This window comes from Winogradskyella costae (assembly GCF_013403865.1).
Classification (GTDB): domain Bacteria; phylum Bacteroidota; class Bacteroidia; order Flavobacteriales; family Flavobacteriaceae; genus Winogradskyella; species Winogradskyella costae.
In genome coordinates this window covers 576713-1038085 of the sequence record NZ_JABFDK010000001.1, presented here as the reverse complement: position 1 = coordinate 1038085, position 461373 = coordinate 576713, and the positions used below count along the sequence as shown (strand labels likewise).

377 protein-coding genes, 2 tRNA genes and 1 riboswitch (2 of these 380 only partly in view) are annotated in these 461373 nt (G+C 33.7%); of the genes, 194 read left to right on the top strand and 185 right to left on the bottom strand.

Translation table 11 applies throughout. The features are described 5' to 3' along the window. The 4 genes from HM986_RS04410 to purN form a co-directional block, all read right to left on the bottom strand. Positions 1-566 carry the 5' portion of an amidophosphoribosyltransferase gene (locus HM986_RS04410; RefSeq protein WP_179333850.1) on the bottom strand. It extends 1333 nt beyond the left edge of the window, so the window shows 566 of its 1899 coding nt (coding positions 1-566); its start codon is at positions 564-566; the stop codon falls past the left edge of the window. A 68-nt stretch (positions 567-634) separates the two neighbouring features. Next, positions 635-1561, bottom strand: a complete 927-nt coding sequence (locus HM986_RS04405) for a PfkB family carbohydrate kinase (RefSeq protein WP_179333849.1) — start codon at positions 1559-1561, stop codon at positions 635-637. Positions 1562-1641: 80 nt separating this feature from the next. Continuing rightward, on the bottom strand, positions 1642-2283 hold the full coding sequence (locus HM986_RS04400) for a ribonuclease H1 domain-containing protein (RefSeq protein WP_179333848.1): 642 nt from the start codon (positions 2281-2283) through the stop codon (positions 1642-1644). Between the two features lie 26 nt (positions 2284-2309). Next, positions 2310-2873: a phosphoribosylglycinamide formyltransferase gene (gene purN, locus HM986_RS04395; RefSeq protein WP_179333847.1), complete on the bottom strand. Its 564-nt coding sequence runs from the start codon at positions 2871-2873 to the stop codon at positions 2310-2312. A 183-nt stretch (positions 2874-3056) separates the two neighbouring features. Between purN and HM986_RS04390 the strand changes: the two genes are divergently transcribed. From HM986_RS04390 to pyk, 5 genes are all read left to right on the top strand, one after another. Beyond that, positions 3057-3290 carry an acyl carrier protein gene (locus HM986_RS04390; RefSeq protein WP_020897533.1) on the top strand — a complete coding sequence of 78 codons (234 nt, stop codon included), beginning with the start codon at positions 3057-3059 and terminating at the stop codon, positions 3288-3290. A 13-nt stretch (positions 3291-3303) separates the two neighbouring features. Then, the gene (gene fabF / locus HM986_RS04385) at positions 3304-4554 is read left to right on the top strand and encodes a beta-ketoacyl-ACP synthase II (RefSeq protein WP_115808306.1); all 1251 of its coding nucleotides are present in this window, start codon (positions 3304-3306) and stop codon (positions 4552-4554) included. Between the two features lie 6 nt (positions 4555-4560). Continuing rightward, positions 4561-5301 (top strand): ribonuclease III, encoded by a 741-nt coding sequence (gene rnc / locus HM986_RS04380; RefSeq protein ID WP_179333846.1) that lies wholly within the window; start codon positions 4561-4563, stop codon positions 5299-5301. Between the two features lie 132 nt (positions 5302-5433). Then, positions 5434-5913 carry an IPExxxVDY family protein gene (locus HM986_RS04375; protein ID WP_179333845.1) on the top strand — a complete coding sequence of 160 codons (480 nt, stop codon included), beginning with the start codon at positions 5434-5436 and terminating at the stop codon, positions 5911-5913. A gap of 4 nt (positions 5914-5917) precedes the next feature. Then, positions 5918-7363 carry a pyruvate kinase gene (gene pyk, locus HM986_RS04370; RefSeq protein WP_179333844.1) on the top strand — a complete coding sequence of 482 codons (1446 nt, stop codon included), beginning with the start codon at positions 5918-5920 and terminating at the stop codon, positions 7361-7363. Between the two features lie 118 nt (positions 7364-7481). Here pyk and dinB read toward each other — a convergent pair whose 3' ends face one another. Beyond that, positions 7482-8594 (bottom strand): DNA polymerase IV, encoded by a 1113-nt coding sequence (dinB, locus tag HM986_RS04365; protein WP_179333843.1) that lies wholly within the window; start codon positions 8592-8594, stop codon positions 7482-7484. 53 nt (positions 8595-8647) lie between these two features. Between dinB and HM986_RS04360 the strand changes: the two genes are divergently transcribed. Next, entirely contained in the window at positions 8648-9121 is a 474-nt protein-coding gene (locus tag HM986_RS04360; RefSeq protein WP_179333842.1) for a CYTH domain-containing protein, read from the top strand. Beyond that, positions 9109-9657, top strand: coding sequence for a YciI family protein (locus HM986_RS04355; RefSeq protein WP_179333841.1), 549 nt, complete (start codon positions 9109-9111; stop codon positions 9655-9657). The genes HM986_RS04360 and HM986_RS04355 overlap by 13 nt, the downstream gene beginning before the upstream one ends. A 55-nt stretch (positions 9658-9712) precedes the next feature. Here HM986_RS04355 and HM986_RS04350 read toward each other — a convergent pair whose 3' ends face one another. From HM986_RS04350 to HM986_RS04335, 4 genes are all read right to left on the bottom strand, one after another. Continuing rightward, complete coding sequence (locus tag HM986_RS04350; RefSeq protein WP_179333840.1) at positions 9713-11626, bottom strand: OmpA family protein; 1914 nt, start codon at positions 11624-11626, stop codon at positions 9713-9715. Between the two features lie 20 nt (positions 11627-11646). After that, a complete protein-coding gene (locus HM986_RS04345; protein ID WP_179333839.1) occupies positions 11647-12555 on the bottom strand; it encodes a PorP/SprF family type IX secretion system membrane protein in 909 nt (302 codons plus the stop codon). A gap of 40 nt (positions 12556-12595) precedes the next feature. Further along, a complete protein-coding gene (locus HM986_RS04340) occupies positions 12596-17836 on the bottom strand; it encodes a GEVED domain-containing protein (protein ID WP_179333838.1) in 5241 nt (1746 codons plus the stop codon). A 223-nt stretch (positions 17837-18059) separates the two neighbouring features. After that, complete coding sequence (locus HM986_RS04335; protein ID WP_246288447.1) at positions 18060-19010, bottom strand: endonuclease/exonuclease/phosphatase family protein; 951 nt, start codon at positions 19008-19010, stop codon at positions 18060-18062. Positions 19011-19083: 73 nt separating this feature from the next. Here HM986_RS04335 and hflX point away from each other — a divergent pair, with 73 nt between their 5' ends. Further along, complete coding sequence (hflX, locus tag HM986_RS04330; protein ID WP_179333836.1) at positions 19084-20295, top strand: GTPase HflX; 1212 nt, start codon at positions 19084-19086, stop codon at positions 20293-20295. Positions 20296-20310: 15 nt separating this feature from the next. Next, entirely contained in the window at positions 20311-22581 is a 2271-nt protein-coding gene (locus tag HM986_RS04325) for a penicillin-binding protein 1A (RefSeq protein ID WP_179333835.1), read from the top strand. Between the two features lie 79 nt (positions 22582-22660). Here HM986_RS04325 and HM986_RS04320 read toward each other — a convergent pair whose 3' ends face one another. The 14 genes from HM986_RS04320 to HM986_RS04255 form a co-directional block, all read right to left on the bottom strand. Further along, positions 22661-23575, bottom strand: a complete 915-nt coding sequence (locus HM986_RS04320; RefSeq protein WP_179333834.1) for a DUF3078 domain-containing protein — start codon at positions 23573-23575, stop codon at positions 22661-22663. Between the two features lie 224 nt (positions 23576-23799). Next, on the bottom strand, positions 23800-24306 hold the full coding sequence (locus HM986_RS04315) for a DUF2480 family protein (protein WP_179333833.1): 507 nt from the start codon (positions 24304-24306) through the stop codon (positions 23800-23802). 18 nt (positions 24307-24324) lie between these two features. Beyond that, positions 24325-26160 (bottom strand): ABC transporter ATP-binding protein, encoded by a 1836-nt coding sequence (locus HM986_RS04310; RefSeq protein ID WP_179333832.1) that lies wholly within the window; start codon positions 26158-26160, stop codon positions 24325-24327. A gap of 143 nt (positions 26161-26303) precedes the next feature. Next, a complete protein-coding gene (locus HM986_RS04305) occupies positions 26304-26630 on the bottom strand; it encodes a DUF59 domain-containing protein (protein ID WP_179333831.1) in 327 nt (108 codons plus the stop codon). Positions 26631-26700: 70 nt separating this feature from the next. Next, positions 26701-27123: a SufE family protein gene (locus tag HM986_RS04300; RefSeq protein ID WP_179333830.1), complete on the bottom strand. Its 423-nt coding sequence runs from the start codon at positions 27121-27123 to the stop codon at positions 26701-26703. 33 nt (positions 27124-27156) lie between these two features. Further along, entirely contained in the window at positions 27157-27978 is an 822-nt protein-coding gene (locus HM986_RS04295) for an META domain-containing protein (RefSeq protein WP_179333829.1), read from the bottom strand. 44 nt (positions 27979-28022) lie between these two features. Next, the gene (locus HM986_RS04290; protein WP_179333828.1) at positions 28023-29237 is read right to left on the bottom strand and encodes an aminotransferase class V-fold PLP-dependent enzyme; all 1215 of its coding nucleotides are present in this window, start codon (positions 29235-29237) and stop codon (positions 28023-28025) included. A 117-nt stretch (positions 29238-29354) separates the two neighbouring features. After that, positions 29355-30668 carry a Fe-S cluster assembly protein SufD gene (gene sufD, locus HM986_RS04285; protein ID WP_179333827.1) on the bottom strand — a complete coding sequence of 438 codons (1314 nt, stop codon included), beginning with the start codon at positions 30666-30668 and terminating at the stop codon, positions 29355-29357. Between the two features lie 153 nt (positions 30669-30821). Then, entirely contained in the window at positions 30822-31574 is a 753-nt protein-coding gene (sufC, locus tag HM986_RS04280; RefSeq protein WP_179333826.1) for a Fe-S cluster assembly ATPase SufC, read from the bottom strand. Positions 31575-31578: 4 nt separating this feature from the next. Next, positions 31579-31962: a hypothetical protein gene (locus HM986_RS04275; RefSeq protein WP_179333825.1), complete on the bottom strand. Its 384-nt coding sequence runs from the start codon at positions 31960-31962 to the stop codon at positions 31579-31581. 26 nt (positions 31963-31988) lie between these two features. Next, the gene (locus HM986_RS04270; protein WP_179333824.1) at positions 31989-32870 is read right to left on the bottom strand and encodes an N-acyl homoserine lactonase family protein; all 882 of its coding nucleotides are present in this window, start codon (positions 32868-32870) and stop codon (positions 31989-31991) included. A 24-nt stretch (positions 32871-32894) separates the two neighbouring features. Beyond that, a complete protein-coding gene (gene sufB, locus HM986_RS04265) occupies positions 32895-34343 on the bottom strand; it encodes a Fe-S cluster assembly protein SufB (RefSeq protein WP_179333823.1) in 1449 nt (482 codons plus the stop codon). Between the two features lie 16 nt (positions 34344-34359). Further along, complete coding sequence (locus HM986_RS04260) at positions 34360-34689, bottom strand: HesB/IscA family protein (RefSeq protein WP_179333822.1); 330 nt, start codon at positions 34687-34689, stop codon at positions 34360-34362. A 136-nt stretch (positions 34690-34825) separates the two neighbouring features. Further along, on the bottom strand, positions 34826-35065 hold the full coding sequence (locus tag HM986_RS04255; protein ID WP_179333821.1) for a hypothetical protein: 240 nt from the start codon (positions 35063-35065) through the stop codon (positions 34826-34828). A gap of 286 nt (positions 35066-35351) precedes the next feature. Here HM986_RS04255 and thiL point away from each other — a divergent pair, with 286 nt between their 5' ends. Continuing rightward, a complete protein-coding gene (gene thiL / locus HM986_RS04250) occupies positions 35352-36404 on the top strand; it encodes a thiamine-phosphate kinase (RefSeq protein ID WP_179333820.1) in 1053 nt (350 codons plus the stop codon). On the opposite strand, the gene HM986_RS04245 is transcribed toward thiL, so the two are convergent. The 3 genes from HM986_RS04245 to HM986_RS04235 form a co-directional block, all read right to left on the bottom strand. Next, positions 36388-36618, bottom strand: a complete 231-nt coding sequence (locus HM986_RS04245) for a hypothetical protein (RefSeq protein WP_179333819.1) — start codon at positions 36616-36618, stop codon at positions 36388-36390. The genes thiL and HM986_RS04245 overlap by 17 nt on opposite strands. 81 nt (positions 36619-36699) lie before the next feature. Then, complete coding sequence (locus tag HM986_RS04240; RefSeq protein ID WP_179333818.1) at positions 36700-36942, bottom strand: hypothetical protein; 243 nt, start codon at positions 36940-36942, stop codon at positions 36700-36702. A gap of 79 nt (positions 36943-37021) precedes the next feature. Continuing rightward, positions 37022-37798 (bottom strand): alpha/beta fold hydrolase, encoded by a 777-nt coding sequence (locus tag HM986_RS04235; protein ID WP_179333817.1) that lies wholly within the window; start codon positions 37796-37798, stop codon positions 37022-37024. A 93-nt stretch (positions 37799-37891) separates the two neighbouring features. On the opposite strand from HM986_RS04235, the gene HM986_RS04230 reads away from it, so the two are divergent. The 3 genes from HM986_RS04230 to HM986_RS04220 are packed head-to-tail and all read left to right on the top strand — an operon-like array spanning position 37892 to position 41454. Further along, a complete protein-coding gene (locus HM986_RS04230) occupies positions 37892-39445 on the top strand; it encodes a serine hydrolase (protein ID WP_179333816.1) in 1554 nt (517 codons plus the stop codon). Continuing rightward, the gene (locus tag HM986_RS04225) at positions 39446-40750 is read left to right on the top strand and encodes a branched-chain amino acid transport system II carrier protein (RefSeq protein ID WP_179333815.1); all 1305 of its coding nucleotides are present in this window, start codon (positions 39446-39448) and stop codon (positions 40748-40750) included. Beyond that, a complete protein-coding gene (locus HM986_RS04220; protein ID WP_179333814.1) occupies positions 40750-41454 on the top strand; it encodes a DNA adenine methylase in 705 nt (234 codons plus the stop codon). Before HM986_RS04225 ends, HM986_RS04220 begins: the two co-directional genes overlap by 1 nt. 64 nt (positions 41455-41518) lie before the next feature. Here the strand turns inward: HM986_RS04220 and HM986_RS04215 are convergent, their stop codons facing one another. Together HM986_RS04215 and HM986_RS04210 are read right to left on the bottom strand one after the other, a co-directional pair. Next, a complete protein-coding gene (locus HM986_RS04215) occupies positions 41519-42442 on the bottom strand; it encodes an EamA family transporter (RefSeq protein WP_179333813.1) in 924 nt (307 codons plus the stop codon). A 92-nt stretch (positions 42443-42534) separates the two neighbouring features. Next, complete coding sequence (locus tag HM986_RS04210) at positions 42535-43827, bottom strand: aminopeptidase P family protein (protein ID WP_179333812.1); 1293 nt, start codon at positions 43825-43827, stop codon at positions 42535-42537. A gap of 458 nt (positions 43828-44285) precedes the next feature. Between HM986_RS04210 and HM986_RS04205 the strand changes: the two genes are divergently transcribed. From HM986_RS04205 to HM986_RS04190, 4 genes are all read left to right on the top strand, one after another. After that, positions 44286-44960 carry a succinate dehydrogenase cytochrome b subunit gene (locus HM986_RS04205; RefSeq protein ID WP_040757229.1) on the top strand — a complete coding sequence of 225 codons (675 nt, stop codon included), beginning with the start codon at positions 44286-44288 and terminating at the stop codon, positions 44958-44960. A gap of 12 nt (positions 44961-44972) precedes the next feature. After that, a complete protein-coding gene (locus tag HM986_RS04200; RefSeq protein ID WP_179333811.1) occupies positions 44973-46985 on the top strand; it encodes a fumarate reductase/succinate dehydrogenase flavoprotein subunit in 2013 nt (670 codons plus the stop codon). A 10-nt stretch (positions 46986-46995) separates the two neighbouring features. Then, positions 46996-47742 carry a succinate dehydrogenase/fumarate reductase iron-sulfur subunit gene (locus HM986_RS04195; RefSeq protein ID WP_179333810.1) on the top strand — a complete coding sequence of 249 codons (747 nt, stop codon included), beginning with the start codon at positions 46996-46998 and terminating at the stop codon, positions 47740-47742. A 100-nt stretch (positions 47743-47842) separates the two neighbouring features. Then, positions 47843-49615 carry a MutS-related protein gene (locus HM986_RS04190; RefSeq protein ID WP_179333809.1) on the top strand — a complete coding sequence of 591 codons (1773 nt, stop codon included), beginning with the start codon at positions 47843-47845 and terminating at the stop codon, positions 49613-49615. 152 nt (positions 49616-49767) lie between these two features. Here HM986_RS04190 and rpmA read toward each other — a convergent pair whose 3' ends face one another. Both rpmA and rplU read right to left on the bottom strand, forming a co-directional pair. Then, positions 49768-50028, bottom strand: coding sequence for a 50S ribosomal protein L27 (gene rpmA, locus HM986_RS04185; RefSeq protein ID WP_074936881.1), 261 nt, complete (start codon positions 50026-50028; stop codon positions 49768-49770). A gap of 42 nt (positions 50029-50070) precedes the next feature. Further along, positions 50071-50715 (bottom strand): 50S ribosomal protein L21, encoded by a 645-nt coding sequence (gene rplU, locus HM986_RS04180; protein ID WP_179333808.1) that lies wholly within the window; start codon positions 50713-50715, stop codon positions 50071-50073. Positions 50716-51015: 300 nt separating this feature from the next. Between rplU and HM986_RS04175 the strand changes: the two genes are divergently transcribed. Both HM986_RS04175 and HM986_RS04170 read left to right on the top strand, forming a co-directional pair. Next, positions 51016-52335, top strand: a complete 1320-nt coding sequence (locus tag HM986_RS04175; RefSeq protein ID WP_179333807.1) for a M16 family metallopeptidase — start codon at positions 51016-51018, stop codon at positions 52333-52335. Positions 52336-52354: 19 nt separating this feature from the next. Further along, positions 52355-54412: a M16 family metallopeptidase gene (locus tag HM986_RS04170; RefSeq protein WP_179333806.1), complete on the top strand. Its 2058-nt coding sequence runs from the start codon at positions 52355-52357 to the stop codon at positions 54410-54412. A gap of 62 nt (positions 54413-54474) precedes the next feature. Here HM986_RS04170 and HM986_RS04165 read toward each other — a convergent pair whose 3' ends face one another. Further along, positions 54475-55362, bottom strand: a complete 888-nt coding sequence (locus HM986_RS04165; RefSeq protein WP_179333805.1) for a DMT family transporter — start codon at positions 55360-55362, stop codon at positions 54475-54477. A gap of 103 nt (positions 55363-55465) precedes the next feature. Between HM986_RS04165 and HM986_RS04160 the strand changes: the two genes are divergently transcribed. Continuing rightward, complete coding sequence (locus HM986_RS04160; RefSeq protein WP_246288446.1) at positions 55466-55858, top strand: cation transporter; 393 nt, start codon at positions 55466-55468, stop codon at positions 55856-55858. Positions 55859-55973: 115 nt separating this feature from the next. On the opposite strand, the gene HM986_RS17695 is transcribed toward HM986_RS04160, so the two are convergent. The 3 genes from HM986_RS17695 to HM986_RS04145 all read right to left on the bottom strand — a co-directional run bounded on the left by HM986_RS17695 (position 55974) and on the right by HM986_RS04145 (position 60770). After that, entirely contained in the window at positions 55974-56171 is a 198-nt protein-coding gene (locus HM986_RS17695; RefSeq protein WP_246288445.1) for a hypothetical protein, read from the bottom strand. Positions 56172-56507: 336 nt separating this feature from the next. Continuing rightward, the gene (locus HM986_RS04150; protein WP_179333802.1) at positions 56508-57911 is read right to left on the bottom strand and encodes a DUF5689 domain-containing protein; all 1404 of its coding nucleotides are present in this window, start codon (positions 57909-57911) and stop codon (positions 56508-56510) included. A 78-nt stretch (positions 57912-57989) separates the two neighbouring features. Next, the gene (locus HM986_RS04145) at positions 57990-60770 is read right to left on the bottom strand and encodes a carboxypeptidase regulatory-like domain-containing protein (protein ID WP_179333801.1); all 2781 of its coding nucleotides are present in this window, start codon (positions 60768-60770) and stop codon (positions 57990-57992) included. Positions 60771-60907: 137 nt separating this feature from the next. Between HM986_RS04145 and HM986_RS04140 the strand changes: the two genes are divergently transcribed. Then, positions 60908-61960: an endonuclease/exonuclease/phosphatase family protein gene (locus HM986_RS04140; protein WP_179333800.1), complete on the top strand. Its 1053-nt coding sequence runs from the start codon at positions 60908-60910 to the stop codon at positions 61958-61960. A 70-nt stretch (positions 61961-62030) separates the two neighbouring features. Here the strand turns inward: HM986_RS04140 and HM986_RS04135 are convergent, their stop codons facing one another. Further along, positions 62031-62471 carry a hypothetical protein gene (locus HM986_RS04135; protein ID WP_179334390.1) on the bottom strand — a complete coding sequence of 147 codons (441 nt, stop codon included), beginning with the start codon at positions 62469-62471 and terminating at the stop codon, positions 62031-62033. A gap of 49 nt (positions 62472-62520) precedes the next feature. Then, positions 62521-64872, bottom strand: coding sequence for a penicillin-binding protein 1C (gene pbpC, locus HM986_RS04130; RefSeq protein ID WP_179333799.1), 2352 nt, complete (start codon positions 64870-64872; stop codon positions 62521-62523). A gap of 78 nt (positions 64873-64950) precedes the next feature. Here pbpC and HM986_RS17835 point away from each other — a divergent pair, with 78 nt between their 5' ends. After that, positions 64951-67401, top strand: coding sequence for a T9SS type B sorting domain-containing protein (locus HM986_RS17835; protein WP_179333798.1), 2451 nt, complete (start codon positions 64951-64953; stop codon positions 67399-67401). Between the two features lie 48 nt (positions 67402-67449). Here HM986_RS17835 and HM986_RS04120 read toward each other — a convergent pair whose 3' ends face one another. Next, positions 67450-68301: an SH3 domain-containing protein gene (locus tag HM986_RS04120; protein ID WP_179333797.1), complete on the bottom strand. Its 852-nt coding sequence runs from the start codon at positions 68299-68301 to the stop codon at positions 67450-67452. A 512-nt stretch (positions 68302-68813) separates the two neighbouring features. Further along, a complete protein-coding gene (locus tag HM986_RS04115; protein ID WP_179333796.1) occupies positions 68814-74387 on the bottom strand; it encodes an alpha-2-macroglobulin family protein in 5574 nt (1857 codons plus the stop codon). A 304-nt stretch (positions 74388-74691) separates the two neighbouring features. On the opposite strand from HM986_RS04115, the gene amaB reads away from it, so the two are divergent. The 5 genes from amaB to HM986_RS04090 all read left to right on the top strand — a co-directional run bounded on the left by amaB (position 74692) and on the right by HM986_RS04090 (position 80421). Continuing rightward, on the top strand, positions 74692-76245 hold the full coding sequence (gene amaB / locus HM986_RS04110; protein ID WP_179333795.1) for an L-piperidine-6-carboxylate dehydrogenase: 1554 nt from the start codon (positions 74692-74694) through the stop codon (positions 76243-76245). A gap of 125 nt (positions 76246-76370) precedes the next feature. Further along, the gene (locus HM986_RS04105) at positions 76371-77066 is read left to right on the top strand and encodes a carboxypeptidase-like regulatory domain-containing protein (RefSeq protein WP_179333794.1); all 696 of its coding nucleotides are present in this window, start codon (positions 76371-76373) and stop codon (positions 77064-77066) included. Further along, positions 77044-77748 (top strand): hypothetical protein, encoded by a 705-nt coding sequence (locus HM986_RS04100; RefSeq protein ID WP_179333793.1) that lies wholly within the window; start codon positions 77044-77046, stop codon positions 77746-77748. The genes HM986_RS04105 and HM986_RS04100 overlap by 23 nt, the downstream gene beginning before the upstream one ends. 121 nt (positions 77749-77869) lie before the next feature. Further along, positions 77870-79231 carry a DUF1800 domain-containing protein gene (locus HM986_RS04095; protein ID WP_179333792.1) on the top strand — a complete coding sequence of 454 codons (1362 nt, stop codon included), beginning with the start codon at positions 77870-77872 and terminating at the stop codon, positions 79229-79231. Positions 79232-79233: 2 nt separating this feature from the next. Continuing rightward, positions 79234-80421 carry a DUF1501 domain-containing protein gene (locus HM986_RS04090; RefSeq protein ID WP_179333791.1) on the top strand — a complete coding sequence of 396 codons (1188 nt, stop codon included), beginning with the start codon at positions 79234-79236 and terminating at the stop codon, positions 80419-80421. Between the two features lie 216 nt (positions 80422-80637). On the opposite strand, the gene HM986_RS04085 is transcribed toward HM986_RS04090, so the two are convergent. The 4 genes from HM986_RS04085 to HM986_RS04070 all read right to left on the bottom strand — a co-directional run bounded on the left by HM986_RS04085 (position 80638) and on the right by HM986_RS04070 (position 84130). Next, positions 80638-81771: an ATP-binding protein gene (locus HM986_RS04085; RefSeq protein ID WP_179333790.1), complete on the bottom strand. Its 1134-nt coding sequence runs from the start codon at positions 81769-81771 to the stop codon at positions 80638-80640. Between the two features lie 29 nt (positions 81772-81800). Beyond that, positions 81801-82427 carry an HD domain-containing protein gene (locus HM986_RS04080; protein WP_179333789.1) on the bottom strand — a complete coding sequence of 209 codons (627 nt, stop codon included), beginning with the start codon at positions 82425-82427 and terminating at the stop codon, positions 81801-81803. Then, positions 82424-83176, bottom strand: a complete 753-nt coding sequence (locus tag HM986_RS04075) for an SDR family NAD(P)-dependent oxidoreductase (RefSeq protein WP_179333788.1) — start codon at positions 83174-83176, stop codon at positions 82424-82426. Before HM986_RS04075 ends, HM986_RS04080 begins: the two co-directional genes overlap by 4 nt. 90 nt (positions 83177-83266) lie before the next feature. Next, the gene (locus HM986_RS04070; RefSeq protein WP_317167313.1) at positions 83267-84130 is read right to left on the bottom strand and encodes an aldo/keto reductase; all 864 of its coding nucleotides are present in this window, start codon (positions 84128-84130) and stop codon (positions 83267-83269) included. 104 nt (positions 84131-84234) lie between these two features. Between HM986_RS04070 and HM986_RS04065 the strand changes: the two genes are divergently transcribed. The 16 genes from HM986_RS04065 to HM986_RS03990 all read left to right on the top strand — a co-directional run bounded on the left by HM986_RS04065 (position 84235) and on the right by HM986_RS03990 (position 101074). Next, positions 84235-84804: a DUF4382 domain-containing protein gene (locus HM986_RS04065; protein WP_179333787.1), complete on the top strand. Its 570-nt coding sequence runs from the start codon at positions 84235-84237 to the stop codon at positions 84802-84804. A gap of 221 nt (positions 84805-85025) precedes the next feature. Next, entirely contained in the window at positions 85026-86027 is a 1002-nt protein-coding gene (locus HM986_RS04060) for an AAA family ATPase (RefSeq protein ID WP_115808224.1), read from the top strand. 81 nt (positions 86028-86108) lie between these two features. Beyond that, positions 86109-86975 (top strand): DUF58 domain-containing protein, encoded by an 867-nt coding sequence (locus HM986_RS04055; RefSeq protein WP_179333786.1) that lies wholly within the window; start codon positions 86109-86111, stop codon positions 86973-86975. A 71-nt stretch (positions 86976-87046) separates the two neighbouring features. Continuing rightward, entirely contained in the window at positions 87047-88720 is a 1674-nt protein-coding gene (locus HM986_RS04050; protein ID WP_179334388.1) for a hypothetical protein, read from the top strand. Further along, positions 88720-89724: a vWA domain-containing protein gene (locus HM986_RS04045; protein ID WP_179333785.1), complete on the top strand. Its 1005-nt coding sequence runs from the start codon at positions 88720-88722 to the stop codon at positions 89722-89724. The genes HM986_RS04050 and HM986_RS04045 overlap by 1 nt, the downstream gene beginning before the upstream one ends. Then, a complete protein-coding gene (locus HM986_RS04040; protein WP_179333784.1) occupies positions 89717-90757 on the top strand; it encodes a VWA domain-containing protein in 1041 nt (346 codons plus the stop codon). The genes HM986_RS04045 and HM986_RS04040 overlap by 8 nt, the downstream gene beginning before the upstream one ends. 154 nt (positions 90758-90911) lie before the next feature. After that, on the top strand, positions 90912-91766 hold the full coding sequence (locus HM986_RS04035; protein ID WP_179333783.1) for an aerotolerance regulator BatC: 855 nt from the start codon (positions 90912-90914) through the stop codon (positions 91764-91766). 60 nt (positions 91767-91826) lie between these two features. Then, a complete protein-coding gene (locus HM986_RS04030) occupies positions 91827-93596 on the top strand; it encodes a BatD family protein (RefSeq protein ID WP_179333782.1) in 1770 nt (589 codons plus the stop codon). Position 93597: 1 nt separating this feature from the next. Beyond that, positions 93598-94356, top strand: a complete 759-nt coding sequence (locus HM986_RS04025) for a tetratricopeptide repeat protein (protein WP_179333781.1) — start codon at positions 93598-93600, stop codon at positions 94354-94356. Positions 94357-94404: 48 nt separating this feature from the next. Further along, on the top strand, positions 94405-94698 hold the full coding sequence (locus HM986_RS04020; protein WP_218841386.1) for a hypothetical protein: 294 nt from the start codon (positions 94405-94407) through the stop codon (positions 94696-94698). A gap of 87 nt (positions 94699-94785) precedes the next feature. Continuing rightward, on the top strand, positions 94786-96378 hold the full coding sequence (locus HM986_RS04015; protein ID WP_179333780.1) for a SulP family inorganic anion transporter: 1593 nt from the start codon (positions 94786-94788) through the stop codon (positions 96376-96378). A gap of 5 nt (positions 96379-96383) precedes the next feature. Beyond that, entirely contained in the window at positions 96384-97184 is an 801-nt protein-coding gene (locus HM986_RS04010) for a universal stress protein (protein WP_179333779.1), read from the top strand. Positions 97185-97221: 37 nt separating this feature from the next. Next, positions 97222-97851 (top strand): carbonic anhydrase family protein, encoded by a 630-nt coding sequence (locus tag HM986_RS04005; RefSeq protein WP_179333778.1) that lies wholly within the window; start codon positions 97222-97224, stop codon positions 97849-97851. Positions 97852-97867: 16 nt separating this feature from the next. Further along, complete coding sequence (locus HM986_RS04000) at positions 97868-98530, top strand: DUF2490 domain-containing protein (RefSeq protein ID WP_394354217.1); 663 nt, start codon at positions 97868-97870, stop codon at positions 98528-98530. Between the two features lie 40 nt (positions 98531-98570). Then, positions 98571-100436, top strand: coding sequence for a SulP family inorganic anion transporter (locus HM986_RS03995; RefSeq protein ID WP_179333777.1), 1866 nt, complete (start codon positions 98571-98573; stop codon positions 100434-100436). An 11-nt stretch (positions 100437-100447) separates the two neighbouring features. Continuing rightward, the gene (locus HM986_RS03990) at positions 100448-101074 is read left to right on the top strand and encodes a carbonic anhydrase (RefSeq protein ID WP_179333776.1); all 627 of its coding nucleotides are present in this window, start codon (positions 100448-100450) and stop codon (positions 101072-101074) included. Positions 101075-101104: 30 nt separating this feature from the next. On the opposite strand, the gene HM986_RS03985 is transcribed toward HM986_RS03990, so the two are convergent. Continuing rightward, complete coding sequence (locus HM986_RS03985) at positions 101105-101632, bottom strand: CvpA family protein (RefSeq protein ID WP_179333775.1); 528 nt, start codon at positions 101630-101632, stop codon at positions 101105-101107. A 246-nt stretch (positions 101633-101878) separates the two neighbouring features. Between HM986_RS03985 and HM986_RS03980 the strand changes: the two genes are divergently transcribed. The 4 genes from HM986_RS03980 to HM986_RS03965 all read left to right on the top strand — a co-directional run bounded on the left by HM986_RS03980 (position 101879) and on the right by HM986_RS03965 (position 104271). Then, on the top strand, positions 101879-102235 hold the full coding sequence (locus HM986_RS03980) for a hypothetical protein (protein WP_179333774.1): 357 nt from the start codon (positions 101879-101881) through the stop codon (positions 102233-102235). 67 nt (positions 102236-102302) lie between these two features. Continuing rightward, entirely contained in the window at positions 102303-102740 is a 438-nt protein-coding gene (locus HM986_RS03975) for a lipocalin-like domain-containing protein (RefSeq protein ID WP_179333773.1), read from the top strand. A 112-nt stretch (positions 102741-102852) separates the two neighbouring features. Continuing rightward, on the top strand, positions 102853-103872 hold the full coding sequence (gene pheS, locus HM986_RS03970; protein ID WP_179333772.1) for a phenylalanine--tRNA ligase subunit alpha: 1020 nt from the start codon (positions 102853-102855) through the stop codon (positions 103870-103872). 3 nt (positions 103873-103875) lie between these two features. Then, a complete protein-coding gene (locus HM986_RS03965; protein ID WP_179333771.1) occupies positions 103876-104271 on the top strand; it encodes a hypothetical protein in 396 nt (131 codons plus the stop codon). A gap of 32 nt (positions 104272-104303) precedes the next feature. On the opposite strand, the gene HM986_RS03960 is transcribed toward HM986_RS03965, so the two are convergent. The 3 genes from HM986_RS03960 to HM986_RS03950 form a co-directional block, all read right to left on the bottom strand. After that, complete coding sequence (locus tag HM986_RS03960) at positions 104304-105305, bottom strand: NAD(P)H-dependent glycerol-3-phosphate dehydrogenase (RefSeq protein ID WP_179333770.1); 1002 nt, start codon at positions 105303-105305, stop codon at positions 104304-104306. Positions 105306-105403: 98 nt separating this feature from the next. Then, positions 105404-106597, bottom strand: a complete 1194-nt coding sequence (locus HM986_RS03955) for a helix-turn-helix domain-containing protein (RefSeq protein WP_179333769.1) — start codon at positions 106595-106597, stop codon at positions 105404-105406. 67 nt (positions 106598-106664) lie between these two features. Further along, complete coding sequence (locus tag HM986_RS03950) at positions 106665-108386, bottom strand: T9SS type A sorting domain-containing protein (RefSeq protein WP_179333768.1); 1722 nt, start codon at positions 108384-108386, stop codon at positions 106665-106667. Positions 108387-108542: 156 nt separating this feature from the next. Here HM986_RS03950 and HM986_RS03945 point away from each other — a divergent pair, with 156 nt between their 5' ends. Beyond that, positions 108543-109508: a nicotinic acid mononucleotide adenyltransferase gene (locus HM986_RS03945; protein WP_179333767.1), complete on the top strand. Its 966-nt coding sequence runs from the start codon at positions 108543-108545 to the stop codon at positions 109506-109508. Between the two features lie 93 nt (positions 109509-109601). Here the strand turns inward: HM986_RS03945 and HM986_RS03940 are convergent, their stop codons facing one another. The 4 genes from HM986_RS03940 to mfd all read right to left on the bottom strand — a co-directional run bounded on the left by HM986_RS03940 (position 109602) and on the right by mfd (position 120399). Continuing rightward, positions 109602-114038: a chemotaxis protein CheB gene (locus tag HM986_RS03940; RefSeq protein WP_179333766.1), complete on the bottom strand. Its 4437-nt coding sequence runs from the start codon at positions 114036-114038 to the stop codon at positions 109602-109604. A gap of 671 nt (positions 114039-114709) precedes the next feature. Continuing rightward, positions 114710-116011 carry a TlpA family protein disulfide reductase gene (locus tag HM986_RS03935; RefSeq protein WP_179333765.1) on the bottom strand — a complete coding sequence of 434 codons (1302 nt, stop codon included), beginning with the start codon at positions 116009-116011 and terminating at the stop codon, positions 114710-114712. Positions 116012-116182: 171 nt separating this feature from the next. Further along, the gene (locus HM986_RS03930) at positions 116183-117046 is read right to left on the bottom strand and encodes a DMT family transporter (protein WP_179333764.1); all 864 of its coding nucleotides are present in this window, start codon (positions 117044-117046) and stop codon (positions 116183-116185) included. Next, a complete protein-coding gene (gene mfd / locus HM986_RS03925; protein WP_179333763.1) occupies positions 117046-120399 on the bottom strand; it encodes a transcription-repair coupling factor in 3354 nt (1117 codons plus the stop codon). Before mfd ends, HM986_RS03930 begins: the two co-directional genes overlap by 1 nt. Positions 120400-120515: 116 nt before the next feature. On the opposite strand from mfd, the gene HM986_RS03920 reads away from it, so the two are divergent. Next, on the top strand, positions 120516-120947 hold the full coding sequence (locus HM986_RS03920) for a tellurite resistance TerB family protein (protein ID WP_179333762.1): 432 nt from the start codon (positions 120516-120518) through the stop codon (positions 120945-120947). A 98-nt stretch (positions 120948-121045) separates the two neighbouring features. On the opposite strand, the gene fbp is transcribed toward HM986_RS03920, so the two are convergent. Beyond that, complete coding sequence (gene fbp, locus HM986_RS03915) at positions 121046-122056, bottom strand: class 1 fructose-bisphosphatase (RefSeq protein WP_179333761.1); 1011 nt, start codon at positions 122054-122056, stop codon at positions 121046-121048. 125 nt (positions 122057-122181) lie between these two features. Between fbp and HM986_RS03910 the strand changes: the two genes are divergently transcribed. The 3 genes from HM986_RS03910 to HM986_RS03900 are packed head-to-tail and all read left to right on the top strand — an operon-like array spanning position 122182 to position 125761. Then, the gene (locus HM986_RS03910) at positions 122182-122658 is read left to right on the top strand and encodes a GNAT family N-acetyltransferase (RefSeq protein WP_179333760.1); all 477 of its coding nucleotides are present in this window, start codon (positions 122182-122184) and stop codon (positions 122656-122658) included. After that, positions 122658-123908 (top strand): aspartate kinase, encoded by a 1251-nt coding sequence (locus HM986_RS03905; RefSeq protein WP_179333759.1) that lies wholly within the window; start codon positions 122658-122660, stop codon positions 123906-123908. The genes HM986_RS03910 and HM986_RS03905 overlap by 1 nt, the downstream gene beginning before the upstream one ends. A gap of 20 nt (positions 123909-123928) precedes the next feature. Then, positions 123929-125761, top strand: coding sequence for a GNAT family N-acyltransferase (locus HM986_RS03900; RefSeq protein WP_179333758.1), 1833 nt, complete (start codon positions 123929-123931; stop codon positions 125759-125761). Positions 125762-125936: 175 nt separating this feature from the next. Here the strand turns inward: HM986_RS03900 and HM986_RS03895 are convergent, their stop codons facing one another. The 16 genes from HM986_RS03895 to HM986_RS03820 form a co-directional block, all read right to left on the bottom strand. Further along, positions 125937-126161: a hypothetical protein gene (locus HM986_RS03895; protein ID WP_218841385.1), complete on the bottom strand. Its 225-nt coding sequence runs from the start codon at positions 126159-126161 to the stop codon at positions 125937-125939. A gap of 252 nt (positions 126162-126413) precedes the next feature. After that, positions 126414-126800 carry a VOC family protein gene (locus HM986_RS03890; RefSeq protein WP_179333757.1) on the bottom strand — a complete coding sequence of 129 codons (387 nt, stop codon included), beginning with the start codon at positions 126798-126800 and terminating at the stop codon, positions 126414-126416. Positions 126801-126865: 65 nt separating this feature from the next. Continuing rightward, positions 126866-127324, bottom strand: a complete 459-nt coding sequence (locus HM986_RS03885) for a DUF1801 domain-containing protein (RefSeq protein WP_179333756.1) — start codon at positions 127322-127324, stop codon at positions 126866-126868. 28 nt (positions 127325-127352) lie between these two features. Further along, positions 127353-128291 carry a 2-hydroxyacid dehydrogenase gene (locus HM986_RS03880; RefSeq protein WP_179333755.1) on the bottom strand — a complete coding sequence of 313 codons (939 nt, stop codon included), beginning with the start codon at positions 128289-128291 and terminating at the stop codon, positions 127353-127355. Positions 128292-128343: 52 nt separating this feature from the next. Continuing rightward, positions 128344-129717 (bottom strand): magnesium transporter, encoded by a 1374-nt coding sequence (gene mgtE / locus HM986_RS03875; protein ID WP_179333754.1) that lies wholly within the window; start codon positions 129715-129717, stop codon positions 128344-128346. 66 nt (positions 129718-129783) lie between these two features. Then, the gene (gene rsmA / locus HM986_RS03870) at positions 129784-130560 is read right to left on the bottom strand and encodes a 16S rRNA (adenine(1518)-N(6)/adenine(1519)-N(6))-dimethyltransferase RsmA (protein ID WP_179333753.1); all 777 of its coding nucleotides are present in this window, start codon (positions 130558-130560) and stop codon (positions 129784-129786) included. Positions 130561-130705: 145 nt separating this feature from the next. Beyond that, positions 130706-131023 carry a DUF4286 family protein gene (locus tag HM986_RS03865; protein ID WP_179333752.1) on the bottom strand — a complete coding sequence of 106 codons (318 nt, stop codon included), beginning with the start codon at positions 131021-131023 and terminating at the stop codon, positions 130706-130708. 149 nt (positions 131024-131172) lie between these two features. Then, positions 131173-132957, bottom strand: coding sequence for a tetratricopeptide repeat protein (locus HM986_RS03860; protein ID WP_179333751.1), 1785 nt, complete (start codon positions 132955-132957; stop codon positions 131173-131175). A gap of 385 nt (positions 132958-133342) precedes the next feature. After that, positions 133343-134614, bottom strand: coding sequence for a serine--tRNA ligase (serS, locus tag HM986_RS03855; protein WP_179333750.1), 1272 nt, complete (start codon positions 134612-134614; stop codon positions 133343-133345). A 154-nt stretch (positions 134615-134768) separates the two neighbouring features. Beyond that, positions 134769-136076 (bottom strand): HTTM domain-containing protein, encoded by a 1308-nt coding sequence (locus HM986_RS03850; RefSeq protein WP_179333749.1) that lies wholly within the window; start codon positions 136074-136076, stop codon positions 134769-134771. Next, positions 136069-136977, bottom strand: a complete 909-nt coding sequence (locus HM986_RS03845; protein ID WP_179333748.1) for a bifunctional riboflavin kinase/FAD synthetase — start codon at positions 136975-136977, stop codon at positions 136069-136071. Before HM986_RS03845 ends, HM986_RS03850 begins: the two co-directional genes overlap by 8 nt. Before the next feature lie 56 nt (positions 136978-137033). After that, a complete protein-coding gene (pth, locus tag HM986_RS03840; protein WP_179333747.1) occupies positions 137034-137666 on the bottom strand; it encodes an aminoacyl-tRNA hydrolase in 633 nt (210 codons plus the stop codon). Between the two features lie 117 nt (positions 137667-137783). After that, the gene (locus HM986_RS03835) at positions 137784-140393 is read right to left on the bottom strand and encodes a TonB-dependent receptor (protein ID WP_179333746.1); all 2610 of its coding nucleotides are present in this window, start codon (positions 140391-140393) and stop codon (positions 137784-137786) included. 101 nt (positions 140394-140494) lie between these two features. Next, complete coding sequence (locus tag HM986_RS03830; RefSeq protein WP_179333745.1) at positions 140495-141208, bottom strand: GLPGLI family protein; 714 nt, start codon at positions 141206-141208, stop codon at positions 140495-140497. A 76-nt stretch (positions 141209-141284) separates the two neighbouring features. Next, a complete protein-coding gene (locus HM986_RS03825; protein WP_179333744.1) occupies positions 141285-141488 on the bottom strand; it encodes a hypothetical protein in 204 nt (67 codons plus the stop codon). A 561-nt stretch (positions 141489-142049) separates the two neighbouring features. After that, a complete protein-coding gene (locus tag HM986_RS03820) occupies positions 142050-142424 on the bottom strand; it encodes a hypothetical protein (protein ID WP_179333743.1) in 375 nt (124 codons plus the stop codon). Positions 142425-142761: 337 nt separating this feature from the next. Here HM986_RS03820 and HM986_RS03815 point away from each other — a divergent pair, with 337 nt between their 5' ends. The 8 genes from HM986_RS03815 (at position 142762) to HM986_RS03780 (ending at position 154182) form a co-directional block, all read left to right on the top strand. Next, positions 142762-143922, top strand: a complete 1161-nt coding sequence (locus HM986_RS03815) for a homogentisate 1,2-dioxygenase (protein WP_179333742.1) — start codon at positions 142762-142764, stop codon at positions 143920-143922. Positions 143923-144039: 117 nt separating this feature from the next. After that, on the top strand, positions 144040-144516 hold the full coding sequence (locus tag HM986_RS03810; protein WP_179333741.1) for a CCC motif membrane protein: 477 nt from the start codon (positions 144040-144042) through the stop codon (positions 144514-144516). Positions 144517-144661: 145 nt separating this feature from the next. Further along, entirely contained in the window at positions 144662-145822 is a 1161-nt protein-coding gene (gene hppD, locus HM986_RS03805) for a 4-hydroxyphenylpyruvate dioxygenase (protein ID WP_179333740.1), read from the top strand. 282 nt (positions 145823-146104) lie between these two features. Next, complete coding sequence (locus HM986_RS03800) at positions 146105-146893, top strand: DUF3108 domain-containing protein (RefSeq protein ID WP_179333739.1); 789 nt, start codon at positions 146105-146107, stop codon at positions 146891-146893. Between the two features lie 13 nt (positions 146894-146906). Beyond that, positions 146907-147839: a tryptophan 2,3-dioxygenase family protein gene (locus HM986_RS03795; protein WP_179333738.1), complete on the top strand. Its 933-nt coding sequence runs from the start codon at positions 146907-146909 to the stop codon at positions 147837-147839. A gap of 12 nt (positions 147840-147851) precedes the next feature. Further along, complete coding sequence (locus HM986_RS03790) at positions 147852-149159, top strand: peptidoglycan DD-metalloendopeptidase family protein (RefSeq protein ID WP_179333737.1); 1308 nt, start codon at positions 147852-147854, stop codon at positions 149157-149159. A 7-nt stretch (positions 149160-149166) separates the two neighbouring features. Beyond that, entirely contained in the window at positions 149167-150813 is a 1647-nt protein-coding gene (pgi, locus tag HM986_RS03785) for a glucose-6-phosphate isomerase (protein ID WP_179333736.1), read from the top strand. 159 nt (positions 150814-150972) lie between these two features. Then, complete coding sequence (locus HM986_RS03780) at positions 150973-154182, top strand: TonB-dependent receptor (RefSeq protein WP_179333735.1); 3210 nt, start codon at positions 150973-150975, stop codon at positions 154180-154182. Positions 154183-154268: 86 nt separating this feature from the next. On the opposite strand, the gene gldD is transcribed toward HM986_RS03780, so the two are convergent. The 4 genes from gldD to mutY form a co-directional block, all read right to left on the bottom strand. After that, on the bottom strand, positions 154269-154838 hold the full coding sequence (gene gldD, locus HM986_RS03775) for a gliding motility lipoprotein GldD (RefSeq protein WP_179333734.1): 570 nt from the start codon (positions 154836-154838) through the stop codon (positions 154269-154271). Between the two features lie 87 nt (positions 154839-154925). Then, positions 154926-156245 (bottom strand): gliding motility-associated protein GldE, encoded by a 1320-nt coding sequence (locus tag HM986_RS03770; protein ID WP_179333733.1) that lies wholly within the window; start codon positions 156243-156245, stop codon positions 154926-154928. 20 nt (positions 156246-156265) lie between these two features. Then, positions 156266-156721 (bottom strand): single-stranded DNA-binding protein, encoded by a 456-nt coding sequence (locus HM986_RS03765; RefSeq protein WP_179333732.1) that lies wholly within the window; start codon positions 156719-156721, stop codon positions 156266-156268. An 88-nt stretch (positions 156722-156809) separates the two neighbouring features. Then, positions 156810-157853, bottom strand: a complete 1044-nt coding sequence (gene mutY, locus HM986_RS03760) for an A/G-specific adenine glycosylase (protein ID WP_179333731.1) — start codon at positions 157851-157853, stop codon at positions 156810-156812. Between the two features lie 134 nt (positions 157854-157987). On the opposite strand from mutY, the gene HM986_RS03755 reads away from it, so the two are divergent. Further along, entirely contained in the window at positions 157988-158278 is a 291-nt protein-coding gene (locus HM986_RS03755; RefSeq protein ID WP_008270198.1) for an HU family DNA-binding protein, read from the top strand. Between the two features lie 324 nt (positions 158279-158602). Further along, a complete protein-coding gene (locus HM986_RS03750; protein ID WP_179333730.1) occupies positions 158603-160141 on the top strand; it encodes an Rne/Rng family ribonuclease in 1539 nt (512 codons plus the stop codon). A 387-nt stretch (positions 160142-160528) separates the two neighbouring features. Here HM986_RS03750 and HM986_RS03745 read toward each other — a convergent pair whose 3' ends face one another. The 6 genes from HM986_RS03745 to HM986_RS03720 all read right to left on the bottom strand — a co-directional run bounded on the left by HM986_RS03745 (position 160529) and on the right by HM986_RS03720 (position 168037). Then, positions 160529-161236 carry a Bax inhibitor-1/YccA family protein gene (locus tag HM986_RS03745; RefSeq protein ID WP_179333729.1) on the bottom strand — a complete coding sequence of 236 codons (708 nt, stop codon included), beginning with the start codon at positions 161234-161236 and terminating at the stop codon, positions 160529-160531. Positions 161237-161348: 112 nt separating this feature from the next. Beyond that, a complete protein-coding gene (locus HM986_RS03740) occupies positions 161349-162044 on the bottom strand; it encodes a zinc metallopeptidase (protein ID WP_179334384.1) in 696 nt (231 codons plus the stop codon). A gap of 114 nt (positions 162045-162158) precedes the next feature. Further along, positions 162159-163259: an alanine dehydrogenase gene (gene ald, locus HM986_RS03735; RefSeq protein ID WP_179333728.1), complete on the bottom strand. Its 1101-nt coding sequence runs from the start codon at positions 163257-163259 to the stop codon at positions 162159-162161. 258 nt (positions 163260-163517) lie between these two features. Next, entirely contained in the window at positions 163518-163946 is a 429-nt protein-coding gene (locus HM986_RS03730) for a hypothetical protein (protein ID WP_179333727.1), read from the bottom strand. A 4-nt stretch (positions 163947-163950) separates the two neighbouring features. Next, positions 163951-164916, bottom strand: a complete 966-nt coding sequence (locus HM986_RS03725; protein ID WP_179333726.1) for a hypothetical protein — start codon at positions 164914-164916, stop codon at positions 163951-163953. After that, positions 164909-168037, bottom strand: coding sequence for a leucine--tRNA ligase (locus HM986_RS03720; protein ID WP_179333725.1), 3129 nt, complete (start codon positions 168035-168037; stop codon positions 164909-164911). The genes HM986_RS03725 and HM986_RS03720 overlap by 8 nt, the downstream gene beginning before the upstream one ends. Positions 168038-168321: 284 nt before the next feature. On the opposite strand from HM986_RS03720, the gene HM986_RS03715 reads away from it, so the two are divergent. The 4 genes from HM986_RS03715 to truB all read left to right on the top strand — a co-directional run bounded on the left by HM986_RS03715 (position 168322) and on the right by truB (position 171150). Next, entirely contained in the window at positions 168322-169200 is an 879-nt protein-coding gene (locus HM986_RS03715; RefSeq protein WP_179333724.1) for a cell division protein FtsX, read from the top strand. A gap of 139 nt (positions 169201-169339) precedes the next feature. Then, positions 169340-169603: a DUF3098 domain-containing protein gene (locus HM986_RS03710; protein WP_179333723.1), complete on the top strand. Its 264-nt coding sequence runs from the start codon at positions 169340-169342 to the stop codon at positions 169601-169603. 56 nt (positions 169604-169659) lie between these two features. Further along, positions 169660-170451 (top strand): undecaprenyl-diphosphatase UppP, encoded by a 792-nt coding sequence (uppP, locus tag HM986_RS03705; RefSeq protein ID WP_179333722.1) that lies wholly within the window; start codon positions 169660-169662, stop codon positions 170449-170451. After that, positions 170452-171150, top strand: a complete 699-nt coding sequence (truB, locus tag HM986_RS03700; RefSeq protein ID WP_179333721.1) for a tRNA pseudouridine(55) synthase TruB — start codon at positions 170452-170454, stop codon at positions 171148-171150. Positions 171151-171165: 15 nt separating this feature from the next. On the opposite strand, the gene HM986_RS03695 is transcribed toward truB, so the two are convergent. Then, positions 171166-172086, bottom strand: a complete 921-nt coding sequence (locus tag HM986_RS03695) for a LysR substrate-binding domain-containing protein (RefSeq protein ID WP_179333720.1) — start codon at positions 172084-172086, stop codon at positions 171166-171168. Between the two features lie 94 nt (positions 172087-172180). Here HM986_RS03695 and HM986_RS03690 point away from each other — a divergent pair, with 94 nt between their 5' ends. The 3 genes from HM986_RS03690 to HM986_RS03680 all read left to right on the top strand — a co-directional run bounded on the left by HM986_RS03690 (position 172181) and on the right by HM986_RS03680 (position 175250). After that, positions 172181-173707 (top strand): catalase, encoded by a 1527-nt coding sequence (locus HM986_RS03690; RefSeq protein WP_179333719.1) that lies wholly within the window; start codon positions 172181-172183, stop codon positions 173705-173707. Between the two features lie 69 nt (positions 173708-173776). Then, entirely contained in the window at positions 173777-174295 is a 519-nt protein-coding gene (locus HM986_RS03685; RefSeq protein WP_179333718.1) for an ankyrin repeat domain-containing protein, read from the top strand. A gap of 220 nt (positions 174296-174515) precedes the next feature. Continuing rightward, the gene (locus HM986_RS03680) at positions 174516-175250 is read left to right on the top strand and encodes a hypothetical protein (protein ID WP_179333717.1); all 735 of its coding nucleotides are present in this window, start codon (positions 174516-174518) and stop codon (positions 175248-175250) included. Between the two features lie 66 nt (positions 175251-175316). Here HM986_RS03680 and HM986_RS03675 read toward each other — a convergent pair whose 3' ends face one another. Next, positions 175317-175958, bottom strand: coding sequence for a thioredoxin family protein (locus tag HM986_RS03675; RefSeq protein ID WP_246288443.1), 642 nt, complete (start codon positions 175956-175958; stop codon positions 175317-175319). Between the two features lie 214 nt (positions 175959-176172). Here HM986_RS03675 and HM986_RS03670 point away from each other — a divergent pair, with 214 nt between their 5' ends. Next, entirely contained in the window at positions 176173-176736 is a 564-nt protein-coding gene (locus HM986_RS03670; protein ID WP_179333716.1) for a DNA-3-methyladenine glycosylase I, read from the top strand. Here the strand turns inward: HM986_RS03670 and aat are convergent. The 3 genes from aat to HM986_RS03655 form a co-directional block, all read right to left on the bottom strand. Further along, complete coding sequence (gene aat / locus HM986_RS03665; RefSeq protein ID WP_179333715.1) at positions 176717-177355, bottom strand: leucyl/phenylalanyl-tRNA--protein transferase; 639 nt, start codon at positions 177353-177355, stop codon at positions 176717-176719. The genes HM986_RS03670 and aat overlap by 20 nt on opposite strands. A gap of 256 nt (positions 177356-177611) precedes the next feature. Next, a complete protein-coding gene (locus HM986_RS03660) occupies positions 177612-177989 on the bottom strand; it encodes a DUF3127 domain-containing protein (protein ID WP_179333714.1) in 378 nt (125 codons plus the stop codon). A 44-nt stretch (positions 177990-178033) separates the two neighbouring features. Next, a complete protein-coding gene (locus HM986_RS03655; RefSeq protein ID WP_179333713.1) occupies positions 178034-178903 on the bottom strand; it encodes a flavin reductase family protein in 870 nt (289 codons plus the stop codon). A 213-nt stretch (positions 178904-179116) separates the two neighbouring features. Between HM986_RS03655 and HM986_RS03650 the strand changes: the two genes are divergently transcribed. After that, positions 179117-180277 carry an ATP-binding protein gene (locus HM986_RS03650; RefSeq protein ID WP_179333712.1) on the top strand — a complete coding sequence of 387 codons (1161 nt, stop codon included), beginning with the start codon at positions 179117-179119 and terminating at the stop codon, positions 180275-180277. A gap of 96 nt (positions 180278-180373) precedes the next feature. Then, positions 180374-180730 carry a hypothetical protein gene (locus HM986_RS03645; protein WP_179333711.1) on the top strand — a complete coding sequence of 119 codons (357 nt, stop codon included), beginning with the start codon at positions 180374-180376 and terminating at the stop codon, positions 180728-180730. A gap of 3 nt (positions 180731-180733) precedes the next feature. On the opposite strand, the gene HM986_RS03640 is transcribed toward HM986_RS03645, so the two are convergent. Continuing rightward, positions 180734-181123, bottom strand: coding sequence for an HIT family protein (locus HM986_RS03640; protein WP_179333710.1), 390 nt, complete (start codon positions 181121-181123; stop codon positions 180734-180736). A 101-nt stretch (positions 181124-181224) separates the two neighbouring features. Further along, complete coding sequence (gene greA, locus HM986_RS03635; RefSeq protein WP_179333709.1) at positions 181225-181698, bottom strand: transcription elongation factor GreA; 474 nt, start codon at positions 181696-181698, stop codon at positions 181225-181227. A 365-nt stretch (positions 181699-182063) separates the two neighbouring features. Between greA and HM986_RS03630 the strand changes: the two genes are divergently transcribed. Next, positions 182064-182495, top strand: coding sequence for a hypothetical protein (locus tag HM986_RS03630; RefSeq protein ID WP_179333708.1), 432 nt, complete (start codon positions 182064-182066; stop codon positions 182493-182495). On the opposite strand, the gene HM986_RS03625 is transcribed toward HM986_RS03630, so the two are convergent. The 8 genes from HM986_RS03625 to HM986_RS03590 all read right to left on the bottom strand — a co-directional run bounded on the left by HM986_RS03625 (position 182492) and on the right by HM986_RS03590 (position 189990). Next, a complete protein-coding gene (locus HM986_RS03625; protein WP_179333707.1) occupies positions 182492-184744 on the bottom strand; it encodes a TonB-dependent receptor in 2253 nt (750 codons plus the stop codon). The two genes, HM986_RS03630 and HM986_RS03625, sit on opposite strands and share 4 nt — an antisense overlap. Before the next feature lie 492 nt (positions 184745-185236). Beyond that, positions 185237-185641, bottom strand: a complete 405-nt coding sequence (arfB, locus tag HM986_RS03620; RefSeq protein ID WP_179333706.1) for an alternative ribosome rescue aminoacyl-tRNA hydrolase ArfB — start codon at positions 185639-185641, stop codon at positions 185237-185239. Beyond that, entirely contained in the window at positions 185641-187200 is a 1560-nt protein-coding gene (locus HM986_RS03615) for a DUF4301 family protein (RefSeq protein ID WP_179333705.1), read from the bottom strand. Before HM986_RS03615 ends, arfB begins: the two co-directional genes overlap by 1 nt. After that, positions 187197-187766 (bottom strand): AAA family ATPase, encoded by a 570-nt coding sequence (locus HM986_RS03610; RefSeq protein ID WP_179333704.1) that lies wholly within the window; start codon positions 187764-187766, stop codon positions 187197-187199. Before HM986_RS03610 ends, HM986_RS03615 begins: the two co-directional genes overlap by 4 nt. After that, positions 187727-188359 (bottom strand): nicotinamide riboside transporter PnuC, encoded by a 633-nt coding sequence (gene pnuC / locus HM986_RS03605; protein WP_179333703.1) that lies wholly within the window; start codon positions 188357-188359, stop codon positions 187727-187729. The genes HM986_RS03610 and pnuC overlap by 40 nt, the downstream gene beginning before the upstream one ends. Continuing rightward, a complete protein-coding gene (locus tag HM986_RS03600; protein WP_179333702.1) occupies positions 188343-188603 on the bottom strand; it encodes a hypothetical protein in 261 nt (86 codons plus the stop codon). Before HM986_RS03600 ends, pnuC begins: the two co-directional genes overlap by 17 nt. Positions 188604-188620: 17 nt before the next feature. Continuing rightward, the gene (locus HM986_RS03595) at positions 188621-189364 is read right to left on the bottom strand and encodes a geranylgeranylglyceryl/heptaprenylglyceryl phosphate synthase (RefSeq protein ID WP_179333701.1); all 744 of its coding nucleotides are present in this window, start codon (positions 189362-189364) and stop codon (positions 188621-188623) included. Beyond that, positions 189364-189990, bottom strand: coding sequence for a 4'-phosphopantetheinyl transferase family protein (locus HM986_RS03590; protein WP_179333700.1), 627 nt, complete (start codon positions 189988-189990; stop codon positions 189364-189366). The genes HM986_RS03595 and HM986_RS03590 overlap by 1 nt, the downstream gene beginning before the upstream one ends. 131 nt (positions 189991-190121) lie before the next feature. Here HM986_RS03590 and ahcY point away from each other — a divergent pair, with 131 nt between their 5' ends. Then, positions 190122-191438: an adenosylhomocysteinase gene (ahcY, locus tag HM986_RS03585; protein WP_179333699.1), complete on the top strand. Its 1317-nt coding sequence runs from the start codon at positions 190122-190124 to the stop codon at positions 191436-191438. A gap of 129 nt (positions 191439-191567) precedes the next feature. Next, positions 191568-192038: a DUF1569 domain-containing protein gene (locus HM986_RS03580; RefSeq protein ID WP_179333698.1), complete on the top strand. Its 471-nt coding sequence runs from the start codon at positions 191568-191570 to the stop codon at positions 192036-192038. Between the two features lie 102 nt (positions 192039-192140). Here HM986_RS03580 and HM986_RS03575 read toward each other — a convergent pair whose 3' ends face one another. Continuing rightward, entirely contained in the window at positions 192141-193433 is a 1293-nt protein-coding gene (locus tag HM986_RS03575; RefSeq protein ID WP_179333697.1) for a hypothetical protein, read from the bottom strand. Positions 193434-193550: 117 nt separating this feature from the next. After that, positions 193551-195686: a S46 family peptidase gene (locus tag HM986_RS03570; RefSeq protein WP_179333696.1), complete on the bottom strand. Its 2136-nt coding sequence runs from the start codon at positions 195684-195686 to the stop codon at positions 193551-193553. Positions 195687-195840: 154 nt separating this feature from the next. Between HM986_RS03570 and HM986_RS03565 the strand changes: the two genes are divergently transcribed. The 4 genes from HM986_RS03565 (at position 195841) to HM986_RS03550 (ending at position 199005) form a co-directional block, all read left to right on the top strand. Beyond that, positions 195841-196983: a methionine aminotransferase gene (locus HM986_RS03565; protein WP_179333695.1), complete on the top strand. Its 1143-nt coding sequence runs from the start codon at positions 195841-195843 to the stop codon at positions 196981-196983. A 77-nt stretch (positions 196984-197060) separates the two neighbouring features. Further along, on the top strand, positions 197061-197588 hold the full coding sequence (locus HM986_RS03560; protein WP_179333694.1) for a hypothetical protein: 528 nt from the start codon (positions 197061-197063) through the stop codon (positions 197586-197588). Positions 197589-197632: 44 nt separating this feature from the next. Then, a complete protein-coding gene (locus HM986_RS03555) occupies positions 197633-198220 on the top strand; it encodes a hypothetical protein (RefSeq protein ID WP_179333693.1) in 588 nt (195 codons plus the stop codon). A gap of 2 nt (positions 198221-198222) precedes the next feature. Continuing rightward, the gene (locus HM986_RS03550; RefSeq protein ID WP_179333692.1) at positions 198223-199005 is read left to right on the top strand and encodes an amidohydrolase; all 783 of its coding nucleotides are present in this window, start codon (positions 198223-198225) and stop codon (positions 199003-199005) included. Here the strand turns inward: HM986_RS03550 and HM986_RS03545 are convergent. Then, on the bottom strand, positions 198989-200599 hold the full coding sequence (locus HM986_RS03545; RefSeq protein WP_179333691.1) for an Ig-like domain-containing protein: 1611 nt from the start codon (positions 200597-200599) through the stop codon (positions 198989-198991). The genes HM986_RS03550 and HM986_RS03545 overlap by 17 nt on opposite strands. A gap of 56 nt (positions 200600-200655) precedes the next feature. After that, positions 200656-201333: a ComF family protein gene (locus HM986_RS03540; RefSeq protein ID WP_179333690.1), complete on the bottom strand. Its 678-nt coding sequence runs from the start codon at positions 201331-201333 to the stop codon at positions 200656-200658. Between the two features lie 70 nt (positions 201334-201403). Between HM986_RS03540 and HM986_RS03535 the strand changes: the two genes are divergently transcribed. Then, positions 201404-202288, top strand: coding sequence for a hypothetical protein (locus HM986_RS03535; protein WP_179333689.1), 885 nt, complete (start codon positions 201404-201406; stop codon positions 202286-202288). Between the two features lie 77 nt (positions 202289-202365). After that, positions 202366-203904 carry a glycine--tRNA ligase gene (locus tag HM986_RS03530; RefSeq protein WP_179333688.1) on the top strand — a complete coding sequence of 513 codons (1539 nt, stop codon included), beginning with the start codon at positions 202366-202368 and terminating at the stop codon, positions 203902-203904. A 118-nt stretch (positions 203905-204022) separates the two neighbouring features. On the opposite strand, the gene HM986_RS03525 is transcribed toward HM986_RS03530, so the two are convergent. Together HM986_RS03525 and HM986_RS03520 are read right to left on the bottom strand one after the other, a co-directional pair. Further along, positions 204023-205057, bottom strand: a complete 1035-nt coding sequence (locus tag HM986_RS03525) for a flavin-containing monooxygenase (RefSeq protein ID WP_179333687.1) — start codon at positions 205055-205057, stop codon at positions 204023-204025. Between the two features lie 91 nt (positions 205058-205148). Beyond that, positions 205149-208574: a hypothetical protein gene (locus HM986_RS03520; RefSeq protein WP_179333686.1), complete on the bottom strand. Its 3426-nt coding sequence runs from the start codon at positions 208572-208574 to the stop codon at positions 205149-205151. 112 nt (positions 208575-208686) lie between these two features. On the opposite strand from HM986_RS03520, the gene HM986_RS03515 reads away from it, so the two are divergent. The 3 genes from HM986_RS03515 to HM986_RS03505 all read left to right on the top strand — a co-directional run bounded on the left by HM986_RS03515 (position 208687) and on the right by HM986_RS03505 (position 211727). Then, positions 208687-209448 (top strand): exodeoxyribonuclease III, encoded by a 762-nt coding sequence (locus HM986_RS03515; protein WP_179333685.1) that lies wholly within the window; start codon positions 208687-208689, stop codon positions 209446-209448. Between the two features lie 62 nt (positions 209449-209510). Next, positions 209511-210470 carry an OmpA family protein gene (locus HM986_RS03510; RefSeq protein WP_179333684.1) on the top strand — a complete coding sequence of 320 codons (960 nt, stop codon included), beginning with the start codon at positions 209511-209513 and terminating at the stop codon, positions 210468-210470. 219 nt (positions 210471-210689) lie between these two features. Further along, the gene (locus HM986_RS03505; protein WP_179333683.1) at positions 210690-211727 is read left to right on the top strand and encodes an aldo/keto reductase; all 1038 of its coding nucleotides are present in this window, start codon (positions 210690-210692) and stop codon (positions 211725-211727) included. A gap of 55 nt (positions 211728-211782) precedes the next feature. Here HM986_RS03505 and HM986_RS03500 read toward each other — a convergent pair whose 3' ends face one another. From HM986_RS03500 to HM986_RS03490, 3 genes are all read right to left on the bottom strand, one after another. Continuing rightward, the gene (locus tag HM986_RS03500) at positions 211783-212253 is read right to left on the bottom strand and encodes an Lrp/AsnC ligand binding domain-containing protein (RefSeq protein WP_020898179.1); all 471 of its coding nucleotides are present in this window, start codon (positions 212251-212253) and stop codon (positions 211783-211785) included. A gap of 71 nt (positions 212254-212324) precedes the next feature. Then, the gene (locus HM986_RS03495) at positions 212325-212846 is read right to left on the bottom strand and encodes a hypothetical protein (protein WP_179333682.1); all 522 of its coding nucleotides are present in this window, start codon (positions 212844-212846) and stop codon (positions 212325-212327) included. Between the two features lie 110 nt (positions 212847-212956). Then, positions 212957-214321, bottom strand: coding sequence for a saccharopine dehydrogenase family protein (locus HM986_RS03490; protein ID WP_179333681.1), 1365 nt, complete (start codon positions 214319-214321; stop codon positions 212957-212959). 244 nt (positions 214322-214565) lie between these two features. Here HM986_RS03490 and HM986_RS03485 point away from each other — a divergent pair, with 244 nt between their 5' ends. After that, entirely contained in the window at positions 214566-214955 is a 390-nt protein-coding gene (locus HM986_RS03485; RefSeq protein ID WP_179333680.1) for a DUF423 domain-containing protein, read from the top strand. Between the two features lie 65 nt (positions 214956-215020). Then, a complete protein-coding gene (gene pckA, locus HM986_RS03480) occupies positions 215021-216637 on the top strand; it encodes a phosphoenolpyruvate carboxykinase (ATP) (RefSeq protein WP_179333679.1) in 1617 nt (538 codons plus the stop codon). Positions 216638-216710: 73 nt separating this feature from the next. Here pckA and HM986_RS03475 read toward each other — a convergent pair whose 3' ends face one another. Continuing rightward, positions 216711-217460 carry a uroporphyrinogen-III synthase gene (locus HM986_RS03475; protein ID WP_179333678.1) on the bottom strand — a complete coding sequence of 250 codons (750 nt, stop codon included), beginning with the start codon at positions 217458-217460 and terminating at the stop codon, positions 216711-216713. A 17-nt stretch (positions 217461-217477) separates the two neighbouring features. Beyond that, positions 217478-218128, bottom strand: coding sequence for a DUF4271 domain-containing protein (locus tag HM986_RS03470; protein ID WP_179333677.1), 651 nt, complete (start codon positions 218126-218128; stop codon positions 217478-217480). 147 nt (positions 218129-218275) lie between these two features. Between HM986_RS03470 and HM986_RS03465 the strand changes: the two genes are divergently transcribed. Genes HM986_RS03465 through HM986_RS03455 form a run of 3 tightly spaced genes read left to right on the top strand, consistent with a single transcriptional unit; the run spans position 218276 to position 220820 of the window. Further along, on the top strand, positions 218276-218995 hold the full coding sequence (locus HM986_RS03465) for a polyprenol monophosphomannose synthase (protein ID WP_179333676.1): 720 nt from the start codon (positions 218276-218278) through the stop codon (positions 218993-218995). Between the two features lie 6 nt (positions 218996-219001). Then, entirely contained in the window at positions 219002-220345 is a 1344-nt protein-coding gene (locus HM986_RS03460) for a dihydroorotase (protein ID WP_179333675.1), read from the top strand. A 1-nt stretch (position 220346) separates the two neighbouring features. After that, positions 220347-220820, top strand: coding sequence for a DUF4296 domain-containing protein (locus HM986_RS03455; RefSeq protein ID WP_179333674.1), 474 nt, complete (start codon positions 220347-220349; stop codon positions 220818-220820). Here HM986_RS03455 and HM986_RS03450 read toward each other — a convergent pair. Beyond that, the gene (locus HM986_RS03450; protein ID WP_179333673.1) at positions 220807-221820 is read right to left on the bottom strand and encodes an NAD-dependent epimerase/dehydratase family protein; all 1014 of its coding nucleotides are present in this window, start codon (positions 221818-221820) and stop codon (positions 220807-220809) included. The genes HM986_RS03455 and HM986_RS03450 overlap by 14 nt on opposite strands. 163 nt (positions 221821-221983) lie before the next feature. Between HM986_RS03450 and tyrS the strand changes: the two genes are divergently transcribed. After that, positions 221984-223294 (top strand): tyrosine--tRNA ligase, encoded by a 1311-nt coding sequence (tyrS, locus tag HM986_RS03445; RefSeq protein WP_179333672.1) that lies wholly within the window; start codon positions 221984-221986, stop codon positions 223292-223294. 271 nt (positions 223295-223565) lie between these two features. On the opposite strand, the gene HM986_RS03440 is transcribed toward tyrS, so the two are convergent. Next, a complete protein-coding gene (locus tag HM986_RS03440) occupies positions 223566-224546 on the bottom strand; it encodes a LuxE/PaaK family acyltransferase (RefSeq protein ID WP_179333671.1) in 981 nt (326 codons plus the stop codon). Between the two features lie 75 nt (positions 224547-224621). Further along, the gene (locus HM986_RS03435; protein WP_179333670.1) at positions 224622-226412 is read right to left on the bottom strand and encodes a T9SS type A sorting domain-containing protein; all 1791 of its coding nucleotides are present in this window, start codon (positions 226410-226412) and stop codon (positions 224622-224624) included. A 231-nt stretch (positions 226413-226643) separates the two neighbouring features. Between HM986_RS03435 and HM986_RS03430 the strand changes: the two genes are divergently transcribed. Continuing rightward, positions 226644-227330, top strand: coding sequence for a response regulator transcription factor (locus HM986_RS03430; protein WP_179333669.1), 687 nt, complete (start codon positions 226644-226646; stop codon positions 227328-227330). Then, the gene (locus HM986_RS03425) at positions 227330-228373 is read left to right on the top strand and encodes a sensor histidine kinase (RefSeq protein WP_179333668.1); all 1044 of its coding nucleotides are present in this window, start codon (positions 227330-227332) and stop codon (positions 228371-228373) included. Before HM986_RS03430 ends, HM986_RS03425 begins: the two co-directional genes overlap by 1 nt. On the opposite strand, the gene HM986_RS03420 is transcribed toward HM986_RS03425, so the two are convergent. Next, positions 228347-229408, bottom strand: a complete 1062-nt coding sequence (locus tag HM986_RS03420; RefSeq protein ID WP_179333667.1) for a glycosyltransferase — start codon at positions 229406-229408, stop codon at positions 228347-228349. The two genes, HM986_RS03425 and HM986_RS03420, sit on opposite strands and share 27 nt — an antisense overlap. A 101-nt stretch (positions 229409-229509) precedes the next feature. On the opposite strand from HM986_RS03420, the gene trmB reads away from it, so the two are divergent. The 7 genes from trmB to HM986_RS03385 all read left to right on the top strand — a co-directional run bounded on the left by trmB (position 229510) and on the right by HM986_RS03385 (position 234260). Next, positions 229510-230184 carry a tRNA (guanosine(46)-N7)-methyltransferase TrmB gene (gene trmB / locus HM986_RS03415; protein ID WP_179334382.1) on the top strand — a complete coding sequence of 225 codons (675 nt, stop codon included), beginning with the start codon at positions 229510-229512 and terminating at the stop codon, positions 230182-230184. 3 nt (positions 230185-230187) lie between these two features. Continuing rightward, entirely contained in the window at positions 230188-230817 is a 630-nt protein-coding gene (locus HM986_RS03410) for a LysE family transporter (RefSeq protein ID WP_179333666.1), read from the top strand. Further along, complete coding sequence (locus tag HM986_RS03405; RefSeq protein ID WP_179333665.1) at positions 230817-231146, top strand: MGMT family protein; 330 nt, start codon at positions 230817-230819, stop codon at positions 231144-231146. Before HM986_RS03410 ends, HM986_RS03405 begins: the two co-directional genes overlap by 1 nt. Before the next feature lie 213 nt (positions 231147-231359). Then, on the top strand, positions 231360-232499 hold the full coding sequence (locus tag HM986_RS03400) for an Mrp/NBP35 family ATP-binding protein (protein ID WP_179333664.1): 1140 nt from the start codon (positions 231360-231362) through the stop codon (positions 232497-232499). Between the two features lies 1 nt (position 232500). After that, positions 232501-232743, top strand: a complete 243-nt coding sequence (locus HM986_RS03395) for a NifU family protein (protein WP_179333663.1) — start codon at positions 232501-232503, stop codon at positions 232741-232743. 62 nt (positions 232744-232805) lie between these two features. Continuing rightward, entirely contained in the window at positions 232806-233867 is a 1062-nt protein-coding gene (locus tag HM986_RS03390) for an NAD(P)/FAD-dependent oxidoreductase (RefSeq protein WP_179333662.1), read from the top strand. A gap of 60 nt (positions 233868-233927) precedes the next feature. Further along, positions 233928-234260: a 2Fe-2S iron-sulfur cluster-binding family protein gene (locus HM986_RS03385; protein ID WP_179333661.1), complete on the top strand. Its 333-nt coding sequence runs from the start codon at positions 233928-233930 to the stop codon at positions 234258-234260. A gap of 36 nt (positions 234261-234296) precedes the next feature. Here the strand turns inward: HM986_RS03385 and HM986_RS03380 are convergent, their stop codons facing one another. The 8 genes from HM986_RS03380 to HM986_RS03345 all read right to left on the bottom strand — a co-directional run bounded on the left by HM986_RS03380 (position 234297) and on the right by HM986_RS03345 (position 240940). Further along, positions 234297-234767: a hypothetical protein gene (locus HM986_RS03380; protein ID WP_179333660.1), complete on the bottom strand. Its 471-nt coding sequence runs from the start codon at positions 234765-234767 to the stop codon at positions 234297-234299. A 5-nt stretch (positions 234768-234772) separates the two neighbouring features. After that, on the bottom strand, positions 234773-235270 hold the full coding sequence (locus tag HM986_RS03375; RefSeq protein WP_179333659.1) for a TlpA family protein disulfide reductase: 498 nt from the start codon (positions 235268-235270) through the stop codon (positions 234773-234775). A gap of 15 nt (positions 235271-235285) precedes the next feature. Continuing rightward, positions 235286-236182, bottom strand: a complete 897-nt coding sequence (locus HM986_RS03370) for a metallophosphoesterase family protein (protein WP_179333658.1) — start codon at positions 236180-236182, stop codon at positions 235286-235288. A gap of 130 nt (positions 236183-236312) precedes the next feature. Continuing rightward, positions 236313-237491 carry an acyl-CoA dehydrogenase family protein gene (locus HM986_RS03365; RefSeq protein ID WP_179333657.1) on the bottom strand — a complete coding sequence of 393 codons (1179 nt, stop codon included), beginning with the start codon at positions 237489-237491 and terminating at the stop codon, positions 236313-236315. Positions 237492-237746: 255 nt separating this feature from the next. Continuing rightward, complete coding sequence (locus tag HM986_RS03360) at positions 237747-238778, bottom strand: AI-2E family transporter (protein ID WP_179333656.1); 1032 nt, start codon at positions 238776-238778, stop codon at positions 237747-237749. Positions 238779-238960: 182 nt separating this feature from the next. Continuing rightward, positions 238961-239674 carry a tRNA1(Val) (adenine(37)-N6)-methyltransferase gene (locus HM986_RS03355; RefSeq protein WP_179333655.1) on the bottom strand — a complete coding sequence of 238 codons (714 nt, stop codon included), beginning with the start codon at positions 239672-239674 and terminating at the stop codon, positions 238961-238963. 75 nt (positions 239675-239749) lie between these two features. Beyond that, entirely contained in the window at positions 239750-240280 is a 531-nt protein-coding gene (gene rimM, locus HM986_RS03350; protein ID WP_179333654.1) for a ribosome maturation factor RimM, read from the bottom strand. A gap of 147 nt (positions 240281-240427) precedes the next feature. After that, positions 240428-240940, bottom strand: coding sequence for a 30S ribosomal protein S16 (locus HM986_RS03345; protein ID WP_179333653.1), 513 nt, complete (start codon positions 240938-240940; stop codon positions 240428-240430). Between the two features lie 215 nt (positions 240941-241155). On the opposite strand from HM986_RS03345, the gene HM986_RS03340 reads away from it, so the two are divergent. The 10 genes from HM986_RS03340 to HM986_RS03295 all read left to right on the top strand — a co-directional run bounded on the left by HM986_RS03340 (position 241156) and on the right by HM986_RS03295 (position 252913). Then, the gene (locus tag HM986_RS03340; RefSeq protein ID WP_179333652.1) at positions 241156-242367 is read left to right on the top strand and encodes a DUF6252 family protein; all 1212 of its coding nucleotides are present in this window, start codon (positions 241156-241158) and stop codon (positions 242365-242367) included. A gap of 226 nt (positions 242368-242593) precedes the next feature. Continuing rightward, positions 242594-246973 carry a DNA polymerase III subunit alpha gene (gene dnaE / locus HM986_RS03335; protein ID WP_179333651.1) on the top strand — a complete coding sequence of 1460 codons (4380 nt, stop codon included), beginning with the start codon at positions 242594-242596 and terminating at the stop codon, positions 246971-246973. 37 nt (positions 246974-247010) lie between these two features. Further along, complete coding sequence (locus HM986_RS03330) at positions 247011-247568, top strand: DUF2971 domain-containing protein (RefSeq protein WP_179333650.1); 558 nt, start codon at positions 247011-247013, stop codon at positions 247566-247568. A gap of 125 nt (positions 247569-247693) precedes the next feature. Next, positions 247694-248257, top strand: a complete 564-nt coding sequence (locus HM986_RS03325; RefSeq protein ID WP_179333649.1) for a TetR/AcrR family transcriptional regulator — start codon at positions 247694-247696, stop codon at positions 248255-248257. Between the two features lie 62 nt (positions 248258-248319). After that, entirely contained in the window at positions 248320-249066 is a 747-nt protein-coding gene (locus HM986_RS03320) for an SDR family NAD(P)-dependent oxidoreductase (RefSeq protein ID WP_179333648.1), read from the top strand. 106 nt (positions 249067-249172) lie between these two features. Further along, positions 249173-250153, top strand: coding sequence for an alpha/beta fold hydrolase (locus tag HM986_RS03315; RefSeq protein ID WP_179333647.1), 981 nt, complete (start codon positions 249173-249175; stop codon positions 250151-250153). Positions 250154-250162: 9 nt separating this feature from the next. Continuing rightward, positions 250163-251131, top strand: coding sequence for an alpha/beta fold hydrolase (locus HM986_RS03310; protein ID WP_179333646.1), 969 nt, complete (start codon positions 250163-250165; stop codon positions 251129-251131). 317 nt (positions 251132-251448) lie between these two features. Continuing rightward, entirely contained in the window at positions 251449-251766 is a 318-nt protein-coding gene (trxA, locus tag HM986_RS03305) for a thioredoxin (RefSeq protein WP_020898224.1), read from the top strand. Positions 251767-251833: 67 nt separating this feature from the next. Beyond that, positions 251834-252763 (top strand): DUF58 domain-containing protein, encoded by a 930-nt coding sequence (locus HM986_RS03300; RefSeq protein WP_179333645.1) that lies wholly within the window; start codon positions 251834-251836, stop codon positions 252761-252763. Positions 252764-252839: 76 nt separating this feature from the next. Continuing rightward, positions 252840-252913, top strand: a tRNA-Asp gene (locus tag HM986_RS03295). A 270-nt stretch (positions 252914-253183) separates the two neighbouring features. Here the strand turns inward: HM986_RS03295 and HM986_RS17800 are convergent. Then, a complete protein-coding gene (locus HM986_RS17800; RefSeq protein WP_262890549.1) occupies positions 253184-253309 on the bottom strand; it encodes a hypothetical protein in 126 nt (41 codons plus the stop codon). A 275-nt stretch (positions 253310-253584) separates the two neighbouring features. Here HM986_RS17800 and HM986_RS17795 point away from each other — a divergent pair, with 275 nt between their 5' ends. The 4 genes from HM986_RS17795 to HM986_RS03280 all read left to right on the top strand — a co-directional run bounded on the left by HM986_RS17795 (position 253585) and on the right by HM986_RS03280 (position 257330). Continuing rightward, the gene (locus HM986_RS17795) at positions 253585-253713 is read left to right on the top strand and encodes a hypothetical protein (protein ID WP_262890548.1); all 129 of its coding nucleotides are present in this window, start codon (positions 253585-253587) and stop codon (positions 253711-253713) included. A 606-nt stretch (positions 253714-254319) separates the two neighbouring features. Further along, positions 254320-254493: a hypothetical protein gene (locus HM986_RS03290; protein WP_179333644.1), complete on the top strand. Its 174-nt coding sequence runs from the start codon at positions 254320-254322 to the stop codon at positions 254491-254493. Between the two features lie 134 nt (positions 254494-254627). Beyond that, positions 254628-256655 (top strand): tetratricopeptide repeat-containing sensor histidine kinase, encoded by a 2028-nt coding sequence (locus HM986_RS03285; protein ID WP_179333643.1) that lies wholly within the window; start codon positions 254628-254630, stop codon positions 256653-256655. 6 nt (positions 256656-256661) lie between these two features. Beyond that, positions 256662-257330, top strand: a complete 669-nt coding sequence (locus HM986_RS03280; protein ID WP_179333642.1) for a response regulator — start codon at positions 256662-256664, stop codon at positions 257328-257330. A 255-nt stretch (positions 257331-257585) separates the two neighbouring features. On the opposite strand, the gene HM986_RS03275 is transcribed toward HM986_RS03280, so the two are convergent. Next, complete coding sequence (locus HM986_RS03275) at positions 257586-258083, bottom strand: DUF456 domain-containing protein (protein ID WP_179334381.1); 498 nt, start codon at positions 258081-258083, stop codon at positions 257586-257588. 230 nt (positions 258084-258313) lie between these two features. Between HM986_RS03275 and HM986_RS03270 the strand changes: the two genes are divergently transcribed. The 4 genes from HM986_RS03270 to HM986_RS03255 all read left to right on the top strand — a co-directional run bounded on the left by HM986_RS03270 (position 258314) and on the right by HM986_RS03255 (position 262801). Further along, a complete protein-coding gene (locus tag HM986_RS03270) occupies positions 258314-258673 on the top strand; it encodes a BlaI/MecI/CopY family transcriptional regulator (RefSeq protein WP_179333641.1) in 360 nt (119 codons plus the stop codon). Positions 258674-258675: 2 nt separating this feature from the next. Beyond that, a complete protein-coding gene (locus HM986_RS03265; RefSeq protein ID WP_179333640.1) occupies positions 258676-261069 on the top strand; it encodes a M56 family metallopeptidase in 2394 nt (797 codons plus the stop codon). A 9-nt stretch (positions 261070-261078) separates the two neighbouring features. Next, positions 261079-262209 carry a tetratricopeptide repeat protein gene (locus HM986_RS03260; RefSeq protein WP_179333639.1) on the top strand — a complete coding sequence of 377 codons (1131 nt, stop codon included), beginning with the start codon at positions 261079-261081 and terminating at the stop codon, positions 262207-262209. A 115-nt stretch (positions 262210-262324) separates the two neighbouring features. Then, a complete protein-coding gene (locus HM986_RS03255; RefSeq protein ID WP_179333638.1) occupies positions 262325-262801 on the top strand; it encodes a hypothetical protein in 477 nt (158 codons plus the stop codon). A gap of 23 nt (positions 262802-262824) precedes the next feature. Here the strand turns inward: HM986_RS03255 and HM986_RS03250 are convergent, their stop codons facing one another. Together HM986_RS03250 and HM986_RS03245 are read right to left on the bottom strand one after the other, a co-directional pair. Further along, positions 262825-263973: a glycosyltransferase family 2 protein gene (locus tag HM986_RS03250; protein ID WP_179333637.1), complete on the bottom strand. Its 1149-nt coding sequence runs from the start codon at positions 263971-263973 to the stop codon at positions 262825-262827. Beyond that, positions 263973-264941: a lysylphosphatidylglycerol synthase transmembrane domain-containing protein gene (locus HM986_RS03245; protein WP_179333636.1), complete on the bottom strand. Its 969-nt coding sequence runs from the start codon at positions 264939-264941 to the stop codon at positions 263973-263975. The genes HM986_RS03250 and HM986_RS03245 overlap by 1 nt, the downstream gene beginning before the upstream one ends. Before the next feature lie 27 nt (positions 264942-264968). Between HM986_RS03245 and HM986_RS03240 the strand changes: the two genes are divergently transcribed. From HM986_RS03240 to HM986_RS03165, 16 genes are all read left to right on the top strand, one after another. Further along, positions 264969-265607, top strand: a complete 639-nt coding sequence (locus HM986_RS03240; protein ID WP_179333635.1) for a cell envelope biogenesis protein OmpA — start codon at positions 264969-264971, stop codon at positions 265605-265607. 4 nt (positions 265608-265611) lie between these two features. Next, positions 265612-266166: a crossover junction endodeoxyribonuclease RuvC gene (gene ruvC / locus HM986_RS03235; protein WP_179333634.1), complete on the top strand. Its 555-nt coding sequence runs from the start codon at positions 265612-265614 to the stop codon at positions 266164-266166. 37 nt (positions 266167-266203) lie between these two features. Further along, positions 266204-266569 (top strand): hypothetical protein, encoded by a 366-nt coding sequence (locus HM986_RS03230; RefSeq protein ID WP_179333633.1) that lies wholly within the window; start codon positions 266204-266206, stop codon positions 266567-266569. Between the two features lie 54 nt (positions 266570-266623). Next, on the top strand, positions 266624-267751 hold the full coding sequence (gene hemW, locus HM986_RS03225) for a radical SAM family heme chaperone HemW (RefSeq protein ID WP_179333632.1): 1128 nt from the start codon (positions 266624-266626) through the stop codon (positions 267749-267751). Positions 267752-267753: 2 nt separating this feature from the next. After that, positions 267754-268503: a cyclase family protein gene (locus HM986_RS03220; protein ID WP_179333631.1), complete on the top strand. Its 750-nt coding sequence runs from the start codon at positions 267754-267756 to the stop codon at positions 268501-268503. 47 nt (positions 268504-268550) lie between these two features. Continuing rightward, positions 268551-269162 (top strand): DUF4230 domain-containing protein, encoded by a 612-nt coding sequence (locus tag HM986_RS03215; RefSeq protein WP_179333630.1) that lies wholly within the window; start codon positions 268551-268553, stop codon positions 269160-269162. Further along, a complete protein-coding gene (locus tag HM986_RS03210) occupies positions 269159-269518 on the top strand; it encodes an MmcQ/YjbR family DNA-binding protein (protein ID WP_179333629.1) in 360 nt (119 codons plus the stop codon). Before HM986_RS03215 ends, HM986_RS03210 begins: the two co-directional genes overlap by 4 nt. Positions 269519-269644: 126 nt before the next feature. Continuing rightward, positions 269645-270055, top strand: a complete 411-nt coding sequence (locus HM986_RS03205; RefSeq protein ID WP_178986781.1) for a response regulator — start codon at positions 269645-269647, stop codon at positions 270053-270055. After that, the gene (locus tag HM986_RS03200; protein ID WP_179333628.1) at positions 270055-270594 is read left to right on the top strand and encodes a heme NO-binding domain-containing protein; all 540 of its coding nucleotides are present in this window, start codon (positions 270055-270057) and stop codon (positions 270592-270594) included. Before HM986_RS03205 ends, HM986_RS03200 begins: the two co-directional genes overlap by 1 nt. Beyond that, a complete protein-coding gene (locus HM986_RS03195) occupies positions 270594-272936 on the top strand; it encodes a PAS domain-containing sensor histidine kinase (protein ID WP_179333627.1) in 2343 nt (780 codons plus the stop codon). The genes HM986_RS03200 and HM986_RS03195 overlap by 1 nt, the downstream gene beginning before the upstream one ends. Before the next feature lie 2 nt (positions 272937-272938). Then, a complete protein-coding gene (locus HM986_RS03190; protein WP_179333626.1) occupies positions 272939-274072 on the top strand; it encodes an FIST signal transduction protein in 1134 nt (377 codons plus the stop codon). Then, a complete protein-coding gene (locus HM986_RS03185) occupies positions 274072-275136 on the top strand; it encodes a sensor histidine kinase (RefSeq protein WP_179333625.1) in 1065 nt (354 codons plus the stop codon). Before HM986_RS03190 ends, HM986_RS03185 begins: the two co-directional genes overlap by 1 nt. Beyond that, the gene (locus HM986_RS03180) at positions 275123-275440 is read left to right on the top strand and encodes an Hpt domain-containing protein (RefSeq protein WP_179333624.1); all 318 of its coding nucleotides are present in this window, start codon (positions 275123-275125) and stop codon (positions 275438-275440) included. The genes HM986_RS03185 and HM986_RS03180 overlap by 14 nt, the downstream gene beginning before the upstream one ends. A 10-nt stretch (positions 275441-275450) precedes the next feature. Beyond that, a complete protein-coding gene (locus HM986_RS03175) occupies positions 275451-276167 on the top strand; it encodes a LytR/AlgR family response regulator transcription factor (protein ID WP_179333623.1) in 717 nt (238 codons plus the stop codon). A gap of 355 nt (positions 276168-276522) precedes the next feature. Further along, positions 276523-279123 (top strand): T9SS type A sorting domain-containing protein, encoded by a 2601-nt coding sequence (locus tag HM986_RS03170; RefSeq protein ID WP_179333622.1) that lies wholly within the window; start codon positions 276523-276525, stop codon positions 279121-279123. A gap of 311 nt (positions 279124-279434) precedes the next feature. After that, positions 279435-280922 (top strand): TIR domain-containing protein, encoded by a 1488-nt coding sequence (locus tag HM986_RS03165; RefSeq protein WP_179333621.1) that lies wholly within the window; start codon positions 279435-279437, stop codon positions 280920-280922. Positions 280923-281075: 153 nt separating this feature from the next. Here HM986_RS03165 and HM986_RS03160 read toward each other — a convergent pair whose 3' ends face one another. Continuing rightward, a complete protein-coding gene (locus HM986_RS03160; RefSeq protein WP_179333620.1) occupies positions 281076-283118 on the bottom strand; it encodes a tetratricopeptide repeat protein in 2043 nt (680 codons plus the stop codon). Positions 283119-283266: 148 nt separating this feature from the next. On the opposite strand from HM986_RS03160, the gene HM986_RS03155 reads away from it, so the two are divergent. Continuing rightward, positions 283267-284529 (top strand): oligosaccharide flippase family protein, encoded by a 1263-nt coding sequence (locus HM986_RS03155; protein ID WP_179333619.1) that lies wholly within the window; start codon positions 283267-283269, stop codon positions 284527-284529. A 109-nt stretch (positions 284530-284638) separates the two neighbouring features. After that, positions 284639-285865 carry a glycosyltransferase gene (locus HM986_RS03150; RefSeq protein ID WP_179333618.1) on the top strand — a complete coding sequence of 409 codons (1227 nt, stop codon included), beginning with the start codon at positions 284639-284641 and terminating at the stop codon, positions 285863-285865. Here HM986_RS03150 and HM986_RS03145 read toward each other — a convergent pair. The 3 genes from HM986_RS03145 to HM986_RS03135 are packed head-to-tail and all read right to left on the bottom strand — an operon-like array spanning position 285834 to position 291669. Then, a complete protein-coding gene (locus HM986_RS03145) occupies positions 285834-287369 on the bottom strand; it encodes a cellulase family glycosylhydrolase (protein WP_179333617.1) in 1536 nt (511 codons plus the stop codon). The genes HM986_RS03150 and HM986_RS03145 overlap by 32 nt on opposite strands. Beyond that, on the bottom strand, positions 287366-288580 hold the full coding sequence (locus HM986_RS03140; RefSeq protein WP_179333616.1) for a hypothetical protein: 1215 nt from the start codon (positions 288578-288580) through the stop codon (positions 287366-287368). The genes HM986_RS03145 and HM986_RS03140 overlap by 4 nt, the downstream gene beginning before the upstream one ends. Beyond that, positions 288580-291669: a hypothetical protein gene (locus tag HM986_RS03135; protein WP_179333615.1), complete on the bottom strand. Its 3090-nt coding sequence runs from the start codon at positions 291667-291669 to the stop codon at positions 288580-288582. The genes HM986_RS03140 and HM986_RS03135 overlap by 1 nt, the downstream gene beginning before the upstream one ends. A 183-nt stretch (positions 291670-291852) precedes the next feature. On the opposite strand from HM986_RS03135, the gene HM986_RS03130 reads away from it, so the two are divergent. The 5 genes from HM986_RS03130 to HM986_RS03110 all read left to right on the top strand — a co-directional run bounded on the left by HM986_RS03130 (position 291853) and on the right by HM986_RS03110 (position 295901). Then, positions 291853-293034, top strand: a complete 1182-nt coding sequence (locus tag HM986_RS03130; RefSeq protein WP_179333614.1) for a response regulator — start codon at positions 291853-291855, stop codon at positions 293032-293034. Positions 293035-293055: 21 nt separating this feature from the next. Continuing rightward, positions 293056-293538 (top strand): glycosyltransferase family 2 protein, encoded by a 483-nt coding sequence (locus tag HM986_RS03125; RefSeq protein ID WP_179333613.1) that lies wholly within the window; start codon positions 293056-293058, stop codon positions 293536-293538. A gap of 17 nt (positions 293539-293555) precedes the next feature. Continuing rightward, complete coding sequence (locus HM986_RS03120; RefSeq protein ID WP_179333612.1) at positions 293556-294524, top strand: type I phosphomannose isomerase catalytic subunit; 969 nt, start codon at positions 293556-293558, stop codon at positions 294522-294524. Between the two features lie 85 nt (positions 294525-294609). Next, positions 294610-295185, top strand: a complete 576-nt coding sequence (locus tag HM986_RS03115; protein ID WP_179333611.1) for a PhnA domain-containing protein — start codon at positions 294610-294612, stop codon at positions 295183-295185. A 401-nt stretch (positions 295186-295586) separates the two neighbouring features. Next, complete coding sequence (locus HM986_RS03110; RefSeq protein ID WP_179333610.1) at positions 295587-295901, top strand: STAS domain-containing protein; 315 nt, start codon at positions 295587-295589, stop codon at positions 295899-295901. Positions 295902-296015: 114 nt separating this feature from the next. On the opposite strand, the gene HM986_RS03105 is transcribed toward HM986_RS03110, so the two are convergent. The 5 genes from HM986_RS03105 to HM986_RS03085 form a co-directional block, all read right to left on the bottom strand. Further along, positions 296016-296483: a YybH family protein gene (locus HM986_RS03105; protein WP_179333609.1), complete on the bottom strand. Its 468-nt coding sequence runs from the start codon at positions 296481-296483 to the stop codon at positions 296016-296018. Positions 296484-296527: 44 nt separating this feature from the next. After that, positions 296528-297628, bottom strand: coding sequence for a DUF4407 domain-containing protein (locus tag HM986_RS03100; RefSeq protein ID WP_179333608.1), 1101 nt, complete (start codon positions 297626-297628; stop codon positions 296528-296530). A gap of 154 nt (positions 297629-297782) precedes the next feature. After that, a complete protein-coding gene (locus HM986_RS03095; RefSeq protein ID WP_179333607.1) occupies positions 297783-300503 on the bottom strand; it encodes a M56 family metallopeptidase in 2721 nt (906 codons plus the stop codon). Between the two features lie 2 nt (positions 300504-300505). Then, on the bottom strand, positions 300506-300871 hold the full coding sequence (locus tag HM986_RS03090) for a BlaI/MecI/CopY family transcriptional regulator (protein ID WP_179333606.1): 366 nt from the start codon (positions 300869-300871) through the stop codon (positions 300506-300508). 193 nt (positions 300872-301064) lie between these two features. Further along, the gene (locus HM986_RS03085; RefSeq protein WP_179333605.1) at positions 301065-302453 is read right to left on the bottom strand and encodes a dipeptidase; all 1389 of its coding nucleotides are present in this window, start codon (positions 302451-302453) and stop codon (positions 301065-301067) included. Between the two features lie 154 nt (positions 302454-302607). Here HM986_RS03085 and HM986_RS03080 point away from each other — a divergent pair. Together HM986_RS03080 and HM986_RS03075 are read left to right on the top strand one after the other, a co-directional pair. Then, positions 302608-302689 (top strand) — tRNA-Leu (locus HM986_RS03080). 345 nt (positions 302690-303034) lie between these two features. Further along, positions 303035-303265 (top strand): hypothetical protein, encoded by a 231-nt coding sequence (locus HM986_RS03075; RefSeq protein WP_179333604.1) that lies wholly within the window; start codon positions 303035-303037, stop codon positions 303263-303265. Positions 303266-303361: 96 nt separating this feature from the next. Here HM986_RS03075 and HM986_RS03070 read toward each other — a convergent pair whose 3' ends face one another. Genes HM986_RS03070 through HM986_RS03060 form a run of 3 tightly spaced genes read right to left on the bottom strand, consistent with a single transcriptional unit; the run spans position 303362 to position 310564 of the window. Beyond that, positions 303362-307027 (bottom strand): metallophosphoesterase, encoded by a 3666-nt coding sequence (locus tag HM986_RS03070; protein WP_179333603.1) that lies wholly within the window; start codon positions 307025-307027, stop codon positions 303362-303364. 14 nt (positions 307028-307041) lie between these two features. Next, positions 307042-309378, bottom strand: coding sequence for a hypothetical protein (locus HM986_RS03065; protein ID WP_218841383.1), 2337 nt, complete (start codon positions 309376-309378; stop codon positions 307042-307044). A gap of 16 nt (positions 309379-309394) precedes the next feature. Beyond that, positions 309395-310564 carry a Pycsar system effector family protein gene (locus HM986_RS03060; protein ID WP_179333602.1) on the bottom strand — a complete coding sequence of 390 codons (1170 nt, stop codon included), beginning with the start codon at positions 310562-310564 and terminating at the stop codon, positions 309395-309397. Positions 310565-311245: 681 nt separating this feature from the next. Here HM986_RS03060 and HM986_RS03055 point away from each other — a divergent pair. Then, positions 311246-312451 carry an MFS transporter gene (locus HM986_RS03055; RefSeq protein ID WP_179333601.1) on the top strand — a complete coding sequence of 402 codons (1206 nt, stop codon included), beginning with the start codon at positions 311246-311248 and terminating at the stop codon, positions 312449-312451. Positions 312452-312587: 136 nt separating this feature from the next. Here the strand turns inward: HM986_RS03055 and HM986_RS03050 are convergent, their stop codons facing one another. From HM986_RS03050 to HM986_RS03035, 4 genes are all read right to left on the bottom strand, one after another. After that, on the bottom strand, positions 312588-315470 hold the full coding sequence (locus HM986_RS03050; protein ID WP_179333600.1) for an alpha-amylase family glycosyl hydrolase: 2883 nt from the start codon (positions 315468-315470) through the stop codon (positions 312588-312590). Positions 315471-315535: 65 nt separating this feature from the next. Further along, positions 315536-316675 carry a SusF/SusE family outer membrane protein gene (locus tag HM986_RS03045; RefSeq protein WP_179333599.1) on the bottom strand — a complete coding sequence of 380 codons (1140 nt, stop codon included), beginning with the start codon at positions 316673-316675 and terminating at the stop codon, positions 315536-315538. Between the two features lie 16 nt (positions 316676-316691). Then, positions 316692-318617 carry a RagB/SusD family nutrient uptake outer membrane protein gene (locus HM986_RS03040; RefSeq protein ID WP_179333598.1) on the bottom strand — a complete coding sequence of 642 codons (1926 nt, stop codon included), beginning with the start codon at positions 318615-318617 and terminating at the stop codon, positions 316692-316694. Positions 318618-318631: 14 nt separating this feature from the next. Further along, positions 318632-321562 (bottom strand): SusC/RagA family TonB-linked outer membrane protein, encoded by a 2931-nt coding sequence (locus HM986_RS03035; protein ID WP_179333597.1) that lies wholly within the window; start codon positions 321560-321562, stop codon positions 318632-318634. A gap of 358 nt (positions 321563-321920) precedes the next feature. Between HM986_RS03035 and HM986_RS03030 the strand changes: the two genes are divergently transcribed. The 15 genes from HM986_RS03030 to HM986_RS02960 all read left to right on the top strand — a co-directional run bounded on the left by HM986_RS03030 (position 321921) and on the right by HM986_RS02960 (position 343875). Next, positions 321921-322967 carry a LacI family DNA-binding transcriptional regulator gene (locus HM986_RS03030; RefSeq protein WP_179333596.1) on the top strand — a complete coding sequence of 349 codons (1047 nt, stop codon included), beginning with the start codon at positions 321921-321923 and terminating at the stop codon, positions 322965-322967. Positions 322968-323099: 132 nt separating this feature from the next. Further along, the gene (locus HM986_RS03025) at positions 323100-324458 is read left to right on the top strand and encodes an MFS transporter (RefSeq protein WP_179333595.1); all 1359 of its coding nucleotides are present in this window, start codon (positions 323100-323102) and stop codon (positions 324456-324458) included. Positions 324459-324462: 4 nt separating this feature from the next. Next, entirely contained in the window at positions 324463-325119 is a 657-nt protein-coding gene (pgmB, locus tag HM986_RS03020) for a beta-phosphoglucomutase (protein WP_179333594.1), read from the top strand. Positions 325120-325164: 45 nt separating this feature from the next. After that, positions 325165-327471 (top strand): glycoside hydrolase family 65 protein, encoded by a 2307-nt coding sequence (locus HM986_RS03015; protein ID WP_179333593.1) that lies wholly within the window; start codon positions 325165-325167, stop codon positions 327469-327471. 271 nt (positions 327472-327742) lie between these two features. Then, entirely contained in the window at positions 327743-330130 is a 2388-nt protein-coding gene (locus HM986_RS03010) for a TIM-barrel domain-containing protein (RefSeq protein ID WP_179333592.1), read from the top strand. A gap of 52 nt (positions 330131-330182) precedes the next feature. After that, positions 330183-332015, top strand: coding sequence for an alpha-amylase family glycosyl hydrolase (locus HM986_RS03005; RefSeq protein WP_394354220.1), 1833 nt, complete (start codon positions 330183-330185; stop codon positions 332013-332015). A 108-nt stretch (positions 332016-332123) separates the two neighbouring features. Continuing rightward, positions 332124-333800 (top strand): alpha-amylase family glycosyl hydrolase, encoded by a 1677-nt coding sequence (locus tag HM986_RS03000; RefSeq protein ID WP_179333590.1) that lies wholly within the window; start codon positions 332124-332126, stop codon positions 333798-333800. A gap of 282 nt (positions 333801-334082) precedes the next feature. Beyond that, on the top strand, positions 334083-336203 hold the full coding sequence (locus HM986_RS02995; protein ID WP_179333589.1) for a glycoside hydrolase family 97 protein: 2121 nt from the start codon (positions 334083-334085) through the stop codon (positions 336201-336203). Positions 336204-336459: 256 nt separating this feature from the next. Beyond that, positions 336460-338022 carry a protein adenylyltransferase SelO gene (locus HM986_RS02990; protein ID WP_179333588.1) on the top strand — a complete coding sequence of 521 codons (1563 nt, stop codon included), beginning with the start codon at positions 336460-336462 and terminating at the stop codon, positions 338020-338022. 21 nt (positions 338023-338043) lie between these two features. Beyond that, positions 338044-338769 carry a flavodoxin family protein gene (locus HM986_RS02985; protein WP_179333587.1) on the top strand — a complete coding sequence of 242 codons (726 nt, stop codon included), beginning with the start codon at positions 338044-338046 and terminating at the stop codon, positions 338767-338769. A 60-nt stretch (positions 338770-338829) separates the two neighbouring features. Next, a complete protein-coding gene (locus HM986_RS02980; protein WP_178983266.1) occupies positions 338830-339111 on the top strand; it encodes a DUF427 domain-containing protein in 282 nt (93 codons plus the stop codon). Between the two features lie 9 nt (positions 339112-339120). Next, positions 339121-340338, top strand: coding sequence for a bifunctional alpha/beta hydrolase/OsmC family protein (locus tag HM986_RS02975; protein WP_179333586.1), 1218 nt, complete (start codon positions 339121-339123; stop codon positions 340336-340338). A gap of 15 nt (positions 340339-340353) precedes the next feature. Further along, the gene (gene egtB, locus HM986_RS02970) at positions 340354-341511 is read left to right on the top strand and encodes an ergothioneine biosynthesis protein EgtB (RefSeq protein WP_179334379.1); all 1158 of its coding nucleotides are present in this window, start codon (positions 340354-340356) and stop codon (positions 341509-341511) included. Next, positions 341512-342450: an L-histidine N(alpha)-methyltransferase gene (locus HM986_RS02965; protein ID WP_179333585.1), complete on the top strand. Its 939-nt coding sequence runs from the start codon at positions 341512-341514 to the stop codon at positions 342448-342450. Between the two features lie 111 nt (positions 342451-342561). Further along, positions 342562-343875 carry a DUF2254 domain-containing protein gene (locus HM986_RS02960; protein WP_317167308.1) on the top strand — a complete coding sequence of 438 codons (1314 nt, stop codon included), beginning with the start codon at positions 342562-342564 and terminating at the stop codon, positions 343873-343875. Between the two features lie 3 nt (positions 343876-343878). On the opposite strand, the gene HM986_RS02955 is transcribed toward HM986_RS02960, so the two are convergent. Next, positions 343879-344688: a hypothetical protein gene (locus tag HM986_RS02955; RefSeq protein WP_179333584.1), complete on the bottom strand. Its 810-nt coding sequence runs from the start codon at positions 344686-344688 to the stop codon at positions 343879-343881. Positions 344689-344772: 84 nt separating this feature from the next. On the opposite strand from HM986_RS02955, the gene HM986_RS02950 reads away from it, so the two are divergent. Continuing rightward, positions 344773-345990 (top strand): BaiN/RdsA family NAD(P)/FAD-dependent oxidoreductase, encoded by a 1218-nt coding sequence (locus HM986_RS02950; protein WP_179333583.1) that lies wholly within the window; start codon positions 344773-344775, stop codon positions 345988-345990. Here HM986_RS02950 and HM986_RS02945 read toward each other — a convergent pair. After that, positions 345957-348233 carry a hybrid sensor histidine kinase/response regulator gene (locus HM986_RS02945; RefSeq protein WP_179333582.1) on the bottom strand — a complete coding sequence of 759 codons (2277 nt, stop codon included), beginning with the start codon at positions 348231-348233 and terminating at the stop codon, positions 345957-345959. The two genes, HM986_RS02950 and HM986_RS02945, sit on opposite strands and share 34 nt — an antisense overlap. Before the next feature lie 175 nt (positions 348234-348408). On the opposite strand from HM986_RS02945, the gene HM986_RS02940 reads away from it, so the two are divergent. The 13 genes from HM986_RS02940 to HM986_RS02880 all read left to right on the top strand — a co-directional run bounded on the left by HM986_RS02940 (position 348409) and on the right by HM986_RS02880 (position 360874). Continuing rightward, entirely contained in the window at positions 348409-348942 is a 534-nt protein-coding gene (locus HM986_RS02940; protein WP_179333581.1) for a DUF1697 domain-containing protein, read from the top strand. A gap of 73 nt (positions 348943-349015) precedes the next feature. Continuing rightward, positions 349016-350095 carry a diphosphomevalonate decarboxylase gene (gene mvaD, locus HM986_RS02935; protein WP_179333580.1) on the top strand — a complete coding sequence of 360 codons (1080 nt, stop codon included), beginning with the start codon at positions 349016-349018 and terminating at the stop codon, positions 350093-350095. Between the two features lie 40 nt (positions 350096-350135). Then, entirely contained in the window at positions 350136-351065 is a 930-nt protein-coding gene (locus HM986_RS02930; protein WP_179333579.1) for a mevalonate kinase family protein, read from the top strand. Positions 351066-351130: 65 nt separating this feature from the next. Beyond that, positions 351131-352033 (top strand): geranylgeranylglycerol-phosphate geranylgeranyltransferase, encoded by a 903-nt coding sequence (locus HM986_RS02925; RefSeq protein ID WP_179333578.1) that lies wholly within the window; start codon positions 351131-351133, stop codon positions 352031-352033. Positions 352034-352140: 107 nt separating this feature from the next. Then, positions 352141-353001: a pseudouridine synthase gene (locus HM986_RS02920; protein ID WP_179333577.1), complete on the top strand. Its 861-nt coding sequence runs from the start codon at positions 352141-352143 to the stop codon at positions 352999-353001. A gap of 126 nt (positions 353002-353127) precedes the next feature. Continuing rightward, on the top strand, positions 353128-353508 hold the full coding sequence (locus HM986_RS02915; protein WP_179333576.1) for a hypothetical protein: 381 nt from the start codon (positions 353128-353130) through the stop codon (positions 353506-353508). Between the two features lie 832 nt (positions 353509-354340). Further along, positions 354341-355783 carry a type III PLP-dependent enzyme domain-containing protein gene (locus HM986_RS02910; protein ID WP_179333575.1) on the top strand — a complete coding sequence of 481 codons (1443 nt, stop codon included), beginning with the start codon at positions 354341-354343 and terminating at the stop codon, positions 355781-355783. Positions 355784-355894: 111 nt separating this feature from the next. Next, on the top strand, positions 355895-356836 hold the full coding sequence (gene speB, locus HM986_RS02905; protein ID WP_179333574.1) for an agmatinase: 942 nt from the start codon (positions 355895-355897) through the stop codon (positions 356834-356836). Continuing rightward, positions 356826-357803 carry a deoxyhypusine synthase family protein gene (locus tag HM986_RS02900; RefSeq protein WP_179333573.1) on the top strand — a complete coding sequence of 326 codons (978 nt, stop codon included), beginning with the start codon at positions 356826-356828 and terminating at the stop codon, positions 357801-357803. Before speB ends, HM986_RS02900 begins: the two co-directional genes overlap by 11 nt. Further along, positions 357803-359335 (top strand): carbon-nitrogen hydrolase family protein, encoded by a 1533-nt coding sequence (locus HM986_RS02895; RefSeq protein WP_179333572.1) that lies wholly within the window; start codon positions 357803-357805, stop codon positions 359333-359335. The genes HM986_RS02900 and HM986_RS02895 overlap by 1 nt, the downstream gene beginning before the upstream one ends. A 134-nt stretch (positions 359336-359469) precedes the next feature. Beyond that, on the top strand, positions 359470-359796 hold the full coding sequence (locus tag HM986_RS02890; protein ID WP_179333571.1) for a hypothetical protein: 327 nt from the start codon (positions 359470-359472) through the stop codon (positions 359794-359796). 121 nt (positions 359797-359917) lie between these two features. Continuing rightward, entirely contained in the window at positions 359918-360331 is a 414-nt protein-coding gene (locus tag HM986_RS02885; protein ID WP_179333570.1) for a VOC family protein, read from the top strand. A 171-nt stretch (positions 360332-360502) separates the two neighbouring features. Then, a complete protein-coding gene (locus HM986_RS02880; protein WP_179333569.1) occupies positions 360503-360874 on the top strand; it encodes a hypothetical protein in 372 nt (123 codons plus the stop codon). Positions 360875-360904: 30 nt separating this feature from the next. Here the strand turns inward: HM986_RS02880 and HM986_RS02875 are convergent, their stop codons facing one another. The 5 genes from HM986_RS02875 to HM986_RS02855 are packed head-to-tail and all read right to left on the bottom strand — an operon-like array spanning position 360905 to position 367456. Further along, positions 360905-362278 carry a mannosyltransferase gene (locus HM986_RS02875; protein ID WP_317167307.1) on the bottom strand — a complete coding sequence of 458 codons (1374 nt, stop codon included), beginning with the start codon at positions 362276-362278 and terminating at the stop codon, positions 360905-360907. Further along, complete coding sequence (locus HM986_RS02870; protein WP_179333568.1) at positions 362275-363765, bottom strand: cellulose synthase family protein; 1491 nt, start codon at positions 363763-363765, stop codon at positions 362275-362277. The genes HM986_RS02875 and HM986_RS02870 overlap by 4 nt, the downstream gene beginning before the upstream one ends. Further along, the gene (locus HM986_RS02865) at positions 363762-364454 is read right to left on the bottom strand and encodes a glycosyltransferase family 2 protein (RefSeq protein ID WP_179333567.1); all 693 of its coding nucleotides are present in this window, start codon (positions 364452-364454) and stop codon (positions 363762-363764) included. The genes HM986_RS02870 and HM986_RS02865 overlap by 4 nt, the downstream gene beginning before the upstream one ends. A 32-nt stretch (positions 364455-364486) precedes the next feature. Next, the gene (locus HM986_RS02860) at positions 364487-366067 is read right to left on the bottom strand and encodes a 4Fe-4S binding protein (protein ID WP_179333566.1); all 1581 of its coding nucleotides are present in this window, start codon (positions 366065-366067) and stop codon (positions 364487-364489) included. Between the two features lie 39 nt (positions 366068-366106). Beyond that, complete coding sequence (locus tag HM986_RS02855) at positions 366107-367456, bottom strand: NAD(P)/FAD-dependent oxidoreductase (protein WP_179333565.1); 1350 nt, start codon at positions 367454-367456, stop codon at positions 366107-366109. Between the two features lie 96 nt (positions 367457-367552). Here HM986_RS02855 and HM986_RS02850 point away from each other — a divergent pair, with 96 nt between their 5' ends. Then, positions 367553-368560, top strand: a complete 1008-nt coding sequence (locus HM986_RS02850; protein WP_179333564.1) for a glycoside hydrolase family 113 — start codon at positions 367553-367555, stop codon at positions 368558-368560. Positions 368561-368578: 18 nt separating this feature from the next. Here the strand turns inward: HM986_RS02850 and HM986_RS02845 are convergent, their stop codons facing one another. Further along, complete coding sequence (locus HM986_RS02845; RefSeq protein WP_179333563.1) at positions 368579-370108, bottom strand: carboxypeptidase-like regulatory domain-containing protein; 1530 nt, start codon at positions 370106-370108, stop codon at positions 368579-368581. A gap of 181 nt (positions 370109-370289) precedes the next feature. On the opposite strand from HM986_RS02845, the gene HM986_RS02840 reads away from it, so the two are divergent. Further along, positions 370290-371021, top strand: coding sequence for a metallophosphoesterase family protein (locus HM986_RS02840; RefSeq protein ID WP_179333562.1), 732 nt, complete (start codon positions 370290-370292; stop codon positions 371019-371021). Here HM986_RS02840 and HM986_RS02835 read toward each other — a convergent pair whose 3' ends face one another. The 13 genes from HM986_RS02835 to HM986_RS02775 all read right to left on the bottom strand — a co-directional run bounded on the left by HM986_RS02835 (position 371022) and on the right by HM986_RS02775 (position 384759). Continuing rightward, positions 371022-371789 carry a TIGR04283 family arsenosugar biosynthesis glycosyltransferase gene (locus HM986_RS02835; protein ID WP_179333561.1) on the bottom strand — a complete coding sequence of 256 codons (768 nt, stop codon included), beginning with the start codon at positions 371787-371789 and terminating at the stop codon, positions 371022-371024. 32 nt (positions 371790-371821) lie between these two features. Beyond that, on the bottom strand, positions 371822-372628 hold the full coding sequence (locus tag HM986_RS02830; RefSeq protein WP_179333560.1) for a DUF547 domain-containing protein: 807 nt from the start codon (positions 372626-372628) through the stop codon (positions 371822-371824). 26 nt (positions 372629-372654) lie between these two features. Further along, entirely contained in the window at positions 372655-373563 is a 909-nt protein-coding gene (locus HM986_RS02825) for a sterol desaturase family protein (RefSeq protein WP_179333559.1), read from the bottom strand. Positions 373564-373630: 67 nt separating this feature from the next. Continuing rightward, positions 373631-374443 (bottom strand): purine-nucleoside phosphorylase, encoded by an 813-nt coding sequence (locus HM986_RS02820; RefSeq protein ID WP_179333558.1) that lies wholly within the window; start codon positions 374441-374443, stop codon positions 373631-373633. Then, the gene (locus HM986_RS02815) at positions 374436-375065 is read right to left on the bottom strand and encodes a TIGR04282 family arsenosugar biosynthesis glycosyltransferase (RefSeq protein WP_179333557.1); all 630 of its coding nucleotides are present in this window, start codon (positions 375063-375065) and stop codon (positions 374436-374438) included. Before HM986_RS02815 ends, HM986_RS02820 begins: the two co-directional genes overlap by 8 nt. Then, positions 375058-375552, bottom strand: coding sequence for a rhodanese-like domain-containing protein (locus HM986_RS02810; RefSeq protein ID WP_179333556.1), 495 nt, complete (start codon positions 375550-375552; stop codon positions 375058-375060). Before HM986_RS02810 ends, HM986_RS02815 begins: the two co-directional genes overlap by 8 nt. Before the next feature lie 30 nt (positions 375553-375582). Further along, complete coding sequence (locus HM986_RS02805) at positions 375583-376410, bottom strand: metallophosphoesterase family protein (protein ID WP_179333555.1); 828 nt, start codon at positions 376408-376410, stop codon at positions 375583-375585. 40 nt (positions 376411-376450) lie between these two features. Continuing rightward, positions 376451-377818 (bottom strand): sodium:solute symporter family transporter, encoded by a 1368-nt coding sequence (locus HM986_RS02800; RefSeq protein WP_179333554.1) that lies wholly within the window; start codon positions 377816-377818, stop codon positions 376451-376453. A gap of 6 nt (positions 377819-377824) precedes the next feature. Beyond that, positions 377825-379267, bottom strand: a complete 1443-nt coding sequence (locus HM986_RS02795) for a SusD/RagB family nutrient-binding outer membrane lipoprotein (protein ID WP_179333553.1) — start codon at positions 379265-379267, stop codon at positions 377825-377827. 9 nt (positions 379268-379276) lie between these two features. Then, positions 379277-382471, bottom strand: a complete 3195-nt coding sequence (locus tag HM986_RS02790) for a SusC/RagA family TonB-linked outer membrane protein (RefSeq protein WP_179333552.1) — start codon at positions 382469-382471, stop codon at positions 379277-379279. Between the two features lie 89 nt (positions 382472-382560). Beyond that, on the bottom strand, positions 382561-383241 hold the full coding sequence (locus HM986_RS02785) for a TIGR04282 family arsenosugar biosynthesis glycosyltransferase (RefSeq protein WP_179333551.1): 681 nt from the start codon (positions 383239-383241) through the stop codon (positions 382561-382563). Positions 383242-383311: 70 nt separating this feature from the next. Next, a complete protein-coding gene (gene arsS, locus HM986_RS02780; protein ID WP_179333550.1) occupies positions 383312-384367 on the bottom strand; it encodes an arsenosugar biosynthesis radical SAM (seleno)protein ArsS in 1056 nt (351 codons plus the stop codon). A gap of 56 nt (positions 384368-384423) precedes the next feature. Then, positions 384424-384759 carry an arsenosugar biosynthesis-associated peroxidase-like protein gene (locus tag HM986_RS02775; protein ID WP_020895861.1) on the bottom strand — a complete coding sequence of 112 codons (336 nt, stop codon included), beginning with the start codon at positions 384757-384759 and terminating at the stop codon, positions 384424-384426. Positions 384760-384935: 176 nt separating this feature from the next. Between HM986_RS02775 and xdhC the strand changes: the two genes are divergently transcribed. The 3 genes from xdhC to HM986_RS02760 are packed head-to-tail and all read left to right on the top strand — an operon-like array spanning position 384936 to position 387238. Further along, positions 384936-385718 carry a xanthine dehydrogenase accessory protein XdhC gene (gene xdhC, locus HM986_RS02770; protein WP_179333549.1) on the top strand — a complete coding sequence of 261 codons (783 nt, stop codon included), beginning with the start codon at positions 384936-384938 and terminating at the stop codon, positions 385716-385718. A gap of 30 nt (positions 385719-385748) precedes the next feature. Beyond that, the gene (locus tag HM986_RS02765) at positions 385749-386756 is read left to right on the top strand and encodes a hypothetical protein (RefSeq protein WP_179333548.1); all 1008 of its coding nucleotides are present in this window, start codon (positions 385749-385751) and stop codon (positions 386754-386756) included. Beyond that, positions 386753-387238, top strand: a complete 486-nt coding sequence (locus HM986_RS02760; RefSeq protein WP_179333547.1) for a nucleoside-triphosphatase — start codon at positions 386753-386755, stop codon at positions 387236-387238. The genes HM986_RS02765 and HM986_RS02760 overlap by 4 nt, the downstream gene beginning before the upstream one ends. Positions 387239-387439: 201 nt before the next feature. On the opposite strand, the gene HM986_RS02755 is transcribed toward HM986_RS02760, so the two are convergent. The 12 genes from HM986_RS02755 to HM986_RS02700 all read right to left on the bottom strand — a co-directional run bounded on the left by HM986_RS02755 (position 387440) and on the right by HM986_RS02700 (position 409292). Next, the gene (locus HM986_RS02755; protein WP_218841382.1) at positions 387440-387814 is read right to left on the bottom strand and encodes a hypothetical protein; all 375 of its coding nucleotides are present in this window, start codon (positions 387812-387814) and stop codon (positions 387440-387442) included. A 228-nt stretch (positions 387815-388042) separates the two neighbouring features. After that, positions 388043-390367 (bottom strand): xanthine dehydrogenase molybdopterin binding subunit, encoded by a 2325-nt coding sequence (locus HM986_RS02750; protein WP_218841381.1) that lies wholly within the window; start codon positions 390365-390367, stop codon positions 388043-388045. Beyond that, positions 390360-391769, bottom strand: coding sequence for an FAD binding domain-containing protein (locus tag HM986_RS02745; protein WP_179333546.1), 1410 nt, complete (start codon positions 391767-391769; stop codon positions 390360-390362). The genes HM986_RS02750 and HM986_RS02745 overlap by 8 nt, the downstream gene beginning before the upstream one ends. Positions 391770-391931: 162 nt before the next feature. Next, a complete protein-coding gene (locus tag HM986_RS02740; protein WP_179333545.1) occupies positions 391932-392405 on the bottom strand; it encodes a nucleoside deaminase in 474 nt (157 codons plus the stop codon). 162 nt (positions 392406-392567) lie between these two features. Then, positions 392568-394853, bottom strand: a complete 2286-nt coding sequence (gene tamL, locus HM986_RS02735; protein ID WP_218841380.1) for a translocation and assembly module lipoprotein TamL — start codon at positions 394851-394853, stop codon at positions 392568-392570. A gap of 2 nt (positions 394854-394855) precedes the next feature. Next, a complete protein-coding gene (locus HM986_RS02730; protein ID WP_246288442.1) occupies positions 394856-399937 on the bottom strand; it encodes a translocation/assembly module TamB domain-containing protein in 5082 nt (1693 codons plus the stop codon). A 189-nt stretch (positions 399938-400126) separates the two neighbouring features. Beyond that, entirely contained in the window at positions 400127-403084 is a 2958-nt protein-coding gene (locus tag HM986_RS02725) for a DUF6493 family protein (RefSeq protein ID WP_179333544.1), read from the bottom strand. Between the two features lies 1 nt (position 403085). After that, on the bottom strand, positions 403086-404432 hold the full coding sequence (locus HM986_RS02720; RefSeq protein WP_179333543.1) for an SWIM zinc finger family protein: 1347 nt from the start codon (positions 404430-404432) through the stop codon (positions 403086-403088). Between the two features lie 94 nt (positions 404433-404526). Then, positions 404527-405534, bottom strand: coding sequence for an alpha/beta fold hydrolase (locus tag HM986_RS02715; protein WP_179333542.1), 1008 nt, complete (start codon positions 405532-405534; stop codon positions 404527-404529). A gap of 9 nt (positions 405535-405543) precedes the next feature. After that, on the bottom strand, positions 405544-405996 hold the full coding sequence (locus HM986_RS02710) for an OsmC family protein (RefSeq protein WP_179333541.1): 453 nt from the start codon (positions 405994-405996) through the stop codon (positions 405544-405546). Positions 405997-406076: 80 nt separating this feature from the next. Beyond that, positions 406077-407375, bottom strand: a complete 1299-nt coding sequence (locus HM986_RS02705; RefSeq protein ID WP_179333540.1) for an O-acetylhomoserine aminocarboxypropyltransferase/cysteine synthase family protein — start codon at positions 407373-407375, stop codon at positions 406077-406079. Positions 407376-407518: 143 nt separating this feature from the next. Beyond that, positions 407519-407642, bottom strand: a riboswitch (SAM riboswitch). 102 nt (positions 407643-407744) lie between these two features. Beyond that, positions 407745-409292, bottom strand: a complete 1548-nt coding sequence (locus HM986_RS02700; protein ID WP_179334372.1) for a hypothetical protein — start codon at positions 409290-409292, stop codon at positions 407745-407747. Between the two features lie 148 nt (positions 409293-409440). On the opposite strand from HM986_RS02700, the gene HM986_RS02695 reads away from it, so the two are divergent. Genes HM986_RS02695 through HM986_RS02675 form a run of 5 tightly spaced genes read left to right on the top strand, consistent with a single transcriptional unit; the run spans position 409441 to position 416349 of the window. Then, positions 409441-410616, top strand: a complete 1176-nt coding sequence (locus HM986_RS02695) for a 2-isopropylmalate synthase (protein WP_179333539.1) — start codon at positions 409441-409443, stop codon at positions 410614-410616. 5 nt (positions 410617-410621) lie between these two features. Then, positions 410622-412004 (top strand): 3-isopropylmalate dehydratase large subunit, encoded by a 1383-nt coding sequence (gene leuC / locus HM986_RS02690; RefSeq protein ID WP_179333538.1) that lies wholly within the window; start codon positions 410622-410624, stop codon positions 412002-412004. Beyond that, positions 412004-412594: a 3-isopropylmalate dehydratase small subunit gene (gene leuD, locus HM986_RS02685; RefSeq protein WP_179333537.1), complete on the top strand. Its 591-nt coding sequence runs from the start codon at positions 412004-412006 to the stop codon at positions 412592-412594. The genes leuC and leuD overlap by 1 nt, the downstream gene beginning before the upstream one ends. Before the next feature lie 47 nt (positions 412595-412641). Then, positions 412642-413760: a 3-isopropylmalate dehydrogenase gene (leuB, locus tag HM986_RS02680; RefSeq protein WP_179333536.1), complete on the top strand. Its 1119-nt coding sequence runs from the start codon at positions 412642-412644 to the stop codon at positions 413758-413760. A 9-nt stretch (positions 413761-413769) separates the two neighbouring features. Beyond that, the gene (locus HM986_RS02675; RefSeq protein WP_179333535.1) at positions 413770-416349 is read left to right on the top strand and encodes a phosphoenolpyruvate carboxylase; all 2580 of its coding nucleotides are present in this window, start codon (positions 413770-413772) and stop codon (positions 416347-416349) included. A gap of 179 nt (positions 416350-416528) precedes the next feature. Here the strand turns inward: HM986_RS02675 and HM986_RS02670 are convergent, their stop codons facing one another. Together HM986_RS02670 and HM986_RS02665 are read right to left on the bottom strand one after the other, a co-directional pair. Continuing rightward, entirely contained in the window at positions 416529-417824 is a 1296-nt protein-coding gene (locus HM986_RS02670) for an ammonium transporter (RefSeq protein ID WP_394354219.1), read from the bottom strand. 30 nt (positions 417825-417854) lie between these two features. After that, complete coding sequence (locus HM986_RS02665; protein WP_179333533.1) at positions 417855-418874, bottom strand: outer membrane beta-barrel protein; 1020 nt, start codon at positions 418872-418874, stop codon at positions 417855-417857. Positions 418875-419315: 441 nt separating this feature from the next. Between HM986_RS02665 and gltB the strand changes: the two genes are divergently transcribed. Then, a complete protein-coding gene (gltB, locus tag HM986_RS02660) occupies positions 419316-423830 on the top strand; it encodes a glutamate synthase large subunit (RefSeq protein WP_179333532.1) in 4515 nt (1504 codons plus the stop codon). Positions 423831-423834: 4 nt separating this feature from the next. Then, positions 423835-425298 (top strand): glutamate synthase subunit beta, encoded by a 1464-nt coding sequence (locus HM986_RS02655; protein ID WP_179333531.1) that lies wholly within the window; start codon positions 423835-423837, stop codon positions 425296-425298. 180 nt (positions 425299-425478) lie between these two features. On the opposite strand, the gene argH is transcribed toward HM986_RS02655, so the two are convergent. The 15 genes from argH to ilvD all read right to left on the bottom strand — a co-directional run bounded on the left by argH (position 425479) and on the right by ilvD (position 444130). After that, a complete protein-coding gene (gene argH, locus HM986_RS02650) occupies positions 425479-426765 on the bottom strand; it encodes an argininosuccinate lyase (RefSeq protein ID WP_179333530.1) in 1287 nt (428 codons plus the stop codon). Between the two features lie 96 nt (positions 426766-426861). Beyond that, a complete protein-coding gene (locus HM986_RS02645; RefSeq protein WP_179333529.1) occupies positions 426862-427923 on the bottom strand; it encodes a M20 family metallo-hydrolase in 1062 nt (353 codons plus the stop codon). Next, complete coding sequence (argB, locus tag HM986_RS02640; RefSeq protein ID WP_179333528.1) at positions 427920-428696, bottom strand: acetylglutamate kinase; 777 nt, start codon at positions 428694-428696, stop codon at positions 427920-427922. Before argB ends, HM986_RS02645 begins: the two co-directional genes overlap by 4 nt. 89 nt (positions 428697-428785) lie before the next feature. After that, positions 428786-429721: a Rossmann-fold NAD(P)-binding domain-containing protein gene (locus HM986_RS02635; protein ID WP_179333527.1), complete on the bottom strand. Its 936-nt coding sequence runs from the start codon at positions 429719-429721 to the stop codon at positions 428786-428788. 34 nt (positions 429722-429755) lie between these two features. Further along, the gene (locus HM986_RS02630) at positions 429756-430883 is read right to left on the bottom strand and encodes an aspartate aminotransferase family protein (RefSeq protein ID WP_179333526.1); all 1128 of its coding nucleotides are present in this window, start codon (positions 430881-430883) and stop codon (positions 429756-429758) included. 52 nt (positions 430884-430935) lie between these two features. Then, on the bottom strand, positions 430936-431736 hold the full coding sequence (gene proC / locus HM986_RS02625) for a pyrroline-5-carboxylate reductase (RefSeq protein WP_179333525.1): 801 nt from the start codon (positions 431734-431736) through the stop codon (positions 430936-430938). 147 nt (positions 431737-431883) lie between these two features. Next, the gene (gene argC, locus HM986_RS02620) at positions 431884-432867 is read right to left on the bottom strand and encodes an N-acetyl-gamma-glutamyl-phosphate reductase (RefSeq protein ID WP_179333524.1); all 984 of its coding nucleotides are present in this window, start codon (positions 432865-432867) and stop codon (positions 431884-431886) included. A gap of 83 nt (positions 432868-432950) precedes the next feature. After that, positions 432951-434132 (bottom strand): argininosuccinate synthase, encoded by a 1182-nt coding sequence (locus tag HM986_RS02615; RefSeq protein ID WP_179333523.1) that lies wholly within the window; start codon positions 434130-434132, stop codon positions 432951-432953. A gap of 42 nt (positions 434133-434174) precedes the next feature. Continuing rightward, the gene (locus HM986_RS02610) at positions 434175-434825 is read right to left on the bottom strand and encodes a GNAT family N-acetyltransferase (protein WP_179333522.1); all 651 of its coding nucleotides are present in this window, start codon (positions 434823-434825) and stop codon (positions 434175-434177) included. Positions 434826-435258: 433 nt separating this feature from the next. Beyond that, a complete protein-coding gene (locus HM986_RS02605) occupies positions 435259-436851 on the bottom strand; it encodes an NADP-dependent glyceraldehyde-3-phosphate dehydrogenase (protein ID WP_179333521.1) in 1593 nt (530 codons plus the stop codon). Positions 436852-436931: 80 nt separating this feature from the next. Further along, on the bottom strand, positions 436932-438200 hold the full coding sequence (gene ilvA, locus HM986_RS02600) for a threonine ammonia-lyase IlvA (protein ID WP_179333520.1): 1269 nt from the start codon (positions 438198-438200) through the stop codon (positions 436932-436934). A gap of 101 nt (positions 438201-438301) precedes the next feature. Next, complete coding sequence (gene ilvC, locus HM986_RS02595; protein ID WP_179333519.1) at positions 438302-439801, bottom strand: ketol-acid reductoisomerase; 1500 nt, start codon at positions 439799-439801, stop codon at positions 438302-438304. Between the two features lie 119 nt (positions 439802-439920). Then, the gene (gene ilvN, locus HM986_RS02590) at positions 439921-440451 is read right to left on the bottom strand and encodes an acetolactate synthase small subunit (RefSeq protein WP_179333518.1); all 531 of its coding nucleotides are present in this window, start codon (positions 440449-440451) and stop codon (positions 439921-439923) included. Between the two features lie 106 nt (positions 440452-440557). Beyond that, a complete protein-coding gene (gene ilvB / locus HM986_RS02585) occupies positions 440558-442294 on the bottom strand; it encodes a biosynthetic-type acetolactate synthase large subunit (RefSeq protein ID WP_179333517.1) in 1737 nt (578 codons plus the stop codon). A 156-nt stretch (positions 442295-442450) separates the two neighbouring features. Continuing rightward, positions 442451-444130 (bottom strand): dihydroxy-acid dehydratase, encoded by a 1680-nt coding sequence (ilvD, locus tag HM986_RS02580; RefSeq protein ID WP_179333516.1) that lies wholly within the window; start codon positions 444128-444130, stop codon positions 442451-442453. Positions 444131-444628: 498 nt separating this feature from the next. Between ilvD and HM986_RS02575 the strand changes: the two genes are divergently transcribed. From HM986_RS02575 to HM986_RS02530, 10 genes are all read left to right on the top strand, one after another. Further along, a complete protein-coding gene (locus HM986_RS02575) occupies positions 444629-445258 on the top strand; it encodes a fasciclin domain-containing protein (protein ID WP_246288441.1) in 630 nt (209 codons plus the stop codon). Between the two features lie 142 nt (positions 445259-445400). Further along, positions 445401-448208, top strand: coding sequence for a helix-turn-helix and ligand-binding sensor domain-containing protein (locus HM986_RS02570; protein WP_179333514.1), 2808 nt, complete (start codon positions 445401-445403; stop codon positions 448206-448208). A 249-nt stretch (positions 448209-448457) separates the two neighbouring features. Beyond that, positions 448458-451556, top strand: coding sequence for a SusC/RagA family TonB-linked outer membrane protein (locus tag HM986_RS02565; protein WP_179333513.1), 3099 nt, complete (start codon positions 448458-448460; stop codon positions 451554-451556). A gap of 12 nt (positions 451557-451568) precedes the next feature. Next, entirely contained in the window at positions 451569-452978 is a 1410-nt protein-coding gene (locus HM986_RS02560; protein WP_179333512.1) for a RagB/SusD family nutrient uptake outer membrane protein, read from the top strand. A 109-nt stretch (positions 452979-453087) separates the two neighbouring features. Then, a complete protein-coding gene (locus HM986_RS02555) occupies positions 453088-454449 on the top strand; it encodes a glucoamylase family protein (protein ID WP_179333511.1) in 1362 nt (453 codons plus the stop codon). Positions 454450-454451: 2 nt separating this feature from the next. Further along, the gene (locus HM986_RS02550) at positions 454452-455828 is read left to right on the top strand and encodes a glucoamylase family protein (protein WP_179333510.1); all 1377 of its coding nucleotides are present in this window, start codon (positions 454452-454454) and stop codon (positions 455826-455828) included. Between the two features lie 14 nt (positions 455829-455842). Beyond that, on the top strand, positions 455843-456643 hold the full coding sequence (locus HM986_RS02545; RefSeq protein ID WP_179333509.1) for a carboxylesterase family protein: 801 nt from the start codon (positions 455843-455845) through the stop codon (positions 456641-456643). A 5-nt stretch (positions 456644-456648) separates the two neighbouring features. Continuing rightward, positions 456649-458991: a beta-glucosidase BglX gene (gene bglX, locus HM986_RS02540; RefSeq protein ID WP_179333508.1), complete on the top strand. Its 2343-nt coding sequence runs from the start codon at positions 456649-456651 to the stop codon at positions 458989-458991. Between the two features lie 448 nt (positions 458992-459439). Continuing rightward, on the top strand, positions 459440-460324 hold the full coding sequence (locus HM986_RS02535; RefSeq protein ID WP_179333507.1) for an alpha/beta hydrolase: 885 nt from the start codon (positions 459440-459442) through the stop codon (positions 460322-460324). Between the two features lies 1 nt (position 460325). Then, a protein-coding gene (locus HM986_RS02530; RefSeq protein ID WP_179333506.1) for a sulfatase family protein crosses the window boundary here: on the top strand, positions 460326-461373 show its 5' portion. It continues 647 nt past the right edge of the window; only the first 1048 of its 1695 coding nucleotides appear in the window; it begins with the start codon at positions 460326-460328; its stop codon lies off the right edge, out of view.

Here is a 461373-nt window from a genome sequence, read left to right as displayed (position 1 = left end):
TGACCGATTTTTTCCATTACGGTAATGGTATCGGCTTTTTCTTTTGGGTGCTGACCTATGTCAATTAAGTTGTCGAAAAGCTCGTTAACATTAGTCATGTTAAAGTTACCCGCAACAATAAGGTTTCTGTGCATCCAGTTGTTTTGTCTTAAAAAAGGATGAACACTTTCTACGCTATTTTTCCCATAGGTACCGTAACGTACGTGACCTAATAGGACTTCTCCGATATATGGAATGTTACTCTTTTGCAAATCAACATCATCTTGATATTCGGGATGCTTAGTTAACTCGTCATTAATACGTTCGTTAATTTGGGCAAAAATATCCTGTATCGGTTGCTGAGCAATAGAACGCACACGACTGATGTAACGTTCTCCAGGTTTTACGTCTAATTTAATACTTGCAAATCCAGCTCCGTCTTGTCCACGGTTGTGCTGTTTTTCCATCATTAAATACATTTTGTTAACACCATAAAAAGCACTTCCATACTTTTCTTTATAGTATTCTAATGGTTTTAAAAGTCTTATAAGTGCAATTCCACACTCATGTTTTAACGCATCACTCATGATTTATTTTTTCCGCTATTTATTTTTATATTAAATAAAAAACGCGCTCAATTTCTGAGCGCGTTAGTTTATGTTAATTCTATATCAAATTGAGTCAGACTCTTAAATTGGTCTAGACGTTTGTAAATTTCTTTATCTGTTAAATTTTGCATGCGCTCGGTGCCAAACTTTTCGACACAGAAGGAGGCAAGCGTTGAACCGTAGATGACGGCTGTTTTCATGTTCTCAAAAGAGAAATCGCCTGTTTTAGCTAAATATCCAGCAAAACCACCAGCAAATGTATCGCCAGCACCTGTTGGATCAAATACTTCTTCTAGAGGTAAAGCAGGAGCATAGAATACATTATCATTATGAAACAATAGCGCTCCGTGTTCTCCTTTTTTAATAACTACATATTTAGGACCCATTTCATGGATCTTTCTTGCTGCCACGACTAAAGAATACTCCCCAGTTAATTGTCGTGCCTCTTCATCATTAATGGTAATGACATCTACGTTTTTAATTACAGAAAGTAAATCATCTAAAGCTATATCCATCCAAAAATTCATGGTGTCTAGAATGGCTAATTTTGGTTTTTTAGTCATTTGGTCCAATACACCTTGCTGCACCAATGGGTGTAAATTACCCAACATCACAACTTCTGAGTCTTTATAATTTTCTGGAACGATAGGATTAAAATGCTCTAAAACATTTAGCTCAGTAGCTAAAGTATCACGAGAATTCATATCGTTATGGTATTTTCCACTCCAAAAGAAAGTTTTTCCTTCTTTTACAATTTCTACGCCTTCAATATTTACATTTTTATTTTTTAATAAATCTAAATATTCTTGAGGGAAATCACCACCTACAACAGAGACTGCTGCAGAATCTACATTGAAATTTGAAGCAGATAAACCTATATATGTTGCTGCACCACCAAGGATTTTATCGGTCTTACCAAAAGGTGTTTCAATGGCGTCAAAGGCTACAGTGCCAACAATTACTAATTTACTCATAAAAGTAGTTTGAATTAAAGTGCAAAAGTACGTGAAATATATTTCTTGTGAAACACCAATTAAAGCATTGTAAAATAGATTTATTTTCTGCCAAAGTCTGCGGGAATCTCTCCCCAAGCCTTCGTTTCCCATTTTACAATAGTGGTCGAGTACTCGTTGGTTTTTAGCCACTGTACTGCACGATCTACTAAATCGTAGACAGGCTTATTTTTAGCACTACGTTTCAGTTTTGAATTGCACGTTTTTTTACGCACCCAACTCATAGCGGTTCTAGAATCAGTGTACATTATACGAGCGCTATTGTGCTGTTTTAAAAATGCTAAACCATGAACTAAGGCAAGGAATTCACCAATATTATTAGTGCCTTGCTCAAAAGGCCCTTGAATGAAAAGCTGCTTTTTTGTTTTTGTATCCACTCCTCTATATTCCATAATGCCAGGATTTCCACTTGAAGCTGCATCTACTGATATGGAATTGTAATTAGGTAGGCCTATTTTTTTAAGTTCTGCTTCAGAAAGACCACTAGAAAACGTTTTGTTCTTTCCTATGTAATCAAAGTAGTTTCCTTCTAATGCTTTTTCGGCTTCGTTACGTGTTGCAAATGATTTGTATTGTGCTCCCTGGTAATCTTTAATTTGGGCTTTACAAGCATTCCAGGTATTAAAGACTCCTTTTTTATGACCTTGCCAAACAGTGTAATATTTTTTTTTCTTTTTGCTCATCTTTAGTTTCCATGAAAACGGAAATCTTATTTTAATAACTCATTAACCACCTCAGGAAAGTGCTCCATTTCTAGCAAATGAATCTTTTTCGCGACGTCTTCTGCTGAATCGGTAGACAAAACAGTGCATTTTGCCTGAAAAATAATGGCTCCTTCATCATAATTTTCATTTACATAATGTATTGTAATACCTGTTTCTGTCTCTTTATTTTCTACTATAGCGTTATGAACATTTATGCCATACATGCCTTTTCCGCCATATTTTGGTAAAAGTGCAGGGTGTACATTTATCACTTTATTAGGAAATGCTCTAAGTATAAACTCTGGGAACTTCCAAAGAAAACCAGCTAATATAATAAGATCTGGTTGAGATGTTTCTAGGATGTTTAAGACATCTTTAGACTTAGAAAAAGCAATTCGGTTAAAGGATAATGCGCTTACATTTAGTTTTTTACAGCGATCCAGGACTTTGGCATGAGGATTGTTAGTTAGTACTTGGATAACAGACGCATTATCGCTGTTGTGAAAAAACTTAATTAAATTTTCAGCATTAGAGCCACTTCCGGACGCAAAAATTACAACACGTTTCATTTACAGGTATATTTCTTCAAATTATTCAAACAAAAAAAAGAATAATAATTAACAATTAGGGTATAACTTAAAATACTTCTGTTTATTTTTACTAAATTAAAAACACATTTTATCGGTAAAGATGAATATTCAAATAAAGTTTTTTATTTTTGCCGTCTAATTAAAACTTAAAATTAAAAAATTATGTCAGACATTGCATCACGAGTAAAAGCGATTATCGTAGATAAATTAGGTGTTGATGAAAACGAAGTTGTAACTGAAGCAAGCTTCACAAACGATTTAGGAGCGGATTCATTAGATACTGTAGAATTAATAATGGAATTCGAAAAAGAATTCGATATTCAAATACCAGACGATCAAGCTGAGAACATTGCTACAGTTGGTCAAGCGGTTTCTTATATAGAAGGAGCAAAATAATAACTCAAATTTTATGGAATTAAAGCGAGTCGTAGTAACGGGTTTAGGTGCACTTACGCCAATAGGAAATACCAAAGACGAATATTGGGAAGCTCTTATAAGTGGAAAGAGTGGTGCTGCTCCTGTGACACATTTTGACCCTGAAAAGTTCAAGACAAAGTTCGCTTGTGAAATAAAAAACTTTGAGGTTACTGACTTTATTGATAGAAAGTTAGCAAAGCGAATGGACAAGTTTTCACAGTATGCAATGGTCGCTTCGGATGAAGCAATTGCAGACTCAAAACTAGATTTAGACGCTGTAAACAAATTAAGAGTCGGAGTCATTTGGGGAGCTGGTATTGGTGGTTTAGAAACATTTCAAGACGAAGTGTTAAACTTTGCTGCTGGTGACGGAACACCTAGATTTAACCCATTCTTCATTCCAAAAATGATTGCTGATATAGCACCAGGAAACATATCTATAAAATATGGTTTTATGGGGCCTAACTATACTACAGTCTCTGCATGTGCGTCTTCTGCAAATTCAATGATCGATGCCTTAAACACTATTCGTTTAGGGACTTGTGACGTGATTATTACAGGAGGAAGTGAAGCTGCAGTTACTATCGCTGGTATGGGCGGGTTTAATGCTATGCATGCCATGAGTACGCGAAATGATGATCCACAAACAGCTTCTAGACCATTTGATGCTAACCGAGACGGTTTTGTATTAGGTGAAGGTGCTGGTGCGATTATCTTAGAAGAGTATGAGCATGCTAAAGCAAGAGGAGCTAAAATCTATGCAGAAGTTGTAGGTGGAGGTTTGTCTTCAGATGCTTATCATATGACAGCTCCACATCCTGACGGAATTGGTGTTGTTGCGGTAATGAAAAATTGTTTAGAAAATGCTGGTTTAAATCCTGAAGATGTAGATCATATTAATACGCACGGAACTTCAACACCTTTAGGTGATGTTGCCGAGTTAAAAGCTATATCTGAAGTATTTGGCAGCCATGCTAAGAACATTAATATTAATTCAACAAAATCGATGACAGGTCACTTGTTGGGTGCTGCTGGTGCTATTGAGTCTATAGCCTCTATATTAGCTATGCAACATGGTATTGTACCTCCAACAATCAACCACGAAACGGTTGACGAAAACATCGATCCAGAATTAAACTTAACGCTCAATAAAGCTCAGAAACGAGATATTAAAGTCGCGATGAGTAATACCTTTGGATTTGGCGGACACAACGCTTGTGTATTATTTAAAAAACTAGATTAATCCTGAATGAGTTTCATTCGTAACATATTAAATTCCCGTTCTCAAGAAGACGGGAATTTTTTTTTAAAAATTAAGGATATCCTTGGGTTTAAACCCAAGACTAAGTCGCTTTACATCACGGCTTTTACCCATCGTTCTATGAATTTGAAAGACGATAAAGGTAATACCATTAATTACGAGCGCTTAGAATTTGTTGGTGATGCCATTTTAGGATCTGTAATTGCTGCATATCTATTTGAAAAAGTGCCACATGGTGACGAAGGCTATCTCACAAAAATGCGCTCTAAGGTTGTCAGTAGAGAACATCTTAATAAGCTAGGCGAAGAGTTAGGACTTATCAATCTTGTAGAGAGCAGAATTCCAACATCTAATTTCGGAAACAATATTCATGGTAATCTTTTTGAAGCCTTGGTTGGAGCTATATATTTGGATAAAGGCTATAGCTTCTGTGAAAAATTTATTTACAAAAGAGTTATTAATCCGCATGTGGATATCGAATCTTTAGAAGGTAAAGTTATTAGCTATAAAAGCTTACTGATAGAGTGGTGCCAAAAAGAGAAAAATACGTTTAATTACGATGTATATGAAGATACAGGTAAAGATGAGCTAAAGCATTTTTCTGTAAAACTTATTATTAATAATAAAGTGGTGTCAAAGGCACGGGCAACGTCGAAGAAAAAAGCAGAAGAAAAAGCTTCTAAACGCGCATTTTTTGCTTTACAAAATCAAATAACGAAGGTTCAATAATATTTATTCTCTTAGTAGATTTAAATCAGCAAAACTATAACGTTTTCGTAGATTTTCAGGACTAATCTTAGCATTTTCTTAATAAACTTAAGTTATTAATATACTATATTTACACTTCAAAGTTATAATTGTATGGCTTTACACAAACTTCAGGTAGATGATTTCTATGATGATTCCTATAAATTAATTGCGATTCATTGTAGGGTGGAAGATTATCGATTGGCCTATTTGCTAAATAAGCATTTAGAGCTTAAGTTAGAACGTAAGGATGCAGATATAGACTTTAAATATTTAGAGTCCTCATATAGTATTTTTGAATGGGATAATGAGACAGAATACGTAATGTGGAATTTAATTTCTAATGTCTGTAAGAAGGAGGAAGATAGTTTACATAGTTCAGGAACATTATTTAATGAGACAGAAAAAGTATTAAAGACGTTTCATTTAATTCCTGAATATAAGAAGGTAGATTATTTCATTAAAATTTCAGACGAAATACAGAACGTAGATGAAAATCTTATTTTAAATAAGTTAAAAGCCATTCCGCAGATTATAACAAGTTATACGGTAGATCCGTTACAAATAAGGTCAAAAGACCACTTAATTTTTTGAATTGATGTCAATAATAAACAAGAAAACAAAAATAGTAGCCACATTAGGTCCGGCAACGAGCACCAAAGAAGTATTGAAAGCAATGCTAGATGAAGGGTGTAATGTATTTAGAATTAACTTCTCTCATGCTGATTATAAAGACGTTGAAGAACGTATTAAAATGATTAGAGAACTCAATGAAGAGTACGGTTATAACGCTTCAATTTTAGGGGATCTTCAAGGTCCTAAATTGCGTGTTGGAACCATGAAAGGCGAAGTAATTGTAAACGAAGGAGACGAAATTATTTTTGCTACAGGCGAACGTTTTGAAGGAACTAAAGAACGCGTTTATATGACGTACGATAAGTTTCCACAAGATGCAAAACCAGGGGAACGTATTTTATTGGATGATGGAAAATTAATTTTTGAAGTTGTGTCTACAGATCAGGTTTCTGAAGTAAAGGCAAGAGTAATACAAGGAGGTCCTTTAAAGTCGAAGAAAGGTGTTAACCTTCCAAATACAAATATATCTCAGCCTGCTTTAACAGAAAAAGATATTGAGGATGCTATTTTTGCTATCGGACAGAAAGTAGATTGGATTGCTTTATCATTTGTGCGTCATGCAGAAGATTTAATGGAATTAGAACAATTAATAAATGAGCATAGCGATCATAAAATTCCAATTATTGCAAAAATAGAAAAGCCAGAAGCGGTTGAGAATATCGACAAAATTGTGGCGTATTGTGATGGTCTAATGGTTGCTCGTGGTGATTTAGGTGTTGAGATTCCTGCAGAGGAAGTTCCTTTAATTCAAAAGCAATTGGTGCTAAGGGCTAAACGCGCTAGAATTCCTGTGATTATTGCGACTCAAATGATGGAAACGATGATTACAAGTTTAACTCCAACACGTGCAGAAGTTAATGATGTTGCCAATTCAGTTATGGATGGTGCCGATGCAGTAATGCTATCGGGTGAAACATCTGTTGGGCAATATCCTGTTCAGGTGATTCGTCAAATGTCAAATATTATACGAAGTGTAGAAGATTCACCACTTATTGAAGTGCCACAATCTCCTCCTCACATTCGTACTAAGCGTTATATTACTAAAGCAATTTGTTTTCATGCGGCTAACATGGCCAATGAGATTAATGCAAAAGCAATTTCTACATTAACTAATAGTGGTTATACTGCCTTTCAGATTTCTGCGTGGAGACCATCTGCTCATATTTTAGTGTTTACATCTAATAGACGCATTTTAACGCAACTAAGCTTACTTTGGGGTGTTACAGCGTTCTACTATGACAAGTTTGTAAGTACTGATGAAACGATTGAAGACGTAAATGCAATTGCATGTAAAAAAGGATATTTAGAAGTTGGTGATATGTTAATTAGTTTAGCAGCAATGCCAATACAAGATAAGGGAATGGTGAACACGTTACGAGTTTCAGAAATTGAAAGTTGTAGCTTTTAGATATTAGCCTTAATAATTAAGATAATAGAAGTGCAGTATTGTTATAAAACGATACTGCATTTTTTATGATAAAAAGTTTAGTTTATTAACAGCATATATTTATTAGCACTGTAAAAAATTAAAAACTAAACTTTAACTGAACACTGATAGCATTTTTTTCTGTATTCAGTAATTTGGTTTTTTTAGGTTTTTCCGTGTTTAAATTAGACAAAGAAATTCCTAAGAGTCGAACCGAATTATTTAACGTATTTTGATAAAGCAGATCTTTAGCGGTTTCTAATATAACGGATTTATCACTTACAAAATAAGGGAGCGTTTTGCTTCGTGTTTGTAATGTAAAGTCACTATATTTTATTTTTAAGGTGATGGTTTTACCCGAAACATTACTTTTGTTAAGTCGTTTAGAGACCTCTTCTGATATATGCTCTAATTTTTCTAACATAAAAATTTCTGATGATAGATTTTTACTAAACGTACGCTCTGCTGCTAAAGATTTTCTAATTCGATTGGGTTTAACATCGCTGAGATGTATGCCGCGTACAACGTCATAATAGTAACGACCAGATTTACCAAAGTTTTTATCTAAATACTCTAAGGATTTTTCTTTTAAATCTCTACCTGTAAAAATGCCTTTTTGGTACATCTTTTCAGCGGTGACTTTACCAACACCATAAAATTTTCGAATGTCTAAATCTTCTAAAAATTGAAAGACATCTTCTGGATCCACTGTTTTCTGTCCGTTGGGTTTATTGTAATCGCTAGCCACTTTTGCAATAAATTTATTAATAGAGATACCTGCGGAAGCCGTTAAGCCAACTTCTGTAAAAATACGTTGTCTTATCTCTTTTGCGATTAATGAGGCACTAGGAAATCCCATTTTATTTTCTGTGACATCTAGATAGGCTTCGTCCAAGGATAGAGGTTCCACCAAATCGGTATACTCTAAAAAAATCTTACGAATGCGTTTAGAAATTTCCGTATAACGTTCGAAATCTGTTTTTACAAAAATCAATTGAGGACAAAGTTTTATCGCTAATCTACCAGACATGGCACTTTTTACTCCAAATTTTCGAGCTTCATAACTCGCAGCACTTACAACACCTCGTGTTCCACCACCTCCAACAGCAATAGGTTTACCTTTAAGATCTGGATTATCCATCTGCGCTACAGAGGCATAAAATGCATCCATATCGACATGAATTATCTTTCTTATTGGTAAATCGTCAATCATACTGTAAATTTAGGCATTAAATGCCTTTTAAATTGTAATTATTAAGACTTGTGATGATAGAAATAGAACGAAAATTTTTGGTTAATTCTGATGCTTTTAAAACAGAAGCACTTACTTCCTACACTATAAAACAGGGGTTTTTAAATAGTGACAAATCCCGAACAGTTAGAGTAAGATTAAAAAATGACAATGGCTACTTAACTGTTAAAGGGAAATCTACAGCTAATGGTTTATCGCGTTTTGAATGGGAGAAAGAAATTTCTAAATCTGATGCTGAAGCTTTATTACTACTTTGTGAACCTGGGATTATTAATAAAACACGTTACGAAGTAAAATCTAATAATCATATTTTTGAGATTGATGAGTTTTATGGTGATAATGAAGGCTTAATTGTTGCCGAAGTAGAACTGAATTCGGAAAACGAATCGTATAAAAAACCCCATTGGCTAGGTAAAGAAGTCACTGGAGACCTTAAATATTATAATTCTCTATTAATTAAAACACCTTATAAATTATGGAATCATTAAAACGAGTACTAGTCTTATTAGTTTTTATTTTTGGCATTGTCTCATGTAAAGAGGACGTTAAATCAGAAATCATTACGGAAGAACCAATTGTTGTAGAGCCTATAGACAAAGTTACTGAAGAACCTGAGGCTCCTAAAATAGAAAAACAATCTATCGCGGCTCTGAAAGAAGAATTAACAATAAGAGGATTTAAAGTTTTTGATTATGTAAATGAGAAAACAAAGGATACGGTACTAATGCAGCAATACTTTATGGCGTTTCTTAAAGACGGACCTATTCGAAATCAAAATGAAGAAGAAGTTGTTATCCTTCAAGAGGAGCATTTGGCACACTTGGGTAAAATGTATGACTTAGGTTATGCTGATATTTCAGGACCTTTTGGTGATGATGGTGAGATAAGAGGGATTACCATTTATAATGTACCAACTCAAAAAATGGCAGATAGTTTAGCTAATTCGGATCCTATGGTTAAGTCGGGCCGATTAATTATTGAAATGCATCCGTGGTGGGCGGCTAAAGGATATAACTTACGTTAATAAAAAAAGCTCTGAAGTAATTCAGAGCTTTTTTTAAATTGTAATATGGTTTTGTTTATTCAGTAGCAAGTGATCCGCTAACAATAATAAACTCAGAACGTCTGTTTTCTGCGTGTTGTGTTTGAGTACAACCTGATGAACAGTTTACTTTAGGTTCTGTTTCTCCTTTACCTTCTCCAGAAATACGAGATTCATCGATACCTTTCGATATTACATACTGAACTGTAGTTTTAGCTCTACGCTCAGAAAGTGCATTATTATAAGAATCTGATCCTCTGTTATCCGTATGTGATGTTGCTTTAATAACCATCTCAGGGTATTTTGTCATAATTTGAATTAATTTGTCTAATTCAAAAGCAGCTTTAGCTGTGATGTTAGATTGGTCGAATTCAAAGAATATAGGTGCTAAATCAATTGTTTCAGCTGCAATTAGCTTTTCAATAGGATCTAAAGAAATTTGAACATTGTTTTCTTCGTCGTTGGTACCTTTTACTTGTACTTTTTTACTGTCAAAACCGTTCATTACAACTTCTAACTCCGTGTCTTCTTCACATTCTACAATAAATTCAACAAGACCTTCTGCATTCGTTATTTTTGAAAGAACTTTATTGCCTTCAGCATCAAATAAAGAAACTGATGCACCACTCACAGGCTCACGCGTTTTATCGTCTAAGACCGTCGCTGTGATTAATACATCACAAAGTGGTTGTAGTTTTTTAAATGAATATACATCATCACTACCTTTTCCGCCGTCTCTGTTAGAAGATACAAATCCTTCATCGTTATCTTCGTCAATAGTGAATGCAAAATCATCTCCGTTACTGTTGATAGGAATTCCAAGGTTACGGATAGGTGCCATTTTTCCATCAATTTCTTTTGTGTAAAAAACGTCTAATCCACCAAGACCTAAATGACCTGTAGAAGAAAAGTAAAGCGTATTATTACTACTAATATAAGGGAACATTTCTTGTCCTTCTGTATTTAGTTTTTGACCTAAATTTACAGCTTCACCTAGAGTGCCATCGTTATTTATTGGTGCTTTGTAAATATCAAAACCACCAAAACCTCCTGGCATATCTGAAGCAAAATATAACGTTTTACCATCTGCACTTACAGCTGGATTTTTAACTGAGTAGTTTTCGCTATTAACAGATAAAGTTTCAACAGTATCCCAATCCGCACCTAATTTAGTAGCTTTAAATAAATAAAGTTGACTAAATTTTCTGTTACTTAAAGAATCTTTTTGAAAATCTTTTTCATAAAAGCTTTCTCTAGAAAAATACATGGTTTTGCCATCTGGTGAAAATGATACTAAACCTTCGTGATATTTAGTATTAATTTTGTCATTCACCAACTCAGCTTCTTGGAATGTGTCATCTGTATTTTTAGTAATTGAATAAATATCTAAAAACGGTTGATCGTTCCATCCATAAGTTTTACGACTATCGTTACGACCCGATGTAATGTATAATTTACCATCATTCATAATACCACCAAAATCTGACTGCTCAGAGTTAAAATCAGCATTCTGAACATTAAACTTTTTACCTTGTTCTAAAAGTTTAGGAAGGTAATCAGGGTTTTTTCTAAATGCTGCAGCACGATGATCAGAAGGACGCATAGATGCAAACTTTTCCATTTGTACATTAGATGCTTCGTACTTTCCATTTGCTTTTAGCATTTGTGAATACTTATATACCATTTCTGGCTTTTCTGATGTCTCTAATGCTTTGGCGTACCAACGTTCAGCAGCTTCAGTATTAAATATGTTGTAATAACTTTCAGCAAGTTGCTCGTAAACATAAGCATCAGCTTCACCTTTGTCTACGAGTTTAGTATAGCTTTCTATAGCTTTTACAAATTCGTATTGAGCAAATTGCTTATCTGCTTTTTTAGTATCTTTATTCTGAGCAGTTAAGTAAAAGCCGCTCATCAAAGTAATTAATAATAATATTCTATAGTTTTTCATAATTGTTTTAGCTTAACTGATTAAAAGTATCTAGGTGAACGAGAAACACGTTTCGAAAAATTAAGATCAAACAATAGCATGACCTCGTGAGATGCTGGTGCATACGCTTTAATATCTGACGATATAGCATCATAAGCATAACCTATCCTCAAAGAAGGTGTTACAGCAAAATTAACTAAGCCTGAAAATGAGTCATCTAATCTGTATGATGCTCCGATTTCAAATTTCTTAAAGAATCTTGCATTAAGGTTTACATCAAAAGAAGTTGGTGCGTCAAACGCAGATTTTACCATTACAGAAGGTTTAAGTTCTGTATTAGGTGAAAGATCAAACACATAACCACCAGTTAAGAAATAGTGCTGTGTTTCAGACCCAATTTTAAGACCATCAGCATCTAAATGAACTGATGATAATAAATTTGGGACAGATAAAGATACATAGTACTTATCTGTATAATAGAAGAATCCTGCTCCGATATTAGGTGTTGTAGTACTAATATCTTGTGCAAAAAATGGATCCGTATTATCCACTACATTGACACCAGAATTTAAGCCGATGTCGTGAAATGTAGCTCCTGCTTTTACTCCAAATGCTAATCGGTGTTCTCCACCTAATTTTAAAGTGTAAGATAAATCTACATAGGCATTTGTTTCCTTAACAGGACCAATACGGTCTGAAATGACAGATAATCCCAACCCAAGGTTATTACCAATAGGTGTGTGACCAAAAAACGTTCCTGTTTCTGGTCCTCCATCAATCTTAGTCCATTGATTTCTGTATAATAGTCCAAAAGAAAGATTTTCTTTTGAGCCTGCATATGCAGGATTAACTAAATTCATATTATACATGTACTGTGTGTACTGAGGGTCTTGTTGCCCGTGCACCTGAAATGCTAAAAGCAAAACCGCTATAATAGAGAGTTTTTTCATTATAATAAGTTGATTCTGTTAATTAAGTTGATTCTTTTGATTATCTGTTAATATATACCCAGGCACTTTTGCTCTTTGCTCCACCTTCGTATACAACGGTATAGAAATAAGTACCTACTGGTAACTCATCACCATCGTTAGTTTGTCCAACCCATTCATTGGTGTAATTATTTTTTGAATATACTAGGGTTCCATTTCTATTAAATATTTCAAGTTTAGTAACACCAAAGCTACTTAAGTCAAAACTATCATTTTGGCCTATTGAAACACCTGGAGAAATACCTTCTGGGAATATACAGGTTTCAGCTTCTTCAACCGTTTGAGTAATTGTATTAGAACAACCACTGTTATTAAATGTTATAGTAGCCGCGTATTCACCTGCTACAACAACATTAGTTAATGTTAAACCGCTGCCATTAAAATCGATACCATCTAGAGTCCAATCTACAGTGACATCAGCATCAGTAAAATTAGTAGGTACTATTCCTATCGTCTTAGTTGCTGTTGATGGTGGTGGACAAACGATATAATCATACTGAAGATCAAATTCAGCCAATGGTACTAAATTAATTACTAAAGCAAATGACGTCGTTTCGTAACAACCAGTAGCTGGGTCTTGTGCTCTAACATAGATAGTTTCTCCTTGACTAGAATATGAATCGGCTAATGCACCAGTTCCTGCTTCTGCAGCATCTAATGATGAGTGGTATGAGATAATCATGTTCGCATCTGAAGTTACATCAGCATTTATTGAAGCTAAATCGAATATAGTTTCGCCATCTACAACACCATCTAAATCATCACAGACAACAAAATCGTCAGGTTGATTAATCACGGGTCTTGCATTTACAACTAATTCTACTTCAGATAATTCTCTACATTGAATATATCCATTATTAAATGCAGCAGTATCTTCTATCCTCATAATTAAAGTTTCTCCAGTTGAGGTATATGGTGATTCTACAGCGTCAATCAACTGGTTAGCATTAGCAGTACTTGTGTAATACGTTATTGTAAAGCCATCTAATCCAAGAGATGTTGATAGAGCATCTAAATCAAATTGTTCTGATCCATCTGCTTCAGGTCCATCACATTCTGTAATATTTTGTGGAGCTAATGCATCTGGATCGTTGTAAAGATTTATAATAACAACTTGAGATAATGCATTAGAATTACACTGTGAGTCAAATGCTTGTACTTGATAGTTACCTGATTCTGTAACAACAAGAGAAGTTAAATTTTCTCCAGGTATTTCACTTCCATCTTTTGTCCATACAAAGTCATCAGCAAATGGCGAGTTCGTTTGAAGTGTTACAGAATTGAAACCACAAAGAGATACTTCATCCGTATCTTCTGGATCATTATTAGGGTCAATAGGAACTTCGTTACTAACAATAGAGGCATTAATATCTGCTATTGTACTACCAGAGCCAGGTTGACCAACATTTGTTTGTCTCACTTGAATAACACCAGCGCCTTCTGCAAAGTTAGTAATTAGTAAAAGGTATATTTCACCCTGAACAGCACCTGTAAGTGTTACATTTTCTACCGGGGCTGCAGAAAAACTACAATCTACCAATGTTGATAATTCACATAAATCATCACCTGGTGCATATGGTCCCCAAAGGGCAAAATCGACATCTAACTCATCTCCAATCGGATTGTCATTTTCGTCAAAAGCAGTGTTTTGAACCATTTCAATTAAAAGATCACCAGTAGTTCCAACTTCTAAAACACTGTAAGTAGGATTAGGTGTACTAAATAGACAGTTGATCGTTCCAGCTCCATCGTCTTGATTTATAGTATTGTAAGTGTATAATATGTCACTTGTATCACTACCACTACAATAATTATCTGCTAAATCACATGCTAAATTAACAGGTGCAACGTAAGGTGTAATACACATTTCAAATGTAGTGTCTTCGTTTGAAGTACCTACTGAAAATATCCTAATGTAATACGTATTCCCTATAATAAGTTGCGGTGTTGCAGAAGACAATTCAGAGCCAAATACTCCAGTTTCAGCACAAGCTATTTCAACTAAGCTGTCACAAGTACCTTCATAAAGAGAATGTCCTATGTTTGTATCACTACCTGCGATATTTACCAATGAAATCAGTTGAGATGCGCTTTCTGCTACAAATTGAAACCATACATCATCGTCAGCAGATCCGCCACATGATGAATCTGGAATTCCTGATGGTGTTCCTGCAAAGATTGTCCCTGAGGTTCTAACTTCGCAGAGTATGTCGTCGTTGACAACTGCCACTGTTGCACCACATGGGTTATCATTGACAGGAGGACAACCAACAATCTGATAATAACTACTACTAATTGTACAATCGTTATTTTGTTCATTGGTTACAAATATTCTAACCTCTGTACCATAATCAAAAGGTCCGATTTGATATATACCAGCATCAAATACTTGAGTTGTATCACCATTAAAACTATTTGAAATTTCAAGAGATGTTGCATCACCTAAATCTAAAATGTCAACGCTAATGGAAAATGAGTCAGTATCACAATCTGCAACTGCTGTATATTCAGCTTCAGCTAAAGTACACGTTAGGTCTTCGATATTTACAGTGAAATCTAAAGTTACACCACTTGTTCCTATATAACAAGGTATCGGTGTTGAAAAATTGGTAGTAACCACACGCATTCTGTGCTCACCAATTTGTGCTGTTAATGGCACCAAAAATGAAGCGTCAAATAAGTGAGAGGTATCTGTAAAAGGTCCGCCCTCAGATTCTCCTTCAAAGACAAGCTCTGTGTCATCGAACACTAAGTCATCATTAAAATCAATCCAAATATTAGCGAAATAGGTTGAAGTATGTCCGAATTCTATTTCGAAGTTTGTTGGTATTCCTTTAAATATGTCAACAACAGTTGAGGTGTTGTTTTCGTAGTTAACATCCCCAGAACTAGGGAAGTCTATAAATTCAAGCGAAGCATTGTTAACACCATCACCCGTATTACTTGTTGGAATTGAAGCACAATAACCTGTAAAAAATTCAAAAGGCCCATTGAAAGAACTAATGTCTCCTACACTACAAATTGCTTGTACATAATATTCATAAGCGGTATCTGGTTCTAAACCAGACAATATATAAGGGTTTGTGACATTGTCTATGATTAGACCATCGCCTAAAGCAAAGCCAGCTTCACCGTATTGAATATTCCATGTTGTAGCAGTTCCATTTTCTGTCCAAGCTAATTCAGTAGAAGTTAGACTTAGGTTTGTACCTAATAAATCTGTAGGCTCAGGACAGGTTGGAATACCTCTTACTCTAAAGTTATCTACAAAGACATCATTATCCGCACTGTCAGAAACAGTTCCGCTAGTACCGTAGAATGCAAACTGTACTGTTTGACCACCGTATGTTGTTAAATCTATTACGGGGTGTACGCCCGTAATTGGTACTGCAGATGTATTATCATAATTAATTAGAGTCGTCCATGTAAGGCCATTATCATTAGATATTAAAAATTGTACAACATCATCAGAGCCTAAGGTTCCTGCAACGGTCGTACTTAACCACTCTGTAATTGCGAAATCAAATTCTACTTGAAAAGGACCACCTGTTAAATCAAATTGAGGTGATAAAATCCATTCATTAAAAGGCTCACCAAAAGGATCGTAAAGGTTTAACTTATAAGCGCCTGTAGTACCATCATTAAGGAATCCATCAGAAGTCCAAGAGCTCGCTCCTAAATCTGTAGGTCCAGTGGTTGGATTACCATTATCGGCCTCATTCCAACATTCTGGGATAACGGTAAAAGTAACATCAGAGAAGTTTTGAATATAATCTGGGATGATGACGTCACAAAGTGTGGTAAACGTAAAAGGTCCAGTCCAAGCACTTAGGTCACCTGCACCACAATCGGCTTGCACGTAATAATCATAACTAGTTAATCCAGATAATCCTGTTGCAGTATATGGGTTAGAAATGCCAGTATCAGTTGCTAATCCTGTTGGTTCAGTACCATTTGTTACAATTTCAATATTCCATTGTGGTACTGTTCCTACTTGAGACCAACTAAGTTCTGCGCTATTTGCCCCGATTCCATTTGCTGCTAATGCAGTAGGTGGAATACAACTTGGTGCAGGTGTTACATTAATACTCATGTCTGCGGTAACACCCCAAATTCCTGAGTAACAAGGGTTAGGTGGATTTTGGGCACCGTATGAACTTGTCATTCTCATGTTGTAAGTTCCTAAAGGTACGTCTGGCATTACAAATGACGCATCTAATGTTGTAGGATTGCCTGCTGGTGCTTGTCCTGAAAAAACGAGTTCAGTTGCATCATATACTAAATCTTCATTAAAATCAATCCAAACATAAGCATAGTATGCATAACCTGTAACAAATGTAATTTGCATATTTGCATTTATACTAGAGGCTAAATCAACAGTTGTTGCTGTAAAGTCTTCATTATTAAGATCTCCTCCTGAGATTAAAGTCTCTTCTCCTAATGCTATTTGTGAGATACCACTACCCTCTAGGGCTGTAGGTAAAGATTCACAATAACCAGTAAAAAAAGTAAATGGTCCTACCCATTCGCTAACATCGTCAGCCGTACCACAATCAGATTGGTAATAAACAAAATATGGTGTAGACTCTGTTAAACCAGTAATCGAAGTTGTCGGAGTGCCAGTAACTGCAACTACACCTGATTCTTCACCATTGCCAGGTGTAAAATCAACGGTGTTATATTCTAAATTCCAAGCTGTTTCAGCATCTCCTACATTCCAAGTTAAATCAACGGTCGTAGTAGTTAAAGTAGTTATAGCCATTTCTGAAGGCTCAAAACAAGTTGGGCTTTCATACAATGTAAGGACAATATTAGACCAAAAAGCATCCGTATTTGGATAACTTTGACTTAGTTCAATGTCTAAGAAACCGTTTGCAGTAGGGTCGTAAGGACCAGAAAGCGTACCTGAAAACGTAATAACTGTATCAGTGCCACCTGCACCAAAAGTGGTTGGTGGCTCCATCTTAGTTATGGATCCAGCAGCTGTTGTAATTACGAGACCTGCCTCTTCAGAATAAGGTACTCCAGATCCTTCAGACCAATCTGCAGTTAAGAGAAAGGAATAATACGTTCCCGAAGATGAAGCTGGTACTCCAGCAACATTGGCTGCATTATTAAGGTTAATTGTAACTGGAGCTAAGTTTACCACATTTGTGGTCCCTGTAGTTACGGGGAAATCATATTGTGCACTAGCCGTAAGGTAGAAACCTAGCATGATTAAAAATAGAGTAATTTTTTTCATTATTAATCGGTTTGTTAAATTGTTCATTCCCTTTATAATCATTTGATTAGAAGGGTTTTTTTTGGTTTGGCAAAGAAAATAGACTTGTAAATCGTATAGAGGGCCTTGGTTAGACGATTTTTCTATCCGAACTCGAATATATAAAAAATGACTATTAACATGTTGTTAACAATACTAAAATAGATTAACTACATTTTTAATCGATAAATGGACTTGGTAATTTTTAGGAAGGCTTCAATTCAATAAAAACAGGGAAATGATCGCTGTAACCTCCCTTATATTTTTTGCCTACAAAGGTCCTAAATGGTTGCCCTTTATATTTACCATTAAGCTGAGTGAGAAATTTGCTGTTGAAAACCTGAGCATTATTGAAAATTAGGCCAGAATTAGAAGTGTCGAAAAAATTAGTTGAAAACAAAATTTGATCAAATAATTGCCATTGAAAATTATGACTAGAACTCCCATTATCATAAGACCACACCGTTTTAAAAGGATTAAAAAGATAACTTTCGTCTTGTAATAATTGAATACTTTTACTATTAGGGTTATCATTAAAATCGCCCATAACAATAATTTTTACATTAGGATCATCATTTTTTAATGATTTGATAATAGAATTAACCACATTTGCGGCTTCCAAACGTTTAAATTCAGTTTCTTTTATACCTTCTCTTCGAGAAGACCAATGATTAACAATTACATGAATTTGCTCAGTATGAAGTTCGCCTTTTACCAACAACACATCTCGTGTATAATCTTGCTCTCCATTTTCTCTTTCAAGATATACTGAGAAGGTTTCAGAATGAATAACTTTAAATATATCACTTTTATAAAGTAAGGCCACATCAATTCCTCTCTCATCAGGTGAGTCATAATGCACATAACTATAATTCTCATCTTGAAGATTAGGACTATTTACTAAGTCAGAAAGCGCTTTTTTATTTTCTACCTCTGCTAGTCCAACTAATATTGGTGCTATCTCACTCGTATCATTTCCGATTTTAGAAATTACATCTCCAAGTTTTAATATTTTATTTTTATAACGCTTTTTTGTCCAATTATTTCTAGAGGTTGGTAAAAAGTCATTATCATTTGTAGATCTATTGTTTTCTATGTCAAATAAATTTTCGATATTATAGAACGCAATAGTGTAATTCGTAGGTATATTATTCATAGGGATTAAATATAGGTTTTTAAACATTATATTGGGATAATCGATTTGCTTAACTTTGTACTTTACTTTATATATGATAGAAAAAAAAGATATAGATTTAGAAAGAGCAGTACTGATTGGTGTTGTGACTCAAAATCAAGATGAGGAAAAATCTAAAGAATACTTAGATGAATTAGAGTTTTTAACCTTTACTGCAGGTGGTGAGGTGGTAAAACGTTTCACACAAAAAATGGCAATCCCAAACCCTAAGACATTTATCGGTACGGGAAAAATGGAAGATGTAAGGCTGTTTGTGGAAGCTAATGATGTTGGTACCGTTATTTTTGATGATGAATTATCGCCTGCTCAAGAACGAAACATTAGTGGCATACTAAATTGTAAGATTTTAGATAGAACCAACCTTATTCTAGACATTTTTGCGCAACGTGCACAAACGAGTTATGCTAGAACACAAGTAGAATTAGCTCAATGTGAATATTTATTACCAAGACTAAAAGGAATGTGGACACACCTCGAACGTCAAAAAGGGGGAATAGGAATGCGTGGACCTGGTGAAACAGAGATTGAAACAGATAGACGTATTGTACGCGATAAAATTGCTTTACTAAAAGCGAAGATTAAAGTTATAGATAAACAACAAGCCGTACAACGTGGTAATCGTGGTAAAATGGTACGTGTAGCATTAGTTGGTTATACCAATGTTGGGAAATCTACGTTAATGAATGTCATTAGTAAAAGTGATGTTTTTGCTGAAAATAAATTGTTCGCCACCTTAGATACTACCGTTAGAAAAGTGGTGATTGGTAATTTGCCATTTTTAATGAGTGATACCGTTGGTTTCATTAGAAAATTACCAACACAATTGGTGGAATCTTTTAAAAGTACTTTAGATGAAGTTCGCGAAGCTGATTTATTACTTCACGTTGTAGATATTTCTCATACTAATTTTGAAGAGCACATCGATTCGGTTAACCAGATTTTAGACGAAATTGATAGTAAAGACAAGCCAACTATCATGGTTTTTAATAAAATTGATGCTTATGAGCCAGAACCTTTTGACGAAGAAGATTTAGTTGAAGTACGCACAGAAGCTAATTTTACTATTGACGAATGGAAAAAAACATGGATGTCTAGGGTAGGTGATAATGCTTTATTTATTTCAGCATTAAATAAAGAGAACATGGACGATTTTAGAAAACGTGTTTATAAAGAAGTCAGAGAAATCCATGTGACCCGTTTTCCATACAATCATTTCCTATATCCAGATGTTGAAGATATAGAATAAAAACCTTTCCTTTTTATGAATACTTCCCAATCGCGTTTTAAAACTTCGATTAAAAAGATATTAAAAAGCAAATGGATAAAATGGCTCGTTATTTTAATAGCAGCCATTTTATTATTTCTTTTTGGTTTATACATTAGCATATATGCTGGTTTTTTTGGAAAAGTTCCAACCATAGACGATATCAGTTCTATTAAACAAGAACAAGCCACGCAGCTTTTAGATATAGACGAAAAATTAATAGGTAAATACTATATTTATGACAGACAGCCTGTAAAGTTTGAAGACCTACCCAAACATCTTATTGAAGCCTTAGTTGCGACAGAAGATTCTCGTTTTTATGAGCACGACGGTATAGATAATATTAGTTTAATGCGTGTGTTTGTTAAGAATTTAATTCTTCAAGATAAATCAGCCGGAGGAGGAAGTACAATTACGCTTCAGTTGGCTAAAAATCTATATGGAAGGAAGAATTATGCATTTTTTAGTATGCTAATTAATAAGTTTAAAGAGTCTATTGTAGCACAACGTATTGAAGAGGTTTATTCTAAAAACGAAATTTTAACCCTATACCTTAATACCGTTCCATTTTCAGATAATACCTATGGTATAGAAAGTGCATCGCTTAAATTCTTTAATAAATCGGTGAAAGATATTTCTATTAATGAAGCAGCAACTTTAGTTGGGACACTAAAAGCGAATACCTATTACAATCCCAGAGTACACTTAGATCGCAGTAGAGACCGACGTAATGTAGTTTTATTTCAGATGAAGAATTACGGTTATCTGTCTGAAGATTCCTTAGCTTATTATTCTGATCAGGCGTTAGAATTAGATTATCGCTCTTTTAATCACGATGTAGGTTTAGCCCCTTATTTTAGAGCTGAAGTTAAAAAGCAGTTAGAATCTATTTTAGACACTTTAGAAACACCAGGTGGTGAAAAGTATGATTTATATAAAGATGGACTTATTGTACATACCACTCTAGACTACAAAATGCAAGAATTGGCAGAAATGGCCATGCAAGAGCACATGAGTAAATTGCAAGCTGCTTTTGAAAGTTCTTACGGGAAATTTGGACCTTGGGAAACAAATAGGAAACTTCTAGAAAGTGAAATTAATAAATTACCACAGGTAAAAGCTTACAAAGAAAAAGGACTCACGGATCAACAAATTAAAGATTCTTTAAGCATTAAACGACCAACAGATTTATTTACTTGGCAAGGCGATACGATTAAAAATATATCTACACTAGATAGTTTGAAACATTATCTAAAGTTTTTAAATACAGGAATGCTATCTATTGAGCCAACAACAGGAGCCGTAAAAGCTTATGTTGGTGGCATTGATTATCGCTATTTTAAATACGATCATATTTCGCAAAGTGAGCGACAAATCGGCTCTACCTTTAAGCCTTTTGTATATACCGCTGCTATTGATAATGGATTAAATCCGTGTACCTATTTTTCATTGAATAAAGTAACCTATACTAATTATGATGATTGGACACCGACCAATTCAGGAAGCGAAGAGGAAGACATTTATATCAATTACAATTTAGAAAATGCTTTAAGTAATTCCGTAAATACCATTTCGGTTAAAGTGTTAGAAGAAGTGGGGATTGAAAAGGTAATTGCACAAGTTGAAAAACTAGGAATCACCAAAGAAATGCCGGAAGAACCTTCTTTAGCCTTAGGTGTTGCTGAAATTAATTTGAAAGAATTAACAGGTGCATATGCGAGTTACTTAAATAAAAGTAAATCCGTTACCCCTTATTATATCACTAAAATTGAAGATAAAGCAGGAAATGTTATTGCAACTTTTGAACCTGAAGTTGCCGAAAAAGAAGCCTTTAGTGATTATACACGGCAAGTGCTTTTAGAAATGATGAAATCTACAGTCAATAAAGGAACGGCGTCACGATTGCGAAATACCTACGGATTAACAAACGATATAGCAGGTAAAACAGGAACCACACAGAATAATAAAGACGGATGGTTTGTCGGTTTAACACCAAATTTGGTGACTATTACTTGGGTTGGTAATGATAATCATAGTATTGGATTTAAATCTACAGGAATGGGTCAAGGAGCAAATTCAGCTTTACCGATTTTCGCAAAGTTTTATCAAAAGTTGAATAAAGACAGTGATTACAAATCTATAACAGCCGCTAAATTTGAAAAACCCTTAGAGCAAGTCTTAAGTGATTTAGATTGTGAACCCACAAAACGTGATGGTTTTATTAAGCGGTTATTTAAGAAAAAAGAGAAAAAGAGAAAATTTAATTAAACATAAATAATATCGATATTAAAAAAGCCTGTCTTAATTTAAGACAGGCTTTTTCATATTGTTATGAGCTTATTTGTTCTTAGAACTTGTAGCTTAAACCAACAGTATAATAAGATTGTAATTTGTTATCAGCATCAGCTAAATCTACGGCTTGGAAATTAGCAGCTTCTTGCTTGTTGCTTCTCAATGCAAAATCAAAACCAACACCGATCATTTTCCACAGGGTATAGCTAAATGAGTTTGTCCATGTAAAGTTAGATAGATCACTATCTTCATAGCTTTGGAATGTTGAGAAGTTAGACTTAAAAGAAATTGCTCCGATTTGTCTTGTGTAATCTGCAACAATTTTAGCCCCTGCAGAAGATTCAAAAGCAGCGTCATTATCAGCAAATACAAAGTTGTAGTTTAATGGGTGGATTACAACGATAAGGTTTTCAAGTGGAGTCCACGTCGCACCAACACCAACGTCTAAAAATCCAGGATCATTAAAGTTATCTAAAAGTGTTGTTCTGTATTCTGCTAAACCAGAGATAGCCCATTTGTCGTTTAAATTACGACCATAAAGTGAAGATATATTGAATACATCTGTTGTAGGTTCGAAGTCTTCACTATCTAATTCAGTGTCTTTATTATCTAATTTTACCCAGTTAAGGTTCATTGTCAATGAGTTTCTCCAAAAATATTTATCTTCAATCTTATTCGCAAATGCGTTTAAAGTAATACCAATATTACCAGAAGCATTATTTGGTGCCCCTTGAGAATACCAATCGTTAAAATTAGATAAACTACCACCAATTGTACCAAAAGCACCTTTTCTCCAACCTGGTAAGGCATCGATTTGCGCTTGTAAAGCGTTTGCTTCACCTTGAAACTTGTTTGCTTCAGCTTGTTTTTCAGCTTTTTGAGCTTGTAATTCTTCTTTTGTTTGCGAAAAACCAAAGCTAACGGCAAGCATTAATGATGCTGATAAAAATAATTTTTTGTTGATATTCATAATAAGGTAAGTTTTAATTTTTTTATTGTTTTAGGTTACATTAATTAACTTATTCCATTATTTGACACGTATTATTAATTGAAGTCACAATTTATATGCGCTTAATGAAACTATAGTTAAATTTATTTTTTAAGCCTCTTTCTAGGCTGTAAAATTATTTTCTTTTGATTTAGCAACCAAACCCAAAAATAGGTTTTAATAAAATTTTAAGATTTCTGTGTGCTCTATCGCTTTTTATAAAGAGGAACAGAGGAGCAAGCTTCACCGAACATAATAGACCTTGCTATGGGCTTTAATTTTTGCGACATTAATATTAAGGCATTTGAAGGTACTGGTTTATGAGAGCATCCTTTTATAATTACTGGTAAGCCTTCGTATATGGACAGATCTAAATTTGAAATAATTTCAGTGTATAAAATAGATTCTAAATCATTTAATGAGCCTATTATAGTCAATTTAGCATACGGTTGAAGTTCTATAGAAATTAACATATAAGCCCAATCTGGCACTATAGCATCCGTAGAACAATGTAAGGCGACGTAACATTCTTCATATTGCGACCAATTGTGTTCTGCCACAAAAGCTCTAAAGTCTTTTTCTCGAAGCACTAAGCCTTCCATCAACCAATCTTTAATGTCAAAAAGAACACGATTCCCGTTAGGATAGTAATCTTCTAAATCTATAACTCTTAGTTTGCTACTTGCAACTCTATTAATGATTTCTTCTGCCATAATACAAAGATAAATGATTTACTGATAGCCCTCAGCTTGTAACGTAAACAATTCAGCATACAACGCTTGGTTTTTTATAAGTTCTTCGTGCGTGCCTATTTCTAATGCTTTTCCTTGTTCTAAGACTAAAATTTTATCGGCTTGGCGAACCGTACTAAACCTGTGCGAAATAATAATACTAGTTTTGCCTTCTGTTAAACCTATGAATCGTTCAAAAACTTCGCTTTCTGCTCTTGCATCTAAGGCCGAGGTGGGTTCATCTAAAATCATCACTTCAGCATTTTTCATGTAAGCTCTTGCTAAAGCTACTTTTTGCCATTGCCCACCAGATAATTCTTGTCCGTTTGCAAAGCGTTTTCCTAATTGCTGATTGTAACCGTGTTTTAATTCGGATACTACCTCATTTGCTAAACTTAATTTGGCGGCATTCTCAATTTTGTTTTGGTCATCTAGCTCTTCGATATTTCCGATAGCTATGTTTTCTTTCACAGTAAATTCATATCTAAAGAAATCCTGAAAAATAACTCCGAAGTATTCTTGATATTCTGCAATATTAAAACGGTTAATATTGATGCCATCTAGTAATATTTCTCCTGATGTGGGCTCGTAGAAACGTAATAGCAATTTTATTAATGTGGTTTTTCCTGCCCCATTCTGTCCTACAAATGCTAGTTTTTCACCAGCATTAAGATTAAAGGTAATGCCTTTTAAAATGTCGACTTCAGAATTTGGATAAGCAAAACGCACATCTTTAAACTCAAAACCTTTGACAATATGTTTTGGTAAAGGCACATCTTCTTTTACTTTAGAAACAATTGAAATATCTATAAAATCGAAATAATCCTTAAGGTATAAAGCACTTTCAGAAATACGGGTGAATTTTGAGAAAAAATCTTGAAGGTTTCGCATTAGGCGATTAAAGGAGCCTGATAAAAAGGTTAATTCCCCTAATGTAATAGCACCTGAAAGCACACGATAAATAATGAATACATATGCTCCATAATAACTTAAAGACCCGAGGACATTAAATAAAAAACCTAAAGCAGAACGCTTTATCGCTAATGTTTTATTAAGTTGATAATATTCTTCAGATAGATTTTTAAAACGATCTACGATAAAATCGGTTAGCCCAAAAAGCTTAATTTCTTTGGCAGTTTTATCGTTGGCACCTATAAACCTCAAATAATCTAACTCGCGTCGTTCTGAAGTCCAGCTTCGTGCTAAAGAATATTGTTGTTGGCTAAACCGAACTTCATTAATAAACGAAGGAATGATGCTTAGTATTAGTAGAATAATTAAGTAGGGCTCAAAGTAAATTAAACCAGCAACAAGTGTTGCAATAGAAATAGCGCTTTGGGCTTGTCCAAGCACATTAGACATTAATCCAACACGACCCGTAGTTTGCGTTCTGGCGCGCTCTAATTTATCGTAAAATTCAGAATCTTCTAATAAACTAATATTAATCTGATTAGTTTTCTTAATAATGGTTATTGACGTCGCAATACTATATTCATCTCCTAGCAAGCCATCGGTTAGAGAAATCGCTCTACTTACTAAATCAGAAATGATGATTAACGCAAATTCTATTGCAACATACGTCCAAAGCGAATTGTAATCAGGAATATCTAATGAAATTTGTAATATAATTTCATCTATAATTAATTTTCCAATCCATAAAATAATAACAGGAAGTACTGCTCCAATAAGTCTACAAAATGCAGATAATAAGAAAAGACTTTTGTTAACTCTCCAAATTTCTCTAAAAAATCTAGGGATATAAACTAAAGCATTAAAAGACGATTTGATACTCGTTTTTTTATCGTCTTTTAATGAGGTAGTTGTGCGTCTTGGCATTTCTATAATTCTTTTGTAGTTTAAGAAAAACTAGTAAACAAGGTGTAAGTCTTTAGTTTTTAAACCGGTAAGAGATTGAGACTAAATAAGTTTTTAGAGTTGGAGTAAGCACTGAAAACTAGTCTTAAATACTGCCGCTAATTTTAAAGCATCCCAAGCTCTAACTTTGCTTCTTCACTCATTAACTCTTGTGACCAAGGCGGATCGAAAGTAATCTCTACTTCAGCATCTTTAACTTCATTAATTGACTTCACTTTTTCTTCAACCTCTAAAGGTAAGGTTTCGGCCACCGGACAATTTGGTGTCGTTAATGTCATTAAAATTTTAACCTCAAAATCTTCGTTTACAAAAACGTCATAGATTAATCCTAATTCGTAGATATCTACAGGGATTTCTGGATCATAAATAGTTTTTATAACTCTTAGAATTTTTTCTCCTAATACAGCTGTATCTATAGTTGGTTTGCTCATGTCTTTAAATTTGTATGTTTACTGTTTTAGCTGTTTAAGGTCGTTTTAACCGTTAAACAAAAAAGATAGACTAGTTTAACTGTGTTTGGTATGCAATAGCATACATTTTTAATTGCTTTATCATACTAACTAAGCCATTTGCTCTCGTTGGTGATAAATGTTCTTTCAGTCCAATTTTATCAATAAAATCTGTGTTGGCTTCAAGAATATCTTTAGGATGCTGATTGGAAAATACTCTAATCAATATCGCTATAATACCTTTTGTTATAATGGCATCACTATCTGCAGTAAAGTTTATTTTATCGTCCTCCATATTGGCATGAACCCAAACTTTACTTTGGCAACCTTTTATGATATTATCGTCAGTTTTGTACTTGTTGTCAATAATTGGCAGGTCCTTACCTAAATCAATCATGTATTGGTAGCGTTCCTCCCAATCTTCAAACATTGCGAACTCATCAATAATTTCGTTTTGTACTTCTTGAATTGTCATAGTCTCATGCTTTTGTGCAAAATTACAAAATCGCTATTGTTTTACGGTGTTTTCTTTGATGGATAACACTTTATTAACTAAAGCTTCAATGGCTTTTGGAGGATTACCATGGTCAAATGTCGGGGTCATATATTCTATATCACCTATTTGAAGTGCTAAAGTTGCGTGTCCCGCTCCATCGTGTTGGTAGTTTTGTGAAGGTGGTGTTAATTTTAAAAAGCTTTCTAAGTCTACAGCATCTATTAGGCTTTTAAGCTCTTTCCATTCCGCTGCGTCAATACTGTAATTTTTCATATTTTGAAGACTTTGATCTTCACTAATGGCGATTTTGTTTTGTAATATAAGAATGAAATCGAACGTGCTTCTTGTTGAAACTTTGTATTTAACAGCTGTTATATAATTATCATTAATCTCATCATTTTTTTTAGTGGTGTGAGGGGTGCGTGTTGCTGTAATTAAAACCCTATCATTAGCTAAAAATGAAATATTATTCGCTTCAGCCGAAAACGCATTTACTAAACTCAAAGATTTTAAGAAATACTTTTCAACGGCCATGATGTCTTTGGCACATAATTTTTTTGAAGCTGCTATATTTTCAAATGTAACAGTATTATTTTCCGTAGCGTAACTCCCAAAGAAAGTATTGCAACCTGCAGTTCCATTAACTTTATTTGAGGTCGCATCAAAAGTAATTTCTAGCTTGTTTAAGCTAATATCATTACCTTCTAGTTGCGTTATATAATACGTGCCTGAAAGATTTTCTTGCATGATTTTACTAGGTTCCACAATATCTGTAGTAGACTTACAGGAACTTACAGTTATTAAAATTGCGATTAAGCTAAGTAGAAATTTCATTATGTATGTTTTTTTATAGGTAAATACACTTTTAATGCCAAAGTCTAAGATAGCATCATAATCGCTTTCTTTAAAGCAGTAATAAAAGTATCAATTTCTTCTTTTGTGTTATAAAACATAAAAGAGGCTCTAACTGTGCCTGGTATCTTATAGAAGTCCATAATTGGTTGCGCGCAATGATGACCTGTACGCACTGCTATACCCATTTTATCTAAAATAGTACCAATATCATAGGGGTGAATATTTTTGACATTAAATGAAATTACAGAGGTTTTTTCTTTAGCTGTACCGTAAATTTTTACGCTTTCAATTTTTAATAATTCCTTCGTCCCGTAATCTAAAAGCTCGTTTTCGTAATTAGCAATAGCATCGAATCCGATAGCGTTCATGTAGTCTAAAGCAGCACCAAAGGCTATGCCTCCACAGATGTTTGGTGTACCTGCTTCAAATTTGTGTGGTAAACCAGCATAAGTCGTTTTTTCAAAAGACACTTCTGCAATCATTTCTCCTCCTCCTTGGTAAGGTGGTAATTTATTCAGCCATTCTTCTTTTCCGTAAAGCATTCCAACGCCTGTTGGTCCGCAAATTTTGTGGGCAGAACACACATAGAAATCCACATCTAAAGCTTGTACATCTGGTTTTAAATGCGGGCAAGATTGTGCTCCATCAACCAAAACAGCTGCACCAACAGCATGTGCTTTTTCTATAATATATTCAATTGGGTTTATAGTTCCTAAAGCATTTGAAATATGGTTTACAAAAACCAATTTGGTGTTTTTATTTAAAAGCGCATCATAGTCCGAAAGGATTAATTCTCCATTTTCATTCATAGGAATAACTTTCAAGCTTGCTCCTGTGCGCTCACACAGCATTTGCCATGGTACAATATTACTATGGTGCTCTAAAGCTGAAACAATAATTTCGTCACCTTTTTTTAAGAGTGAAGAAAAACCATTAGCAACTAAGTTAATGCTATGTGTGGTTCCAGAAGTGAAAATTATTTCATGACTCTGTTTGGCGTTAAAATGCTTCTGAATTTTTAGTCGTGCTTGCTCGTAAGCATCAGTTGCTTCTTGGCTTAAACTATGCACACCTCTGTGGATATTAGCATTATAATTACTGTAATAATCTACGATAACATCAATGACCTGTTGCGGTGTTTGCGAGGTTGCAGCATTATCAAAATATACGAGTGGTTTCCCGTTGACTTCACGTTGAAGTATTGGAAAGTCTTTTCTTATTTTTTGTACGTCTAACATGTGTTTCTTTTAAAGCTGAAACCTCAAAGGTTTCAAAAATCTTTGAGGTTTTTATATTAAAATTTCAAGTATAACTGGCCTAGTTAGATAATGAAACTCACTAGATATATTTATACTTTATAAATCAAATCCAATATTAACACCCAATTTATTTGCAATAATCTTTGTAATTCTATTTTTAATTTCTGGAATTTTCACAGAGTCTAAAACGTTATTACTGAAGGCAAACATTAATAAAGCGCGTGCTTCTTTTTCAGGAATTCCTCTAGAACGTAAATAAAACATTGCACTTTCATCTAGCTGACCAATAGTACAACCATGAGAACATTTTACATCGTCTGCAAATATTTCAAGCTGAGGTTTAGTATTTATGCTAGCTTTATCGCTAATTAAAATGTTATTATTAGCCTGAAATGCGTTGGTTTTTTGAGCTAGTTTTTCAACGACAACCTTACCGTTAAAAACTCCTGTTGAACTATCGTCAAAAATACCTTTATAATCTTGATGGCTTTCGCAATTGGGTTCTATATGATGTACTAACGTGTTGTGATCTACGTGTTGTTTATCACCAATAATGGTAATACCTTTCATAGTAGAATCTATACGCTCACCATTTTGATAAAATTCAAGGTTATTTCTAATTAATTTTCCACCGAAAGAAAAGGTGTGTACTTTAGCTAGACTTTCCTGCTTTTGATTGATAAAAGTATTATCAATTAATGACGCACTTTGTCTATCATTCTGAATTTTATAATAATCAACAATGGCACGTTTATTAGCAAAAATCTCAGTTACACTATTCGTTAAAACGGGATTGTCGGTTAAACTCTGGTGGCGCTCAATAATCTGAACATGAGAGTTTTCATTAACCACAATTAAGTTACGAGGTTGTAACATAACGGCAGCTTCGTTTCCTGTTGAAAAATGAATAATTTGAATCGGTTTTTCAACAACTTTATTCTTAGGAATATTGATGTATGCACCTTCCATTGAAAAGGCTGTATTCAAAGAAGATAAACCATCTTTTTTCGCAATTTTATTGAAATAATTATCAATAATTACTTTGTATTTAGGTTTGGTAAGAGCCGCAGACATTAGACAAACATCTAAACCATCATGCGTGGTTTGAGATAAGTGCGATGAATACTTCCCGTCAATAAAAATTATTTTATAAGAGTCAATTTCGTGTATAAAATATTTTTTTATGTCTTTAAATTCTAATGCATTTTCATTCTTAGGAAACACGCTATAATCGTGTTTTAAAATAGAATTCAACGATGTATATTTCCAATCTTCTTGACGCTTAGAAGGAAATCCTTCTGCTTCAAAAGTCTTTATGGCTTCAGTACGAATATCATGTACTGACGAGTGCACATCCACTGTGTCCTCAAATGCCATAAATGATGATACTAATTTTTCTTTTAAACTCATGTTTTTAAGTCTTCAGTAATAAGTCCTTTAGTATTCAGTTGGCTCAATTGCAAACTATAAATTAAAGAATTAGTACTTGATTTTATGTTTTTGCTACAAATAGTCACATCTGAGTAAGTTACTACTTACAGACGACTGACCACTGCCTACTAATTATGCGTTAACCTCTTCTTTGATCCAATCGTAACCTTTAGCTTCTAACTCGTGTGCTAGTTCTTTACCGCCTGATTTTACAATTTTACCATTGTGTAATACATGTACAAAATCTGGAACGATATAATCTAATAGACGCTGGTAATGCGTAATTACAATTACGGCGTTGTCTTTAGATTTTAATTTATTTACGCCATTGGCAACAATACGCAATGCATCAATATCTAGACCAGAATCGGTTTCATCTAAGATGGCTAATTTTGGCTCTAACATTGCCATTTGAAAAATTTCATTTCGTTTTTTTTCACCACCAGAAAATCCTTGATTTAGTGAGCGTGATAAAAATTTACGATCAATTTCTAAAAGCTCAGATTTTTCTCTAATCATTTTCAGCATATCCTTTGCTGGCATGTCTTCTAAACCTTTAGCTTTTCTTGTTTCGTTAATTGCCGTTTTTATAAAGTTAGTAACACTAACTCCTGGTATTTCGATTGGATATTGAAACGATAGAAACACACCTTTGTGTGCGCGTTCTTCAGCAGCTAATTCTTCGATGTCTTCGCCTTCTAGTAATATATTTCCTTCTGTAACTTCGTACTCTTCTTTACCTGCAATTACTGAAGCTAGCGTGCTTTTTCCTGAACCATTTGGGCCCATTATAGCGTGAACTTCTCCTGCTTTAACTTCGAGATTAATACCTTTTAATATGGCTTTGTCTTCTATACTTGCGTGTAAATTATTGATCTTTAACATAGTCTTAATTTGCTAATTTTATAACGTCTTCTTTATTTGGGTCTGGTGCTTCTACTTTTAAAATTTCTTTGATTTCTACTCTGTATTGCCAGCCTTCTTCGTCTTTATTTTTTTCGAACTTTCTTACTCTTACGGTTACAGGAACCATGTCAGTAGCTTCTTTTTTGAATGCTTTTGTCTGTTCATTTAACTTGTGCATGTTCTTATCCATTACAACACCATAAATTTCTGTTGATGTCTGTAAAACTGCCGCATCTGCGAAATACACAAAATCGCCCTTTAGGGTTATATAACCATCGTTTTGATCATAAGATTTTGAACGATTATCCTCTAAATTAACCTCTTGTTTTGCCTCGTTCTTACAGGAAATAAATAGTGATAGGCACATTAGTATTACAAATGAGTTTCTTAACATTAGTCTAAATATTTTGGATATTTTGGTAATCGGTTAAAATCGTCTTTACTATGCTGAATATAAACATCGGCATTAGTTTCTTTTGCGAAAGCTTCAAATACTTCCATACTTTTTAGAGTGGCAGCTACGTCGTAATTAAAACTTGGCACGCCTTTATTGTCTCTGTTTTCTTGAAAATGATATAAATCACCTGCTAGTAATATATTGCCAGCATTTTCTAACTTTAAGAATAAGGCTTGATGCCCAGGAGTATGTCCCGGCATAGATTTTATGACTACCGTTCCGTCACCAAAAACATCATGCTCTCCATTAAGTTTTTGAACATTTGTCAAAGTGGCAATAGCACCGTAATTATCTCCTTGTTTTTGTTCGTCACTTGTAATAAAATCGTATTCTGAAGTTTGAACTAACCACGTCGCTTTGGCAAATTTTGAAGCAGAACCAGAATGATCAAAATGCGTATGCGATAACGCAATAAAATCAAAATCTTCTGGTGTTAAATTCAACGCTTTAAGTTGAGAGATTACAGAATCTTTGCGAGAGACTGTAAATGTACCATTTGGGGTTGTGAATGGTTCTTGACCAACTAAGCCTTCAGCTAGACCAGCATCCCAAAGTAATCTTCCTTTTGGATGTTCAATAATATAAAAAGCATCAGCGAAAGTTTTAGACTGTCCTTGGTAAGTTGTGTCTTGAGAAAAAATCTCTAGCGTATTTACTTGTACTGTTCCTCCGTCTAATGCATATAATTTGACACCTTCTTGTTGAGTGGTTTCAACGTCTTTTCTAGCATCATTATAACCGTCCTTAACGCCGTCTTTAAAGTCCTTGCACGAGACAAATGCTAGAGCTAAAGTAAATATGAGTAGTGTTTTCTTCATGCTTAATAGATGTTTTTATTGATGTTACCCTACGGAACCTTCTAAACTAATTTCTAATAATTTTTGAGCTTCTACAGCAAACTCCATTGGTAACTTATTAAGGACTTCTTTACTAAAACCATTTACAATTAGTGCAATTGCTTTTTCGGTGTCAATTCCTCTTTGATTACAATAGAAAATTTGATCTTCACCAATTTTGCTTGTAGTGGCTTCGTGCTCAATCATAGCACTTTTATTTTTAGCTTCTATGTACGGGAAGGTATGTGCACCACAATCATTTCCCATTAACAAACTATCACATTGCGAAAAGTTACGCGCATTGTCTGCACGAGCACCAATCTGAACGAGACCACGATATGAATTTTGCGATTTACCCGCTGAAATTCCTTTAGAGATAATCGTTGATTTTGTGTTTTTTCCTAGATGGATCATTTTAGTACCAGTATCTGCTTGCTGATAATTATTGGTCACAGCAATAGAATAAAACTCACCAACTGAATTATCACCTTTTAAGATACAAGACGGATATTTCCAAGTTACCGCAGAACCAGTTTCAACTTGTGTCCACGAGATTTTTGCATTTTTCTCGCACAGTCCTCTTTTGGTAACAAAATTGTAAACACCACCTTTTCCTTCTGAGTTTCCAGGGTACCAATTCTGAACTGTAGAATACTTAATTTCGGCATCATCCATTGCGATAAGTTCTACAACAGCAGCATGTAATTGGTTTTCATCACGACTTGGAGCCGTACAGCCTTCTAAATAACTTACATAACTACCTTCATCAGCAATAAGAAGTGTTCTTTCAAATTGACCTGTTCCTCCCTGGTTAATTCTAAAATAAGTTGATAATTCCATCGGGCATTTAACCCCTTTTGGAATATAACAGAACGAACCATCACTAAATACTGCAGAATTTAAAGCGGCATAAAAATTGTCTTTTGTTGGGACAATGGTGCCAATATATTTTCTTACCAATTCTGGGTGCTCTTTAATCGCTTCAGAAATACTCATAAAGATAATGCCTTTTTCGGACAGTGTCTTTTTAAATGTGGTTGCAACAGAAACGGAATCGACTACGATATCCATAGCCACGTTATTCATTTTCTTTTGCTCATCAACAGAAATCCCTAACTTTTTATACATAGCTAAAAGGTCTGGGTCAACGTCATCTAAAGTCTTATTTGGATCTACAGAAACAGGTGCAGAATAATAAGCGATAGATTGAAAGTCTGGTTTTTTATAATGTACATTTGCCCATTCTGGCTCGACCATTTCTTTCCAAACTTTGAAAGCGTCTAATCTCCATTCTGTCATCCATTCTGGCTCCCCTTTTTTCATAGAAATAGCGCGAACGATGTCTTCGTTTAAACCAATAGGAAATGTTTCAGATTCTATATCTGTGAAAAAACCGTATTCGTATTCTTTGGTTTTTAATTCTTCTCTAAGATCGTCTTCTGTATATTTTGACATGTATGTTTTAATTTTTTTATAGTGAAAAAGATTCACCGCAACCGCAAGTTCGGTTGGCATTTGGGTTGTTGAAAACGAAACCTGTTCCGTTTAAGCCTCCAGAATATTCTAGTGTGGTGCCAATAAGGTAGAGGAAACTCTTTTTGTCCACAATGATTTTAATATCATTGGCTTCAAATACCTTGTCGTCTTCCGCTTGTTCTTTGTCAAATTTTAAATCATATGACAAACCGGAACAGCCTCCACTTTTAACACCTACTCTAACGTAGTCTGCGCTTGGGTCAAAGCCATCATCAGTCATTAGTTCTATGACTTTCTTTTTTGCGTGATCAGATACTTTAATCATATCGTTTAACTAGATTTGTTCTAAATAGAATGCAAATATACGATATAACAAAGGTTTTACCATAGCTACTAACATTATATTAGCATATGGTTTAATAGGGTTTAGCTATGTTAAGCTATAGTTGAGGAATGTATAATTATACCGCCACTTTTGTTTTTGATAAACGTCTAGTTAGACGATACAGTTCTTGTAAGGTGTCTGCGATTTGAGAGTTAGAAACTGTTATCGTTTCAAAATTTCCGTGACGGTCCGTAACCACAACTGTATCGCAATGCGAACAGGTCATTTCTATGGTGTGATCAATGTTGGTTTTGGATCTTTTGTAATTGTGGCCAAAAACGGCGCAGGGTAATACTTTGGTAGAGTTAGGTTTCATTTTTATAGACTTAGGGTGGGGCAATTTATAAAATGAAATTTAAATCAAGTTAAAATGCTTATTTTTTCGATGAAATGCACGTGTATTTGAGATTGTCATTAAAAAACACGGCTTATAAATCGGAATTTTGAAAAAGTAATGGGTTAAATAACACATATAACATAAGGCGTCGAGAAGTTGTGAAAACCCCCTTTTTTAGCATTTTTATTTTCAAGTTTAAATTAAATTTGTAATAAATAATTCTATTCATGCAACCTATTCAAAAAAAGCATAATATTTTTGCACTATGATAGAAGATAAAAACCCACAACGTACTCCATTGAGTGAATTAGGAGAGTTTAAACTGATTGAGCATTTAACCGATCATTTTAAAGTAACCCAAAAGTCAACTATAAAGGGTATTGGTGATGATGGAGCAATACTTAGCTTTGGTAAAAAGCAAGTGGTTGTTTCTACGGATTTATTAGTTGAAGGCGTACACTTCGATTTGAGTTATGCTCCTTTAAAACATTTAGGCTACAAGGCTATTGTTGTAAATCTATCTGATATTTACGCAATGAATGCATTGGCGACACAAGTCACCGTGTCTATAGCTGTTTCTAATCGGTTTCCTTTAGAGGCGCTCGAAGAATTATATGCTGGTATTACGGCCGCTTCTAAATTTTATAATGTTGATGTGGTAGGGGGTGATACAACGTCATCGACTTCTGGTTTAATTATTTCTGTAACTGCGATTGGTGAGGTAGAAAAAGATAAAGAAGTATTAAGATCTGGTGCTAAACCCAATGACTTATTAGTTGTTACAGGTGATGTTGGTGGAGCTTTTATGGGATTGCAAGTTTTAGAGCGTGAAAAGGAAGTGTTTAAAGTGAACCCGAATAATCAGCCCGATTTATCAATGTATACCTACATTATAGAACGTCAATTAAAGCCTGAAGCCCGAAAAGATATTGTGGAATTGTTAAAGAATCTCGACGTTAAGCCAACAAGTATGATAGATGTTAGTGATGGTATTTCTTCTGAAATCATTCACCTCTGTAAACAAAGTAAGGTTGGTGTTGATCTTTATGAAACGAAAATACCATTAGATCCTCAAGTGATTTCTACGTGCGAGGAATTTAATTTAGATAGTACTACGATTGCTTTAAATGGTGGTGAGGATTACGAATTGTTAATGACAATAGCGCAAGAAGATTTTCTGAAAATAAAAGGCAATCCGAATCTAACAGTTATTGGTTATATGACTGAAGAAGATAGAGGTATGCATTTAGTTACAAGAGCTGATGAAAAAATTCAGATTATAGCTAAAGGTTGGAATGCGCTTAAAGATCAAGCATAAGAAGTTTTTGTCCTTTTTCTAAACGCTTGTTGTGTACACGATTTAACACACGATTAATTTCTTTGAATTTTGGGGTTAAGGGAATAAATTTTCCATCGCCATCAATGGTCATTTCTGTTTTACAATTTTTACACTTATATTCTTTAACATGATAAGTAACATTTTTGGATACTTTATAATCGTGGCCAAATAATGAGCAATAAAGGTTTTTCATTAACTAGTTTTCTTAGGTATATTCTTACTTTTAACAGGGATTTAAATATAAGAAAATTAGTTACTTAAAAGTTATGAACAATTAATAAATCGATGAACTGAGTGTTTTTCGCTTTAAACGCATCGATTTATTATTGTAAATGCGCTCTAGTGCGGAATTAATCTCTTGATATTTAGCTGTTAATTCTGTCAGTTGACCATTGCTGTTTGTTGTCAGTTGTTTTTTACAGCACTTGCAAGTGTATTCACTGACGTGATTAGTGACTTTCTTGGTGACCTGATAGTTGTGTCCAAATAAGTCACAGTAGAATTTGTGAGGTGTCATAGTAGGTTGGTTTAAAATTTATTTTTTCAATCTCTACTGTAAACATAAAAAATAAAATATATTAAAACGTTTAAGGGGTTTATTTTTCGATAAAACGCAATATTTTGTAAGTTAAATCTGATTTATTCTCTATGTGACTCATGTGTCCTTCTGAAAATTCTACGAAATCAATGTCCGTACCTTCTATATTGTTAATAATTTGATCAGTGTTAACTAAGCTATCCTTTTTACCAGCGATAATTATTTTATTACATTTTAGATTTTTTAAAATAGCAAAGCGATTTGGCCTAAGCTTCATTCCTTCTTGAGCGGCAATGTACCCCTGAAGCGGTGTTTTTAAAGCCAATTGAAGTGCTTTTTCATAAGCGGTTTTATGTATTATTTTGCTTTCAGGCGTAAATAAATTAGCAAAAGACATTTGTACTAAAGCCTCAAAATTATGCTGTGCCATTTCAGAGGCACGAGTTCTTATTTGTTTTCGAGACGCGTCATCAGCATCATAGGTAGAGTTCATTAGGCAAAGTCCTTTAAATAATTCCGGTCTCTGTTCTGCTAAGGCCAGGGCAACATAACCTCCCATGGAATGACCAATAATATCAGCGCTCTCGATATTTAAATATTCTAAAACTACCAAAACGGCTGCTGCCATGGCATCCATGGTGTGCACGTAACCGATGCAATCTGTTTTGCCATGTCCTAATAAATCAACACAAACAACTTTATTCGTTGTGGATAATACAGCTATTAAATCTTGCCACATTTCAACACTTTCTAAAAACCCATGAAGTAAAACGATAGAATCTCCTTTGCCTTCAATTGTATAGTGAATGCTACTATTTTTATAATTTAAAATCATATTTGCAAATATAGATTTTGAAAGTATTACTGTTCACTAATCGTTGTAACATTTTAGTATCTTTGAAATTTTGAAAACTCAATTAAATATATAATGATTCTAAAACGTCTTTTTTTATCGCTTTTACTAATTTTTGGATTCTTTGTTAATGCTCAAATTGAAGAGCAACAGCTTGATAAGCTTATAAAAGAAACCTTAACTACTTTTAATGTCCCTGGTATTTCTGTTGGTGTTTATAAAGATGGAAAGGTGGTATACGCTAAAGGTCATGGTGTAAGGTCTTTAATCAACAAAAAAGACATGAATGATGAAACTTTAGTTGGTGTGGCTTCGAATAGTAAAGGTTTTACGTGTTTTGCATTAGCTATGATGGTCGATGCCGGAAAGTTGAATTGGGATGATAAAGTGCGTAAGCATATCCCAGAGTTTCAATTACATGATGCTTGGGTAACTGAAGAATTTACGGTTAGAGATTTGGTAACACACCGCAGTGGAATGGGGTTGGGCGCAGGAGATTTAATGTTTTTTCCTGAAGGAAGTGATTTTACAGTAAATGACATTATTAGTAATGTGAGATATTTAGAACCCGAAAGTTCATTTAGAAGTGAATTTGCATATAACAACAATATGTTTATAATCGCAGGTGAAGTTTTAAAACGCGTAAGCGGTTTGGCTTGGGAAGACTTTATTGAAACCAAAATTATGAAACCTGTTGGGATGACAAGTAGTAAAGCATCTTACAATCGTGTGACGGATAAATCTAATATCATTGATGCGCATACCATGGCTGAAGGAAAGGTAGTTCAGATTCCACATGATTGGAGTGAAACCGCTAATCCGGCGGGAGGAATTGTAAGTAATGTGCCAGATATGTTAACTTGGGCTCAATTTTTAATGGATGATGCTGTTACCCATAATGGTGAACGTTTATTAAGTGCTAGACAGTTTTATGAGCTTTGGCAATTACAAACACCTTTAAATGTATCGCTTAATGATTCATATGATTCTAATTTTAAAGGCTACGGATTAGGTTGGTTTGTTGCCGATGTAAAAGGGGGGTACAAGCAAGTTTATCATACAGGAGGATTATTGGGAACAGTAACTCAATTTACGATGATCCCAGATTTAGATTTAGGAATTGTGGTGTTAACAAATCAAATGAATGGTTCTGCTTTTAATGCCATAACGAATACTGTTAAAGATGCTTATCTCGGTTATGAAAATAGAAATTGGTTAGAGAAGTACGGCAAATCTAATACGGATTATATTACCTATAATGATAGTATAAAAGCGGCGGTGTTTTCAAAAGTTGAAAAGGCAAAACTACTTAAAACATTACCACAACCAGAACAAATTATTGGGACTTATACCGACGATTGGTTTGGTGATGTTATGATTTCTCACGACCCAAAGAAAGGATACACTATCAAAAGCACGCGTTCGTCAAGATTATTTGGTGAATTATTACCGTTCAATGCTACAACATTTGTTGCGAAATGGAATGATAGAAGTTATGATGCAGATGTTTATATGAAATTCACCTTTAATGAAAAAGGGAAGGCGGTTTCAGCAACCATGGACTATATTGCGCCGATTACTGATTTTAGCTTCGATTTTGGTGATTTAGAATTCAAAAAAACGAATTAAGTGGATGTAAAACGCAAAGAACTTTTAATAACCAGTTTTGGAATGTTCTCCTTGTTTTTTGGAGCAGGAAACTTATTGATTCCACCATTATTAGGATACAATGCTGGAGACAACTGGTTTTGGGTTGCAATTGGTTTTATGATAACCGCTGTGGTTATTCCTATTCTTGGTATTCTCGCGCACGCTAGACTACAAGGTACCTTATTTGATTTTGGTAAAAAAGTATCACCTACGTTCAGTTTAATTTATTGTATTCTTATCTATATCATTGCTGTGGCAATTCCATCTCCAAGAACGGCTGCTGCAACACACGAAATGGCGATTTTTCCTGCTTTTGGAAGCGCTCCCTTATTAACCAGCGCTATTTATTTTTTACTCGTATTGGTTTTTGTGCTTAACCGATCTAAGATATTGGGCTTAATCGGTAAATTTTTAACTCCCTTTATTGTTATTATGTTATTGGCAGTAATCAGTATTGGTTTGTTTTCGACAGAGTTTAGCACGGGTGTTACGCAATTTGATGCACCATTTGCAATAGGTGTTTTAGAGGGCTATCAGACTTTTGACGCTATTGGTGCGGTTGTGGTGGGAGCGGTTATTATTGTGTCCTTAAATTTTAATAATATGGCAGTAGAAATCTATAGCTCTAAACGAACCTTAATTCGTAAATCTGGTTTTATTGCCGGCTTTAGTTTGTTTATTATTTATGCAGGTTTAATTTCTGTGGGGGCTTATTATGGGTCCGAAATTAATATTAATGAAACACTTAGTAGTGATATGCAACGTGCTAATTTATTGCGAGATATTAGTATTTCAGCATTAGGTGAATTTGGAAATGCCGTCTTAAGTATCCTAATTTCATTAGCTTGTTTTACAACAGCCATTGGCATTGTAGCTGGTACAGCAGATTATTTTAAGGGCTTATTAAACGATTCTCAAACGGTTTATGTCATTACGGCCGTTTTGGCAAGTGTTTTTGGGGTGGCGATGGGTCAGTTAAATTTTAACTCTATTATAGTCGTTGCGATTCCGGTATTGTTATTTATTTATCCCATTACGATTGTGTTAATTTTATTGAATGTATTACCCGAAAAAATAGGAACGTCGATAGTGTTTAAGACAGTAGTTTTTGTGACGTTTTTATTCAGTATTCCAGATGTAATTGGTTTTATTAGTCCATCTGAAAGCTTAACGATAGTAACCGATTATATTCCATTTTCTAGTCAAAGTTTAGGTTGGGTATTACCTGCTTTTTTAGCCTTTGTAGTTTCGTCTTTTGTACAACAAAAAATGAGAATTAGATAATGAAATACATGGGGAGCAAGGCACGTTTTGCTAAAGATTTATTGCCAATTATTTTGAAAAATAGAAAAGATAACCAAGCATATCTTGAGCCATTTGCGGGGGGGATGAATATGATTGACAAAGTTGATGGTGTTAGAATTGCCAACGATCAGCATGAAGAGCTAATGGCCATGTGGCGAGCTTTAACCTATGAAAATTGGGATCCACCACAATTAGTCACTGAAAAAGAGTATAAACATATAAAATATAACCAACAGCAATATCCAAAACATGTTGTGGGGTATGTTGGGTTTAACTCATTTGGTGGAAAATGGTTTGCTGGTTATAGACGCGATAAGGAAGGGAAGCGCGATTATTGGGGGGAACACTATCGCAATATTACCAAGCAAGTTCCAAAATTAAAGGGTATCATTTTAAGTTGTAAATCGTATACCGATTTAGAGATTCCAAAACAAAGCATTGTCTATTGCGATCCGCCTTACGCTTCGACTACAAAGTATCGAGACGGTTTTGACCACGAGAAATTTTGGGAATGGTGTAGGCAACAAAGTAAAGCTGGTCATCAGGTGTTTATCAGTGAGTACAATGCTCCAGAAGATTTTAAATGTGTTTGGGAAAAGCCAGCGAAAACTACTTTTTCATGGCATGCAGAGAACTTAGCACCTAAGATTGCATTAGAGCGTTTATATGTTTTTAAAGGCTAAAACGTATTAGAAATTTATTGTTTGAAATGCAACAAAGTCAATCATTAATGCAATATCTCTATGCTTAAATTTCTTTTTTGAATCTTTTAAAAAGCGTAATGGTCTTCTTTGTATTAATAAAATACACCCCGGTAAGTAAAACTGCTGCTGCAATTAGAGATTGCATGGAAAAGGTTTCACCTAAAAAGTACCATCCTAACATTAGAGCCACAATTGGATTTACATATGTTGAGGTCGCTACTTTTTCAGGCGATACCTTACTCAATAAATAATTAAAAGCAGTAAAAGCAACGATACTTCCAAAAATGATAAGTATTCCCATGGAATTGATGATCTCAGTATTCCAGCTAGAAAAAGGGAGTCGTTCTTCACCAACACCAAAGCTGCCAATTAATAACATACTACCTCCAAATAGCATTTGGTACCCTGTGTTAACAAAAAAGTTGGAAGGTAAGTCGGCTTTTGAAACAAACAGGCTGCAATAGGCCCAACTTAGCATGCAGATAAAAATCATAATCATTCCGGTAACCATACCTTCTTTTCCAATCATTTCACGTTGACTGACTAATAAATAAATACCGATACACCCAATTACAACACCTAGTATAGACATGGGTTGAATCTTTTTACCTTCTAGAATTCGTAATAGTATTAATACAACCAAGGGTTGTGCTGAGATTTCTAAAGCAGCAAAACCGCTATCAACAGACTTTAATGCCCAAACGACTAAACCATTTCCGATGGTTAAAAACAAAAAACCGGCAATTGCTGTATTTCGTAATTGTCGCTTTGTGATTTTTAAAGGAATTTTTAAAAATTTGGCAATAGTGAAAATCAAGATACTTGCGGTAATAAATCGAATAGAAGCAGCATATAGAGGTGCTAACTGACTAACTAAAATTTTGTTCAATAAATATGTGGAGCCCCAAATGACATAAATCGAAAAAAATGATAATAGTATATAAAGACGTTCTTTAGTCAATTTCATGTCCTATAATTTAGGGATTAGCGGTAATCAAAAAAACTTGCAAGCTACATAATGAACTTACAAGTTTTTTAATATTTAAAGATATTTTAGAATTAAGAATTCATGATGTCCTCAATCTCTTCTGCTTCAATAGGAATATTACGCATTAAATTAAAAGGTTCTCCTGAATTTTGAATAACCACATCATCCTCTAAGCGTATGCCAAAACCTTCATTAGGAATGTAAATTCCAGGTTCAACAGTAAAGACCATATTAGCTTTCATTGGCTCGGTTAAAACACCATAATCATGAGTGTCTAATCCCATATGGTGAGATGTACCGTGCATAAAATATTTTTTGTAAGCAGGCCAATCTTTGTTTTCATTCTGAACATCTGCTTTGTCTAACAAGCCTAAGCCTAAAAGTTCAGATGTCATTAGTTTTCCAACTTCTACATGATATTGTTCCCATAAAGTGCCAGGAACAAGCATTTTGGTTGCGTCATTTTTAACACGATTTACAGCGTTGTAAACATCTCTTTGTCTATCGTTGAATTTTCCAGAAACCGGAATTGTACGTGTCATATCACTAGCGTAATTAGCGTATTCTGCACCAGCATCAATTAAAATTAAATCACCAGCTTTACATGGTTGATTGTTTTCAATATAATGCAAAACGTTAGCATTATTTCCAGAACCAATAATTGGAGTGTAAGAAAAACCTTTTGAGCGGTTGTTTAGAAACTCATGCATAAATTCTGCCTCCAAATTGTATTCGTAAACGCCAGGTTTTGTAAATTTTAAAACACGTCTAAATCCTTTTTCTGTAATATTACAAGCTTGTTGAATCAGGTCTAATTCTATTTGATCTTTTACCGAACGTAAACGTTGTAAAATAGGATTGCTTTTTGCTACGCTATGTGCAGGGTATTTGCCTAATAGCCATTTTGTAAAGCGATCTTCTCTTGTTTCTGTTTCTACGTTGGCTCTATAATGTTCATTGGTGTTGATGTAAACCGTATCGCATTGTGTCATTAATTCAAATAAAACCTTTTCCATGTCTTTTAACCAATACACAGTTTTAATTCCAGAGGTTTCAAATGCTTTGTCTTTAGTTAGTTTCTCTCCTTCCCAAACAGCAATATGTTCATTGGTTTCTTTTAAGAAGAGAATCTCACGGTGTTTTTCTTTGGGACAATCGGGAAATAAAACCAAAATACTTTCTTCTTGGTCAACTCCACTTAAATAAAATATGTCTCTGTGTTGGGCAAAAGGTAGCGTACTATCTGCGCTTATGGGGTAAATATCATTAGAATTAAAAACAGCTAAACTACTCGCTCTCATCTGAGCCATAAAGTTTTTACGGTTTTTTATAAAAAGTTGGTTGTCTATTAAATCGTATTTCATTTTTTAGTTGAATTTTTAAGTTTCTTGTAGTTAAGTATCAGTTAGCTAAGCGTAGTCGAAGTGTTAACTTAACAAGAGCCAATTATTGTATATCCCAAAAATAAACAAACAAAACCGCAAGCAAAAGTGAAAGCAGATTATCTATTAAAAATTAAGACACTTTTATGAGGTTTCAACCTTGAAAGTTTAATTTCATAACGTTAAAGGATAACGTGTTTTGCTATAATTTCAATTAAAGAGAGGTGTCCCAACTACTCATTTTAAATAAATTAAAAATAGAAAAGTCTATCTGTAAAGGCAGTATTATAGGTTTCAAACGATTAATAAGAATAATTTGATTGAAAGTAAGCTTAAATCTACTTAAATTCATTCTAAATAAATTAATAATAACAATGCGTTGTTGGGAAAACGTTAATTGCGCAGTATCTTTGTTAAACAAATAATCAACTACAATTACAATGAGCGGGATTTTAAATTCGTCGATTGGAAGAAAATTTGCCATGGCACTTTCGGCTTTCTTCCTAATGATTTTCTTATTACAACATTTTGCAATTAACCTATTATCTGTTTTTAGTGCAGATACTTTTAATGAAGTATCACACTTTATGGGGACGTTTTGGGTGATTCAATATTTAATGCAACCTGTATTAATTTTTGGTGTGATTTTTCATTTTGTGATGGGATTTGTACTAGAAATTAAAAACAATAAAGCAAGGAATATCTCTTATGCTAAAAATAATGGTGCTGCAAATTCTACTTGGATGAGTAGAAACATGATTTGGAGTGGAGCTGCTATTTTAGCGTTTATGGGACTACATTTCTATGATTTTTGGTTTCCAGAAATTAACACCAAATATATTGTTGGTGATATGTCTGGGCAACTTGCTAACGGAGAATTTAGATACTTCGAAGAGTTACAACATAAGTTTGTAGACTTATGGAGAGTTGTACTTTATGTTATTGCTTTTGTCTTCTTAGCATTACATTTATTACACGGATTTAGCTCAGCCTTTCAATCGGTTGGTGCAAATAATAAATACACAAAAGGATTAAAGGGATTCGGAAAAGCATATGCAATTATTATTCCATTAGGATTTATATTTATTGCATTATTTCATCACCTTAATCATTAAAACATATCTAATATGGCTTTAGATTCAAAAGTACCAAAGGGTTCAATTAAAGATAAATGGACCGATTATAAAAACCACATCGATTTAGTAAATCCAGCCAATAAACGTCACATTGATGTTATTGTCGTTGGAACAGGACTTGCAGGTGGTTCTGCTGCTGCAACATTAGCGGAGTTAGGCTATAATGTAAAAGCATTTGCTTACCAAGATTCACCTCGTAGAGCGCACTCTATCGCAGCACAAGGTGGTATTAACGCTGCGAAAAATTACCAAGGTGATGGCGATTCTACATATAGATTATTTTATGATACTGTGAAAGGTGGTGATTACCGTTCGCGTGAAGCAAACGTGTATCGTCTTGCTGAGGTATCTACTAATATCATTGACCAATGTGTGGCACAAGGAGTTCCTTTTGCACGTGATTATGGTGGATTATTAGATAACCGTTCGTTTGGTGGTGTTTTAGTTTCTAGAACATTCTACGCTAAAGGACAAACAGGACAACAGTTATTACTAGGAGCGTATTCAGCAATGAATAGACAAATTGCTCGTGGTAAGATTGAAATGTTTAACCGTCACGAAATGCTAGATGTCGTTATTGTAGACGGAAAGGCAAGAGGAATTATTGCTCGTAATTTAATTACAGGTGAAATAGAAAGGCATTCAGCACATGCTGTTGTTGTTGGTTCTGGTGGTTATGGAAATGTATATTTCTTATCAACAAACGCTATGGGCTCTAACGCAACTGCTGCTTGGAAAATTCATAAAAAAGGAGCGTATTTTGCGAATCCTTGTTACACACAAATTCACCCAACATGTATTCCACGTTCGGGAGATTACCAATCGAAACTGACGTTGATGTCAGAGTCATTACGTAATGATGGTCGTATTTGGGTGCCTAAAAATATGGAAGATGTTATGGCAATTAGAGAAGGTCGTAAAAAACCAACCGATTTGTCAGAAGATGAACGCGATTATTATTTAGAAAGACGTTATCCTGCATTTGGTAACTTAGTTCCGCGTGATGTAGCATCTAGAGCTGCAAAAGAGCGTTGTGATGCTGGTTACGGAGTTAATGCAACTGGTGAAGCGGTATATTTAGATTTTGCCTCTGCATTTGAGCGTTACGGAAGAGAACAAGCTAAAATCCATAACATTACAAACCCGTCTGATGAAAAAATTTACGAATTAGGTCAGGCAATCGTAGAAGCGAAATATGGAAATTTATTTCAGATGTATGAAAAGATTATAGATCAAAATCCATACGAAACACCTATGATGATTTATCCTGCAGTACACTATACAATGGGTGGTGTTTGGGTTGATTATAATTTAATGACTACAATTCCTGGGTGCTATTGTATTGGTGAAGCTAATTTCTCTGATCATGGTGCAAACAGACTTGGTGCCTCTGCTTTAATGCAAGGTTTAGCCGATGGGTATTTTGTATTACCATATACGATAGGAGATTATTTATCTACAGACATCCGTACTGGGAAAATTTCAACGGATTCTAAAGAGTTTGAAGAGGCAGAAAAAGAAGTCACAGAAAGAATTAACTTCTTTGTAAATAATAAGGGTACTAAATCTGTTGATTATTTTCATAAGAAATTAGGAAAAGTAATGTGGGACAAGGCAGGAATGTCTAGAAACGCACAAGGTCTAACAGAGGCTATGGCAGAAATTAAAGCCATAAGAGAAGAATTTTGGAAAGATGTTTCTGTACCAGGAACAGCAAATGAGATGAATCCAGAACTTGAAAAAGCCGGACGTGTTGCAGATTTCTTAGAGTTAGGAGAATTATTTGCAAAGGATGCTTTAATGAGAGAAGAATCTTGTGGTGGACATTTTAGAGAAGAATCTGCTGAATTAGATGGTCCTCAAAAAGGAGAAGCTAAGCGTAATGATGAAGACTTCGCCTTTGTTGCTGCTTGGGAATATAAAGGAGAACCTGCTGATGCAGTTTTACATAAAGAAGAATTAGAATTTAAAGATATTGAACTAAAACAACGTTCATACAAATAAGAAAGACGATATGAATTTAACACTTAAAATTTGGAGACAAAAAGACTCAAAAGCTAAGGGTCAAATGGTCGATTACAAAGTTACTGATATTTCAGAACACATGTCTTTCTTAGAAATGATGGATGTTTTGAATGAACAATTAGTAAACTCTGGTGAAGAGCCTGTTGCATTTGATCATGATTGTCGTGAAGGAATTTGCGGTATGTGCTCTATGTATATTAATGGTGAAGCACACGGACCAGATAGAGGTGTAACGACATGTCAGTTACACATGCGTATGTTTAAAGATGGTGATACCATTACTATTGAGCCATTTAGAGCAGCAGCATTTCCAGTGATTAAAGATTTAGTAGTAGATAGAATGGCTTTTGAGCGTATTCAACAAGCTGGTGGATATATTTCTGTAAACACTTCTGGTAACACACAAGATGCTAACAGTATTCCTATTTCTAAACATGCAGCAGATGAAGCTATGGATGCAGCAACTTGTATTGGTTGTGGTGCATGTGTAGCAAGTTGTAAAAACTCTTCGGCAATGTTATTTGTCGGTGCTAAAGTATCACAATATGCGTTATTACCACAAGGGCAAGTGGAAGCTGTAGATCGTGTTAAAAATATGGTAGCGCAGATGGATTTAGAAGGTTTTGGTAACTGTACAAATACAGGTGCTTGTGAAGTAGAATGTCCAAAAGGTATTTCTTTAGAAAATATTGCACGTATGAATCGTGAGTATTTATCTGCGACTTTAAAAGGTTAACATATTCCTGCGAAAGCAGAAATCTTATTATACAAAATCCCAAGCCTAATTATGACTTGGGATTTTTACTTTTCTTATATTTCAATTTTATTATAGACTTATGCAAAACCCAGCATCTTTTTACAAAGAGCAATTAGAATTAAATCAAGTAACTTCTAAACGTATATTTAAACAGCTAAGCTTATATAGTATACTTAGACTTGCCATTTTTGTGCTTTCAGGAATTGGAATTTATTTCACTTATGAGAATTGGCAGGTCTCCACAGGAATTGCTGTTTTAGGTTTGTCTAGTTTTCTTTTCTTATTATCCCGTTATACAGATTTAAAATCGAAACGAAACTTACACAAGCGTTTAATAGCTATTAACGAAGAAGAATTAAAAATAGCAAAAGGTGATTTTCATGATAGACCAGAGGGAGCCGAGTATCAAGATCCTAAACATTTTTTTAGTTTAGATATCGATTTATTTGGGAAAGGATCTTTCTTTCAATTTATGAATAGAACTGCCCTTAAAGAAGGAGCTCAGAAATTAAGTGCCAATTTGCTTTCTAACGCTATTACCAACATTAAAGAACGACAAGACGCTATAAAGGAGTTAGCAGATTTACCTAAATGGAGACAAAACTATGTTGCTGTAGCGCAAGGTGTAGAAATAGAACATTCTGCAGCCTCTATTATTACATGGTTAAAAGACTATAAGCCTTTTTTAGGTAAAACCCAGCTTGTATTAACTATTGGTTTTAGTATCGTATCGTTGGTGATTTTAGGATTAGGAATTGCGGAAATTATCCCAATTACAACCATTGGTTATTGGTTATTGGTGGGACTTGGAATTGCCGGCATATATTGGAAAAAAATTGATGTCCTAGCGCTTCATACAGGACAAGCCAAAGATACGTTTAGACAATACGCATTGCTTTTAGAAGCCATTGAAACGACAACGTTTAAGTCTGAATTATTAAAGGAGAAACAAAAATTGATTAGGTCTGAAGACCAGAAAGCATCCGAAATATTCTCAAAGTTTTCAAAAGCACTGGATGCTCTCGATAATAGGAATAATCTTATTTCATTGGTTTTAGGCAATGGTTATTTATTGCTAGATATTAGAAACAGTTATAACGTTGAAAAATGGATTTCTAAATACAGCCATAAAGTAGATGATTGGTTTGAAGTGGTTACCTTCTTCGATGCATTTAATAGCTTAGGGAATTATGCATTTAATCATCAAAAATTTACCTATCCAATAATTACGGAGAAACCAGTGACGATTTTAGCCGAAGGCCTGGGGCATCCGTTATTAAATGCAGAAAAACGTGTAGATAGTGATTTAGAATTAAGAGAAGAACAATTTTTTATCGTAACAGGTGCAAATATGGCTGGTAAAAGTACATTTTTAAGGACTGTTGCGCTTCATATTGTAATGGCCAATGTTGGTTTGCCTATTTGTGCTAAACAAAGCAAATACAAGCCTATTAAGTTAATTACAAGTATGCGAACAACCGATTCGTTAACAGATGATAGTTCGTACTTCTTTAGCGAGCTAACACGATTAAAATTTGTTGTAGATACGATTGAAAATGATAAAAACTACTTCGTCATTTTAGATGAAATTTTAAAAGGGACGAACAGCACAGATAAAGCTATTGGCTCCCGCAAGTTTGTTGAGAAATTGGTTAAACAACATGCCACTGGAATCATAGCAACGCACGATTTAAGTCTTACTGAAATAGAAACAGAATTAGAAGCTGTAAAAAACTATTACTTCGATGCAGAAATCATAAACGATGAACTCTTTTTTGATTATAAATTGAAACAAGGCGTTTGCCAGAATATGAATGCTAGTTTCTTGCTAAAAAAGATGGAGATTATCTAAAAGAGCTTCATTCTGAGTGAAGCAAAACATCTTTATTCAATAGATAATAACGATGTTACTATGAGGTTCTTCGCTTTGCTTAAAATGACAAAAACAAAAAACCCTCTCTATAAATAGAAAGGGTTTTTACAATTTGTTAAGAAATGAATTTATTAAGCTTCAAAAGCTTCAATAGAAACGTAAGACTTGTTGTCTTTTTTCTTAGTAAATTTTACTAGGCCGTCAACTTTAGCATGTAAAGTATGATCTTTTCCTTGGTAAACGTTTTCACCTGGATGGTGCGTGTTTCCACGTTGTCTTATGATAATGTTTCCAGCAATAGCAGCTTGTCCACCAAATATCTTAACGCCTAAACGTTTTGATTCTGATTCTCTACCATTCTTCGAACTACCAACTCCTTTTTTATGAGCCATGATCTTAAGGTTTTATTTTGTTAATATTAATGCAATTGAAAATTACTTTTCAATTCCACCGTCTAATCTGTCTTGTAATTCTTTTAACTCGTCCCACTTACCATCTGCAGCTAATTTAGCTTGCTTTGGCCAAGTATCAGTAACGATGTGTGCTAATCTTGAGCTAGCTTCACTAAGCACATTGCTTAATTCTTCTGGCTTTGCATTTGCCACTTTTTCAAAAGTTTCAAAACCAGCAGCAACTAATGCTTCAGCAGCTTTAGGTCCAGCACCTTCGATTTTCTTTAAATCGTCAGCTTTTCCAGTTGCTTTTTTAGGAGCAGCTTTTGCTTCTACTTTTTTAACTTCTTTCTTTGGAGCAGCTTTTTTAGCTCCAGAAGCAGTAATACCTTCAATTACGATTTCAGTTAAAGATTGTCTGTGTCCGTTTTTTACACGGTAACCTTTACGTCTTTTCTTTTTGAAGACGATTACTTTGTCACCTTTAAGGTGTCTTAAGACTTTTGCACCTACTAGTGCTCCATCTATAGCTGGGGCGCCTAAAGTAATATTGTCACCATCACCAATTAAAAGAACGTTGTCGAAATCTACTTTCTTACCTTCTTCTGTTGATAAACGGTTAACAAAAACTCTTTGGTCTTTTTCAACTTTAAATTGATGCCCTGCTATCTCTACAATTGCGTACATAGCGTAACGTTTTTATTAATTTGTTTATTAAAAAATATGCTTTCATCTCAGAAAGCGGATGCAAATATAGTTCTAAATTATTAATAGGCAAGCGTTTTAAGGGTTTTAGACCTGTTTTTGCTTTAAATAATTAAGAGTGTAAGCCTTTTTGGTAAAATAGACATCTATATAGTGGGGAGTTTTTACATTTTATTCTGTTAAAAAGATAAATCATTGCTTATTTTTGTGAGACTTCTTGTAACAATATACATTTAGTATAGACAAACCTTTAAAACAATTTAAATTTTAAAAAAAACTACAATGAAAAACTACTTACTAGCTTTGGCTTCTTTGTTGTTTATTAGCCATCAGGCAATAGCACAAAAAGTTGAATTTGAGGAATTTGATTTAGACAACGGATTACACGTTATTATGCATCAGGATAATACGGCACCAGTTGTTATTACATCTGTAATGTATGACGTAGGAGGAAAAGATGGAGATAGAGCACGTACAGGGTTCGCACACTTTTTTGAACACCTTTTATTTGAAGGTTCTGAAAATATTGGTCGTGGGGAATTTATGAAAATTATTCCTGCAAATGGAGGTACATTTAATGCTAATACGTCTCAAGACAGAACGTATTATTACGAAATTTTTCCATCTAATAAATTAGAATTAGGATTGTGGTTAGAGTCTGAGCGTATGTTGCACCCTGTTATTGACCAAGTTGGTGTGGATACACAGAACGAAGTTGTAAAAGAAGAAAAACGTCAGAGTTACGATAATAGACCTTATGGGAGTCTTCTAAAGACTATAGGTGAGAATCTTTTTGAAGTTCACCCTTACAAGGATGAAAATATTGGTAAATTAGAACATTTAGATGCTGCGACTTTAGAAGAGTTCAATGCGTATTTCGATAAATATTACGTGCCAAACAATGCTGTATTAGTTGTTGCAGGTGATATTGATTATGCTAAAACTAAAAAATTAGTACAAGATTATTTTAGTGCTGTTAAAAAAGGTCCAGACGTAGTTCGTAATTTCCCAAAAGAAACACCAATTTCTGAAACGAAAAAAGCTAAGGCTTACGATAAGAATATTCAAATTCCAGCAATTATTGCAGCTTACAGACTTCCTGGTCAGTCTACCAAAGATGCTTATGTGTTAGATATGATTTCTAGTTATTTAAGTGGAGGAAAAAGTTCTGTACTTTATAAAAAATTAATTGACGAGAAAAAACAAGCCTTAACGGTACAAGCAGTTAATATCGGTCAAGTAGATTATAATATTTTTGCTCTATTTGCTTTACCATTAGGCGAAGTGAGTTTAGATACGTTATTGGCAGAAATCGATGAGGAAATCGTAAAGCTTCAGGATGAATTAATTAGTGAGCGTGATTATCAAAAACTTTTAAATCAATTTGAAAATAATTTCGTGAGCTCTAATTCTAGTGTAGCAGGTATTGCAGGGTCTTTAGCAACATATTACTTATTATATGGTGATGTAAATATCATTAATAATCAGTTAGAAACGTATAGGTCTATTACTAGAGAAGACATTCAGGCAGCGGCTAAGCAATATTTAAGTCCTAACCAACGTGTAGAAATTGAATATCTACCAAAAAAAGACGATCAATAATATGAAAACAGCAATTAACATGAACAATAAAATAGTAGCCTTTTTCGCATTATTTATAATGACTATTGGCGCCAGTGCACAAATAGACAGATCTCAGCCACCTGTGGCGGGTCCAGAACCAGAAATATCAATTGATAAGCCAGAAGAGTTTACATTAAAGAATGGCTTAAAGGTGCTTGTAGTAGAAAACCATAAGTTACCAAGAGTATCTTATTCTTTAAGAATCGATAATGCTCCTGTGGCAACAGGAAAAAAAGCAGGTATTGAAAGCTTAATCGGAAGTATGTTGGGTAACGGAACGACGAGTATTTCTAAAGACGAATTTAACGAAGAAATAGATTTCTTAGGAGCAAGTTTAAATTTTGGAATTAGCGGAGGTTTTGCAAGTTCATTAACAAAGTATTCAGATAGAGTATTAGAATTAATGGCAGATGCAGCTATAAATCCATTATTAACAGAAGAAGAGTTTGATAAAGAAAAGACTAAATTACTAGAGGGTTTAAAAGCAGATGCTAAAAGTGCAGACGTTATTGCTGGTAGAGTTGGTTCGGCTTTATCTTACGGAACAAACCACCCTTACGGAGAGTTTGTAACAGAAGAGACAATTAACAATGTAACATTTGGAGACGCTGTTGCGTTTTACGAAACATACTTCAACCCTAACCATGCATACTTAGTTGTAATTGGTGATGTAAAGTATAAAGACGTTAAAAAACAAATTCAAAAATATTTTAAAGGTTGGTCTCAATCTGTAACTGTTAACACTACAGTGCCAAAACCAAATCCAAACGTACAATACACGCAAATTAACTTTGTTGATGTACCGGATGCTACACAATCTAATCTTTCTATTACTAACAACGTTGATTTAAAGATGAGTGATGAAGATTATCATGCCGCTTTAATTACAAACAACATCTTAGGTGGTGGTGGTGAAGGTTATTTGTTTAAAAATCTAAGAGAAGATAAAGGATACACTTATGGTGCTTATTCTAGTTTAGGAACAAACAGATATGGTGCTTCTCGTTTTAATGCTAGTGCTAAAGTTAGGAATGAAGTAACTGATAGTGCTGTTATTGAAGCTTTAAAGGAAATTAAAAGGATTAGAACAGAACCAGTTGATGCTCAGCTTTTAAAAGATGCTAAAGCAAAATATGTAGGTAACTTTGTAATGGCTTTAGAGCGTCCACAAACTATTGCAAATTATGCACTAAATATTAAGTTAAACGATTTGCCTCAAGATTTTTACACGACTTATTTACAAAAAATAAATGATGTTACTATTGAAGATATTAAGCGTGTAGCAAACAAATATTTTAAAGAAGATAATTTAAGAATTATTGTTGTAGGTAATGGTGCTGAAGTTTTAGAGAATTTAGAAAAGACAGGCATTCCAATCAAGTATTTTGATAAGTATGCTAAAGCTACTGATAAGCCTGAGTTTGAAGTTGAGTTACCAGAAGGAGTTACTGTAAAATCTGTTTTAAATAATTACCTTAAAGCAATTGGAGTTACAGATAACTCAGAGACTTTAAAATCAGTTTTAACTAAATATGAAGCTACAACACCTATGGGAGCTGTGATTTCTGAAGAAAAACGATTAGAAGGAAAAATGGTGCAAAACATGTTTATGGGTGGAAATAAAGTGATGTCTATGGTAATGACTCAAGATGGAGCAACTGCTAATCAGCAACCACTACCAGAAAATATGACGAATGATATGAAGGCAAATGCAGGCTTATTTATGGAATTGAATTTAGTGGATTCTGAATCTGCTCAAATTACTGCCATTGAAAGTATTGAAGGTAAAGATGCTTATGTTGTAAAAGTTTCTGGTGAAGTGATATCTTTCATGCTTTATTATGATGTTGAAACCGGACTTAAAGTTAAAGAAGTACAGACGACTTCTATGCAGGGACAAACTCAAAGTCAAGAAGCCTTGTTAAAAGATTATAAAGAATATAATGGAATAAAATTTCCAGAGACTAGAGATGCTAATATGATGGGACAGTCTGTAGTATTCAAATTAATGGAAGTGAAGATAAATGAAGGTGTAACAGAAGCAGATTTTAATTAAATCTAAGGCCTTTTAAATAGTCTATTAAAACCGAAGTGAAAGCTTCGGTTTTTTTATGCGTATTATTTTAGTTTAGACTGTGGTTTATGAGATAAATAGACACCAATCAAAATAAGTATTGACGCTAAACCTTGAATATAACTTAAATTCTCGCCATCTAAAACTCCCCAAATTAAAGCGACAATAGGCATAATGTAAGTTACAGAAGATGCAAAAACTGGAGTGGACATTTGTACCAATTTAAAATATAATATTTTGGCGAGTGCAGTACCAAAAACAGATAGTATAGTAACATAAACTAAGGCGTCTAATAACTTTGGATTAGAGATCGTTACTGTCGCAAAGAAGTCACTAAATAGTAATACAATTAGTGCCGGAATAACAATGAAGGCATAATTGCCAGCAGCAATAGCCAATGGTTTTACATCTTGTAAATAGCGTTTTATAATATTGACGTTTGCGGCATACATTACTGTTGATGCAATTACAAAGCCTGCATATAAATAATTTTGATGGGGGTTTAATTCAGATCCCTTTAAAATTAATATAGCCGTACCAATAAAGCCGATAATTACTCCAAAAATTTGTCGCTTAGTTGATGTAATTCTAAAAACAGCAAAGCCTAATAAAATAGTATTTAAAGGCACTAACGAGTTTAATATGGATACTATGGCACTATCAATTTCTGTTTCTGCAATTGCAAAAAAGAATGCCGGAATAAATGATCCCAGAAATCCAGAAATTAACAACCATTTCCATTTAGGTTTTGGTATAGTTTTTAGTGTATTAAAACCAAAAGCTAAAAGAAGTATTCCTGTAATAATAGTTCTAAGCGCTCCTAGCTGATATGCTGAAAGACCTAAAAGTGATTTCTTAATAAGTATAAAAGAACTTCCCCATATAATAGATAGCATTATAAGGTATATCCATTTTAAATTAGGGTTTTTCATACAAGATCGTCTATAATGAGTCATAAAATTCGTTAATTGTTTCGTAAGGAACGTCAATATTTGTTAGTTTTAACCAAAATATTAATACTTTAAATCAATGAAGATGTTTAAGACAATAAGTATAGTTGCAATTGTAGCTTTGGTTTTTACCTCTTGTAAAAATGAAACCGAACCACAAGTTAAAACTGTAGAGGTGGAAGTGGCTAAAAAAGACGTGGCTGCGACTCTAGATCCAAATGCAACGTATGCTAAAGTAGAATTTGGGATAGATGGAATGACTTGTGCTATGGGTTGTGCTAAAACTATCGAAAAGAAGATGGCTAAAATGGAAGGTGTAAAATCTGCTAAAGTAGATTTTGATACACGTATGGCTATGGTAGAATATGATGAAGCTAAAGTTACACCAAAGGCATTACAAGAAACCGTTACGAAGGTTGCAGATATTTACAAAGTGAAAAATATGCATATCGTAGATGATTTTGGGAGCGATAAATAAGCTTGAGGCACAGATGGTAAAGAGTCGTGTTATGTTAAAGCCAAAAATAGATAATTATTAAAAATTACTTATAAAGTTTAAATATTTAAACGCTATCCGAAAGGGTGGCGTTTTTTTATTGAACTTGAAGCAGAATAGAGGCTATTACGAAGCAGCCTAAAGGGAAAAGCCATAATAAGTAAATAGAAGTATCATTACGCTTAGATTTGGCATTAAGAATCAGTCGTTTCTTTCCATTATAGCGCATCCAGTTTTTAGATATTATAAGAAATGTAATTAATGCAAATAATACCCAAAATTTTGATGAAGACATTATTAGCATGTTCATTTGACTCGCAAAAGCCATAAAAAAAGCACTTATTACAAATACAATAGATACCTCTAAAGTGCTAATATAAAGGAGAGCTATATTAATGCTTTTTTTTCCTAAAGTTTTCTTGTAGTGATTAAATATTGAAATATATAAGGTGTCTAACATAGAGGTGGAATCCTTTTTTTTAGGTTATAAATATAGTGAATTACAATAAAGCACTATCAATTAAATAAGACATAAAATTAAATACTCTTATTCGTTTAATATGAAATATGGATATAAAAAAAGGACTGTCGTTTTAAACAGTCCTTTCTCTTTATAAAAAAATAAGATTTTTTATTGTGCTAAAATTTGAACATTACTAAAATCTACTGTCGTAGATATTGATGCATTGTTACTATCATAAACAAAGGCTAAAACAGCATTACCTGCAATCATAGAAACATCAATTAATCCTGTAGCATCATAAACATTGTTGAAAAAGCCAGTATTTTCTGGTAAAGCAGCAATTTCTGAAGCTCCTATTTCTATCCATGTTGCATCATCAGGGTCACTACCTGTTGTGTAATCGTTAGAGTAGTAAGCTTTTATTGGTTGTCCATTACTAAAAGCATCTGCAATTTGTAAAATAAGACGCTCATTCTCATTAGCATCAAAATCTATTGAAGGTGATATTAACCAGCTAATCATTTCTAAAGTCGTAGTACTGTTCTCATAAGCAGATCCTCTTACATAACCTTCACCACTAAAGCTACTAGCGTACCATTCCTCTGTGCCTAATGTGTTTATAACTTCCCAGTCGCCTAAACCACTATCAAAGCCTTCGTCAAAGACAACATCAAATTCTGAGAGGTCTAATAAAGTACATCTAGGGTTTTCCATATCTACATCATCCGTACTGTTAAGAGCTAATATTAAGCTAGCACCATCAAAAGTTTTACTAACAACCGCTGTTATAGATCCATTTCCAATAGGTAATTCTTCATTTTTAAAACTTGAAAAACTACTAGTTTCTAAAATAAATTGTGTGTACTCAAAACCACTACAGTCTTGTAATTTTCTTTGTGTATCAAAAACTTCGATAGGATCAAAATAATTTAAACCATTTAAATTGTCAGCAAATTCCACATTTTGAACATTGACTAAAATACCTACATGTCTATTACCAATTGCAGAAAGTCCCAACGTTAAAGGTGTTAATTCGTAAGAATCAGCTGATCTTAAAACTTTTTGCCTTATTTGAATTTCGTTTAAACTTGTTACAGTAGTACCGTATTGATCAGTTTCAGTTCCACCACCAATTGTAATGACACCGTTTCCAACACGCTCTTCTCCAATAAAAAGATCTTGTAAACCAATATATACTTCTCTTCCTAAATTGAATTGGTTGTAAGTATCAACTTGGTTTAAAATTACTTTTATACCTGATGTTGGGTTTGTAGGACTATCTTGAATATAGAATTCTTTAAAGAAGTTACCTGTCTGATCAGATGAAGATACATATCCTTTCACATAATCATTAGTGTCTACTGGGTCGATGAACTCCCCTCCTTGGTACAATGCTTTAACTTCTGCGAACGTTAATTCATTTCCAGTCTCTAACAATGATGTAAGGCCTTTATTTTCTTCGTCTCCTAAACTATTAGGAATAGTATAGTCATCATCCTGTACACAAGATGTAATAGCTACAGAAGCTATTAAGACTAACATTAATTTTAAAGATTTAATCGCTTTATTCATAACTTTTTTATTTATTATTATTGAATTTATGAAATTTGAACATTTCATAATTGTGATATTATTTATTAATTTTTCTTTTTAGAATCTAACGTTCAAGTTAACAAAATAATTGGCACCACGTCCATACCAATACTTAGAACCAAACTGAGGATTGCCATCAGCATTATCATCTCTAAGTTCTCTATAGTTGGCATTTCTACCTTGTTCAAAACCACCTGTTTTGTATACTTCATCAAGGATGTTACCAACACTAGCAAATAGACTAATATAATATTCATCAACTTTCCAAGATTTTCCACCGACTAAGTTAATAACCATGTAGTCGCTAATTTTTTCTTGTTTTAGTAATTCAGTAGCTAAGTCTTCATCATAGTCATTTATTGGCAACCCATCTGAATCTAAATAGAAATTCTCTGTTCTTGTTAATGCATTTACGTCGATGTAAGCATTAGAGAAGAAGTTAGCTGTTGCACCAAACCACCAGAAATCAGGATCTCTGTATTCAAAACCAATAGATGCAGCTCTTTGAGGTCCTCCAGCAAGTTTATAATCTTTTAAATTAGCTTTTCCATAATCAATAGAACCTGACCCATCTGCTGTTTGAAAACTAGCAGACGTTAAGTATAAGTTAGGATTATTATCATATGTATATTGACCAATAGAAGCAGCACCTTTTAATTTTATAGTTGGTGTTACTTGTGCTTCAATTCCTAATTCCATTCCTAAATGGCTTTTGTCAATACCTTGTAAAACTTCCTGAACAAATGCAGACGTATCGTTATCTGTAATATCGTTACCGCCACTTAAACCATCAGCATAATAAAAACCAACTTCGTTAGCGTCTTCTATTTTAGTATAGAATCCTGTAACTTTAGCATTAACTATTGGTGATCTAAAGATGTAGCTAGCATCTAATGATGTTACTATTTCTTCACTGATATTATTCACCACAGAATGATTTTCTCTAGAGTTAGAGTACGTGTTACGTAAATTTGGTGCTCTTGTAAGATAACCTCCATTAACATCAATTAAGTGTTTTCCTGTAATTTTGTATGTGAATCCTGCTTTTGCACCAAGACCTGTAAATGAAAGCTCGTCTCCCTTTCCAAAAGATTCTGGTCGTCCATCAACTCCGTCAAATCTGCTATTCTCCCATAACCCTTCTCTTTGGTATGTTGTGCTAGTTATATTGGCAGAAGCATAGAAATCAAACTTGTTGTACTTAAACTGCCCTTGAGCATAACCTGAAATGACATCAGCATATAAGTTGTAGTTATATCTGTATTTATCTCCTTCTTGTACTATTCTATCTTGATTACGGTTGTCATATTGGTATCCGTCAAAAGAATCTACATTTAATAAACCAACATTAGACCCCAATAAATCGATAACTTCTCCGAAGTTTTCTGACTTTAAGTTTTTGTAGTTTACTGCTCCATTAATAACAATGTGTTCATTAATTTCAGATGTAAATATAGAATTAACTGTTAATTGCTTGTCATCAGCTCTGTCTTCATATAAAGCGTACGCAGAAGTTATGTCATTAATATTATTAGTAACGTTAGCATCTATAATACGATTCCAATCTAATTGGCCATCAGTTATAAATTTTTGCTCTGCTAAATATGCACCTGCAAGGTCATCTCTTTGTTCATGATAACTAGGTAGTAGTTGGTAATAAGCAGCACTTGGGTTACCACCACCACTGTAATCTAATCTACTATTTCCTAATTTACCAAATTGGTAACCAACGTTAGTATTTAATCTTGTTTTAGAAGAAATATCCCAATAATGATTTAACATAAAGATTGGCTCTTCAACTTCTTTAATACGAGAATTTCGTTGTTCTCCATCCAAGTCTCCCCAGTATTCATTGTATTTAATCCCTTTTAGGTCATAAATTTCTTGTGTGTTTGGCGACGACTTTCCTCTTCTATTAGGTGTGTAAACTGAAGTAAAGTTAATACTGTGTTTATCGTTTATTTTCTTTTCTACAGAAGCAAAGAATGAATTAGAATCATATAATGTTCCATCAACAAAACCTTCTTCGCCCCAACGTCTTCCTAACATAACAGCATAAGACCAACCCCCATCTAATAAACCAGATGCATAACTTGCCATAACACGATTAGTATAACTTCTATTTGAAGAAGAATATGTAATACGTCCACCTTTTCTATAAGAAGAAGCTCTAGTTATAATGTTAGATGTTCCTAAAACACCACCAAAATTATAATCAGAAGGAGTAAGACCAGTTGTTAAAACTTGGTTACGCATCATATCGTTTAATCCGCCCCAATTACTCCACTGTGGTCTCCCGTTGTAAAGTTTGTTCATTTCAATACCGTTCATTAAAACAGATCCGTTTTCTGAATCTAAACCTCTTACTTTAAAGAAAGAAGAACTAAATTCAAAAGCTGCTGTTCTTTGAAAAACATCTAATGAAGACGATAGTAATCCAGAAATATTATCTGCACCACTTGTATCATCATTTAATTCGTCATCAGACAATGTAATTGTAAACATATCTTGTACATCTGTGACATCGATATCTAAAGTCATATCCGTAATATCTACGGTTTGACCTTCGTTTACAATAATTGGGTAACGCTTTGTTACAAAGCCAGCTTTAGAAATTTTTAAAACATGTTCCCCTAATGGTACATTGCTGGAAAAAATAAATTCACCGAAACCGTTTGTTAAAGTTGTTTGCTGGGTTTCCTCAATAGTAATTGTTACATCTGGAATTGGTTCTGAAGATGCGGCATCTTTTACACTACCCTTAATAATGGTATTTTGTGCCATCATAGTAAAGGAAGTTAAAACTCCAAATAGTAAAATAATTAAACTTTTTTTCATATCTAAATTTAAAGTTAATAGTCTTGGTACATTAAATAAAATTTATTTAAGGCGTGCAAATTTACATTATTTATAATAAATATCTACTTTTGGCTCAAGATTTGTAAAGTAATTAATGTTAACATAACATGAGGTAAATGAAAAATTTAAAACACAACTTATTGGTATTATTTATTATGGTATTTATAAGTATAAATGCACAAGAGAAGAAAAAGTATAAAATTCACACTGTAGCATTTTATAATTTAGAAAATTTATTTGATACTATAAATGATACGACTAAATATGATGAAGCTAGTCCTATTATGGAATTAAATCAGGGTCTAAGAGCTGAGGCCTATGAGAGAAAAGTAAAAAATATGGCAAAAGTAGTTGCTGATATTGGTTATGAAGATACTAAAAACTCACCTGCAATAATTGGAGTGTCTGAAGTTGAAAACAGACAAGTGCTTGTAGATTTGGTTAATGATCCTCAATTATTGAGTAAAGATTATGGTATTATTCATTTTGATTCTCCTGATAAAAGAGGAATTGACGTTGCACTATTATATCAAAAAGCACTTTTTAAACCTATTGAAACAAGTTCTCATGAATTACTTATTTACGATGATTCTTCAAGAAAACGTGTTTATACAAGAGATCAATTATTGGTTACTGGAGAATTAGATGGTGATTTAATTCATGTTATTGTTAATCACTGGCCGTCTCGAAGTGGAGGAGAGGCAAGAAGTAGATTTAAACGTGTTGCAGCAGGAAAATTAAACAAACGTATAATTGATTCTCTACAATCTATTGATCCTTATGCTAAAATCATGACTATGGGAGATTTTAATGATAATCCTATTAATGATAGTATGAAAAAGGAAATAAAAACCGAATCAGACAAAGATAAGGTGAAGTTAAAAGGTGTTTATAATCCTTATGAAAACCTATATAAGAAAAAAGGATTAGGAACAACTGGTTATAGAGATTCATGGAGTTTATTTGATATGATTTTATTTACACAACCTTTTTTAGAAAAGGATTATACGTCTTTTAGATTTTATAAAGCAGGAATTTTTAATAAGTCGTATTTAACTAATAAAGAAGGACGCTATAAAGACTATCCTTTAAGAATGATTGATGCAGGTCTTTCAGGAGGTTATAGTGATCACTTTCCTGTATATGTATACTTAGTTAAAGAATTATAAACAAAATTTTGAAACTAAAAAAAGCGTCTAATAATATTAGACGCTTTTTTTATGTGCTATGATTTAAAATTTAGAACCAAAGGTTCCATGGAATCATATATAAAACACAAGCTAAAGCTAAAGTATAAAAAATAGCCAGTAGCTTAAATTTTGGCTTAGAGGTCAATTTTTTTTTGTGTTTAGAATATCCTATTGTAACTAAGGCAATAGCAATAATCATGGCGAAAGGATGCTCTATAATTAGTTTTCTTAATTCTGAATTTTTCATCACTTCTCCCATACCACCAACTTGTTCAATCACTGAAAAATAATCCTTCGTGATATACAATATGATACCTATCAGTAATTGAATGTGCATTGTAATCAACGCAAATAATGAAATTCTAAAATCTTTTGCATCAAATTCTTTGTCCCCAAAAAATTTAATTAATGCGTTAAATGTAGCAAGGACTAATACTAAAAGTACTAAATAGGCCCATTTTGAATGTATAAATTGAACAGTTTCCATAATGATAAGTTGATTAATTTATGCAAAAATAGGGATTTAAGGGTGAAAGTAATTACTCCGAAATTGTAATTTTATGTTTTAGTTCATTTCCTAATTCATCTGTAACAGTAATGATATGTTCGCCATAGTTTGGTGTAACAGCTATATCATGAATATCTGTAGTGCTTCCAATATATTCATTATCAATATACCAGTATAGTTCTAGCTCGGGTTTAGAATGTGCGACTTTTAATATTAGCTCATTAATGTTGCCATCAAAATCTTTTGGTAAATAAATTGTACTTTGTTGATTAGGGTAAATGAATTCCATAGAAATTCCTCCTGATTCAGCACAATCTGCTCTGTAAGGTGGTAAAGGCTTGTAAAATGGATTCTTCGATTTGAAATAATAGGATTGAAGAGGGGGTAATACAAACCAAGACGTGTTAGTAATATTTGAAATGGCTTCACAAGATGAGTTGACCTGATAATGTTCAGATGAATCCAAGTGTACTAATTTATGAAAAGGGCATGGTTCTGTTTTCTTTCCACTACTTTGTATATAACGCATTTCGGTGTCATCGCAAATAGAGGAAGCGCGATAGCCACTTTTTTTGCAAATATTCACCTCAAGCATTTCGTCGTAAGGTTTTGCAAACCAATCAGTTTTAGGTAGTAAATCAAACACATCAAACATAATAGGTGCAGCCGTTTGTACACCAACTAAACCTGGTCGTCCTTCCCCATCGGCATTCCCAACCCAAACACCTACAACATAATCTTTTGTTGTACCAATGGCCCAAGCATCCCTAAAACCAAAACTTGTTCCTGTTTTCCAAGCAATTTCTTGTGAAGAATCATAGTAGTTCCAACTTTCATCGCTTTCTGGTCGATTGACCTGTTTCATACTTTCAAATGTTAAAAAAATGGAAGCGGCATCAAAAACTGCTTTTTCGGGGGTTAGCTTTCCAAAGTCAACAGTTTGATTAAAATTATAAGTAGGTTGGCAAAATTCATTTGTAAAATACTGACTAGAATTAGCATTAAAGTGATTCAAGGTCGATGCCATACCAGCATAACTTTTACACATATCCCAAAGATTACTTTCTGCACCTCCTAATATTAAAGATAACCCGTAATGATTGGCATTATATTTTAAATCTTTGAGCTGAAGAGATTTGAGATAGTGGTAAAAGCGATCTAATCCAAACTCTTGAAGCATTCTTACCATAGGAACATTGAGCGATTGTGATAGTGCTTCATTAGCTTTTACGGCGCCGGCGTATGTCTGATTATAATTTTCGGGTTGGTAACTTCCAAATTGTGTAGGTATATCTGCCACCAAAGTATTTGGTAATAGATCTCCGGCATCGAGCATGGCAGCATATAAAAATGGTTTTAAAATACTACCTGTACTTCTAGGTTTGTCAATAATATCTACACTGTTTTGATGCATTTTATCTGTTGGGGAATTGCCAACATAAGTTACCACTTCTCTTGTTTTTACGTCTAAAACTAAAACGGAAAGATTATGAATTTCATTTTGCTTTAAGAGATCGTAATGCTGCTTTACTATGTTATTCGTTTGCTCTTGAAGTGCTATTTTAACCGTCGTTTTTACACGTTCTCCTTTTTGTGTCTTAGCTATCTTTTGAAGTAAATGAGGTGCAATTTGAGGCAGCGGATAGGGTTTTTGTGGCAAGCCTTCAGCGATAGATAAGTTATAAGTCAATTGATCGATAGTGCCATTTTCATATAGTTTTTTTAATAGTCGATTTCGTTTATTTAATAGTAGTTTTTGATTTTTTCCAGGGTAAATTAAACTTGGGGCATTAGGTAAAACTGCTAAAGTTGCACTTTCGGCCCAAGATAAATTAGAGGCATTTCTATTAAAGTAACGCCAAGAAGCCGCATCGATTCCAACAACATTTCCTCCAAATGGTGCGTGACTTGCATAGAGGTTTAAAATTTCATCTTTAGATGATCTAAATTCTAATCGTGTGGCTAAGATCAGTTCTTTCAGTTTTTCAAAATAGGTCCGAGATTGTCCTTTTCTTGATAATCGTATCACTTGCTGAGTCAATGTGCTGCCTCCTCGTTTTACCGTTCCTGAACTTAAATTCCCTTTTAAAGCTTTGAAAATTGAAATAGGATTGAATCCTGGGTGTTTATAAAAATACTCATCTTCAAATTGAAGAATGCAAATTTTAAATTTTTCAGGTACACTATCATTGGCAGGAAACCTCCATTGCCCATCATCTGCAATTAATGCTCCTAATAATTTATTAGATTGACTTGTGATTACCGTTGCCGTAGGATCTTTAAATAATTGGTGGGGTAAACAAAAATAATAAGCAATTAAAAGCAATGTCACCACTACAGATTTGATTCTATTTCGCTTTAAAAAATTAATTAACCTATACATAGACTATACAAAAGCTGATTTGCCAAATTTCTGCTTAAAATTTAAGATTATTAGACAAAGATATCTATATATTTAAACGTGAGAAATTCATTATTAGACTTAAAGTTACTTGTATTTATTAGTATTTCTTTATTATTTTCAAAAGAAATGCATGGGCAATTAGGATTCTGTCAAGGGAACTCTGGAGATCCTATCTTTTCTGAAACCTTTGGTTCGGGAACAGATTATGGACCTGGCTTATCCGCAGGCACTACGACGTATACATTTGTTAATACTGCAGGACCACAAGATGGTGAGTATACTATTTCTCAAAACACATTTTCTTATGGGTGGAATTTACCTAGTGATCACACAGGAGACGTTAATGGAAAGGCGCTCATTGTCAATGCAAGTTTTACAACAGGTGAATTTTATAACATAGCAGTTAGCGGTTTGTGCGAAAACACAACGTATGAATTTTCTTCTTGGTTGATAAATATCTTACCGAGCTCGGGTTGCGGTGGAAACGGGATACCTGTTAATGTTGAATTTCAGATTTGGGATGATACAAATACCAGCCTTTTAGCGAATGGTAATACTGGGGATATTTATGGATCCGCTACTCCGAATTGGGAACAATATGGTTTAGTGTTTCAAACGCTACCTGGTCAAACTTCTGTTATCTTAAAAATTATTAATAACGGGGCCGGTGGTTGTGGTAATGATTTGGCCATAGACGATATTATCTTTAAAAGTTGTGGGGACTTAATTGCAACAGAAGATAATGGCACCGGAAACTCTATTGAGATGTGTAGTACTCAGGCTCCTTTTTCAGATACCATTACGGCTATTCCTGATAATACTGTTTTTAGTACTCATTTTTATCAATGGCAAGTGAGTAATGATGGAGTGAACTGGACTGATCTTGCAGGTGAAATAAATGCTTCTATAGATGTCTCAGGAATTACGACAACAACTTATTACCGAGCTAAAGTTGCAGAATATGCTGCAAATTTGAATAATTCTGACTGCTTAACGTTTTCTGACGTTTATGAAATTGTAATAAATCAAGCCCCACCACCCCCAATAATGGCATGCTGGGAAACGGCAACATTTGATGATTCGTCGTGTAGTTGGACGGTTGTAGGAACACAGCCTGTTGAACCCGTAGGTTTGGAGTGTTGGGAATCTACATTTTTTAATACAAATACCTGTACTTGGGAAATAAATGGAACGCAGCCTATTCAGCCCACTTTAGAATGTTGGGAAATAGCAACTTTTAATGATATAACGTGTACATGGGATATTTTAGGTGCGCAACCAGTACAACCAAATATTGAATGTTGGGAAACAGCAACCTTTAATCCTACAACATGTGTTTGGGATGTTTCAGGGACACAACCAGCAGAACCCTCTTTAGAATGTTGGGAAACAGCAACTTTCAATGATGTTACGTGTTCATGGGATGTTTCGGGTGCGCAACCTGTTCAACCTACTTTAGAATGTTGGGAAACTACAATATTTAATACTATAACATGTACTTGGGATATTTCAGGAATACAACCAGCACAACCCACTTTAGAATGTTGGGAAATAGCAACTTTCAATGATATTACGTGTTCATGGGACGTTTCAGGTACGCAACCTGTTCAACCTACTTTAGAGTGTTGGGAAACTACAATATTCAATACTATAACATGTACTTGGGATATTTCTGGAATACAACCAGTACAACCAGATTTAGAATGTTGGGAAACAGCAACTTTTAATGATATGACGTGTTCATGGGATGTTTCGGGTGCGCAACCTGCTCAACCCACTTTAGAATGTTGGGAAACTACAATATTTAATACCACCACATGTAGTTGGGATATAGTTGGAGCTCAACCAATAGAATTTATTGAAGAATTCTTGAGTTTCTGTGATGGAAATGAGGTTGTAATGCAAGCAGATTCTGATATCGTTAATCCAACCTATCAATGGAGTTCAGGTGAGGTTACTGAATTCAAAACCGTTGACGTTGCTGGGACTTATGAAGTTTTAATTACAGATGGGTGCTTTACAATTGAAAAAACGATTTATGTAGAACAAATACCAACTCCAAATATAGAAAGTATTGCGTCTGATGGCAGCTCAATAATTGTAAATATGTCTAATTCTGGAGATTTTGAATATTCATTAGATGGTATTTCATTTCAATTTAGTTCTATATTTTCTAATATGGATGCTGGTTCTTATACCATTTATGTGAAAGCTTTTGATTGTGATGTTATCATAGTAATGGATTATTTTCACTTTTTTATACAAAAATTTATAACACCAAATGGTGATGGTCAGAATGATTTCTTTGCTTTAAATGTCGTTCCGCATTTTAGAACGTCAGAAGTTTATATTTTTGACCGATACGGTAAGTTATTATTCTCATCCATTAATAGAAACGTATTTTGGGATGGTACATTTAATAATGAAGATTTACCGAATTCAGATTATTGGTACCGAATTGTTTTAGATGGAGAAGAATTTGTTGGACACTTTGGTTTAAAACGTTAAAATACAATCCTGGCAGGTTTTAAAACTTACCAGGATGAATTTTTCAAATTAACACCCTTTCGGTATATCAAATTCAATTATTTTTTCTGTGATATTATCTTCAAAATCGGTGAGTATAAACTTTAAAAACACACGATTTGTGGCAACTCCAACAGGTTGATCTTTTCGATTCTTAATGGTTTTAAAGTAGTCTAACCAATCTGATCCACATTGGTCTATAACCTCTGTTTTTAAATCTTCAATCGACGTATCAATAAAGTGCTTCCAATCGTTTTCTGTATAGGCTAAAGTTTCAAACGTATTAGATCTATTTTGTTTTAATGGTTTCCATTCCGAATCAAAATGTTTCCAATCCTTTGAGTCGCATTGCGCATCTGCACTCATAAATGAAATGCTATTTTCGTAGCGTTGAAAGATGCTCACGTGCTTATAATCATTATCAACTAAAACAATTTGTTTTCTTTCAGGTGAAGCTCCGAGATCCACATTAATTGTAATAGAATCTTGTTGTTTTAAATTGTGCGTTCTTTTATAGTCGCTAGTAGCTAAATTCTTAATTTCAACATTCAATTTATCTAAATCCAATCTAATGGTTTTAGAAATTTTTGTTGACGATAAATAGCCATTAAACACATAGCCAATATGGTTTCGGGTTTCAACTTTTACCCATTCGCCACTGACTTTTTTACCACCATCTACTACAACGAGTTCTTTATTTGTGTTCTCTATAACTCCAATGGCTTCACCATAGGATAATTTACTCAATAGTTTTGCACTAATGTCGGGTTGGTCTCTAAGAGATAATCCACTTTCTGCGGCAACATATGCCGTTTGTTGAGCTGTTACTGCTGTTACACTTAATAACATTACAATCGCTAAAATCTGTTTTAAATTGTTCATAATTTTTTGTTTTTGGGTTAAACATTATTAGCGGTTTTTTGATACCATTTACACCTTGTGTTTATTCGGTAAAAATGTTCTTTTTTGCACTTCACTTTGTTATAAAAATAAACCATAGCTATGGCTATGCTTGATTTTGATGCCTCGTTTATTACAAAAAATTTACATTTTATACTTCAAATAAATTCAAAGCCTAAATAGTATTTTAGGATTCTTGTCTGTCGACCGACAAGTTTTAGTTTACTCAGGACTAGTTTCAGTAGCTAGTTTTTTGTCTTTTATACTGTTGTCATTTCGAGTGAATTTTAAGCTTTTTTGAGCTTGAAATTTGTATCGAGAAACATTTTAATTTGTATGGTTCTCGATACAATTCTGACGAAAAAGTCAGAATCACTCGAACTGACGAGAGTTGTGTTGACTTATCCTGCAAGGTCTTTTTTCGACCTTGTAGGTATTATTATTTAGGTTAATTAAGACTTACACGGTTGTTTGAAACCTTGCAGGTCTTGGTATTATTTCTCAACAGTTACCCATTCCCCTTTATTTCTCACCAAATAGTCGTTATCATACATGGCTTCAGCTTGTGAGCCTGGTAGATAATAGGTGCCTAAATAGGAAGCGTTTAATAAAACGGTAAAGGTTTTAGTGCCATATTTACCCTTGGCGTTCATATCAAAATAGAAATTCACGCGATCATCTCTGATGTCTGTATATCGCGCTTGACTGACAGTTGTATCTCCAAAATCTGTAAATCTAGTGTTTACAATATCCCAACCTGAAGGGAAAATTTGCGTTAACGCTACATCGTGTACATAATCATTTGTTAAATTTGAAATGCTTACTGTCGCTACAAAATCTTGTCCTTGTTGTAGTGTTTTAACATCAATTCTGTTGCCTTGTAAATCTTTATAAATCGTTGAAATACTAAAGCCACGTTGTTCCGCTAATTCTTCGCCTAATTTCAATTTACCAGAGTTTAAAATGCGTACATAAACCAAATTATCTTTAGCGTTGTTAATCGAAATTTGATTGCTGCCATCAGTAATAGGAATACTGCGTTGCGCAATGGCATTTTTAGTATCTATAGTTTCTGATTTGCCATTTATACTGTAGGAAAGTTTTAAATCTTTTCCTCCATTTTTAATCACCATTTTCCCCATAGCTAATAAACTGTAGGCTGTGGTTTGCGTACTCATCCAGCTGTCACTCGATAAATCTTTAGCAATAGATTTTGCTAAGTCTTTAGCTTTTAGATTGCCAGTGATAATCATGGTTTCTAAAGCCATGGCTCTATTTCTATCCACTGACCCATAAGTGTAATAGTTAGATTTTGGTGGCTGAAAATTAATATTAGCCGTTTTTGAAATGGCATCACTCGCTTCTTTTTGTCCGGCTAAAGCATAGGCTGCTGCTAATCGCCATTTGGCTTCGTTTGAGATTTCTTCAAACTCACGCAATCTATTCATGCTTGCTAAATCAGGACTTCCAGCTAAAGCCAAGGTATATAAACGATACGCTTGTGCTAAATCTGAATGATAGATTTTATAACTCGGTCTCCAATTTCGAGCAGCTTGTTGTTGGTAAGCAATCCAATTGCTTTTAAACGTTAATGGCAAAACAAAGCCTTTCTTCTCCGCTTCAATCATAAAGTGGCCAGCATAACTTGTGCTCCAATCATTGGCTGTGCTTTCTCCCATCCAATAACTCATACCTCCATTGGCTTTTTGGAAATTCCCTAAACGTTTAATGCCGCTTTCAATATTACTCTGTACTTCTTTTTTCTTTTGAGCCGTTAGGTCAAAGATATCAGCCAAGAATAATTGCGGAAATACTCCAGAGGTGGTTTGTTCTAAACACCCATGAGGATAACGAACTAAATATTGCAATCTCCCTGTGAAATCCATTGGTGGTAATGTTGAAAATTCTACCGTTGCGGAATTTGTACCTGCAACTCCAAAGGTCGTCACGTCGATGTTTTTAGTGGCGTTGGCTTCTAATTCATAATCCATAACACGCGATGTAAACGGATTCGGATTCTCCACATCAATTTCAACTTTATAGGTTGATTTTTCGCCGTGTCCTGAAGCAATAACTTCAACGGTATTGATGCCTTTTGCTTTGGTAACATCCAACTCAAAATAGACCATTTTTTCATCTGGCTTATCGAATGAAAGGGATTGTGTCGCGTTTCCTTTTACAGTAATACCATCGCTTAATTTTAAGGATAAATTCACGTTTCTAACTTTGTCTTCCATAGCAAAAACGGTTACAGGTAATGTTACTTTTTCACCAGGACTCAATTTTCGTGGTAAGGTGGCTAAAACCATTAAAGGTTGTTTCACCTGAACAGATTTATCAACGCTTCCATAAGCTTCTGTGGCGTTGTTTCCTGCCACAACCATAGCTCTTACGGCACCAATATAATTTGGCATTTTAAGTTGATGTGTTTTCGTTTGACCTTTATCTAACAGGAAAGGGCCCAAATACGTCACAACAGGTTTAAAACGGTTGGCTTTTTTGTTTTTTCCAGCAGCAGCACTGCCATCACCACCAATCGCGAATACTTGGTCAACACTACCGGAATAAGCACCAATAACATCATCAAAAATATCCCAGGTTTTCACGCCTAATGCTTCACGTGCATAAAAACTCTCCCAAGCATTTGGTGTTTTAAAACGTGTTAAATCTAACAAGCCTTCTTCTACAACGGCAATGGTGTAGGTCATAGATTTGTTATGCTTTTCAGATACTTTTATCTCGTAAGATTGCTCAGGTCTAATAACATCTGGCATCTTAATTTGAGGTTCTAATTTAGTGGCTGGATCCTCTACCATCATCGGAATGACGCCATACAAACGAATTGGTAAATCGTTAGACGTTATAGCATGCGGTTGCAATAATGAAATATTAATAAAGACGTTTGGTGCCATTTCGGAAGTTACAGGAATATCGATAGTCGTTTCACCTGGCTTCGTTTTTACCCATTGCTGTTGCAATACTTCCGAACCATTTTCTATACTTACTAAAGCTCTGCCTTCTGAACCTGATGGGAAGGTTAATTTGGCAATTTCTCCAACATTATAATTTTCTTTGTCAGTTGAAAACACTAACATTTTTGCCGCTTCTTTATCACTTGAAGGATTTGAAGACCACCAGTTTTTATAGAAGTAAGCCGTTCTTCCTGTAGCATGTCCACTTACTGGATCTACAACTCTAATTAAGTAACGTCCGCGTTCATCTTCTGGAATCTTCAATTTGAAATTCGCTTTACCGTTAGCATCTGTATTGACTAAAAAGGACTGTACTGGTCTGTGGTAATTGCTCGATACGTAACTCGATAGGTTATCATAAGAGGAATTCCACCACCAACGCCATTCAACTTTATAAACTTTTACTTCTAATTTCTCTCTTTTAATAGGTTTCCCTTCAGCCGTTACGGTTGCTATATCAAAGGTGTGATTTTCATCTGTAAAATAGGAACCGTAGTTATTGCCTTTTGGTGATTGTAACCCAACAAAACTCTCATACGGAGCATAAGGCATGGTAAAGGCATCTAATGAAAAATCACCGCCATTTTCAAAAGCTCTTACTAGGAATTGAGCCGTTAACATGCCCGGCGCATTTTTACCAATATTCAGTTTTGAATTGATGGTCGCATTACCTTCTACATCTAAATTACCTTCAAACACATTGGTTTCTTCAGAATTAAATGTACGTGTAGGATCGTTAAAAACGTAATTTTTATAGCCTTTAAAGCTGGTATACGTTGATGTGAATTTTGCTTTTATTTCAGCTTTTAAACTCTTCGCTGGTGCGCCGTGTAACCATGTCACATTTAAATCTCCTTGAAGCGGTTTGTCGTTGGTTAAAATGTCGTTTTCAAAATCGATTTTAATTTTTAATCGGTTTGGTTTTACGGTTTCAATTTTTAAGCCTTTTGAAAATGTAGCACCACCAACAGAAACCTTTGCATTATAGTTTCCAGTTTTGTAATCTGTTGATGTTGGTACTGTAAAATCATAGAAATTATTAAGGTTGTCTATCGATATTTTTCTGTACACCAATTTTCCAACAGGATCTGTGATTTCTAATTTTACAGGATGACGTTTTGGTAGTTTATTCGCAACGTCATTCAACATAAAGGTTAAAAACAAACTGTCTCCAGGTCGCCAAACTCCACGTTCTGCGTAAATGTACCCTTTTAGACCACGTTGTAATCGGTTACCAGACACATCGAATTTACTCAATGATAAAGACATGCCATCGTGTAATTTAATATAGCTCACGTTGCTCCCTTTAGTTGCAATGGCAAAAGCAGCTCTGTGTTTAGCGTCGATTTTTAGCATGCCTTCTTTATTGGTAATGCCATCGGCTAATTCTTGTTGTTGGTAATTGTATAAGGTGATTTTTGTAGCACTTTCTGGACTGGTCGTTAAAATATTGGTCACCGCAAATAGGTACGTGTTATCAGCACCTTGCTTCGCAATTATACCAAGATTTGAACTGATTAAATTCTGAGACACCACGCGATTGCCGTAGTTAAAATAAGATTCGGTACAAGGATTGTCTCTATCTCTCCAACGGTAATTGGTGTTTCTGTAGCTATAGGTTAAATTGTCCCAATAACGTTCTTCTCGTAAGTCCTCTTCTTCCTCAGTACTTTCCTCAGAAGCGTAGTAATCCTCTTCATAATAATCATCATAGTAGTCATCGTCATCAATGCTTGTTGTTTCTGCATTTGAGGTACAATCGTAAAGCGAATATTCCTTTTTAAAACTCAATTCTACTCTATAAATGGCTCCAGGATCTGCTTTTAAATATTTAGATAAATCGATGCTGTAGGCTTTCCATTTTCCGGTATTTTGGTGCTCGTCTTGTATTAAGGTTATGGTTTCTTTAGCGATGCGTCGTCCTACTTTTTTAATGGCATATTGGTCACCACTATTAAGGTCGTAATCTTGTAAAAATTGAAGAACGTTATTTTCGAATATTTTAATGATTCTCACATCGACTTTACTCAGGTTAACGGCTTCAAAATTGAATTTTAATTCATTTGAATTTGGAAGAATACTGCCGTTACTGATGAGTCTTACTTCAGGTTTTAATTCTTCAAAGGTAACCAGTTCTGAAAATGGTTTTTTCAATTTGAAACCATCAGTTGTTTTGATGCCTTGGAAGATATCAACCTGAATATCGCCCACCAACTTAGAATCAGGATACACACGCAATACATTGCCATCGACAATATATTTTGGGTTTTTAACGCCTTGAAGCGAGACTAAGCCAGCGAAATTTTGCTGTTTTACCAATGGATCTGAAAAGTTTAGAGATAAGAATTGTTCTGGACTTTGAATGACTTCAAAATTTACAATGGTAAAGTTATTTTTTCCAGGAATAGTAATAAAGTTTTCACCTTTATTATCTGCGTTTATAGCTGAACCATCCCATTTCACATCAATTTTACTGTCTTCAACCAAACGATTAATACTATCTATTTTAAACTCGAAGAATTTTGAAGTTTCGTTAGCGTCATTCCACACCAATTTTAATGATTTTGAATTCTGAGAAGCAGACACTAAGTTTTTAGCTTCAGCAAGTGAAATAACATCCGCTGAACGCAATTGCGCAAACATATATTGCCATTCTTTACTATAGGATTGTAGGTTTTGGGTGGTGATATTAAAACTTGGAGTGATGGTTTTAAATTGAAAGGTGTAATCTTCAAAATCTGTTGGGATGTTTTTGTAAATTTCTCCGAGCTTTACATTTACAGTGTATTCTGTAGCAGGTTCTAGGTGTTCATCTGGTGTGAAAAGTAAGGTATGATTGTTCATGGCTTTTAATTGGCCTTGAACGTGAGGTGTTATTTTAACAAGTTCTGCTGGTAGGGTTTTATCGATTTCCCATCCGTTAACCGTATCTGAAAGGCTGATTTTTATAGGGTCAGCAACAGAAACTAAACCTGAAGTTGTATAGCTAATGTAATCGCGATACTTAAAAATATTATCGGTTTCTACAGGTGTTTTTTTACATGAAACGACAAATGCGAGAATTAAGAGTAGGAGGAGGTGCTTTTTGATGTTCATGATGTTGATGGATTTAAATAAAAGTTTCGATTAACAAGCAAAGGTAGGTGCTTTCTTGTTAAATAAGTACGGAAATTTTTTAAGGTTTAGACTTTGGCTTGTTGTTAAATTATTCTTAAAGTTAAGATTTATATGTAAATGAGTTAATAAAATTAAAATTGTTTTTGTAGAGAGTGTGAATTTGTCATTCGACTAATTTAGAGGCTTTAATGTTATTCAATTTAGAGATGTCACACTTCGCCTAACTAAGTATTTATTAGTAACTTCGCATCAAAATTTAATAATTCATAAAAAATTAGCAAATATGGAAGCAGTAGCTACCGATTTCGGAATAAAAGAAGCCTTAGAACAATTAGGCGTTAACGATATAAATAATGGCTCTTCTACAGGGTCTAATAGCTTTTCTAGTGGAGATGTTATTGAATCCTATTCACCGGTAGACGGGAAGTTAATAGGGAAAGTAAAAACAACAACTAGAGCAGATTACGACAAAGTAATGGATGCCGCGACAAGCGCATTTAAAACGTGGAGAGATGTACCAGCTCCACAACGTGGAGAAATTGTACGTCAGTTTGGAAATAAATTAAGAGACTTAAAAGAACCGTTAGGGAAATTAGTCTCTTACGAAATGGGTAAATCCTTGCAAGAAGGTTACGGTGAGGTTCAAGAAATGATTGATATCTGTGATTTCGCTGTGGGTTTATCACGTCAATTAAATGGGCAAACGATTCCTTCGGAACGTCCTGGTCACGTGATGAGAGAACAATGGCACCCTATTGGTGTGGTTGGTATTATTTCAGCATTTAACTTTCCGGTAGCCGTGTGGGCTTGGAATACCGCTTTAGCTTGGATTTGTGGTGATGTTTGTGTGTGGAAAGCCTCTGAAAAATCATTGTTGTGTTCAATAGCGTGTCAGAATATTATCGCAGGTATTTTAAAAGATAACAACCTACCAGAAGGTATTTCTTGTATCATTAATGGAGACTACAAAGTCGGTGAAATGATGACTACCGATTCTAGAATTCCTTTAGTGTCTGCTACAGGGTCTACAAGAATGGGACGTATAGTTGGTAAAACAGTGGCAGAACGTTTTGGGAAGTCCTTATTAGAATTAGGTGGCAACAATGCCATTATTATCACACCTACAGCCGATTTAAAAGTAGTCGTTCCTGGTGCTGTATTTGGTGCTGTGGGTACTTGTGGACAACGTTGTACTTCTACACGTCGTTTAATTATTCACGAATCAGTTTACGATAAAGTACGTGATGCCATTGTTGGTGCTTACGGACAAATTAAGATTGGTAACCCTTTGGATGAAAACAATCACGTTGGACCGTTAATTGATAAAGATTCTGTAAACACCTATTTAGCGGCTATTGAAAAAGCAAAAGCTGAAGGTGGAAACGTTTTAGTTGAAGGTGGTGTTTTAGAAGGTGAAGGTTACGAAAGTGGTTGCTACGTAAAACCAGCCATTATTGAAGCTGAAAATCATTTTGAAATCGTTCAACACGAAACATTTGCCCCAATCTTATACTTAATGAAATATTCGGGTGAGGTTGAAAATGCTATTGAAAAGCAAAATGGTGTGGCTCAAGGCTTATCATCAGCCATTATGACTAACGAAATGAAAGAAGCAGAGAAGTTTTTATCTTATGCTGGTTCTGACTGTGGAATCGCTAACGTCAACATCGGAACGTCTGGTGCTGAAATTGGTGGTGCTTTTGGTGGTGAAAAAGAAACAGGAGGTGGACGTGAGTCTGGTTCTGATGCTTGGAAGGTCTACATGAGAAGACAAACCAACACCGTTAATTACTCTGATGAATTGCCACTAGCACAAGGGATTAAGTTTGATCTTTAAGTAAAGGTTAAGTTTTTAAATATTTTAAAGCCATATCGAAAGATATGGCTTTGTTTTTTTAACATTGTAGTACGCAACCTTTTTTTACAAATGGCATCTATTAGGCAACCGATCTAATTCAACATATGAAACTATTATTTAAATTCTTCTTAATACCGTGTTTTTTAATGACGGTCTTAAGTTGTGAAGTTCAACTAGAAGACAATACCAGGATTTTAGTTGAGGGCACTATTAAAGACCAGGATAATATGCCTATTTCTGAGGCTAAAATTAGTGTGTTAACAAAACGAGGTAATTTTACTGGTGGTGAAAATCAATATATTCTAGGAGAAGGTTATAGTAATGCCGATGGTCATTTTTCTGTAATTTCATTATACGATAGAGACGAAGATTTTGCTATTGAAATAGATGGAGGTGATGCGTATAGTACCTATGTCTATAAAACCAATACTTTAGAATATACACCTTTAGATTTAACGTTTAACCTAGAAACTGTAAGCTTGAAAAAATTAGCCGCCTTTAACTATAATATGGTTAGAACAAGTGGAGAATCTTACACACTTAGGTACAGTTTTAAATATATTGAAGGCTTTTGCTTAGAATATTATGAAGGGATAACACTCAATGAGTTTCAAAGTTCATGTTATGAAGAACGTGTGGTAAGCCGATTTCTTAATGATAGTAATCCTGATTTTGAATGGCTATTATACGTACCGCTTGGTGAGATTGTAGAGTTTACATATTCTATAAATGATGAACCAGAAATAACAGAGTTTATAACTATAAATGAAGATAACTATGACTTTACGTTCACTTATTAAAACTCTTTGGCTCACCTGTGTTTGCTTATTTTGTTCTGTTAGTTTTGCACAAGAGAACGTTTCTGAAAATGAGTCTGAAACCACATCTAAAAGCAGCTTTTTCAATTCAGAAGGGCGTCAACGATTTTTTGCAATTACAGTAGGAGGGCATAAACCTTTTACAAGTGGTGACAATTTTATGGGAGAAGGCTTAGAAGGTAAATCCGGAATTGATTTTAAAATGCAAGTGTATATTTATAAGCACTTTTTTATTGGGCTTGCGACAGGTGCTAGCTATTTTGATGTTAAAAATCAAGAGCTCATAGGGAGTTATAGAAAGTCGAGAATTGCTGAAAACTATATATACTTAGGCTATGAGTTTTTGCCAACTGAAAAATTGCGGTTAGGGCTTAATATCTCAATTGATAGTGATTTAGATTATAAAAACACGGGTTTTAATACATCTGATATTGCTGAGCAGCATGATTCAGCAAAGTTAAATCGCTATGGAGTATATCTTCACTATGAGTTGGCGAAGCATTTTATGATATATCTCGATTACAGTTACAATGTGAGTAGAACAGATATTGAAGTACCATCAAATTTAGAAAGTTTTTTTAGAAAAGGAACTTACAGTACAGTTGGTTTAGGTATTGTTTTTACAATTGGAAGTCGCGATTTAGTATCGCGATTTATAAATTGATTTCAGTTTTATTGCTGATTTAAAAATATTTAATTTTAAAAACCGTTTATAATATAGACGGTTTTTTTTATTTTAAGAGCTGTAGGTTAAACTATTAGAAAAATATTAAGTCTTAATATATATGACACAGCAACAACTTCAACATTTGTATTGGCGAGCAGGCTTTGGAATGCACCCAAAGTCTAATACGACCATATCTAAACATAGGGCATCAGTGGTTGAAGCACTTTTTGAGTCTTCTAAAGCTTTTACTCCTCTAAATATAGATCTGTCATATTTAGATGGTATCAAACCCGTAGATCTTAAAAACTTCCCAGAATTAGCGAGAGAAATTAATCAAAAAGGAGCAAAGAAAATTTTGGAGTTTAATATAGCTTGGGTAAAACGATTAATTAATCCTACCGAGTTGCTTAGAGAGCGTATGACGTTGTTTTGGGCTAATCATTTTGTATGCAGAGAGAGAAATCCATTATATACTGAACAATACAATAACACGCTTAGGTACTTTGCGCTAGGTGATTTTAGAGATTTTGTAAAAGCTATTTCTAAAGAAGCCGCAATGCTTAGATACCTTAATGGAAAGCAAAATAAAAAAGCAAGACCTAATGAGAATTTTGCACGCGAATTAATGGAGTTGTTTACATTAGGAGAAGGACGGTATTCTGAGAAAGATATTAAAGAATGTGCGAGAGCCTTTACAGGTTATAATCATGATTTTAAAGGGAGTTTTGTATATAACGAAAATCATCATGATCATAACTCTAAGCTGTTTTTTAATCATATAGGGAATTATGAAGGAGATAATATTATTGATATTATTCTTGAAAATAAACAATGTGCCGCCTATATTTCAGATAAAATCTACCGTTATTTTGTAAATCCAAAACCGAATCCGAAACATATCAATGCGATGACTGATGTGTTTTTTAAAGATTATAATATCGAAAACTTAATGCGTTTTGTGTTTCTGTCAGATTGGTTTTACGATGACGCTAACATAGGTTCAAAAATAAAATCTCCAATAGATTATTTGGTAGGAATGGCGGTTACAGTGCCTGCTACATTTGAAAAGGAAAGAGACCTTATTAAAATTCAAAAATTATTAGGACAAACCTTATTGGATCCACCAAATGTAGCTGGCTGGAAAGGTGATAAAGCTTGGATTGACGCAAATACTATTATGGTACGTTTAAAATTACCGTCCGTAATTTTGAATAACGCTGTAATTGCTTCAGGTGAACATGATGAGTTTAAAAAGAAATTCATGACAAAGCACAAGGGTAAATTGCCTTTTAAAACCACACCAAATTGGACTACTTTTTTTGAGAATTTTGAAGCGGTCTCCACGGAAGAGCTTCAAGATTATATGTTACAAGGAACTGTAAATAAAGGAACGGCAGATTATTTGCAAACGCTGAGTAAAGTATCTAAACGAGAGTACTGCGTTCAGTTAATGTCCTTACCAGAATATCAAATGTGTTAATTATGGATAGAAGAAAATTTCTTAAGAATTCAGCCTTAGCAAGCAGCTTGTTTTTTGTGCCTAATTTTGTAAAAGCATTTGAGTCTGTAGCTAAAGAGCAATTAGGTTATAAGCGTTTAGTAATTGTGCAATTAGCTGGTGGAAATGATGGGTTAAATACCATTATTCCACATAACAATGATTTGTATTACAACGCAAGGCCAAAATTAGCAATCACTAAAGGTATTATAAAATTAACTGACGATTTAGGGTTTCATCCTGCATTAAGTCCACTGCGTGCGTTGTTTGATAATGGTGAATTATCTATTATCAATAACGTTGGTTACCCCAATCCTGTTAGATCACATTTTAGGTCTATGGATATTTGGCAAACCGCAAGTGGCTCAGAGGAATATTTACAAAGTGGTTGGTTAGGACGTTACTTAGATCAATATGGCAAACAGCCCTATAATGCCATAGAGATAGATGAGCAGCTCAGTTTGGCTATGAAAGGTGAGCAGTTTAATGGTATTGCCACTAATGATTTTAGAGTCTTGCATAATTCGGCAAAAGACCCATATTTTAAAAATGTATTAAGTCATTATAACGACACACATTTAAGCGAACATAACTTAGGGTATTTGTACCAAACAATGATTGAGGCAAAATCATCTGCCAATTATATTTTTGAAAATACGGATTTAAAAACATCACAAGAAACCTACCCTCAAAACGCTTTTGCAAAACAACTTAGAAATGTGGCTCAATTTATTAATTCTGATTTAGATACAAAGGTCTTTTATACATCGCTTGGGGGGTTTGATACCCACGCGAATCAAAACAATAAGCAAACAAAATTATTATCACAATATGCAGAAAGTGTTACGGCATTTGTAAGCGATTTAAAGCGAAACGGGACTTTCGAAGATACGTTAATTTTAACCTTTTCAGAATTTGGAAGACGCGTTAAACAAAATGCAGCTAATGGTACCGATCATGGTGCGGCGAATAATGTTTTTGTCATAGGTAAGGATTTAAAGAAAGGCGGTTTTTATAATAATTTGGCGAGTTTAAGTGATTTAGATCCAAATGGTGATATAAAATATAATATTGATTTTAGATCCGTTTACGCTACAATACTTTCGAAGTGGATGGATGTTTCTGCTGATGGCATAATTCACAGCAAACAAGAACAATTAAATTTTATTTAAGCGCACAAAAAAAACCTTGCTTCAATTTTCAGCTTTTGGCTTTGGTGAAACAAGGTTTAGCAATTGATTAATAGCATTACAAATATGGACAATATTTTAGTCGGTCAGCAAAGTTTTTGATGAATGGTCGATAAAATTGTATAATCAGTATCGTTTTTAATTGAGATCCGACAAGATGCAAATAACAGGGATGAAAAATCTATAATTACCGATAAACTAACTATATTTTACTTTTCTCAAAATTCGCATGGTCTCTTTGTAAGAAAAATAGAGTTCTAAATTATAGTTCTTTAGATATGGTTTCATATCCTCTAATTTTTGCAATGCTGTATCGAATCCGTTGAGATAACAAATTAAATAGCTAGCGGCTAGATTTCTTAAGTCTTTAGATTCACCTTGAGACAAGGTAATGGCTTTTTTAAGCTTTTTTAAAATTGAATTATTAGAATTGTAAATATGATGTAGTACTTTTTTATCAAATTGAGGGGGCTCAAAAACAAGATTGACCTCTATAGAGTAATTAGCATTATTTTCAAAATGAATAATTTTTTCTTCAAGTTTATAATATTTATGAGATTGGTGTAAACCCAGCTTTACGTATTCAATAATTTTAAAAGAATCTTCGGTGTATGATATAGAAACTTCATCTAATGCTGAATAAAATAAACGAACCTGTTCGTTAATTAACTCAATATCTACCCTAGAAAAAAATAGCTCATTATTTACATATTTTTTGTTCCCAGACCAGCACAATACAAAGTATTCTTTAAATACTTTGTATTGTGGGCTAAAATCTTGGCGCTTATTCATAAAATCGAAAACGCCATTTAATGTAAGTTCAATATTGTTTTGTGCATTGTTTTCAATCGCTGCGACAATTTTTGAGTTTACATCCTTAATTTCAATATCAAAAACTTTGGGCATGCTAATGCTTCCATCTCTAAAAAATACAGAGCCACCATAATATTTCCAGATGTTTTTTTTAAGAGCTGTAATACTATCAATGGGTCTAATGGTGACTAAGCCAATAACCTTGTCATCTGACAAATGTGGAAATGGAATGTTTTCGTATTGTACAATTGGTGGGTTGTTAAGATAAGCATTGATGAGATTTTGAATTTTGCTATCATCAAAAAAATCGACACCAATAATTTCGTTGTCAATATCCTCTACTCCAATTACGATATAAGAATTGTTTTTTGGATTACTATTAGAAAGTGCACAGACATGTTTTAAAAACTTCGCTTTTCCTTCTTTTTGACTAATATCAATTTTTCGCTTTTTATCATAAAAACTGTTCTCATCGTTGTGAGCAAGCAAGTGTTTTATGAGAAGGCGTTTGTTAATCATGTTTACTTACCATTAATGTGATAATTTAATTATAGCATATCGATTTCTTGAATCAAATTTTTTCTAGCTTGTTTTTCAAATTTTGTTTGGAATCGTTCTGTGAAATATAACGAATCTCTTTGAAGAAAGTGTTTCAGGACTTTTTTTCGTCCGGGTTTGTAAAGAATATCGGGATAGATTTTATACTCTTTTCTAATATTTTGAGTGTACTTATTGTAAGTTTCCCAATCAGTTCCTAGTATAGACAAATCTAAATCCAAAAGATAAGCATTATCTAGGTTTTCGGTTAAAATCAATTCGTGTTTTTTGGTTGAAATGATGAGTTTTTTAATCTTTTCTATACTAAACGAGTCGTGTTTTAGATCTTTTAGTGCTTTTTCCGCAAAAAGAGCACTTTGCTCTTCGTTGTCTTTAGTTGTGGATTTGTATATAATATCATGATACCAAATGGCCAATCTTAAACTGTCTAAATCTTCAATTTCAGTTTTAAAATCTTCCAATTGAAGAAAGATATTGTAAAGATGTGAAAGGTTGTGATAGTATCTATTTTTAGACGTGTATTGCGATTCGATAGTTGTCCAAAGTGAATCAATTAAAGAAAGATCAGCATAATCTGAAATTAAATTCTGCCAATAATTCTTCAACAAATGTTTCATAATTCCTTTTTTACAATCGTAGAACTAGCTTGAGCGGTGCAAAACATCAGCACATCGGCAATATTGACATGAGCTGGTCTGGATATCGCAAAATATATCACTTCTGCAACATCTTCCGCTTGCAACGCTTTATACCCTTTGTAGACATTGTCTGCAGCTGCATCGCCTTTAAATCGAACCTCGGAAAATTCAGTTTCTACCAAACCAGGATTAATAGCACCGACTTTAATTCCGAAGGGATTTAAATCAATACGCATGCCTTCTGTAATTGCTAAAACGGCATGTTTGCTGCCGCAATAGACACTGCCATTAGGATACACTTCTTTACCAGCGGAAGATCCTATATTAATTATTTGTCCAGATTTGCGTTCGGTCATTTTTGGGATAATGGCTTTACTCACATAGAGCAACCCCTTTACATTAATGTCCATCATCGCATCCCAATCATCTAAATTTCCTGTTTGTATGGGGTCTAAACCGTGAGCATTTCCTGCGTTGTTTATAAGAATGTCTATATTTTGAAACTCTTCTGGCAAGGAGGCAATGGTTTTAAAAGTCTGCACTTTATCGCGGACATCAAAATTTAAAGTGTGCACTTTAGTTTCTTTAGATAGGGCTTTTTGTATACTGTCTAAGCGTTCTTGTCTACGACCACAAAGAATTAAATTTATACCGTGCTTAGCAAATTCATAAGCTGTTGCTCTACCAATACCGCTTGTTGCACCTGTGATTAATGCTGTTTTTTTCATAGTTCTGTCATTCCTGCGAAGGCAAGAGTTTTTATAGTATTATCGTTCCGATTAAGTCACTGAAAACTGCGATTGAGATAGCAAAGTTTATTAAGGCACCGCACACCCTTGTGCAGCTTCTAATATTAAAAACCAATCTTCTAGTTCTAGTTCAATTTTCGCAGCTTCAACCGCTAGTTTTAATCGCTCTTGTGTCGTTGTTCCCACTACAGGGTGAATTTGAGATGGATGCTTTATAATCCAAGCCAATAACAACTGATCTTCAGTTGCATTGTATTTTTCCATCAAGGCACCAAGCTGTTTATGAATGCGTCTGGTTTGTTCATTATCATCTTTAAAAACGGAACCTAAAGGCGACCATGCCATTGGTTTTATGCCATTGGTGGTCATAAAATCTAAGGTGCCATTATGCATTGCAGAATGTTCGGTAAGTGAAAATTCTATTTGATTGACGTCAATATCCATGCGCAAACCAATCATGTCCATTTGCGATGGTGTAAAATTAGATACACCGAAGTCTCTAATCTTTCCGTCTTTCTTTAAAATAGTTATGGCTTCAGCAATTTCTTCAGCAACCATTAATGGACTCGGTCTGTGTAGTAATAATAAATCGAGGTAGTCAGTTTCGAGATGTTTTAGGGAATTTTCAACCGAACAAATAATATAATCTTTCCCATAATTATAATGTTTAACCGTATTATTTCGGTTACCACATTGCTCTTGAATACCGCATTTTGAAATTAGCTGAATGACGTCTCGTTGAATGCTAGAGCCTTTGAAGGCTTTTCCGAAGTCTGCTTCGGTAGTGTAAGCACCATAAATATCTGCATGGTCGAAAGTGGTGATGTGGTTAGAAACACAGAAGTCGATTAAAGCTTCTATCTCTTTGTTTGAGAGCTGTTTTCCCCAGCTTCCCCAGGTCATAGTACCTGCAATTAATCGAGAATATTTCACTTTTTTTTCAGTTTATATGGGTTTTTGTGCAATTCATGCATAAAAATACTCAAAACATACCGATTGAGGTATCATTGCTCTGTAATTATTCAATACCCCAAATTATGAAACACTTACAAGTCTTTAAATTTTTAGTATTCACATTTATCCTTTTAATAAGTGCAACTAGTTGCTCTAAAGATGCTATGCATGACAATGCGCAATTGGCATCAGTTTCTGTGAGTTTAAAAAGCACAACGCAAGATCTTAATAAGGTTTACTTAGATATAGCTGATGTGCAAATACGAGTAAAACAAGAAAAAAGCGTTTCAGATGCTTGGGTTAGCTTAAATGCTATTAATACTGGTACTCATAATGTAAGTGCGCTTAACGAAGATGCGCAATTACTACTCGTAAATTATTCTGAAATTGAATCCACGTATGTTTATGAAATTAGAATTGTTTTAGATGATAATAATTTTATTGATATCAATGAAACATTATTTAGTTTAGAAGTTGCAGATAAAGGCAATGCTACACCTTCAAACATAGTAAATTCAGAATTTAAAGCAAATCATATGTATGACATAGTAATAGATTTAGACCTCGATGAATCTATTAGTTTTAATACATCTGATAATATGATGGTATTAAACGCTAAAACATCTACTGAAATAAGAGACATTCAATATTAATTATTCTAATCCATGATTAATAGAACTCGTTTAGGCGAGTTCTGAACTTTAAATGAGCGATACTTCGGTATTGCTCTTTTTTTTAACCAATTGTTAACAGCAACTAAGAAAAAATTTTAACACTTTGCATGCTCTAAAAAACACGGCGCCATTTCTTATTGAAAATTTATTTTAAAATGAAATAGGTGTTAAACATAGTTTTGTTCTTAAACCCTTAAATAATGGAAGAAACGAGTACAGTTGATATTAAGTCAATTAACGAAAAGATAGAAAGAGAAAGTGCATTTGTAGATTTATTAACCTTTGAAATGAACAAGGTTATCGTCGGACAAAAGCATATGGTAGAGCGATTACTCATCGGTTTATTAGGTCAAGGTCATATTTTACTAGAAGGTGTGCCAGGTTTGGCAAAAACTTTAGCGATTAATACGCTGTCTAAAGCTATTGACGCTTCGTTTAGCAGAATTCAGTTTACGCCAGATTTATTACCTGCAGATGTGGTAGGTACATTAATTTTTAATATGAAGGAGAATGACTTCACGATTAAAAAAGGGCCAATCTTCGCCAATTTTGTTTTAGCAGATGAGATTAACAGAGCACCAGCCAAAGTACAATCGGCTTTGCTTGAAGCAATGCAAGAAAAACAAGTGACGATTGGTGACGAAACGTTTATTTTAGATAAGCCATTCTTAGTTATGGCAACGATGAACCCAGTTGAGCAAGAAGGAACTTATCCTTTGCCAGAAGCACAAGTGGATCGTTTTATGTTGAAAACAGTTATAGATTATCCAACCATAGATGACGAACAGCAAATTGTAAGAGCGAACCTAAGAGGAACATACGAAAAAGTAAATCCTGTAGTGTCTATTGCTCAAATTTTAAGTGCACAAAATGCCGTTAGAGAGGTTTACATGGATGAAAAAATCGAAAAATATATTCTCGATATCATCTTTGCAACACGCTATCCTGAAAAATATAAACTAGGCGACTTAAAACCTTTAATTTCTTTTGGAGCATCTCCTCGTGGAAGTATAAACTTAGCTACAGCAGCTAAATGTTATGCTTTTATTAAGCGAAGAGGTTATGTGATTCCAGAAGATGTACGTGCTATTGTTCACGATGTTTTACGTCATAGAATCGGAATTACTTACGAAGCGGAAGCAGAAAATATCACTTCAGAAGATATTATTAATAAGATTGTAAATGTAATTGAAGTACCTTAAAAAGTACTCAGTGTTCAGTCTACAGTTGTTAACTTGTAACTGGAGACTGCAAACTGAAGACTACAAACTGCTCACTAAATAATGGATACTAAAGAACTTCTAAAAAAAGTACGAAAAATAGAGATTAAGACACGACGTTTGTCTGATCATATATTTGGAGGAGAATATCACTCAACCTTCAAAGGTCGTGGTATGACATTTTCTGAAGTGCGTCAGTATCAATTTGGAGATGATGTTAGAAATATTGATTGGAACGTTACCGCAAGAACTAATTTGCCTCATATTAAAGTTTTTGAAGAAGAGCGAGAACTTACCATGATGCTTATGGTAGATGTTTCAGGAAGTGAAATGTTTGGGACACAAAATCAGTTTAAAAATGAAATAGTTACAGAAATGGCAGCTACATTAGCGTTTTCTGCAACTCAGAATAATGATAAAATAGGATTAATTTTATTTTCAGATCAGATTGAACTTTATATCCCCCCTAAAAAAGGACGTTCTCATGTGCTTAGAATAATTAGAGAATTAATAGAGTTTAAGCCTAAAAGTAAAAAGACTAACATTGCAGAAGCCTTTAAGTTTTTGTCTAATGTTATGAAGAAAAAGGCCATTGTTTTTGTGCTATCCGATTTTGTGGCCGATAATTATAAGCAAAACCTGAAAATTGCAGCGGGTAGACACGATATCACCGGCATTAGAGTCTACGACAAGCATGAGAAAGAAATTCCAAACCTTGGTATGGTTCAAATGCAAGATGAAGAAACAGGAGAACTAATTTTGGTAAATACGTCATCTAAAAAAGTAAGACAGAACTATAGTCAGTTTTATAACGAAAAAGTCAACTACTTTAAAGATAGTTTCACAAAATCTGGAGCAGGTGTTATTGATTGTCGCGTAGACGAAAGTTATGTAAAAAAACTCTTAGGGTATTTTAAAAGAAGAGGATAGCAAACAGAATATATAGAAAAGAAGATAAGAATATGAATAAGAAAAATAACATAATAAGAAATACAAGCCCAATGGTCAGCCATCTTCGGTCTACCATTTTAGGTCTATTTTCTATATTCTGTTTTCTATCATCTCTCATCTCTTCTGCACAGGTTACTTCTGAAATTGATACCACAAAAATTAGAATTGGTGAACAAATCAATTATAAAATTAATGTAGAAGCAGATTCTTTAGCATTAGTCGTATTTCCAGAAGGACAAACATTTATGCCTTTAGAAAATGTGGAGGCTTTAAAAATAGATACCACTAAAAGAGAAGCAAGGTTTTTATTATCTAGAGTCTATAAGCTTACACAGTTCGATTCTGGAGGGTATACCATTCCGAGGCAAAAAATTATTATTGGTGAGCAGCCCTTTTTTACGGATTCTTTAAGGGTGGAGGTTAATACTATTGAAGTTGATACAACAAAACAAAAACTCTACGATATTAAGCCTATCATCGAGGTTGAAGAAAGCGGAAGTGATTGGTGGAAATGGCTTTTAATAATCGTATTAGTAATAGCGGTAATTGTGTTTTTACTGTATTGGTTTATTTGGAGAACAAAGCCTTTAACCGAGGAGGAAGAAATAGCATTATTACCTCCTTATGATCGTGCAAAATTAGCATTACAGAAACTTGATGAAAGTCAGTTTTTAATTCGCTCGGAGGTTAAAGAATACTATTCCGAATTAACTTTTATCATCCGAAAATATTTAGATGAAAAAGTTTATGATCGTGCTTTAGAAAGCACCACATCAGAATTGGTTACGAGATTAAATTTATTAAAAGATGGCAATCAAATTCCTCTTTCAAAAGAGACCATTTTACATATCGAATCTATTTTGCAACGTGCCGATTTAGTTAAATTTGCGAAGTCTGCTCCAGATACTGCTCTTGCTGAAATGGATAAATCTACGATAGATAAAGCCATAGATCACGTTAAGGTAAGCTTACCAGAACCTTCCGAAGAAGAAAAGTTATTAGATCAAAAGTATAAAGAAGCACAAGAACGTAAAAAAAAGCGTGCAAAAATATGGATTACTGTCGGTATATCACTTTTTCTAATTATTGCAACCTTTATTGGCTTTGGGATTAAATATGGTTTTAGTTATGTGAAAGACACTATTATTGGTCATGAAAGTAAAGAGCTTTTAGAGGGAGATTGGGTTAAAAGCGCCTATGGTTTTCCTCCTGTTTGGATAGAGACACCTATAGTTTTAAAGCGTGTGGATCCTCAAATTTCGGAAGAGGCTAAGGAAAAACTTAACATGACTACTTTTGCATATGGTACCATGTTAGATGTTTTTAGTGTAGTTATAAATACCACCACACTTAATGTACCAAAGCAAGCACCGCAAGGAGAAAATACGGATAATCCTACCTTTGATTTGTTGAAGGTTTCAGAGGAAACCATAAAGGGTTTCGAAGCAAAAGGAGCTTCCGATATAACCATTAAGAGAGATAAATTTATTACTCCTAATAATGCAGAAGGCTTAAAAACATTTGGTACGTTAAACCTTAAGGTAGCAGGAACAGATGATTTTGTAAATGCCGAGTACGCATTGTTGTGTTTTTCTAATGAAAATGTATTACAGCAAATCGTTATCACATGGTCTAGAGGTGATGGTTATGCTGATGAAATGATTGAACGTATTATGGACTCTATTGAATTGAAATCTGAAGAGCCTGTAGAAGAGAAAAAATAATGCTAGAGAATATACAATTTTTAAATAAAGAATTTTTTTGGTTGCTGTTGCTGTTGCCAATAGCCATAATTTGGTATGTTCTTAAACACAGCAAACAAACGGCTGAGTTAAAAATATCTAGTATCAAAGGTTTTCAAGGGACATCTTCGTTTTGGTCAAAATTCCGATACATTCTTTTTGCGTTGCGCTTAGTGGCTTTAGCTTTTCTAATTACGGCTTTAGCAAGACCAAGAACAGTTGATGTGTCTACAAAGACTAAAACCACGAGCGGAATAGACATTGTTATGGCAATTGATGTTTCGGCAAGTATGTTGGCAAAGGATTTGCGTCCTAATCGATTAGATGCTTTAAAGGAAGTGGCAGCCGATTTTATTGATGGCCGTCCAAATGATCGTATTGGTTTAGTAGAATATGCAGGTGAAGCCTATACTAAAACTCCAATTACTAGCGATAAATCTATCGTTAAACGATCGCTAAGAGATATTAATTATAATTCTATTATCGAAGGCGGAACGGCAATTGGTATGGGGTTAGGAACTTCTGTTAACCGATTAAAAGATAGCAGAGCTAAGAGTAAAGTTATTATTTTATTAACGGATGGGGTTAACACCTCTGGTGCCTTAGATCCAAAAACAGCTAGCGTTTTAGCTGTAGAATATGGAATTAAAGTCTATGCTATTGGTATCGGTACAAATGGTATGGCATTATCTCCAATAGGTTTTAACACTAATGGTACGTTTAGATATGGTCGTATGCAAGTGGAAATTGATGAAGCTCTATTAAAAGAAATCGCATCTGAAACGGGTGGTAAATACTTTAGAGCCACAAACAATGATAAGTTAGCCGAGATTTATGAAGAAATCAATAAGCTCGAAAAAACTGAAATTGAAGAAACAAAATATTACAATTACGACGAAAAATACAGACCATTAGTGCTCATTGCAGGACTGTTATTATTGATAGAATTATTATTAAGAAATACAATATTTAGAAGCTTTGTTTAGAATTGATGAGAAAATATGGTTTTGGACGTTACTGGTAATTCCGGTAATCATTCTTTTGTTCATAATACTCCAATTATGGAGACGTTCTGTACAAAAGAAATTTGCAGATTCTGGTTTACTTAAACGTCTTAGTCCAAATCAATCCTTATTTAAAAGTGTTTTAAAAGTTTTAGTGCTTTCTGGTGCGTTTGCTTGTTTATCTTTAGCTTTGGTTAATCCTAAAATAGGTACTAAATTAGAAACAGTTAGGAGTGAAGGTGTAGATATTGTTTTTGCAGTAGATGTATCAAAGAGTATGTTAGCTGAAGATATTGCACCAAACCGTTTAGAGAAATCAAAGCAATTGGTTACACAGATTGTGAACAGTTTAGTAAGCGATCGTGTAGGTATTATAGCGTATGCTGGCAAAGCATTTCCACAATTACCAATCACAACAGATTACGCTTCAGCAAAAATGTTTTTACAAAACATGAATACAGATATGTTATCCTCACAAGGTACAGCAATAAGCGAAGCGATTCAACTTTCTAAAACCTATTTTGATAACGAAGATCAGGCCAACCGGGTATTGATTATTATTTCAGATGGAGAAGATCATGATGGGGAAGCTTTAAATGTTGCTGAAGAGGCTGCTGAGCAAGGCATTAGAATATTAACGATTGGAGTGGGTAATGTAAAAGGAGGTCCTATTCCCATAAAGCGTAATGGAGTTATTTTAAACTATAAGAAAGACAATAACAATGAAACAGTTATTACCAGATTAGACGAATCTACACTAAAAGAAATTGCGGCAGAAGCCAATGGAGTCTACATTAACGGTAGTAATACCGCTAAAGTTGTGGAGACGATAAAGGAAGAGCTAGATAAAATGGATAAACAAGAATTTGAGTCAAAGCAAATTGCAGATTTTAAAGATCAATTTCAGTGGTTTTTAGTTTTCGGAATTCTGTTATTATTCATCGATATCTTCTTTTTAGAACGAAAAACAGCTTGGTTAAAGAAGTTAAATTTATTTAATGAAACATATATCTAAAAAGATGCGTTGTAAATGCTACTCATAGAATATATGGATTGAGACTTTTCTCAGCAATAAAGGTGAACGAATTAAAATTTTTAAATTTTTTTTAACGCTAAGTCATTTAACGCTTTAGTAATTTAGAGGTCGTTTTCATAATTAAAAGATACATATGAAATTTTATATATTACTTATCACAGTTTTAATTGGAAACTTTGGCCTTTCCCAAGATCTTAATAAGGAACAATTAAAAGCGGATAAAAACGCGACGAATTTTGTGTACAAAGCGAATGAATTGGTCGGAGAAGATAATTATGTAGAAGCTGAAATGGAGTACAGAAAAGCCATTTCAGAAGCACCAAGTAAAGCTACAGGTGCTTATAATTTGGCGCATTCATATTACACAAAGGGTAGTTTTGATGAAGCCTTATTTAGAAGTCAAGAAGCAGCAAATAATGCAACTACCAAAGACGAAAAACATAGGGCTTTTCATAATATTGGCAATATTTTAATGCAAAATAAACAATGCAAAGAAGCTGTTGAAGCCTACAAGAATGCCTTGAGAAATAACCCCCTTGATGAAGAATCACGTTATAATTTTGCTTTAGCAAAAGAATGTGCGGATCAGCAAAAAGACGATGGAGGAGGTGAAGATGATAAGAAGGACGACAATAAAGAAGACGAGCAGGACAAGGAAGACGAGCAAAAGAAAGAGGACGAGAACAAAGACAATAAAGATCAAAAGGACGACCAAGATAAGAAAGACGAAGGTGATCAAGATAAAAAAGATGGTGACAAGGATAAGGATGAAGACGGAAAACCAAAAGATGATAAAAAGGATGATGGTAAAGGAAAGGAAGATAACAAGGATAACAATCAACAGCCTAAACCGCAACCAGGACAAATGTCTCCTCAGCAGATAAAGAATATCTTGGAAGCTATGCAAAATCAAGAACAAAAGGTCCAAGAGAAAATGAATGCTGAGAAACAAAAAGGTGCTAAAGTTAAGACTGAGAAAGATTGGTAATAACTAGTTAACAGTAAGCAGTCTCTCACTAAATGCTGTAAAAGTGTTTTAAAAAATTAAATGAAATCAATTAAAAACATATTAATAATATTCTTAGTACTTGCAACAAGTATCGCTTCAGCTCAGGTGAAATTTGAAGCAAAAGTTAGCAAGAAAAAATTAGGGATTAATGAGCGCTTACGTATCGATTTCGAAATGAACGAAGATGGGGATAATTTTGTACCTCCTAGTTTTGCAGATTTTGATGTCGTTGGAGGGCCTAATACGTCTGTGAGTAACTATTCTAGAAATGGAAAACGCTCTTACTCTAAGACCTACAGTTATTTTTTAGCACCAAAATCACGAGGGAACTTTACTATTAAACAGGCAACCATTGAAATTGAAGGTGAAACCTATAAAACATTTCCTATAACGGTAAATGTTACGGCTGCTGTGAGTGCGCCTAATGGTGAGGCAACTGCTTCAGATGTTGCTTCGGCAAATATTCATTTAGTTGCTGAGGTATCTAAAGCCAATCCTTATTTAAATGAAGCTATTACTGTAGTTTATAAGTTGTATGTTTCAAAAGATACGGGTGTAAGTAGTTGGAGAGAAAAAGATACTCCGAGATTTAATGATTTCTGGAGTCAGAACATAGATGTTAAAGGTTTTCCTGTTCACACAGGTGAATATGACGGTGAAGAATATCGTTATGTTATTCTTAGAAAAACGGTGCTTTATCCTCAAAAAACGGGAGCTTTAAAACTAGAGCCTTTGGTGATGGAGGTCACTGTAGAAGTACCCTCAAATAGAAGAGATGTTTTTGGTAGAGCATTGATAACTAGAGTGCCAAAAATGGTTACTGCAGGCAGTAGAACGATTAATGTAAAAGAATTGCCTGAAGAAGGGAAGCCTTCAGATTTTAAAGGAGCTGTTGGCGATTTTGATTTCAAAGTTACAACATCTAAAACACAGTTAAATGCTACGGAATCGCTTCAAGCTAAAATAGAGGTTTCAGGATCTGGAAATTTAAAGCTTTTTGAATTACCGAAACTTACCGTTCCTAGTTCTTTGGAGGTTTATGAACCAGAACACCAAGAAAACGTTAGGACCAATTTAAGCGGTATGCAAGGGCGCATTTCTGATACTTATACTATTGTTCCACAGTATAGAGGGAAATACCCGGTTCCAACCATTTCATTTTCATACTTTGACTTAAAAACGGAAAGTTATAAGCGCATTTCATCAGACGATGTAGTTATTGATGTATTAGAGGGGCCTATGGCCGCCAATGCTGCTGTGGATAACACTGTAGATGCCACTAAACAGACAGTCAATGCAAGTACAAATACGTTTGCCTTTATAAAAACGAATTCTAATTGGATACCTGTAAAATCCGAGCCTTTCTTTAAGTCTATTGGGTTCTGGTCCTTATTATTGGTGCCATTTTTAGCCATTCCTTTAGCTATTGTTGTTAGGCGTAAAAAGGACGAGCGCGATGCAGATGTGCAAGGTAATCGTATTAGAAAAGCTGATCGTTTAGCCAAAAAGTATTTAAGTGAAGCCAAAAAAGCGCTTGGACAAAAAGAATCATTTTACTTGGCCTTAGAAAAAGCACTTCACAATTATTTAAAAGCAAAATTAAATATTGAAACTAGTGATTTTAATAAAGATAAGATTGAAAGCTTACTAAGCGAAAGACAGGTGTCAAAAGAAGTGGTTTCAGATTTTATTTCAATATTAGAAAATTGCGAATTGGCACGTTATACACCAATTACGCAAGTTACCATGCAGAACGATTATGATAAAGCAGGGCATACAATTTCGTTAATAGATAAACAACTAAGATAATATGAGAACAATCACCGTCTTACTTGTATGTTGTTTTAGCCTGTTGAGCTTTTCGCAAAATGATCAAAGTTTTAGTGATGCAAATGCCTTGTATAATGATGCTAAATTTGCTGAAGCGATTGATAAATATGAATCTATATTAGATTCAAAAGAACACTCTGCTGAGTTATATTTTAACTTAGGGAATGCAAATTATAAACTCAATAATATTGCTCCTAGTATTTATTATTTTGAAAAGGCATTGCAATTAGAGCCAAACGATAAAGACATACAAAATAATTTGGCTTTTGCGCAGAATATGACCATTGATGCAATCGATACAGTTCCGGTTGTTGGGTTTTCAAGAATAATAAACAATATCGTTAATACGTTTACTACAGATGCTTGGGCAAAAATCGCAGTCGGGGGTGCGCTCTTATTTGTAATTATATTCTTAGCCTATCATTTTTCATATACAAGTTCAAAAAAACGAATTGCTTTTGTAACTAGCATTGTTAGTTTGTTTGTGGCATGTTTTGCTGTCTCTATGGCATTTCAGAAGGAAGGATTAAATAAGAAGAATAATCCTGCGATTGTATTTGCACAAGAAAGTAGAGTGAAAACAGACCCTAATGCTGCAAGTGAAGAAGTGTTTAGATTACATGAAGGTACTAAGGTACAAATTGTAGAAACCTATGATGATTGGAACAAAATTGAATTATCGGATAACTCTACAGGATGGATTCCTTCTAAAGATATTAAACGATTAAAGGATTTTTAGAATTAATTTAACAGTCTGTTAAAATTGAACATATTATATTTGTCGCTTATGCAAAAGAGCTCCAAATACAGATTATCTATTTTCTTAACCATAGTATTTGTGGCACTTATTTCTGCCCCTACAATTATTATGTCTATAGATGACTCAATTGACGTGGCTTGTTTTTTTAGTATAACAGAGGAAGAAGAAAATGCTCACGCTAAACTTTTGTTTGATAAAAATCACCAAGATTCAGAATTCTTAATTGAAGTTCAAGAGGTTACACATCTTGAAGGATATCAGTTTAAAAACTATCCTGTACCGCATCTTAATTTAATATCTCCACCACCCGATTTTATTTAATATTTTTTCGTTCGACATTTTTTGTCCCTAAAGAAAGTATTAAAATAACTATTGAAATCCATTCAATAGACAAAATCATTATATCAAATGTTTAAAACATTAAAAAACGACTTGCCTGCAAGTGTCGTTGTATTTTTCGTTGCACTACCTTTATGTTTAGGTATTGCTTTAGCTAGTGGCGCACCTCTTTTCGCTGGTTTAATTGCCGGAATTATTGGAGGAGTTGTAGTAGGAGCCTTAAGTGGTTCTAAAATTGGAGTTAGTGGACCTGCAGCAGGTTTGGCAGCTATTGTATTAACTGCTATAGGTACTTTAGGTGGTTATGAAAACTTTTTAGTTGCTGTAGTATTAGGAGGGGTTATTCAATTACTTTTTGGTGTTTTAAAAGCCGGAATTATTGGTTATTATTTTCCTTCGTCTGTTATTAAAGGGATGCTTACAGGTATCGGAATTATCATTATATTAAAACAAATCCCTCACTTTTTTGGCTATGATGCCGAACCAGAAGGAGCAGATAGTTTTGTAGAAAGTTCTGGTGAAAATACATTTTCAGCAATATGGCATGTTTTCGATAATCTTATTATAGGCTCTATGGTAGTAGGCTTTATCGCATTGGGTATATTATTATTGTGGAGTAATGTTTTAGTCAAAAAAGGAAAGATTTTCGAAGTCGTTCAAGGGCCTCTAGTTGCTGTGGTCGTAGGGATAGTTTTCTATGTTATAACACAATCTAATGAGAGCCTTGCTATTGCTCAATCACATTTAGTGAGTGTACCTGTGCCAGATAGTTTGGATTCTTTTATTGGCCAATTTAGCTTTCCTAATTTTTCAGCAATAACAAATCCTGAAGTTTGGATTATCGCTTTTACAATCGCATTAGTGGCAAGTTTAGAAACTTTGTTATGTGTAGAGGCTTCCGATAAAATAGATCCAGATAAAAATGTGACACCTACCAATAGAGAGTTATTAGCGCAAGGTACAGGTAATATTTTATCTGGTTTAATAGGTGGATTACCCATTACACAGGTAATTGTGCGTAGTTCTGCTAATATTCAATCTGGAGGGAAGAGTAAAATGTCTGCTATTATTCATGGATTTTTATTATTAATTTCAGTGATATTAATTCCTACATTACTTAATAAAATTCCATTATCGGTATTAGCAGCTATACTTTTAATAGTAGGTTATAAGCTTGCTAAGCCATCATTATTTGTAAAGATGTATAAATTAGGATGGAAACAATCTGTACCATTTTTTGTAACAGTAATTGGTATTGTTTTTACAGATTTACTAGTTGGTATTGGTCTTGGGCTGGCTGTTGGAGTTGTTGTCATATTATTAAAGAGTTACCAAAACTCTCACTTCTTGCACATTGAAGATAATAGTAATGGAAAACATAAAATTAAAATGGCTCTTGCTGAAGAAGTAACTTTCTTTAATAAAGGTGCTATTTTAAAAGAATTAGATAGCTTACCAAGAGATACTTATTTAGAGTTCGACGTGACTAAAACAAGATATCTTGATTATGATATTATTGAAATTCTCGAAGATTTTGCGTTTAAAGCAAAAGAGAGAAACATCGACATTAAATTAATTTCTAAACGTGGGATCGTTGAAAACCCACCTAGTTTCATTGATTTCTTTCAATTGAGACCTAAGTCTAAAATAAGTTTAAGTTAGACATTATGGAAACTTATAAATATAAAATACTCGTACTTTCAGATTTAAGTAAAAGTACGAGCACAACCATAAAGAGTAGTGTAAGCTTAGCGCAAATGATTGGTGCAGACATAGACTTGTTCCATGTTAAAAAACATACCGATATTGTAAATATAGACAATCAATTATCTGCAATTAGAACTTTAAATGATGAGCAGATCATCACTAAAAAGAAAATTGAAGCTTTAATTGATCCTATTTCAAAGGCATATAATGCAACAATTAATTACAACTATGCATTTGGGAAAATTAAAGAAGAGATCAGTAATTACATCACGCTTACTAAACCAGACATTATTGTTTTGGGACAACGCGATTCCAATCCGCTTCAGCTTATTGGGGATAGTATTACACGTTTTATTTTGAAAGAATTTAAAGGTGTCATTATGATTTCATCTAATGAAAACGCACTAATCCCTAATGAAAAAATGTCCTTAGGAGTTTTTAACGATTCTCATAAAATCTTTAACGGTAAATTTTCAAAAGATTTAATTACACATGCTAAAGCACCATTAAAATCTTTTAAGATTATAAACAGTCAGAAAGAAACGGTAAAGCTAGCTGATGAAAATGAAGAAAAATTTATAGAGTATGTATTTGAGCAAAATGCTGATGCTATGGATACGCTCTCTTCTTATTTATTGAAAAATAGTATTAATTTATTGTGTATTGACAGAGCTGAGGATACATCTAAAAACACGGGTGAAACCTCTTTAAGAGAAGTAGTGAGCAAATTGAATGTTTCATTATTAGTGTCGGAAGCATAGATAAAAACAAGTTTAATTAAACGCAAAACAAAACATTATGAAAGCACATACAAAAGAAACCCAAGCAACAATGACACCTGAAAAGTCATTGCAATATTTAAAAGAGGGCAACCAAAGATTTCAAAATAATTTAAAAGCAAATAGAAACCTTCTAGAGCAAGTAAATGATACAAGCGAAGGGCAATTTCCATTTGCTACGATTTTAAGTTGTATCGATTCTAGAGTTTCTGCTGAGTTGGTCTTTGACCAAGGCTTAGGAGATATTTTTAGTGTAAGAGTTGCAGGTAATATTGTAAACGAAGATATTTTAGGAAGTATGGAGTTTGCTTGTAAATTAGCAGGCACAGAACTTATAGTCGTTTTAGGGCACACAAGTTGTGGTGCCGTAAAGGGAGCTTGTGACCATGCTGAAATGGGTAATTTAACCAAATTAGTTCAAAAAATTACACCTGCAGTAAATGCAGTTACAGAACCTAAAGACGAAAGCTTAAGAACCTCTAAGAATTTAGATTTTGTTGATAAAGTATCACACGTTAATGTTCAATTAATGATTGATAGAATCCATGACGAAAGTCCAGTGCTTACTGAAATGGAGAAAAACGGTGAAATTAAAATTATTGGCGCCATGTATGATGTAAATACAGGTGAAGTAAAATTTTATGAATAAAAAATAAACATATAATATGTTAAAGAAAATGAATATGGTAGCACTAACGCTTTTGTTGGCGCTACCATTTTTTACGTTTGCGCAAGATAGTAGTTTTGGAAATTGGCTTATTTATATCGGTAATAAGAAGTTAGATTCCAAATGGAATATACACAATGAAGTGCAATATAGAAGTTACAATATCGGTGATGATTTAGAGCAATTACTCATAAGAACAGGGGTGGGGTATAATTTAACTGAAAATAATAACAATATTTTGCTCGGTTATGGCTATATTCTATCTCAAAATTATGTGGATGATACAGAAGATAAAGTATCGATTAATGAACATCGTATATTTCAACAATTTACAACCAAACAAACGGTTGGGAGTGTAGGGCTAAGTCATCGCTATAGGTTTGAACAACGGTTTATTGAAGACGATTATAAAATGCGCTTTCGTTATTTTTTAGGATTTAATATTCCGATAACCAAGAAAGAAAGTAATAGCTACTATCTTTCAGCATATAATGAGATTTTTTTAAATACAGAGTCTTCAGTGTTTGATAGAAATAGGGTGTATGGAGGCCTAGGTTATAAAGTAAACAAATCGCTTAGGATAGAAGCAGGCTATATGAATCAATTTTTTGAATCTAATAATAGAGATCAATTTAATATTATTACGTATCTTAATTTCTAAAAGATAATACAGTTGTTATCTTTAAAATTTAATAGAATATATGAAAAAGCTTTTTTCTCATTTTAAAGGTGACGCTTTCGGTGGTATTACAGCTGGTATTGTTGCGCTACCTTTAGCCTTAGCATTTGGCGTGTCATCTGGTCTTGGTCCAAGTGCAGGACTCTATGGGGCTATATTTCTAGCTTTTTTTGCAGCTCTATTTGGTGGTACTAATACACAAATCTCTGGACCTACAGCACCAATGACAGCTGTAAGTATGGTGCTTATTGCGGGGCTATTAGCTATTCATGAAGGTGATGTAAGTAAATCGCTTCCTATAATTCTAGCCGTATTTATTTTAGCAGGGTTAATGCAAGTTGGCTTGGGGGTTTTCGGCTTCGGAAAATACATTAAATACATTCCGTACCCTGTAGTTTCAGGATTTATGACAGCAATTGGACTCATTATAATTATTACCCAAGTGTTGCCTGCAGTGGGCTATTATGCAGGAGAAGATGCAGAGTTAATTGAAAAGTATATGCCTCACGCTGAAGAAATGCTTTTAAACGATATTTTAAAAGAAGAAGCAGGTGAAGGTATACTTGTCCTTGAAAACTTTAGAGAAACTGTAGACCGAGCCAGTAGAATTACACCCGAAGAAATGGAAAGTGAAGCGTCTATATTAGCTGGGAATTCTGCTTCTGGTGCATTGGGTGCTTTAAAAGCGATACCAAGAGCTATGCAGCATATAAATTGGTTAGAACTGCTGCTAGCTCTAGGAACTATAATTATCATTTATGGATTTAAACGGATAACAACGGCGATACCGAGTACTTTAGTAGCTTTAGTAATCGTCTCAGGAATTGCTTTTGGCTTTGGTTTAGATTACCGACCGATTGAACAAATACCTAGTGGATTTCCTATGCCTAATATGGCCATTTTTACCGAATTCGATTTTGGGAACTTAATGCCTTATTTTTTTACTGCTTTTACCTTAGCCTTATTAGGTTCTATTGACTCCTTATTAACGAGTGTCGTTGCAGACAATGTTACAAAAACAAAACATAAGCCAAATAAAGAGCTTATTGGGCAAGGTATCGGAAATAGTATAGCAGCCTTGTTTGGTGGTTTGCCAGGAGCCGGAGCAACGATTAGAACCGTTGTAAATATTAACGCAGGTGGTAAAACCAGATTATCAGGTATGATTGCTGGTGTATTTTTATTAGTTATTCTTTTAGCTTTAGGAGATATTGCTTCGCAAATTCCAGCAGCTGTTTTAGCTGGAATTTTAATTACAGTTGGTTTTGGAGTTATGGATTATAAAGGTTTAAAAGCGATTCCTGCATTACCAAAGGATATTAAAATAGGACCATTAAAGTTAAGTTCTGAAGTCCTAATTATGATTGTTGTATTACTCTTGTCTACGTTTTGGAATTTAGTTTATGCAGTTGGTATTGGTTTAATAATAGCATCACTTATGTTTATGAAAAAAATAGGTGATATAACAGCTTTACGATCCGATGTTAAATCCTTAGGGAAAGAGAAAGCGTGGGCAGATGAAACTGATTTTCCTAACAGATTAAAAGAAGAAGTATTTATAAAACACTTAAAAGGACCGTTGTTTTTTGGATCTACAAGTGAATTTCAGGCTTTAGCGGATCAAATTCCGATTACAGCAAAAACAGTAGTAATTCGTTTAGGACGCATGCAATATATGGATCAATCCGGACTCTACGCAATGGAGGATGTGCTTCAAGATTTATCAAAAAGAAATATACAAGTCTTGTTTGTTGGGCTATTAAAACAACCCAAATATATGATGGAGCGTATAGATATAATTCCAGATTTAATTCCTAAAGATCATATTTTTAAGGACTTTGATAGTTGCTTAAACTGGATTAAAAATAATGTAAAGGATGAATTTTAACTGATATAAATATGGACTTAAATAATGTATTTAAAAATAACGAGAAGTGGATTAAAGATAAACTTGCCGTTGATGCTAATTATTTTGAAGACTTAGGGAAAGGACAAAAACCAGAATTGTTATACATAGGGTGTTCCGATAGTAGAGTAACCGCTGAAGATTTGATGGGGTTAGGTCCTGGGGAAGTTTTTGTACATAGAAATATCGCCAATATGGTTATTGGTACGGATTTAAATGCCATGTCTGTTGTGGATTACGCCGTAACACATTTAAAAGTGAACCACGTTGTGGTATGCGGTCATTATGCGTGTGGTGGTGTAAAAGCGGCTATGCAATCTGCAGACTTAGGAGTTTTAAATGGTTGGTTACGAAATATCAGAGACGTTTATAGAATTCATCATACGGAATTGAATGCGATTACATGCGAAGAAAAAAAATACGATCGCTTAGTAGAACTCAACGTAAAAGAACAATGCGTTAACTTAATTAAAACGGCTGCAGTTCAAAAAGCCTATAGGGATCGTGGTTTAAAAGTACACGGTTGGGTGTTTGATGTACACACCGGAAAACTCATTGATTTGAAAATAGACTTTGAAAAATATCTCAAAGATATTATGGAAATTTATCACTTAGATTAGTAAAAAACGCCATTCGAAAGAATGGTTTTTTTATGCGTTTTCCTCAGTAGTGTCTGGCTCAGCGTCTGCTTCTGATTCGCTTTTGATGATTGATGGAAAAATCATAGGAGCTAATGATTTTATGGGTTCGTAAAGCGTGCTTTTTTCCAAATCTTCTTTTTCCATAAAGGGTAAGGTGTTATTCATTTTATGAAAAACACTCAAAAGTACACTAAGAATTAATCCAATTTTAAGCGCTCCAAAAACAGCGCCTGCGAGTTTATTGATGATTCCTAAAGCGGCGAAATCGGCTAATTTGGTTAATGCTTTTCCGGCTAGGCTAATGACTAAAACAATCACGACAAAAGTGATGGCAAAAGCAACGATATTAATGGTTTTTTCATTCCAATCTACCTTAGGTTCTAAAAAGCCTGCGGCAAAATCACTAAAATGAATCGCGCCATATACACCCAAAACTAAAGCTAATAAAGAAGCGACTTCTACAAAAAGCCCTTTAAATAGCCCACGTACAAATCCGAATAATAAAAGGGAGGCTAAAATAATATCAATTATACTCATAGAACTAGCGGTTTAAACAAAAGTACATGAATTTTTTAAGTTCAAATTTTAGTCAATCAAATAATTTAAACTTAGGGATAATAAGATAAACTATACTTTTTTTCTGATTTATAAATAATAACGCATTTCAACCTACTTTAGTTTATTAACTTTGAAGCCTTATAAAAAGTTAAACTTGAAGTCGAACACTTCAACTTAAAACTTTGATTATTAATTAAAGAGATTTCCGTTTTACGGGAAATGAGCATGGCAAGAGACGAACAATTAAAAGAGCGATGGGAGTTGGTAGTAGAGAAACTTTCTAACCAATTTGCTGATGGAGATAAATTAGATCTCGATTCAATTATATACCTTATTGGTGTGCAAGAGCTTGGGCAATTGCATCGCGAATATAAAAAAGATCATAAACTCGATTTAATGCATATCGCAATTTGTAAGGTCTTAGAGCCTTATGGTTATTATGAATTCGATTATGTAGATGATGAAGGGTGGCCACATTACAAAGTATTAGCGCAATTACCACATTTAAAGGCTGGTGAACAAAGTGTGCTGATGAAAGAGGCTATTGTAAACTATTTTTTGGAAACAGAATATATAAAGTAAGTCTCTATTAGGTTTTTGTTAAGAAATTGTTAATTTCAACATTTAACATTTTAACCTAAATTTACTTATGAAAAAATTAATTTTACTTTTAAGTGTTTTTGCACTTGTGTTTACATCTTGTAGTAGCGATAATGATGATGATGACGCTCCTATAGACCCGTTAGTTGGGACATGGAAATATCATACGTTTTTCGAAAATGGAGTTGAACAAACTGTATCTGATTGTGAAAAAGAAGAAACTTTTATTTTTAATTCAGATGGAACTTTTGAATATACCGATTTTGAAGAAGATACAGAAGGTAATTGCTTATTAGAAGAATTTATTTCAGCAACTTGGTCAAACGATGGAGATGGATTTTATACGCAATATATTGAAGGTGATGTAGCAACACAAGAATTGATTTTTGAGAACAATACGTTCTATTTTGAAGATTTTTACGATAATGGAACACCTGATGATACGTCAGATGACACAACGTATAAAGACGTTTTTATCAGACAATAAGTCTTTTTTATAAAATAGATAAAAAACGCCTTCAATTTGAAGGCGTTTTTTTTGTATAAAATCGTTAAATTTGCGCTCTCAATATGAGATACTGAATTAAATTCAGCATAAAATGATAGATAAGATAAAAGAACTCATAGCAGAAGCAGAAGCTTTTAAAGCACAGTCAAAAGAAGAGGTTGAAGCCTTTAGAATTAAATATTTAGGTTCCAAAGGGCATTTAAAAGCATTTTATGGCGAATTGAAAAATGTAGCGAACGATCAGAAACGTGAATTCGGACAGATAATTAACGAGCTTAAAATTACAGCGGAAGCTAAAGTCAACGATTTAAAGGAAGCTTTAGAAAGTAAAGAGGAAGACAAAGGGATTTTTGGTGATTTATCACGTCCTGGTGAACCGATTGCTATTGGTGCACGTCATCCTATTTCTATAGTTAAAAATGAGATTATTGATATTTTTTCGCGCATTGGTTTTAACGTTAGTGAAGGTCCGGAAATTGAAGATGATTGGCATAACTTTACAGCGTTGAATTTACCAGAATACCACCCAGCGAGAGATATGCAGGATACGTTTTTTATTCAAACCGATCCAGATATTTTATTACGTACACATACAAGTTCTGTACAAGTACGTTATATGGAGAATAATCAGCCTCCAATTCGTACAATTTCTCCAGGAAGAGTTTATAGAAATGAAGCGATTTCTGCACGTTCACATTGTTTCTTTCACCAAGTGGAAGGCTTATATATTGATAAAGATGTGAGTTTTGCAGATTTAAAACAAACCTTACAATACTTTACAACAGAGATGTTTGGGAAGTCTAAAATTAGATTACGTCCTTCATACTTTCCGTTTACTGAGCCAAGTGCAGAGGTCGATGTATATTGGGGATTAGAAACCGAAACAGATTATAAAATTACTAAAGGTACCGGTTGGTTAGAAATTATGGGTTGCGGAATGGTAGATCCTAATGTCTTAGAAAACTGCGGTATTGATTCTAAAGTCTATTCTGGGTTTGCTTTCGGAATGGGAATTGATCGTATTGCGATGTTATTAAACCAAATTAGCGATATTAGATTGTTGAGTGAGAATGACGTTCGATTTTTAGAGCAGTTTAAATCAGCATTATAAACTTTGAAAAAAGACATTAAAATCCCCGAAGTAAAAGATGTTCATGTTGCCGTGGTGCAAGAAGAACATTTGGAATACAAAACTCAAGATTGGAATGCTTATATCATTAATAATAGCGATAAAGATTTAGATACGGTTCTTATTGTTACCAAAGGTTATAGTGACACTAAAGTAACGCCTATAATGCGCCATACGATTGCAAAACTACCTGCAAGAAGTTACGCTAAAATTGAATATTTACAAGAAAAGGTTTTAGAGCTAAATAATGAGTTTAAAATAACGTTTTTTGAAGGCAACCAAATGTTTGATAAAACGTATGTATTCAGAAAAAATACAATCAACGAAAAGGCTTTACAGGCTATTCCGTTGATGCAATTACGTGGTATTTTGGTAAAGTAGGTATTAGCACTTGGCTAATAGCCAAAGCCAAACTAATCCAACTTATCCGTCAATTTCTTAAATACTTTCTTAGGATCTTTATTGTCATAAAGAATATCGTAAACAGCATTAATAATAGGCAGTTGGGTTTTCTTTTTATTCTTTTTGTTTAATTCGAATGCGCTTTTAGTTGCGTAGTAGCCTTCTGCAACCATGTTCATTTCCATTTGCGCAGATTTTACTGTGTACCCTTTGCCAATCATGTTTCCGAACATTCGGTTTCTAGAAAACACAGAATAACCAGTTACTAATAAATCACCTAAATAAGCCGAATTATTAATATTACGTTTCATCTTGTGCATCTTTTTGATAAAGCGTTTCATTTCTCTAATTGAGTTACTCATCAAAACACTCTGAAAATTATCACCATAACCCAATCCATGAGCCATTCCGGCAGCGATAGCGTAAATATTTTTTAACATTACAGCATATTCAATACCAATAACATCATCACTTGTTTTGGTTTTTATGTAATCACTCGATAAATTATCGGCAATCGCTTGGGCTTTTTTTGCATCGTCACACGCAATAGTTAAATACGACAAGCGCTCTAAAGCCACCTCTTCTGCGTGGCAAGGACCTGCAATAACTGCAATGTTTTCAAATGGAATAGTGTATTCATCATGAAAATGCTCACCAACTAATTTTCCAGTTTCTGGCATAATCCCTTTTACAGCAGATACTATCGTTTTTTTACTAATGTCTGAGGTCAGTTTTTCTAATTCGGCATGTATAAAAGCCGATGGAATTACAAAAATGAGCACATCTGCCCAATCTGCAATTTCATTAATATCGTTGCTTAGTTTTAACTGATCGGTATGAAATTCTACAGAACTTAAATAACTAGGATTGTGTTTCTCTTTTAAAATGTGTTCTTTAGCGTAAACGCTTCGCATATACCAACCCACTTCATCTAAATTTTCGCAAAGCATTTTTACGATGGCTGTTGCCCAACTTCCTGCGCCAAATACAGCGTATTTTATAGTGTCACTCATAGTGATTGTGTCATTTTTCTATATCAAAAATAGTCAAAATAATGTGAAATAAAGTTTTTAAAGGGCTAAGTATTGTCTCCTAAAGTGCGGTAAGATGCTTAGGATACTTCCTGAAATTTTTTATTATAATTAGAGGGTGAGATCCCTTCTTTTTGCTTAAAAATTCTATAAAAACTGGCCTTAGACTTAAAACCGGCGTCATAGGCTATGGATATAATCGTGTATTTTTCGGCATCACCATTTTCAAACCGTTCCTTAATGGCGTTAATGCGATATTCATTAATTAAATCGTAAAAATTGGTACTTAAATGATGATTTAATAATTCAGATAATTTTTTGTTAGAAATATCCATATACTCGGAAAGCTGAGTTAGATTAAGATCCTCGTTGAGATACACTTTATCTTCTGTTAAAAGTATGTGCAGTTTCTGTTTTAAATTTTCAATTTCCTGAGGCTTTAAGCTATCGAGTTGTCTAACTATTGTTTTTTCCTTTTCTGTCGTAGCATCAGTGTCTAAAATGGGGTTTTTAGATGATGTTTGAGATTCATCTAATTGGTCTAATAGAAAGCTTGGAATAAGAATTTGAGCTTGATATAAGCCCTTATAGCCCAAATAAAGATATAGAAAGAATAACATAAAGGCGATAACGGTTCCAATATTCCATAAATCTACCGTAAAAAAGAACTCGTAAACGCTAAGCAGTGAGTCTATAATGACAATAACTAAAAACCCAATGATAAAATGTTTGTACCATTGAAGGTTTTGTGAGGAAAGGTTTGCATAATTTTCTTGTATGGAAATCTTTAGACGATTTAAAAATTTTAGTGTTTTGAAAATGTAGAAAATGATAAATATATTTTCTAAAATATTGAATGGAATCTCTAATGTGATATAAAGGTTGTGATAACTATCAAAATAATCTGTAGTCATTGCAATGAATAGCGGCACATTACAAAATACAAAAACTATGGCAAAAGGAATGAGACTCTTTAAATAGGGCCGTAAAATTTTCTCTTTAGAAAACACTAAGGATTTAACCAAATATAAAAAAGAGGGTCCTAAAAGGTAACCAACTCCATGACCAAAGAGTATAGCAATACCTCCAGTAATTCTAATTTTGTGAAGATAAGAGTAGTAATAGAGTAAAAAGAAAAAAGCGTTTATAAAAAATATGTTCAGTATAGTTTTTGAAAAGTGAACTTTAGATTTTATGAGTACAAGAATTAAGAACGCTAAAAAAGACATTCCGGCGATTAAAAAGAAATCGATAAACATTTCCCATCTATACATAGTTCGAAGATAGAAAGGTTATACTCTGATTCCAAAAATTATTGCAGGAATGTCCGTATTTTATAATCTAATTTTTCACAAACTTAAACGTTTCTGCTTGTTGATTTAAACTTAGAAAATAGAATCCACTTTTTAAATGGCTGATATTGATTTTATTATTAAATAGTAATTTACCTGATAAAATTAATTTACCGTTTACATCAAAAATTGTGTAGTTTTTAGAAAGTATTGGCTGCTGACTAGTTATGTAAAGAATGTCATCTACAGGGTTTGGATACACTTTAAGTGTATTGTTAATGCTATTATCTGTTATGCTTAATAAATTACCTTGGGCAATTTTAAAAAGGTAATTATCTCTAAATCCAGAAGATGTAATTTGTAAGTTCTCAGCTGAAAAAGGACTAATATCTGCAGTTTCTCTAAAGGATCCAGCAACTATAATATTGTCATTAGTGTCTACAGTTATAGGTTGAGTTTCTATAGCATTTAGAGCACCAAATTGATATGCTCCTGTAAATGCTCCTGAGCTATTCATTTTTAATAAATAACTATCAAAAACATGAGTGGTCTGTTTGTTAAGTGTGTAACCATCAACTGTTATTGATGCACTAAAGAAACCAGTAGCATAAACGTTGTTGTTAGAGTCTGTATCTATGCCGTAACCAAAATTTGATTCTGTACCTCCATCAATCTCTTTAATCCATGATATATTTTGGTTTTTAAGGTCAACTTTGGCTACAAACGCCTCATAATTGCCATCAGAATCAATGGTTAATTGATCCGTGGTGCCTTCATTAGATGTTAAAACACCTCCATAATACCCAGTTACATAAGCGTCATTATTAGTGTCAACAGCAATTGCAGTTCCGATACATTCAGATTGGGCTTCGCCAATTTTAATTGCATTTTGGTAATTGCCTGATGCATCTAGTTTTAGAGCAAATAATCCTCTGTAGTTAGCGGTAGTACTTAGGGTAATTGCGCCAGGACCAAATATAGGCGTGTAAAAAGTAGCCGTTTCTCTATATTGCCCAGTAATATAAGAATCACCTGTTGGTGTTACATCTATGCTCATACCCAAGTCAAAGTCTGTACCTCCAGCACTGTACATCCAAACATAATAACCTTCAGAAGCATATTTTAAAACAAATATATCGGAGTATCCACTGCTTGTAATAGATGAAGTTCCTGCAGCATGAGCAATTGATATTGTACTATTAAAATATCCTGTTACATATATGTCTCCATTACTGTCTGTGCCAACATCAGTTATACTCTCAAAAGAATCATCGGTTGCTCCAAAAGAAGTTGCCCAGATAAAGTTTCCATTAGTATCTAATTTTACAATAAACATTTCATAATTTGTAGAACTTAGAAGATATTCTTCAGAACCAGGATTGGCATCAAATTCTCCAGCATCAAAATAACCGACAATAATTACATTGCCATTTAAGTCTACAGAAATACTTTTAGGTATTACAGAATGATAAGGGTCAATATCACTATCATCTGGTTGAGCCAATGATTTTGCCCATAAGACATTTCCGGCGCTGTCAGTTTTTGTTACAAACCCATTAAAGAAACCTAAACCGCTTAAGGTAACTGTGCCAAAAGTAGAAGTTTCTGCAAAATAACCAGTTGTATAAGTATTGTCATTATTATCCGTTGCAACAGATAGCATTACGTCTTCTGAATACCCACCAAATTGTTGGTGCCATTCTACGGTTTGAGCTTCAGAAATTAATGCAACACAAAGGCTAATGCATAATAGGGTAATTTTCTTTTTCATAATATAGTTTTAAAGGATTGTTCTTTACAAATGAACCAATTTCTTTTTATAAAAGGTTCTTATTGGAAGCATTGATACTAATTTAAGACCATACATCATCGATATTTTGGCACGCCTTTTGAAACTACACTCATATAACCTTAAAACCGTTAGATTATGAAGAATTTAAAACTACTATTAGGTTTTGCATTTAGTGCAACGTTGTTTACATCATGTTATGTAGAAGAAACACATTATATTGAGGAACCAGCTATGTCATTAAACCAGTTATTAAATTCTTACGATTTATGGTATGTTGATATTAATGAGACACAAGGTTATGGGGAAACACCATTTTTACAAATTGCATTTACGGTATCATTTAATAATGGTCGTTTGTATGCCAATAATAATTTGGTTGGCTTTGGGAGTCAGGGTAATGGTTATGGTGTTCAAATTGGAAGTTATGATGCCTATGATATGATTTTAGATACTGATCACATTATTGATGGCTATGATAGTTTTGATGTATACCAAGTAGATAATAATACAATTGAATTATATAACCCTTTTAATGATACCTCTTATTTTTTAGATGGTTATCAAAAATCTAGTTTTGATTATGATTTTATCTTCTATGATAATATTCATTATTTCTTACAAGAATATGAAGCTTGGGAAAAGACATACACAAGTAATTATGGAGCCCTAAATGATTTTGACAATGAGAATTATTTACAGTTTTTGGCTGGAGGTAACGATGCTACTTTCAGGAGTTCTCAAGATCAAAACGTTTATAATACAAATTCTATCTATTGGGATTTTATTGGTGATTATGGAGTCGATGATGTTTCTGGAAATAGGTATCTAAAAACATTAACATTAGATTATGATTTTTTCGACAATGAATACTTCGAATTAAGCGTTATTAATGATAGTACGGTAGAGTTGTTTCATGCAAACTCGGGAACATTATATGAGTTTAGAGGAAGCGGATACATACAGTATTATAGAAGTACTGATGCAGAAGGGAAGTCCGCAACAGACGTCAATAGATTTAAAAAACGTAAGCAAAAAACAAATAAAGTAGAAAATAATAGAACAAACACTCGAAACACTTTAGAATCAGTTTCGGTGACATAGAAATGAAACTAAATTTGGTTGGTTATTTAGTTTCAAAACGCTCAGATAAAGCTTTTTCTTTACTGAGCGTTTTTTTATTTAATTACAAATCATCTACTGTTCTAAATTGATCCATTTATGTAAAGTTGAATATAATTCATCTTTTATAATAGGCTTAGAAAGAAAACCGAGACACCCTTTTTTGTAACACCTTTCTTTTTCATCGGGCATAGAATATGCTGTTTGCATAATGATTTTAGCTTTAGAGTTTATCTTTAAAATTCTATCCATAGCTTCAATACCATTCATAATAGGCATTCTAATATCTAGCAACACAATATCTACTGTATCTGTTGTGCTGTAGATTTCTACCGCTTCCTTACCTGTTGTAGCAAATAAAACATTTGCTTTAGTATCTTTTAGTACTATTTTAAAGAGTAATCTTATTAAAGAATCATCTTCAGCGATTAAAATGGTTTTGTTTTCTAAAAAATCCTTTCTCTCAGGAAGTATAGCTTGTATTTTATTTGCATCGGCTTTAGCATATTTTATAGGTATGGTAAATTCAAATAAAGTTCCTTTATTTTCTTCAGAACTTACTGTTATATCACCTCCTAAAAGTGTTAAAATTCCCTTGCATATAGTAAGCCCCAATCCAGTACCACCATATTTGGCATTGCTTTCATAATTGAGTTGTTTAAAGCGTTCAAATATTTCTATTTGTTTACTTTTCTTAATACCCATACCGTTGTCTTTAACAAAGAATTTAAGATTGTCATCAACAACATTAAAACCAAAGGATATTTCCCCTTTTTCTGAAAACTTTAAAGCATTATTTAAAAGATTTGAAACTACTTGTTGTAGTCTTTGACCATCAGTTATAATACATAAGTTTTCAACTGGGATATGAGTTTTAAAATCAATATCCTTTTTATGCTTGGCAATTTTTAATTGGTTATAAGTAATTTCTAGATTTTTTATAAGCGTTGAAACGTCGCAATCTTTAAAAGATACTTTTAACTCATTAGATTCTATTTTCGCAATATCAATAATGTCATCAATGAGGTTTAAAAGCTGTTTAGAGTTTCCATCTATAATTTCTAGATATTTAAAGCGCTCATCTTTGGTTAAACTATCATTTTTCAATAATTCAGAAAATCCTAGAACTCCATTCATTGGTGTTCTAATTTCATGACTCATATTGGCAAGAAAATAATTTTTATGAAGATTTGCTTCTTCAGCTGTTTTTTTCGCGTTTATAAGTTCTGTTTCTGATCGTTTTTGAGGTGTAATGTCTTGAGCAGCTCCTCTTAAGGCAATAATATCTCCTACTTTATTTTTTACCGCTTCACCTTGTGCTTTAATCCATACTAAATCTCCATTGTCTTTAGAGAGATTTAATTCTAATTCATAAGGGGTTCCAAACTTCTGGGCTTTTTCTACGGCATTAGATAGCGTTAACCAACTGTCGTTAGAAAAGATTTTCATTTGTTCTTTATAGTCTGGTGGAGGTAAATTAGGGTCTAAACCATACATTTTATACAGTTGTTCAGTCCAAATAACTTTGTCTGTATTTAAATCTAGATACCAACCGCCTACATGAGTTAATTCTTGAACTCTATTTAGTTCCGCTTCACTTTTACTCAGTGCTTCTTCTTTATTCTTAAGCTCTGTGAAATCTGAAATTGTACCTGCAAATTCTCCTTCTTTCGGAGAGAATATATTTACTAAATAATACTTATCTGTAGAAGCAATATAAGCTTCAAAAGTTTGATTTGTACCTGAAAGTGCTGTTTTTCCATATTTAGGTAACCAATCATTCGGATCATTTTTTACATCTGGATGAATTGTAGAAACGCGTTTGCCTACAATATCTTCATTTTTTAAATTGATTATTTTTTCGAAAGCAGGATTTACATCAATGTATTCCCAATCTATAGGTTCGCCTTTATTATTTGTAATAATTTTTGCGTGCATAAAACCTTCATTAAGGTTTTCAAACAATTTATGATATTTTATACCAGTATCAACAAGCTCAAGCTCTATCTCTTTTAGTTTGTTAATGTTGTTTAAGGTAATTACAACACCATTAATTGTTTTGTTAGCAGTAATAAAAGGACTAATACGTAATAGATAGTAATTTTCGTTTTGATCTTTTACTTGTCTCTCAACGATTTTTAATTTGTCTAAAACAAATTTAGAATCTTCAATAATTGAGTTTCGCGTTTCTTCTCTAAAATTAGATGTAAAGCTAGACAGTGTTCGTCCAAGATCTACTTCGTCTAGATTAAAAACTTCTTTAAGTGCAGGAGTAAATTTTCTAATACGTAAATCGGTATCTAAAAATAACGTCGCAATTTCAGTATTATCTAATAAGTTGGTGATGTCATTATTTAAATTGGTAAGCTCTTTGTTTTTTTCCTGCATTTCTGTATTTACAGTATACAGTTCTTCGTTTACAGATTGAAGTTCTTCATTGGTACTTTGAAGTTCTTCGTTTGATGCCATTAATTCTTCATTAGAAGATTGTAACTCTTCGTTACTTGTTTCTAATTCTTCAATAGCATTTTGTAATTCTGTTTTAGCTATTTTAAGAGCGGTTTCTAAATCTTCTAATCGTTGATTAGAAACTTCGTCTAAATCAATAGTGTCTATAACCAAAGGTGTACTTTCCGTTAAAAGTACATCGTTACTAAATTCAATTAAATAACATTTATTTAAATTGTCGTAGTCTTTTACTTCATGAAAATTTAAGTCAAAAGAATAGGTTTGACTTACCGTTTCATTCATGATGCCTTCAATAACAATATCTTGTTTTGTTGCCTCAACTCTTCTAATACCACTTCTAATAATGACAGCGATATCAGGATTTACCATTTTTAGTAAATTATTCTGAAAAAGGCCAGAACCATGAGATAGACGCTTTCCGGCATCACCATTAATAAATAGTATATTGAAATCTTGATCTACAAAAATGGAGGCCGGACTAAATTTTTGACTTAAGTATTTGTGAAATATTAATTCTGGACTTTCCTTTATGTTTAGAGTAGGTACGCTTCTTGGTATTTGTGGATATTTATAAGCAAGTGTTGTTATTCTATCTAAATCAGAGCTATGAGATGGTATCTGTTTTGCAGGTGAGATGTTTTGAAATATTTTCCATTTTACGTCTATTGTTTTAAAAAGTTTAGCCGTTTCTCCTAGCGATTCGCTATTACCTAAAAACAAATAAGAAAATTGATTTAAGGCAAATTGAAAATTGAACATTACCTTTTTTTGAATGTTACTATCAAAATAGATAAGTAGATTTCTACAAGAAATAAGATCCATTCTTATAAATGGCGGATCTTTAATAAGGTTATGATTAGAGAATACAATCTTTTCTCTAATGCGTTTTATAATTTGAATTTTATCGCCATTTTTAATAAAATATTGATCTAAGTATGGCTTTTCAATTTCATTTATAATATTTACGTGATATACACCTAAGCCAGCAATAGCAAGTGCTCTTGGATCTATATCTGTTGCAAATATTTTAAAATCTAAATTTAATTGATGGGTTCTTAGGTAGTTGTCTATTAAAATAGCTTGCGAGTACACTTCTTCTCCTGTAGAACACCCAGCAATCCAAACACGAATAGTACTTTCGCTATTTCTATTTTTACAAATTTCTGGTATGACGTTTTCTTTTAAACTTTTAAATGCCTCGGTGTCTCTGAAAAAACGAGTTACACCAATTAAAAAGTCTTCTTTAAGTGATTGTTGTTCAACAACATTACTTGATAAAAAGGTAGCATAATCAAACACATGTTCAATGTTGTTTATATTCATTCGCTTTTCAATTCGTCTTAAAAGCGTATTCTTTTTGTATTCTCTAAAATCGATTCCAGAGTGTTTATAAACAATCGTAAGTATATCGTTAATTAACGTTTCGTTAGATGGGTGCTTGTTAAAATCTTCTTGTAACAGAGGCCTGCTAACAGGGTTTTTATGTAATATCTCTGCTATTTTTTGTGGATTTAAAATGTAATCTACAGTATTGGTAGATATAGCTGAGTTTGGCATACCATCAAACTGTGCGGTAGTAGGATCTTGTACAATTATGGTTCCGCCACCTTCCTTAATTGTTTTAATTCCTCTAGAGCCGTCAGATCCTGTTCCAGATAAAATAACACCGATAGAGTGTTCTTTATATTCTTCACCTAGAGTGTGAAAAAATATATCTATGGGTAAATTAAGATTGTGTTTAGGCCCTTTGTCTAACAAATAAAGTTCAGAACCCTTTACATGTAAATTTTTACTATTTTGATTTAAGTAAATGCAATTAGGATTAATAGTCTGTTTGTCTTCTGCCGTAAATATTGGCATTTTAGTGTGCTTACTAAGCAATTCGGGCATTAGACTTTTAAAGTCAGGTGAAAGGTGCTGAATGATTATAAATGCCATTCCTGTATCGTTTGGCAAATGGTCAAATAGGTTTTGAATGGCATCTAAGCCACCTGCAGACGCACCAATACCAACGACATAAAATTTGGGGTTTTTTTTGTTCATTTTGCTTTTTCGTAAAAGGTTTTAGGGATAAAATCTTTTACTATTTTAGGGATTCGTTTTTATGAAAATAGATTTTATCTATCTACATAATTTTTGTTTGGGATTACTATAATTTAAAGGGTTTATATATTTACGGTAAAAATTATAAAAGGGTTTTATAATTTGAGTATAATATATAATCACACAAATAAAAATTTGGCATCGTAAGTTTACTGTTATAGGAGTAATAATTTTTTTAAAAAAAATAAATAATTTCTATTTACATAACTTTTAGCGAGGTAAACAACGGTTTGTAAAGTTGAGTTGTCGTTTTTTTATCAGTCATTTTCAAATGACAAATGAAGTTTATAAAATTGTTTTCTAGTTGTAACTTAATAAGATTGTAAAAAACAGTTTTTTTATTTTTAGACGAAAAATACCCAATGTAATTAGCTTTCAAGATGTTATGATAAAAGTTTTTAAGCTTAATTGTATATTTTGCTATTGGTAAATGCAGAATTGACCTACCGTAACCTATTTTAGGATGAATCATGAAATTTTATAATCGTCACAAATGTACTAAAAAATACAGTTCTTGAGAGTTTCGCCTATGTTAAGCTTAAGATGAGCATTTTAATAAAATACTGATTTCTTACTTAAAAGCATAAAAAAGAATATGAGTTTTAAAGAATTTATAGTGACTTTAAAATAGCTTTTAAATCTTTAAAATCACTAGGTTTAGCCTTGATGATTTTTGAAGAATCTAATATAAAGTAGGTTGGCGTTGCTGAAATTCCGTACGATTTAACAATTGGGTTATCCCATTTGTCTAAACCTTTTTGATGTATAAAATCTGGGTATTTTTTAATTTCTACGTCCCAATTACTGTCATCACCTTCTAACCCAAAAGCAATAACTTTTAACTGTGGTTTATCTGCTACCAACTTTTTGACTTCAGGTAACTCGTTTAGACAATGGCTGCAAGCACTACTCCAAAAAATAAGCAAGTAGTCTTTTGCGTCTTCAATTTGATGTAGGCTAGTATTTTTACCATCTAAAGTAATTTCAAAATTGGGAGCTTTAGATCCTATAGAAGTATTTTTAAAAGAGATAACCATATCTTCTAAAACTTTATTGTTAGTGGATTTTGCCAATTCTAATAGATAGTTGTCAGTAATATAATTGGCAAGATTATTATTATTCAATGCTACAAAGCGCTGCCAAAGCATTTCTAAAAGACTCGTTTTAATACTTAAATCATCATTATTAATAGCTGCAGCAACGTCATCAATATGTTGTTTATAAGTGGCTTCACTAGGTTCTGCAACCATGTTGAAAACATAAGCGGTAACACGATCTATTAAATATGAAGAACTCTGAAGTAGGTAATCACTAAAATCAACCTGACTTAAATAGTGTTGCTTTAAATTTTGCGAATAGATACTAATGCCTTCATATTGTGAAGGAATATAAGGTCGGTTGGCTTTAATGAAATTGAAAACCAATTTATCTTTAGCCAATTCTTCGTAAGCTGTTTGTGTGTTTTTTAAAGTTTTGAAGATGGCATTAAAACCTTTTTTGTCATTATTTTCTTTAGAGTAATAATTACTAATAGTTTGGTTCACCATTTCTATACTTTTTAAGTAAGACGTCCAAAGTTTATTTTCTTCAGATTTAGTGAATTCAACACCTTTCTTATGACTAAAATTAAAGGCAACGGTTTCTTTTCCATCATAGATAAAATCGAAATTGTTTTCTTCTGGTGGAGTTGCATATACAATTTTATATATTCCTGGAGTGAGGGTAGAATCTAATTGAATTTCAAAATTACCGTCACTATCTAATTGTCCTTTGTTTATGTAATTGGCACTTTCTGGAGTGGCGTGGTATAGAAACGCGTAACTAAAGTCTTTGGCTGGTGAAAATGAACCTTTGATGCTTTGAGCTTGCATTATTAAAGGTAAAACCAAAAATAGGATTAATAATTTTTTCATGATAAAGTATATTTTTATAATGCGTTTTTTCTAATTGTTAATTGATTTTTCTACCTTTTATACCGCTTATATAATCGTAAAAATAACTGATATATTCGACTTCAAATTATCTCATTCATAAATAATGCTCATCATTGAATAACTTCAATAATTAAGCCATTATTGTTCTAGTTAATTCTTTTTAGACCTAATGCTTTCAATAATTACAGTTGCTAAAATTAAACTGCCTCCAATAAAAGTTTTAGATGAAGGTAATTCATTTAAGAAAAAGTAAGCAATAATAATTCCGAATATAGGTTGTGTGCTGCCAATGATACTTGCTGTACTAGCTTTAAAGTATTTTAAGCTCTTTACAAACATGGTGTGACCTATAGCTGTGGTCACTATAGCCAATAGTAATACATAAGGGTATTGGGTAGTAATATTAGAGGTGTCCATAAAATAGAGCACAGGAGCTAATACCACACTTAATATTAATACTTGATAGAACATAAGCATAATGCCATCGTATTTGGTAATATGATCTTTTAATATTAAAATTCTCAAAGCATAGCATATCGCCGATATTATACCACAGAACACTCCTTGTAATTGACTACTTTCTAAATCGAATTCTGGAGCTAGAATGTAAATACCAATAAGTACCATACTTCCTAATACAATGTGTATCGGGTCTAGTCTTGTTTTTGAAAAGAAAGGTTCTAATAAGGCAATAATTACAGGAAATGTAAATAGCGAAATCATACCTACTGCTACATTAGAGAGTTTTAAAGCGTAGAAATAAAAAATCCAATGCCCACCCATTAATAGTGCCGCAATGAAAAAAGTAAAACGATCTTTTTTGTTACTCACTTTTAAATTAATGCCTTTAAAAACACAGAAAAAGAACAATATAGCGGCAGCTAAAATAGAACGCCACCAAATAATTACAGGTGTTGGCATATCTATAAATTTGCCTAAAGGGCCAGAGGTACTAACACATATTGTTGCAATAATGAGGAGTAAAAGGTGATTTAAATGGCTTTTTTCATTCATTAGATATCCTTTAAGGCCATTAGCGCTTGCTTGGTATTCTTAATTTTTTCGAATGTTAGTATTAAGCGTAAGCCTTTTCGGGTTTGTTTCTCTTTCATTTTGCATTTTCCTGCATTCATCTGTACAAATTGCAATACTTTAGTAAATGCTTCACTTTGATAAAATCCACTTTGTTGATCTTGAACAAAATAACCAATCATTTTACCTTGTTTCATAATCAGTTTTTCAATACCCATTTTTGTAGCAATCCACTTTAGTCTTACGCTATCTAATAAATCTGATACCTGGGTTGGTAATTCGCCGAAACGGTCAATTACGTCAGATTCAAATTTAGCGAGTTCGTCTTCGGTTTTAATGGCATTAAGCTTGGTATAAAGATTTAAGCGTTCGGTGATATTATTAATATAATCGTCAGGAAATAGCAATTCAAAATCCGTGTCAATAGTTATATCTTTTACATATTGCTTAGGCTTGCCATCGTCTTTATATAAATCTGAAAATTCAGTTTCTTTTAATTCATCTATCGCTTCGTTTAGGATTTTCTGATAAGTATCGAAACCAATATCATTAATAAAACCACTTTGTTCGCCGCCTAATAAATCACCTGCACCTCTAATTTCTAAATCTTTCATAGCAATATTGAACCCACTGCCCAATTCTGTAAATTGCTCTAAGGCTGAAATCCGTTTTCTGGCATCGGTTGTCATTGCAGAATACTCTGGAGTAATAAAATAACAAAATGCTTTTTTGTTGCTTCGACCTACACGACCACGCATTTGGTGTAAATCACTCAACCCAAAATTGTTCGCATTATTAATGAAAATAGTATTGGCATTTGGAACATCTAAACCACTTTCTACAATAGTGGTTGCGATTAAAACATCAAATTCACCATTCATAAAAGCGAGCATTAGGTTTTCTAGTTTTTTACCATCGAGCTGTCCATGGCCAATACCAATTTTTGCATCAGGCACTAAACGTTGAACCATACCAGCAACTTCCTTAATATTTTCAATTCTATTATGAATAAAGTAAACCTGACCACCACGTTGAATTTCATAACTTACCGCATCTCTAATCGTTTCTTCTCCAAAACGAATGACATGACTTTCTATAGGATACCTATTTGGAGGAGCTGTATTAATGACCGATAAATCTCTTGCAGCCATTAAACTAAACTGAAGTGTTCTCGGAATTGGAGTTGCAGTCAGCGTTAATACATCTACGTTTTCCTTTATGGTCTTTAATTTTTCTTTTACAGAAACACCAAACTTCTGTTCTTCATCAACAATTAGTAATCCTAAATCTTTAAATTTTACATTTTTACTAGCGAGTTGATGGGTACCAATAATAATATCAACGTTTCCTTTTTCTAAGCCTTCTAAAGTTTCGCGTTTTTCTTTGGCTGTTCTAAAACGGTTGACATAATCTACAGTCACCGGAAAATCTTTTAAACGTTCTTTAAACGTACGCGAATGCTGATAAGCTAAGATAGTTGTTGGCACTAAAACAGCAACTTGTTTCCCATTATCTACAGCTTTAAAGGCGGCTCTTATAGCAACTTCAGTTTTACCAAAGCCTACATCACCACAGATGAGGCGATCCATTGGACGCTCACTTTCCATATCTGCTTTTATATCTGCTGTAGACGTAATTTGATCGGGAGTATCTTCATAGATAAAAGATGCTTCCAACTCCAATTGCATATGGCTATCTGGTGCGTATTGAAATCCTTTCTTTAGTTTTCGTTTGGCATAAAGTTTTATAAGGTTGAAAGCAATTTCTTTAACCTTAGATTTCGTTTTTTGTTTTAAAGTAGCCCAAGCTTTACTTCCTAATTTATATACCGTTGGCGGTTTACCATCTTTACCGTTAAACTTGGTAATCTTGTGTAGAGAATGAATGCTGAGGTATAAAATATCCCGTTCTCCGTAAACCAATTTAATAGCTTCTTGTTTTTTGCCTTCAACATCTATTTTTTGAAGCCCTCCAAACTTCCCAATTCCATGGTCAATGTGCGTTACGTAATCACCGATTTCTAGATTGGTGAGTTCTTTTAAGGTGATGGCTTGTTTTTTGGCGTAACCATTTTTAAGATGAAATTTATGATAACGATCAAAAATTTGATGATCGGTATAAACCGCAATGTTGTGATCGGTGTCTATAAAACCTTGATATAACGACAATACAACCGTTTTATAATGCACAGTCTGCTCAGCGTCATCAAAAATATCGTGAAAACGTTTGGCTTGTTGTTCGCTAACACAAGCAATATAATTGGTTATGCCGTTAGCGTGATTTTCGTTTAAATCGTCAATTAACAAATTGAATTGCTTATTGAATGCTGGTTGTGGCTTAGTATAAAAGGCAATAAGTTGCTGCGCGAAAAAAGCTTCGGTTCCAAATTCTACTAAAGGATAGTCTAGAAATTGACGTTTTAATAAGTCAGAATTACAGAATAATTCTTCAGGAGAAGCATGCTTTACTTCGCTAGATAAATTATTAAAAGCTTCTTCAGCTTTGCCATAAAAGTCATCAATTCTTGAAAATGTAAGGGATGCATTTTTAGAAAAAATAACCGTCTTATTCGATATGTATTTTAGAAAACTTTCGCGTTGTTCTGCAATCATCTTATTGGCTACATTCGGAATAATACTTACTTTTTTAATCCGCTCGGTTGATAGTTGTGTTTCTACATCAAAAGTTCGGATACTATCAACTTCATCTCCAAAAAATTCTATTCGATAAGGTTCGTCATGCGAAAATGAAAACACATCTATGATACCACCTCTAACTGAAAACTCGCCAGGTTCTGTTACAAAATCGACACGCTTAAATTTGTATTCAAACAATACCTCGTTTACAAAATCGATACTTAGGTCGTTACCAACTGAGATTTTTAAAGTGTTCTTTTCAAGTTCTTTTTTAGTGACTACCTTTTCAAAAAGCGCGTCAGGATAGGTCACAATAATACACGGTTTTTTACGCGAATTAATACGGTTTAAAACTTCGGCACGTAAGAGTACGTTGGCATTATTGGTTTCTTCAATTTGGTATGGTCTTCTGTAGCTTCCTGGATAAAACAACACGTCTTTATCATTAATGAGTTGTTCTAAATCATTAAGATAAAAAGCGGCTTCTTCTTTGTCATCAAAAATCAATAAAAAAGGTTGGTCTGCTGTTTTAAAAGCTTCGGAAACCGTAATTGAAAATGAGGAGCCAACGAGTCCTTTTAAATGTGTTTTTGACTTGCCTTGAGCGGAGTCTAAAGGTTCGCTTTGGGCAATAGCAGTTTGCAGATTTTGCAGTTGCAAAGTCTGTGCGAATGTTTGGGCAATAGATACTTTACTCAAGTTTCTTATTTTGGAATTACAAATATAAAATTTTTGAAGTGTTCACTAATGATAATTCTTTGAATAGAATTATATTTGTTCAGAATTAATAATTAGATAATAAATAAAGTATATATATGTCATTTTCAGATTTATTCGATAGCGGATTTAAAAAGCGTAACGAAGACCATTTTGCAGCCATAGTTAGAGTTGCTAACAGTGATGGTGTTATTACCGAGAAAGAGAAAGCGTTCTTAGATCGTTTAGCTACACGATTAGATATTTCGGAGTTAGAATATAAGCAGATATTAATAGATTATAAAAGTCACCCTATAAATCCACCAACATCTTATGACATGCGTTTAGAGCGTCTTTATGATTTGGCACGTATGGTATGGGTAGATGATATCGAAGGGCCAAACCAACATTGGTTATTAGAGAAACTTTGTGTGGGCTTAGGTTTTAATTCTAATAACGTTAAGTATATAGCGGATAAAGCTTTAGCATTGGCTTATGAGAAGGTAGATCTTGATACATTTATTGATGGTATTAAGTCCATGAATGAGTAATAGCTCTTAACTTAAAAAGCGACTATATTTAACATTATAACGTTAAATATAGTCGCTTTTTTATTGGTTTTAATTTAAAGCTTTAGACTTTAAATTATTTATTTCTCTTCGTTGCGCATAAACTCTTCAGCTTTTTCTACCATATTTACACTACCACAAATAAAAGGTACGCGTTCATGTAATTCTGTAGGTGTAATATCCATTATTCTTGTAAACCCATCACTTGCTTTACCATTAGCTTGTTCTGCAATAAAAGCTATTGGGTTACACTCATATAATAATCGTAATTTTCCTTTTGGGTTTTTAGAACTTTTTGGGTACATGTAAATACCTCCTTTAATCATGTTTCTATGAAAATCAGAAACTAAAGAACCAATATATCTACTTGTATATGGTCTTTCTCCTTCATCTTGTTGGCAGTATTTTATATACTTTTTGATGCCTATTGGGAAGTCTGAATAATTTCCTTCATTTACAGAGTAGATGTTGCCATCTTTTGGAAATTCCATATTAGGATGCGATAGATAATAAGAGCCAATCGCTGGGTTTAATGTAAAACCATTAACACCATCTCCTGTTGTATACACTAACATAGTAGATGTACCATATACCACGTAACCAGCTGCAACTTGCGCGCTTCCTTTTTGTAAGAAATCCTCTAAAGTTACTGGTGTACCTAATGGAGTAACACGTCTATAAATTGAGAATATGGTTCCTACAGAAACATTAACATCAATATTAGATGAGCCATCTAAAGGGTCAATTAAGACGACATACTTATTCTGATTATTTTCATCTTGGCTATTAATAGCAATAAAATCATCTTCTTCTTCACTAGCAATACCACAAACAATGTTTCGTTTAGTTAAAGTTTGAATAAACTTGTCGTTGGCATATACATCTAGTTTTTGTTGATCTTCACCTTGGATATTTGTATCACCAGCATTACCAATGATATCTACTAGGCCAGCTTTATTAACTTCGTGATTAACAACTTTAGCTGCTAAACGAATAGAATTTAATAGACGAGACAGTTCCCCTGAGGTATATTTAAAAGACGTTTGATTTTCAATTATGAATTCCCCTAAGGTTTGATTTGGTTTAGACATGAAGTATAATATTGATTAGTAGCACACAAATATCGCCTTTTTTAGGAAACTATAACGTTTTCGTACTTTAAAAAAATTGTTTTGTAAAGTGAGATTAGATTATCTTTGACTCTTTTATTTGCAAAATGAAACAACCAAGATTAGCACTTATCGAAGATATGCCAAGAGTTTTAGAACTTATTGAAGAATTGGCAACGTTTGAAAAAGAAGAGGATGCTGTAGAAATTACAGTATTAGACTTACAGAATGATGGATTTGGTACAAATCCAAAATTCACTTGCTTTGTTAGTGAAATTGACAATAAGATTGAGGGGATTGCCTTGGTATATATGAGATATTCCACATGGAAAGGCGAAATTTTACACTTAGAAGATCTTATTGTTAGCGAAGAATGTAGAGGTAAAGGTTTGGGTACACTGCTTTTAAATGCAGTTGTAAAATATGCCAAGCAACTAGATGTGAAACGCGTAAGTTGGGAGGTACTAGATTGGAATGAACCTGCTATAAGCTTTTACGAAAGTAAAGGTGCAGATGTAAAGCGCGACTGGAATGTGGTGCACTTAGATAAAAACGGAATTGAAAATTATTTAAATAGAATATAATGCGCATTTTTAAATTTGGTGGTGCATCGGTAAAAGATGCAGATGGTGTAAAAAATTTAGCAAAAGTTTTAAAAACCACAGGATACGATAACACTTTAGTTGTGATTTCAGCAATGGGAAAAACGACTAATCGAATGGAGTTAGTAATTAAAAATTATTTTGAACATAAGGAGGAATTACAAAGTGCCATTCACGAAGTTATTAAATGTCATAATGATATTTTAGTCGATTTATTTGAGAATAATCGTCATCAAGTATTCACAGATGTAAAGGCCTTTTTTGATGAGTTAAATGCCTTTTTTAAAAGTAATAAATCCCCGGATTATAATTATGTATACGACCAAGTTATCGGTTATGGTGAATTAATTTCGACCACAATAATCAGTCATTATCTTAATGAAATTGGCTTAAAAAATAATTGGGTTGATGTTAGAGAATTTGTAAAAACCGATAATTATTACAGACGTTCTAATGTAAATTGGGAAAAAACACAAGTAAATATTTCTTCTAATTTAAATCCTAATATTTTAAATATTACACAAGGATTTTTAGGTAGTGATGCTAATAATTTTACCACTACTTTAGGTAGGGAGGGTAGTGACTATACGGCGGCTATTTTTGCGTATTGTTTGAACGCTGACAGTGTTACAATTTGGAAAGATGTACCAGGCGTTTTAAATGCAGATCCAAGATATTTTGAAAACGCTCAACTATTACATCAAATCTCATATAGAGAAGCTATAGAGTTGGCTTTTTATGGAGCTTCGGTGATTCACCCTAAAACGCTACAACCATTACAGCAAAAGGAAATTCCGTTGTATGTAAAGTCGTTTCTAAATCCGGAAGGAGATGGTACGTGCGTTAGTAAAGGAAAGGGAATAGTACCAGAAGTTCCGTGTTTCATTGTTAAGAAGAATCAGACATTAATTTCATTATCATCTTTAGATTTTTCTTATATTATGGAAGAAAACATTAGTGAAATATTTAGTCTGTTGCATTTATATAAAATGAAAGTCGATGTGATTCAGAATTCTGCAATTAGTTTTTCTGTTTGTATTGATAATTTATTTGATAATCTCGAAAAACTACTGCAGCATTTAAAAGCAAAATTTAAGGTAGTTTGTCATAATGATGTGAGTTTATACACTATTAGACATTATAATGACGTTGTTGTAGATGAACTTGAAAAAGACAAGGTTGTGTTGCTTAAACAGTTAGCGCAAGGGACAGTTCAAATCGTTACTAAATAAATAGTTGTTACATTTGTTTTATGGGGAAATCGTCCGATACTGGTTTAGTAACCGCAAAAGAAGTCGCTAAAGCTATCCATGCTGATAAGTATGGTTTTTTGGGTACTTTTTTTGGATGGACATTGATGAAGGTCCTTAAAATTTCTACAATAAATAAATTTTATAAACGCAATAAGCACCTAAGTGATGGTGCTTTTCTAGATGCTATTTTAGAAGAATTTCAGATAAAATTTGAGATTCCTGAAGAGGATATGAAGCGTCTCCCTAAAGAAGGCCCTTATATAACAATCTCTAATCATCCGCTTGGTGGTATTGATGGTATTTTACTATTAAAACTTATGATAGAGCAGCGAAGTGATTTTAAAATCATAGCTAATTTTCTGTTACATCGTATTGAGCCGTTGAAGCCATACATAATGCCTGTAAATCCTTTTGAAGGTAGAAAAGATGCAGCGAGTAGCATTGCTGGTTTTAAAAATTCCATTAGACATTTAAGAGATGGACATCCTTTGGGAGTGTTTCCTGCTGGTGAAGTTTCTACTTATCGTGATGGCAAATTAGTTGTCGATAAGGAATGGGAGGTTGCCGCGATGAAATTAATTCAGAAAGCAGAAGTTCCTGTGGTTCCTATTTATTTTCATGCTAAGAATAGTCGATTATTTTATAGACTTTCTAGATTAAGTGATACACTAAGAACGGCAAAATTGCCTTCTGAAGTCTTAACTCAAAAACGCCGTGTAATAAAAGTGAGAGTCGGTAAGGCTATCTCGGTAAAAGATCAGAAGGAACACCCTACACTTCCTGAGTTTTCAGAATTTTTAAGACGTAAAACTTATATGTTGTCTAAAACATTTGAAGACAAACCTAAGATTCTAGATAACATCCAATCACAGCTAAAAGTCGCAAAAATTCCAAAACGAATTGTGACTCCAATAGCACCGAAAGTAATGATTGCTGAGGTAGATAAGCTAAGGGTAAGTGATGGTAGACTGTTAGAAAGCAAAAATTATGAAGTGTTTTTAGCATCTGCAAAAGACATTCCTAACATATTAAGAGAAATAGGTAGGTTAAGAGAAATTACATTTAGAGAAGTTGGTGAGGGTACCAATGAAGCTATTGATTTAGATAAGTTTGATACCTATTATCATCATATGTTTTTATGGGATAATGAAAAAAACCTGATTGCTGGAGCGTACAGAATGGGCTTAGGATCTAAGATTTTTGAACGTTTTGGTATTGATGGATTTTATTTGCAAGATTTATTTCGCTTTGAGCCAGAATTGCATAAAATGATGAGCCAATCTATAGAAATGGGTCGTGCGTTTATCATTAAAGAGTACCAGCAAAAACCAATGCCTTTATTTTTACTGTGGAAAGGTATTGTTCATATTACTTTACGTTTTCCTGAACATAAATATTTAATTGGAGGAGTAAGTATTAGTAATCAGTTTTCTAATTTTTCAAAAAGTTTGATGATTGAGTTTATGAAATCCCATTATTACGATCCGTATGTCGCACAATACGTTCATCCAAAAAAAGAGTTCAAAGTAAAGCTGCAAGATGCTGATAAAGATTTTGTTTTTGATGCTACCGAAGCTGATTTAAATAAATTCGATAAAATTATAGATGAAGTAGAGCCGGGTGCATTGCGATTACCTGTCTTACTTAAAAAATATATTAAACAAAATGCAAGACTTGTTGCATTTAATGTAGATCCTCTTTTTAATAACGCCGTAGATGGATTAATGTACATAAAAATTGAAGACTTACCAGAAAGTACTGTAAGGCCTGTAATGGAAGAATTTCAGGCAGAATTAGAACGTAAATTTACAGATACCCACGAGGATAAATAAGATAATTATTATAAATCACTCTGTTCCTTTTTTTTTTTTTTTTTTGAGTGTATATCAAAGGTTTATAGGGCGGAAGTAGTAATAAAATAGTAGAACTATTTATTGATACGGAGTGAGTATTTATTTTTAGTAGGCAAATAAAAAACCCAGAATTAACATTCTGGGTTTTGATATATTATAGGCCTTTAAACCATTCTTGAAATTGTTTGCCGAATAAAAATGTTGGTTTCATTTCTCCTCCTAATGCAGCGATTAAACTCATAACCCAAGCTATGAGTAAAACAAGCCACATTATTAAATTTAAAATCGGAATCCAAGATGAAACGACTGCTATAAGAACTAAGCCTAGTATCTGTCTTATGTAAAAAGAGCCGAATTCAGTTTTATTACTACTATTCATTACAATAGCAATTATCCATCCAATAAAAGTAATGTGAGCAATAACAGCAACATTTTTACCATCACTGAATACTTGTTTAGTATCGTTATTAAAATCATCAGCAGCTCTTTTTGCATCACGTCCAAATTCCTTAGCGTCATCAGAAAACTCATTATATGCCTGATTTAGATATTCCTAATAAACAAATTGCAAGACCATTAGTTAACCATGGCGATGTATATTACAGGCCTAAAGATTTTAAAAAATTTGAATTTATTGAAAAGCACTGTCTATAGGCTCCCAAAGTTCAATTTTATTGCCATCATTATCGAGTATCCATCCAAATTTACCATAATCGTATTCTTCCATGTCCCCGACAACAGTAACACCTTCTTCTTTTAAAATTTCTAAAAGTTCTTTTAAATTTTCAACTCTATAGTTAAACATAAAGTCCTTTTTTGAAGGTTCAAAGTGCTTTGAATCCTCTGCAAATGGACTCCATTGTGTAGAGCAATCTTTACCTTCTTTGTCTTGCCACCAAAAGGTAGAACCATAATCATCTGTATTAAAACCTAGATGCTTTTTGTACCAATCTTTTGCTGCTTTTGGATCTTTAGTTTTAAAGAATAGACCTCCGATTCCTGTGACACGTTTTTTCATTTCATGATGAATTTATTTCAAGATTTCATTAGTTAAAATCCTAAATATTATACTTCTCTTTTTTTCTACTTTTTCTTTAAAACGGACTCATAAATATTAATCCATTCCTCACAACTCATTTTACTAGTGAGTTCCCCTATGAGCTCAAACGGAATTTCGTCTATTTTTTTAAATCGGATGCAACTTTTTCCCATATCTAGCTTTCGCTTACAATGTTTAGGATATTCTTTAATAAACCAATCGTGTAGTTCCGGATTGGCGTAAATACCGCTATGATATAAATTGACTGAGTTTTTTTGAGACGCAAAACTCATAAACGGTAAAGGTGTTTTTGGGTCACAATGATAACCGTCTGAATACACAGTATGAGGTACGTAGTAACCAATCATATTATACTGTATGCCTTCTTCAAACCCCTCTGGTAAATTATCTTTTATAACTTGTCTCAATGTTGTCAAGGCACTTTGACGCTCTTCGGGTACTTGACTTATGTAATCTTTTGGAGATGTGGCTGTGTATGTCATGTTTAAAAGGGTATTATTAGTATCTAAGTTAGCAAAATTTCGTTTTTATCTTATCAACAATTGTTTGTGAGAGTTTAATGTTGCTTTCAATTGTCCAGCCTGCCACATGTGGAGAGAGTAAAACATTTTCTGATGCTATTAAATATTGAAATGCTTCAGGCATATCATTTGAAGTAAATAGATTTTCAAAGGATGATTTTTCATATTCCAAAACATCTAATCCTGCTCCTAGAATTTTACCTGATTTTAAACTTTTTATTAAATCTTCAGTAACGACGCTTTTTCCACGCGCTGTGTTAATCAACCAAAAAGATTTCTTAAATCCATTTATAAAGTCTGAATTAATCATATCCAAGGTCAAATCTGTTTGTGGTATATGAAGACTTAAAACATCGGACTTTGCTTTTAATTCTTCAAGAATTACTTGCTTAGCGTTGGCGTCTCCAACATCGGTTTTTATATCGTAACACAACACATCGACGTCAAATCCTTTCAACTTTTTTGCGAAGGCTTTTCCCATATTACCATAACCAATCAGTCCAACAGTTTTGCCGTCTAGCTCTAATCCGCGGTTGTCTTCTCGTAACCACTTGCCTTGTCTAACTTCTTTGTCTGCTTTGTTCAGTTTATTAAAAAGTGACAACAACATTCCTAAGGCGTGTTCGCCAACAGCGTTTCTATTACCTTCTGGAGCAGAAATAAGGTGTATGCCTTTTTCTTTGGCATAGTCACAATCTATATTTTCTAACCCAGCACCAACACGTCCAATGAATTTTAGGTTTTTGGCGGCATCTAAAAATGATTTGTCAATGCTAAACCGACTGCGGATAACCATGCCGTCATAATCAGAAATTTTAGCCTCAATTTCAGATTTTGAAGATGTGTAATCTTCGTGATTTTTAAATCCTAACTCGTTGAGTTGGCTTAAAAGTAGTGGGTGGTTAGAGTCTAGGTGTAGTATTTTCATGGTAATACCAGTTAACGTAGGTTATAATATTTAGATGTTTTTAGGTTATTAATTAAATACCTAAAATCAATTTGGCGATTAAGAAGTAAATTAGGATACCAAAAACGTCATTACTTGTAGTAATAAATGGTCCGGTTGCAACCGCAGGATCAATACCTCTTTTGTCTAAAAAAATCGGAATAAATGTACCAATAATAGCAGCCATTACGATCACAGCAACTAAAGCAATACTAATAGTTATGGACACGATGTATGGTGTTCCGAATATAAAGTGTGTAATAAGGATGGCAACAAGTGAAATTGCGACACCATTTACTAAGCCGAGTAAAAACTCTTTGAATAAGCGTTTTAAAATTTTGCCATCGATAGTGCCATTGGCAATACCTTGAACTACGATTGCAGAAGACTGTACACCCACATTTCCGGCTGTTGCCTGAATTAAGGGTACAAAACTAAGCAGCACAATAAAGTTACCCATGTTATCATTAAACTGCTCTATAATACTGGCGGCACCAAGACCACCAAACATGCCGATAAACAACCAAGGCAATCTTGCTTTGGTTAATTTAAAGATACTATCATCCGCTTCTACATCTTGCGAGATACCAGCTGCTAATTGGTAATCTTTATCGGCTTCCTCTCGTATAACATCTATAATATCATCAATGGTAATTCGACCTACTAAAGTTTGGTTGTCATTAACGACCGGAATGGCTTCCAAATCGTATTTCGCCATTATTTTTGCAACATCCTCTACGTCATCATCAACATGTACCCAATCCACATTGTCTTTAGCTATATCTGCGATTTTTGTATCACTTTTAGAAATAATTAAATCTTTTAAAGACAATCTACCAATAAGTTTATCGTGTTTATCTACAACGTAAACGGAATGTACTCTTGTAACATCTTTGGCCTGTCCTCTAATTCGGCGTAAGCACCCAGCCACAGTCCAAGTTTCATAAACCTTAACTAACTCTTTTGCCATGAGTCCACCCGCGGTGTCTTCATCATAGGCTAAAAGTTCTTGAATTTCTTCTCGGTGTTCGTCGTCTTCAATTTGCGAGATTACTTCGGCTTGTCTAGCCTCTGGAAGTTCTGCAATCATATCTGCAGCATCATCCGTGTCTAGCTCTTCAACCTCTTCTGCAATTTCTTTAGTAGAAAGGTTTCTAAGAATTTTTTCTCTAATATCCTCATCGAGTTCCATAAGGATCTCAGAGGTAGTCTCAGAATCGAGCAGCTTTATGACATAAACGGCATCATCGAGATCTAAGTCGTCAAGAATTTCTGCAATATCAGCGTGGTGATACTCGTTTAAAAGGATTTCGAGGTCGTTGTCGTTTTGTTCTTCGACTAGGATTTCAACCTTTTCAATAAGTTCATCAGTTAACTGAAACTGTATGTTGTCTTGGATATCTTCCACTTGATTATTAATATGCTTTTACTTTAAAATGTTATTTGTCTGCGTTCTATATGGTCGCAGCAGAAATTAGTTTTCGTCATTTTCTATGAGTAACGTCAGCGCAATAAACTGAGCAACACTCAGTTGTTCTGGTCGCTGTCCAAATATAATATTTGCTTTTAAATTATCCGATAGATTGAATGTTTTTAAGCTGTTACGTAATGTTTTTCTTCGCTGTTGAAATCCTGTTTTTACGACTCTAAAAAATAATTTTTCATCACAAGGCAACTCGTAGTTCTCCTTGCGTTTTAGTAAAAGAACGCCCGAATCGACCTTCGGTGGGGGATTAAAAACTGTTGGCGGAACCGTAAATAAATATTCAGCATCATAAAATGCTTGAGTTAAAACGGATAAAATACCATAAACTTTTGAACCTTCTTTAGAACAGATGCGCATAGCAACTTCCTTTTGAAACATTCCTGAAAACTCAGGGATTTGATCTCTCATTTCTAAAGTTTTAAAAAGAATTTGAGAGGAAATATTATAAGGGAAATTACCAATAATAGCAAATGGTTTGTTTTCAAACACGAGGTTTAAATCGTATTTTAAGAAATCCTTTTCTATGATTCTATCAGCAAGATGTAGATAATTATTTTTTAAGTAATCTACAGATTCTGTATCGATCTCAATAACATGTGTTGTAGTGTCTTTTTTTAGAAGATACTTTGTTAGCACACCCATACCTGGGCCAATTTCTAATACATCATTATAACCTAAAAGCGATAAACTATCGGCAATTTGTTGTGCAATAGATTCGTCTTCTAAAAAATGTTGGCCTAGGTGTTTTTTTGCTCTTACTGTCATGTATTTATTTTTCTAACAAAGGCGCAAAGGCGCAAAGTGTTATAACACAAAGATACGCGGAGATGTGCCGAGATTCGCAGAGTTGTTAAAATATTCTTTATTTATCTTTATAATTAAGATCGGGAGAAATATTTCTATAGTTTTATTATAATTCTACAGAATACTCATCTACGACTTCTAGTTCCGTTCTAAATGCTAATACTTTGTCACCAAAACGTTGCAAGCCATCTTGTTTTAAGCGTTCGGCATGTTCGGTATAATATGTAGTTAAGTCCTCACGAGAGTGGGCTCTATATTGCACAGAATAGGTGTCAGCTTCATCATCTTCAACTAAAACTTTTGTAAGTTTAGCTTCCTTAAAATGACCGGTCGCCAAAACCAATGGAATATGCTCTTTTATCCATTCTAACCATTCTTTGGATATGCTTTTATCTATGTTTAGGGTAACGTTATATATAATCATGTTTTGTAAATATGAATTTGATGCAAAAGTATGAAATTGGACGTTAATAATTCTTTATTCCAAAGGCGTAAAAGAGGACAAAGCTTCGCAAAAGAAGATGTGGAAAACACCTGCTGACAGCTCTACCGTAGGTAAAACTTTAACGGAAACTAGTTAATGCTATCTCCTCTCAGCATCCTAAATTTCTTACGAGCTTCAATAAAATAAATACTGTCTTGGTGCTCAAAGATTATTTTTTCGTAAAGTAGTTTCGCCTCTTCGGGTTTTGCTAAATGTATATTATAAAGTTCTGCTAAATAATATAGTGTATCATCCACTAAAATATCGTCGCCATAATTTTTAATAATCTCTTGGTAATTGGCTTCGGCTTTAGAGTATTGTTTGTTCTTTTCAAAGAGTTTGGCTTGCTGATATAAGGCTTGGTCTGTGATACTTTCTCCTTTATGCTCTTCTAAGATTTTATCTAGAAGCAAAATGGCCTCGTCAGTTTTATTTTGAAATGCAAATAAATCGGCCTTTGCATAATATTGTAATGCAGTTTGTGTGCTGTCTTCGTATTTATTATCCGAAATCAATAATTTTAAGTCTAAGGCATCATTAGCAATCAACTGTGATGTTGAAGATTTAAGAATTTTAAGTTGAGATTCTGCCCAATCAAAATCACCTTTATAATAACTTGTTTTTGCAACTTTAAACCGTGCTTCTTGTGCGATAATACTATTTTTTAGATTTGCCTGAATTTGAGAATAAAAGATTAACGCTTCATTAAATTTTTCCTGAAGTACTAAAATATCTGCCAATAACAATTTTACTTTGGCTTCTTGAAATATAGAAATATTCAGCTTTAACATTTCCTTTAAAAATTGTGTTGCTGATTCTGTGTCTCTTTGGTTAAAGGCTAAGAATTTACTATATGCTAATTGTAATGGTAAGGTTAGTTCAGATTTTCCAAATTCGGTAAGTAAGTCATTATAAGTTTCGTTAATCTGATTTAGGGCTTTTTCATCAGCATTTTTTGTGTCTATTTCTAAAATATATTGATGCGCCGTTAGTGCTGTTGCAGAATCTTGGGTAATCTCTAAAATATAATTAAAAATAGATTTTGCGGTATCATCATCGCTGTCGTTTTGAGCTGTAATAGCTAATTCTATTAAACGATCTATAGATTCTGGATTACGCTTGTAAAGTGCTTTTTCTTGAATGAAGGATTTATTATAGGCTTTTTCTTGAACATATAACCAACTCAACAGTTCGTACCAATACGTTTCGGGATTTTGCTGTATTCTTTTTAAAAGTAAGCGTCTTAAATAGCTGTTGTTTTCATTTTCCTTGTTTTCGGAAACGAATTCACTAATAGAGCGCTTTACATTGTTGAGGTAATTAGGCTTGTATTGAATATAATCAATATAATTTTTAAGCATTTGTTCAATATTACCTTGTTCGACATAAATGCGAGCTAATTGAATGCTGTAATTATTTTCTGGGGTTAGAATTTTACCTTTTTCATATATTTCAATGGCTTGATTTAATAGTGAATAGTCTTCAAATTTTTTGGCAATTCTATAAATAAAGAATGGCTTTTGGTCAACATAAGTTATAGCTTCATTGTAAAGTGTATTTGCTTTATCAATGCTATCTCTGAGCTGAAAATTATAGCCTAAGGCAACTACTAGTTCAGGATTTCTACTTTTGGCTAAACGTTGAACGAGTATCTGTTCTGCTTCTTCATACTGCTCTAATTGTTGATGAATATCAACTAATTTATTACTGTAATTATAATTGAAAGGTTTTTCCTTTAGTAGGTTTTCATATATAATTAGTGCTTTTTTAAATTCCGCTTTTTTATAATAGCTTTCTGCTAGATTCTCACTGTTTTGCGAGAAACCAGAATACCATCCGAGTAAAAAAAGTAAAACGAATAAGCGTTGTTGCATGTTTGTATTTTAGAGTAAAGTGAAATGATGTGATGCTCAAATATAACAAATGCTTCAAGTAGATATTGTAAAAAAAAGTATAAAAAAAATGCCTAAACGTGAGTTTAGGCATTTTACCAGCAAAATAAATGTGCTATTAACCACTATCTTATAAAATATGATTCAATTATCCTGTCTTGGTTTTGTTTATATGATTAAAACAAAACTTTGCTTACTATTACAATTAATGAAACCAGTAATACAATTCGTTTTAAATTTTTCATGCTAGGGGAATTCTTGGGACAACTAAATTCTGAATAATTTTCAAATAAAACGAAGAAATACCAAAATAAATGTTGAATTGCGTTAATTTTTAACAATTTCAAGAAAATACAGCGATTTTTTATTAATTGATCATATCAAAGCCAGTATACGGCACTAAAATTTCAGGTATCTTAATACCATCTTCGGTTTGATAGTTTTCTAATATACCTGCTAAAACTCTAGGCAATGCTAAAGAACTTCCGTTTAAAGTGTGGCATAATTCATTTTTACCGTCACTATTTTTAAAACGTAATTTTAAACGATTCGCTTGAAACGTTTCAAAATTAGAGACAGAAGAAACTTCTAACCAACGGTCTTGTGCTGTTGAGAAGACTTCAAAATCGTATGTTAAAGCAGATGTAAATCCTAAATCTCCACCACATAATCTTAAAATTCTATAGGGTAATTTTAAGTCTTGTAAAAGACCTTTCACATGATTAACCATACTGTCTAATGCTTTATAAGAATTATCAGGATGCTCAACACGAAGAATTTCAACCTTGTCAAATTGATGTAATCTATTTAATCCTCTAACATGTGCACCATAACTACCGGCTTCACGTCTAAAACAAGGTGTGTAACCCGTGATAGTAATAGGAAGATCATTTTCGTTTAAAAGGGTGTCTCTAAAAATATTGGTTGCCGGGACTTCTGCCGTTGGAATTAAGTATAAATTATCTGCAGTAACATGGTACATTTGCCCTTCCTTATCTGGTAATTGACCCGTTCCAAAACCAGACGCTTCATTTACTAAATGTGGCACTTGGTATTCGGTGTAACCAGCAGCCGTATTTTTATCTAAAAAATAAGCGATTAAAGCCCGCTGTAATCTTGCACCTTTTCCAATATAAACAGGGAAACCTGCGCCTGTAATTTTGTTTCCTAATTCAAAATCAATGATGTTGTATTTTTTAGCTAATTCCCAATGCGGTAAAGCTCCCTCGTGTAATTTCGGAATATCACCTTCCCTAAACGTTTCTTCATTATCTTCATCCGTATTTCCTGCAGGTACAATAGGATTTGGTACATTAGGAATTCTATATAATAATTCTGAAAGGGCTTCAACTTTGTCGTTAAGCTCTTGTTCAAAAGTCTTAGTGATTTCTTTTAGTTGCGTGGTTTTTTCCTTTAGGATGTTCGCTTTTTGCGTTTCTCCAGATTTATAGAGATTTCCAATCTCTTTAGATAAGGAGTTAGATTCTGCTTTTGTGTTATCTAATTTTGTCTGAATTGCTTTTCGGTCTTCATCAAAAGCAATGGCTTCATTAATCATTTCTGTAGCATCAATATTTCGTTTTGCTAAACGTGCAATGATGTCTTCTTTGTTCTCTTGTATAAAAGCAACTTGTAACATATCTATCAATTAAGTTAATACCGCGAGGTATAGGAAAAATAAGCAACAAAAGTAAAAAGAAAATGACCAGATAAAAATAAAAAGTTTCTATTTTATATTGTAAAATCTGATTTAAAGGACAACAGGTTTTTGTAGCGAGAATCTATTATAGGTATTAATTTGGTAGTAAAATCCAATCATTATGTTTAAAGTGGTGCCATTTCTCCTTACCAAGATCAACTTTTGGGTCAATTAGCTGTTTTGATGGCTTTCCGTTAACACGCACAAAAGAATTGACGTAAACGTTAACCGAAATCCCTTTTTTAGCAAAATCTTGTTTAAGATGTTGTGAAAACTGCCAAATAATATCTGGTTTTGTACTTGCTCCACGTTGTTGCTTTTTAGTCAGATAATCATTTAATTTAATTGGAATGGCTTGATTTGTCTCGGTGTTAATAACCTTGTAAGTAGTTCTGCCGCTTTTAGCCCGTAGCATCATTCGCCAAGATAAACGATGTCCTTCTTCGGTCCATAGCACATCTCCTTTAAAGAAATGATGTCTTAGCGGTAAGGCGATTTGAACAATAAAATATATGGAGAATATTGATAGTAAAAGCGTGCTGTGTTTAGGTGTAATTATAGCGTCAGCGTCATAATAGACTTTCTGTTTTAAGAAGATATTTTTGATGGTTTTTGGATCAAAAAAGAACAAGCTAAATGCTAGCGACATATATGGGAAAATGCCGATATGAAAGATAAATGAATTAAAGAGATGGAAGAAAATAGACGCAAAGAAGGCATATTTCCGAGTGCGTTTAATAAGTAATAATGGAATAATTAAGCCATCAAATAAAATACCACCATAAGCTAATATATAATGCACGGTTTTTTGTTGTAAAAGGTCACCAACGACATAGAAATTAGCTTTACTTTTCATTAATATCTCCATTACAGAGCCATCTAGCCAATCGGGATAGAATTTCGCAGCAGAAGCATAGGTGTAAAGAATAAATAATTGAAGTACAAAAAACCATTTGCACCAACTTGGCATTGAATTACTTTTTAGAGCTGGGTTGAGTTTAACATCTATTGAGGCATACCGATTTGCTGGAAAAAACACCATTAAAAAGCTTAATAGCATTAATAAATAATAATGATTGTTGTATGATGATTTTTGCATGAGATACGTGGCTGTCCACATTACAGCAAACATTAAAACGCTCAATCTGTATTTGTAACCCAACATTATAAAGAGTCCAAAAATTCCCATTACGGCGTAATATGCATACATCCAATCGCCAGGAAGTGGTTGTAGCCACTCAAAACCAATAAATGAAAAGGTAAATTCGGGTTCTATTAAAGTTCGTCTAATCCAACCTGTAAAAATAGCTCCTACGGCCTCTAGAAAACACAATAGCCCAAAAACCATTCTAAAAACAATGAGTCCGGAATTGTCTATATGTTTAAATAGAAACTTATGCATTTAAGGTTTGTATATAATTTGAAGCATTTACCATGTCTTTTTTTAATTGCATTTTTAAAGCTTCGAGATTCTCATATTTTTGTTCGCTACGCAGGCGTTTTAAAAACTCAATTTTTAATTCTGAATTATAAATATCCTTATTAAAGTCGAAAAAATGAACTTCAATGGAACGTGTTTTGCCGTCAACAGTTGGGTTGGTGCCAATATTCATCATTCCAAAAACCATTTTGTTCTCAATTATAGATTTAACAATATACACGCCATCACTAGGAATCAGTTTGTAAGTTGCTGTGATATTAATATTTGCGGTTGGGAAATCAATCGTTCTTCCGAGTTCTTTGCCTTTAACAACTGTGCCAGTTATAAAGAAATTGTAACCTAAATAAGAATTTGCCAAATCTACTTTGCCACTATTCAGTGCGGTTCTAATTTTAGTAGAACTTACGGTAACATCCTTGAGGTCTTGTGCCGAAATTTCTTCAACTTTAAAATCATAAAGGTCTGCAAACACTTTGAGGTCATTGATATTAGCACTTCTGTTTTTGCCAAAGTGGTGATCGTAACCAATCACAATTTGTTTAGTGTTTAGTTCATTTACTAAAATCTGCTTCACGTAATCTTGAGCAGAAAGGTTAGCAAATTCTTTTGTGAATTCTTTTACAATAACTTCCTTTATGCCCAGAGATTTTAATAATTCAATGCGTTCTTCAATGGTATTTAAAAGTTTAATAGAATCGTCTTTTTGAAGCACCATTCTTGGATGCGGAAACAAGGTGAGAACCACAGGAACGTAACCTTGTTTGCTAGCAAGAGCTACCACCTGTTTAAGGATTTTTTGATGTCCGATATGAACACCGTCGTAGGTGCCAATGGTTGTTACTTTTGCTGATTTTGAATTCAAATTTAAACGGTATTGCTATTTTTAACTTAGAACTATACTGAAAACAAAGCTAAATCTTATTTTCTATTAAATTGATTCATTGTGGTATTTACTCCGGCTAAAGCAAAAGATTTCACCAATTCTGCCGAAATTTTTAAGCGTTCTTTGAGTTGTGTGTTTTCTTCGTCGGTCCATTCACCTAAAACGTAATCTACTTGTCGGCCTGTGCCAAATTCAGCGCTGATACCAAATCTAAAACGGTTATAGTTTACAGTTTGCAATTTATCTTGTGTGTCTTTTAGGCCGTTATGTCCGCCGTCGCTGCCTTTTGCTTTTAATCTAAGCGATCCAAACGGGAGGTTTAAATCATCGGTAACCACAAGTAGGTTTTCTAAAGGAATTTTTTCTTTCTCTAACCAGTATTTTATGGCTTTTCCGCTGAGATTCATAAACGTACTTGGCTTTAAAAGAATTAAGGTTCGTCCTTTTATTTTTAGTGTTGTAACATCTCCAAGCTTTACAGTTTCAAAAGTTATGTCATTGGATTCAGCTAAATAATCGAGGATTTTAAAGCCGATGTTATGTCTGGTATTGGCGTATTTTTCGCCTATGTTTCCTAAGCCAACGATTAAGAATTTTTTCATTTTGTCTTCTTCTGTGAGTTCTATTTTATCACTAAAACCAAACCATTTTTTTAATAAATTTCGCATAGCGCAGTCTTGCTTGGTGCAAAAGTAAAAAGAAGTTGACTAAAAACTAACTTTATAGCTCTGGTCTTTGGGTTGTAGGTTTAGTTTTTAAAGCTATTTCAAAGATTATAAATAGACTTACAACTTATAAATCACTTTAAACATCACAATACGCGGTAAAATAAATGTTCTACTATCACTAATCACAAAAGCATTAAAGGAATTCTGTTGTTTAAATTTTATATCAAATAAGTTGGTAGCATTTACTTCAAATCCCCAAGGACTATCTTCTTTTTGGTAGAATAACGACGCATTTGCTGTATCAAAAGTGGTTTTAGTATCTAGACTTTTATTATTGTAATTATCAAAGGTGTAATCGGCTTTAAGGATAAAATCCTTTAAAAAGTCATACTCCAAAATTACTTCTAATTGGTCATTTTCAAAATTAGAGACGTTATTTAAGGCTTTGTAAGTATTAAAATCTTTGGTATAATTAATTTCTACGTTAGGATGATTCTTAAAAGAGGTTTCTATGCCAATAGTTGAAGCAATAGATTTTGAAACATTAAGATTAGTGTCGTTATTCAAAATTTGATAGAAATCATTATAACTAAAACGACTACTCAAGTTATAACGGATTTTATTGATTTTTTTTGAAACGCGTCCACTAAGCATCCAATTATGTTCTGCTTGGTCAAACATAGTGGTTGTATTAAAGGATTCTATGCCATTAAGTTCTGAAACGGTTTTTATGCTTTTTATACGTTTATTAAAACTGGTATTGAAGTTAAGGTTTAAATTTTTAAACAAACTAAACTTATAATAACTCAAGGTTGCGGAATGGTACAATTGGTTTTCTAACTGATTGTTTCCTCTGTAAACACTATTAAAATTTGAAAGTATAAAATTATTAGCCAATTGATTAATGCCAGGAAACCGCGCATTCAGTTTGTATTTAAAGTTTAATTTTTCACTGTTATTAAATTCCACTTTAGTGGTGAATTGCGGTAATAGCAAATTTTTAGAAAACGTTTCAGCATCATTAAATTGTTGTGTTCGCCATATATACCCATGATAAAAAACAGCAGGTTTAAACGTTGCAATACCAATTTGAAATTTATACTCTAATCCCAAATAGGTGTCTATAAAACTGTATCCAAAATCATTACCAAAACCAGCTGAACTAAAATTATTAATACTTCCATCATTAAGCAATTGTACATCTTCATTGTAGAAATCATTAAAAGAGGTGTTAATGCCTACACTTGTATAAAGGTGGTTAAAGTTATTAATTACCCAATAATCTTTTATAATGGCATTAAAATTATGTGACGTTGATTTTTTAGTTTGAAGAATAGTATACACATCAGCATCTTCCAAAGGAATTAAACCTTGTAATATCTGTTGATTGGTAAGCCATTCAGTAATAGGTTTATCATTCTGAAAATTATAAGTCGCTTCTAAAGTGGCTGTATGCGCTTTAGACAATTTACGACTGTAGGTAATATTTTGTTTTAGATTAAGTGCTGCAACATCTGTTACTGTAGTGATCCTATTATTTTGGTCTGGGTTAATTGTATTTACAAAACCATGACTATCATTATTGGTCACTTTTACAAAAGCATTATAAGCAAAATCTTCTTTATAGCTTGGTTTGTAATCAACTGTGACCTTGCCTATAGTAAAAAAGTTGTTAATATCATTAGTAACCGTTCTGTTTTCTGTAAATGGGTCTGTAATATCTTGGTAGGCATTTAAAGAGTTACTTGCGGTTTGGGTTTTAGAGTTAGAGGTAATTAAATACCCGCTAATATCTGTAACATTTGAAACCGATTGTCTAATATTTAAGGCGCCAAACTGGTTAATATTGTCAATAAAATCTTGGTTATTGAGGTATTTTGCAAAATCACTAGTATAGAGACTAAAATAACTACTTGCATCATCTAGCAATTTACCAAAACCACCTTCAAATTCTAGGTAATCTTGAAAACTAAAACTTTTAATGCCTTGGTTATTAAGGTCGCCAATAAAATTAACGTTGGTTTTTGGGCTGTAATAAAACAGATTAGGATGCAATAAATAACGCTCTTTAATACCTGCACCAACTTCTATATCGCCAAACACAAATTTCTTTTTATCTTCTTTTAATAAAATATTCATAGCCATATCCTCAGAATCTTGCAAGCCTTTGAGCATGGCAACCTCGTTATAGTTATCTAAAACCTCAACTTTTTCAACCGCATCTGCAGGTATATTGTTTACGGCGAGTTTACTATTGCCTGTAAAAAAGGTTTTATTTTCTACCAAGACTTTGGTTACTTTTTTGCCATTGACCATCACATTACCTTCTCTATCGACTTCTACTCCAGGTAATTTTTTTAAAGCATCGCGTAGTTTGCGTTCTTCCCCAGTAACAAATTTGGAAACATCGTAAGTTATAGTATCTTTTTTTACGGTAATTGGTGGTGTGTATTTTATGTTTACTTCGTCTAGTTGGTCTGGGTTTTCTTTGAGGATAAAGTTTTTAGTGAGGTCTTGGTCTGTTGTGGTTATCGTGAGCGTTTGTGGTTTATAGCCTAAATAACTTACTGTGAGTTCGTAGGTTTGGTTTTTCTCTAAACCTATTTTGTAGCTACCGTCTTTTTCTGTAATGGCGAATCTAATTTCTTGGTCGTCTGCTGCTGGAATGGCTAAAATGTTGGCGTATGGTAATGGGTTTTGTATGGTGTCTGTTACTTTGCCGGACATTAAAAGTTGTTGAGCATGAGCCAAAGAAGAAAATCCTACTAAAATTAGTAGGATTGTAAAAAAATAGTGATTAGAAAATCTCTGTAACAAAGCTATTAGTGTCAATTTTTTCTGTTTGTATATTGTTTTGAAACTATACTATTAAATTCTTCTTCAGAAACTTTTTTTCCTTTTGTAGGTAACTCTATATCGATTTTATTATCTTTTTTAAAAAATTCTATTTTTTTTAAAGAAGTTAGTATTCCATTATTGTCTAATTGAAGTATTAAGCCTGGTAGCCCATCATAACCATCCGGACCATAGGGTATAGGGATTTCTGGTGTATACCAAGCTATAACTTCTAATGTATGTTTTCCTTTTGTGTTTTCAATAGTGTATGTAGTTGTTGCTTTATAACACAAATAGTTGTCAATTTTCAAAGTATCATTAGTTAAATTCCAATCTATTTTATTTCGTTTTATAAGGTAATTCACACCAGCAAATTCTTTTTCATGTAAAATTATGTCAGATGCTTTATCATAATAAATAACACCTCTGAAATCAATAATTCCTTCTGTCATGGCTTTGAGAACAGGGCTTGTATTATTATTTAAAGATTTAATTTTTTTGTATGTTGCCTTCTGGTTATTAAATGTTAATTGGAATTCCTGAGTCTTAAGATTTTCGACTATTTTTTTTGCATATTGGCTTGCATTGTCAGGTGTGTCTGATTCATATGATTTTAATTGCTTGCCATAAACCGCATTACCAACTTGGCAAAACATGGATATTGTAAAAAAGTAAAACAAAAAGATGGAAATTTGTTTTTTTACCATTTCTATTATTTGTTGTAAAGACAGTCAAAATTATACTTTTAACTGTCTAAATTATTAATTGATTCAAAATTTAATTCTAAGAAGGTCCACCAGCTTCTACACAACCATCATATGCAGCTGCAAATACGTTATATGCTATTTCATCTCGCGGAATAATTCGGAATCTAGTAGCCATGTTATTCATGAAATTTTGTTCAGCTTCAGCAGCCACATCAAAACAAGTGCCGGTGTCTAAATCCTCATTTTGTACGTTTGCATTTAAATTTAATGAACTACTCATAAACAGCACTACTGCCATAAGGCTAAATACTTTTTTCTTCATAATTTTAAGATTTTAAACCCATCAAATTTTTTAAGATAGGTTAGTTAATAACTAATGTCTCCCTAAAATTTAGGGAATAGAAGTCTTTTAAATTTAGAAGTCATTTGTTTTCTCATTAAGGGAATGAGAAGTAGAAGTCATTTTTGTTAGAAGTCTTTTTTTTTGTACTGTTAATTTTAATTCTTAGGGATAAAAAAAAAGCTTGCACAAGCTGTAATGTTAACAATTTTGTTGTCCACATTCTTAAGAGTGACTTCTAAATTACTCTATAAAAATGCTTTCAACATTGTAAATCTAAAAAAAAAAAAATGGAAACCACCTAATTAAAAACGTGTTATTTGTTAAAGAAATGTTAACTGTGGAAAAACCGTAATTGCAATTGCAAGATAGTTAAAACTTTAACAGTTTTGTGTTTGGGCTTTAACACTAAGTTTTTGTATATGAATGCGTTATTGTGGTGTATAAGATGAAATTAATCTTTAAAAATTAGGGATTTCAAATAATCGTTAATAACATAATCTATAATTTTGAAATCATAATATCACTACTATTGACAGTGTGAGTTAGACCACCTTCCAATGGGCCGCAACCTCTAATATAATTGAAGTTATTTTGGTAGTCGTTCTCAGAAAGTTTCAAATTTGAAAATAACGTAGTATTTAGTGCTTCAGAATCAATTTTAAAATCAGTGTCAGTGTCTAACATGGAAAACTTAGAATCGTTTTGTTGAAGTAGAAGCGGTAATGGTGTTGCGATTTTTGTAAATTCAAAAGCAGTTAATTCTTCATTTGAAAATGCAGAAGTACTAAAGTCTACTTTTTTAAAGTCTAATGTCTGTGCAGAACATAATGAACTTATTAAAAGCATAAAAACTGATACGATGCGTAATTTCATTTTAAAATGATTTTTCTAATCCTTTAAAAATAACAAAAAATTTTGGATATTTGTAACATTACGACCCGAGCGCGAGAGAAAATTTTCTAGTTCAGGGTATGTTCTTAGCGCGAACAGCATGTGACCATAAAAAGCAATAGTTTTAAACATATGACACCATTCTGGGCCAACATAAAACTTCATCTTCATTTCCTTATTAAAAGGAATCCAGAATAAACACGCCTTATTCTTGCGAAGGCAGGAATCTCTACAAATTTTGTACCTTTAAAATTGTAAATAAAGTGTCACCTTGAGCGCAGTCGAAAGGTCTTTGTAATATTTAAAACCATTCAAAAACATGCCATTCTATCATAAATTAGGAAAAATTCCACCAAAACGCCACACGCAGTTTAAAAAACCAAATGGCGATTTTTATTACGAGCAATTGTTTGGTACTATCGGTTTTGATGGTATGTCTACTAATAGTTACCATGAGCAGCGGCCAACGCAAGTCAAGGAGATTAAAAGACAATACAGTGTTGCGCCAAAAATTGCTAAGGAAAACAACATGCAATCCTATCGGTTTAGAGGGTTTCAAGTACCAGCTGAAAACGATTATTTAGAGAGTCGTAAAATTGTTCTCACCAATAGCGATTGCAACATCATATTAGCCGCGCCAAAGCAGTCTACGGAAGACTATTTTTATAAAAATACTGATGCAGATGAATTAATTTTTATCCATAAAGGCACCGGGAAATTAAGGACACATTTAGGAAATTTAGATTTTAAATACGGAGATTATCTATTAGTGCCAAGAGGTGTGATTTATAAACTCGATTTTGATACTGAGGACAATAGATTATTCATTGTAGAATCTAGACGACCAATTTACACGCCTAAGCGTTACCGTAATTATTTCGGACAATTATTAGAGCATTCACCATTCTGTGAGCGCGATTTAAGACAGCCACAAGAATTGGAAACTTATAATGAATCGGGTGATTTTCTAATTAAAATAAAAAAGAACGACGACATTTTTGATATGGTTTATGCCTCGCATCCTTTTGATGTGGTAGGTTACGATGGTTATAATTATCCGTATGCGTTTTCAATTCACGATTTTGAACCAATTACAGGTCGCGTGCATCAACCGCCTCCAGTACATCAAACTTTTGAAACCGATGCCTTTGTAGTGTGTAGTTTTGTGCCGCGTTTGTATGATTATCATCCAATCGCTGTTCCTGCACCATACAATCATAGTAATATAGATAGTGATGAGGTGTTGTATTACGTCGATGGGGATTTTATGAGTAGAAATGATATTGCAGCTGGCCATATCTCGTTGCATCCGGCAGGTATTCCGCATGGTCCACATCCAGGAACCATGGAAAAAAGTATAGGTAAGGTGAAAACCGAGGAATTAGCAGTAATGGTAGATACTTTTAAACCTTTAAAAGTAACTGAAGACGCTTTAAAAATTGCCGATGAAGATTACTTTAAATCGTGGCTAGAACACTAAATTGACAAAAATAAAATAGAAGTTTAACAAAGGCTACAAACTCAACAAAAAGAGCCCCTTTTCAAAGTAATGCCAATAGTGGTTAATACAAGAAGGTAAGGTTGGGAATTATTAAAAATGAATCAGAATAAATTACCTGCGGATCCACTATCACTTATATTAGGAATATTAGCATTAGTTATTGGTATAGCTGGCTGTTGTTGTTATGGTATTACCGCTATTGTACCATTAGCAATGGCAATTATTGGCTTGGTTGCAGCAAATAGAAGCTTACGGGAGTATGGCGAAAATCCAGAAGCTTATAATCCACAATCACAAAGTAATGTGAACACGGCTAAGATTATAAATATCATAGCTGTTGTGCTTAATGGACTTGTCTTTTTAGTGGCGATCGGAGTATTAGCTATTTATGGTACATTAATATCTTCTGCTGTTTTAGACAGTTTAGATGATGGAAATTTTGAAGATGATGATTATTATTACGAGTCTGAGTATGAAACGACCATAGAGCCTGAAAATACTGATGCTTGGGATGATGACACCTTTATTATCGAAGAAGAAATTGACTCTGTAAATTTAGATTCAATACAATAGAAACACAATTGATTATATAACACAATTACAACTAACAAAAATCGAAGAAAAATTAAAAGAATTTTAAAAGATGACTACGGGTTTTCAAAATAAAATTTAGGAGTCACTACTCTTTTTTTAATTTCTCAATTATAAAATAAATAGTATGGCAAAAGAAGTAGAAAACGTAAATTACAGTTTAGAAAAAATATTCGAAGGAGCGCAAGATTTTTTACCGCTTTTAGGTACAGATTATGTTGAGTTTTATGTAGGAAACGCCAAACAAGCAGCGCACTTTTATAAGACTGCATTCGGGTTTCAATCTTATGCCTATAAGGGTTTAGAAACGGGTTCGAAGGATTCTGTAAGTTATGTGTTGAAACAAGATAAAATACGTCTGGTATTAACAACTCCTTTAAATAGCAAATCTGAAATTAATAAGCATATAGTTAAGCATGGTGATGGTGTAAAAGTAGTTGCCTTATGGGTAGAGGATGCGCGCAAATCTTATGAAGAAACCACTAAACGTGGAGCAAAATCTTATATGGAGCCATTTGTAGAAGAAGATGAATTTGGTGAGGTTGTTAAAGCAGGAATTTACACCTATGGTGAAACTGTGCACATGTTTGTAGAACGTAAAAATTACAAAGGAACATTTATGCCAGGCTTCATAGAGTGGAAAAGTGACTACAACCCAGAGCCCACAGGATTAAAATATATAGACCATATGGTTGGCAATGTAGGTTGGGGAGAAATGAATACTTGGGTAAAATGGTACGAAGATGTTATGGGCTTTGTTAACTTTTTATCTTTTGACGACAAGCAAATCCATACAGAATATTCAGCTTTAATGAGTAAAGTAATGAGTAATGGAAATGGCCGTATAAAATTCCCTATTAACGAACCTGCAAAAGCAGCCAAAAGATCTCAAATTGAGGAATATTTAGATTTCTACGAAGGTTCTGGTGTGCAGCATATAGCCGTAGCGACAGATGATATCATTACAACAGTGTCGCAATTAAAATCTAGAGGTGTGGAATTTTTGTCGACACCACCAGAAGAATATTACAGAGCAGTACCAGGGCGATTAGAAGAGTATAGTCACGCGCTTAGAGAAGATATTGAAACTTTAAAAGGTTTGGGTATTATGATTGATGCCGATGAAGAAGGGTATTTACTTCAGATTTTTACAAAACCAGTAGAAGATAGGCCGACGTTGTTTTTTGAAATTATTCAACGTATGGGAGCTCGTGGTTTTGGTGCAGGGAATTTTAAGGCTTTGTTTGAATCTATAGAACGAGAGCAAGAGAAAAGAGGAACTCTTTAAAATAACCAAAGCGCGTTTATGTATCTACATATAAACGCGCTAATATAAATTAATTGCGAGTTTTAAGACGTGGGCGTCATAACTTAACGAGTATATTTTGTTTGATGCGACGTTAAAATCGCTTGAATTGACACCTCTGAATCTAACTAATTTAGAGATTCGAATCTAGGATGTTTTTAAATGGTATTTTAAAGATTTTATAGATTTGGAATAGTAATTGTATTTAAGATAATTGTAACGTAAAAAATGCGTTACATTATTTATATTTACAAACTATAAGTTATGAAACATTTATTTACAATTATATTATTCTTTGTAGGATTTCAAGCTTCTGACGTGAAGAAAGAATCAGCTTTTCAAGATGGAGAGTGGTTTAAATTTGAAATGAGTTACAGCGGTTTTGTGACGGCAGGGTATGCCACGCTATCAGTTAACGAAGCCAAATTAGATAGGAAGCCTGTGTACCATGTGGTTGGGAAAGGTTGGACTACTGGACTTGCAAAATTATTTTTTAAAGTTAAAGACCGTTACGAAAGTTATTTCGATATAGAGACAGGTGCACCCTATAAGTTTATTAGAAAAATAGATGAAGGTGGTCATACCAAGGATATAGAAATCAATTTTGACCATGAAAACAGGATTGCTGAGGTCAATAACAAAAAACACAATAACACCAAAAATATAACGACCGAACAAGATGTTCAGGATATGGTTTCAATGTATTATTACTTAAGAAACAATATTCGTACAGAGTCCTTAAAAATAGGAGATGAAATAAAAACCAATATGTTTTTTGATGAAGAAAACTACGGGTTTAAACTCAAGTATTTAGGGGAGGAAACGATAGAAGTGAATGTTAATGGTTCAGATGTAAAAGTAAAAACCATTAAATTTAGACCTTATGTTATGGCAGGTCGTGTTTTTAAGGAAGAAGAAAGTTTAACACTTTGGGTAAGTGCAGATAAGAATAAAATTCCATTGAAAATTAAAGCAGATTTAGCAGTGGGTTCTCTCCGTGCAGATCTTGTTCAGTTTAAGGGTTTAAAGCACTCCTTTAAAATAGAATTCTAAGATTAACTAGTATATGTCAGACCAACCAAATTACGATGAAATTATAAAAGCACTTCAAGAGAAGTATGAAAAAATAGATCAAGACACAGACGATCATTTATATGGCTTACTGTATAGCAAGCCAATAACGTATTGGGATTATATTCAGACAGATGCTTTGTTAAACTTACAAACTCAGCGCACAACACTACCCGATGAAATGGTGTTTATTGCCTATCATCAAATTAATGAATTACTTTTTAAGATGATTCTTTGGGAAATTTCCCAAGTAGCAGAAAGGGAAAACTTAGATGTTGCATTTTTCGAAAGTAAACTGATGCGTATTAGTCGCTATTTTGATATGCTCTCAACATCTTTTAATATTATGAGAGAAGGTATGGATGTTGAGCAATATATGAAATTTAGATATACGCTTACTCCGGCGAGTGGTTTTCAAAGCGCGCAATACAGACTTATTGAATTTGCCTCTACCGAGTTAATTAATCTTATCGATTATAGGTTTAGAAAAGATATTGATAGAGACACTCCATACACGCATGCTTTTGAACATTTATATTGGCAAGCCGCAGGAAAAGACCATAAAACAGGGAAAAAATCCACACTTTTGGTTAATTTTGAAAAACGCTACAAAGACGAGTTCTTAAGGTTTATGGAAACCTATAATACCACAAATCTTTGGACGCGCTTTAAAGAGCTGCCAATCAGCGATCAGAAGAACGAAGAGCTTATAAAAGCGATGCGTCATTATGATTATACCGTTAATGTAAGTTGGGTAATAGCACATTACAACGCGGCCAAACATTATATTGATAGTGGTATTGGAGATGGTGAAGCAACAGGAGGTAGTAACTGGAAAAAATATATGCATCCAAAATACCAAAGACGTATTTTCTTTCCAGAGCTATGGAGTGCAGAAGAATTAGAAAATTGGGGAAATAATTTATAATTAGCTTAATTAATGCAGTTAAAACGATTAATAACAATTGCTGTAATTGCAGTAAGTTTATATGCTTGTAAAGAGGATAACACGGCTGGGATAGCAAACGATAAGGGAGAGGCCGAAATTGTTGAAGAAGAAAAAATCTTAGAGTTTGGCTTCGATATTAATAATTACATTGTAAAACGCGATACCATTAAATCTGGGGACAGTTTTGGTGAGATTATGCAACGTAATAATATTGGGTATCCAAACATTTTTCAAATCGCAGAAGTGGTAAAAGATACTTTCGATATTAGAAAGCTAAACTCAGGGAGACCATATACGCTATTATATTCAAAAGCTTCAGAAAAGGATAGTTTACCCAGTCCAAGTACATTTATTTATCAGCCTAGCCAAGAAGAATATGTGGTTATAGGGTTAAAAGACTCGATTCATGCTTACAAAAGTAGGAAGCCAATAACGTATGTAGAGAAAACGGCAACCGGAGTTATAGAAAGTAGTATTTCTGCAACTTTAGAAGAAAAAGGATTAAGCCAACGCTTAGCTTATAAAATGGCCGATGAAATTTATGCATGGACTATTGATTTTAGACGTCTACAAAAAGGGGATCGATTCAAGGTTATTTACACAGATAAATACATAGACGATACCATTTATGCGGGAATCCAAGGTGTAAAAGCGGCTTATTTTGAGCATAATGGAGATTCGTTATATGCGTTTCAGTATGAGACGGATTCTATTAAAGGGATCGTGGATTATTTTAATGAAGACGCTAAAAATTTGCGACGTGCTTTTTTAAAAGCTCCGGTTCAGTTTAGTCGAATATCGTCCCGTTATAATCTTAAACGTCGTATTGCTGTTTATGGTTATAAAGTACGTGCGCACAGAGGTACTGATTTTGCAGCTCCTATTGGGACACCTATTATGGCCACTGCAAGTGGAACTGTGATAGAATCTACTAGACGAGGAGGAAATGGTAAATATGTGAAAATAAGGCATAATGATACCTATACGACACAATATCTTCATATGAGTAAACGCTTAGTTCAAAAAGGCGATTTTGTAAAGCAAGGAGATATCATTGGTAAAGTCGGAATGACCGGAAATACAGGTGGTCCACATGTGTGTTATCGTTTTTGGAAAAACGGAGTGCAAGTTGATCCTTTTAAACAAGAATTGCCAGATGCAGAGCCTATTTCTGATAGTTTAAAAGTGAAGTATTTAGAGCATATTAAACCCGTAAGAAAACAACTTGATAATATCTTTTTCTTAGAGGTAGAACCAAAAGAAACTGAAAACACAATAACTGAAGATCCAATTTTATAATAAAATTATGGCATTAAAAGCAACCAATCCTACAACCACAAAAGCTTGGGGAAAATTACAAGCACATTTTGAAGATATTAAATCTAAACATTTAAAAGATTTATTTAGCGCTGATGCAGAAAGGGCAAATGACCTAACGGTTCAATGGGATGATTTTTATGCAGATTTTTCTAAGAATAGGATTACAAAAGAAACTTTAGGTTTACTTGAAGAGCTAGCAAATGAAATGGACTTAAAAGATGCTATTTCAAAATATTTTGAAGGTGATATTATTAATGCAACCGAAGGAAGAGCGGTTTTACATACGGCTTTAAGAGCACCAAAAAATACTGAGGTTTTAGTAGATGGAGAAAATGTAATTCCTGAAATTCATGAAGTAAAGCGAAAAATTGAAGCATTTACAAATTCTATTGTTAATGGTGATCATAAAGGTTTTACAGGTAAAGCAATTACAGATATTGTAAATATTGGTATTGGAGGCTCTGACCTTGGACCTGCAATGGTAGTAGATTCGTTGCAGTTTTATAAAAACCAACTAACAACTCATTTTGTGAGTAATGTAGATGGGGATCACTACCAAGAAGTGATTAAAAACTTAAATCCAGAAACGACGTTATTTGTAATTGTTTCTAAAACATTTACCACTCAAGAAACCCTATCTAATGCCAATTCTATTAGAGCATGGTTCTTAGAATCTTTACCTCAAGAAGCTGTTTCTAAACATTTTGTTGCTGTTTCTACTAATATTGAAAGTGTAAAAGCTTTTGGTATTGATGAAGATAATATTTTCCCGATGAAGGATTGGGTTGGAGGACGATTCTCACTTTGGAGTGCTGTTGGTTTGTCTATTAGTTTAGCTTTGGGTTACAAGCATTTTGAAAGCCTTTTAGAAGGAGCTCACAAAATGGATGAGCATTTTAAAACTGCGGATTTCAATGAAAATATACCTGTAATATCAGCTTTATTAACCGTTTGGTATAACAACTTCTTTCAATCAGAAAGTGAAGCTATTATTCCTTATACTCAATATTTAAACCAGTTTGCAACGTATCTTCAACAAGGTATTATGGAGAGCAATGGTAAGAGTGTAGATAGAGATGGTAATAAAGTGAACTACCAAACCGGAACCTTAATTTGGGGTGAACCAGGAACCAATTCACAACATGCCTTTTTTCAACTTATACATCAAGGGACTAAATTAATTCCAACAGATTTTATAGGATATGTAGAATCTTTATATGGAAACAAAGATCATCACGATAAATTAATGTCTAACTACTTCGCGCAAACAGAGGCATTAATGAATGGTAAGGCAGAAGCCGAGGTCTTATCAGAATTAAAAGGACAATCGCTTTCGCAAGACGAGACATCTCAACTATCACCTTTCAAAATATTTGAAGGTAATAAGCCAACAACCTCCCTCTTAATTCAGAAATTAACACCAGAAAGTTTAGGGAAGCTCATCGCTATGTACGAGCACAAAATTTTTGTACAAGGTATTATTTGGAATATTTACAGTTACGATCAATTTGGTGTTGAATTAGGAAAACAATTAGCGAAATCTATTTTAAGCGAAATTAAAAAAGAAGACCAAAGTGCTATGCATGATGCGTCTACGAGCAACTTATTAGATTTTTATAAGAATAATTGTTAAAAATTGTTAAAATTTTTTAGTAAATTTAGCTATGTGTACCTAAAATATAAGAATCTTATATTTATCTTTATCGGGGTTAATTGTTAACATTTAGTTAATGTTTTAGCTGCGGTATTGCGTAATTTTGCATGGATTAAAAACTAATTAATTGAAATTTTTATGAGAAAATTTAAACAATTTTTATTAGCAACTGTATTGACACTGTTCTCTACGGCTGCTTTTGCTCAGGGTGTTACAACGGCAGCCATTAATGGGCAAGTAACAGAGGCAAATGGAAGTCCTTTGCCTGGTGCTAGTATTGTAGCGGTTCATACTCCTTCTGGAACAACATATGGTGTTGCTACAGATTATGATGGCTACTACAGAATATCTAATATGAGAACAGGTGGGCCTTACACTATTACAATTTCTTATGTTGGATTTGAAGAGTTTAAGAATGAGTCTTATTATTTAGACCTTGGTGAAACAAAAAGAATTAGTATTTCTCTTTCTGAAGATGCAAATACTTTAGAAGAAGTTGTTGTTACCGGTCAAAGTAACAGTATTTTTGATTCGGGTAAAACAGGTGCTGAAACTAAAGTGTCTCAAAGACAAGTTAACACATTACCTTCTATTTCAAGAAATATTGCAGACTTTGCAAGATTAACTCCTCAAGCAAAAATTACAGGAGATGATGTAATTTCAATTGCTGGTCAAAACAACAGGTATAATGCTATTTATATTGATGGTGCAGTAAATAATGATGTTTTTGGACTTGCTGGAAACGGAACCAATGGAGGTCAAACAGGTGTAAGCCCAATTTCTTTGGATGCTATTGAATCTTTTCAGGTTAACGTTGCTCCCTTTGATGTAAGACAATCTGGTTTTGCTGGTGGTAGTATTAATGCTATTACTAAATCTGGTACAAATACATTTACTGGATCTGCATATACATTTTTAAGAAATCAAGATTTGGCTGGTAAAACTCCAATAGATTTAGCTGGTGATGATGGCAGAGAAAAGTTAGATGAGTTTTCTTCAAATACTTACGGTGTAAGATTAGGAGGGCCAATCATTGAAAATAAATTGTTCTTCTTTGTTAATTACGAAAGAGAGGATCAAGAAACTCCACAGCCATTTAATATTTCTAATTATAGAGGTGATGCTACAGCAGCAGATTTAAATACGTTATCAGATTTTTTATCTTCAAATTATGGATATGATGCTGGTGGATATTCTAATAACACATCTTCTCTTGTTAGTGATAAGTTAATTGCTAAAGTAGATTGGAATATTAATGAAAATAATACATTATCATTAAAGCATAGTTATGTTAAGGCTGTTCAGTTAAATGCAAGTGCATCTAACTCAGGAAGCATTAATTTCTTTAATAACGCAATTAATTTTGAATCTATAACAAACTCTACAGCTTTAGAGTTAAATACTAAAATTGGAAATAAATTTTCTAACAATTTAGTAGTAGGGTTTACAACAGTAGATGATGATAGAGGTTATGAAGGTAACCCATTTCCTTCAGTTTCAATTACTGATGCTGCAGGGTCTTCTATTAACTTTGGTACTGAAGCATTTTCAACTTCGAACTTATTAGAACAACGTGTTTTAACATTAACTGATAATTTTGAAATTTATTCAGGTAAGCATACGGTTACTATCGGAACAAATAATGAGTTTTCATCTTCAAAAAATGTATTCTTTAGACAAAATTTCGGTGACTACAGATTTGATGATTTAGCAGCGTTTTATGCTGGTACACCTAACAGATACCGTCATGGATATTCTTTACTAGGTGGAAGTGGTGATGATTCTGAAGGCGCTGCAGAGTTTGATTTATTCCAATTTGGACTTTATATTCAAGATGAAGTAAACTTTACAGATAACTTTAAATTAACAGCGGGTGTTAGAGTTGATATTCCGTATTGGGAAGATGGTTTAGGAAACGATGATTTTAATACACGTTCAGTGGCACTTTTAGAAAGCGCTGGTAAAGATTTACATGGAGCAAGAGTTGGTCAAGGTATTGATGCTAACGTTCATGTGTCTCCTAGAATTGGATTTAACTGGGATGTAAAAGGTGAGAAATCTACACAAATACGTGGTGGTCTTGGTATCTTTACTTCGAGAGTGCCGTTAGTATGGCCAGGTGGAACATACAATAATAACGGTGTTACTGCAGGGTATATTCAATTAACAGGTTCAAGTGCACCTAATTTTAACCCAAATCCTAATACACAATTCCAAGATCCTGCTCAAGGTAGTGGTTCTATAGGAGGACAAGTAGATTTATTTGCTAAAGATTTTATGTTGCCACAAGTATTTAAGACTAACATTGCTGTTGATCAAAAATTACCAGGTGGATTCACATTCTCAGCAGACTTTATTTGGAATGATAATATTACAGCGGTAACATATGAAAACATCAATATAGCTGGACCTCAGTTTATGACAACTGGTGCAGGTTCTAGACCAAATTATGGTTTTCAAAAAGTAGATGATACTTATAGCGATATCTATTTAGCGACTAATACTGGTGCAGGTAGCTCATATAATGTTAGTGGAACATTATCAAAAAGTATTATCACAGATAAAATAGATATTAGAACAGCTCTTACGTATTCTTATGGTGATTCTGATGGTCTTTTAGATGCTACAAGCTCGCAAAATAGTTCACAGTGGAGAAATCTTGAAACTGTAAATGGTTCTAACCGACCAGACTTATCGACATCAGATTATTCTGCAGGACACCGTGTCTTAGCAAACTCTACTATAGAGTTTAAGTGGACGGATAAAATTAAGACTAGAATTGGTCTGTATTACGAAGGAGCTGAAGGTAGTCCTTTAAGTTACGTGTACGGTGGAAATGGAGGTGGCTTATTGTCTGATACAGGATCATTTTCTGCTTTAGCTTATATACCTAATAGCCAGGCTGACGCACTTTTAATTGATAACGGAGATGTATCTGCGGAAGCACAATGGGCAGCTTTAGATGCTTATATAGACAGTAGTGATTATTTGAGTTCACGAAGAGGTCAGTTTGCTGAAAGAAATGCTGATCGTACAGATTGGACGCATATCGTTGATTTAAAATTCGCACAAGAATTTGGTATCGCTTTTGGTAAAAAAGTACACAGATTTGAAATCACTGCAGATATTTTTAACTTCACTAATCTTTTAAATAAAGAATGGGGTGTAAGAACATTTGCAAACTTTGATCAAGTTCAGTTATTAGACTTTGAAGGATTTGCTTCAGATGGTACAACACCTCAGTTTACATTTGACGAAAGAGCAGGTGAGACAAAGAATATTGTTGATGATTCTGGTTTACAATCTTCAAGATGGCAAATGCAAGTTGGTTTAAGATATACATTCTAAAAACAGCTTAGACGATAGTCAATAAATATTAAAAGCCTTTCTAATTATTTAGAAAGGCTTTTTTTATGTTTAGGCTTGTTGCAAAACTACTCTTTCCAACGTACGGTTTCCATAATATGCTTTATATCCTTTTTCAAGTATTCTGAAGCAGGATAAATAGAATCGTAATTAGGTTTTGCATAGAAATATAAAGAGCCACTTAAAAAGTGATGTATACTATCTGTTATATAAAATTGAGATTGAGATGCAGCGTTGCCTCCTATTTCATAGAGCATTCCGTAAACGTTATGCTCTTTAATTTCAAATGGGCGTTGAGAGATTTCATCTGCCTTGATGGTGTGCTTTTGTGTCAGGTTTTGAGCATCTCTAAGTAAACTATCAATGTTACCATTTTTTACTTCTTTATAAGTGAGATAAATGGTGGCTTTTAAAGGTGAGTATTTAATATTAACTCCATTAGTTTCTCCTGATGATTTTACCGTTTTAATGGGGTCTGCTAATTTGTTCTTTTCAAAAGAAAAAGGTAAGGGGAGAATAGCATTTTCATAAATAGCGTTGGGATATTCGAGCCTTAAATAACCCTTAGGTTTAGGTAAGGTGTCATCTCCGCAGCCTAACATTAATGCACTTAAAAGGGGTAAAACGATTCGTTTCATGTGTTTTGGTTTATGGTCTTATAATGCGCATATAGTGTTGGGTATTTAGCAATCTTTAGAATAATGATACCGTTTAATGCGCTTAGATTACACTTGTGCATCTAATAAAGTGAGTTTTATTTGTTTAATCCGTTTTCGCTCTAATGCCTCTACTGTAAAAACGTAATTTTTAAAATTTATTTTACTTCCTATTCTCGGGAATCCACCTGAAATCTCCAAAACAAAGCCAGCGAGCGTTTCTGCATCTCCTTTTTTGGCTTCAAAATGCTCTGCATCGTCTTCAATTCCGACTATTTTGTAAACGTCTTTTAAAGGTGTTTTACCTTCAAAACTATAATTGTTATTATTTAGTTTGGTGTAAATTAAATCATCATCATCATATTCATCACTAATATCTCCAACAATTTCCTCAATGATATCTTCTAAAGAAACTAACCCAGATGTGCCTCCATATTCATCTACAACGACAGCGAGATGCACTTTTTTGGTTTGAAACTCTACCATTAGATCATCTAATTTCTTGTTTTCGGGTACAAAGAAGGGTTCACGTAAAATAGTAGTCCAATCAAATGTCTTTTTATTCAAGTGAGGTAATAAATCCTTTACATAAAGGACTCCCTTTATAGTGTCAATGCTTTCTTCATATACCGGAATTCTAGAGTAACCGTTATCTATAATTTGAGCAATAATAGTGTCGTAAGGAGTGTTTATACTTAGTGCAAACAAGTCCATTCTTGGGCGCATTACCTGTTTGGTATCTGTATTCCCAAAAGACACAATACCTTTTAATAGTTTCTGTTCTTCTTTAGTCGTGTCTTTATCATTGGTTAGTTCTAATGCTTGCGATAACTGATCGACACTAAGATTAGAGCGTTGTTTACCAAATTTATTGTGAATCTGAATCGTTACATAGCGCATTGGTAAGCTTAAGGGTGAGAAAATCACATCCAAAACGCGTAAAGGTCTTGCCATAAATGAGGAGAATTTTACGCTATTTCTACTCGCGTAAATTTTAGGGATAATTTCTCCAAATAGTAAAATTAAAAACGTTGCAGAAATTACTTCAACCAAAAATCGAAAAAGGGTATGAGTGATGCTATTAAACAATGTTTCTCCAACATAAGCAAACAACAAAACAACTGCTATATTTATAAAGTTATTAGCAACTAATATGGTGGCTAATAATTTTTTTGGCCGCTCTAAAAGAGTAGCAATAATTAACATAGCCGGTGACTTGTTTTCTAAGCCCTCGTCTAAGTTGGTTTTAGTTAGAGAAAAGACAGCAACTTCAGCTCCAGAAATTAAAGCTGAACAGGTCAGTAAGATTATAATTATGATAATACTCGTAATAAAAGAAGCATTAGCGATTAATAAGGATGAAATTAAAACCGTGGGTTCTGGGTCCAAAATTACGTTAGATTATATGGTTAAAATGGTAAATCATCATTCTCTTCAGGATCCGAACTCGTCGGTGCAGAGGGTTGTGATTGCGAAGTCGCACTAGGTGTATTAGTTTTTTTTGTCTGTTGTGATGGTTGTTGATCCGTCTTTGGTGTTAAAAAGGTAAATTCATCACATTGAATTTCTGTAGAATAACGCTCCATGCCTTTGTCATCGGTCCATTTTCTAGTTTTGATACGGCCTTCAATATACACTTTATCTCCTTTGGTAAGATATTTTTCGCAAATCTCAGCGGCTTTATTTCTAACTACAATATTATGCCATTCCGTATTAGATACACGTTCATTAGTTTGCTTGCTGACGTAAGTTTCGCTAGTTGCTAACGGAAAGCGACCGACACAGTTTTTGTCATCGAAATAATGCATTTTTACTTCGTCTCCTAAGTTTCCAATCAACATTACTTTATTTAAAGTTCCAGACATAATAATTAATTTTTAATAAGTTGTAAAGTTACTCAATTGCGTAACCACTACTTTAAAAGTAGTAAAAAAATGTGATTTCTTTAGGGTTCTAAAAGCTGAAATTGTCTATAAATTCACTTATCAGTACTGGAGAAGGATAATTTGTAAGCGTTTTAATTAAAATCGCCTCTTTCGGAAGTGACGCTACATCAATAATCCAGAATTTTGTATGCAAGTGCTGATGCGATAATTTATGGATAATATCTACTTCATTATATAAGGAGTAGTCTAAAGTTTCAGGCTTTAGAATATCATGGTTTTTAAAATTTAAAAGATGAAACTCTTCTGCAGTTAAGCTTTTTTCAGATTCTATTAAAGGAAATTGATAAAGATGTTGCCAAATGCCTTTGTTAGTTCGTTTTTCAAAAAGTGTCTTTTTATGAGGGTCCATAAACACTAAAAAATTAAAGTATTTAACGGTGACTTTAGTTTTCTTCAATTTTACAGGAAGTACATCAACCATTTCATTTTGGAGGGCAACGCAACTATCTTGAAAAGGGCAAACAGTACAATCTGGATTTTTTGGTTTACATTGCATAGCACCAAATTCCATTATCGCTTGGTTATAAGTGGCTGGTTGCTTAGGGTCAATTAAGGTTGAAGCTAAAGATTTAAATTCTTTTATACCTAACGTTGAGTTTATAGGAGTTTCAATACCTAAATACCTTGATAATACGCGGTATACATTGCCATCGACGACAGCTTCGACTTCATTGAAAGCAATGGAAGCAATGGCACTCGCAGTATAATCACCAACTCCTTTTAATTTTAATATGTCTTTATAATTATTTGGAAATTCACCATTTAACGCATTAACAATATGTTTTGCTGTAAAATGAAGATTTCGAGCTCTAGAATAATAACCTAAGCCCTGCCATAATTTTAAAATTGACGTTTCAGAGGCATTAGCGAGGTCAAAAATTGTTGGATATTGAGTAACAAATGCGTCATAATATGGTAATCCTTGCTTAACTTGGGTTTGTTGTAAAATTATTTCGGATAGCCAAATGTAGTAAGGATTGCTGGTTTCTCTCCATGGTAATTCTCTCTTTTTACTTGAGTACCAGTTGATTAATTTATGATTAAAATCCATTTAGTTTTTTTAATGAAAAGCAAAATTAGATGTTTATTGTGTTAAATTTTAATTAATTACGTTTGAACTATTGAAATTAAATTACCTATATTTGCATCCCTTAGAATTTATAGTAACCCTAAAACTAGTAAAAAATGACAAAAGCTGATTTAGTAGCGAAAATATCTGATAAATTAGGTATCGAAAAAGGTGATGTCCAAGCGACAGTTGAAACCTTTATGGAAGAAGTAAAAACATCTTTAGAGAGCGGAGATAACGTATATTTAAGAGGTTTCGGAAGTTTCATTATTAAAACAAGAGCTGAAAAAACAGGTCGTAATATTTCAAAGAATACTACAATAAAAATTCCTGCACACAACATTCCTGCATTTAAGCCTGCTAAAGTATTTTTAGAAGGAGTTAAATCTAATGTTGAGGTTAACTAAGAAAGCATTTAAACAAAATATTAATTTAAAAAGCATTATTTATTATGCCAAGTGGTAAAAAAAGAAAAAGACACAAGGTAGCGACGCACAAGCGTAAGAAACGTAGACGCGCTAATCGTCACAAGAAAAAATAAATTGTTAAAAGTAGTTTTATAACTACTTTTTTCAGTTTTAGAAAAACGTTCTTTGATATAGAATTTGCGGCATTTAATAGAGTGTTGCCAAATTTGTTGGTGTTCCCGATGTTTAAAATCGGGAGACCTGTGTCAAATAATTTAGTGAAATCCATCTATCTCAATGAAGAGCTAGATATAAATTAACATCATGAACAAGGAATTAATCGTAAGATCGAGTTCAGATATTGTTGATTTTGCCTTATTAAAAGATGGAAAACTTATTGAATTACACAAAGACGAGGAGGATAATAACTTTGCGGTTGGTGATATTTTTATTGCCAAAATACGCAAAGTCATGCCTGGTTTAAACGCTGCATTTGTTAATGTCGGCTATGAGAAAGATGGTTTTTTACACTATCATGATCTAGGACCACAAATGCCTTCGCTTTTAAAATTCATTAAACGTGTAAGCACAGGAAAATTAAAGGATTATAGCCTTAAAGACTTTCCTATGGAAAAAGATTTGGATAAAAATGGCAGCATTGCAAATGCCATAAAATCTAATCAATCCATTTTAGTACAAGTAGTAAAGGAACCAATCTCTACAAAGGGACCACGCATTAGTTCAGAATTGTCTATTGCTGGAAGATACATAGTCTTGGTGCCTTTTTCTAACCGTATTTCAATTTCTCAAAAAATTGAATCTCAAGAAGAAAAAGACCGCCTAAAAAGACTCGTTAAAAGTATCACACCTAAAGGTTTTGGTGTTATTATACGTACTGTAGCTGAAGGCAAGAAAGTTGCCGAGCTCGATAGTGATTTACAAAATTTGCTGGATCGATGGACAGCAATGTGTAAGAAATTGTACAAAGCACATCACCCAACGAAAGTATTGGGAGAAATGAACAAAGCATCCTCTATTTTGAGAGATATTTTTAATGATTCATTCTCTGGTATTGTTGTAGATGATGAAGAAATGTACGTACAAGTAAAAGATTATGTGCAACAAATTGCACCGAACAAGGAATCCATAGTGAAGTATCATAAAAATGGACCTATATTCGAAAAATTTGGTATTGAACGCCAAATAAAAACATCATTTGGTCGTACCGTCTCTATGTCAAGAGGTGCTTATTTGGTTATTGAACATACCGAAGCGCTTCATGTTGTAGACGTAAACAGTGGTAATCGCTCTAATAAAGAGAAGAACCAGGAGGATACGGCTTTAGAAGTGAACATGATTTCTGCTCAAGAAATTGCTAGACAATTGCGTTTACGTGATATGGGAGGCATTATCGTTATCGATTTTATCGATATGGGAAAAGCGGAAAACAGAAAAAAGCTTTATAATTATCTTAGAGATGAGATGAAAGATGATAAAGCAAAGCATAAAATATTGCCGCCGAGTAAGTTTGGATTAGTGCAAATAACCAGACAGCGCGTTAGGCCAGAACGCAATATTAAAACGAAAGAAGAGAATCCTAATGTATTAGGCGATGAAATCGAAGCACCAATTAAAGTGGTGGAACGCATTAATCAAGACCTACAAAGGATTTTGAAAAAAGACTATAAAAAGGTGACTCTTAATACACATCCTTTTATAGCAGCCTTTTTAACCAAAGGGTTTCCATCAGTGCGTTCAAAGTGGTTTATTGAACATAAAAAATGGGTGAAAATTTTACCTAGAGATGCTTACACTTATCTTGAATATCATTTTTATGATAAAAATGGTGACAAAATTGAATAATATCTATTAGAAAAGCCCAGCTGAAAACTTCAGTCGGGCTTTTTACTTTTATAGTAAATTTATATCTATTTGTAACGTCTTTTAGTATTCCAAACTAGTGAACTCGCGTTACCAAATTTTAACGTTTTTGTTCCTACTTTACTCTCTGTTACTGTTCTGTTACTTGTCTTCATGATTTTTATATTTAATGTATTGTGCTTTTTTAAGCGGGTGCAAATTTACGCCACTTATAAGCTTTAGAAAACAACAGGTTTAATATGATTCTATGTTATATTATCTTTAATTTGTTTCTATTGATAAAATTAGAGATAAAATAAAATACTTAAAAGAAAAGCCCAACTAAAGTTTTTAGTTGGGCTTGCTTATTATCGATAGTCTAAGTTAAAATTAATCTCTAGACATAAATATTCTAAGGATATACCAAAATAATAACATTAATGACGCAAATAAACCTAGTGCTGCAGGAATATAATCTTCCACTCCATAAGTTTTTACCAAATTAGAGGTTTGATATAAAATAGATCCGCCCGCTAGCAAACACATCCCAACAGAAAACCATAATCCTAAATCAAAACCGAACAAGGTCCCTGCAATTATTAGCCCAATTGCGATAAAAAAACCAATTGTTAAGCCTGTTTTTAAAAACGAAAAATCAGTTTTTGTCATTAATACAGCGGCAGATAACCCTGTAAATAGTGCTAATGTGACTATGGAAGCTTGATAAAGAATGTCTGAACCAGAAGGACCCATAAGTTCTGTTACTATATATAGCATGGGAACAAAAATTAGGGCTTCGAAAAATATGTAAATGCCATAAGCCAAATATTGCATGTTTTTGTCCGTAGTTTTCATAGCCATGCCTTCTGCATAATTTGTAGCGAACATAAAACCTCCAAGTAGCAGTAACCATTTATAACCTTGCGTCATAGAGAGCATAAAACTGACGACCATTTCACTTTGGAGTAAAAGGTATTCAAACAAAATAAAGACTAATACTCCGCCTGCAACATGTGAATATGTTTTCTTGTAAAAAGCAACACGATCAACTTCTGAAAGGCTGCTAATCATAATTTTTTCTTGGAATTGATGGTCCATGGTAGATTTAAGGATTGGTTAGTTTAACTAATGTATGTAATTTCAATAGTAATTCAAATAAAAAAAGCCCCGATTAATCAGAGCTTTAATTGTATCTATATGTTTTACCTTATTAATCTCTACCACCAAACACTTGTAGTGCCCAATATAATAAAGAGGCTAGTGCACCAATTGCAGCGACTAAATACGTTCTAGCTGCCCATTTCAGTGCGTCTTCAGAACCTTTGTATTCGTCTGGTGTAAGCATGTTTTTATTTTTTAACCAAGCTAAAGCTCTGTTACTTGCGTCGTATTCTACAGGTAAGGTAATAAAGCTAAATAGTGTTGCAAAGCCCATAAAAACTAGACCGGCAACGGCAACCCAATATCCTAAGCCAACACCTGCAGCAGCACCTAAAATTAAACCACCAATGACCAACCATTGCGACATTCCAGAGGTCACACTAACGATTGGCACTAATGCAGAACGCATACCTAAAGCACTATATGCTTGTGCATGTTGCACGGCATGGCCACATTCGTGAGCAGCAACAGCAGCCGAAGCAGCGTTTCTTTGATTATAAACAGACTCACTTAAGTTAACTGTTTTATTTTTTGGATTGTAATGATCTGTTAATTGTCCTGGTGTAGAAATAACCTCTACATCAGTAATACCATTATCTGCCAACATTTTTTCTGCAATTTCTCTACCAGATAAACCATTGCGCAATTGTACTTTAGAGTATTTAGCAAATTTGCGTTTAAGTTGATTACTCACTAACCAGCTCACTAAAGCAATAGCACCAATTAGTATGTAATATCCTATCATTCCACTCATAATTTGAAATTTTTAATTCATGTAAATTTAATAAATGAATTGCAAATAATGAGCCAAATTTTAGTTAAGAAGTTTTGTCAGGACTTTATGTGACAGTCGCAGACCTTACATTGCATCAACCGACCAATTAAAGGCTTCAGCGATTTCTTCATAAACGATTTTACCCTTAACGATATTGAGGCCTTTAGCTAAAGTTTCGTCATTTTTACATGCCGTTTCCCATCCTTGGTTTGCTAAACGTAGCACATAAGGTAATGTGACATTAGTTAGAGCTAAAGTCGATGTGTAAGGTACAGCACCCGGCATATTTGCCACACAATAATGTACTACGTCATCAATAATAAATGTTGGGTCCTCGTGTGTTGTTGCTCTTGTAGTCTCTATACAACCACCTTGATCTACCGCTACATCAACCAAAACAGTTCCTGGTCTCATATCTTTTAGCATATCTCTAGTGATTAACTTAGGAGCTTTCGCACCTCTTACTAAGACTCCACCAATAATTAAATCATGGTCTTTAATGCGTCTTCTAATATTATATTCACTTGAAAATTCAGTGACCACATGGCTAGGCATAACGTCGTTAACGTAACGTAATTGTTTCATGTTAATATCCATAATAGTAACATGGGCTCCTAAGCCAGCCGCCATTTTAGCCGCTTGGATACCTACAATACCAGCTCCTAAAACTAAAACACGCCCCGGAGGTACACCTGGAACTCCACCTAATAATACGCCACGACCTTTAATAGGTTTTTCTAAATATTTAGCACCTTGTTGAATGGCCATTCTTCCGGCAACCTCAGACATTGGCGTTAGTAATGGAAGCGAGCCATCTTTATCTTCAACCGTTTCGTATGCAATACAAACGGCTTCGCTTTTTAACATGGCTTTTGTTAAGGGTTCGCTAGACGCAAAATGAAAATAGGTAAAGACCACATGATGCGATTGTATTAAAGGATATTCTTCAGCAATAGGTTCCTTTACTTTTACAATCATGTCACTAGACGTATAAACGTCTGTTATCGTTTCTAACACTATGGCACCAGCATTGATATAATCTAAATCCGAAAATCCGCTACCAAAACCAGCATCTTTCTGAACATATACAGTGTGTTTGTTTTTTGTAAGTTCAAAAACGCCAGAAGGTGTCATACCAACTCTGTTTTCATTGTTTTTGATTTCCTTTGGAACTCCGATTTTCATTTTTTAATGATTTAAAAGATTTATAGCTTTTGAAAATTAGCATTAATACATGTGTCGTTCCAAATTTGAATGTCAATTTGAAATCATTTTTACGGAATTACTATTTTGAAGCTTTTAATTTATAAACTCTTAAAAATCGAGTTGACTTTGAGTTCAATATGATATTGTATTAATGCGAGAAAGTTTTAGTGAAGTGGTGTTATGATTATTGAAGCTAGAAACAAACTTATAAATAAAAATAGGGATTAAGCTGAAGCATTAGTAGTCATACAGTCTTAAAGATACTTTAGAAACAGTCTCATTACTAAACTCTATATATAGATGTTCTACTTGGTCGCTATTAAATTGTGGTGCTAAGCCAAGTTCGTATAATACGATGTCTTTTGTTATAGTCAAACTTGGTGGGCCTAAATATTTTATAACATTAGGTTTTGATTTGTTTAATAAAACTCGAGAATCAATAAGATCATCTACAATTTTATGACGCGTCATGGGTTGTGTTTGCCACTGCTCTTTGGTAAAACGTTCTTCAAAAAAGAAATGTATAGAGGTGCTAATTATAAATGCAGAAAAAAGTATTAAGCCAATTTGATTGATCTGATTATTACGAAAATCAAAATAATCCTTTAAATGTTTTGGCTTCTTTTTTGATGTTGGTTTTTCTAATGACTGTTTATCAGAACTCATAAGGCTAGGCTTTGGTAAGTTCAAAATAGCTTAAAAAATAGTTTTCTTCACACGGTGTTAAAGCATGGGGATAACTTGGAATAAGTAGTACACCTTTGGGTGTTAAATTCCATGTTTTATACTGCCAATGACGGTCATCAACAAAAGTTTCGCATTCTTCTTGTCGATCAGCCTCTGCATTATCATATTTAGTTTTTAACTTCTGAAAAAAATCAACCTTCGGAAATAAGGTTTCCACCTCTTTAACTTCTTCTAAGGTTTCAAGATTAAAATTATAAGCGACATTACCATGAGAAGGGTGTGCACCACCACAATAGACACTGTAATATTTTAAGTAACTTATAAATTTAGTATCGACGAGGTTGATGTCGTATGAAATTTCAAACCAAGAATTACAATCTAGTTTGTCTTTAGAATCTTCTAAATGAATAGCATCTAAAATAGGATTGAAAACAGCGCGTTGTTCAGGGGTAAATCCATTGCCTAATCTAAATAAGGGTAGCTGAGAATATTTTTCGTGAAACCAAACTAACTGCTTGTCTTGGTAATTAACGATGCTGTCTTTTACAAAGGTTAGTTTAGGATTTCTAAAATCTTCTAAGGGGTCTTGTTTTGTTTCAGTTAAAACAACGTTGTATGTTTTATCTTTTATTTTGAAATTACCTTCGAGTTGATTCCCTTTTTTTGTTAATTGAAAAACTTCGTCAGCATCTAAGACTTTTTCAGGTCTAAAAAAATAGTCATCAATTAAAGTTAGTTTATCTTTTTCGAAATCACCAGATATTGGAATACTAATGAGTTTAGAATCGTAAAAATAATAGCCTTCTAATTCACCAGAGGTTGAGTCTTTTTCGTGAGGATAAATTGTGACTTCTAAATGAATAGGATAATCACCAATAGTACCATCATAGGCTTGTGACCAACTAATTATTGGTAAGCATATGATGATATATCTTAGAAGTTTACCCAACAATATTTACAATTTTACCAGGAACTACGATGACTTTTTTAGGTGTTCTACCTTCTAATTGTGCAATTGTTTTTTCGTGAGCCATTACGGTTTTTTCAATATCGTCTTTACTCATATCCATTGGTAATTCTAGTGTAAAACGCATTTTACCATTAAACGATATTGGATATTTTTTACTGCTTTCTACTAAATAACTTGCTTCAAATTTTGGGAAAGCTGCCGTTGATATCGATTCCGTATGTCCTAATTTTGAATATAATTCTTCCGCAATATGCGGTGCATAAGGCGAAATTAAAACCAACAAAGGTTCTAAAATAGCTTTGCTTGTACATTTTTGTTGTGTTAACTCATTAACGGCAATCATAAAGGTAGATACAGAGGTGTTAAACGAGAAGTTCTCAATATCTTCTTGGACTTTCTTTATGGTTTTGTGTAATGTCTTTAGGTTGTCTTTAGTTGGTTCTGCATCATTTACTCCAAACCCACGTTTAACGACTTTTCCAGCAGAATATACATCATCTGTACTTGGATTATGAAGGTAATAATCCGGATTATCTTTGTTTATATCATCACCTTGATGATATAATTTCCATAGTTTTTTAAGGAAATTATGGACTCCTGTAATCCCAGCAGTATTCCAAGGTTTGTATTGCTCTAACGGCCCTAAGAACATTTCGTACAATCTTAGACTGTCTGCTCCGTAATCGGCAACAATGCTATCTGGATTGACCACATTGTATTTTGATTTAGACATTTTTTCAGGAACTCTTTCCGTTATAAATTTGCCTTTCTCATTTTTTAAAAAGCTATATTCTTTATTATGCAAATAATAAAGAGCTGAATTATTCAAACTATCAAAATTTATGCTATCATCTAGCTCAACACAATCAATAGGGATATGTAGCTCAACTGGTTCGCATTTAATAGTTAAATCAGTTTTCGATAAGAACTTGAATTGCTCAAAATCTAAAAGGTTATCCAACCAATTTGTAATTGAACCTTTTAAAAATTCTGATTCAATTTGCTCTAATTTAATAGCTTTATGAAATTGTTTAGATAAATCTTTAGACAGAAAATAGTTTTGACTTTGCACATTAGCTAAATATGTCAAATCTTCAAGAAAATCACTTTCAAACTCTTTACTATATTTAACTTTAGGGTCTACATTTAAAATCAAAACCATGGGAAAAGCACTAGTCCCCAATATCATCCCTTGGTTAATCAACTTTTTAAAAGGCTCTTCTACATTGACATAACCGCGGTCTTTCAATAATTTCACCCAGAAACGCGAGTAGAGTAGGTGACCTGTAGCATGTTCGCTACCACCAATATATAAATCTACATTTTCCCAATACTTAAGCGCGTCTTCACTTGCAAAAACACCATCTCTATTAGCCGTATCTTCCATATAACGGAAGAAATACCAAGAACTACCAGCCCAACCTGGCATGGTATTTAATTCTAGTGGGTGAATTGTTGTATTGTTTATCTTATCATTAGAAACCACAGAATTACTTTCAGTACACCAAGCCCAAACGTCTGCACGTCCTAAAGGTGGTTCACCTTCTTCGGTTGGTAAATATTTTTCAACTTCAGGAAGTCTAATTGGTAAATGTGCCGCATCAATCATTTGAGGTTTGTCGTTCACATAATACACTGGGAAAGGTTCTCCCCAATAACGTTGACGAGAAAAAACAGCATCACGTAATCGGTAATTGGTTTTGCCTTCTCCTTGTCCTAATTGCTCTAATTGATAAATAGCGAGTTTAGATGCTTTTTTATAAGCTAATCCGTTTAAGAAATCACTATTTGCAATTTTTACATTGTCTTTAGAGGCGTAAGCTTCTTCAGAAATATCAACACCTTCAAATATATTTGGTCTCGCAATATCAAAATGTTTTGCAAAATCGTAATCACGTTGGTCACCACAAGGCACTGCCATGACTGCGCCTGTTCCGTAGCTTGCTAACACGTAATCGCCAATCCAGATCGGAATAGGTTCTTTAGAAAACGGATGTTCTGCATAGGCGCCAGTAAATACACCAGAAATGGTTTTTACATCGGCCATACGATCGCGTTCACTACGTTTCGCTGTTTTTTCTATGTAGGCTTCAACTGCTTCTTTTTGTTCTGCTGTTGTAATTTTTGACACTAATTCGTGTTCTGGAGCTAAAGTCATAAATGACACTCCAAAAATAGTATCTGGTCTTGTGGTGAAAACGTCGATGACATCATCGTGTCCATTCACATTAAAAGTTACCGAAGCACCAACGGATTTACCAATCCAGTTTTTTTGAATATCCTTTAAAGCGTCAGTCCAATCAATGGTATCTAAACCTTGAAGTAAACGTTCCGCATAAGCAGAAATTCGCATGCTCCATTGTGTCATTTTTTTACGAACAACAGGATGTCCACCACGTTCTGAAACGCCGTTTACTATTTCGTCATTTGCTAAAACAGTTCCTAATGCAGGGCACCAGTTCACTTCTGTTTCTGCTAGATAGGTTAATCTGTATTTTAAAAGGATGCTTTGTTGTTCTTCTGAGGTGTAATTATTCCATTCTTCGGCTGTAAAAGGCTCAATATTATCATCACAAGCTGCATTTATTGTTACGTTTCCCTTTGACACAAATTTTTCAACTAAAGTATCAATATGCTCAGCTTTGTTTGAATCGTTATTGTACCAAGATTCGAATAATTGGATGAAAATCCATTGTGTCCATTTATAATATTCAGGATTAGAGGTACGTACTTCACGACTCCAATCAAAAGAAAAACCAATCTGATCTAACTGACGACGATACGTTTTTATGTTCGCTTCTGTAGTGACTGCAGGGTGCTGACCCGTCTGAATCGCATACTGCTCTGCTGGTAAACCAAAAGAATCATAACCTTGTGGATGTAAGACATTAAAACCTTTATGACGTTTGTAACGCGCATAGATATCACTAGCAATGTAACCTAAAGGGTGACCAACATGTAAACCAGCTCCTGATGGATAAGGGAACATATCTAATACATAATATTTAGGTTGGTCGCTAGTGTTTGAGGCTTTAAACGTTTCGTTTTTTGCCCAGTAGTCTTGCCACTTTTTTTCAATGTCGTTGAAATTGTATGTCATATGAATTGTCTTTTCACGCAAAGGCGCAGCGTCTCAAAGTATATCGTTATGAAAATTTTCTTTGGGACCTGGCGCCTTTGCACGAATTTGCCTTTAGGTTAAAGCACAAATTTAAACCTATTACAACAGAATTAAAAACGAAACGTTGTAATACTTAAAGACTATTTATAACTTAAAATTATTGAGTTTAAAAAATCTAGAGTTTCACTTGCAGTTATTCCAAACATTAAATAGTAAGAAAGCAATTTCTTTATTATTTTTACAGCATAAATCCGCATGTATTCATGGCATCATCTTTTGACAAATATCAAAAACGTAAACTTATATCGTCTTACATCTCTGTAGTGATAAGTATCGCTTTGGTTTTGTTTCTTTTAGGCTGTTTAGGTCTTTTAGTTATCAATTCTAAAAAAGTGGCTGATCATTTTAAAGAGCAAGTAGTTATGACCATTTATTTGAATGATACGGCAAAAGAGGTTGAAGTCAATCAGCTAAAGAAGAGTTTAGCCATGGCAGATTACACAAAAAATGCACTTTATGTTTCCAAGGAAGAAGCTGCAGAATTTATGAAAGCAGAAACCGGCGAAGATTTTATGGATTTTGTGGGTTATAATCCTTTAAAGAATTCGATAGACGTGCACTTAAAAGCAGATTTTGTAACGACAGAACAATTAACAGAAATAACGGACGACCTCTCAAATAAGGCGTTTATTGAGGAAATAAGGTATGATAATGACCTTGTGGAATTAATGAATGATAACGTAAAAAAGATTACGTTTTGGGTATTAATTATAAGTGGGTTGTTTACGTTAATTGCGGTACTACTAATTAATAGTTCTATTCGTTTAGCGGTGTATTCTAAGCGCTTTATTATAAAAACCATGCAAATGGTTGGGGCAACAAAAACATTTATCCGACGCCCTTTTGTATGGAAAAGTGTGCAATTAGGAATCATAGGTGCACTAGTGGCATTAGCAGGAATGGCGGTAGTTTTATACTATTTAGATATTACATTCCCAGAATTAGAATTACTGAAAAACACTGTATTGATTGCAGGTCTGTTTGTTGGAATTTTTCTTTTAGGTATTCTAATTACTTGGATTAGTACGTTTATTGCTACACAACGTTTCTTAAACTTAAAAACGGATCAATTGTATTATTAATTTGTTGGCTTAGCACTGAATGTTTTGTTTCTCTAATGAGGCTTAAACACACTTAAGTGTTAGGAAAATACTAATCTGAAGTTATTTTAATAAATAAATCTGTTACTTTGCAACGTATTAAAGCATAGCTTAAAAAACCATGGGAGAACAAAAACGTAAGGAAGATTCTAAATCTGAATTCATCTTCGGAAAGAAAAACTATAAATTCTTATTTATAGGTTTAGCATTTATAGTTATTGGTTTTATATTAATGTCTGGTGGCGGTAGCGACGATCCTAATGTTTTTGATGAGTCTATATATAACTGGAGACGTATTCGTTTAGCTCCTACCCTTGTATTAATTGGCTTTGGTGTTCAGGTCTATGCTATTCTCTTAAACCCTAAAAAGGACTCCAAAAAATAAGTCACATTTTACATACATTTACAGCGTATCATTCTCTTAATTGATACTTTTGCCTCATGGAAATTATAGATGCAATTATATTAGGAATCATTCAAGGTCTTACTGAGTTTTTACCAGTATCATCGAGTGGTCACTTAGAAATTGGAAAAGCCATTCTTGGCGACGAATCTTTACCTAAAGAAAGCTTATTGTTTACTGTGGTACTTCACTTTGCTACAGCATTGAGTACTATGGTTATTTTTAGAAAAGATATTTTAGATATTATAAAAGGTGTTTTAAAATTTGAATGGAATGAAGATCTTCAGTTCATTTCAAAAATTGCTTTATCCATGATACCAGCTGTTATTGTTGGTTTATTTTTTGAAGAAGAATTAGAACAGCTTTTTAATGGAAATATTCTACTCGTAGGTTGTATGCTTATTGTTACAGCCGTTTTACTTTTCTTAGCAGATAAAGCTAAGGATACACAAAAGAAAGTTTCGTTTTCTAACGCTTTTATCATTGGTATATCTCAAGCGATTGCAATGTTGCCTGGAATTTCACGCTCTGGTGCTACAATTTCTACATCTGTTTTATTAGGTAATGATAAAACCAAAGCCGCTCGTTTTTCATTTTTAATGGTGGTACCTCTGATTTTTGGTAAAATAGCAAAAGATCTTTTAGGTGGCGAATTAACTTATGATAGTTCTAATATAACAGCCTTAAGTGTTGGTTTTATCGCTGCATTTGTTGCCGGTTTATTTGCCTGTACTTGGATGATTGCTTTAGTGAAAAAAAGTAAGTTATCTTATTTTGCTATTTATTGTGTTGTTGTTGGTGTTATTGCTATAATTTGGTCTCTCGTATAAATGAAAACTAAAGAAGATTATTTAAGTGGACAAGTCTTACTGATAGACAAACCGTTAACATGGACCTCTTTTCAGGCGGTGAATAAATTGCGTTGGGAAATTAGACATGCTTTCGATATTAAGAAGATTAAAGTTGGTCATGCCGGAACCTTAGATCCATTAGCGACAGGTTTATTGGTGATTTGTACTGGTAAAATGACCAAGCAAATCAACATTTTTCAAGGTCAGGAAAAAGAATACACCGGAACCTTTGTGATTGGTAGTACAACACCTTCTTTTGATTTAGAAACAGAAGTGAATGAAACGTTTCCAACAGACCATATTACCGAAGAATTGATTCAAGATACAATTCCCCAATTTATAGGTAAAATTGAACAATATCCACCTGTGTTTTCTGCCATTAAGAAAGATGGAAAACGTTTGTACGAATTTGCACGCGCAGGTGAGGAGGTTGAAATTAAACCCAGACAAGTTGAAATTACAGAATTTGAAATCACAAAAATCACAGGTTCAGAATTGAAATTTAGAGTGGTTTGTAGCAAAGGAACTTACATCAGATCTTTGGCAAACGATTTTGGAAAAGCTTTAAAATCGGGTGGGCACTTATCAGAATTGCGTCGTACACGTATTGGTGATTTTAAAGTTGAAGATGCACTTACACCTGAAGACTTTATTCAAGGACTGCCTTCAAAAGACTGATGCTTTTTGTGTTTTCTATTTCCAATTTATTTTTATAAACCTAGTATTTTTTACAAAACTGGGAGGTGTTTTTTCTAAGACTTCTAATCTTAAAGCATCAATTAAACTATCTTTTGCAAACGAATGATGCACTGCTAAACTTACTTCACGTATCGGTTTTGGCTCTGTAAAATTAATATTGCGTCCGCTGTCGTTTTTATTAATGGCCATTTCAGGGACTAAAGTAAATCCACCATAATTATCTACCATTTTCTTTAAAGCTTCTATAGATCCACTCTGAAATTGAATATTCTGTGGGTTTGTGCTTTGCGAACAAATATTTAAAACCTGATTTCTAAAACAATGTCCATTTTTTAAAAGCCACAAATTATCTAAGTTTTCAATTTCACTGGCAGAAACCGCTTTCTTGTCTTTAAATGTTCCTTTCTGTCCGTAAAATACAAAAGGTTCATTGTACAATTTAATCTCTCTGATGAAAGGTTCATTAAGTGGTGTTACTAATATTCCAATATCAATTTCTCTTTTTTGTAATGCAGAGATAATTTGATCGGACTGCATTTCTTCAATCATAAGTATCGTATCTGGATATTTTTCAGCAAAAGATCCTGAAATTAAAGGAATTAGATAAGGTGAAACCGTTGGTAAAACGCCTATTTTATATTCGCCCACTAAGCTATCTAATTCGGTACTCACCATATTTTTTAACTCATTAACTTCTCGTAAAATTATTTTAGACTTATTAATAAATAATTCACCTAAAGCTGAAGGTTTAAAAGGAGACTTACTCTTATCGAATATTAAAAATCCAATTTCATCTTCTAATTTTTTAACCTGAATAGTAATAGTGGGTTGCGTTACAAAACATTTTTCTGCAGCAGTTACAAAATGCCGATAAGTGTCTAAAGCGATGATGTATTCTAATTGTTGAAGTGTCATTATATAGATTTTATTAATGTAAATATAAAAATTATTAATTTGATTAATATCATGAAACTATCCATTTTTGCACTAACAAATAAAAAAAGAATTCATGAAAAGAATAATTACAACCTTAGTCATCCTATCCATAGGCTTGGTAAGTTTTTCACAAAGTGAGAAAACAATGACAACTAATAATGGTGCGCCAGTTGGAGATAATCAAAACTCTAAAACAGTTGGAGAATATGGTCCTGTTTTATTAGAAGATATTCATTTAATAGAAAAATTAGCGGCTTTTGATAGAGAACGTATTCCTGAGCGTGTAGTTCACCCAAGAGGCGCTGGAGCATCTGGTTATTTTGAAGCTACAAAAGATATGTCTGATTATACTAGAGCTGTATTATTTGCTGAAGCAGGTAAAAAGACCGATTTAGCCGTACGCTTTTCTACCGTAATCCACGGAAAAGGTTCACCAGAAACAGCAAGAGATCCAAGAGGGTTTGCTGTAAAATTTTATACAGAACAAGGTAATTACGATATTGTTGGTAACAACCTGCCTATTTTTTTTATTCGAGATGCCATTAAGTTTCCAGATATGGTGCATTCTTTAAAGCCTTCACCAGAAACCAATAAGCAAGATCCAAATCGTTTTTTCGATTTCTTTTCTCATGTACCAGAAGCAACTCATATGCTTACAAGATTGTACACCGATTTAGGAATTCCTAAAGGGTACCAATTTATGAACGGTAGCAGTGTACATGGCTACAAATGGATTAATAAAGCAGGAAAAGTAACTTATGTAAAATACTCTTGGGTATCTAAGCAAGGTGAAAAAAATCTTACTGCTGAAGAAGCATCAATTCAACAAGGAAAAGATTGGCAACATGCAACGGTTAGTTTAAGAAAAGATATTGATGATAAGAATTACCCTCAATGGGATTTATATGTACAAATGATAAAGCCTGAAGATATCCATTCTTTCGATTTTTGGCCTTTAGATGCTACCAAAGATTGGCCAGCAGATAAAATTGAAAAAATTAAGATTGGTACCATGACTTTAAACCAAAATCCGGTAAATTATTTTGAGCAAGTTGAAAGTATTGCTTTTTCACCAGGAGCTTTAATTCCTGGAGTAGAACCTTCAGAAGATAAATTATTGCAAGGCCGTTTATTCTCTTATTTCGATACGCAGAGACATAGATTAGGTCCAAATTTTCAACAGTTAAAAATTAACCAACCGCTAGAAGATCCTAAAAATTATAATTCTGATAGTTGGAATAGCGCTGGAAACAAAAGATTTGAAAATCCGGATGTAAATTATCAGCCAAGTGAAAAATCTGGATTAGTTGAAGATGAACAATACAAGCAGTCTGAAACAACATTAACTAATGTAACTATCACACAAAAGAAAATTACAAAGACTAATGATTTTGCACAACCGGGAGATTTTTACAGATCTCTTACTAAAGATCAACAAGATAATTTAATTAAAAATTTAAGTGGAGATTTAGGTCAGGTTACAGATAAAAATATCCAAATGACAATGATTGGTTATTTCTATCAGGCAGATAGAGATTACGGAATGCGTATTGCAGAAGCGTTAGGTTTTTCTGCTAAAGATTTTATGAAAAAGAAATAGTACATGGTTGATGAGTAGGGAGGGAGCTGCCAGTGCAACCTCTCTATTTGTTTTTAAAAAAGTAATACAATGAAAAATATTCTACTCATTCTTGCCCTAATTTTAACTTTAGGTAGTTATGGACAAACTGTTTTTGAAGTTTCTAGAAATGGGGATTTAGAAAAACTTAAAGCATTATACACTTCAAATAATGCAATTATCAACACTGCAGATAGCAAAGGTTTTACTCCCTTAATTCTTGCTGCTTATAATGAACAGACTGTAATTGTTACTTACTTAATTGAAAAAGGTAGTGCCGTTAACGCTAAAGATTTATCAGGTAATACGGCTTTAATGGGAGTTTGTTTTAAAGGTTATTTTGATATTGCTAAAATTCTAATAGAAAATGGTGCTGCAATTAACCAGCAAAATTATAATGAAGCGACAGCATTAATTTACACAAGTACTTTTGGACACTTTGAAATAGCGGAATACCTACTACTCAATAACGCTGACAAAAGTTTAAAAGATAGTAGAGGTAATACAGCTTTAAAACATGCAGAAATGCAAGGTAATGATGACATCGTAAAGCTTTTAAAGAATAGTTAGAAAATAAAAATGGATCTTTTTCATTATTATTTAATGACTATACATCATATATTAAAACCTTGTAAAATAATGTGCTATCCTTTTCTTAATGTAAGTCTGTAACGGGGTGAAATAGGAATTTGTAAAGTGTTTAAAACAATTTTAATATATTCTAAAAAATGAAAACTCTAAATTTGGAACATCTTTTATTTTACCATAGTCGTATATACTATAAACGATATTGAATTTTGTAAATAAACATAAGGCCGCAATAATTACATTTCTTTTAGCGGGAATTGTAGTTTTTGGTATGTTTAGTGTTCAGTTGAAACTTCAAGAAGATTTAATTTCTGAAAGTTATTACCTTCTAGAGCCTGAACCTGAAATTGCAAAAGTAGATCTTCAAGAAATACAAGCTATCAACGGGAAATCTACGAACAAAGCATTCAACGAAGATCAGGAGTATAAAGAAATGATGCGTAACTTTAAAACTGTTAGAGCCAATGATTTTGAACGTACAACAAAGGCCATGGAAGATGCTAGGGCAAGTGAAGACGTGGAAGAGGAAAGAAGTATTACTAAATCGTATGCAGGTAGTAATACTTATGCTTTAAACTCTGAAGAAACAGAATCATACAAAAAATTACAAGAAGAATTAAAACAACGCCTTAAAAATAAAAGAGAAGCAGACGAGCACGCTAAAACAAAAAGTACGCTAACCTATTCATTAAAAGGGAGAACGTTAACTCACTATAAAACACCACGATATTTATGCGAGAGTGGTGGAAAAATAGTGGTGAGTATTAGAGTAGGTAACTCAGGTAATGTTATTGACGCTTATATTAATGGAGCTTCTACTTCTGATAATCAGTGCCTAATAAATCATGCTATTTCTTATGCTGAAACCGTTCAATTTGATGCGTCAGTGAAGAAAGAACAATTAGGAACTATTACCTTTTTATTTAAAGGGAAATAAAAATGGTGGCTTTGCTTACGCTCAGCCACCAAATTCCATTATAATGAGTCACTAAAAATTAAAGACTTATTTTAAATAGCTTACCAAATCTTCAATGGTCGATTGCCCTTTGTCTTTATTGTACCAGCGTTGCAGATCCTCTTTAAACTCTGGAGTTAACATGCCATGTTCAGTTTTGTAGGCTTGTACCATATTTGTGGCAACTGTAGGTCGTGGTCCAAAGGTATTTAAAACAGTAATGGTTTCAGTATCTAACATAATTAACTTTGGAATTGATTTCCCTCCATTGGTTAAGAACTGATCCATTAATGCTTCATTTTCGTCTCTGAGTACCACTTTATAATCAATATTACCATTGAGCTCTGCTACTTTATTAATTAGAGGCATAATATGCGCAGCATCTCCACACCAGCTTTCTGAAATAACTAACCACGTTACTTTTTTATCAAAATTTGCAATCTTAATATTCATGGCATCCGAAACTTTTGCAGTTTTATCCCAACGCCTCATTCGTCTGTCGTTAAGATAAGTGTACTCAATTAAGGCTTCTGATTGGTCGATTCCGGTAGTTGATTTGTCTTCAACTAATTTGGTTACCATGTTTCGGTACTCAGCATAAGTCATACTTTTATTTAGACTTTCTGAGATTATATCTTTTAATGTAAGTGTATCTGTTTCCATAGGATAAAAATAATAATCTATTGCCATTTATTATGCAACAGTTGTTACATTAGTCGAGAACTATTTCAGACCCTTTCTATTTGCTAAAAAATTGTTCTTTTAAGCTTAAATGTTTTCTTTTTAGAGTTCCTTGACGATGCTATGCAACTAGAAAAAGTTTTTATTTAATTTTAAAATTCCTAATTTTCGCCTAAACAGAAAAAGTATAAATCAATTCTTACTAATAAAAATTCCTTACAAGATGAGTAAAAACAGATGTGGTTGGTGTGTTGGTGATCCGTTATATGAGGCTTATCACGATGAAGAATGGGGAGTTCCTGTGTTTGATGATGCGACTTTATTCGAATTTTTAATTTTAGAAACGTTCCAAGCAGGTCTAAGTTGGATTACGATTTTAAGAAAGCGTGAAAATTTCAGAAAAGCTTTCGATAATTTCGATTATAAGAAAATAGTAAACTATGATGCTTCTAAAGTTGAAGAATTACTACAAGATGCTGGTATTATTAGAAATAAACTAAAGGTGAATGCTACGATAACCAATGCTCAAGCTTTTATGAAAATTCAAGATGAGTTTGGCTCATTTTCTAAATATATATGGGATTTTGTAAATGGAGCACCGATAAAAAACGCTGTTAAAATCTATAAAGATGCTCCTGCAAATACTTCTTTGAGTGATGCGATAAGTAAAGACTTAAAGAAGCGTGGATTTAAATTTGTAGGTTCTACTGTAATTTATGCACAAATGCAAGCTACAGGTATGGTAAATGATCATGAAGTCTCTTGTTTTAGATATCATGAGGTCTAATGAAATTGAGAAACTCTAATCGAGATATGTTTCTTCCACCTAAGCTTTCGAGATGTTTGGTATGTAGTTGACAATCAATTAATTTATAGTTAGAGTTTTGAACAAGCGTTATAAAACCAACTTTACTCGCATTGCTTACTTCCGCAAACATGCTTTCTCCACAGAAAACGGTATCATTAATTTCAATGCCATATAACCCACCTACGAGTTTATCATTTTGCCAAACTTCGATAGATTTAGCAAAACCTAGTTGGTGTAGTTTGCAGTAGGCACTAATCATGTTATCTGAGATCCAAGTGCCATCTTGGTCATTACGTTTGGCTTTAGCGCAGTTTTCCATCACAGTTTTAAAAGCTCTATTTGTTGTAACTTTAAAGTTGTTTTTTTTTAGCACTTGTTTCATGCTTTTAGAGACTTTTAAATCTTCTGGAAATAAAACAAATCGAGGATTTGGCGACCACCAAAGTATAGGTTCTTCATCTTGAAACCATGGAAATATACCGTTAGAGTAGGCATGTAATAAGCGCTCTGGGGATAAATCTCCGCCCACAGCTAGAAGACCTTCTGCAGAGGCTTCAGATACATTGGGAAATTCTATTTTGTCAGTTAAAAAGTACATTGATTAAAATTAAGATCGCGTTTCAGTATTTAAAATTAGGGCTTTGGCTTTGATGCTAAAAGTTTTTTACTGATATTTGAGTGGGCCTTTATTAAATATTTTTTGTTCATCATTGCTTTTTATAAGGGTCTAACCTAAAACCAAAGTATGAAGTCCTGACTAACCATCAGGGCTTTTTTTATTTAAGGTTATATATAAAAAAAGACCTGTTTTAAGCTAAAACAAGTCTTTTTTTTATGTATGTAATTTTCCTTATTTAGAAAGGTAAATCGTCGTTATCACCTTCGTTTAAATCACTAACAGGCTCAAAAGCTTCTGTTGGTGGTACCGGAGGCATATCTCCACCTGCCGCTTGCGCTTGCACAGCTTCAATTCTCCATCCTTGTATAGAATTAAAGTATTTAGTTTCACCTTGTGGATTCACCCATTCTCTTCCTCTTAAGTTAATATTAATCTTAACCTGCTGACCTTCTTTATAGCTGTTTAATAAATCACATTTATCTTGAACAAATTCCACCATAATGTGTTGTGGATATTGCTCTTCTGTGGTCACTACAACTTCTCTTTTTCTAAACCCATTACTACCAAAAGTTTGAGTCTCACCTACCATTTTAATACGTCCTTGTACTTCCATTTTTGCTTAATCTATAATATTTATAATACTTAATTTTATTCAGGCTACGAAAGTAATAACTTCCAAGCACTTTCTACGTCTCCATAGCTCAAATAATTTTGAGCTAATTTGTGTTTTTCTCTGTGAGATGCCGTTTTTATGTCGGGATAGCGCTCACAGATGTCGTCAATAAACTTATTAACATCGTCTGTGTTTGGTAAGGTTTCAACATTCGCTAACATCCCAATATTATTTCCTGTTAAAATCATGCTATTTTTTACATTGTCTGGCATGTTATCTACCCCAATGCCCATAGATGCTAATGGTTTAGGTATTTCAAAAAACCCTTTTTTAGCTCTGCTGTAATAACTTCCGCCAGCTCTTGCTACTAAATCTAAGGCTTCTTGGTTTATGGTTTGGTCAGCGTTTAAAACCTCTTCAGAAATGTGAAGTTTAACGACTTCGCAAATTACTAAATTGCCTGCACCTCCTTCAGAACCTAGAGAAATAATATCGGTTACTTTACATTCTAATTGTATGGGAGATTCTGCGACTCTAAAAGGTTTTACATTATCTGACGGTAACATGGATAAGCCTGCTTTTTCAAATTCATTTGTTCCTTCAGGATATTCAGTACTTGATAAAGACATTTGATGTACCATATCATAATTAACCACGTTAATAACCACTTCTTTGGTGGCTTCCACATTGTGTAATGTATGTTTTGTAGTGTTATCTCTAACCCGTCTAGCAGGCGAAAACACCAAAATTGGCGGATTAGCACTAAAGACATTAAAGAAGCTAAAAGGAGATAAATTAGGATTTCCATCTTTATCAACTGTACTTGCAAATGCAATTGGCCTAGGTGCAACAGCACTTAGTAAAAAGCCATGTAAAACACCTGTACCAAGGTCTTTAGGGTTAAATGTAGCCATGTAATTTTCTGGTTTTTAACAAATATAATTATATTCGGTTGGTCACAAAAGTATTTTGCCGTTGTATTAGAACAATAATTTCAACATAATTGCATTATATTTAAAATTGAAATATGCATGCTAAAACTTTTAGCGTCTAAATAAATGATTAATAGCAAACAGTATGTGTGTTTAATAACCTATTATTTTAAATACATGAAATTAAATTAAACAATGACCTTTAGCTTCGACCGAAATATAATCCGATGGATTATTATTATTTCATCTTTTATTATTATTTCACTTATCCTTTGGAATACCTATACCTTTTTTCAAAATTTTAAAGAAGAGGAACGCGTTAAAATGAACACTTGGTCTGTGGCACAAATAGATCTTTTAAGGAATATGGATAACCTTGATGAAGATGTAAATAATGTTACATCTCATGTTCTTACAGAAATGACTACCAGTACACCAATGTTAGTTGTTATTGCAGATGGAAGCTTGGGAACGTCTATTAATATTGATGACAAAGAATTAAACGACCCTGAAAAATTAGAAAGACTAATACAAAAATTTTCTAATGAGAATGAGCCTATCCCTGTTATTATTGGTAATAAAGTGTTTCAGACAGTTTATTACGGAAATTCTCCGCTATTAAATAAATTAAAATACTATCCGTTGGCCTTGTTGCTAATTATATTGCTCTTCGGTGCCGTTGTTTATTTCTTTTATCGTAGTTCTAAAATTGCCGAACAGAATAAACTTTGGACAGGTATGGCAAAGGAAACCGCACATCAAATAGGTACTCCTTTATCATCGCTTGTGGGTTGGACTGAGATTTTAAAGACTGAAGCTGTAAATCCAGAGTATATTAAAGAGATTGAAAAAGATATTGACAGACTGCAAACGATAACCGAACGTTTTAGCAAAATTGGATCTGCACCTACGTTAAAAACAATGAATATTGTTGAGGTGACTAGGATGTCTTATGACTATTTAAAATCGAGATCATCTAAGTTAATTAATTTTGAAATTGTACTTCCTGAAAGAGAAATACCTGTAAGTTTAAATGAACAACTTTTTAGTTGGACTATTGAGAATTTAGTAAAAAATGCCATCGATGCCATGAGGGGCAAAGGGGGTTTGAAACTAGAATTGACACAACTTGAAAATCAAGTTTTTATCAATATTTCTGATACTGGAAAAGGAATTCCTAAATCGTCATTTACTAAAATATTTGAACCTGGTTATACGACTAAAAAACGAGGTTGGGGATTAGGCCTGTCTTTAGCAAGACGAATTGTAGAAGATTACCACAATGGTAAAATAAAAGTATTAAACTCTGAGATAGGAAAAGGGACGACCATACAGATTATGTTAAAGCAGGTATAATTTGTTTTAAATAATAATTAGCACTTTTTGAAAATTAGACACATCTGGTGAAAAACTTTTAAATTGAAATGTTGAAATTTTAGTTTAAATTTGACCATGAATTCTTCACGATTTTTCACTTTAAAAGAAGCTAGGATAGGTAATAACTGTCCTGAGTGTTATTCTAACGATAGTTTAGAACTGACGTTGAAGCAAAAATTAATTGAAACTAAATTTTATAAGGCTATAACTGACGAAACAGTGAGTGAATTATCTTGTTTAAACTGTGAAGTGCAAATTTTTCCAATTCGCTGGACAGATGATATTGAGCGTGTGGTAGATTATCATAATAGAGGACTTAAGAGAAAGCCTAAGTCTGCCAAGTTAAAGCCAATTTCATGGGCTTTAATTACCTTTGGTATGATGGTTTTAATTGTAATTATCTTATTTACAACAGGAGTGTTTTCAAAATAAAGATTATAAATACGATCTAATTTTTTCGGCAATAGCCTCAAATTCTTCGGGAGTTACTGTTTGTTTGTTTGTAAAACGTGCGTCGTCCATGGTTTGTAAAGGGATTAAGTGCACATGGGCATGCGGAACTTCTAAACCAATTACAGACATACCAACACGTTCGCAAGGAACTGCCTGTTCTAAAGCAATTGCAACGCGACGAGAAAATGTCATTAAACTTAAATAAGTTGCTTCGTCTAAATCAAAAATTTTATCTACCTCTTTTTTAGGAATACAAAGCGTGTGTCCTTTAGAATTTGGATTGATATCTAAAAATGCGAAGAAATCTTCGGTTTCGGCGACTTTATACGATGGTATCTCACCTGAAATTATTTTTGTAAAAATAGTTGCCATAATCTTTTAATTCTTGTCTTTTATAAAGATAAAAAGATTCCTGCAAAGAGGAATCTTTTTTATGGTATTAGTTTTGTGTTTTAATTAAAATATAACGAGTGTTATCTTGAAATTTCTAGAATATCAAATTTCATAATACCACTTGGAACTTGTATTTCAGCAGTATCGCCTACAGATTTACCTAATAAACCTTTTCCAATAGGTGAGTTTACTGAGATTTTACCTGTAGCCAAATCGGCTTCACTTTCTGCAACCAAAGTATAAGTCATCTCCATTCCGTTGGTTTGATTCTTAATCTTAACTTTAGATAAAGCTAAAACTTTTGTCAAATCTAATTGCGACTCATCGATAACACGTGCACCAGATAAAATTTCTTCCATTTTAGAAATTTTCATTTCTAGCATACCTTGTGCTTCTTTCGCAGCATCATACTCTGCGTTTTCACTCAAATCACCTTTATCTCTAGCTTCTCCAATGGCCTGTGAAGCTTTAGGTCGTTCCACATCTTTAAGATGGTTTAACTCTTCTCTTAGTTTTTTTAAACCTTCAGCTGTGTAATAAGATACTTTACTCATAATTTAATCGTTTTAAATATAACGAGCTCTAATTAGCAAATTCTTTATCATTTTTGAGCCTGTCTGAAAATCAGACAGGCTCAAAAATGACTGTAGATACTATGTGCTTTTAGAAGTTTGTTATTCTATAATTATAATGTTAGCATAAAAAAAAATCTCGCGCTGACGAGATTACTATGCAAATATATAAAATATTTACCGTATTGTTTAATTAATAGTAAATTGCCATTCAAAATTTGAAGTTAAAATTCTGAAAAAATGTTAATAATTTAAAAGCTTAACAATAAAGCGAGTATTCTCGTGGCTTTAAGTGATTTCGTTTTTCAAATGATTAAATTTCAAACTATTAAAAAAAAAATAAACCTGTGAAGAAATTATTTTTAATGTTAAGTTGTGTTATTGTTTTTAGCTGTAGCAAAAACGATACAATATATAATTGTAACTATTTATTGGATGTTGGAGTTAATCTAACGGTGAATCTAAACCTTCCTCAATTTAATCAGCTATTATTTCCCATAAATGCGATAAGAGTCGAGAATTATGGTAACAACGGAATCATTCTTGTACGGACCAATGCTAATTCTATTTTAGCGTGGGATGGTTCTGATCCTAACCACACATCGTCCTCGTGTTCTAAACTAACAATTGTAGGTTTAAATGCGGTTTGTGGTTGTGAAGATGGTAATGAGTATAGTTTAATTACGGGGATAGCATTAGGTGATAATGCTCAACCCTGTACGTTAAAACCATACAGAGTTGAGACTATTGGGAATAATAGTTACTTAATTAGTAATTAAAACTTCATGGTTACTCCAACCAAAAAGTTAGTCGTAGCCTGTGGGTAAAAACCGGCACCTTCTTGAGTTGCAATACTTCCTGGATTGGACCAACTATCATCATATGTGTAATAATAGCCATTAGAGACATATTTTACATTAAAGATATTATTCACTAAGCCTGAAAATATAACAGCGTCAAATATAGAGTCCATTTTTAAAGTATAATTAATATTGAAATCATTAATAAAATAGCTGTCTAATTTAGAAGACTTAGCTTCTGTGTTACTCATAAATTGTTCTCCAACAAATTTGCTTAACAACGACATTTGCAGATTCTCAATTGGTTGAAAAACAATGGCATTCGCTGCAACTAGATCTGGTGAAAATGAAATATCTGTTTTGCCTAAGTTCTGCAACTCATCATCAAAAGAAATAATCGTTTCTTTATTTTTATTGGTACTTAGCGTTAAATTAGGTTGTAATGTTAATTTCGATGTTACAGGAATTATAGCTTCTAATTCTAAACCTAAACGGTAACTTTTTCCACTATTGGTTCTAATAGGATTTCCTACGTCATCTAATCTTCCAGATAGCACTAATTGCTCATTGTAGCTCATGTAATATGCATTGGCATTAAATGAAAAGTTTCCCTTTTGATGTCTCCAGCCTAATTCAAAATCATCTAATTGTTCTGATTCTATGTTTACATTGCTTTCAAAATCCGTTCGGTTTGGTTCTCTATTGGCTCTAGCATAAGAGAAATATAGGTCATTACCAGTATTTAATGAATAGGTAATTCCTGCCTTTGGATTAAAAAAGGTAAAATCTTTATCTATTGCAAATTCTACAATATCAGACGTTGTGCCAGTTGTTTTATAAGTGACGTTTCTAATTTGTAAATCTCCAAATAGGCTTATTTTTTCGTTTAATTTATAATTTGCTTTTGTGAAGATTGATAAATCATTCTTTTTACTATTGCCACTATAATAGCGGTCTCTGATATTTCCAGTCTCAGAAAACGCTTTTGCCCAAATTACTTCTCCAAAATGATCACCATCATAATGACTATAAGAACCTCCAAAAATTAAATTAAGATTGTTGTCTTTATAGTTAGCGTTTGCGTTAATAACATAAAAATCATTATCTAACCAACGACGACGAATTAAATCTGTAATTGGTGTTTCAATAGGGTTTCCATCCGCATCCTCGTCAATACGAACATCTGTGGGTAAAACAATGCCGTTATAAGCACTTATCTCATCGGTATCATCCTCATATTGTTCAAAATAACCTTCGCCTTTGGTGTAATTTAGGCCAATTGTCGTAGACCATTTATTATTGTAACGCTGATTCCAATGTAACTGGTAATGATCTTGGCTGTAATTGTCAACTTCATTATCGTAAAATTGAGGATCACCATTATTGTCGGTGTATTCTCCTGCTGTATTATACGTACGGTCATCTTCGAGTTTCTCCAAATCTTCTAATCCATTCCAAGCCTGATATGTGACTTCCTTACCACCAAAAGTTATCGCTTTAATTAAGGTGTTGTCATCTACATAAGACCCTTGTAAAAAATAGGACTTTAAATCGGCTGAAGCACGATCGATATAACCATCAGAAACAATATTTGACAAACGACCAGCGATTTCAATATGATCATTCATAAGACCCGTACTGAATTTTACAGTATGTTTTCTAGTGTTATAACTTCCAAATGAATTAGAAATTTCGCCTGAAGCATCTTTTGAAATCGCATCGGTAAGGACATTAATACTAGCTCCAAAAGCACCAGACCCATTGGTAGAGGTTCCCACACCACGTTGTAGTTGTAGACTTTCTGTAGAAGACGCAAAATCACCTAAATTAACCCAAAACGTTCCTAATGATTCCGCATCATTATACGGAATACCGTTGATAGTGATATTGGTAGATTGCGAGCTTACACCACGAACTCTAATACCAGTGTAACCAATTCCTGCACCTGCATCTGTCGTAGTCACTACCGAAGGTAAGAAGTTCAATAGCATCGGAATGTCTTGTCCTAAATTACGTTTAGCTAAAGCTTCTTTGGTCACATTAGAATGTGTAATGGGTGATTTAGCATCCACTCTGACAGCTCTTACTAAAACTTCGTCTAGTTTTTCAACTTTGGTTGAATCTTGTTGTTTTTCTTGTCCATACGCTGAACAAATACCTAAAACTGCAATTGAAAGTGTTAATCTCTGCCTGCTTTTTTTTGAGAGATTGTTGAATAAAATTTTCATACGACTATAAATTTATAATCGAATAAAAAGAGGTCATTATTCTTGGTAAATAATTAATTATTGTGAGCTTAATGCTTATGCGATAGTTAAATATTGCTTTTTTCCTTTTTAAAATTGTTCATGTATAATTAAATTATAACAGATCAAGATTCAGAAGTGGAAAAACAATCACTGATAACCTTATCGCACTCGCTAAAAATGTCTACTAAACATTTTCTTACGCTCGTTTCCTAAACAGCATTACCTGTTCTAGGTTCAATGGGTATGATCTCAGCCGACATTAGGCACCCCTTTATTGAGAACGCGGCAAAGATATAACGGATTTTAGAATTACGAATGAAGAATTATAAATTATTTCTCGAATTGAAGTTAAGATGTCGGCTTTAGTGACATTCTTTTTTTAGAATTTTGAATCGAGAACTTTTTTAAAGTATATAAAGCTTCTCTATACAATTCTTCATGCTTTTCAATTACTCGAAATGACGGAGGTGGTTACTCAAGTGTTGGTGGTTTCCGATTTGCTTTTTTGTCAGCATTAATACGTTTTGCTTTTAAACGTTTTCGTTTTACTGATCTTGGAACCCGAGTTGAAATTCGTTTTTTATTTTCCTTTAAGCCTTCTTGAATTAATTCTAAAAACCGCTGAGTTACTAAAGCTTTATTTCTAAATTGACTGCGGCTTTCGTCACACGCCAAGATTAAAACACCATCTTTGTTTAAGCGGTTATTGAAAAATTCGGAAAGCTTTTGTTTTTCGTCGTCATTAAACACTAGAGAGCTTTTAAGGTCGAAGTACAGCTCGGCTTTAGAAGATACCTTATTGACATGTTGACCTCCACTTCCAGAACTACGAACGTATTTATAGTTTAATTCAGATTTAAGTAGGGGTACATCCACTATGATTTAATTTGATGTGGTGATTTTAATAAATCGTTGACGGTTTTTACAGGGTTAAATGTAATGACCGGAACTTCAACAAAAATGGTAGTCCAGTGTGCCATACTTCCATTCCAAAGTCCTGGTAATTCTAGAGCTTTTAAATCCTTTCCGTTTTTGGTCTTTTCAGTTATAAAAGCAGCTTTATGATCTACATAATCCTCTAAATTAAATTTTTCTCCTTTATAATTCTTTACACCACAAATTAAATCTACGGGATTAAAATGCGTGGAATTTTTAAGGATTTCTTCTTGCTTGGGATCGTTCAGATTAATTTGTGCCGACTCTACAATTTGAAGTGACTGGTTAGATTTATGATCTTTTACCCAAAACGGGCCACCTCCGGGTTCACCTTCATTTTTAACCATACCACAAATTCGGATTGGTCGGTTTAATTTTTCTTGTAAATATTCAATTTTATAGCAATCTGTATATTTTTTATATTCGTCAGAAATTTTGATACTTAACTTGTGTGTTAAGAAATTCTCTATAGCAACTAAAGTGCCTTCAATATCTTGTTTTGAATCTAATTGGTGTAAATATTCGAATGCTTTAGCTTGTAATTTTAGTAAGATTCCGGCTAGGACTTTTTTGTATGTGGCTAATTCCTCTTTGTATTTGTCGACTACGACATTATCTATATTTTTAATAAAAATAATATCGGCATCTAAAGCATTTAAGTTTTTTATTAGTGCGCCATGTCCTGACGGTCTAAATAATAAAGAACCATCAGACTCTCTAAAAGGCCTATTTTTTAATGTTACAGCAATAGTGTCGGTTGATTGCTGTTGGAATGAGAAGGATATATCAAATTTTACTCCGGTCTTTTGTTCAACCTGGGTTTGAATATTTTTAAACTCCTTGTTGAACTTATTTTCATAAACTTCGGAAATGGTAAAGTGAAGTTTGGCAATCCCATTGCTTGTTGCATACATTGCTGCTTCATATAAGTGCTCTTCAAAAGCAGTGGAAATATGATTGTTTTTATAGTCATGAAAAGGCAATAATCCTTTGGGTTGGTTTCCAAAATTTAACTGATTTTCATCTAACATAGCTTTGGCAAAATGCCAAACTTTTTCTGGATTAGCTAAATTTTCATAATCTATTCCATCAGATTTTAATACGTCTAATATTTGGTTGTAAAATGGAAACTTTTCTAAGCCAACCATAAATAATGATAGCTCTCTGAGATTGTTTTTATTAATATATGAATTTAGAGATTGCTCATTGGAATTGTATTCACTAACAAATTTGAACAGAAATTTGAACATTCGTGTTGCCGCACCTGAAGCCGGAACAAATTTTAATAATGATTTTTTATTCTTTTCATTTTCAAACAGGGTAACATATGCTTCAATTTTAGAATCAGTTAATGGCATGATGCCGCTATTTAAGGTGGCAGCATCTGAAACATTTGTAAACGGAATTCCGGTTTCAAAAATTTCTATTTGTTTTTTAACTCCAATTAGAGTTAAATCATTAGATTCTATTTGATTAATATCGTTTTCAGTAAAACTCATGTCTTCTTGGTTAATAAGTTGTCAATATGTTCAACGGCTAATTTTAGACGTTCTTCTTTGTTTCCTTTTAAAAGTACATAGGGTTTATTATGTGTTTTTAAAGCGGATTCGAAAGCGTGAAACATATGTTCGCGTTCATTGGGTTTATCTCTTAGGTCGTCTGCTTCCCAAGGTGTGTCAATATAGGTTAAAAAGTAAAGGTCGTAAAAATTTTTTAAAGCATATGTTTTTAAAAGAGCGTCACATGCGCCTTGGTAATAAGCTTCGCTATAGACTTTAGTTTCTAGTAAATTGGTGTCACAAATTAAGACTGAATCCGTTTTTTGTGCTAATTCGTTTTCAAGTTTCATCTGCCCAATCGCTATAGGAATTATGTCTTTAGGTTCACAAATTTTACGTTCGTTATTCCACTTATCTTGAAGATACGCGCGTGAAAATTCTGGCACCCAAACGGTATGGTAATGCTTGGCTAATTGCCTAGAAAGTGTTGTTTTTCCTGTGGATTCAGGTCCAAATACAACGACTTTTATGCAGTCTGATGGTTGTTGTTTAAGTGCTTCTTCCATGCTAAATAACCAAATATTGCTATTGCTGTAAATCCTAAATATTGAAAACTTGTAAACGTAAATCCTTTATAGAAATATAAAGGTACAGAAATCACATCTCCTATAATCCATAATATCCAATTTTCTAATTTTCGTCTTGCCATTAACCACATGCCTACAAAGAATATAGCTGTTGTTACAGTATCGACATAAGCTACCCAGCCATTCCACTTGTCAAAAACTCTATAGACAATGAAGACAAATATTAGGGTTGCTATAAATATAGCGATACTTTGTTTTTTTTCTTTCGTTGTGGTTTTTGATATTTGAGTAACGTGTGTAGCATCTACTTTGCGTGTCCATATATACCAGCCATAAACACTCATGCAAAAGTAATAAGCATTAATCATCATGTCGCCAAGAAGTTCCCACTTTAATAGTAGGTAAACAAAAATGAGTGTACTTAACATTCCTGTAGGGAACACCAAAAGTTTATTTTGTTTAGAATACCAAACCGATAAAAAACCAAATATAACGGCTACGATTTCCAAAATTATATCAGTCGTTTCGTAATCTGAATATTGTGAAAATAGAAAATCAAAAATGTGGTTCATAATCGCTTCGGTCTGTCTTTACAATCTTCATTTGTAATACGGCAATATCAATTTCTGAAAATGAGCGTTTTATTTCTTGAGTTAAAAACGGCATTAAAGAATCATAATCACCATAAATTTGAGTGCTCAGTGGGTTTTCTAAAACGGTGAATTCTGAAGCTCGTAAGTGTTTTATAAAGTCAATGATATGAGGTTCGTAATCGTCTTTTAAGGGTGATAATTGTAATTCGATTGATATGTTCATTGTAATGGTCTTAACTATTAAGAGTTGAATATTTGCTGTTTTTTCAATTTATCAAAAAAGGTCACGTCATTTTCAAAAGCTGTTCCAATAACAACTAAATCGGCGCCAGCGTTATAAGCGGAATCTAGTTCTATTTTAGTTCTAATGCCTCCACCAACAATTAGTGGGATGTTTAATTGACGCTTAACTTCAGAAATAATATAAAGATCAATAGGGTGTGTGGCTCCGCTACCAGCTTCGAGATATATAAGTTTCATACCTAATAATTCACCAGCTTTTGCGGTATCTTTTATGGTTTGAAGGTCATTTCGTTTTAGCGGTTTTGTTTCACTGACACGTTGCACTGCGGTTTCTTTTCCATTTTCTATAAGCACATAACCTGTTGGGATAATTTCAAGTTTGGTCTTTACTAGTTTTGAAACGGCTTCCACTTGTTTACCAATTAAGTAATCAGGATTTCGACCAGAAATTAAAGACAAAAATAAAATGCCATCCGCTTTATCTGTAATTTGAATGACATCTCCAGGAAATAGAATTACAGGCAGCGCGGTGTGTCTTTTTATTTCGGCGACTAAAGTTTCGGTTACCCCTTCATCAACTTCGCTCCCTCCAACAAAAATATGTGTAGCGATAGATTGGTTGACTTTAGTTATAAAACTAGAAACAGTTTCTACCCTCATTTTATCAGGGTCTATTAAAACAGCTAGTTGTTTAATATCCTTGTCTGCAGCGTCGATTATATTTTTGAAGATATTATTCATTACGGAATCACATAAGCACAAGTAAAGCCTTCAAATTCTAAAAAAGCCGTATTATATCTGTATTTTTTGTTGTTGTAATCTATCCAAGCGACAGTTTCTCCATCTTTCAACATAAACGGAATAACCAAAAAATGCTCTTTAAATAGCATGCCTGGAGTTGCAAAAAGCTTGTATAACGATTCTTTAATTCCCCAAATTATAGTAAGTCTGTTAATGTAGTCTTCGTCTGTAGATTTTAAATAATTATATTCATAATCGACGAATTTATGAGCAATGACTCCTATTTTTTCACGTTGCTTTTCAATATCAATGCCGACTTCATTATCACTAACAATAACGCCAGAAAATGTAAACGAATGTGTAATTGAAATATGTTTTCCATCTTTAAGATGCGGTTTTCCATTGTCGTCATAGTACAAATCTCGGTCTGTATAACCAAACTCGTGTAGCAAATGTCTAACGCTCAAAAATCCACGTTGGTGTAGCTCACTTTTCATGCCCAATACACGTTGTAAGCTTTGAGGTTTTAAATCTAATGGCTGAAATAGAGCATCATAAGATTCTTCAATCTTCCAGATTTTAACAGTAGTTTGTGAATTTACACTAATGGATTTGTATAGTGGCATTTAGAATTCTGAATGTTATTGATTATCTTTGCATCGCCTAAGGCAGATTTAGCATTTTTTAGATAAGCGAATTTAACTATTTAAGCGCTAAACCCAAAGGTGTTTTATAATATAAAAACAAAGAAGATAATATGAGTAATAAAACAGTTGCTTACGTACCGAACAAGGTAAAAGATATGTCGCTTGCGGCTTGGGGAAGAAAAGAAATTAATTTAGCTGAAGCAGAAATGCCAGGTTTAATGAGTTTACGTGAAGAATATAAGAATGAGCAACCTTTAAAAGGAGCGCGAATTGCTGGATGTCTTCACATGACGATTCAAACGGCAGTTTTAATAGAAACTTTACAAGCGCTAGGTGCTGAGGTAACTTGGAGTTCTTGTAATATTTTCTCTACGCAAGATCAGGCTGCTGCTGCAATTGCTGATGCCGGAACTGCGGTTTACGCATGGAAAGGATTAACAGAAGAAGAATTTGATTGGTGTATTGAACAAACCTTATTCTTTGGTGAAGATCGTAAGCCATTAAACATGATTTTAGATGATGGTGGAGATTTAACAAATATGGTTTTAGATAAGTATCCAGAATTATCTGCAGGAATTAAAGGTCTTTCTGAAGAAACTACAACAGGAGTTCACAGATTATACGAACGTGTTAAAAATGGTACATTAACAATGCCAGCAATTAACGTTAACGATTCTGTAACAAAATCTAAGTTCGATAATAAATACGGTTGTAAAGAATCTGCAGTTGATGCCATTCGTCGTGCAACAGATATTATGTTAGCTGGTAAACGTGTAACGGTTTGTGGTTATGGTGATGTTGGTAAAGGTACAGCGGCTTCTTTTAAAGGTGCAGGTTCTATTGTTACTGTTACTGAAATTGACCCAATTTGTGCTTTACAAGCTGCAATGGACGGTTTTGAAGTAAAAAAATTAGAAACCGTTGTTGGTAATTCTGATATTATTATCACAACAACTGGAAATAAAGATATCGTTCGTGCTGAGCATTTTGAAGCAATGAAAGATAAAGTGATTGTAGCAAATATTGGTCACTTTGATAACGAAATTCAAGTAGGTTGGTTAAACGAGAAACATGGTGCTACTAAAGATACCATTAAGCCTCAAGTAGACAAATATAACATCGACGGAAAAGATATTATTTTACTTGCCGAAGGTCGTTTAGTAAACTTAGGTTGTGCAACAGGTCATCCAAGTTTTGTAATGAGTAACTCATTTACAAACCAAACTTTAGCTCAGATTGAACTTTGGAAAAACTCTGAAGCTTATGGAAATGATGTTTATATGTTGCCAAAGCATTTAGATGAAAAAGTAGCAAAATTACACTTAGAAAAAATTGGTGTTGAGTTAACTGAATTGGCAGAATACCAAGCTGATTATATTGGTGTTAAAGTTGAAGGTCCATATAAACCTGAGCATTACAGGTATTAATCAATGAATGTCATTGCGAAACGCTTTTTAGCGATGAAGCAATCTCATTAATTGATATAGAATTTTTAAAAATCTCAAGCATTAGTGTTTGGGATTTTTTATTATAACTACCTTTCAATAAAAACTAAAATGAGTTCAGTAGACATTACAGTTTTACAAAATAAATTAAACTTCATGGAGGGTTTAATTTCCAATAGTGAAGCCACAAAGGCAAGCATCTCAAAAGCCAACGTTGCATGGCATTTAGATCATAGCTTAAAAGTTATTAATGCTGTTGTGACAACGATGCAGAATTCTGATCCAGCGTTGTATGAGGATAATTTTAGTTTTATAGGTAAGTTGTTATTAAAATTTAGATTCTTTCCAAGAGGAAAAGCAAAAGCGCCAAAATATGTGACTCCACCTGAAACAATCGTAAAGGATGATATTATTTTACAATTAGCAGAAGCTAGAGCTCATATAAAAGGGATAGCAACTTTAGATCCAAATGCTTATTTTAAACATCCCTTATTTGGGAATATTAATAAATCAAGGGTTGTTCAATTCTTGGAAGCACATACTAATCATCATATGAAAATCGTGAAGAGCATATTGAAATAATTCAGTTTTTATTTTTAGTGGTTCTTGATACAAAATTGCAGCAAAGGCAATTTCACTTAAGGTGGCGTAAGGACTTTAAATAGAGAAATTTACTTTATAGATTTAATAATAACTTATTTTTCTTGTAATTTTCTCTTTGATAACTCCATTGTATAAAGTTATTTTTTCAATAACATTACCGTTTTTGTCATACTTGTAATTTATTTGTCTTAACGTATTGTTTCTTAAATCTCTTTCTTCAATTAAGTGTTTTCTAGTATTATAAAATTGTACTCTACTAATTTCGTTATTACTGTAAGAATTTTTCTTAAAGCTTCCATCTAAGTTATAGAAATATTCAGTGCTCAATTTTTTTTCTCCTTCCTTTTTATTAAAATACCATGTTTTATGCACCAATGTGTCTTTCCTAATAATAATGTATTGGTTTAGGTTGCCACTTGTAAGACCATTTTTAGGTTTTCTTAATGTTTTTTGTTTTTTATTTCCGAAATAGTCATAGATAATCTCACCCTCAGAATGGTAAGAATTATAATGATTTATGGTTTTTTCTGAAATCATTCTATTTTGCTTGTCATATTGAAATTGATCTTCATATTCTAGAATAAAATTGGAAAAATCTAGTTTGCGATCTTCCCTGATTAGAGGGATTGAAGTTTTTCGGTTTTTTATAATTGTATCGCGAAAGTTTACCGTTACTAAAGTGTCTCGATAACGTACTGATTGTAATGTGTCAATATATTTTTTAGTATTTATTAAGTAGCCACTTTTATTATACTCATATTCTGTCGCAAAATCGTTTAAATAATATCCATCCCCTCTGCACATTGCAAAACTATAGATATTTGTATCGATATGATTATTTAGATTTTCCTTTTTAAATAGTTTTCCATGTGTATATGAATACCTTTCCGAAATGTAAAATGCTTTCTGTTTATTTGTTTTTTGATACTTAGTTAGTAATTTATTTTCAGAATCATAAGTGTATTTTTCATGATAACTATTTATTTCATTCGTTGATACCATGCTGTCTTTAATCCAAATCCATCGTATTGCATATTCAGATTTTAATAGTGGATTGTCTTTGTTGTCAAAAGTGTTTTGCTTATTCAGAAACAATGAATCATCTTGTTGAGCCGAGTATTCTTTTAGCATATAACCATTTATATTAAACTCTCTTTTATGCTTGGATATGAATTTTTGGTTTGTAGTATCTATTTTTGATTTTCTTTCAGTAATAACCTCTACTTCTTTTACGTCGCCAACTAAATGAAAATAGTTTTTGTGCTCACGACCTTTAGAATCTTTTCCATCTATTTCATTCCCCTCATCGTAAAAACTTTGTGAAGAACTAATGCAAAAACAAAATAAGAAGAAATATAGTAATACTTTTTTCATAGGTATAAGGCGTCTATGCTTATCGTTATTGTGTAATATTTTATAAAAATACATAAAAAAGCCCTCACGAGTTCTAATAACTTGTGAGGGCTTAATGTTTTATATATTGGCTACTGCCTACTTCTTTTTACTCTTTCTTCTTCCCTTCTTTTTCTTAGAATCATTTTTCTTAGGATGTACTAAGGTCATTTCATCAATTAAGTGTTGTGCACCAGCATATTTATCAACAATAAAAAGCACATAACGTAAATCTACCATAATGTTACGGCAGATTTCCGGATCGTAATTCATGTCACTCATAGTCCCTTCCCAAACTCTATCGAAATTTAAACCAACTAAATTTCCTTCGGCATCAATAGCAGGACTTCCCGAATTCCCACCAGTAGTGTGGTTGGTTCCTAAAAAACAAACTGGTACCTTTCCGTTGCTATCTGCATATTGCCCATAATCTTTCGCCTCATACAAATCAATTAGCTTTTGTGGTACATCAAATTCGTAATCACCAGGAATATACTTTTCAATCACACCGTCTAAATAACTTACGGGCTCGTAATAGACGGCGTCTCTTGGAGAATACCCTCGTACTTGACCGTAAGTAACACGAAGTGTACTATTAGCATCAGGAAAATAACGTTCGTTAGGTAAAACTTCCATTAACGCGGTCATATATTGCGTTTGTAAAGCCGTAATTGGCGCGTTTTTTTCTTGGTATTCAGGATTGAGCGTATTAAAAAATTCAGCGATAATTGGTTTTGCATACGCATAAGCAGCATCGTTATTAAGATTTTTGATAACTGTTTCAGCATCACCTTCTAATAATTGTAAAGCCGAATCTAAATTGGTAAAAGCAGTTTCACCGTATATTAATGAATTTACGTTATTGGGTTGGTAAATGTTCATCACGTTTTCAAAAACACCTTTATCTAAATCACTATCAAAATTTTTATGAATACTTTGTAATTGACCCGTTAACACCTCTTTCCCTCTTTCAAGAATTTCTGGGTTGTCAATTATGGCTTGCTCAACTTGGTAAGCTCTAAATGTCATTTGCATCAACTCATTGGTTGTTAAAAACACTTCTATAAAGTTTCTATGTTTAATATTTATAGGTGCAAAATCCTTATATAACTTATCAAACTCAGAAAGTATATGTCCGTATTTTTCTTCTAGCCCTTTTTCTTTTAAAGCTTTAGTAAACGTTGCTTCAAATGTCCTACGTTGTTCAACAGCGTTACTTTTTTCTATACCTAAGTTAACACCAATCCATCGTTTCCAAGAATTCGCAATTCGTGCTTGTTTCGAAGCGTATTTGATTCTTACGTCATCGCTTTCTTTCATTTTTTGATCAATAACTTTTAGAGCTGCTTCTCTGATAGCGATATTTGTTGGGTTAAATTCTTTTGTAATATGTTCTATAGCAACTGCAGGTAAATATTCGCTAGTCGTTCCAGGAAAACCAAAAACCATGGTAAAATCGCCTTCTTCAACACCATCTAACGAAATAGGTAGGTAATGTTTTGGCTTGTAAGGTTTGTTGTCTTTACTATATTTTGCAGGTCTGTTATTAGCATCTGCATAAATTCTAAACATAGAAAAATCACCAGTATGTCTAGGGAAAACCCAATTATCTGTGTCACTTCCAAATTTACCAATACTTGTTGGAGGTGCACCAACTAAACGAATATCTTCAAAACGTTCTGTTACAAAGAGAAAGTACTGATTACCTTCATAAAAGGCTTTAGTTTTTACATCTTGCCAAGATTCTTTTGGCCAAGTTTTTAAAACTGCGTTTGTGTTTTTTGAAATTAGAGATTGCTTTTCTGTTTCGGTCATGGTTTCAGTAATACTTTTTAAAGCCACTTCTGAAACATCATGAATACTCACAATAAATTCAATATATAAACCTTCGTTTGGTAATTCATCTTCTAAATTCATGGCCCAAAAACCATCTTTTAAATAATCGTTTTCTAAAGACGAATGCGATTGAATTTGGCCAAACCCACAATGATGATTGGTAAGGACTAAGCCTTGGTCCGAAATCACTTCGCTAGTACAGCCTCCATTAAAATGTCCAATGGCATCTTTTAAGCTAGAATTGTTAACATCGTAAATGTCTTGAGCTGTTAATTTACTGCCCAAACTTTGCATTTCGTCTTCGTTCATACCTTCTAAAAGTGAAGGGATCCACATCCCACCTTGTTGGGCAGAAACTTGAAAAACAACGAAAAGAAAAAGAATTTTTAAAAAGCGCATAGTTAATATTTTATTAGTTTTTGTAAAGATAGAAAAGCTTGTTTTATATCTTTAATGTTTTAGTGGATAAAGACTTCTTTTTTATGAATTGCACATGTTAAAGTTTGTTAGTAGTGAACAGCATGTGGCGGTTTAAAACAATACCTATAAGCATATGAATATTACCTCAAAATTACCTCACGTTGGCACCACCATTTTTACAGTTATGAGTGCTTTGGCAAAAGCGCATAATGCTTTAAATCTATCACAAGGTTTTCCTAATTATCCAAGTTCTCAAAAGTTGAATAATTTGGTAACTAATGCCATGAAAAATGGGTATAATCAATACGCTCCAATGGCTGGCAATTTAGAGTTGCGTTTAGCGATTGCTCGTAAATACGAATTACTCTATAAGAGCACCTATCATCCTGAAAAAGAAATCACAGTAACAGCAGGTGCAACCCAAGCTATTTATACGATTGTTTCAGCATTTGTAAGACCAAATGACGAGGTTATTATATTTAAACCTGCTTACGATTGTTATGAGCCAGCGGTTGAAATTAATGGTGGTAAAACAATTCCGATTCAATTATCTGCTCCAAATTATAAAGTCAATTGGGATGAAGTGGCTTCAAAAATTTCGACTAAAACAAAACTAATTATTATCAATTCTCCACATAATCCCAGTGGCACCATTTGGTCTAAGGAGGATATGCTTCAACTTCAAAAATTGACAAAAAACACCGATATTATTATACTGAGTGATGAGGTTTACGAACATATTGTATTTGATGATGTACAACATCAAAGTGCATGTTTGTTCGACGATTTAAAACAACGCAGTTTTATAACCGCTTCCTTCGGGAAAACTTTTCATAATACAGGTTGGAAAATTGGGTATTGTTGTGCACCAGAAAACTTAATGGCAGAATTTAGAAAAGTACACCAATTTAATGTGTTTTCGGTAAATCATCCATCACAAAAGGGCATTGCAGATTATATGCAAGATGCAGAAACTTATTTAGGGTTAAATACTTTTTTTCAGCGGAAACGTAACTTGTTTTTGAGTTTAATTTCAGAATCTAGATTTAAGTTTCAGCCATCACAAGGTACCTATTTTCAAGTGTTGGATTATTCTGAAATCACAGACGCGTATGATGTAGATTTTGCAAAACAATTAACTAAGGAATTTAAAATTGCAGCCATTCCGCTTTCGGTTTTTAATGCTAATAATCAAGATGATAAGGTATTGCGATTTTGTTTTGCTAAAACAGACGATACTTTAATAAAAGCAGCAGAAATTTTGAATAGCATCTAATGTTAAATCTTTCGTAATACGGTGACTTTATTAGTTTTATTGTGTCTTATTAATAGAAACAAAAGTTAGAAGAAAGTATGAAAATTCAATATGTATGGTTATGTTTTTTAATAGGTTTAATGATGTCTTGTGGTAGCACTGAGCGTGTGATTACTAAAGATGGAAATGTCTATGAGATAAAAGGGAATTCTATTAGAAATAATGGAGCGGATGTTACGGAAACATTATCAGAGAAGCGCAAGTCTGAAATTGCATCAACTCTTAAAGCAAATAGAAAAGCCAAAGTAGAAGCAGAGACATTAGAAGATGAGCTTAAAGCTAAACAGAAAGCATTAAAAGAAAGAGAAGAAGCTGTAGAAGAGAAACTAGATGAACTTGAAGAACGACAAGAAGCACTGCAAGAAAAGTTAGAAGCAAAAGAAGATGCTCGTGATGAATTTTTGAAAGCAAAGAAACGTTTAGAAAAGCAACAAAATAAATATGAAAAATTAAAGAAAAAAGGCAAATTATCAACTAATGATGACACCGAGTGGTCAGAAAAATTAATCGATTTAAAAGACGCGCTTAAAGAAGCAACGGAAAAAATGAATAACTTAAATAAATAAAAATTATGAAATATATATTAACTTGTGTGAGCCTAGTGTTTGTGTTGTTTTTAAATGCACAAGAAATTACCAAAGAGGGTAAAATCTATGAGGTGAAGAATGAAAAGATATTTTTAGAAGGTAAAGATGTTACGGAAACTTTAAGTTTAGAAGAAAAAGCAGTTATTTTTAAAGAAGCTGCGGCGATTACAGAAAAACTTAAAGCTGAAGCAGCAACAAAGTTAGAAGTAGCAAAAGCTAAGGAAGTTGAAGCTAAAGCAAAATTGGAAGCAGAACAAACGAAGGCAGAAGCTGTAAAGTCTGAAAAAGCAACAGCAATGCTCAAAAAAGAAGAAGAAGAGGCGGTTAAGGAAAAAGAAAAAGCCGCAAAAAAGTTAGAAGCTGAAAAAGAAGCCGCAGAAAAAGCCCAAAAGAAAGCCGAAAAAGCTCAAAAAAAGGCCGAAAAAGCGCTGGAAAAACAAGCAAAGCTAGAATCTAACTTACAAAAGGCTGAAGATAAATTAGATAAGTCGCAAAAGAAATATGAGAAGTTAAAAAGAAAAGGTAAATTGTCGCCTGTTGATGATAGTAAGTGGTTAGATAAATTATCAAAGCTTACTGAAAAAGTAGAAAAAGCAAAACGAAAATTATAACTATGTCTCATGTTTTAAACGTAGCCTTAATACAAACCTCATTAGTTTGGGAAAGCCCCAAAATAAATCGACGTTTGCTAAATGATAAGATCAACACCATTCCTACAGGTGTTGATCTTATTGTTTTACCAGAAATGTTTACGTCTGGATTTACTATGAATCCTGAGTTGGTTGCAGAAACTATGACGGGAGAAACCATAGTTTGGTTGATGAAATTGGCCAAAGAAAAAGATGCGGCTATTATGGGGAGTCTTGTAATTTCTGAGAATAACAATTTTTATAATCGCATGGTTTGTGTGGAGCCTTCAGGTGTAATTACAACTTATGATAAGCGCCATACGTTTACTTTAGCAGGCGAGCATAAGGTGTATACAGCTGGTACTGAGAAAGTGATTTTTAATTATAAAGGGTGGAAAATCTGTCCGTTGGTTTGTTACGATCTTCGTTTTCCAGTTTGGGCTAGAAATGTTGAGAATTACGATCTTTTAATATATGTTGCTAACTGGCCAAAAGTGCGTATTAAAGCTTGGGATGCTTTATTGCAAGCTAGAGCTATAGAGAATATGACGTATTGTATTGGTGTAAATAGAGTGGGGTTAGATGGAAATAACCATGAATACTCTGGTCACTCTGTAGTGTACGATGTATTAGGAAATAGAATGGATAATTTGTCTGAAAATGAAGCTGCTACAGCAATTGTCGTTTTAGAAAAAGAGTCCCTTACTAAATATCGAGAAAAATTAAATTTTTTAAATGATAGAGACAGCTTTAGTCTAGAAGTGTAAACTCTTCAACAAAATCAAAATTAGAGCGTACTTCTTCAATAGGTTCTGAATAGCTAACACGTTCAGGTTGAATACCTAATAGGAAATTCCCAGTGTCATATTTTCCATTTCCATTAGTATCAAAAATAGCACGCAGTTTATATTTTTTAGGGACTAGATTTCTAAAATCTACTACAGGTGAATCTTTAGCATAACGTTCGTACATAACTTCACCTTTATCGTTCACCAATTGCACAATTAATGGGAATTTTGCATTTCTAATATTAACTCTAATATTTCCATACTCAGATTCCATTTTGGTTCTAATAGAGTAGGTTAGTGTATCTGTATTGGTGCTGTCATAGAAATCGGTAAATGTGCCAGGAAGCATGGTAATGTTATACTTCTGACCTTCTTGTTTGTCTATAGGGAATTTATACCTGTTAAAAATAGAATCATATTCCACTTTTAACGGTACGGTTAAAGAGTCTTTGTCAATAATTTTAATCCTAGTTGTGTCAATTCTAGTCAATGGAATATTAGCTTCAAGAGTAAAATCTTCATCAAAATTCAACGTTGATTGTGAAGATGATTTTATACTTAAAGAATCTCCTTTAATGGTTCTAAAGCGATGTTTAAAGGTGTCTATTTGCTTATCGTTTTTAACGATAAAGAATGTGGTATCAATTTCAAATTTCGGCTTATACCAATAGTATAACGTATCTGTTTTGGGATCTTTTACAATTCGGGTTTTGTAATCTTCGGGTGTGTCGCCTAGCACTTCGATTCGCATAGATTCATAATCACCTTCATACGGAAAAATAATGCGCGTTTCACCATCTTGAGAAGGCTTCACTGCTTTGTAATTTACGTTTTCATTGAAAAGATTCAGTTGATAGGATTCTTCTGTTGGAACCGTAATTAACTCTTCTTTAAAGCCTATTTTGTCATTTTTCTGATTGAACATATAATTTGAGTTCATATCCTTTAATGCAATTAATTTATAGGTTCCCGCTTTAATGTTTTCAATGTTAAAACTTGTAAGACTGTCGAGTGTATTGGTAATATATCTTGGTTTTTGTTTGTAAATAATAGAATCTGTATACGTTGAATCTACTTCATACAACATTACCGAAATAAATGTATCTGGTTCTTGTTTTAAAGCATCAGTGACATAACCTTTAACAGATAAAGAATCGATGATGTTACCTGTAGAGAATACATAGCGATAATAAGGATAAGGGTTTTCTTCGTTGTTGTCTACAATGCTTTCTCCAAAATTAAACGCGTATGTGGTATTGGCTTCTAAAGTGTCAATTATTTTAATTGTAATGTAGTCACTCGCCCCACTCATTGGTGTAACCATTGGTTCAGTGTCCATTGGAGGCGATACAATGAGTTGTTTTCTAAGGTCTTTTATTTTGATGTATTCATTAAAGTAAATTCTAATTTCATCACCTTTAAAGTTAGTCGAAAAATTAGGAGGTACAGATTTTGTGATCTCGGGAGGTAAAATATCCTTCTCTCCACCTGTAGGAGTGCCACGATTGGCGCAACTAGCTATACTAATTGCAATTAAAATGAGAATTAAAATTCGCAGTGAAGGTAAACGCATCTATTCAAAATAATTTAGCACAAAGAAACAATATAATTTATTTAGAAACGAAAAAATTAATCTGCAATTGCCATTGTAGCAAGACTTAACTTAATATTATCAATTTTTAACAAAACAGTCGCGCAGGCTTCAACCGTTGCCCCAGTGGTAATGATGTCATCTACTAGTAATATATGTTTTCCTCTTAATGAGTTATTTTCAGAAATTCCGAATAAGGCACCATCATCATTCCACCGCGTTAAACGCCCTTTAAATACTTGTGTTTTAGTTGGTTTTGTTTTTATTAAAACGGTGTCATTATAGTCGGCATTTAGTGCTTCAGCAATTGCTTTTCCAAATTTTGCAACTTGGTTGTAACCACGCTTCCTTAATTTAGATTTATACAAAGGTACGGGTACAACAACATCTATAGTGTTGTAAGCTGCTACCGTTGCTAGTTCTGCTCCAAACCATTTGCCAAAGAATTCTCCAATATCCTCATGACCTCTATATTTTAGATTATGTAATATTTGCTGTACAATTCCTTTTTTTGAAAAATGTAATAAGGCAGTTGCATTTTCAAGTTTGACACGTCCGTATACTATTTTTTTTACATCTTCGGCATTATCAAGATGAAAGTTGGTAACAGGTAAATGATGTCTGCAAGAGATACATAAAACAATTTCATTATCTGCTAAAACGTTATTACACGCTTCACAAACCATGGGAAAGAACAAGTTTAACAAGTTTTTCATCACTTAGTCGATTAAAATAAAATTAGACTTTAATTAGCTCTAATTTCGCATTAAATTAATAAAAATAATAATGATAGTTAACCCTCAGCTATTTAATTATAGATTGATTATTAGTTCTTTATTAGTCGTTTTAACTGTTTTAGGAGTCTATAGCTTTAATAAATATAAGTCCATTGAATCTTATGAAGATTTCTTAAAACAAGAAAAAATTTTGATAGAAACAGAATTATCAGAATTATTGACAAGTTATGACGCGCTAAGTCAAGACTATAGTTTTATGTCTTCTCAGCTTATCGAAGCAAAATTAGAAGCAAGTAACGCTTTAGATTCTTTAAAATTATTAAATAGTGATTTATCAATTATTTCTAAGTTTAAGGATCAACTTGTTGTTATAAAATCTAGAAATAGAGTACTGCTAAGTACTATGGATTCTTTAAATTCTGTAAATAAAAAATTGCAGAATGAAAAACGTTATGCTTTAAGTACAATAAAGGATAATGCCTTAAAAATAAATGGTTTAGAAGATGTTAATGATTCGTTGTATAAAACCATAGATAATGCGGCCTCATTAAAGGCAAGTCATATTAAGGCGCAATCGTATAAATTAAAGTCGGGTAAAAAGCGATTTACAGATCGTGCAAGGCGCACCAATGCTGTTGATGTCTGTATTACGTTAAATGAAAATCCTTTAGCATTATACGGTAAGAAAGATATTTATATTCAGATTGTGAGCCCACAAGGTAATGTTGTCTCGGATAAAGGTGAAGTGTTTTTTGGTACTACCTCATTAAACTATAGTTTTAAAGAAAGTATAAATTACGAAAAAGAAAATTTAGAAATATGTACCGCTATAATTGCTGATGATGAGGATCAACCCTTCTTAAAAGGTGTTTATTTTATCAATATTTTTCATGAAAATGTAAAACTAGGTAGTACAAGTTTGAACCTAAAATAAGGAATACGTATAATAAACGATATAATTTTTGAAAAACCGTTCTGTTAATCAGAGCGGTTTTCTATTTTTGCAACATTATGGCAAACGAAGATCAATTTAAAAAAGTAATCTCTCACGCAAAGGAGTATGGTTACGTGTTTCAGAGTAGTGAAATCTACGATGGACTAAGCGCAGTGTACGATTATGCTCAAAATGGAGCAGAATTAAAGAAAAATATAAGAGACTATTGGTGGAAAGCCATGGTGCAAATGCACGATAATATTGTAGGGATTGATGCTGCAATTTTTATGCATCCAACCACTTGGAAGGCTTCTGGCCATGTCGATGCTTTTAGCGATCCTTTAATTGATAATAAGGATTCTAAAAAACGATATAGAGCAGATGTTTTGGTAGAGGATTATTGTGCTAAAATTGAAGCGAAAATTGAAAAGGAAGTTAAAAAAGCAGAAAAACGCTTTGGTGACGCTTTTAATAAAGAAGAATTTATTTCCACTAGCGGACGTGTAGTTGGTTACCAGGAAAAAATCGATTCTATTTTGAAACGTTTAGGACAATCTCTAGAAAAAGAAGATTTAGCAGACGTAAAAGCTTTAATTGAAGAATTGGAAATTGCTTGTCCTGTAGCAGGAAGTCGTAATTGGACAGACGTTAAGCAATTTAACCTAATGTTTGGAACTAAACTCGGTGCTTCTGCAGAAACGGCAATGGACTTATATTTAAGGCCAGAAACAGCGCAAGGTATCTTTGTTAACTTTTTAAATGTTCAGAAAACAGGACGTTTAAAAATTCCTTTCGGAATTGCACAAACGGGAAAAGCATTTAGAAACGAAATTGTTGCAAGACAATTTATCTTTAGAATGCGCGAGTTTGAGCAAATGGAAATGCAATTTTTTATAAAACCAGGCACACAAAAAAAATGGTTTGAGCATTGGAAAGAAACACGTATGAAATGGCATTTATCTCTAGGAATGGGCGCTGATAATTACCGTTTCCACGATCATGAGAAATTGGCGCATTATGCTGATGCTGCTACCGATATCGAATTTAAATTCCCATTTGGGTTTAAAGAATTGGAAGGGATTCACTCGCGTACAGATTTTGATTTAAAACAACATGAAGAGTTTTCTGGTAAAAAATTACAATATTTTGACCATGAAGATAACGAAAGCTATACACCTTACGTTCTTGAAACCTCTATTGGTTTAGATCGTATGTTTTTAGCTGTTTTCTCAAATGCTTTAGTCGAAGAAGAATTAGGAGATGGTAAAACACGTACTGTTTTAAAACTTCCGGCGGTATTAGCTCCTGTAAAAGCAGCTATATTTCCGTTGTTGGCAAAAGATGGTTTACCAGAAGTTGCACAGCAGATTGTTGAGGACTTAAAGTGGGATTTTAATGTGGCTTATGAAGAAAAGGATACGGTTGGTAGACGTTACAGAAGACAAGATGCTAACGGAACACCATTTTGTATCACGGTAGACCACGATACTTTAGAAGATAACACCGTAACGATTCGTCACAGAGATACAATGGATCAAAAACGTGTAAAGATCGAAGATTTAAAAGAGATTATTAAAGCAGAAGTTGATGTGAAACATTGGCTAATGAAAATGTAATTATAAATGCTGTGAAAACAGAAGTTTTAAATAAATTAAAACACCCAAACTTTAAAAGTTTGGGTGTTTTTTGGTTTTTAAATGATATCCAATCAGGTAAACCTCTAAATAATTATCACTATAAAATTTTATTAGCTAAATAACCAGCATCTTTTTTTATACCTCCTAATGTTGCGGAACCTCTGGTATGTAGCCAAGGAAGACCGATAAAATAGAGGCCTTCTGTAGTACTTATTCCTCTATGATGTTTTGGGTAGCCATCATCGGTAAGTTCTAAATTATCTATCCATTCAAAATTAGGCTTGTAGCCCGTAGCCCAAACAATATTTTTAACGTCTGTTAGTTCGGTTGTCGCAGTTTTTATAGTATTTAACTCAGCATCTATGGTATGACCTACAAGTGCTACGTTATCGCGATTTATAATCGTTTCTACATCCGTACCAATTATAGGTTGCTTAGATTGATTAATTTTTTTTCCAATCCAAGAGTCTTTACTAAAACTTAAAAATCCTGTTTTTGTAAACCACCACCACAGCGTTTTTCCTAAAAATTCTTGAGGTAACGTTCTAATATCCGTACTTCCTGAAAAATAAGTGGTATTCGATGTATTGCTAGAAATTTCATCCAAAATTTGAAAGCCACTATCTCCACCACCCACAACTAAAGTCGAGCCTTTTTGTAATTGATCTGAGTTTTTGTAATAATTACTATGTACCTGATATATGGTGTCTGAAAGCTTGTTATGACATTTTGGAGTGTAAGGAATATGAAATGGTCCTGTAGCGATAATTACATGCTTACAGATAATTTCCTGTTGATTCGTTTTTATAATAAAGTGAGTCTCCTTTTTTTCAATATGTTGCGCTAAAGTGTTTAATTGTAAAGGGAAGTCAAATTTTTCGACATAGGTTTTAAAATAATTGGCAACTTCGTATTTGTCTGGGTAATGACCTTTTGGTGCAGGAAAAGGCATGCCTATTAAGTGATTAAACTCAGTAGGAGTAAATAATTTTAAAGAATCCCAACGGTTTAACCAAGATGCTCCAATTTCGTCTTCTCTGTCAATTATTAAAAAATCCTTCTGATGTTGTTTTAAAAAATAAGCCATAGAGAGACCTGCTTGTGCAGCGCCTACTATTACAAAGTCTTTCATTACTGTATTTTGTTGTTGTGATGGCAGTATACCGTTTTTAACGGTTTTAAACAAATTGTAAGGGCATGTATTTAAAAGGTTTTGAGGTTTTTTAAAAATAAGCCTTCAATTGAACCGTCCCTGTATGGATCATTTTAGAGGTTTCAGATTTACGTCCAAAATAATTCAAATTCAAATCTAAATATTTCGTTAGTTTTTTTTGTGCTAGTAAGCTCCATGTAAAGTTTTTTCCTGGCTGCAACCCCTCAAGTATTTGGTACGCTACTGGCGAATTAGAATTCCCTTCAAATTCATTTTTGAAGAAGTTGAATTCACCTGTTAGTGCTATTTTTTGAGCATTATTATACGTAAAAGACAAACCATAATTATTCTGAGCTAAGGTTTCTAAACTTCCTATAGTGTTTTCTTTGGAGGTGTACTGATAAAACAAATCGAATTGTGCGTTTTCATTAAACAGATAAGATAATTTTGGTTGAAATCGGGTTTCTTCAATATTAAAATTTCGGTTTGTGAAATTTTCACTTATACTCTCATTATTACCATAGATACTCAACATATTTACTAACCAATTTGTAGAAAATTTATGGTTAAAATTCAGTTGATGGTTGGTTAAACTATTTTCCTGAGATCCTATAGATAATAAATTTCGACTCGTATTTGTTAAAAAAGTATAACTCGTTGTATAGTGTTGTTTTCCTCTGTTATAAAACAATACATTTCGCACACTATTATTTAATGCTAACTGATTTTCCTCATCGTCTTTAAATGGATTGAGATTGAAATTATTACCGTCACGTTTTATTTTTCTATCTATTAAATAAGAGGTCTGATTATAAAAATGGGAGAAGAATTTTTCGGTTTTATTTTCAGATTTAGTCCATTGTTGTGGATTAAAAGTGATGGTTTGACTCAAGCGATTTTGATGTGTACGCACAAAAACCTGATTCGGCAATAATACCCGGATATAACTGCCTTGATCCGAGAATTGTGCAATTTCAAATTCATTTAATTCTTGTATGCTATTCTCGTTGTAGTCAATCCAAGTGTAAGCTCCTTGTCCTGCTTCAACTTCAACATAGGTGAAATCTTGTTGCGCTAAGGTTCCAGAATTCGTCTCAAAATTGGTATTCCATAAAACGAGATTATTAAATAGTTTCTGACTAAAATTTAGGCGACTATTTAAACTTTGTTCGTCTTCAATAGAATTGTCTTCAGATTTTAAATCTCTGTAATTTAAAAACAATTGAAGATTGGTGTTTTTATTCTGAATAACTCTAGATTTCAAATAATAGGTGTTAGAACTGTTAACACGCTCTAAATCGTTGTTACGCAAACTATCATTAAAACGTTTAATATAGCCGACTTCTGCAAATACGCTTGTGCTGTCTCCAATTCCGACAAAGGCCTCATAGGATTTAAATTTTTGACTCAATGCGGTTAATGAATCGGTCGCGGTAACGCGTTGTTCGTTATCCTCTGTAGCGAATTTTACGCCAGTCCATTTGTTGCTTTTACCATATACAACACGGTTAAAAGAGCGTAAAAATGTAGAGCGATTTATAGTACTTTCATTATTTAAAATACTAGAATTAGTGACAACCCTGAAATCACCTAAACGCAAATTCGCAGTAATATGATGTCGGTTTCCATTAAAATTTTCAGAATAGTTTAAATGTTCAAAATTATAAGTAGCTAATCCTTTTTTAGCATGTGATAAACGCAATCCTGTTGTGAGTAGCAATTGATTTCCAAAGTCAAAATTATCTTCACCCGTTTCTGAAGTCTCTAAATTCCAGTCCCTATTAAATTCAGCTCTATACAGACGTTGAATGGTATTAAAATCTTTTTGAATAAAATCGGCATCAACCAATGCGGATAAGTTCCACAAACTATCTGTCTGAATAATACTTTGTTTTAAAGTAAATTTTCCGGCATAGCCATCATTATTGTCATCATCTAAGCTTGAAAACAGGTTACTATCCTTTTTGCTACCAGCCAATTCAAAAAAGAGATCTGTTTTTGTGCTTGGTTTATATTGGCCATTAACAATAGCAATTTGCAAGCGTTCGGGTGGAATCAGTTGCACTATTGGTTCATAATTTCCTTGAGGTACGCCAGCAATTGGTGCTATATATTCAAAAATATTATTAATGGCATTTGTATTCACTAGTACATAATTTCCCTGATTTGCACCAACCAATGTAAATCGCACACTAAATAAGTCGTCTTCAGGATTATTAGAAAACACAAATATGTCTTCTGCTCCAAAAGTTTCTTTTCTGTATAGAATTCGATTTTCGGAATAGGATGTCGGTGTTGCAGAAGGCGCAGACATTAAATCTTGATTATCACCAGCGTCTGCTAAAACTTGCGTTTGCTCTGTAGAAAGATTTTGTTGTAATGGTTGATTTTTAGCATCACTTTCAGAATAAATTGACACATTCAATTTGAGCGTTTCGGTTTCAAAATTAGCACCCCCAAACACTGTAAATCGTGAATAATTACGTTCACTAAATTGATAATCTACAGTAATTCGCATTTCTGAAGTGATGGGGAATGTTGAGTTAAAAATGATTTCTCCAGCATTATAATCGATGATATAATCGTTGTTTTCTCCACGTTTTAAAGGCACGCCATTAACGTAGACGGTTTCACTACCAGACACTACAAGAACGTATAATTCATTATTTGAACCGCGTAATTTATATGGACCTTGATTACCTTCTTGAGCTGTAAATTGAGTGGTAGTAAACTGACCACGCACTAAAGCACCTGAAGCATAAACTGATGTCTTTTCACTTAGATTAGCATTCACCATTAAACCTTGTACACGTTTAGAGAAATTAGCGAAATAACTTTTAGTATTCTCTAAGTCTATATCTCCTGCACGTATATTCCAATCGTCGCTAAATAGTTCAATAAATACTTGGTCAAATTCATCTAGACGTTGCGAATAGCCGCTTTCTTGCAGCGGAATATTAGCATCTTGTATAGATGCTCTTAAGGATACTTTATCACTCAGTTTTCCTGAAATTTGTAAATCGAGTTCACTATTTAATACTGAATTCTGATTGTTTCCAATAGTTACTCCTCGCGAAATACTTCCCGATGTTGTTAAACCATCGAAAGGGGTAAAGGTGTTTTTAGAGGTGGTGTTTTGAAGTTGGTATAATTGCTGAAATTCAGATGTGCGTTCAATGATAACAGTATCGTCTAATTGCTGGTAAACATTAGTTAGAAATTTTGGATAACGTAAATATTCAATTTGTATGGTATCCATTTCAATAGGCTGCTTAAAACGAAGAATGGCCTTAACAAAATCAACAGTATATAAAGTAGAATCTATAATTTTGTTGTCTTTAGAGCTGACCTTAAATAATGCGGGGTTGATGTTAACTGAATCAATCTGAATGGAATCTTTAACGGCTATTTTCTTTTGTATATAATTACTCGGATTCTCTTGTGCCGTAGCACTGAAAGAACAGATAATTATAATAATAAGTATAGCGTATTTCATGTAGAATAATAACTTCTTAAAGCAAGAAATATTTTATCGTTAAATGCAGTATAAAATTATAGGGTAAAAGTACAGTATTATTTAATTTAGCCGTTAAACAGAAAATGACGATATGAAAATAGTTTCTTATAACGTAAATGGTATTAGAGCGGCCGTTAAAAAAGGCTTTGTAGATTGGTTAAAAGCAGCAGCACCAGATGTAATTTGTTTACAGGAAATTAAAGCCATGGAGGAACAAGTCGATTTAGATTTGTTTACAGAAGCTGGTTACAACTTTAATTATTGGTTTAGTGCACAGAAAAAGGGTTATAGTGGAGTCGCTATTTTATGTAAAGAAGAACCGAATCATATAGAATTCGGAACAGGCATAGAATCCATGGATTTTGAAGGTAGAAATATTAGAGTGGATTATGATGGCGTGTCAGTAATGAGTATGTATTTACCATCTGGAACTAACGATGCAAGATTATCTCATAAGTTTGAATATATGAATCTTATTCAAGGGTATCTAAATGAACTTCAAACTGAAAAACCAAACTTAGTAGTTTGTGGAGATTATAATATTTGTCATGAAGAAATCGATATTCATAACCCAAAAATGAAAGGTGTTTCAGGATTTTTACCTGAAGAGCGCGAGTGGTTAGGAGAATTTATAGATAGTGGTTTTATTGATAGCTTTAGGTATTTACATCCTGAGCGTCAGGAGTATTCTTGGTGGAGTTACAGAGCAAATTCTAGAGCAAACAATAAAGGTTGGAGATTAGATTATGCCATGGTAAGTGCACCATTACAAGAAAAAATAAAACGTAGCGTTATACTAACAGAAGCAGTTCATAGTGATCATTGCCCTATTATGCTCGAATTAGATTTGTAAGTTTTAAACTGAAATCTAAGCACAAAAAAAACGATTAATAAATATATAATAGTCTCTAAATCATGATTAAAAAACTTTCAATTTTAGCATTAACATTTACACTGTTCTCATCGTGTGTATCAAAGAAAATCTACACAGATCTTGAAGATAAGTACACGACTCTTAAAAAGGAAAATCGCAGTATGTCTGATGAGTTAGAAACCTTATCTAAAGATAAAAACCAATTGAGTAACGACTTAGATAAACTTCAATCAGCTTACGATGTTGCTGTTGCTGATCGCGATAAGCTCCAAGCAGATTACGCTGCAGCTAAAACAAATCTTGAAACTTTAAAAGCGTCCTACAAAGCTTTAGAAGAAAATAGCTCTGCATCAATTGCAAAAAACGCACAAAAAAACAGAGAACTTTTAGCACAGTTAGAAGCTAAGGAGCAGGCTCTAGCAGCAGAAAACGAACGCTTAAATACCTTAAAACAAGAATTAGAAAGTCGTTCGCAACGTGTTGCTGAATTAGAAAATGTAATTGCTTCTAAAGATGCAGCCATGCATAAATTAAAAGATGCGATTTCTAAAGCCTTAACTAATTTTGAAGGTAAAGGATTAACCGTTGAACAACGCAATGGTAAAGTCTATATCTCTATGGAAAATAAATTGTTGTTTGAATCTGGAAGTTGGTATGTTGGAGCACAAGGAGCACAAGCTGTAAGACAATTAGGAAGTGTATTGGCTGAAAACCCAGAAATCTCTGTTTTAATTGAAGGGCATACTGATGATGTACCTTACAAAGGAAATGCGCAGTTAAGTGGTAACTGGGATTTATCAGCAAAACGTGCTACAGCTATTGTAAATATCCTTAGAGAAAACGACGCTATTAATCCAGAAAACTTAACAGCTGCCGGTCGTGGTGAATTTGCACCAATTGCAACAAACGATACTGCAGAAGGTAAAGCTAAGAATAGAAGAATTGAAGTGATACTAACACCTAAGTTAGATGAGATTTCTAAATTATTAAACGAAATATAAATCAAAACATCAGTGCAAATCAAGTTTTTTTCCTTGATGTGGCAATCTGCCGAAGGGTAGTTTTTCGTTTAATGAGAGTGCTACGCCTTTCATCAGTGTAATGACGAATTAACAATTTTTTAGACCTCACATATTTTTAAAACATGTGAGGTCTTCTTATTTTTACAGTAATATAGGAGTTTAACTAAAAAGATATTCCTGCTTTCAAAGAAACCAAAGATGAAATACACAACCCTACCAAATACAGATATAAAAGTTAGCAAAATATGCCTGGGTACCATGACTTGGGGAAATCAAAATACTCAAGATGAAGGTTTTTCTCAAATGGATTTTGCATTAGATAAAGGAGTTAATTTTTTTGATACGGCAGAATTGTATCCTGTGCCAGCACGAAAAGAAACGTATGCGGAAACCGAACGTATTATCGGTAATTGGTTTGCTAAAACAGGAAATAGAGATAAGGTTGTTCTAGGCTCAAAAATAGCAGGAACAGGTGATTATACTGCACATATCAGGACGAATGGTTTTAGTAAAGAGGCGCTTAACAATGCTGTAAATGACAGTTTAAAGCGTTTAAAAACCGATTATATAGATTTGTATCAGCTACATTGGCCAGAAAGAGATACAAATACATTCGGTAAACGCGATTATAATTATAATTCAAAAGATAAATGGGAAGATAATTTTAATGAAATTCTTCATAATCTTGATGATATTATTAAATCTGGAAGAATAAGACAAGTAGGTATTTCTAATGAAAAAGCTTGGGGAACCATGCGTTATTTAGAAGAGTCTAGACAGCATAATTTACCGAAAATGATTACGATTCAAAATGCCTATTCTCTTTTATGTAGACCTTTTGAAGGAGATTTGGCAGAAGTGGCGCATAGAGAAAACATAGGTTTGTTAGCGTATTCGCCGATGGCATTTGGTGTGTTATCAGGGAAATATATAAACGGAACAGCTTCAAAGAATGCACGTTTAAATGTGTATTCTCATTTTTCACGCTATAATAGCGCAAATGCAACGGAAGCAGCGAAACGTTATTTGAAAATTGCAGAAGATAACAATATGTCCTTGGCTCAAATGTCTTTGGCTTTTGTTAATGAACGCCCATTTATAACTAGTAATATCATTGGTGCTACTAATCTTCAGCAATTAGAAGAAAATATAGATAGTATTAACATCTCATTATCAGAGGATATTATGGAAGCCATAAATGCTGTACATGCTGAGATTCCTAATCCTGCGACATAAGTTAGTGGCCTAATTAAAAAAAGCACTCATTTTTAATGAGTGCTTTTTTTATTGCCTAAATTTTAATCTGTCGATTAATTTGTTCTTGTAAAGAAATAAACGTTTCTGTTCGAGACACTCCTTTGATACTTTGTATTTCTGAGTTGAGCACATGCATTAAGTGTTCATTGTCTTTAGAGAGAATTTTAATGAAAATAGACCAATTACCTGTAGTGTAATGGCACTCAATCACCTCAGGTATTTTTTGTAATTGCTTTACAGCTTCAGGATTACTAATGGCTTTATCAAGATAAACTCCAACAAAAGCCATAGTGGTATATCCTAAAACTTTCGGGTTAATTATAAATTTTGATCCGGCGATAAGTCCCGATTTTTCAAGTTTTTTTAAACGCTGATGAATGGCAGCTCCAGAAATTCCGACGTTACGGGCAATCTCAAGAATAGGTGTTCTGGCATCTTCCATTAAGGCACGCAGTATTTTTTTATCTATTCCATCGATGTAAATACCGTTATCGTTAATTTTCATTAGGTGTTTTTTTTAGAGATCGAAAGTTAAAAATAACGAGTCAAATTCAATATAATTATCACAACAGATGGTTAATCTTCGTATTCTAATTCCGTAAAAGAACCGACTAAAACAGTTGTATTAGCGTTGTCTAAAGTATTGGCAGAAATATTGAAAGTTCCAGATATAATTTTAATTCCTGTTTCTGTAGGATGTGTTCTGTTTTCGGTAATTGTAACATTTCCTGTGGTAGAATAATAACTGAGTTGAGGATTAGATTGTCTTATAAGACCATACGTTATAAAGTTATCCGAATCCATATCTCCCATTTCTTTTACTGTACCAGAACTAAAGCCACCAGTGCCATTTAGAAATAAAGTAACTTGGTTACCACTAGTATCTGCAATATCAATACTGATGGTACTACCATTTGTACCTGTAGAAACTAAATAGGTGCCATCAGTAAAGTTATAATCGTCAAAAGTGCCTCCGTTTATGGTGGCAACCATTCCTGGATTGTCATTTAGCGGTGGCGAGTTGTCGTTGTCATCATCACTACAAGATGTAATACAAAGGACTAAAACAAAAATTTTAAGTAGGTGTAGGTTTTTCATGTTTTTTTTAATTTGGGTAGTTGTTTGATTTTAGGTTAATTACAATGCCAATATACAATTTTTTAAATAACGGTAATTAGCGAAGTGAAATAATAAATAGGATTACTAAATTACAGGTTGAGAGGGTTATAACCTAAATAAGGTACTTCGTACTCTTTAAAGGCAACGTCATAGGATTCTAATTCCTTTAAAATTGGAGTATAGACTTCTTTTGTTATTGGAATTTGAACGCCTGGTGTTTTTATTTTACCATTCAGTATTGCTAATGTGGCAATCGCTACAGGTAAACCTACTGTTTTGGCCATTGCAGTATAGGTTTGGTCTTTTCCAAGGGTTACCATTGTAGAGTCAATTTGATGTTTTTTACCATTTAGTTCGTAACCAAATTTATGATACATCACGATCATGTCTTTATCGTTCTCGCTTAATGTCCAGCTATCCATCAAAATTTTCTGAAGAATTTGAGCAGGTGTGCCTTTATCTAATTCTACCATTTTTTCAGGATTGAAAATATCGAGTTCTAAGAACTTTTCCCAAATAATATCATCTTGATCAATTTTTAAAGCATGTCTAAATTTAAGCTCCACGGAATCCGTTGGACTGTATGGTAAAAATGAATTTACAAAATCACGGTAACTCATATTGGCACTATCATCAATAGTATAACTGTCGTCAGTCATACCTAATTGTACAAATACGTTCCATGCTCTACTAAAACCAACACGTCGCATTGTACCTCTATACAATGTTTTAATATGTTCTAATCCATATACTTGCTGATATTTTAAAGAATCGCGGTTAGCATACCCTTCAAAACGGCCGTAACCTTCAACATCTAAAAATTCGGTACGTCTAAATAAACGATTGTAGGGAATGTATTTAAATTGGTTTTCTTGCAGAAATTTTGCAGCACCGCCTTGTCCTGCAACCACGACGTTTCTTGGGTTCCATGTAAATTTATAATTCCAAAGATTGTTGTCACTTTCAGGTGCTACTAACCCCCCCGTAAACGATTCAAATAAAATTAATTTTCCGCCTTTGTCTCTAATACGATCTATAACATGCATCGCACTCATATGATCAACGCCCGGATCCACACCAATCTCATTCATAAAAATAAGATTATTGGCTTTGGCTTCTTCATCTAGGGCTTGCATTTCAGGACTTACATAAGAAGCCGTAACCATGTTCTTTTTATAAGTAATACAGTCTTTAGCAACTTCTATATGAAAACGCGCAGGAAGCATTGAAATTACAATATCTGCTTTTTTAACCGCAGTAACTCTAGATTCTGCATTAAACACATCTAAATGTATTACGTCTGTATTGGGATGATCCCCAACGAGCTTTTTAGCGTTGTCTACATTGAGATCTCCAACGGTGATATGAAGCTTTTGAGATTGAGAATTATCGAGTAAATATTTTATAAGGTAAGAACAAGATTTTCCTGCTCCAATGATTAATATGTTTCGCATAATGGGTTTATATAACTAATTTTGTATTGAATTTATGTTGGCGTTTTGAGTTTAGCGAAAATTGAAGATTTTGTGCCGTGTTGAAGTCATTTTTACCTTGTATAATCTAGCTACGGAAATAAAAAACGACAAAAGCATGGTCGAAACAATCAGTTTTTTAGCGAATTGAAAATGCTTATGTAAATTCTTCGTACGAATGTAATAAATACAAGAGGCATAAGAAACCTATTTCACATTTTTAATTATGAACAAGAGATTATTAGTTACTGGGTCTATTTTAGGAATATTAGGTATTATTTTGGGGGCTTTTGCCGCACATGGTTTAGAAAAATTGGTGGATTCTAACGCTATTAAAACTTTTGAAACGGGCGTGCGTTATCAAATATATCATGCCTTTTTCTTCCTGATTTTGGGAGGGACATCGTTTGTAAGTTTGCAACTAAAAAAGATTATTTTTTATTTAGTTTTATTAGGGGTTATCTTCTTTTCTGGCTCTATATATGGGTTGGCAACGAATTCACTCTCTGGCTTCGATTTTAAATCTATTGCTTTAATGACTCCGGTTGGTGGATTATTGCTTATAATGTCTTGGGGAATAATGTTAATAGGTATTATAAGAAATAAGGTGGATTAATATAAATCGAAGGCGTTGTTTCAAAATAAAATTATAATTTTGCAGGACTAAATAACACAAATATTATGGCAAATCATTCCCAATCAACGAAAACGATTTCGTTAGATCAATACGGAATTAAAAATGCAAAAGTAAATTATCAATTATCTTCAGATGAATTGCATGCTGAAACAATTTCTAAAGGCCTAGGTGTAGAATCCTCTTCAGGTGCTTTAGCAGTTAATACAGGTGAGTTTACTGGCCGTTCTCCAATGGATAGATTTATTGTGAAAGATGCTATCACTAAAGATAAAGTTTGGTGGGGAAACATCAATATTGCTTTTGATACTGATAAATTTCAGAAGCTTTATGATAAAGTCGTTGATTATCTATCAGAAAAAGAAATTTATGTGCGTGATAGTTACGCTTGTGCAGATGAGAATTATAAATTAAATATTAGAGTTATTAATGAGTATCCCTGGAGTAATATGTTTGCTTATAACATGTTTTTGCGTCCAACGGAAACTGAATTAGAAAATTTTTCACCAGAATGGACAGTGGTAAATGCGCCAGGTTTTATGGCTGATCCTGAGGTTGATGGTACACGCCAACATAACTTTGCGATTTTAGATTTTACACGTAAGATTGCTTTAATCGGAGGCACTGGTTATACAGGTGAAATTAAAAAAGGGATCTTTTCGGCATTAAACTTTATTCTTCCGGTGTTTAAAGATACATTACCAATGCACTGTAGTGCTAATGTTGGTAAAGATGGCGATACGTCTATTTTCTTCGGATTATCTGGGACAGGAAAGACAACACTTTCTACGGATCCTAATCGTAGTTTAATTGGTGATGATGAACATGGTTGGACAAAAGAAAATACAGTATTTAATTTTGAAGGTGGTTGTTATGCTAAAGTAATCAACCTATCGGAAGAACAAGAGCCTGAGATTTTTGCTGCAATTAAAAAAGGAGCAATTTTAGAAAACGTAATTATGGATGATAAGGGCAACGTCGATTATGCTGATACATCTATTACTCAAAATACTAGAGTAAGCTATCCAATTTATCATATTGATAATATTAGAAAACCGTCTGCAGGTGAAAACCCTAAGAATATATTTTTCTTAACGGCAGATGCTTTTGGTGTATTGCCTCCAATCTCTAAACTGACGCCAAGCCAAGCCGCATACCACTTTATTTCTGGCTATACAGCTAAGGTTGCTGGCACAGAAGCGGGGGTCGTAGAGCCAGTACCAAGTTTTTCTGCTTGTTTTGGTGCTCCATTTATGCCCTTGCATCCAACCGAATATGCTGATATGTTAAGCAAAAAAATGTTGGAAGCAGGTGTTAACGTATGGCTTATTAATACGGGCTGGACGGGTGGTCCTTACGGAGTTGGTACACGCATGAAATTAAAGTACACACGAGCTATGATTAACGCAGCGTTAAATGGGGATTTAGGTGATTATACCTATGAAGATTACCACATTCATTCTGTATTTGGAGTGGCACAGCCAAGAACCTGTCCAGGAGTACCAACCGAAGTGTTGAGTCCTAGAACAACTTGGAATGATGATAAAGCTTATTATACAATGGCATTTAAATTATCTAATGCGTTTAGAGAAAACTTTAAGAAGTTTGAGTCATATGCTTCAGAAGAAGTGAGACGAGGAGGGCCACAACGTTATGCATTTTAAATCATAATGTATATAAACTAAAAAAGCGATTCTAAATTTAGAATCGCTTTTTTTATATCTAATAGTTTTAAAGCTATTTACCTTTATTTACAGAGTCAATATACTTCTGTAAAGCCATAGTCATTGAAGGAGTTTCTGGAGTCGGTGCAGCAATATCTACACGCATTCCTTTTTCTTCAACAGCTTTAACAGTTGTGTTTCCAAATACAGCAATGCGTGTATTCTTTTGTTCAAAGTTAGGAAAATTATGAAATAATGACTCAATACCAGATGGGCTAAAGAATACTAAAATATCATAATATACATCGGCCAAATCAGACAAATCACTAATTACTGTTTTGTAAAATGTAGCTTGTTTCCAATTAACACCTAAATCATCTAATAATTCAGGTATAATAGGCTTAACTTTATCTGTTGTTGGTAATAAAAACGATTCGTCTTTATATTTTTTAATTAACGGCATTAAATCTTCGAATGTACGTTTACCAACGTAAATTTTACGCTTTCTGTAAACCACATATTTTTGTAGGTAATAGGCAACAGCTTCAGACTGGCAGAAATACTTCATAGAATCTGGCACTTTAAAGCGCATTTCATCTGCCACTCTAAAGAAGTGATCTACTGAATTTCTACTTGTAAGTATAATAGCTGTGTACTTTGTAAGATCGACTTTTTGCTGTCTCACATCCTTAGAGGAAACACCTTCAACATGGATAAAGGGTCTAAAGTCCACTTTTACTTTTTGCTTTTCTTGCAAATCAAAGTATGGGGAATTTTCTATTTTAGGCTCTGGTTGTGATACTAAAATTGTTTTCACTTTCATACGTAAACATGGTGTTTTTAAACGTTATACTCCCTAATTACCTTAAATAAAAGTATATAAGGCCCGATTTCGAGAGCGCAAAGATACAATAAAAAATAGAAAAAATTTGGATTTATTAATTTTTGATGGGTTTTGAATGAAGATAAAAACCCAATGACATTTATAAGGCAAACAATAGAGAGCGCCGAGATTATAATTATAGTGATGCGTAGGTCCGTATAAAGTAAAAATAAATTTGCAACTAAAAATACGAGACCAGAAAAATTCTTAAATGTTGTCTTTTGAAATAAGTAGTCATCAATTAAACTGTCAATTTCAAAAAGGCTTCCAATGAGGCGTTCTAAAAGTGTTTTAATGATAATAATTGCAGAGACCGCCAATGTTAGTTTTAAGAACGACATAAGTTCAAAATCAACAGGTGTGATAAAGGTATTGTAAGCAAAAAAAATAAATATGCTAAGCGATAATGAAAGATTGATAAACAGAAAACTATCAAATTGATCAATGAATTTTTGATCCTTTGCGTAAATCTTGAGATATTTAGAATTTCCAATAACGGTCAAGAAGTCATTAAAGCGAAGTGTGTTTAAGTATTTGGCAACCACTATGGTAAACAATCCTGTGATTGTAAAAATGGTAAACCACTCATGTGTTATATAATTTCGCATGGCGCTAAATTATAAAAAAATGAGCTTACAAACAGAAGTACGATTCATAACTATCAAAAAAGTTAATTACAGTATATAATCGATTAAAAACTTTATTTTTGTTGAAATTCTAAGAAGTCGTTCCAAGGAGTGTTTAAAAGTGAGTTAATGTCTGACGCAATAGTCATAATCCCGACCTATAATGAGATTGAAAATATAGAATCAATCATTAGAGCTGTGTTGTCACAGCCAAAGGAATTCCATGTGCTTATTGTAGATGATAACTCACCAGACAAGACTGCAGATGCCGTTACACGTTTACAGCTAGAATTTGAGGATCAATTATTTTTGTTGCAACGCAAAGAAAAAAGTGGTTTAGGAACTGCTTATATTGCGGGGTTTGAATGGGCTTTAAAAAAAACGTATCAATACGTTTTTGAAATGGATGCTGATTTTTCACATAATCCAGATGATCTTTATAGGTTGTATAAAGCTTGTGTTGCCGGTGCGGATATGGCTGTTGGATCGAGGTACGTTAAAGGAATTACAGTGGTCAATTGGCCAATGTCTCGTATTTTATTGTCGTATGGAGCATCTCGTTATGTAAGATTAATAACACGAATGAAAGTTAAGGATTCTACAGCAGGTTTTATATGTTATAAAAGAACTGTTTTAGAATCCATAAATCTTAAAAAAATAGAATTTGTAGGCTACGCATTTCAAATTGAAATGAAATTTAAAGCCCACAAAAAAGGTTTTAAAATTGTAGAGATACCAGTTATTTTTAAAGATAGAACAAAAGGAAAATCTAAAATGAGCGGAGGTATTATTACCGAAGCTATATTTGGAGTAGTTAGTTTAAAATTAAAAAGTTTATTTGCTAAGTAAAGATACATGAAGCGAAATACCCTAATAAAAAACGCAAGAATTGTCAACGAAGGAAAAATTGTTGAAGGAGACATTTTTATTGAAGATAATATTATAAAAGAGATTGACACGTCAATAAGTGTGAAGTCTGCCGATATATTAGTTATTGATGTAGAAGGAAATTATGTTTTTCCAGGTATGATTGATGATCAAGTTCATTTTAGAGAACCGGGATTAACACATAAGGGAAATATTGAATCAGAATCTAGAGCGGCTATTGCAGGCGGAATCACGTCTTTTATAGAGATGCCAAATACCAATCCACAGACAACAACTGTAGAAAAATTAGAAGAGAAATTTGCTATCGCTGCAAACTCATCATATGCTAATTATTCGTTTATGTTTGGTGGTACCAATGATAATTTGGATGAAATCTTAAAAGTCGATCCAAAAACGGTGGCTGGTTTAAAATTATTTTTAGGTTCTTCTACAGGTAATATGCTCGTGGACGATCCTAAAGTGATTGAAAAAATATTTTCGAGTACTGATATGGTTATATCTGTACATTGTGAGGATGAAGCGACTATAAAGGCAAACTTAGCGAAATATATGGAGGAATATGGTGATGATATTCCTATGGAATTGCATCCTAAAATCCGAAGCGAGGAGGCGTGTTACTTATCATCCTCAAAAGCAATTGAATTAGCTAAGAAAACAGGTGCAAGATTACATGTCTTTCATCTGTCTACGGGAAAAGAAACCAGTTTGTTTTCAAATAAAATTCCATTAAAAGACAAGAAGATTACCGCAGAGGTATGCATACATCACTTGTGGTTTTCTGAAGAGGATTATGCTAAAAAAGGAAGCCATATCAAATGGAACCCTGCTGTGAAAACGTCAAAAGATAAAGATCAACTTTGGAAAGCATTATTAGATGACAGAATTGATGTGATTGCAACTGATCATGCTCCACATACTTTAGAAGAAAAAAATAATAAGTACACAAGCGCACCTTCTGGCGGACCATTAGTACAGCATGCATTGATGGCTTTGATGGAGGCGCATCACCAAGGAAAAATTTCTGTAGAAAAAATTGTTGAGAAAGCATGTCATAATCCGGCCATATTATTTAATGTTGAAAAGCGTGGGTATATAAAAGAAGGCTATTATGCAGATTTGGTAATTATAGATCCTCAAAGTCCTTGGACAGTTAATAAGAGTAATATTTTATATAAGTGTGGTTGGTCTCCGTTTGAAGGTAATACCTTTAAAAGTAGAATCACGCACACATTTGTAAACGGTCAGTTGGTATATAACAATTTTAATGTTTTAGACGTTAAAGCAGGACAACGATTAACTTTTGATAGATAAGATGTTAAAACAAATCAGTATTATATTGGTATTAGGGATTTTTATTTTGGCTTGTGACAGTAGTAACAAGCCAAAAAAGCCAGACGACCTCATATCTAAAGAAAAAATGACTGATTTGCTTTACGATTTATATCTTTTGAATGCTGCAAAAGGAGTAAATAGATTAGCTTTAGAGGAAAATGATTTTGATCCTGAGATTTATATTTTAAAGAAATACAATGTAGATAGCACGCGATTTGCAGAAAGTAACAGTTATTATGCTTTTGATACCGAAATGTATAATGCAATTGTTGATAAGGTAAAAGCGAGGTTAGAATCCGAAAAACAACATTTTGAAGACATAAAAGAAATAGAGGCAGATTCTATAAAACAACGTAGAGATTCAATTGCTAAGGTGCAAAAAATAGCTAAGGATTCTATTCGCAAAACGTTTGATAAGAAAGTATTAAAAAAAGTAAAACCTAATAATCCTTAAGAAATTGTTTACTGACTTCTTCTATGCTTTTTTCTATTGATTTAAATTTAAAATTTAAGCCGTTTATTATTTTTGAAGCATCATAATTTGTAATGCTTAATGCCGATTTCGCGGTTTGTTTAGATAAACTTCTCCGCTTTCTAAAAAGTAAATGTTGTAGCCAATCCAATCTCCATGCAACTCCTAGTAACCAGGATTTTGCTTCTTTTGTTGGCGCCTTAACTTCTAAGCTTTTTGCAGTCTTGGTAAGGAAGGTTTTAAAACTTAAGTTTTCAGAAACTAAAACAAAACCTTCATTTTTAATGGAGCTAAGCATTAAGTGTTCCATAGCCCTAATTACATCCCAAACATCTACATATCCAGTGACTCCTGTGGTGTAATAAGTCATGCCGTTGTGTATTCGCTTAAATAAATTTCCGCTACTTCCACCATGCCAATAGCCAGCTCCTAGAATAATTCCTGGATTTACGATTACCGCATCTAAACCTTCTTGTGTACCTCTCCAAACTTCAAGTTCTGCTCCGTATTTAGTTATAGCGTAGACGCTATTATCATCTTCAGGACTCCAATCGGTTTGTTCATCTATTAATTTTTCAGAATTATGATGATGTCCAATTGCTGCAATAGTACTGACGTAACATAATTTTTTTATTTGATGGCTAATCGATAGATTAACAATATTGGCGGTTCCCTCAATATTAATTTTTCTTAGATCATTATACTTATTTGGTTCAAATGAAACAAGAGCAGCGCAATGATAGACATGTGTGATGTCTTTAAAAGCGGTTTGAAGTTTAGGAACGTCATTAATATCTGCCTCAACCCATTCAATATTATTAAAAAGTGTTTCAGCATCATTAGAAAAGTAAGAGAAGACGTTTTTAACGCGTGTTAAGGTTTTTTCTCGTCGATAAATAGCACGTACGGATTTTTCACTTTTTAAAAGTTGAAAAAGTAAATGCGAACCAACCAAACCTGTACCTCCTGTTACTAAAATCATTGGGTAAAGTTACGTTTTTTAAGCCTTATTCTTAAGGTGAATTTTTATAATATATGTTTTAGTCTTTTATATCTTATAAGGGCTAAATTGAATTAAAATTGTCTTTTGTCTTTAGAAGTGGAAACTTATCTTTGCGCAAATCAATTTGAAACTAAAAAAAGCAATGGCAAACAAGTTTGTAGAAGAATTACGTTGGAGAGGAATGGTACACGATATCATGCCTGGTACAGAAGAACAACTAGACAATGAGATGACCACTGCCTATATTGGTTTTGATCCTACATCAGATTCGTTGCACATTGGAAGTTTAGTACCTATAATTTTATTAGTACATTTAGAAAAAGCAGGTCATAAACCTGTTGCTTTAGTTGGAGGTGCTACCGGAATGATTGGTGATCCATCAGGAAAAAGTGACGAACGTAATCTTCTCGATGAAGTGGCTTTAGCACACAACGTTGCAGGAATTAAACGTGTATTATCTCGTTTTTTAGACTTTAATTCAACTGAAAATAATGCACCAGTTTTAGTGAATAATTACGACTGGATGAAGGATTTTAGTTTTATCGATTTCGCTAGAGATGTTGGTAAACGTATTACCGTAAATTACATGATGGCTAAAGACTCTGTGAAGAAGCGTTTAAGTGGTGATGAAGGTAATGTTGGTATGAGTTTTACGGAATTCACGTACCAATTAATTCAAGGATACGATTTTCATCATTTGTATAAAACCATGGACTGTAAACTTCAAATGGGAGGTAGTGATCAATGGGGAAATATTACAACAGGAACCGAATTGGTTAGGCGTATGCACGATGGTGAAGACCAAGCAAAAGCCTATGCTATGACCTGCCCTTTAATTACTAAAGCTGATGGTTCTAAATTTGGGAAGTCTGAAGGTGGAAATGTTTGGTTAGATACAGATAAAACTTCGGTTTATAAATTTTACCAGTTTTGGTTGAATTCAACTGACGAGGATGCAGAAAAGTATATTAAAATTTTTACATTTTTAGATAAGGAAGCAATTGAGGCTTTAATTGCAGCTCATAAAGAAACTCCACATTTACGATTGTTACAGAAACGTTTAGCTGAAGAAGTAACGGTATTTGTGCACAGTAAGGATGATTATGACAATGCTGTAAAAGCATCAGAAATTTTATTTAGTAAGGAGTTTAAAAACGAAATTAAGCAATTGTCAGAGTCTTTATTCTTAGATGTTTTTGAGGGAGTAAAACATGCTAAAATTTCGCAAGCAGAATTTAGCGAAGGTTTAGATATGATTGGTGCTTTAGCAGCAAAAACAGATTTCTTAAGTTCTAATGGAGATGCAAGGCGTGCTTTAAAGGAAAATGCGGTAGCTGTGAATAAGGAAAAAGTGAAAGAAGATTATATATTATCATCAGAAGATTTAATTCATGATAAATATATTATTCTAAGTAGAGGTAAGAAAACAAACTTCATTTTAGAAGTTATTTAAAACTCATAGATTTAAAATATAGGGAGGCCTATTAAATTATAAAATTTGATAGGCCTTTTTTATATATAAAAAAAAGTGCCCAAAATTACTTTTAGGCACCTCTAACCAATCAATCAATCAATCAACTATTGAAAATCTTGCTTTTTCATAGCTTTAGAGTAGTCGTTGCTAAATGTATGTCCTTACATTTTTTAAATAAAAATATTAAAATAAGTTTGAGAGAAGTAAAAACCTATAGGTATTCTATGACTTCTAGATCATAAAATTGAAATTACAGAGCCATTAAATTACAACCTCTAATATCTGAATTATCGAATCTTCCGATGATTTCAAAATGACCATTATCATAGACTTTTCCTAAATCTTGAGTCGCAATAAATGAGCACGAATTTACATTCGCTAAATCAATAACATTAATTCCTCCTGTTTTGTTAGGTGACTGTATAGTTAAGGCATCTTCAGTATCGCGTGTTAAGATTTTCATCCAAGGAGGACACTCAAAAACACCCTGACCTTTAGAGTAGGCTTGACTCAGCAATTCTGTCATTCCATATTCGCTATGAATATTAGGAACCCCAAAACCAAATTGTAGGATTTGGTGCAACTCTTGTCTTATAATTTCTTTTCGTCTACCTTTCATACCACCAGTTTCCATAATTGTGGTATGTTCAAGGTTAAGTTGGTGGGCTTCTACTAAATCTAATAGTGCAAAGGAAACTCCTATGAGTAAAGTTTTTTGTTTTTTAGCTTCTAAAGATTTTAATGTATTGGCTAATTCTTCAATATTATTGAGGTAAAAACCACTTTCTGCTTGGTTTGACTTTTCAATTAAATCATTTACCATATAAATTAAAGAGGAACCATCGCGCTCTAAATAAGAAGGTAGTAATGCTAATACCACATAATCTTCAATAGGGCCATAGAAGTGTTTAAAAGCTTTTAAGTAGCTTTCTTCGTATAGTTTTATATCGGATACTAAATGTTTACTAGTAATGCTTCCGGTAGTACCAGAGCTTGTAAATGTTTTGTCAATAGATGAAGTTGTACTTAAAACATTATGAGATTTAAAAAACTGAATTGGTAAAAACGGAATTTCCGAAACTTGTGTTACGTCTGAAGGGTGTTTGTACAGCAAATCGCAAAACGAACGATAGACTTTATTATTTTTAAACTGGAATTTAAAAATATCTAAAGCGAATACTTCAAAATCAGCATCAGATTTTATATTAAAAATGTCGTCTTTAAATGTCATGCTGTAAAAGTATGAAAATAAAAAAAACGTCCCGATAATTATCGAGACGCTTTTAATATGAATTTTAAAATAGACTTACTTTATCACTAATTTCTTAGTAGTAGAGGTGTTATTTTGAGTGATTTTTACAATGTAAATACCAGACTTTAAGTTCGCAACATTTAACGTGTTGTTAGTTAATGTTTGGTTTTTAACTTGCTTACCTAATATATCAAATACTTGAACAGAAATTGCTTCACTGTTAGTAGAAGAAATATTTACGATCCCAGAAGTTGCAGGGTTAGGGTAAATTGAAAACGCATTTCTATTAACGTTAGTTAATGATAATGTGCTTGGTGTAACATCTGCCCAAGATGTTCCAATACGTAATTCATCGAAAATCATTGCTGGTGTTTCACCTGTAGAATCTTGTCTTAAAGCAAAAGTATCTATCATAGAACTTGGTGAAGCATCCGTATCTGTTAATGTTGCTGCTGGTGCAGAACCACCTAAGTCAGTACCAGCAGGATTGATCCATCCGTTGATAGCACCAGTTTCAATGTTATAGCTCATAACGATTAAAACATCGTCACCAACATTATATTTAGTTGTAGAAAAGTTTTCTCCAGAACTGCTATTTGTTAGAGCAATATCATAAGTAGTTCCAACAGGATCAGTATCTGGGTGAATCCAAAGTCTAGCATCAAACTCACCTAATATAACAACATAACCACCATCTGTAGTGTCAGTGATGTTAGATAAATCGCTAACATTGATAATAAATGAAGCAAATACATCTCCTGAGGTTACAGGTGTAAATGTAAGCTCAGAATCAATAGCACCTCCCTCTAAGAAAACAGATTCACCAGTAGAGGCCACTAAGCCAGTGTAAGATAAGCTACCAGAAACAACGTCTATAGGATTTGCTGTTCCGCTAAAATTATTCCAATTTGCTTCAGTTCCAAGGTCATTTCCAACGGTGTAATCAAAACCTTCATAAAGTGGTAATGTATTTGAAGGTAAACATTCAGGACTAGTCACTGTGCTACTTAAATCACAAAGTGCACCATCTACAACAGAAATGATTACATCAGTTCCTTCTGCAACACCAGTAACTGTTATAGTTCCTGTTGCATCTGTAGAAGGGTTTCCGCTAGAAAAATCAACTGTACCAGAATTAGCAGTTACAGTGTAAGATGCTGTTCCACCACCAGAAAAATCAACGGTAGCCGTGTAAGTATCTGTACCAGGAGTGAACGCGTCACATACGGCAGAAGTAGAACTTAAACTCAATGCACAAACCGCAGCATCGTTAAAGTCTCTAAAAGTAACAGCTTTAGTATTGAAAGCAGTTCCTGCAGCATTCAGCTGAAGAGATTCAGTATCTTTAGCACCGTTAAGGTCTTCGTCATATTGTACTGTTTCGCCTAAACCTGTTAACAACTCAGCGTCATCACCATCACTTGTTCCGTAAACGATAGCATCAATAAGGTTAGTCATTGTTGGTGCTGTTCCATTAGGAAAGTTAGCAATATCATCTTGATAAATTGCAATAGCATCTGCACCATTTTGAATGTATCCAGATCCTCCAGGAGGTAAGTCAATATCGCTTCCAGAAACAAGATCTGTATTTGCTAAGATAAAAAAACCATTGGCATCAGTTGTCTTTCCTGTTAAACTCCAAGAACCATAACTAGAATCATTTCCGCCATTAAAAAACACAACGATATAGCCGTCTAATGAAGTGTTAGGCGCCGCCTTTAATTCTACAAATTCAGCAGTGTCTGAACCTGGTGTATCTACATCAATTTCATTTATAACAACTTGCGCAAAAGAGCTCGCCGCTGTAAATAGAAGAGTAAATAATAAAAAGTAAATTTTTTTCATAATTTGATTTGTATAAAAGTTAGACAACAAATATAATAACAAATAGTGAGTTTTAAGAATCAGGTTGGTTAATAGTTGTCATTTTACAATATGTTAACATGGTATATGTCAGGGGCTTCTTAGTTTCAAGAATTTACAAATGCAATGTTAGGGAATTGTTATCAATTCACTATTTTTAGATAGTTAATAGGGATATAATTTATATTTACAATTATTTAAAATAATATTCAATTGAAAAAGAAAGATATTAAGATTCTATTGGTAGATGATGACCTAGATATTTTGGAGATTGTAGGATTTAATTTATCCGCAGAAGGTTACCAAGTTATTAAAGGTGAAAATGGTGAAGAAGCTGTTAAATTAGCGAAAAAACACCAACCACATTTAATTATCATCGATGTGATGATGCCAAAGATGGATGGCATTGAGGCTTGTGAACGTATTAGAGAAGAGCCTACTCTTAGTGAAACAATCATTACGTTTTTAACGGCAAGAGGTGAGGATTATTCTCAAGTAGCAGGGTTTGAGGCTGGTGCGGACGATTATATTGCCAAACCAATAAAGCCAAAAGTTTTAATTAGTAAGGTAAAAGCTTTGCTTAGGCGACTTAAGCATTCTGAAGGTAGTGTTGAAGCGGTAATTCAAATCGGTGATTTGATTATATATAAAGAGGAATATAAAATTACTGTTAACGGTAAAGAAACAGCATTACCGAGAAAAGAATTTGAATTGTTATCTTTGTTAGCAACCAAACCAGGTAAGGTGTTTAAACGCGATGAAATTCTAGATAAAGTCTGGGGAAATGAAGTTGTTGTTGGAGGCAGAACTATTGACGTACACATTAGAAAACTTCGAGAAAAAATAGGAGATAAGTCCTTTAAAACCGTAAAAGGTGTTGGTTACAAGTTTGTAGACTAATGCAGCAAAAAAATCTTAAAAAATCGTATAAATTCGCCTTGCGAACAGCGCTATATGTTACGTTGTTTACAACATTTCTTGTAAGTGTTTTTTTATATCACTACCACATTATCAATTGGCATTTTGTTTTTTATCCCCTAGTCTGTTTTCCATTTTGTTTTTTTATTATTCAATATAGAGTTGAACGTTTTATATACCGACGCGTTAAGAAAATCTATGATGATCTAACATTGTTAGAGTCCACAAGTTTAAGGCAGCAACCCATAACTACAGATATGGGAACCTTAACAAAAGAAATTGATAAATACGCCAAAAACAAAAAATTTGAAATCGAAACGCTAAAGATTAGAGAAGAATATCGAAAAGAATTTATTGGTAATGTTTCACACGAATTAAAAACGCCTTTGTTTACTGTTCAAAGTTACTTGCTTACATTATTAGACGGTGGAATTGAGGATGAGAAAATCAGGAAAAAATACCTTGCCAGAGCAAGTAAGGGAGTAGAGCGTTTAACGTATATTATCAAAGATTTAGACATGATTACCAAACTAGAAGTTGGTGTTCTTAGTTTAGAGAAAGAAAACTTTGATATCGTTAAATTAGTTCAAAATGTATTTGATTTGTTTGAAATGAAAGCGGCTAAAAAACAGATTACATTAACTTTTGATATTGATTATTTAGATCCCATTTTGGTTTATGCGGATAAAGAACGTATTCAACAAGTATTAACCAATCTTATTGTTAATTCTATTAAGTATGGAAGAGAGAAAGGAACTACAGAGGTCAGTATAGAAAACCTTATTAAGAATAAAGCTATTATTAGAGTTACGGATAATGGGGATGGGATTGCTAAAGCCAATCTTCAGCGATTATTTGAGCGTTTTTACCGTGTGGATAAAAGTGGCTCTCGCAAAGAAGGTGGTTCTGGTTTAGGATTGTCTATTGTAAAGCACATTATAGAGGCACATGAAGAAAAAATTTATATAGAAAGTGAATTAGGTGTTGGCAGTGAGTTTTCATTTACTTTGGAAAAGACCAAATAATCGCTTATAATTTAGTTGGTAATCCTCTGATTTAAAACCACGATAATATTCAATTTTAGATAGCATTTCAATATTAAAATCATCTTGTGTACAATATGGTGCAATGCCTTCAGAAGCCAATTTTTTAGCTAAATATTCTTGTTCAAATTGTCCCGGGGTAGGTATAAAAAAAGCTTTCTTTTCTAGTTTTGATAAATCCATTAGGGTTGTATAGCCAGACCGACTAAGAATAAGATCACTTTTGTTAATGGCAATTTCAAGCTGGTTACTTGTCATAAAATTATAGATAACCACATTGTCAATAATAGTTTTCTGCTGCTTAGATTCTACTTTTCCTTTTATGAAGAGTACTTTTCCGTTGTAATGTTTTAGGTCGTTTAATAACTTTTCTTCGAGGTAAGTACGTTGAGGCTCTGGTCCAGATAGCAAAACAAGCAAATTGTATTCTATTTCTACGTGTTGTTTTTTAAAACGTGTTAGTGGTCCTAAGTATTTTATCTTGGCTACAAAATTAGGGACATGCCCTAGTTCTCCACTTAAATTAATTGAACCCATGTGATCAGGCACCCAACATTCGTTATACTTTGAAATGATGTTTTGATGTAATTTACTACTTAACCAAGTGGTGTTACCACTTAAGACGCGTAATTGATGTGTAATGAATACAGACGGAATAGCATTATGCCTTACCCCGAATCTATTGTCTGAAATAATGCCACTAAGGCCTTCTGATTCTACTAAGCTTTCGATAACTTTTTTTTCTCGCTTAATTGTTTTTAAAAGATGTGGTGAATCTTTTAGTAATTTAATTTTAAAGCTAGTTGCTTTTTTTGCGTAGGTAATATTATACGAGGGTAACTCAAAGGCGCTTAATTTTGGAAACTCTTTTTTTAATAATTCTAATGCGATGCCGTCACTTGCTATGACCGGTTCAAAATTATGCTTCAATAATTCATTAATAATAGGAATACACCGCGTTGAATGTCCTAATCCCCAATTTAATGGTGCAACTAATATCCTCTTTTTTGTATTCAACTTATATCAATGTTTCTAATTTCTAGATTAGATTGTCTTTAACAAAGGTAAACCTAAAATGTTTGCTTAATTTTACCGAATTATTAATAAATCAATATGTAGTGGGAAGTAAAAACAAACTTAAACGCTTTAGAGAAAATGAAACCTTTCATAATGTGTATCAACCAACACGAGAAGAGTTGGTCGATGCTAGTTATAAATTCAAAGGAAAATGGAAAACAGAAGTTTTTAAAAATGATAACCCATTAGTCTTAGAATTGGGTTGTGGTAAGGGCGAATACACTGTAGGTTTGGCAAAACGGTATCCGAACAAAAATTTTATTGGTATAGATATTAAAGGAGCACGATTCTGGAGAGGAGCTAAAACAGCCATTGAAGATGATATTCCCAATGCAGCGTTTATTAGAAGCCAAATTGAACTAATAGCATTTATTTTTGAAGAAAATGAAGTTGATGAAATCTGGATTACATTTCCAGATCCACAGATTAAATATCAGCGTACTAAGCATAGAATGACTAATTTACAGTTTTTGGAGCGCTATAAAAAAGTATTGAAACCAGGTGGGTTAATGCATCTTAAAACGGATAGTGAATTTATGCATGGCTACACTTTAGGTTTGCTGCATGGTTCTGGTTATGAAGTGTTATATGCTAATCATAATGTTTATAAATTAGAAGGCAGCCCTGGGGATGTAACTGAAATTCAAACCTTTTACGAAAGTCAGTATTTAGAGAAAGATAAGGCAATTACGTATATTAGATTTAAAATAAACTAAAAATTGAGTACTACAGTAATTTTTTTTCTTGGATTTTTCGTGGCATTTGTAGGAGTGACACCACCTGGATTACTAAATATGACAGCAGCAAGAATTAGTCTAAAAGAAGGTGCCGCTCGCGGCATTATGTTTTCTACAGGTGTTTGTATAGTCGTCTACGTTCAAACTTATGTAGCTGCTATCTTTGCAAGATACTTGTCTAGTCACCCCGATATTGTAGCGATTTTAAAACGCGTTGCTTTTGTAATATTTGTACTTATCACTATTTATTTTCTGGTGTTAGCATCGAAACAAAAAGAGCTTAAAGAAAAGAAAGAAATTAAAAGTAAGCATGGCAGATTATTACATGGTATGTTATTATCTGCGCTCAATGTTTTTCCTATTCCGTTCCAAGCATACATGACCATTACTTTGGTGTCTTTTGGTTGGATGAATTTTGAAAAATTAAGTATTGTTACTTATGTAACAGGTGCTGCAACAGGGACTTTTGTAATGTTGTATTTTTATATTTTCTTTTTCGATAAAATTAAAGATCGAAAATTCACATCTCAAAAAAGCATGAATCTTAGCATTGGTGTCATCACCGGCCTTGTAGCTCTAGTTACCTTTTTTACGATTTTAAAAGAACTGTAATGAAATCTGAAACACTTAGTTTTTTCGAAAAAGTATATGATGTTGCTAAGCTAATTCCCTACGGAAAAGTTACCAGTTACGGTGCGATTGCTAAATATTTAGGCGCTGGTAAAAGCGCCAGGATTGTAGGTTATGCGATGAATGGTTCTCCTGGAAAAGATGTGCCAGCACACAGAGTAGTTAATAGAAAAGGACTGTTAACAGGAAAGCATCATTTTGAAGGTACTAACTTAATGCAACAGCTTTTAGAAAGTGAAGGCGTTGAAGTGGTTGATAATCAAATTCAGGATTTAGATTCTGTGTATTGGGATCCTGCAAAAGAGTTGTAAAAGCATTAATTTAATAGGCTAAACCTACTTTATAAAGTTAATTTTCTTTCTATAAAATCGACGATTACTAAACCGAATCCATTCATTAGATAATTCAATTTCAGCACTTCAAAATCTAAACTTTTCTAACTACCTTTGCTTTTAGAATTAATCTTAATAAGAGATATTTGAGTCTAAGTTCTAGGCTCTATTTTCTCTAGTCTTATCATTTATATGAAATTAATAAAACAAGATATACTTAACGCGCTTAAAACGATTACAGCACCTGGAGAAGGTGAAAACATGGTAGATAGTGGAGCTGTAACTAATGTCGTTACTTTTGCTGATGAGGTGATTGTAGATATCACTATAAGAAACCCAAGTCTTCAAGCACGTAAAAAGACAGAAGTCGAAATTTTGCAAACGATACACAAACAAGTATATGAAAAAGCAAAAATAAAAGTCAATGTAAAAGTTGATGCACCAACGACGCAACCGAGTAATGAAATTAAAGGAAAAGCAATTCCTGGCATTCAGAATATCGTTGCAGTTGCTTCTGGTAAAGGAGGAGTAGGGAAATCTACTGTAACGGCAAATTTAGCGGTTACTTTAGCAAAGATGGGATTTAAAGTTGGTATTTTAGATGCTGATATTTATGGACCATCAATTCCTATTATGTTCGATGTCGCTAAAGAACGCCCATTATCTGTAACTGTTGATGGCAAATCTAAAATGAAACCTGTAGAAAATTACGGAGTAAAAGTATTGTCTATCGGATTCTTTACAAAGCCAGATCAGGCCGTAATTTGGAGAGGTCCAATGGCGTCAAAAGCATTAAATCAAATGATTTTTGATGCTGCTTGGGGAGAATTAGACTTCTTATTGCTCGATTTACCTCCAGGAACAGGAGATATTCACCTAAGTATTATGCAGGCCTTACCTATTACAGGTGCTGTTGTGGTAAGTACCCCTCAAAATGTGGCTTTAGCAGATGCTAAAAAAGGAGTCGCAATGTTTCAGCAAGATAGTATCAATGTGCCAGTTTTAGGTATTATAGAAAATATGGCCTACTTTACCCCTGCGGAACTTCCAGATAATAAATATTATATTTTCGGAAAAGAAGGTGCTAAGCATTTAGCAGAAGATTTAAAAGTGCCGTTTTTAGGTGAAGTACCATTGATTCAAAGTATAAGAGAGGCTGGAGATTTAGGAAGACCAGCAGCTATGCAAATGGCAACTCCAATTTCAGAAGCTTTTGAAGCAATTACAAGAGATGTTGTTCAGCAAGTAGTAAATCGTAATGAAGCATTACCAGCTACTGAAGCAATAAAAATTACAACAATGGCAGGTTGTTCTGCTGCAAACAAGAAGTAAAATGAGCTCAGAAGAACTTAAATTAAACGTAGAAAAAGCATTGGATGAAATCCGTCCGTTTCTACAAAGTGATGGTGGCGATATTAATTTATTATCTATTGATGATGGTAAGTTTGTAAAAGTGCAACTTGTAGGTGCTTGCACATCGTGTAGTGTTAATCAGATGACTTTAAAGTCTGGTGTAGAGATGACCATTAAAAAATATGCTCCTCAAATCGAAAAAGTTATTAATGTTGAAAAATAATGTGACATTTGTCACATTCTGAATAAAATGACATTAGTAGTTTTGCATTCAATTTTACATTCATGATCACAACAGATATACTTATTATTGGAGCTGGCCCAACCGGACTTTTTACGGTTTTTGAGGCTGGACTTTTAAAATTAAAATGTCATTTAATAGATGCTTTGCCCCAACAAGGTGGGCAATGTACAGAGCTTTACCCCAAAAAACCTATTTACGATATTCCGGCATACCCAGAGATTTTAGCAGGTGATTTAACGGATAAATTAATGGAGCAATGTAAGCAGTTCGAACCTGGGTTTACTCTAGGTGAACGTGCAGAGACCATTGAAAAACAAGAGGATGGTACATTTATCGTTACCACCAATAGAGGCACAAAACATCAAGCTACTGTTGTCGCAATTGCAGGTGGATTAGGAAGTTTTGAACCTCGTAAACCTTTAATTCATAATATAACTGATTTTGAAGATAAAGGTGTTGAGTACATGATTAAGGAACCTGAAATGTATCGCGATAAACATGTTGTGATTGCAGGAGGAGGAGATTCGGCTTTAGATTGGAGTATCTTTTTAAGCGATGTCGCCAAAAGTGTTACTTTAATTCATAGGCGAAACGAATTTAGAGGACATTTAGATTCGGTTGAAAAAGTACAAGAGCTAAAGAATAAAGGAAAGATAAACCTCATTACACCAGCTGAAGTTGTTGGCATCGTAGGTGACGATAAAGTGAAAGCTATAGTTGTAAAACAAGCACAACATATTGAAAAAGAATTTGAGGTAAAATGCGAACATTTTATTCCATTATTTGGATTATCACCTAAATTAGGGCCTATTGCAAATTGGGGACTTGAGATTGAAAAGAATGCCATTAAGGTTGATAATTCTCTAGACTACCAAACTAATATTCCTGGTATTTTTGCAATAGGAGATGTAAACACCTATCCAGGGAAATTAAAATTGATTCTTTGTGGCTTTCATGAAGCCACTTTAATGTGTCAGTCAGCATATAAAATTATTAACCCCGGGAAACGTTACGTATTAAAATATACGACAGTTGCTGGTGTTGATGGCTTTGATGGTTCTAGAAAAGAAGCACCTAAAGCTGTTGTTAAAGCTTTTGATTAATATATTAATGGACTTAATAGGTCTTAAAAGAGGATGTTTCCGCATTCTTGGAAACTGATTATGGAACAAGATATAAATATAACTATCATAGATAGGGACGGGGTAAAACATCAAATTGAAGCTCCTACAGATATGGCGATGAATTTAATGGAGATTGTTCGTTCTTACGAGCTAGCTCCAGAAGGAACCATTGGTATTTGTGGAGGTATGGCCATGTGTGCTTCTTGTCAATGTTATATCTTAAGCGAAACAGAATTGCCAGAAATGCAAGACGATGAAGAAGCGATGCTTTCTGAAGCTTTTGATGTCAAAGAGAATTCGCGTTTAGGGTGCCAAATACAAATGACACCTGAAATGGAAGGTCTAGAGGTAGAATTAGCTCCTGAATCTTAACAAATTCCTGAGAAAAGTAGGAAGTTCATAATTTTATCAGCAAGTATTTTCTTTAATCAGAATGAGAAGTGTAAAAGAAAAAATAACAGGAGTTACAATTATAAAGACAGTGTACCAACTATAATAGTTTTCATAGTTTAAATCACCTTTATTTTCTTGATAAAATCCATCAGAGAGTTCTGTTTTAGCAACACCAAAAGTTTGTGGTTGTTTAGATATCTGAAATCCCTCTTTTTTGGTTATTTTTTTAGATAATATCATTACAGCTTTGCAAATTAGTAATGTTATAAATGGCGAAAATGTAATAACTAAACATTGGTACCCACAGAGGAAATTCCAATCTGTCAAAAGCATTACTATCCCAATTAGACCAATGACAAAAGAGATTTTAAGATATTTCTCATATCTTTTTTTATCTTTCAAATCTTCAGACGAAATTATTATAGGTAGGTTCAAAATACCACAAATAATAATTACCATCCAGAAGTACATCTCTAATAATTCCATGCAACCTATTCCGTTTCAAGATTAGCAGATTCAATAAAATCCAAGGCTTTTTGAAATCGATTTGATTTCTGAAGTATTTTGCCTTTACTATTTACTACTAAATAACTAGGGAAGAATTCTATCTCTAAATCTTTGTAAAGTATTCTGCCAGAACGATCTTCGTTATAATTCGTCCAATTATATTGATGTGTTTCTAAATAAGATACCCATTTACTTATTCTTCTGTCAATAGACATTCCTATAACTTCAACATTTTGATGCTTTGTGGTCTTAAGATATTCTGCAATTACTTCGTGGTCTTTTACACATGGCGGACATTCTAAATACCAAAAGTCTAGGATATAAATTTTGTTGTTTTCTAATGTTATTGAGGTTTGACTACCTTTTGTAGTGTTAAAGGTGTATTCCGAAAAGTTTATTGTTTTTTTAATATTTGGATTTGGATTCGGTTTAACGTTTAGTAAGAAGATTAATACAATAAGAATAATGTTGTTATAGTTCATAATATGTTTTTAAGATTATGTAGTTTTATAATCAGCCAATTTAGTCGGTCCTTCCAATAAAAACCGATCAATTTTTAGAGTGCCATTATCAGTAGTTACAATTTGCCATTTAATTAGCGAAATGGCTCCATTTTCTATTTCAAGACCGGTAATACTTCTTGGGTGTACACAGCTACCATCATTAAAATAAGCGATATCACCAGGTTCAGGAAAACGTGGACGATGGGTGTGGCCAACAATGGTTATTAAGTTGTTATTTTCTATAATCCATCGTTTAGTGCGCCGTTCTATTTTAATGAGTTCGGTGTAATTTTTCGCGGGACTAGTGGGATCAGCAATGCCCATAACATTGAGAGGTTTCCATAACACGCGAACCATAAAACGGCTCCATTTCCAAAAGAGAAAATTCCACCAATCTGCCTGATGACCATGTGTTAAAAATAATTTCTGATTGGTTTCAGAATGTTCTAAGACAATACCTTCATGATAGTGAATACCACAAAATAAATCTTCATCATTTCCTGTTTTTGGATCAAAAAAAGTAGACAAATGTTTTTCTACATATTTTGGATCACGATAGACCATATCATGGTTGCCCCAAATCATATGTAAACGATTGTCGTCATGAAATTGCTTCATGAGCATATATACATTTTTATGTGCGTAAAAGATACTTTCAAATGTGAGATTTTCCCAAAGTTCATCGCCATCACCAAGTTCGCAATAGCTAAAGCCTTTCTCATAATAATGTCGTAATGCATGGAAGTAAATATTACGATTATTAGCAAAATCATCAGCAAAACTATTATCACCTCTATGGCAATCGCTAAACAATATATACTTAGAGGAATCATCAAACTGAAGTCGTTTGGCGTTCTCATATGCGCGATCTAATCTGGTTTTTGAGGACATGTATTTTTTATGTTCGACTAATTTAAACAAAAAAATGCTCCTCAATAATGAGAAGCATTTTTTAATTTTTTGTTTTGCGATGTTTCGAAACATATTCTTCCGAGTGCAAAACTTAAATGTCGCTTAACAGCTATTTAAAAGCATTTAAGCCTGTTACATCCAGTCCGGTAATAAGCAGATGTATATCATGTGTGCCTTCGTAGGTCACCACGCTTTCAAGGTTCATCATGTGTCTCATAATGCTATATTCACCACTGATTCCCATGCCTCCTAACATTTGCCTAGCATCGCGAGCAATTGTTAAAGCCATATCTACATTATTTCGTTTTGCCATAGATATTTGCGCTGAGGTTGCTGTGCCGTTTTCGCGCATTACCCCAAGTCTCCAAGCTAATAATTGTGCTTTGGTGATTTCGGTAATCATTTCTGCCAATTTCTTTTGTTGTAGTTGAAATTGTCCAATCGGCTTTCCAAATTGCATACGTTCTTTACTGTAACGTAAGGCTGTATCGTAACAGTCCATTGCTGCTCCAATAGCTCCCCAAGCAATACCAAAACGTGCTGAATCTAAACAGCCTAAAGGTGCACCTAATCCAGACTTGTTCGGTAATAAATTTTCTTTAGGCACTTTTACGTTATCAAATATAAGTTCACCAGTTGCAGACGCCCTTAATGACCATTTGTTATGTGTTTCTGGTGTAGAAAAACCTTCCATACCACGTTCAACGATAAGACCGTGAATACGACCGTTTTCATCTTTTGCCCATACGACAGCAACGTTACAAAAAGGGGAATTAGAAATCCACATTTTAGCACCATTTAAAAGGTAATGATCTCCCATATCTTTGAAGTTGGTCACCATACCTCCGGGGTTAGAGCCGTGATCTGGTTCTGTTAAACCAAAAGAACCAATCCATTCACCAGAAGCTAACTTTGGTAAGTATTTTTGGCGTTGTTCTTCGTTACCATATTTCCAAATAGGATACATTACTAAAGACGATTGCACAGATGCTGTACTTCTTACACCAGAATCTCCGCGCTCAATTTCTTGCATAATTAAACCATAAGAAATTTGGTCTAAGCCTGCCCCTCCATATTCTTCTGGGATATATGGGCCAAAAGCGCCAATTTCGGCCAAACCATTAATGATTTGCTTTGGAAATTCTGCTTTTTGAGCATATTCCTCTATAATAGGTGAGACATCGCGTTTTACCCATGCCCTTGCTGCATCACGTACTAACTTGTGTTCTTCTGTAAGTAACTCATCAAGATTATAATAATCTGGTGCTTCGAATAAATCTGGTTTCATGGAATTAGATTTTATAGAGATTAAAAATTAGAGGTGGCGACTGTGCTTAAATTACTGATAAAAGGTATCGTTTCTTTAAGCAGATATAATGAGGACTCCTCCTAATGTTATATTTAGTTTAAATGAATTACAAAAATAGCGAATACGATTGCGGTTAACAATTTAATGTGTAATTTTTAGAAGTGGTGAGTGGTATATTTTATATCTAAAAATTAGAAATAGGAGTGAAATTTAACCGCGTTAATATCATCACGATTAGTCTGTTTTTTTTAATAAATAAGCCCATGCCTCCATGCCTTTGGTATGGTCGAATATTACTTTTAAAACACCAATTAATGGTAAAGATATAACTGCACCAACAACTCCCCATAATGCAGAGAATAAAATGATTCCGAAAATAGTAATGAAAGGATTTAAATTGATTTCATCTCCAATAATCCAAGGGGTTAGTACATAATTTTCTACGAGTTGAGTTACGGAAATAACACCAATAACAATTAAGGCAGGCGTTGATCCGGCATAGAGATAAGAAAGCGCTACTGCAATTCCACCCCCAATTAGATTACCAACATATGGAATAATGGAAAACAACGATGCAAATAGAGCTAAAAATAATGCATAAGGCACAGAGCCAAATAGGAATCCGATATAATAAATGATAAATAAGAACACCATTATTTTTCCTTTACCAACGAAGTAATTTTTAATGGTTTGGGCTGATTTGCTTAATAGTGAACTTATCGCTGCCTCATCTGAAAATTGTTTTTTGAAAAATTTAATGAATTGCTTTTTTTGCATCAAAAAAAGAATAATATAGACAAATATAATAAGGGATTGCGATAAAAGGCTCATAAGTGAAGCTAAGAAAGTACTAGCTAAGCCTTCAACTTTTTCAACCAGTTTTTTATTGCCTTCTATATAGTCTTTATAATCCCAATTTAACTGGTTGTTTGCCCATTGCGATAATGAATTTAATTTTTCATTTGCCTTGTCTTTAATAGTTGGCCAATCTTCTGCCATGGTATTTATTTGGGAATTTAAAAGCCAAAAAATCAATAAAAAAAATAGGAGCATAAGCAAAACAGCTAAGGCAATAGATAGCCAATTTGGCAATCCCCAACTTTTGAGTTTTTGAACTGGTATATCCAGTAAAATAGCAATGATTGCGGCAACTAATAAAGGAATTATTAGATCTTTTCCGTAGAAAAATAAAACTAATAGACCACCAGTAAGTAAAAGCGTTTTTATTAAATTATTTACAGAAATTTCTATTTTTGGAGTACTCACGTCAGGCGTTTTTTTAAAATTAGATATCTTAAAAATACATCAAAATTTTAAAACTAAGCGATTTTTATTTGGTATAAAGTGAATAGAGTCGGTACAGAATAAAAATTAAAGGAAGGGAGGGATCTATGTATATCTAAAGGTTTATACTGCTCTGTTTTGAGTATATACTAGGTTTATGCTTTTTACATTTTTAAGTAAAAATCTTTGGTAAGATTGATGTAATCTTCAGTGTATTGATGGCGTTCAGTTTCAATAATTAATTCTGAAATTTTAATTGGAGTTTTAGAATAAGAAAACTCTATAAGACTCCGTTTTAAATCTGATTTTTCATTTCCTCTAACTCTTAGGATACGATTAGGAAAAAGATGAATTAGACTGGCTTCTTCAATATATTTTTCTTCGTCTTTAAATGGAATGACAATAGAAAATTTGCCTTTTTCTGATAGAAAGTTTATAACGGCAAAAATAATATGTTCCAATGGCATAGCATCACTAAAGCGAGCTAAATCTCTAGCGTTGTCTTTTGTTTTGTAATCTTCGGTGTAAAAAGGAGGATTGCAAATGATAAGGTCAAATTTTTCATCAACAGCTTCAATATATTCTATTAAGGATGCATGAAAGCAAAATAAACGATCTGCCCAAGGTGAATTTTCAAAATTGGTTACACATTGTTCAAAAGCATCATCATCTATTTCTATAGCTTCAATTTGATCTGCATAACTTCTTTGAGCAATCATTAAACTTAGGAGGCCAGTTCCAGAACCAATATCTAAAACATTAAACGGATTGTGCTCAACAGAAGTCCATGCTCCAAGTAACACTCCGTCCGTGCCAATTTTCATAGCACAACGATCTTGATTGACTGTAAATTCTTTAAATTTGAAAGGCTTACTCATAGTTTTGTTATTTCTGTGAAGACAGAAATTTATCTTAATTAATATCTTAGTGCCTTGTTCTATTAGAACTCGTTATTACTCTTCAAGGTATAAGTCAATGAGCCCTTCAGGGGTATTAACCTCTATTGTTTTATTTTTTCGATCTACTTTAACTATAAATTCATCGTTCATAGGAATTAAGATTTCAATACCATCTCTATCAATTTCGAATAAAGATTGGGCTGTGGTGTCATTAATACTTTGAAGAATACCTACCTCTCCAAAATTGGTGTCTGTAATTGTAAATCCTATAACTTCATGAAAATAAAATTTATCACCTTCAAGTTTAGGAAGTAAATCTAACGGTAAGTATAATTCAGTCTTTATTAAAGCGTCGGCATCTGCTTCAGTATCGACGTCTTCAAATTTTAAACGAAGCAAATCTGATTTATGTAATTGCGAGGATTCAATAAAGAAAGGTACTAAGTTGCCTCTCAGATCTATAAATATAGCCTCTAAGTTATCATATAAATCAGGTTCATCGGTATCTAGCTTTGCGAGAAGTTCGCCTTTAAAGCTATATTTTGATACAATTTTTCCTAAATAAAAACAGTCTTCTTTTTTCATTTCAGTGTGTTGTCAGTTGATGTACAGTCGAGAAAAATATAAATGTCACACCCTACATACATCTCGACTGCGCTCGATGCGACATTTTAGACAATAAAAAAACCCAGACTAAAATAGTCTGGGTTAAAAGTATAAAAAATAATTTTTTTATTCTTCTTCGTTAGCTGCTGTTTCTTCAGTTGCAACATCTTCTGCTACTTCTTCTTCAACAACTGGTGCAGCTGCAGCGATACGTGCTTCATTTACTGCTTTTTCTGCTTCTAATGCTTTCGCTTTAGTTTCTGCATCAGCTTTAGATAAACCATCAGATTTAGCTTCAATTTTAGCAGATTTTTCTTCCAACCAAGCATTGAATTTTGCTTCTGCTTGCTCTTCAGTTAATGCACCTTTTCTAACTCCACCAGCTAAATGATGTTTAAGCATTGCACCTTTATAAGATAAAATTGCTTTTGCAGTGTCAGTAGGTTGTGCACCATTTTGTAACCATGTTACAGCTCCGTTAATATCTAATTCGATAGTTGCAGGATTTGTATTCGGATTGTAAGCACCTAATTTTTCAAGGTATTTACCATCTCTTTTAGCGCGAGAATCCGCTGCTACGATCCAGTAATAAGGTTTTCCTTTTTTACCGTGTCTTTGTAATCTAATTTTTACAGGCATAATAATTAATTAATGAGGTTCTCGACCTCTGTTATTAATGAGGGCGCAAAGATACTATAATTTTTTAATTTGCAACGGTTTAATTTGTTTTTAAGCTAGTGTTGAGTGTGCTTTAGTTAAAAGAAAAAGTGGAGTTATGCTCATTATTAAAAATTATTATACTTTTGACCTTCTTGTTTCGTTATATTTGGAGCACAGATAAAACACCTTTTTAAATGAAGAAAAAACTAATCCTCCTATCTCTTATTTTTTTAACAGCGTTCAGTTGTGGTGACGAAGTACAGTTTAATACGCCTGCTTTTCAAGGTGATCGTGAAAACGAACTGTGGAGAGCAAAAGCTTTTTCTGCGAGTATTGATGCTTTTGGATTTTTAACCATTACAGGGGTTAATAATTCAGAAACTGTAAAATTGACTGTTCCTTCTGTGATCGAATCAAATTTTATTGTGGGAGAAATAGATGTTGTTGAGGCACAATATAGTGATGGTTTTGGAGCAACGTATTCTACGACAAATAAACCAGATGAAAGTGTTTCAATTTATCCTGAACTTGGTGAAATTATCATTGATGAAATAGACGTCGTTAATAAAACTTTTACAGGAACCTACAGATTTTTAGCTTTTGATGCTTCTGGATTAAACTCTATAGGGTTTACCAATGGTATTTTTTATAAAGTCCCTTTGATTTCTGGTGAGCTTCCTACAAATCCTACAACTTGTTTAGATTTAGATGGTGCTTCCGATGCCGCATTGATCGCTTTTCAAAACACATTTGCTTCAGGATTAGAATTTGTAAATAGTGCGGCTTATTTAGCGGCATGTAGTGCGTATTCTGAAGCTTTAACAAATCAACGTGTCTATTGTGGTGATGCCGATGGTACTTTGCAAGCTATAATTGATGGTTTAGGTGACTGTCAGATATCTTGCGAGATTGCTACAGCAAATGTTATTGAAGCCAACTCACAATATACAACGGCTACTATTGGTAATTATAATGAAAAGTGCGCACAGTATACCCTTTACTTGCAGGAGCAAATAGAAATTTGTGGAGATGATGATGGAAGTGTTCAGGCAGCAATTGATAGTTTAAATTGTGGTGATGCTGATGGTGATGGTGTGGCTGATGTGTACGAAGATTTTAATAGTGATGGCAATCTTGATGATGATGACACAGACGGAGATGGAGTGGCTAATTATTTAGATAATGATGATGATGGAGATGGCATATTAACGCAGTATGAAGGTAAGGATGCGGACGGAAATCCTATAGATACCGATGGTGATGGTGACGTGGATTACTTGGATGCTGATGATGATGGAGATACATTATTAACTTTAAACGAAAATGCAGATCCAAACGGTGATGGTAACCCTGATGATGCTGTCGATACCGATGGTGACGGAGTGCCAGATTATTTACAAGCATAAATAAACCTTATATAAAAATATTAAAGCGTTACTCATTATGAGTGACGCTTTTTTTTATGTTCAAAACTCTTTGTAATTTCATTTTAGTAAAGTTCAAATTCTATGTAATTTTATAAGCTAACTTTTTGCAGAATACAATGGTGATTTTTGCTGATTATAAGTGTTTTATACTTTTACGGCCCTACGGTAAAAATACACCACTAAACAATAAACGACAGAACAACGCATGTACTTAATATTCGATACCGAAACCACAGGATTACCAAAACGCTGGGATGCACCAATTACTGATACTGATAATTGGCCAAGATGTATTCAGATTGCTTGGCAATTGCATGATGGTATGGGAAATTGTATTGAACATCAAGATTATTTGGTGAAACCAGACGGGTTTAATATACCTTATGATGCTGAAAAAATACATGGTATTTCAACCGGATTAGCACAAGAGCAGGGCGTGTCACTTTCAGAAGTTTTAGAGAAATTTAATGCGGCTTTATCAAAAACTAAATTTGTCGTTGGTCAGAATGTAAAGTTCGATTTAAATATTATGGGAGCGGAATTTGTGCGCGAAAACGTCACAAACCAACTTCAAGAATTACCTGTTTTAGATACTTGTACAGAACATACAGCAACCTTGTGTCAATTACCAGGTGGACGTTACGGAAAATTTAAATTGCCAACTTTAACGGAGTTACATGAGTATTTATTTAATAAACCCTTTTCTGAAGCACACAATGCGACAGCCGATGTTGAAGCAACGACACGTTGTTTTTTAGAATTAATAAGACGTAAACAATACACCAAGGAGCAGTTAGATGTAGAGCCAGAATATTTTGAGAATTTCACGCAAGAAAATCCTACGGAAGTTCAGCTTATTGGTTTAAAGCATATAAATCTTAAGAAGGAAAGTGCTAAAATTAATGCACGACTTCAAAAAGAACAAGCGGTACCTGTAACTATTGATAAAGAGGCGGCATCACAAGTTAAGGATGTTGATTTTGCACATCTACATAATCATTCCCAGTATTCGATTCTTCAATCTACGATTAGTGTTAAAGATTTAGTTGCAGCAGCAGCCAGAGAAAATATGCCAGCTGTTGCTATGACGGATCACGGAAATATGATGGGAGCATTTCACTTTGTGACTGCGGTTTCCAATCATAATAAAGGTGTTAAATCACAACATAAACAGGCAGAGGAAGCCGGATTAGAAAAGAAAGGGAAAATTATAAAACCGATAATTGGTTGTGAGTTTTTTGTATGTGAAAACCATGCAGACAAAACTCGAAAAGATAATGGGTATCAAATTGTGTTAATGGCCAAGAACAAAAAAGGCTATCACAATTTAGCAAAATTATCATCTGCAGCCTTTACGGATGGTTTTTATTATGTGCCAAGAGTTGATAAAAAACTGATTGAACAGTACAAAGAAGATTTAATCTGCTTAACAGGAAACCTTTATGGTGAAGTACCAAGTAAGGTTTTAAATGTTGGAGAAAATCAAGCTGAAGAAGCTTTATTGTGGTGGAAAGAAACGTTTCAAGATGATTTGTATCTCGAAATAATGCGCCACAATCAAGAGGATGAAAATCGTGTGAATCCCGTATTAATTCAATTGTCAAAAAAGCATGATGTTAAATTGGTCGCTACCAATAATACCTATTATGTCGATCAAGAAAACGCCAATGCGCACGATATTTTATTGTGTGTAAAAGATGGTGAAAAACAGGCGACACCCATTGGTCGTGGTCGTGGTTATCGTTACGGTTTACCAAATCAAGAATATTATTTTAAGTCTTCAGAAGAAATGAAAGCACTCTTTAGAGATGTGCCAGAAGCCATTGTAAATATTCAAGAAGTAGTCGATAAGATTGAGCCTTATGAATTAGCGCGAGCTGTATTATTACCTGCTTTCGATATTCCTGAAGAATTTAAATTTGAAGAAGATATAGCCGATAGTGGTAAACGTGGTGAAAATGCATTTCTAAGACATTTAACTTACAAAGGGGCAAAAATACGTTACGGCGAGATTACTCCAGCCATTGAAGAACGTCTCGATTTTGAGTTGAGCGTTATTGAAAAAACAGGATATCCAGGTTATTTCCTAATTGTAGAAGATTTTATTCGAGAAGCCAGAAAAATGGATGTTTCCGTTGGTCCTGGTCGTGGATCTGCAGCAGGTTCGGTGGTTGCTTATTGTTTATGGATTACCAATATAGATCCTATAAAGTACGATTTACTTTTTGAGCGTTTCTTAAATCCAGATCGTGTAAGTATGCCCGATATTGATATCGATTTTGATGATGAGGGTCGAGGTCGTGTCATGCAATATGTAATTGATAAATACGGTTCTAACCAAGTAGCGCAGATTATTACTTACGGAACCATGGCTGCAAAATCTTCAATTAGAGATACCGCCAGAGTTTTAGATTTACCATTAAATGAAGCCGATCACATTGCGAAGTTAATTCCGCTGATGTCTAAACTAGGCAAGATTTTTGGACTTTCGGAAAAGGAATTAGCAAGTAAATTTAGAGCTGAAGATTTAGAGAAAATTAATGAATTACTCAATATTTCTGATGGTGACGATTTACAAGCCGAAACCATTAACCAAGCTAGAATCTTAGAAGGTTCGGTTCGTAATACAGGGATTCATGCTTGTGGTGTAATCATTACACCTGGAGATATTACCAACTATGTACCAGTAGCATTAGCTAAGGATTCCGATTTATATGTTACCCAATTCGATAACTCTGTTGTTGAGGATGCAGGGCTGCTGAAGATGGATTTCTTGGGATTAAAGACCTTAACCTTAATTAAAGATACGGTTAAACTTGTAAAAGCTAAGCACGATATTTTGCTCGATCCAGAGAATTTTCCGTTGGATGATGTACCCACATACGAGTTATTCCAGCGTGGAGAAACGGTTGGTGTGTTTCAGTATGAATCGCCTGGCATGCAAAAACACATGAAGAATCTTAAACCTACGGTTTTTGATGATTTAATTGCCATGAACGCCTTGTATCGTCCTGGTCCGATGGAATATATCCCAAGTTTCATTGCGCGTAAACATGGTGATGAAGAGATTGTATACGATTTACCAGAAATGGAAGAATACCTTAAGGAAACTTACGGAATTACGGTTTACCAAGAGCAAGTAATGCTACTTTCGCAAAAATTGGCCGATTTTACCAAAGGTGAAGCCGATGTCTTGAGAAAAGCGATGGGTAAAAAGCAGATCGCTGTTTTGGATAAAATGAAACCAAAATTCATTGAACAAGCGGGGGCAAAAGGATTAGATAAAACAAAACTAGAGAAGATCTGGAAGGATTGGGAAGCCTTTGCGAGTTACGCCTTTAACAAATCGCACTCTACATGTTATGCATGGATTGCTTACCAAACGGCTTATTTAAAAGCGCATTACCCAGCAGAATATATGGCTGCGGTTTTATCCAATAACATGAATGATATTAAATCCGTAACCTTCTTTATGGAAGAGTGTAAACGGATGCGATTACCGGTTTTAGGACCTGATGTTAATGAGAGTTTTTACAAGTTTTCAGTAAATAAAGATAATGCCGTTCGTTTCGGAATGGGAGCGATTAAGGGTGTTGGTCATGGAGCTGTTCAAACGATTGTAGACAACAGAAAAGAAGATGGAAACTATAAATCTATCTTCGATTTTGCCAAACGTATTGATTTACGTGCTGCCAATAAAAGGGCTTTTGAAGGGCTGGCGAATGCAGGCGGTTTTGATTGTTGGGCAGATACACACCGAGCACAATACTTTGCAGACGAAGGTGATGGAGTTAGCTTTTTAGAAAAAGCAGTTAAGTACGGAGCCAAGCATCAGGAAAATGAGAACTCGGCACAAGTCAGCTTATTTGGTGCGGCTAGCGATGTTCAGATTGCAGAACCCGTAGTGCCACCTTGTGAAGACTGGGGAACGATGGAGAAATTATCGCGAGAACGCGAAGTGGTTGGGATTTATATTTCTGGTCATCCATTAGATGATTTTAATATTGAAATGAAAACCTTCTGTAATGGAGTTGTTGCTCATTTTAATGATTTGGAAACCATTGTAAATAAAGAAGTTACTTTTGGTGGAGTGGTTACCGATGTGCAACATCGTGTAAGTAAACAAGGAAAAGGTTGGGCAATTTTCACGATTGAAGATTATACCGACAGTTTTGAGTTTCGAATTTTTGGTGAAGATTATCTAAAGTTTAGACACTTCTTTGTCATTAACTCTTTTGTCTATGTCAGAGCCTTTGTGCGCGAAGGTTGGGTAAACAGAGACACAGGTAAAAAAGGGGATCCAAGGATTCAGTTTAATAGTTTCCAGTTGTTGCATGATGTGATGGATACCTATGCTAAAAAGTTATCGATTCAATTAAATATTAAGGATTTAGAAAGGGAAACAGTTTCTGTGCTGTATGACTTAATAAAATTCCACGAAGGCACTCAAACCTTAAATTTTGTGGTCTATGATAATGCTGAAAAGATAAAAGTACAGATGCCAAGCCGAAAAAATAAGGTTAAGATTTCGCAACAGCTATTAAATAGTTTGAAGGAGCATGATATAATTTATAAGTTGAATTAGATACTTAGAGAAGAATAACTTATACAGACAAGTTAGTATGTTTTATAAATTTAGAGATTTTAATAATTATAAATTTTTACTTGATATATTTCTTAATCAAAGGTTGTATGCTTCTAGTTTTAAAAATTTAAATGACAACTTCGAAGGGCAGTTTTTTAATAATTCTTTTAATGAAACTATAAGAACAAGACTCGAACCAAAAAAAAATGAACACATAAGTATTTGTTCATTTTCAGGTCATTATAAAAATCATCTTTTATGGTCACATTATTCTAATGGTCATAGAGGTTTAGTAGTTGGTTTTGATGTTATTGAAGGGAGGCATGAAATTAAAAAAGTAAATTATAAAGGATTAAAGAGTTACGATAATTTGCCTTATAAATTAGAGGATATAAAATCTATTTTTTTAAATAAAATTCCCGAATGGGAATATGAGGATGAGTATAGAATAATTGCTGAAAAGCAATGTTATATTGATATTAAAATAAAAAAAGTGATTTTTGGTATTGAGGCCTCTCAATTAGACAAAGAGCTTATAAACCAACTTATTAAAAAAATTGATTCTAGTATCAAAATTGAAACGTATAATGGTTGATAAACAGTTTTGCAACAATTTATTTTAAATTAAACAGGAGTTATGACTTAAGTATTATTGATTTAGTTTTCAAAAAAAAACAGACAGACTTGTCTGTTTTTAAAAATAATTGATATATTTGCATCATGAAACATGCCGAAGTAAAAAATAGAATTACAGAAACGGCCTCATTTTTATTTTATAAGAATGGGTATAATTCTACAGGTATCAACCAAATTATTGCAGAAGCAGGGATTGCTAAGGCAACGTTATACAATCATTTTAAATCTAAAGAAGATATTTGTTTGGCGTATCTTCAGCACAAGAATATCAATTTTCTAGAAGATTTTGAAAATTTCACGACCTCTAAACCAAAAGGAAAAGAGCAAATTCTAGCGATATTCGATTTCCTTCAATTGTTTTATCAGGATAAAGATTTTAATGGGTGTTGGTGTATTAAAACCGTTTCGGAAATTCCAAAAGATAATGAGATGATCCGGAATGAAATTCAATCTCAAAAAAATGATTTTATTGCCATCATAGCAAGACTGATTACTACTAATTTAGAACAAGTGAAAAGTGAGCAAGTAAATTCACTCGCACGACAAATATATTTACTTTACGAAAGTGCCGTTGGAGAAAGTCACTTGCACCAAGAAGATTGGCCTATTGTAGAGTCTAAAAATTTATGTAAAAAAATAATAGCTTAAAAAAATTTGAACAAACAAAGACAGACCTGTCTGTCTAATTTTAATAATTTAATAAAAATATAATGAAAGAATTTGAAAACAAAGTAGCCTTAGTCATTGGTGGAACAAGCGGAATAGGTAATGCAACTACAAACGCCTTATTAGAAGGTGGTGCAACTGTACATGTTGTAGGTAGAAATACAGATAAAATTGCCGATGCACCAAACTTAGTTAAACACACAGCAAATATCTCTAGCACTACTGAAGTAGATGCTTTAATTGCTAAAATTGATGGTTTAGATAACTTAGACTATTTGGTAAATGCTTCTGGAATTTTTGGTCCTAAACCTTTTTTAGATCATACGATGGAAGACTATAATTCGTATTTAGATTTAAACAGAGGCTTCTTTTTTATCACACAAAGTGCTGCTAAAAAAATGAAAGCGACTCAAGGTGGCTCTATCGTAAATGTTGGATCCATGTGGGCAAAACAAGCTGTAAAAGCAACGCCTTCTACGGCCTATTCTATGCAAAAAGCAGGTTTACATTCGCTAACACAACATTTGGCTATGGAATTAGCAGAAGATAACATTCGTGTGAATGCGGTTTCTCCTGCCTTAGTAAATACGCCTGTATATCATGGTGTTTTTGGAGGTGAAGAAGCAGCTAAAGAAGCATTGGTTGGCTTTAATGGTTTTCACCCAATAGGTCGTTTTGGAGAATCGGAAGATGTAGCCAATAGTATTATCTTCTTATTATCAGACAAGGCTGCTTGGGTAACAGGTGCTATTTGGGATACCGATGGTGGTGTTATGGCTGGTAGAAATTAAAAAACTAAAAATAATTATTGAGCCATAACCTTATCTCATTTTGGTTATGGCTTTTCTACTTTATAAGTCTCAAAATAATTTTGAGATTTAAATTTGAATTCAAACTATGAAAAATTTAATCCTAATCTTAAGTATTGTTTTACTGTTTATGTCTTGTAAAGAGGACGTAATATCAGAAACAGATCGTGTTTCTAAAGCAATAACATCCAAGGTTCCAAGTGAAAAATCAACATTAAAATATAAAACATTAGCTGTAAACGGAATAAACATAGCTTATAGAGAAGCTGGTAATCCTAAAAATCCAACCATCGTTTTACTACATGGTTTTCCGGCATCATCGTACCAATACAGAAAAGTATTAGCGCAACTATCTAACGAGTTTCATTTAATTGCACCTGATTATCCGGGTTTTGGTAATAGTGATTTTCCAGATGCGGAAACGTTTACCTATACATTTGATAATATTGCAGTTACTATTGATTCATTTTTAGAACAAAAAGGGATTAATTCTTATGCGATAATGATTCAAGATTATGGAGCTCCTATTGGTTTTAGATTAGCGACTGCACATCCTGAAAGAATTACAGCAATCATCAATCAAAACGGAAATGCTTATGAAGAAGGTTTAGGTGAAGCTTGGTCTGGAATAAGAGCACTTTGGAAAAATAGAACTAAAGAAACCGAAGATGCGTTATTACCTGCTTTTTCTTTAGAAGGATTAAAATGGCAATACACACATGGTGTTAGAGATATTGAGACTGTAGATCCGGATAGTTATAATTTAGATTTCTTACGTTTGTCTAGACCAAACGCACATGCCATAAATTTAGATTTGTTTTACGATTATCAAAATAACGTGAAATTATACCCGAAATGGCAAGACTATTTAAGAGACAATCAACCACCATTATTAATCGTGTGGGGGAAAAATGATGCTTTTTTTCCTGAAAGTGGTGCCGAAGCGTTTAAAAAAGACGTAAAAAACATAGATTACAACATTTACGATACCGGTCATTTTGCGTTAGAAGAAGAAGGTGATGCTATAATTGAAAGCATTAGAAACTTCATGAGAAATCAGAATAAATAAATATCTAGAATGAAGCAATTTGCAATAATTTTATTGGTTTCACTAACCGTATTTAGCTGTCAGAGTAGATCAGAAGACACTAAAAAACAATTCTTTTTACCACCAGCAACGACTTATAATTATGTGGAAATTGATAATGTAAAACTGTTTTATAGAGAAGCAGGCGATAAAAGCAATCCGACGATAGTATTGCTCCATGGGTATCCTTCGTCTTCACATTCGTATAGAAATCTTATTCCTATGTTGGCGACGCATTATCATGTTATTGCACCAGACAATTTGGGTTCTGGCTACAGCACGCATTTAGACCCAGCAACAACGACATATACTTTTGATGTGTTAGCGGATTATACAGAGAAGTTAATCAATACACTTCAAATTAAGAATTACGTAATGTACATGCAAGATTTTGGAGCTCCTGTGGGATACCGAATGATGATGAAAAATCCAAAACGGATTGAAGCTTTAATTGTTCAAAACGCGAATGCATATATAGATGGTTTAACGCCTAAGCGACACGATTTTTTTAGAATGGCACAAATGGATACTTCTCAAGTAAAGCATGATTTTTTATATAGCTTAACAGGCGAAGATGCCATAATAAATAAGCAGTATTTATTTGATTTAGACAGTACAAATATCAACATTCAAAGTCCGGATGCTTGGACACACGACTTAGCATTTTTAAGATCTCAAAAAGACAGAGAAATTCAAGTGCAGTTATTTCAGGATTACAATACCAATTTGATTCGGTATCCAAAATGGCAGAAGATGTTGAGAGAGACCCAACCAAAAACCCTAATAGCTTGGGGTAGAAAGGACTTGAAATTCAATTATAAAGGAGCCGAAGCTTATTTAAGAGATTTACCAAATGCAGAGTTACACTTGTTAGACGCAGGCCATTTTACTGCAGAAGAAAAGACGAGAGACATTGCCAAACTTATTTTAGAATTTTTGTTTAAGAACGGTATAGAATAACGAATTGAAAAAGCGAATTGTACTGAAGGTTTTGTTTAAATTAAATGGTTTGTTGTTATCCTGAATTTGCGCTAAGGATGGAAGTGGCATCCTTTTTTGTTTTGCTATTGAGCGAAGTCGAAATAAAAAGCAAAAAAGATACAACGGACAGCCTGGTTTATGCGCCCAACAGAAGTATACATATAACCCATCTATATCGCTATAATCAAAACATATACAGGCTATGTAAGGTTTGCGGAATATTTTGACTAATTTTGTAATTCCATATGCACATGGAAAAGAAAAGAAAAGTACAATACATTTAAAAAATAAATATTATGGCATTAGAAATAACAGATGCAAATTTTGAAGAGACAGTATTAAAGAGTGATAAGCCTGTAGTAGTTGATTTTTGGGCTGCATGGTGTGGACCTTGTCGTATGGTTGGACCAATCATTGACGAAATTAGCACAGAATATGAAGGTAAAGCTGTAGTTGGTAAGGTAGATGTTGATGCAAATCAAGAATTCGCTGCTAAATATGGTGTTAGAAATATCCCTACTGTTTTGGTTTTTCAAGGTGGTGAAGTTGTAGGTCGCCAAGTTGGTGTTGCTCCTAAAAAAGCATACTCAGACGCTATCGACGCCCTTTTGTAGTCAATACTCTAAAAGAAATGATAAAAGGTTTGCCTATACGGCAAACCTTTTTTAGTTTCGGTAACTGATGGATTTACAACAAGAACTCAATAAAACAGGAGGTTTTAAAAATCTCGAATTATTAGCGAAGCAAGTCGTTGAAGGCTTTATTGCCGGTATGCATAAAAGTCCGTTTCATGGATTTTCGGCAGAATTTGCTGAGCATAAAATTTATAATCCAGGGGAAAGCACTAAGCATATTGATTGGAAACTCTATGCCAAAACAGATCGTTTGTATACGAAACGTTATGATGAGGAAACTAATTTACGCTGTCATATTATTTTGGACAATAGCAGTTCTATGCATTATCCTGAATTGGCTGGGGCTTCTATAGATCATCTTAATAAAGTTGCCTTTTCAGCTTTAGCGAGTGCATCCCTAATGCATATTCTTAAAAAGCAACGCGATGCTGTAGGCTTAAGTATTTATAGCGATAACTATGATTTTTATTCCCCAGAAAAAGGTAGTGAGCGTCATCACCAGATGTTATTGCATAAACTGAGTGATGCTGTAGTTTCTAAACCAGAAACAAAAACAACAGAAACGTATCGGTATTTGCATCAGATTGCAGAAAAAATTCATCGTCGATCTTTGATTTTTGTGTTTACGGATATGTTTCAAACGTCAGAAGACGATGAAAAACTGTTTGAAGCGTTGCGACATTTAAAGCATAATAAGCATGAAGTGGTCTTATTTCATGTTTTTGACAAAGAAAAAGAGTTGTCATTTGATTTTGATAATAGACCCAAGCGTTTTATAGATGTGGAGACCGGAGATCATATTAATTTATATGCGGATAATGTGAAGACTACTTACGAAAAAGCTGTTAAAGAGTATTTTACGGACTTAAAATTAAGGTGTGGTCAATACCGAATTAAGTATGTGGAAGCCGATATTAAGGCTGGATTTAATAGTATATTAACCACCTATATGATAGAGCGACAAAAATTTATTTAATTTATTTATTATTTTTTTTGTTTTTTGTTTGTGGAATTGAAAATGCGGTGTATATTTGCACTCGCAATTAAGCAACGGTCTGGTAGTTCAGTTGGTTAGAATGTCGCCCTGTCACGGCGAAGGTCGCGGGTTCGAGTCCCGTCCAGACCGCTAAAATTGCAAAAGAAGCTTCAAGAAATTGAGGCTTTTTTTTAGCGACATAAAGACGTTGTGTTGTTCTAGGAGAGATCCTAGAGTAGTTGTGAGAAACTCATTGTTGTTGAGTTCTTACCAATGAGAAGCTTTCCTTTCTTTCTGAATAAGAAGATCGGGATGCTTTTTTGTTTTAGAGCCTTTTTAAGATGTTTGAGTAAGGGTATTCTTTTTTCTAAAAGAGAAAGACCTATGGGATTTAAGTCTATTCTTAATTTGTTGCTTTATTTAGCTTTTAGACGTTAATTTACCGTCCTCTGTTAAGACGGCCTGATCGTTTCTTAAAACTTCAAGTGTAACTTCGGGTTCGTCATCTTTGGATATCTTATTTCTATAAATAGTATATATGTACATTCCATTTATAAATGTAATAACGTAAAACAGAAGTTTCAAATGGTGATAAGGCATTATTGAATAGGTATTTTAATAATGGTTGAAATTTTGAAATACGGAAATTATATCTTCACTTAAATGAGCATTGATTATATGTTGTAAATCTTTGCTTTAAAAATTCTAAATGTATATAGTAATCACGCTCAAAATTACTTTTTCGGCCCTCAATTTAATGTCGTTTCAATAGATTTCGTTTTTCTTTGGATTGGTAAAATCTTAATTGTGAAATGGTCTGTATGTGTAAGGAGGATTCTATTATTGTTGTTGTTCATAATGGTGATTTCAGATGGGTGACTGAATTAAGTTTATTTTTGGTTTTAATTGGAGCTATTATAAAAGAAAGTGATAAAGTTAAAGCGACATGAGGTTAATAAACTGCAACGGTATTTTTATTGGATGTTCTTGTTGAGGTGTGCTATTAAAAAGCTTTCTTTTCTGTCTAATTAAAAAGATTGAGATGCTTCTTTATTTTAAGGAATTCATCTATTGAGAACGCATGTGACTTCCTTAAAAAGTTGGTGTCTTATAGGAGCTATTAATCAACAAAAAAAAAAGAGGTGACAAGAAATTGTTACCCTTTTTTTATGCTTTAATCGATCTGTTTTAAAATGAAATACTATATAATTAAATAAAGCGATATTGGTAATTATATCTCAAGTTTTCAACAGGTTATGAACATCGTTTTTGCGCTTCACCCCATAAAAAACACATTTAATCGAAGAATCCTTAGGAATATTGAAAAATACTTTTATATTTGCAGCTCTGATTAGGTTTTGAAAACGCTTAAAAAGAGAAATTTTAATTCATTTTACTATGGGCATTTAATTGTCTAAAAAACGTCCCTCGTTTTAAGTTTTAGTAGTGTTTTAGGTTTGCCCTAAAATAGTTAAAAATCCATTCCCTTCCCTCAGTGTATCGCTTAGCGTTACCGATTTTGATATTGACTAATTTTAACCCTAAATATAATACTTATGAAAACCCTAAAAATTACTTTTGCATTACTAGCTGTCTCATTATTAACGGTATCTGGAATCCAATCAGACAAGGTTGCAGTTAATGATGAAGAACCTACTTACAAAGAAACAACTAGTTATGACCTAATGGCGCATACTAAGACCAAGATAAAATTAAAAACACAAGGATAGTATAGAATTTATTTGCTATTAATTACAAGTCCACTCATTGAGTGGGCTTTTTGCGTTAGTCTAAATCCAAATGATAATTAAAATATAGTTTTGATATTTTAGTATATATTTGATTAATTATTTAATTCGTTTAGATGCGTATTTGCCTTGGTTTAATTTGTTTATTCTTGTTTGGAAACGCATTTTCTCAAAATCACGATTCTATACAATTTGATAGTATTTTTAAGTTAAGAAGTTTAACGTTTGATGCTGATTTATCTGATAGTTTAAGGATTGTATATGCTAAAAAAGCTATTGAGCTATCACGGAAAACTTCTCAAGATAGCACAGTTCTTAAAAGTGGAAGAAGTTTAGGTATATTGTATGATGTATTGGGTGAGACCGATCAATGGAAAAAACAAAATAAAATAAATTTAGATCTTGCTTATAAGTTATCTGATACCTTAGCAATAGCTGTAGCTAATCTCAATATAGGTATTGCAAAGCATGTTTATGATGTTCAATATGATAGCGCTTATTTTTATTATCGAGGAGCATTAAAATATTATGATCAATTAGAGGATACAGAATTAGTAGCAACGATATACTATTATATAGCTACTATTCAGATTAAAGATAAAGTCTATATAAGTAGTGAAGAGAATGCTATTAAAGCATTAAAATTATTCAATACCTTACCAAAAACGGAGTCCATTAGGGATGATATCTGGAGTGTTAATGATCTGCTAGGAAAATTATCAAGTAAGTTAGGACGCTATAATGAAGCCTTAGAATATCATAGTAAAGCTCTCACGATAGCTAATAGTATGCAGGATGGTGCATTTAACGAAATTATTTCACTTCATAATCAGGCTAATGTTTATATCGAATTACATAATTATGAAAAGGCTATTGAAGTTTTTGATGATTTAACTGAATTACGACCAGTTTACCAGGAAAAAGATGCTACATTTTATCCATTAATAATTGATAATCTTGCTTATGCTAAAGTATTAGCTGGGCATAAAGATTATGATGAAATAAGTGACATGTTTTATGAGGCGTATAGGATAAGTAACAACCTTAATGACGATGTTACTAAACTTGCCGTAACAATAGATTTATCAAAGTATTATAAGCATTTAGAGGTTAAAGATTCCACTTTAAAATATACGGTTAATGCTTATAAATTAGCAAAGAAAATATCGTCAACCGATATATTATTAGAATCTATGATTCTGCTTTCTGAATTAAAAGAAGGAGATGAAGGTAAAAGCTATTTAAGAGACCATATAAAACTTACGGATAGTTTGTTATATGTAGAGCGAAACGTTAGAAATAAATATGCGAGAATTGAACTTGAAACCGATCAATTAGTAGCGGAAAATAAACAAATATCTAAAGAGAATCTCTATTTATTAATCTTATCTATTGGTCTTTTAGGTACTGCCATATTAGTTTACGTCTTAATTTCTCAACGGGCAAAGAACAGAAAGTTAAAGTTAATACAAGTGCAGCAAAAAGCAAACGAAGATATCTATAACCTAATGCTAGGGCAGCAGGATAAAGTAGATGAAGCTAGGGCTAAGGAAAAAACAAGAGTCTCAAAAGAATTGCATGATGGTGTTTTAGGAGGGCTTTTCGGAGTGCGATTAAGCTTAGATAGTATCAATTTTAATGAAGGAAAAGAGGCGATGATGACGCGGGCAAAATATATTAGTCAGCTTAAAACTATTGAACACGACATTCGGAAAATCTCACACGAATTAAATACGGACTTTGTTTCAGGGTCGAGCTTTATAGATATCGTAACTGAACTCATTGAAAATCAAACTCAAGCTTATAATTTAGAATATGAATTTGATTACACTGAAGATATTCATTGGGATTTAGTCTCGAATAAAATAAAAATAAATATTTATCGCATCATTCAAGAGTCTATGCAGAACATATATAAACATGCAAATGCCAAAGGTATTACAATTTGTATTTCATTAGAAAAAGACTTAATTTGCTTAGATATTGTGGACGATGGCTCTGGCTTTGATACTTCAAAAAACAAAAAAGGCATAGGTTTAAAAAATATGAATTCTCGAGTGAGTGATCTCAATGGGACCATAAAATTTACGTCGCAATCCGGTATTGGTACAACAGTTAATGTCAAAATTCCTTATACAAACTAATTTCACATGGAGCACATCAAAATTTTAATGGTAGACGATCATCCAATTATTATCGAAGGCTACCAAAATGTGTTAATGGCTACAAAACAAGACGATCAAACGTTATATATAGATACGGCTAATAATTGTGATACGGCTGTAGCTATGATAGAGCGTGCGTCAAAAAAATACCCATACCAAGTTTGCTTTTTTGATATTAGTTTACCAGGCTCAGAGGATGGTAAATATACGTCAGGTGAAGATCTCGCATTGTTAGCAAAACGCTTAATGCCAAGAGCTAAGATTGTAGTCCTAACTATGTTTAATGAGACGTACAGAATTCATAATATTATAAAGGAGATAGATCCCCATGGGTTTTTGATTAAAAGCGATTTAACATCTATGGAATTAGCTGATGGTTTTCAGCAAATTTTAAAATCTCCACCTTACTATAGTAGTACTGTTAGTAACTATACTAAAAAAAGAATATCGAGTGATATCTATGTTGATGATATAAATCGAAAAATCTTACATCTATTATCTCAAGGCATAAAAACGAAAAGCCTAAGTGAGTACATTGACATTTCTACAAGTGGCATCGAAAAACGAAAAAAACAGCTCAAAATTTTATTTTCTGTTGACGATGGAAAGGATGAAACTTTGCTAAAAGAAGCCCGAGAAAAAGGGTATTTGTAGAAAAAGATTAGAAAAAGAAGATTTTATACTGTTTTTGAAGCGTTTGAAACCACCGTGAATAATGGGTTTACGGTTTTTCCACAGCAAGTGTATGGTTTTTCCACAGCAAAAAGTTAAATACGTTCAATATATTTACACCTGTCAGCAAGAGTTAATTAATCCCTTATTAAGTTATTGTTGAATTAATAGCAAGAATAAAAACCTAGTCTCATATTATGTGACTAGGTTTTTTCTTTTAATAATACTTAAAACAAGTTAGAACCAGCTTGTATTATGTTCCGATAATTTTACAATAAAAAAACCTAAATAAATTACAGCCACAATAAATTTTAAAAAGGTAGAAGCTATAAATCCTAAGAATGAACCAAAAGCTGCTTTTAAGGCTTTATTAAAATCGTTGCGATGCATCATTTCTCCAATAAGGGCGCCAATAAAAGGACCAATTATAATACCAAAGGGAATAGGTGAGAACAGCCCAATGATTAAACCTAGAGTCGTTCCAATCATTCCAGCTTTACTGCCGCCAAAGCGCTTAGTTCCAAAGGCGGGAATCATATAATCTAAGACATAAATAACGATTGCAATAATTAGAGTCGTTATTAAAAACGTGAGACTTAACTCTACACCTTTAGTAAAATAGAGGACTAAAAAACCTGCCCAACTTGTTAATGGGCCAGGTAATACAGGAAGAAAGCTACCTAAAATTCCTAAGATCATTAAAAGCAGTGCGATAAGCACTAAAAATAATTCCATATAAAAAAATAATCGATTCATGGATATGACGGTATAAATAAAGTTTTGTTACATTTTTATAACTAAAAATTTAGTTTCAACTATATTTTTAGTTATATTAGCGGTGTGGTTTTTATAAAATCATAATGCGTATCCTGGCTTTGTCTCAGGCTATGATTCTAATTATAACACGTAGAGGCTCATAAAAAACTAAATTATTTTTGTGAGATTCAACATAAAGTATAGAATACATGAAACAGTTAACAAAAGCAGAAGAAGAAATTATGCAAACTTTATGGCAGCTTAAAAAGGCCAATGTAAAATCTATAATTGAAATCTTACCAGAGCCTAAACCTGCTTATAATACGGTGTCTACTATCGTAAGAATTTTAGAAAGTAAAGGTTTTGTAAACTATGAGAAAAAAGGAAAAGGGCATGTTTACTTTCCTATAGTTGCTAAGGAATCATACAGCAATCAATCGATTAATAAATTGGTAGATAATTATTTTCAAGGTTCTTTTAAAAGTATGGTGTCTTTCTTCGTTCAGAAAAATGATGTCGATGTTAAAGACATTGAAGTCTTATTAGAGGAAATTAATAAAAAGCACTAATTATGTTGTATTCTATTCTTCAAATCGTCGCGTTTCAAGCCTTATTTTTATTGATATACGATTTGTTTTTAAAACGAGAAACCTTCTTTAATTATAACAGAGCGTATTTAATAATAACATCGGTTTTATCACTTGTATTGCCATTTATTAAATTTCCTCAACTAAAAACGATGGCCACAAAAGATATGGTTATTCATTTGCCAGAAGTATTTATTGGTACAAAAGCACCAACGGTTTACGACATTCAAACTGCTGAACTCGCTGGTATTGTATTAGAGCAGCCACAAACACCAATTTGGCAAATAATAGTAGTAACGGGTATCGCAATAACATCATTAATTTTTCTAGCTAAAATCACCAAATTATACTGGTTAAAACATAAAAATCCAAAACGATGGAAAGGCAATGTTCTTATTGTTAAGCTCATAAAAAGTAGCGCTGCATTTTCATTCTTTAATACCATATTTTTAGGGGAGCGCATCTCAGAATCTGAAAAATCAACGATTTATAAGCACGAGTTGGTTCATATTGAAGAATACCATACGGTAGATTTATTGTTCTTCGAATTGCTTAGAGTTGTATTCTGGTTTAATCCTTTAGTGTATATCTATCAAAATAGAATTAAAGAATTACACGAATATATCGCCGACGCCAAAGCTGTAAAACAAAGCGGTAAAGTCGATTATTATACAAGTTTACTCAATCAGGTATTAGATGTTAATCAGGTGTCTTTTACCAATACATTTTTCAATAAGTCATTAATCAAAAAACGAATCGCTATGTTACAAAAATCAAAATCAAAACAGCTTCACCTGCTTAAATATGCATTATTAATTCCTATGGTTTTGGGAATGTTGATTTATACGTCTACGGAGGTTAGAGCGCAACAAAATATAGACTCACAAGAAACCTTGGTTGATCAAGAATTGACGGATGCAGAATTAATTAAAAAGTATTACGACAAGATGGTCACCATGAAAAAAAATGGCGCGACGTTTTTTGATATTTCTAATTTTGCTGGGTTTAAAAACTCCGACATAATAAAATATTTGCCTTCGAGAACAGAGTTTTTAAAAATGAAAGCTTACGGACAATATATTTCCGATGATATTATTCAGAGAAAATCAGAAGAAGGTACACTAACTCAGAAAGATATTAATACTGTAAGTTTAATGCGATTAGATAAGTTTGAAACTTATGCAGATTTTAAGGCGTTTAAAAACACAAAAACAGAAAAAGAACGATGGGAATCAAACACCCAAGATGGTATTTTAAAACTTTATGTTGAAGATGCTGGAAACAAAACAGATGAAGAAACCAAGCGTTTTAATGGGTTGTTGAAACAATTAGAAAACGACGATTTTTTTAATAAACTCGTAGTAACAGACGGTAGTTCAACTTTAGTATTAGATTCATATATTTCAAATGATGGTGTCGAAATTATTAAAGAAGAGGTTGAAATTGTGGAAGTCCCATTCTCAGTAGTAGAAGAAACACCAACAACCATTGATTGTCAAGATTTAGAAAGTAATAAAGATCGAAAAGACTGTTTTAATAGCTTTGTGAACAAACACATTGCTAAAAACTTTAATACAAGTATAGGCGATAGTTTGAGCTCTGGTAGAAAACGAATTTTTGTGCAGTTTAAAATTGACACCGATGGTAGTGTTAAAGATATTGTTGCTAGAGGACCAAGTCCAGAATTAGAAACAGAAGCCAAACGTGTTTTAGCAACCTTGCCTCAGTTTATTCCAGGGAAACAAAAAGGAAAAGTGGTAGTGGTCCCTTTTTCTGTGCCCATTGTTTTTCAGGTTCAAGCAGATGCTAATTCCCAAGAATATAATGAGTTGGTTGCTCAGCGCGATAGTATTTTAAAGCATTCCACAAATAAAAACCCAATGGTTGAGCAATTAAATCAACAGATTAATGAATTAAAGGCCAAGGAAAAGGTCTCGTCTATTGAAGACATGGAAAAGTATGCAGAATATAGGAAAGCTTTAAAAAAGAAGCGTTTAAATGGTGCAATTCCTTTTAGTGAAGTAGAAGTTGCTCCAATTCATCCCGATTGTGAATTGCTGTCTAACAAAACAGAAGAAAAAGATTGTTTAGCACAAGCAATCAATAAGTTTGTTGGGAAAAATTTTGATACCAATTTAGCAAATTCTTTAGGTTTACCAGCAGGTCAAAAACGAATTTACGCACAGTTTATAATAGATAAAACAGGACATGTTACTAGGATTACTGCCAGAGGACCACACCCAAAATTGGAAGCGGAAACGATTAGAGTACTAAAATTATTGCCAAATTTTACTCCTGCTAAAAATGGAGGTGAAGATGTAGCTGTATCGTATGCTTTACCAATAGTTTTTCAAATTCATGACACTAAAAAAGACTAATTACTGCATATGAAATTAATTTTAGGGTTTTTGTGTTGTGTTTTTGTGATCCATTTAAATGCTCAAAATATAAAAGCGGAAGCAGATCAGCTATATGTGAATGGTAATTTTTCCAAAGCCATTGATACGTATAAAACACTTCCTAATTTAGATGCGGTTTACGATGATATTGCAAAAGCGTATATAGCAATAGGTAATTATGGTGAAGCTTTAAATAATTATGAAAAAGCAATACGAGCCAATGCAGATGACCTTCTGTTACAATACGAATATGCAAAATTGTTAGCAAGAACAAAACATTATAAAGATGCCAATCAGCGATTTTCAAACTTAATTGCATCCGATAGTTTAAATCCTAATTATTATTATGAATTAGGCGTGGTTTTAGAAAAGCAAAAAGATACCACAGCATTACGACAATTTGTAAAAACATTTGAACTTGATGAAACACACCAAAAAGCCATTTTTAAAATTGCGAAGCAACATTTAATAAAACGAAACTTTATTGATGCACATGCTTTTATTGATAGAGGTTTAGAAAGTTATGAAAATAATGTGGAGCTTATCAGTTTAAAAGCGCAAACGTATTATCATCAAGACTATTATACGCATGCCGTCGTTTGGTTTAATAAACTTTTGGATTTAGGGGAAAAATCGGAGTTTATACATGAAAAACTAAGTCTGAGCTATGCACAAAACTCAAATTACAAAGATGCTATTTATCACAGGAAACAAGCCTTAAAATATAATCCTAATGATGCTAATGCTATTTTTGTTATTGGGAATTATTATCAACTTTTAGAGAACTTTGAAGAGGCCGAAAAATATATTTCATTGGCTTTGATGCTGAAAGATCTTCCACTTTCTGACGAGTATCAACAATTAGGAACCATATTTAATCGTCAGAAAAAATACAACCAAGCGATTAAAGCCTTTCAGAAATCTTTAAAGGAAGATCCTTCTAATATGATGACCGAGTTTTATCTACTGAGAACTAAAGATGAATATTACGCCGATACTGGCTCTAAAATTAAGTTGTATGAGCAATTTATAGAAAAGCATAAAAAAAGTCCATTTATAAGCTACGCTAAAGGACGACTAAAAGAATTAAAGGAAGAAAAATTTCTAGAAGGCGAATAAAATTCTTCCAATAAATTAAAATCAATGTATGTACATTGCGCTTCAATCTAAAAGCGAAGCGGTCTAACCTCTTTTTCAATAAAATATCGTACTTTTCGCTATCAGAACACTAGTAATGAATCGAATTGTTTGTCTTTTAATCTTGCTTTTTGCAACCTCTTGCGATTATTTTGAAAAGAAGAAAGTCTATCCTGAAGACCTGCTTGAGGAGGAGCTACAAACGTTTAATTGGAATGAGGTGGATACCTATCCTATGTTTAGTAATTGCGAAACTTTATCGGAAAAAGAAGAGCGAAAAATCTGTTTTCAAAACACATTAATTAGTAGTGTGAATGAATTTTTAAAAGCACAAAACTTAGTGGTTTCTAATGACGTCAATGACACCATTACGCTAAAGATAAAAATTGATAAAACAGGATTTTTAGAAGTAGAATCTATAAAAATGCATCCTGAAACCATTCAGGAAATTCCAGAAATTGACAGTCTTCTACGTCAGAGTTTAAGAGGTGTTCCGAAAATTTATCCAGCCATTAAAAGAAATCAACAAGTCACCACTGCTTTTGAGTTGCCTGTAATTGTAAGTATTAATTAGTCTTTTTTTTTATTGAAAGAGTCTTATACTTTAAAGGTTCTGCTTTTCCATTCGTAAGATTTGAAGAACGATAGAAAAAAGATGCTCACAGAAAAAAATGGATACATAATACTCGAAAATAAATAAGACACAAGAAGATGGTCTTGTCTAAAAAAGCGTGCCGTTTTAAATAATAATAAGAAATCTATACTACCTTTTATAATGAATAAAGTAATAGCTATTTTTAGAGTTATAACTTGGAGGTAAACGGCAGGTAGCAATCCTAAACAAACCAAGTTTCCTAACAACACAACCAATCCAACTAACTTGGTAAACCAGTTTTTGTTTTGGCTTGTTTTTGAAGCCCAACGTACACGCTGATGAATCAAATCTTTAATACTCTTTGCAGGATTGGTGGTTACAATGGAGTTCTTTGATTTTAGATAATGTACTTTTTCTGCTTTGTGTTCTACAAATTTTTCAAGTAGAAATACATCATCACCACTAGCGATAGTGTCGTTGCCTTTAAACCCTTTAACCGAAATAAATTTCGATTTCCGGTAAGCGAAATTAGCACCATTACACATCAGAGGTTTCTTGATACCAAAGCTACCAATAGTTGCGCCTTGTAAACTTAAAAAATCTAGAAACTGAAAACGGTTAAGAAATGTCATTTTTCCATGATACGTCACTGGAGCAACTATACAATTTGAGTTTTTTAATTGAATGAATTCATCAAATGTGTCGAGCCAATATTTAGGTAATACACAATCGGCATCTGTAGTGATAATCCAATCATATTTTGAAACATTTATAGCAGACGTTATAGCATCTTTTTTTGGTGAAATTGATGTTCTTTCATTTTTAATAATGCGTATATCAATTTCATTGGCACTAAGCTCAGTATAAACGATATCTATAAATTTTTCAATTATCGCAACCGACTCGTCTTCAGAATCATCATCAACTAAAATAACTTCGAACATAGATTTTGGATAATTCAATTTTGAAATAGAATCTAATAAATTTGGAAGATTTTGAGCTTCATTTCTAAACGGAATGATAACAGTAAATTTAGTTTTAGAAGGTAAATCCTGTACTTTAAAATCATTAACGTCATCAAAACCATAACTCAGCCAGCTTATAATCAATAGATAAGTAATGATGACAAAAATAAATAAAAGCGTTAGCATTATTCTACAGGTTTTGGAAGTCTAAAGTTAAGTACAAAATAACTTCCAAAGATACTCGGAATTACAAAATTGAGCAGCCACATTAAGCTTGTAGTTGCTAAAATACTAAACTCATTCACGTCAAGATAGTTAAACAAAAATACGGCAATACTACCTTTTACGACTACATCAAAAATTGAAATAGTTGGCACAATGGAAGCCAAGAGGTAGATGCTTGTTATAGCCACCATGGCATCATAATAATTAATGGCCACACCAAACACCGCTAGCAAATAATAAAATTGAAATGAAAATATGAGATATCTAGCTAGGGATAATAATAGGTTTAAGCCATGCACTTTTAAAGCTAATGATTTTGTAAAATTGATTATAGCTGTGAATGAAAATCCTTTAATTTTAAAACGTTTTTGTTTTATGCTTAATAATACAAGCAATCCAATCACAAAAAGAAAGAGGCCAGCGGCTGTTATTTTATATAAATTAATGTCAATAGAATACTGATTAATAAATATTATAAAACCTATACCACCCAAAACTGTAGTTATGGTCATTTGTGCCATGTTCCCTAAAAGGTTTAGTAATACAATTTTTGTTCTTAGGGTTTTGGTATAATACATCGCTTTAGCGCCATAATCACCAATTCGATTCGGAGTGACTAATGAAGCTGTTAAAGCACCTAAACTTTGCTCTAATGCCAATTTAATAGAAATAGGCTTTACTATGTTGACTAAATGTTTCCATTTTAAAATTTCTAAAAACCAGTTAAAAGTGCTTAAAAGCATCAGGATAATGCTGTTTTTTAGTGAAAATACATCATTTTCTTTTAAAAAACCTACAAATTTGTTGAACTCTAAATCTTGGTTTCCCACAACTTTAGAATAAATAAAATAAAAAGCACCAACTACAATACCCAACTTAATAAGCACAAATAAGAATTGTTTAATTTTGTGAGGTACTTTGTAACGCATGCTACAAATAAAATCAAAAACTTACAGATGCAATACTATTTTAAACAATACCTTCTTTTTTTTACGGTCGTTCTAATAACGTATAGTAGTCAGGCGCAATTGAAAGATACAGCGAAGTGGAAAGCCATGTTTGCGGTTGGAGTTAATTATCCAACGACAGATGGATTTGTAAAAGGGTCCTATGCTCAGGGTGTAAATTTTCCAACCATTAATTTAGGCCTTCAATACAAATTTACACCACAATACGGAGCAAAATTAGATTTTGGTTTTAATCGTTTTAAAAATGCTGACGACACACCAGAATTTAAAATAAACTATACCAGGATTAATGCACAATTTATATATGACCCTACAACATATCTTACGTTTTTACCAATGAGATTGCGAACCGTTGCTCATGCAGGTCCTGGAGTGTCTTTTGCAAAACCATTAGGCACACTGGGGGATAATAAACAGACGTTTGTAAACCTTTTAGCGGGTTTAGAAGTGCATTATGCAATTAACGAAAAAGTCTCAGTGTATACCGACGTTTCTTATATTTATGGCTTAACGTCTTTAGAAGACTATAATCCAGTTTTAAATGGTTTAGGGGCTTTTAATGGTAGTGTTTTTAACCTTACCTTTGGCTTGGCAGTTGCTTTAGATGGCTGTCGATACTGTAATTAAAAGCATGAGTAAAGAAAAAATTATTTTAGGTATTGATCCTGGTACGACGATTATGGGTTTTGGACTCATAAAAATTGTAGGTAAAAAAATGGAATTTTTACAGTTGAACGAACTCATGCTAAAAAAGTACGATGATCACTATCTAAAACTCAAACTTATTTTTGAGCGTACCATAGAACTTATCGATACGTATCACCCAGATGAAATTGCAATTGAAGCTCCGTTTTTTGGTAAAAATGTACAGAGTATGCTAAAATTGGGACGCGCACAAGGTGTTGCTATGGCAGCCGGTTTGTCTCGTGAAGTGCCGATTACAGAATATGCTCCAAAGAAGATTAAAATGGCAATAACCGGAAATGGAAATGCCAGCAAAGAGCAAGTTGCTAAAATGTTACAAAGTATGTTAGGGCTTAAAACAATTCCTAAGAATTTAGATTCTATGGATGGTTTGGCGGCGGCCGTTTGTCATTTTTATAATGAAGGCAGAGTTGAGGTTGGTAAGAGTTATTCTGGCTGGTCTGCTTTTGTGAAGCAGAATGAAGATCGCGTTAAAAAGTAAACAATTTTCAGTCGCAGTATTCAGTAAAAAATAGTAAATGAGAGTCATTATCTTACTTTTAATATGCAGTCAGTCGCTTTTGAGTTTTAGCCAAGGGCAAGTTGAAATGAATGATATTGCGCATGAAAACTATTATCAATCTCAAAAAATAAAAGATTCATTAATTCTTGAGTTAAAAATTATAAACAAAACGGATTCAATATTTATCGCTTCTTTTGAAGCCTCAGAAAAACTTTGGGATACTTTTGTTGCAGAACAATTTAAACTCAAATTTCCAGCGTATGAATCGTGGGAAGCAAGACGAGAAATTTACGGAAGTCAATTTGATATGTTGCATTTTAATTTTTTGAAACTCTATTGCGATTTAAGGATTTCAACGTTGTATGACTTATTTGAAGAATAAGAAAAAATTTGAATGAAACCGACTGCAAATTGCGACTGAATACTGAAAATTAATATGAGCGGCATCTACATCCACATACCATTTTGCAAGCAAGCGTGTCATTATTGTGACTTTCATTTTTCGACGTCCATGAAGAAAAAGGATGAGCTGATAAATGCTATAACCAAAGAATTAAATCTGCGCAAAGATGAATTTAAAAATACAGTTGTAGAAACTATTTATTTTGGAGGTGGAACACCAAGCTTATTAACCAATGATGAATTACAACTTATCATAAATTCCGTTTATAAGCACTATAATGTTTCAAAGTATCCGGAGATTACACTTGAAGCCAATCCGGATGATTTATCTAAAGATCGCATTTTAGAACTTTCTAAAAGTCCAATCAATCGTTTATCAATTGGTATTCAGTCCTTTTTTGAAAGTGATTTAGAACTGATGAATCGTGCGCACAATGCCAATGAAGCCAAATCGTGTTTAGAAGAAGCGACTAAGTATTTCGATAATATATCTTTAGATTTAATCTACGGTATTCCAGGCGCATCAAACGCACAATGGTTAGAAAATATAGAAATGGCTTTAAGTTTTGGAGTGCCTCATATTTCGAGTTATGCCTTAACCGTTGAGCCTAAAACAGCTTTAGCATCTTTCATTAAAAAGGGTATAATTGATAATGTAGATGACGAGCAAGCACATGATCAGTTTCATATGCTAAAAGATAAATTAGAGGCCTCAGGATTTGTACATTACGAGTTGTCTAATTTTGGAAAAGACGGCTATTTCAGTAAAAATAATTCGGCCTATTGGCAAGGGAAATCTTATTTAGGTATTGGCCCTTCTGCACATTCGTTTAACGGAAAACAACGTGGTTGGAATGTGAGTAATAATGCGAAATATATAAAGTCAATTGATCGAAACGAGCTACCAATAGAAATTGAAACCTTAACACATACAGATCAATACAATGAATATGTAATGACAGGCTTGCGAACTATTTGGGGAGTGTCATTTAATAAAGTAGAAAACGACTTTGGTAAAGACTTTAAAGATTACCTAATTGAGCAATCCAAAATTTTTATAAATCAACAATTATTGTATATTGATGATAAGCATTTACGGGTCACAAAGAAGGGACAATTTTTATGTGATGGTATTGCTTCAGAACTTTTTAAACTTAATTAAATTTGATAGCAACAATACAATACAAATCGAGAAAATTAAAAATAGATTTAGCTCAGCCTTTAGATCTTTCGATTCCTATTACCGGAAAATCGACTAATGTTAATGCTTGGTATTTAGATCCACCAAAAATAACACCTGAAGTTATGGATGGTGAGACAATTAGTGTCGCAAATGGAGCCGTAGTAAATTTTAATACTATAACGTTTAATCCGCATTCGCATGGTACGCATACAGAAACTGTTGGTCATATCACAGAAGAAATGTATTCTATAAATCAGCAACTGAAGCAGTTTTTCTTTTTAGCAGAGGTCGTAACTGTAGCACCAGAAAAGCTAGGGGATGATTATGTGATTTCTAGAAAACAATTGCAGTTTGCCATTGGGAATAAAAAACGCGAGGCTATTGTGATTAGAACGATGCCAAATACGCGAGAGAAGTTTTCTAGACAGTACTCCAATACCAATCCAACATATTTATTAGAAGATGCGGCAGATTACCTAAAAAGTAAAGACATAAAACATTTACTTATAGATTTGCCAAGTGTAGACAAAGAGCAAGATGGTGGAGAGTTATTGGCACACAATGCGTTTTGGAATACCCAAGGGAAATTACGATTAGATGCTACAATTACGGAGTTTATTTATGTGTCTAATAAAATTAAAGATGGTAAGTATATGCTTAATCTTCAAATTGCACCATTTGAGAATGATGCGAGCCCGAGTAAGCCTATTTTATATAAGATAATTGAGTAACTACATGTGACATTTAACCTTAGGTTAGTGTCATATATATAATGCATATGGAAACATTTTTTATAATCATCATTAGTATTTTAGTCACTTTAAGTTTAGTGACCATCTATGAGCAATGGAAAACCAAGAAAGTAACTAATGAGCAATCCATATTACTTTTAGACAAAATAAAACGTGTGTGTAAGTTTGTAACAGTAGAGGGAGATTTTGCTGAAATTTACCATTATGAGGATGTCAAAGCAAAGTTTTTGAAACTTATTTCTAGTCGAAAAAAGGCATTGGTGATTATTAATGCAAAAGCACATGTGGGGTTCGATTTAAGTAAAATAAAAATGAATTCTAATTCTAAAACAAAAACGGTTTACTTATCTCATTTTCCTCCACCCGAAGTGTTATCTATAGAAAGTAATATCAATTATTACGATAAAAAAGATGGGATGTTTAATAGATTTGAGGCTGCCGATTTAACAGATTTGCATACCAAAGCAAAAGCCCATATTATGGATAAAGTTCCAGAAAGTGGTTTGTTTAATATTGCAAAACAAGAAGCTTTAGAGGCCATTCATCTTATTGAAAACTTAGTAGAAACGATCGGTTGGACATTAGATTATTCAGCTTTAAAGATTGAAGCAGAGGACGACAAGAAGTTTCTAAAATGAACATAGAAGACTACAGAAATTATTGTATGAATAAAAAGGAAGTCACCGAACATTTTCCTTTTGATGAAGATACCCTTGTGTTTAAAGTTTTAGGCAAGATGTTTGCCCTAGCGTCGCTAAAGCGTTGGGAAAATGGAGAAGCTTTTATTAACTTAAAATGTGACCCAGAATATGCTCAAGAATTAAGAGCAGAATACGAGAATATAAAACCAGGTTACCATATGCACAAAAAGCAATGGAACAGTGTTTATGTACATTCAGGTGAACTTTCAGTACAACTTATTACCGATTTAATAGACCATTCTTACGACATGGTGGTGAAAGGACTCCCAAAGAAATTGAGAGAAACGCTTTAAAATAGCTTTTCCATTCGTCGACACTTATCGACCATCCGTCTTTATTAAATAGCGCTCAACCGAATTATAAAATACAATCTTGTCAATTGATTTATCTTGCCATGATACATATAAATTTAGTTGTAAATGAAAACCCTCAATATTTTACTTATAGAAGACGATATGATTGAAGTTATGAAGCTTAATAGAGCTTCAAGTTCACTTCAATTAAATCATAATATTACAGAAGCTAATAATGGTGAAGAAGCTTTAAGTTTACTTGAAAACAAAGATAGTTTACCCGATATTATATTGTTAGATTTAAACATGCCAAAAATTAGTGGTATTGAGTTTTTAAAGATTTTAAAGGCAGACGATAGATTAAGATATATTCCTACTATTATATTAACCACTTCAAATAATCAAAGAGATTTATTAGAGTGTTATAAAATAGGGATTGCTGGTTATGTCTTAAAACCATTAAAATATGAAGATTATGTTTCTAAAATCGAAAAATTATTGTCATATTGGAGTATTAATGAATTAATTACCGCATAATGAAAGGAATCGTATTTACAGAATTTTTAGATCTTGTAGAGGAGAAGTTTGGCTTAGAAATGGTGGATAGAATCATTTCAAGTTCTGAGCTAGAATCGGAAGGAGTTTATACGTCTGTAGGTACGTATAGCTTTTCTGAAATGTTGCAATTACTGCAGCATCTTAGTGAGAATACTGGAATTTCAATAGACAATTTGCTGTTAGTATATGCCGAACATTTCTTTAGTGTTATTGAAAACAGCTATCCAGGGCTCTTAGAAAGTTACAGTGATCCCATAGAAATGTTATCCTCTATAGAAAATCACATTCATATAGAAGTACGAAAAATTTATCCAGATGCGGAGTTACCGACGTTTGAAGTCATTAAAAAAACCGAGAATTCATTAATTATGGATTACAACTCTAGCCGAGCAATGCATCATTTTGGGTTGGGCTTAATGAATAAAACCTTCGAATACTTTAATGCTACGGCCACTATAGATTTAGAAAAAATAAAAGAAGACGGCACCCAAGTACGATTTACTATTACTAAAAATTAATGAGTCAAGACCAAATTGAGATATTAAAACGCACGCTCGAAAGAGAAAAAAAAGCTAGAAAAGCCGCTGAGAAAATTCTTGAAGAAAAATCAAGAGAGCTCTATTTTACTTCACAACGTTTAGAAAGTCTTCTAGATGAAAAGTCCTCTCAACTGCAAGGGGTTTTCGAAAATATTATTGATGCTTTTGTGCTAATGGAAATTAATGGCACCATTTTAAAATTTAATGATGCTGCCACCAAATTATTTGGTTACGATATTAAAAATGATGCTGTTAATGTTTTAAGTCTGGTTCATAAAGACGATTACCAATATGCCATGGCCTCTTTTGAACAACTTAGAACAAAAGGCTACTTTAAAAATTACGAAGCGAGAATTTACACAAAATCTAAAGAGGTTAAATGGGTACATATTAATGCAAGTTTGGTTTATGATAGAGATAATAATCCCATTGCAGCCCAAGGAATTGTTAGAGATATCACTCAAGAAAAAGCACTAAAAGAAGAGTTAGAAGAACAAAAAAATCAGTTGAGTATTATTATCAATAACTCACCGATTGGAATCTCACTTTCCAAAACAGGTTACTCGGGTTTACTGCAAATAAATCAGGCATTAATAGATATGTTGGGCTATTCTTCAGAAGAACTCAAAACAATGCGGGTTCAAGATATTACGCATCCCGATGATGAAACAATTTCAAAACAATTTAGAGCACAATTGTTTAATGGCGATATCGATAAGTTTCGCTTAGAAAAACGATACATTAAAAAAGATGGTAGCATTTTTTGGGCAAAGACCAACGTCACTGCAGTAAGAAATAGTTCTGGTGCTATTGACTATCAAGTAGCAACTATCGAGGATGTTTCAAAAGAACGCGAAGCCAAAGAAAAATTAATTGAGTCCGAAAACAGGTTGGCCACACTAGTTTTAAATCTAGATAGTGGTATTATTTTAGAAGATGAAAATAGAAAAGTGGTGCTTACAAATAATAAGTTTTGCGAGCTTTTAAATTTTGATAGACCCGTTGAAGAAATCTATGGCATGGATTGTACTGATGCTGCAGAAGCAAATAAAGTGCTCTTTAAAAATCCTGAGGCATTTGTAGAACGAATGAATGTTATTGATGAAGCAAAAGTTGAGGTTATTGGAGATGAATTAGAGATGCTTGATGGTAAAATTTTAGAACGAAATTATTTACCTATTATCATTGGCGAACAATCAAAAGGATTTCTATGGACCTTTACGGATGTCACTTTAAAGCGGACTTACCGTAAACGTTTAGAAGCCCAAAAGCAAAAATATTATAGCATTATTGCCAACATGAATTTAGGGTTGGTAGAGGTGGATATCGACGAGAAAATTCTAATGGTAAATCAGAGTTTTACTGAAATGTCGGGTTACGATGAGGCTGAATTGTTAGGGCAATATGCCAGCACCATATTTAATACCGACGAAGCAAAGGATACTATTGCTAGTGAAAACAAAAAACGAAGACGAGGCGAATCTAATTCATACGAAGTTAAAGTTAAAACTAAAACCGGAGACGAAAAGTATTGGTTTGTCAGTGGCGCACCAAACTATGATATGAATGGAAATGTCGTTGGGTCTATAGGTGTTCATATCGATATAACAGCCTTAAAAACGTTAGAGCTTCAAAAAGAAAAATTACTACTAAAATTAGAACGAAGTAATGACGAGCTTCAAGAATATGCGCACATCGTTTCTCACGATTTAAAATCACCATTACGAAGTATTGACGCTTTAGTTAGCTGGTTAAAAGAAGACAATAAAGGGAAGTTAGACGATATGAGTATGCGCAATTTTGAACTCATTGAAGCCACACTCGAAAAGATGGAACAGTTGATTTCTGATGTGCTCGATTACTCAAGTGTTGGAACTGAAAGAAATCAAGAAGAAGCGGTTGATTTAGAAAAGAAATTGAGCAATATTATGTCTATGCTTTACGTGCCAGAGCATATTCAAATTCAGGTTTTAAAACCACTACCAACCGTAAAAGGTGATGCTACTAAGTTACAGCAGTTGTTTCAAAATTTAATTAGTAATGCCATTAAATTTATAGATAAAGAGGAAGGAAAGATTACCATAGATTTTGAAGACTTAAAAAGTCATTACAAATTCTCAATTACAGATAATGGTATGGGCATTGAGAAAAAATACCACGATAAAATTTTTAAAATCTTCCACGCTTTAAATAAAAGTAAGGATTCTACAGGAATAGGATTATCTATTGTTAAGAAAATTGTGGACTTACACGAAGGTCAAATCTGGCTAGAAAGTGAACTAGAAGTTGGGACCACATTTTACTTCACCCTTAAAAAATAAGAATGAAAACAGTACAGTTAGTTAAACACGCCAATGAAGATTGGGTATATGTTGGTGAAAATCAAAAATTACAAAATCCTTTGGTTATCGTTTTTGGGAATCGACTTTTGTTAGAAGCGACTACTATTTACGAAGAGATTAAGGTATTATTTCCAGATGGACATATTGTTTTTGGTTCGGCTTGTGCTGAAATTTCTTCAAATACAGTGAATGAAAATAGCATAACGATAACGGCTATCGAATTTGAAAAAAGTCAATTTATTATTAAGACCAGTAATGTCCTTAATACCGATTTAGACAGCTTTAAAACCGGAAATGATTTAATTCAACAGTTTCCGGAGGAAGGTTTAAAATATGTTTTTGTCGTTTCGGAAGGAAGTTTTATCAACGGAAGCCAGTTGACCAAAGGCATGAGTGCACCTAGTAATAATAATCTTTTAATTACAGGTGGATTGTGTGGTGATGACACCCGATTTGAAAAAACCTTAGCGTCCTATAACGAAAACCCTAAAGAAGGCGAGTTGGTTGCTATTGGTTTTTATGGCGACTCCTTAGAGATTACATTCTCTATTCATGGTGGATGGACGCCTTTTGGACCCGAAAGAACCGTAACAAAATCAGAAGGCAACGTGCTTTATGAATTAGATGGCCAGCCAGCTTTAGACTTATATAAAACCTATTTGGGTGATAAAGCCAAGGATTTACCAGGTGCCGCTTTATTGTATCCGTTAAATGTAAAATCTACAGGAGATGAACAATCTATTGTGCGTTCTATTTTAAATATAAATGAAGACGACAACGCCGTCATTTTAGCTGGCGATATTAAAGAAAATTCTAAAGTGCAATTAATGATGACTAATGTCGATAATATCGCAAATGCCTCAGAGCGTGCTGCTAGACAGGCTTTAGAATTCAGAAAAAATAAACCCGACATTGCTTTTTTAGTCAGTTGTATTGGTCGTAAGTTAGTTTTAGACCAGCGTGTAGAAGAAGAAATTGATGAGGTCATAGAAATTTTAGGTGAAGGCACAACGGTAACTGGGTTTTATTCTTACGGAGAAATAGCCCCTTTTCATGGAGAAACTGCTTGCCAATTGCACAACCAAACCATGACGATAACATTAATAAGTGAATAATGAATTCGTTATTAAAGCGGCAAATACGAAAATATTTAAGTGAAGATTTAAAAGCGAATAAAGACTTAGCAAAATTTCTTTCTGCGGTGGATAGTTCTTACGATAATTTTGATGAACAATCGTCCATGATTCAAAGAGCGATGTCTATCAGCTCTGACGAATTATACGCGGCTAATAAAAAACTACAAAACGAAGCTAAAGAACAAAAAGAACTTATAGATAAATTAAAAGACGTTATAAATACTTTGAAGTTTTATAATCTTAAGGATGATGAAAAAGCAGATGCCGTACAGTTAACGGGCTCTGAATTGGTTGATTTTATTGATGATCAAACCAAAGAAATCATTGAGATGAACAAACAAAAGGAATCGCTTTTAAATGAATTAGCGCACCAAAACCAAGAGCTTAGTGATTATGCGCACATGGTTTCTCACGATTTAAAATCCCCTTTACGAAGTATAGATACCTTGACGGCTTGGTTAAAATCCGATTATAAAGATGCTTTTGACGCGCATGGCGAAAACACACTGAATCTTATTAGAACGAATGTCGAAAAAATGGACACCCTAATTAACGGTATCTTAGAGTATTCGACTATTGGTAAAGATCAGATGGAAGTATACGATGTGGATTTGAATAAGTTGGTCGATAATATTTTAAGTATCATTCAAGTGCCTAAACATATAAAAGTGACAAGGACAGATTTGCCAATTATTAAAGGCGACAAATACCGATTACAACAGTTGTTTCAAAATTTAATAGGAAATGCTATCGCTTATAACGATAAAGCCGAAGGTACGGTAGACGTAAGCTTTGCAGATAAAGGTGAGTTTTGGGAATTTCAGATTAAAGATAACGGCAAAGGTATTGAAGATATCTACTTTGAGAAAATCTTTAAAACATTCGAAAAGCTTGAAAATAATATAGAATCGACCGGGATTGGTTTATCTATCGTTAAAAAAATTGTAGATTTATATGGTGGTAAAATTTGGCTAAACTCAAAAATAAATGAGGGTACTACTTTTTACTTCACATTAAAAAAACAACCTCATGGAGCAGCCTAATTTATCGTATATTCATAGTATGTCTGGTGGAGACAAAGCTTTTGAACAAAAGTTAATTGCTATTATAAATGCAGAGTTTCCCGAAGAAAAGAAGGAGTACTTTAAAAATCTTGCCGCTAAAAACTACAAACTTACTGCAGGAAACGTTCATAAACTTAAACATAAAATTAGTATTTTAGGCCTTGAGAAAAGTTATGAGACTGCAGTAGCATTCGAAAATAATTTACTAGAAGGCCGTACAACACTTCAAGACGAATTCGAATCTATTCTAACGACCATGACTAATTATTTACAACAGTTATAATTAGGAACGCATGAATTGTATTATTATTGATGATGAGGCTACAGCAAGAGCAATCATAGGGCAGCTGTGCTCTAACGTAGATAGCTTAACTGTTTTAGAAGAATTTCCTAATGCTATGCAAGCCATAAAATATTTAAATCAGAATGAAATTGATTTAATATTTTTAGATATTCATATGCCAGATTTTACAGGTTTCGATTTTATTGAAACTGTAAAAAATCCACCTAAAATAATTCTAACCACTTCAGATCCTAATTTTGCTATTCAGGCGTTTGAGTACGATTGTATTGTGGACTATTTGGTAAAACCTATAACACCAGCACGTTTTCAAAAAGCCATTCAAAAAGCGGAAGCAACACCCAATAAATCTTCTCATACTGATGAGTCGTCTTCAGAAAAAGTAGAAAGCAGTTCTGGTAACGATTTGTATGTAAATATTGATAGACGTTTAATAAAAATAGATATCCCAAGTATTTATCTGGTAGAAGCAAAGGGCGATTATATTCATGTAAAAACAGAAGATAAAAATTATACGGTGCATTCAACCTTAAAAAAGATAGCCGATAAACTTCCAGATAGTATCTTTTTAAAAGTACATCGTTCTTACATTATTAATGTCGATAAAATCATTGATATCGAAGATAATAGTGTGCTAATAAAGAAAGATGTTATTCCTGTGAGTCGTTCTAACCGACCAGAACTTATGAAACGTTTAAACTTACTATAATCTTAATAGTAACAGATTTTAAATTACCATTGGTCGTTACAAAAACGTCAACCGACGACCTTAAAATTTCAGTCAACGAAATAATAAAATACTATAAGGATTAGTCTATAATTTTGACCCATGTTCATCAAATAAGTGGTTAATAAATGATGATTAATTGATTGGTTTAGTTTTAAGAGCAAAGGAGAAATCCTTTGCTCTTTTTTTTATGTTCTTTTTTCAGCAAAGCAGTATGAAAACCACTCGTCGATAGAAAATAGTAAACCAACGTGCTAGTGTTTGTGCCAATCGAAAAATAAAATTTAAGGTAGCTTAATCCTTTAATTTTGTGTCAGAATCTAATAAGAAACAGAATATGAAAACTTTTTACACTTTTAAAAATCAATTACTACTTATCGTTTTAACGGTGTTTAGTTTTAACAGTGAAGCACAAGACACACCATTTAATTGCGATTACAACGCTTACCTATTTCAATATAATGATGCGTATGCGATCGATTTGGCTTCTGGTAATTCTTATATAGTAGCAGAAGATATCACACCTGGAGATATTAATGCTACGGCTTACAATCCTGCAGATGGTTTTATTTGGGGATCTTTAAAGACACCGGTTCAAACGATTGTAAGAATTGGTAAAGATTTTAGCACAACTACCTACTACATCGATGAATTACCAACTAACAATCGTTATATCGGTGATATAAGTTCAGAAGGTATTTATTATTTAAAATCAGGTGGAGCTACCTATTATAAAATAGATTTAAATCCAGAATCAGAAAACTATACAGAATACCAATCTACTGAGACCTTATCGCAGAGTATTACTATTCACGATTGGGCATTTAACGCTGTTGATGGTCAATTATATGCCATAGAAAAAACAAGCAATATTTTATACCGTATCAATCCAGAAACAAGTGTAGTTACTGCTTTAGGTGTTGTACCAATCTTATCAGGTTTATCGTATACCTACGGGGCTGTTTACTTTGATAATGAAGGTCGTTTTTATGTTTCAGCTAACGAAACAGGAACTATTTACGCCATTCAAGCAGTTCAAGATTTAACAGGACTAAATGTTATCGATGCTAATTTATTTGCTTTCGGACCGTCTAGTGCTAGTAATGATGGAGCACGTTGCCCAACAGCACCAGTATTACAAGAAATTTGTGATAATGGGATTGATGATGATGGCGATGGACTTATCGATTGTGAAGATCCTTCGTGTTCTGGTTTTGGAATGTGTGACGTGATTGAAGCATCAATATCAAGTTCAAATTCTGGAGGATTAGAAAGTAACAGTAGGTTGTCTGAACAAATTAATGCACGTAACTTTAAAAGAGCAAAAACAGGTTATAAATTTAATACTGCAACAGCACCTAAAGTAAAAAGAAGCCTTACTTATGCTAGCAAAAATGCTAATTCTAGTTTTACATTACAAGATTTTGTGCCATTGACAAGTATTAATGAAGATGAAGCTATTGAAGCATCACCATCAGATTTAGTAGGTATTACTAATGCGACTGAAATTTACGCGGTAGATTACTTAAAAAACAATAGTGCTGTGGCTTCGGTTTTAGCTTTAAAAACAGAAAACGGTGTTTACGAACATACCAAATACATTTGCGACCGTTTGTTAGGAGCCGAATTAATTTCAGTATCAACTATAGATATCAACGAACAACAATTTATAAAATCTATAATTAAAAACGCGGATGGCACCTATGAATTTGTACTAAGCTTATCTGCCAAAGTGGTGAATAACGATGCTAATTTTGCTGTAGAGAGCCATTGGAATTTAGACCAGTACGAAGCCGATGTGACCTTCTATAATTTCCAGATTTGGTCTAATACTATAGATGATTTATATACGCTAGGACAAGAAGTGTTAAACTTATTAGACATTCAAAAACCTATTGAAAGTTACAACAACTCAACACCACCAACTGTGTTTGTAAGAAAAGGAAGTTATACGAACGGAGGTTTAGATTTACAAATCATTAATACCAATGCTACAGAGAGCGTGACTTTAGATGCTGGTTACCGCAACACGGAAACGGAAGGTTTTGATAATCTTAACGCTACTATCGATTTAAACGGAAACTATATTACCAACATCAGAGTTGATACCGGAAGTCTTTTTGATATCGGTTTTAGAATCGGAGATGGTACAGCTACACCAGATGATTTATTTATGTCTGATGGCCCTTGGGGCGTTGATGATTCTCAAATCGGAACTGAGGTTAGCTTATACAATGTGACGAGCAATGACTTTGATTTTGAAAACACAGATTACCCGATAGAACGTAATGTAGAATTAAATGCGACAACCAATACCTATGTTGGTGTCTACAGAGCATTAACACCACGCTTTAAGGCTGTAGATATTACCGATTATAACAGTTTTAAATTTAGTGCAAGTGGTACAGGAAACCTTGAAATCACATTTGTAAAAGAAAGCATTACCGATTGGGAAGCGCAGTATAAAACAACGGTGGCTTTGACCAACGCCCAGCAAGAGTTTACAATCAATATTGAAGACTTACAAAACAACACCATGAATGCAGCCAACCTAAATGATGTGGTTACCTTAGTCTTTACTATGGTGTCAGAGGATGGCACAACAGCATCTAAAGTATTAGATTTAAGAAATCTTCGTTTCTCACAAACTAGTGCGTTATCGGTGAACGATTACCAACAAGATGTTGCTACGCTGACGGCTTATCCTAATCCAATGACCACGCAGACAACAATACAGTTTACTGCAAACCAAACTGAAACCGTACAGTTTGTAATGTACGATCAGTTAGGAAAGCAAGTTTATAAGCAATCTTATAGCGCTGTCACAGGAAAAAACAGTATAGAAGTAACACGACAAAATTTAACTTCAGGTTTATATTTCTGTAGAATTATAAGCAGTCAGTTTAACTATGATACCTTTAAATTAATTATTAAATAACCCCTAAGATTTAATAGTTCTGCATTAGGCAAAAGCGAAAGCTTTTGCCTTTTGTTTTTTGTGGAGGTTTAGTTTTTATTGGTATATTTAGGAATCAAGTTTCATTTAAATTAGTATTGGAATTTAACATGAATTTGAAACAATTAAAAAAAACCGCATATATAAGAAGGATATAGACAATTGATTACATTTAATTGTTTTAGAGCATTCCCCTCATAAGAAGAACATGTAAATTCCTTGAGCTAATGAGTAAAATTTTGTGTGACAAAATTATTGTAAATTTGATCTTAGTCAAAATTTAAAACTAAATTATGAAAGCATATTTAGAGGATGTATTTAAGACTTCCGGAATTCCAACCCATACGTTCGTAAGACCAAATGAATATAATACAATTTTAGTTTCACTTAGAACTAAAGGTAGATGCTTAGTAGTTGAAGGGCCTTCAGGAATTGGCAAAACTACTTGTGTAATAAAAGTTATAGAAGAATTAGGCCTTAATAAGAACATCACATCTCTTACTGCAAGAAAAAAAGACGACCTTGAGATGATAAGACTTTTACCTGAATTTCAAGATATGGGCACTGTAATTATTGATGATTTTCATTTATTAGAATTTGATTTAAAATCATCAATAGCCGACTATATGAAAGTTTTAGCAGATGAAGAAAGAAGTAACGATAAGTTGATTTTAATCGGTATAAATAAGGCAGGTGATTCTTTGGTTCAAATAGCTGGCGATTTAAATAATAGAATTGACACTATCAAATTTGAACAAAATCCACCTAATAAAATAACAGATTTAATTGAACTTGGTGAAAAGGCTCTAAACATTAAAATAAGCACAAAAGAAGACATTGCTTTATTAGCAAAAGGCAGTTTTCACATAGCACAGCTCTTATCTAAAGAAACCTGTATAGACTCTGAAGTTTTAGATACTTGTGATAAAACAAAAGTTTTAAAATCTAGTATTGAAGTTATTAAAGAAAAAGTTCTATCAGATTTTGATAGGATATTTTATCCAAAGGCAAGAAAATTTGCAATTGGAAACAGGTTAAGACGAGAAGGAAGAGCACCATATTTACATCTGCTATATTGGCTCTCACAATCTGATGAATGGGCAATTCAAATTGATGACTTATATCTTAAATATCCCGAAAACAAACTAAGTATAACGCAAATTGTTGATAAAGGATTTCTTGAAGCTATTTTAAGGAATAATGAGGAATTAAAGGATGTTATTCACTATGACACAAACTCAAGGGTTTTAGCAGTTGAAGATCCCAAATTTATGTTTTATCTCAGAAATGTACTTTGGTCTAAATTTGCAGAAAAAGTCGGTTACATTAGTCTCGCTTTCTCAAACAAATATGACTTCGCTCTATCTTTTGCAGGTGAGAATAGGAATTTTGCTTCAAAAATTAATGATTTACTACTCGAAAGAGAAATTTCTGTATTTTATGATAAAAACGAACAATCCAGAATATTAGCAGAAAATGTTGAAGAGTATTTGGCACCGATTTACAAATCTGAAGCTTACTTCGTGGTAGTTTTATTAAGCAAAGATTATCCAAAAAAGATTTGGACAAAATTTGAATCAGATAATTTCAAGGAAAGATTTGGAACAAATTCAATTATTCCAATTTGGTATTCCGATAATTATCCAGGTTTATTTGATGAAACTCAAAAATTGGGAGGTTTAAGTTTTGACCCTTCAAAAGACATGGACAAACAAGCAACAGAAATTGTAGATATAATAATAGAAAAACTTTCTGACCATAGAACTAAAGAAAAAAAATGAAATTAAGAACGCTCTACATCACTACTTATAAGTAATTACTTGTTCTTATCTATCTTTAAAAATCTTCAAAGATTTTTAGTTTGATGTGTGCTTGAAAAGTTTAGTGCTAATCTACGCAACTATTCATAGTCGATAACGTTTCCCAAAACCAACCTACTTCATAAACTGCCATTTAAAACGTAGTCCTACTTCAGTGAATGTGAAACCAGCAGCCGTTGCAGAGGCAATATTACTATGGGTGCCATACACATTTAATAAACTACGTTCCGAGAATTTATACCCAAATGCGCCTTGAAAACGATAGGTGCTTTGCTTTTCATCGTCTTCAATAAATTGGTAACCATAAGCCGCCGTTAAATTGTAAAACCATGATTTAGGTTTTGCGCTGTCTTCATTTTTAATCACATTCATAAACACCTCATACACATTAAATTTTTCAGGACTAAAATAGATGGTTGGTACTTGTTCTTTAAACGTAATGTGTTGGTAATTCACACCCACTTTTAATGCTGGTTTTGGCAGTAAGTTATAATACAATGAGGTAAATAATAAGTTTCTTTTGTTACCATCATTTTGTGACGTGTGCATGAGTTGTGTAAACCAACCTAAGTTAAAATTAGTACTTAAGTTATAGTTAGCGTAGTAGTTATTTTGTACCAATTCTTGGTCTAGTAATTCGGCATTAAAACTTTCAACCTGACGTTTGTAACCAATATCTAAGGTCTGACGTTTAAAAGACTTGATATTAAAAGAAATATCAGTCAACAGTTGCGTGTAATCGGTACTTTCCGCTTTTGCAGCGGTAATTCCCGCGGTGCCCTTAAATGTAATACTTGGTAAAAGTTGGTAACCTAAGCCTAAGGATAAGTTGTTAGAATTGGCACTGACATCCGTTACAGTATTGCTCGTAGTTCTGTAATTGTAATTTCCTAAAAGTTTAAATTTAGTAGATAAAGGAAATTCTACAGCGTTGGAAAAAGCGAAGGCTTTGTTATCTCCATTATCATAGGTATGTGATGCGCTAGATTCTAAAACGGGAGCAAAGCTATGATCCAATTTACTGATAAAGTTAACCGCATCCTTTTGGTTGTCGTAAAATTTTAAAGTGTTTTCAGCTGAGGTATAGGCATCATCATAATATCCTAAGGCTTTTAGCACGTTGGCTTTTCCTAAGTTGCCATCAAACGACGTGCTGTCGTTAGCCAAGATTGTATTGTAATCCTTTAAACTTTCTTTAAAATTACTTTTATAAATGTTTAAAGTGGCACGTAAAGCCAATGCCCAATTTTCATTGGAGTGTTCTGTATTTAAAGTGTCTATTAAAGTGGTGGACGCTTTAAATTTTTTATTCCAGATTAAAGCTTGAGCATAACGTTCTGTGGTTTGTTGCGTAATATTACTGTCTGTAGTTGCAGTTAAACTCTTATAGGCTTCAGTACTTAATTCTAAAGCTTTATTTTCTTTACCATTTAAGTGTTCTACTAAAGCTAAGCCGTTTAAAGCAATAATTTTATGCTCTGGTTGTTCAGCCAAACGGTTGTACATGATTTTTGCACTGTCGAGTTTATTCCATATTAAATAGAGATTTGCTAAGTTTAATAAAGTGTCTTTATCATCACCAAATAATTCAAGGTTTTTGGTTAAAAGTAGTTCAGCCTTATCATAATTCTGAGCTTGTTGATTTTGGTACGCATAGCCTAAATAGATATACTTTTTAGAGACTAGAGCATTTGGGTTGCCTTGTGAAACTTCTAAAGCGTTATTCACCATGGTTAAAGCCGCTTCATATTCTTTTAAGTTAGAAAGTGTATTAGCAAAACCTAATAACGCAGCAAAACTCTTTGGGTCCTCATTCACTAAACCTTGGTAATACACTTTAGCATCGGTAAAGTTGCTATTCCATAATAAGGACTCACCATAATTTAGTTTTACTTCAAAATCATTTGGGTAATCCGCAAGTAAGTCAGTGAATAAAATATAGGCTTCTTCTGGTTGTCCATTAAGTCCAATAGCACGACCATAACACAAACGTGCCGTCTTATTATTAGGGTAGTCTTTTAATATAGTATTAAAAAATGTTTCGGCTTGGTTGTATTTTCCGGTTTCTAAATAGGTGAAACCTTCTTGCATGTTTTGTGTCGACGCACTACATACGATAAAAAATAAGGCTAAATTAATAAGTGATTTCAAAGTCATAATTTCTCTTTGTTTAACTAAGTGCAAGTTACGGAGCATATGTCCTCCATTCACCTACAGCAACTTGCCGTCCATCGAAATATAAAGAACATACATGGAAATACCCTAGATATTTGCGTCAGATTTAAACGAATAACCATTAAAAATTATGCAATTATTAACGCTAATCAAGTCTAGAAAATTAACACCAGAGCAGCTCTTTATGGTCAGTGTTTTGGCCGTCAATGGTGGCAACTATCTATACAATCTTATATTGGGTCGTGTACTTGGGCCAGCACAATTTGCAGATGCTGCAGTGCTCATTACATTTTTATTAGTACTCTCTTTTATGGCCATGACGTTTCAATTGGTAACGGCAAAATTTTCGGTATTATTTGAGAATTCTGTGTTTACAAACTTTATAGCTAAAGTGTACCAGCAGGCCTTTGTTGTTGGTCTGTTATTAGGATTAGCGATTATTGTCTTTTCATCGCAATTAATGGCCTTGTTCAATACATCATCGTCTACCATGTTTATCATTTTTGGTTGTGGTGTACCACTTTACTTTTTAATGAGTGTAAATCGCGGAGCCTTTCAGGGGAAAAAAGCATATAAATCCTTATCGATAACCTATCAAGGTGAAATGTTAAGCAGACTGATTATCACCCTTGGTTTAATATTTCTATTTAACATACAATCATCAGCAGTCATTGCTATTGGTATTGTAATCTCTTTTGTTTTTGGAATGTTTCCTTTTAAAATGAAAGACATCACGCTAAAGAAAACAAAACCACTAACGCAAGATTATAGCAAACAAATTAAAAACTTCTTTTTGTTAACAGCGTTCTACGAGCTGACTCAGATCATTATTAACAACAGTGATATACTATTAGTAAAACATTATTTTGAATCTTACGAAGCAGGTTTATATGCATCCTTAGCCTTAATTGGTCGTATTGTATATTTCATTGCTTGGATGTTTGTAATGTTATTATTGCCAGCTGTCGTCGAGTTGAAAAAAGAAGGTAAAGAAACTGCTTCCGTTTTATTTAAGTACGTTGGTTACATTGCTGTGATCTCTATCATTATTGTATTAACCTGTTTAAGTTTCCCAGAATTAATAATTAAAATACTTTTTGGTGAACACTACATTGCCATGGCACCACTTTTATGGAAATATGCCATCGCCACGTCTATGTTCGCTATATCTAACATCTTCGCGTATTATTATTTGTCTTTAGATAAATACGTGCCAGTGATTATTTCTGGTGTCTTCGGCATGCTACAAATGCTATTAGTCATCTTTTTTCATGATAGTTTAGAACAAGTAGTGCACATGCAAATTGTTGCAATGACTTTGTTGTTAATCATACAGTTAGTGTTTTTTAAGTTTGAAATAACGACGCAGAAAAAAGCTTTATCTAAGGATTAATTCCATTCGTCTACACTAAAAGTCGCCCTATCGAAACTCTCAAAAATCTGCCGAATAAAATCCCAAATTTGCAGTGTAATTAATTAAAACATTTAAAAATACCATTATTATGAAACTAGCAATTGTAACTGCATATCCACCAAGTAAAGTCACTTTAAACGAGTATGCTTATCATTTAGTAAAGCAATTTAGACAAAAGGAAGCTGTTACAGAATTAGTCTTATTAACCGATAGAACTGAAGGAGCAAAGGATATAGAGTTTACGGAAGATGGTTGTAAGATTACGATAAAAGAATGCTGGTCGTTTAATAGCTACAAAAATTTGTTTTCAGTAACAAAAGCCCTCAATACCACAAAGCCAGACGCTGTATTATTCAATCTACAGTTTATGAAGTTTGGTGACAAAAAGATTGCAGCTGCCTTAGGTTTAATGTTACCATTAGTGTGTAAGTTGAAAAAGATTCCCAACATTGTGTTGCTACATAATATTTTAGAAGAAGTCGATTTAGGAAGTGCAGGGTTTACCTCAAATAAAATCATGCAGAAGATCTACGGATTTATTGGCACAAGTTTGACAAAGCTTATTTTAAAAGCTGATATCGTTGCAGTAACTATGCAAAAGTATGTGAATATTTTAGAGATAAAATATTTGTCACCTAATGTAAAATTAATTCCACATGGCACTTTTGAAATACCAGAAGAACCAAATTATAGATTGCCAAAAGGGCCATTACAAATTATGACCTTCGGAAAATTTGGAACCTACAAAAAAGTAGAAGGTATGATTGAAGCTGTTGAAATGGTGAGAGCTAAAACAGGTTTAGATTTAGAAGTGGTTATTGCCGGAACAGATAACCCAAATGTACCAGGATATTTAGCTAAAGTAGAAGAAGATTATAAACATGTGCCTCAAGTACGTTTTACGGGTTATGTTGAAGAGCACGAAGTCCCAACCTTATTTAACGAAAGTGCTGTCGTTGTTTTCCCTTATACGTCTACAACAGGAAGCTCGGGTGTGTTGCACCAAGCCGGAAGTTATGGAAAAGCAGTAGTGATGCCAGATTTAGGTGACTTAGCCTTGTTAGTGAAAGACGAAGGTTATAGAGGCGAGTTTTTTGAACCTACAAGTGTTGAAAGTTTGGCCTCTGCTATAGAAGCGATAGTAACAGATGAAGCATATAGAGTTAAGCTTTCTAAAATTAATTACGATGCTGCAACAGCGCATCCAATGTCTCAAATTACAGATATGTATTTAGAGCATTTTCAAGATATCATAGATGAAAAACGCATAACATTCCCTAATGTTAATGCTGCTGCGCAGAAGGTTTCTTATTAGCAATAAATAAAAAAGAAGGTTTTCTAATTCCATTTTCATCTATAAATCCAAAGTGCTTTTGAGCATTTTGGCGCCAAGGAAGTCTCCCTACGACTTCTTTTGGTATTTTACCAAAGTCGTAAAGTGTCCACGACATAAATTGAATATCATGTTCAGAAAATATAGATTGTATTGTTTTATGATATTCGGCTTGGCCTTCTTCCGAATTACCAAAAGGATTCCAGAAACCATGATAAGACGACATTCCATATTCAGTAATGACGATTGGTTTATCGGTAATGTTACTTTTTAAAGTTTCAAAAGTGGCATCAAGCGCCTCTAAATCTTCGTAATAGTGAAAAGATACCAAATCTAGCTTGTCTTTTAGAAGGGTTGCGCTTTCAGCATTAGACCATCCTATCGTAACGGCATGATTAGGATCTTGCGCTTTTACAAAATCAATCATATGCGCTAGCCAAGCGGTAACTAAAGATGTACCACGTGATTCAAAATCTAAATTCGGTTCATTTTTAATGTCCCAAACTGCCAGTGCCTTATGGTCTTTTAAAGCTTGTATAATGGTTTTGGCATGACGTTGCGTAAGTGTCCAATTGAGTACAGAATAATCGCCGTAGAAATCAAAAAGCGTCACCATAACTTTCAGATTAGCACTTTCTGCAAGATCTAAAATTGTGATGAGTTGGTCTAGTTTGTTTTGGTCAATATCCGATTTTCCAAAATCTTCATAAGGCACAAATAACCGAATACTATTAAGTCCGGTTGATTGTATCAACTCAAAATCCGAAGCTATAATATCTGCGTCAAAATGATCGCCAAACATAGCCCAAGGTGTGGCTTGTGGATAGTAATTAATACCGTTTATTGTGGTCGTGCTAACGGGCTGCGTTACCTGTGCGGTATATGGTTCCGACTTTATTTTTACCATATGACGTACGCGCCAAAACCCATCTTCTAATAAAAGTGTGATTTTATAACTTGATTTTTCTGTAATCTCAGTGATCAGTTGATTGTCTTTAAATAACCTCTTATATTCAACAACGTCATTGTCTGTGAGCACAGCAAGTTGGCCGTCTTCACTAAAAAACTCTAAAGTCGGGTGATGTTCTAATGTGGTGCCAATAACAGTTGTTTTATTTTCGCTATTAAGCGCGATAATATTAAATAGATTTTGTCGTGCACTTTCAGTATAATAATCACCAATACCAATAGTCGTATTGGTTTTATAAGCCACGTGTCTTACAAACCAACCATCTAGATAATCATTTTCTATGGCTGTTAAGGTTTGGGCATCCATAGGTCGGCCTTCATTGGTTAAAGGTTGCCATGTAATTTCAGGAAGATATTGATCGATTTGTTTAACTTCAGTATGTAGCATTTTGCTGCGATCAGCACCTGTATTAAGATAACTATAAATCGCACCAAAAGCATAAATAACCAATGCTATTATTAAAACATAGGATACCAAAAGTGCGCCTCTTAATATGTTTTTGTTAATCTTACTCATAGATTAATTGATTTGTAAGATTTAACAATGCCAGCAGTTTTAAGCTCAACGTCATACACCCCTTTTGGGTAACGATCGTTATCTAAATAAAATTCAGCCATACCATTAAACGTATCTTTTATGAGTTGGTGTATTAACATACCATCTTTGAAAATAGATAACTTTACCGTTAAGCCATCTGGCACACGTTGACTCATAAAACTCTGTATAGGTCCAAGCGTTACGGTTCTGTTATCTTCAGAAAAAGCGACTTCAAAATCTGAAATGGCTTGTTTGTAATTTAAAACAATAGTATTACTATTCGCCATACCTTCAACATAAGCTTTTATATTCCATTGGTCTTCAAAATCGGGATGCAATAGTTTTGCTCTTGCGATACCATTAATAGTTGTACCAGATGTTTTTGATTTGTATCCTGCCTTATTGGTAATAAAAAAAGTGACAAATGTCCCATCGCTTACAGTATTATCATAGCGATCTTTTATTAAGGATGTTTTAAAAGTCGTTATCTGATTGCCATCTGCGTAATTGTGAATGCGTTCCGAAGCGATTTTAAAATCCGTAGGAATAGCGGGCAACACATTAACATCAAATTCTTTTGAGTTGAGGTCTAAACATTCCGAACTGATCAGTATTCTTCCTTTTTTTGTTTCAGAATTTATATTTTTAAAAGCAAAACCGTGTTCTGTACTAACATCTGAAGCATAGGCATTCGTTAAAAATTGATGTTTAATCGTAACGCTGGTACTATCTGCTAAAGGATTGTCTAAATCATCGGTTGGAATAACGACGAGCATAGTATAATCCGTACCACCAGCTTCAATACTTGGTGGACCTAAATAACTTTCTATAGCTTTAATTTCTGATTTTGGTTGAATGGTTATGTGCCCAGAAATTGGATGAGATGTCGTTTGTAATTTCCAGTTGAACACACCCGATTTGTTAGACATAACCTCAGGTAATATAAATATGAGTTCCTTATCATTAACCTCAGGTTCTAATAAAATAGAGCCGTAACTGTTAGAACCATATAATAAAACTTCTGAGTCGCCTGTAAAGGCAAATTTTAATGAGATAGATTCACCAGCGATAGATTCACTTTTAATAGTAAGTAGCGTGTATGTGCTATCGCTATTTCGAGTGTTAAAAACTACTGTAGAAGTTAACAATAATAGAGAAATTAGCGATATGTATAGGTTCTTAAAAGACATTAATTAGGGCTTCCGATATAAGTATTGATTTCTAGTTTTATAAATTTATAAATAGGATGATCTATGTTCTGAAATTCGTCATTATTATGATTGCGGATTCGATTCGGGACGATTTTATTCGCAATATTAGAATTAGGTAAGCCATTGACAAAACAGTTACTCATATCTGTATTAATAACTCGAACGGTTTCATTGGTTAATAAGGGAAAATCAAAAGTCTGTGAACGCTGTTGCCTAATACCTTCTTTTACAAATAGGTGATCGACCCAAACTAAATTTTTGTCGGCATCATAATACGACATTAATAATTGCGGAATCGTGACTTCTTCAATACCAGTATTAAACAAGGTTCCGGACATATGAGTGTCATCAATTTCCGAAATCGTAATGGTGGTATTTTTAAATAAATCAGACCCTGAAACATTCCCAGCGACTTGTAGGTTAAATTTCGTCGGTTGTTCTTCTAACTCAATTGGAGTAAACTCATCTGGATTAAAGGTCTTTGGAATAGAATCTTGTGTTTTAGACCAGGCGATACCTTCAAAATTAATTCGAAATGAACTGACTTCTTTTGGCATCAACTTATGATTAACGTGATATTTCGCATTGTAAGTGGCTAAAAATTTGTTGTCATCATTATACAAGGTGCCCTTTAAGACCACATCTGCTGGAACATTGTCTATATTCTGAATTTCACCAATGATTGCATAATGATTTTCAAATTTAACGAGTTTAGCTTTTAAGATTTCTAAAACGGGTTGCTTTAAAATGTCTTCGTGATGTGTTTCTTCTGTGGTGATGCGTCGTCTCCCTTGATTAAAATAATTTGTAGAATTACTAGAATACAATTGGTCTGGTGGTAAATCTAAATCAATATCCTCGGGTTGAATGTACCATTTGTTATTTAGCTTGACTAAAGTTTTATAATCGACACGTTTAATTTTTTCAAGTGGTGTAATCCAATCTGTAAAGACTTTTAAGCTGGCTAGGCTATCAGTTCTGCTTAACATTTCTGTGGTAATGGCATCTAATTTTGCATACGAACTTAATAAACCATCAGTAACCGATATTTCTAGCATATACTGCGCTATGGGCATATCGCTATTAGGATTGATCAGGCTGTGTGCAGTTTCAAATTCTTTAAAATCTAAAGCATCGTAATAAGCAAGTATGGCATTTTCTGGTGAATAATGCGATTCATTTTTTATGTAAAATATATAAGTGCCATAACATACAATTAAGGCAAGAATGAAAGACCAAATATGTGTGATTTTTAAAACACTACTAGAAAATTTTGAGTAATCATTTTGAAACTTAAGATACGCCGGAAGTTTTTTAGCCTTCGTTTTTAGAAGTCTAATCCAAAGCATTTGTATGTTTAGGACAAAAGCGATTAAAACCGTTAGAAATGGTGTAATTCCCCAGAGGATTTTTTGCCATGTAGCCACATCGTCTTTGGGCAATATGGTTGATAAAGGTGGAACGTTTAGTTTTTCCCAAACCATTATACCGTTTTCGAGTTGTCGTAAGCGTTGCCAACCGCAGAAATATAAAATGGGATCGTAGAATTTATCGTTAGAGAAGATATACTTAAAGTTATATTTCTCTGGTGTGGTTAAAAATTGTTGTAATGAACCAATCCCTTCAACTCCTTTAAATTTCGAGTTTTCTAAACGCTCAATTGGTCTTGTGGTTAATTCTGGTAGTCGTCTTGCCGAATGGTAGTTTCCATCTACAGACATGGCATTGGTTTGTGCCGATAGCCAAGCCATTTGATCGCCAAAGCCCAAGGTCATATATCTCCATTGGTCGTGGTTGTCTTGATTTAAGAAGTTAACAATGGGAAGCATCTCGATACGTTGTGGTTGCGAGGGTTTAAAATAGCTGAGACTCATGGTGAAAATCGTCATGAATAAAAAGAGTCCAGCTAAAAGTCCACCAATTAACCGATGGTAAATAGCACCAAACTTATCTTGAATTAAGGTTTTTAGATCTCCTTCAACAAACCGGTAGGTAAACTCACCAAATAAAGGCAGCGACATAATAGAAGCCCAAAGTGTAAACCGGTCTAAGGTTAAAATATTAAAAGCCGTTTCGCCAAGTAATACTCTCGGAATGGGAGTGGTTCCACCAGTACCTAAAATGACAAGGATAGTCATCGATAAGCCAAAAAACAAATAGCGTTTGGTATAATATCTGTAGAAAATGTACGGTAATAATATGAGTAAAATGCCCCAGGGAATTAAAAAGAAAACCAATCCGGAAGAGGTGATTTCTAAAAAATTATCTCTCGAGCCATGTGGAATTGGGACTTGTGTTATTGGATTGTTTTTAGAGTTAATCCAATACGGTAGAATACAACCAATAATGATGACTAAAGACAACATTCCGAAACTAATAATGCGTTTAAAGAGTTTAAAGAAACTATTTAAAAAGACTTTAAACGTGATGGCTTTTACAGAATCTACTTGGTCTCTAGAATGATCCATAATCACCATGCCTATTAACGGGAAGATAAAGAATATCATACCGAATATAGGGGTTACATGATGTGATGTTACGGTAACTGCAATCAAGGACAATGAGGTGGCTAAATAGCGCCATTTACCTGTTTTTAACCACAAATAAATTTCAGGTAAAGCATGCATTAATACAGATATGCCAATGATACTAGGAAGCTGACCAAACACGTGGAGCGTTTCAACAAAAGATGAAGAAAACACAGCAAGTAATGCTGCATAACCAGCAGCTGTTCTATTAGAGGTGATTAATAACGAAAAGCGATAAACACCAGTTATAAATAAAACGATAGCGAGTAAGGCTACGGTAAACATCCCAAACTTTAAACCACCAATTAAAGATAGCGCAGCAATAGATTGATGGACCAAGGGAGGATAACTCATTACGGTAAAACCAGTGTACCATTTATAGTTCCACGGTTCAAACCAGCTCGTCGCATAGTGATCTGCAAAAAACAAATGTATTAAGGCATCATATGTAGTTTCTAATGTGAAAAATATAGACGTACCATGAAATGCGATACCTATAAGTAACGCTGCAATTAAATATTTGTTTGATGTGTTTTTCATGTAAAACCTTGACAGGACTATCAATACCGTAAAGATATGTAATTTAAATAGGGGTTCGTTTTTTAATTATCTATAGTAATCTGCCATTCGTCTACACTTATCTATGGCTTAGGCTAAATTAAAAAAATAAAGACGTCATCTCAGGTACTTTTGTACTGTAAATAACAAATAAAAACAATTATTATGAAAGTTTTAGCCATAGATGATCAACAGTTAGTATTACTTCCGCTTGAGAAAAGATTATTAGAGTTGGGATACGAAGTGAAGATAGAAACTGATGCGTCAAAAGGATTAGAATTATACGACTCATTTAGTCCAGACTTAGTTATTGTAGATATAAATATGCCAGGTGTTTCAGGTTTAGATGTTGTAAAACATATTAGAAACACTAAAAATTCTGATACCCCAATAATGATATTATCTGGTAACACTAAAGATGATACTATTACTGAAGCTTTTGAACTAGGAATTAATGATTATATGAAAAAGCCATTAAGCCTTAACGAAATCTGCGCAAGAGTAAAACGATTAATAGGTGTACCACAAATCGATAATGCAATTCATTCTAAAAGCAATGTGATGATTCAACAACGTTGTGTTGGAGTTGTTATTCCTTGTTATGACGAAGAAGAGCGTTTGTTAAGTGATGAGTTTTTAAATTTTGTTGATGAAAACTCAGGGTATCATTTGTGTTTTGTTAATGATGGTAGTAAAGATAAAACCTTAGAAGTGCTCCATGAATTACAAAAAGGAAGAGAAGATTTTATTACGGTTTACGATTGTGAAAAGAATGGAGGCAAAGCAGAAGCTGTTCGTTTAGGAATGCTTCATATGGCCAAAAAGGATGATTTAGATTATATCGGATTCTTAGATGCTGATTTGTCGACAGATTTATCTGATTTTGATGATTTGGTAAAGACGATTGAAAACTCAGATTTTAAAATTGTGAGTGGCTCTCGTATCTCTAGAATGGGGGCAAACATCACTAAAGAATCGGCTAGAAAAATAATCAGTTTAACAATCAACTTTATTATTAGAAAAATCTTAAAAATGGATTTTAAAGACACACAATGTGGTGCTAAAATTTTCAGCAAAGACGTTATTGATATCGCTTTCTCTGAAAAATTCGTAACGCAGTGGATTTTTGATGTAGAAATCTTTAAGAGAATGACCATCCATTTCGGACTTAAAAAAGCAAAAGCAATGCTTTGTGAGCAGCCTTTAAAACGTTGGATTCATGCTGATGGTTCTAAATTATCTATGAAAGATTCCGTGAAAATTGTTGGTCAATTAGCACAAATTGCTTGGGTCTATAGATCTAAAAAATCAAATTTAAAAACAATTAGAAGCTTAAAGGTGGCCTAAATAAACGAACAATAAAGACTAATGAAAATTGGAATTATCATCATATTTCATAATAATGAGGCGGATATCGATACGTTGTTTTTTATAAATCAAATTAAGGCATCAGAACATATTGAATTCTGTTTCGTGGACAACGAAAGTAAAGATGCCACTTTATCATTATTAGAAGATATAAAAGATGCTTGTGCAACTAATGTTTCTCTTATAGAAATAAAAAGAAATATTTCAGAAACAGCAGCAAATAGAGCCGGAGCACGATATATGTTTAATGAGTTTAATTTAAAACATATTGGCTTTTTAAACACAACTGCAGTTAAAGATCAGGGTGTGGAATTAAATGCTTTAATTGAAAGTTTTTGTCATCATAAAGATAAAATTATAGATTTTAATTTGCATAAAATAAAAACTCAAGAGGTAAAGAAAACCCTATTTAAAAGGGTCTTTTCTGTTTTGGACTATTTAAATTATATCCACCCTCAGATAACCTCAGCTTTTAACTTATAAATTGACTAAATAAACATATGAAAGCTTATCCTATAAAATTCGAACCTATTCTTAAAGAAAAAATTTGGGGAGGAGAAAAATTAGCGACACTTCTTAATAAAAATTCTAATTCAAAATCTGTTGGAGAAAGTTGGGAAATTTCTGGAGTGGACGATAATATTTCTGTTGTTGCAAATGGAATCTACAAAGGACAAAAATTAAACGACTTAATAAAGACGTATAAAAGTGATTTTTTGGGAGCTTCTAATATCGCAACTTTTGGAGAAAATTTTCCATTACTCATAAAGTTTTTAGATGCTAAAACCAATTTATCAGTACAAGTGCATCCAGATGATGCGATGGCTAAAATATATCATAATTCTTTTGGGAAAACAGAAATGTGGTATATCATGGATAGCGATGATGATGCTGAAATTATTTTGGGTTTAAAGAATGAAACTATAGAGAAAAAGGTGCTGGCAGATATTAATGCTTTAAATGTAGATGCTATCTTTAATACTGAAAAAGTAAAACAGGGAGATAGTTATTTTATTCCTTCAGGAAAAATTCATGCTATTGGTGCTGGTGTTTTAGCGGCCGAAATTCAACAAACAAGTGATATTACATATCGTGTTTATGATTGGGACCGCGAAGATACTAATGGAGTTAAAAGAGAATTACATACAGAATTGGCTGAAAAGGCAACGAAATCTTTTGCTTCAAATGGAAAAAGCAGTTATAAATTAAAATCCAATACGACTAGTAATCTTGTTGAATGCGACTACTTTACCACTAATATTTTTGAAGTTAAAACTCTTATGGAGAGAACATATGAAGATCGAGATAGTTTTGTGATTTTTATGTGTGTTGAAGGCAGCGCTAAGGTCTCTGTAGCGAACTATACCGAACAGCTTAAAATGGGAGAAACCATTTTAATTCCTGCAAGTACCACAGATGTCCGTTTTACTTCAGATTACGCCAAACTTTTAGAAGTGTTTATTGTGTAGTCTGAAGCTATGATCGTAAAGGTTTGCTTAAAAAACAGATTAGAATATCATAATAATTATACATTTGCAGAATACAATATTTATTATGTCATTAGAAAGAGAACTACAACAACGAAGTGGCTCAAAATGTGAGCTTAGTGGAAGTGAAGAAAACTTATCTGTTTATATCGTTCCAGATGTACAAGAGAATGGGTTAAAAACAGCATTGTATGCATCGAAAACGTGCATAGAACAAATGAATGATGCAGATGCTATTGATGATAACCATTGGAGGTGTCTTAATGATAGTATGTGGAGTGAGCATGATGCTGTGAAAATAATGGCTTGGAGAATGCTAAACCGAATTAAAGCTGACTGGACGCGTGATTTATTAGGAATGATGTACATGGAAGAAGATACGTTAGAACTTGCCAAAGCATCTGGTGATGGTGAACCTGAAGCAGATAAAGTAATTCATCGTGATGTTAATGGTGTTATTTTAGAGAATGGGGATTCTGTTGTTTTAATAAAGGATTTAAAAGTTAAGGGTTCTAGTATGGTTGCCAAACAAGGCGTTGCTGTTAGAAATATTAGACTAGATCGTGATAATGCGGAATATATTGAAGGGAAAGTTGGACCTACTCTAACCGTAATTATTACCAAGTTTGTAAAGAAATTATAATTTACTTACAACGTATGTTTCTAATTTTAATTTGCACGGTGTAACGATTGTGAATGTAGTTTTGAAAAAAGACCACTATAATCAATTAACCACACCATATAGAAAGCATCAATTTTAGAACATAAGTATCAACATTGAGTTAATAATATATAATATTTCAAAGACCTGATTCTTAATTGATTCAGGTTTTATTTTTCCTACAAATCAATAGTTTTAAAACGTGTTGTTAGTCGAAAGAATAAACAAAGTATTTCAAGTTATCTAAGCAAATTAGCGCTTTGTCGAATATATCTCAAAATAAACGCATAAATGTCTGATATTGTGGTCATCCCTCTAAATAATAGCACAAAGTATACTGATTAATAGCCTCAATTAGTATGAACACTTAAACATTATTTATTATGGACTTACAGATTACAAACTACAACAATCGTTTTCAGATTAAAGGAGCTTTAAATAAATTGAATTTAAAAACGTTCAATGCTCATTTTTCAAATGTATTTGATAAACTTGATAGTATTCTACTAGATATCGAGCAAGTAAATAATATCGATAGAGCAGGTGTTATGGCATTAGCAAAATTGCATAATGAATCGATTACAAAATCAAAACAATTATCTATTATCGGTTTTGGGTGCAAAGAGTTATACGAGCATTTTAAATCTGAAGAATCAAAACAGACCATGGTTGATTCCCTTGAAATTGTTGCGGCCTAAACGATAGAAATTTCTATCATAACATAGAAAGAAGAGAAAATGGTTTACAAAATTCTGTGTTACACTTGGCTATTTTGGATGCGTTTTTTTTTTATTATTTTGACGAATTCAATTTTAACAAGACATATCAGCGACTATTTTCCATTCACCATTTATTTTTTTGAAAATTATCATAAAAACACCATTGGCATTTCCAACTTCACGTTTTAGATGGTATTCACCCATTACCCAATAATTATCACCTTCAATTTTTGAAATATCATTAATCACAAATTTTAAGGTGCCACTTTCTGCTTTTGTCGGATAGCCTTTCTTGTAATTAGCTAAGGTTTGATGCCAGCCTTTAGTAAGTCCATTGCTACCATAAAATTTAAGCGAATCGCTTTTCCAGTAGCCTTGCATAAAACCTTCTAAATCATGATTATTCCACGCAATCTCTTGTGCTTCCATTACTAAGCGTATGCCTGCTTCAGCAAGTTCGTTAGATTCGCTTTTGTGCGTTGTTTCTGTGGTAACGTCTGCCTTAATACTAATACAGCTAAAACACGATAAGGCTATGGCAAAGACGAGAATATATTTCATAAGAATTGGTTGTTATTTATCATTTAAAAATAACAACTAATTTTCTAAAGTATACCTTTTTGTTGTTTTAAAAACGCATCGGCTTGATTTTGCATAAGAATTCTTGCCTGCTTTCGCTTATAGTTCATCACGTCTTCTTCATCCGCGATTTCAGTGTAGACTTTATTGTTAATTTCATTATCGGTTTTTAAAAGGAGTTGACGTTCAGCAACCTTTTGCATGGTCCAGGTTTGAATGGTACTTTCTTGATCTTGTAGTTTGTAATCGAATTCACCTTTGGGAGCTAATAGTTTGGCTATGATTGGTGAGGTTTCAATCGCTAAAAACAATAGAAAAATAAAGAAAGATGGTAGCCACGGTAATTCACCCAAAGCGGTAATGCGAGCCATTAAGCCATCAAAATTATCAATAATAGGTTGTGTGGTTTCAACGTTAGCAGCATAATCGTCTTGAAGTGTTGCTATTTGAGTTTCAAGCGCTTCGATTTTAGTTTGAGTATCAGATTTTAATTCTTGTAACTCGGCTAATCCAGCATCATGTTTGTCGCGCTTTTCCTTATACACAGGACCTTTGCCTAAGAGTTTAGAGCCCGCTGTGCCTTCAGCTTCTGAAATATAAGTATCATATAAACCATTGACTTCCGCTTCTTTGGTATCAACTTGAGCATTTAAGCCTGAAATTTCATTGTCAAGCGCAGCAATTTTAGGGCTAAACTGTTCAGCGATTTGATTCTGATTCGCTAAGGTTAAATCATTTTTTTGTTCTAATAAAACTTGATTAATTTCTTTTTCAAAAATCTTTAATTCTAAAGGCTTTGAAATGACTACAGCAATAATTAACGCTAAAAAGAGTCGTGGAGTCGCTTGAAGGATTTCATCTAAAATATTGTCGCGTTTTTTAATCGTTGATACAATATAGCGATCGAGATTAAAAATGAGTAAACCCCAAATGAGTCCAAATAAAATTGAAGTATAGAGATTGTCAAATACGGTAAAAAGTGCATAACTAGCTGCAATGGTTGCCATAACAGCGGTAAAGAAAACGGTAGCTCCAATACCAGCATATTTGTTCTGTTCGCCAATGGAGCAGTCGTTTAAAATGTCGGTGTCAGCGCCAGAGCAAAGGATAAAGAATTGCTTTAACATAAGTGTTTGTTTTTTGATTGACCTAAAATTTAGGCTGATTGATTGACTATTAGAACGCTAAAACATACTTTTTGTTACATGTTTAGATGAAAAAAGCCTCAATTAAGAGGCTTTAGTCATGAAAATTTAAAAATTAGGGGTACTGTAATTATATTTAATCTGTGACAGTAATAACTATAGGTGCTATCTCTGAGTTAGAACCATCTTTGACCGCAAACAGAACAAGCTGATCATCTTTTTTTGCACTTTCAAGATGTTTTAGGGCTTCAGCATCTAGCACATTACTCTTTATATGTTGCGTTGGTTGACCAGGAATTTTAAACTTAAATTCAGTTACTTTTCCATTTTTAGTGCTGAGCATTATATCCTTAATCTCATTTCTTGTTAAAGCTATTTTTCCTGTTTTAATTGTTTTAGCATTAATCATTGGTAAGATGCTTTCTTTTTTTTCTAGCTGAGGGTCTTCCACCACTTCTATGATTTCCCCCTTGGTAAATGATTGGTTTTGTTTTTCAGGAGGAGGTGGCGGAAATTTAGGAAATGGTTCAGTATTTTTCTGCTGTTCTGTTGTCATAGAATTATAAATACGTTTGTGTTTTTCAACATCCTTGTATTTAACTATAGGGTAAGTATACTCCTTTGGGTTTTCGTCTGCCTTTTTTTTCGTACTATTTAGTTTCTTAGCCCAAGCATTGTATTCTGTCACTTCCTTTACTGTTGGTTTTTCTTGGATTTCTTTGTCTTCGCCTACTTCTTTATCAGTTGATACATTATTTCTACGATTAGATAGCTTTACAACATACTTTTCATTAGCGTCTAATTGTGTTAGGATATCTGTGCGCTTACCTTTATTATTTGCTGCAATGGCTTTTGCTTCTTTGGCAGAAATTTCTTCATCATCTAAATAGAAAGAAGCACCTTCGTTTTCCATCTCTATTATAAATTCTAAAAAGGAAGGGTTGTATATACTTTGAGTGTTATCGGGGTTGGGGCCTCCTTTAGATGTTTGTTTTGCAGGAGGTGGAGGTGGTGCTATTAAGGGTTCATCAGCTTGAATAATCTTAAAGTCATATTTTCTAACCAAAGCGATTACGTTTTCTAATGTCTTTTCTGAAGCATCACTTTTATCGATTCTGACGGAAACTGAGTTAGATTCATCAAAGGACTTCGATAAGGTTTTTAGTTTTAATTCTATGCTTTTTAGCGACCCTAATTCGTCATCAACTAATAGTTGTCCTTTTCTATTAATAAGGATTACCATAATTGGTTTTTCTTGACTATTAGAATTGGTATATTGGGCTGGCACAGGTGGAGCCATTAAAATGTTATGCTTTTCTAATTCTTCTTTTGTAAAAGAATTATAAATCTTATCGGCTTGTGCTTTTAAAATTTTAAGTTCAGAATTATCTGTCTGAGGTCCTTTTAGGTATGCTCCAATAGCTTCAGAATAAGTTTTTGTGAGTTTTCTATATTTAGTCAAATCTGCCTCTTCGTATGTTTTTCTAAAGCCTTCTTTTGTGTATAAACTAGATTGAAATGGTTGAGGAAATTTTGCTGTACGTGCATTTTTATAGACTTTAGACTCTGTGAAATGCACAATATCCTTTACGGAGTAATTGTCCAATTCAGAATTGGGTACATTTTTACCATCTAACCATATCGCAAATCCCTTTGTGTTTTTCCAAGATTCAAATTGAGCAGAAGTTGGCTGATTTGGTTCAACTTTAGATTTAGATAATTTCATATAATCCTCTAAAAAATTGTGATTCTTTAAGAGTGAATTTTCTTGTTGTTCTGGAAATTTTTCAACTGATGCTCTTTGTTTTTCGGACATAAGTTCATTATAAATAATTATAGCTCTTTCGTATTTATTAAAATGTACTGTATTGGTCTCTTTATATCTCGTTATAAAATCACGATATTCTTGCATTAATTTTTCTGTCGCTTCTTCAGATTGGGAGTTATTTTGAACTTGCAATAATTCAGAGGTTTCTATATTATCTTTTTCAACATATTCCTTTTCAGCAAAACTGTAAAAAAGAATCGCAATAATTGGCAATACTAATAACGTACTTAGCCAAACTCTGGTTTTTGAGGTTTGTGTTTTCATAACTGTAAATCGTTTTTTGATTGATGAATAATTGATGGCACTCGAGAATTGATAATCTTGAGTGTTTGATGAAAATTGTAATAATATGTTTTGATAGGTTTTAGTGCTTACACCTTGCTTTAAAACGGCTTGGTCTGCTAAAAACTCATGATTTAATTTAACATGATGTTTCAGTATGTATATTAATGGATGAAACCAAAATACAATTTGTAATACTTCTAAAATAATAATATCTAAACTGTGTAATTGCTTGGCATGGGTTTCTTCATGTAACAATACTTCTTTTGGAATGTGATTAGATTCATATCTGTTTTTATTAAGAAAGATATATCTAAAAAAGGAATGTGGAATCAGATTTTCCTGCATCAACACATAAATGAAAGATTGGTTTTTTACGGTTTCATTCTTAGAAATCCGATGTTGCATTTTAAATAGATTAATAACAAAACGTAATGTGAATAATAAGACACCAAAGCCGTAAATGAACCAAAGTGTCGTTTCTAAATCGAAAAAGGAAGGTTCTTCAGTCGGGATTTCAATTAAGTCAGGATCAATATTCATGAATATTGGTGCCGTTTCAAAAGTGGTGTCAATAGGTTCAACATATTCGGTTATGGTTAGTTTTGGAATGATTAAAGCTAAAGTCAATGCGCCCAATAAATAGAAACGTTTAAAATGATGCCTATTCTGACGTTCTAAAAAAAGAACGTAGACCAACCAAAATATACCTAAGCAAACCGAAAATTTAAATATGTACGTTTCCATAATTATCGGTTTTTAATTTCTGTGTCTATAATTTTTTTAAGCGCTTCTAATTCGTCTGTAGATAAATCCGTTTTACGTGTAAAAAAGGACGCAAACTGCGAAGCGCTATCATTAAAAAAGGTTTTAATGAGTCCATTAACATGCTTAGAGAAATAATCTTCTTTTTTTACTAATGGAAAATACTCTCTAGATTTACCAAAGGTTTTATAATCAATAAAACCTTTACCAATCATTCGTTTTAGTAAGGTGGCAACGGTTGTAGTGGCAGGTTTTGGTTCCGGGTAACTCTCTAGCAAATCTTTCATAAAAGCTTTGTCGAGTTTCCAGAGGTGTTGCATTAGTTGTTCTTCAGTTTTAGAAAGTTGCATGCTCTACGTTTTTAGAATTAACTCTACAAATGTAGAGTATATATTTTGATTCTACAAATGTAGAGTAGGAATTAAGTGTGTGAATAGTTTTATTAAGTGATTAGTTTTGGGGGATTTAAAATGAAAAAGCCTTATGATTAGTGCTAATCATAAGGCTTTTTTGAAATTAAATAAGTGTTTTTAAATCACTTAATTATTTTGATAATTCTGTAAAATATTTATAAAACCATGGAATAGTTTCAATACCTTTTAGGTAATTCCATACTCCAAAATGTTCGTTTGGTGAGTGAATCGCATCGCTATCTAAGCCAAAGCCCATTAAGATCGTTTTACTATTTAATTCTTGTTCAAAAAGGGACACAATAGGAATACTTCCTCCACTACGTTGTGGAATTGGTGTTTTTCCAAAAGTTTCTTCATAGGCTTTAGATGCCGCTTTGTAACCTAAACTATCAATTGGCGTTACGTAACCTTGGCCACCATGATGAGGCGTTACTTTTACAGTCACACCTTTTGGAGCGATACTCTCAAAATGTGTTTTAAACAATTCTGTAATCTCTTCCCATTCTTGGTTAGGCACTAAACGCATTGATATTTTAGCAAAAGCTTGACTTGCAATGACTGTTTTAGCTCCTTCGCCTGTGTAACCTCCCCAAATTCCGTTAACATCTAGTGTTGGACGGATAGAGTTCCGTTCGTTAGTGGTATAACCTGCTTCACCATAAACTGCATCAATATCTAGTGATTTCTTATAGGCGTCAAGAGAAAATGGTGCTTTTGCCATTTCAGCACGTTCTGCATCCGATAAGTTTTCAACCTTATCATAAAAACCAGGAATGGTAATATGATTGTTCTCATCATGAAGCGATGCAATCATTTTAGTTAACACGTTAATCGGATTGGCGACAGCTCCACCGTATAGTCCAGAATGTAAATCACGGTTTGGTCCTGTAACTTCAACTTCAACATAACTTAAACCTCTTAAGCCGGTAGTAATTGATGGTACATCTGGTGCTATCATTCCAGTATCTGAAATCAAAATGACATCATTGGCTAATTTTTCTCTGTTATTTGCTACAAATTTTGCCAAGTTTACACTTCCAACTTCTTCTTCACCTTCAATCATAAATTTTACATTACAAGGCAACTCGTTATTAGTTGTCATGTATTCCATGGCTTTCACATGCATATACATTTGACCTTTATCATCACAAGCACCTCTGGCAAAAATGGCGCCTTCCGGATGTAATTCTGTTTTCTGAATGATAGGATCAAAAGGAGGTGAATTCCATAAGTCTAATGGATCTGGTGGTTGCACGTCATAATGACCATATACCAATATAGTTGGTAAATTTTTATCAATTATTTTTTCACCATAAACAATAGGGTAGCCTTCAGTTTTACATATTTCCACATGGTTGCATCCTGCTTTTTCTAGGCTTATTTTTACGGCATCAGCTGTTTTTAGAACATCAGATTTGTACACAGAGTCTGCACTAATTGATGGGATTTTTAATAAGTCGATGAGTTCGTTAAGAAATCGATCTTTATTATCGTTGATATAAGATTTTATAGATTGCATAATAGCGCTTTGATTTTAATCAAAAGTAGGAATTTAAAGAGGAATATGTTAATCATGAACAAACTTTAAGAAATCATTTAGAATTCTTGAAAATTAAATATTTGTTTATTCAAACAATTGTTTATATTTGCAACCCAATATTTATTGGATGAATGCAGGCGTGGTGGAATTGGTAGACACGCTAGACTTAGGATCTAGTGCCGCGAGGTGTGAGAGTTCGAGTCTCTCCGCCTGTACAAAGTAAGAAAAGCTTCTCATTTTTGAGAGGCTTTTTTTGTTTGTTATAATTCTGTTTCTATGGTGTTATAATAAAAGGTCTGAAACACTTAAGATTTAACTTCATTTCTTAACATCGTAATTTTTTAAAAGTATGATGAATTATCAAAAAATAAATTAGGTGACTATTTATATAATTACCTTAAAAGTGTGTTATATTATCTTTAATATAGTTTTGTTTCGGGTACGTTGTTAATATAGAATATATATATGATAAAAGGGTAATGCTGTGACTATATTTTTCTTCCGAATTTTGTACCAGAGAAATTAAATAACTCTCTTCTATTAATTTAAAACAAGACATTATGAAAAATATAGCAATAAACCCTACGATCTGGCAGCCGATTTCCTATTCAGCTTATATCGCAGATAAAAAAGAAAATTCGAATCGTATAAAAATCCAGGATTCGATTGTTAAAACAACAGGTAAGGAATCTCGTAATGGAAAATTACAGTCTAGTGTTATGAGCTCGTATAATTCCTTCAAAAGCTTTTTTATTAAATCAACAGTGTTTACAAATACATTTCACGTATAATTTTAAAGCGTGATTATAATTGTAATAACAAATAAAAAGGTGCTCAATTGAGCACCTTTTTATTTGTTATTACATAAAGTGTTGATAATTTAGACTTTAAAAGTCAAAGCCCATTCCAAAGGAGATTCTAATACCATCAGAAGAATTAAAGACTCCTAAATTTGCCGATAGTAAATCTATAGCATTAACAAAAAATCCACCGCCATAGGCATTATGCCATTTTTCAGAGGTGTCGTCGTCGATCCAAACACGACCATAATCGAAGCCTCCATACATGCCTAGTTTAATAGGAATTAGTTTTGTTTTCATACGATTGAAACTATATCTCAAATCTGTATTTTGATAAAAGGCATTCTTCCCGGTAAAACGTTGATTTCTATAACCTCTTAAGCCATCGAGTCCACCTATGGAAGCAGCTTGATAGAATTCGAAACCATCTCCAAAATTCAAATGACTTTTTAATTTAGTGGCGAAAACCAAACGTCCTGATGGATTTAATTTTCTTGCAAAGGCTATATCAGTTATAAGATATCCAAAATTACGATTGCTAACTTCTAAATTATCTTTATAACCTGTTTCAATAGAGAAATTCATTCCATTGGTTGGGTAAGCTTCATTATCGTAATTAGAGTAGGTATAGCTTGCATTGATACCCCCGAAGTGCTCTTCATCAAAGACATAGCTTGGTAATAAATTGTTATCTGAAACAAAACGATTATCACTATTTTGAATTTCATTGACCTCATAACTGATACCAAAATGAACAAGGCTTCCCCGCTTAGAATTCCAGATAAGCTGTGGACTTAATCTAAAAACTCTAGTTTTAACTCGGTTATAGTCTAAGCCAAAGTCGTCATCAGAATTTTCGGTTTCATTTCCGTAACCAAAGAAATTGACGCTATAATTAGGACTTTGAAAATGCGCTTGAAATCCAAAGTTTAAGTTTCCAATTACATTTGCAAACTCACCTTTGTAGTTTAGTTCATAACCTTCAGTAGCAAAATAATAGGCGGCTTTAAGTTGGTGCTGTGATGTAAATGGGTTGCGTTCAAAACCATAAACGGTGTAGGTATTAGTTAAACCTATTTTTAATCCGTCGTCTGGATTTGCACCTAGGGTAGGAATGATTTGATTAACATTATTTTTAATTTTTCGATAATCATACACGTTTGTATTATAATCGTCTGTTAATTTAATTCGGGCCGTTTTAGCTTGTGATAGGTCATTTTTCTTCGATTTATAATCGTATATAACTATGTTTTTACCCGACTCTACTTTGTAGTCATCATTGTTTTGTCCACCAATAAAACGAACTTTAATTTTAGAGATTTTGCCCTCAACTACAAAGCTATCATCATCGTCTAATCCATAAATCCAGATTTCCTTAGTTGATTTTGGTTCATAGATTTTATGATGAAAACGATCTTTAATAGTATCATCTTTTTTACGAAATAGCGATACCTCGACTTTACCATTTTCTAAAGCTTTAACATGGATATAGTCATCTTTATTTGTTCCTGTTACAATAGCATATCGACTAATTAGTTTAACATATCTATCTGAAATTTTTTGAAGATTAGCCCGCCTTTCTTTTAAAATCTTTTTAATTTCAATAATAGATTGCGGGTCTACTTCTTTAGGAATATCGTTAAACGCGTCATCTATAACGGCATCCGTAATTTGAGATTGAATGAATTGCACCTGTTCATCCCAATCTAACTTACTAGACTCTGGAATAAAGGCTACGTCTAATGAAAATCCAGACACATTAAATCCTTTGACATCTTTTAAATCATCTTCATATTTTCTAAATTTTCTTGCCGCAGGAATAAGTGCTACGCCAGAGGCAAACAAAAAACCATCAGACATTTTAGAAAACGCAAAATCTCTATCTCTTGGTAAGGGTTTATAAATTGTTTTTCCATCGTTTTCAAATACTAACCAACGCCATTGATCTTGATGTCTGTCTGCATCTCCAATGAGCATATCAAACAATCGGGCTTTAATAAATTCTTTTTCGTCTATAATTTTAGATTCGTCGCTTAACACATCTTGCAGCATATCTACGGTGCTCACAATCTCTCCTGTAAAATTTCCTGCAGCTAATTCGTTATGACCATCAGAAGGGTGTTCTTCAAAGAGGTAAAGTTCGTTTCCAAAATCTTCGTTATAAACCCCTAAAGCACTTTGTTTTGGGATATAATATAATTTGGGATTTAAATGGGATAGGTTTATAGCATTAGATAATGCTCCTACTGCAAAAGGGGCGTATGGATAGGCACCGGCAAAAATATCCTCTAATAAATCTTCGGATGCTGTTTCTGTAAATTGCCCTTCAACATACTGATCTTTAAAAATAGCAGATTGCATAAATTGGTCTGCTTGCTTTTTCATAGCACGCATTACATAGCGTTTTCCTTTAGAGGTAGTTAAATGAAGCGTTTTTGATTGTGTACCACCACCTTTTCTAAAAGGTTTTAAGCCCCCCATTAAGGTGTCTAAATTAACGACCCTCGCTTTTACATTTGTACTGTATTCATCTCTGTAGCGATCGCCCCATAAGAATTTATAAAAGCCAGATTTATTAGTGTCTTCTTTTGAATAAATTGAAGCACTTATAGAATCTGAAGTTATTTTGGCATATGTAGTTTCAGAAGCTTGTTCGGGTTGTTTTATTTGTTTATAAAACTCCACTTCCTCAGAAGTTGAATTAAAGAACTGAACGTCCACGGCTTTATCATTTCCTATGTTTAATACAGCATAACCAGGGATGGCATGTCCGTAATTATCAGAATTACGGATTCTTAAAGGTGTAGTTTTAGAACCCGAACCACTTACGATTTGAGACACATTATCGAACTCTAGATATTGTAAGTTGTGCTCATGTCCTGATACAAAAATTACATTTTCATTTTGTTGAGCCGTCGCAATTAGATTTTTCCTTAATTCGTTATAAAATGGATTAGAAAAATCAGCATTTACAATACCAGTAGATGTTCTTAAAATATTTTTTAGAGTTCCAAGAACAGGTAAAGGTTTCATGTTTTCTTTTACACCATAACGTCCGTTATGTGGCCCGTTACTATACATAGGATGGTGTATGGCAACTAAAGTAACTTTGCCTCGCGCTTTTTTTATTTCCCCTCTAAATTCGTCTAAAAAATCAGCTCTAGTTTTTATTTCGCAATCATCATTAATTGTTGGGTGATTATTCCAGTTGGTAACGTACCAATGCGAATCTACAATCAACATTACAATATCATCACTAATGTCTATCTTTTCAATAGGACAGCCGTTTTCTGGTTGAAATGTATTCTTTCCTAAGGCATCTTCAACCATTTTTTCTTGTTCCTTTAGGCCTTTTAAACCGCTATACCAATCGTGGTTTCCTGGAATGAAATAAACACTTCCAGGAAATGTTTTAGCAACATCTAACTGAAGCTTTAGGGCATGTTCAGCCGCTTTAATGGCTTTATCATTTTTTAAAGGCATGCCGCGTGGATATATATTATCTCCAAGAAAAAGAAGGAAATCATCTTTGTCTGCTTTACCAAATTGATTTTGTAATTTTAATAGAGTTTTTGGTGCTGAGCCATCCTCTTCAGGCTTTCCTACATCTCCAATTAAAAATAAGTTGGTAGTGTTCTTATCAATATGTTTAATTTCTTTAGCACTAGCATTAACATTGTGAGAATTATAAGTCGCACAGCTGTTAATCATTAATCCCATGCTAATTAAACTAAATAGTAGTTTTGCTTTCATTCTTTTATCAATTATTATGCGGTTTGTAAATCTTCTACTGTAAAAATATCCGATACTTTTTTAAGCTTTCTGTTTATACTTACTCTAAGCGCTTTCATTCCACTTGCACCTTGAAGTTCTTCTAATTCTACTATTTCGAAATCATTTTCAATATAATTTTTAGCTTGTAAAAATTCAAAATAAGCCAAGTATTCTTTTTCTATGGCATTGCTAGAGTACACTACAGAAAGTTTGTGCGGTTGTGTTAAACGTTCGTTTGTGTTTTTGATGTGAGCTTTATCAATACGTTTTTTAATCATTTCGTAACGTACATTATAAGCTCCATCTACATCAAATTGTTTTTCATCTATACGATAGCGAATTGTAATGGGAATGTCATATGCAAGTATTAAGGATGCTACTTCTAATTGTAAAGGAAAATCTTTTTGCTTTTCGTAGTACATCGCTTCCATTTCGCAAGTCACTTGAAGTTGCCACAAACGTAAATTGTACAAAACAGTTGGATGATAGTTTAAATGCTTTGAGATAGATTGCCCTATATATAAATTATGCTCAATTCCATCGGTTTTAAATTTTTCAAAATAATGTGGAAATATTTCTTGAGCCCTAAGTTGTTGTTGGTCTAAAAATGAAGACAAGGCCTTGTTTCCTTTCTCAATAGTAGTATCATAAGCTTTTCGGGCATCATATAAACTACTTGTTGCTTTATCAATCGTTTTAAGAAATTCTTCAACATCTTCAACTCCTTTAGAATTATTCTGAAAATGTTCGAATAAAGGAAAGAGTTGTTTTTCGAAAAAGATATTAATTTCTTGTTCTGAATTGGTGTGGAAATTGAATTTTAATTCACTTAAATAGTTATCAATTTGAAAAATTAACTGTTCGTAAAAAGGCAAACTTATTTTAATCCTATTATTAAGAATGTTTTTACTCTTTTCTAATTGCCTTGTGAGGTCAATTCTAATGGCTTCATTTCTTGCATTAGATGAGCCAACCACATCGATTTGCCCAAAAAGAGGAACGACATCTTTAAATACAATCTCTTTAAATACCGGATTTTCTCCGAAATTTCGTTCTTGTATGTATTTACTAGCTTCTTCTTCAAAACGCCACTGTACAGAAGGGTGTATAGCCGTGCATTCTTGTTGTATTATGGCACTGATTTCATTTTGGTGTTCAGAAAACGTACGTTTAGAATAGCTTATAATGAAAGGCAAAATGGTATCTAACTTTACCATATTAATGGCATTAAGCTGGTTAGGTTTAAAGGCTGCTAACTCTATTATAAAACCTAATTCTCCATTAACAGGAACAGGAATAAGCGCAACACTTTTTAAGCCTTTTTTTAATAAAGCATTACTTAGTCTGTTACCACCGCTTTTTTTGTGATACGTTTCTACATTTGAAATAATAATAGGCTTACGATCTTTAAAAAGCTGACAGTTAATGTGTCCGCAAGCGTATTCATTAATATTAACATCTTCATCCGCTACTAGCGTTAACATATTAAAATTTCTATCAAAAGGAGAAATGATTTTATCATGTTCTACACTATAGCTCCCAAGTTGTAACTGCGGATTGTTAAATATGCGTCTAATATCTTCAATTAAATATTGAAAGCTTTCGCTATTAGGTTCTATTAAGTGGGTTTTAAAATCATCGATGCGTTCGTCTAAAGAGGTATCTATAAGATTCACTATGCCAAAGCCTTCGATGGTCCAAGAGTCTTTTGGAAAGTACTTTTCCCAGATTTCAAGACTATTTGCATTGCTTAACAATTCGTCTAATATTTCATCTGTAATTTCAATAGCATTGTCATTAGGATAGATGTCTAGAAAATCAGCATTAAAAGCCACACGATAACGCTTTCTGTTTCCGTTTTTGTCTATAATAGATAAGGTTTTTGGCCTTTCAAAATCGACATTGAATTTGTAATGGATATTTAATATAATAGCATAGGTGAGTAGATCAAAAGAATCTTCATAGTCCTTATACAATTCATTAAAAATAGTATCGCTCACTTCTGCATTGCTGATAATATGTTCTAATCTTGAACTGCAATAAAAAACGTCGCTAGTATACGGAGTAACGGCAGCTTTTATTTCATTTTCAGATAAAGCTGAAGGGAAGATATAAGACATTAGCTGATCTATAATCGGCTTATTCTTTAAGAAATCTTCCGTTGTAGTTGATCCGGCTGATAAAACAGGGTGCTTATCAAATAATTCTAATGCTTGCTTAGCCTGTGTTTGCACTGCAACATTATTTGAGTCTAGTAAACGGGTAAACTTATCTTTTAGTAAGCGTAATGATATATTTACCTTAAAGGGGCCTGTAGTTTTATTTTTCATACATTTTAAATTTATACTATAAAGGCATGTTTATATAATAACTATATATAAATGATGCTGCCGATATAATAATTCCGAACATAAAAACGGTATACGTAATTCTTAATAATTTGTATTTTCTATTAAGCACCAAACCTAAATAATACAAATCTTTTGTAAGTGAATTGTATAAGGTGTCTTCATTATCCATTAAGTAGTCGATTCCCCATTCAAAATCTTGCAAATTCATTTTATGAAAATTTCCAAAAAACAGGATGTTTGTTTTTTTCTCCTTAATCATGTCTTTAGTGATGGCGACATTAGATATTTTAGGACGCGTAGATAATACCGATAATATTATAGATGCCACACTAGAAAGGGTTAAGATTAAAGTCGGATAAACTAAAAATAAATTTGAAGGATTATCGAGCTTCGGAATTAAATTAGATAAAGCAACCGAAATAATAATAGCGTTTACAGAAAGCAGTATGTTGGCTTTGGTGTCTGCAATAGCACTTAGTTCTATATGATTTTTTAATTGTACACGATACATGGTTTCGACACCTCTACCAAATTTTTTGCTCTTCTTTTTTTTCTTCTTCTTTTTCTGCGATAATTTATATATCTCTTTTTGAATTTCTAATAGGTTAAGCTCCTTTTTAGGCTGCCAAATTTGTTTCGCGGAATCGGAATAAAACGAATGCTTTTTAAGAAAGGCAAGGTTCTGTTCCATCCATTCAATGTTAGAAATATGATTGCCGTTTTTTGCATTCATTTCTTTAAACAGATTCTCTGAACTATCTAAATAGTTATTAGAAGCAATATGGCCACAATCGGCATCTCTAATTATAGATTCTAATTTATTATTTGGTTTAAGCTCAATTTTTGTTGCTAGAATTAATTGCTCCACTTGTTTAAGTGTTTCTTCAGAAAGATGACGTTCCTTTAAAAACGCGTGAGCAATCTTAACACTTTCTTCTTCATGACCAATATCTGTATGAATGAAACCCGTATCATGAAACCAGCCGGCTAATAACAAGGCCAAAGTCTCGTTTTCAGTACACTGTTCGTTACTAGCTAATTCAGCAATACTAGCGACAACATTTCTGGTGTGAATAGCATTGTGATAATAGTTGGTTGAAGCTAACTGCTTATTTAGCAGTTCTGCAACATATATTTCTACATCGAATAAAAGATTTTCTTCCATATTACAAATTTACGTTGTTTTAATAGTCGAATAAAGTGATATTTACTATCATTTTTTATAAATGAAGTGTAATGAATTTTGTTTTTAACTCACCATAAGCTTAGTTTAAAACTTTTTTAATCTAGAATTTAGGAATAAAACTAGATTCTAGATGTGATAATTATAGTATTATCCATAAAGCCATTGTGTAATATTTTAGGTTATGGGCTATTTTTTAAAGCGTTAGGTAAATATGTTACGCAATACAGTAAAAGATATAAACGTTAATCTTTTTCTATATTTAGTAGACAATTTAATACAATTACATCAATCGGAGGTGCGTAGTTCCTAAAAGGTATACAAGTTTGTGTCTTTTTTTTTAATTTCTTTCGGAGTCCGTGCAGGGATCTTATGCTCTCTAAAGATATTGATAAAATTCTTGATGTCTTCATTTCCTTTTTTATAATAATTTAGGCTGACTAAGAGCCGTAAACTTTTGTTTTTTTAGAACAAGAATTTGGAAGTGTTAAAGTTAGCTTTCTATTTTGTACTAATTCGTTCTTCTATACTAAATTAACTATTGAGTTTTAATATAACATTAAGAAGGGTAAAATGGCATACATATAAGATAAACAACTTGTGATGAGATTGAGGTTTTGTTTAGAAATTTGCACTCTAAATTTTAGTCGTAAAAAGTGATTTATGAAAGTTGAATTTTCTAATAGAAAAGCCTTGCTATCGTTAGCAATTGGTGGTTTTGGAATAGGGCTTACGGAGTTTGTCATTATGGGCATTTTACCAAATGTAGCCAATTCTTTAGCCATTACTATCCCACAAGCTGGTCATTTTATTTCAGCTTATGCCTTGGGTGTGGTAGTCGGCGCTCCTTTATTAACGAGTTTTAGTCATAAATTATCTCCTAACCGTATGCTGTTATTGCTAATGGTATGGTTTACTGTTTTTAATACGCTTTCCGCTTTTGCATCAGACTATAATATGTTATTGGTTGTGCGTTTTTTATCAGGACTGCCACATGGTGCATTTTTTGGAGTAGGGGCCGTGATAGCAGGAAAATTGGCAAAAAAAGGAAAGTCGGGCCAAGCTATTGCAGTAATGTTTTCAGGACTTACAGTCGCTAATGTTATAGGTGTTCCCATAGGAACTTATTTAGGAAATCAATACCACTGGAGTGCTTCTTTTTTAATGGTTGGGGTTGTCGGTCTATTAACTCTAGCTAGTATTTTTTACTGGATGCCACAATTTAAAAAAGAAGAGAAACAGCCTTTGAGTGAAGAGAATAAGGGGCTTAAAAATCCTGAGCTTTGGGGGTTAATTGCACTTACAACTATAGGAACGGGTGGTTTTTTTGCTTGGTACAGTTACATTGCTCCATTATTAACCGAGGTGGCACATTTTTCTGATAACGTCGTAAGTTATGCTATGATTGTTGCAGGGTTAGGTATGTTTGTAGGGAATTTTTTAGGAGCAAAAATGGCTAGTATTTTTACGCCTTTGCGTTCTGTTATGATTAGTCTCGTAGCTATGGCAATTGTTTTAGTAGTAAACTCATTTCTTGCTTCTAACGGACTATTGGCTTTGGTATTAACTTTTACAATAGGGTTAATTGCTTTTAGTATTTCAACTCCAATACAAATGGCTATAATTAATACGGCTAAAGGCTCTGAAATGCTTGGCTCTTCCATGAATCAGAGTGCTTTTAACATGGGAAATGCTATGGGTGCATATTTAGCAGGGTTACCAATTGCTTATGGTTTTAGTGTAACATCGTCGTCATTAGTTGGTGCTGCGCTTGCTTTTTCTGGGGCTATAATTGCCATATCAATTTTACTTTATAGGCAACGAAAGATTAAGAACGCTAGTCAACCGCAACTCGATTCGAATACATAATTAGCTATTATACCAAATTCATAGCATCGTAACGTATCATGAAAATGGAATACGCATAATTAGATGTTACTATAAATAATAAAGGTGCTCAATTGAGCACCTTTATTATTATAAATGTAATATGAAAAATTAGTAATTAAAGCTTAATTAGTTTCGTCGTTAATATTTGGTTATTGTCATTTTGAACCTTAACCATATACATTCCTGAATTTAAAGAGGACACATCAAAAGTGTCAACCCTTGTAAAATCTCCTTTAAATGATTTCACTAATTTACCTGTTAGATCGTACACTTCAACATTTGAAACATTAACATTAATGCTAAATGTTGTTTGTGACGGATTAGGATAAATACTGAATCCTAATAATTCCTGATCATTAACACGTAACACCTCTGAAGCTTTGTTTCCTAATATTCTAAACTGACCAGCAGGTATTGTAATTGTTGAGGTAGAGTTGCTAACGGTTGTGTTTCCTGTAGCGTCCATAAGATCATACCATGTCGTGGTTACACCGCTAGGAAAATTGGTGTCAATACTTTGAGAGACAACATCAAAATTAGCATAAATAATTACATTTTTTAATTCTGAAGTTGGAATTGAATTATCAAAAATATCAATTCTTGGAGTTAAATCTCCTGAAGTAATTTCGTAATCACCTTCAAAAACGGGTTCTTCGATTTTAAGTTTGTGTAGTTTAGACCAGTCTTCATAAATCTGACTTCTAAGCGCATCGGTTAACCAATTATTTGTCCATTGTGGTTGAGGTTTTGTATCTAATTTACAACCGTCGTTATTATAGCTCCCATCGTTACACGTAAAAATAGAAGTATCCATTCCTAGTTCTCCAAAATGCCATATCATTTTTGGACCAGGTACCATTACAGAAACAGCACCTAATGCAGACATTCTAGACAATGCGGTATTTAAATCGCGTACATTATGACTGCTATTGCTAGTGTTACCAAAGGCTACATTTTTGTACATTAGACGTTCTTCATCATGACTTTCAGTATAACCAACCAATCTTGGTCCGTTGAAACCAGAATGTGCTTTATGTCCCATTCTGTTGATGTTTTTGTTACCACTTTCAGCCATTGTGATTTCTGCGTATTGGTTATTCATATTTCCCCACATCATCACACCTTTCCCTTCACTAAGTCTGTAATTAGCCCATTCTTTTTCTTCATTGTCAGATCCTAAATGCTCAAAAATCACATAATGATCAGGGTCTAATGACCATGAATGATCGGCATATTCTTTTAAAACATCCACACGGTCTTGTTGGTAGTTTCCGGTGCAGCCTTCATCTCCGCCATCAGAACCATTCCCACAATTTTGTGTAAATCCTTTTGTTAAATCCCAACGGAAACCATCGATTTTATATTCTTCAATCCAATATTCTACAACTTGTTTTACATAGTCTCTAGTATAATCTGAACTGTGATTAAAATCATTACCAACACTATATGAGTGTGTAGGTAAGACATTAAAATAAGGGTTTTCGGTTGAAGGACCTCCCCAACCATCACCATCTGAATCATCCATCCACATTCTAACCATTGGATTTCTTCCGTAAGCATGATTAAAAGCAATATCTAAAATAACAGCAATACCGTTTTGGTGGCAAATATCAACGAGTTCTTTAAATTTTTCTCGTGTTCCATAAAACTTATCAATAGCCATATGAAAAGACGTGTTGTAACCCCAACTTTCGTTCCCCTCATATTCCATTATCGGTAATAATTCAATAGCATTGACATTTAGATTTTTGAAATAATCAATTCTATCAATAATATCTTGAAAATTACGATCAGCATCAAAATCTCTAATTAAAACCTCATAAATAACTAAATCTTCTTTAACGGGCTTTGTGAAATTAGTAACTTCCCAATTGTAAGGGGTTTGTCCGGTTTGTAGTACGGTTACTTCACGTTCTTGACCCGCAGGGTAAGCTGGCATATTTGGATATGTTGAAGCCGAAATATAGGGATCATCAAAAGGAGATAAAACCAAAGGAGAGTACGGGTCTGCTACTTTAACCAATGAAGGCGATCCAGATATTGGACTTGCATCGCCAACCCAATATTGGTAAGTTTCAATTTCACCAGCTGTTAAACCAGTTAACTCAATCCAAAATTTTGTTGATGAGTTATCTTTTTTCATCGCATATGTACTTGTAGGATTCCAATCGTTAAAACTTCCAGCGACATATATAAAATCTTTATTAGGAGCATCCACAACTAAAGTGGCTTTTGTAGGGTCAGAAGAATTATAATTAATTCCATCTATCATATTTGCAGGCAATGTTTCAATAACTGTACTATTAACAATTATTGAAAATTGCTTAGAGATCGTTGAAGATCCTTGTGTGATAATTAATTCGCAATTTTGGTTTTGAGTTAAATTAGAAAACAAATAGCCATTGTAAAATGTTGTATTGTTTTGTGTGTGAACACTAGTTCCATTTACGAAAAGTTCATAATTAGCAGGTCCTCCTGTGTTTTGAGCTAAAATTTGAGTGTTAGCACCATTATTAACAACAACAATTCCATTTGCACTTGCTGAAGGGTTAATCATTGTAACCTGAAAAGCACCAACATTGAAAATAAAGTTAGCACATCCGGAAGCTTTAAATTGTTGAGATCCATCTTCATTTCTAAAAACCATTCCCATTTTGGTTACACTATTTTCTTCAGCCGTACTTAGACCAAAATAAGTGTTTGGAGTAATGGTAATACTCCAAGTGCCATCATTATTGTTTGTCATTTCACCAACACCATCGTCAAATCCCCAATTTCCTATAACGGCAATTCCGTATTCATCACTTTCATTTCCCACACCTAAATGTGCATAAACTTTTGATGGGTTATTAAAACCATTACAGTCTGTCTCAGTACTATTGGTATCGATTGTTATCGTAACCGTTTCGTTTACTAAAATAGGACTAGTGCTAGTTGTAACTTGAGCGATTGCTATTAAAGGAAGTAATAACAACAAATTAAGTAAGATTTTTTTCATAATAAGATTTTTAAAAGCTAAAAAAAGGCTATGATAATTCATAGCCTTTTTTTTAAATATGTTTATTATTCTACAGCTATTAAAATGTAGCTACCATCTAGGTCATTAAACCAAATGTTATAAGTTCCAGCCGTAACCGGTATATCTGCTCCTCCTAGGTCTCCAAAACCACTTATAGCATTTGCACTACCCCAACTAATATCCCATGCATCATCTGCTCTGAATTTTAGGAAACCATCACCTAATTCTACACCATTCATATTCCAAATATGTGGATCGAACGTTGTTTGCGTCATATCAGTGTCTGCATCCCAACCTCCTGCAGTTGAATCTCCAATGATACCAATAGTAGCATATGTTGCAGCTGCTGAAGCATCATAAGTTTCTAACGTATAGGTCATTTCATCAATGTTTAAATTAAATGCATAATAACCATCTGCAGAGATTACAAATGCTGATGGGTCGTCTGTACTACCATCATTTACAGCTGCTTCTCCTGTGTTTGCACCAGCTCCCCATTGTGGTTGCCATTGTCCTAATACTTCAATTAATTTAAAGCCTTCAGGATTGGTAGCATCTGGCGAAAAATAACCTGTATAACTATAGATATTTTCATTATCAGGATGTCTAACTAAAGGGGTGTTGTTATTTAAATTATCCCATCCTGCTGCAGTAGCGTCACCAATTAAAAATAAATTTTTGAAAGTTTCTTCAACGTCAATATCACCCCCAAGAAGTCTTAAGTTTAACGCTTCAGTTTCAGAAATTATTTCTAAGGTAGCATCTGTTCCTACAGTAGCTCTTACTCTAAAATATACACTACCAGCATCTGGTATATCTTCTGTATTTGGGTCAGCATCTAAACCAGCTTCTTCTGCGTAATCTAATAAATTACCAATAGTAACAGCATAGGAATTTTCGTTAGTCGTTCCTACAATCTCCATATCGCTAAAATCACCAATTATCGATTTTTGTAATTCGTAATTAATGTTTGTTTCTATATCAAAATCAGCATCACCCCATGTAAAACGTTCTCCTAGATTTGCTGAAATAGAAGGTATTAAAAGATATTCTGATTGAAATGAATTTGTAAAAACTAATTCACCATTAGGTTGCGCAATATATGTTAAACTGTCGTCAGTATCACATGCATTAAAGCTAATTGCAGTGATAAGTAATAGCGCTATAAATTTTATAGTTTTCATTGTTTTGAATGTTTTATTAATATCCGTCATTTTGAATTAAATTAGGGTTAGTTGATATGGTGTTTGATGGAATTGGAAATATATTTCTAAATGAACTAACTGAAGCTCCATTGGCTTGGTTTCCTTTAAAAGGCCATAAGTAAGCATTTGTTGTAAATGAATTAAAACGAATTAAATCAGTACGTCTTTGACCTTCCCAATATAATTCACGAGAACGCTCATCTAAAACAAAACCTAAGTCTAGATCTGAAGATGAAATATTTCCAGATGCATCACCATAAGCTCTTGCTCTTAGCTCATTTATTGCTGAAACTGCTCTGTTATTATCACCTCCACCACCTCTTAGGTTAGCTTCTGCATAATTTAAATAGATTTCAGCCAAACGAATAATAGGGATATCTGTATCTACAAATTCTCCACTACTATCATTTCCTTGATTACCGTTTGAGTCAATGTTTTTAAACTTAGTTACCGCATAACCTTGATCAAAAGGAGGAATGCTCTCTATTTCTAAGCTTTGACCATCGGTATAGAACATCGCTCTGTGGTCACCTTCTATATAAGATTCTAGTAATGTGTTAAAATTAACAGCTTCAATAGTGTACGTTAAATTGTCTAGGTCAAAAGTAATGTAATATTCACCTGCAGTTACAGGAATATTATCCCCTGCAGCTTCTAAAATTCCATCAGCCCCAGTATCTCCATAATTATTTCCCCAATCTTCATTAAACCTGAATTTTAAAAATCCATCTGTTAACTCAGTATATAAAGCAAATTTATTTGTAGCTATTTCAAACATTTCAGTGTCTGGACCATCCCAACCATTTGGAGTCCCATCACCAACGATTCCCCAATCAGTTATAGCTCCTAATGCATTATTAATATCTGAGAGTTCTTGAACGACTAAGTTGTAATCAAATTTTTCTACAAGCGCTTTAGTTGTTCTGTAGCCTCCCCAGCCACCATTAACACCTAAACTTAGTGGATCCATACTACCTCCTGTTGCTGCATGAACTATAAATGTTGATCCTCCATAAGTTTGAGACTGAATACCGTCAAAATTTAAGGCAAAAATAAATTCGTTTTGAGCTCCGTTAGAATTGTTATCTGCTAAAAATAATTCATCATAAGCTGAACCATTACCATTTGCATCTGTTGTATTAATAACATATGATGAGTTCATTACATTCTCAGAGTAAATAACACAATCAGTATAACGAGCGGTTCCTGTCCAAACCTCAGCATTCAAATATAACTTAGACAATAATGCCCATGCTGCCACCTTATCTACACGACCATATTCATTAGATTCTGATAGTAAATCTTGAATTTCTAATAATTCAGACTCTACATAATTAAATAAATCTGTTCTAGAACTTTGAGAAGGTAAATCTGTAGTAATTTGTGTTACTAAAGGTACATTCGCATAAAAGTCAATTAAGTTATAATAAGCAAAAGCTCTTAAAAAGCGCGCTTCAGCAATATAGCTTTGAGCTTCATCATCAGATAAAGCCGAGGCATTTTGTATAAAAGCATTTGTAAACGAAACCTCTTGTGCCAAACGTAAATACATAGCACCAGTAAAATCGTTTCCGGCAGACCAATATAAACCATGTAAATCTGGTAATCCTGGATCTCCCCAACCTACCACAGCGTGGTCTGTAGTTAATTCATTAAGGTTAAATAGCATACGTGTGTACTGCGAGGCTCCTTCATCAATTCCAGAAATATCTGGTTGACCTGCAGGCCCTTGCTGTCCGGTTAATGCTAAACTAGCATAGAGTTTGGCTAAAGCACCTTTAGCCTCAGTGATGTCTACAAAAACATCTTGTTCGGTGAAACTATCTGGATCAATTGGATCTTGATTTAAATCATCATGACATGCCGTCATAAAAAGCGAGATAGTAACAATAAAAATAATTTGTTTCATTCTATTTTTCATAATTCAATTATTTTTTAAAAATCTACATTTACTCCAAAAACAAATGATCTAGGTCTTGGATAGAAATTACTATCAATACCACCAGTGATTTCTGGATCTAAGCCTTTATAGTCTGTTATGGTTGCAACATTCTGTACAGAACCATACAATCTTAAGGATACATCTTTAATAGCATTATCTAAGGTATAACCTAAGGTAATATTATCAATTTTAAAGAATGAAGCATCTTCAATATAATGACTACTTAAAAACGTGTTTTCATTAGATTGATTTACAAATCCATTATCTAAATAGCTTGAATGTAAATTTGATAAAAAGTTATTAGTTGTTGGTATTACACCATCTAAATAAGAGTTTCCCGCTGATACATCATTGTACGCATAGTTTCCTATATTGGCTCTAGTAACAACAGCCAAATCCCATTGTTTATAGCTTAAGTTGGTGTTTAATCCCATTAAGATATCAGCATAAGGATCTTTATAGATGTATTTGTCAGCATCATTTATAACGTTGTCTCCATTTCTATCAACAAACGCGCCTTCTATTGGATTTCCGCTAGTATCATATACTTGTTGAAAGACGTAAAAGCTATAAGGTGCTTCACCTTCAGTGTGCAATTGTACATTGTTTCCCGTTCCTGCACTAATACCACCAGTTTCTTGTACAAATGGTAAATCAGTGATTTCATTTTCATTAAGTGAAATATTATAATTTATAGACCACTCAAAGTCTTCTGTTTTTACAGGTATTAGATTTAATGTAAATTCTACACCTCGGTTTTGCATGTCTCCAATGTTCTTTTCAATTTGAGATCCAAAATTTGTAAAAGGATCTACAGATGCTGAGGCGATTAAGTCTTTAGTTTGTTTTTGGTATAAGTTAACCGAACCAGAAACTCTTCTATTAAACAAACTGTAATCTATACCTATATTAAAGGTGTTACCAATTTCCCATTTTAAATCTTCATTTAAAGGATCTGGTCTGTACGTTTGGTAAAATGAATTTCCAAATTGATAATTCGCAGTAGACTGACTACCAGTATAGCGTGTTAAAAATAAATAATCACCTAAACCATTGACGTTACCAACTTCACCATAACCAACACGTAACTTAAGTTCATTTACATTATTACTAGCATTTAAAAAGTCTTCATTGTGTAAATTCCAAGCTAATGCTACAGAAGGGAAATAACCCCAACGGTCATCTGGATTTAATTTAGAAGAAGCATCAGCTCTTAAAGTTGCTGTTACTAAATACTTCCCATCATAATCGTAGTTTAAACGACCAAAGTAGGATAATAATACATTTTTAGATTTGTCTATAAATTCAAAGTCATTTCCGTCTTCCTCTGCCTCACTGTCGTAACTAAAATTATCATATTCAAATGATTGATACGAATATCCCGCAACGGCATTAATATTATGCACGTCTTTTATTGATTTTGTATAGGTGAAATAAGCATCAAATAACTGATTTGTAGAAATATTAGAATAGGTATTTCTCGATCCATTCCATGTTAAATCTGAAGTTGGTATTAAGTCAGAAACTAAAGTTCTACCATTACTATTAGATTTATCAATACCAGTACTTATAGTTGCAGTAATATCTGGGAAGAAATGTAACTTATAATCTGCTTTTGCATTTAAGATATAACGTCTAACCTCCGAACTATCATCTCTTAAATTTAATAAGGCAACAGGATTGGTTCCTGCTAAGTTAGGTTGTTGACCAGTTGAAGCATCAATCCAAGAAAAATAACCTCCAAACTGTGAGTTTGGGTCATAAACTGCTTGTGTAGGATCAAAACTATTAGCACTACCAATTGCTCCTCTGTCTGCAAAGGTGTTTTCGGTATAGTTTCCTCTAGCAGAAATATCTAATTTTAAATGATCATCAAAGAATTTTGGTGATAAATTTAAAGACGCTGTAGTTCTTTGGAAATTATCTCCAATTAAATTACCATCATGGTCTGAGTGACCAAGTGAAACTCTCATTGGTACTCCAAATGCACTACCTAGCGCACTAAAAGAATGGTCTTGCCCAAACGCCGTTTGATATATTTCATCTTGCCAATTCGTATTAGAATTACCTAAAAGTGCCATAGTCGCGGCATTCGCATTAGGATGACTATTGACGATGCCTCTAAATTGATCAGCACTTAATACATCAACTCTGTCTATAGATGTATGAATAGTTGTAGACGTTGTTGCGCTAAATCTAAAATCAGTGTCTTTACCTTTTTTAGTCGTAATCATAATTACACCATTAGCTCCTCTAGATCCGTAAATTGAAGTAGCAGACGCATCTTTCAATACGGTCATACTTTCAATATCGTTAGGATTAATGAGGTTAAGTGGGTTTCTAGAACCTCCTACACCCCCTCCATCTAATGGAACACCGTCTAATACGATTAATGGATTACTAGATAATGATAAAGACCCATTTCCTCTAATGATAATATTCTGGCCATCACCTGGAGATCCACTTCCAGAAGTAACTGAAACACCAGCTATTTTACCGGATATTAATTGTTGTGCAGAAACAAGAGGACCTTGATTGAAATCATCAGACTTTAATAAGTCTGCAGCTCCAGTTAAATCATCCTTTTTTACAGAGCCATAACCAACAAGTATGACCTCATCTAATTGAGAAGCATCCTCTTCTATAACGATATCGATTATGGTTTGTCCTGTAAACTCAATTTCTTGTGTAGTATAGCCAAGGTATGAGATTACAATAACGTCACCTTGACTTAGTTCTAAAGAATATTTACCATCGAAATCCGTAGCGGTTCCTTTGGTAGTGCCCTTAATAATAACATTTACGCCTGGTAGAGGCATGGCGTTTGCTTTGTCTGTCACAGTACCAGTTACGGTAGATTGCGCCATCAATGTTGCTGGCAACATAATGAGACAGAATAGTAAAGCATTTAAAACTGTTTTCATAGAGTGTATTTAAGTTAATTGCTTATTTAATTGATTTATATTTTCACTTCTCGGGTTAAATCTATGTAAATTTAATGTGAATTGAGATTTAAAAAAGATGACGAAAGTCACGAAAACGTTTTCGTGTTAAAAACTTTTCTTGAAATATGAACATTAGTGGTGAAATCGCAAATAACTGAGTATCTTTTATTAAAAATATCGAAAAATTGCGAAGTCAAAAATTCGATAATTTAATATTTGACTTATATTCGTTTAATATTTGTCTTATTTGAGAATCTAGTATATGAAGTGCTTTATAACTTAAGGAGAGTAATTATTATTAAAGAAGATATAATAAAAATAGAGAATTAATATATACATGAAACGAAAGATAACATTAAAACAAATAGCTAGAGAACTCGATGTTTCTATCTCTACAGTATCTAAGGCCTTGCGTAATAGTGCAGAAATTAGCGAGGATACCAAACAAAAAGTCCAGGCATTTGCTAAACTTTATAACTATAGGCCTAACAATATTGCTTTAAGTCTTAAGAACAGAAGAACAAACACAATAGGGATAATCATACCTGAGATTGTGCATCATTTCTTTTCTAAAGTAATTAGTGGAGTTGAGCTCGTCGCTAATAAAAGAGGATATAATGTTATTATTGGATTGTCAAACGAATCGTTTTCTAAAGAGGTGATTAATATGGAAATGCTTGCCAATGGCAGTATTGATGGTTTTATTTTATCAATGTCTAAGGAAACCTTAAAGTTACAAGATTACCACCACTTTAATGAAACAATGACTCAAGGGATGCCTATTGTAATGTTTGATCGTGTGGTGTCAGAAGTAAAATGTGATAAAGTTATAGTTGATGATTTTAATGGAGCAAAAAAAGCAGTTGAAAAATTGATAGACAATGGCTGTAAGTCAATAGCTTTAATTACTACGAAGGATTATGTAAGTGTCGGAAAACTAAGAACTCAAGGTTATCTTGAAGCTTTAGAAGAGCACCAAATGCCACCAAAAGCAGAATTAATTTTAAAAATTGACGAATCTTTAGATTACGAAGCACATTTAGAGGCATTAGAAAAAGAGATAGAGCAGTTATTTCAATTCAATCCCAAGTTAGATGGTGTTTTTGCGGTGAATGAAATTTATGCCTTATTGGCTATGAAAGTCGCTCGAAGATTAGGACTCGATGTCCCTAATGATGTTCAGGTTATTGGGTTCACAGATGGTGTGTTGTCAAAACACGCTACACCGAGTCTTACTACTGTGAGTCAACATGCACAACGCATGGGGGAAAAGGCAGCCGAACTATTAATTAATAAATTAGAGAGTGAATTTAATAGTGCGGATGAGGTATTTCAAACTGTTGTTATTACAACCGACCTAATAGAGCGAGAATCTACCAAATAAAGTTTTTTCATTGCTGTTTTAAAATCTTTTTTATCTTTGTTGCATAATCAAAACTTATATTTTCACTTCTCAATGAAATAAGTTTTGATAAGCTAAGCTTGTCAGAATAGTATTAATTTAACATACTATTTAATGGAAAAGCGTAGAATGAGTTTCTGGCAAATCTGGAACATGAGTTTTGGATTTCTAGGAATACAGATGGGTTTCGCCCTTCAAAATGCCAACGCAAGTAGAATTCTTCAAATTTTTGGAGCGGATGTTCACGAACTATCATGGTTCTGGATCATTGCACCCTTAATGGGGCTAATTGTTCAGCCAATAGTTGGATATTACAGCGATAAAACTTGGGGTAAATTAGGACGAAGAAAACCTTATTTTCTTGTAGGTGCTATTTTATCATCTATCGGTCTGGTGTTGATGCCACAAGCAGACATGTTTATTGCATTTTTACCAGCGCTTTGGGTTGGTGCAGGAATGCTAATGATTATGGATGCTTCTTTTAATATTGCCATGGAGCCTTTTAGGGCTTTAGTTGGTGATAACTTAAGAACAGATCAGCGTACGGCAGGTTTTAGTATTCAAACAGCTTTAATCGGTTTTGGAGCCGTTATTGGGTCTTGGTTGCCATATATATTAACCAATTGGTTCGGTGTATCAAATGAAACCGTTGCAGGTGTAGTGCCAATAAATTTAGTTTGGTCTTTTATTATTGGAGCAGCTATATTAATTATTTCTATTTTAGTTACAGTAGTAACCACAAAAGAGTATTCACCAAAAGAATTAAATAACTTTGAAGAACAACATGAAAGTTCTGGCACTGTATTAATAGGTGAAGACGAAAAATCGAGTCTTTTCGATATTTTCGATGATTTCAGAAAAATGCCAACTACCATGCGCCAATTAAGCTGGGTGCAATTCTTTTCTTGGTTTGGTCTTTTCGGTATGTGGGTATTTGCAACACCAGCAATTGCGCAACACATTTATGGTTTGCCATTTACGGATAGTAGTAGTTCAACATACCAAGATGCGGGAGATTGGATTGGTATTCTTTTCGGAGTATATAACCTTATTTCTGCATTTTACGCTTTTGCACTTCCATACATAGCTAAAAAGATTGGAAGGAAACGTACACATGCCATATCCTTAGTTATTGGTGGGTTAGGATTACTATCAATTTATATTATGCCAGATAAAAATTGGCTTATTGTTTCAATGATAGGTATCGGAATTGCTTGGGCAAGTATTCTTGCGATGCCCTATGCTATTTTAGCCGGTTCTATTTCACCTAAAAAAATGGGGGTTTATATGGGGATTTTTAATTTCTTCATTGTAATCCCTCAAATAATTAATGCCTTAATTGGAGGACCACTAGTTAAGTATGCTTATGGAAATCAAGCCATATTTGCTTTAATGATGAGTGGTGTTAGTTTTTTAATCGCAGCAGCATTAGTGTCAAAAGTTAAAGACGTCGATGACGTTATTCAAAAATAAATAAATGAAGAAAAAAGGATTCATATTCGATCTCGATGGTGTTATTGTAGATACCGCAAAATATCACTTTTTAGCATGGCAAAGACTGGCTAAAGGCTTAGATATCGATTTTACAGAAGAAGAAAACGAACAGTTAAAAGGGGTTAGCCGTGTACGCTCTCTAGAAAAAATATTGGCTTGGGGAAACAAAACTATTTCTCAAGACTTGTTTAACGAACTCATGGGCAAAAAGAACGAAGAGTATTTGAGTTTTATTGCAGAAATGGATATAAACGAAATCTTACCAGATGTCCCAAGGGTTTTAAACTTTTTAAAACAAAAACAGCAACCGATTTCATTAGGTTCCGCAAGTAAAAATGCGAGAACAATTTTAGAACGCGTTGATCTAAAATCGAGTTTTGATGCCATTGTTGATGGAAACGATGTTACGAAAGCAAAACCAGATCCTGAAGTATTTTTAATTGCCGCAAAGGAAATTAATGTAACACCAGAAGATTGTATCGTTTTTGAAGATTCAGTCGCGGGTGTTTCTGCTGCTAATGCTGCAAATATGATTTCAATAGGAATCGGGAGTAAAGAAGTCTTAGGACATGCCACATACGTATTTAATGATTTCACTGAAATCTCAGACGATTTTATAAAATCTCTAATCGAAAATTAATCAAAATCAAACGTCTCAATTAGAGATTATTAAACAATTATAATAATGAACCTAGATTATATCATCCCAAACAACTGGTCAATTTTAGAAGAAGGATTCGACCCAAATCAGGTTAAGGCATCAGAAAGTTTGTTCAGCATCGGAAATGGTGCCATGGGACAACGTGCCAATTTTGAAGAAAAATATTCAGGACCAACTTTTCAAGGTAGCTATATTGCTGGCGTTTATTATCCAGACAAAACTAGAGTCGGGTGGTGGAAAAATGGGTATCCAGAATATTTTGCTAAAGTATTGAATGCGCCAAGTTGGATAGGTATAAACGTTACTATTAATAACGAGCAACTCGATTTATTTGCTTGTAAAAACGTGAAAGACTTCCGAAGAGAACTCAACATGAAAGAAGGTTGGTTATCACGTAGTTTTGTGGCGACGCTTCAAAATGATATTGAAGTTGAGGTTAAAACCAAACGGTTTTTAAGTCTGGATTTGGATGAAGTTGGAGCGATTAATTTTAATATCACAGCTTTAAATTCGGATGCCGAAATTACTTTCGAGCCGTATATAGATTCAGGTATTACAAATGAAGATACCAATTGGGACGATAAGTTTTGGGATACCGTAAAAGTATCTCAAGATGGTGAAAAAGCACTTATCGAAGCTAAAACTATGAAAACTGAGTTTTATACCTGTACGTTTATGGAATCGCAATTATTTCATAATGGAAATCGAGTAGAAATAGCTTCAGAAAAAGAAGAAACTGCTACGACTATTGCATTTTCATATACACAAAAGGTAACTAAAGGAGATACATTTTCTATCCATAAATTTGGTGGTTATACCGTAGATCGAAATCATGATAAAAATGAATTAGTTGCTGCTGCAAAAACCACTTTAAATAAAGCAAAAACGGCTGGTTTTTCAAAACTCTTAGACAATCAAAAGCAGGCATGGGCTCAAATTTGGGACATGGCAGATATTACTATCGAAGGAGATGTAAAAGCACAACAAGGTATTCGTTTTAATATTTTCCACCTAAACCAAACGTATCTTGGTACTGATGCTACATTAAACATTGGTCCAAAAGGATTTACTGGTGAAAAATATGGCGGAAGCACCTATTGGGATACCGAAGCTTATTGTATTCCATTTTATATGGCTACAAAAGATCAAAGTGTGGCTAGGAAATTATTAGCATACCGATATAATCATTTGCCAAAAGCAATTGAAAATGCTGAAAAATTAGGTTTTACTAATGGAGCGGCATTATACCCAATGGTCACTATGAATGGCGAAGAATGCCATAACGAATGGGAAATTACCTTTGAAGAGATACACAGAAATGGAGCAATTGCTTTTGCTATATTTAACTACTACAGATACACTGGCGATTTTAGTTACATTCCAGAAATGGGACTTGAAGTTTTAATCGGGATTGCGCGTTTTTGGCATCAAAGAGCCAATTTCTCTACCAACATGAATAAATATATGATTCTTGGTGTTACGGGACCTAACGAATACGAAAACAATATCAACAACAATTGGTATACTAACTACATTGCGAAATGGTGTATTGATTATACCTTGGAAACGATTGAAAAAGTAAAAGAAGGTCATAGTGTTGATTTTGAAAGAATTTCAGGTAAAACAAAAATTACACACGAAGAATTAGCACTTTGGAAAAAAGTAGCAGACAATATGTATTTTCCATATTCGGAAGAACATGATATCTATCTTCAACAAGATGGTTTTTTAGATAAGGAACTAATCACCGTCGCTGATTTAGATGCTTCACAACGCCCAATTAATCAAAAGTGGTCTTGGGACAGAATTTTACGCTCACCTTATATTAAACAAGCAGATTTGCTACAAGGGATGTATTTTTTCGAAGATCAGTTTACAACAGAAGAATTAGAGCGTCATTTCGATTTTTATGAACCATTTACAGTTCACGAAAGTTCATTATCACCTTGTGTACATAGTATTCAAGCTGCGAAGTTAGATCGCATGGATCAGGCGTATACATTCTATTTAAGAACATCGCGTTTAGATTTAGATGATTATAATCACGAAGTTCACGAAGGTCTACACATTACGTCTATGGCTGGTACTTGGATGAGTATCGTTGAAGGTTTTGGTGGCATGCGAATTAAAAATGACACATTATCATTTGAACCGAAAATTCCTAATCAATGGAAAGGCTATTCGTTTAAGGTAAATTTTAGACATCAGATTATTAAAGTCGCTGTTAACCAGAGCGAAACGCAATTTGAATTAGAAGGCGATGCTGATTTAGATATTCTTGTTAATGGAAAAGTAATTACTATTAGTGCTAATAATTTAGTAACGGTTTAATTAAATAAGATCTAGCAGGTTTAAAATATAGTTATACCGATATCCTGCAAGGTTTCTAACCTTGCAGGTATTGGATTTAAACAAGATATTAGACAGATATCAAGGAATTTGATTTTATATAGAAACGAAGTACATAACCTTGCATGTATAATTTTTATACAGCATATGAAATAAAAAGACCTTGCAGGTTTTTAAAACCTTATAGGTCTAAATATCCCAACTGAAATTATCCGGTAAGGTTTCCAAAACCTTGTAGGTATAAAAGCTAAATATGAAAACATATATTTTCTTAATCCTAAGTCTATTTTTTACGGTTTCAATTACGGCTCAAAATGTAGAAAGACAATTTATTGAAACAGCAAAACAAGACAACAATTTTGTTGTTATGGTAAATGACGGTATTTATATTTTTAGATTTTATAGTTCAGAAATTGTGGAAACAATTTTTCGACCTAAATGGGATAAAAACCCTTATGACACTATTTCGCATGCAGTAGTCAAAAAACCAAAATATTCAAATTACGAGGTAATAGAAAGTGTTCAAGATATTCAAGTGAAAACTTCTGGTGTGAACATTACCATCACCAAAACCCCATTTCAAATTTCCTACTACTACAAAGACAAGCTCATCACGTCTGAAAAAGCAGGTTACGTTAAAAACGACAGTTTAGAAACTATAGAATTCAACCTTACCAAAGACGAGGTACTTTATGGAGGAGGCGCAAGAGCTTTGGGTATGAACCGTCGTGGACATCGACTGCAGCTCTATAACAGAGCACATTACGGTTACGAAACCCATAGTGAATTAATGAACTTTACCTTACCAATTGTGTTGTCGTCTAATAAATACATGATCCATTTTGATAACGCCCCTATCGGCTTTTTAGATTTGGATAGCAAAGGAGATAATACGTTGAAGTATGAAACCATTTCTGGCAGAAAAACTTACCAAGTGATTGTTGGAGATTCTTGGTACGACATTACTAATAATTACACCGACTTAACAGGGAAACAACCCATGTTACCACGTTGGGCGTTGGGTAATTTCTCAAGTCGTTTTGGCTACCACTCGCAAGAAGAAGTCGAAATGACCATCGCTAAATTTAAAGAAGAAGAAATTCCTGTGGATGCTATTATTCTCGATTTATATTGGTTCGGGAAAGACTTAAAAGGCACTATGGGAAATTTGGAAGTGTTTAGAGATTCCTTTCCCGATTTTGAAGGCATGGTAAAACGTCTGAATAATAAAGGGGTTAAAACCATTACGATTACTGAACCGTTTGTTTTAACCACGTCTAAAAAATGGGATGAAGCCGTAGAAAAAGATGTTTTGGCTAAAGATTCTATCGGGAATCCGGCCAAATACGATTTCTATTTTGGCAACACCGGACTCATAGATATTTACAAACCTGAAGGCGAAAAGTGGTTCTGGAACATTTATAAAGGCATCGCCAATATGGGAGTTGCAGGTATTTGGGGGGATTTAGGAGAACCCGAAGTGCACCCAAGTTGGGTACAACATCATACAGGTTCTGCAGATGAGGTTCATAATATTTACGGTCACGACTGGGCACGATTAATCCATGAAGGTTATCAACGTGATTTCCCAAATACAAGACCCTTCATTTTAATGCGTGCTGGATATTCTGGTTCACAACGCTATGGTATGATTCCATGGTCTGGAGATGTGAATAGAACTTGGGGAGGTTTACAGTCTCAACCAGAAATTGCCCTACAAATGGGAATGCAAGGATTAGCCTATATGCATTCCGATTTAGGCGGATTTGCAGGCGCTAATTTAGATGATGAATTGTATGTGCGTTGGCTGCAATACGGAGTGTTTAATCCTATTTTTAGACCACATGCTCAAGAAGATGTTCCAAGTGAGCCTGTATTTAGAAACGAGAAAGCAAAAGCATTAGCAAAAGAAGCCATCGAACTACGCTATAAATTATTGCCTTATAATTACAATTTGGTTTATGAAAATAACCAATTCGGGAAACCTTTAATGCGCCCATTATTTTTTGAAGAATCTGATAACCCTGAATTATTCAATTACTCAAAAACTTATTTATGGGGAAATGATATTTTGGTATCACCTGTTTTGGAAGCTGGTAAAAAAGAGCAGGAGGTTTATTTTCCAAAGGATAATGTATGGTTCGATTTTTATACGGATGAAAAGATGGAAGGTGGACAAACAAAAACGGTTCCACTCAAAGAAAATTCTATTCCGACATATGTGCGAGCCGGAAGCTTTGTTCCACTTACCAAAGTGACTCAAAGTACAAATGAATATGATTCAGTGAATTATGAATTACACTATTATTATGATGCTTCCATTCCTAAAAGCAATCGTGAATTCTATAATGATAGAGGAAACAAGAACTTAAATAAAACATATGAAATTATTAATTATAGAGCAAAAGGTAAGCGCAACGTTCTAAATTTTGAATTTAAGATGATGTCAAAAGTAGATTTTGATTATCTAAAATCAATTAAGCTAGTGATTCACAATGTCGCTAAAAGGCCAAAAAGTATTAGGGTGAGCAATGATAAAGAACCAGTTAATTGGGATTCAGAAAAGAATATCTTAACAATACCTATAAAATGGTTTGCTATAAATAATATGAAAACCGTCAAAATCAAACTAAAAAAATAATGCAATGCATATAAAATATCTTATCTTAATTGTTTTAGGTTTTACTGTATTTATGGGTTGTAAAAACGAAGTGAAAGAGTTGCCTAAGTCAGAAGAAATTAAATCAGAAATGAAGAAAAAAGAAGTCGTCTATCAAGTTTTTACACGTCTATTTGGCAATACCAATACTACCAACAAACCTTGGGGAACTTTAGAAGAAAATGGGGTTGGGAAATTTAATGATTTTACGGATAAAGCCTTAAAAGAAATTAAAGATTTGGGTGTCACACATATTTGGTATACTGGTGTGCCGCATCACGATGTCATTACAGATTATATCGAATTTGGCATTTCTAACGACGATCCAGATATCGTAAAAGGTCGTGCTGGTTCACCATATGCTGTAAAGGATTATTATAATGTGAATCCAGATTTAGCTGTAAATGTAGACAACCGATTAGAAGAATTTGAAGCCTTAATTAAACGGTCTCACAACGCAGACTTAAAAGTTATTATTGATATCGTTCCTAATCACGTAGCTCGTAATTATCAAAGTTTAACCAATCCTGAAGGGACAACTGATTTTGGAGCAGACGATGATAAAACAAAAACCTACGACGTTAATAATAATTTCTATTACAATCCGGGTGAAGCCTTTAAAGTACCAGAGTTGAAAAACGGTTACCAACCTTTAGGTGGGGAACAGCAGCCATTAGCAGATAGTAAGTTTGAAGAAATTCCTGCAAAATGGACAGGCAACGGTTCACGAGCATCACAACCAGACATGAATGATTGGTACGAAACGGTAAAAGTGAATTATGGTGTATCACCAGAGGGTAGAAAAGATTTTGACGAGTTACCAGATGGTTTCGACAATGAGGATTATAAAAAGCATTTCGAGTTTTGGAAAGGTAAAACAGTTCCAAGTTCTTGGATAAAATTCAAGGAGATAGCTTTGTATTGGACCGCAAAAGGCGTGGATGGATTCCGTTATGATATGGCAGAAATGGTGCCAGTTGAATTTTGGAGTTACATGAATTCAGCTATAAAAATGGAAAATCCAGATGCCTTTTTATTAGCGGAAGTTTACAATCCAAGTTTATATAGAGATTACATCCGAAAAGGGAAAATGGACTATTTATATGATAAAGTTCAGTTATACGACACCTTAAAACATGTGATGCAAGGGAATGGAAGTACGGACAATGTGCCGCCAATTTTAGATGATTTACGAGATATTGAGCACAACATGCTTCACTTTTTAGAAAATCATGATGAGCAACGTATTGCCAGTCCAGATTTTGCAGGAAGCGCTGAAAAAGGAAAACCTGCCATGGTGGTTTCGGCAACATCATCCACAGCACCAACAATGATTTATTTTGGTCAAGAATTCGGAGAACCAGGCGCTGAAGATTTAGGCTTTGGAGATCCAACGAGAACGTCAATTTTTGATTATGGTTCAGTGCCTAGTCAGGTGCGTTGGGTCAATGATAAAAAGTTCGATGGTGGGCAATCCACAGAAGCAGAAAAAGAACTTCGTGATTTTTATAAACGACTGTTGAATTTTACCATTAATAGTTCGGCTTTAATGGGCGACTATCAAGATATTCAACATTACAACCATCAACATACGGAATGGTATAATGATAAAGTATTGTCATTTGTACGTTGGAGTGACGACGAGAAGTTGATTATTATTTCAAATTTCAATGCAGAAAACACCTATGGCTTCGAATTGCAATTACCAGAAGATTTGGTTCAGAAATTAGGACTTCAAGATGGTGAATACGACGTAAAAGACCAATTGTATAACGCTTATACTTCAACATTAAAAGTTGAAAACGGTAAGGCTGAAGTGAGAATTGATATCAAACCTTTAGAGTCGTTTATTTTAAAAATTAACTAAAGTCGCGTCAAAAAAAACTAGAGTCTAGACCTGTCAGGTTTTTAAAACCTGACAGGTCTCAAAGCAAAAGTCTAATAAAAAAGATACCCATTTTCATGGGCACAAAAGATGAAAAAACTATTTTTATTTACCATAATTCTTATCACTTTGAGTTGCAAAAATAAGGACGCCGAAAAACAAACTGCCGCAATAGAAACGTCAGAAATTATAGAAACACCATTTGTTTGGGAAGGAGCAAATCTCTATTTCTTATTAACAGATCGTTTCAATAATGCTGACCCTTCAAACGATATTAATTTTGACAGAACTAAAGAAACGGCTAAACTCAGAGGGTTTAAAGGAGGAGACATCAAGGGTGTTACGCAAAAAATTAAAGAAGGGTATTTTACCGATTTAGGAATTAACGCTATTTGGATGACACCAATTGTCGAGCAAATCCACGGAGGCACAAATGAAGGCACAGGAGTAACTTATGGTTTTCATGGCTATTGGACCAAAGACTGGACAGCGATTGATCCCAACTTTGGAACTAAAGAAGATTTACATGATTTGGTAAAAGAAGCACATGCTAAAGGAATTAGAATTGTATTAGATGCTGTGATTAATCATACTGGACCAGTAACAGAAAAAGATCCAGTTTGGCCAGAAGAATGGGTGAGAACAGATAAACAATGTTCTTACGATAATTATGAAAATACAGTAAGTTGTACCTTAGTTGCTAACCTTCCAGATATTAGAACGGAAAGTAATGACAATGTAGACTTACCACCACAATTAGTAGAAAAGTGGAAAGCAGAGGGTCGCTACGAACAAGAATTGAAGGAACTCGATGCATTTTTTGAACGTACTGGACATCCAAGAGCTCCTCGTTTTTACATCATGAAATGGCTAACGGATTACATCACAGAATTTGGAGTCGATGGTTACAGAGTAGATACGGTAAAACATGTAGAAGAATATGTTTGGCAGGAATTTAAGGTGGAATGTGATTTTGCCTTTGCCGAATACAAAAAGAATAATCCTGAACAAGTGTTAGATGATAACAATTTTTATCTGCTTGGTGAAGTTTATAATTATGGCGCAAGTACAGGTCAGGAATTTAATTTTGGGGACAGAAAAGTGAATTATTTTAATCCACCAAGTTTTCAGAGTTTGATAAATTTTGAGTTCAAATACAATTCAAAAGACAAAGGTTATGAAGATTTATTCACGCATTACAATGCCATTTTACATGCTGAATTAAAAGGATTCGGAACCGTGAATTATTTAAGTTCGCACGATGATGGTCAACCTTTTGATGCTCAGAGAAAAAAGCCTTTTGAAACCGCTAATAAATTATTGTTGTCACCAGGAACGTCGCAAGTTTATTATGGTGATGAATCGTCGCGTTCTCTTGTTGTATCCGGGACGGAAGGTGATGCGACCTTGCGTTCAATGATGAACTGGGATTCTATTACTAAACAAAAAAGAACAAAAGAAGTCTTGACGCATTGGCAAAAATTAGGTAAATTTAGAGCTAATCATCCTGCCGTAGGTGCTGGTAAACATCAAATGATTACAGAACAGCCATATTACTTCTATAGAAATTACCAAAAAGGAAATTATAAGGATAAAGTCATTATAGGTTTAGATCTTGAAAAAGGTAAAAAAGTAATCGATGTTTCTAAAGTTTTTCAAGAGAGAGTAATGCTGCGTGATGCTTATTCTGGAGAAACAGCTACTGTAGAAAATGGAACTGTAACTATAAATTCCGATTTTGAAGTTGTTTTATTAGAGAAGGAATAAATTAATTACAGACACTGACCTGGCAGGTTTTGTAAACCAGCAGGACTTGAAAGTAGAAAGAATACCCGTAAAGTCCCTTCAAGGGGACAATGCACTCAGATGAATAGGAAGACTGTACCCTTGAGGGGACTTTACGGGTGTAAACTAAACATAAATTGAAGAAATTAAGACCTAGCATGTCTCATAGCATAGATAGGCAAAATAAATAAACTGAAATTAACCTATTCGACTTCGACTACAACTAGTCATCGCAAAATCTAATAGGACCAAAAATATATATACATGAAAATCTACATTTCAATTTTAGCAATGGCATTAGCATTAGTCTCATGCAATTCAGAAAAGAAACAAACCACACAAATCAGTTCACCAGACGAAAAAGTGATGGTCGATTTTAATATTAATAATGAAGGACGACCTTTTTACACGGTTCAGTTCAATAATAAAACGGTGGTTGATACCTCTTATTTAGGTTTTGAATTTAAAGATGTTCCAGCTTTTAATAAGAACTTTATTATTAAAAACACTAGCACATCAACGTTTAACGAAACTTGGCAAATGCCTTGGGGAGAACAATTAGATGTGGTTAACCATTATAATGAACTAAAGATTGAGCTTCAAGAAAAAACAAGTCCAGAACGTTTTTTAAATATCGTGTTTAAAGCTTATGATGATGGTATTGGATTTAGATACGAATTCCCACAACAAGCACGATTAAAAGGAGAGGTTTTCATAACGGAAGAGCATACTGAATTCAACCTGAAAGAAGACTATAAAACCTTTTGGATTCCTGGAGATTGGGATATCTATGAACATTTATACAATACAACAAAATTGTCTGAAATTGATGCTTTGCAATTTGCAAATCATAAAAATTTAGCACAAACTTATATTCCTGAAAATGCTGTAAATACACCGGTTACTATGGTGGGAAGTGATGGAACACATTTAAGTTTTCATGAAGCTGCTTTAGTAGATTATTCTGGAATGACCTTAAAAGTTGATACTGAAAATTTAAACCTGAAAAGTAATTTAGTAGGTTCAGAAAACACGGATTACAAAGTGAAACGAACCATGCCTTTCAATACACCTTGGAGAACCATTCAAATTGCAGATAATGCCCCAGATTTAATTGAATCTAAGCTTATTGTTAATCTAAACGAGCCGAACAAACTAGGTGATGTGTCTTGGTTTAAACCGATGAAATATACAGGTGTTTGGTGGGAAATGCACTTAGGGAAATCGTCTTGGGATTACGGAATGACTCAAGATATGAGTACATGGACAGATGGTGGAACATCTAATGGAACTCATGGAGCAAATACCGAAAATGTAAAACGATTTATTGATTTTTCAGCTAAAAATAATATAGGTGGCGTTTTAGTGGAAGGCTGGAATACCGGCTGGGAACATTGGATTGGTTTTGAAGACCGCGAAGGTGTTTTCGATTTTGTAACCACATATCCAGATTACGATATTGATGAAGTCGTTCGTTACGGAAAGGAAAAAGGCGTAGATATTATCATGCACCATGAAACGTCTGCAGCAACAGAAACTTACACCAAACAACAAGATACGGCTTTTGCTTTAATGCAGAAATATGGTATGCATACCGTTAAAACAGGTTATGTTGGTAAAATTTTGCCTAAAGGGGAGTATCACCATGGTCAATATATGGTGAATCATTATAATAATACCGTTGAGAAAGCCGCGAAATATGAAGTGGCTATTAATGCTCACGAACCTATTAAAGCTACAGGATTAAGACGTACGTATCCTAATACAATTTCGAGAGAAGGGTTAAGAGGGCAAGAGTTTAACGCGTGGGCAACAGATGGAGGTAACCCACCAGAGCATCTACCAATTGTAGCTTTTACAAGAATGCTGTCTGGACCAATTGATTTTACTCCTGGTATTTTTAATATAAAATTTGATGAATACAAAAAGGACAATCAAGTGAATACAACCATTGCGCAGCAATTAGCATTGTATGTGGTTATTTACAGTCCGGTGCAAATGGCTGCAGATTTGGTAGAGCATTACGAAGCTAACCCAGAACCGTTGCAGTTTATTAAAGATGTTGGAGTAGACTGGGAAACTACCAAGGTTTTAAATGGTGAAGTTGGAGATTATGTCACCATTGCTAGAAAAGAAAGAGAGACTGGGAATTGGTTTGTTGGTGGTATAACGGATGAAAATTCTAGAAATATTGATGTTGTTTTTGACTTCTTAGATGACAATCAAGATTATGAAGTGATTATCTATAAAGATGGAGACAAGGCGCATTGGGATAACAATCCGTTAGATATTTCTATTGAAAAAATTGAAGTTAAAAAGGGTTCGACATTAAGCGTAAAACTAGCCGAAGGTGGTGGTTTTGCTATTAGCCTTATTAAGAAATAGCTAAAATAAAAATCTAAATTTCATTAAATATTTAATCTTTATAGAGCGTAACTAATTCTATCAGTATTGTTTTTTTACTTAATGATTTTAAAGTAATTTTAAAATTTTAACTATAATTTACAAGGCTTAATCGGTTGATTTGTCATTTGAGTTAATATGAAATCGTATTTTTATAAACAATTGTAATATTAAATGGTTTATTGCAATGCTAAAATTACTTACCATATTTAAGTCACTCAAATGCTAAATTAGATAGATGAAGTTACACATAAAGGATACATTTAGTAAAGAGTTACCATCAGATGCTAATACCGAAAATAACAGGCGGCAAGTATCTGAAGCCACGCATTCTTATGTAAATCCTAAAGTGCCATCACAGCCTAAATTAATTCATGCTTCAATAGAGATGGCTAATGCCATTGGTTTAGAGGAAGAAGATATCAATTCAAAAGACTTTTTAGAGGTTTTTTCGGGCTCTAAAATTTACTCAAAAACAAAACCTTATGCTATGGCCTATGCGGGTCATCAGTTTGGCAATTGGGCAGGACAGTTAGGCGATGGAAGAGCGATTAATTTATTCGAAGTTGAGCAAGACAATAAACGTTGGGCCATTCAACTAAAAGGGTCTGGTGAAACACCTTATTCAAGACAAGGTGATGGATTGGCGGTTTTAAGATCGTCCATTCGCGAGTATTTATGTAGCGAGGCTATGTATCATTTGGGTGTGCCTACTACAAGAGCACTGAGTTTAATGTTGTCTGGTGATGATGTCTTACGCGATGTGCTTTATAACGGTAATGCCGATTACGAAAAAGGAGCTATCGTCGCTAGAGTTGCACCGACTTTTATTCGCTTTGGTAATTTTGAATTGTTTGCAGCACGTAATGATATTAAAAACCTCAAAAAACTAACCGACTATACTATAAAATACTTTTATCCAGAATTGGGTAAACCTTCAAAAGAAACCTATATCAAATTTTTTGAAGCCGTGACACAACGCACTTTAGATATGATTATCCACTGGCAACGCGTTGGTTTTGTTCATGGAGTGATGAATACCGATAACATGTCTATTCTTGGTTTAACTATAGATTATGGGCCTTATGGATGGCTAGAAGATTTTGATTTTGGCTGGACACCAAACACCACAGACAAACAGAACAAACGTTACCGTTTTGGTAATCAGCCCAATATTGGACTTTGGAATTTGTTACAACTCGCCAATGCCTTATATCCGTTAATTGAAGAAGCCGAACCTATAGAAGCTATTCTGAATCAGTATCAAGTTGATTTTGAAAAGCAATCACTTCAAATGATGCGCTCTAAATTAGGGTTGCAAGTAGAACTTGAGGACGATGCCAAATTGATACAAGATTTTGAAGATTGTTTATTGTTGTCTGAAACCGATATGACGATAGCATTCCGATTATTAGCGAACTACAAGAAAGATAATCGAGACAATGGTATAGAAATCATAGAAAACGCATTCTATAAACCTGAAGAATTAACCGAAGATAATTTAATGCAATGGAAAGTTTGGTTCAAAGCTTACGACCAAAGATTGCAGAAGGATGCAATTACAGATTCAGAACGTCAACAAAAGATGAATGCTGTAAACCCAAAATATGTGCTTAGAAATTATATGGCGCAGTTAGCTATCGATAAAGCGGATGAGGGTGATTATGGTTTGGTAGATGAATTATTTAAACTACTTAAAAAACCTTACGATGAGCAGCCAGAGCACGAGAAGTGGTTTGCCAAACGCCCAGAGTGGGCACGACATAAAGTAGGTTGCTCTATGTTGAGTTGCAGCTCTTAATTTTTAATAAAAAACAGAACAATGGATTTTTCAAAACTAAAAGTATTATACATCAATTGCACATTAAAAAAATCACCTGCAGTAAGTCATACCGAAACGCTTATGGAGGTCTCTCAAAATATTTTAAAAAAGGAGAACGTATCTTTTGAAACGATTCGACTTATAGATTTAGATGTCGCTGTTGGTGTGTATCCAGATATGACAGAACACGGTTGGGAGAAAGATGACTGGCCAAGTATTTATAAAAAAGTGAGTGAAGCCGATGTCTTAATCGTAGGAACACCAATTTGGTTAGGTGAAAAATCTTCTGAAGCGCAAAAGCTAATTGAACGTTTGTATGCTATGAGCGGAGAAACCAACGATAAAGGACAATATGTTTTCTATGGTAAAGTGGGAGGATGTATGGTAACTGGTAATGAAGATGGGGTAAAACACTGTGCTATGGGAATATTGTATTCGCTGCAGCATGTCGGTTATTCTATTCCACCGCAAGCCGATTGTGGATGGATTGGCGAAGTAGGACCAGGACCAAGTTATGGTGATACTAAATGGAAGGATAAAAGCATTAATCCCCCAGTAGGATTCAATTCTGAATTCACCAATAGAAACACCACATTTATGACTTACAACCTTTTACATTTAGCAAAGCTATTGAAAGAAAATAAAGGATATAGTAATTACGGTAATTCTCGAGAAGCATGGGACAGTGGTACACATTGGTCTTTTGAAAATCCAGAATACAGATAGAAATTAAGCATCCACAAATGGAGCGAGATTAAAGTTTCTGTTTGATAAAAAACAATAAAGATGAAAGCAATTTGGAATAATAAAGTCATAGCAGAAAGTAATGACACTATAGTCATAGAAAGAAATCATTATTTTCCTCACGAAAGTATAAAAAAGGAATTTTTTAAACCAAGTGACTTAAACTCTGTATGCCCATGGAAAGGCACAGCATCGTACTATACGATAGAGGTTGATGGTAAGGAAAATAAGGATGCTGCTTGGTTTTATCCAGAAGTATCAGAATTGGCAAAGGGAATTAAAAACCATGTCGCTTTTTGGAGAGGTGTAACAATTGAAGATTAAAATTAGGTTATGAAAAGCACAAAACTCAAGATAAAAAATAGAAAAGGAATTACTCTCAATGCCAATTTAGAATTACCAGCCAATCAGAAACCAAATTACTACGCCATTTTTGCACATTGTTTTACGTGTAGCAGTAGTTTAAGTGCTGTTAGAAATGTGAGTAGAGCATTAACCCAAAACGGATTTGCGGTGTTGCGTTTCGATTTTACAGGCTTAGGTAGAAGTGAAGGTGAATTTGCCGATAGTCATTTTTCTGCAAATGTAGATGACTTATTAGATGTCCATAAATATATGGAAGAACACTACCAAGCACCAAGTTTACTTGTTGGTCATTCGTTAGGTGGAGCAGCCGTATTGGTGGCGGCTTCAAAGCTTGAAACAGTAAAAGCAGTTGCTACTGTAGGTGCGCCATCAACAGTAAATCATGTGAAACATTTGTTCTCGCATCAGGTTGAAGACTCTGCAGAAAAAGGAGATGTAGAAGTAAATATTGGTGGTCGTCCATTTGTTATCAACCAAGATTTTGTTGAAGAATTTGATAAAACGGACTTGCCTACAATAGTTAAAGATTTACGCAAACCGCTATTGATTATGCATGCACCTTTCGATAAAATAGTGGGTATTGAAAACGCTGAGAAATTATACAAAAAGGCACACCATCCAAAGAGTTTTGTAACTTTAGATAATGCGGATCATTTACTAACTAAAGAAGAAGATAGCCAATATGTTGGTGAAATTATAGGAACTTGGGCTAAGCGTTATTTCCCTAAAGCTAAAAATAAAATGTTAAGTACCGAAGGTGAGCAACTAGTTGGTCATTTAAATATTGTCGAAAACAACTTTACCACGGAAATCCAAACTAAAAATCACGCGTTCATTGCCGATGAACCTGCAAGTGTTGGTGGTAGTGATTTTGGTCCCTCACCATACGAATATCTCAATGCCGCATTAGCAGCTTGTACGGTAATGACCTTAAAAATGTATGCCGAACGAAAAAAATGGGATTTAAGAGAAGTCTATGTTTATATATCACACTCTAGAAAACATAGTGACGATTTAAATCTTGTTACAGAGCAGCCAAAATACTTAGATCACATTAGCAAAAAATTAAAACTGATTGGTGATTTAACAACTGAACAAAAAGACCGTTTAAAAGAAATTTCCTCGCGTTGCCCTGTGCACAAAACCATTGCAAGCGAAGTCGTTTTTGAAACTGAAATATTATAAATTAGCGTGGAAACAATAACAAACCATACCATAACTAAAGAACGCTTCTTAGAAGTTAGGCATCAAACAGAACTGATTTGTAAATCGCTTCAGGCGGAAGATGTATCTATTCAGCCCGCAGAATTTGTGTCACCACCAAAATGGCATTTGGCACATACAACTTGGTTTTTTGAGCAATTTATACTTTCTGAATATAAAGCAGATTATAAAGTGTTTAACGACGATTTTGCCTATTACTTTAATAGTTATTACAATAACGTTGGCAAACGTGTAATGCGGGCTGAACGTGGCTTAATGACACGGCCAACATTACAAGAAGTTCTCGATTATAGAGCTTATGTAAATGCACAACTTTCAGAATTTATTTCTAATGGAACATCTGAAGACATTTCAAATATTATCGAAATTGGTTTACAGCACGAGCAGCAGCATCAAGAATTATTAATTTACGATATCAAATATATTTTCGGGAACCAACCTTCATTTCCTGTTTTAGATTATAAAATCCAATTACAAGCCGAAAATGAACCACAAGAATTCCTTCAAATTAAAGAAGGCGTTTACGAAATTGGTCATAAAGGTGAAGGCTTTTGTTTTGATAATGAATTAGGAAGGCACAAAGTGTATCTTCATGATTTTGAAATCTCAAATCAACTCGTCACTAATTCAGAGTATATTGAATTTATAGATGCAGGTGGTTATAAAGATTTTAATCATTGGCATGCCGAAGGTTGGGACTATGTTCAAAATAACAATTTAGAAGCACCTTTGTATTGGCATAAGGTCGATGGAAAATGGATGCAATACACACTTAATGGTTTTGTTGAGGTAGATGGTGATTTGCCAGTAACTCATATCACATTTTACGAAGCATATGCCTTTGCGCAATGGAAAGGGATGCGTTTACCAACCGAGTTTGAATGGGAAGTGGCCTCACATAAATTTAGTTTTGGCCAGCTTTGGGAATGGACTAATAGTGCGTACTTACCTTATCCTAATTATACCAAGGTAGACGGTGCGCTTGGTGAATATAATGGTAAATTTATGGTGAATCAAATGGTATTGCGAGGTGGCTCAGTAGCGACTTCAAAAAATCATTGTAGACCGACATATAGAAACTTTTTTCAGCCAGACATGCGTTGGCTATTTTCAGGAATTAGATTAGCAAAATAAATGACAGATAACTTCGCAAAAGATGTGCTTAAAGGCTTAACTGCCAAAAATAAACACTTGCCATCTAAGTATTTTTACGACGATAATGGCAGTCGCATATTTCAAGAAATAATGAATATGCCAGAATATTATCCAACCAATTCAGAGTTTGAGATTTTGTCTATGCAATCCAAACAAATTAGTGAAGCCTTAAAGTTTTCAGGGCCTTTTAATATTGTAGAATTGGGTGCAGGTGATGGTTTTAAAACATTTAAGCTTTTAGAGTATTTAGTGAATAATAACGTGGACTTCCATTATATCCCTATCGATATATCTCAAGAAGCCATTGATATTCTCACACAGCGCTTAAAAGAAAAATTACCAGCTCTCAAAATTCATCCAAAAGTGGGTGATTATTTTGAAATATTGAAAGATAACAGACAAAGTGATTATCCTAGTCTATTATTGTTTTTGGGTGGTAATATTGGGAACTATTTGCAGGATAAGGCTGAGGAATTATTACAGCTTTTTAATAAAAACATGAAATCTGGTGACAAACTGTTAATCGGTTTTGACTTAAAGAAAAATCCAATTATTATTCATAATGCCTATTATGATAAGCATGGGATTACAAAGCGCTTTAATCTCAACTTATTGGTGAGAATAAACCGTGAGTTAGATGCCGATTTCAAAATTGATGATTTTGATTTTTACTGCTATTACAATCCAACCACCGGAAATGTAAAAAGCTACATCGTTAGTCTTAGAAAACAAACGGTGCACCTTAAGGCCATAAACGAGGTTATTCATTTGGATTATGACGAATTAATCTGGACCGAACTGTCTAAAAAATATGCCTTAGAAGAGATTAACGAGTTAGCAAACCATGCCGAGTTTACTGTAGAAAACAACTTCTTAGATTGTAAACATTACTTCACAGATAGTTTGTGGACAAAATGATACCGATTAAAACCTAATGCGTTTGGGTTAAGTGATTCACTTATAAAGGTGTTTCTTGAGGCTGAATTGAAATATTCTTTTCAATAATGACTAGTTTTATAACTCATAAGCGTGAAGAAGTACATATACAAAATCCTAAAATCATTAGATAAGTTAGAAAGTAATATTGCTTTTTATCCCTCTATTATTAGTCTTTTTGGGATGCTTTTTGCATTCTTCATGATTTATTTAGAGAGCATAGGTGTTTCTAAATACCTCGTTGAACATGCACCAATTTTAGTGGTCAATAATACGGAAACAGCTAGAAGCCTACTCACCACATTTATTGCTGGACTAATTTCAATAATGGTGTTTAGTTTTTCATTGGTGATGATTTTACTTAATCAGGCTTCTAGTAACTTCTCGCCTAGATTACTTCCAGGATTAATTTCCAATAGACGGCATCAAATTATTTTAGGGATTTATAATTCCACATTATTGTATTGCATTTTCACTTTGGTGTCCATAACACCTCAAGGCGATAAATACCAAATGCCTGGTTTTTCGGTGTTACTAAGCATTGTTTTTATGACCTTGAGTTTAGGGTCTTTCATTTATTTTATTCACTCAATTTCTCAAGAAATTCAGGTTAATACCATAATGGATAAAATTTTTAAGAAAGCTAAGGTTCGATTAGATAAATTGATTGAAGACGAAAAACATAATGACACAGCGTTTGAAGATACTTCAAATTGGAACCATGTTATGGCAGATTCAACGGGTTATATGCAAGATGTAAGTCTAAATTCTTTAGCCGATTTAGCAGAAGAGCATCAGTTAAAAATAGAGATTGTGCCTATTAAAGGAGCTTATGTTTTAAAAGGCATCCCAATTCTAAAATATAAAGGTGATAGTAATGATGAGTTAGAAAAACAATTAGCTAAAGCCATAACCTTTTCTAATAGTGAGCTTATAGAAGATAACTATGTTCTTGCTTTTAAACAGATAACTGAAATTGCTCTAAAAGCAATGTCTCCTGGTATTAATGACCCCGGAACATGCATTAATAGCATTGATTACCTTACAGAATTATTCGCATTACGGATGACTAAGAAGGATAAAAGTTATTATTTTAATGAGGATGAGACTGCACTTATATTTATAAAAACAGTAAGTTTTGAACAGTTGCTTTATAACGTGATGGCTTCCCTTAGAACCTACTGTAAACACGATATTATTATTGTACAGAAATTATTTCTAATGCTGCAATATTTACTTCAAAATAGTAACGTGCTTCATGAGAGCTATAGTGAAGTTGTAGTTAAGGAAATAAAGAATCTAGAAAAAGACGCATTAGATAATCATAAGAATGAAGCAGACATTGCAGTCATAAAGTCTTGTATAAAAAGGTTGCAAGACGTTAATACCTCAGGGTGTAAAATTTAAAAGTTAATTCAAATTAAAAGAATAGATATAGCCTCCTTCAGAATTTTTTCTCTCATCTGTAATGATAATGGTTGAGTTTGTCTTAAAACATATGCCTTCTTTTTGTGAATCATGACCAAATGCAACTTCAGTGATGTCGCCAGAGAAAAAATCATCATGCTCAAAATTGGTGATTTTCCATAATTTATCATGATTTAAAAGAATAATAGTTTCACCATTACCGCTAATATCGGCTGAGGTTATTTTATTGTTTTTACCATCGAATTTATATTCGCAATGTACTTCAGCGACATGTTTTCCTTCGCTATTCTTTACTTTTAAAACAACAAACTTTTTATTCTCTTTACTAAAAATGTAGAAGGCGTTATTGTAAATGAAAAAAGATTCGAAATCTTCAGTTTTTTGATTTTTAGGGAGGGTGAATTCAATAACCTCTGCGATAGTAGAACTTTCATTTAAATCATTATGATTTATTTTATAAATTTTAAATGTTTCTCGCTTCTTATTATTGTTTCCAAAATCACCTATATAAATATTTCCTTGGCTGTCAGAAGTTAAATCTTCCCAGTCTTTATTTTTAGCATTACTGATAGATATATTTCTAGCGATATGTCCATTCTTATCTAGCCCAATGAGGTTATTGTCGTTTCCAGCATCTTGGATGACCCAAATGATGTCAGAATCTGTACTTATTTCTGCAGCAGAGACCTCCTTTAATTCGTTAGCAATGCGCGACTCAATTTTTAGCTGCCCTATGGATTGACAAGAACTCACAATAAACGATAGAAATATTAGTCTTTTGATGTATATCATTGTAATTTTATACTTTGAGTCAAAGTAGTACTCGTTATCAAATAACACAAATTAAAAATCACAAAATCTTCTTAATATAATAGTTTGAATACACAAAAAGATATTATAATTATTGGTGGTGGAGCTGCAGGTTTTTTTGCTGCTATTAACATTGCAGAAAAACATCCTGAATTGTCAGTTGCCATTTTAGAGCGTGGAAAAGAAGGTTTGCAGAAAGTGAAAATTTCTGGTGGTGGCCGCTGTAATGTGACGCATGCCGAATTTATACCGTCAGAATTAGTATTAAATTATCCAAGAGGTGAAAAAGAACTCTTAGGGCCTTTTCATAGTTTTATGACGGGAGATACTATTGCTTGGTTTGAGGAGCGTGGTGTGGAATTAAAAATTGAAGAAGATGGTCGCATGTTTCCGGTTTCAAACTCATCTCAAACGATTATAGATTGTTTTTTAAATGAGGCCGAAAAGTATAATGTTGAAGTGTTTTATAACCATTCGGTAAAGTCGATTCAAGCTATGGAAAACAACTTTATAATTGAAACATCGCAAGGAGGGTTTCAGTCTCAAAAATTATTGTTAGCTACAGGAAGTAATACCAAGGTATGGAAACTTCTCGAAGATTTAGGACATTCCATTATAGACCCGGTACCATCCCTTTTTACTTTTGATATAAAGGATAATCGCATTAAAGATATTCCTGGTGTGGTGGCAAAGAATGTAGAAATTAAAGTAGTTGGGACCGATTTAGAATCTCATGGACCATTGTTAATTACACATGTGGGCATGAGTGCGCCAGCCATATTAAAACTCTCTGCTTTTGGAGCTGTAGAACTGGCAAAATTAAATTATCACTTTGAAATTGAGATTAATTTTATTCAATTAGATTTTGAATCTTGTTTGGAGGAACTAAAGAATTTTAAACAAGAATTTGCAAAAAAGACAGTGGTTAAACTGTCGCAATTTGATTTGCCAAAACGCCTATGGAAACAATTGGTTATAGCTTCAGATATCGATGAAGGGAAACGATGGGCAGATTTAAATAAACAGCAGTTAGAAGCATTAGCGAATCAATTAACTACTGCTATATTTCAAGTTACAGGTAAAAGTACATTTAAGGATGAATTTGTAACAGCAGGAGGTGTTGACTTAAAAGATGTTAATTTTAAAACCTTTGAAAGTAAACGTATTCCAAATCTTTTCTTTGCAGGAGAAGTGATCAACGTTGATGCAGTTACTGGTGGTTTTAATTTTCAGAATGCGTGGACAGGAGCTTATATTGCTTCTGAGTCCATAATGTTGCAGTGATTTAGATTATTACCGTACGAGGTAATTATAGTTTTAAAATCTTCAAAAATATAAGGTTTTGTAATAATTTGATCGATACCAGCAGCTTCGGATTTAGTAGAAATTTCATTAGAATTTAATGCTGTCAATGCTAAAATAGGAATGTAAGGATTAAATATCCTAATGTGTTTAGTAACTTCATATCCATCCATGTCTGGCATATTTATATCCATTAGGACTAAATCAAAATCTTTTGCTTTTACAAGAGATATCGCTTCTTTACCATTAGAAATTGTTTGACAACTATAACCTTCAATTTTTTCGATATTCTTCTTTGTAATTAATAGGTTAATTTTATTATCATCTACAATTAAAACATGCATATCGCGTTGCGGTAAAACCGTGATTGTACGTTGGCTCTCAACCTGTATTGATAGTTGAAATGTTACTTCGAAGAAAAAACAGGTTCCTTCATTTGGTGTGGAAATAAAATCGATATCAGAATTGTGGCTTCTTAGTAATGTTTTAACGATGTATAGCCCTAAACCAGAACCACTGCTGTTTTTATTTAAGAACGTCTTGTTTTCAAAAGCACTGAATACCACAGATCGGTGTTCTTCTTTTATCCCGATACCCGTATCTTTAACTTCAAAACGTAAAGTGATTTCATTATTTTTTCTGCTCTGCTCAAACACATTAATAGAGATATGACCCTTTTTTGTATATCTAATGGCGTTGTATGCTAAATTGATTAAAATTTGACTAAAGGCGACCTTATCTACTAAAATATTTTCTTCTTCATCCGACTTATCAATATGAACATTAAGTTCTAAGCCCTTGTTTTGAGCTGCAATGGCAACCGTACTAACAACATGACTCACAATTTTTTCGATTTTATCTGGTTTTAATCGAAGATTTTTGTCTTCAAACTTTAGTCTATTAGCTTGTAAAATATTGTCAATTAATATCGATAAGTAGTTACTAGATGATATTAATGAGTCTAAATAGGACTGCTTTTTAGTGTTGTCAATCTCTTGGTCAATAAGAGTTGCTAAACCGCTGATGCCATAAATAGGCGTACGTAACTCATGACTTAGTATTGAGAAGAACTCTAATCGGTCTTTATCTATGGCAAGAAGTTTAGAATTTGAAGCTGTTAAGGCTTCATTAATCTCGCAAATATTCTTTCTAGCCTTAAAATAAAAATAAAAACTAGTGAGTATAACAGCAAGAGTAATGCTCATAATTATAGTACTTGCTAAGAATATTTTTGAAGTAAGTGCATCTTGTTTACGCGTTTCGTTCACTAATGCTAACTTTTGTTCTGCGTTAATAATCTTATATATTAATTCACCATTTCTAGTGTTTTGTTTCTCAAGATTATTAAGTGCTCTGTACTTATAAGTGTCAGATTTTAAGAGATATTTATTAGCGGAGTCTAAATTCTTCTTAGTATTGGTATAATAGAGGTGTTTGTAATAATTCAAAGAAGATAATTTTCTATAAGAATTAACATCTGTAAAACTTGCGGCTTCAAGTTCAGCTTCATTGATTAAAAATAAAGGTTCATAATCTTCTTCTTTAAAGTCTGATGCTTTAATACGGGCAATAGCATTGTAGTACTCAAAAGACGTATGTAAAGTCTGCTTTAGATTTTTTGTTTTATAACTTTTAGAGTAGTTTAGGCTATCAAAGTTTGTGTTTTTTAAAGCCTCTAAAGCAATGTTGCTCGATGTTAACATCGTGGTATTATCGAAGCTGTAATAGTCTTTTTTTATTTTATATTCGAGGTTAATAAAATATATTTCGCTATTAAGTGTCTTAGATATTTCTTGAGCCTTGGGATAGGTACTATCGAATTTAGAATAATATTTTCCTGAAGCGTAGGTGTTAAGTAGACCAGAGTAGGAGAGGTCTTTACCTTTATTGTCGTTAAGTGAATCGTATATTTTTAATGCTCTATGATGATAATTTTCAGCTTTATTAAAATTAGACATTTTAACTAAAACATCGCCTAAGGCATTGTAAGATTTGGCTTCTGTTTGTTTTAAATTGTATTTTTTAGAATAACTTATGGCTTCGTTTAGTAGAATTGTTGCTTGGTAAAGACTGTCGTTTTCAACGAGGAAATCTAGTTTGTAACTGTCAAAAGTATAAGAACTGCTATCAATGTTTATAAGGGATTCTTGCGCGTTTGCATAAAATCCATTAGTAACCAAGGCTACAAACAAAATAATAACAGTGTTCAATTTGGGGAAACACATGTTGTTAGGGGATTAATGACACAAAACTAATCTTTTTATCAAATCAAACAACATTTAATCGGTTTTATTTGCATTTTAAAGAGTTAAGGGCTATGTGAAATACGAACTTTTTCATTCGCGATTTTAATAAAATTTCTTGTTTTAACTATATTTACACTAATAGTAATTTATTTAGATGGAAACCTATATTGCATTTTTACGAGGAATTAATGTTGGCGGACATAGGAAAGTGCCAATGGCTGAGCTAAGGGCGTTACTTATAACATTAGGATTGATAAATGTAAAAACCTATATTCAAAGTGGGAATGTTATTTTTCAATCTTCAGACAGCGATTCAAAAACTTTAGAAAATAAAATTCAAAAAAATATTTTAAACCAGTTTGGTTTTGATGTTCCTGTTTTGTTAAAAACAAAAGATGAGTTGTCCATAATTTTTAATGCTTGTCCTTTTGCAGATGCTATAAAAGCGCAAAGTTATTTTATATTGTTAAGTGAGGTTCCAGATGACACTTTAGTTAAAGAGGTTTCAAAAAAAACGTATCCTGAGGACGTGTATATAATTGTCAATGATTGTATTTATCTCTTTTGTCCTAAAGGTTACGGACGTTCAAAATTTAATCTTAATTATTTTGAAAAAAAATTAAGTGTCGTGGCCACAGCCAGAAATTATAAAACAACGGTAAAACTGTTGGCATTGTCAGAAGAATAAAGATAAGACCATGAGATATTTCTTATTTTTGCAATATATAATTGAACGCGCAATGGCAATTCAAGATTAATACATGACAGAACAAGACTTTATACTTAAAAGTTACAATTCAACATTAGAGAGTGGTTCCGTAAAATGGGAATCACCAAGCAATATAGCTTTGGTAAAATATTGGGGAAAAAAGGATAATCAAATTCCAGAAAATCCATCGATAAGCTTTACGCTTTCAGATTGTAAAACTATCACAGAAATCACTTTTATTAAAAAAGAAAGTAAAGATTTTAGTTTTGATATTTATTTTGAAGGAAAAAAAAATGAAGCGTTTAAGCCAAAGATTCAGACCTTTTTTGAACGAATAGAAATATATATGCCATTTTTAAAGGACTATCACTTTAAAATAGAGACGTCGAATACGTTTCCACATAGTTCAGGTATCGCCTCTTCAGCCTCAGGAATGAGTGCGATTGCTTTATGTTTAATGAGTATAGAACGCTCGCTGAGCACAGTGGACATAAGCGATAAGATTTTTAGTCAAAAAGCATCATTTTTAGCAAGATTAGGTTCGGGAAGTGCTTGTAGAAGCATAGAAGGAGAGCTTGTAGTTTGGGGAAAAAATGAAAGTATTGAGGCAAGTTCAGATTTATATGGAGTAAAATTTGAAGGAGAGGTACATTCCAATTTTAAAAATTATCAGGACACTATTTTATTAGTTGATAAAGGTGAAAAACAGGTGAGCAGTACCGTTGGGCATCAATTAATGCATGGTCATCCGTTTGCAGAAAAACGTTTTAAACAAGCTCATGATAATTTAGCAAAATTAAAAACCGTTTTGGCATCTGGAGATGTAAATGAATTTGTAAAAATTGTAGAAAGTGAAGCCTTAACGCTTCATGCTATGATGATGACGAGTATGCCATACTTTATATTAATGAAGCCAAATACATTAGAAATTATTAATAAGATTTGGGCCTACAGACAAAAAACGGATTCAAAAGTTTGTTTTACACTCGATGCAGGAGCCAATGTACATGTCTTATACCCGGAAAATGAAAAAGCATTCATCTTAGAATTTATTAAGAATGAATTGGTTAGCTGTTGCCAAAACGGACATTATATTTGTGATCAAATTGGACAAGGCGCCAACCAAATATAATTTTAATACGTATATTTGTTAAAGCTATTACTAATAATACATGAAGGGACCACTATTTTATTCTAAAATACTTCTATTTGGAGAGTATGGAATCATTAAAGATTCTAAAGGCTTATCTATACCTTATAATTTTTACAACGGAGCGTTAAAGAGGGATGAGAATCCTACTGAGGAGGCAAAAGAATCTAATGAAAGCCTAAAACGTTTTGCGACGTATTTAAAGGGGTTGGATAAAGATTTGGTGATTTTTAATATTAATAAATTGCAAGACGATGTGGATTCAGGTATGTATTTCGATTCTTCAATTCCGCAAGGTTACGGAGTAGGAAGTAGTGGAGCATTAGTAGCTGCTATTTATGATAAATATGCTAGTGATAAAATCACAGTTTTAGAAAATTTAACGCGCGAAAAACTATTAAAGTTAAAAACTATTTTTTCTGAAATGGAGTCGTTTTTTCATGGAAAATCCTCAGGTTTAGATCCGTTGAATAGTTATTTAAGTCTTCCTATATTAATTAATTCTAAAGATAATATTGAAGCTACAGGCATTCCATCGCAAAAGGCAGAAGGAAAAGGAGCTGTTTTTCTATTAGATAGTGGAATTGTCGGGGAAACGGCACCAATGGTGAGTATTTTTATGGAAAACATGAAAAATGAAGGGTTCCGTAGTATGCTTAAAGACCAATTTATAAAGCATACAGATGCTTGTGTAGATGATTTCTTAAAAGGAGATATGAAGTCATTGTTTAAAAATACAAAGCAATTGTCTAAAGTGGTTTTAAATAATTTTAAACCTATGATTCCTGTTCAATTTCATGAACTTTGGAAAAAAGGATTAGATACAAACGATTATTACTTAAAACTTTGTGGTTCTGGTGGTGGCGGTTATATTTTAGGATTTACAGAAAATATAGACAAAGCACGAGAAGCACTTATAGGTCAGAAATTAGAGGTGGTTTATAACTTCTAAACTTTTGATTTTGTCATACTGAGTTTAAATATGCTGTTGGTTCAGACTTTTACATCTTCAAAATAATGTTATCAAGACGGCAGAAACATATTCTACTCAAATTTTTCAGCCTATTTTCTGTAGTTAGAGGTTACAATATTTTAGTCGTCGTAATAGCGCAATATTTAGCGTCAGTATATATTTTTGCACATGATAAGCCTGTTAAATCGGTTCTTTTAGATCTTAATCTTTTAATGCTAGTACTGGCATCTTCCGCGACAATAGCAGGAGGTTATATCATTAATAACTTTTACGATTCGGAAAAAGACTTAATCAATAAGCCTAGGAAAACTATGCTAGATCGTTTGGTAAGTCAAAACACAAAACTATCTTTTTATTTTGTTTTAAATTTTTTAGCGGTTGTTTTTGCTAGCTATGTAGCGTTTAAAGCAGTTCTGTTTTTTTCAATCTACATTTTTGCTATTTGGTTTTATTCGCATCGCTTAAAAAAATTACCAATGGTGGGTAATTTGGTCTCAGCTATTTTAACGGTAACTCCATTTTTTGTTATTTTTATCTACTATCAAAATTTCGAACCTGTAATTTTTGCACACGGTTTGTTTTTGTTTTTGCTCATATCAATGAGAGAACTTACAAAAGATTTAGAGAATTTAAAAGGAGATTTGGCGCTCAATTATAGAACAATTCCCGTGGTTTATGGCGAGAAGGTTTCTAAATTGATGTTGACTATTGTTGCTGTTTCAACGGTTGTTTCTGCAATTATGCTTATTCTATTTTTTAAGATTGGTTATATGTATTACTTCTTTTATCTAAGTATTGTATTGCTTTTGCTTTATCTCATGATTTTACTTAAATCCAATAAAAAAAATCATTATCTCATTCTACACAATATATTAAAGTTTATCATTGTACTAGGCGTGTTTTCTATTCTTTTAATTGATATATCTGTTGTTTTAAATAGAATTTAGATATTATTTTCCTGCGTTATAAGGTGTTGTAAGACTAAGGTGTTAAACATCTTAAATAATTAAGCACTAGATATAAACTATTGTTTATCTTTGCGAAAAATTGAAACATGAGCAGAAATCAAGATAGCAAAGGAAAAGGAAAGACTTCAGGAAGAGGAAATGCTAATAGCAAAACAAGTAGTTTTGCTAGAGGGAACGCTCCTTTTAAAAAGAAATCAGCAACCGAAGGCAAGACGTCGTCGTCTTCAAAACCATCAAACCCTGATGCAATTCGTCTAAATAAATATATTGCCAATAGTGGTATCTGTTCGCGTCGTGAGGCCGATGAGAATATTGCCATTGGTTTAGTAATGGTTAATGGTAAAGTTGTTACCGAAATGGGTTACAAAGTTAAGCGTACAGACGATGTTCGTTTTGATGGACAACGTGTTACACCAGAGCCGCCGGTTTATATCTTATTAAACAAACCAAAAGGTTTTGCAACAACTACAGCGGAAGGAAAAGGAAGAACCGTAATGGATTTAGTAGCTAATGCAACCAATGCTAGTATTAAACCTATTGGGCGTTTAGGAAGAAACTCTTTAGGATTATTATTATTCACAAATGATGATAAAGTGGTTCAAAAATTCACGAATTCTAAAAGTGGAGTACCAAGATTATTTCAAGTTGAATTAGATAAGAATCTAAAATTTGAAGACTTAAAAAAGATTCAAGAAGGTTTTAAAGTTGAAGGAAAGTTAGTTGCCGTAGAAGAGATAAGCTACATCCAAGGTGAAGCAAAAAGCCAAGTCGGAATCAAAATTAAAAATACAGGTAATACCATTTTGCGTACAATATTTGAAGAACTTAACTACGATATTGTAAAAATTGATTGCGTAGCAATTGGTCATTTAACTAAAAAAGATATTCCTCGTGGTCATTGGAAGCATCTTTCAGAACAAGAAGTAAATACGCTAAAAATGATATAGTTCTTGTCTTAATAATCAGCTTTTTACATTTTTCAATTACCGTTCGTCGAATAAATACTCTGTTTTGTCGAGCGCCTGTAGGATTTTTATATATTGCCGCCCCAATCAATTAAAAATAACCTACTTATGAAAAATGTTAGACTTTTATTATTGCTATTACTTATGTCAAATTGTACCACGGATACACCAGAAGTACAAGAGACACCTGATGATTTAAATTATCAAACCCTCAGTTGTATCGATGATTTACCACAAATTAAATTTACGAACAACGGTACAGATAGTTTTGATTTTGCTATCTATGGACAAGATTATAGCCAACTGCATTCACAGACATTATCCATGTCGGAGCAAACAGATTGGCTCGAATTGTCCAATAGTGAGGTAATTGTAGTCGCATCGAATAACATTGTTTACGGGCAAAAAATGGAATTAACACTTTTGCCGTGCGATATTATTGAAATCGAGATCGACGTTGATAATGAATTAATACTTTCAGGTATTTAAAACTCCGACATATATAAATGAAATTCTGTTGCTCCTTAAAAAAGAAGCATCGTAAATAATCATTAATATATTAAGCTTAAAATTCTGCATCGAGGTTTTAGGCATTTCTATCTAAAGATTATAAAGAGCACCTTGGATAAGGTGCTTTTTCGTATACTTACTTAAGTTCTAAAAAAATATTAGTTTGTTAGATTGTTTAGTTAAGTCAATATTAAAATAGAAAATTGAATACCATTTTTTAAATGGCTTGGATTTAAACTTAAGGGTGAAATATGAAATAATAAACTGTTTACAGCATCTAATACAGCCTGTTTTATACTCAAAATATAGTTTTAATTGACAGCTATTATATCATGTTTAATGTAATTAGTGCATTCGACATAAATTCTTATTTTTTTCTTCAATAGCTTAACTTCTATATGTACTTTTAAATAGTATTAGTCATCAATAATTGTACGTAATTAATTGTTTTATTGCGTTTTATGAAAAAAATTAAAAAAATAAAAAAAATGATTAACGTATAAAAAAATAATATACATTTGTACTGAAATTGGTGTCTATCTAACAAGATTATAAAGTCAATTTTAGCTGAACAATTGAAATATGTTTTTATGTTCGGGTTTTTGAAAATTAGGAAGTCAATTTCAAAAGCTGCTTATAAGATAAGTAACCGAATTTTAGAGCTAACTTCCGCTTCTTCGATTGCTGCTAGTCAGCATATATATGGTTTTGTACCTACTACACAAAGCCAAATTCAGGTATGATATAACGTTACTTTAACATAGTTTGCGCTTATATTTTTTTAATTTACACTTGAATATTTAATTTACACATGAACAATAAATACATTGATCTTATTGATCAATCCTTCCATTTTCCACAAGACGAGTTTAAACTTGAGGATAAACAGCTACATTTCCATGATATAGACCTAATGAAATTGGTTGAAGAACATGGGGTGCCATTAAAATTTACATATTTACCGCAAATATCTAATAACATTCAACGTGCAAAAACGTGGTTTGCTGATGCCTTTAAAAAGCATGATTATAAGGGTAAATACAATTATTGCTATTGCACTAAAAGCTCACATTTTAAGCATGTTTTAGATGAAGCTTTAACTAATGATATTCATATTGAAACCTCTTCGGCTTTTGATATCGATATTGTAAAAGCACTTAAAAAGGAGGGTAAAATTACAGATAAAACGTTCGTACTAAGTAACGGTTTTAAACGTGAGCAGTACATTACTAATATTGCCGATCTTATTAATGGTGGTCATCAAAATTGCATTCCGATAATTGATAATTATGAAGAAATCGATTTGCTATCAGAAGAAATAGACGGAAAGTTTCAAGTTGGAATTAGAATCGCTTCAGAAGAAGAGCCTAAGTTCGAATTTTATACGTCGCGTTTGGGTATTGGTTACAAAAATATTGTACCATTTTTTAAGTCTCAAATTCAGGATAATAAAAAAGTAAAGTTAAAGATGCTTCATTTTTTTATTAATACGGGGATAAGAGATAATGCCTATTATTGGAATGAATTACACAAATGTCTAAAGGTTTACACGGCTTTAAAGAAAATTTGTCCAACTCTAGATAGTTTAAACATTGGTGGTGGCTTTCCAATTAAAAACTCATTAGCTTTTGATTTTGATTATGCATATATGGTTGATGAAATTGTAAATCAAATTAAATTAGTATGTGAGGAAGAAGAGGTAGATACACCAAATATTTTTACGGAATTTGGAAGCTTTACGGTTGGAGAAAGTGGTGGAGCCTTATATAAAATCTTGTATCAAAAACAACAGAATGATCGTGAAAAATGGAACATGATTAATTCATCTTTTATTACAACATTACCAGATACATGGGCAATTAATAAACGCTTTATAATGTTGCCAATTAACCGTTGGCATGATAGTTATGAGCGTGTGCTTTTAGGAGGTTTAACTTGCGATAGTGACGATTATTACAATAGTGAGCAACATACTAACGCTATTTATCTGCCTAAATATAATAAAGATAAGCATTTATATATTGGCTTTTTTAATACAGGAGCCTATCAAGAAACTATTGGTGGTTTTGGAGGTTTGCAACACTGTTTAATTCCAACACCAAAGCATATTTTAATTCAGCGTGATGCCGATGGAAACTTAAACACTAAAGTGTTTGCAGAGCAACAAAAGAGTGAAAACCTGCTAGGTATTTTAGGATATGAACCTGAAACAAAAGTTGAAAAGGCTAAAGACGTTTTAGAGAATAAAAATTAAAACGAAAGCCAAGGTTCTTTATTTAAATAACCCTATTGAGGAATTTTAGAGGCCTTTTTTCAAAAAAAAATAAGTATAATTTAATAAGATTTCCGTTTTACGGGAAATGATATGAAAACAAAAACTTACGCTGGTATTCCAGAAGAATTAGCAAAATTAGAAACGGCTAAAATTGTATTAATTCCTGTACCTTATGATGGTACAAGTACTTGGCAAAAAGGAGCCGATAAGGGTCCTAATGCTTTTTTAGATGCTTCAGAGAATATGGAGCTCTATGATATTGAAACAGATTCTGAAGTGTACCAACAAGGTGTGTTTTTAGCTAATGCGGTTACTGAAAATTCATCGCCAGAAGCTATGGTTGAAGCAGTTCATCAAGCGACTAAAAAATACATTAAAAAAAATAAATTTGTAACTGTTTTTGGTGGGGAACATTCGGTGTCTATCGGAACTATTAGAGCATTCAATGAAATGTTCGATGACATTACCGTGTTGCATATCGATGCTCATGCAGATTTACGTGAAAGTTACGAAGGTACAGCCTGTAACCATGCATGTGCTGTTTATGAAGCGAGTCAAACAACGAACTTAATCCAAGTTGGCATACGTTCAATGGATATCATTGAAAAAACAGTTATGGATGAGGAGAAAACTTATTTCGCTCATGAAATGGCTGTTGATGATAGTTGGATGGATTCTGCAATTGACCAAATGACAGATAACGTGTTTATCACATTTGATTTGGATGCTTTTGATCCTTCAATAATGCCAAGCACAGGAACACCAGAGCCGGGAGGTTTATTATATTATGAAACACTCGAATTCTTAAAGCAAGTATTCGAAGAAAAGAATGTCGTTGGATTTGACATCGTAGAATTATGCCCAAATGAAAATGAAAAATCTTCAGATTTTTTAGCGGCCAAATTGTATTATAAGATGTTGAGTTATAAATTTCAAGATCAAAATATTGAAGATGGTTTTGAAAGTAACTTCAACGATTCAACAAACTCAGGAAATAAAAAATCTAAATTTGATACAGAAGATGACTACTAATAAAGGAGAAATTTCAAAATTTATAGAAAAGTATTATTTACACTTTAATGCAGCGGCTTTGGTTGATGCAGCTAAGGGGTATGAAGATCAGTTAAATTCTGGTGCAAAGATGTTAGTGTCTCTAGCTGGTGCTATGAGTACTGCAGAATTAGGTAAGATTTTTGCAGAAATGATTCGTAAAGATAAGGTGCAAATCGTGTCTTGTACAGGTGCGAATTTAGAAGAAGATATCATGAATTTAGTGGCGCATAGCCATTATAAACGTGTACCAAACTATAGAGATTTAACACCTCAAGATGAATGGGATTTATTGGAAAAAGGACTAAATCGTGTAACAGATACATGTATTCCTGAAGAGGAAGCATTTAGACGTATTCAAGAACATATTGTTAAGATTTGGAAAGATGCTGAAGCTAAAGGCGAGCGTTACCTTCCGCATGAATATATGTACAAATTGTTATTATCTGGTGTTCTAGAAGAGCATTACGAAATAGATCTTAAGGATTCTTGGATGTATGCAGCAGCTGAAAAAAATCTACCTATTATTTGTCCAGGTTGGGAAGATAGTACTATGGGTAATATTTTTGCAAGCTACGTGCTTAAAGGTGAATTGAAAGCTAGTACTATGAAATCTGGTATTGAATACATGACATTTTTAGCCGATTGGTACACTAATAATTCGCAAAAAGGTATCGGTTTCTTCCAAATTGGTGGAGGTATTGCTGGTGATTTTCCTATTTGCGTTGTGCCAATGTTATATCAAGATATGGAACGGCCGGAAACACCTTTTTGGAGCTATTTCTGTCAAATTAGCGATAGTACAACCAGTTATGGATCATACTCCGGAGCGGTGCCAAATGAGAAAATTACTTGGGGTAAATTAGATATCAATACCCCAAAATTTATAATTGAGAGTGATGCTACTATTGTAGCCCCTTTAATTTTTGCTTATCTTTTAGATATGTAATGGAAGAGCATAAAATTGATAATATAGAATTAAGCTTTTTAACGGTTGGTGATTTTGAAGAATTGAAATCAGCAACCTTAGAAGCCTATGGTGGTGTTCTAAATTCCTATTGGAAAAAGGACCATATCGCACGTTTGACTTCTATTTTTTCAGAAGGTCAAGTTGTTATTCGCATCGACGGTCAGTTGGCTGGCTGTGCGTTGTCTTTAATTGTAGATTACGATAAGATTGATGATAACCATACCTACGCTGATATTATTGAAGGTGATAAGTTTAAAAATCACGATCCAGACGGAGATGTACTTTATGGCATTGATGTATTTATAAAACCAGAATTTAGAGGTTTAAGATTGGGACGTCGCTTATATGATTACCGAAAAGAGTTATGCGAAAATCTAAATCTAAAAGGGATTGTGTTTGGAGGTAGAATGCCAAATTATTACAAGTATAAAGATCAATATTCACCAAAGGAGTACATTCAGAAAGTTAAACATAAGGAAATTCACGATCCGGTTTTAAACTTTCAAACCTCTAATGATTTTCATCCGATAAGGATTATTAAAGGCTATTTAGAAGGGGATACAGCATCTAGTGAATATGCGGTCTTAATGGAATGGGATAATATTTATTATACCAAACCTAATAAGAAGGCGAGCAGTGTAAAAACGGTGGTGCGTTTAGGATTGATTCAATGGCAAATGCGTCCGTATAATGGCTTAGATGATTTAATGCAGCAAGTAGAATATTTTGTGGATAGTGTATCTGCTTACCGCTCAGATTTTGCAGTATTTCCTGAGTTTTTTAATGCACCGTTAATGGCAAAGTACAATCACATGCACGAGCCTCAAGCGATTAGAGAACTAGCAAGTTATACGCAGACTATCGTAGAGAAGATGCAGCAGTTATCAATTTCTTACAATATCAACATCATTACAGGCAGTATGCCAGAAGTTGTGGACGATGTACTTTATAATGTCGGTTACTTATGCCGTAGAGATGGAAGTTTAGAGCGATATGAGAAGATTCATGTAACGCCAGATGAAGCTAAAGTTTGGGGAATGCAACGAGGACATCAATTAAAAACCTTCGAAACCGATGCCGGAAAAATTGGAGTTTTAATTTGTTATGATTCTGAATTCCCAGAATTATCAAGATTATTAGCAGATGAAGGTATGGATATTTTATTCGTGCCGTTTTTAACAGACACTCAAAATGGATATTCTAGAGTGCGTTTGTGTGCACAAGCAAGAGCTATAGAAAACGAATGTTACGTGGCAATTGCAGGAAGTGTGGGTAACTTGCCAAATGTAAATAATATGGATATTCAGTATGCCCAATCTGCTGTGTTTACGCCATGTGACTTTTCATTTCCTAGTAATGGTATAAAAGCAGAAACCACGCCTAACACAGAAATGATATTAGTAGCAGATGTGGATTTAGGATTATTAAGAGAATTACATTCCTTTGGAGCGGTAAAAAATTTAAAAGATCGTAGAAAAGATTTTTACGATGTTATACGAGTAAACAAATAAGTATTATATTTAAAAAAAATTAGCTTCAGAAATAGAATTTCAAAATGAAATAACCGCTGCTAAATGTTTATCACGGGAAATTCATTTTGAAATAACTATAACATCTGACATATAGAAAAAATAGAATTTACCTAATGAAACCAAAAGACGCACATTTAAAACGAGTTATAGTTGATTTTAAAAAATTGACACCAGAAATTCTAGCACTTCTGGTAGAGAAATATCCTGATGGATATGACGACGATAATGTTATCTCGTTTAAAAATGCAAAAAACGAAACAGTCGAAGCCGTAGAAGTTACTACAGAGGATACCAAGTATTTGGTAAAAGTAAGTACAAAACTAGAGCAAACTATGGAAAATTATGACGAAGAGGATTATGAAGACTTCGAAGATGATGATCCAGACGCTGTAGTTGACCCAGATTTAGAGCCTGGAGCGGAGGACGAAGATTTTGATTAAAACTTAGTTTAGTTAAAACTAATTTTGTAATTTACTATAAGATTTCAACTTAACTTTTTGGGCTACCAAAAGTTAAGTTGAATTTTAAATTAAAATTGTATAAATTTTAAATGGTTGAATTATGGAATCATCATTTCACATGTCGTTACCATGCCTAAGTTTGGAAGACACCAAAAACTTTTATACTAACAATATTGGTGCTTCTTTGGGAAGGAGTAATGAAAACTGGTTAGATATAAATTTATTTAATCATCAACTCACATTTATTCAAGCCGAAAAATTCAACTTTAATAGTCCAAATTATGTGTTTGAAGGTAAATTATTACCATCATTCCATTTTGGTGTTATTATCGATGTTGAAAAATGGGGAGAACTCTATGCTAAACTAAATCATTTAAATTTAAAAGTGGTAACACAAACCACATTTTTGAAAGATAAAATAGGTGAACATTTGTCTTTTTTTATCAAAGATCCAAATGATTACATGTTAGAATTTAAGAGCTTCAAAGACTCTAAGCACATGTTTAATATATAATTCTTACTATTTCTTTAGTACGATAACGAAAAAATAAACTTCACACATATCCACGTAATTATAACCCAGAGGTTGTAATCTAAAAGCATTTGGGCTTGAGGTGGCAAATTCCCAAAACCACAATCTATATTTAAAACATGCTGATAACGTTCAGCATAAAAATTAAACGCAATGAATACAAAAAAAATTACAGTATTTGTGCTTCTGGTAATGGTTTTAAGCGCGAATGCATTTTCTATATCGAATGAAAATATTCAAGAAAAGTTAAAAATAGTAACTACGGGTGTTTTTGATGGTTACGATCCAGACGATGGTTATGCTTTTTTAATAAACGAAGATTCAGATGATGAAGACAGTGAAGAAACCGTGTATTTCGCTGATATTTCTGAAGCAGCTTTAAAGTCCATAAATCTTAAATCTAAGGATATGGTTGGTAAAAGGTTTGAAATTACTTACGAAATTACAGAGTTCGAAGAAGTAGATGAAAATGGATATACAGAAGTATATGAAACTTATAAAATAGTGCAAGTTAAAAAGGTGTAACTACATACTTTAATTTCTAAAAATAGACTGCTAGGAAACTAGTGGTCTTTTTTTTATAAAAACCTCCCAGATAAAATAGGATCCGATAATGGCATATTCTAAGGCTATGACCCAGAGGTTTTCGGAATACGTACTATTAGAATAGGCTAAATAACTTAACACAATGACTAAGGACCAAACAAGTGGGAATTTGTAATTAGTAAATATGCTTAAGATAACTAATGTCGCAATGTACCAGGGATGTACTGTTGTGCTTAAAAATAAATAGGATGTTAGTGCTAACAGCATGGATGTTGTTAGTTTGGACATGCTATTGTTCTGCCTTAAAAATGAAAATCCGAGTATAATAACGACGGAAATTAGAGGTAGAATTTTACCTATTATAGCGATTTCATTATAGCCCGTTATTGCATATCCAATTGTTCTTAAAAGATAATAAACACTTGCATTAAATTCAAAATTGCCAAACCAAAGCCCAACTGTTTTAGAGTAATTTGTTACAAATTCCATTGAAAAGAATGGTAAAAATAATAACAGTGTTGTAGCAATTGTAATCGTGTAAAATAGGATTAATTTTAAGAGGCCTAATTTTTTAGTTCGACCTTTCAACTGATTAGATGTAGAAGTAAACCACCAAAAGAATAGAGGTAGCAACATTAATGGGATTAGCTTCACTGAAATAGAGCAAGCTAAAATCACTGCAGCCCATTGCCATTTACGAGAATGTAATAAATATAATGCCACTATTAAGAAGAAAATCATCACTCCTTCAAAATGAAGGTTTCCTGTTAATTCAATTATAATAAACGGATTTAAAATATACCAAAAAATTCTACTCGCAGGTAATTTTAAGCGTTCTAAAAGTTTCTTTCCAAAGTATAGCGTTCCAATATCTGCGGCTATAATAACCAATCTTAAACCAATTACAGAGTTTAAAATACTTTGACCCGGAAATAGATTGGCAATAACGAAGCACAATTGATTTAAAGGAGGGTAATTAGAATAATGGGACGAGCTTAAACTGCCCATACCATTATATAATTCTTGAGCCTGAACAATAGGAAAAACGCCATTTTTAATAAACGAATCCGGAGTGTAGAGATAGGGGTTGAAACCTTCAAGAATTAGTCGTCCATCCCATATAAATCGATAAAAATCTTGAGATAAATTCGGAATAGCAAAAAGCAATAACACCCTAAAGACTATCGAAAAGAGAACTAATAATTTAAAGTTAAATCCAGAAGTCTTAATGATTTTATAGGCAAATGCAAATAATGCAAGATATAAAAGTAGAAGTTTGGTTGTCTCAATTCGAGTTATGGAGTAAGCAAACCCTAAATATAGAATACAACTAAAACTAAAAAATAGAAATGGAATTTTTTGATATTTCCAAATAGCAATCACACTTTTGAGCTAAGTGATTTAAAAAATACATAACCGAAGCCAATGAATAGCATTAAATGAAACGGGAATAATCCAAAATCACCACCTTGGTCTCCAACAACAAAAGCACTGTACATACCAAACGCAAAATAAAGCATTAAAATACCTTCGATGATCACATGAGGTGACATCTTTTTCATGATGTATTTATTGCCTTTCCATGAATCTCTAATCGTACTAATGTTGAATTTTGGTGTTCTTACAAATTCACTACGTTTTCCAATATGTCCTTCAATTACAGCAATAGAATTATGAAGCGAAAAGCCCATAGCTATAGAGAAGAACGTGAAAAACATCCCTATATAATTAAAGAATTTCTTAAAACCACTACCATAAATGCTGCGATACATAAACCAATAACATACAAAGAAAATTATGGTACTCATTACAAAGAAACTCATAATATAAAAGTAGTTTCTTAAGTGGTCATATTCGTTCTTTATATACAGCATTGGAATACTTAAAATAGCAACCGTAAATATGCTTAAGAACATTGTGCTATTTAATAAATGAAGTAAACCGTGAACCTTTGTTTTTGTAGAAATATTATCAGATTTTAAAACACGCCAAAGCATTTTTCTAAAGTTTTCAGCCCCTCCTTTATTCCATCGGAATTGTTGAGAACGTGCTGCACTAATAACTACAGGTAGTTCTGCAGGAGTCTCAACATCTTCCAAATATTTAAACTCCCAGTTATTTAATTGTGCTCTATAACTTAAATCTAAATCTTCAGTAAGTGTATCTCCTTCCCAGTTTCCAGCATCGATAATACAGGTTTTACGCCATACGCCAGCTGTACCATTAAAGTTAATAAAGTGCCCTTTACTGTTTCGCCCTACTTGCTCTAAAGTAAAATGAGCGTCTAAAGCAAAGGCTTGGATTTTAGTAAGTAAAGAGTAGTCTCTGTTGATATGTCCCCATCGTGTCTGAACAACGCCAATCTTTTCATTTTTAAAATAAGGAATAGTACGTTTTAGCCAGTTAGGTTGTGGTAAAAAATCTGCATCAAAAATGGCAATATATTCACCTTTTGCAATTTTTAAGCCTTCTTTGAGCGCACCAGCTTTAAAACCACTTCGGTCTGTCCTAGTAATATGTGTAATATCTAAGCCTGTTTTTGCTAACTGATCTACATGCGCTTTTGTAGTTGCGATGGTCTCATCTGTGGAATCATCTAATACCTGAATTTCTAATTTGTCTTTAGGGTATTCTAACAGAGCAATATTATCTAATAAGCGCTCCATTACATACATTTCATTAAAAACAGGAAGTTGAATGGTCACCAAAGGGATTTCTTCAGGATTTGAAAAATCAAAGGTTTCGCAATCTTTCCTTGTCTTTTTTGAAGACAAATAATTGTAAAGTAGATTGAGTTGCGCCAAAGCATACATAAATATTAGTACAATGGCAATGGTGTAAATGACAATAATAATTGATTCGAGAATCATTCTTTAAAACTATATTTAAAAATCCAACCTAGGATTTTTATGCCTGCAAAGATAGCACCTTTTATCGTACCTGAAACTTTTGAGACACCTATTCTGTTTCTGTAATTAACAGGGATTTCTCTATAGCTTAATTTTTGTTTTAAAACCTTAAGCTGCATCTCTACCGTCCAACCATAGGTTTTGTCTTCCATGTTTAAGCCTAAAAGCGTCTTGTATTTAATTGCTCTAAAAGGTCCTAAATCTGTAAATGTTGAACGAAATAATAAGGACATTAGGTTTGTTGCTAGCCAATTACCAAATATTTGTGGTAGCGTCATAGAACCTTCTTCTCGTAATTTTTTAACACGAGCACCAACCACAAAATCAACATTATCTTCTAGGATTGGTTGGATGATTTTAGTTAATTCTTCGGGGTAATCACTGTAATCACCATCTAAAAAAACAATAATATCTGGTTTTTTTTCTGATTTTGAAATATAATCCATGCCTTTTAAGCATGCATAACCATAGCCTTTTCTATTTTCAATTAAAACCGTTGCACCTGCATTTTTGGCATTAATTTCGGTATTATCGGTAGAATTATTACTAACTACAATAATTTCACTGACTATAGAGGGAACATCTTTAACTACAAGAGGAATAGACGCTTCTTCATTATAGGCAGGAATAATAACTTTTATATTGGGCATTTAGTGCGTTTCAAAGTGTAAAAATAACTTTCTTATTTCTGATTTACTAAATCCATTAAGTCAACATCGTTTCCTAGAAGAATTTCAGTAGGGTTAATACGTCCTTTTTCTGGTCCATTCTCTAATTTTAAAACACCTCTTGGGCAAACAGCAGAACAAATACCACAGCCGACACAACTAGAGCGTATAATATTTTCGCCTTTTTGAGCATATGCTCTTACATCAATACCTTGTTCGCAATAGGTAGAACAATTACCACAAGAAATACACTGGCCACCATTAGTTGTAATTCTAAATCGAGATTTAAAACGTTGAACAAATCCTAAATAAGCTGCCAATGGACAACCAAAACGGCACCAAACTCTATTTCCAAAAATAGGATAGAAGCCTGTACCAATAACTCCTGCAAAAATTGAACCAATCACTAAACTATAGATACTTTGAACGGTTGCTGTTTTTATGCCTAAAACAGTGCCTGTTTCAGTAAAGAAACTATATAGAGTCATACCTGTCATTATTAAAACAAATAGTAAAACAGCATGAATTAAATAACGTTCTACTTTCCATGCAAATAATGATTTATCAGAGTGTTGCCTGTAGGGATCACCAAGTGTTTCAGCTAAACCACCACAACCACAAACCCAAGAACAATACCAGCGCTTTCCAAAGAAATAAACCATTACAGGTACAACAATTAAAGTTAGAACGATCCCCCAAACCAAGATGAAAATTCCGATACCTCCATTATTAATGAGATCTTTTAAATTCCATTGAAAAAAGAAATCATAATCTAAAGGAAAAGCATTTTTAAAATCGTAGTAAGGCATTTGCAGTCTTACCATAATTTCTGGAATAAGAAATGCAAATACAATTTGAAAAAATAAAACAGAAGTCGTTCTAAATACTTGATAGATATTGTGACGGTATTTTATATACATTCTAACGGCCATTACGGTCATTACGGTACAATACATAAAGCCGTACACAAACCAATGTCCTGCAGGATTTCCACTTAATGATTCACTTATAGGATCAACTATAAGCGTCCAATTGGTTGCGTATTCTGATGCAAAATAAAGCACTAAATAAAATGACACCAAAAAGATGAAAACCATCCAGCCAATCCAACCACGATTAGTCGCGCTTTCATGGTAGACACCATCGTTTTTAATACCTTTCTTACCTAATAAAATAACGTTTGGTAAAATAAACATTAAGGCACCAATAATACCTAAACCAAAAGTAAGAAACCACATGAAGCCTTTGTTATTAGCAATAAATCCGTTAGCCGATTTCTTACCAATTACAGCTGCCATATCACTAGAGCTAGTATAGATTTTTTTATCCCATTCCTTATTTTTTATATGCGATTCGTTTGCATTATTTAAGGCTTCGGATATTTTAGGTGATAGGGTTTGCATTCCATTAAAGTCGGTACCAATAATATTTGACTTTAATTCGTTTATAAAAACGTCACTCTTTATATTCTGTTCTTTTACGATAGTATTAAAATCTGCTTCATTTAAGTTGTAAGTTCCTAATAGTGGTAAAGCTGTGAAAATGGCCAATCCAATTAAGAAAATTACCAATCCTATAGTTTTTATTGCTTTCATGTATATGTATTGTGTTTTGTTGAATTGAAAAAGTTAAAATTAGACCTTGCTAAAAATGCGTTTCCAACTCTTTTTATGTGCAGTAAGATTGGTGTTAAATGTGTTGTTGTATTGTGTTAGAATATCGTTTTCATAAGTTTTGAAAAATTCAGGATCGAAGTTGGCATCTTTTAAATGACTCATCACATAATCTACATCTCTTTTTTCGGTTAACCACTTATCGAAAATTTCGTGACGCATTCTAATTCCAAACGTATTGATGCCTAAAAATTCATTACTATCTTTATGAAAAGCAACTGTAATACAAATATTTTCTTTGGCATGTCTCCAATGAAAATGCTGCTCGTATTCTGGTCGTCCCCGTTCTGCAAATACCCAACCATAGGTTTGATATTCGATATCTAAGAATTTAGCAGAATTAAACCAATGACCTGGTTTGTATTCTGTTTTATTATCACAAATCGTTTGCGCTAAGGTTTCTCCCATCATACGGCCAGTATACCAAACGGCTTCTATTGGTCTTCTGTTTCCAATAGCTTCGTGTTGTTCGGCACAATCACCAATAGCATATACATCTGGAATGTTTGTTTCTAAAAAACGATTCACTTTTACTCCACGACCTATTTCAATGCCAGAATCTCTTAAAAAATCAACATTTGGTGCAACACCAGCGGTTAATCCAACCACGTTGCATTCTAATTCTTCTCCTGTTTCTTCAATAATAACCGATTTAACATTGCCGTGCTCGTCTGAGTTAATGGCTTTAAGATTTGTAGCAAGGCGTAGATCGATATGATGGTTTTTAATGTGCTCGTTAATCATTTCACTCTCGCCTTTAGGCAATACACCATTCCAAAAGCTGTCTTCTCTAACAAGGAATGTTACAGGTATCTTTCTGCTATTGAGCATTTCAGCTAATTCAATACCTATTAATCCCCCACCAACAATCACGGCACGTTTACACACCTCATTATTGGGAGCGTAGGTCTCTAAAGATTCTAAATCTTGTTTGTGGTACATGCCCATAACTCCGTTTAAATCTTGTCCTGGCCAGCCAAATTTATTAGGTTTACTTCCTGTTGCGATAATTAGTTTATCGTATTGAAGCGTGTCTCCTTCGGCAAAATGAAGCATTTTATCTTCTGTTTCAATTTGCTTTACGTATCCTTTTTTTAATTCAATTCTGTTTTTTTTCCAAAACCAATTTTCATAAGGTTGGGTATGTTTAAATTTCATATGCCCCATATAAACGTACATTAATGCTGTACGAGAGAAGAAATAATCGGTTTCGGCAGAGACGATAGTTATTTTCTTGTCAGATAATTTTCTTACGTGTCTCGCAAGGGTGACGCCAGATATGCCGTTGCCAATAATAACGATGTGTTCCATATGATTAGATTGTTGATATGGACTATAGGTCGAAGCTTTTGTTAAAACCTTAATCTATTAGTCGATTTTTTTTAAATTTAGACATAAATTTGGAGTATGCGCTATTTTTTCTATTTCCTTTTAAGTATCCTATTTGTACGTTGTGCTGCAGTTCCGCATCAATCTTCCAAAATTAACGGAGTTAGTTTTGTTGCTTCTAGAGGTGTCGTAGATTCGTCACATGTGAAACCGATAGTGAATATAAATGCCAATGCAGCTGCCGTAATGCCTTTTGGATTTATTAGAGATATCAATCACCCTGAAATAGTCCATAATACAAAGCGTCAATGGTTTGGCGAAACACGGTCTGGAGCGGGGCAGTATATCGATGCGCTTCATAAGGAAGGTATTAACGTCATGGTGAAACCGCAACTATGGATTTCTCATGGAGAATTCACAGGTTTTTTAAAAGCGTCTTCTGAAGCCGATTGGCAATTGTTAGAATCGTCATATACCGATTTTGTGATAGAATATGCTGAATTGGCAGAAGAATTAAATGTGGAAGTATTTTGTATTGGAACAGAGCTTGAGGCATTTATAAAAAATAGACCACAGTATTGGCATCAATTAATAAAGAAAATTAGAAAAGTCTATACAGGGAATCTAACCTATGCTGCCAATTGGGATGAATTTTGGACCACGCCTTTTTGGTCAGAATTAGATTTCGTAGGCATAGATGCTTATTTTCCGGTGAGTGATATGCAAACTCCAACGATTGAGGATTGTATAAAGGGTTGGGAAAAACATAAGCCGGGGTTAAAGGCCTTTTCCGAAAAATTGGATCGACCGATTTTGTTTACAGAGTTTGGGTATAGAAGCGTCGATTATTCTGGTAAAGAGCCTTGGCGTTATGATCGCTCTATGACTTCTGTAAATCTAACGGCACAAAACAACGCTACCCAAGCCTTATTCGATGCGGTGTGGCAAGAAGATTGGTTTGCTGGTGGATACTTATGGAAATGGTTTATAGACCACCATAAGGTTGGTGGTTTGGAAGACAACCAATTTACGCCACAAAATAAGCCTGTAGAGCAAATTATAAAAGCACACTATTATAAAAAATAGTGACGGTCATATTACAGCTTATTCACCTGCAAGAACCTTAAAGTCTTTTATAGCTTTATTAGGCTCTATGATATTATAGCCTTTCCAAAACTCAGGATCATATTGATTTAATTGTGTGGGTGTCACCTGTGATTTTTCTTTGAAATTCTTAAAAACAGATTCAGAAATTGCATCAGTTTCAAAAACTATAAGTTCTGTTTTTTCAATATTTCTAACGATAAAATGGATATCGCCTTTTAGTTCATTTTGTTTGCGCCTTCCTCTTACGTTTTTGTTCTTTTCAACAATTTTTATAGGGCGTTTTATGCCTACTTGTTCTCCTAAAGATTCATCTCTATATTTTAAAGTGTATTTTTCATTATTATTTTTTTGAAAAATAATAGTGCCTTCTTTTAGGTACTTTTTCATTGAGATACCCAAGAGAGAAAACTTACTAAGTGGCTTTACATTTTTGTAATCAACTCTAACAACTGCAAAATCTTCAGTATTAACATACATGGTTCCAGAAAAGTCTTCGCTTCGTTTGGGTTTAAAGGCAATGACATACACAAACATATCATTGATATACGCATAATCTGCAATTTCAAATTCGTAACGTCTAGATTTATGAATGAAGTTGAGGTCATTATCATCATCAATAAAATTGTTGTTCTCAAAATTATGAATCATTATTTTTCGCCAATGAAAAAAGCCAATTTTGCGTATAGAATCTTTTTTTTGTTGTTCGGCAAGTAAAGCATCAGTTGCGACCTTCTCTTTTACGTTAGCATCGCCAAATAATGACAAATCTATTTCTTCTTTTACGCTTAACCAACCCGATTTTATTTTAAAATACGAATCGCGTTTTACATACTTTTTAAAGATATCGTTAAAGCGCTTTTCATAATTATCTAAGTTAATGTCTTTAGATTTATCATATAAATGGCAGGCTTTTAAAATGTCCATTTTTTGATAGGCTTTAGGGTCAATTTCACCATAGATTTCACCTAAAATTTCAGTATGACTGCTATTGGTTTTAGGCATAATTTGAAGGAGGCTATCAATAAATTGCTGATTAAATTCTGGTATTGTTGATTTTTCTAAGTTAATATCATACTTGTCCATTAGATTGTAATAAGATGTTCTATAAAATAGCTTTCGTTTATGATAACTATAATCGTAATTCACAGTTAAGCCTTCTTTTATTTTGTCTAAAATTTCATCGACGGTGAAAGTTTTGTTGGTGACTAACACTTCCGACAAATCCACAGTTTTAGATTTTAAATAAATAGGGGAGTTGTTAAAGTGAAAAAGGGGAACTCGCTTTTCTTCATAACCTAAACAACTTATCATTAGCGAATCGGTTTCTACAATAGCGCGATTAATAGTGATGTTGAATTCACCGTTATCATTACTAATGACTCCTGCTTTTGAATTAAACTGAATGGTCGCAAAAGGAATTGGTGCCTCCGTGTTTTTATCTAAGAGAGTTGAAGTAAATGTTTGCTGTCCGTGGGACGCTGCCACAACAAATAATGTCATAGCAACGATGATTTGATTGATTTTCATGATGATGTATTGGTTGGTTAATTGCTGCCAAAGTATGTGATTATCAGGGTTTGTAGTGCCAATTTAATCTTTTGTTAAGTAAGTTTTATACTAAGTTTAACACCTTTACGAAAAATTAAGAATTTATTTTTAGAGCGTATTTATTAGAAATTAAGTTTTAGCTTTGATGAAAAATGAAGGTATGAGAACATTAGCTATTGGAGATATTCATGGAGGTTTAAGAGGTTTAACTCAAATTATAGATAGAGCAAAGGTGGACTCTGAGGATTCGTTAATTTTTTTAGGAGATTATGTTGATGGTTGGAGTGACGCAGCACAAGTTATTCAGTATTTAATTGAATTGTCTAAAACAAACACCTGCATTTTTATGAAAGGAAATCATGATGTTTGGTGTGAGCAATGGTTGGCTTCGGGTATTATAAACGACGTTTGGTTTAAACATGGAGGCAAGGAAACCATTGAGAGTTATGAAGGGTTTTCTAAAGACCAAAAATTAATGCATCTCGATTTTTTTGAAAGAATGCCCTTATATCATCTAGATACTGAAAACCGATTGTTTGTGCATGCTGGTTTTACTTCTATGAAAGGAGTAGAAAACGAGTTACATAAAGAAAATTTTTATTTTGATAGAACGCTTTGGGAAATGGCATTGACTATGGATAAAACTATGAAACAAAATTCAGTCCTTTATCCAAGTCGTTTAAAACATTATTCTGAAATTTATATAGGTCATACGCCAACAATTAATTTTAGTGAAGACCAACCGATGAATTGTGGTAACGTTTGGAATGTAGATACAGGCGCAACGTTTACAGGAAAATTATCTGCAATTGATATTAATACAAAAGAAGTTTTTCAAAGTGATAAGGTAATGGATTTGTATCCTGATGAATTGGGACGAAATAAGAAGTAGTTAACAGATGTGCTTCTTATAATAAGCTAATAATTCCTCCGCAGACGCACCAAACCACTTTTTTACATAAATGGTCCAAAAATGAAGTTGTAGTTTCCAAATCCCATGTTTACGATAAAGTCGTGCTGAGGTGGTCAACTTTTTATTAATAACCACAAACTGCTTCCGAGCATAGAGTTCATTAATCAACATGTTGTCTTCGTATATAATATAGTTTTCATTATAACCACCAACCTCATCAAATAGTGCTTTAGTTATAAACTGACTTTGATCGCCGCCTCTGCAAGCACGCCAAGAAAATTGGGTTAACCAACTTGCTAAACGTAGCCACCAATGGTTGCTGTCAAACCGCATTCTAAAGCAACCTGCTTGGTTACCTTTTTGGACTTCGTTAATAATAAGTTGGTCAAAATTTTTAGGAGGAAAAGAATCGGCGTGAAGGAAGTGTAAAATGTCTCCTTGGGCATGTTTTGCCCCAGTATTCATTTGTTTTGCTCTTCCGCGATTAGACGAAACTAATTTTACATTTGTACGAATAAGATGTTCTCTTAAAAATGCAGTATCGAGTACAACGACATTTGGATCTGATGGTTTGGCATTATTTGCAGTAATAAAATTAGAAACTACTTTTTCTGTTTCGTCTGTACTTCCGCCATCCACGACTATAACCTCAGTAATATTATCAGAAGTAGAATTCACAATTATATGCGTTAACAAATGACCAATACTGTCGGCTTCATTTAAAACAGGAATAATTATACTAATCATATATTACTTACGATAAATTAATGATCGTAGTTTTATTCATTTAAATTCCAATTATAATCGGTGTAGCTTTTTTTAGCAGATTCTGAAATAGTAACGTCCGAATATTGATTTAGGAAATCAATTAAACTTCCATTTTTTTCAAAATCATTTTTAAACCATTTAAATATTTTTGAAATTTTTATGTTGTCTTTTGAAAGTTCATTCTTAGAGGTGTCAGCCAAAAATTCTTTTGTAGCATTCGTTAATTGTTCGTCTAAATTTGAAGCTGTAAATGCTGTATTCTGAAGTTTAGGACACGATACAGAAGCACAAACGATAGCAAAATGGATTCTAGGCTCATCCATTTCTCTAAGTATTTTATGTTCAATATCATTTAAATTTTGCCAAGTATTACCCACTTTCCAAAGACGTTGATCCCAAGGATCTTTAATGTCTTTTATACTTTTTGTTGGGTAATTTCTAAGAATTAAATCTATGGTTAAAGCGTTGTAGGCGTTTATCCAATAGGCGAGTTTATCATTTTTAGACCAATCATCGTTAGGTTGATGTGATTTTATTATGTCAATATAACTTTGTAATTTTTTAGAATCACTTTTTATACCCTTATAATTGACGTTTCCATTTTCTGAAACGTGTTTTTTTAACAATGAATTGAAGATTGTATGGTCAAAAGCTTCTGTATAACTCATTTTAGTAATGCGCGCTCCATACGTCGTTCCTATATCGAAAATATCTGAACCTCCTTCTGCCGGATTAATGATGTCTTGAGTGGCATTTTGTGCACCTGAAGTCGGAGTAGCAAAAAGCATAATAATTATTAAAGCTGATAAATATTTCATATGTTATTTAATTTTATAAAGGTAATTTATATCGAGGTTTTAGATGCTCGTTTCTTTGAAAATGCAGGATATACAGATTGACCAATAAAATCTTTAGGGAAAATATCATCATCTTCAAATCCTAGTTCAATATCTCTGCCGTCATGCGGAATGTAATCTGTTTTAAAAAGGTAATCCCAAATACTAAGTGTAATACCAAAGTTAACTCCAAAACGTTCTCCTTTTGGTAATTCTTTAACGTGATGCCAAATGTGCATTTTAGGATTATTAAAAATATATTTTAAAATACCGTAATCCCACCCCAGATTGGCATGGTTTAAATGGCCAACAGCAATACTGAAAAAATGTACAATAGCAACGTCTTGTGCATCAAAACCACCAATAATCGCTATAGGAATATAGAGTAATGATTTATACATTACCGGCTCCATCCAATGGTAACGCAAGTGCCCGGCAAATCCCATTTCTTTTATACTGTGATGCACTTTATGAAAATTCCAAAGCCACTCAAAACGGTGTAAAAGGCGGTGTGTATTCCATTGCACAAAATCAGAAACTATAAAAAAGATAAAAAGACCTAGCCACCTTGGTAATTCGTCTACATCAAATAATTGAAAACTAGAAACAGATAACCCTACTAATCCTAAAACATCATTAAATAAGGCTTCAACAGTATTAGTTAAAGCAATAAAAACAATGAGGTTCAATAGAAAGAAATTAAAGAACATATAAAACGTATCTAACCAAAAATCTTGTCTAAATAAAGCTTGCTCTTTACGCCATGGAAAGGCAATTTCTAAAATCCACACTATAACAGAAATAAGTACAAGACCATAAAAATAATTGTCCCAGTGATACAAATCAATGAGTTCATATTTTAGATAATTCCAATATCCGGAATAAGAATTTAATATGAGGTCTATATATTTATCCATGTTAGTTCTCTAAAAAAAATGAGAAACTTAAGTTGTTTACCCTTTTGTTGTTAAAGTTCGTGAGAGCTTACAAACTTTTTATCAATTCTTTAAACAACGTAATCATATCTGGTTCTGCCTTTCCGGCCATGGCAATAATTTCAGAAATATCAACGGGTTTTAAATTTTCCGGATCGCACTCGTCTGTTAAAACAGAAACGGCAGCGACTTTTAGATTTAAATGATTAGCCACAATAATTTCTGGTACTGTACTCATACCAACAGCATCAGATCCTATAATCTTTAACATGCGATATTCGGCACGTGTTTCTAGTTGAGGACCAACCACACTCGTGTAAACCCCTTTGTGTAAAGTTATATTATGCGCTTTCGCAATACTTTCGAATTTTGAATTTATGTCTGCATCATAAGGCGCACTCATATCTGTAAAACGTTCTCCTAATTCTGAAACTCCTTTAAAAGCTAAAGGCGAACCTCCTTGAAGATTAATATGATCATCAATGAGCATTAATTCCCCTTTTTTGAAATCTAAGTTTACGGCGCCAGCAGCATTAGAAACTAATAGCGTTTTAATACCAAGCTTCTCCATAATTCTCACAGGAAATGTTACATCTTGCAATGTGTAGCCTTCATACACATGAAAACGACCTTGCATAACAACCACCTTTTTACCTTCTAAAAGGCCATAAATAAGTTTGCCTTTATGAAACTCTACGGTTGCCGTAGGAAAGTTTGGAATGTGATTATAACTTGCTTCGGCTAAAATTTCAATTTCATTAATTAGTTGACCTAATCCTGTACCTAAAATGATACCGATTTCTGGCTTTTCAAAACCTTTGCTTTGTAAGTATTCTGTGCTTTCTGTAATTAATTTAATCATTGAGTTGCTGTATTTTTTCTTGTAATTTGATGTTTGATTTATAAAATTCTGAAGCAATTAGGTCTTCATAAGTGTCAATATCATTTAAAGTCTCTAAGGTACTAACTGAAATTTGATTACTCTGTAACTCCTGTAACGTTAATTGTAATAAATTTGGTTGACTCCATGGCTTATTGATAAAAATTTCGGCATTCAGTTTAGACATGCCCACTAGATAATACCCACCATCTTCTGCCGGACCAAAAACAACTTCATTAATAGTTAAGGCATTTAATCCATTTTTTATGTGAGCGACATCTATATCTGGTAAATCAGAACCTACTAAAACTATTTTTTCATAACCAGCCTCAAACCCTTCTTTAAAGGCATTGAGCATACGTTCACCTAAATCAGCTCCATGTTGCACTGCTTTAAGTTCACCTTCCCATTGATGATCTACAATGGCATTAGAAAAATAAATACGTTTATCTATGTCTAATCGTTCGGTTGCTTTTTCTGTGATTTTTACGAGTTCCGTATAAACTTCAAATGCACCAAAATCTCCAATAGTTTTAGCAAGTCTCGTTTTTACAGTTCCTAATTTTATGTTTTTGACAAACACAATAACAAGTGATTTATTCATAGATTTTAATGCCTTTTAATAACCACTTACTCCAATCTTTAGAGAAAGTGTGTACGTGTTCTGTTTCATTTCCTTCTGAGTTTAACAGAGGTAAATTGTTGTTCTTCCATTCAAAAATACCACCAAATAAGTTGAATACGTTATTGTAACCTTCCTTTTTAAGCTGCTCAGCAATCACTTCGGACCTTATGCCAACAGAACAATAGATAACTATCGTTTTTGAAGTATCAGGAAATGACTTTATAACGGTATCTAAATCGAAATTATCATAGCCAACATACGTTGAATTTGGAATGTGACTTACATTGTATTCTTTAATCTCTCGAGCATCCAATAAAATAGCATCCGTCTTCGGCATGGCCAATTCTTGAACAGAAATATAAGGAATGCGTTCTTTATTATGAGTTTTTAATAACTCTTGAAGAGTTTCTTGGCTATTTCCAAAGAAACTTAAGAGCAAAAAAGATAAAATAAAGAGATTTCGCATGTCTAATTAGTATAAATTATTTGATATACCTTACAACTCTAGTGCTTTTCCTTGTTGCTGTTTTTCGGCTTCAGGTAAAATTTCCATGTTATCCCAAATGCCCGAAACGATTGTTTTTGCATAAGATTCTGGCAATAATCCGTTTAACATTAATTTATTGGTGAGCGTATGGTTATAATTTAACTTACGAAAATTTACCTGTAACGGTTTTACCAAATCATCTAAAACAGCAAACCAAACATTCGGTTTTCCATCATTGGCGGGCATACCTATCACACCTGGGTTTATCCAAGATGTATTATTTTGTTCATCTATAAATGGTAAACCGCAATGACCAGCAATAATAATATCGCTTTCTGTAGCTTCAAAATTAGAGTGTTTAGTAGCCCAAGGTGTCGACTTAAAAATAAATTCTGAAACATTAAAATACGAACCGTGTACGACAGTGACCTCCTGATTCCCAATTGTGAATTTTATATGATCTGGAATCGTTTCAAGATAGTTAAGAGAATCTTTAGACAATTTACTCTTAGCATACGGATACCATTGTTGCGAAAAACCATCGCATCGCGACCCTTCTGTAAAATCGCAACCGCAATCGTCTTCATCATCACGTAATTGTATTTCTACATTACCAACAATGCTTTTAGCATTCCAGTTTTTAAAGGTTTGCATGGTTTCTTCTGGTTGGGCACAATAGCCAATAATATCACCAGTACAGATACAGTTTTCAGGTGGAATACCTTCAGATTCTGCCACGGCAATTAGTGCTTCAAGCGCTTGAAGGTTGCTGTAAACACCACCAAAGAGTAGTACTTTACCAGTTAAGGTCCCGATGTTTGTTATATTTTTATTCATAGTGTTTCACGTTAAAGTGAAAATTTATTTTTTGTGTAATTTATGAAACAGAACTTGTTTTTAATACGATGTTTTTCGATGCTAACCATTTCGGTATGAAATATAAAATATTACAGCTTAAAATTCCCCAAATATTCACCCAAAGTAAATCAGCATACTTACCTTTTGTAAAAATTAAGGCTTCCGGAAACACATTAAAAACCAGGGTAAATCCAAATACTAATCCGGTAATAACACTTAAATAGAAACTCATTTTGGGTACTTTAATATTCCAAAAGAGAAAGATGGGTGTTAAACCAATAACCATGGTGCCAGATATGGTGGTTGCTGATAAAATTTCGGCTTCAAGAAAAACAGGTAGTGTGCCTAAAATCGCTATGGCAGCCATAGATGCTCTTCCAAAAGTTAAATCGTTAACCATGCCTAAATCAATCGCTAATAATTTTGAAAAGGATGAAAATGTTGAGTCTAGAGTGGATGCTGCTGAGGTTATCATTATAAAATTAATGACTAATAAAATAACCACTCCAAAAGCTTTACCAACTTCTACGGCTGCTTGTCCTTTAAAACCTTGGGTTTGCGCATAAACACCAATGACGCTAAATAGTATAATGCAAATCGCACCTAATAAACTTGCCCATAAAAAACTTTTACGCGTGACTTTGGGTGAACTAATAAAGGCTCTATCGGTTAAAACTGGGTCGTGAAACGGATAACTAAACGATTGAATAATGGCAGCGAAGAAAAGGTTTAAACCTAACTCAAAACTCCAAGTCCCAGAAGTAACGACATCAGTAACGCTAAAAGTGTCTATTGAAAAGATATTCCATAGAATTACCATAAGTAGAATACTAAATAATACCATCTGAATCACATCAGTAAAAATAGAACTACTCAAACCGCCTTTTATCGCATAAGCTAATGTCAATATGGTGAAAACTATTATGGCTTTGTAATAGTTAGAACTTCCTGTTTCACCAAAATAACTACCAATAACCATGGTATTACTCCAGACTTCATTAAATAAACGAATAGCAATTAAAATTGAAAACAAAGCCATAGCTCCTTTTCCAAATTTGGTGGTTAAAAATTGATGAATACTTTTAAATCCGCCAACAACGCGCATTTTGTAAATTAGTAAACCAGCGACAGCAAACGATACATAATATCCAGCATAAGCAACGCCTCCAACAATACCAAAGCTTAAACCTAAATTGGCTGCATTGGTAATGCTCTTGGCAAAAATCCAAGAAATAATAAGGCTTCCAGTAAGCACTAAGCTGTTTGGTGCTTTCCTTTTATGAACCGCCTTAAAAAATTCTTCTGTTGTCTTTGCTAATGGCGATAATATAAAGAGTAGTAAACTCGATGCAATTATCAATGTCCATTGCCAGTTAATTATATCCATATTCCATTATTCATTCCACCAAACTGGCACGTTTATACTATTGTTGTCGGTTGCGTTGGTTGCAACACTGTAATTTTCAAAATTTAAAGCGGCTTCTTCTGCAGGATAAGGCATTCTTATCGGAATTAAATCGTTGTTTAAACTTGCTGAAATCGTTTGCAATTCAGGGAAGCCAGTTCTCCGGTATTCTATCCAACCTTCGTAACCATTAATGACATTGGCTATCCATTTCTGTGTTAAAATTTGTTCCATCGGATTTGCACCAATAGCATCATAAGCGGCAGGACCAGAGAGGTAATCTGTAGGTAGTTCCGTGTTCCAATACTCAAACGCTAACGTAACTCCAGCGTTGTATAATATTTGTGCATCTGCAGAAATAATACCTTTGGCAGCCGCTTCGGCTAAGGCAAATTGTACTTCCCAAGCGGTTATAAAATTAGCATCTAAAGTTGAAGTATCTTCTCTGAAAGTCGTACTTGCTAAAGAATAATCTGCTAAAGCAATAGAGGTAGTGGAAGCATCGATTCCATTTAGCAAACCATTAAATTCATTAGTATTTGAATTTGAAAACCGACGAAATAAACTTGAAAGTCTCGTGTCATTCAAGCCAATTAAAATATCTTCCATAGTTTCGGACAATACAAAATTGTTGAAATCTCCAATTCGTAATTGTGCTAATCTAAAACTGTTTGGGTCTGTGTTGGTAAAATTGAAAATAGCATTTTCGCTGTTTGAAGTGATATAATTACCTTCATCAAAAAGGGATTGTAAATCACTAGAAACATCTATTTTATCTGAAATACGAACCAAATGTTTAATTTTTAAAGCATTCGCAAATTTTATCCAAGCCTCTAAATTGCCATCAAATAAAATATCGCCTTCCAATGGAATTACATCAGTATAGGCTTCAATTGCCGCAATACCTTTATCTAAATTATCTAATATACCGTTTTCATTAAGATAGATGTCTTCTTGTGAATCGTATGCTGGTGTTACGGTGCCTTCAACACCATTGAACGCTTCAAAATAGGGAACGTCTCCAAATAAATCCGTCAAACCAGCAGCCATATAAGCCTTAAGAATTAAAGCAGGACCTTCGTAAACAGCAAAGGTTTCTGTTGTTCTAGCTTGATTTAGTATAATCTCATTATCTCTTAAATTGGTATAAAAAATTGGCCAAGGATTACCTCCTAATTGTGGTGATTTTAAAGCATGTCTATCAAATAAATTGAAATCTAAAGCGGTTCTATGTTGTGCTAATAAATCGCCAGCAACAAAGCCTTCGTAGCTCATGTTTTCTCCAAAATCGTAAATAACCTGTCTTAGCAACAAACATGGTTGGACCGAACTTGGTTGGTTTGGGTTGGTATTTATGTTTTCAAAATCTTTGGTACAACTCATCGTTGTTGCAATAAATAAAACAGAAAATATATATGTCAAATTTTTCATGTTGCTTTTTTAAAAATTAAATCCGGCTTTAAAACCAATACTTCGTGTTGTAGCATAACTCATGTCTTCAACACCACTTACAAATCCATTGCCTTGAACGGCTAATTGTTCTGGGTCAAAATGCGGATTTTCGGTTATGGCAAATAAGTTGTTTCCAACTAAGGAAAGACTAATGTCAGCACCTTCTTTCAAACCTAAAAATCCATCTTTTATATCAAAAGTATAGCCAATAGCGAATTGGCGTAGCTTCAAAAAGGAAGCGTCATAAACATTATTTTCTTCGTGATTTCTATCATAAAATTGACGGTAATAACTTTCTGCAGTAATCGCAACGGTATTTGCTTGTCCAGTATTTACATTGATACCTTGTGCAACAATTCCGGCATCTGGTCGGTAACTCGTTTCAGCTAGTTGACCACCAACATTTCCTAAGGCACGTGTTCTAGAAACGATTTCGCCTCCTTGTCTCCAATCGAATAAAAAGCTCATATTCCAATTTTTATAATTGAAATTATTGCTCCATCCTAATGTGAAATCGGAATTAGAATTTCCTAATTTTTTTAAATTATCATCAGCTATATAGTTACCATTATCATCAATTAAAAATTCTCCATTATCATTTTTTTGATAACCTGTTCCGTAGAAATCACCAACACGTCCACCTTCTTCTACTTGAAACCAAACGGTTTGATTTGCACTGTCATAAATTCTGCTGTAAGCCAAGGTTAGTCTTCCGTCCGATTGAGGTAAGTTTTTAATAACAGAGCGATTAGTGGCGAAGTTAAACGTGCTATTCCAATTGAAGTTATCCGTTTGAATTGGTGTAATCCCTAAAACAATTTCTACACCTTGTGTGTTTACATTTCCGCCATTAACTACTTGTTGGCTGTAACCAGAAGAAATGGCAACAGGTAAAGAAATAATTTGGTCCTTTGTATTGGCATTGTAATACGTAAAATCGAATCGTAGTCTATTATCTAAAAATCGTAAATCTGTACCAAACTCATAAGAGGTGGTGCTTTCTGGTTTTAAATTGGCATTGGGAATAAAGTCTTGGTCGCTAAACGTAGGTTGGCTATTGTAAGGGGTTTGTGATACAAAAGCACCAGAAGTTTGGTAAGCACTTGTGTCGTTTCCAACTTGTGCCACACTCGCTCTCAGTTTTGCAAACGATACAGCATTTGGTAATTCTACAACATTAGATAAAATAAAACTTGAAGAGATAGAAGGGTAGAAAAACGAAGTGCCATCTACCGAAAAAGGTGTGGCTAATGCACTAGACCAATCATTCCGTCCTGTAATATCTAAGAATAAAAAGTCTTTATAACCCAGTTTTGTAATACCATAAAATGAATTGATACGCTTTTCACTTTCAAATTGAAAGACTTCAATAGGTGAAGCTGCATTGTTTAAATTGTAAATTCCGGGTTGTGCCAAACTAACCGTTTGTGATTGTTTAGTGGTTGCGATTTGGTTCAATCTATTTCCACCTAAAAACACATCTACAGAAATATTATTAAACTGATTTTTATAGTTGATTAAAAAATCGGTATTCACTTCTCTAAACATTACATCGTGTTCTGCATATGCACCATTACTAAAACGATTACTGCTGTAGGCTCTTCGTAATTGTCTAGTTTCGGTGCTGTAATCCATTCCTGTTCTAAGAGAAACACTTAAATTTTTAGTCAGCTCTTGTTTAATGGATAAATTTCCAAAAATACGGTCGCGATTAAAGGAATTTGTGTTTTCATTTAGAATGAAATACGGATTATCAAAAAACGTGTAATTAAACGAGTATTGTTGTGTGCCTTCTAAACCAGGTTGCCAATAATTTTTTAAGTTTTCTATATTTAAAGAGCGTGGTCCCCAGGCAACTAAAGAGTAATTCGCGTTTTCACTTCCGTAACCATTGGATGGTCTATTGTCACTATTAGAATTTATATAACTGAAAGATGAATTGATTTCGGTATTGTCACTTGGTCGAAAGTTTAATTTAGCAGAAATGGTTTGTCGGTCTAAATTAACACCAGGAATAATAGATTCACTTCTCAAATCGGTAAAAGATAATCGGTAATTTCCAGAATCGAACCCATTAGAAACTGAAATATTATTAATGGTTGTAACTCCAGTTTCATAAAAATCTTTCAAGTTATCTGGATGAGAAACAAAAGGTGTCGCAGTAATGTCTAAACCGTTATAAAGTGCCGTGTCTCCGCCTCTCACAAAAGTACCGTTTGATAATTGCACACGACTATCAAATTGTGGAATTAAAAGTCCAGCATCTAAGCGTGGTCCCCAAGAATAGGTGATATTATCATTGATACCACCACCAAGACCGTCACCATATTCAAACTGACCAGAATTACCTTGACCGTAAGAATTTTGAAAACCGGGCAACCTAAAAGCAGTGTCCACAAAAAGCGAGGAATTAAAACTAATACCTAAACCTCTTTTGTTTTTTCCGTTTTTGGTTTCAATAACAATAACACCATTAGATGCTCTTGTGCCATATAATGCAGCAGCACTTGGTCCTTTTAAAACGGTTACAGAGCCAATATCATCAGCATTCACTTCCATGCCGCCATTTCCAAAATCAATTTCTTGAAATCCAGCAGCAGCTTCATTGGTGAAGTTAAAAACGGTTTCGTTGTTTATTGGCACACCATCAACCACAAATAAAGGGTTGTTGTTAGAAAAGGAAGCTTCGCCTCTAATCGTAATTTTAGAAGACGAACCAACACCAGTTGCTCCCTGTGTAACCGTCACTCCAGCTAATTTACCTTGTAAGTTGTCTAAAAAATTAACTGTTTTTACTTCCGTTAATTTTTTAGAAGAAATGGCTTGGACAGCATAACCTAATTCTTTGGTATCGCGTTCTAAACCTAGTGCGGTAATTACGACTTCATCTAAAGCAGCAGAATCTTCTTGCAATTCAATATTGATAATTGTTTGATTTGCTACCTCAATAGTTTGTGTTTTAAAGCCTAAAAATGAGTAGGTGAGTTTATCCGTAGTTGAATTAGCGACTATTGTGTAGGTGCCATCATCGCTTGAGGTCGTTCCTCGTCCTGAATTAGATGTGATATTAACAAAGGGCAAAGGTGTTTTTGAACTAGCATCAGTAATTGTTCCGGTAATTGTAATTTGGGCATTACTGAAAAAGCAAAAGCATAACAGTAAGCATAAGTAAATGTGCTTCATATGTAGACCACAAAACGTGGCTGTTTTTTAAAATTTGAGATTATTTAGCTGAAAAAATCTTTAGGTATTAATGGTGTTAAAACCCAATTTTAAATATGAAGTAAGGCAGGTGAGCCTTTATTGTAGTGTTTGTTGAAAACGGTTCTACCATGAAAAACAGAAGCGACTATTGCAATTGTTTTTACTTTTTTTAAAATTTTTAAAAGCAGTTTTTTAATATTGAAATCTAAAGATTTAAAGCTTTTTAAGACCAATTCTATATCTGAAGTAGTATCAATATCTGTTAGTGTTTCTAAATAAGAAACGTTCTCGTTTTGTTGTTGTAATTCTTGATGTAAACAACGGCTTAATTTAGACGTCTGCCAAGGTAAATTTTGGATGTCAGTTTTACTGAAATGTGCTTTTTTGAAACCCATTAAATAGAATCCTCCGTCGGTTGAAGGTCCTAAAACATAATCTGAATTCTCTAATTTATCTTTGGCTTTTACTATGAGATTAGCGGTAAGGTTGGGAATGTCATTACCAAGTGTAATCACATTTTGAAACCCTTCATTAAAAACGGTTTCAATAGCGTTGGTAAAACGTTCTCCAAAAGAATGTCCTTTTTGTGCTTTCTCAGAAATATGAAAATAAGGTAAACCTGTTTTTTTTACTGTTTTTACAGTATCGGAATCAAGCAAATTAAAGAAGTCAGAAGAAGCAACTGATTTTGACGTCAATTGTTTTTCTGCAGAATTTGCAAAGATTAATATGGCGGTTTTGTTATTCATATTTTATTCCTGCGAAAGCAGAAATATTAATTGGTTTAAATCTAGGATTCCTGATTTGGCAGGAATTTGTTTATGCTACAACACCTTGACAGCTACTACCTGCACCAGCAGTACAACCGTAACAATGTTGAGAAATAACGATGTTCCGTCCTTCTAATAATTCTTCGTTAAATTCTGAAATATGCCTAGACTTACTATTTACGGGTAATTCTAGCATCTGATTAAAATCACAATCAAATAAATACCCATCCCAACTAATAGACAGTGTATTAGTACACATTACGTTTTCTACAGCAGAAGGATTATAAGCTTCGACCAAAGAATACATATAATCTTCATAATTTTCTGAAGCGATTAAGTAATCTAAGAATCTAGCAATTGGTAAATTAGTAATGGCAAATAGATTATGAAATTCAATTCCGAAATCGTCCATCAATGCCTTTTTAAAATCTTTTTCCATAGCCACTTGATCACCTGGTAAAAAGGCTCCAGACGGATTGTAAACTAAATCTAATTTTAAGTCACTTCCTGGCATTCCGTAGCCAACAGCGTTCAATTCTTGTAAGGCTTTTATAGATTTATCAAAAACACCATCACCACGTTGTTTGTCTGTTTTTCCACGTGTCCAGTGTGGCATCGAGCTTACCACATGTACATTGTGTTTTTTAAAAAAATCTGGCAAGTCATAATATTTTTTGTTGGCTCTAATAATGGTTAAATTAGAACGCACAATAAAATCTGTAATACCAACTTTCGCTGCTTCTTCTACAAACCATCTAAAATCAGGATTCATTTCTGGTGCTCCACCAGTTAAATCTAGCGTGTGTGCACCTGAGTTTTTTATGACCTCAAGACATTGTCTCATGGTGTCTCTGGTCATTATTTCTTTTCGATCCGGACCTGCATCTACGTGGCAATGGTCGCAAACTTGGTTGCACATGTAACCAACATTGATTTGTAAAATTTCTAATTTTTTTGCTTTTATAGGAAATTGACTCGTTTCTGAAATTTTATCTTTAAAGGTTGGTAATTCACCAGTTTTAAAAATACCATTAGAGAGTATCTCTATTTGTTTATTGCTTTGTGCTAAATCGTTTCCGAGTTTTTTTAGGGACTTTGTTGCCATTAATTGTTGCTCTTATTTGTAATTCTTACGAAATTAATACGGGTAAGGTTTTTATCTTAACCGTCTAATTTGTTTACTTTGTTCATCATTTGTACACCATGTACTAAAGTGGCACCACTTTTTATTGCTGCGCCAACATGTATGGCTTCCATCATTTGCTCTTTAGTAATGCCACGTTGTAATGTGTCTTTTGTATAGGCATCTATACAATATGGGCATTGTTCTGTATGTGCTACAGCTAAGGCAATTAATGATTTTTCGCGCGCTGTTAGTGCGCCTTCTTCAAATACTTTACCGTAATAGTCAAAGAATTTAGTTCCTAATTCTTCACTCCATTCGGTGATTTTTCCAAATTTGCGTAAATCCGCAGCATCGTAATATGGTTTCGACATAAAATTATTTTTTGGTTTAGAAAAATCAATATAACGATTAAGTCGAAGTTAAATCTTAAAGATTACAGAAAATTTTAAAAGTTTGACTACTATTAAAAGGTTTGATTCTGATTTTAGAAGAGAATATCATTTATATCAAAAAAACCTTACTTTTAAATTCTCTTTTTTTATTAGAAATGCAAAACTGGATTGAATTACTTTCTGAATTTAAACAAAAGCAAATACCTGTAGCCCTTATAACAGTTATTAAGTGTTTAGGGTCAGCACCTTGTGTTGTTGGGTCGCGTATGCTCGTCACTCAAAACAAAGATATCCATGGCACTATTGGAGGTGGGAAACTTGAGTTTAAAGCCATAGAAGAGGCTATACTCTCCATTAAAGAAAACAGAATCATTGAGTCTACATATACATTAGGTCCAGAATTTGAACAATGTTGTGGTGGAAAAGTGGAATTTATCATAGAACCTATGAATCAATCACCAGAATTATTTTTGTTCGGAGCAGGCCATATTGGTATTGAAATCAGTAAACTTTTAGTCGATACACCTTTTAAAGTGCGCCTTATTGATTCGAGGGAAGATTGGTTTTCTAACTTAGAATTAGACGAAAATGTTACGACGCATCAAACCAATGAAACCGATTTTAAAACCTTTAAGGATGCTGTAACATGGGGACCTAATTGTTATGTTTTAGTGTTGACACACAATCATGCTATTGATTTTGATATCATTAGCATGGCATTGCAAAATGAAACTAAATTTTTAGGATTAATAGGAAGTAAAACAAAAAAAGTCAGATTTAATAATATGCTTATTAACGAGATGCATATTCATGAAGGTATGCGTAATGTCGTTTGTCCAATAGGTTTAGACATTGGAGGAGATGCACCAAAGGAAATAGCAATTAGTGTGGTTGCACAATTGCTTCAAGTGCATTATAAAGACACAGTTGAAAATTAAAAGAGATTTCCGTTTTCACGGGAAGTATGCATGAAAAACAACAAATCCATCATAGAAAAACTAACAGCACTTTGGGCTTTAAATGAGTCCGGTTTAGGTGGTTTTCTGCATGTGTTTAATTCACCATTCACCGGATTAATTGTTGGTGGTGTGTCTATTTTACTGATTAGTTTAATTGCTTATTATGCCGAAAATAAATGGCAAGCCATCTTAAAAGCACTGGTGATTGTCTTGATAATTAAAATGGCAGTGAGCCCATATTCACCGTTCGGCGCTTATGTTGCTGTGAGTTTTCAAGCGGTTTTGGGTGCGATTTTGTTTTCTAATTTCTCATGGAAAGGTGCGACGGTAATGGTTTTAGGAATGGTGACCTTTTTAGAATCGGCCCTTCAAAAGTTAATTATACTTACCATTGTTTACGGAACAAATCTCTGGGAAGCCATTGATATTTATGGTGCTTGGGTTCAGAAAAAATTAGATTTTGTTTTAGAAACCTCTACTACATCGGTTTTAGTCACCACTTATCTTTTAGTTTATGGTATTTGTGGAATTTTAGTAGGAATTTTTATTAAAAACATGATTAAGATTATTTCGAATAAAAAAGAAACTGATTTTTATCTTCATCTTGAAACGGACAAACTCGATAAGAAAACCAAAAAAGTAGCTTTTAAAACTAAGATCATTTGGGTGTGGTTGGTTACGATTGCGATTATAGTTTTAAGTTTTTCAATATTTAGAGGTCCTCTTTTTGGGTGGCAAAAAGCCATTTATATCGTATTGCGAAGCTTCTTAATTTTAATGCTTTGGTATGTAGTGATTGGTCCTTTTTTGTTGAAAGTGGTTCAGAAATATCTTCGAAAAAAAGAATCGAAATATCAAGAAGACATCACCAACGCTCTAGACTTATTTCCATATTTCCGACAAATTATTGCATTCACATGGAAAGAAACAAAGCACTTAAAAGGCTATACACGATTCCAATATTTTATGGCGAATAGCATTTCTAATTGTATTCATTTTAAAGTGCCTTCAGAATGATATATATTCTCACAGGTGAAATTCGATCTGGTAAAACATCAGCTTTATTAGAGTGGTGTAAAAACCGTGACGATATTGATGGATTACTGTGTCCGGATAATGCAAGAGGAAAGCGCTATTTTCTGGAAGTAAAATCTAAGAATGAATTTGAACTTGAAACAGAACGTGAAACTGAAGCCATCATCGAAATAGGAAACTTTAAGTTTTTAAAATCGGCTTTTGAAAAAGCGAATAGTTATTTGCAATCTGTTGCTTCTGAAAATGAATCTCGATATCTTATTGTTGATGAATTAGGGAAGTTGGAATTGAAGAATGAAGGTTTACATCCTTCTGCGAGAAAATTGATTTCAAATTATGAAACTAATGAAAACAAGCATCTAATTCTTGTTGTTAGAGATTATTTATTGGAGGCTCTTTTGACGCATTATTCGATAGAAGAATATAGGATTCTCACAAAAGTAAATATAGAAACACTGAATTAGTACTGTAAGGTTTTTCAAACCTAGCAGGTCTGGTAAATCAGATCATATAATCTGTTCGGCGGGTGTTATCCTGATATGATTTTAAAAAACTTTGCTGCTGTTAATTTGCTTTTATACCTGTCAGGTTCTAAAAACCTTACAGGATATGTACGATAGTAATTTTCTTCTCATTAACGAGATTCCTGCGTTTGCAGGAATTGGTTAAGAAAAAATAGTCTCACTCAAAGCGTAATAAATCGCCATTAAAGCAGAAAATACGGCCGATCCAAGAAACCTCCATTTCAGCTGGAATCGATTTTGAATTATGTAATTTGCCATAAAGGAAATAGGAATATTCACCAAAAACGACCAAAAAGCAATCTCTAAAAGATTAATACCAATGTCATCAAACTGACCAGAAAATAATTTAATAAACAACAAATGTCTGGCAATCCACAACGGATTAAAATAGGCTATTGCTAAAATAGTTTTACTTAAAGTGGCTTTAGCTCCTTTTCTAAACTTAGTTGTTTTCACAATCCAATCAAAATAATTTGGGATTTCAAAAGCGTAAAACGTTGCACCAATAAACATCATTCCTAATATACGATATATTGAGAATTCATTGAGTAAAAGTGCAGCAATAGTATCACCAGCACTGTAGATAAGTGCGCCTTTAAGGATGTTTTGTTTTTTGAAATGAAGTGCTATAATCTAGGTTTTTATCCTGCAAGGTTTTAAAAACCTTGTAGGTATCGTTTTTAATGAGTAATTATACCTACAAGATGCAAAAAAAGACCTTGCAGGATATTTACGATTATTATTTTACTTTTTATACAACCCCATCAAAACCTTCTCAGGCGTCATCGGTGCATGAAATTTTAAATCATAGTTCGGGTTAAACGCTTTTATCGCATTTTGAAGTGCAAAATAAGCACCAATACCATACATTAAAGGCGGCTCTCCAACGGCTTTAGATTTCAAAATAGCCAAATCATGTCCTTTAGTTTCTAATGGTACAGTTTCAACAATCCTAGGAACAGAAAACAGATCTGGAACCTTGTAAGTCGATAAAGCATTCGATAGTAATCTACCATCGTCGTTATAAGCAATTTCTTCCATAGTCATCCAGCCAATACCTTGTATTAACGCACCTTCAACCTGACCTAAGTCAATGCCTTCACTCATACTTTTTCCGTAATCATGGACGATTTTTATAGAATCGAATTCGTAAGTGCCACGCATACAGTCAACAGTAACCGTAGTAATCGCTGTTCCGTATACATGATAGGCAAAAGGATGTCCTTTTTCTTTGGTTTTATCAAAGTGAATTTTTGGTGTGGCGTAATGTGCATTTTCAGTTAAAGCTACACGTTTTAACATCGTTTTACTAATAAGTGCTGTCCATGATAAATCTGTTTTTTTATCATTGATATAAACGAATTCATCTTTTAGTGTAAGGTCTTTCTCTGAAATATTTAATTCTTCTGAAGCTACTTTTGTAATACGTTCTAATAGCGAATTACAAGCCATTAATGTGGCTTTTCCATTTAAATCGGCTGTAGAACTTGCAGCAGACGGCGACGTATTGGCAACACGCGTGGTATTGGTCGTTTCAATCTTAATTTTTTCAATAGGAATTGAAAATACTTGTGCTGCAATTTGCATCATTTTAGTGTTCACACCTTGTCCCATTTCAACAGCAGCTGTACTAATTCCGACGCTGCCGTCTAAGTAAATATGAACCAAAGCACGTGCATGATTCATGGGGGTATTTGTAAATGAAATTCCAAAACATATAGGCATAAACGCGATACCTTTTTTATAGTTTGAACTGTTTTCGTTAAACACTTCTACGTCGCGCTCTAATGCTTCACTATTAAATAGGGATTTTGCTGAGTTCCATGAATTTTTAGCTTCAACTTGTTTCGCAATTTGTCCATAAGAAAACGAGTCGTTTTCATCTAACAAATTCGCTTCTTGAATTTGTCGAGCAGAAACTCCAATTTCAGAAGCAGCTTTTGCAATCGCAGACTCAATGACAAACATACCTTGTGGTCCACCAAAACCTCTAAAAGCTGTGTTTGGTGGTAAATTGGTTTTACAACTCAGAACTTTTGTGTTCACGTTAGGAACGTAATAACTGTTGGTAGCATGAAATAAGGTTCGCTCTGCAATGGCAGGTGATAAATCAGCTGCAGCTCCAGAATTTTGAAGAAATTCAGCTTCATAGGATAGAATTTTTAAGTCTTTTGATAAACCAATTTTATACGAACTTTCATAGGGATGACGTTTACCTGTCATGCGTAAATCATCATGACGATTCAGTATTAACTTTACCGATTGATTTAAATGATACGTCGCCAATGCAGCCATAACAGCCCAAGGTGTTGCCTGGTCTTCTTTTCCACCAAATCCACCACCAAGTCGCGTAACGTCGATTTCAATTTTATGCATGGCAATTCCCAAAACTCTTGCGGTAATTGCTTGAACAGCTGTTGGTCCTTGAGTAGATGATGTGATTTTTATATTGCCATTTTCTAAAGGTTCAGCATAAGCTCCTTGTGCTTCAATATATAAATGTTCTTGTCCGTTAGAAAAAGTCTCACCTTCAAAAACGTACTCACAATCCGCGAATGCTTTTTTAGTATCGCCTAAACTAAAAGAACGTGGTGCATTAATAAAACTACCTTTGGCTTTCGCTTCTTTTGCTGTGGTTATTACATGTAGTTCTTCAATCTCTATTTCGATTAAACCTCTAGCTTTTCGAGCAATAAATTCCGATTCGGCAACAATCAAAGCGATTGGCATGCCCCAAAAGTGCACTTCATGTTCTGCAAATAATGGTTCGTCTGCAATGATGCCGCCAATTTCATTCTTACCAGGAATATCTTTATAAGTGAAAATACGTTCAACACCTTCCAAAGTTTCTGCTTTAGAATAATCGATATGTTTTATTTTTCCGTGCGCTTTTGGTGAGTCAAAAACTACTGCGTGAAAGGTGCCTTGTCTGACATTGACATCATCAACATATAGAGATTCACCTCTAACATGTGTGTAAGAATCTAAGTTTTTAATGCTCTGTTTTAAAGATTTTGAAACTGCATCTAACTTTGTGTCTAAGACTATATTTTCATTGTTCTTATGCATGTTGAATAAAGTCTTTTAAAGTGAAATGCTTTGGAAACAATTCCGTAAAATGCGCGAAAAATAATTGTCTAGCAAGCAAACGTTTATAATCACTTGTACCGCGAACATCACTTATTGGTTCAATTTCCTTTTGAAGGATCTCATTAGCGTCCAATATCGCTTTTGAAGTCAATGGTTTTCCTGTCAAAAAAGCTGAGGTGTCGTGCAGATATTTCGGAATAGCAGCAACACCACCAAGAGACACGTGAGCTTCTGAAATGATGTCGTTTTCAACAGATAAATGTATAGCTGAATTGACACTGGCAATATCTAAATGGGTACGTTTACAGACTTTTTCAAAATTGAAAAATGATTGTTTTGTTGGCAATTTAAATCTGATGACTTTCAGAAGTTCGCCGTCTTTTAAATCAAATGTTTTGTATCCTTGGTAGAAATTTTTAAGAGCGAGGGTTCGTTCTTTTTGATTTTCGTTAGTAATTGAGATGTCGCTATTTAATGCTAAAAAGAAAATCGTCATATCTCCAATTGGTGAAGCGTTAACCAGGTTTCCACCAAAGGAAGCCATATTTCTAATTTGCTCAGAAGAGACTAGTTTTAGATGTTTCTTTAAGTTTGGAAAATAAGTGTTCAGTGCCTTGTGATTCCATAAATCAGAAACGGTCGCATTTGTACCAATCGTGCAAATCTCATTTTCAATTGTAATTCCTTTTAAATAGTCTTTTTCAGCAATAAGATGGACGGCATTATCTATTAAATTGTCAGCTTGCTGCACATATAAATCGGTGCCTCCTGAAACATATTTTCCTTTGGGTTGATTTAAGTCTTTAGCTTCAATATTTTTTAAACGTTGTGGAATACTTTCAAAATACTCTGGAATAAATCCATTTTCAATTAACCATTTGAAAGAATTTTTTTCTTGATGCTCTAGTTTTTCAACCACTTGATGTGCCGCTTTTTCAATGGCTTTATAACCCGTGCATCTACAAATATTTCCACTAATAGCATTTAATGCATTCTCATAGTTGTTTTCAGAATTGGATAATGCATAACCTGTTAAAGCCACCACGAAGCCTGGTGTGCAAAAACCGCATTGCGTGGCGTAATTTGCTTTCATGGCTTCTTGGGCAGTTGTTAATTTGTCTTTTAGATTTGTGCCTTCAACCGTTACAATATGTTTGCCGTGCGCATTTCCTAAAGGTGAAATACACGAGGTGATACTTTGATATTCCATCGCATCGTCTTTTAGTGTGCCAACCAAAAGTGTACAAGCACTACAATCGCCTTCACGACATCCAATTTTGGTTCCTGTTAAGCGTTGTTGGTAACGTACAAAATCCAATAGCGTCATACCAGAATGTTCTGACGTTTTAATGGTTTTGTTATTTAGGATGAAGGTGATCATGTTAGTTATTTCAATTATAAAGGAATTAAAAATGAAATGATAGCGTCACTTCGAGTGAAATTTCTTTTTCGGGATTTTGTATCGAGAAGCTATGAAATACTTAAAGTTCTCGATACATTTCGACCCAAAAGTCGAAACACTCCAACTGACGTAATAGGTTACTTAATATTCTGTTTTATCCAGTTTCTTAGTCCATTCTTGAAACGGCTCTAAAGCCACTTCTCGCGCTAATTGTTCAAAAGGAATACTTCGTTCTGAATAGGGTAATGGAATTTCTTTATAAATAAATTCGTCATCAAAGCCAATATTAGCAGCATCTACTTGGTTGCTTCCATAATAAACTTTGTCTGGTCGTGCCCAATAAATAGCTCCCAGACACATTGGGCAAGGTTCGCAAGAGGTATAAATTTCGCAACCATCTAATTGAAATGAATCTAAGTTTTTGCAAGCATCTCTGATGGCGGTAACTTCTGCATGTGCAGTTGGATCGTTAGTAGAAGTCACTTTGTTGTTTCCGCGTCCTACAATTTTTCCGTCTTTTACAACGACGCAACCAAATGGTCCGCCTTCATTATTATTCATTCCTTTAAGAGCAGCATTAACTGCTTCTTTCATGAATTGTTCTTTATTTGCCATATATAATTTGTGTCTGTTTTTTAGTTTAGTGTGATTAAAGATATTGAATTTTGAAATAATGAGATAATTGTTGTCGTGTGAGTTTTTCGTAGTGAAGTTATTTGCCTGCAATTTTGGTTGCAGATATAGGTTTTTAGAGAGCTATTTTGCGCTCAATTCAACTTAAAACGAATACCCAATAGCAAAATTAAGTACAGGTTCATCATATTTAAAATCCCATCGTTGACCTTCTGCTAAAGAGGGATCGTGAAATGGTGCTGCCAAATCGAAGCGAATTACAAAACCTTGCACATCTATATGCAATCCAAAGCCAGCTCCCATTCCTAACTCATTGATAAAGTTAGAGGTGAATTTATCTTCTCCATCAAACACTGAATTCGTTTTAGAGTTCCATACATTTCCTGCATCTGCGAATACTGCACCTTTAAAAAATGAAAATAATGGAAAACGATATTCTACATTGGCTTCGAGTCTAATATTTCCGGTTTGATCAAAGTAGGTCACATCGCTATCCTCATCGCTATCGTCGTCGTAAGTGCCGGGTCCTAGAGATCGTGTTTTAAAAGCTCTAACACTATAAGGTCCTCCGGAGAAATATTGTTTAACATACGGAATTACATCCGAATTTCCATAAGGTAAGCCAAAACCAGCAAATAAACGTGTTGCTAAAGTTTGCGCTCTATCTTCTCCAAAATTAAGATGAAATCTTAAATCGAGATCAGCTTTTGCATATTGTGCATACTCCAAACCTAAAAATTCTTTGGGTTCACCAGTGGTCGTTTCTTGTCCTAATAAGCTAATGGAATTACCGGCAACATCTAAAGTGGTGTTGAGATAAAATTGGTTAGGATCGTTAGCATCTACCATTTCGTTATAGGTGAATGAAAATGTCATTCCTGATATAAATTGCTGATCGAAACTTTGCTGTAGAAATAAATTTTCATCTAAAATAGCATCAAATTCAGCAGTTGTATTTGAAAGTCTTGTGTAACTCACCGATATAGGGTTGAAAGCATAAGTGATATATTTATTAGCATTCCAAGAATACCCAAATTGACCATTTGCAGAGAGTAAAGTATACAATTCGCTTCGGCTTAAATAGTTAAGGCCAATGCTTGTTTTGGTTTTGGGTATAGAATATTTAAAGAAATCCGTATTAATTTTTACCGGAAATAAAACACGTGGAAAAATAAGTTCGGTAGTTAAGCCTAATTCTAAACTCGTATTTCCTGCGTCATCACCACTGGCAAACTGCGATTCATAACCGACATTAGTGCTAATGTTTAAGGTTTCTCCGCCATTAAAAACATTACGATTACTATAAGTTAATGCTAAATGTGGCCCTGTATAATTATTAGATTTTGTAACGCCTTGTAATTCTGCACGAACCGCACGTTTGGTTAATGGTGATAGGAAAATATTGGCTTCTAACAAACCTAAACTATCTGTTTCTAATGAATCGATTTCTTTATATTGAATGTTCACATATTTGTAGGCTCCTATTTTTGAAAGTCTTCTGGCAGTGTTTTTAGATTCGTCAGGGCTATACAGATCGCCTTCATTTAGTGTGATAAATTCATCAAGATATTTCAGTTCAATAAATAGTGTGTCTTGTATGTAATTCTTATTGTTGAATCGCTCGGGCTCTACATAAGTCGAATCTTGTAAGTCGTAATTTGAAAAGATATTTATTGTGGAAATTTGGTAAGGAATAGTTGCCTTTTTAGGGACTTCGGATTTCAATTTTAAGAATAAATCAAATCGCTTTTTATCATATTGGGTCGTATCGGCTTCAAAAATGAAAAAATCTGGATTAAGATTATAATAGCCTTTTTGCTTTAGCTGCGTATCTATTCGTTGACGCTCTAATTTCATATTAGATAAATCGAAACGCATATTCTTTTGAAAAGGGGATGCATCGGCTTCTTGTCTTACGACTTCATAAAGTGGTGAAGGCATAGAATCAATCTCAAAACGTTCCATTTTATAAGGTTCCGTGACATTTAGTTTGTAATTGATAGAGGCTTCAATCTCCTTCTCTTCAAAAGAAGATGTTGCAGAACTATAGAAAAAACCTTTGTTTTCTAATCGATTTCTTAAGACAGCTTCAACTTCAAAAGGTTCTACGTTAGATTGATAAACGGGTTTTTCTCCAAGTTGTTTGAAAAGCCATTTATTGAGGAATCCTGGATTCTCTTTTTGGTTTTTGTAATAATAATATAAACCCAAATACATTCCTAAAAACTTAGAATTGGGTTCAGGTCTCAAAATGGTTTCTAATTCAGTTTTTAGTTCCTTTTCGTTTTTTATAATAGAGTCGGATTCAATTTCAATTTTTGCACCTGTATATAAACGTTCTCCTTCAGGAATGTGTTTTGTTATACTGCATGAGCACAAAATCGTTCCGAAGACTATAAAAGCAATACTATGTTTTAAAGTTCTTTTCAAGTTTAATTCGTTTTCTGTTCGATACTTTTATCCGTAGCTTCTTGTTTCTCTTGAGTTTCTTTTTCGGCTTCGGATGTTGATTTTTTCTCTTTTTTAGAACGCAAAATAGCATCCCAAAGGTCGTTAAATTGGTTGAATTCTTTAGTGAATATTAAGCTAATACCACTCACTATGGTTTGACCATCGATAACATTTTCAAATTCGCTTTTTCTAAAACCTTTAAGTCGGTATCTGCCATCTTCTGTTAATGCGTATTCTAAACTTACATTACCAATAATAGGTGTTTCTTCATCAGTGCTGCTGCTGCCTTGTATATCCACATCACTACCAACGCTAACCGTTAATCTGTCGTTAAACAATTTTTTCTTTGCCGCAATTTCTAATTCTGTGCGGTCGGTTGGTGAATCTCCTTGGTAATCTGTGTAACTGTTCAATCCAAAATCGAGTTCAATACCAGAACGACCTAAAAGTTTGTCTGAAAATGCATTCAGTTGATCAGAAACTGCATCATTCAAATTGTCTCTTGCAATCGTTGCAAAACCTCCATCACTACCATCGCTGCCAGAATCTGGATAGAAACGATTAAGTACCAATAATGAAAAGACTTGACGATTCAGTTCTCCTTCTTGCTGGTTAACTTGTTGTACTCTGCTATACACTTGTCCGCTTACTGCGCCTTGCTCTTCTTCTGGCATATCTAAGCCAAACGAAATTTTAGGTTGCAAAAGTTCGCCGTCAATATTGAGATATACATTAAAAGGTAAGACTTCTTGATATTTGCTTTTTACGGAGGAATCTGAACCAGAAATTTGAGATGCCATCAGTCCATATGCCGAGGTTTCTAAATTGTAAATAGCGCGTACATCTAGTTTAGCATCAAATGGATCACCAGACCAAGTAACACGACTACCTTGCGCAATTAAAAACTTTCGATTAACTAAATTATAAAGGTTGAGCTCATAATGGCCTTCTGAAATTTCATAAGCACCTGTTAATGTAATTCTTCCGTTCGGTTTCATGGTAAAAACAAAATCGCCTTCGCCCGAAATTTTAAAATTATCTCCAGTTTCTTCATCAATAATTATAGTAACTGCAGCATTTTTACCGACGTTAAATAATGCTGAAATATCAAAGCCTTTTATCGTTGCTGTTTGCTCTTCTGTTTGGGTGAGAATAGCATCTCTATTTTCGCGATTTACAAATACAACCACACCGTCACGTTCTTCAACACTAGCAACAGAGGATGGTAATATGTAGGTGAAGTCTGTATCAGAGCCTAAGGTAAGTTTAGCATCTAATTTCGGGATTTGTAAATCGCCCGTTAGTTTTGCATTAGCATCAAAAGTCACTTTGCCGTAAAATTCTTCGTTGTCTTCTTTAGTGGCATTTAAGACTTGAAAATTTTTAGTTTTTACAGTTAAATCGAATGTTGGATTGATAAAACTTTCGGTGCCAACTTTACCAGAAAGCACCAAGGCATTATCATTTGCATCGCGAATGGTAAAATCTTTCATTGAAAGACCACTATTGTTAATGTTTAGTTTTTCATTGGCCATGCTAAACTTAGAGTTCAGTTTAGCGATGTTAAAACTGGTATTATTGAATGTTAGATACCCGTCGTATTTCGGATCTGCAGTGGTGCCTGTAACTTTAAAAGCACCAGAGAAACTCCCTTCAGAATCTTTTACTTCACCTTGAGATAACGTGTTTAGCGCTTTTATTTTAAATTCATTGATTTTGAAATCAAGATCTAAATTCGCTATCGTGTTCGTTACCGTGTAATCTCCGGTGAGATCAAAATCAATATCACCACCTTTTAATCCAGCATTAAAAGCGTAACTATTTGCGCCAAGAGAATTCCCGTTAATGCTTAGCGTACCTAAATTCGTTTGTAGTGTGTAAAAGTCTTTAATGCTTAAATCGGCAATGATACCTGCGTTTTCAAAAGGATCTTCAAGGATAAAATCACCATTTAATTTTCCGGTTGCTAATTCTGCTTTTGGACTTAAATAGTTAAAAAATTCGTTAATATCAAAATTTTCAAAAGCTATAGCCATATGCTTTTTAGTGATGTTTTCTAATTTATCAGTGAGTTCAATAGATTGATTGTTCTTTGTAATCTTGAAGTCATTAAACTCAAGATTTTTGTCTGTTAGAATCATTTCATTGGCTGATGGAATGATCCACTTTTCTTTATTCAAAATTAAACTATCAGGATTCACTGTAAATCGTAATTGTTCACGATTACCTGTGATTTTAGTATTGACATTCATTAAAGTTTCATCGTCGTAATAGCCTGAAAAATTGAGTGCTAATTCATGATTCGTTTGTTTACCTGTAATCACCGTTTTCGGAATGTCTAAAGGACCAGCATTGATATTATTAAAACCAAAATTAAAGTTGAAATTTTTTTGGTCTGTATTCATTGAAAACGCAAGACTGTCTAAGGTGTTTCCGCTATAATTAAGGTGTGGAGCGGTGATGTTTGCTTTAAAAATTCGTGCTTTTTCATTAAAATCGACAGCTATATCAATTGTATCCATGTCCTTTACATTGACCAAAAAGACGTCATTGAGTAAAGACGATTCAGCAATTTTGCCTTCAAGTTTTAAGTTTACAAAATCTGTAATGGTATCTGATACATTTTCATCTCTATAAAAATAGCTTTGTATATGTCTTTGTATCGCTTTGCTAAAGGTTTGAGGATTGGTGTTAGATTGTAGATTTAAATTTATTATTTTATTTTGAAGTGTTACAGAAGTTGTATCATTATCTACATGCGCAACGGCATCTAAGTCGCCAATTAAATAACTTCTATTGTCATAAACGACAACACCATCGTTCATTTTTGCACTGGCGTCATAGCTGTCTGCATTACCTTTAAAACTGGCGTTAATATGCATTGCTGTTTTAACATTACGCTGCATTAAACCGAGTGCTTCTAAATTGGCACCAATAACATTGAGATTTACTTTAATCTCAGGGTTTATAGAATCTAAAACGACATAAGCTTCTAAAGTCGCGTTGAGATTGTCGTCTTTATATTTTGAATTAATATTTCCTGCACCATTGACAATATCTCCGCTAATATTAAGATCTTTAATGTCATAATTATTTAGTTGGAATTCGGAAATTTTCGCTTCTAAATTGGCATTAAGCGTATTGATGGTGCTGCCACTTCCTTGTGATGTAATGTTAAGACTTAATGCGCCAAATTGTGGGTTGTTTAGTAATTCATTTATCTTGTAATCGTCAATACTAATATCAGCGTTAAAAGCAATTGATTCCGTGTTTTTATAATTCCCATCAACAGTCGCGATTCCTTGTGTTGTGGTTAATTTGGCTTTAGCAGAAATATCCTCAAGATTCCCTTTAAATTGTGCAACAAACTTTACATCATTAGGTAAGCTAACTCCCAAATCGTTTTCACTAACAAACTGAATTAAATCTGATCGTTTTGTAACTGCAGTAAATTGTGGAATGTTAAAGGCCAGTGTTTCGGTGTCTGTTATATTTTGAAGCGTTCCGTTGGTTGAAATTCGTGTTGAATTTCCCCAATTAAGCTCGGCTTTATTTAAGTTTATTGAAGCTAAAGTTCCAGAAGCATTTAAGTTTCCTAAAACTAGTTTTTTGCTTAATTTATTGAGGTATTCGTTATTTTTTAAATCGGGTTGAAATTTGAATATCTCTGTTAGTGAAAGTTGAAACGACGGTAAGTTTAAGTTGACTTTAGTGGTTTCAGGCGCGTCTATTAATTTTGAAAGTGATTGATACTCTAAGTGTGCATAACCTGAAATTGAATTATTATTTAATTTAAATTTCAAATCGTCTAAACGCATGTTTTGGTCTGTTGCGTTGAAATTGACAGCCAATTGATTTAGGTTTAATCCTGAAGCTTCATTAAAGTTGAGCTGCTCTAAATTCAGAGTTGCGTTTTTATCTTTTAATAAAATGTCCTTCGCTTGAAGTGTGAAATTTGTCAGTGCAATCGCATCAGGATTGAATACGTCTTTTGTCGGTTTTGCATTGCCTACACGATAATCGATAGTGTTGTTTTCAAAATCAATTGCCGCAACATTAACATTTAGTTGAGGCCATTCAAAACTATTGTTATTTGTTTTTGAATCTTCAGTAACGTCTTTAATTTTTGGAGCTAAACCATTAATTTCAGCTTCGGTTGTTAAGCTAATTCTTGAATTTTTAAGCGTGATTTTTTTAAGACGGAAATCACTATCCGCTAAATTTATATTCGGTGATTGTGTTTCAAATTCTGAAATATCGACATCTGCAATTAATCGATCGGGTTGTGATTCGTAATAGGCAACCACATTATTGAGCGCTATATTTTCGAAAACTAATTTTGGTAATGGAGCGTCAGAGGATGTAGTGTCAATGGCAGCAGGCTTTTGTATGAATTTAATGTTAGCATTATTCAACTCAATATCTGAAGCCTCAAAAATCATGTCCTCAATATTGGTGGTTTCCATATCGGCTTTCAATTCGCCAATTTTAAATCTAGAATCGATGCCTGCAACCGCATCATCAAAAACAATATCGAAATTATTGAAATTTAAGCTGCCAATTACGAGATTCAATGGAGTAGAGGTGGTGTCTGTTTCAACGGTTGTCGTATCTGTTGTGGCAAAAGCATCAATTAAGAACTGAAAATTATAACCTGTAATACTATCTTTTCTAATAATATTGGCACGTAAACCATCCCAATCTAAAGCATCAACACCAACGCCTTCTCCGCGTATCATTTTCCATAATGGAATATTAGCTTCAAGGGATTTGGAATAGACGAGAGTATCACCCTTAATGTCTTCGAGATACAGACCATCGAGTTGTACATCTCCATCAAATGTGATAAAAAGTTTTTCTATGGCAACTTTAGTTCCTGTTTTATCAGCGACGAAATTGACAGCTTTATCTACGATAATAGATTGTCCCCAAGGACTGCGAACAAAAAGAATCACCAAAAATAAAAACACAAGAATGCCTAACAGAACGCGTAATGTTCTGCGAAGCCAACGAAACTTTCGTTTTCTTGGTATTTGGGGTGCTGTGTCTTCTGTCTTATTCAATACGTAAAAATATACGAGTAAAAGTATTACAATTGTCGTTATTGCTAAGAATATTAACGCTCACACGTTTATTTTTAACTAAAATTGAAGGGTTAATAAAGCTGATGTATATTTGTGTAACTGTATTAATTAGCTGATTGTCATGGGTGTAATTAGGTTTGTGTAAATATTTGGTGTGTTTTACCCCACTTATTTAATATCTAATATTTTTTTAATCACTGGTTTTACGGAAGCTACGTTTTGCCATTTAAGTAATTTTTCTTTTGTTGAATCTTCAAGTTTAGCTGCATTAGAGCTGTGCTTAAGTTCTAGTAAAATCTCTAATAATTTTTTACTGCCACGAATAGGAATGTCATTCATTTCTTTAACAGCAGAACTTAAAAGTTGAAACAAAAAGTCATTATGTGTTTTAGAAATATTAAATAAATTATTAGTTAATAAATCCGTGAATCTTTTTAATGGAGCGTATTCGCCAGCTTCTAATCGTCCGATAAAACTTCCTAATAAATTATTATCTAATGTGGTTTCGTAATTGGCTTTAATCCAAATTTCGGCCGCCAATTCTCGCGATATTTTATCACTACATAAAAGACCTGTAGCTAAAAATAAATAGGCACCTTCATTATAATCCGGCCGATTCCAAATGTTATATAGGCCTTTGAGCAGATTAATCATGTTTTTTTTGCTCGATTCATCCCAAAACGTTGATTCTTTTAAGTTGTAATGCACCACCTGACTTAATAACATGCTTGGGTTATTTGGTGATAAATACAAGAATTTAATATCGTCGTGAGGCTGAATGGTCGTATAGTATTTCTGTTTTTTGAAATACATAAAACTGTAAATGCTTTTTATTTTGACGGTGTTTTTATTGAACTTAAAAATTCCTTTCAGATTATCTAACAGTGATTCAGGTCCTTTTTTTTGAGCATGAAAATCATGAAGTTTTAACTCTTTCTTTATGGTTTTCTTTCGGATTTGTTTTTGCGAAGGGTAATCGTATTCCAAGTAATAATGATCTCTTAGTTTACAATCCCAAGTGTAATTCCCTATCTCTTTTCTTAGATTGGTTGAAAGCTTATTTTGAAAATAATCGAGTTCATTTTTATTGTTTTTTATGAGTACAGATTGTAACCATAATTCAGGTTGAGTGAGTTTAACATCTTCAAGTTTAATGAAATTAAAATGGTATTTGAGTACTTGTCTAAGTTCAAAATCTGTGATGAGTTCAATCTGATTTGAAATATTTTCAGGATTATAATTAAAAGGCAATCGACTCATAGCAATTTGAAAATCATAAAGGATAATGGTTTCGCTCTGTTTTTCGTAAGCTACTATTCGTTCAATTAATGTTGTTGGGTCTATCCAACAAGGCGCATGCGTGGGTTTAGAAAGTAAATCTAAAGTTGCATTTTTTTGAATAAATGATTTAGATTGTATAAGCAACGCATGGTGAATTTGATAAATGTAATCCGGAATGCTTTGCTGTTCTATAGGTTTTAAATTTTCCTTATGGTGACTAGAGTAGAATTTATCATCCTTAAGTTTTTGAATTTTAGATTGCTTTTTCTTTTTAAAACTGGTAAGTTCAATGGGAAACCGTTTTATCAGAATTTCAGAAAAATCATTGATATAATAGGCAGCCTCATGTTCAAGGTTTCCTATTTGGCTATTCCAATCATAACTTAAAGACAAATCTAAAGCGCGTTTAAAAATCGGTTCTAGTTTTTCAACATTCGTTTTGTCTAAAAGTACATTGAGTTTTGGTAAATAACTTAGCAATAAATCGATATGGTAGACCTCGTTATTGTCAATGGCCTGACTCACAAAAAAGATGAGCTCGTCAAACGTGTTATAGGTTTTAATTTTATTGTCGTTAGCTAAAACGTTAGTGAGTTCTATGGTTTCAGGTTCCTCTATATTGCCGTTTTGCTCTGTTTCAGCAACGAGGTAATCTTTTAGTAAGTCTTTAGAATTATGCAATAAATTATCTGCATACATGCTAATTTCATCTACTAATTCTTCATTCTTAGGCTTGCCATATTTTTCAATAATCTTAGCGGCTCTTATCTGTATTTTTTCATCGACATTTATTAAAGCTTCTGTGGTTTTTAAGCACACTGAATTTTGCAACGTTTTATGAGTTTTTGCAATTTTATCTAAAATCATTAATGTGGAAGTCACCACAGATTTTGTTTCAGAATTTAAAAGTATTGATGCATTTTCTATGAAAATGGCATGCTTAAAAATTTTGTGAGTTGCGGCAACTTTAAAATATTTTAAAACGGAATTAACCACTTTGGAATGTGGCGAGTTCAGTGCCGCAAAAAAGGCGTCTTGTAAACTTAGAACTTCCTCTAAAGTTGGATTTAGTTTTAATAATAATTCCGCAAACCAGCCGCTTAATGTTTTATTAAATCCTTTTGTTGAGGTGTATAGTGTGGCTATTAAAACTTTGTGTCTATCAAGCTTTTCGGTTGCTGTTAAATTTACAAACGTGTCAATCCAAATGTCATTGCCTCCTTTGTAATTATCTAAGTGTAAATAATTGTAATAGTTGTTGATTCCAGATGCTTCTTCAAATAAAAACCAGATATGTTGGTCTAAAGTTGTTTTGTGTTTTAGTAAAACTTCAGGTTTGTAAATACTTTTATTCACGTTGTTATTCCATGAGCTTTCAACGATGGCATTAGGCAATCTGGCTAATATTAAAGCTTGTGAAGGTTCAAATAATTCTTTTTGAGCTAAATCCATGAGTTTTTCATAGGTTAAATCCCAAGGCATTTCGTCATTTATTAAATCGCCAAACCATTTGGGTTTATACCAAGGAATGATGTTCTCGAGATAATCGTTACTTATAGAAAGCCTACTCACCTGAAAAAATGCTTTTTTAGTGTCTGTTTTGTTGAAACACACATAGCAAGCTTTATCTACAATATCCATTTTAGCTTGTGAATGCACAGGCTTTGATGAATAAGACACTCCCCATTTTGTCTTATCATGAATATCATAACGCTCAAAAATTTTCGTTCTCAATGTTTTGAGAAAAGGAACAAGTTCGCGTTTTTGAGTTGGTGTTAAACTTTTTAAAAGCGGAATAATATCTCCTTCTTTTTCTACAATAGCTTCAATTTGTTGGCTTAGCATACTAGTTGTCTTTTGCTTTTTTCTTTACGGCTAAAATATGTTTGCAAGCTCCACGCTCGCCTTGATTTTTACTAAACCATGTACACGTACATTTTTGTGTATCTCCTTTTATGATAACATAATGTTGAACCCCAGAACCTTCAACTCTAGCTTCAATTTCATTGTCTTTTTTTAAGATAATTTCAACTTTACCCTCTAAAAGTAATTTTTCAGCACCTTTAAGTCGCGGGTTTAAAGACATGATTCTATCTAATTCAAAAGGTAGTCGTCGGTAAAAGAAACCGTTGTTTTCTAGATCGTAACCTAATAATCCCATGGCTGATAGTTTGGTTGCTAGCTTATCGATTTTAGACACATCAATATGTTCTTCAAAAGACATTAAGGTAGGATTGAAGGTTTGATTGGTATAAGAATAATTATCAAAAGCCTTTATTAAATTTTCAGGAAGATCTTCTATTAAAGCTTCTAAAGCCGCTCCTTCTCCAGAAAAACCACGCCAAAAATCTCTTGAAATTGAAAACACAAAATTTAAGTCGTTAAAACACAAAATGAATGTCACCGATTGCATATCCTTTTGAGGATAGATTTTCATCTCATTAATTAAAGGAATTAAAGGCTGTAATAATTTTAGACGATGAATACCTCCGATGCAAACGGCAGAATTCGACTTTAAAGGGCTGAACAAGTATTTGCTGCCGCGTTTAATTAAAAAATAATCGGTTTTAACTTTGCCGTTAGGAATGGTTTTAAATAATTGAAGTGCCTGAATTTTATTTAAGGATAACGCATAATCTGATTCTGAAAAATAATGTTGAACGGTTGTTAAGCCTTTAATCCATTTACTTGGTAAAGGTACTTTGCGCTCTATAAAACTTTCACCTTCTTTATGAAAACCGACTTCTTTTTCTCCAACAGACAAAACGAGGTCGTCGTTCTTCTTTATTTTTCCTAATTCGGAAATTAAGGGAGTGTTGAAATCGACGTTGGTGGTTCCGTTTTCAATAAATTCACCATCTTGTCCGTTTTCTAAAACATCAACTCTAGCATAAACACCAGCACAATGCGAAAAACCTTCGAATCGAATTTGATTGTTTCCAGCAGTGACAATTGGATCTTTTAATAAAGCTAATTGAAAAGGTGACAGATTAAAACTGGATTGAACGGTATTGGAAAGCGTGATTAAACAGCGCGATAATTCGTAAGGGTTATTCAGTTTTCCCCAGAAAAAACAAGGTGAATTGCCTTTTTCTACTTCGTTAAACTTTGAGAGTAATAAATTTTCTTTTCCTTTTGTAGATGTTATGCACGATTGGGAATTGTATTTATAATTTAAAGTCTCTGAAGCCATGTTTTTGTTTTAAATATACTAAAAATACATGGTCTTAAAATTAAAAAAGCCGAACGTGTCGTTCGGCTTTTTATTAAAAAACAGCATAGTTGGTTTAGGCAACTTGCTGTTCTAGCTTTTCTTTTTCTTTTAATTGCGTTGAAAAAATAGGTTTTAAAAAACGTGCCAATTGATCAAATTCTATTAAGAAAGCATCGTGTCCATGTATGGATTTAATTTCGTGGATATGTACATTGTCTTTCACACTTTTTAAGTCAACAAACGTGTTCCAATTTTCATCAGCTTTAAAAAACAAATCCGAATTAATTGTAATGATATGTATGTCTCCTTCAATTTTTGAAGCGACGTCTATGAATTCAGTTCTATTTCTTGTAATATCTATAGTACGCAAAATCTGATTCATCAATTTATAAGCGGCTACTTGAAAACGATTTTCGAGTGCATTACCGTGATAACTCAACCAAGATTCAATATTATAAAGTGCATCATTTTTCTTGGTACGTTCAAATTTTTGAGTTAAAGATTCTGGTGTGCGATACAAGGTCATAGCATGCATTCTTGCATCCGCTAAAGGTTTTGAGGAGTTATTTAGTAAAGCATCTTGGATGTGGCAATTAGCAATCACCCAATCCGTCGATTTCCAATCGGTCGCAATAGGGATTAAATGTTGAATTAAACATGGTTTTAATGCTGCTAATTCCCATGCTATACCACCTCCAACAGATCCTCCAATAACAGCGAATAAGTCTTGAATCTCTAATTGTTCTATAGCTAATGCAAATAGTTTTGCAATATCTCTTGCTGTAAAATCTTTATAATTTTCTATAATGTTTTCAGCTAAATTATCATAGCCGTTACCAAGAATATTGAATGCTAAAATGGTGTAATTATTTGTGTTTATGCATTTGTCTTCACCAATAATATCATTCCACCAACCGTTATCTCCAATCACGTTAGAATTTCCAGTAAGGGCATGGTTGACTAAAATTATGGGAGCAGAATGTAGCGTTTTACCAAAAGTTTGGTAAGACAATTTTACGCTGATTGTCTTACCACTTTCGGCTGTGTAATTATTTAGTGTTATATAGTGTAAATGTGCCATTACAAATTTTTATATAGCCGTATATTCTTTTTCTACGGAAATTTTTAAAGGTGTTTTGTTCTGTAAATTATCTTTAACAGGACAGCGTTCTTCCACAATTTGAAGCCATTTTGTTAAGACTTCAATACTAGCATCAGTCTCTGGAACGAGGTTGAGGTTAATCGTTTTAAAACCTGCACGTTCTTTGGTAGAGGTACCTAAGAATCGATCGGGATTTAATTCACCTGTCACTTCAATCTTTAAATTTTTAATTGTGAAGCCTAATTCTTTGGCTACTAGATGTCCAACAACATTTGCGCAGCCAGCAAAGCCTGCTAAAATGTATTCTACCGGATTGGCATCTTCATCTGTGCCTCCTAAGGCTTCAGGTTCGTCTACAACTAAAGTAAATTGTCTTGTTTTTCCTATAAATTGAGTTGCAGAAGCACTTTCGCCTACAACTGAGAATTTTAAATCACTCATTGATTCGTCTGTTTTAGTTTTTGAAAATTTAAAGTAGACACCTTCATTACAAAGGCATCTACTTCGCTATTAATTAAATTTTAATTCTGAAGTGCTTTTTTCTGCTTTACAACAGCGAAAGCTTCTTTTAAATCATCTTTTAAATCTTCAATATTTTCAATACCTACAGATAAACGAATTAAATCTTTAGTAACTCCTGTGGTTTCTTGCGCTTCATCACTTAATTGTTGATGCGTAGTACTTGCAGGATGTATGATAAGAGATTTTGTGTCTCCAATATTAGCTAACAATGAGAATAATTTGGTAGTGTCTGCAATAGTTTTAGCAGCTTCGTAGCCACCGTCAACACCAAAAGTTACCACTCCACTCTGACCTTTTGGTAAATATTTTTTAGCTAATGTATTATACTTGCTAGACTCTAGTCCTGGGTAATTTACCCATTTGACTTCAGGTTGAGATTCTAACCACGTCGCTAATTCAAGCGCATTTTCACTATGTTTTAGAATACGTAATTCTAAAGTTTCTAAACCTTGAATAATTTGAAACGCATTAAACGGACTTAAAGCTCCACCATAATCTCGTAAGCCTTCTATTCTAATTTTTGCAATAAATGCAGCTGGTCCTATAGCTTCGCTGTACACTAAACCATGGTAACCTGCAGATGGTTCTGTGAACTCAGGGAATTTTCCGTTGGTCCAGTCAAAGGTACCTGCATCAATGATAATACCTCCAAGCGATGTTCCGTTACCAGTAATATATTTTGTTAAAGAATGGATAACAATGTTTGCTCCGTGTGCAATCGGATTTAATAAATAAGGAGTTGCTACTGTATTATCTACAATTAATGGTACTTTATGTGCTTTTGCTCCTGTAGAAATTGCTTGAAGATCTAAAACGTCTAACTTCGGATTTCCTAAAGATTCTACAAAAAAGGCTCTTGTGTTTTCTTGGGCAGCTTTTGCAAATTCTTCCGGGTTAGAAGCGTCTACAAATGTTGTAGTAATACCATGTCTTGGTAACGTCACACTCAATAAGTTGTACGTTCCTCCGTACAAACTGCTCGATGCAACAATATGGTCTCCAGCTCTTAAAAGTGTTAAAAGTGTAGTGGAAATTGCTGCAGTACCAGATGCTGTGGCAACGGCTGCGATTCCGCCTTCTAGTGCTGCTAATCGCTGCTCTAAAATGTCGTTTGTTGGGTTATTTAAACGTGTGTAAATAAAGCCAGGGACCGAAAGGTTAAATCGTCCTGCGGCTTCATCCGAATCTTTAAAAACATACGATGATGTTTGGTAAATAGGAACAGCTCTTGTGCCTCCTGTTTGAGTTGTGTCGTGACCTGCGTGCAACGCTTGTGTTGCAAATTTTTGTGTACTCATTTTTCTAAGTTTTTGAGTTAATAAATGATTAAACCAAAAGCCAAATAAGCCTCTTTGTTCCTTGACCGTAGTCGAAGAGTGAAGCGTACTTAATAGAAAAATATTAAAAAGAAAATGCTAATTACAGATGGGTAATTAGTCTTGAGTTATCTATCCAATTTTTCGATTAATGAATCAAATAATTAAGTAGAATTTAGCACCTTCATAGTAAATCTAAGGGTTGCTAAGGCTTCATAGGGTCATTCCCTCCGCCTTTCTTGATAACATTTCAGTAAGTGTTTGAACTTTGTGAGCACAAATATTGCAATACAAAAACTACAATTCCAAATAAATTGTCAATTTTATGAGTTTTTTGTGAATTTCGTAGAATTACGAACTTTTCTTTGCTAAATATTTAGTTTGAATAATTTCGCCTACCGGTTTATTTTCGATTTTACTCTCTAGCCAAGAAATAATATCTAAGTATAAAAATGCGCGTCGCTCGTATGGATGATCTTCAAAAGTCTTCAATGTTTTGTGCAATTCTTTAAACGCATTTTTAAGATCGTGTGGGTAAATATCTTGAAGACCTCTAATGAATTTTATCATTTCCTTTTGCACTTCGTGAAGGTCATTCATTTTAATTAAAAACTTATATGTGCTTCGTAGGAGCGTTTCTAAATGATAATCTAAACCGGCTTCGTAATGCGCAACTAAATTTAAAACTCGTGAAAAACAGAGTAAATCTTCGCGCATGCTAAGTGTTTTGTTTGATATAATTTTATCCAAATATTTTATACACGCTTTATTGTTGCCAGCTCCAAATTGTAAACTCGCAAACTTGTAATAAAATATCATTTTGTGATGCGGATCAATTCGGTCGCTAAAGGGAATTAAAGCTTTTTCAATTTTAGGAATTAAATCTAATCCTTCCTCAAAACTCCCGTCAATAAAGTGTTGGTTAATACTGTGAAAATTAGTGTAGAGAAAAACTAAGGTCGCAACATTTTCATCTTGCGGAAAATTAGATTCTTGAACAGTCACTTCAAATTCTGAAAATTTTTCTAAGAATTTTTGTTTGTTTCCAATGAAAACGAGTGCTTCTAAAAGGTAGTTGTTCCCTTTTAAAAAAAATACAGGATTCAAGTTAATCATGCTTGGATTCTGGTAAAATAAATCCACCCATTTTGAAGCGTATTTATAGCAGTTCAGGAAATCTTGGAGTAAAAAACTTTGCCATAAATTCGCTTTATAGAGCCATAATTTTTCTCTAAATCCTAATGTTTCAATGTCAACTTTTGGAAGGCTTTTATTGAAATAATTAATGACCATATTGGCCTCTTCTTCGTTTCTGATGTAGCCTGTTTTTAGAATAGTACTGTAAAGTTGAAGGGATAGATTAGAGAGTTTGCTCGCAATAACATTGAGGGAGCTCAACTCTTTAGCTTGTATAGCTAATTCATCTGCTCTAGTACTAATACTTCGTGTTATGTATTGTGACTCAATTACTTTTTCTAGCTCAACAATCTCAAAAGCAGAATTTTTCTCTTCGTTGATAATGGCTAACTCTTTGGCTTTGTCTAAAATCTTTAAGCTTTGTTTATATAAACCTTTATGATATAAAATGGATGCAAAATCAAGTTGCTCTCTAATTTGTGAACGCACATTTTGATGAGATGGATTGAGCTTAAGGCTGATTAAAATTTGTTTGTATAAATGTGCTTTTACATTAGCAAGTTGTTGCTTTTTTACGATGCCGCTTTTGATAATGAAAGCTTCGTTGTAAGTTTTAGCTTTGTCCAAAAGATTGAATAAATTCAAGAATTTAGAATCTGAATTTACCCCAAGTCTCCCTACGTAAAGTTTAAATTGCCGTTTTTCGGATTTTGTTAAGGACTTTACTAATGAGAATAAATTATCTTTTTGGTCTTTAGTTATCAATAGAAAATAGGTTTATAAATCTGTTAATCAGTTATTTGAGTTATATTTTGGCGACTGAACATCGTAAACTAACTATATCAATAATGTTTAAATCTAAATCAAAACATACATTCGTTAGACAATACTATAAAATATATTTTGATATATGTCAAATAACAACATACAAATCTTCGATACAACACTTCGCGATGGAGAGCAGGTTCCTGGATGTAAACTTAACTCGGAACAAAAAGTGATTATTGCAGAGCAGTTAGATCAGCTTGGTGTCGATGTCATTGAAGCAGGATTTCCGGTCTCTAGTCCAGGTGATTTTAAATCCGTAGAAGCGATTTCAAAAATTGTTAAAAATGCTACTGTTTGTGGTTTAACAAGAGCTGTAGAAAATGATATAAAAGTAGCTGCAGAATCCTTGAGATATGCGAAAAAACCTAGAATTCATACAGGGATTGGGACGTCGGATTCGCATATACTTCATAAGTTCAAATCGAACAGAGAAGCGATTGTAGAACGTGCTTTTGAGGCTGTTAAATATGCTAAGTCTTTTGTAGAGGATGTAGAGTTTTATGCGGAAGATGCAGGAAGAACTGATAATGAGTATTTAGCAAGAGTATGCGAAGCAGCCATTAGAGCTGGTGCTACAGTATTGAATATTCCGGATACAACAGGATATTGCTTGCCAAGTGAATATGGTGCAAAAATAAAATATTTAAAAGAAAATGTAAAGGGAATTGAGAAGGCTATTTTGTCTTGTCATTGCCATAATGATTTAGGATTAGCAACAGCAAATTCTATAGAGGGTGTTATTAATGGAGCACGTCAAATTGAATGCACCATCAACGGTATTGGTGAGCGTGCAGGAAATACGGCATTAGAAGAGGTCGTCATGGTGCTAAAACAACATCCTTACCTAAACTTAGATACAAATATTAATACATCGATGCTATTCGGAATGAGCCAATTGGTCAGTGATAGTATGGGTATTTATACACAACCCAACAAGGCAATTGTAGGAGCTAACGCCTTTGCGCATAGTTCAGGAATTCACCAAGATGGTGTGATTAAAAACAGAGCAACCTACGAAATTATAGATCCTAAGGATGTCGGTGTTACAGAATCTGCTATAGTGTTAACCGCAAGAAGTGGGCGAGCGGCATTGGCTTACAGGGCGAAGATTGTAGGTTACGAACTTACGAAGTTGCAGTTAGATGATGTGTATGCTAATTTTTTGAGTTTTGCAGATCGCAAGAAGGAAATCAATGATAATGATATTCATCAAATTATAGAAACGAGTAATGTGTATCAACAAATAATTTCAGCATAAGATAGATGAGTAAAACATTATTTGATAAAGTTTGGGATTCGCATGTGGTCAGTACTATAGAAAACGGCCCACAAATATTATATATAGATAAACATTTAATACATGAAGTAACAAGTCCACAGGCTTTTAATGAGTTGGAAGATCGTGGCATTCCTGTCTTTAGACCCAATCAAATTGTGGCTACAGCAGATCATAATACTCCCACGTTAAATCAAGATCAACCGATAAAAGATGCGTTATCTAGGAATCAATTGGAGCAGTTATCTGAAAATTGCAAAAAAAATAATATAACCCTATATCAATTAGGGCATAAATATAACGGTATTGTGCATGTAATGGCTCCAGAGTTAGGGGTGACACAACCAGGCTTGACCATGGTCTGCGGAGATAGTCATACGTCTACACATGGTGCGTTTGGGGCCATTGCTTTTGGTATTGGCACAAGTCAGGTGGCACAAGTTTTTGCGAGCCAATGCTTGTTGCTTACAAAACCAAAAAGCTTAAGAGTTACAGTGAATGGTAAATTGAAAAATGGTGTTTTGCCAAAAGATGTTATTTTATATATCATTTCAAAATTAGGAACCAATTCTGGTACGGGCTATTTCTGCGAGTATGCAGGAAATGTGTTTGAAGACATGAGTATGGAAGGTCGAATGACCGTCTGTAACATGAGTATAGAAATGGGAGCGCGAGGTGGTATGATTGCACCAGATGAAACGACTTTCGAATATGTAAAAGGAAGAGAATTTGCACCAAAAGGTGAAGCATTTGAAAAGAAAGTAGCCTATTGGAAAACGTTACCCACAGACGATGATGCTAAATTTGATAAAGAATATAGTTTTGATGCAGAGGATATAGAACCGATGATTACTTACGGAACTAATCCAGGTATGGGAATTAAAATTTCTGAATCTATTCCTGTTGATGAAAATCCGTCATTTAAAAAATCATTGGCATATATGAATTTTGAAGCTGGTGAAAGTTTAATCAATAAGCCTATTAACTTTGTGTTTATAGGAAGTTGTACTAATTCTAGAATTGAAGATTTTAGAGTGGCAGCAGATTATATAAAAGGAAAGAAGAAAGCTGTAAATGTTACCGCTTGGTTAGTGCCAGGAAGTAAACAGGTGGAAGCTCAAATAATAGAAGAGGGGTTAAAAACTATTTTTGATGATGCAGGATTTGAATTACGTCAACCAGGTTGTTCGGCGTGTTTAGCAATGAATGATGACAAAATTCCTCAGGGGGAATATTGTGTGTCTACCTCGAATAGAAATTTTGAAGGACGACAAGGACAAGGTTCACGTACTATTTTAGCAAGTCCTTTAGTAGCAGCAGCAACTGCAGTAGAAGGTAAAATTATAGATATTTCAAAGCAATTAAATTAATGGAAAAGTTTACAACATTACGATCTAGAGCCATTCCATTAGATATTGAGAATGTAGATACGGATCAAATTATTCCTGCTCGTTTTTTAAAAGCGACAGATAGAGAAGGGTTTGGAAACAATGTGTTTAGAGATTGGAGATACCATAAAGATGGAACACTAAACACGAATTTTGTACTTAATGATTCAAAATATTCTGGAAAAATTTTAGTTGCTGGAGATAACTTTGGTTGCGGATCTAGTAGAGAGCATGCGGCTTGGGCCATTACAGATTTTGGATTTAAAGTGGTAGTGTCTAGTTTTTTTGCTGACATATTTAAAGGTAATGCTTTAAATAACGGGTTGTTGCCAGTGCAGGTTTCACCAATATTTTTGAGTGACTTAATGCAAGAAATCGTGTCTAATCCACAGACGGAATTAATGGTTGATCTCGAAAAACAGACCATTTCGGTAAAAGATTCAGAATTGTCTGAAGATTTTGAAATTGATGCCTACAAAAAAACCTGTATGATTAATGGTTATGATGATATTGACTATTTGATTAATAATAAAGAACAAATTGAGGCTTTTGAAGCTCAAAAAATATACTAATAATTAAAAATAAGATTTTCGTTAATTCGAGAGTTAATTTTTCTTCGATGAAATTAAATATAGCAGTTTTACCAGGTGATGGTATAGGTCCAGAAGTAACGAATCAAGCTGTAAAAGCTTTGAAAGCAATTGCTTCAGAATTTAATCACAATTTTAAATTTACAACGGCAGATGTTGGTGCTGTTGCCATTGATAAACATAATGATGCTTTGCCAGGTCAAACATTAGAGCTTTGTAAAAAAAGTGATGCTATCTTATTTGGGGCCATTGGTGATCCTAAGTATGATAATGATCCTTCGGCAAAAGTACGTCCAGAACAAGGACTACTTAAATTGCGTAAAGAATTAGGTTTGTATGCCAATATTAGGCCGGTAAAAGCTTATAAAACTTTATTAGATAAATCGCCATTAAAGAAACATATCATTCAGGGTACAGATATTTCTATTTATAGAGAATTGACAGGAGGTATTTATTTTGGAGAAAAGCATACGTCAGAGGATGGTGATTACGCTTCGGATTTATGTGGGTATTCTCGAGAAGAAATAGAGCGTGTTGCGCATTTAGCATTTGTTGCTGCTGAAAATAGAAGTCATAAAGTTACCTTAGTGGATAAGGCTAATGTTTTAGAAACTTCTAGGCTTTGGAGAAAAGTAGTGAAAGAAGTTGCGGAGCAGTACCCAGATGTAACTCTAGATTTTTTATTCGTTGATAACGCAGCCATGCAAATGATTTTGAACCCCAAACAATTTGATGTTATTTTAACGGAAAATATGTTTGGAGATATTATTAGTGATGAAGCCAGTGTTATTGGTGGGTCTATAGGGCTATTAGCTTCAGCTTCAGTTGGAGACAAATATGCGATGTTCGAGCCTATTCATGGATCTTATCCTCAAGCTGCTGATAAAGGAATTGCAAATCCGATTGCATCAATTTTATCCGCTGCTATGTTGTTGAGTCATTTTGAGTTACATAATGAAGCCGAATTAATTAGGTTAGCTGTAGAAAAATCATTAAAATTAAACATTACAACACCAGATATAAATTCGGTGGTAAATACTGTGACAACCTCTAACGTTGGTGATTTTATTGAAGATTTTATTTACAATCCAAAAGATACGAATCTCAATTTTAAGAATATCCACTTAGGGCAATCCACAATAATATAATTTAAGATAATGCCCACACAACCAAAATTAACTCGATTTAATCAAAACGTATTGTCAAAGTATCAGATATACAATAGTATATTTATGACGTTACCTTTTGATGCCGTTACAAAAACAGGAGCACTTTTGCCGTTATTTCACGAAACTTGTCAAAAAGGATTCGCAAATCAAGATAACCCAACGGCAATTGTCGATTCGTTTTTTAATAAATACCAAGCTAGGCGTTCGTCTGAAAGTCAGATAAATTTGTTATTTCGATTTATTCAATATATCGAAAGACAAGTCGTTTTATTTGACGCTATTGAAGATGCTGCTTTTCCTATTGTAAATAATATGGATGGTATCGGAACGTTGCGAAGTTTGAAAGAAACTGTTTCTGCAGACAATAAGTTGGAGACACTTCAGAAATATTTAGAAGAATTTAAAGTAAGAATTGTTCTAACAGCACACCCAACACAGTTTTATCCTGGTTCTGTTTTAGGGATTATTACCGATTTAACGGAAGCTATTCGTGAAAATGATTTATTACGAATAAATGATTTGTTAGCGCAATTAGGAAAAACACCATTCTTTAAGCATGAAAAACCATCACCTTTTGATGAAGCAGTAAGTTTAATATGGTATTTAGAAAACGTATTTTATAAATCCTTTGGAGGTATATACGATTATATTCAGCAGAATATATTTGATGGAAAACCTATTAGTAATGATATTATTAATATTGGTTTTTGGCCAGGAGGTGATAGAGATGGAAACCCTTTCGTAACACCTGAAATTACGTTGAAAGTGGCAGGGAGATTGCGACTTTCAATTATTAAAAATTACTATAGAAACGTAAGACAATTAAAACGAAAATTAACGTTTCAGGGAGTTGAGGATCGCATGGGTAATTTAGAGCGCGAGCTTTATAGTATTATTACCAATGAAGGGTCTGATTTGACTTTAGAGTATTTTGTTTCAGAATTAAAGGCTGTTAAGCAACTAATTATAGATAAGCATCAGTCCTTATATGTGGATGAGCTGAACAGCTTAATTAATAAAACACATTTGTTTGGGTTTCATTTTGCAAATTTAGATATCAGGCAAGATAGTAGGAAGCATGAGCAGTTTTTTAATGATATGGTGAATGCGTTAATTGCGGATGGAAGTCATATATTTCCTGAAAATTATCATGATTTACAAGAAAGTGAGCAAATTAAAATTCTCTCTAAAGTAGAAGGTTCTGTCGATCTATCTCTAATAAAAGATGAGGAAACTTTAAAGGCTTTAGAGACTATTAAAGCGATAAAAACCATACAGCAAACCAATGGAGAGCAGGCTGCAAACCGTTATATTATTAGTAATAATCAATCTACATTGCATGTAATGCAATTGTTTGCAATGCTGAAATTAGTGGCTTTCCAAGATGATTTAACAGTTGATATTGGACCATTATTTGAAACTATTACCGATTTGGAGAATGCGCCAAAAGTGATGGAGGAGTTATATGCGAATCCTGATTATGCGGAACATTTAAGAGCTAGAGGGAACAGGCAAACGATCATGCTTGGTTTTAGTGATGGAACCAAAGATGGTGGTTATTTAATGGCAAATTGGGCGATTTATCAAGCTAAGGAAAATTTAACGAGAGTGTCTCGAGATCATGGGATCAAAGTTATTTTCTTTGATGGTCGTGGTGGTCCACCTGCTAGAGGTGGTGGAAAAACACATAATTTTTATGCGTCTTTAGGTCCGACAATAGAGGATGAAGAGGTGCAGTTAACGATACAGGGTCAGACCATAAGTTCTAATTTTGGAACTTTAGAATCAGCACAATATAATTTGGAACAGTTGATTAGTTCTGGTATTGGAAATAGTTTAAGCGATGTAGATTTAAGTATGCAACCAGAGAACAGGGAGGTTATGACTGACTTGGCGAATCGTAGTTACGAGGCCTATGCAAATTTTAAAGCGCATCCTAAATTTATCTCGTATTTAGAGCATATGAGTACGCTTAAATATTATGCTAAAACTAATATTGGTAGTCGTCCTTCTAAGCGAGGTAAATCTGAAGGTTTAGTTTTTGAAGATTTAAGAGCTATTCCATTCGTAGGATCTTGGAGTCAATTGAAGCAAAATGTACCAGGTTTTTTTGGAGTTGGTACGGCATTGAAACATTATGAAGATATCGGTGAGTTTGAAAAAGCTCAGCATTTATTTAAAACATCTGCGTTCTTTAAAACATTGATTGAGAATAGTATGATGTCTTTATCTAAGTCATTTTTTGACTTAACGCGTTATATGTCAGAAGATGAAGAGTACGGTGGTTTTTGGAATGTGATTTATAAAGAATACGAAACCTCAAAGCGTCTGATTCTAAAACTTACAGGTTATAGTGAGTTAATGCAAGAGGAGCCTTCAGGGAAAGCATCGATTGCAGTTAGGGAATCTATTGTTTTACCATTATTAACAATTCAGCAATATGCTTTAAAGAAAATTCAAGAGCTAGAGAAAGCTGAGGTTAGAGATGAGGAACAGATAAAGATCTTTGAGAAGATGGTAACTAGATCTTTGTTTGGTAATATAAACGCGAGTCGTAATTCTGCATAAGACAATTAGTTAGAAATATTATAAATCCTCAGGAGTTAAAACTTCTGAGGATTTTTTTTATGCAATTATTAAAACGTATTAAAGTAAAAACCCTCGAAGGTTAGGCTTCGAAGGTTTTTATTCTAACAAATTAAATTAATTATCAAGTTAAACTTATGTGCAAGAATATTACAAGTTAATTATCTTTCTCTTTTTCCTGGGTAAGCAATTTCACCGTGTTCAGAAAGGTCAAGTCCAACTAGTTCTTCTTCTTCACTAACACGAAGACCCATTGTAGATTTCAATATTTTTAGAATAATGAATGATAGGACAACTGCCCATACGCCGTAAGCTAAAGCACCAGTTGCTTGAACTCCTAATTGTGAAAATCCACCACCATTAAATAGGCCTATTCCTGTTTCGCCATCGATTCCCCAAAGGCCAATAACAAGTGTTCCCCAAACTCCGGCAACACCATGAACAGAGGCTGCACCAATAGCATCATCAATTTTAAGTTTCTTCTCTATAATCTCTATAGAGAATACAACGATGATACCACCAATTAATCCGGCTAAAATGGCACCTAATGTAGACATGTTTCCGCAGCCAGCAGTAATACTTACTAAACCAGCTAAAGCTCCGTTTAAAGTTTGTGGTAGATTTGGTTTTCCGTACCAGATCCATGTCGTTATTAATGCTCCTAAACCACCTGCAGCTGCTGCTAAATTTGTTATTAAAACAACATTAGAAGCTGCGATAGAATCTGCGCCTCCCCAAGCAAGTTGAGAACCACCGTTAAATCCGAACCATCCTAACCATAAGATAAAAACACCTAAAGTTGCAAGTACTTGGTTGTGACCTGGTATTGGCATTACTTTTCCATCTATGTATTTTCCAATTCTTGGTCCTACCATGTAAGCTGCTACTAAAGCTGCCCATCCACCAACAGAATGTACAATTGAAGATCCTGCAAAGTCAATAAATCCGAGTTCTGTTAACCAGCCCGAACCTTGCCATTGCCATCCACCAGCAATAGGGTAGATTAATGCTGTCATTACGATTGAAAATATAGCATAGGTAGAATATTTAGTACGACCTGCAATAGCTCCAGATACAATAGTTGCAGCTGTAGCAGCAAACATTGTTTGGAATAATAAATCAGCTCCTTCGCCTTGCATTATACCACTCCAGAAAAACCATCCGTTTGAAGTATCTCCATACATTAAAGAATAACCAACAAACCAATATGTTAGTGATCCTACGCAAATATCAAGTAGGTTTTTCATTGCGATATTAGCCGCGTTTTTAGAGCGTGTCATTCCTGTTTCAACAAGAGTAAAACCAGCTTGCATAAAGAATACTAAGATTGCAGAGATCAGCATCCAAAGCATTCCCATATCGCCATTTATTGCGGCAACTGCAGCTTCGACTTCAGTAGGTTCGGCAGCATCTTGTACTGCTGCTAGAGTTGGGAGTATTGTTAAAAAATTATGTATCATAATAAATGTGTTAGTTAGTGTTGTGGTTTAGAATGTGTAGATTGCAGCTAAAGTAAAAGCTTGTAAGCTACTCATGTCTTCTCCGTCAGCATCAAAGAAAGCATCATCGTTATTGCTCCAAGAGTCTAACCTTACTTCTGGCTTGATAATTAAGTTGCTGTCTACAGTATAGCTACCTGTTACAGTTAGTCCAATTACGCTTGGTAAATCATCAAAATCATCATCATGTAATGAGAAATATTCTCCTCTTATTCCAAGAGCGAAATCATCAGATAGCGAGTACTGTGGGTAAAGTGCAGCACCGTAAAAACCACTCCCGTCATTATCATTATACGCAGCGTTGATTCCTAAGAATAAGGTATCGTCAATATCGAATCCACCTGTGTAGTCTACTTCAAATCCTAATCCGCCATTGTTACCACTGTCATAGTATAAATTTAAATATTGACCAGAGTATCCTAATTGAGCTCCGAATGAATATTCACCTGTAGTAGAAGTGTCGTTAGTATCCCAAGGATTCATAACTGCTAACATTAAGCTAAAATCATCAGATAAAGCAAAATCAGCTTTTAAACCCATATGAGAGAAAGGTCCGCTAGAGAACAAATATGATGTGCTGTAGTTAAAATTTGCTGCTGGTGCAATAACTTCATATCCTAAAAACGTATTAAAACGTCCCATAGTTAAAGTTGTTGTTTCAGAAACATTCCAATAAACATAAGCTTGGTTTACAATACCATCAACAATGTCGGTGTTGAATGTAGCCGCACCACCTCTTGGTCCTGTTACTAAATCTAGTACAGCGCCTACTTTACCACTTTCGTAGCTCGCAATGATGTTACCCATTCCGAAAGCGAAACCGGTTTGATTTGCAAAAGCAGTTCCGAAGGCTTGTCCTGAATCATCAGAAGCATTTATTAAGGTTTGGTAGTAAGCGTCTACACTTCCTGATAATGTAAATTTCTGTTCCTTAGCAACTTCTGTAGAGTCTTGCGCTGTTAATACTACTGACATTAATAGTAAGCTTAATGTAAAAATTTTTTTCATAATAATATATTTAGTAATAGTTAGTTCGAGTCAAATCTATATAATCTTTGTTTACACCCTATTAAAAATTGGGTTTTAAATGTGATTTTTATGAATATTCAATTTTATACCCTATAAAATTTAGGGTTAAAATTAAATTGAGTGATTTTTTTATTATATCAATAATTGGAATTTTCATAAATTGATAAAAAACATCTAAAATTTAGATTATAGTTAGTTCTATATCTTGGTTTTAGATGTTTTCGCAATAAAGTGTGAATTTTGTTACATATTTATAATTGTTTATTCGTCATTATATCTTGTTATTATTGCAATATTTTCATTATGAATGCACTTATCTATCGATATGGGAAAAGTGTTTCAACTATTTTCTAAATCAATTTTTTGAATATATATTAGAGGAGTAATAAGGTGTAAAAAACCTTTAAATTTTTTTAAAATATGTTTAAGAAGCAAGGGCTGTATTCGCCAGAGTTTGAACACGAAAATTGTGGTGCAGGTTTTATCTGTAATCTAAAAGGAGAGAAAACAAATCAAATTATACATGATGCCTTAGAAATCCTAGTAAAATTAGAGCATCGAGGTGGTGTGAGTTCAGATGGAAAAACAGGAGATGGTGCAGGTTTATTAATCGATATTCCACATGCTTATTTTAAGCGCGTTTGTGGTTTTAAAGTGCCTGTAAAAGGAAAATATGCGGTTGGGATGGTATTCTTACCAAAAAACAGAAATCAGTATAAATTTTGCAAAGATACTTTCGAAAAAGAAATCATTGCTCAAGGGCTAACTGTTATAGGGTGGAGAGAAGTTCCTGTAGATTCAACGCAGCTGGGTGAGATAGCATTAGCATCAGAACCAAATATAGAACAACTTTTTGTAGGGAAGTCTAATGAGGTTTCTGAGCCCGATTTTAAAGCTAAACTTTACGCTGCTAGGAAAATAACAGAACACACGGTCAGAAAATCTAAGATGTCACAAAGTTCTTATTTCTATGTGTCTAGTTTATCAATGAATACACTTATCTATAAGGGTATCATTATGCCCGAAGATATAGGGCCTTATTACAAAGATTTACAAGAAGATGATTTGGTAACGCGCTTAGCGTTAGTTCATCAGCGTTTTTCTACAAACACGATGCCAACTTGGGAGTTAGCACAACCATTCCGATTTATGTGTCAGAATGGAGAAATTAATACACTTCGGGGTAATGTCAGTAGAATGCGTGTTCGTGAGGAAATCATGAAAAGTGATGTATTTGGTCCGCAGATAGAAAAATTATTTCCAATAATATTACCAGGAAAGTCTGATTCGGCTTCAATGGATATGGTCGTTGAATTGTTGACGCATACAGGGCGCTCATTGCCAGAAGTGATGATGATGATGATTCCAGAGGCATGGGAGAAACATAAGACAATGTCTCAAGAACGTAAGGCATTCTACGATTATAATTCTTGTATTATGGAGCCTTGGGATGGACCAGCTTCTGTGCCGTTTACAGATGGAAATTATATTGGAGCTTTATTAGATAGAAACGGATTGAGGCCGTCAAGATATACAGTTACTAAAAGCGGAAAATTGATCATGTCTTCAGAAATTGGAGTGGTTGATATTGCACCAGAAGATGTCGAAAGTCATGGGCGATTAGAGCCAGGAAAGATGTTCTTGGTAGATATGAATCAAGGTCGAATTATCAATGATGAAGAAATAAAAAGTAAAATTGTAAAAGAAAGACCATATCAAGAATGGTTAGATAAAACAAGATTACATCTTAAAGATATTCCATACACAGGAGAAACGTGTCCAATAGAATCTTTAGATATAAAAACAAGACAACGTCTATTTAATTATACATACGAGGATATTCAGGAAGTCATCACGCCAATGGCTCAAAAATCCAAAGAAGCTTTAGGCTCAATGGGAACAGATACACCCTTAGCTGTATTGTCAAATAAACCGCAATTAATTTCAAATTATTTTAAACAATTATTTGCACAGGTTACCAATCCTCCTTTAGACGGCATTAGAGAAGAAATTGTAACAGATATTAGTTTGGCATTAGGTAAGGATAGAAATATCTTTAGTATTACTGAAAGACAATGTAGAAAATTGAAAATTCAGAATCCTGTAATTTCAAATGATGATTTAGATAAAATACGGCATATTGATGTTGAAGGTTTTAAAGCCGAAACCATTGAAATGTTATATCAAAAAGACAAAGGTTTAAATGGGCTTGAAGATGCTTTAGATAATATCATTGTTCAAATTGAAAAAGCCTTAGTCCGAAAAACAAATATTATCATTTTATCAGATAGAGGTGTAAGTAAGGATATGGCTCCAATTCCGCCTTTACTAGCGTGTTCTTACGTGAGTCATCAAATGAATCGTTTGCGTAAGCGTTCGTATTTCGATATTATTATAGAATCTGCAGAGCCTCGTGAGCCACATCATTTCGCAACTTTATTTGGTTACGGAGCAAGTGCAGTTAATCCATATATGGTAAATGAAATTATCAGAATGCAAGTTAAAGAAGGCTTCATTACGGATATGGATGAACAAAAAGCGGTTGATAATTTCAATAAAGCTATTGGAAAAGGAATTCTAAAAGTGATGAATAAAATCGGAATTTCAACCTTACGATCTTATAGAGGGTCTCAAATATTTGAAATCGTTGGATTCAATTCTCAATTTGTAGAAAAATATTTCCCTTATACCACATCAAGAATTGAAGGTATTGGTTTATATGAAATTGAAAAAGAAATAGATAAACGTTATCAGCATGCTTATCCGAGTAATGTACTCGACAAACGTTTGGGTTTAAATATTGGTGGAGATTACAGATGGAGACGTAATGGAGAAAAGCATTTATTTAACCCAACAACGGTAGCGAAATTGCAACAAGCTGTTAGGTTAAGTGATCAGGCTAGTTATGATGTTTATGCTAAAACTATAAATGAACAATCTGAAAATTTAATGACCATTCGTGGGTTATTCGAATTTAATAATATAGATCCCATACCGATCGAAGAGGTAGAGCCTTGGACCGAAATCGTAAAACGTTTCAAAACAGGTGCAATGTCTTATGGTTCAATTTCGAGAGAAGCACATGAAAATTTAGCGATTGCCATGAATAGAATTGGTGGGAAATCTAATTCTGGAGAAGGAGGAGAAGATAGAAGACGTTTTCAGCCAGATGTCAATGGGGATAGTAGAAACTCAGCAATAAAGCAAGTGGCTTCTGGTCGTTTTGGAGTGACGTCGCATTATTTAACTAATGCTAAAGAGATTCAAATAAAAATGGCTCAAGGTGCAAAACCTGGAGAAGGTGGTCAGTTGCCAGGTGAAAAAGTATTACCATGGATTGCAGCAGCGAGAAATTCTACACCATTTGTGGGTTTAATTTCGCCACCGCCACATCACGATATTTATTCGATTGAAGATTTAGCACAATTAATATACGATTTAAAAAATGCCAATCGTGAAGCTAGAATTAATGTAAAGTTAGTTTCAGAAGTTGGTGTTGGAACTATTGCCGCAGGTGTCGCTAAGGCAAAAGCCGATGTGGTTCTTATTGCAGGTTATGATGGAGGAACAGGAGCATCTCCTTTAACCTCATTAAAACATGCAGGTTTACCTTGGGAACTTGGTTTAGCTGAGGCGCAACAAACGCTAGTGCTAAACAACTTAAGAAGTAGAATAGTTGTTGAATGTGATGGCCAATTAAAAACAGGAAGAGATGTCGCTATTGCAGCATTATTAGGCGCAGAAGAGTTTGGTTTTGCAACAGCACCTCTTGTAGCTTCGGGTTGTATTATGATGCGTAAATGTCATTTAAATACGTGTCCAGTTGGTATTGCAACGCAAGACAAAGAATTGCGTAAAAACTTTAAAGGCACACCAGAGCATGTTATTAATTTCTTCTATTATATAGCGGAAGAACTGAGAGGGATTATGGCAGAACTAGGGTTTAGGTCTATGTCAGAAATGGTAGGGCAGACACATAAAATTAATGCCAATAAAGCTATAAGTCATTATAAGGCTAAAGGTTTAGACTTGTCTTCGATATTACATCGACCAGCAGAATACAGTCAAATGCCAGTTAAGAATTTACAAAAACAAGAGCATAATTTAGATAATGTTCTCGATTTTAAAATCTTAAAAGATTCGCATCGCGCTTTATATAGAAAAGAGCAAATGACTTTGGCATATCCTATCAAGAACACAAATCGTACGGTCGGAGCTATTGTGAGTAATGAAATTTCAAAAATATATGGTCATTTAGGCTTACCAGAAGATACGTTGAATATCAATTTTGAAGGTTCAGCCGGACAAAGTTTCGGAGCTTTTGGAGCACACGGATTAACGTTTAAACTAGAAGGTAATACAAATGATTATTTAGGAAAAGGATTGTCTGGAGCAAAACTTATTGTTAAGAAACCAACGCGAGCAGATTTTAAAGCAGAAGATAATATTATCATCGGAAATGTTTGTCTCTTTGGAGCGGTTGAAGGGCAGGCTTATATTAATGGAATTGCAGGAGAACGTTTTGCGGTTAGAAACTCAGGTGCAACAGCAGTTGTAGAAGGGGTAGGAGACCATTGTTGCGAATATATGACAGGAGGAAAAGTCGTTGTTCTTGGTAAAACAGGACGAAACTTTGCTGCAGGTATGAGTGGGGGAATTGCATACGTATATGATCCCGAGTGTAAATTTATTAACGGATTGTGTAATATCGAAACGATAGAATTTGAAAAAATTCTGAAGAAAGATGCCAACGATTTAAAAACTTTAATTGAAAAGCATGTAAAATATACAGATAGCGAATTAGGAAAATCATTATTGGGTGATTGGGAAACAAGCTTAAGCAATTTTGTTCGCGTGATGCCAACAGAATACAAACGTGCTTTAAAACGTTTAGAGACAGAAGAACAAATGTTTGAAGAATTAGAAACAGTATAGGACAATGGGAAAAGTAACAGGTTTTAAAGAATTCGAAAGAAAAGATGAATCCTACAAGCCGGTAAAGGATCGTGTAAAGCATTATAATGAATTTACAGTGACTTTGAAGGATAAGGATATGACAGAGCAAGGTTCGCGTTGTATGGATTGTGGAATCCCATTTTGCCATAGTGGTTGTCCATTAGGAAATCTAATTCCAGATTTTAATCATATGGTACACCAAGGAGAATGGCAGAAAGCTTCCTGGATTCTGCATTCTACAAATAACTTTCCGGAGTTTACAGGGCGCTTGTGTCCTGCTCCTTGTGAGCAAGCTTGTGTCTTAGGTATTATAGAAGATCCAGTTTCAATAGAAAATATCGAGAAAAACATTGTTGAACGCGCTTTTAAAGAAGGTTGGATTAAACCAGAACCACCAAAAATAAGAACTGGGAAAACAATTGCGATTGTAGGTTCTGGTCCTGCAGGTTTAGCGGCTGCTCAACAATTAAACAGAGCAGGCCATAGCGTTACTGTTTTCGAGCGTGATGATGCTATAGGTGGATTACTACGTTACGGAATTCCTAATTTTAAAATGGAAAAAGGTATTATTGATCGTCGTTTAGCGATTTTAGAAGCCGAAGGTATTGTCTTTAAAACTAACGTTAACGTTGGTGTTAATTATGATATTATAGAATTAAAAAAGTTTGATGCCATTGTACTTTGCGGAGGCGCAACAGAACGAAGAAGTTTGCCAACACCAGGAATTGATGCAGATGGAGTTGTGCAAGCCATGGACTTTTTAACCCAACAAACTAAAGTTGTTTTTGGACAAAAGGTAAAAGATCAAATATTAGCGACTGGTAAAAATGTAATTGTTATTGGCGGTGGAGATACAGGTTCAGATTGTATTGGAACATCGAATCGTCAAGGTGCAAAATCGGTTGTTAATTTTGAAATTATGCCAAAGCCGCCAGGACATCGCTCGCCTGCAACACCATGGCCATACTGGCCACTGCAATTAAAAACATCTACATCTCATAAAGAAGGTGTTGAGCGTAATTGGTTAATTAATACCAAAGAATTTGTAACGAATGCTAAGGGGAAATTAACCGCCCTAAAAACGGTAAATGTTGAGTGGGAAATGGTGCCAGGAGAGCGTCCTAAATTAGTTGAAGTTGCAGGTTCAGAAAAAACCTGGAAATGTGATTTAGCATTATTAGCTCTAGGTTTCACGGGGCCCGAATCTACAATTGCAGATCAATTAGGTTTAAAAAGAGACGTGCGTTCTAATTATAAAGCAGCATATGGTAAATACCAAACTAATATTCCAAATATATTCACCGCAGGAGATATGCGACGAGGACAATCTTTAATTGTTTGGGCAATTTCTGAAGGTAGAGAAGCTGCTCGTCAGGTTGATATTTACTTAATGGGTAAGTCTGATTTAGCAACAAAAAGTGAAGATGGTGATTTAGTGGGGCTATAATTTAACAATACTTCTGCTGCTATAAATTCTAGGGTAGTCTTTTATTAGAGTAGAAATAAAAAGCATCTGTTTTACAGATGCTTTTTTGTTTTTTATGCTGCAAGGTTTTGTAGATCTTGTAGTTATTGTTTTCGTTTTTAGGCCTACAAGGGTTTTGAAACCTTGCAGGATTTGGTATTATTAAGATTGGTCTTTTATAGGAAACTTAGCCCGAATATCATCTAGGCATAAATTATGAATACTTCCAATATGAGAGTGCTCTTTACCTAAATCTGGTTTGTAAGTTTTTGCTTGTACTTCTCCTCCAATTTTTTGATACGCTTCTCTAAAACTCATGCCTTCTACGACCAAATTATTAATGCTATCTACTGTAAATAGGTATTGATATTTTTCGTCAGTGAGGTCAATATCCTTCACGATGATTTGTTGAATGGAATAATTAAAGATGTCTAAAATGTCCTTTACGTCTTCAAAAGCATTGATGATGTTTTCTTTCAACAATTGGAAATCTCTGTGGTAACCACTTGGTAAATTATTAGTGATTAATAACATTTCAGAATGTAAAGCTTGAATTTTATTACACTTACCTCGTATTAATTCAAACACATCAGGATTCTTTTTGTGTGGCATTATACTACTTCCTGTGGTTAGCTCATCTGGAAACGTAATAAACCCAAAATTTTGACTCATATACAAGCAAATATCCATAGCAAAACGTGCCATAGTGTTACATAAGCCACCTAAAGCACTTGCGATAGCGCGCTCACTTTTTCCTCTGCTTAATTGTGCCGCAACTACATTATATTTTAAGGTTGAAAAGCCTAATTCTTTAGTTGTAATATTTCTGTCAATTGGAAATGAACTTCCGTAACCAGCAGCTGAACCTAACACATTTTGGTCTGTAATTTTTGAGACGGCATTCAACACGTATACATCATCAATTAACAATTCCGCATAAGCAGAAAACCATAAACCAAATGAGGAAGGCATAGCAACTTGTAAGTGGGTATAACCAGGTAGAAGTTGAGTCTTGTGTGTTTCTGCTAAATCTAAAAGTGTATCGAAAAAGGTTTTTGTTTTAGAATTTATAATTTCAAGGTTCTCTTTATAGTAGAGTTGAAGGGCCACTAAAACTTGATCATTTCTAGAGCGTGCTGTGTGAATTTTTTTACCGACCTCGCCTAAAGTTTTGGTAAGCTCGTGTTCAATTTTAGAATGTACATCTTCAAATGATTCTTCAATACTAAACGTTCCAGCGTCTATAGAGTCAGCTAAGATTTTTAATCCTGATTTTAGTTGAATCAATTCTTCCGAAGTAATAATCCCTATAGACTCTAACATCACAGCATGTGCTCGTGATGCTTCCACATCATATTTAGCAATATGCATATCAATTTCTCTATCGTTACCAACGGTAAATAATTCTATCTTTTTATTTATTGAAAATCCTTTGTCCCAAAGTTTCATACGCATTCCTTGTTTTTGTCATTCCTGCGCAGGCAGGAATCTATTTTTAATTTTAGACCTGCTAGGTTGAAAAAACCTGCTAGGTCTATTTTCTTTTTACAATACTTTCTCTAATAATTTAATATACAAATCAACACCTTCTTCAATTTCAGTTAAATAAATAAATTCATCGGCTGTATGCGACCTCGTGCTATCTCCTGGGCCTAATTTCAGTGAAGGGCAAGTTAATACGGATTGGTCTGATAATGTTGGTGAACCGTAAGTTTCTCTTCCGAGTTCTATACCTGCTTCAACTAATTCGTGATTAATAGGAATTGAAGAGGAATTCAATCGCAAACTACGGGCTTTAATACTTGTGCATGGTGACTTTCTAATTAAAATCTCTTCAATTTGTTGATTGGTGTATTTGTCATTCACGCGGACATCAATGACTAAATCAACTTCAGCAGGAATGGCATTGTGCTGTCGGCCTGCATTGATTTGAGTTACGGTCATTTTTACATCACCTAAAACAGGTGAGTTTCGTGCAAACTGATAATCTTTAAACCATTTTAAAACCTCAATAGTATTGTAAATCGAATTATCCTTATTTGGGTGAGCGGCATGACCAGCTGTACCTTTTACCTTAGCATCAAAAACAACTAAACCTTTTTCTGCAATAGCTAAATTCATTAATGTGGGTTCTCCAACAATAGCAACATCAATTTTTGGAATGATACTGAGCATGCTATTCAATCCGTTTGGACCACTGCTCTCTTCTTCAGCTGAAGCGACAATTACTAAGTTATAGTTAAGGTTTTTCTTGTCATAGAAATAAGTGAATGTCGCAATTAAAGAGACTAAACATCCACCAGCATCATTACTTCCTAAGCCGTATAATTTACCATCTTCAACAATAGCTTTAAGCGGGTCTTTGGTATAACCATTATTAGGTTTTACCGTATCGTGATGGGAATTTAGTAATAAGGTTGGTTTGCTCTCGTCAAAATATTTGTTCGTCGACCAAATGTTGTGATGATCTCTCTTAAAAGGAATTTTATGTGATTTAAACCAATCTTCTATAAGTAACGCCGTGTCGTCTTCTTCTGATGAAAATGATTCTGTTTCTATAAGTTGCTTTAATAAAGCAATGGCTTCTTGGGTTAGTTTTTCAATCATTGGGTTATGGTTGTGTGTTTACTATTTGTATTGAAAAGCATGTCTGATTTTCCGATACAAACTTTTTGAACATTTTTATTTATAGCATGAAAGCAATTATCTAATTTAGGTAACATGCCTTCGAATATGATATTATTAGCTTTTAGTGTTTTGTAACTTTCTGTGCTGATATTTTCTATGACTGAATGCTCATTGTCAACATCTTCTAATACACCGTTTTTTTCGAAACAGTAATATAATTCGGTGTTACAAATTGAAGATAAACCAATGGCTAATTCTGAAGCTACAGTATCGGCATTCGTATTCAGTAATTGTCCGTTTGTATCATGAGTAATGGCACAAAAAACAGGTGTAATATGGTTGTTTAATAAGATTTGTAAAGTTTCTGTGTTTACTTTTATAACATCTCCAACAAAACCGTAATCAATAGTTTTTAATGGGCGTTTTTCAGAAATTATGGTGTTGCCATCAGCGCCAGAAAATCCGATAGCATTACAATTATTAGCTTGTAATTGAGCCACAATAGTTTTATTAATTTTTCCAGCATAAACCATAGTGATGATGTCTAAGGTTGCTGCATCTGTGACACGTCTACCTTCGTTCATTTGTACAGGGATATTCATTTGGCTAGCTAATTTAGTTGCCAATTTTCCCCCTCCATGAACCAAAATTTTTGGTCCTTCTATAGTTGAGAATTCTTTAATGAATGCAGCTAATGCTTCTTCATTATCGATGATGTTTCCTCCTATTTTTATGACTTTTAATGTTTTCATCTTATGCTCGCGAAAGCGAGTATCTTTTTGATTTCTACTTTTTTTTAAGACCTGGAAGGCTTTAAAACCTGCTAGGTCAGATAGCCGGATTATAAATCCTCTAAAATTTGTTTCAAAACAACTTGGGCAGCATAAGTTCTATTGTTCGCTTGTTTAATCACCACAGACTGATCACTATCTAAAACCGCATCTTCAACAATTACATTTCGTCTTACAGGTAAGCAATGCATAAATTTTGCATGACCTAATTTTGACTTGGTCATCATCCAATTGTTATCCTGACTCAATATTTTTCCGTAGTCATTGTAACTACTCCAGTTTTTTACATAAACAAAATCAGCATCTTTTAAAGCGTCTTCTTGATTGTAATTTATTGGTGTGTCTTTAGTGATGTCTTCACTTAATTCATAACCTTTAGGATGTGTGATGGTTAAATCAACCTCTAAATGTTGCATCATTTCTACAAACGAATTTGGGACGGCTTGTGGCAATGCTTTTGGGTGCGGTGCCCAAGAAATAACCACTTTTGGTCTAGCGTTTTCAGTTAGTTCAGAAATAGTTATTGCATCTGCTAAAGCTTGCAATGGATGTGCTGTGGCACTTTCCATATTCACGATTGGAACAGTTGCGTATTTTTTAAAGTTATTGAGAATGTATTCTGATTCATCTTTAGCTTTATCTTGTAATGTTGGAAATGCTCTTACAGCAATGATATCTGCGTATTGCGAAATCACTTGTGCGGCTTCTTTAATGTGTTCCGATGAGTTCCCATTCATAATTGAGCCATCTTCAAACTCAATATTCCAGGCGTCATTCACGTTTAAAATCATGACATCCATGCCTAGGTTTTTTGCTGCTTTTTCTGTGCTTAATCGTGTTCTTAAGCTCGAATTAAAAAACAGCATGACTAAGGTTTTATGTTTTCCTAAATCTTGAAATTCAAAAGGATTCATTTTTAGTAAAATAGCTTCCTTTATGGTTTCAGATAGGTTTGAAATGTCTTTTATTTTGGTGTAATTTTTCATATTCATTTACCGCGAAAGTGGGAATCTCTTTTTATTAAACTAATTCTTTTTCTAACGCTTCAAAAAAGACATCAATGTGTTTTTTCTGAATCGTTAATGGAGGAAGAATACGTATCAAATTTGGATTCTTTGCGCTTCCTGTGAAAATATGATGATCGAAAATTAATTTTTTTCTCAATTCGGAAATTGGAAAATCAAATTCCAATCCAATCATTAAACCACGACCTTTAATCGATTTTAAGTTGGGTAATCCTTTGGCTTTTTCTTGAAAATAATCTGCAATGTTATGAGCATTTTCCATTAAGTTTTCTTCTTCTAAAACGTCTAAAACAGATAATGTTGCAGCGCATGCTAAGTGATTACCTCCAAATGTGGTTCCTAATAAACCAAAAGAGGCTTTAATTGAAGGGTGTATTAAAATCCCTCCAACTGGAAACCCATTTCCCATCCCTTTGGCAATTGAGATAATATCTGGTGTAATGTTGTGTTTTTGAAAAGCGAAAAAGTCGCCAGTTCTACCGAATCCAGATTGTACTTCGTCAGCGATTAAGGCTGTGTTGTAGTGCTTGCAAAGTGTTTCGAGACCTTGATAGAATTCTGTAGTGCTTTGATCTAAACCGCCAACTCCTTGTATAAATTCGACAATTATAGCGCAAGTTTCGTTCTGTTTCAAAATTTGTTCAGCAGCATCTAAATCGCCTAATTCTACAAAGTCAACGTGTTGTTGTGCATTAATTGGAGCTACAATTTTTGGGTTGTCGGTGGCAGCTACTGCAGCAGATGTTCTACCGTGAAATGAATTTTTAAACGCTAAAACTTTCTGTTTTCCATTGTGGAATGACGCTAGTTTTAGAGCGTTTTCATTCGCTTCTGCTCCAGAATTACACAAAAATAATTGGTAATCTTTACAGTCAGAAAGCGCTTCTAATTTATCTGCTAATTCAACTTGTAATGGATTTTGAATCGCATTACTATAAAAACCTAGTTTTTCAACTTGATTAGAAATAGCTGATACATATTTTGGGTGTGAATGTCCAATAGAAATCACCGCGTGTCCTCCGTATAAATCTAGATACTCAACATTTTTGTCGTCGTAAACGTAAACATCTTTTGCACTTACAGGTGTGATGTCAAATAGTGGATATACATTAAATAAACTCATATTTTTTATTTTTTATCCTGAAAGGTTTTAAAAACCTTGTAGGAAAATCATATCAGATTTGCTCTTTCTTAATATTGCTAATTTTATTAAACGAAGCGACCATACCTTGAATTAAAGATGAGCTCAATCCTTTGTGTTCCATTTCATTTAACCCTTCAATGGTACAACCTTTTGGTGTGGTAACACGGTCGATTTCTTCTTCTGGATGATTGCCGTTTTCTATCAGCAAGTTAGCAGCTCCTTCACTAGTGTACATGGCTAACTCTTGCGCTTCTTTTGCGTCAAAACCTAACTGAATTGCTGCTTGCGTCGTCGCTCTAATTAGTCGCATCCAAAACGCAATACCGCTCGCACAAACTACGGTGGCTGCTTGCATCTGCGTTTCTGGAATCGCCAATGTATGACCCAATCGGTTAAAAATAGCTTCGGCAATAGGAATACGTTTTTTTCCTAATTCATTACTACACATACACGTCATAGATTTACCAACAGCAATGGCTGTGTTTGGCATGGCTCTAATTATAAATTGATCGCTTCCAACTTGATCCTCAATGCGTGAAATTGAAAATCCTGTTATAGTAGAAATTAAAACATGTTTTTCTGTTAAATGAGGTTTTACATCATTTAAAATTTTTTCAAAATGGGCAGGTTGAACAGCGAATATTAAAATGTCAGATTGCTTAACCGCTTCAATATTGTCGGTTGTTAGTACTACATTCTTATAGCCGTCTAAATCTTGAATACCATCTAAGTTTCGTTTAGTTAAGTATAATGTTGTGATAGCATTATTAGTGATGAGTCCTTTTGCTATGGACTTGCCTAAATTGCCTGTGCCTATGATTGCTATTTTCATTTTGCTTTTCTATTGTTTTTTAATGGTAAAATGTGTTCGCATTAAAAATGCTCGGTTCATCTTATTTTTTGTCATTCCTGCGAAGGGAAGAATCTATATTTTGGTTTAGACCTGCTAGGTTTTATAAACCTGCAAGGTCTATGTTTGTTAAAAATAATTAGCTTTTAATCGTAAACCTTCAGTTTCTTCAAAACCATACATTAAATTCATATTTTGAATCGCTTGTCCTGATGCGCCTTTTAATAAATTATCAATGATGCTTGTAACTAATAATTTGTTTTCATGTTTATGTAAATGAAGGATGCATTTGTTAGTATTAACCACTTGTTTTAAATGAATCTCTTCGTCAGAAACAAATGTAAAAGCAGCATCTTCATAAAAACCTGAATACAATGTTTTTGCGTCTTCTAAACTACCTTCAAATTTGGTGTAAAGTGTAGCGAAAATTCCTCTTGAAAAATCACCACGATTTGGCATAAAAATGATTTCTGAACTAAAATCCGATTGTAACCCATTTACCGTTTGATTGATTTCGCCTAAATGCTGATGTGTAAAGGCTTTGTAATGTGAAAAATTATTATCTCTCCAGGTAAAATGTGTTGTAGCTGATAATGAGGTTCCTGCGCCAGTTGCGCCTGTTACAGCATTAATATGAACGTCATTTTTTAATAAATTTGCTTTTGCTAAAGGCAATAATGCCATTTGAATAGCAGTAGCAAAACAACCTGGATTAGCAATGTAATTCGCTTTTTGAATTGCTGTTTTATTCAGTTCGGGAAGTCCATAAATGAACGGTTTTCCATCAAAATTTGAATCACCCGTTAATCTAAAATCATTACTTAAATCGATAATCTTTGTCGTTTCAGAAAAACTGTTTTGTTCCAAAAAAGCTTTCGAGTTGCCGTGGCCTAAACACAAGAACAATACATCAACTTCCGGATTTGTAGCATCTGAGAAGACTAAATCTGTTGAACCTAATAAATCTTGATGTACCTTACTTACTTTGTTTCCAGCATTAGATGTACTATAAATAAAGTCGATTTCTACTTTAGAGTGATGAATCAATAATCTTATTAATTCGCCAGCTGTGTAACCAGCTCCTCCTATTATTCCTACTTTTAGTTTTTTCATCTCAGTGACCGTGAAAACGGTTATCTTTATTTGATTACACTTTGTTCAGACCTGCTAGGTTTTAAAAACCTGCGAGGTCTTATTTAGTTATTGACTTGCTGATAAATCTTATTCTGATTGCCAAATATTTTTATAAACCCTTTGGCTTCGTCTGCAGTCCAACCTTTATTTTCTTCACCATAACTTCCGAACTTCGCATTCATTAAATCGTGTTCAGATTTAATACCATCTAATGAGAAATGATAAGGCTTAAGTGTTACGATAACTTCTCCTGAAACTTTATCTTGACTACTCTGTAAAAAGGCTTCCATATCTCGCATTACAGGATCCAAATATTGGCCTTCGTGTAAATGCATACCGTAGAAACTAGATAAATAATCTTTGTGTTGTAGTTGCCATTTCGTTAAGGTATGTTTTTCTAAGAGGTGATGTGCTTTGATGATAATTAAAGCTGCGGCAGCTTCAAAACCAACACGGCCTTTAATACCAACAATCGTATCTCCTACATGAATATCTCTGCCAATAGCATAAGCTGAAGCTAAGTTGTTTAAAACTTCAATATTAACTTCCGGACTGTTTTCTTCTCCATTTATAGCAACCAATTCACCTTTAGAAAAGGCTAAAACCACTTTTTCAGGATCTGAATGTTTTAATTGTGAAGGGTAAGCAGAATCTGGTAAAGGATTTTCAGACGTTAATGTTTCTTCTCCGCCAACACTCGTTCCCCAAAGGCCTTTATTAACTGAGTATTTGGCTTTGTTCCATGACATATCGATACCATTTTCAACGAGGTAATCAATTTCTTGTTGTCTGGTTAATTTCCCATCTCTAATAGGAGTAATGATTTCGATTTCTGGTGCTAAGGTTTGAAAAATCATATCAAATCGCACTTGGTCATTTCCTGCGCCAGTACTTCCGTGAGCAATATATTTGGCATCAATACTTTTCGCATATTGAACAATTTCAATGGCTTGAATAATTCGCTCTGCACTTACAGATAAAGGATATGTATTGTTCTTCAATACATTTCCGAAAATTAAATACTTAATTACTTTATCGTAATATGATGCAATGGCATCAATATTTTTATATGTCGAAACGCCCATTTTATAGGCATTACTTTCAATCGTTTTAATTTCGTCGGTTGTGAAGCCACCTGTGTTTACGCTCACCGCATGTACATCGTAACCGGCTTTACTTAAACTCACAGCGCAGTAAGATGTGTCTAATCCTCCACTATATGCTATAACTAATTTTTTATTCATTTTTCGCTTTTATTGTTTTTCAATTGTAAAATGTGTTCGCATTTAATTGCTCGCTTCATCTTTATTGTCTTTTTTTAAAAACATATTCTGTTTTATAAGTTTTAATCGTGTCCACACTTTTTTATCATAAGCACGTTCTTTAATGTGTTCTTGTGGTTTTGGTATTTCAGCTTTAGCCGGATCGTAAAGCATCCCTGTGCATAAGCACATTTTTTGCTCTGTTCTTGTTAAAACATCAAAGTTTTTGCATGTTTGGCACCCTTTCCAAAAGGATTGATCGTCTGTTAATTCTGAAAATGTAACTGGTTTATAGCCTAACTCACTATTCATTTTCATAACCGCTAAACCCGTTGTGATACTAAAAACCTTGGACTCTGGAAATTTGGTTCTGGAATGATTAAAAATCACTTTCTTAATTTGTTTGGCTAGCCCTAAATTTCTAAAGTCTGGATGTACAATTAATCCGGAATTTGCTACAAATTTACCATGACTCCAAGCTTCGATATAACAAAAGCCAGCGAACTGATCGCCTTCTAATGCAATAACGGCATTACCATTTTCCATCTTTGTAATGATGTATTCGGGTTGGCGTTTTGCGATACCTGTGCCTCTAACTTTAGCAGCTTCTGCGATGGTTTCGCAAATGAGTTCTGCGTAAATGCTATGTGATTTATCAGCAATAACAATTTTCATTGTGATTGTTTTTTATAGATTATAAAATTTTTGATTTTTTTTGAAATGAAGAACTGGACACACCTAAGTTCCTAATGAAGATTGTACCCTTTCGGGCGACGATTCAAAATATGGCGTACAGCATCTATGTTAGTATCTGTATTTACTAAAAAAATTGAAAAGCGAAATAAAAGTGTTGAATTGTTCAATGTGAAAAAATTAAAATTGATTAACTGAATGGTTTTAAGTAGTTCCATTAGCGACGTCGCCTGTTTAAAAACAAGCGTGTGGGTCTTTCAATTCTATTTCTTTGACTTAACATAGTGTAAATTTAGAATTATTATTTAATAAATATCTTAAAGTTTGTGCTTTTTTTGATTTTTTTATGAAATTCTTAATTCTTAGTAATAAAACTTTAAATAATTCAATATGAACCACTTTACGACACTATCTGCTAGAGAATATAATCTGTACTTACAAAATTGGAAGCTCTAGAGTCTAATAAATCTTTTAAAATAGCATTGTTATAATCATTGTCTTTAGAGGCTACAAATGTTCTAATTGAAAATGAACGTAATGCATCATGAACACTTAATGTAGCAACCGCAGAATCTTTTCGACCTGTAAACGGATAAACGTCAGGTCCACGTTGACAAGAACTATTAAGGTTTACCCTACAAACTAAATTCACTAAGGTGTCAATTAGTGGTGCTAGTGTTTTAACGTCTTTGCCAAATAAGCTTACTTGTTGTCCATAATTAGATTCTGCCATATCATCTAAAGGTTCTTCTATATCTGAAAAAGGCACTACAGGAATTACAGGTCCAAATTGTTCTTCTTGAAAAACACGCATGTCTTTTGTTACCGGATATAAAACGGCAGGGAAAATATAGTTTTCAGTTGTTTCGCCTCCTTTTTCGTTAATTACTTTTGCACCTTTTTCCGTAGCGTCGTCAATTAAATCTTGAATATACGATGGCTTATCTGGTTCTGGTAATGGTGTTAATTTTGCTCCATTTTCCCATGGATTTCCGAATTTTAATGCATCAACTTTAGCTGAAAAGCGTTTGTTGAATTCTTCAATGATATTTTCGTGCACATATAATACTTTCAATGCTGTACAACGTTGACCATTAAAAGAGGTTGTTCCCGCGATACATTCGTCTATTGCTAAATCTAAGTCGGCATCTGGTAATACAATTGCTGGGTTTTTAGCCTCAAGACCCAACACTAAACGTAGTCTATTACTTTTAGGATGTTGGTTTTGTAACGCATTTGCGGATTTGCTATTTCCGATTAAAGCTAAAACATCAACTTTACCAGATTGCATAATTGGAGCAGCAACTGTTCTTCCCCGGCCATAAATGATATTTACAACTCCTTTCGGGAAACTATCTCTAAAGGCTTCCAACAATGGTGAAATTAAAAGTACACCATGTTTTGCAGGTTTAAAAATGGCTGTATTCCCCATAATCAAGGCAGGAATTAAAAGCGCAAAGGTTTCATTTAAGGGATAGTTATAAGGGCCTAAACAAAGTACAACACCTAAAGGTCCTCTTCTAATATGTGCATTAACACCAGAGCTTTTGACAAATTTAGCGCTGTCACGATCCATTTGTGTATAATCTTCGATAGTATCATAAATGTATTCAACGGTTCTATCAAATTCTTTTTCAGAGTCAGGCAGAGTTTTACCAATTTCCCACATGAGAAGTTTTACAATTTCTTCACGCTTAGTTTTCATTTGAACTACGAATCTTTCCATGCAGGCAATTCTATCCACAACTTTCATAGTTGGCCATAAACCTTGTCCTTTATCGTATGCGGAAACAGCAGCATCTAATGCTTTAATGGCTTCTTTTTTTCCTAAAGTGGGAATCGTTCCAAGTAGTGTAGGTTTATAGTCTTCAGTGGAGGAAATTGTGGAATATACTTTAGAAGTTTCTCCTCGCCAAGGAATCAGAGCGCCGTCTACTAAATAGGTGTTCTGGTCGACTAAATTTTTAATTTGAAACTGTTCTGGGATATTCACAAATGTTGAAGTCATAATAACTTGTTTTGAACTATTAATTGTAAGTAATAAAGATACTTAATTGTATCCTTTAAGAGGGTTAAGTATATGTTAACCTATACTAAAAACTGAAATAAATCAGGCTTGTCATTTAGGTAATCTCCATAGAAATTATGGAGTTTCATTTTAGTAATTAATGGCTCTAAATCATCAGGGGATTTTAACTGTAAACCAACGACGGCCACATCATTTTCTCTGTTGACTTTTTTTGTGTATTCAAAATGGGTAATATCATCTGTTGGTCCTAAAATATCAACTACAAAATCACGCAAAGCACCCGCACGTTGCGGAAACTTAATAATAAAGTAATGCTTAAGATTGGCATAGAGAAGGGCACGTTCTTTAATTTCTGCCATTCGAGTGATATCATTATTGCTACCACTAATAACACAAACTACGTTTTTACCTTTAATTTCTTCAGAAAATTGGTCTAATGCACAAAGACTTAAAGCTCCTGCAGGTTCAACAACGATAGCATCTTTGTTATATAAGTCTAAGATGGTCTGACAAATTTTACCTTCGTCTACCGTTACGACACGATGTAATGTCTCTTTACAAATAGCAAAACTTAAATCTCCAACACGTTTTACTGCAGCTCCATCTACAAAACTATCAATGGTCTTTAATTCTGTGTTTTTATTTTCTCTAATAGACGTTAACATCGCTGGTGCGCCTTTTGGCTCTACACTAATAATTTTTGTTTGAGGAGATAAGATTTTAAAGACTGAAGATAATCCTGCCGCCAATCCACCACCACCAACGGGTACAAAAACGTAATGAATAGGGTGTACTTTAGCTTGGTCTATAATTTCTAAGCCAACGGTCGCCTGACCTTCGATAACTTTCTCGTCATTAAAAGGGTGAACAAACGTTTTATTGAATTCTTTGCATTGTTGCATTGCTGCATGGTAAGCATCATCAAAAGTGTCACCAACTAGAACAACTTCAACATAGTCTTCCCCAAACATTTTTACCTGTTCAATCTTTTGATTTGGAGTAGGAGAGGGCATAAAAATAGTGCCTTTTATTTTTAAAAGCTTACATGAAATTGCAACACCTTGGGCATGATTTCCTGCACTGGCGCACACAATTTCGTTTTCAATTTGAGAAGGACTCAAAGAGGCTATTTTATTATATGCACCACGAATTTTGTAAGAACGGACAACTTGTAGATCTTCTCTTTTAAAATAAATGTTAGCATCAAAGTCTTTAGAATATCTCGCATTTTTAATTAAAGGTGTTACTGACGCAATCCCAATTAATTTTTCTGCTGCAGCTTCAATAGCTTTTAATGTTGGTCTGTATGTAGTTTTTGTTTCTTCCATGCTCACTTCCCTTGAAAAAGGGAATCTCTTATTTATTAGACCTATCAGGTTTTGACTTTGGCTGCGCTCAGCCATCATAAAACCTGACAGGATAATTTTTGTTACGCTAATACAGATGTTTTTACATCATCAGTTTTAATCACTTTCATAGCAGTCATTGCCGCACGTAAACGATGACCCACAGCCTCGATAGGATGGTTTCTAATCGCATCATTAACAGCGATTAATTCTATATTGTCAACTCCTGTTGTTTTTGAAAATGGCTTTCCAATGATCGACGTATCCACTGTTTTCATAAAATCAGTTAATAATGGTTTACAAGCATGATCAAATAAATAACAACCATATTCAGCTGTATCAGAAATAACACGGTTCATTTCAAATAATTTCTTTCTTGCGATTGTGTTGGCGATCAGCGGTAATTCATGTAAAGATTCGTAATAAGCAGAATCTTCGATAATACCTGCGCTTACCATAGTTTCGAAAGCGAGTTCAACGCCAGACTTTACAAATGCAATTAACAAAACACCGTGGTCAAAATACTCTTGTTCTGTGATGTGATCTGAAGTTAATTCTGTTTTTTCAAAGGCAGTTTCTTCTGTTTCAGCGCGCCAGGTTAATAGGTTGATATCGTCATTTGCCCAATCTTCCATCATAGTTTGAGAGAAGTGACCCGAAATAATATCGTCCATATGCTTTTCGAAAAGCGGACGCATAATACCTTTTAACTCTTCGGATAATTCGAAAGCTTTCAGTTTTGCAGGATTTGATAAACGATCCATCATGTTAGTGATTCCTCCATGCTTTAATGCTTCGGTAATCGTTTCCCAACCAAACTGAATCAATTTAGCAGCGTAACCAGGTTCAATACCTTCTTCAACCATCTTATCGAAAGATAAAATGGCACCGGTTTGTAATAAACCACAAAGAATAGTTTGTTCACCCATTAAATCACTTTTCACTTCTGCAATAAAAGACGATTCCAATACACCTGCACGATGACCACCAGTTGCAGCAGCATAAGCTTTAGCCTGAGCCCAACCTTTTCCTTCAGGATCATTTTCAGGGTGTACTGCAGTTAATGTCGGAACTCCAAAACCTCTTTTGTATTCTTCTCTTACTTCAGTTCCTGGACATTTTGGTGCCACCATAATTACGGTTAAATCCTCACGGATTTTTGTGCCTTCTTCAACAATATTAAAACCATGTGAATAGCTTAATGTTGCTCCTTTTTTCATTAAAGGCATTATCGCTTTTACAACATTGGTATGTTGCTTGTCTGGTGTTAAGTTTAACACTAAATCTGCCGTTGGTATTAATTCTTCATACGTACCAACAGTAAATCCGTTAGAGGTTGCGTTTTTGTAAGAATCACGTTTTTCATCAATAGCTTGCTGACGTAGCGTGTATGAAATGTCTAATCCAGAATCTCTCATATTTAATCCTTGGTTTAGGCCTTGAGCACCACAACCAACAATAACTATTTTCTTTCCTTTTAATACGTTTACGCCATCTTCAAATTCTGAAGCGTCCATGAAACGACATTTTCCTAATTGATCTAATTGTTCTCTTAATGGTAATGTGTTGAAATAATTTGACATTGTTTCTAGTTGTTTTTGTTTGAAGAAAACTGAATTGAGAAAGAGAAAATAGACGCTATATACTTTCCGTAATTTTCTTGTCTCTCAACACTATTTTCTAATCGCTTTATTTTATTTATTTAGTGTTGCAACGCTTTAAGCATTGTTGATATTTTCATTTCGTCTTTAGTGACAGCAATGCGCCCTGAGCGTGTAAATTGCATAATTCCAAAAACAGTTAATTCTCTATGTAGTAAATCTATTTCTTCCTTTTTACCCGACTTTTCTATAACGAAGAAATCACGATTTACAGTGACAATCCTAGCATTACTTTCTTTTATAATATTTTGAATTTGGCGCTCATCAAACAAGAGGTTAGATCTCATTTTAAAGATGCAAGATTCTTGATAAATGATTTCCTCTTCTGTGTGATAAAATGCTTTTATAACTTCAACTTGTTTTTCAATCTGACCCTGAATCTTTTTCATTTGAGATTCGGTAATATTGACGACAATGGTAAATCTTGAAACACCCTCAATTTCTGATGGTGACGTATTTAAACTTTCAATATTCATGTGTCTTCTTTGGAATATTGCGGAAATTCTATTCAGCAACCCAATGTTGTTTTCCGTATAAATTGAAACGGTATATTGTTTGTTTTCTGTACTCATTTCTTTGAGATTATAGATAAAAGAAAATCGTAAACAGAATCTTATTTCGTTCTATCTTACTTTTTTCTCTCATTGGTCTTTATTCTTTTCTCTGTATTCTGTTTATTTACTCTAATCGTATATCTGAAACACTTGCTCCTGTTGGAATCATTGGGAATACATTACCTTCCTTTTCTACTCTAACTTCTAAGAAATAAGGACCTTCACAGTCAATCATTTCTTTTACAGCGGTTTTTAAATCTTTGCGTTCGGTTATTTTTTGGGCTTCAATAGAATATCCTTTTGCAATGGCTACAAAATCTGGGTTAGTCATTTCGGTAGAGGCATAGCGTTTATCGAAAAATAACTGTTGCCATTGGCGTACCATACCAAGGAATTCATTGTTTAATACCACAATTTTTACAGGTACTTTTTGTTGAAAAATAGTTCCTAATTCTTGAATTGTCATTTGGTAACCTCCATCGCCGGCAATCATTACGACCTCTCTGTCTGGAGCTGCCATTTTTGCGCCAATAGCCGCTGGCAGCGCAAATCCCATTGTTCCTAATCCGCCAGATGTAATATTACTTTTGGTTTTGTTGAATTCGGCATAACGACAGGCAATCATTTGGTGTTGACCAACATCACTTACAATAGCAGCGTTTCCTTTTGTCTGAATGTTGATTTCTTTCAACACTTCAGCCATCGTTAAGCCTTCTTTAGTAGGGTGCAAGTCGTCTTTAATGACTTTTTCGTATTCTATTTTATATAAATCTTTAAACTTTTGATGCCAGTCACTATGAGAATTTTCATTCAATAATGGCAACAAGCTTTTTAAACTAGCTTTTGAGTCTCCTAAAACGGCGACATCTGTTTTTACGTTTTTATCTATTTCCGCAGGATCAATATCAAAATGAATAATTTTTGCCTGCTTTGCATAAGTTTCTAAATTTCCTGTAACACGATCATCAAATCGCATTCCAATAGCAATTAATACATCACAATCGTTAGTTAAGACATTAGGTGCGTAATTACCGTGCATACCAACCATCCCAACATTTAATGGATGTGACGTAGGAATCGCTGAAGCACCTAAAATTGTCCATGCAGAAGGAATGCCGGCTTTTTCTATAACAGCTTTAAATTCCTCTTCAGCCTTTCCTAATATAACCCCTTGTCCCCAAACTACTAATGGTTTCTTAGCATTATTAATGAGTTCCGCTGCTGCTTTTAACGAATTTGCATCCGTGTCAGGAATCGGTTTGTAGCTTCTAATACCTTTACATTTCTCATATTTAAAATCGAATTCTTCAAATTGAGCATCCTTTGTAATATCAATTAACACAGGTCCAGGTCTTCCGCTTCTAGCAATGTAAAATGCTTTTGCAAAAGCCTCAGGAATTTGAGACGCTTTAGTAACCTGGCAATTCCATTTGGTAATCGGTGTAGAGATTCCGACAATATCAGTTTCTTGAAAAGCATCACTTCCTAATAGGTGTGAGCCTACCTGACCTGTAATACATACCATTGGAGTAGAGTCGATCTGTGCATCAGCAATACCAGTAATTAAATTGGTTGCTCCAGGGCCAGAAGTTGCCATGCAGACTCCTACTTTACCTGAAATACGAGCATAACCTTGTGCTGAATGCGTGGCGCCTTGTTCATGACGAGTTAAGACATGATGAATTTTATCTTGATACTTATATAATTCGTCATAAACTGGCATAATTGCTCCGCCAGGATATCCATATAGTATATCAACACCTTCGGCTAATAAACATTTTATTACGGCTTCGCTACCAGAAATACGTTCTGTAGTTTCGGTGCTTTTAGTGTTATTTTGTATGGTTTGAGTTTCTTTCATGTTTTTACTTCCCGTGAAATTGGGAATCTCATTTTAAAATCTGTTATCCTTTTGGATACTAGACGGGTTATTCAATACTTATCTTTTAATTCAATTTTTAAGCGATTGGCTTTATGTTCTCTCGCTTAAGAGGTTACTTCTTACAAAATAAATTTTTTAAAATTCGTCAGTGACACAGCCTTTAGATGCTGATGATACGGTTTTAGCATATTTATATAGAACTCCACGTTCAAATTTTAATTCTGGTGCTTTCCATTGTTGACGTCTTTTCTGAAGTTCGGCTTCTGAGACCTCTAATGAAATAGAATTGGTCTCGGCATCGATCGTTATAATATCTCCATCTTTTACGACGGCAATAGTGCCACCTTCTTGTGCTTCTGGTGTAATATGGCCTACAACAAAACCATGTGTTCCACCTGAAAAACGACCATCTGTAATTAAAGCTACATCTTTACCTAAACCTGCTCCCATAATTGCAGCAGTTGGTTTTAACATTTCTGGCATACCTGGTCCACCTTTTGGACCTTCGTATCTAATGACGACCACATCTCCTTTTTCAACTTTTCCATCTCTAATACCATCGTTTGCGGCATATTCTCCTTCAAACACTTTAGCTTTTCCTCTAAAGCACAATCCTTCTTTTCCTGTGATTTTAGCGACACTTCCTTCGGTTGCTAAATTCCCGTAAAGCATTCTTAAATGTCCTGAGATTTTTATTGGTTCCTCAATTGGTTTTATAACGTCTTGGCCTTCTTTTAAATCGGGTACATCTAATAAGTTTTCTGCAATTGTTTTTCCTGTAACGGTTAAGCAATCTCCATGAATCATACCTTTCTTTAGAAGATATTTTAGTACTGCGGGAATACCTCCAACAGTATGAACATCTTCCATTAAATATTTTCCACTCGGTTTTAAATCGGCTAAAAATGGTGTATTATCGCTGATTGCTTGAAAATCTTTTAGTGTAAAATCTATTTGTGCCGCTCGTGCGATAGCTAAAAAGTGCAATACGGCATTGGTAGAACCTCCTAAAATAGTCACTAATCTTACTGCGTTTTCTAAAGATTTTCTAGTAATAATATCTGAAGGTTTTATATCTTTTTCTAATAATAAACGTAAAGCCTCACCAGCTTTTACCGATTCTTCCTTCTTAGCGTCGCTTAAGGCAGGGTTTGAAGAATTGAAAGGCAAGGTCATTCCTAAAGCTTCAATTGCTGAAGCCATTGTGTTTGCAGTGTACATACCACCACAGGCACCAGCTCCAGGACACGCTTTTTCAACGATACTTTGATATTCAGTTTCGTCCATGGTTCCGGCAACTTTACTTCCCCATGCTTCAAAGGCAGAAACAACATCTAATTTTTTTCCTTCGTGGCAGCCAGAATCTATTGTGCCACCATAGACTAGTATACTTGGTCTGTCTAAACGAATCATGGCCATTAAAGCACCTGGCATATTTTTATCACATCCAACGACGGTGATTAAGCCATCATAACTCATGGCCTGAACTACGGTTTCCATTGAATCTGCGATAATGTCTCGAGAAGGCAGTGAGTAACGCATGCCTGGGGTCCCCATAGATATTCCGTCACTTACACCAATAGTATTGAAAATTAATCCAATAACATCTTCATTTTTTGTGCCTTCTTTAACCAATTTGGCTAAGTCATTAAGGTGCATATTGCAAGGGTTGCCTTCATAACCCGTACTTGCAATGCCGACGATTGGTTTAAAAAAATCTTCTTTTGTTAATCCAATAGCATGCAGCATGGCTTGAGCAGCTGGTTGTGTTGGATCTTGTGTAACTGTTTTACTGTATTTATTTAATTCGCTCATAATAATAGTTGTGCAACATCGATTTGCTAAATCTAAATTACTTGATATGCTATATTTAGTTATTAATATTCTATTTCTTATTCTAAATTCAATACTCTAAACAGTTGTTTAATGTGCTTAAAATCAAAGATATAAGTTTTGTTTATTATGATGTTCAAGTAGGTGAATTTTTTACATAAAAAAAGCCTTCCGAAAAAAGGAAGGCTTTAAATAAATCTATATTTTAATTTATCATAGCATTCCTTGGCTTCGCGAAATAATCACGATGCTAATAATAGAAATGATATTGATAATTTGGTTTTTCATATTAAAATCAAATATTATACATTTTATTTTAGAATCCAAATTAAAGAAGCTAGATGTTATTAAAGGAGTGCACTAAATAAGAATATACTTTTTGTTAAAGTTATATTAAACCTAGCGCTGATGACATCCATACTGCTGTATTACAGTGTATATAACATAACCAATAAATAAAATTTAATTATGAAATTAAAAATGAATAGAATATTAGGAATCGTAACATGTATGTTATTTGTAGTAACTACAGCATGTAACGATGGCAAAAAGGAAGAGGAAAAGATGAAGATGGAAGCTGAAAAAGTTGAAATGGAGGCTAATCAGCAAAAAGAGATGGAAGATAAAAAGATGGAGGAAGAAAGAAAGGCCATGGCAATGGAAATTAGTATTGCAGGTAAAGCAATGTCTAATGAAGATTTAACAACGTTGGTAGCGGCATTGAAAGCTGCTGATTTAGCAACAATGTTATCAGAGCCTGGAAATTACACTGTTTTTGCGCCATCTAATCAGGCCTTTTCTAAATTACCAGAAGGTACGGTAGATAATTTATTAAAACCTGAAAATAAAGAAAGTCTTCAAGGCGTTTTGCAATATCATGTGGTGCCAGGGAAAATAACTTCTGATAAATTGATGGAAGCTATTAAAGGAGGAAAAGGGAAATACACCTTTAAAACTGTCACGGGTGAAGAGTTAACGGCTATGATGGATGGAGATCAATATGTGATTCAGGATTCAAGAGGTAAAAAAGCTCAAGTTGTTCAAGGAAATATTGATGCATCAAATGGAATAGTATATATTATTAATGATGTTTTGATGGCTAAGAAATAATAGCGTTTAAAAAGCAATTGATTAAAGACTCAACTTCGGTTGGGTCTTTTTTTGTTTCACGAATTATTACCGGAAGTATAGTTACGTTGAATGAAATTCTTATTTTTAAAGCGTTTTCGTAAAATTTGTATATTGTTGTTGCATGAAAAAAATATTAATTTTTTTATTTTTCTTAATTGTTTTTTCTTCAGACTGTTATAGTCAATTCTCTCCAAACATCCATAACTTTACTTTAGCAGAGTATAAAGCAGGTAACCAAAACTGGGGTATTTCTAGAGCTGACGATGGTAAAGTGTATGTTGCTAATAATAGTGGATTATTAGAATATGACGGTTTGATTTGGAAATTTCATCAGTTACCCAATAAAACGATTGTAAGATCTGTTTTGGCTGTTGATGCTATTGTTTATACTGGATCTTATGAGGAATTTGGATATTGGAAAAAAGATGAGTTTGGATATCTTAAGTATTATTCATTAAGTGATACTGTACTTGACTTAATATCTCCAAACGAAGAAATATGGGAAATTGTTAGTTTTAAGGATAAAATTATTTTTAGATCCTTCCTAAATATTTATATCTATGATTTTGAGAAGGTCATTCAGCTAACGCCTGGTTCTGTTATAATCTCTTGTAGTGAGGTTGAAGATGACTTATATATAAGCACCTTAAATCAAGGTGTCTTTTTATTAAAAGAAAAGGAGCTAGAGTCTTATTACTTTAATGAGTCACTATTAGATACTAAAATTGTTTCCGTTAATAAGTATAAGGACGGGCTTTTACTTATGACCTCGCTGAAAGGTAGCTTTTTCTTGAATGAAGGTCGGCTAATTCCAACAGATTTTGAAATAAATAAACAGATACAACTACATCAGTTAAACGCATTTTCAATTTTAGGTAATGGAGATATGGTATTCGGAACCATAAAGGATGGAGTGTTTTTAACAGATAGTAATGGGAATACGAAATTTCATATTAGTAAAGAGAATGGCTTACTTAATAATACTGTTTTAGGTCAGTCTATAGATAAATCGGATAATCTATGGTTAGGTTTGGATAATGGTATTGCGAATATTGAACTTAATAATAGCAATTATTTTTTTAACGATGTTTCTGGTAAATTAGGTGCTGTTTATGATGTAGTGAAGTATAAAGGTGTTATTTATATTGGAACAAATACTGGACTTTTTAGGTTAGATGAAGACGATAAATTGAAATTCATAGAAGGGTCTCAAGGTCAGGTATGGGATTTAGAGATTATTGAAGATGAACTCTTTTGCGGTCATAACGAAGGTACATTTATTGTAAGCGCAGATAAAATGATTAATATTTCTACCTATACAGGTGGTTGGACAATTAAAAAAGTGCCAGAACGAGAAAAGACCTATATACAAGGGACGTATTCTGGATTGGTACGATTTGAAAAAGTATCTGGGGAATGGCAGGTAAAATATCTTGGTAAAACTACAATTCCTTCACGGTTTTTAGTATTTGAAAATCCACATACGGCTTGGGTGGCACATGCCACTAAAGGTGTTTCTAAGATTAGTTTTGACGAGAATTATAATGCGATTACTGAAGTTAAGGAGTATCACGATAAAGGTTTAAGTTCTAATTATAATGTGCGCGTTTATAACATTCGAAATAATATCAGCTTTAAAACTAATGAAGGATGGCAAAAATATGAACCGATTCTAGATTCTATAGTGCCTTATGAGTTGCTCAATGATTTATTAGGTAAGAATAGTTATATTATTTCAGAAGATAATACAGATGTTTTTGCCTTAAAAAATAAAGGTGGTTTTATAGAGTTCAAATCTTTTGATAATTCTAAAGGTGATTTTTACTTGAATGACATATTTTTAAAGAATAGGTATATTGTTGGCTACGAAAATGTTTCAAAGATTAAAGATTCAATTTATGCGCTAAATCTTGATAACGGTTTTATGATGATAGATAATACGTCTATTGCAAGTGTCAGTTTATTTAAGCCAGAAATAGAGACAATTTCTATTAGTGGTGTTCCTCTAAGTGTTGCTGCTATTAACGATAAATCGGCGAATTTTAAATTTAAAGAAAGTATGGCAGTAGAGTTGTCGTCTTCAAAATCTCTTAATCATTTTTTTGAGTATCGTATCTCAGAGACAACGGCAGTTAAAGAAAATGAGCCCTGGTATGCTGTTGAAGGTAATAAGGTAGAATTTTCTAACCTTATAGATGGTGATTATACCATTGCTTTTAGAACTAGTGATAATGCCGGAAATGTTTCTCCTGTTCAGTCATTAAGAGTCGACGTCTACCCTCCATGGTATAGAGATACATTAGGGTATATATTGTATGCACTTTTAGCGGGAGTAATTATAGTTGTATTTTATACGTTACATAATAAGAAAATTGCCAAAGAACAGCGCATCATTAAAATCAAATACCAGAAAGAGCAACAAAAATTACTTCGCGAACAAACTCTAGAGAACGAGAAGCGAATTGTTCAGCTTAAAAATGAATCCTTACAGAATGAGATTAAATTAAAAAGCAAGCAATTGGCCAATAATGCAATGGCATTAGTTAAGAAAAATGAAACACTTCAAGACATCAAAAAAGATTTGATGGTGAACAAAGAAGGATTTAATAACTACTATTCGTATAAAAAGATTGTAAAAAAATTAGATAATTCGATTGTGTTAAAAGATGAATGGGAGGTTTTTGAAAATAATTTCAGTCAGGTTCACGATGAGTTTTTTGAAGTTCTAAAAGCGAAGCACGCGATACTTACATCGAAGGATTTAAAGATTTGCGCCTACATCAAAATGAATTTATCTTCAAAAGAAATTGCACCACTTATGAATATCTCAGTAAGAGGGGTCGAAACACATCGATATCGATTAAAAAAGAAATTAAATTTAGAAAATGACATTTCTTTGGTCGATTATTTATTAAATGTTAAAAATTAGGTGTGTTTCATTACTTAATTCATGTTATCTACTACGTCATTTATACGTCATTTTAAGATTTTGTTTCTAACTACAACGTTTTTTTTATAGCTTTATAGTACGTCAACGGTGTTTTCTTAAGACTTTTTAACATTCTTGGTTACGCATGACGTAATTAAAATGTAAATAGATGTTAATATCATTTAACATTTGATTATAACTTGGTCTTTTAAATAAACTAACAGTCTAACTTAAATAGTAATCAATTTTATGAAAACAAAAATCAGTCTATTGTTGATGCTCTTTGTTTCAATTTGTGCTATGGCACAGCAAATTGAAATTAATGGGGTGGTAACAAGTAAAAATGATGCAATGCCTTTGCCAGGAGTCAGTATTATAATTAAGGGTACAAATACTGGTACCTCTTCAGATTTTGACGGTAATTATACTTTAGTAGTAAATAAAGGAGACCAAATAGAATACAGTTATATTGGTTTTAAAACAATTGTTGTTACGGTTGGGGATGAATCAAAAATTGACGTGTCACTAATTGATGATATAGAAAGCCTTAGCGAAGTTGTTGTTATTGGTTACGGTACTCAAAAACGTAAAGAAGTAACTGGGGCAATTGCCAGCGTTTCAGGTTCGGAAATAACTAAGCAGCCTGCAGCAAATGCTCTTCAGTCTATTCAAGGAAAAATGACAGGTGTAAATATTGTAAACACCAATGCACCGGGAAGTGAGCCTAATATTACAATAAGAGGTATAGGTACGGCGTCTGCTGGTAGTGACATACTTTATATTGTAGATGGTATACAGGTGAATAGTATTACCAATATTAACCCAGAAGATATCGAAACTTTTGATGTCCTTAAGGATGCTGCGTCTGCAAGTATTTATGGTATGAATGCTGCTAATGGTGTTGTTATTGTAACAACAAAAAGTGGTAAAAAAGGAAAAATGAAAGTTGAATTGTCTTCTTATTACGGAGCTAAATCAATGTTAAATCCTGTTGATATGGCTAACTCTAGCCAGTACGTAAGGTATTTTAACGAAAATCAATTTATGAATGGTGAAACAACATTCTTATCACCTAATCAACCGCATGATACAGATTGGTATGATGAATTGACAGATATTGGATTTAGTAATTCTAATAACGTAGCTATTTCTGGCGCGAGTGATGATATAAAATACTTTTTTAGTTTTAATAATTATAGTGAAGATGGTGTTTTAGAGGATCATGATTATAGTAGAAATACAATTAGAGCCAACAATAGTATCGATTTGTTTGACGATCGTATGACTATTAGTACTAATGTAAGTGCATCTTTTATAAAAGCGTTACCTAAACCGTTTAATGCATTTAATTCAGCTTATAGACAAGCACCAATTGTTCCTGTGTTTTATGAAAGTGGGCAATATGGTCAATCTTTTTGGAACCAAACAACAGGTATTGCAACATATTTAGGGGCTAATACAGACGTTATTGGGTCTCTAAATTCAGTAGGTAATCCAATAGCTGCAGTAGAGTATACAAATCAGGTAAATAACACAACGGATTTACAAGGTAGTTTTCAGGCAGATTTTAATATTACAGATGCTTTAAAGGCTTCTGGTAGATATACAGGTACAAAATCATACTCTAAAAACAGAAGCTTTAACGATACAAGAGCACTTTGGTTAATAAGTGACCCAACGAGAACGGATGAGGAATTTCAAATTAATCAAGATAATAATCCAGAAGTAACAACTTTTGCAAATAATAGTTTGTCTTATACAAGTTCAGAAAGTTATAGATATAATTTAGAAGGTTTTTTAACTTATGACAAAACATTTAACTCTGTACATAACGTTAATGCTGTTGCAGGATTTTCTAGAGGACAGAGAAATGACGTCTTTACAATGTATGCTTTAGGTTATGGGGTGCCTTCTCAAGAAAATTACTGGAGTATTAATTTTGCTGATGATGGTTATGAAAAAGTGGTATCTCAATTTTATTCTACTCCAACAAGAGAACAATCTTATTTTGGTAGAGTAATGTATAATTACGACGGGAAGTATTTCTTGCAAGCAAATATTAGAAGAGATGGTACAAGTAATTTTAAAAATAATAGTAATGAAGATTATTTTGACAACTTTCCAGCACTGAGTGCAGGGTGGACAATCTCTGATGAAAGCTTTTTTAATGTTCCATTTATTAATTTTCTTAAGCTAAAAGCAGGATGGGGACAAGTAGGTAATTCTAGGGTGCCATTTAATCAATCTACTATAACAACTGATACAGGTAGTAATAGTGTAAATTATGTGTTTGGAGCAAATCAAGACTTGGTATTTGGTGCTGCATATGGAGCAGAAATTCTTCCGATTTCTTGGGAGGTTACTGAAGAACTTAATGCTGGTCTAAATTTAACGGCTTTTGATAACAGGTTAAATGCCGAATTTAATTATTACGACCGAAACACTAAAAATGCCATTTTATTAGTAACTCCTATTTATACAACAGAAGGTTCGGGTAGCTTTTACGATCATGGTGCAGAAGTGACTAATAAAGGTATCGAAATTGATTTAAAATGGAGAGATAATATTACGGATGATTTATCTTATAACATTGGAGCTATATTTTCTACAAATAAAAATAATGTTGAAAATGTTAAGTCTGCTTATGACGGACAAGTGGGAGGAAGTTTAAGTAATGGTCAAATTACAAAACGTTTGGAAGAAGGGCAGCCTCTATATTCATGGTGGATGTATGATGTTGAAGGAGTTTGGCAAAATCAAGAAGAGATTGATAATGGAGCCAGTATTTCAGGGGCATTACCTGGGCACTTAAAGTATTCAGATTTAAATGATGACGGTATTATTGATGATAAGGATAAGAAATTTTTTGGATCTTATTTACCAACATTTTCATACGGACTTTCTCTAGGTTTAAATTATAAAAATGTCGATTTAATTATTGAAGGCTATGGATCTGGAGGTAATAAAATATATAATGGATTGAAAGGAACACGTATTAATGGTGGTGAAAATATAGCAGCAGATGTCTTTAACTATAGATGGACAGGTGAAGGCTCTACAAATACAAATCCAGGTGCTAATAGAGATTCTTATGCGTCTAGTTATTACTTGGAGGATGGTGATTATTTCAGAATCAATAACATCACTTTAGGATATACATTAAAAGATGTTATAAAAGGAGTGAGTTCAGTGCGATTATATGCTACAGCACAAAATCCATTCATGTTTACTAAATATTCAGGATTTACGCCAGAAATTATTGGTTCTTCTGCCGGTACAGGTGGTATAGAGCTATCAGCTTATCCAACCCTTAAAACATTTTTATTCGGTGTTAATATTGAACTATAAAAAAAATTGAAGATGAAACTAAAAACAATAAAATTCGGAATGTTGCTTTTCACTTTGCTTTTAGTGGCAAATTGTAGCGATGATTATTTAGACGTAGACAGCAGGGCAGAAATAGATGCCGCTGATAGTGGAGAGGTGGTTGAACCAGAGGAACTTGTAAATGGAGTATATGGAATGCTTACAGATTGGGATTATTCGTTCTCTTATTTAGGTGTAACAGAAATTATTTCAGATAATGCGGATAAAGGAAGTTCAGCATCAGATACAGGTGCAGATAAGCATTTATTAGATGCTTTAGAGCATACAACTACAGGACCTTCAGTTTTAGCCATGTGGGAACATTGGTATAAAAGTATTGGTAGAGCGAGTATCGCTATAACTTATACAACAGATTACGGCTTAACTGATGAAGCCTATAAAAATAGACTTATAGGAGAAGCAAAGTTTTTGAGAGCTCTAAACTATTTTTGGTTAGTACGTTCTTTTGGAGATGTACCATTGCAACATTTAGATTATGTGGTACGTCAACCTAAAGCAGATGTTTATGCTTTTATTGAGCAAGATTTATTGGATGCAATTGAATTGTTACCTAGTAAAAATGAATATGCTAGCGCTGATTTAGGAAGATCTACCCAGGGTGCAGCTCAGGGGTTATTGGCTAAAGTGTATTTATATGAAGAGAAATGGCAAGATTCTTATGATATGGCTACAGCTGTAGTTACAGGTGGTAATTATGATTTACACCCTAATTACGCAGAAGTATGGAGGGCGTCTCAAGAAAATGGGATAGAATCTCTTTTTGAAGTGCAAGGAAGAGGTGAGTCTATAGCGCATGGTGTACAGCAATACTCACAAGTTCAAGGTGCCAGAGGTACTGGTGGATGGGGCTGGGGATTTAATATTCCATCACAAAACCTTTTAAATGCTTTTAATGCTGAAGGTGACGCAATTAGAAGAGATGCGACTATTATTTTTGCAGGCGAGACACTATGGGATGGAAGAGAAGTAAGTGCTTCTGCAGAAAACCCAATGTACAGTGAAAAGGCATACTCTAGCGCCAATGCAGGTGATAGTGATGGAGATAAAAATGTTAGAATCCTTCGTTTTTCTGAAGTTTTATTAATTCAATCCGAAGCCGCTCTTCGTATTGGTGCTGATGCAGCGACTCCTTTAAATAGAGTTAGAAATAGAGTTAATTTAGGGTCTGTGACATCTCCAACTTTTGCAGATATTTGGAAAGAAAGACGCTTAGAATTGGCTTTTGAACATGATAGATGGTTTGATCTTGTTAGAACTGGTGAAGCTCAAAGCGCAATGGCTGCAAATGGAAAAACATTTGAAGTAGGTAAGCATGAGTTGTTCCCAATTCCATCATTACAAATCAATCAAACTCCAGAGATGACGCAAAATCCTAATTGGTAACTTTAGGATGAGAAGACATAAGAATTAAAACACTTTATTATTTGAATTAGTCTTTAATTTAACTGCATCTAGAACGAATTAGGTGCAGTTAAATTTATAAAAATCACATATGAAATTTTCGACATTTTATATTACCATTTTAATCATGGCCTTGTCGCTTTTTGCTTGTAAACAAGGAAAAAAGCACACGTCAAAAGAGGAGTCAGGATCTCAGATTAAACTAACGGAAAGCAGTCTCTTAGATACTATTCAGTACCAAACCATCAACTACTTTTGGGAGGGTGCAGAACCTAACTCTGGTTTAGCAACAGAACGTCTGCATTTAGATGATGATTATTCATTATCACCAAAACAGACCGTTACTATTGGTGGCAGTGGATTTGGTGTAATGGCGATTTTAGTGGGTGTAGAAAGAGGATTTATTAATAAGGAAGAGGCTTTAGATAGATTTCTTAAAAATGTAGATTTTCTTGAAAAAGCAGATCGTTTTCATGGTGCTTGGCCGCACTGGTTAGATGGGGAGACAGGTAAGGTGCTAGCATTTAGCAAAAAAGACAATGGCGGAGATTTAGTAGAAACAGCATTTTTAATACAAGGTTTGTTAACCGTTGCAGAATATTTCGATGGTAATACAGAAAAGGAAAAACAATTAGTATTCAAAATAGATGAACTTTGGAAAAGTGTAGAATGGGATTGGTATACTAAAGGTGGTGAAGATGTATTGTATTGGCATTGGTCACCAAGTTATGGCTGGGATATGAATTTCCCGGTTGGTGGTTATAATGAGTGCTTAATTATGTATGTTCTTGCAGCTGCTTCACCAACACATCCAATTAGTAAATCCATTTACGAAAAAGGTTGGGCTAGAAATGGTAAAATCGTATCTAACAAAAAATATTACGGAGAAGATCTTGTACTAAATTATTATGAGCATGATAATCATTCCGTTGGACCGCTATTCTGGGCTCATTATTCATATTTAGGATTAAATCCAAATGGATTATCCGATCAATATGCAGATTATTGGAAATTAACTCAGAACCAAGCCAAAATTCATTATAAGTATGCTGTAGACAATCCAATGCAATATAAAGGATATGGTGATAGTCTTTGGGGATTAACCTCTAGCTACTCCATAAAAGGGTACCATGGTCATAGACCTGAAAGTGATGTTGGAGTGATATCTCCAACAGCAGCGCTATCCTCATTTCCATACACTCCAAAAGAGAGTATGAATGTTTTAAAAAATATTTATAAAAATCATGATAGCTTAGTAGGTAGGTATGGACCTTATGATGCTTTTAGTTTTGAATCTAATTGGTACACACCACGCTATTTGGCCATAGATCAAGGTCCAATTCCTGTAATGATTGAGAATTATAGAACAGGCTTATTATGGGATTTATTCATGAAAAATAAAGAGGTACAATCAGGTTTAGATAAGCTGGGTTTTAAATATAAAAAGAATTAATTATGAGATTTTTTAATCTATTCATAGTCGCATTAATTTGTTTTAGTTGTGGTACGGACGATAGCAGCTCAAATTTTCAAGAGCCTAATGAACCTGACTTAACGGATGATGACGGTCCAGTTGTTATAGTAGAAACCTTAACGGATGAAGAACTGTTAGATTTAACTCAACAGAAAACTTTTAAATACTTTTGGGATTACGCAGAGTTTAATTCAGGCGGCGCTAAAGAACGTTACCATCCAAATGATCCTTCAAATAGTCAAAATGTTGTGACCACGGGCGGAAGCGGATTTGGATTAATGGCTATTTTAGTAGGAATAGAGCGCGGTTATGTTTCAAAAGCCGTAGCTATTACTAGATTAAGTAAAATTTTAAACTTTTTTGAAGGTGCAGATCGCTTCCATGGAGCATGGCCACATTGGATTGATGGAACAAACGGAAATGTCATTCCTTTTAGTAGTGAAGACAATGGAGGTGATTTGGTCGAAACCGCACTTTTTACACAGGGTCTAATTTGTATAAAAGAATATTTTAAAAACGGAACTGATGAAGAAATTGCTTTAGCGACTCAAGCAGATGAATTATGGAAAGGTGTAGAGTGGGATTGGTATACTCAAAACCAGAATGCCTTGTATTGGCATTGGAGTCCAGAAAATGGTTTTTCAATAAATTTAGAACTCAAAGGATATAATGAAACGCTAATAGCGTTTATCTTAGGTGCAGCTTCGCCGGATTTCCCTATTCCGGCAGAAGCGTACCATCAAGGTTGGGCTAATAATGGGAACATAGTGTCATCTTCAAGTCAATATGGTATTCCATTGATATTAGATCATGCCGGTAATGGTACAGGCCCTCTATTTTGGGCGCACTATTCGTTCTTAGGATTAAATCCTACAAATCTTTCTGACCAGTATGCCAATTATTGGGATTTAAATGTAAACCATACTAATATTAATTATCAACACTGTGTTAGCAATCCCAATAGTTATGCTGATTATGGTGAGAATTGTTGGGGTCTAACAGCAAGTTATAGCCGAAATTCAAATGGATCAACAGGGTATTCAGCACACAGTCCTGAAAATGATTTAGGCGTTATTTCTCCAACAGCAGCCATAAGTTCTATTCCTTATACGCCAGAGAAGTCATTAGCAGCAATGCATTATTTTTATAGTAAAAAAGATATTTTAATGGGAACAGCAGGATTTTACGATGCCTTTAGTCCACAGTATAATGATTGGGTAACTGAGCAATATTTGGCTATTGACCAAGGGCCAGAAATTATAATGATTGAAAATTATAGGTCTGGTTTATTCTGGAATCTTTTTATGCAAAATGAAGATGTTCAAAATGGCTTGAATGCTTTAGACTTTAATTATTAAAAAAAATATAGAATATGAAACATCAAATGTTAACTCTAATCTTTAGTATTATGATTTTTAGTTCAGGTGTTGTAAAAGCACAGCAGACTGAATCTCAAAAGGAATTATTTTCATACGAAAATCATATTGTAAATGAAGATACGCTCAATTACAGAATGCTTTTACCTAAGGATTTTGATGCGTCTAAAACCTATCCATTAGTGTTAATGCTTCATGGAGCGGGTGAACGCGGCAATGATAATAAAAAACAACTCGCTCATGGCAGCAAATTATTTTTAAATGATACCATAAGAGATGCATTTCCTGCCATTGTGATTTTTCCGCAATGCCCTAGAGATGATTATTGGTCTAAATTGGAAGCAGACCGCTCAACAAAACCTATAACATTTAAGTATAAATACAAAGATGTACCGACTACTGCAATGGCCTTAGTGATGGATTTAATGGACGAGATGGTTGCTCAGCCATACATAAAGACTGATCAGGTGTATGCAATGGGATTATCAATGGGAGGTATGGGAACGTTTGAAATCATTCACCGTAACCCTAAAATGTTCGCTGCGGCAATACCTATCTGTGGAGGTGGAGATCCAGAATCTGTGACACCCTACGCTAAAACTATTCCGTTATGGATTTTACATGGAGCAAAAGATGATGTAGTTGATCCCAAATTATCTTTAAATATGGCATCTGCAATAATTAGTGCAGGTGGTTTCCCTAAACTAACTTTATATGACTTTGCAAATCATAACAGTTGGGACCCAGCTTTTGCAGAACCAGACCTTTTAAATTGGCTTTTTTCAAATACTAAATAAAAATAATGAAGAGATTAATTAACGTTCAAACAATCACAATTGCTTTTTTAGCAATATTACTTTCAAGTTGTAATTCAGACACTAAGACAATGGCTGAATCCAAAATGACTACAGAGAATCCATTTGCCTCAAAAGTGGATTCTATTTTAGAATTAATGTCTATTGATGAAAAAATAGGGCAGCTTAATTTACCAACTTCAGGAGATATTACAACAGGTTCAGCGAAAGGATCCGATGTAGGAAAACGTATTGAAGAAGGAAGAGTGGGAGGTTTGTTTAATATAAAAACAGTAGAAAAGATTTATGAAGTTCAGAAAATAGCTGTCGAAAAAAGTAGATTAGGTATTCCTTTAATTTTTGGAATGGATGTTATTCATGGTTACGAAACTACATTTCCTATTCCTTTAGGGCTGTCTAGTTCTTGGGATATGGAGATGATAGAAAAAACGGCACGTGTAGCAGCAAATGAAGCAAGTGCAGCTGGTATCAATTGGACGTTTTCACCAATGGTTGATATATCTAGAGACCCTCGTTGGGGGCGTGTTTCTGAAGGAAACGGAGAAGATCCCTTCTTAGGAAGTAGAATAGCAGAAGCTATGATTAAAGGGTATCAACAAGATGATTTAAGTCTAAATAACACATTAATGGCCTGTGTAAAGCATTTTGCTTTATATGGCGCATCCGAAGCTGGTAGAGATTACAATACGGTGGATATGAGTAAAATTAGAATGTACAACGAATATTTAGAGCCTTATAAAGCGGCCATTGATGCAGGTGTAGGTTCTGTTATGGCATCCTTTAACGAAATTGATGGTGTGCCAGCAACTGGAAACAAGTGGTTGCTTACTGATTTGTTAAGAGACGACTGGGGCTTTAATGGTTTTGTAGTAACTGATTACACCGGAATTTTTGAAATGACAGAACATGGAGTTGGAGATAAATATCAAGTTTCAGAACAAGCTTTAAAAGCAGGTGTGGATATGGATATGGCAGGTGATTCGCCATCAATACCAGCAGCTTTTGTAAAAACCTTGAAAGAATCTTATGAAAATGGAAAGGTTTCAATGGATGATATTGATGCTGCAGTAAGACGAATGCTAACGGCTAAATTTCAATTAGGATTATTTGATGACCCTTACAAATATTGTGACGTTAATAGGTCAGAAACCGAAATATTTACACCAGAAAATAAAGCATTCGCCCGTACAGTGGCAGCTGAATCTATGGTATTACTTAAGAATGAAGCGCAATTATTACCTATAAATAAATCTGGTACTATTGGTTTAATTGGTCCGTTAGCTAAAGCAGGAAATAATATGGCTGGTACTTGGAGTGTGGCCACAAAACAGGAAGAATCAAACTCAGTCTTTGATGGTCTAACCGAAGTTATTGGTGATAAAGCCACTTTGTTATATGCTAAAGGGAGCAATATTGATTACGATTTAGAGTTAGAGCAACGTGCAACAATGTTTGGTAAAGATATTCCGCGCGATGGCCGTACAGATAAGCAGTTATTAGATGAAGCGCTTCAAATAGCAGCTAAATCTGATGTTATTGTAGCAACAATTGGTGAATCTGCAGAGTTCAGTGGAGAAAGTAGTAGTAGAACTGATTTGGGTATTCCCCAAGTGCAGAAAGATTTGTTAAACGCTTTATTGAAAACAGGAAAACCTGTGGTTTTGGTTCTGTTTACCGGACGCCCACTTGTTTTAGTTGAAGAGAATGAAAACGTGCAAGCAATTCTTAATGTTTGGTTTCCAGGTAGTGAAGCTGGTTTAGCAATTTCAGATGTATTGTTTGGAGATGTTAACCCATCAGGTAAATTAACGGCAACTTTTCCAAGAAACGTGGGGCAAGTACCAATTTTTTACAACCATAAAAATACAGGTCGTCCTTTAGGAAATGAAGACGGTAAATTCGAGAAATTTAAAAGTAACTATATCGATGTGCGTAACGAGCCATTATATCCATTTGGTTATGGATTGAGCTATACCTCATTTGATTATTCTAACTTTAATATTAATACATCTTCAATTGCTATGGATGGTGTTGTAGAGGTTTCTGTAGAGGTAACTAATTCTGGAGATTACGATGGTAAAGAAGTGGTGCAGTTATACCTTAGAGATGTAGTTGGGTCAGTAACAAGACCCGTTAAAGAGTTAAAAGGGTTTCAAAAAGTTCAAATTAAAAAAGGAGAAACGAAAACAGTTACTTTTAAACTGACCGTTGAAGATTTGAAATTCTATAATTCAGATTTAGATTTTGTTGCCGAACCTGGAGATTTTCAGGTATTTGTAGGTACGGATTCTGATACTAAGATGATGAAAGAATTTGTGTTAACGAAATAGAAGGGTCCTGAAATCGATATTTCGAGACGTAATACTATTTCGTATTGTAAATCAAAATTTCAATAAAATTATAAGTCCAATTTGGATAAATAAATGGTTTAAACAAAGAATATATTTTTAAATAATTATTACTGATCTTAAGAATTTAGGTTTTTAAGGTCTTAATTAAGGGCGTGAGGTCCTTAGTTTAACTCAATAGATTGATTGTCAAATTTATGCCATACCTAACAACATATAAAGTTTTCTTCTTTTACGTCTTGTTAAGTATGGCTTTTTTGGTGGAATAGTGATTTTGCTATAAAAAGTACAATCTAGTTGACAGTGCAGAAAATAAAAGAATTGTAACTCAGTTTAATACGCTGTAAGCAATATAAGATTACCAATTACTCTTAATTCAATTGAAAGTGAAACTCTCATAAGTGGAATTTTAGTTGAGAACATAAACTAAATGAAAAATATACTAACAACGCTTGTAATCCTCATTACGTTTAGTCTTTCCGCTCAAAAAAAAGAGACTTATATCTATTCTATTAAAGGAAAAGATACCTTGAGAATGGATGTGTTCACTCCAGAAAATATTAATAAAACCGATTCACTTCCTGTATTACTTTGGATGCATGGTGGTGGGTTTTCGGGCAGTCACCGTGCCTATCCAGATGATGGTAGTTTGGTTAAGTACGCTGCCGAAAAACAAAATTATATAGGGGTTTCTATCGATTACCGTTTACTTAGAAAAAATAAAGCTACAGGTTTTGGTTGTGATTGCACCAAAGACGAGAAAATGGAAACTTTTAAACAAGCTGCAATTGATTATTTAGATGCGGCAAAATTTTTAGTTGAACGTGCTAAAAGTCTTCAAATTGATCCTACCAAAATTATAGCAGGTGGGAGTAGTGCTGGAGCAGAGGGCATACTAAATGCCGTGTATATGAAGGATTATTTTGTATCGAATAAAGACGCTTATAATAACGTGTCATTTGCAGGTGTGTTTTCTTGTGCAGGTGCTGTAGTTGATGCACGATATATTACTGCAGAAAATGCAGTTCCAGCAGTTATTTATCATGGAACAGACGATCAATTAGTGCCGTTTGGTAGTGCATCACATCATTATTGCGACCCGAAGAAAGACGGTTATATTATGTTAGATGGTTCTGAAATTATAGTAAATCAACTCGAAGAATTTGATACCGCATATGCGTTCAATATCGTTAAAGGTGGTGGCCACGAGATTGCCCGAATTCCATTTGAAGATTTAGAGATGATATTTCAGTTTTTTGAGCGAGCGATGCTAAATAAGGACGTTATTCAAACTAAAATTATAAGAACTAAATAACATGAGAAACTTAGTTGTTATTTTATTAATGCTTTTTGCTTTTCAATCGTGCAAGAATAATTCACTAGAAAAGAAGGTAGAATTGGTGCCTAAAAAACGACCAAACATCGTTTATATTATGGCAGACGACCATGCTGAACAAGCCATCAGTGCTTATGGTCATCCGATAAGTAAATTAGCACCTACACCAAATATTGATCGTATTGCAGTAGAGGGTGCTTTGTTTAAGAATAACTTTTGTACTAATTCTATTTGCGGACCTAGTAGAGCCGTGGTTTTAACGGGGAAATTTAGCCATGCCAATGGTTTTAGAATGAATGGCGACCAATTTGATGGTAGCCAACAAACCTTTCCTAAGCTACTTCAAAAAGCAGGTTACAATACCGCTGTTATTGGTAAATGGCATTTACATGATTTGCCACAGGGTTTTGATTATTGGAAAATATTAACGGACCAAGGCAATTATTACAATCCAGATTTTATAGAAATCAATGACGCAACGAAAGTAGCAGATACAACTCGAATTGAAGGCTATGCTACAGACATTATTACACAAAATGGTATTGCCTATCTCAATTCTGTAAAGGACAGCGACAAACCTTTTATGCTTATGCTGCAGCACAAAGCACCACACAGAAATTGGATGCCAGCCTTGCGACATGCCAATAAATTTGATGATATCGAATTCGAATTGCCAGAGAGCTATTTCACGGCTCATGAAGGTTCATTAAGCTCGCAACAGCAGCAACAAACGATTTATAAGGATATGTACGAAGGTCATGATTTAAAATTGACCAAAACGAAAGGAAGTCCAGAATTGGCTCATAATCCATGGAAATCTGATTTTGAACGTATGACGATTAAACAGCGTATGGCTTGGGATAAGGCTTATCAAGCAAAAAATGATGCGTTTCATGATGCAAATTTATCGGGCAAAGATTTAGCAAAATATAAAGGGCAACGTTATTTACAAGATTATTTGGCAACGATTGCTTCTCTAGATGAGGGCGTTGGTGAGGTTTTAGATTATTTGGAGGAAAACGGATTGG

What these genes read in the sequence shown, in the direction of transcription:
- HM986_RS04405 (WP_179333849.1), bottom strand. Translation starts at nt 1,561, where the DNA reads ATGAGTAAATTAGTAATTGTTGGCACTGTAGCCTTTGACGCCATTGAA.
- HM986_RS04400 (WP_179333848.1), bottom strand. Translation starts at nt 2,283, where the DNA reads ATGAGCAAAAAGAAAAAAAAATATTACACTGTTTGGCAAGGTCATAAA.
- purN (WP_179333847.1), bottom strand. Translation starts at nt 2,873, where the DNA reads ATGAAACGTGTTGTAATTTTTGCGTCCGGAAGTGGCTCTAATGCTGAA.
- HM986_RS04390 (WP_020897533.1), top strand. Translation starts at nt 3,057, where the DNA reads ATGTCAGACATTGCATCACGAGTAAAAGCGATTATCGTAGATAAATTA.
- fabF (WP_115808306.1), top strand. Translation starts at nt 3,304, where the DNA reads ATGGAATTAAAGCGAGTCGTAGTAACGGGTTTAGGTGCACTTACGCCA.
- rnc (WP_179333846.1), top strand. Translation starts at nt 4,561, where the DNA reads ATGAGTTTCATTCGTAACATATTAAATTCCCGTTCTCAAGAAGACGGG.
- HM986_RS04375 (WP_179333845.1), top strand. Translation starts at nt 5,434, where the DNA reads ATGGCTTTACACAAACTTCAGGTAGATGATTTCTATGATGATTCCTAT.
- pyk (WP_179333844.1), top strand. Translation starts at nt 5,918, where the DNA reads ATGTCAATAATAAACAAGAAAACAAAAATAGTAGCCACATTAGGTCCG.
- dinB (WP_179333843.1), bottom strand. Translation starts at nt 8,594, where the DNA reads ATGATTGACGATTTACCAATAAGAAAGATAATTCATGTCGATATGGAT.
- HM986_RS04360 (WP_179333842.1), top strand. Translation starts at nt 8,648, where the DNA reads ATGATAGAAATAGAACGAAAATTTTTGGTTAATTCTGATGCTTTTAAA.
- HM986_RS04355 (WP_179333841.1), top strand. Translation starts at nt 9,109, where the DNA reads ATGGAATCATTAAAACGAGTACTAGTCTTATTAGTTTTTATTTTTGGC.
- HM986_RS04350 (WP_179333840.1), bottom strand. Translation starts at nt 11,626, where the DNA reads ATGAAAAACTATAGAATATTATTATTAATTACTTTGATGAGCGGCTTT.
- HM986_RS04345 (WP_179333839.1), bottom strand. Translation starts at nt 12,555, where the DNA reads ATGAAAAAACTCTCTATTATAGCGGTTTTGCTTTTAGCATTTCAGGTG.
- HM986_RS04340 (WP_179333838.1), bottom strand. Translation starts at nt 17,836, where the DNA reads ATGAAAAAAATTACTCTATTTTTAATCATGCTAGGTTTCTACCTTACG.
- HM986_RS04335 (WP_246288447.1), bottom strand. Translation starts at nt 19,010, where the DNA reads ATGAATAATATACCTACGAATTACACTATTGCGTTCTATAATATCGAA.
- hflX (WP_179333836.1), top strand. Translation starts at nt 19,084, where the DNA reads ATGATAGAAAAAAAAGATATAGATTTAGAAAGAGCAGTACTGATTGGT.
- HM986_RS04325 (WP_179333835.1), top strand. Translation starts at nt 20,311, where the DNA reads ATGAATACTTCCCAATCGCGTTTTAAAACTTCGATTAAAAAGATATTA.
- HM986_RS04320 (WP_179333834.1), bottom strand. Translation starts at nt 23,575, where the DNA reads ATGAATATCAACAAAAAATTATTTTTATCAGCATCATTAATGCTTGCC.
- HM986_RS04315 (WP_179333833.1), bottom strand. Translation starts at nt 24,306, where the DNA reads ATGGCAGAAGAAATCATTAATAGAGTTGCAAGTAGCAAACTAAGAGTT.
- HM986_RS04310 (WP_179333832.1), bottom strand. Translation starts at nt 26,160, where the DNA reads ATGCCAAGACGCACAACTACCTCATTAAAAGACGATAAAAAAACGAGT.
- HM986_RS04305 (WP_179333831.1), bottom strand. Translation starts at nt 26,630, where the DNA reads ATGAGCAAACCAACTATAGATACAGCTGTATTAGGAGAAAAAATTCTA.
- HM986_RS04300 (WP_179333830.1), bottom strand. Translation starts at nt 27,123, where the DNA reads ATGACAATTCAAGAAGTACAAAACGAAATTATTGATGAGTTCGCAATG.
- HM986_RS04295 (WP_179333829.1), bottom strand. Translation starts at nt 27,978, where the DNA reads ATGAAATTTCTACTTAGCTTAATCGCAATTTTAATAACTGTAAGTTCC.
- HM986_RS04290 (WP_179333828.1), bottom strand. Translation starts at nt 29,237, where the DNA reads ATGTTAGACGTACAAAAAATAAGAAAAGACTTTCCAATACTTCAACGT.
- sufD (WP_179333827.1), bottom strand. Translation starts at nt 30,668, where the DNA reads ATGAGTTTAAAAGAAAAATTAGTATCATCATTTATGGCATTTGAGGAC.
- sufC (WP_179333826.1), bottom strand. Translation starts at nt 31,574, where the DNA reads ATGTTAAAGATCAATAATTTACACGCAAGTATAGAAGACAAAGCCATA.
- HM986_RS04275 (WP_179333825.1), bottom strand. Translation starts at nt 31,962, where the DNA reads ATGTGCCTATCACTATTTATTTCCTGTAAGAACGAGGCAAAACAAGAG.
- HM986_RS04270 (WP_179333824.1), bottom strand. Translation starts at nt 32,870, where the DNA reads ATGAAGAAAACACTACTCATATTTACTTTAGCTCTAGCATTTGTCTCG.
- sufB (WP_179333823.1), bottom strand. Translation starts at nt 34,343, where the DNA reads ATGTCAAAATATACAGAAGACGATCTTAGAGAAGAATTAAAAACCAAA.
- HM986_RS04260 (WP_179333822.1), bottom strand. Translation starts at nt 34,689, where the DNA reads ATGATTAAAGTATCTGATCACGCAAAAAAGAAAGTCATAGAACTAATG.
- HM986_RS04255 (WP_179333821.1), bottom strand. Translation starts at nt 35,065, where the DNA reads ATGAAACCTAACTCTACCAAAGTATTACCCTGCGCCGTTTTTGGCCAC.
- thiL (WP_179333820.1), top strand. Translation starts at nt 35,352, where the DNA reads ATGATAGAAGATAAAAACCCACAACGTACTCCATTGAGTGAATTAGGA.
- HM986_RS04245 (WP_179333819.1), bottom strand. Translation starts at nt 36,618, where the DNA reads ATGAAAAACCTTTATTGCTCATTATTTGGCCACGATTATAAAGTATCC.
- HM986_RS04240 (WP_179333818.1), bottom strand. Translation starts at nt 36,942, where the DNA reads ATGACACCTCACAAATTCTACTGTGACTTATTTGGACACAACTATCAG.
- HM986_RS04235 (WP_179333817.1), bottom strand. Translation starts at nt 37,798, where the DNA reads ATGATTTTAAATTATAAAAATAGTAGCATTCACTATACAATTGAAGGC.
- HM986_RS04230 (WP_179333816.1), top strand. Translation starts at nt 37,892, where the DNA reads ATGATTCTAAAACGTCTTTTTTTATCGCTTTTACTAATTTTTGGATTC.
- HM986_RS04220 (WP_179333814.1), top strand. Translation starts at nt 40,750, where the DNA reads ATGAAATACATGGGGAGCAAGGCACGTTTTGCTAAAGATTTATTGCCA.
- HM986_RS04215 (WP_179333813.1), bottom strand. Translation starts at nt 42,442, where the DNA reads ATGAAATTGACTAAAGAACGTCTTTATATACTATTATCATTTTTTTCG.
- HM986_RS04210 (WP_179333812.1), bottom strand. Translation starts at nt 43,827, where the DNA reads ATGAAATACGATTTAATAGACAACCAACTTTTTATAAAAAACCGTAAA.
- HM986_RS04205 (WP_040757229.1), top strand. Translation starts at nt 44,286, where the DNA reads ATGAGCGGGATTTTAAATTCGTCGATTGGAAGAAAATTTGCCATGGCA.
- HM986_RS04200 (WP_179333811.1), top strand. Translation starts at nt 44,973, where the DNA reads ATGGCTTTAGATTCAAAAGTACCAAAGGGTTCAATTAAAGATAAATGG.
- HM986_RS04195 (WP_179333810.1), top strand. Translation starts at nt 46,996, where the DNA reads ATGAATTTAACACTTAAAATTTGGAGACAAAAAGACTCAAAAGCTAAG.
- HM986_RS04190 (WP_179333809.1), top strand. Translation starts at nt 47,843, where the DNA reads ATGCAAAACCCAGCATCTTTTTACAAAGAGCAATTAGAATTAAATCAA.
- rpmA (WP_074936881.1), bottom strand. Translation starts at nt 50,028, where the DNA reads ATGGCTCATAAAAAAGGAGTTGGTAGTTCGAAGAATGGTAGAGAATCA.
- rplU (WP_179333808.1), bottom strand. Translation starts at nt 50,715, where the DNA reads ATGTACGCAATTGTAGAGATAGCAGGGCATCAATTTAAAGTTGAAAAA.
- HM986_RS04175 (WP_179333807.1), top strand. Translation starts at nt 51,016, where the DNA reads ATGAAAAACTACTTACTAGCTTTGGCTTCTTTGTTGTTTATTAGCCAT.
- HM986_RS04170 (WP_179333806.1), top strand. Translation starts at nt 52,355, where the DNA reads ATGAACAATAAAATAGTAGCCTTTTTCGCATTATTTATAATGACTATT.
- HM986_RS04165 (WP_179333805.1), bottom strand. Translation starts at nt 55,362, where the DNA reads ATGAAAAACCCTAATTTAAAATGGATATACCTTATAATGCTATCTATT.
- HM986_RS04160 (WP_246288446.1), top strand. Translation starts at nt 55,466, where the DNA reads ATGTTTAAGACAATAAGTATAGTTGCAATTGTAGCTTTGGTTTTTACC.
- HM986_RS17695 (WP_246288445.1), bottom strand. Translation starts at nt 56,171, where the DNA reads ATGTCTTCATCAAAATTTTGGGTATTATTTGCATTAATTACATTTCTT.
- HM986_RS04150 (WP_179333802.1), bottom strand. Translation starts at nt 57,911, where the DNA reads ATGAATAAAGCGATTAAATCTTTAAAATTAATGTTAGTCTTAATAGCT.
- HM986_RS04145 (WP_179333801.1), bottom strand. Translation starts at nt 60,770, where the DNA reads ATGAAAAAAAGTTTAATTATTTTACTATTTGGAGTTTTAACTTCCTTT.
- HM986_RS04140 (WP_179333800.1), top strand. Translation starts at nt 60,908, where the DNA reads ATGAAAAATTTAAAACACAACTTATTGGTATTATTTATTATGGTATTT.
- pbpC (WP_179333799.1), bottom strand. Translation starts at nt 64,872, where the DNA reads ATGTATAGGTTAATTAATTTTTTAAAGCGAAATAGAATCAAATCTGTA.
- HM986_RS04120 (WP_179333797.1), bottom strand. Translation starts at nt 68,301, where the DNA reads ATGAACAATTTAAAACAGATTTTAGCGATTGTAATGTTATTAAGTGTA.
- HM986_RS04115 (WP_179333796.1), bottom strand. Translation starts at nt 74,387, where the DNA reads ATGAACATCAAAAAGCACCTCCTCCTACTCTTAATTCTCGCATTTGTC.
- amaB (WP_179333795.1), top strand. Translation starts at nt 74,692, where the DNA reads ATGGAAGCAGTAGCTACCGATTTCGGAATAAAAGAAGCCTTAGAACAA.
- HM986_RS04105 (WP_179333794.1), top strand. Translation starts at nt 76,371, where the DNA reads ATGAAACTATTATTTAAATTCTTCTTAATACCGTGTTTTTTAATGACG.
- HM986_RS04100 (WP_179333793.1), top strand. Translation starts at nt 77,044, where the DNA reads ATGACTTTACGTTCACTTATTAAAACTCTTTGGCTCACCTGTGTTTGC.
- HM986_RS04095 (WP_179333792.1), top strand. Translation starts at nt 77,870, where the DNA reads ATGACACAGCAACAACTTCAACATTTGTATTGGCGAGCAGGCTTTGGA.
- HM986_RS04090 (WP_179333791.1), top strand. Translation starts at nt 79,234, where the DNA reads ATGGATAGAAGAAAATTTCTTAAGAATTCAGCCTTAGCAAGCAGCTTG.
- HM986_RS04085 (WP_179333790.1), bottom strand. Translation starts at nt 81,771, where the DNA reads ATGATTAACAAACGCCTTCTCATAAAACACTTGCTTGCTCACAACGAT.
- HM986_RS04080 (WP_179333789.1), bottom strand. Translation starts at nt 82,427, where the DNA reads ATGAAACATTTGTTGAAGAATTATTGGCAGAATTTAATTTCAGATTAT.
- HM986_RS04075 (WP_179333788.1), bottom strand. Translation starts at nt 83,176, where the DNA reads ATGAAAAAAACAGCATTAATCACAGGTGCAACAAGCGGTATTGGTAGA.
- HM986_RS04065 (WP_179333787.1), top strand. Translation starts at nt 84,235, where the DNA reads ATGAAACACTTACAAGTCTTTAAATTTTTAGTATTCACATTTATCCTT.
- HM986_RS04060 (WP_115808224.1), top strand. Translation starts at nt 85,026, where the DNA reads ATGGAAGAAACGAGTACAGTTGATATTAAGTCAATTAACGAAAAGATA.
- HM986_RS04055 (WP_179333786.1), top strand. Translation starts at nt 86,109, where the DNA reads ATGGATACTAAAGAACTTCTAAAAAAAGTACGAAAAATAGAGATTAAG.
- HM986_RS04050 (WP_179334388.1), top strand. Translation starts at nt 87,047, where the DNA reads ATGGTCAGCCATCTTCGGTCTACCATTTTAGGTCTATTTTCTATATTC.
- HM986_RS04045 (WP_179333785.1), top strand. Translation starts at nt 88,720, where the DNA reads ATGCTAGAGAATATACAATTTTTAAATAAAGAATTTTTTTGGTTGCTG.
- HM986_RS04035 (WP_179333783.1), top strand. Translation starts at nt 90,912, where the DNA reads ATGAAATTTTATATATTACTTATCACAGTTTTAATTGGAAACTTTGGC.
- HM986_RS04030 (WP_179333782.1), top strand. Translation starts at nt 91,827, where the DNA reads ATGAAATCAATTAAAAACATATTAATAATATTCTTAGTACTTGCAACA.
- HM986_RS04025 (WP_179333781.1), top strand. Translation starts at nt 93,598, where the DNA reads ATGAGAACAATCACCGTCTTACTTGTATGTTGTTTTAGCCTGTTGAGC.
- HM986_RS04020 (WP_218841386.1), top strand. Translation starts at nt 94,405, where the DNA reads ATGCAAAAGAGCTCCAAATACAGATTATCTATTTTCTTAACCATAGTA.
- HM986_RS04015 (WP_179333780.1), top strand. Translation starts at nt 94,786, where the DNA reads ATGTTTAAAACATTAAAAAACGACTTGCCTGCAAGTGTCGTTGTATTT.
- HM986_RS04010 (WP_179333779.1), top strand. Translation starts at nt 96,384, where the DNA reads ATGGAAACTTATAAATATAAAATACTCGTACTTTCAGATTTAAGTAAA.
- HM986_RS04005 (WP_179333778.1), top strand. Translation starts at nt 97,222, where the DNA reads ATGAAAGCACATACAAAAGAAACCCAAGCAACAATGACACCTGAAAAG.
- HM986_RS04000 (WP_394354217.1), top strand. Translation starts at nt 97,868, where the DNA reads ATGTTAAAGAAAATGAATATGGTAGCACTAACGCTTTTGTTGGCGCTA.
- HM986_RS03995 (WP_179333777.1), top strand. Translation starts at nt 98,571, where the DNA reads ATGAAAAAGCTTTTTTCTCATTTTAAAGGTGACGCTTTCGGTGGTATT.
- HM986_RS03990 (WP_179333776.1), top strand. Translation starts at nt 100,448, where the DNA reads ATGGACTTAAATAATGTATTTAAAAATAACGAGAAGTGGATTAAAGAT.
- HM986_RS03985 (WP_179333775.1), bottom strand. Translation starts at nt 101,632, where the DNA reads ATGAGTATAATTGATATTATTTTAGCCTCCCTTTTATTATTCGGATTT.
- HM986_RS03980 (WP_179333774.1), top strand. Translation starts at nt 101,879, where the DNA reads ATGGCAAGAGACGAACAATTAAAAGAGCGATGGGAGTTGGTAGTAGAG.
- HM986_RS03975 (WP_179333773.1), top strand. Translation starts at nt 102,303, where the DNA reads ATGAAAAAATTAATTTTACTTTTAAGTGTTTTTGCACTTGTGTTTACA.
- pheS (WP_179333772.1), top strand. Translation starts at nt 102,853, where the DNA reads ATGATAGATAAGATAAAAGAACTCATAGCAGAAGCAGAAGCTTTTAAA.
- HM986_RS03960 (WP_179333770.1), bottom strand. Translation starts at nt 105,305, where the DNA reads ATGAGTGACACTATAAAATACGCTGTATTTGGCGCAGGAAGTTGGGCA.
- HM986_RS03955 (WP_179333769.1), bottom strand. Translation starts at nt 106,597, where the DNA reads ATGTATAGATGGGAAATGTTTATCGATTTCTTTTTAATCGCCGGAATG.
- HM986_RS03950 (WP_179333768.1), bottom strand. Translation starts at nt 108,386, where the DNA reads ATGAAAAAGAAAATTACCCTATTATGCATTAGCCTTTGTGTTGCATTA.
- HM986_RS03945 (WP_179333767.1), top strand. Translation starts at nt 108,543, where the DNA reads ATGAAGAATTTAAAACTACTATTAGGTTTTGCATTTAGTGCAACGTTG.
- HM986_RS03940 (WP_179333766.1), bottom strand. Translation starts at nt 114,038, where the DNA reads ATGAACAAAAAAAACCCCAAATTTTATGTCGTTGGTATTGGTGCGTCT.
- HM986_RS03935 (WP_179333765.1), bottom strand. Translation starts at nt 116,011, where the DNA reads ATGAAAAAATTATTAATCCTATTTTTGGTTTTACCTTTAATAATGCAA.
- HM986_RS03930 (WP_179333764.1), bottom strand. Translation starts at nt 117,046, where the DNA reads ATGAATGAAAAAAGCCATTTAAATCACCTTTTACTCCTCATTATTGCA.
- HM986_RS03920 (WP_179333762.1), top strand. Translation starts at nt 120,516, where the DNA reads ATGTCATTTTCAGATTTATTCGATAGCGGATTTAAAAAGCGTAACGAA.
- fbp (WP_179333761.1), bottom strand. Translation starts at nt 122,056, where the DNA reads ATGTCTAAACCAAATCAAACCTTAGGGGAATTCATAATTGAAAATCAA.
- HM986_RS03910 (WP_179333760.1), top strand. Translation starts at nt 122,182, where the DNA reads ATGAAACAACCAAGATTAGCACTTATCGAAGATATGCCAAGAGTTTTA.
- HM986_RS03905 (WP_179333759.1), top strand. Translation starts at nt 122,658, where the DNA reads ATGCGCATTTTTAAATTTGGTGGTGCATCGGTAAAAGATGCAGATGGT.
- HM986_RS03900 (WP_179333758.1), top strand. Translation starts at nt 123,929, where the DNA reads ATGGGGAAATCGTCCGATACTGGTTTAGTAACCGCAAAAGAAGTCGCT.
- HM986_RS03895 (WP_218841385.1), bottom strand. Translation starts at nt 126,161, where the DNA reads ATGAATAGTAGTAATAAAACTGAATTCGGCTCTTTTTACATAAGACAG.
- HM986_RS03890 (WP_179333757.1), bottom strand. Translation starts at nt 126,800, where the DNA reads ATGAAAAAACGTGTCACAGGAATCGGAGGTCTATTCTTTAAAACTAAA.
- HM986_RS03885 (WP_179333756.1), bottom strand. Translation starts at nt 127,324, where the DNA reads ATGACATACACAGCCACATCTCCAAAAGATTACATAAGTCAAGTACCC.
- HM986_RS03880 (WP_179333755.1), bottom strand. Translation starts at nt 128,291, where the DNA reads ATGAAAATACTACACCTAGACTCTAACCACCCACTACTTTTAAGCCAA.
- rsmA (WP_179333753.1), bottom strand. Translation starts at nt 130,560, where the DNA reads ATGACAGTAAGAGCAAAAAAACACCTAGGCCAACATTTTTTAGAAGAC.
- HM986_RS03865 (WP_179333752.1), bottom strand. Translation starts at nt 131,023, where the DNA reads ATGATTATATATAACGTTACCCTAAACATAGATAAAAGCATATCCAAA.
- HM986_RS03860 (WP_179333751.1), bottom strand. Translation starts at nt 132,957, where the DNA reads ATGCAACAACGCTTATTCGTTTTACTTTTTTTACTCGGATGGTATTCT.
- serS (WP_179333750.1), bottom strand. Translation starts at nt 134,614, where the DNA reads ATGTTACAAGTTGCTTTTATACAAGAGAACAAAGAAGACATCATTGCA.
- HM986_RS03850 (WP_179333749.1), bottom strand. Translation starts at nt 136,076, where the DNA reads ATGCATAAGTTTCTATTTAAACATATAGACAATTCCGGACTCATTGTT.
- pth (WP_179333747.1), bottom strand. Translation starts at nt 137,666, where the DNA reads ATGCGAAATTTATTAAAAAAATGGTTTGGTTTTAGTGATAAAATAGAA.
- HM986_RS03835 (WP_179333746.1), bottom strand. Translation starts at nt 140,393, where the DNA reads ATGTCCGGCAAAGTAACAGACACCATACAAAACCCATTACCATACGCC.
- HM986_RS03830 (WP_179333745.1), bottom strand. Translation starts at nt 141,208, where the DNA reads ATGGTAAAAAAACAAATTTCCATCTTTTTGTTTTACTTTTTTACAATA.
- HM986_RS03825 (WP_179333744.1), bottom strand. Translation starts at nt 141,488, where the DNA reads ATGAGTAGTTCATTAAATTTAAATGCAAACGTACAAAATGAGGATTTA.
- HM986_RS03820 (WP_179333743.1), bottom strand. Translation starts at nt 142,424, where the DNA reads ATGAAATTACGCATCGTATCAGTTTTTATGCTTTTAATAAGTTCATTA.
- HM986_RS03815 (WP_179333742.1), top strand. Translation starts at nt 142,762, where the DNA reads ATGCCATTCTATCATAAATTAGGAAAAATTCCACCAAAACGCCACACG.
- HM986_RS03810 (WP_179333741.1), top strand. Translation starts at nt 144,040, where the DNA reads ATGAATCAGAATAAATTACCTGCGGATCCACTATCACTTATATTAGGA.
- hppD (WP_179333740.1), top strand. Translation starts at nt 144,662, where the DNA reads ATGGCAAAAGAAGTAGAAAACGTAAATTACAGTTTAGAAAAAATATTC.
- HM986_RS03800 (WP_179333739.1), top strand. Translation starts at nt 146,105, where the DNA reads ATGAAACATTTATTTACAATTATATTATTCTTTGTAGGATTTCAAGCT.
- HM986_RS03795 (WP_179333738.1), top strand. Translation starts at nt 146,907, where the DNA reads ATGTCAGACCAACCAAATTACGATGAAATTATAAAAGCACTTCAAGAG.
- HM986_RS03790 (WP_179333737.1), top strand. Translation starts at nt 147,852, where the DNA reads ATGCAGTTAAAACGATTAATAACAATTGCTGTAATTGCAGTAAGTTTA.
- pgi (WP_179333736.1), top strand. Translation starts at nt 149,167, where the DNA reads ATGGCATTAAAAGCAACCAATCCTACAACCACAAAAGCTTGGGGAAAA.
- HM986_RS03780 (WP_179333735.1), top strand. Translation starts at nt 150,973, where the DNA reads ATGAGAAAATTTAAACAATTTTTATTAGCAACTGTATTGACACTGTTC.
- gldD (WP_179333734.1), bottom strand. Translation starts at nt 154,838, where the DNA reads ATGAAACGAATCGTTTTACCCCTTTTAAGTGCATTAATGTTAGGCTGC.
- HM986_RS03765 (WP_179333732.1), bottom strand. Translation starts at nt 156,721, where the DNA reads ATGTCTGGAACTTTAAATAAAGTAATGTTGATTGGAAACTTAGGAGAC.
- mutY (WP_179333731.1), bottom strand. Translation starts at nt 157,853, where the DNA reads ATGGATTTTAATCATAAATTAATCAACTGGTACTCAAGTAAAAAGAGA.
- HM986_RS03755 (WP_008270198.1), top strand. Translation starts at nt 157,988, where the DNA reads ATGACAAAAGCTGATTTAGTAGCGAAAATATCTGATAAATTAGGTATC.
- HM986_RS03750 (WP_179333730.1), top strand. Translation starts at nt 158,603, where the DNA reads ATGAACAAGGAATTAATCGTAAGATCGAGTTCAGATATTGTTGATTTT.
- HM986_RS03745 (WP_179333729.1), bottom strand. Translation starts at nt 161,236, where the DNA reads ATGGACCATCAATTCCAAGAAAAAATTATGATTAGCAGCCTTTCAGAA.
- HM986_RS03740 (WP_179334384.1), bottom strand. Translation starts at nt 162,044, where the DNA reads ATGATAGGATATTACATACTAATTGGTGCTATTGCTTTAGTGAGCTGG.
- ald (WP_179333728.1), bottom strand. Translation starts at nt 163,259, where the DNA reads ATGAAAATCGGAGTTCCAAAGGAAATCAAAAACAATGAAAACAGAGTT.
- HM986_RS03730 (WP_179333727.1), bottom strand. Translation starts at nt 163,946, where the DNA reads ATGAGTTCTGATAAACAGTCATTAGAAAAACCAACATCAAAAAAGAAG.
- HM986_RS03720 (WP_179333725.1), bottom strand. Translation starts at nt 168,037, where the DNA reads ATGACATACAATTTCAACGACATTGAAAAAAAGTGGCAAGACTACTGG.
- HM986_RS03715 (WP_179333724.1), top strand. Translation starts at nt 168,322, where the DNA reads ATGGCATCATCTTTTGACAAATATCAAAAACGTAAACTTATATCGTCT.
- HM986_RS03710 (WP_179333723.1), top strand. Translation starts at nt 169,340, where the DNA reads ATGGGAGAACAAAAACGTAAGGAAGATTCTAAATCTGAATTCATCTTC.
- uppP (WP_179333722.1), top strand. Translation starts at nt 169,660, where the DNA reads ATGGAAATTATAGATGCAATTATATTAGGAATCATTCAAGGTCTTACT.
- truB (WP_179333721.1), top strand. Translation starts at nt 170,452, where the DNA reads ATGAAAACTAAAGAAGATTATTTAAGTGGACAAGTCTTACTGATAGAC.
- HM986_RS03695 (WP_179333720.1), bottom strand. Translation starts at nt 172,086, where the DNA reads ATGACACTTCAACAATTAGAATACATCATCGCTTTAGACACTTATCGG.
- HM986_RS03690 (WP_179333719.1), top strand. Translation starts at nt 172,181, where the DNA reads ATGAAAAGAATAATTACAACCTTAGTCATCCTATCCATAGGCTTGGTA.
- HM986_RS03685 (WP_179333718.1), top strand. Translation starts at nt 173,777, where the DNA reads ATGAAAAATATTCTACTCATTCTTGCCCTAATTTTAACTTTAGGTAGT.
- HM986_RS03675 (WP_246288443.1), bottom strand. Translation starts at nt 175,958, where the DNA reads ATGGCAATAGATTATTATTTTTATCCTATGGAAACAGATACACTTACA.
- HM986_RS03670 (WP_179333716.1), top strand. Translation starts at nt 176,173, where the DNA reads ATGAGTAAAAACAGATGTGGTTGGTGTGTTGGTGATCCGTTATATGAG.
- aat (WP_179333715.1), bottom strand. Translation starts at nt 177,355, where the DNA reads ATGTACTTTTTAACTGACAAAATAGAATTTCCCAATGTATCTGAAGCC.
- HM986_RS03660 (WP_179333714.1), bottom strand. Translation starts at nt 177,989, where the DNA reads ATGGAAGTACAAGGACGTATTAAAATGGTAGGTGAGACTCAAACTTTT.
- HM986_RS03655 (WP_179333713.1), bottom strand. Translation starts at nt 178,903, where the DNA reads ATGGCTACATTTAACCCTAAAGACCTTGGTACAGGTGTTTTACATGGC.
- HM986_RS03650 (WP_179333712.1), top strand. Translation starts at nt 179,117, where the DNA reads ATGACCTTTAGCTTCGACCGAAATATAATCCGATGGATTATTATTATT.
- HM986_RS03645 (WP_179333711.1), top strand. Translation starts at nt 180,374, where the DNA reads ATGAATTCTTCACGATTTTTCACTTTAAAAGAAGCTAGGATAGGTAAT.
- HM986_RS03640 (WP_179333710.1), bottom strand. Translation starts at nt 181,123, where the DNA reads ATGGCAACTATTTTTACAAAAATAATTTCAGGTGAGATACCATCGTAT.
- greA (WP_179333709.1), bottom strand. Translation starts at nt 181,698, where the DNA reads ATGAGTAAAGTATCTTATTACACAGCTGAAGGTTTAAAAAAACTAAGA.
- HM986_RS03625 (WP_179333707.1), bottom strand. Translation starts at nt 184,744, where the DNA reads ATGAAAATTTTATTCAACAATCTCTCAAAAAAAAGCAGGCAGAGATTA.
- HM986_RS03615 (WP_179333705.1), bottom strand. Translation starts at nt 187,200, where the DNA reads ATGAGTTTTACTGAAAACGATATTAATCAAATAGAATCTAATGATTTA.
- HM986_RS03610 (WP_179333704.1), bottom strand. Translation starts at nt 187,766, where the DNA reads ATGGAAGAAGCACTTAAACAACAACCATCAGACTGCATAAAAGTCGTT.
- pnuC (WP_179333703.1), bottom strand. Translation starts at nt 188,359, where the DNA reads ATGAACCACATTTTTGATTTTCTATTTTCACAATATTCAGATTACGAA.
- HM986_RS03600 (WP_179333702.1), bottom strand. Translation starts at nt 188,603, where the DNA reads ATGAACATATCAATCGAATTACAATTATCACCCTTAAAAGACGATTAC.
- HM986_RS03595 (WP_179333701.1), bottom strand. Translation starts at nt 189,364, where the DNA reads ATGAATAATATCTTCAAAAATATAATCGACGCTGCAGACAAGGATATT.
- HM986_RS03590 (WP_179333700.1), bottom strand. Translation starts at nt 189,990, where the DNA reads ATGCCACTATACAAATCCATTAGTGTAAATTCACAAACTACTGTTAAA.
- ahcY (WP_179333699.1), top strand. Translation starts at nt 190,122, where the DNA reads ATGAGTAATAAAACAGTTGCTTACGTACCGAACAAGGTAAAAGATATG.
- HM986_RS03580 (WP_179333698.1), top strand. Translation starts at nt 191,568, where the DNA reads ATGAGTTCAGTAGACATTACAGTTTTACAAAATAAATTAAACTTCATG.
- HM986_RS03575 (WP_179333697.1), bottom strand. Translation starts at nt 193,433, where the DNA reads ATGAAAAAAGTATTACTATATTTCTTCTTATTTTGTTTTTGCATTAGT.
- HM986_RS03570 (WP_179333696.1), bottom strand. Translation starts at nt 195,686, where the DNA reads ATGCGCTTTTTAAAAATTCTTTTTCTTTTCGTTGTTTTTCAAGTTTCT.
- HM986_RS03565 (WP_179333695.1), top strand. Translation starts at nt 195,841, where the DNA reads ATGAATATTACCTCAAAATTACCTCACGTTGGCACCACCATTTTTACA.
- HM986_RS03560 (WP_179333694.1), top strand. Translation starts at nt 197,061, where the DNA reads ATGAAAATTCAATATGTATGGTTATGTTTTTTAATAGGTTTAATGATG.
- HM986_RS03550 (WP_179333692.1), top strand. Translation starts at nt 198,223, where the DNA reads ATGTCTCATGTTTTAAACGTAGCCTTAATACAAACCTCATTAGTTTGG.
- HM986_RS03545 (WP_179333691.1), bottom strand. Translation starts at nt 200,599, where the DNA reads ATGCGTTTACCTTCACTGCGAATTTTAATTCTCATTTTAATTGCAATT.
- HM986_RS03540 (WP_179333690.1), bottom strand. Translation starts at nt 201,333, where the DNA reads ATGAAAAACTTGTTAAACTTGTTCTTTCCCATGGTTTGTGAAGCGTGT.
- HM986_RS03535 (WP_179333689.1), top strand. Translation starts at nt 201,404, where the DNA reads ATGATAGTTAACCCTCAGCTATTTAATTATAGATTGATTATTAGTTCT.
- HM986_RS03530 (WP_179333688.1), top strand. Translation starts at nt 202,366, where the DNA reads ATGGCAAACGAAGATCAATTTAAAAAAGTAATCTCTCACGCAAAGGAG.
- HM986_RS03525 (WP_179333687.1), bottom strand. Translation starts at nt 205,057, where the DNA reads ATGAAAGACTTTGTAATAGTAGGCGCTGCACAAGCAGGTCTCTCTATG.
- HM986_RS03520 (WP_179333686.1), bottom strand. Translation starts at nt 208,574, where the DNA reads ATGAAATACGCTATACTTATTATTATAATTATCTGTTCTTTCAGTGCT.
- HM986_RS03515 (WP_179333685.1), top strand. Translation starts at nt 208,687, where the DNA reads ATGAAAATAGTTTCTTATAACGTAAATGGTATTAGAGCGGCCGTTAAA.
- HM986_RS03510 (WP_179333684.1), top strand. Translation starts at nt 209,511, where the DNA reads ATGATTAAAAAACTTTCAATTTTAGCATTAACATTTACACTGTTCTCA.
- HM986_RS03505 (WP_179333683.1), top strand. Translation starts at nt 210,690, where the DNA reads ATGAAATACACAACCCTACCAAATACAGATATAAAAGTTAGCAAAATA.
- HM986_RS03500 (WP_020898179.1), bottom strand. Translation starts at nt 212,253, where the DNA reads ATGAAAATTAACGATAACGGTATTTACATCGATGGAATAGATAAAAAA.
- HM986_RS03495 (WP_179333682.1), bottom strand. Translation starts at nt 212,846, where the DNA reads ATGAAAAACCTACACCTACTTAAAATTTTTGTTTTAGTCCTTTGTATT.
- HM986_RS03490 (WP_179333681.1), bottom strand. Translation starts at nt 214,321, where the DNA reads ATGCGAAACATATTAATCATTGGAGCAGGAAAATCTTGTTCTTACCTT.
- HM986_RS03485 (WP_179333680.1), top strand. Translation starts at nt 214,566, where the DNA reads ATGAACAAGAGATTATTAGTTACTGGGTCTATTTTAGGAATATTAGGT.
- pckA (WP_179333679.1), top strand. Translation starts at nt 215,021, where the DNA reads ATGGCAAATCATTCCCAATCAACGAAAACGATTTCGTTAGATCAATAC.
- HM986_RS03475 (WP_179333678.1), bottom strand. Translation starts at nt 217,460, where the DNA reads ATGAAAGTGAAAACAATTTTAGTATCACAACCAGAGCCTAAAATAGAA.
- HM986_RS03470 (WP_179333677.1), bottom strand. Translation starts at nt 218,128, where the DNA reads ATGCGAAATTATATAACACATGAGTGGTTTACCATTTTTACAATCACA.
- HM986_RS03465 (WP_179333676.1), top strand. Translation starts at nt 218,276, where the DNA reads ATGTCTGACGCAATAGTCATAATCCCGACCTATAATGAGATTGAAAAT.
- HM986_RS03460 (WP_179333675.1), top strand. Translation starts at nt 219,002, where the DNA reads ATGAAGCGAAATACCCTAATAAAAAACGCAAGAATTGTCAACGAAGGA.
- HM986_RS03455 (WP_179333674.1), top strand. Translation starts at nt 220,347, where the DNA reads ATGTTAAAACAAATCAGTATTATATTGGTATTAGGGATTTTTATTTTG.
- HM986_RS03450 (WP_179333673.1), bottom strand. Translation starts at nt 221,820, where the DNA reads ATGATTTTAGTAACAGGAGGTACAGGTTTGGTTGGTTCGCATTTACTT.
- tyrS (WP_179333672.1), top strand. Translation starts at nt 221,984, where the DNA reads ATGGCAAACAAGTTTGTAGAAGAATTACGTTGGAGAGGAATGGTACAC.
- HM986_RS03440 (WP_179333671.1), bottom strand. Translation starts at nt 224,546, where the DNA reads ATGACATTTAAAGACGACATTTTTAATATAAAATCTGATGCTGATTTT.
- HM986_RS03435 (WP_179333670.1), bottom strand. Translation starts at nt 226,412, where the DNA reads ATGAAAAAAATTTACTTTTTATTATTTACTCTTCTATTTACAGCGGCG.
- HM986_RS03425 (WP_179333668.1), top strand. Translation starts at nt 227,330, where the DNA reads ATGCAGCAAAAAAATCTTAAAAAATCGTATAAATTCGCCTTGCGAACA.
- HM986_RS03405 (WP_179333665.1), top strand. Translation starts at nt 230,817, where the DNA reads ATGAAATCTGAAACACTTAGTTTTTTCGAAAAAGTATATGATGTTGCT.
- HM986_RS03400 (WP_179333664.1), top strand. Translation starts at nt 231,360, where the DNA reads ATGAAATTAATAAAACAAGATATACTTAACGCGCTTAAAACGATTACA.
- HM986_RS03395 (WP_179333663.1), top strand. Translation starts at nt 232,501, where the DNA reads ATGAGCTCAGAAGAACTTAAATTAAACGTAGAAAAAGCATTGGATGAA.
- HM986_RS03390 (WP_179333662.1), top strand. Translation starts at nt 232,806, where the DNA reads ATGATCACAACAGATATACTTATTATTGGAGCTGGCCCAACCGGACTT.
- HM986_RS03385 (WP_179333661.1), top strand. Translation starts at nt 233,928, where the DNA reads ATGGAACAAGATATAAATATAACTATCATAGATAGGGACGGGGTAAAA.
- HM986_RS03380 (WP_179333660.1), bottom strand. Translation starts at nt 234,767, where the DNA reads ATGGAATTATTAGAGATGTACTTCTGGATGGTAATTATTATTTGTGGT.
- HM986_RS03375 (WP_179333659.1), bottom strand. Translation starts at nt 235,270, where the DNA reads ATGAACTATAACAACATTATTCTTATTGTATTAATCTTCTTACTAAAC.
- HM986_RS03370 (WP_179333658.1), bottom strand. Translation starts at nt 236,182, where the DNA reads ATGTCCTCAAAAACCAGATTAGATCGCGCATATGAGAACGCCAAACGA.
- HM986_RS03365 (WP_179333657.1), bottom strand. Translation starts at nt 237,491, where the DNA reads ATGAAACCAGATTTATTCGAAGCACCAGATTATTATAATCTTGATGAG.
- HM986_RS03355 (WP_179333655.1), bottom strand. Translation starts at nt 239,674, where the DNA reads ATGAGTAAGCCTTTCAAATTTAAAGAATTTACAGTCAATCAAGATCGT.
- rimM (WP_179333654.1), bottom strand. Translation starts at nt 240,280, where the DNA reads ATGAAAAAAGAAGACTGTTTTTATTTAGGAAAAATTGTATCAAAATAT.
- HM986_RS03345 (WP_179333653.1), bottom strand. Translation starts at nt 240,940, where the DNA reads ATGCCTGTAAAAATTAGATTACAAAGACACGGTAAAAAAGGAAAACCT.
- HM986_RS03340 (WP_179333652.1), top strand. Translation starts at nt 241,156, where the DNA reads ATGAAGAAAAAACTAATCCTCCTATCTCTTATTTTTTTAACAGCGTTC.
- dnaE (WP_179333651.1), top strand. Translation starts at nt 242,594, where the DNA reads ATGTACTTAATATTCGATACCGAAACCACAGGATTACCAAAACGCTGG.
- HM986_RS03330 (WP_179333650.1), top strand. Translation starts at nt 247,011, where the DNA reads ATGTTTTATAAATTTAGAGATTTTAATAATTATAAATTTTTACTTGAT.
- HM986_RS03325 (WP_179333649.1), top strand. Translation starts at nt 247,694, where the DNA reads ATGAAACATGCCGAAGTAAAAAATAGAATTACAGAAACGGCCTCATTT.
- HM986_RS03320 (WP_179333648.1), top strand. Translation starts at nt 248,320, where the DNA reads ATGAAAGAATTTGAAAACAAAGTAGCCTTAGTCATTGGTGGAACAAGC.
- HM986_RS03315 (WP_179333647.1), top strand. Translation starts at nt 249,173, where the DNA reads ATGAAAAATTTAATCCTAATCTTAAGTATTGTTTTACTGTTTATGTCT.
- HM986_RS03310 (WP_179333646.1), top strand. Translation starts at nt 250,163, where the DNA reads ATGAAGCAATTTGCAATAATTTTATTGGTTTCACTAACCGTATTTAGC.
- trxA (WP_020898224.1), top strand. Translation starts at nt 251,449, where the DNA reads ATGGCATTAGAAATAACAGATGCAAATTTTGAAGAGACAGTATTAAAG.
- HM986_RS03300 (WP_179333645.1), top strand. Translation starts at nt 251,834, where the DNA reads ATGGATTTACAACAAGAACTCAATAAAACAGGAGGTTTTAAAAATCTC.
- HM986_RS17800 (WP_262890549.1), bottom strand. Translation starts at nt 253,309, where the DNA reads ATGTACATATATACTATTTATAGAAATAAGATATCCAAAGATGACGAA.
- HM986_RS17795 (WP_262890548.1), top strand. Translation starts at nt 253,585, where the DNA reads ATGTGTAAGGAGGATTCTATTATTGTTGTTGTTCATAATGGTGATTTC.
- HM986_RS03290 (WP_179333644.1), top strand. Translation starts at nt 254,320, where the DNA reads ATGAAAACCCTAAAAATTACTTTTGCATTACTAGCTGTCTCATTATTA.
- HM986_RS03285 (WP_179333643.1), top strand. Translation starts at nt 254,628, where the DNA reads ATGCGTATTTGCCTTGGTTTAATTTGTTTATTCTTGTTTGGAAACGCA.
- HM986_RS03280 (WP_179333642.1), top strand. Translation starts at nt 256,662, where the DNA reads ATGGAGCACATCAAAATTTTAATGGTAGACGATCATCCAATTATTATC.
- HM986_RS03275 (WP_179334381.1), bottom strand. Translation starts at nt 258,083, where the DNA reads ATGGAATTATTTTTAGTGCTTATCGCACTGCTTTTAATGATCTTAGGA.
- HM986_RS03270 (WP_179333641.1), top strand. Translation starts at nt 258,314, where the DNA reads ATGAAACAGTTAACAAAAGCAGAAGAAGAAATTATGCAAACTTTATGG.
- HM986_RS03265 (WP_179333640.1), top strand. Translation starts at nt 258,676, where the DNA reads ATGTTGTATTCTATTCTTCAAATCGTCGCGTTTCAAGCCTTATTTTTA.
- HM986_RS03260 (WP_179333639.1), top strand. Translation starts at nt 261,079, where the DNA reads ATGAAATTAATTTTAGGGTTTTTGTGTTGTGTTTTTGTGATCCATTTA.
- HM986_RS03255 (WP_179333638.1), top strand. Translation starts at nt 262,325, where the DNA reads ATGAATCGAATTGTTTGTCTTTTAATCTTGCTTTTTGCAACCTCTTGC.
- HM986_RS03250 (WP_179333637.1), bottom strand. Translation starts at nt 263,973, where the DNA reads ATGCTAACGCTTTTATTTATTTTTGTCATCATTACTTATCTATTGATT.
- HM986_RS03245 (WP_179333636.1), bottom strand. Translation starts at nt 264,941, where the DNA reads ATGCGTTACAAAGTACCTCACAAAATTAAACAATTCTTATTTGTGCTT.
- HM986_RS03240 (WP_179333635.1), top strand. Translation starts at nt 264,969, where the DNA reads ATGCAATACTATTTTAAACAATACCTTCTTTTTTTTACGGTCGTTCTA.
- ruvC (WP_179333634.1), top strand. Translation starts at nt 265,612, where the DNA reads ATGAGTAAAGAAAAAATTATTTTAGGTATTGATCCTGGTACGACGATT.
- HM986_RS03230 (WP_179333633.1), top strand. Translation starts at nt 266,204, where the DNA reads ATGAGAGTCATTATCTTACTTTTAATATGCAGTCAGTCGCTTTTGAGT.
- hemW (WP_179333632.1), top strand. Translation starts at nt 266,624, where the DNA reads ATGAGCGGCATCTACATCCACATACCATTTTGCAAGCAAGCGTGTCAT.
- HM986_RS03215 (WP_179333630.1), top strand. Translation starts at nt 268,551, where the DNA reads ATGGAAACATTTTTTATAATCATCATTAGTATTTTAGTCACTTTAAGT.
- HM986_RS03210 (WP_179333629.1), top strand. Translation starts at nt 269,159, where the DNA reads ATGAACATAGAAGACTACAGAAATTATTGTATGAATAAAAAGGAAGTC.
- HM986_RS03205 (WP_178986781.1), top strand. Translation starts at nt 269,645, where the DNA reads ATGAAAACCCTCAATATTTTACTTATAGAAGACGATATGATTGAAGTT.
- HM986_RS03200 (WP_179333628.1), top strand. Translation starts at nt 270,055, where the DNA reads ATGAAAGGAATCGTATTTACAGAATTTTTAGATCTTGTAGAGGAGAAG.
- HM986_RS03195 (WP_179333627.1), top strand. Translation starts at nt 270,594, where the DNA reads ATGAGTCAAGACCAAATTGAGATATTAAAACGCACGCTCGAAAGAGAA.
- HM986_RS03190 (WP_179333626.1), top strand. Translation starts at nt 272,939, where the DNA reads ATGAAAACAGTACAGTTAGTTAAACACGCCAATGAAGATTGGGTATAT.
- HM986_RS03185 (WP_179333625.1), top strand. Translation starts at nt 274,072, where the DNA reads ATGAATTCGTTATTAAAGCGGCAAATACGAAAATATTTAAGTGAAGAT.
- HM986_RS03180 (WP_179333624.1), top strand. Translation starts at nt 275,123, where the DNA reads ATGGAGCAGCCTAATTTATCGTATATTCATAGTATGTCTGGTGGAGAC.
- HM986_RS03175 (WP_179333623.1), top strand. Translation starts at nt 275,451, where the DNA reads ATGAATTGTATTATTATTGATGATGAGGCTACAGCAAGAGCAATCATA.
- HM986_RS03170 (WP_179333622.1), top strand. Translation starts at nt 276,523, where the DNA reads ATGAAAACTTTTTACACTTTTAAAAATCAATTACTACTTATCGTTTTA.
- HM986_RS03165 (WP_179333621.1), top strand. Translation starts at nt 279,435, where the DNA reads ATGAAAGCATATTTAGAGGATGTATTTAAGACTTCCGGAATTCCAACC.
- HM986_RS03160 (WP_179333620.1), bottom strand. Translation starts at nt 283,118, where the DNA reads ATGACTTTGAAATCACTTATTAATTTAGCCTTATTTTTTATCGTATGT.
- HM986_RS03155 (WP_179333619.1), top strand. Translation starts at nt 283,267, where the DNA reads ATGCAATTATTAACGCTAATCAAGTCTAGAAAATTAACACCAGAGCAG.
- HM986_RS03150 (WP_179333618.1), top strand. Translation starts at nt 284,639, where the DNA reads ATGAAACTAGCAATTGTAACTGCATATCCACCAAGTAAAGTCACTTTA.
- HM986_RS03145 (WP_179333617.1), bottom strand. Translation starts at nt 287,369, where the DNA reads ATGAGTAAGATTAACAAAAACATATTAAGAGGCGCACTTTTGGTATCC.
- HM986_RS03140 (WP_179333616.1), bottom strand. Translation starts at nt 288,580, where the DNA reads ATGTCTTTTAAGAACCTATACATATCGCTAATTTCTCTATTATTGTTA.
- HM986_RS03135 (WP_179333615.1), bottom strand. Translation starts at nt 291,669, where the DNA reads ATGAAAAACACATCAAACAAATATTTAATTGCAGCGTTACTTATAGGT.
- HM986_RS03130 (WP_179333614.1), top strand. Translation starts at nt 291,853, where the DNA reads ATGAAAGTTTTAGCCATAGATGATCAACAGTTAGTATTACTTCCGCTT.
- HM986_RS03125 (WP_179333613.1), top strand. Translation starts at nt 293,056, where the DNA reads ATGAAAATTGGAATTATCATCATATTTCATAATAATGAGGCGGATATC.
- HM986_RS03120 (WP_179333612.1), top strand. Translation starts at nt 293,556, where the DNA reads ATGAAAGCTTATCCTATAAAATTCGAACCTATTCTTAAAGAAAAAATT.
- HM986_RS03115 (WP_179333611.1), top strand. Translation starts at nt 294,610, where the DNA reads ATGTCATTAGAAAGAGAACTACAACAACGAAGTGGCTCAAAATGTGAG.
- HM986_RS03110 (WP_179333610.1), top strand. Translation starts at nt 295,587, where the DNA reads ATGGACTTACAGATTACAAACTACAACAATCGTTTTCAGATTAAAGGA.
- HM986_RS03105 (WP_179333609.1), bottom strand. Translation starts at nt 296,483, where the DNA reads ATGAAATATATTCTCGTCTTTGCCATAGCCTTATCGTGTTTTAGCTGT.
- HM986_RS03100 (WP_179333608.1), bottom strand. Translation starts at nt 297,628, where the DNA reads ATGTTAAAGCAATTCTTTATCCTTTGCTCTGGCGCTGACACCGACATT.
- HM986_RS03095 (WP_179333607.1), bottom strand. Translation starts at nt 300,503, where the DNA reads ATGGAAACGTACATATTTAAATTTTCGGTTTGCTTAGGTATATTTTGG.
- HM986_RS03090 (WP_179333606.1), bottom strand. Translation starts at nt 300,871, where the DNA reads ATGCAACTTTCTAAAACTGAAGAACAACTAATGCAACACCTCTGGAAA.
- HM986_RS03085 (WP_179333605.1), bottom strand. Translation starts at nt 302,453, where the DNA reads ATGCAATCTATAAAATCTTATATCAACGATAATAAAGATCGATTTCTT.
- HM986_RS03075 (WP_179333604.1), top strand. Translation starts at nt 303,035, where the DNA reads ATGAAAAATATAGCAATAAACCCTACGATCTGGCAGCCGATTTCCTAT.
- HM986_RS03070 (WP_179333603.1), bottom strand. Translation starts at nt 307,027, where the DNA reads ATGAAAGCAAAACTACTATTTAGTTTAATTAGCATGGGATTAATGATT.
- HM986_RS03065 (WP_218841383.1), bottom strand. Translation starts at nt 309,378, where the DNA reads ATGAAAAATAAAACTACAGGCCCCTTTAAGGTAAATATATCATTACGC.
- HM986_RS03060 (WP_179333602.1), bottom strand. Translation starts at nt 310,564, where the DNA reads ATGGAAGAAAATCTTTTATTCGATGTAGAAATATATGTTGCAGAACTG.
- HM986_RS03055 (WP_179333601.1), top strand. Translation starts at nt 311,246, where the DNA reads ATGAAAGTTGAATTTTCTAATAGAAAAGCCTTGCTATCGTTAGCAATT.
- HM986_RS03050 (WP_179333600.1), bottom strand. Translation starts at nt 315,470, where the DNA reads ATGAAAAAAATCTTACTTAATTTGTTGTTATTACTTCCTTTAATAGCA.
- HM986_RS03045 (WP_179333599.1), bottom strand. Translation starts at nt 316,675, where the DNA reads ATGAAAACTATAAAATTTATAGCGCTATTACTTATCACTGCAATTAGC.
- HM986_RS03040 (WP_179333598.1), bottom strand. Translation starts at nt 318,617, where the DNA reads ATGAAAAATAGAATGAAACAAATTATTTTTATTGTTACTATCTCGCTT.
- HM986_RS03035 (WP_179333597.1), bottom strand. Translation starts at nt 321,562, where the DNA reads ATGAAAACAGTTTTAAATGCTTTACTATTCTGTCTCATTATGTTGCCA.
- HM986_RS03030 (WP_179333596.1), top strand. Translation starts at nt 321,921, where the DNA reads ATGAAACGAAAGATAACATTAAAACAAATAGCTAGAGAACTCGATGTT.
- HM986_RS03025 (WP_179333595.1), top strand. Translation starts at nt 323,100, where the DNA reads ATGGAAAAGCGTAGAATGAGTTTCTGGCAAATCTGGAACATGAGTTTT.
- pgmB (WP_179333594.1), top strand. Translation starts at nt 324,463, where the DNA reads ATGAAGAAAAAAGGATTCATATTCGATCTCGATGGTGTTATTGTAGAT.
- HM986_RS03015 (WP_179333593.1), top strand. Translation starts at nt 325,165, where the DNA reads ATGAACCTAGATTATATCATCCCAAACAACTGGTCAATTTTAGAAGAA.
- HM986_RS03010 (WP_179333592.1), top strand. Translation starts at nt 327,743, where the DNA reads ATGAAAACATATATTTTCTTAATCCTAAGTCTATTTTTTACGGTTTCA.
- HM986_RS03005 (WP_394354220.1), top strand. Translation starts at nt 330,183, where the DNA reads ATGGGTTGTAAAAACGAAGTGAAAGAGTTGCCTAAGTCAGAAGAAATT.
- HM986_RS03000 (WP_179333590.1), top strand. Translation starts at nt 332,124, where the DNA reads ATGAAAAAACTATTTTTATTTACCATAATTCTTATCACTTTGAGTTGC.
- HM986_RS02995 (WP_179333589.1), top strand. Translation starts at nt 334,083, where the DNA reads ATGAAAATCTACATTTCAATTTTAGCAATGGCATTAGCATTAGTCTCA.
- HM986_RS02990 (WP_179333588.1), top strand. Translation starts at nt 336,460, where the DNA reads ATGAAGTTACACATAAAGGATACATTTAGTAAAGAGTTACCATCAGAT.
- HM986_RS02985 (WP_179333587.1), top strand. Translation starts at nt 338,044, where the DNA reads ATGGATTTTTCAAAACTAAAAGTATTATACATCAATTGCACATTAAAA.
- HM986_RS02980 (WP_178983266.1), top strand. Translation starts at nt 338,830, where the DNA reads ATGAAAGCAATTTGGAATAATAAAGTCATAGCAGAAAGTAATGACACT.
- HM986_RS02975 (WP_179333586.1), top strand. Translation starts at nt 339,121, where the DNA reads ATGAAAAGCACAAAACTCAAGATAAAAAATAGAAAAGGAATTACTCTC.
- HM986_RS02965 (WP_179333585.1), top strand. Translation starts at nt 341,512, where the DNA reads ATGACAGATAACTTCGCAAAAGATGTGCTTAAAGGCTTAACTGCCAAA.
- HM986_RS02955 (WP_179333584.1), bottom strand. Translation starts at nt 344,688, where the DNA reads ATGATATACATCAAAAGACTAATATTTCTATCGTTTATTGTGAGTTCT.
- HM986_RS02945 (WP_179333582.1), bottom strand. Translation starts at nt 348,233, where the DNA reads ATGTGTTTCCCCAAATTGAACACTGTTATTATTTTGTTTGTAGCCTTG.
- HM986_RS02940 (WP_179333581.1), top strand. Translation starts at nt 348,409, where the DNA reads ATGGAAACCTATATTGCATTTTTACGAGGAATTAATGTTGGCGGACAT.
- mvaD (WP_179333580.1), top strand. Translation starts at nt 349,016, where the DNA reads ATGACAGAACAAGACTTTATACTTAAAAGTTACAATTCAACATTAGAG.
- HM986_RS02930 (WP_179333579.1), top strand. Translation starts at nt 350,136, where the DNA reads ATGAAGGGACCACTATTTTATTCTAAAATACTTCTATTTGGAGAGTAT.
- HM986_RS02925 (WP_179333578.1), top strand. Translation starts at nt 351,131, where the DNA reads ATGTTATCAAGACGGCAGAAACATATTCTACTCAAATTTTTCAGCCTA.
- HM986_RS02920 (WP_179333577.1), top strand. Translation starts at nt 352,141, where the DNA reads ATGAGCAGAAATCAAGATAGCAAAGGAAAAGGAAAGACTTCAGGAAGA.
- HM986_RS02915 (WP_179333576.1), top strand. Translation starts at nt 353,128, where the DNA reads ATGAAAAATGTTAGACTTTTATTATTGCTATTACTTATGTCAAATTGT.
- HM986_RS02910 (WP_179333575.1), top strand. Translation starts at nt 354,341, where the DNA reads ATGAACAATAAATACATTGATCTTATTGATCAATCCTTCCATTTTCCA.
- speB (WP_179333574.1), top strand. Translation starts at nt 355,895, where the DNA reads ATGAAAACAAAAACTTACGCTGGTATTCCAGAAGAATTAGCAAAATTA.
- HM986_RS02900 (WP_179333573.1), top strand. Translation starts at nt 356,826, where the DNA reads ATGACTACTAATAAAGGAGAAATTTCAAAATTTATAGAAAAGTATTAT.
- HM986_RS02895 (WP_179333572.1), top strand. Translation starts at nt 357,803, where the DNA reads ATGGAAGAGCATAAAATTGATAATATAGAATTAAGCTTTTTAACGGTT.
- HM986_RS02890 (WP_179333571.1), top strand. Translation starts at nt 359,470, where the DNA reads ATGAAACCAAAAGACGCACATTTAAAACGAGTTATAGTTGATTTTAAA.
- HM986_RS02885 (WP_179333570.1), top strand. Translation starts at nt 359,918, where the DNA reads ATGGAATCATCATTTCACATGTCGTTACCATGCCTAAGTTTGGAAGAC.
- HM986_RS02880 (WP_179333569.1), top strand. Translation starts at nt 360,503, where the DNA reads ATGAATACAAAAAAAATTACAGTATTTGTGCTTCTGGTAATGGTTTTA.
- HM986_RS02870 (WP_179333568.1), bottom strand. Translation starts at nt 363,765, where the DNA reads ATGATTCTCGAATCAATTATTATTGTCATTTACACCATTGCCATTGTA.
- HM986_RS02865 (WP_179333567.1), bottom strand. Translation starts at nt 364,454, where the DNA reads ATGCCCAATATAAAAGTTATTATTCCTGCCTATAATGAAGAAGCGTCT.
- HM986_RS02860 (WP_179333566.1), bottom strand. Translation starts at nt 366,067, where the DNA reads ATGAAAGCAATAAAAACTATAGGATTGGTAATTTTCTTAATTGGATTG.
- HM986_RS02855 (WP_179333565.1), bottom strand. Translation starts at nt 367,456, where the DNA reads ATGGAACACATCGTTATTATTGGCAACGGCATATCTGGCGTCACCCTT.
- HM986_RS02850 (WP_179333564.1), top strand. Translation starts at nt 367,553, where the DNA reads ATGCGCTATTTTTTCTATTTCCTTTTAAGTATCCTATTTGTACGTTGT.
- HM986_RS02845 (WP_179333563.1), bottom strand. Translation starts at nt 370,108, where the DNA reads ATGAAAATCAATCAAATCATCGTTGCTATGACATTATTTGTTGTGGCA.
- HM986_RS02840 (WP_179333562.1), top strand. Translation starts at nt 370,290, where the DNA reads ATGAGAACATTAGCTATTGGAGATATTCATGGAGGTTTAAGAGGTTTA.
- HM986_RS02835 (WP_179333561.1), bottom strand. Translation starts at nt 371,789, where the DNA reads ATGATTAGTATAATTATTCCTGTTTTAAATGAAGCCGACAGTATTGGT.
- HM986_RS02830 (WP_179333560.1), bottom strand. Translation starts at nt 372,628, where the DNA reads ATGAAATATTTATCAGCTTTAATAATTATTATGCTTTTTGCTACTCCG.
- HM986_RS02825 (WP_179333559.1), bottom strand. Translation starts at nt 373,563, where the DNA reads ATGGATAAATATATAGACCTCATATTAAATTCTTATTCCGGATATTGG.
- HM986_RS02820 (WP_179333558.1), bottom strand. Translation starts at nt 374,443, where the DNA reads ATGATTAAATTAATTACAGAAAGCACAGAATACTTACAAAGCAAAGGT.
- HM986_RS02815 (WP_179333557.1), bottom strand. Translation starts at nt 375,065, where the DNA reads ATGAATAAATCACTTGTTATTGTGTTTGTCAAAAACATAAAATTAGGA.
- HM986_RS02810 (WP_179333556.1), bottom strand. Translation starts at nt 375,552, where the DNA reads ATGCGAAATCTCTTTATTTTATCTTTTTTGCTCTTAAGTTTCTTTGGA.
- HM986_RS02805 (WP_179333555.1), bottom strand. Translation starts at nt 376,410, where the DNA reads ATGAATAAAAATATAACAAACATCGGGACCTTAACTGGTAAAGTACTA.
- HM986_RS02800 (WP_179333554.1), bottom strand. Translation starts at nt 377,818, where the DNA reads ATGGATATAATTAACTGGCAATGGACATTGATAATTGCATCGAGTTTA.
- HM986_RS02795 (WP_179333553.1), bottom strand. Translation starts at nt 379,267, where the DNA reads ATGAAAAATTTGACATATATATTTTCTGTTTTATTTATTGCAACAACG.
- HM986_RS02790 (WP_179333552.1), bottom strand. Translation starts at nt 382,471, where the DNA reads ATGAAGCACATTTACTTATGCTTACTGTTATGCTTTTGCTTTTTCAGT.
- HM986_RS02785 (WP_179333551.1), bottom strand. Translation starts at nt 383,241, where the DNA reads ATGAATAACAAAACCGCCATATTAATCTTTGCAAATTCTGCAGAAAAA.
- arsS (WP_179333550.1), bottom strand. Translation starts at nt 384,367, where the DNA reads ATGGCAACAAAGTCCCTAAAAAAACTCGGAAACGATTTAGCACAAAGC.
- HM986_RS02775 (WP_020895861.1), bottom strand. Translation starts at nt 384,759, where the DNA reads ATGTCGAAACCATATTACGATGCTGCGGATTTACGCAAATTTGGAAAA.
- xdhC (WP_179333549.1), top strand. Translation starts at nt 384,936, where the DNA reads ATGCAAAACTGGATTGAATTACTTTCTGAATTTAAACAAAAGCAAATA.
- HM986_RS02765 (WP_179333548.1), top strand. Translation starts at nt 385,749, where the DNA reads ATGAAAAACAACAAATCCATCATAGAAAAACTAACAGCACTTTGGGCT.
- HM986_RS02760 (WP_179333547.1), top strand. Translation starts at nt 386,753, where the DNA reads ATGATATATATTCTCACAGGTGAAATTCGATCTGGTAAAACATCAGCT.
- HM986_RS02755 (WP_218841382.1), bottom strand. Translation starts at nt 387,814, where the DNA reads ATGATGTTTATTGGTGCAACGTTTTACGCTTTTGAAATCCCAAATTAT.
- HM986_RS02750 (WP_218841381.1), bottom strand. Translation starts at nt 390,367, where the DNA reads ATGCATAAGAACAATGAAAATATAGTCTTAGACACAAAGTTAGATGCA.
- HM986_RS02745 (WP_179333546.1), bottom strand. Translation starts at nt 391,769, where the DNA reads ATGATCACCTTCATCCTAAATAACAAAACCATTAAAACGTCAGAACAT.
- HM986_RS02740 (WP_179333545.1), bottom strand. Translation starts at nt 392,405, where the DNA reads ATGGCAAATAAAGAACAATTCATGAAAGAAGCAGTTAATGCTGCTCTT.
- HM986_RS02725 (WP_179333544.1), bottom strand. Translation starts at nt 403,084, where the DNA reads ATGCTAAGCCAACAAATTGAAGCTATTGTAGAAAAAGAAGGAGATATT.
- HM986_RS02720 (WP_179333543.1), bottom strand. Translation starts at nt 404,432, where the DNA reads ATGGCTTCAGAGACTTTAAATTATAAATACAATTCCCAATCGTGCATA.
- HM986_RS02715 (WP_179333542.1), bottom strand. Translation starts at nt 405,534, where the DNA reads ATGGCACATTTACACTATATAACACTAAATAATTACACAGCCGAAAGT.
- HM986_RS02710 (WP_179333541.1), bottom strand. Translation starts at nt 405,996, where the DNA reads ATGAGTGATTTAAAATTCTCAGTTGTAGGCGAAAGTGCTTCTGCAACT.
- HM986_RS02705 (WP_179333540.1), bottom strand. Translation starts at nt 407,375, where the DNA reads ATGAGTACACAAAAATTTGCAACACAAGCGTTGCACGCAGGTCACGAC.
- HM986_RS02695 (WP_179333539.1), top strand. Translation starts at nt 409,441, where the DNA reads ATGTCAAATAACAACATACAAATCTTCGATACAACACTTCGCGATGGA.
- leuC (WP_179333538.1), top strand. Translation starts at nt 410,622, where the DNA reads ATGAGTAAAACATTATTTGATAAAGTTTGGGATTCGCATGTGGTCAGT.
- leuD (WP_179333537.1), top strand. Translation starts at nt 412,004, where the DNA reads ATGGAAAAGTTTACAACATTACGATCTAGAGCCATTCCATTAGATATT.
- leuB (WP_179333536.1), top strand. Translation starts at nt 412,642, where the DNA reads ATGAAATTAAATATAGCAGTTTTACCAGGTGATGGTATAGGTCCAGAA.
- HM986_RS02675 (WP_179333535.1), top strand. Translation starts at nt 413,770, where the DNA reads ATGCCCACACAACCAAAATTAACTCGATTTAATCAAAACGTATTGTCA.
- HM986_RS02665 (WP_179333533.1), bottom strand. Translation starts at nt 418,874, where the DNA reads ATGAAAAAAATTTTTACATTAAGCTTACTATTAATGTCAGTAGTATTA.
- gltB (WP_179333532.1), top strand. Translation starts at nt 419,316, where the DNA reads ATGTTTAAGAAGCAAGGGCTGTATTCGCCAGAGTTTGAACACGAAAAT.
- HM986_RS02655 (WP_179333531.1), top strand. Translation starts at nt 423,835, where the DNA reads ATGGGAAAAGTAACAGGTTTTAAAGAATTCGAAAGAAAAGATGAATCC.
- argH (WP_179333530.1), bottom strand. Translation starts at nt 426,765, where the DNA reads ATGAAACTTTGGGACAAAGGATTTTCAATAAATAAAAAGATAGAATTA.
- HM986_RS02645 (WP_179333529.1), bottom strand. Translation starts at nt 427,923, where the DNA reads ATGATTGAAAAACTAACCCAAGAAGCCATTGCTTTATTAAAGCAACTT.
- argB (WP_179333528.1), bottom strand. Translation starts at nt 428,696, where the DNA reads ATGAAAACATTAAAAGTCATAAAAATAGGAGGAAACATCATCGATAAT.
- HM986_RS02635 (WP_179333527.1), bottom strand. Translation starts at nt 429,721, where the DNA reads ATGAAAAATTACACCAAAATAAAAGACATTTCAAACCTATCTGAAACC.
- HM986_RS02630 (WP_179333526.1), bottom strand. Translation starts at nt 430,883, where the DNA reads ATGAGTTTATTTAATGTATATCCACTATTTGACATCACACCTGTAAGT.
- proC (WP_179333525.1), bottom strand. Translation starts at nt 431,736, where the DNA reads ATGAAAATAGCAATCATAGGCACAGGCAATTTAGGCAAGTCCATAGCA.
- argC (WP_179333524.1), bottom strand. Translation starts at nt 432,867, where the DNA reads ATGAAAAAACTAAAAGTAGGAATAATAGGAGGAGCTGGTTACACAGCT.
- HM986_RS02615 (WP_179333523.1), bottom strand. Translation starts at nt 434,132, where the DNA reads ATGAATAAAAAATTAGTTATAGCATATAGTGGAGGATTAGACACATCT.
- HM986_RS02610 (WP_179333522.1), bottom strand. Translation starts at nt 434,825, where the DNA reads ATGAAAATTGTTATTGCTGATAAATCACATAGCATTTACGCAGAACTC.
- HM986_RS02605 (WP_179333521.1), bottom strand. Translation starts at nt 436,851, where the DNA reads ATGACTTCAACATTTGTGAATATCCCAGAACAGTTTCAAATTAAAAAT.
- ilvA (WP_179333520.1), bottom strand. Translation starts at nt 438,200, where the DNA reads ATGGAAGAAACAAAAACTACATACAGACCAACATTAAAAGCTATTGAA.
- ilvC (WP_179333519.1), bottom strand. Translation starts at nt 439,801, where the DNA reads ATGTCAAATTATTTCAACACATTACCATTAAGAGAACAATTAGATCAA.
- ilvN (WP_179333518.1), bottom strand. Translation starts at nt 440,451, where the DNA reads ATGAGTACAGAAAACAAACAATATACCGTTTCAATTTATACGGAAAAC.
- ilvB (WP_179333517.1), bottom strand. Translation starts at nt 442,294, where the DNA reads ATGAAAGAAACTCAAACCATACAAAATAACACTAAAAGCACCGAAACT.
- ilvD (WP_179333516.1), bottom strand. Translation starts at nt 444,130, where the DNA reads ATGAGCGAATTAAATAAATACAGTAAAACAGTTACACAAGATCCAACA.
- HM986_RS02575 (WP_246288441.1), top strand. Translation starts at nt 444,629, where the DNA reads ATGAATAGAATATTAGGAATCGTAACATGTATGTTATTTGTAGTAACT.
- HM986_RS02570 (WP_179333514.1), top strand. Translation starts at nt 445,401, where the DNA reads ATGAAAAAAATATTAATTTTTTTATTTTTCTTAATTGTTTTTTCTTCA.
- HM986_RS02565 (WP_179333513.1), top strand. Translation starts at nt 448,458, where the DNA reads ATGAAAACAAAAATCAGTCTATTGTTGATGCTCTTTGTTTCAATTTGT.
- HM986_RS02560 (WP_179333512.1), top strand. Translation starts at nt 451,569, where the DNA reads ATGAAACTAAAAACAATAAAATTCGGAATGTTGCTTTTCACTTTGCTT.
- HM986_RS02555 (WP_179333511.1), top strand. Translation starts at nt 453,088, where the DNA reads ATGAAATTTTCGACATTTTATATTACCATTTTAATCATGGCCTTGTCG.
- HM986_RS02550 (WP_179333510.1), top strand. Translation starts at nt 454,452, where the DNA reads ATGAGATTTTTTAATCTATTCATAGTCGCATTAATTTGTTTTAGTTGT.
- HM986_RS02545 (WP_179333509.1), top strand. Translation starts at nt 455,843, where the DNA reads ATGAAACATCAAATGTTAACTCTAATCTTTAGTATTATGATTTTTAGT.
- bglX (WP_179333508.1), top strand. Translation starts at nt 456,649, where the DNA reads ATGAAGAGATTAATTAACGTTCAAACAATCACAATTGCTTTTTTAGCA.
- HM986_RS02535 (WP_179333507.1), top strand. Translation starts at nt 459,440, where the DNA reads ATGAAAAATATACTAACAACGCTTGTAATCCTCATTACGTTTAGTCTT.